This window comes from Paenibacillus sp. FSL K6-1217 (assembly GCF_045040735.1).
Lineage (GTDB): Bacteria > Bacillota > Bacilli > Paenibacillales > Paenibacillaceae > Paenibacillus_AQ.
Window position 1 is genome coordinate 230,687 of the sequence record NZ_CP150271.1, and the last position, 461,373, is coordinate 692,059.

The 461,373-nt window shown below is 53.1% G+C and carries 374 protein-coding genes, 1 tRNA gene, 1 other RNA gene and 1 other annotated feature (1 of these 377 running past the window's edge); of the genes, 275 read left to right on the forward strand and 101 right to left on the reverse strand.

The annotated features are described in order from the left end of the window. Both MHH28_RS00935 and MHH28_RS00940 read left to right on the forward strand, forming a co-directional pair. Positions 1-193: the end of a response regulator gene (locus MHH28_RS00935; protein ID WP_405110542.1), read on the forward strand. It extends 1,361 nt beyond the left edge of the window; 193 of the gene's 1,554 nt are visible here — the last part of the coding sequence; its start codon lies off the left edge, out of view; it ends in the stop codon at positions 191-193. A 293-nt stretch (positions 194-486) separates the two neighbouring features. Further along, complete coding sequence (locus tag MHH28_RS00940) at positions 487-648, forward strand: hypothetical protein (protein WP_405110544.1); 162 nt, start codon at positions 487-489, stop codon at positions 646-648. A 120-nt stretch (positions 649-768) separates the two neighbouring features. On the opposite strand, the gene MHH28_RS00945 is transcribed toward MHH28_RS00940, so the two are convergent. From MHH28_RS00945 to MHH28_RS00955, 3 genes are all read right to left on the reverse strand, one after another. After that, entirely contained in the window at positions 769-1,707 is a 939-nt protein-coding gene (locus MHH28_RS00945) for an ROK family protein (RefSeq protein WP_405110547.1), read from the reverse strand. Then, complete coding sequence (locus MHH28_RS00950) at positions 1,697-3,523, reverse strand: class I mannose-6-phosphate isomerase (RefSeq protein WP_405110550.1); 1,827 nt, start codon at positions 3,521-3,523, stop codon at positions 1,697-1,699. The genes MHH28_RS00945 and MHH28_RS00950 overlap by 11 nt, the downstream gene beginning before the upstream one ends. A 108-nt stretch (positions 3,524-3,631) precedes the next feature. Then, on the reverse strand, positions 3,632-4,531 hold the full coding sequence (locus MHH28_RS00955; RefSeq protein ID WP_405110553.1) for a helix-turn-helix domain-containing protein: 900 nt from the start codon (positions 4,529-4,531) through the stop codon (positions 3,632-3,634). Positions 4,532-4,612: 81 nt separating this feature from the next. Here MHH28_RS00955 and MHH28_RS00960 point away from each other — a divergent pair, with 81 nt between their 5' ends. The 11 genes from MHH28_RS00960 (at position 4,613) to MHH28_RS01010 (ending at position 19,047) form a co-directional block, all read left to right on the forward strand. Beyond that, positions 4,613-6,148, forward strand: a complete 1,536-nt coding sequence (locus MHH28_RS00960) for a response regulator (protein WP_405110556.1) — start codon at positions 4,613-4,615, stop codon at positions 6,146-6,148. A gap of 154 nt (positions 6,149-6,302) precedes the next feature. Next, the gene (locus MHH28_RS00965) at positions 6,303-8,000 is read left to right on the forward strand and encodes an extracellular solute-binding protein (RefSeq protein WP_405110559.1); all 1,698 of its coding nucleotides are present in this window, start codon (positions 6,303-6,305) and stop codon (positions 7,998-8,000) included. Continuing rightward, positions 7,997-8,887, forward strand: coding sequence for an ABC transporter permease (locus tag MHH28_RS00970; RefSeq protein WP_405110562.1), 891 nt, complete (start codon positions 7,997-7,999; stop codon positions 8,885-8,887). The genes MHH28_RS00965 and MHH28_RS00970 overlap by 4 nt, the downstream gene beginning before the upstream one ends. 15 nt (positions 8,888-8,902) lie before the next feature. Further along, positions 8,903-9,784, forward strand: coding sequence for a carbohydrate ABC transporter permease (locus tag MHH28_RS00975; protein WP_405110565.1), 882 nt, complete (start codon positions 8,903-8,905; stop codon positions 9,782-9,784). 112 nt (positions 9,785-9,896) lie between these two features. Further along, complete coding sequence (locus tag MHH28_RS00980; protein ID WP_405110568.1) at positions 9,897-11,633, forward strand: histidine kinase; 1,737 nt, start codon at positions 9,897-9,899, stop codon at positions 11,631-11,633. Positions 11,634-11,806: 173 nt separating this feature from the next. Continuing rightward, positions 11,807-12,376, forward strand: a complete 570-nt coding sequence (locus tag MHH28_RS00985; protein WP_405110570.1) for an RNA polymerase sigma factor — start codon at positions 11,807-11,809, stop codon at positions 12,374-12,376. Next, a complete protein-coding gene (locus tag MHH28_RS00990; RefSeq protein ID WP_405110573.1) occupies positions 12,339-12,632 on the forward strand; it encodes a hypothetical protein in 294 nt (97 codons plus the stop codon). Before MHH28_RS00985 ends, MHH28_RS00990 begins: the two co-directional genes overlap by 38 nt. A gap of 31 nt (positions 12,633-12,663) precedes the next feature. Then, the gene (locus tag MHH28_RS00995; protein WP_405110576.1) at positions 12,664-13,539 is read left to right on the forward strand and encodes an ABC transporter ATP-binding protein; all 876 of its coding nucleotides are present in this window, start codon (positions 12,664-12,666) and stop codon (positions 13,537-13,539) included. Continuing rightward, positions 13,536-14,765 carry an ABC transporter permease gene (locus tag MHH28_RS01000; protein ID WP_405110579.1) on the forward strand — a complete coding sequence of 410 codons (1,230 nt, stop codon included), beginning with the start codon at positions 13,536-13,538 and terminating at the stop codon, positions 14,763-14,765. Before MHH28_RS00995 ends, MHH28_RS01000 begins: the two co-directional genes overlap by 4 nt. After that, positions 14,762-15,394 carry a hypothetical protein gene (locus tag MHH28_RS01005; RefSeq protein WP_405110582.1) on the forward strand — a complete coding sequence of 211 codons (633 nt, stop codon included), beginning with the start codon at positions 14,762-14,764 and terminating at the stop codon, positions 15,392-15,394. Before MHH28_RS01000 ends, MHH28_RS01005 begins: the two co-directional genes overlap by 4 nt. Positions 15,395-15,579: 185 nt before the next feature. Next, complete coding sequence (locus MHH28_RS01010) at positions 15,580-19,047, forward strand: PAS domain S-box protein (RefSeq protein ID WP_405110585.1); 3,468 nt, start codon at positions 15,580-15,582, stop codon at positions 19,045-19,047. Between the two features lie 92 nt (positions 19,048-19,139). Here the strand turns inward: MHH28_RS01010 and MHH28_RS01015 are convergent, their stop codons facing one another. Genes MHH28_RS01015 through MHH28_RS01025 form a run of 3 tightly spaced genes read right to left on the reverse strand, consistent with a single transcriptional unit; the run spans position 19,140 to position 22,100 of the window. Beyond that, on the reverse strand, positions 19,140-20,003 hold the full coding sequence (locus MHH28_RS01015) for a TIGR03943 family putative permease subunit (RefSeq protein WP_405110588.1): 864 nt from the start codon (positions 20,001-20,003) through the stop codon (positions 19,140-19,142). A 37-nt stretch (positions 20,004-20,040) separates the two neighbouring features. After that, entirely contained in the window at positions 20,041-21,030 is a 990-nt protein-coding gene (locus MHH28_RS01020) for a permease (protein ID WP_405110591.1), read from the reverse strand. Positions 21,031-21,062: 32 nt separating this feature from the next. Next, positions 21,063-22,100, reverse strand: coding sequence for a CobW family GTP-binding protein (locus MHH28_RS01025; protein WP_405110594.1), 1,038 nt, complete (start codon positions 22,098-22,100; stop codon positions 21,063-21,065). 215 nt (positions 22,101-22,315) lie between these two features. On the opposite strand from MHH28_RS01025, the gene rpmG reads away from it, so the two are divergent. From rpmG to MHH28_RS01065, 8 genes are all read left to right on the forward strand, one after another. Further along, positions 22,316-22,465, forward strand: coding sequence for a 50S ribosomal protein L33 (gene rpmG / locus MHH28_RS01030; RefSeq protein ID WP_036702285.1), 150 nt, complete (start codon positions 22,316-22,318; stop codon positions 22,463-22,465). A 249-nt stretch (positions 22,466-22,714) separates the two neighbouring features. Continuing rightward, a complete protein-coding gene (locus MHH28_RS01035) occupies positions 22,715-23,923 on the forward strand; it encodes a GTP-binding protein (RefSeq protein WP_405110597.1) in 1,209 nt (402 codons plus the stop codon). A 546-nt stretch (positions 23,924-24,469) separates the two neighbouring features. Continuing rightward, complete coding sequence (locus MHH28_RS01040; RefSeq protein WP_405116773.1) at positions 24,470-25,177, forward strand: metal ABC transporter ATP-binding protein; 708 nt, start codon at positions 24,470-24,472, stop codon at positions 25,175-25,177. Continuing rightward, the gene (locus tag MHH28_RS01045; protein ID WP_405110600.1) at positions 25,129-25,989 is read left to right on the forward strand and encodes a metal ABC transporter permease; all 861 of its coding nucleotides are present in this window, start codon (positions 25,129-25,131) and stop codon (positions 25,987-25,989) included. The genes MHH28_RS01040 and MHH28_RS01045 overlap by 49 nt, the downstream gene beginning before the upstream one ends. Next, the gene (locus MHH28_RS01050) at positions 25,983-27,176 is read left to right on the forward strand and encodes a metal ABC transporter substrate-binding protein (RefSeq protein WP_405110603.1); all 1,194 of its coding nucleotides are present in this window, start codon (positions 25,983-25,985) and stop codon (positions 27,174-27,176) included. Before MHH28_RS01045 ends, MHH28_RS01050 begins: the two co-directional genes overlap by 7 nt. 21 nt (positions 27,177-27,197) lie before the next feature. Further along, positions 27,198-27,467, forward strand: a complete 270-nt coding sequence (gene rpsN, locus MHH28_RS01055) for a 30S ribosomal protein S14 (RefSeq protein WP_405110606.1) — start codon at positions 27,198-27,200, stop codon at positions 27,465-27,467. Positions 27,468-27,619: 152 nt separating this feature from the next. Further along, a complete protein-coding gene (locus tag MHH28_RS01060; protein WP_405110609.1) occupies positions 27,620-28,039 on the forward strand; it encodes a DUF6157 family protein in 420 nt (139 codons plus the stop codon). A gap of 50 nt (positions 28,040-28,089) precedes the next feature. Beyond that, on the forward strand, positions 28,090-28,713 hold the full coding sequence (locus MHH28_RS01065; RefSeq protein WP_405110612.1) for a class I SAM-dependent methyltransferase: 624 nt from the start codon (positions 28,090-28,092) through the stop codon (positions 28,711-28,713). Positions 28,714-28,824: 111 nt separating this feature from the next. Here MHH28_RS01065 and MHH28_RS01070 read toward each other — a convergent pair whose 3' ends face one another. Further along, the gene (locus tag MHH28_RS01070; RefSeq protein WP_036702276.1) at positions 28,825-29,409 is read right to left on the reverse strand and encodes a helix-turn-helix transcriptional regulator; all 585 of its coding nucleotides are present in this window, start codon (positions 29,407-29,409) and stop codon (positions 28,825-28,827) included. 199 nt (positions 29,410-29,608) lie between these two features. Here MHH28_RS01070 and MHH28_RS01075 point away from each other — a divergent pair, with 199 nt between their 5' ends. From MHH28_RS01075 to MHH28_RS01100, 6 genes are all read left to right on the forward strand, one after another. After that, positions 29,609-29,896, forward strand: coding sequence for a Dabb family protein (locus MHH28_RS01075; RefSeq protein ID WP_405110616.1), 288 nt, complete (start codon positions 29,609-29,611; stop codon positions 29,894-29,896). Positions 29,897-30,115: 219 nt separating this feature from the next. After that, positions 30,116-30,556: a DUF86 domain-containing protein gene (locus tag MHH28_RS01080; protein WP_405110618.1), complete on the forward strand. Its 441-nt coding sequence runs from the start codon at positions 30,116-30,118 to the stop codon at positions 30,554-30,556. A gap of 44 nt (positions 30,557-30,600) precedes the next feature. Continuing rightward, complete coding sequence (locus MHH28_RS01085; protein ID WP_405110621.1) at positions 30,601-31,266, forward strand: helix-turn-helix transcriptional regulator; 666 nt, start codon at positions 30,601-30,603, stop codon at positions 31,264-31,266. A 98-nt stretch (positions 31,267-31,364) separates the two neighbouring features. Next, the gene (locus tag MHH28_RS01090) at positions 31,365-31,844 is read left to right on the forward strand and encodes a YtxH domain-containing protein (protein WP_405110624.1); all 480 of its coding nucleotides are present in this window, start codon (positions 31,365-31,367) and stop codon (positions 31,842-31,844) included. 228 nt (positions 31,845-32,072) lie between these two features. Beyond that, positions 32,073-32,879, forward strand: a complete 807-nt coding sequence (gene racE, locus MHH28_RS01095; RefSeq protein ID WP_405110627.1) for a glutamate racemase — start codon at positions 32,073-32,075, stop codon at positions 32,877-32,879. Between the two features lie 252 nt (positions 32,880-33,131). After that, on the forward strand, positions 33,132-34,340 hold the full coding sequence (locus MHH28_RS01100) for a M14 family zinc carboxypeptidase (protein ID WP_405110630.1): 1,209 nt from the start codon (positions 33,132-33,134) through the stop codon (positions 34,338-34,340). 458 nt (positions 34,341-34,798) lie between these two features. Here MHH28_RS01100 and MHH28_RS01105 read toward each other — a convergent pair whose 3' ends face one another. Beyond that, a complete protein-coding gene (locus MHH28_RS01105) occupies positions 34,799-34,969 on the reverse strand; it encodes a hypothetical protein (RefSeq protein WP_405110633.1) in 171 nt (56 codons plus the stop codon). A 290-nt stretch (positions 34,970-35,259) separates the two neighbouring features. Here MHH28_RS01105 and MHH28_RS01110 point away from each other — a divergent pair, with 290 nt between their 5' ends. The 11 genes from MHH28_RS01110 (at position 35,260) to MHH28_RS01160 (ending at position 48,339) form a co-directional block, all read left to right on the forward strand. Then, positions 35,260-36,198: a carbohydrate ABC transporter permease gene (locus MHH28_RS01110; RefSeq protein WP_405110635.1), complete on the forward strand. Its 939-nt coding sequence runs from the start codon at positions 35,260-35,262 to the stop codon at positions 36,196-36,198. A gap of 25 nt (positions 36,199-36,223) precedes the next feature. Then, positions 36,224-37,060, forward strand: a complete 837-nt coding sequence (locus MHH28_RS01115; protein WP_405110638.1) for a carbohydrate ABC transporter permease — start codon at positions 36,224-36,226, stop codon at positions 37,058-37,060. A gap of 102 nt (positions 37,061-37,162) precedes the next feature. Further along, complete coding sequence (locus MHH28_RS01120) at positions 37,163-38,533, forward strand: ABC transporter substrate-binding protein (RefSeq protein ID WP_405110641.1); 1,371 nt, start codon at positions 37,163-37,165, stop codon at positions 38,531-38,533. An 81-nt stretch (positions 38,534-38,614) separates the two neighbouring features. Continuing rightward, positions 38,615-40,366, forward strand: a complete 1,752-nt coding sequence (locus tag MHH28_RS01125) for a sensor histidine kinase (RefSeq protein WP_405110644.1) — start codon at positions 38,615-38,617, stop codon at positions 40,364-40,366. Beyond that, entirely contained in the window at positions 40,344-41,966 is a 1,623-nt protein-coding gene (locus MHH28_RS01130) for a helix-turn-helix domain-containing protein (protein WP_405116775.1), read from the forward strand. Before MHH28_RS01125 ends, MHH28_RS01130 begins: the two co-directional genes overlap by 23 nt. Before the next feature lie 462 nt (positions 41,967-42,428). Further along, on the forward strand, positions 42,429-43,781 hold the full coding sequence (locus MHH28_RS01135) for an FAD-dependent oxidoreductase (protein ID WP_405110646.1): 1,353 nt from the start codon (positions 42,429-42,431) through the stop codon (positions 43,779-43,781). 115 nt (positions 43,782-43,896) lie between these two features. After that, on the forward strand, positions 43,897-46,017 hold the full coding sequence (locus MHH28_RS01140) for a family 16 glycoside hydrolase (RefSeq protein ID WP_405110648.1): 2,121 nt from the start codon (positions 43,897-43,899) through the stop codon (positions 46,015-46,017). A gap of 167 nt (positions 46,018-46,184) precedes the next feature. After that, positions 46,185-46,436, forward strand: coding sequence for a hypothetical protein (locus MHH28_RS01145; RefSeq protein WP_405110650.1), 252 nt, complete (start codon positions 46,185-46,187; stop codon positions 46,434-46,436). A 125-nt stretch (positions 46,437-46,561) separates the two neighbouring features. Continuing rightward, positions 46,562-46,864, forward strand: coding sequence for an iron-sulfur cluster assembly accessory protein (locus MHH28_RS01150; protein ID WP_036702251.1), 303 nt, complete (start codon positions 46,562-46,564; stop codon positions 46,862-46,864). Next, positions 46,864-47,103, forward strand: a complete 240-nt coding sequence (locus tag MHH28_RS01155) for a DUF1450 domain-containing protein (RefSeq protein ID WP_036725257.1) — start codon at positions 46,864-46,866, stop codon at positions 47,101-47,103. The genes MHH28_RS01150 and MHH28_RS01155 overlap by 1 nt, the downstream gene beginning before the upstream one ends. A gap of 555 nt (positions 47,104-47,658) precedes the next feature. Continuing rightward, the gene (locus MHH28_RS01160) at positions 47,659-48,339 is read left to right on the forward strand and encodes a hypothetical protein (protein ID WP_405110654.1); all 681 of its coding nucleotides are present in this window, start codon (positions 47,659-47,661) and stop codon (positions 48,337-48,339) included. A 469-nt stretch (positions 48,340-48,808) separates the two neighbouring features. On the opposite strand, the gene MHH28_RS01165 is transcribed toward MHH28_RS01160, so the two are convergent. Beyond that, positions 48,809-49,942 (reverse strand): class I SAM-dependent RNA methyltransferase, encoded by a 1,134-nt coding sequence (locus MHH28_RS01165; protein ID WP_405110657.1) that lies wholly within the window; start codon positions 49,940-49,942, stop codon positions 48,809-48,811. A gap of 170 nt (positions 49,943-50,112) precedes the next feature. On the opposite strand from MHH28_RS01165, the gene MHH28_RS01170 reads away from it, so the two are divergent. Then, positions 50,113-50,742, forward strand: a complete 630-nt coding sequence (locus MHH28_RS01170; RefSeq protein ID WP_405110659.1) for an O-methyltransferase — start codon at positions 50,113-50,115, stop codon at positions 50,740-50,742. Positions 50,743-50,790: 48 nt separating this feature from the next. On the opposite strand, the gene MHH28_RS01175 is transcribed toward MHH28_RS01170, so the two are convergent. Further along, positions 50,791-52,011, reverse strand: coding sequence for an MFS transporter (locus MHH28_RS01175; RefSeq protein WP_405110662.1), 1,221 nt, complete (start codon positions 52,009-52,011; stop codon positions 50,791-50,793). Positions 52,012-52,240: 229 nt separating this feature from the next. On the opposite strand from MHH28_RS01175, the gene hemE reads away from it, so the two are divergent. From hemE to MHH28_RS01225, 10 genes are all read left to right on the forward strand, one after another. Continuing rightward, a complete protein-coding gene (hemE, locus tag MHH28_RS01180) occupies positions 52,241-53,302 on the forward strand; it encodes a uroporphyrinogen decarboxylase (protein WP_405110665.1) in 1,062 nt (353 codons plus the stop codon). Positions 53,303-53,389: 87 nt separating this feature from the next. Then, the gene (hemH, locus tag MHH28_RS01185) at positions 53,390-54,334 is read left to right on the forward strand and encodes a ferrochelatase (protein ID WP_405110668.1); all 945 of its coding nucleotides are present in this window, start codon (positions 53,390-53,392) and stop codon (positions 54,332-54,334) included. Further along, a complete protein-coding gene (hemG, locus tag MHH28_RS01190) occupies positions 54,331-55,791 on the forward strand; it encodes a protoporphyrinogen oxidase (protein WP_405110671.1) in 1,461 nt (486 codons plus the stop codon). Before hemH ends, hemG begins: the two co-directional genes overlap by 4 nt. 222 nt (positions 55,792-56,013) lie before the next feature. Then, the gene (locus MHH28_RS01195) at positions 56,014-57,417 is read left to right on the forward strand and encodes a CapA family protein (RefSeq protein ID WP_405110674.1); all 1,404 of its coding nucleotides are present in this window, start codon (positions 56,014-56,016) and stop codon (positions 57,415-57,417) included. Between the two features lie 18 nt (positions 57,418-57,435). Then, positions 57,436-58,167 (forward strand): glycerophosphodiester phosphodiesterase, encoded by a 732-nt coding sequence (locus MHH28_RS01200; RefSeq protein WP_405116777.1) that lies wholly within the window; start codon positions 57,436-57,438, stop codon positions 58,165-58,167. Between the two features lie 51 nt (positions 58,168-58,218). After that, positions 58,219-58,842 carry a fumarylacetoacetate hydrolase family protein gene (locus tag MHH28_RS01205; protein WP_405110677.1) on the forward strand — a complete coding sequence of 208 codons (624 nt, stop codon included), beginning with the start codon at positions 58,219-58,221 and terminating at the stop codon, positions 58,840-58,842. 25 nt (positions 58,843-58,867) lie between these two features. Beyond that, the gene (locus MHH28_RS01210; protein WP_405116779.1) at positions 58,868-59,680 is read left to right on the forward strand and encodes a DUF92 domain-containing protein; all 813 of its coding nucleotides are present in this window, start codon (positions 58,868-58,870) and stop codon (positions 59,678-59,680) included. A gap of 76 nt (positions 59,681-59,756) precedes the next feature. Next, on the forward strand, positions 59,757-60,368 hold the full coding sequence (locus MHH28_RS01215; RefSeq protein ID WP_405110680.1) for a TetR/AcrR family transcriptional regulator: 612 nt from the start codon (positions 59,757-59,759) through the stop codon (positions 60,366-60,368). Between the two features lie 52 nt (positions 60,369-60,420). Continuing rightward, positions 60,421-62,373: an ABC-F family ATP-binding cassette domain-containing protein gene (locus MHH28_RS01220; RefSeq protein WP_405110682.1), complete on the forward strand. Its 1,953-nt coding sequence runs from the start codon at positions 60,421-60,423 to the stop codon at positions 62,371-62,373. 46 nt (positions 62,374-62,419) lie between these two features. Continuing rightward, positions 62,420-62,914, forward strand: coding sequence for a tetratricopeptide repeat protein (locus tag MHH28_RS01225; RefSeq protein WP_405110685.1), 495 nt, complete (start codon positions 62,420-62,422; stop codon positions 62,912-62,914). A gap of 414 nt (positions 62,915-63,328) precedes the next feature. On the opposite strand, the gene MHH28_RS01230 is transcribed toward MHH28_RS01225, so the two are convergent. The 5 genes from MHH28_RS01230 to MHH28_RS01250 form a co-directional block, all read right to left on the reverse strand. After that, positions 63,329-64,372: a M42 family metallopeptidase gene (locus MHH28_RS01230; protein ID WP_405110688.1), complete on the reverse strand. Its 1,044-nt coding sequence runs from the start codon at positions 64,370-64,372 to the stop codon at positions 63,329-63,331. Positions 64,373-64,399: 27 nt separating this feature from the next. Then, complete coding sequence (locus tag MHH28_RS01235) at positions 64,400-64,720, reverse strand: lipopolysaccharide assembly LapA domain-containing protein (protein ID WP_405110690.1); 321 nt, start codon at positions 64,718-64,720, stop codon at positions 64,400-64,402. Between the two features lie 84 nt (positions 64,721-64,804). Further along, on the reverse strand, positions 64,805-66,595 hold the full coding sequence (pepF, locus tag MHH28_RS01240) for an oligoendopeptidase F (RefSeq protein WP_405110692.1): 1,791 nt from the start codon (positions 66,593-66,595) through the stop codon (positions 64,805-64,807). Between the two features lie 213 nt (positions 66,596-66,808). Then, positions 66,809-66,979, reverse strand: coding sequence for a hypothetical protein (locus tag MHH28_RS01245; protein WP_405110695.1), 171 nt, complete (start codon positions 66,977-66,979; stop codon positions 66,809-66,811). 6 nt (positions 66,980-66,985) lie between these two features. After that, complete coding sequence (locus MHH28_RS01250; RefSeq protein ID WP_405110698.1) at positions 66,986-67,219, reverse strand: hypothetical protein; 234 nt, start codon at positions 67,217-67,219, stop codon at positions 66,986-66,988. A gap of 172 nt (positions 67,220-67,391) precedes the next feature. On the opposite strand from MHH28_RS01250, the gene MHH28_RS01255 reads away from it, so the two are divergent. Continuing rightward, the gene (locus MHH28_RS01255) at positions 67,392-67,589 is read left to right on the forward strand and encodes a cold shock domain-containing protein (RefSeq protein WP_036725228.1); all 198 of its coding nucleotides are present in this window, start codon (positions 67,392-67,394) and stop codon (positions 67,587-67,589) included. 160 nt (positions 67,590-67,749) lie between these two features. Here MHH28_RS01255 and MHH28_RS01260 read toward each other — a convergent pair whose 3' ends face one another. Further along, positions 67,750-68,994, reverse strand: coding sequence for an MFS transporter (locus MHH28_RS01260; protein WP_405110702.1), 1,245 nt, complete (start codon positions 68,992-68,994; stop codon positions 67,750-67,752). A gap of 193 nt (positions 68,995-69,187) precedes the next feature. Here MHH28_RS01260 and MHH28_RS01265 point away from each other — a divergent pair, with 193 nt between their 5' ends. From MHH28_RS01265 to MHH28_RS01280, 4 genes are all read left to right on the forward strand, one after another. Next, complete coding sequence (locus tag MHH28_RS01265) at positions 69,188-70,270, forward strand: tetraprenyl-beta-curcumene synthase family protein (protein WP_405110705.1); 1,083 nt, start codon at positions 69,188-69,190, stop codon at positions 70,268-70,270. A gap of 63 nt (positions 70,271-70,333) precedes the next feature. Then, the gene (gene pfkA / locus MHH28_RS01270; protein WP_036702222.1) at positions 70,334-71,305 is read left to right on the forward strand and encodes a 6-phosphofructokinase; all 972 of its coding nucleotides are present in this window, start codon (positions 70,334-70,336) and stop codon (positions 71,303-71,305) included. Between the two features lie 152 nt (positions 71,306-71,457). Further along, positions 71,458-73,947 carry a CoA-disulfide reductase gene (locus tag MHH28_RS01275; protein WP_405110710.1) on the forward strand — a complete coding sequence of 830 codons (2,490 nt, stop codon included), beginning with the start codon at positions 71,458-71,460 and terminating at the stop codon, positions 73,945-73,947. A 17-nt stretch (positions 73,948-73,964) separates the two neighbouring features. Further along, positions 73,965-74,225, forward strand: a complete 261-nt coding sequence (locus MHH28_RS01280) for a metal-sensitive transcriptional regulator (RefSeq protein WP_405110713.1) — start codon at positions 73,965-73,967, stop codon at positions 74,223-74,225. Between the two features lie 62 nt (positions 74,226-74,287). Here the strand turns inward: MHH28_RS01280 and MHH28_RS01285 are convergent, their stop codons facing one another. From MHH28_RS01285 to MHH28_RS01300, 4 genes are all read right to left on the reverse strand, one after another. Then, positions 74,288-75,643: an MATE family efflux transporter gene (locus MHH28_RS01285; RefSeq protein WP_405116781.1), complete on the reverse strand. Its 1,356-nt coding sequence runs from the start codon at positions 75,641-75,643 to the stop codon at positions 74,288-74,290. Positions 75,644-75,755: 112 nt separating this feature from the next. Continuing rightward, entirely contained in the window at positions 75,756-76,985 is a 1,230-nt protein-coding gene (locus MHH28_RS01290) for a putative glycoside hydrolase (protein WP_405110716.1), read from the reverse strand. Positions 76,986-77,217: 232 nt separating this feature from the next. Then, complete coding sequence (locus MHH28_RS01295) at positions 77,218-77,406, reverse strand: hypothetical protein (protein WP_238649356.1); 189 nt, start codon at positions 77,404-77,406, stop codon at positions 77,218-77,220. A gap of 174 nt (positions 77,407-77,580) precedes the next feature. Continuing rightward, positions 77,581-78,408, reverse strand: a complete 828-nt coding sequence (locus MHH28_RS01300) for a YitT family protein (RefSeq protein ID WP_405110720.1) — start codon at positions 78,406-78,408, stop codon at positions 77,581-77,583. Positions 78,409-78,733: 325 nt separating this feature from the next. Here MHH28_RS01300 and MHH28_RS01305 point away from each other — a divergent pair, with 325 nt between their 5' ends. After that, the gene (locus tag MHH28_RS01305) at positions 78,734-80,401 is read left to right on the forward strand and encodes a DEAD/DEAH box helicase (RefSeq protein ID WP_405110723.1); all 1,668 of its coding nucleotides are present in this window, start codon (positions 78,734-78,736) and stop codon (positions 80,399-80,401) included. 74 nt (positions 80,402-80,475) lie between these two features. On the opposite strand, the gene MHH28_RS01310 is transcribed toward MHH28_RS01305, so the two are convergent. Beyond that, on the reverse strand, positions 80,476-80,571 hold the full coding sequence (locus MHH28_RS01310; RefSeq protein ID WP_036702210.1) for a hypothetical protein: 96 nt from the start codon (positions 80,569-80,571) through the stop codon (positions 80,476-80,478). Between the two features lie 179 nt (positions 80,572-80,750). On the opposite strand from MHH28_RS01310, the gene MHH28_RS01315 reads away from it, so the two are divergent. The 3 genes from MHH28_RS01315 (at position 80,751) to MHH28_RS01325 (ending at position 82,433) form a co-directional block, all read left to right on the forward strand. Continuing rightward, on the forward strand, positions 80,751-81,599 hold the full coding sequence (locus MHH28_RS01315; RefSeq protein WP_405110727.1) for a YesL family protein: 849 nt from the start codon (positions 80,751-80,753) through the stop codon (positions 81,597-81,599). Between the two features lie 104 nt (positions 81,600-81,703). After that, positions 81,704-81,895: non-coding RNA, 6S RNA (gene ssrS, locus MHH28_RS01320), on the forward strand. Between the two features lie 148 nt (positions 81,896-82,043). Next, positions 82,044-82,433, forward strand: coding sequence for a DUF1499 domain-containing protein (locus MHH28_RS01325; protein WP_340754753.1), 390 nt, complete (start codon positions 82,044-82,046; stop codon positions 82,431-82,433). Between the two features lie 194 nt (positions 82,434-82,627). Here the strand turns inward: MHH28_RS01325 and tpx are convergent, their stop codons facing one another. Continuing rightward, entirely contained in the window at positions 82,628-83,146 is a 519-nt protein-coding gene (tpx, locus tag MHH28_RS01330) for a thiol peroxidase (protein ID WP_405110730.1), read from the reverse strand. A 114-nt stretch (positions 83,147-83,260) separates the two neighbouring features. Between tpx and MHH28_RS01335 the strand changes: the two genes are divergently transcribed. Next, the gene (locus MHH28_RS01335; protein WP_405110733.1) at positions 83,261-83,887 is read left to right on the forward strand and encodes a rhomboid family intramembrane serine protease; all 627 of its coding nucleotides are present in this window, start codon (positions 83,261-83,263) and stop codon (positions 83,885-83,887) included. A 14-nt stretch (positions 83,888-83,901) separates the two neighbouring features. Then, positions 83,902-84,819: a LysR family transcriptional regulator gene (locus MHH28_RS01340; protein WP_405110736.1), complete on the forward strand. Its 918-nt coding sequence runs from the start codon at positions 83,902-83,904 to the stop codon at positions 84,817-84,819. A 34-nt stretch (positions 84,820-84,853) separates the two neighbouring features. Here the strand turns inward: MHH28_RS01340 and MHH28_RS01345 are convergent, their stop codons facing one another. Together MHH28_RS01345 and MHH28_RS01350 are read right to left on the reverse strand one after the other, a co-directional pair. Further along, positions 84,854-85,531 carry a zinc metallopeptidase gene (locus tag MHH28_RS01345; RefSeq protein WP_405110739.1) on the reverse strand — a complete coding sequence of 226 codons (678 nt, stop codon included), beginning with the start codon at positions 85,529-85,531 and terminating at the stop codon, positions 84,854-84,856. Positions 85,532-85,565: 34 nt separating this feature from the next. Further along, a complete protein-coding gene (locus MHH28_RS01350) occupies positions 85,566-85,997 on the reverse strand; it encodes a MerR family transcriptional regulator (protein WP_036725200.1) in 432 nt (143 codons plus the stop codon). A 728-nt stretch (positions 85,998-86,725) separates the two neighbouring features. Here MHH28_RS01350 and MHH28_RS01355 point away from each other — a divergent pair. The 4 genes from MHH28_RS01355 to MHH28_RS01370 all read left to right on the forward strand — a co-directional run bounded on the left by MHH28_RS01355 (position 86,726) and on the right by MHH28_RS01370 (position 90,857). Further along, a complete protein-coding gene (locus MHH28_RS01355) occupies positions 86,726-88,120 on the forward strand; it encodes an ammonium transporter (protein WP_405110743.1) in 1,395 nt (464 codons plus the stop codon). 29 nt (positions 88,121-88,149) lie between these two features. Next, positions 88,150-89,232, forward strand: coding sequence for a DUF294 nucleotidyltransferase-like domain-containing protein (locus tag MHH28_RS01360; RefSeq protein ID WP_405110746.1), 1,083 nt, complete (start codon positions 88,150-88,152; stop codon positions 89,230-89,232). Then, complete coding sequence (locus MHH28_RS01365; protein ID WP_405110749.1) at positions 89,229-89,978, forward strand: exonuclease domain-containing protein; 750 nt, start codon at positions 89,229-89,231, stop codon at positions 89,976-89,978. The genes MHH28_RS01360 and MHH28_RS01365 overlap by 4 nt, the downstream gene beginning before the upstream one ends. A gap of 318 nt (positions 89,979-90,296) precedes the next feature. Beyond that, positions 90,297-90,857 carry a TlpA family protein disulfide reductase gene (locus tag MHH28_RS01370; RefSeq protein ID WP_405110752.1) on the forward strand — a complete coding sequence of 187 codons (561 nt, stop codon included), beginning with the start codon at positions 90,297-90,299 and terminating at the stop codon, positions 90,855-90,857. 93 nt (positions 90,858-90,950) lie between these two features. Here the strand turns inward: MHH28_RS01370 and cimA are convergent, their stop codons facing one another. Then, entirely contained in the window at positions 90,951-92,570 is a 1,620-nt protein-coding gene (gene cimA, locus MHH28_RS01375) for a citramalate synthase (RefSeq protein WP_405110755.1), read from the reverse strand. Between the two features lie 194 nt (positions 92,571-92,764). Here cimA and MHH28_RS01380 point away from each other — a divergent pair, with 194 nt between their 5' ends. The 3 genes from MHH28_RS01380 to MHH28_RS01390 all read left to right on the forward strand — a co-directional run bounded on the left by MHH28_RS01380 (position 92,765) and on the right by MHH28_RS01390 (position 96,182). Further along, entirely contained in the window at positions 92,765-94,057 is a 1,293-nt protein-coding gene (locus tag MHH28_RS01380; protein WP_405110758.1) for a DNA polymerase IV, read from the forward strand. Between the two features lie 159 nt (positions 94,058-94,216). Further along, positions 94,217-94,459 (forward strand): ferredoxin, encoded by a 243-nt coding sequence (locus tag MHH28_RS01385; protein ID WP_405110760.1) that lies wholly within the window; start codon positions 94,217-94,219, stop codon positions 94,457-94,459. Positions 94,460-94,718: 259 nt separating this feature from the next. Further along, on the forward strand, positions 94,719-96,182 hold the full coding sequence (locus MHH28_RS01390; RefSeq protein WP_405110763.1) for a L,D-transpeptidase family protein: 1,464 nt from the start codon (positions 94,719-94,721) through the stop codon (positions 96,180-96,182). Here the strand turns inward: MHH28_RS01390 and MHH28_RS01395 are convergent. Then, entirely contained in the window at positions 96,179-96,316 is a 138-nt protein-coding gene (locus MHH28_RS01395) for a hypothetical protein (RefSeq protein ID WP_405110766.1), read from the reverse strand. The two genes, MHH28_RS01390 and MHH28_RS01395, sit on opposite strands and share 4 nt — an antisense overlap. A gap of 154 nt (positions 96,317-96,470) precedes the next feature. Between MHH28_RS01395 and MHH28_RS01400 the strand changes: the two genes are divergently transcribed. The 7 genes from MHH28_RS01400 (at position 96,471) to MHH28_RS01430 (ending at position 102,835) form a co-directional block, all read left to right on the forward strand. Next, a complete protein-coding gene (locus MHH28_RS01400; protein ID WP_405110768.1) occupies positions 96,471-96,965 on the forward strand; it encodes a hypothetical protein in 495 nt (164 codons plus the stop codon). Positions 96,966-97,120: 155 nt separating this feature from the next. Beyond that, complete coding sequence (locus tag MHH28_RS01405; protein WP_405110771.1) at positions 97,121-98,215, forward strand: quinone-dependent dihydroorotate dehydrogenase; 1,095 nt, start codon at positions 97,121-97,123, stop codon at positions 98,213-98,215. A 27-nt stretch (positions 98,216-98,242) separates the two neighbouring features. Further along, positions 98,243-99,055 carry a GTP pyrophosphokinase family protein gene (locus MHH28_RS01410; protein ID WP_036725183.1) on the forward strand — a complete coding sequence of 271 codons (813 nt, stop codon included), beginning with the start codon at positions 98,243-98,245 and terminating at the stop codon, positions 99,053-99,055. Continuing rightward, complete coding sequence (locus MHH28_RS01415) at positions 99,021-99,503, forward strand: DUF309 domain-containing protein (protein ID WP_405110773.1); 483 nt, start codon at positions 99,021-99,023, stop codon at positions 99,501-99,503. Before MHH28_RS01410 ends, MHH28_RS01415 begins: the two co-directional genes overlap by 35 nt. 69 nt (positions 99,504-99,572) lie before the next feature. Further along, positions 99,573-101,123, forward strand: a complete 1,551-nt coding sequence (locus tag MHH28_RS01420) for an RsmB/NOP family class I SAM-dependent RNA methyltransferase (RefSeq protein ID WP_405110776.1) — start codon at positions 99,573-99,575, stop codon at positions 101,121-101,123. 3 nt (positions 101,124-101,126) lie between these two features. After that, entirely contained in the window at positions 101,127-101,891 is a 765-nt protein-coding gene (locus MHH28_RS01425) for a pseudouridine synthase (protein WP_405110779.1), read from the forward strand. A 143-nt stretch (positions 101,892-102,034) separates the two neighbouring features. Continuing rightward, entirely contained in the window at positions 102,035-102,835 is an 801-nt protein-coding gene (locus tag MHH28_RS01430; protein WP_405110782.1) for a Cof-type HAD-IIB family hydrolase, read from the forward strand. 86 nt (positions 102,836-102,921) lie between these two features. Here MHH28_RS01430 and MHH28_RS01435 read toward each other — a convergent pair whose 3' ends face one another. Then, positions 102,922-103,011: a sporulation protein YjcZ gene (locus tag MHH28_RS01435; RefSeq protein WP_173137744.1), complete on the reverse strand. Its 90-nt coding sequence runs from the start codon at positions 103,009-103,011 to the stop codon at positions 102,922-102,924. 114 nt (positions 103,012-103,125) lie between these two features. Then, the gene (locus MHH28_RS01440) at positions 103,126-104,532 is read right to left on the reverse strand and encodes an RsmF rRNA methyltransferase first C-terminal domain-containing protein (RefSeq protein ID WP_405110785.1); all 1,407 of its coding nucleotides are present in this window, start codon (positions 104,530-104,532) and stop codon (positions 103,126-103,128) included. Between the two features lie 202 nt (positions 104,533-104,734). Here MHH28_RS01440 and MHH28_RS01445 point away from each other — a divergent pair, with 202 nt between their 5' ends. Genes MHH28_RS01445 through MHH28_RS01455 form a run of 3 tightly spaced genes read left to right on the forward strand, consistent with a single transcriptional unit; the run spans position 104,735 to position 110,644 of the window. Next, positions 104,735-105,871: a glycosyltransferase family 4 protein gene (locus MHH28_RS01445; RefSeq protein ID WP_405110788.1), complete on the forward strand. Its 1,137-nt coding sequence runs from the start codon at positions 104,735-104,737 to the stop codon at positions 105,869-105,871. 4 nt (positions 105,872-105,875) lie between these two features. Further along, the gene (locus MHH28_RS01450) at positions 105,876-107,267 is read left to right on the forward strand and encodes an exonuclease SbcCD subunit D (protein ID WP_405110791.1); all 1,392 of its coding nucleotides are present in this window, start codon (positions 105,876-105,878) and stop codon (positions 107,265-107,267) included. Beyond that, positions 107,264-110,644, forward strand: a complete 3,381-nt coding sequence (locus tag MHH28_RS01455; protein ID WP_405110794.1) for an AAA family ATPase — start codon at positions 107,264-107,266, stop codon at positions 110,642-110,644. The genes MHH28_RS01450 and MHH28_RS01455 overlap by 4 nt, the downstream gene beginning before the upstream one ends. Here the strand turns inward: MHH28_RS01455 and MHH28_RS01460 are convergent. Further along, positions 110,631-111,764, reverse strand: coding sequence for a hypothetical protein (locus tag MHH28_RS01460; RefSeq protein WP_405110797.1), 1,134 nt, complete (start codon positions 111,762-111,764; stop codon positions 110,631-110,633). The genes MHH28_RS01455 and MHH28_RS01460 overlap by 14 nt on opposite strands. 201 nt (positions 111,765-111,965) lie before the next feature. Between MHH28_RS01460 and MHH28_RS01465 the strand changes: the two genes are divergently transcribed. The 5 genes from MHH28_RS01465 (at position 111,966) to MHH28_RS01485 (ending at position 114,797) form a co-directional block, all read left to right on the forward strand. Next, a complete protein-coding gene (locus MHH28_RS01465) occupies positions 111,966-112,535 on the forward strand; it encodes a xanthine phosphoribosyltransferase (RefSeq protein ID WP_405110800.1) in 570 nt (189 codons plus the stop codon). 108 nt (positions 112,536-112,643) lie between these two features. Next, positions 112,644-112,961, forward strand: a complete 318-nt coding sequence (locus MHH28_RS01470; protein WP_340941896.1) for a hypothetical protein — start codon at positions 112,644-112,646, stop codon at positions 112,959-112,961. A 129-nt stretch (positions 112,962-113,090) separates the two neighbouring features. Beyond that, on the forward strand, positions 113,091-113,312 hold the full coding sequence (locus tag MHH28_RS01475) for a hypothetical protein (protein ID WP_036695680.1): 222 nt from the start codon (positions 113,091-113,093) through the stop codon (positions 113,310-113,312). A gap of 19 nt (positions 113,313-113,331) precedes the next feature. Beyond that, a complete protein-coding gene (locus MHH28_RS01480) occupies positions 113,332-114,123 on the forward strand; it encodes an SDR family oxidoreductase (protein WP_405110804.1) in 792 nt (263 codons plus the stop codon). After that, positions 114,120-114,797, forward strand: a complete 678-nt coding sequence (locus MHH28_RS01485) for a hypothetical protein (RefSeq protein WP_405110807.1) — start codon at positions 114,120-114,122, stop codon at positions 114,795-114,797. The genes MHH28_RS01480 and MHH28_RS01485 overlap by 4 nt, the downstream gene beginning before the upstream one ends. A 258-nt stretch (positions 114,798-115,055) precedes the next feature. Here the strand turns inward: MHH28_RS01485 and MHH28_RS01490 are convergent, their stop codons facing one another. Next, positions 115,056-115,514, reverse strand: coding sequence for a hypothetical protein (locus tag MHH28_RS01490; protein ID WP_405110810.1), 459 nt, complete (start codon positions 115,512-115,514; stop codon positions 115,056-115,058). Between the two features lie 180 nt (positions 115,515-115,694). On the opposite strand from MHH28_RS01490, the gene MHH28_RS01495 reads away from it, so the two are divergent. Beyond that, positions 115,695-115,778, forward strand: a tRNA-Leu gene (locus tag MHH28_RS01495). A 95-nt stretch (positions 115,779-115,873) separates the two neighbouring features. Here MHH28_RS01495 and MHH28_RS01500 read toward each other — a convergent pair. Then, entirely contained in the window at positions 115,874-116,422 is a 549-nt protein-coding gene (locus MHH28_RS01500; protein ID WP_405110813.1) for a TetR/AcrR family transcriptional regulator, read from the reverse strand. Positions 116,423-116,567: 145 nt separating this feature from the next. Between MHH28_RS01500 and MHH28_RS01505 the strand changes: the two genes are divergently transcribed. From MHH28_RS01505 to MHH28_RS01530, 6 genes are all read left to right on the forward strand, one after another. Continuing rightward, on the forward strand, positions 116,568-117,500 hold the full coding sequence (locus MHH28_RS01505) for a ketopantoate reductase family protein (RefSeq protein ID WP_405110816.1): 933 nt from the start codon (positions 116,568-116,570) through the stop codon (positions 117,498-117,500). 6 nt (positions 117,501-117,506) lie between these two features. Beyond that, positions 117,507-117,914, forward strand: coding sequence for a hypothetical protein (locus MHH28_RS01510; RefSeq protein ID WP_405110819.1), 408 nt, complete (start codon positions 117,507-117,509; stop codon positions 117,912-117,914). A 220-nt stretch (positions 117,915-118,134) separates the two neighbouring features. Next, complete coding sequence (locus tag MHH28_RS01515) at positions 118,135-119,481, forward strand: citrate transporter (RefSeq protein WP_405110821.1); 1,347 nt, start codon at positions 118,135-118,137, stop codon at positions 119,479-119,481. 33 nt (positions 119,482-119,514) lie between these two features. Beyond that, positions 119,515-121,647 (forward strand): hydantoinase/oxoprolinase family protein, encoded by a 2,133-nt coding sequence (locus tag MHH28_RS01520; protein WP_405110824.1) that lies wholly within the window; start codon positions 119,515-119,517, stop codon positions 121,645-121,647. A gap of 47 nt (positions 121,648-121,694) precedes the next feature. Beyond that, entirely contained in the window at positions 121,695-122,366 is a 672-nt protein-coding gene (locus MHH28_RS01525) for a hypothetical protein (protein ID WP_405116784.1), read from the forward strand. 16 nt (positions 122,367-122,382) lie between these two features. After that, positions 122,383-123,042, forward strand: coding sequence for a GntR family transcriptional regulator (locus MHH28_RS01530; protein WP_209990901.1), 660 nt, complete (start codon positions 122,383-122,385; stop codon positions 123,040-123,042). 132 nt (positions 123,043-123,174) lie between these two features. Here the strand turns inward: MHH28_RS01530 and MHH28_RS01535 are convergent, their stop codons facing one another. The 4 genes from MHH28_RS01535 to MHH28_RS01550 all read right to left on the reverse strand — a co-directional run bounded on the left by MHH28_RS01535 (position 123,175) and on the right by MHH28_RS01550 (position 126,353). Then, positions 123,175-124,323 carry a DUF2812 domain-containing protein gene (locus MHH28_RS01535; protein WP_405110828.1) on the reverse strand — a complete coding sequence of 383 codons (1,149 nt, stop codon included), beginning with the start codon at positions 124,321-124,323 and terminating at the stop codon, positions 123,175-123,177. Further along, on the reverse strand, positions 124,320-124,631 hold the full coding sequence (locus MHH28_RS01540; RefSeq protein WP_405110831.1) for a PadR family transcriptional regulator: 312 nt from the start codon (positions 124,629-124,631) through the stop codon (positions 124,320-124,322). The genes MHH28_RS01535 and MHH28_RS01540 overlap by 4 nt, the downstream gene beginning before the upstream one ends. A gap of 160 nt (positions 124,632-124,791) precedes the next feature. Continuing rightward, positions 124,792-125,478, reverse strand: a complete 687-nt coding sequence (locus MHH28_RS01545; protein ID WP_405110834.1) for a DUF7002 family protein — start codon at positions 125,476-125,478, stop codon at positions 124,792-124,794. After that, the gene (locus MHH28_RS01550) at positions 125,475-126,353 is read right to left on the reverse strand and encodes a YihY/virulence factor BrkB family protein (protein ID WP_405110837.1); all 879 of its coding nucleotides are present in this window, start codon (positions 126,351-126,353) and stop codon (positions 125,475-125,477) included. The genes MHH28_RS01545 and MHH28_RS01550 overlap by 4 nt, the downstream gene beginning before the upstream one ends. 233 nt (positions 126,354-126,586) lie before the next feature. Between MHH28_RS01550 and MHH28_RS01555 the strand changes: the two genes are divergently transcribed. Next, on the forward strand, positions 126,587-127,522 hold the full coding sequence (locus MHH28_RS01555; protein WP_405110840.1) for a hypothetical protein: 936 nt from the start codon (positions 126,587-126,589) through the stop codon (positions 127,520-127,522). Positions 127,523-127,651: 129 nt separating this feature from the next. Here MHH28_RS01555 and MHH28_RS01560 read toward each other — a convergent pair whose 3' ends face one another. Next, entirely contained in the window at positions 127,652-128,512 is an 861-nt protein-coding gene (locus MHH28_RS01560; protein ID WP_405110842.1) for an SDR family NAD(P)-dependent oxidoreductase, read from the reverse strand. A 129-nt stretch (positions 128,513-128,641) separates the two neighbouring features. Between MHH28_RS01560 and MHH28_RS01565 the strand changes: the two genes are divergently transcribed. Together MHH28_RS01565 and MHH28_RS01570 are read left to right on the forward strand one after the other, a co-directional pair. Beyond that, positions 128,642-129,121: a MerR family transcriptional regulator gene (locus MHH28_RS01565; RefSeq protein WP_405110845.1), complete on the forward strand. Its 480-nt coding sequence runs from the start codon at positions 128,642-128,644 to the stop codon at positions 129,119-129,121. Positions 129,122-129,303: 182 nt separating this feature from the next. Beyond that, complete coding sequence (locus MHH28_RS01570; RefSeq protein WP_405110847.1) at positions 129,304-130,209, forward strand: divergent polysaccharide deacetylase family protein; 906 nt, start codon at positions 129,304-129,306, stop codon at positions 130,207-130,209. Here the strand turns inward: MHH28_RS01570 and MHH28_RS01575 are convergent. After that, a complete protein-coding gene (locus MHH28_RS01575) occupies positions 130,196-130,999 on the reverse strand; it encodes an N-acetylmuramoyl-L-alanine amidase (RefSeq protein ID WP_405110850.1) in 804 nt (267 codons plus the stop codon). The genes MHH28_RS01570 and MHH28_RS01575 overlap by 14 nt on opposite strands. A gap of 247 nt (positions 131,000-131,246) precedes the next feature. Between MHH28_RS01575 and MHH28_RS01580 the strand changes: the two genes are divergently transcribed. Next, positions 131,247-131,441, forward strand: coding sequence for a YqzE family protein (locus MHH28_RS01580; protein ID WP_405110852.1), 195 nt, complete (start codon positions 131,247-131,249; stop codon positions 131,439-131,441). A 176-nt stretch (positions 131,442-131,617) separates the two neighbouring features. On the opposite strand, the gene MHH28_RS01585 is transcribed toward MHH28_RS01580, so the two are convergent. From MHH28_RS01585 to MHH28_RS01595, 3 genes are all read right to left on the reverse strand, one after another. Beyond that, positions 131,618-132,697 carry a hypothetical protein gene (locus MHH28_RS01585; protein WP_405110855.1) on the reverse strand — a complete coding sequence of 360 codons (1,080 nt, stop codon included), beginning with the start codon at positions 132,695-132,697 and terminating at the stop codon, positions 131,618-131,620. 201 nt (positions 132,698-132,898) lie between these two features. Beyond that, entirely contained in the window at positions 132,899-133,936 is a 1,038-nt protein-coding gene (locus MHH28_RS01590) for a YqhG family protein (protein ID WP_405116787.1), read from the reverse strand. Then, positions 133,933-135,678, reverse strand: a complete 1,746-nt coding sequence (locus MHH28_RS01595) for a DEAD/DEAH box helicase (protein ID WP_405110857.1) — start codon at positions 135,676-135,678, stop codon at positions 133,933-133,935. The genes MHH28_RS01590 and MHH28_RS01595 overlap by 4 nt, the downstream gene beginning before the upstream one ends. Before the next feature lie 416 nt (positions 135,679-136,094). Here MHH28_RS01595 and MHH28_RS01600 point away from each other — a divergent pair, with 416 nt between their 5' ends. Further along, a complete protein-coding gene (locus tag MHH28_RS01600) occupies positions 136,095-138,737 on the forward strand; it encodes an adenosylcobalamin-dependent ribonucleoside-diphosphate reductase (protein WP_405110860.1) in 2,643 nt (880 codons plus the stop codon). A gap of 99 nt (positions 138,738-138,836) precedes the next feature. Here MHH28_RS01600 and gap read toward each other — a convergent pair whose 3' ends face one another. Further along, positions 138,837-139,847, reverse strand: a complete 1,011-nt coding sequence (gene gap / locus MHH28_RS01605) for a type I glyceraldehyde-3-phosphate dehydrogenase (RefSeq protein ID WP_405110862.1) — start codon at positions 139,845-139,847, stop codon at positions 138,837-138,839. A 189-nt stretch (positions 139,848-140,036) separates the two neighbouring features. Here gap and MHH28_RS01610 point away from each other — a divergent pair, with 189 nt between their 5' ends. Beyond that, complete coding sequence (locus tag MHH28_RS01610; RefSeq protein ID WP_405110865.1) at positions 140,037-140,636, forward strand: TetR/AcrR family transcriptional regulator; 600 nt, start codon at positions 140,037-140,039, stop codon at positions 140,634-140,636. 125 nt (positions 140,637-140,761) lie between these two features. Here the strand turns inward: MHH28_RS01610 and rarD are convergent, their stop codons facing one another. Continuing rightward, entirely contained in the window at positions 140,762-141,664 is a 903-nt protein-coding gene (gene rarD, locus MHH28_RS01615; protein ID WP_405110867.1) for an EamA family transporter RarD, read from the reverse strand. Positions 141,665-141,927: 263 nt separating this feature from the next. Here rarD and MHH28_RS01620 point away from each other — a divergent pair, with 263 nt between their 5' ends. After that, positions 141,928-142,899 (forward strand): NAD-dependent epimerase/dehydratase family protein, encoded by a 972-nt coding sequence (locus MHH28_RS01620; RefSeq protein WP_405110870.1) that lies wholly within the window; start codon positions 141,928-141,930, stop codon positions 142,897-142,899. 59 nt (positions 142,900-142,958) lie between these two features. On the opposite strand, the gene MHH28_RS01625 is transcribed toward MHH28_RS01620, so the two are convergent. Further along, a complete protein-coding gene (locus MHH28_RS01625; RefSeq protein ID WP_405110873.1) occupies positions 142,959-143,951 on the reverse strand; it encodes an aldo/keto reductase in 993 nt (330 codons plus the stop codon). 1 nt (position 143,952) lies between these two features. Between MHH28_RS01625 and MHH28_RS01630 the strand changes: the two genes are divergently transcribed. The 5 genes from MHH28_RS01630 (at position 143,953) to cydC (ending at position 150,561) form a co-directional block, all read left to right on the forward strand. Further along, positions 143,953-144,429, forward strand: coding sequence for a TetR/AcrR family transcriptional regulator (locus MHH28_RS01630; RefSeq protein WP_405110876.1), 477 nt, complete (start codon positions 143,953-143,955; stop codon positions 144,427-144,429). 275 nt (positions 144,430-144,704) lie between these two features. Further along, the gene (locus tag MHH28_RS01635; RefSeq protein WP_405110879.1) at positions 144,705-146,072 is read left to right on the forward strand and encodes a cytochrome ubiquinol oxidase subunit I; all 1,368 of its coding nucleotides are present in this window, start codon (positions 144,705-144,707) and stop codon (positions 146,070-146,072) included. Continuing rightward, complete coding sequence (locus MHH28_RS01640) at positions 146,069-147,082, forward strand: cytochrome d ubiquinol oxidase subunit II (protein ID WP_405110881.1); 1,014 nt, start codon at positions 146,069-146,071, stop codon at positions 147,080-147,082. The genes MHH28_RS01635 and MHH28_RS01640 overlap by 4 nt, the downstream gene beginning before the upstream one ends. Beyond that, a complete protein-coding gene (gene cydD / locus MHH28_RS01645) occupies positions 147,083-148,843 on the forward strand; it encodes a thiol reductant ABC exporter subunit CydD (RefSeq protein WP_405110884.1) in 1,761 nt (586 codons plus the stop codon). Next, complete coding sequence (cydC, locus tag MHH28_RS01650; protein WP_405110886.1) at positions 148,840-150,561, forward strand: thiol reductant ABC exporter subunit CydC; 1,722 nt, start codon at positions 148,840-148,842, stop codon at positions 150,559-150,561. The genes cydD and cydC overlap by 4 nt, the downstream gene beginning before the upstream one ends. Before the next feature lie 130 nt (positions 150,562-150,691). Here the strand turns inward: cydC and MHH28_RS01655 are convergent, their stop codons facing one another. Beyond that, positions 150,692-150,931, reverse strand: a complete 240-nt coding sequence (locus tag MHH28_RS01655) for a transposase (RefSeq protein WP_405110889.1) — start codon at positions 150,929-150,931, stop codon at positions 150,692-150,694. After that, the gene (locus MHH28_RS01660) at positions 150,832-151,290 is read right to left on the reverse strand and encodes a transposase (RefSeq protein WP_405116789.1); all 459 of its coding nucleotides are present in this window, start codon (positions 151,288-151,290) and stop codon (positions 150,832-150,834) included. Before MHH28_RS01660 ends, MHH28_RS01655 begins: the two co-directional genes overlap by 100 nt. Positions 151,291-151,388: 98 nt before the next feature. On the opposite strand from MHH28_RS01660, the gene MHH28_RS01665 reads away from it, so the two are divergent. The 11 genes from MHH28_RS01665 to MHH28_RS01715 all read left to right on the forward strand — a co-directional run bounded on the left by MHH28_RS01665 (position 151,389) and on the right by MHH28_RS01715 (position 170,264). Beyond that, on the forward strand, positions 151,389-152,336 hold the full coding sequence (locus tag MHH28_RS01665) for an ABC transporter permease (RefSeq protein ID WP_405110892.1): 948 nt from the start codon (positions 151,389-151,391) through the stop codon (positions 152,334-152,336). 13 nt (positions 152,337-152,349) lie between these two features. Then, positions 152,350-153,219: a carbohydrate ABC transporter permease gene (locus MHH28_RS01670; RefSeq protein ID WP_405110894.1), complete on the forward strand. Its 870-nt coding sequence runs from the start codon at positions 152,350-152,352 to the stop codon at positions 153,217-153,219. Between the two features lie 65 nt (positions 153,220-153,284). Beyond that, a complete protein-coding gene (locus MHH28_RS01675; RefSeq protein WP_405110897.1) occupies positions 153,285-154,871 on the forward strand; it encodes an extracellular solute-binding protein in 1,587 nt (528 codons plus the stop codon). Between the two features lie 90 nt (positions 154,872-154,961). After that, the gene (locus MHH28_RS01680; protein WP_405110899.1) at positions 154,962-156,701 is read left to right on the forward strand and encodes a histidine kinase; all 1,740 of its coding nucleotides are present in this window, start codon (positions 154,962-154,964) and stop codon (positions 156,699-156,701) included. 2 nt (positions 156,702-156,703) lie between these two features. After that, a complete protein-coding gene (locus tag MHH28_RS01685) occupies positions 156,704-158,323 on the forward strand; it encodes a response regulator (RefSeq protein ID WP_405110902.1) in 1,620 nt (539 codons plus the stop codon). A 99-nt stretch (positions 158,324-158,422) separates the two neighbouring features. After that, positions 158,423-160,639, forward strand: a complete 2,217-nt coding sequence (locus MHH28_RS01690; protein ID WP_405110905.1) for an FAD-dependent oxidoreductase — start codon at positions 158,423-158,425, stop codon at positions 160,637-160,639. Positions 160,640-160,656: 17 nt separating this feature from the next. Next, positions 160,657-161,871, forward strand: coding sequence for a GDSL-type esterase/lipase family protein (locus tag MHH28_RS01695; RefSeq protein ID WP_405110908.1), 1,215 nt, complete (start codon positions 160,657-160,659; stop codon positions 161,869-161,871). Positions 161,872-161,956: 85 nt separating this feature from the next. After that, on the forward strand, positions 161,957-166,477 hold the full coding sequence (locus tag MHH28_RS01700) for a hypothetical protein (protein WP_405110911.1): 4,521 nt from the start codon (positions 161,957-161,959) through the stop codon (positions 166,475-166,477). Between the two features lie 139 nt (positions 166,478-166,616). Then, positions 166,617-167,105: an LURP-one-related/scramblase family protein gene (locus tag MHH28_RS01705; RefSeq protein ID WP_405110913.1), complete on the forward strand. Its 489-nt coding sequence runs from the start codon at positions 166,617-166,619 to the stop codon at positions 167,103-167,105. Between the two features lie 19 nt (positions 167,106-167,124). Next, the gene (locus tag MHH28_RS01710; protein WP_405110916.1) at positions 167,125-168,630 is read left to right on the forward strand and encodes a WG repeat-containing protein; all 1,506 of its coding nucleotides are present in this window, start codon (positions 167,125-167,127) and stop codon (positions 168,628-168,630) included. 95 nt (positions 168,631-168,725) lie between these two features. Next, complete coding sequence (locus MHH28_RS01715; RefSeq protein ID WP_405110918.1) at positions 168,726-170,264, forward strand: carboxylesterase/lipase family protein; 1,539 nt, start codon at positions 168,726-168,728, stop codon at positions 170,262-170,264. Between the two features lie 216 nt (positions 170,265-170,480). Here the strand turns inward: MHH28_RS01715 and MHH28_RS01720 are convergent, their stop codons facing one another. Beyond that, positions 170,481-171,245, reverse strand: coding sequence for a helix-turn-helix domain-containing protein (locus MHH28_RS01720; protein WP_405110921.1), 765 nt, complete (start codon positions 171,243-171,245; stop codon positions 170,481-170,483). A 13-nt stretch (positions 171,246-171,258) separates the two neighbouring features. After that, complete coding sequence (locus tag MHH28_RS01725) at positions 171,259-172,083, reverse strand: AraC family transcriptional regulator (protein ID WP_405110922.1); 825 nt, start codon at positions 172,081-172,083, stop codon at positions 171,259-171,261. A gap of 230 nt (positions 172,084-172,313) precedes the next feature. Between MHH28_RS01725 and MHH28_RS01730 the strand changes: the two genes are divergently transcribed. The 10 genes from MHH28_RS01730 (at position 172,314) to MHH28_RS01775 (ending at position 186,326) form a co-directional block, all read left to right on the forward strand. Next, positions 172,314-173,288, forward strand: a complete 975-nt coding sequence (locus tag MHH28_RS01730) for an ABC transporter permease (protein ID WP_405116792.1) — start codon at positions 172,314-172,316, stop codon at positions 173,286-173,288. A 17-nt stretch (positions 173,289-173,305) separates the two neighbouring features. Beyond that, positions 173,306-174,187 carry a carbohydrate ABC transporter permease gene (locus MHH28_RS01735; protein WP_405110925.1) on the forward strand — a complete coding sequence of 294 codons (882 nt, stop codon included), beginning with the start codon at positions 173,306-173,308 and terminating at the stop codon, positions 174,185-174,187. Positions 174,188-174,223: 36 nt separating this feature from the next. After that, a complete protein-coding gene (locus MHH28_RS01740; RefSeq protein WP_405110928.1) occupies positions 174,224-176,665 on the forward strand; it encodes a glycoside hydrolase family 2 TIM barrel-domain containing protein in 2,442 nt (813 codons plus the stop codon). Positions 176,666-176,683: 18 nt separating this feature from the next. Beyond that, the gene (locus tag MHH28_RS01745; RefSeq protein ID WP_405110930.1) at positions 176,684-178,243 is read left to right on the forward strand and encodes an extracellular solute-binding protein; all 1,560 of its coding nucleotides are present in this window, start codon (positions 176,684-176,686) and stop codon (positions 178,241-178,243) included. 79 nt (positions 178,244-178,322) lie between these two features. Continuing rightward, positions 178,323-179,102 carry a response regulator gene (locus MHH28_RS01750; RefSeq protein WP_405110933.1) on the forward strand — a complete coding sequence of 260 codons (780 nt, stop codon included), beginning with the start codon at positions 178,323-178,325 and terminating at the stop codon, positions 179,100-179,102. 133 nt (positions 179,103-179,235) lie between these two features. Beyond that, positions 179,236-180,963, forward strand: coding sequence for an extracellular solute-binding protein (locus MHH28_RS01755; protein WP_405110936.1), 1,728 nt, complete (start codon positions 179,236-179,238; stop codon positions 180,961-180,963). Between the two features lie 74 nt (positions 180,964-181,037). After that, positions 181,038-181,937: an ABC transporter permease subunit gene (locus MHH28_RS01760; RefSeq protein ID WP_209992448.1), complete on the forward strand. Its 900-nt coding sequence runs from the start codon at positions 181,038-181,040 to the stop codon at positions 181,935-181,937. Positions 181,938-181,993: 56 nt separating this feature from the next. After that, on the forward strand, positions 181,994-182,872 hold the full coding sequence (locus MHH28_RS01765; RefSeq protein ID WP_341186835.1) for a carbohydrate ABC transporter permease: 879 nt from the start codon (positions 181,994-181,996) through the stop codon (positions 182,870-182,872). Positions 182,873-182,923: 51 nt separating this feature from the next. Further along, the gene (locus MHH28_RS01770) at positions 182,924-184,720 is read left to right on the forward strand and encodes a sensor histidine kinase (RefSeq protein WP_405110940.1); all 1,797 of its coding nucleotides are present in this window, start codon (positions 182,924-182,926) and stop codon (positions 184,718-184,720) included. After that, positions 184,707-186,326, forward strand: coding sequence for a response regulator (locus MHH28_RS01775; RefSeq protein WP_405110942.1), 1,620 nt, complete (start codon positions 184,707-184,709; stop codon positions 186,324-186,326). The genes MHH28_RS01770 and MHH28_RS01775 overlap by 14 nt, the downstream gene beginning before the upstream one ends. Positions 186,327-186,649: 323 nt before the next feature. Here the strand turns inward: MHH28_RS01775 and MHH28_RS01780 are convergent, their stop codons facing one another. After that, entirely contained in the window at positions 186,650-187,792 is a 1,143-nt protein-coding gene (locus tag MHH28_RS01780; protein ID WP_405116794.1) for a glycosyl hydrolase family 8, read from the reverse strand. Between the two features lie 225 nt (positions 187,793-188,017). On the opposite strand from MHH28_RS01780, the gene MHH28_RS01785 reads away from it, so the two are divergent. The 22 genes from MHH28_RS01785 to MHH28_RS01890 all read left to right on the forward strand — a co-directional run bounded on the left by MHH28_RS01785 (position 188,018) and on the right by MHH28_RS01890 (position 233,139). Further along, a complete protein-coding gene (locus MHH28_RS01785) occupies positions 188,018-189,835 on the forward strand; it encodes a family 43 glycosylhydrolase (RefSeq protein ID WP_405110945.1) in 1,818 nt (605 codons plus the stop codon). A gap of 55 nt (positions 189,836-189,890) precedes the next feature. Further along, positions 189,891-191,318, forward strand: coding sequence for a family 43 glycosylhydrolase (locus tag MHH28_RS01790; RefSeq protein ID WP_405110948.1), 1,428 nt, complete (start codon positions 189,891-189,893; stop codon positions 191,316-191,318). Positions 191,319-191,688: 370 nt separating this feature from the next. Further along, positions 191,689-197,163, forward strand: a complete 5,475-nt coding sequence (locus MHH28_RS01795) for a type I polyketide synthase (RefSeq protein WP_405110951.1) — start codon at positions 191,689-191,691, stop codon at positions 197,161-197,163. Positions 197,164-197,188: 25 nt separating this feature from the next. Continuing rightward, complete coding sequence (locus MHH28_RS01800; protein ID WP_405110954.1) at positions 197,189-200,224, forward strand: beta-ketoacyl synthase N-terminal-like domain-containing protein; 3,036 nt, start codon at positions 197,189-197,191, stop codon at positions 200,222-200,224. 26 nt (positions 200,225-200,250) lie between these two features. Beyond that, positions 200,251-204,885 carry an amino acid adenylation domain-containing protein gene (locus MHH28_RS01805; RefSeq protein ID WP_405110957.1) on the forward strand — a complete coding sequence of 1,545 codons (4,635 nt, stop codon included), beginning with the start codon at positions 200,251-200,253 and terminating at the stop codon, positions 204,883-204,885. 27 nt (positions 204,886-204,912) lie between these two features. Beyond that, the gene (locus tag MHH28_RS01810; protein WP_405110960.1) at positions 204,913-215,157 is read left to right on the forward strand and encodes an amino acid adenylation domain-containing protein; all 10,245 of its coding nucleotides are present in this window, start codon (positions 204,913-204,915) and stop codon (positions 215,155-215,157) included. 66 nt (positions 215,158-215,223) lie between these two features. After that, positions 215,224-217,254, forward strand: coding sequence for a condensation domain-containing protein (locus tag MHH28_RS01815; protein WP_405110963.1), 2,031 nt, complete (start codon positions 215,224-215,226; stop codon positions 217,252-217,254). A 22-nt stretch (positions 217,255-217,276) separates the two neighbouring features. Then, the gene (locus tag MHH28_RS01820; protein ID WP_405110966.1) at positions 217,277-217,519 is read left to right on the forward strand and encodes a hypothetical protein; all 243 of its coding nucleotides are present in this window, start codon (positions 217,277-217,279) and stop codon (positions 217,517-217,519) included. Further along, entirely contained in the window at positions 217,503-218,456 is a 954-nt protein-coding gene (locus MHH28_RS01825) for a thiamine pyrophosphate-dependent dehydrogenase E1 component subunit alpha (protein WP_405110969.1), read from the forward strand. The genes MHH28_RS01820 and MHH28_RS01825 overlap by 17 nt, the downstream gene beginning before the upstream one ends. Next, positions 218,434-219,453 carry an alpha-ketoacid dehydrogenase subunit beta gene (locus MHH28_RS01830; RefSeq protein WP_405110972.1) on the forward strand — a complete coding sequence of 340 codons (1,020 nt, stop codon included), beginning with the start codon at positions 218,434-218,436 and terminating at the stop codon, positions 219,451-219,453. The genes MHH28_RS01825 and MHH28_RS01830 overlap by 23 nt, the downstream gene beginning before the upstream one ends. Before the next feature lie 17 nt (positions 219,454-219,470). Then, positions 219,471-220,577 (forward strand): 2-oxo acid dehydrogenase subunit E2, encoded by a 1,107-nt coding sequence (locus MHH28_RS01835; RefSeq protein ID WP_405110975.1) that lies wholly within the window; start codon positions 219,471-219,473, stop codon positions 220,575-220,577. Between the two features lie 48 nt (positions 220,578-220,625). Then, entirely contained in the window at positions 220,626-223,949 is a 3,324-nt protein-coding gene (locus MHH28_RS01840) for a thioester reductase domain-containing protein (RefSeq protein ID WP_405116796.1), read from the forward strand. Positions 223,950-224,003: 54 nt separating this feature from the next. Then, the gene (locus MHH28_RS01845; RefSeq protein WP_405110978.1) at positions 224,004-224,777 is read left to right on the forward strand and encodes a hypothetical protein; all 774 of its coding nucleotides are present in this window, start codon (positions 224,004-224,006) and stop codon (positions 224,775-224,777) included. Then, positions 224,767-225,300 carry a hypothetical protein gene (locus MHH28_RS01850; RefSeq protein ID WP_405110981.1) on the forward strand — a complete coding sequence of 178 codons (534 nt, stop codon included), beginning with the start codon at positions 224,767-224,769 and terminating at the stop codon, positions 225,298-225,300. Before MHH28_RS01845 ends, MHH28_RS01850 begins: the two co-directional genes overlap by 11 nt. A gap of 20 nt (positions 225,301-225,320) precedes the next feature. Beyond that, on the forward strand, positions 225,321-226,142 hold the full coding sequence (locus tag MHH28_RS01855) for a thioesterase II family protein (RefSeq protein ID WP_405110984.1): 822 nt from the start codon (positions 225,321-225,323) through the stop codon (positions 226,140-226,142). 37 nt (positions 226,143-226,179) lie between these two features. Beyond that, positions 226,180-227,103, forward strand: coding sequence for an ABC transporter ATP-binding protein (locus tag MHH28_RS01860; protein WP_405110987.1), 924 nt, complete (start codon positions 226,180-226,182; stop codon positions 227,101-227,103). 29 nt (positions 227,104-227,132) lie between these two features. Beyond that, positions 227,133-228,266, forward strand: a complete 1,134-nt coding sequence (locus tag MHH28_RS01865; RefSeq protein ID WP_405110990.1) for an ABC transporter permease — start codon at positions 227,133-227,135, stop codon at positions 228,264-228,266. After that, positions 228,263-229,411: an ABC transporter permease gene (locus MHH28_RS01870; protein WP_405110993.1), complete on the forward strand. Its 1,149-nt coding sequence runs from the start codon at positions 228,263-228,265 to the stop codon at positions 229,409-229,411. The genes MHH28_RS01865 and MHH28_RS01870 overlap by 4 nt, the downstream gene beginning before the upstream one ends. 40 nt (positions 229,412-229,451) lie before the next feature. After that, complete coding sequence (locus MHH28_RS01875) at positions 229,452-230,141, forward strand: 4'-phosphopantetheinyl transferase family protein (RefSeq protein ID WP_405110996.1); 690 nt, start codon at positions 229,452-229,454, stop codon at positions 230,139-230,141. A 28-nt stretch (positions 230,142-230,169) separates the two neighbouring features. Continuing rightward, entirely contained in the window at positions 230,170-230,706 is a 537-nt protein-coding gene (locus MHH28_RS01880) for a hypothetical protein (RefSeq protein ID WP_405110999.1), read from the forward strand. A gap of 50 nt (positions 230,707-230,756) precedes the next feature. Beyond that, positions 230,757-232,412: an FAD-dependent oxidoreductase gene (locus MHH28_RS01885; protein ID WP_405111002.1), complete on the forward strand. Its 1,656-nt coding sequence runs from the start codon at positions 230,757-230,759 to the stop codon at positions 232,410-232,412. 16 nt (positions 232,413-232,428) lie between these two features. Continuing rightward, entirely contained in the window at positions 232,429-233,139 is a 711-nt protein-coding gene (locus tag MHH28_RS01890; protein ID WP_405111005.1) for a succinate dehydrogenase/fumarate reductase iron-sulfur subunit, read from the forward strand. A 209-nt stretch (positions 233,140-233,348) separates the two neighbouring features. Here MHH28_RS01890 and MHH28_RS01895 read toward each other — a convergent pair whose 3' ends face one another. After that, positions 233,349-234,242 carry an AraC family transcriptional regulator gene (locus MHH28_RS01895; RefSeq protein WP_405111008.1) on the reverse strand — a complete coding sequence of 298 codons (894 nt, stop codon included), beginning with the start codon at positions 234,240-234,242 and terminating at the stop codon, positions 233,349-233,351. Positions 234,243-234,361: 119 nt separating this feature from the next. Between MHH28_RS01895 and MHH28_RS01900 the strand changes: the two genes are divergently transcribed. Continuing rightward, positions 234,362-236,788 (forward strand): TIM-barrel domain-containing protein, encoded by a 2,427-nt coding sequence (locus MHH28_RS01900; RefSeq protein WP_405111011.1) that lies wholly within the window; start codon positions 234,362-234,364, stop codon positions 236,786-236,788. 45 nt (positions 236,789-236,833) lie between these two features. Here MHH28_RS01900 and MHH28_RS01905 read toward each other — a convergent pair whose 3' ends face one another. Beyond that, a complete protein-coding gene (locus MHH28_RS01905; protein ID WP_405111014.1) occupies positions 236,834-237,715 on the reverse strand; it encodes a helix-turn-helix domain-containing protein in 882 nt (293 codons plus the stop codon). 131 nt (positions 237,716-237,846) lie between these two features. Here MHH28_RS01905 and MHH28_RS01910 point away from each other — a divergent pair, with 131 nt between their 5' ends. The 13 genes from MHH28_RS01910 (at position 237,847) to MHH28_RS01970 (ending at position 256,212) form a co-directional block, all read left to right on the forward strand. After that, positions 237,847-238,680 (forward strand): amidohydrolase family protein, encoded by an 834-nt coding sequence (locus MHH28_RS01910; protein WP_405111017.1) that lies wholly within the window; start codon positions 237,847-237,849, stop codon positions 238,678-238,680. A gap of 46 nt (positions 238,681-238,726) precedes the next feature. Beyond that, positions 238,727-239,686 carry an aldo/keto reductase gene (locus MHH28_RS01915; RefSeq protein ID WP_405111021.1) on the forward strand — a complete coding sequence of 320 codons (960 nt, stop codon included), beginning with the start codon at positions 238,727-238,729 and terminating at the stop codon, positions 239,684-239,686. Beyond that, positions 239,686-240,705: a zinc-binding alcohol dehydrogenase family protein gene (locus MHH28_RS01920; RefSeq protein WP_405111024.1), complete on the forward strand. Its 1,020-nt coding sequence runs from the start codon at positions 239,686-239,688 to the stop codon at positions 240,703-240,705. Before MHH28_RS01915 ends, MHH28_RS01920 begins: the two co-directional genes overlap by 1 nt. Before the next feature lie 21 nt (positions 240,706-240,726). Further along, a complete protein-coding gene (locus MHH28_RS01925; RefSeq protein WP_405111027.1) occupies positions 240,727-242,973 on the forward strand; it encodes a glycosyl hydrolase family 95 catalytic domain-containing protein in 2,247 nt (748 codons plus the stop codon). A gap of 372 nt (positions 242,974-243,345) precedes the next feature. Beyond that, entirely contained in the window at positions 243,346-245,028 is a 1,683-nt protein-coding gene (locus MHH28_RS01930; RefSeq protein WP_405111030.1) for a sugar ABC transporter substrate-binding protein, read from the forward strand. Between the two features lie 111 nt (positions 245,029-245,139). Further along, positions 245,140-246,126, forward strand: a complete 987-nt coding sequence (locus MHH28_RS01935; RefSeq protein WP_036693453.1) for a sugar ABC transporter permease — start codon at positions 245,140-245,142, stop codon at positions 246,124-246,126. A 14-nt stretch (positions 246,127-246,140) separates the two neighbouring features. Then, a complete protein-coding gene (locus MHH28_RS01940; protein ID WP_405111033.1) occupies positions 246,141-247,052 on the forward strand; it encodes a carbohydrate ABC transporter permease in 912 nt (303 codons plus the stop codon). Positions 247,053-247,187: 135 nt separating this feature from the next. Continuing rightward, positions 247,188-248,720: a response regulator gene (locus MHH28_RS01945; protein ID WP_405111036.1), complete on the forward strand. Its 1,533-nt coding sequence runs from the start codon at positions 247,188-247,190 to the stop codon at positions 248,718-248,720. A gap of 24 nt (positions 248,721-248,744) precedes the next feature. Then, positions 248,745-250,553 (forward strand): sensor histidine kinase, encoded by a 1,809-nt coding sequence (locus tag MHH28_RS01950; RefSeq protein ID WP_405111039.1) that lies wholly within the window; start codon positions 248,745-248,747, stop codon positions 250,551-250,553. After that, entirely contained in the window at positions 250,546-252,066 is a 1,521-nt protein-coding gene (locus MHH28_RS01955) for a response regulator (protein ID WP_405111042.1), read from the forward strand. The genes MHH28_RS01950 and MHH28_RS01955 overlap by 8 nt, the downstream gene beginning before the upstream one ends. A gap of 118 nt (positions 252,067-252,184) precedes the next feature. Then, positions 252,185-253,204, forward strand: coding sequence for an endo-1,4-beta-xylanase (locus MHH28_RS01960; protein ID WP_405111045.1), 1,020 nt, complete (start codon positions 252,185-252,187; stop codon positions 253,202-253,204). 43 nt (positions 253,205-253,247) lie between these two features. Further along, the gene (locus tag MHH28_RS01965) at positions 253,248-254,681 is read left to right on the forward strand and encodes a glycoside hydrolase family 43 protein (RefSeq protein ID WP_405111048.1); all 1,434 of its coding nucleotides are present in this window, start codon (positions 253,248-253,250) and stop codon (positions 254,679-254,681) included. A gap of 19 nt (positions 254,682-254,700) precedes the next feature. Continuing rightward, the gene (locus MHH28_RS01970; protein ID WP_405111051.1) at positions 254,701-256,212 is read left to right on the forward strand and encodes a glycoside hydrolase 43 family protein; all 1,512 of its coding nucleotides are present in this window, start codon (positions 254,701-254,703) and stop codon (positions 256,210-256,212) included. Here MHH28_RS01970 and MHH28_RS01975 read toward each other — a convergent pair. Then, on the reverse strand, positions 256,209-257,099 hold the full coding sequence (locus MHH28_RS01975; protein ID WP_405111054.1) for a helix-turn-helix domain-containing protein: 891 nt from the start codon (positions 257,097-257,099) through the stop codon (positions 256,209-256,211). The two genes, MHH28_RS01970 and MHH28_RS01975, sit on opposite strands and share 4 nt — an antisense overlap. 125 nt (positions 257,100-257,224) lie before the next feature. Between MHH28_RS01975 and MHH28_RS01980 the strand changes: the two genes are divergently transcribed. Further along, positions 257,225-259,207, forward strand: coding sequence for a TIM-barrel domain-containing protein (locus MHH28_RS01980; RefSeq protein WP_405111057.1), 1,983 nt, complete (start codon positions 257,225-257,227; stop codon positions 259,205-259,207). Positions 259,208-259,312: 105 nt separating this feature from the next. Here MHH28_RS01980 and MHH28_RS01985 read toward each other — a convergent pair whose 3' ends face one another. Next, positions 259,313-260,104, reverse strand: a complete 792-nt coding sequence (locus MHH28_RS01985; RefSeq protein WP_405111060.1) for a helix-turn-helix transcriptional regulator — start codon at positions 260,102-260,104, stop codon at positions 259,313-259,315. A 171-nt stretch (positions 260,105-260,275) separates the two neighbouring features. Here MHH28_RS01985 and MHH28_RS01990 point away from each other — a divergent pair, with 171 nt between their 5' ends. The 4 genes from MHH28_RS01990 (at position 260,276) to MHH28_RS02005 (ending at position 266,298) form a co-directional block, all read left to right on the forward strand. Further along, positions 260,276-262,090: a family 43 glycosylhydrolase gene (locus tag MHH28_RS01990; RefSeq protein WP_405111063.1), complete on the forward strand. Its 1,815-nt coding sequence runs from the start codon at positions 260,276-260,278 to the stop codon at positions 262,088-262,090. Between the two features lie 151 nt (positions 262,091-262,241). Continuing rightward, a complete protein-coding gene (locus MHH28_RS01995) occupies positions 262,242-264,266 on the forward strand; it encodes a right-handed parallel beta-helix repeat-containing protein (RefSeq protein WP_405111066.1) in 2,025 nt (674 codons plus the stop codon). Positions 264,267-264,468: 202 nt separating this feature from the next. Next, positions 264,469-265,368 carry a GNAT family N-acetyltransferase gene (locus MHH28_RS02000; RefSeq protein WP_405111069.1) on the forward strand — a complete coding sequence of 300 codons (900 nt, stop codon included), beginning with the start codon at positions 264,469-264,471 and terminating at the stop codon, positions 265,366-265,368. A gap of 153 nt (positions 265,369-265,521) precedes the next feature. After that, positions 265,522-266,298 carry an alpha/beta hydrolase gene (locus tag MHH28_RS02005; protein ID WP_405111072.1) on the forward strand — a complete coding sequence of 259 codons (777 nt, stop codon included), beginning with the start codon at positions 265,522-265,524 and terminating at the stop codon, positions 266,296-266,298. 113 nt (positions 266,299-266,411) lie between these two features. Here the strand turns inward: MHH28_RS02005 and MHH28_RS02010 are convergent, their stop codons facing one another. Genes MHH28_RS02010 through MHH28_RS02020 form a run of 3 tightly spaced genes read right to left on the reverse strand, consistent with a single transcriptional unit; the run spans position 266,412 to position 270,067 of the window. After that, positions 266,412-268,205, reverse strand: a complete 1,794-nt coding sequence (locus MHH28_RS02010) for a hypothetical protein (RefSeq protein WP_405111075.1) — start codon at positions 268,203-268,205, stop codon at positions 266,412-266,414. A 45-nt stretch (positions 268,206-268,250) separates the two neighbouring features. Further along, positions 268,251-269,216 (reverse strand): carbohydrate ABC transporter permease, encoded by a 966-nt coding sequence (locus MHH28_RS02015; RefSeq protein ID WP_405111078.1) that lies wholly within the window; start codon positions 269,214-269,216, stop codon positions 268,251-268,253. Further along, positions 269,213-270,067 (reverse strand): ABC transporter permease subunit, encoded by an 855-nt coding sequence (locus MHH28_RS02020; RefSeq protein WP_405111081.1) that lies wholly within the window; start codon positions 270,065-270,067, stop codon positions 269,213-269,215. Before MHH28_RS02020 ends, MHH28_RS02015 begins: the two co-directional genes overlap by 4 nt. Positions 270,068-270,237: 170 nt before the next feature. On the opposite strand from MHH28_RS02020, the gene MHH28_RS02025 reads away from it, so the two are divergent. Next, positions 270,238-270,528, forward strand: coding sequence for a hypothetical protein (locus tag MHH28_RS02025; RefSeq protein WP_405111082.1), 291 nt, complete (start codon positions 270,238-270,240; stop codon positions 270,526-270,528). A gap of 185 nt (positions 270,529-270,713) precedes the next feature. On the opposite strand, the gene MHH28_RS02030 is transcribed toward MHH28_RS02025, so the two are convergent. After that, a complete protein-coding gene (locus MHH28_RS02030) occupies positions 270,714-271,421 on the reverse strand; it encodes a helix-turn-helix domain-containing protein (RefSeq protein WP_405111084.1) in 708 nt (235 codons plus the stop codon). 323 nt (positions 271,422-271,744) lie between these two features. On the opposite strand from MHH28_RS02030, the gene MHH28_RS02035 reads away from it, so the two are divergent. The 16 genes from MHH28_RS02035 (at position 271,745) to MHH28_RS02110 (ending at position 294,869) form a co-directional block, all read left to right on the forward strand. Then, positions 271,745-273,133, forward strand: coding sequence for an ABC transporter substrate-binding protein (locus MHH28_RS02035; protein ID WP_405111086.1), 1,389 nt, complete (start codon positions 271,745-271,747; stop codon positions 273,131-273,133). Positions 273,134-273,440: 307 nt separating this feature from the next. Further along, positions 273,441-276,335 (forward strand): extracellular solute-binding protein, encoded by a 2,895-nt coding sequence (locus MHH28_RS02040; RefSeq protein ID WP_405111088.1) that lies wholly within the window; start codon positions 273,441-273,443, stop codon positions 276,333-276,335. A gap of 18 nt (positions 276,336-276,353) precedes the next feature. Beyond that, positions 276,354-277,319 (forward strand): carbohydrate ABC transporter permease, encoded by a 966-nt coding sequence (locus MHH28_RS02045; RefSeq protein WP_405111091.1) that lies wholly within the window; start codon positions 276,354-276,356, stop codon positions 277,317-277,319. Continuing rightward, the gene (locus tag MHH28_RS02050) at positions 277,316-278,197 is read left to right on the forward strand and encodes a carbohydrate ABC transporter permease (protein ID WP_340754536.1); all 882 of its coding nucleotides are present in this window, start codon (positions 277,316-277,318) and stop codon (positions 278,195-278,197) included. Before MHH28_RS02045 ends, MHH28_RS02050 begins: the two co-directional genes overlap by 4 nt. An 18-nt stretch (positions 278,198-278,215) precedes the next feature. Further along, positions 278,216-279,676 carry a hypothetical protein gene (locus tag MHH28_RS02055; RefSeq protein ID WP_405111095.1) on the forward strand — a complete coding sequence of 487 codons (1,461 nt, stop codon included), beginning with the start codon at positions 278,216-278,218 and terminating at the stop codon, positions 279,674-279,676. After that, positions 279,673-280,299 carry a YIP1 family protein gene (locus tag MHH28_RS02060; protein ID WP_405111097.1) on the forward strand — a complete coding sequence of 209 codons (627 nt, stop codon included), beginning with the start codon at positions 279,673-279,675 and terminating at the stop codon, positions 280,297-280,299. The genes MHH28_RS02055 and MHH28_RS02060 overlap by 4 nt, the downstream gene beginning before the upstream one ends. A gap of 14 nt (positions 280,300-280,313) precedes the next feature. Further along, on the forward strand, positions 280,314-282,878 hold the full coding sequence (locus tag MHH28_RS02065; RefSeq protein WP_405111100.1) for a DUF5696 domain-containing protein: 2,565 nt from the start codon (positions 280,314-280,316) through the stop codon (positions 282,876-282,878). Further along, positions 282,875-283,780 carry a carbohydrate ABC transporter permease gene (locus tag MHH28_RS02070; protein ID WP_405111103.1) on the forward strand — a complete coding sequence of 302 codons (906 nt, stop codon included), beginning with the start codon at positions 282,875-282,877 and terminating at the stop codon, positions 283,778-283,780. Before MHH28_RS02065 ends, MHH28_RS02070 begins: the two co-directional genes overlap by 4 nt. Before the next feature lie 16 nt (positions 283,781-283,796). Then, positions 283,797-284,744 (forward strand): carbohydrate ABC transporter permease, encoded by a 948-nt coding sequence (locus MHH28_RS02075; RefSeq protein WP_405111106.1) that lies wholly within the window; start codon positions 283,797-283,799, stop codon positions 284,742-284,744. 13 nt (positions 284,745-284,757) lie between these two features. Further along, positions 284,758-286,023, forward strand: a complete 1,266-nt coding sequence (locus MHH28_RS02080) for an endo-1,4-beta-xylanase (RefSeq protein ID WP_405111109.1) — start codon at positions 284,758-284,760, stop codon at positions 286,021-286,023. Positions 286,024-286,160: 137 nt separating this feature from the next. After that, entirely contained in the window at positions 286,161-287,834 is a 1,674-nt protein-coding gene (locus MHH28_RS02085) for an extracellular solute-binding protein (protein WP_405111112.1), read from the forward strand. 33 nt (positions 287,835-287,867) lie between these two features. Continuing rightward, entirely contained in the window at positions 287,868-289,625 is a 1,758-nt protein-coding gene (locus tag MHH28_RS02090) for a sensor histidine kinase (RefSeq protein ID WP_405111115.1), read from the forward strand. Next, entirely contained in the window at positions 289,603-291,237 is a 1,635-nt protein-coding gene (locus tag MHH28_RS02095) for a response regulator (protein ID WP_405111118.1), read from the forward strand. Before MHH28_RS02090 ends, MHH28_RS02095 begins: the two co-directional genes overlap by 23 nt. Positions 291,238-291,365: 128 nt before the next feature. After that, the gene (locus MHH28_RS02100) at positions 291,366-293,072 is read left to right on the forward strand and encodes an RICIN domain-containing protein (protein WP_405111121.1); all 1,707 of its coding nucleotides are present in this window, start codon (positions 291,366-291,368) and stop codon (positions 293,070-293,072) included. A 407-nt stretch (positions 293,073-293,479) separates the two neighbouring features. Beyond that, a complete protein-coding gene (locus MHH28_RS02105) occupies positions 293,480-294,643 on the forward strand; it encodes a glycoside hydrolase family 27 protein (protein ID WP_405111123.1) in 1,164 nt (387 codons plus the stop codon). A gap of 22 nt (positions 294,644-294,665) precedes the next feature. After that, positions 294,666-294,869 (forward strand): hypothetical protein, encoded by a 204-nt coding sequence (locus MHH28_RS02110; RefSeq protein WP_405111126.1) that lies wholly within the window; start codon positions 294,666-294,668, stop codon positions 294,867-294,869. Between the two features lie 55 nt (positions 294,870-294,924). On the opposite strand, the gene MHH28_RS02115 is transcribed toward MHH28_RS02110, so the two are convergent. After that, on the reverse strand, positions 294,925-295,533 hold the full coding sequence (locus MHH28_RS02115; RefSeq protein WP_405111129.1) for a TetR-like C-terminal domain-containing protein: 609 nt from the start codon (positions 295,531-295,533) through the stop codon (positions 294,925-294,927). 188 nt (positions 295,534-295,721) lie between these two features. Here MHH28_RS02115 and MHH28_RS02120 point away from each other — a divergent pair, with 188 nt between their 5' ends. Beyond that, positions 295,722-296,750, forward strand: coding sequence for an aldo/keto reductase (locus tag MHH28_RS02120; RefSeq protein ID WP_405111132.1), 1,029 nt, complete (start codon positions 295,722-295,724; stop codon positions 296,748-296,750). Positions 296,751-296,862: 112 nt separating this feature from the next. On the opposite strand, the gene MHH28_RS02125 is transcribed toward MHH28_RS02120, so the two are convergent. Beyond that, entirely contained in the window at positions 296,863-302,103 is a 5,241-nt protein-coding gene (locus tag MHH28_RS02125) for an S-layer homology domain-containing protein (protein WP_405111135.1), read from the reverse strand. A gap of 473 nt (positions 302,104-302,576) precedes the next feature. Between MHH28_RS02125 and MHH28_RS02130 the strand changes: the two genes are divergently transcribed. The 7 genes from MHH28_RS02130 (at position 302,577) to MHH28_RS02160 (ending at position 311,926) form a co-directional block, all read left to right on the forward strand. Further along, the gene (locus tag MHH28_RS02130; RefSeq protein ID WP_405111138.1) at positions 302,577-304,391 is read left to right on the forward strand and encodes a sensor histidine kinase; all 1,815 of its coding nucleotides are present in this window, start codon (positions 302,577-302,579) and stop codon (positions 304,389-304,391) included. 2 nt (positions 304,392-304,393) lie between these two features. Then, complete coding sequence (locus tag MHH28_RS02135; RefSeq protein WP_405111141.1) at positions 304,394-305,980, forward strand: response regulator; 1,587 nt, start codon at positions 304,394-304,396, stop codon at positions 305,978-305,980. A 200-nt stretch (positions 305,981-306,180) separates the two neighbouring features. Continuing rightward, positions 306,181-307,497: an ABC transporter substrate-binding protein gene (locus tag MHH28_RS02140; RefSeq protein WP_405111144.1), complete on the forward strand. Its 1,317-nt coding sequence runs from the start codon at positions 306,181-306,183 to the stop codon at positions 307,495-307,497. Positions 307,498-307,559: 62 nt separating this feature from the next. Then, on the forward strand, positions 307,560-308,471 hold the full coding sequence (locus MHH28_RS02145; RefSeq protein WP_405111145.1) for a carbohydrate ABC transporter permease: 912 nt from the start codon (positions 307,560-307,562) through the stop codon (positions 308,469-308,471). A 16-nt stretch (positions 308,472-308,487) separates the two neighbouring features. Next, positions 308,488-309,318, forward strand: a complete 831-nt coding sequence (locus MHH28_RS02150; protein ID WP_405111148.1) for a carbohydrate ABC transporter permease — start codon at positions 308,488-308,490, stop codon at positions 309,316-309,318. A gap of 101 nt (positions 309,319-309,419) precedes the next feature. Next, the gene (locus MHH28_RS02155) at positions 309,420-310,727 is read left to right on the forward strand and encodes an ABC transporter substrate-binding protein (protein ID WP_405111151.1); all 1,308 of its coding nucleotides are present in this window, start codon (positions 309,420-309,422) and stop codon (positions 310,725-310,727) included. 80 nt (positions 310,728-310,807) lie between these two features. Continuing rightward, entirely contained in the window at positions 310,808-311,926 is a 1,119-nt protein-coding gene (locus MHH28_RS02160) for a GNAT family N-acetyltransferase (RefSeq protein ID WP_405111154.1), read from the forward strand. A gap of 5 nt (positions 311,927-311,931) precedes the next feature. Here MHH28_RS02160 and MHH28_RS02165 read toward each other — a convergent pair whose 3' ends face one another. Both MHH28_RS02165 and MHH28_RS02170 read right to left on the reverse strand, forming a co-directional pair. Continuing rightward, positions 311,932-313,539 carry a helix-turn-helix domain-containing protein gene (locus tag MHH28_RS02165; RefSeq protein WP_405111157.1) on the reverse strand — a complete coding sequence of 536 codons (1,608 nt, stop codon included), beginning with the start codon at positions 313,537-313,539 and terminating at the stop codon, positions 311,932-311,934. Then, complete coding sequence (locus MHH28_RS02170) at positions 313,529-315,328, reverse strand: sensor histidine kinase (protein ID WP_405111160.1); 1,800 nt, start codon at positions 315,326-315,328, stop codon at positions 313,529-313,531. The genes MHH28_RS02165 and MHH28_RS02170 overlap by 11 nt, the downstream gene beginning before the upstream one ends. Positions 315,329-315,519: 191 nt before the next feature. Between MHH28_RS02170 and MHH28_RS02175 the strand changes: the two genes are divergently transcribed. Genes MHH28_RS02175 through uidA form a run of 4 tightly spaced genes read left to right on the forward strand, consistent with a single transcriptional unit; the run spans position 315,520 to position 320,513 of the window. Continuing rightward, complete coding sequence (locus MHH28_RS02175; protein WP_405111163.1) at positions 315,520-316,464, forward strand: carbohydrate ABC transporter permease; 945 nt, start codon at positions 315,520-315,522, stop codon at positions 316,462-316,464. An 11-nt stretch (positions 316,465-316,475) separates the two neighbouring features. Continuing rightward, positions 316,476-317,306: a carbohydrate ABC transporter permease gene (locus MHH28_RS02180; RefSeq protein WP_405111166.1), complete on the forward strand. Its 831-nt coding sequence runs from the start codon at positions 316,476-316,478 to the stop codon at positions 317,304-317,306. A gap of 27 nt (positions 317,307-317,333) precedes the next feature. Then, the gene (locus tag MHH28_RS02185; protein ID WP_405111168.1) at positions 317,334-318,683 is read left to right on the forward strand and encodes an ABC transporter substrate-binding protein; all 1,350 of its coding nucleotides are present in this window, start codon (positions 317,334-317,336) and stop codon (positions 318,681-318,683) included. Positions 318,684-318,716: 33 nt separating this feature from the next. Then, positions 318,717-320,513, forward strand: a complete 1,797-nt coding sequence (gene uidA, locus MHH28_RS02190; protein WP_405111171.1) for a beta-glucuronidase — start codon at positions 318,717-318,719, stop codon at positions 320,511-320,513. Between the two features lie 465 nt (positions 320,514-320,978). Here uidA and MHH28_RS02195 read toward each other — a convergent pair whose 3' ends face one another. Continuing rightward, complete coding sequence (locus tag MHH28_RS02195) at positions 320,979-321,821, reverse strand: helix-turn-helix domain-containing protein (protein ID WP_405111174.1); 843 nt, start codon at positions 321,819-321,821, stop codon at positions 320,979-320,981. Between the two features lie 149 nt (positions 321,822-321,970). On the opposite strand from MHH28_RS02195, the gene MHH28_RS02200 reads away from it, so the two are divergent. Beyond that, the gene (locus MHH28_RS02200) at positions 321,971-323,947 is read left to right on the forward strand and encodes a hypothetical protein (RefSeq protein WP_405111176.1); all 1,977 of its coding nucleotides are present in this window, start codon (positions 321,971-321,973) and stop codon (positions 323,945-323,947) included. Between the two features lie 97 nt (positions 323,948-324,044). Here MHH28_RS02200 and MHH28_RS02205 read toward each other — a convergent pair whose 3' ends face one another. Further along, complete coding sequence (locus MHH28_RS02205; protein WP_405111179.1) at positions 324,045-324,911, reverse strand: helix-turn-helix domain-containing protein; 867 nt, start codon at positions 324,909-324,911, stop codon at positions 324,045-324,047. A gap of 249 nt (positions 324,912-325,160) precedes the next feature. On the opposite strand from MHH28_RS02205, the gene MHH28_RS02210 reads away from it, so the two are divergent. The 3 genes from MHH28_RS02210 (at position 325,161) to MHH28_RS02220 (ending at position 334,524) form a co-directional block, all read left to right on the forward strand. Then, entirely contained in the window at positions 325,161-326,837 is a 1,677-nt protein-coding gene (locus MHH28_RS02210; RefSeq protein ID WP_405111182.1) for a carbohydrate-binding protein, read from the forward strand. Between the two features lie 261 nt (positions 326,838-327,098). Next, complete coding sequence (locus MHH28_RS02215; protein WP_405111185.1) at positions 327,099-332,882, forward strand: S-layer homology domain-containing protein; 5,784 nt, start codon at positions 327,099-327,101, stop codon at positions 332,880-332,882. A 298-nt stretch (positions 332,883-333,180) separates the two neighbouring features. Continuing rightward, positions 333,181-334,524: a hypothetical protein gene (locus tag MHH28_RS02220; protein ID WP_405111188.1), complete on the forward strand. Its 1,344-nt coding sequence runs from the start codon at positions 333,181-333,183 to the stop codon at positions 334,522-334,524. Here MHH28_RS02220 and MHH28_RS02225 read toward each other — a convergent pair. Genes MHH28_RS02225 through MHH28_RS02235 form a run of 3 tightly spaced genes read right to left on the reverse strand, consistent with a single transcriptional unit; the run spans position 334,518 to position 338,895 of the window. Beyond that, complete coding sequence (locus MHH28_RS02225) at positions 334,518-335,492, reverse strand: sugar ABC transporter substrate-binding protein (protein WP_405111190.1); 975 nt, start codon at positions 335,490-335,492, stop codon at positions 334,518-334,520. The two genes, MHH28_RS02220 and MHH28_RS02225, sit on opposite strands and share 7 nt — an antisense overlap. Beyond that, positions 335,489-337,090 carry a response regulator gene (locus MHH28_RS02230; protein ID WP_405111193.1) on the reverse strand — a complete coding sequence of 534 codons (1,602 nt, stop codon included), beginning with the start codon at positions 337,088-337,090 and terminating at the stop codon, positions 335,489-335,491. Before MHH28_RS02230 ends, MHH28_RS02225 begins: the two co-directional genes overlap by 4 nt. 2 nt (positions 337,091-337,092) lie before the next feature. Beyond that, entirely contained in the window at positions 337,093-338,895 is a 1,803-nt protein-coding gene (locus MHH28_RS02235; RefSeq protein WP_405111196.1) for a sensor histidine kinase, read from the reverse strand. 269 nt (positions 338,896-339,164) lie between these two features. Between MHH28_RS02235 and MHH28_RS02240 the strand changes: the two genes are divergently transcribed. From MHH28_RS02240 to MHH28_RS02275, 8 genes are all read left to right on the forward strand, one after another. Beyond that, positions 339,165-340,205, forward strand: coding sequence for an ABC transporter substrate-binding protein (locus MHH28_RS02240; RefSeq protein ID WP_405111199.1), 1,041 nt, complete (start codon positions 339,165-339,167; stop codon positions 340,203-340,205). Between the two features lie 274 nt (positions 340,206-340,479). Continuing rightward, positions 340,480-341,991, forward strand: a complete 1,512-nt coding sequence (locus MHH28_RS02245; RefSeq protein WP_405111202.1) for a sugar ABC transporter ATP-binding protein — start codon at positions 340,480-340,482, stop codon at positions 341,989-341,991. Between the two features lie 7 nt (positions 341,992-341,998). Beyond that, entirely contained in the window at positions 341,999-343,039 is a 1,041-nt protein-coding gene (locus MHH28_RS02250; RefSeq protein WP_405111205.1) for an ABC transporter permease, read from the forward strand. After that, on the forward strand, positions 343,029-343,997 hold the full coding sequence (gene yjfF, locus MHH28_RS02255) for a galactofuranose ABC transporter, permease protein YjfF (protein WP_342549230.1): 969 nt from the start codon (positions 343,029-343,031) through the stop codon (positions 343,995-343,997). Before MHH28_RS02250 ends, yjfF begins: the two co-directional genes overlap by 11 nt. Positions 343,998-344,187: 190 nt before the next feature. Continuing rightward, the gene (locus tag MHH28_RS02260) at positions 344,188-345,249 is read left to right on the forward strand and encodes an ABC transporter substrate-binding protein (protein ID WP_405111209.1); all 1,062 of its coding nucleotides are present in this window, start codon (positions 344,188-344,190) and stop codon (positions 345,247-345,249) included. Between the two features lie 208 nt (positions 345,250-345,457). Then, a complete protein-coding gene (locus MHH28_RS02265; RefSeq protein WP_405111212.1) occupies positions 345,458-347,377 on the forward strand; it encodes a carbohydrate-binding protein in 1,920 nt (639 codons plus the stop codon). Positions 347,378-347,406: 29 nt separating this feature from the next. Beyond that, positions 347,407-348,990 carry a glycoside hydrolase 43 family protein gene (locus MHH28_RS02270; protein WP_405111215.1) on the forward strand — a complete coding sequence of 528 codons (1,584 nt, stop codon included), beginning with the start codon at positions 347,407-347,409 and terminating at the stop codon, positions 348,988-348,990. Positions 348,991-349,034: 44 nt separating this feature from the next. Then, on the forward strand, positions 349,035-350,117 hold the full coding sequence (locus MHH28_RS02275) for an endo-1,4-beta-xylanase (RefSeq protein WP_405111217.1): 1,083 nt from the start codon (positions 349,035-349,037) through the stop codon (positions 350,115-350,117). A 605-nt stretch (positions 350,118-350,722) separates the two neighbouring features. On the opposite strand, the gene MHH28_RS02280 is transcribed toward MHH28_RS02275, so the two are convergent. Then, positions 350,723-351,559 carry a helix-turn-helix domain-containing protein gene (locus MHH28_RS02280; protein ID WP_405111220.1) on the reverse strand — a complete coding sequence of 279 codons (837 nt, stop codon included), beginning with the start codon at positions 351,557-351,559 and terminating at the stop codon, positions 350,723-350,725. 506 nt (positions 351,560-352,065) lie between these two features. Between MHH28_RS02280 and MHH28_RS02285 the strand changes: the two genes are divergently transcribed. From MHH28_RS02285 to MHH28_RS02305, 5 genes are all read left to right on the forward strand, one after another. Further along, complete coding sequence (locus tag MHH28_RS02285; protein WP_405111223.1) at positions 352,066-353,049, forward strand: ABC transporter permease; 984 nt, start codon at positions 352,066-352,068, stop codon at positions 353,047-353,049. Between the two features lie 17 nt (positions 353,050-353,066). Next, on the forward strand, positions 353,067-353,948 hold the full coding sequence (locus tag MHH28_RS02290; RefSeq protein ID WP_405111226.1) for a carbohydrate ABC transporter permease: 882 nt from the start codon (positions 353,067-353,069) through the stop codon (positions 353,946-353,948). A 69-nt stretch (positions 353,949-354,017) separates the two neighbouring features. After that, a complete protein-coding gene (locus tag MHH28_RS02295; RefSeq protein WP_405111229.1) occupies positions 354,018-355,595 on the forward strand; it encodes an extracellular solute-binding protein in 1,578 nt (525 codons plus the stop codon). 96 nt (positions 355,596-355,691) lie between these two features. Further along, on the forward strand, positions 355,692-357,437 hold the full coding sequence (locus tag MHH28_RS02300; protein WP_405111232.1) for a histidine kinase: 1,746 nt from the start codon (positions 355,692-355,694) through the stop codon (positions 357,435-357,437). After that, positions 357,434-358,141, forward strand: a complete 708-nt coding sequence (locus MHH28_RS02305; RefSeq protein WP_405111235.1) for a response regulator — start codon at positions 357,434-357,436, stop codon at positions 358,139-358,141. The genes MHH28_RS02300 and MHH28_RS02305 overlap by 4 nt, the downstream gene beginning before the upstream one ends. Before the next feature lie 49 nt (positions 358,142-358,190). Here MHH28_RS02305 and MHH28_RS02310 read toward each other — a convergent pair whose 3' ends face one another. Further along, the gene (locus tag MHH28_RS02310) at positions 358,191-359,012 is read right to left on the reverse strand and encodes a YheC/YheD family protein (RefSeq protein WP_405111237.1); all 822 of its coding nucleotides are present in this window, start codon (positions 359,010-359,012) and stop codon (positions 358,191-358,193) included. Positions 359,013-359,183: 171 nt separating this feature from the next. Here MHH28_RS02310 and sbnA point away from each other — a divergent pair, with 171 nt between their 5' ends. The 6 genes from sbnA (at position 359,184) to MHH28_RS02340 (ending at position 367,382) form a co-directional block, all read left to right on the forward strand. After that, positions 359,184-361,391, forward strand: coding sequence for a 2,3-diaminopropionate biosynthesis protein SbnA (sbnA, locus tag MHH28_RS02315; RefSeq protein WP_405111239.1), 2,208 nt, complete (start codon positions 359,184-359,186; stop codon positions 361,389-361,391). 187 nt (positions 361,392-361,578) lie between these two features. Continuing rightward, on the forward strand, positions 361,579-362,805 hold the full coding sequence (locus MHH28_RS02320) for an MFS transporter (RefSeq protein WP_405111241.1): 1,227 nt from the start codon (positions 361,579-361,581) through the stop codon (positions 362,803-362,805). Between the two features lies 1 nt (position 362,806). Next, positions 362,807-364,114, forward strand: a complete 1,308-nt coding sequence (locus MHH28_RS02325; protein ID WP_405111244.1) for an alkaline phosphatase family protein — start codon at positions 362,807-362,809, stop codon at positions 364,112-364,114. A gap of 772 nt (positions 364,115-364,886) precedes the next feature. Then, complete coding sequence (locus MHH28_RS02330) at positions 364,887-365,630, forward strand: metal ABC transporter ATP-binding protein (RefSeq protein WP_405116799.1); 744 nt, start codon at positions 364,887-364,889, stop codon at positions 365,628-365,630. Then, positions 365,623-366,465 (forward strand): iron chelate uptake ABC transporter family permease subunit, encoded by an 843-nt coding sequence (locus tag MHH28_RS02335; RefSeq protein ID WP_405111247.1) that lies wholly within the window; start codon positions 365,623-365,625, stop codon positions 366,463-366,465. The genes MHH28_RS02330 and MHH28_RS02335 overlap by 8 nt, the downstream gene beginning before the upstream one ends. Then, positions 366,462-367,382 (forward strand): metal ABC transporter substrate-binding protein, encoded by a 921-nt coding sequence (locus MHH28_RS02340; RefSeq protein WP_405111249.1) that lies wholly within the window; start codon positions 366,462-366,464, stop codon positions 367,380-367,382. The genes MHH28_RS02335 and MHH28_RS02340 overlap by 4 nt, the downstream gene beginning before the upstream one ends. A gap of 212 nt (positions 367,383-367,594) precedes the next feature. Here the strand turns inward: MHH28_RS02340 and MHH28_RS02345 are convergent, their stop codons facing one another. After that, positions 367,595-368,293 carry an O-methyltransferase gene (locus MHH28_RS02345; protein WP_405111252.1) on the reverse strand — a complete coding sequence of 233 codons (699 nt, stop codon included), beginning with the start codon at positions 368,291-368,293 and terminating at the stop codon, positions 367,595-367,597. Between the two features lie 136 nt (positions 368,294-368,429). Here MHH28_RS02345 and MHH28_RS02350 point away from each other — a divergent pair, with 136 nt between their 5' ends. From MHH28_RS02350 to MHH28_RS02365, 4 genes are all read left to right on the forward strand, one after another. Beyond that, positions 368,430-369,314 carry a LysR substrate-binding domain-containing protein gene (locus tag MHH28_RS02350; RefSeq protein ID WP_405111255.1) on the forward strand — a complete coding sequence of 295 codons (885 nt, stop codon included), beginning with the start codon at positions 368,430-368,432 and terminating at the stop codon, positions 369,312-369,314. 98 nt (positions 369,315-369,412) lie between these two features. Beyond that, positions 369,413-369,901 (forward strand): DUF2975 domain-containing protein, encoded by a 489-nt coding sequence (locus MHH28_RS02355; protein WP_405111258.1) that lies wholly within the window; start codon positions 369,413-369,415, stop codon positions 369,899-369,901. Positions 369,902-369,911: 10 nt separating this feature from the next. After that, positions 369,912-370,127: a helix-turn-helix domain-containing protein gene (locus MHH28_RS02360; RefSeq protein WP_405111261.1), complete on the forward strand. Its 216-nt coding sequence runs from the start codon at positions 369,912-369,914 to the stop codon at positions 370,125-370,127. A gap of 38 nt (positions 370,128-370,165) precedes the next feature. Continuing rightward, on the forward strand, positions 370,166-370,936 hold the full coding sequence (locus MHH28_RS02365) for a DUF817 domain-containing protein (protein ID WP_405116801.1): 771 nt from the start codon (positions 370,166-370,168) through the stop codon (positions 370,934-370,936). A gap of 5 nt (positions 370,937-370,941) precedes the next feature. Here MHH28_RS02365 and MHH28_RS02370 read toward each other — a convergent pair whose 3' ends face one another. Further along, on the reverse strand, positions 370,942-372,069 hold the full coding sequence (locus MHH28_RS02370) for a saccharopine dehydrogenase family protein (protein WP_405111264.1): 1,128 nt from the start codon (positions 372,067-372,069) through the stop codon (positions 370,942-370,944). Between the two features lie 124 nt (positions 372,070-372,193). On the opposite strand from MHH28_RS02370, the gene MHH28_RS02375 reads away from it, so the two are divergent. Then, positions 372,194-373,255, forward strand: a complete 1,062-nt coding sequence (locus tag MHH28_RS02375) for a helix-turn-helix transcriptional regulator (protein ID WP_405111267.1) — start codon at positions 372,194-372,196, stop codon at positions 373,253-373,255. Between the two features lie 112 nt (positions 373,256-373,367). Here the strand turns inward: MHH28_RS02375 and MHH28_RS02380 are convergent, their stop codons facing one another. Continuing rightward, a complete protein-coding gene (locus MHH28_RS02380; protein ID WP_339224314.1) occupies positions 373,368-373,910 on the reverse strand; it encodes an NAD(P)H-dependent oxidoreductase in 543 nt (180 codons plus the stop codon). Between the two features lie 321 nt (positions 373,911-374,231). On the opposite strand from MHH28_RS02380, the gene MHH28_RS02385 reads away from it, so the two are divergent. Next, positions 374,232-375,278 (forward strand): Rieske 2Fe-2S domain-containing protein, encoded by a 1,047-nt coding sequence (locus tag MHH28_RS02385; protein WP_405111270.1) that lies wholly within the window; start codon positions 374,232-374,234, stop codon positions 375,276-375,278. Between the two features lie 294 nt (positions 375,279-375,572). Here MHH28_RS02385 and MHH28_RS02390 read toward each other — a convergent pair whose 3' ends face one another. The 3 genes from MHH28_RS02390 to MHH28_RS02400 form a co-directional block, all read right to left on the reverse strand. Continuing rightward, on the reverse strand, positions 375,573-376,676 hold the full coding sequence (locus MHH28_RS02390; RefSeq protein WP_405104199.1) for an IS4 family transposase: 1,104 nt from the start codon (positions 376,674-376,676) through the stop codon (positions 375,573-375,575). Between the two features lie 304 nt (positions 376,677-376,980). Further along, positions 376,981-377,586, reverse strand: a complete 606-nt coding sequence (locus MHH28_RS02395) for a histidine phosphatase family protein (RefSeq protein WP_405111273.1) — start codon at positions 377,584-377,586, stop codon at positions 376,981-376,983. Positions 377,587-377,765: 179 nt separating this feature from the next. Next, positions 377,766-378,734, reverse strand: a complete 969-nt coding sequence (locus MHH28_RS02400; protein ID WP_405111276.1) for a zinc-binding alcohol dehydrogenase family protein — start codon at positions 378,732-378,734, stop codon at positions 377,766-377,768. Between the two features lie 175 nt (positions 378,735-378,909). Here MHH28_RS02400 and MHH28_RS02405 point away from each other — a divergent pair, with 175 nt between their 5' ends. From MHH28_RS02405 to MHH28_RS02440, 8 genes are all read left to right on the forward strand, one after another. Continuing rightward, positions 378,910-379,365, forward strand: a complete 456-nt coding sequence (locus MHH28_RS02405) for a MarR family winged helix-turn-helix transcriptional regulator (protein ID WP_405111279.1) — start codon at positions 378,910-378,912, stop codon at positions 379,363-379,365. A gap of 42 nt (positions 379,366-379,407) precedes the next feature. Further along, entirely contained in the window at positions 379,408-379,758 is a 351-nt protein-coding gene (locus MHH28_RS02410) for an ArsR/SmtB family transcription factor (protein WP_405111282.1), read from the forward strand. A 180-nt stretch (positions 379,759-379,938) separates the two neighbouring features. After that, positions 379,939-380,604: a TetR/AcrR family transcriptional regulator gene (locus tag MHH28_RS02415; protein ID WP_405111285.1), complete on the forward strand. Its 666-nt coding sequence runs from the start codon at positions 379,939-379,941 to the stop codon at positions 380,602-380,604. Beyond that, positions 380,597-381,877, forward strand: a complete 1,281-nt coding sequence (locus tag MHH28_RS02420; RefSeq protein ID WP_405111288.1) for an MFS transporter — start codon at positions 380,597-380,599, stop codon at positions 381,875-381,877. Before MHH28_RS02415 ends, MHH28_RS02420 begins: the two co-directional genes overlap by 8 nt. A 3-nt stretch (positions 381,878-381,880) precedes the next feature. Further along, the gene (locus MHH28_RS02425) at positions 381,881-384,199 is read left to right on the forward strand and encodes an ABC transporter permease (RefSeq protein ID WP_341347367.1); all 2,319 of its coding nucleotides are present in this window, start codon (positions 381,881-381,883) and stop codon (positions 384,197-384,199) included. Positions 384,200-384,208: 9 nt separating this feature from the next. Beyond that, a complete protein-coding gene (locus MHH28_RS02430; RefSeq protein ID WP_341186490.1) occupies positions 384,209-384,967 on the forward strand; it encodes an ABC transporter ATP-binding protein in 759 nt (252 codons plus the stop codon). A 73-nt stretch (positions 384,968-385,040) separates the two neighbouring features. Then, entirely contained in the window at positions 385,041-385,754 is a 714-nt protein-coding gene (locus MHH28_RS02435; RefSeq protein ID WP_405111292.1) for an ABC transporter ATP-binding protein, read from the forward strand. Next, entirely contained in the window at positions 385,747-387,345 is a 1,599-nt protein-coding gene (locus MHH28_RS02440) for a hypothetical protein (protein WP_405111295.1), read from the forward strand. The genes MHH28_RS02435 and MHH28_RS02440 overlap by 8 nt, the downstream gene beginning before the upstream one ends. A gap of 105 nt (positions 387,346-387,450) precedes the next feature. On the opposite strand, the gene MHH28_RS02445 is transcribed toward MHH28_RS02440, so the two are convergent. After that, a complete protein-coding gene (locus MHH28_RS02445) occupies positions 387,451-388,452 on the reverse strand; it encodes a tryptophan--tRNA ligase (RefSeq protein WP_341347376.1) in 1,002 nt (333 codons plus the stop codon). Positions 388,453-388,496: 44 nt separating this feature from the next. Then, positions 388,497-388,753 (reverse strand) — a binding site (T-box leader). Between the two features lie 83 nt (positions 388,754-388,836). Here MHH28_RS02445 and MHH28_RS02450 point away from each other — a divergent pair. Genes MHH28_RS02450 through MHH28_RS02465 form a run of 4 tightly spaced genes read left to right on the forward strand, consistent with a single transcriptional unit; the run spans position 388,837 to position 392,061 of the window. Beyond that, positions 388,837-390,108 carry a serine hydrolase domain-containing protein gene (locus MHH28_RS02450; protein WP_405111298.1) on the forward strand — a complete coding sequence of 424 codons (1,272 nt, stop codon included), beginning with the start codon at positions 388,837-388,839 and terminating at the stop codon, positions 390,106-390,108. A gap of 57 nt (positions 390,109-390,165) precedes the next feature. Further along, the gene (locus tag MHH28_RS02455; protein ID WP_405111300.1) at positions 390,166-391,041 is read left to right on the forward strand and encodes a MerR family transcriptional regulator; all 876 of its coding nucleotides are present in this window, start codon (positions 390,166-390,168) and stop codon (positions 391,039-391,041) included. 33 nt (positions 391,042-391,074) lie between these two features. Next, positions 391,075-391,560 carry a GNAT family N-acetyltransferase gene (locus MHH28_RS02460; RefSeq protein ID WP_405111303.1) on the forward strand — a complete coding sequence of 162 codons (486 nt, stop codon included), beginning with the start codon at positions 391,075-391,077 and terminating at the stop codon, positions 391,558-391,560. A gap of 18 nt (positions 391,561-391,578) precedes the next feature. Further along, a complete protein-coding gene (locus tag MHH28_RS02465) occupies positions 391,579-392,061 on the forward strand; it encodes a GNAT family N-acetyltransferase (protein WP_405111306.1) in 483 nt (160 codons plus the stop codon). Positions 392,062-392,407: 346 nt separating this feature from the next. Here MHH28_RS02465 and MHH28_RS02470 read toward each other — a convergent pair whose 3' ends face one another. Beyond that, complete coding sequence (locus MHH28_RS02470; RefSeq protein ID WP_405111309.1) at positions 392,408-392,872, reverse strand: hypothetical protein; 465 nt, start codon at positions 392,870-392,872, stop codon at positions 392,408-392,410. A 21-nt stretch (positions 392,873-392,893) separates the two neighbouring features. Further along, the gene (locus MHH28_RS02475; RefSeq protein WP_405111311.1) at positions 392,894-393,304 is read right to left on the reverse strand and encodes a peptidase M56 BlaR1; all 411 of its coding nucleotides are present in this window, start codon (positions 393,302-393,304) and stop codon (positions 392,894-392,896) included. Positions 393,305-393,527: 223 nt separating this feature from the next. Here MHH28_RS02475 and MHH28_RS02480 point away from each other — a divergent pair, with 223 nt between their 5' ends. The 3 genes from MHH28_RS02480 (at position 393,528) to MHH28_RS02490 (ending at position 398,017) form a co-directional block, all read left to right on the forward strand. Then, entirely contained in the window at positions 393,528-394,121 is a 594-nt protein-coding gene (locus MHH28_RS02480; RefSeq protein ID WP_405111313.1) for a flavin reductase family protein, read from the forward strand. Positions 394,122-394,416: 295 nt separating this feature from the next. Then, positions 394,417-396,846, forward strand: coding sequence for an RNA polymerase recycling motor HelD (helD, locus tag MHH28_RS02485; protein WP_405111316.1), 2,430 nt, complete (start codon positions 394,417-394,419; stop codon positions 396,844-396,846). 181 nt (positions 396,847-397,027) lie between these two features. After that, positions 397,028-398,017, forward strand: a complete 990-nt coding sequence (locus MHH28_RS02490) for an aldo/keto reductase family protein (RefSeq protein WP_405111319.1) — start codon at positions 397,028-397,030, stop codon at positions 398,015-398,017. 50 nt (positions 398,018-398,067) lie between these two features. Here MHH28_RS02490 and MHH28_RS02495 read toward each other — a convergent pair whose 3' ends face one another. Next, the gene (locus MHH28_RS02495) at positions 398,068-398,922 is read right to left on the reverse strand and encodes a LysR substrate-binding domain-containing protein (RefSeq protein WP_405111322.1); all 855 of its coding nucleotides are present in this window, start codon (positions 398,920-398,922) and stop codon (positions 398,068-398,070) included. Positions 398,923-399,262: 340 nt separating this feature from the next. On the opposite strand from MHH28_RS02495, the gene MHH28_RS02500 reads away from it, so the two are divergent. From MHH28_RS02500 to MHH28_RS02525, 6 genes are all read left to right on the forward strand, one after another. Further along, positions 399,263-399,610 carry a DUF4064 domain-containing protein gene (locus MHH28_RS02500; protein WP_405111325.1) on the forward strand — a complete coding sequence of 116 codons (348 nt, stop codon included), beginning with the start codon at positions 399,263-399,265 and terminating at the stop codon, positions 399,608-399,610. A 264-nt stretch (positions 399,611-399,874) separates the two neighbouring features. After that, positions 399,875-400,294, forward strand: a complete 420-nt coding sequence (locus MHH28_RS02505; protein WP_405116803.1) for a MerR family transcriptional regulator — start codon at positions 399,875-399,877, stop codon at positions 400,292-400,294. After that, positions 400,291-400,824 (forward strand): hypothetical protein, encoded by a 534-nt coding sequence (locus MHH28_RS02510; protein ID WP_405111328.1) that lies wholly within the window; start codon positions 400,291-400,293, stop codon positions 400,822-400,824. The genes MHH28_RS02505 and MHH28_RS02510 overlap by 4 nt, the downstream gene beginning before the upstream one ends. 68 nt (positions 400,825-400,892) lie before the next feature. Beyond that, positions 400,893-401,384, forward strand: coding sequence for a CD3324 family protein (locus MHH28_RS02515; protein WP_405111331.1), 492 nt, complete (start codon positions 400,893-400,895; stop codon positions 401,382-401,384). Between the two features lie 173 nt (positions 401,385-401,557). Beyond that, positions 401,558-401,938 (forward strand): hypothetical protein, encoded by a 381-nt coding sequence (locus tag MHH28_RS02520; protein WP_405111334.1) that lies wholly within the window; start codon positions 401,558-401,560, stop codon positions 401,936-401,938. Next, the gene (locus tag MHH28_RS02525) at positions 401,935-402,495 is read left to right on the forward strand and encodes an AAA family ATPase (protein ID WP_405111337.1); all 561 of its coding nucleotides are present in this window, start codon (positions 401,935-401,937) and stop codon (positions 402,493-402,495) included. Before MHH28_RS02520 ends, MHH28_RS02525 begins: the two co-directional genes overlap by 4 nt. A gap of 815 nt (positions 402,496-403,310) precedes the next feature. On the opposite strand, the gene MHH28_RS02530 is transcribed toward MHH28_RS02525, so the two are convergent. Continuing rightward, complete coding sequence (locus MHH28_RS02530) at positions 403,311-403,979, reverse strand: DUF4573 domain-containing protein (protein WP_405111340.1); 669 nt, start codon at positions 403,977-403,979, stop codon at positions 403,311-403,313. Between the two features lie 467 nt (positions 403,980-404,446). On the opposite strand from MHH28_RS02530, the gene MHH28_RS02535 reads away from it, so the two are divergent. Next, a complete protein-coding gene (locus MHH28_RS02535; RefSeq protein ID WP_405111343.1) occupies positions 404,447-404,719 on the forward strand; it encodes a hypothetical protein in 273 nt (90 codons plus the stop codon). A 220-nt stretch (positions 404,720-404,939) separates the two neighbouring features. On the opposite strand, the gene MHH28_RS02540 is transcribed toward MHH28_RS02535, so the two are convergent. From MHH28_RS02540 to MHH28_RS02575, 8 genes are all read right to left on the reverse strand, one after another. Further along, entirely contained in the window at positions 404,940-405,905 is a 966-nt protein-coding gene (locus tag MHH28_RS02540; protein WP_405111346.1) for a hypothetical protein, read from the reverse strand. After that, positions 405,902-406,396: an RNA polymerase sigma factor gene (locus MHH28_RS02545; RefSeq protein ID WP_405111351.1), complete on the reverse strand. Its 495-nt coding sequence runs from the start codon at positions 406,394-406,396 to the stop codon at positions 405,902-405,904. Before MHH28_RS02545 ends, MHH28_RS02540 begins: the two co-directional genes overlap by 4 nt. A gap of 208 nt (positions 406,397-406,604) precedes the next feature. Further along, on the reverse strand, positions 406,605-409,250 hold the full coding sequence (locus tag MHH28_RS02550; RefSeq protein ID WP_405111354.1) for a family 16 glycosylhydrolase: 2,646 nt from the start codon (positions 409,248-409,250) through the stop codon (positions 406,605-406,607). Positions 409,251-409,691: 441 nt separating this feature from the next. Then, a complete protein-coding gene (locus MHH28_RS02555) occupies positions 409,692-411,263 on the reverse strand; it encodes a response regulator (RefSeq protein ID WP_405111357.1) in 1,572 nt (523 codons plus the stop codon). Between the two features lie 2 nt (positions 411,264-411,265). Then, positions 411,266-413,104, reverse strand: a complete 1,839-nt coding sequence (locus tag MHH28_RS02560) for a sensor histidine kinase (protein WP_405111360.1) — start codon at positions 413,102-413,104, stop codon at positions 411,266-411,268. Positions 413,105-413,257: 153 nt separating this feature from the next. After that, entirely contained in the window at positions 413,258-414,928 is a 1,671-nt protein-coding gene (locus MHH28_RS02565) for an extracellular solute-binding protein (RefSeq protein WP_405111363.1), read from the reverse strand. Positions 414,929-414,973: 45 nt separating this feature from the next. Further along, on the reverse strand, positions 414,974-415,858 hold the full coding sequence (locus tag MHH28_RS02570) for a carbohydrate ABC transporter permease (RefSeq protein ID WP_340941603.1): 885 nt from the start codon (positions 415,856-415,858) through the stop codon (positions 414,974-414,976). A gap of 33 nt (positions 415,859-415,891) precedes the next feature. Then, positions 415,892-416,788 carry an ABC transporter permease gene (locus MHH28_RS02575; protein ID WP_405111367.1) on the reverse strand — a complete coding sequence of 299 codons (897 nt, stop codon included), beginning with the start codon at positions 416,786-416,788 and terminating at the stop codon, positions 415,892-415,894. 172 nt (positions 416,789-416,960) lie between these two features. Between MHH28_RS02575 and MHH28_RS02580 the strand changes: the two genes are divergently transcribed. After that, positions 416,961-417,704 carry a family 16 glycosylhydrolase gene (locus MHH28_RS02580; RefSeq protein ID WP_405111370.1) on the forward strand — a complete coding sequence of 248 codons (744 nt, stop codon included), beginning with the start codon at positions 416,961-416,963 and terminating at the stop codon, positions 417,702-417,704. Positions 417,705-417,718: 14 nt separating this feature from the next. Here MHH28_RS02580 and MHH28_RS02585 read toward each other — a convergent pair whose 3' ends face one another. The 3 genes from MHH28_RS02585 to MHH28_RS02595 form a co-directional block, all read right to left on the reverse strand. Then, positions 417,719-418,693, reverse strand: a complete 975-nt coding sequence (locus tag MHH28_RS02585; protein ID WP_405111373.1) for a phosphotransferase — start codon at positions 418,691-418,693, stop codon at positions 417,719-417,721. 69 nt (positions 418,694-418,762) lie between these two features. After that, the gene (locus MHH28_RS02590) at positions 418,763-419,308 is read right to left on the reverse strand and encodes a MerR family transcriptional regulator (protein ID WP_405111376.1); all 546 of its coding nucleotides are present in this window, start codon (positions 419,306-419,308) and stop codon (positions 418,763-418,765) included. A 319-nt stretch (positions 419,309-419,627) separates the two neighbouring features. Continuing rightward, a complete protein-coding gene (locus MHH28_RS02595) occupies positions 419,628-422,741 on the reverse strand; it encodes a glycoside hydrolase family 2 TIM barrel-domain containing protein (RefSeq protein WP_405111379.1) in 3,114 nt (1,037 codons plus the stop codon). A gap of 159 nt (positions 422,742-422,900) precedes the next feature. On the opposite strand from MHH28_RS02595, the gene MHH28_RS02600 reads away from it, so the two are divergent. Continuing rightward, positions 422,901-423,695: an AraC family ligand binding domain-containing protein gene (locus MHH28_RS02600; RefSeq protein WP_405111382.1), complete on the forward strand. Its 795-nt coding sequence runs from the start codon at positions 422,901-422,903 to the stop codon at positions 423,693-423,695. 21 nt (positions 423,696-423,716) lie between these two features. Here the strand turns inward: MHH28_RS02600 and MHH28_RS02605 are convergent, their stop codons facing one another. Then, positions 423,717-425,174, reverse strand: a complete 1,458-nt coding sequence (locus tag MHH28_RS02605) for an alpha-L-fucosidase (protein ID WP_405116805.1) — start codon at positions 425,172-425,174, stop codon at positions 423,717-423,719. A gap of 122 nt (positions 425,175-425,296) precedes the next feature. On the opposite strand from MHH28_RS02605, the gene MHH28_RS02610 reads away from it, so the two are divergent. Both MHH28_RS02610 and MHH28_RS02615 read left to right on the forward strand, forming a co-directional pair. After that, complete coding sequence (locus MHH28_RS02610) at positions 425,297-426,130, forward strand: helix-turn-helix domain-containing protein (protein ID WP_405111385.1); 834 nt, start codon at positions 425,297-425,299, stop codon at positions 426,128-426,130. Positions 426,131-426,263: 133 nt separating this feature from the next. Beyond that, positions 426,264-427,169 (forward strand): hypothetical protein, encoded by a 906-nt coding sequence (locus MHH28_RS02615; protein ID WP_405111388.1) that lies wholly within the window; start codon positions 426,264-426,266, stop codon positions 427,167-427,169. Positions 427,170-427,279: 110 nt separating this feature from the next. On the opposite strand, the gene thiD is transcribed toward MHH28_RS02615, so the two are convergent. After that, the gene (thiD, locus tag MHH28_RS02620; protein WP_405111391.1) at positions 427,280-428,092 is read right to left on the reverse strand and encodes a bifunctional hydroxymethylpyrimidine kinase/phosphomethylpyrimidine kinase; all 813 of its coding nucleotides are present in this window, start codon (positions 428,090-428,092) and stop codon (positions 427,280-427,282) included. Positions 428,093-428,276: 184 nt separating this feature from the next. On the opposite strand from thiD, the gene MHH28_RS02625 reads away from it, so the two are divergent. Next, complete coding sequence (locus MHH28_RS02625; RefSeq protein WP_405111394.1) at positions 428,277-429,371, forward strand: glycosyltransferase; 1,095 nt, start codon at positions 428,277-428,279, stop codon at positions 429,369-429,371. 50 nt (positions 429,372-429,421) lie between these two features. Here the strand turns inward: MHH28_RS02625 and MHH28_RS02630 are convergent, their stop codons facing one another. Next, positions 429,422-430,186 (reverse strand): SGNH/GDSL hydrolase family protein, encoded by a 765-nt coding sequence (locus tag MHH28_RS02630; RefSeq protein ID WP_405111397.1) that lies wholly within the window; start codon positions 430,184-430,186, stop codon positions 429,422-429,424. Between the two features lie 180 nt (positions 430,187-430,366). On the opposite strand from MHH28_RS02630, the gene MHH28_RS02635 reads away from it, so the two are divergent. The 4 genes from MHH28_RS02635 (at position 430,367) to MHH28_RS02650 (ending at position 432,976) form a co-directional block, all read left to right on the forward strand. Continuing rightward, a complete protein-coding gene (locus tag MHH28_RS02635; RefSeq protein ID WP_405111400.1) occupies positions 430,367-430,771 on the forward strand; it encodes a hypothetical protein in 405 nt (134 codons plus the stop codon). A gap of 3 nt (positions 430,772-430,774) precedes the next feature. Then, positions 430,775-431,176 carry a hypothetical protein gene (locus MHH28_RS02640; protein ID WP_405111403.1) on the forward strand — a complete coding sequence of 134 codons (402 nt, stop codon included), beginning with the start codon at positions 430,775-430,777 and terminating at the stop codon, positions 431,174-431,176. A 179-nt stretch (positions 431,177-431,355) separates the two neighbouring features. Beyond that, complete coding sequence (locus MHH28_RS02645; RefSeq protein WP_405111406.1) at positions 431,356-431,727, forward strand: hypothetical protein; 372 nt, start codon at positions 431,356-431,358, stop codon at positions 431,725-431,727. Positions 431,728-431,743: 16 nt separating this feature from the next. Next, entirely contained in the window at positions 431,744-432,976 is a 1,233-nt protein-coding gene (locus tag MHH28_RS02650; protein WP_405111409.1) for an exo-alpha-sialidase, read from the forward strand. A gap of 112 nt (positions 432,977-433,088) precedes the next feature. Here the strand turns inward: MHH28_RS02650 and MHH28_RS02655 are convergent, their stop codons facing one another. Together MHH28_RS02655 and MHH28_RS02660 are read right to left on the reverse strand one after the other, a co-directional pair. Then, entirely contained in the window at positions 433,089-434,171 is a 1,083-nt protein-coding gene (locus tag MHH28_RS02655) for a glycosyltransferase family 4 protein (protein WP_405111411.1), read from the reverse strand. A gap of 128 nt (positions 434,172-434,299) precedes the next feature. After that, positions 434,300-435,136: a sugar phosphate isomerase/epimerase family protein gene (locus MHH28_RS02660; RefSeq protein WP_405111414.1), complete on the reverse strand. Its 837-nt coding sequence runs from the start codon at positions 435,134-435,136 to the stop codon at positions 434,300-434,302. A 97-nt stretch (positions 435,137-435,233) separates the two neighbouring features. On the opposite strand from MHH28_RS02660, the gene MHH28_RS02665 reads away from it, so the two are divergent. Continuing rightward, positions 435,234-436,196: an acetylxylan esterase gene (locus MHH28_RS02665; RefSeq protein WP_405116808.1), complete on the forward strand. Its 963-nt coding sequence runs from the start codon at positions 435,234-435,236 to the stop codon at positions 436,194-436,196. A 112-nt stretch (positions 436,197-436,308) separates the two neighbouring features. Next, on the forward strand, positions 436,309-436,683 hold the full coding sequence (locus MHH28_RS02670; RefSeq protein ID WP_405111417.1) for a YkvA family protein: 375 nt from the start codon (positions 436,309-436,311) through the stop codon (positions 436,681-436,683). A 488-nt stretch (positions 436,684-437,171) separates the two neighbouring features. Here MHH28_RS02670 and MHH28_RS02675 read toward each other — a convergent pair whose 3' ends face one another. Next, positions 437,172-437,558, reverse strand: coding sequence for a winged helix-turn-helix transcriptional regulator (locus tag MHH28_RS02675; RefSeq protein ID WP_405111420.1), 387 nt, complete (start codon positions 437,556-437,558; stop codon positions 437,172-437,174). A 150-nt stretch (positions 437,559-437,708) separates the two neighbouring features. Here MHH28_RS02675 and MHH28_RS02680 point away from each other — a divergent pair, with 150 nt between their 5' ends. From MHH28_RS02680 to MHH28_RS02690, 3 genes are all read left to right on the forward strand, one after another. Then, positions 437,709-438,395 (forward strand): NAD(P)H-dependent oxidoreductase, encoded by a 687-nt coding sequence (locus tag MHH28_RS02680; RefSeq protein WP_405111423.1) that lies wholly within the window; start codon positions 437,709-437,711, stop codon positions 438,393-438,395. 264 nt (positions 438,396-438,659) lie between these two features. Then, a complete protein-coding gene (locus tag MHH28_RS02685) occupies positions 438,660-439,076 on the forward strand; it encodes a CidA/LrgA family protein (protein WP_405111426.1) in 417 nt (138 codons plus the stop codon). Then, entirely contained in the window at positions 439,073-439,762 is a 690-nt protein-coding gene (locus MHH28_RS02690; protein WP_405111429.1) for an LrgB family protein, read from the forward strand. The genes MHH28_RS02685 and MHH28_RS02690 overlap by 4 nt, the downstream gene beginning before the upstream one ends. Positions 439,763-439,781: 19 nt before the next feature. On the opposite strand, the gene MHH28_RS02695 is transcribed toward MHH28_RS02690, so the two are convergent. Next, positions 439,782-441,290, reverse strand: a complete 1,509-nt coding sequence (locus tag MHH28_RS02695) for an alpha-N-arabinofuranosidase (RefSeq protein WP_405111432.1) — start codon at positions 441,288-441,290, stop codon at positions 439,782-439,784. A 150-nt stretch (positions 441,291-441,440) separates the two neighbouring features. Here MHH28_RS02695 and MHH28_RS02700 point away from each other — a divergent pair, with 150 nt between their 5' ends. Together MHH28_RS02700 and MHH28_RS02705 are read left to right on the forward strand one after the other, a co-directional pair. Next, the gene (locus tag MHH28_RS02700; RefSeq protein ID WP_405111435.1) at positions 441,441-442,343 is read left to right on the forward strand and encodes an ArsR/SmtB family transcription factor; all 903 of its coding nucleotides are present in this window, start codon (positions 441,441-441,443) and stop codon (positions 442,341-442,343) included. A 154-nt stretch (positions 442,344-442,497) separates the two neighbouring features. Beyond that, positions 442,498-442,671: a hypothetical protein gene (locus tag MHH28_RS02705; RefSeq protein WP_341140756.1), complete on the forward strand. Its 174-nt coding sequence runs from the start codon at positions 442,498-442,500 to the stop codon at positions 442,669-442,671. Positions 442,672-442,792: 121 nt separating this feature from the next. Here the strand turns inward: MHH28_RS02705 and glpX are convergent, their stop codons facing one another. From glpX to MHH28_RS02720, 3 genes are read right to left on the reverse strand one after another with little or no spacing between them, the layout of a single operon-like run. Continuing rightward, positions 442,793-443,788 (reverse strand): class II fructose-bisphosphatase, encoded by a 996-nt coding sequence (glpX, locus tag MHH28_RS02710; protein WP_405111439.1) that lies wholly within the window; start codon positions 443,786-443,788, stop codon positions 442,793-442,795. Between the two features lie 28 nt (positions 443,789-443,816). Then, complete coding sequence (locus MHH28_RS02715) at positions 443,817-444,632, reverse strand: pyruvate, water dikinase regulatory protein (protein ID WP_405111442.1); 816 nt, start codon at positions 444,630-444,632, stop codon at positions 443,817-443,819. Positions 444,633-444,652: 20 nt separating this feature from the next. Then, entirely contained in the window at positions 444,653-445,294 is a 642-nt protein-coding gene (locus MHH28_RS02720) for a helix-turn-helix transcriptional regulator (RefSeq protein ID WP_405111445.1), read from the reverse strand. A 229-nt stretch (positions 445,295-445,523) separates the two neighbouring features. Between MHH28_RS02720 and MHH28_RS02725 the strand changes: the two genes are divergently transcribed. From MHH28_RS02725 to MHH28_RS02745, 5 genes are all read left to right on the forward strand, one after another. Continuing rightward, positions 445,524-446,099 carry a putative ABC transporter permease gene (locus tag MHH28_RS02725; RefSeq protein ID WP_405111448.1) on the forward strand — a complete coding sequence of 192 codons (576 nt, stop codon included), beginning with the start codon at positions 445,524-445,526 and terminating at the stop codon, positions 446,097-446,099. A 386-nt stretch (positions 446,100-446,485) separates the two neighbouring features. After that, on the forward strand, positions 446,486-446,731 hold the full coding sequence (locus MHH28_RS02730) for a hypothetical protein (RefSeq protein ID WP_405111451.1): 246 nt from the start codon (positions 446,486-446,488) through the stop codon (positions 446,729-446,731). Positions 446,732-446,786: 55 nt separating this feature from the next. Continuing rightward, positions 446,787-447,263, forward strand: a complete 477-nt coding sequence (locus MHH28_RS02735; RefSeq protein WP_405111454.1) for an NUDIX domain-containing protein — start codon at positions 446,787-446,789, stop codon at positions 447,261-447,263. A 56-nt stretch (positions 447,264-447,319) separates the two neighbouring features. Further along, a complete protein-coding gene (locus MHH28_RS02740; RefSeq protein ID WP_405111456.1) occupies positions 447,320-447,709 on the forward strand; it encodes a DUF2809 domain-containing protein in 390 nt (129 codons plus the stop codon). A gap of 120 nt (positions 447,710-447,829) precedes the next feature. Then, positions 447,830-448,621 (forward strand): lipid II flippase Amj family protein, encoded by a 792-nt coding sequence (locus MHH28_RS02745; RefSeq protein WP_405111459.1) that lies wholly within the window; start codon positions 447,830-447,832, stop codon positions 448,619-448,621. A gap of 14 nt (positions 448,622-448,635) precedes the next feature. Here MHH28_RS02745 and MHH28_RS02750 read toward each other — a convergent pair whose 3' ends face one another. Further along, complete coding sequence (locus tag MHH28_RS02750) at positions 448,636-449,460, reverse strand: hypothetical protein (protein ID WP_405111462.1); 825 nt, start codon at positions 449,458-449,460, stop codon at positions 448,636-448,638. Positions 449,461-449,905: 445 nt separating this feature from the next. On the opposite strand from MHH28_RS02750, the gene MHH28_RS02755 reads away from it, so the two are divergent. From MHH28_RS02755 to lepB, 9 genes are all read left to right on the forward strand, one after another. Beyond that, positions 449,906-450,907 (forward strand): beta-ketoacyl-ACP synthase III, encoded by a 1,002-nt coding sequence (locus MHH28_RS02755; protein WP_405111465.1) that lies wholly within the window; start codon positions 449,906-449,908, stop codon positions 450,905-450,907. Next, the gene (locus MHH28_RS02760; protein ID WP_405111468.1) at positions 450,897-452,114 is read left to right on the forward strand and encodes an ATP-grasp domain-containing protein; all 1,218 of its coding nucleotides are present in this window, start codon (positions 450,897-450,899) and stop codon (positions 452,112-452,114) included. Before MHH28_RS02755 ends, MHH28_RS02760 begins: the two co-directional genes overlap by 11 nt. Next, on the forward strand, positions 452,111-453,103 hold the full coding sequence (locus MHH28_RS02765) for an NAD-dependent epimerase/dehydratase family protein (RefSeq protein WP_405111471.1): 993 nt from the start codon (positions 452,111-452,113) through the stop codon (positions 453,101-453,103). The genes MHH28_RS02760 and MHH28_RS02765 overlap by 4 nt, the downstream gene beginning before the upstream one ends. Beyond that, complete coding sequence (locus MHH28_RS02770; RefSeq protein WP_405111474.1) at positions 453,100-453,954, forward strand: MBL fold metallo-hydrolase; 855 nt, start codon at positions 453,100-453,102, stop codon at positions 453,952-453,954. The genes MHH28_RS02765 and MHH28_RS02770 overlap by 4 nt, the downstream gene beginning before the upstream one ends. Next, positions 453,951-455,267 (forward strand): F390 synthetase-related protein, encoded by a 1,317-nt coding sequence (locus MHH28_RS02775; RefSeq protein WP_405111477.1) that lies wholly within the window; start codon positions 453,951-453,953, stop codon positions 455,265-455,267. Before MHH28_RS02770 ends, MHH28_RS02775 begins: the two co-directional genes overlap by 4 nt. Continuing rightward, complete coding sequence (locus MHH28_RS02780; RefSeq protein ID WP_405111480.1) at positions 455,264-456,409, forward strand: GNAT family N-acetyltransferase; 1,146 nt, start codon at positions 455,264-455,266, stop codon at positions 456,407-456,409. Before MHH28_RS02775 ends, MHH28_RS02780 begins: the two co-directional genes overlap by 4 nt. 47 nt (positions 456,410-456,456) lie before the next feature. Next, the gene (locus MHH28_RS02785) at positions 456,457-457,329 is read left to right on the forward strand and encodes an SDR family oxidoreductase (RefSeq protein WP_405111483.1); all 873 of its coding nucleotides are present in this window, start codon (positions 456,457-456,459) and stop codon (positions 457,327-457,329) included. Positions 457,330-457,394: 65 nt separating this feature from the next. After that, on the forward strand, positions 457,395-457,796 hold the full coding sequence (locus tag MHH28_RS02790; RefSeq protein WP_405111486.1) for a DUF4265 domain-containing protein: 402 nt from the start codon (positions 457,395-457,397) through the stop codon (positions 457,794-457,796). 25 nt (positions 457,797-457,821) lie between these two features. Next, entirely contained in the window at positions 457,822-458,319 is a 498-nt protein-coding gene (lepB, locus tag MHH28_RS02795; RefSeq protein WP_405111489.1) for a signal peptidase I, read from the forward strand. 12 nt (positions 458,320-458,331) lie between these two features. On the opposite strand, the gene MHH28_RS02800 is transcribed toward lepB, so the two are convergent. Next, a complete protein-coding gene (locus MHH28_RS02800) occupies positions 458,332-458,637 on the reverse strand; it encodes a Dabb family protein (RefSeq protein WP_405111492.1) in 306 nt (101 codons plus the stop codon). Positions 458,638-459,165: 528 nt separating this feature from the next. On the opposite strand from MHH28_RS02800, the gene MHH28_RS02805 reads away from it, so the two are divergent. Both MHH28_RS02805 and MHH28_RS02810 read left to right on the forward strand, forming a co-directional pair. Beyond that, positions 459,166-460,158: an HD-GYP domain-containing protein gene (locus tag MHH28_RS02805; protein ID WP_405111495.1), complete on the forward strand. Its 993-nt coding sequence runs from the start codon at positions 459,166-459,168 to the stop codon at positions 460,156-460,158. Positions 460,159-460,609: 451 nt separating this feature from the next. Next, positions 460,610-461,350 (forward strand): GTP pyrophosphokinase family protein, encoded by a 741-nt coding sequence (locus MHH28_RS02810; protein ID WP_405111497.1) that lies wholly within the window; start codon positions 460,610-460,612, stop codon positions 461,348-461,350. Positions 461,351-461,373 lie beyond the last annotated feature (23 nt).

The following is a 461,373-nucleotide window of genomic DNA, read 5'->3' on the forward strand; positions in this document are numbered from 1 at the left end:
GACGGGCCAGAGCCTCATCCGGTACATTACGCAGGTGCGAATGGACAAAGCCGTGGAGCTGCTGAATACAACGAATATGAAGATTGTGGACATATACAAGAAGCTGGGCTACAGAAGCTCGACGTACTTCATCCAGACCTTTCGCAATTATCACGGGGTCACTCCGGCGAGATTCAGGGAAGGCTCACCGTAGAGTTCACTCCATCAGCTTCATCAATCATTAGCGGTTACCGGAAAAGCTCCAACTATTTCTCGTTGTATGGATACGGGGAATGTTGGAGTGTGTACATTATTGTAGTATCATATGTAATTCTGTGAATAGGAGCAAATTTCTGTGGTTCCGTATAACGAAGCTGCACCGGCCGTTTGAGGTTGCTCCTAACGGACCTGAGAGACCCTATTCCCGGGAAAACGCCACCTTTTACGGGTTAGCGGACTGAGGAGCCTTTATCGTCTCTCGATGAGAGTTCTTTGAGTGGAAATTCCATGAATAAGACCCATGGGGTCCGTTACTTCCAACAAGTGGGGCCTTTATCCGGAATAAGCGCGCCTCAGTCCGTTACGCTGGGTCAAATGTCCTTAAGGAACAACTTCCGTCTTCATCTGGGAATGGTGGAGGAGCTGGCCGCCTGTGAATGGCAGAGCTAAAAAGGCAACTGAAGGGGTTGGCTCCATTCCCGTGTCCTTCAGGGAGCATAGCACCTCGTCCATCAGTTTAAATCTGACGCTCTACCGGGGTGCAACAACGAAACGTGATGATGGCCTCGGCTATGCCTGGTCAAACATCCTGGCAATCCCCCGGAAGGTGTAGGCAAGCACGTGCGCTGATGTGCGGACCGCCAGGGCGGGGGAGGAGGGATTCTGCAAGCGATCCAGCAAGGCAGGCCCGAACAGGTCATGGCTCTTGGAGATTTGCCCGCCCAGCATGATGAAGTCCGGCCGAAAGCCGTCCACGTAAGGCTGGAGCAGCTCCCCGAGCCGGGCTCCGAATTCCGCGAATACACCGCGCGCGGCAGCATTTCCCTCTCTGGCTTCACCGGCCAGCTCTTTCACATCCATGCCCGGCTCCCCAATCCCCGCCTCGCGGGCCAACATCAGGATGCCTCTCCTGGAGAACCAATCATCCGCCCTGCCGTCAAGATAAGGCTGGTCATACAGCCAGCCATTCGGCGGGATGCCCGGGCCGGATTCCATGATCCGGGAGCTGTCGATGAAGGCGGAGCCGAGGCCGGTTCCGAGCGTCAAGGCGATGAACCGCTCACGCGGGAATTCGGCGCTGACTCCCAACGCGAACAGGCGGGCGTCATTCTCGAAGCGGATCTCCATCTCCGGCAGCGGGCCGGTCTCCCCGACGCTGTTCACGGGCCAGCGCTCGCGGAAGGCCTGGACCAGATTCAGCCCGTAGATCGCCTCGAATTTGCCAAGCCCCCGGATCAGGCAGATCCCCTGCCTGTAATCGAATGGACCGGGAAAAGCCATCCCGATCTGATAGCGGCAATCCGTTACCGCATCAGCACGCCGGTGCTGATACAGATTGTACTGGGCCTCAAAGATAGATCTGAAATGGTCAAGGATCGTATCCCGGTCCCGGTCAGCCAGAGCGGGGAATTCCATGTCAGTGCCTTGCAGCGGAAGGCCGTCCTCCAGCACGCAGGTCTTAATGAAGGTTCCGCCCACATCCAGCGCGAGTACGATATTACGGCTCAAGGAGACTCACATCCCATGCCTGGGATACCCCGGCCTTGATCAGCCTGCAGGGGCCAGAACCCAGATTGACAATGATATATTCTCCAAACACCGCCGGGAGAATATAAGATTCGGCGTAGTGCAGTTCAACATACACCGCCTCATCCGCAGCAGACACAATCCGCACCGCCTCTCCTTCAACGAGGTTATACATGGTCATTTCGCCGCGTGTATGGTCTTTCCACGTATCCTTCAGATGGACACGGTGGACATAGAACAGCAGATCATCGCGCTGTCCCAGCACATACTCTTCATTCTCCCCTTGCTGCTGCAGAAGCACCGGCGAAGGCATAAGCTGATCTTCAACCCGTGCGGTCTTCTGAGTGAAGTCAATATTGTCGAAGGCAAAGTCGATGTTGATCGGCCGGGGCTTGCCGTCCAGGTCCTTGCGCAGAAAATCATAGATTTTGAAGGTGAACCACCAGGTGGTCGAGGAAATCTCCAGCACCAGATTGTCTTTGCCTGCGGAATGAACCGTTCCGGGCGGGATCAGGAACAGCTCGCCCTTCCGGGACGCATAACGGTTGACATAGTCGGTCAGCGGCAGCGGGATGCCCGTCTCCTGGGCCTTCTGCACCTCATGGCGGAACTGCTCAGGTGTGCAGTCTTCCGTCAGTCCCAGATAGACCCCGGAATCCCCTTGCTGCTCCATGATGTAATAGGATTCCTGCTGGGCCATGAACTCATTGAACCGGCTGCGGATATAGTCCTGGGTGGGGTGGACCTGGCAGGACAGATTGTCTCCGTCCATCGTGTCCAGATAGTTGAAGCGGATCGGAAAATAATCTCCGAATAAGCCGGTCAGACGTTCCCCCAGAATCCCTGAATGCTCCTGCTGCATGACCAGAAGAAACGGAATTTCCATCACGTTGCCTTCATACCCTACAAGGATGGAATTCTCGGGGGCAATCGGCTCGAAGCTCCAGGCGCAGTTCACCCATTCCTCCGGCAGATCGGCCAGTTGTTTGAGGAATTGCCCGCCCCACACCCCCGGTGCATAAAAAGGCTTCACCCGCATTGGTGACCTGGCAATATCCGAGATTATCCGGCGCAAGAACGGTACGGCAGCCATCACCGGCTGTCCCGGCTGATTCAGGTCGATGTAGTAATCCATGTGATCCAGGATTTGTTTGCGGTAGGTTTCGAGAATAGGCCATTCCACGAACAGGGCGATTTTATATTTCTCCACAGCATCCCGGTTCCAGTTGAGGCCGAAATTCAGCAGTTCCTGCCGGTGTCCTGCCTGCTGGTATTCACGCGAGACATCCAGATAGCAGGAAAGATCGAACCGCCCCTCTCCAAGCCAGTAAGCTCCCGGGCCAAAAACCAGACAGAATGCAGCCGAATCCGCGCCCGGCTCCGCTTCATCCAGCCTGCGGGCGGCTTCTTCCCTGGCTCCGGCCCGGAAATAATCCTCTATACTTCCTTCAGTGAAATAGCCGAAGGCACGGTTATCCGTAATATTGGCGGCAAAAAACTCACGCAGCTCCTCGCCCGACTTAAGATAGCTGCCCGTGCCGAGGAGGGACACGGAATGACCCGCTTGTTCAAGCGCTTCCACTGTTTTTTGCAGAACGGTCTGAAACGGGGCGCCGTGGGTTCCGTCCAAAGCAACATACAGCTTGCCGTTTCCCTTCTCACTGGCGAGCTGAAGCAGAGAAGCGGCAATCGGGGAATAGCCTTCCCGGAGTACTGCGGGAGAGTCAGCCAAGGATATGTCATCCTTGGAAACAGGAATCGGACTGCGTACCAGGTTGACCGGTCGTTTTTCAAACATGGGGAATACACTCCTTCTAAGGGTTTACAACCATTGTAAGGAGTCCTTGCGGGATTATCTTTGAATACGGCGTCTGATTTTTTGTACAATCCGGACATTTGGTGATTATTAGCTCGGATTCTGTCTTCCGTCTGCAAACTGCGATCTGCGGAACCGGGCGGGGGAGACACCAAGCTGCTTGGTGAATACGCGGGTGAAATAGTGCACAGACTCGAAGCCGCAGCGCTCGGCGATGTCTTTGATGGGCAAATCGGTGTGCAGCAGCCAATCCTTGGCTTGTTGGATTCTTCGTTCCTGAATATAATGGACGAAAGTCTGGCCCAGGCGGGCCTGGAATATCCTCGACAGATGTCGCGGAGATATATCCAGTTCCATGGCCACTTGGGCCATGTGCAGCGGGGAGGACAAATTGTCGCGGATATAGCGCTTGGCCCGTTCCAAGTGGCGGTGCTCCCCGCTGTCCTCCTGCATCGCCCCGGCCTGCAGATGGGGTTCGGGGGAGAACGCCTGCGGGAAAGAATGCAGCAGGGCAAGCGCCAGATGGTTCATCGGCAGCCGGGACACCGCCGCTTCGCTCTCGGCCAGGCTGAAGAGGGTCCGCCAGATTCGGGCAGAGAGTGCGGCAGCTTCCTGCGAAGCTATGGCCTGCCCTCCGGCGGCGATATCCTGAAACGGCTGGCGGCCAGCTGCAGAGCTCAGGGCTTCGTCGATTTCAAAGGCAATGAAGAACAGGACCAGCCCCTGCTCACTGCGGATCTGGTGCCAGATGCCCGGACGCGAGCAGAACAGGGTTCCCGGCTCCAGGGGGAAGAGCGCGTCGTCATCCTGGTAAAAGCCGGTGCCCTGCTGGACATAACAGACTTCAAAAAAAGAATGGCGGTGCAGGGAATTATTATAATGATTCGGCATGAAGCCCCAGTAATGAATATGAAATGAGGTTTGTCCGTCACCGATATTTGAGATATGCTGATTCAGAAGTGCGTTGGCTTTGCGGTATGCCAGGCGCATGGCGGGACCTCCTCATGGTGTAGGCTTCAATGAATTGATAACGTTTGCTTATGATTCTATCAGACATCAGGAGGGAACTCTATGTTTACCATATTGATCGTGGATGATGAGAAAATTGAACGGGACGGCATCCGGGGGCTGATCGCGGACATGAACTACGAGCTGCGGGTTATCGAAGCGGAGAACGGGGAGAAGGCGCTGGAGTCTCTTCGTATGCACCCGGTGGACATCCTGCTCACAGATATCAAAATGCCCTTCATGGGCGGACTGGAGCTGGCGGAGCAGGCAAGCGTGACGCAGCCCTCCCTGGAAATTATTATCTACAGTGCCTACGGGGAATTCGACTATGCCCGCCGGGCGCTCTATACCAATGCTTCCAGCTATCTGCTGAAGCCGATTGATATCGAGGAGTTCGCCGGGGTGATGTCAGGCGTGATACAGAAATGCGCGGATAAGGCGAACCAGCAGCGCCGTACGGCCGAGATGATGCAGGGGTATCAGAAGGGCCTGGAGTACGAGCGGGAGAAGTGGCTGACGGATGTGCTGAACGGGGTTCAGGTGATCGCGGAGGATGCCGCGCTGCCATTCGGAGGGCGGCCAGCCACTCTGCTGCTGATTGATTTCAAAGAGCGGTTCTTTGACCGCAGCTACGAGGCATTCGAGCAGGAGGCGGGGCAGCTTGCAGCCGGTGAATATGAGCTGCTGAACCTGAATGAATATCAAAGTGTGCTTATGGTCCCTTGTCAAGGCAGCGGCGGGCAGAAGAGGATCAGGGACATGAGTGAAGCGCTGGCGGAGCGGATCGCGGAACGCTTTTACCGGCATTGCTGCATCGTATACAGCCCCGTGATCTCCGATTGGCAGGAGATTGCAGCGTGTTATGAGCAGATGGAGCAGACGCTGGACTACAAATTCTTTTTTGAGGATACGGTGGTGCTGTTTGCCGGGGATGATCTTGCCGGCCGTGTCCCGGAATTCGTCAGCACCGAGACGCTGATGGCCGATATCAACCAATTCATTAATCATGGGGAATATGCAGGCGCGGCCAAAAGCATTGAGCTTCTGTTCAGCCACTTGAGCCGGAACGGCGGCTCTTCTGCCATTTATGTCAAGTATCTGTGTTCGGATCTGGTGCGGAATGCGTTTGAACAATCGGCCCGCAGACAGAAGGCGGATTTCCAGCAGACGGTAGAGCGTATTTTTAAAAGCGATTCGATAGTAGAGGTGAAAAAAGTGCTGCTGCAGGCGCTCTCGGAAATAGAACCGGACAACGGCCCTCCCGATGAGAGCAAACGCCATATTGTCCAGCAGGTCATCCGGATTGTGGAGAAGGATTACAGGGAGGATATCAGTCTGGAGGTTATCGCCGGACGCGTATCGCTTAATCCCAGCTACCTGAGCCATTTGTTCAAGAAAGAAACCGGGCAGACTCTGATCAAATTCATCACTCAGCAGCGTTTGGAACAGGCCAGGCATTTACTGGACAGCACCAATATGAAAATCGTCGATATCGCTGAACATGCCGGCTACTGGAGCTCCTCTTACTTCTGCCAGACCTTTAAAAAATACTACGGCATCAGTCCGCAGAAATATCGTGAAATCCTGGACGAATCATAATACGGCTTGTTGCGGGCACCTGCGGGTGCTTTTTCTACTTCCAAATTAATTGACGCGTATCCAAAGAATTTGGGATTTCGCTCCCTTCCACGCTAATTTACAATTTAACTGTAAGCATGTAAGCGTTTTATAACAAAGTTTGGGAGGGGCATCTATGAGATTGAAGAAAATTCGTGTTATGGCTTTGCTGCTGTCCATGGTAATGGTGCTGGGAGTGCTGGCGGCCTGCGGCAGCAGCCCAAAGGAAGAGAAGGTTGCGGCGCCTGCCGGCAGTGAATCCACGAATGCCGGAGGCAACGAACCATCCGCCGCCGCCAAGGAGAATGATGGACCCTTCAGCAAATATGAAGAACCCGTTACCGTGACTCTGGGAAGACAGGGCGTATCGGGAAACAATCTGCCGGCAGGAGATACGCTGGAGAATAACAAGTATCTGAAATATGTCGAGGACCGCCTGAACGTTAAGGTGAAATACGATTTCTCGGTGGAAGACCAGGATGCGTATAACCAGAAGGTTACCCTGGCGATCTCAAGCAATTCCCTGCCTGACATTCTGGTTGTGGATGAGCAGCAATTCAAGAGAATGGCGAAAGCGGGTATGCTGGCCGATCTGACCGGATTATACGATCAATATGCCTCTCCGCTGATTAAGGATTATTACAACTCCTACACAGGGGACCGGGTGCTGAATACCGGAAGAATTGACGGCAAGCTGATGGCGTTGCCCAACACCAACATCGACGGCAATTATCAGCTCTTGTGGATTCGCCAGGATTGGCTGAACAAGCTGAAGCTTGAGCTGCCTAAGACCATGGATGAGCTGAAGACCGTGATTAAAGCGTTCAAGGAGCAGGACCCTGACGGTAACGGGAAAGCGGATACCGTTGGTCTGCTTGGCGATAAAACAGTGGTCGCAGACGGAGGTTTCTTCACCTTCGATCCGATTTTCAATGCCAATCATGCTTACCCTAAGAACTGGTTCAAGGATGAGGGAGGAAACATCATCTACGGCTCGACCACTCCAGAGACCAAGCAGGCGCTCTCTGTGCTGAGACAGATGTATGCGGACGGGTTGATTGACAAAGAGTTCCTGACCCGGAAGTACGAGGATAATGCCGGGCTGGTGTCAGGCGGCCGGGCCGGTATCCTGTTTGCCCCCTGGTTCGGAGGCTGGGCGTTGTCCGATGCGGTGAAGGCCAACCCGGAAGCCGATTGGGTGCCGCTGGCAGTGCCGCTGGACGGGGAAGGCAAACGGAATATCGTGCCATCTACGCCGTCAGGAACCTTCCTGGTCGTGAACAAGAAGGCGGAGCATCCAGAAGCCGCCCTGAAAATGCTCAGCGTGGAGTATGAAGGCATCCGCCTGATTGATCCGGTTGCGCAGGAGCTGTATAAGGATCTGGGTGTAGGCTGGCTCAATTATCCGATTAATGTACAGCTGGATTACCAGGATTCCCTGGCACGCGATGTTCCGATCTATGAGAAGGCGATTAAGGATAAGAAGCTCGACGATCTGCCGGCCCGCATCCTGCCGAGAGTCAAGGCGGTCTTGAAGAATAATGAGAATCCGAAAAAGGATATTCCCGCCTATGCCGATTCGCTCGCCTTCTATACTGCCGCCTCTATCACCGGAGCGAAAGAAATTGTGAAGGTGGAGCCTGTGTTCTACGGCAAGACGGAAGCGATGCTTAAAAAGGGAGCCAACCTGGAAAAGCTCGAAAACGAAACCTTTTTGAAAATCATCACCGGAACTGCTCCTCTTGAAGAATTCGACAAGTTCGTGGAGACCTGGAAGAGCATCGGAGGGGAAGAGATCACTAAAGAGGTTGCTGAGGCAGTTGAGTCACCATGAGAAGCAGAGCTTCGATCTGGAATTACCACCTGATGCTGCTCCCCGGCATATTGCTGCTCCTGGCATTCAGTGTAGTTCCCATGTTCGGAATTGTGATTGCCTTTCAGGACTTTCAGCCTACACTGGGCATCTTCCACTCTGAATGGGTGGGCTGGGAGAATTTCGAGTATATGTTCAGCCTGCCTGACAGCAGGCTGATTCTCGGCAACACCCTGAGCATTGCGCTGATGAAAATCATTGCCGGATTGACCGTTCCTTTTGTCTTTGCCCTGCTGTTCCATGAAGTGGCGAATATCAAATTCAAGCGCACCATCCAGACGATTGTGTACCTGCCCCATTTCATGTCCTGGGTCATTCTCTCAGGAGTACTGATTAACCTGCTCAGTCTGGACGGCATTATCAATCAGATGATCCAGTGGTTCGGCGGCGATCCGATTATGTTCCTTCAGAGCAATCACTGGTTCCGCTTCGTGATCGTGTCGAGCGATGTATGGAAGGAATTCGGCTTCAATACGATCATCTACATCGCGGCCCTGACGTCCATTAACACCAATCTGTACGAAGCCGCCGCCATTGATGGAGCGAACCGGTTCCAGCGGTTAACCAATATTACGATTCCGGGCCTGATGACCACGGTGATTCTGCTGGCGACCTTAAGCCTCGGCAATGTGCTGAATGCGGGCTTCGAGCAGATTCTCAACCTGTATAATCCGATTGTCTATGAGTCGGGGGATATCATTGATACTTATGTATACCGTTCAGGATTGCTTGAAATCCAGTATGGACTGGCAACAGCGGTGGGCCTGCTCAAATCGGTCGTAAGCTTTGTGCTGATTGCCGTCTCGTATGGTCTGGCTGCCCGGTTTGCCAACTACCGTATTTTCTGACAGAGGTGATTTGCTGTGATCCGAGGAACCAGCCGGACTGTTGATATTGTGATTTATTGTATTCTAACCGTGATTGCCTTTCTCTCATTGGCCCCTGTACTGAATACCTTGGCTATTTCGTTCAGCGGCAAGGTGGCGGCCATGTCGGGGCAGGTCTTCTTCTGGCCGGTTGATTTCAATCTGGAAGCCTATAAGTCGGTAATCAGTGACCGCAGCTTCTTCATTTCCTTTGGCGTATCTGTGAAAAGAGTGCTGCTCGGAGGAGCCATCAATCTGCTGGTTACGGTGCTGATGGCCTATCCTTTATCGAAATCGAACAAACATTTTCCGGGCAGAAATATCTATATGTGGTTCGTGATCTTCTGTATGCTGTTCAACGGGGGGCTGATCCCGTGGTATATGACGATCAATACGTATGGGCTGCTCGATTCCATCTGGGCACTTGTGCTGCCTACCGCCGTTCCGGTATTTAATGTAATTCTTCTGATGAACTTCTTCAAGGGCGTTCCGAAGGAGCTGGAGGAGGCTGCCGGGATGGACGGGGCGGGGGCGTGGAGAACGCTGGTGACGATTTTTATCCCCATCTCCCTGCCCTCACTGGCAACGGTCACCCTGTTCTCGGTCGTCGGTCACTGGAATGCGTTCTTTGACGGGATGATCCTGATGAACCACAAGGAGAATTGGCCGCTGCAAACGTATATCCAGCAATTGATTATCAGTGTGAATTCGATCATGAACACCACCGACCCGGAAGAGGTCAAGCGTCTGTCTAATATGTCGAGCCAGCTGCTCAATGCGGCCAAGGTGATGGTCTCGATGATTCCGATCATGCTGATCTATCCGTTCCTGCAGCGGTATTTCGTCAGCGGAATCGTGCTCGGCGCCGTCAAAGAGTAAGCGTAAACTGCATGTAAGCGGGTGTCCTGTAAGCCGGAAACGGCTGGGGGCACCCCTTTGCTATTTGGGGGCAGAGCTGATGCGGCGGGCCGCTGCTTTTACCGATTGTTATTTGACAGGGTCAATGCTACGTTATAAGGAAAAGAGGCTTAAGACAGGAGGGGTAGATCTGGAGCGCTTGGGCCGGTTCATCAGGGATCTAAGAATTAAGCATAAGCTGTTTGTCTCTTATTTGTTCGTTATCATTATTCCGCTCAGTGTGCTTGGCTGGTATTCGTATGACCAATCCCGGAATCTGCTCGTTCAGCAGGCCCGGCTGACCTTAACCGACAATGTGTCGGAGATCGCCGCCAATCTGGATTATAAGTTCGGCAAGCTTAATGCTGCGCTGGACTCGTTCACTTTTAACTCCAGTGTGGTGTCCGTCTTCAACAATGATTACTCCGATAATTATTACTATATGTACAATGATCTGAACACTATCGTGGAGCCGCTGTTCAACACGCTGCTGTTCCTGAACGAGGAGATCCGCCAGCTTACGGTGTACACAGGGAACAACATCACAGAGCGGAAGAATACGATTCTGCCGATTAGCAACGTATCCGGGAAGCCCTGGTATGAAGCGGCGATGGCCAGCGGCCAGACGCATTGGATCAAGGAGGGCACGGCCTTGTCTGCGGTGCGGAGAATGGTGGGCGGCTCGGGAACGCAATATGACAACCTGATCTATTTAGGCTTTGACAGCAAGGATATTTTTGCGGGTCTGACCAATGTGGTCTCCGGTGAGTACGGCGTTCTGGTCGAGAATGGGGCGGGGGAGCCGGTGTTTGACTATCACAACGGGCTGCCGTCCTTGGAATCGGCCCGGGCGGCGGAAAAGCGTGCGAACGATTTCATCGTGATCTCCCAGACGCTGGACGTAACGGGCTGGAAGCTTGTCTTTTATATGCCCAAGAACTCGATCGGTGTCGATGCCAAGACGATTCTCCGCGCCACCATGCTTACGGTCGGGATTTGCCTGCTGATTCTGGTGCCTGCGGTCTGGCTGTTGTCGAATGCTTTCGTGAGAAGGATCTACCGTCTGAACCGTACGATGAAAAGAGTGACCCGCGGAGACCTGCATGTGGACATTGTGGTCGATTCCAATGACGAGATCGGTGAGCTGACCTCGCGGTTCAAGGATATGCTGCAAAGCCTGAATGAGCTGTTCAATGAAGTCTACCGCAGCAAGGTTGTGCAGAAGGACGCGGAGCTGAAAGCGCTGCAGGCCCAGATCAATCCGCATTTCCTCTATAACTCCCTGTCGCTGATCAACTGGAAGGCTATAAGCATTAAAGCGTATGACATCAGTAAAATCACTACAACCCTCTCCAAATTTTACCGGACGACTCTGAACAGGGGGCAGGATGTCATCAGCGTTCATGATGAACTGGAAAATACGAAATCTTATATAGATCTCCAGCTGATTATGCATGACCATAGCTTCGATGTCGTGTACGAGGTGGACCCGGAGGTGCTGGGCTGCCATATGATCAAGCTGATTATGCAGCCTATTGTGGAGAATGCGATTGAGCACGGCGTGGACAACAAGCGGGAGGGGCGCGGCAGGATCAGCCTGCGGGCCAGCTTCGAGGAAGATACGATTGTGTTCGGCATTGAAGACAACGGTCCGGGAATGACTCAGGAGACGATGGATACGGTACTCAGCAGGCAATCCAAATCGTACGGGCTGTTCAACGCCCAGGAGAGAATCCGTATTTATTTTGGCGAGGCGTACGGGATCACGATCCACAGCGAAATCGGCCAGGGTACGGCCGTGACGGTGAGAATTCCCAAGAGGACCACGTGAAGGATGGAACATTATGTCCGCAAGACTGTAACCTTTTGCCTTACTTGAACGAATAAGCAGTAGACGGCTGGGCAGGAGAGGAGGCGTGTGAGACGAACGGGAGCGAAAGTGAGCGAGGAGAAGGTCCGGTCACGGCGGATGAGGTAGCGGCTTCTCTGCTGGATGAAGAGGCGGTGCTAATCAGGTTCAGGGAAGGGAGCCGGGAGGCGTTTGAATGGCTGGTCCGGCAATACCGGGAGCCTGCTGTGCGGTTTGCGTACCACTTGACCGGGGATTATCATACCGCCGAGGATCTGGCGCAGGACTGCTTCGCCTATCTGCTGGTGTACCCGGAGAAATATGATTACCGGGCATCCTTCAAAACCTATCTGTTTACCATTCTCCGCAACAAGAGCATAGACTCGGTCCGTAAGCGTGCAAGGCAGCAGAGCTTGCCGTATACGGCGGAGAGCAGCAGCGTACATAACCAGGATGAGGGGAATCCTGAACGGCTGGCCATCATCCGGGAAGAGGATGTGGAATGGCGCAGAAGATTGCATAAGATGAAGCCGGACTACGGACAGGCGGTCTATCTGGTGGATGTGGGACAGATGTCTTATGAACAGGCGGCCGCAGTGATGAGCCGGAATCAAGTGAGCTTCAAGGTGCTGCTGCACCGGGCGCGCAAGAAGCTGAGGCAGATCTATGAAAAGGAGGAGTGGGATTGTGAAGTCAACGGAACAGGAGCAGCTATTTCTGGATGAGGTCTACCGCAAGGCCCGGCTGCTGGAATACGACAAGCGTGAAGCTCAGAAAGTGTTGTATAACCGCAGGGTGCTGGCCAGACGCAAGATTCTGACAGTCTCAGGCATCACAATCGTTACAGCCATATTTGCCCTGATGATTCGGATCGGTAAGGTGGATCAATGGCTGTGTGTTCTGCTGTCGCTCCTTCTGATTACAGCAGGTCTGTTGATCGAGAAGCTTGAATTGCTGTGGGGTCTGGAGAACAAAGGATGAACGGGAGTTGCAGGAAAGGGAGAGAACGGAAATGGAGCTAATTATTAATCATTTGACCAAGACTTACGGAAGCAAGATGGCACTGCAGGATATCAGCTTTCGGGTAGGCGAGGGCATTCACGGCCTGCTGGGGCCGAATGGGGCAGGCAAAACTACGCTGATGCGGCTGCTTGCCACCCTATTAACGCCAAGCTCAGGAACGGTAGAGATAGGCGGGGTTCCCTTGCAGGATAAAGCCCGGGTGCGCGAGCTGGTCGGCTATCTGCCGCAGGAGTTCGCCTTCTATCCCGGAATGACCGTCTATGAGGCTATGGATTATCTTGCGCTGCTGTCCGGGATTGGAGGCCGTTCCGAGCGGAAGCGGAGAATAGATGATCTGCTGGAGCAAGTGAACCTTATGGAGCAGCGCCGTACCAAGGTCAAGGCGCTGTCCGGCGGGATGAAGCGGAGGCTGGGCGTAGCCCAGGCGATGGTGCATGAACCGAAGCTGCTGATTGTCGATGAGCCGACAGCGGGGCTGGACCCTGAGGAACGGATACGCTTCCGGCGGCTGCTCGGCCGGTTTGCGGAAGGGCGGATTGTTCTCTTGTCCACACATGTGGTCGAGGATGTGGAATCCACCTGCGAGCAGATGACTGTACTGCAAAAGGGAAGTCTGCGGTATCACGGCAGAATAGGCGATCTTACCGCCGCTGCGGCCGGCCGTGTCTGGATCGCTGAGCTGGACCGGGCGGAATGGGAGCGTGACCGTGACCGGTTCCCGGTACTGTCTGCCGTGCCGGAAGGTACAGGCATGCGGGTCCGAGTGTTGGCGGAGGAGCAGCCCTTCGCAGGGGCACAGCAAGCCGCGCCATCGATTGAAGATGCGTACCTCCACCTGATGCGCAGGGAGGAATCCTACGTATGATGGCATTGATTGGCAAGGAGATGCGCATGACTCTACGCAGCCTGGTATTCTATCTGTTTGTGATTGCCAGCGTGTTCTTCTATTTCACCTCTTATGCTACGGAGGAGACCTGGGGGGAGCTCGGTCCTCCTGTAATAAATACGCCGCAGAATATGGGGATTGCGGAACAGCCTTATTACGGCTGGACGTCCCCGGGGGATACCCGCAGCTTGGCTGAACAGATGAAGATTCATATGCAGCGGGATCTGAATGCGGGAGCCGGTGAGAAGCTCAGGCTGGGCTTCCCGATGGAGGTGGAGCTGGATGCGGGAGAGAAGGCGGCCTTCACTGCTGCAATCTCGCAGCTGGATAAAGTCCTGAAGGACCCCGGCCAATATACGATGGATGAGGTTTACCAGATCGCTGAGGCATTGAACAGCGAATTGGGCGGAAGCAGTATGTATCAGCAAGGGGTGAGTAACTACGGTTATGCTATAACGTCTGTAGACGAAGCCATGAAAGCACAACAAGCGCAGCTTGCGGAGTATAATGCGAAGGTGGACGGGGGGGAGCTGCTGCCCGGAGCCGCACGCTATTTCAGTGATTATCTGTCGTTACCGGCAGGGATCTTCCCGGTCTTTCTGTCCGCCTTCCTGCTGCTGCGGGACCGTTCCAGCCGGATGAATGAATTGATCTACAGCCGCAGGGTCTCCCCGTGGGTGTATGTCGGGTCCAAGTTTATCGCCCAAGGGATCATGCTCTCCCTGGTCTACCTCATTCTGGCTGTCATCGGGGGCTGGCAGACGGTGCATACACTTGGGCTTACAGGTCAGACGGTGCAGGCAATCCCGGTCTTTCTCAGCTATACCGCCTGGTGGCTGTTGCCCACCCTATGGGTCTCGGTAGCCTTCGGGATGTTCGGCTCCATGCTGTTCCGCCGGGGCATTGTGCCTATTGCCCTGCAGATCGTCTGGTGGTTCGTATCCGTACTGCCGCTAATGGGCTCCTATGGGCTGAACCGGCTGTTCATCCGTTTCAATTCGCCTAATGACTATAACCTGTACAGAGGGTGGGCAAATGAGATTGCTCTTAACCGCAGCTTCTACCTGCTGCTGGCAATTCTTCTGACCGCCGGGGCAGCCTGGCTCTGGGAGCGAAACCGCAGCCGTCTGGATTCTGCACAGTCAATTGGCAGGAAAAAGACGAAGCGGACTCCGGCGGTCCCCGCACCCGGAGCACTGAGATGAGCCGGCAGATCATCGCTCCGCTCGCCCGCTACAACCTCAAGCTGACAGTACATTATTCCTGGTTGTTGTCAGCAGCACTTCTGGTTGCTATACCGATATTCATTGAGCCTGTGCTCATGGACAGGCTTCAGGTGGCTAAGCTGGGAGAACTGCTCCTCAGCCTGCTGGGACTGATAGTCTACCCGCACCTGGGTCTGTTGGAGGATGGAGGCATCCAGGAGGTGCTCTATGCCAAGCGGGTACGTCATCTTCCGTTATTTCTGTTCCGCTGGCTGCTTACCGCTCTCTATATCTTCCTCGCAGCTGCTGCTTTGTTCACCTGGATACATGGACACGGCGCGGATTTCGAGCTATGGGCGATGGTGGGAGGGACGGCAATCACCGCCCTTATGATCGGGTCAGCCGGGCTGACCGCCACCCTTCTGGCCGGCAACCTCTCGGCTGGATATATTGCAGGCTTCGCTTGGTATCTGCTGGATTTCACCACCAAGGGCAAACTGACCGGGCCCTTTTACCTGTTCGGCCTGCTTAATGAGCCATGGGATAACGGCAAGTGGCTGCTTGCCGGTCTATCCCTGGCACTGGTACTTTTCTGCGCCTTCTGGCTGCCCCGCAGGAGAATGGACTAACCTATAACCACCGCCTTGACGTCATGAAAGTGACCAGGGCGGTTTTTTTGATATCCTCCACTCCCGGCAGCAGCTAAGCCTTGTGCACCTTGATTAGCGGGACTTTAGGTCTGGAGCATAAATTCCGAAAAAAAGGTATAATGTTACTAAATTATGTCCCCATTTTCTCAGAGGAGGCACCAGCTTTGTCCGACAATCTATTTAAGCACTTGTACTTGCGGTCCTCAATAGGATATGCGGCAGTATCCATTACGGATGGTACTATGCTCATGGCCAACCCTGCGCTTTGCGGGATGCTTGGATACACCGAGACTGAACTGAGGGAGCTGCGTTACCAGGATATCGTCTTTCAAGATGGAGCGTATACTCTGGATTACGTGCAGATTATGAATGATTTGATGAACAGCCCGGATAGGGCTGCAGATAAAGAAATACGGTTCGTACATAAGAATGGAGAGCTGCTCTGGGTCGCCCTGCATCTCTTTTTGATCCAGGATGAACAGACCGGCAGTCCCTCCCGCCTGATCGCGGAGGTGACGGATATTACCGCGCGCAGGATGGCGGAGAAGAAGATCGCGGAGGAGCGTCAGCTCTATACGCTGATTACGGAGCACACCCCGGATATGATCTCGTTCGCCGATCCCGACGGAACGCTGCGCTATGTCTCCCCGTCTGTTGAAGCGCTGCTCGGATATACGGCAAACGAGATGATCGGCCGCAACAAAACGGATTATTACCATGAAGCGGACGCGCTGGAAATGACGGAGCCGGGGAAGCTCTACTCCGACAATGATACCTTCATTCGCAGAGTCAGGCATAAAGACGGCCATTATCTTTGGACCGAGAGCTCTTTTCAGGTGGTGCGGAGCTGTGAAGGTGAAGTGCGCCAGATTCTGACGATTGCCCATGACATCACGGAGCGGAAGAAAGTTGAAGACATGCTGGCTGCTGCGCAGGAGCTTGGACAAATGGGCTCCTGGGAGTGGAATTCCATGAATGAGCAACTGATCGTCTCCGGCCAGCTGATGGCCATCTTTGAATTAGGCAAGAATTGCGGAAATCATACCGTGGTCCATTATAGGCAATTGCTTGACTGCGTTGTGCCGGAGGACCTGGGCAGATTGCGTGAACAGCTGCATAATACGCTCAAGGCCGGGCTCAATGGCGAGGCGATTTTCAAAGTGAAGGGCAGCGAGGGACGTAAGTCTATCTATGCCCACTGGGAGGTCGCTCTGGATGCCACCGGGAAGGTTCAGCAGATACGCGGTATAGTGCAGGATGTGACCGAGCGTAACCGGATGGAAGAGCAGCTTCGTGACAGTGAGCGGAATTACCGCCTGATCTCGGAGAATTCTCAGGACTTCATTACGCGCAATGCCACGGATGATGTGGCAACCTTTCTGTATGCTTCACCGGTCTGCCGCCAGATGTTCGGGTACTCCCCGGAAGAAATGGTTGGCACAAGCGGGTTAAGCTATGTCCATCCTGAGGATTATGCCAAGGTACGCCATTATCTGGACAGCAGCAAGCTGGACCTGAAGATGGAGCCGATGGTCTTCCGTTACCGCTGCAAGGACGGCTCCTATCTGTGGGTGGAGAGTACGCTGCGTCATACGGAGACAGGAGTTGCAGGAGTTACAGAAATCATCGGGGTGACCCGGAATATTTCGGATCGCAAGCAATACGAGCTGATGCTGCTGGAGAGCGAGAACCGGTACAAGTCGCTGTTTGAATACAATCCGTCTGCAATCAGTGCCATGGATCTGCAGGGCTACATACAGTCATTGAATACCAGTCTGGAACAACTGACGGGATACAGCAGGGAGACCCTGCTGAATTCAAGCTACAGCGAGATTATTGAGGAGGAGGAGCTGGAGGCTGTGAATACGCGTTTTCTTGCGGCAGCCGCAGGCGTGGCCCAGACCTTCGATACCCGGCTTATCCGTCACGACGGGGAGAAGGTGGAGGTGGGGGTGATATACGTCCCTATCCTGGTGGATCATGAGGTCGTCGGCGTATTCGCCATTACCAGTGATATTACAGAGCCCAAGCGGTATCTGGAGCAGATCGAGAAGCTTAGCTACGAGCATGCGCTGATCCTGAACTCGGTGTCTGAGGGGATTTTTGGCATGAATCTGGAGGGGGAGACCGTATTCATCAATCCGGCTGCGTCGGCCATGCTGGGATATAACCCCGGGGAGCTGGCCGGCAATATCAAGCTGCATACGATTGCCCAGACCTGGATGGATGGTGAGCTGTATCCCGGCGGACAAAGAACGCTGGCGGAGCTGCTCAAGATGAATCTCTCTTATGAGCAGGAGCAGGAAGGGATCTTCTGGCGGCAGGACGGGTCCAGCTTCCTGGTCAAATACCGGATGACGGCACTGTATGATAACGGCGAGCATAAGGGCGCGGTAGTGGTCTTCCGGGATATCACCGAGGAGAAGGCAGTGGAGCGTGCCAAGGAATCTGCGGAGAAGGCCGACCGGGCCAAGTCGGAGTTCCTGGCGATTATGAGCCATGAGCTGCGTACGCCGATGAATGGAATTATCGGGATGGCCGATCTCCTGTCGGGCACAGAGCTTACGGAGGAGCAGCAGTACTACACCCAGATTATTAATAAAAGCGGGGGCGCGCTGGTGCATATTCTGAACGAGGTTCTGGATTTCAGCAAGATTGAATCCGGCATGATGACGCTGGATCTGCAGCCGGTCGATATCCGGCAGGTGGTTCAGAACGTCTGCGAGCTGTTCTATCCGCGTATCCAGGAGAAAGGGCTGATTCTGCGCAGCGATATTGAGCGCGATGTTCCGGCTGTTGTCATCACCGACGAAACCAGGCTGAGGCAGGTACTGGTGAACCTCGTCGGCAATGCGGTCAAGTTCACGGAAGAGGGCGAAGTGGGCGTCTCAGTGAAACTGGAGGCTGCCGGAGAACCGGGCACGCTGATTCTGCGGTTCTCAGTGACCGATACCGGGATTGGCATTCCGCAGGGCAGCCGGAACCTGTTATTCCAGTCCTTCTCGCAGCTTGACCCTTCGATCAACCGCAAGTACGGCGGGACGGGACTGGGGCTGGCGATCAGCAAGAAGCTGGTTGAGCTGCTGGACGGAGCCATCGGTGTGGACAGTGTTGAAGGGGAAGGCTCTGAATTCTATTTCACGATCAGTGTGATGTATTCGGCTGAGGAGCAGGGTCAAGCGCTGCTGGCAGGAGTCGCTGCGACTCAGGAGTATAAGAGCGGGGTCTTCAATCTGGATCATCCCGAAGGTCAATATGGTCCCTTGTCCATTCTAATCGCGGAGGATCATCCGGTGAACCAGCAGATTCTGCAGGCTTTTCTCAAAAAGCGCGGCTACGCTTCAGACCTGGCGGTGAACGGAGAGCAGGCGGTTGATGCTGTACAGTCCCGGCATTATGATCTAGTGTTCATGGATATTCAAATGCCGGGCATGGACGGAATTGAAGCCACCCGGCAGATCCGTGAGGCGATGGGACTGTCCCCGGTAATTATTGCCGCTACCGCCTTTGCCCGGAAGGAAGATGAAGAGATGTGCCTCCGGGCAGGCATGCAGGACTTTATTCCCAAGCCGATCCGTGGAGAAGAGCTGGATAGGGTACTGAGGGAATGGTCCGTCAACATCCGCAGATAGTCTTGTACAGATCATCTGCATTCGGGCCCGTCTCCTCGTGGAGATCTCAAATCCGGAGTCTTCGCTGGAGGATGACGATGCGCTGGATGCGGTTATTTAGAGGAATGCAGCTCTTTCCATGCCGCAGTGGCATCGGCGTTCGTGTATACATAAGGTGTGGACGGCGCTGTCACTGCGGTAATGCTCTGCGGAGCGATCTGCAGCGTCTCCACTCCCTCGCGGAGCGTCACATGAAGCTTGCCCCGAACCTCAATCCAGGTATCGGCGGGCAGGCTTATTTGTGTACCCGGCGCAAGGAGAATGCCGAACGGGGTGGCATCTGCCGTACAGCACTGGACCAGGAAGCGGCTGACGGCGTAGCCGGGCTGGCCGGACCCTTGCGGCTCACGGTACAGGAAGCCGGATACGGAGATCTCCTTGCCCTCGAACTGCGATATGTAGAGGTTAAGGGCACCCAGCGTTTCCGAGAAAATCTCAGGGAATACAGGGATGACAGGCTGCCGATAGAGCTGACCGGCCAGCTCGGCAAATTCGGCCTCATAGGGGTTGGCCGGGGTGAAGCTTGCCCCGGTGCCGGACTCTACGGCTGTGTAGGACAGGGCAAGGCCCTTCTTGGCCGCTGCGGCACTGCCAAGTGCCCGGTCTGGCAGCAGGAAGCCGAGCAGCAGCGGAAGCAGGAACAGGCTGTACAGCGCGGAGCTGCCCAGGACGGAACGGGGCATTCGGTGCTCGCAGTCGCAGAGGGCGGAGCTTCGGCCAAGCACAGCCTGAAGCCCGAGGCTGAGCGCCATCAGGGAGAGCGGAACCGGACATAGCCGGATCCAGCGGGCCAGCTTAGGCGCAACATAATAATGGAGGGCGTCCTGCTGGACCAGATGTCCGATATAGAGGGCGAAGGCGAGCAGAATAACCGCCCTGAATACATAATGAAACCGGATGCTCCCGGAGTTGTTCAAGCAGATCCACCTCCAGATTTTCGGGATTTCATGCCAGCTACAGCCAGAACGAAGCCAGCACGGAGCCGGTGAAGACGGCTGCGGCAATGAGGAAGAACAGATACAAGGCAAATCTGGTTTTGAACAGCGAGAGCAGCATCAGTGCGTTCTTGAAATCGAGCATCGGTCCCAGCACCATGAAGGCGAGCAGCGCACCGGCCGGGAAGGTATGCAGGAAGGTGGACGCGACGAAGGCATCGGAGGTGGAGCAGAGCGAGAGCACGAAGGCAAGTCCCATCATGAACACGTAGGAGCCGAGCGGACGGTCTCCAATGGCGGACAGGCTGCCTTGATTCATGAAGGTCTGGATTCCCGCAGTCAGCAGACAGCCGATGATCAGGAATTTGCCCATCTCAAAAAATTCATCCGACGTATGCACCAGGACCGCCGCAGCCCGGCCTCCGCGCAGCGCCCCATGCGGTTCTTCGCTTCCCTCCCGGCGGATCGACAGGCGCAGCGGCGATCTGCGGACGGTCCCGTAGATAATCAGGCCAATGCAGGCCGCTACGGCAAAAGCCAGTCCCATCCGGGTGTAGGCCAGCTCCGGATGGGAGCGGAAGGCTGTCAGGGTTGCCCCATAGACGACCGGATTGAGGATCGGACCGGACAGGATGAAGACGATAGCAACGTAGAGCGGCATGCCCTTATGCATGAGGCGGCGGACCAGCGGAATCATCCCGCATTCACAGACAGGGAAGAGGATACCGAGCAGACAGCCGAAGAGAATAGCCGGAACCGCGCGGCGCGGAATCCAGCGCGAGATCAGCTCATCCGGCACGAAGACGCGGAGCAGGGAGGAGAGCAGCGCGCCCAGCAGGACGAACGGCAAGGCCTCCAGCAGAATGCCGAGGAATGCGGTTTTGAACGTGTCGATATAGCCGTTGTCCAGCAGGCTCAGGTGCCCGGGGAGCCACAGGCTGCCCGCTGTGAGCAGAAAAGCGGCGGAAAAGAGCAGCGGCAATATTTTGAACGGAGTCAGGGTGGTCACAGGATCGATTCGCTCCTTCCCGCACAGGGGGATTAGCTGAACAAGTCTGCCCAGCTGCGGCTGATCGCCTTCTCGTCCAGATTCAAGCCAATGCAGACGATATAAGGCTGGCCCGGGTAGCTTGAAGCCTCCCAGGAGATGCGGTTACCCGCAAGCTGTACCAGTTGAACGGAATCCTGGCCTGCAAGCCGCACATGGCCCTTGGCCCGGAGCAGACTGTAGCCCCATTGCCGCAAAAATTGCTCCAGCTGCTCCCGCCGGAGGCACCCGCTCCATGCCGGGGGAACGGTTAAGGTCACTGCCGCCACCTGGGAAAAAGAGCCATCCGTCCCGGATACCGGCTCATGTACTGCCGTGGCGCTGCTGCCGTTGCTGTTGCCGGTATTCATCCGCTGGAGGGCGGCGCCGCTGATATTGCCGGGGCCGCGCCGGGGAGCCGGGCTCTTCAGCCCGCGCACGGCGATGCCGGTCAGCAGCGGAGCGAGATTAATCTGGCTGTAGTGGGTGAATACAATCTCGGATTCCGAATTTTGCTTGTAGACCATTTTCTCGATCTTCCATAGGGTCTCCGGTTCTACCAGATCGCTTTTGTTGACGATGATGAGATCAGCGGTCATGATCTGCTTGCGCAGTGTGTGGACGAGCTGCTTGTCGGACGAGAAGCGGCTGCTGTACTCCAGTGCATTCTCTGCATCCAGCAGCGTAATAGCGTGGTGCAGCTGCAGCCGGTCTGCCAGTGCCGGCGCCAGCAGTGACTTCGCGATCTCGTCCGGGTCAGCTACCCCTGTAAGCTCGATGTAGATGATGTCCGGCCGGCGCATTAGCAGGGCGCCCAGGCTGCGCGGCAGCTCCTCCTTGCGGCTGCAGCAGATGCAGCCGTCCAGCAGCTTTTCCACACTTGTGCCGGTACTCTCCTGAAGGATATAGCCGTCCACATCCTTGGCGCCCAGCTCATTCATGATAACTCCCGGGTTCAACCCTCTCCGCTGGCTCTCCTTCAGCAGACTCAGCAGCAGGGTTGTCTTTCCGCTCCCCAGAAATCCGCTCAGTATAATCACAGGTATCTTCATGGCTCACTCTCCCGCTCCAAAAGTACCGTCCCCATAAGAAGGCGGCCAAGCCGCTTCCGCTTGTAATTCCATCTATACGTCAGTCTTCTTCAGGAAAGAACACTAATCTAAGAGAGTTGAAAGGTTCAGGAACATCTGTTGACAGCGGAGGGGTAGAGCATGTAGAATGTTTAAATCGTAAAAATTACGATTAAACGGAAAGGAGCTTGATTGAAATGAGAGTAATCGTTACCTTGGCCTGCACAGAGACGGGCGACCGCAACTACACCACCACGAAGAATAAGAGAACGACACCGGAACGTCTGGAGATGAGAAAATATTGCCCGCGCCTGAAGCGCATCACGCTGCACCGGGAGACCCGCTAAGCTGCGGAATATCTCCAGTAGCCCAGCAGATTTCAACTAGTGAAAATTACTTTACCTAATCGCTGGCTGCGGGTTTGCCGCGCCCCGATTAGTGTGAGGTAGGCTTAAATGCAAGAATACAGTTAGAAGAGGAAAGCCTTACGTTTCACTGTTTTTAGTTGCACAGAATACACTTATCTGATGGTTCGCTACGAACAGAATGCCTTCTTTTAAGACTATAAAGAAAATATATTGCACAAGGAGAACACAATGGACAAAATTCCTGTAACGGTGCTAAGCGGATATCTTGGCTCCGGCAAGACTACACTGCTCAATCATATTCTGCATAACCGTGAGGGCCTGAAGGTGGCTGTGATCGTCAATGATATGAGTGAAGTGAATGTGGATGCGAATCTGGTGAAATCCGGCAGCAGCCTCTCCCGCACCGAGGAGAAGCTGGTGGAGATGTCCAATGGCTGCATCTGCTGCACCCTCCGCGATGACCTGCTGCGCGAGGTGAATCATCTCGCCTCGGAGGGGCGCTTCGATTATATTCTGATCGAATCCTCCGGGATCAGCGAGCCGGTCCCCGTGGCCCAGACCTTCACTTACCCGAACCCGGAGCTGGATATCGACCTGACCGAGCTGGCCCGGCTGGACACGATGGTTACGGTGGTCGATGCCAACCGCTTCTGGCATGATTTTGCCTCGGGCGACAGTCTGCTGGACCGCAATATGACGGCGGGCGAAGGCGACTTCCGGGACATTGTCGATCTGCTGATCGACCAGATCGAGACCTGTGATGTGCTGCTGCTTAACAAGTGTGATCTGGTGGAGGATGCGGAGCTGAACAAGCTGGAGGCCGTTCTGCGCAGACTTCAGCCGCGGGCGAAGATCATCCGTACGGTGAACGCACAGGTGGAGCTGTCCGAGATTCTGAATACCGGACGGTTCGATTTCGAACAGACCAGCCAGTCGTCCGGCTGGATTGCTGAGCTTGCCAAGGAGGAACACACCCCGGAGACTGAGGAATACGGCATTGCCTCCTTCGTCTACCGCCGGAGAGCACCGTTCCATCCGCAGCGGCTGAGCTTCTTCTTCAGCAACTGGCCGCCCGAGATCGTCCGGGCGAAGGGATTGGTCTGGCTGGCAGCCAGCGGTGATCTGGCAGCGACAATCAGTCAGGCAGGGCCGTCCATCCAGTTCGGTCCCGCCGGTTATTGGCTGGCCACCCTGCCGGAGGAACAGCAGCAGGAGGTGCTGGCAGCCGAGCCGGATGTCCTGGCGAAGTGGGACGGGCAGTGGGGAGACCGGCTGAATGAGATCGTCTTCATCGGAGTCCAGATGAACCGGGAGGACATCGAAGCCCGCCTGGACCGCTGCCTGCTGACCGCAGAGGAGATGAAGCAGGACTGGACGAAGTTCAACAACCCGCTTCCTTGGCCGGTAGAGGAGCTGCTTGCCGCCGGTCAGGAATAGACTTAAGCGCGATGACAGGACGTATGATAGATTGAAAGGCCGGAATCCTTCGTGCGGATTCCGGCTTTTTGTGCTGTATAGGAAATCAGGTGTGGGGCGAATACGTATGGATGCGATAAACCGAACACCGCAATGTGGTGGTGTGAGTGAGTATGAGCCGGATGTAGGCGAAAAACCGAACACATTTTGTTGTGAGGGTGTGTATGGGCAGCATGTATGCCGCCACTCTGAAGCTTGGTTAGGAAGGGTTAATCAGAGTTATTACGATTAATTTGCAGTTTTGGGTTTACAAATCGTAATGATTACGATAATATCAATGGAGTTAAATCGTAAATATTACGAACAGTGATTAATATCTGGTTTGAGCCGTAGCTTATGCGTGGGCCAAATGCAGCGCCCAGCAGAAGCTACAGCAGCATTCATACTAGAAGCTACGGCGGCATTCATACTAGAAGCTACAGCAGCAGTCATGGCTGCAACCACAGAATTAAGTACGGGATCAAGCACGGCAGCGCCACGGAGGGCGTAAGGGGAGGAGGCAAAGAGATGATTCTATCATCCATCAGGGATGTGGTGTTCGGTTACGGGGATGAGCCGGTCATTGACCGCTTGTCGCTGGATCTGGAGGCCGGAAAGTTCATTGGGATTACCGGACCGAATGGGGCAGCGAAGACCACGTTGCTTAAGCTGATGCTGGGCCTGCTGAAGCCCTGGAGCGGGACAGTCACCCTGAACCGGGAAATTACCGGAGGGGACAGACTTACGATCGGGTATGTGCCGCAGCAGGTAGCCTCCTTCAATGCCGGATTTCCGAGCAAGGTGATTGAGCTGGTCCGTTCCGGCTGTTATTCCAGGCTGGGATTGTTCCGCCGGTTTGCCAAGGAGCAGGAAGCGCTTGTCGAGAGCAGCCTGCGGCAGGTGGAGATGTGGGAGTACCGTAACCGCAGAATCGGCGAGCTGTCCGGCGGACAGAAGCAGCGGATCTGCATTGCCCGTGCGCTGGCCCAGCAGCCGCAGGTGCTGGTGCTGGATGAGCCGGTGACAGGGATGGATGCGGCAAGCCGCGCCGGGTTCTACAAGCTGATGCGGCATTATGTCAGTCAGCACGGCCGGACAGTCATTATGGTTACACATGGCCTGGAGGAGACAAGTTCGTATCTGGATACCGTGATTACGCTGGAACGCAAGGAGCAGGAGGGCTGGACATGCTTGGTTACGAATTCATGCAACGCGCATTTTGGGCAGGAGGCCTGATCGGGCTGATCGGACCGCTGCTGGGAGTATACCTGATGCTGCGCAGACAGGTGCTGATGGCGGATACGCTGTCTCATGTCTCCCTGGCCGGAGTTGCACTGGGTTCGGTGCTGGGGTGGAATCCTGCCCTGAGCGGATTCGCCGTAGCCGTAGCCGGGGGGCTGGTTATTGAGCAGCTGCGCCGCTCATACCGTACATACAGCGAGCTTCCGGTTGCTATCATTATGACCTCCGGCCTGGCATTGGCCGTCGTGCTGATGAGCTTGAAGCAGAATCTGACCAAGAGCTTCAGCTCTTATCTGTTCGGCTCCATCGTCGCTGTAAGCGATACTCAGCTTAAGCTGATTGCAGCAGTGGCCGCCGCCGGTCTGCTCTACTTCATCATTCTGCGCCGCCCGCTATACAGTCTGACCTTCGATGAAGAGACTGCCGCTATCAGCGGTGTCCATACCGGATTATTGTCCTTCTCATTCGCCGTATTAACCGGAATGACCGTTGCCGCTGCCATGCCGGTGGTGGGGGTGCTGCTCGTATCCGCTCTGATTGTGCTGCCTGCCTCCATTGCGCTGCGGATTGCCTCAGGGTTCACCGCAGCAATTGTGATCTCGGTCTGCGTAGGACTGACCGGTGTGTTCAGCGGATTGACGGCTTCCTACTATATCAACACGCCTCCGGGAGGTACGATTGCACTCATTCTGCTGGTATTTCTGCTGGCTGCCATTACCATACAGAAGCTGATCCGGTTGCGCAGCCGCCGCAGCCTGCATTCCTCCAAAGCCAATAAAGAAAAGGGGTCTCACAACATATGTTGAATTTCAACACCACTGCAAAATCCACTTCGTCCGCACAGTCCAAATTCAAAATCCGTCATCTTGCTGCTTTGTCCCTGACCGCCATGCTGATGATCTCCGGCTGCGGCGACAACACTGCGCCGAAAGCCGCTTCTACCGGTAGTCCGTCGGCTTCGCCGTCGTCTGCGGCTGATGCCTCATCTGTACCGGCAGCGGATAAACTGAACATTAAGGTTAGCTTCTACCCGATGTACGAATTCACCAAGAGCATTACCGGCGACCTCGCCAATGTGGAGGTACTGGTCCCGCCCAGAGTCGAGCCGCATGACTGGGAGCCGACAGCGAAGGATATGGCCGATATTTCGGATGCAGATGTGCTTGTCTACAATGGGGCAGGCATGGAGGGCTGGGCGCAGCAGATTGTGGACGGCGCGGCCGGAAGTGATCTCATTACAATAGAGGCGAGTAAAGGACTCCAGATTATCGAAGGAACAGAGCATGAACATGAGCACGAGCATGAACACAGCCATGAAGAGGAAGCTGCGGGTGAAACAGACCATGATCACAACCACGATCATGAACATCATCATGATGAATCTGCAACAGAAGGAAGCGCTCACGAGCATTCCCATAATCATTCGCCTGTAGTTGAAACAGACCACACTCACGATCACGATCATGGCGGACTCGATCCGCATGTATGGCTGGACCCTGTGATGGCTATCCGGGAGGTCCGCACCATTGAAGCAGCGCTCTCTGCTGCCTTTCCCGCGAATGCGGACGCCTTCGCCAATAACAGCGATGCTTATATCGCCAAGCTGGAGAAGCTGGATCAGGATTTCAGAGCTGGACTTCAGAACACGAAGCGTAAGGATTTTATTACCCAGCATGCCGCTTTCGGGTACCTGGCACAGCAATATGGCTTGACGCAGGTGCCGATTGCCGGGTTGTCGCCGGAGCAAGAGCCGTCTGCTGCACAGATGGCCAAGATCGTGGAGTTCGCCAAGGCGAATAAGGTGACTACGATCTTTTTTGAAACCTTGGTCTCCTCCAGTGTCGCCGATACTATTGCCCAGGAAATAGGAGCCAAGACCGCAGTGCTGAATCCAATTGAAGGATTAACAGATGAAGACGTTAAGAATAATCTCGATTACCTGGGTCTCATGCGGCAGAATCTTGAAGCGCTGGTTCAGGCGCTGAACGATTAATAACGAAGGAGCTGATCGATAATGGCTAAGAAATCGAAGGTTGTGAAGGAACAGAAGCGGCAGGAGCTGGTGGCGAAGTACGCGGACAAGCGCAGAGAGCTGAAGGCGGCGGGCGATCTGATGGCACTGCAGAAGCTGCCCCGGGATTCCTCAGCCACCCGTCTGAAAAACAGATGCAGCGTGTCCGGCAGACCGCGTGGATACCTCGCCAGATTCAAGATCTCCCGGATCATTTTCCGTGAGCTGGCACACAAGGGACAAATTCCGGGCGTTACCAAATCCAGCTGGTAGGCTGTTAACTTCATAGATGCTGTCACGGCAGGCGGCTGATCTCTCTGGGCTAGAGGAGAGCAGCCGTTTTGCTATGCTCATATATTTTGCCGGATCGGGCAGAGTGGATTATGATAGAACAATAACTTCGTGCTATTGAAGGAGGATTACCTTTGAGCTATACTGACACGTTTATCCGGATTGCTGAAGATTGTCCGGTGGAGACTGGCACCATCCCTGTATCTGACCGTCAGCCTCCGCCTGCACATGTCATTCAGTATCATCTGCTGGCCGGTTCGCCTTACCGCTATAATCATGAAGAATTACTGTATCAGGTGCATGTGCGTCACAAAGGAATTCCCGAAGAGGAGCATGAAGCACGCCGGGAGGAGATCTGGGCAGCCCTGTTCTCGAAAAATCACCCATGCCTGCGTGCCTCCATGCTGCCCAAGAAATTCGGCTGGGGAGTCCATTACGATGCCGAAGGCAAGATCGCCCTCTATGCCAAAGAGTCTCCGGAGTATGATGATTACACCTCCAGGGAGGATACCGGAGTGAAGCTGCTGAATGCCATGCGGAATAAGCGGCGCTAATCTTGGCACCACGCAGAATCATATTCTCAAGCACAGAAAGAAGGAGCTGCATGACAGAATATTGGAGTACAAGGTTTGCGCAGGAGGGGATGATCTGGGGGAGTGAGCCAAGTCCGTCTGCAGAATGGGCGAAGCGGAAATTCCAGGTGGCGGGTGTATCCTCCGTGCTTGTTCCGGGTGCCGGGTATGGGCGGAACACCAAGGTGTTTTCTGCTGATTTTACTGTGTATGGAGTGGAATTAAGTGAAACGGCACTGGAGCTGGCGGCAGCATGGGACCCGGGAACGAGCTTTATCGCAGGCTCGGCGCTGGAGCCGCAGCTTCTGCAGCCTGTGGATGCCGTCTACTGCTATGATGTTCTGCATTTATTCCTCGCCGGGGACCGCCGTCGCCTGATTGAGGCCAGTCTCAGTCAGGTCAGGACCGGAGGACTGCTCTATTTCACCAGCTTCTCCGATGAAGACCCCAATAACGGCTGCGGAAGAGAGCTGGAGCCGGGCACATACGAATATAAGAAGGATAAATATGCCCACTTCTTCAGCGATGCCGATTTGCGGGAGCATTTTGCCGGGACGGAGATTGTCGAGACGGGTTCATTTACCGAGTCATTGCAGAGTCCGCAGGGCGGAACTCATGAATACATACTAAGAACGATCCTCGCAATCAAACGATAAAGGCTGGAAGCGAGACGTCAATAGGGCCCCTCCCTGCGGCGAGAAGGACCTACTGTGAACCTGATGCTGTACGTGATCCCTCTTCTTCCTGCGGCTTCCTATTAATGAGGCTTAATGAAGCTCGCAGTCTGCAAATAGGATGTGCCGCGGAATGCGGAAGAAATTCTCGGCTTTCTCCTGCAGGGCCAGGGTAGGCAGATGGCAGTGGTGCAGCCACTTGCGGAAGGTACCGGGATGTACGCCGATCCAGATGCTGACATCGGTGACAGAGAAATCATACACCATGCAGAGTCCGGTCAGAATCGCGTTATGCTGCGGTGAATGGGCGAGCGTTCTTTTCATGAAACGGGATGGGGTCGGCTGGCACACAATCGGACTTTGCCGCAGGAGAGCTTCGTTGAACAGGATATGGGGCGGATAGCCTAAATGGCGGCAGACCTTGTCCAGATTGGTTCTGGAGGGAATGCGTCCTTCATATACCCATGCGCTTACGCTGCGTGAGGAGACGGAGAGCTCTTCTGCGAGCCGGGAGAGCTTCATGTCCTTGGCCATCAGGATGGCCAGCAGAACGCGGTTGCGGATCTGGCTGCGTTTGGGGCGGCGAAATCTTTTGACCCGTACGCCTTGTCCAAGATATTTGCGGTTGATCAGAGACCAGGCCTGAATTTTATGTGTTTCTTGCTGATTTTTAGCCATAATACCTCCGGGTGTACAGATTTAATGAAGTGACGGATCCTGTAGTTTCGCTGTTATGACTTTACCATTTCATCACGGCATTCGTCCAGAGTGCAAAGCTCCTGTTTTGGCGGCGGACCAAGATTGTTTCAGTAATGCTGCGGTTTATGATATATTTTTAGTAATCCATTACACATTAATCATGCAGGGAGCGGGATCGATGATCAAGCATATTGTATTCTTCAAATTAAAGGACCGGTCCCCGGACAAGGTCGCAGAGACTGTTGCAGTGCTCCGTAATATGGAAGGAAGAATTCCGCAGCTATTGTCCATTGAAGTCGGGGCCGATCTGATTCACTCGGAGCGTTCGTTCGATATTGCCCTGGTGACCGTTGTGGCTTCGATGGAGGAGCTGCAGGCTTATCAGGTGCATCCGGCCCATAAGGAAGTTATTGCACATATCAACGAGGTCAAGGAGCTGTCGGTAGCGGTCGATTACGAGATCTGAGACTGTACCTACTTGCAAGGCTGGAACCCAATAAGCACGGAAAGCGGTGAGCGGAATGCGCGAGCTTGAATATCCGATGGAAGCATTGACGTATCTGATTGTTTTTATGGCGGCGTGTGTCGTGATGGTGTTCTGGCTGAAGCGCCGGGGCAGGCGGGGGAAATAACGGCAGGTCATGCCGGGCAAGATCACTAAATACCGCAGGGTGGAGGGTCAGCTGTGTATTATGTCAACCGGAAGCAAATAGAAGTCATTCTCGAACAGATCCCTGATCTTAATGAAGGTCTAGCGCATGCAGCTTCTTCCTGGGACGGCAGTACAATGCTGGGTCTGGTGCAGGAACGGTGCCTTCATCTGGCCGTTGAGGTTGTTACGGATGTGGGCAGCTGTCTGATTGACGGGTTCATTATGCGTGATGCCGGAAGCTACGAAGATATTATATCCATTATTCATGAGGAAAAGGTACTGGGAGACAGCGGGATCTATGGTGATCTGACTTCGCTGGTCGCACTGCGCAAGCCGCTGGTTCAGGATTATTTCGTGTGGGAACGCAGAAAGCTGCACCCGATGACCCTGACGCTGCCGGATACGCTGGAGAAGTTTGCCTGCGAGGTGCGCAGATATCTGGACCAGGAGCTGGGCAGTGAAGTCACGGGCTAACTGAAGCCGGGACCGTATGCAGTCAGACAGAAAGGAGGTCCTCTATGGCGAAGAAAAGTCAGGAGAGCGGTTCAACCCGGCGGATGATCATGACGCTGCTGAAGATGAGAGGTCCGCTGACGATCAGCGCGCTTGCCGAGGAATTGGGAATTACCGAGATGGGTGTCCGCCGCCATGTGCTTCAGCTGGAGCAGGAGTCGCTAGCCAAGACTAAGGTCGTGCGCCAGGCCATGGGACGTCCGATACATGTGTATTCGCTTACCGAGCGGGCGGAGGATCATTTTCCCAAAAGCTATCACAATCTGGCGCTGGAGCTGCTGCGGGAGCTGGACCACGGGAGCGGGGTGGAGGCGGTCAATACGCTGTTTGAAGGCCGCAAGCGGCGGATGCTTGCCCAGTACAGCAAGGTGATGCAGAACCGTGATCTGGAGCAGCGGGTTGCCGAGCTGTCAACGATTCAGAATGCCGGGGGATATATGGCGGAATGGAGCAAGGAAGAGGACGGCTCTTACACACTGCGGGAGTATAATTGTCCCATCCGTCAGGTGGCTACCCAGTACCGGAAGGCTTGTCAGTGCGAGCAGCATTTGTTCGAGGAGCTGCTTGAGGCGAAGGTGACCCGCAGTGAATGTATGGCGGAAGGCGGTCAATGCTGCCGGTACGCCATCACCCCGAGTCCCCGGGAGAAAACTTCGGAAATCAAGGGCTGAACAGTCACAGGACATCCTCTCCATGCTTATGATATAGCAGAAATAGGCGATCGCCCGGGTGGCCGGGCAGAGGCACATACAACCCAAAGGAGAGATGGATGATGAAAAAAGATAACAAAAGCTTACTCTGGGGCGTACTTGCCGGCAGCATTGTGGGATCGGTGACAGCGCTGCTGTTCGCTCCCAAGCCGGGTAAGGAGCTGCGTAAGGATATTGCTGAAGGAACCACCGAAGCTGTGGATAAGGTGCAGGTGATTGCCGGTCAGGCCAGTGAGAAGACTACAGAGATCTATGGTAAGGCCAAAGACGCTGTAGTCTCGGTGGTGAGCGAGGTCAAGGAATGGAGCAAATCGGTCAAGGATGCCGTGGAAGAAGCAGATGTGGCTACCGTAAGCGGCATTGCTGAGCAGGCGGTGGAAGTTACAGATGCAGTGGAAGCCGTACGTGACGAGGTGGCTGCATATGAGGCCGCTGAAGAGTCGGCAGTGGTAGAGGCTGAGATCGAGGCTGTGACCGGTACAGATGCTGCCGTAGCTGAAGCGCTTGAGGATGGCAAGAACGCAGGGAAGCTGTCCTAAGCTAAGCTGTATGGATGAGGGTTGGAGCCGTTTTCCGCTGTATAGGCGGGAGGCGGCTTTTGCTGTGGCGGCAGTCTTCGGATGGACAAGATATCAGCTCTGCTAACTCCCCTACTTGAACTGAACCGTTAAATGGAGTATTATCTGCAATTGGGGCTGAAATTCTGGTACACATTATTCCAGCCTTACATAAGCTACACAAAACGAGTTAAAGGATGCGGTGTGTTCGTGCAGCAGGCAATAGCAATATTAGACTCAGGCGTAGGAGGATTGACCGTTGTCAAGGAAGTGATGCGTCAGCTCCCCCGGGAGAAAATCATCTATTTCGGCGATACGGCAAGAGCCCCGTACGGACCCCGTTCCACTGAGGAAGTGAAATTGTTCACTGAACAAATCGTGGACTACTTAATTCAATTCAATCCTAAAATGATCGTCATTGCTTGCAACACGGCAACAGCGGCAGCGCTTGATTATATCTCCGCCAAGGTAGCCATTCCTGTGATCGGAGTCATCCACCCCGGTGCCCGCGCTGCAATCAGCGCATCCAAGAGCGGACAGGTCGGTGTGATCGGAACTATCGGTACGATTACAAGCGGTGCCTATACGGCGGCGCTGAAGCAGCTGTCCCCCTTTGTGCAGGTGGTCAGCCAAGCCTGCCCGGCGCTTGTACCCTACGTAGAGCAGGGGTTATTCCGCTCGGAGGAGAGCCATCTGGCGGTGGCCGAATCACTGAACGGCATCAAGTACGAGCCGATTGATACGCTGATCCTCGGCTGCACTCATTATCCGTTCCTGGTGGAGCCTATCGGCAAGGTGATGGGACCCGGCGTCAAGCTGATCAGCTCGGCGGATGAGACGGCGCGGGAGATCAGCACGATTCTCTATGATAAAGGCCAGCTGGCGCGCGGGGACGAGAGTCCGATCCACCAGTTCTTCTGCAGCGGAGATGCAGAGATCTTCCAGCGGATCGCCCGGGACTGGCTGGGCGAGCAGATCAGCCGGACACCTGTAGTCTGGCAGGTATCTTCGATGTAGCTTGCAGAGTTACAGCGGTGAATTGAATAGGGACAAACCCCTTGCTGGGAATGTCCGGAGGATGAGACCGGGAGGGCTTCCCGGTCTTTTTTTGCCGGATGCTCCATGGAGAGTTCTGCACAATGCCGGTTCATTACAATTCCACATGACCCGCTGCCGCCGCTCATATACTAGGGTTGAGGGCCGGGTCCCGCCTGTCTTCGCGCAGGGTGTAAGGGACAACGGCACAAGAGGGCCGGGAGGATGAGACCTATGCAGCAATACATTGCCCGCAGGGGAGATACCGTAAGCCGTATCGCCGCAAGACACGGATTGACACCGGAGCATGTCATACAGGGGAATCCATGGGCTGGCAGCCAGCCGTATTTATATCCGGGGCAGGTGCTGTTCCTGCCGTCTGCCCCGCGCAAACGGTATGCGGTGCAGGCGGGGGACGATGCGCAGAGCATTGCGTCCTTGTTCGGGGTTGGAGTAGATGAGCTGGAGATGCTGAATCCCGGGGTAAGCTCGGGACGTATCTGCCTGCCGGGCAAGGTGCTAGTGATTCCGGCGGCCACCCGGGGGACAAAGGTTTATCTGCACGGGGAATACGGACCGGCTGAGGTGGATGCGGATGCGGCAAGACTTGCGGCCCGCTATTCTTGTGTCAGCAGTGAACTGATAGGGCACAGTGTGCTAGGCAAGCCGCTCCGCCTGCTGCGGATCGGCAGCGGCCCGCGCCATTTGCATGTCAATGCCGCGCTGCATGCCAACGAATGGCTGACGGCCCCGTGTCTGATGCGCTTCCTTGAAGAATATGCGGCTGCCTACGCGGCGGGTGCGGACTGGCACGGGCGCAAGCCTGCGGACTGGCACCGGGACTGGACGCTCTGGGCCGTGCCGATGGCGAATCCCGACGGCGTCGAGCTGGTGCAGGAAGGGGCGATGCCGGACCATCCTTATTATGCGGAGCTGATGAGGTGGAACAGCGGCAGGCGCAGCTTCCGGCACTGGAAGGCGAACATCCGCGGCGTCGATCTCGGAGACCAGTTCCCCGCGCACTGGGAGGAGGAACGCAAGCGTCGGCTCGTTCCCGGACCGGCCCCGCGGGATTACAGCGGCCCTGCGCCGCTCAGTGAACCGGAGGCGGCGGCGCTGGCCGCGCTGGCCGAGCGAGTTCCGGGTGATGCCGCCGTATCGCTGCACAGCCAGGGGGCTGAGATCTACTGGAACTACCGGGGCTACGAGCCGCCGGAGAGCCGGGATTGGGCGGCCCGGCTGGCGGCGGCCAGCGGCTACCGGGCGGTTGAGCTGACCGGCAGCGATGCCGGTTACAAGGACTGGTTCATTGAGCGCTTCCGCAAGCCGGGCTTCACAGTGGAGCTGGGAATGGGCAAGAATCCGCTGCCTGTGGCTGATTTCGAGGATATGGCGCTGGACACCGGCCTGATTCTCAGTGCGATTCTATCAAATTTGAAATAACAATGAAACAATTCTGCAAATTTGCGTAAGATAACAGCAAAGGGGACGGCCGCAATCCTGACCAACTGATGCTATGCGGCTGTGTCCTTTTTTTGCGTGGAATGAGGTGCAGAAGTGCACCTGATTTCAGCAAAAGTCGGCGAATGGGCCATATGAAGTGTAAAAGTGCACCTGATTTCAGCAAAAGTCGGCGAATGGGCCAAATGAAGTGTAAAAGTGCACCCGATTTCAGCAAATGTGGGTGGATGTGCCAAATGAAGTGTATAAGTGCACCTGATTTCCCAAGAGTCGGCCCATGAGCAAATGTAGTGTATAAATCCCTCCGAATCTGCTGAGCGTAGGCTGTCCAACCCTAAAGTTTGTTACCACACTCCCATTATTAGCCCAACTCCCTGCTATCAACTGCAAGCGATCCACTCACCAGCACTCATAGTCAATCCTCATCATTTCACCACCCGTCAGCCAGTCATCACCAGCGCCCATTGTAATATTCCGATTATTCCATCATTCGTCAACCAGCCCTCACTAGCCCCATCGTTAATCCCCATCATCGTCAATCCCCACTTGCCCGCTCCCCGGCCGCGAACCGACCAGCCAACCCTTCTTCCGATCTCTTCCCATCTCCTCACGCCCCCATACCCTTCACGCCCTTACCCGGCCTGTCCAGCCTATACTCCCACCCGCGCCATCCCACAGAGTCAAAATAATACACATCAACCCGTATGAAAGCTATACCGTACTCCTCCGGGTCTCTTGCTAAAATTAGCGTATAGAAGAGCGGCAGACGGCCCAGGCCACAGCACAGGCGGGGCGTCTGCCGGGAAAGTGAGGGCGAGATGGAACACAATATGTATATGTTAGTTAGTGGTAAAAGCCCGCTGACCGCCTCCTGCGGAGCAGCAGCAGAGGTGGGAACGCGATGAGTGAATCTGCCGTTACCCGGAAGACGGCCAAGCCTGCCAGCGGAACCTACTGGACGCGCAAACGGCGGGAGCAGCTTGCCGGATGGCTGTTTATCGCGCCTGAAGTGATCGGGATGCTGGTCATCGCCGTTTTCCCGCTGCTGTTCAGCCTGTTCCTCAGCCTGACGGAATGGAACCTGGTCGGCGGGTTGTCAGCCATCCATTTTGTCGGTCTGGATAACTTCATTGAGCTGTTCAGGGACAACCGCTTCCTGCTGGCCCTGAAGAATAATGTACTCTTTACAGTAGGCACGGTGCCGGTCACGATGCTGCTGGGGGTAGTACTGTCGGCGCTGATCCATAAGAAGCTGTATGCTAAGACGTTTTTCAAGGTCGCTTTTTTTGTGCCGTATATCTGTTCCACGGTAGCAATTGCCGCTGTCTGGCAGGCGCTCTATCATCCGTCCAAGGGGCCGGTTAATCAGATCCTGATGCAGCTTGGGGTAACCGAACCGCCGCGCTGGCTGGTCGATACCAGCTTCTCGCTGATTGCGATTATGATTATCTACGTCTGGCAGCTGCTGGGCTATCAGATTATCATTTTCCTGGCGGGGATGACGAATATTCCCGAAGAGTTATATGAAGCGGCTACGATTGACGGGGCGAGCGGGATCGGACAGTTCCGGCGGATTACGCTGCCGCTGCTGGGGCCGACCACCTTTTTCCTGGCGATTACGAGCACCATTTCCTCCTTCAAAATCTTCGACATGATCAAGTTCCTGACCAGCGGCGGTCCCAACTATTCCAGTACCGTTATCGTGTACCAGATTTATGAGGAAGGGTTCGAGCGCTTCAAAATGGGCTACGCCTCGGCGATGTCCTGGGTGCTGTTCCTCATCATTATGCTGGTCACCTCCATTACCTGGATGACGCAGAACCGCAAAGTCCATTACTAGTCTACGGCGAAAGGAACGAAAGGCAATGACAATGAAAAAACTTAAGCCCGGCAATCTGATCTTCACGCTCCTGTTCGCCCTGGTCTCAGTGTTCTTCCTGATGCCGCTGGTGTGGATGCTGTCGGCCGCCTCGAAGACGGAGAAGGAGGTCTGGACCTTCCCGATACAGTGGATTCCCACCGACTGGAATCTGGTCGCCAACTTCAAGGCGGTGTGGATGGGCGATGTGGCGTTTGGATTATTCTATATGAATTCGCTGAAAATAGCCCTGATCTCAACGCTCGCTACGATCGTCATCTCGGCAATGGCCGGTTATGCGCTCGCCAAGCTGGATTTCAAGGGCCGGACCCTGGTCTTCACCCTGATGCTGGCGTTCATGATGATTCCCGAGCAGGCGACGCTGGTTCCGCGTTATATTATGGTTAAGGAGCTGGGTCTCTACGACTCCCATGCTGCGCTGATCCTGATGGGAATGTTCTCCAGTTACTTCACCTTCCTGCTGCGGCAGTTCATGATCGGGATTCATAATGATATGCTGGAAGCGGCTGAGCTGGACGGCGCCGGGTTCTTCCGGATCTTCTGGAGCGTAGCGCTGCCGCTGAGCCGCCCGATTCTGGCAACAGTCGGGATTATCAAGTTCATCTGGACCTGGAATGATTACCAGGGGCCGCTGATCATGCTGAATTCGACCAAGCTGTACACCATTCCGCTGGGGATGCAGTTCTTCAAGGAGGAATTCGGCACACAGATCTCTGTCATGATGATGGCCTCCGTTGCCGCGATCCTGCCGTTGCTCGTGCTGTTCCTGGTCCTCCAGAAGCAGGTCATCAACGGAATTGCCATCGGCGGGGTCAAAGGATAAAGGTCAAAAAAGTGTACGCGTACACCGCATAGCTGTACACGGTGTGCGCGGGGCTTAGATTGTATAATGAGCCTGCAGCAAACCAATCAAGGGGGAATTCCAGTGAAGAAATATTCATTAATGCTAGCCAGTATGCTCCTTATGCTCTCGGTCACCGCATGCGGCGGGAATGGGGGCAACGGCAACACCTCGGCGCCAACCGATGCACCGTCTTCGGCTGATCCGGCTGCCGGAAGCGGCGGTACAACAGAGCCCGCAGGCAAAGCGAAGATTAAATTCTACACATTCAAGGCCGATAAGCCGGAAGAGCCGATCTACCAGGCCGTGCAGGCTTACAACGAAGCTCAAGATAAAGTCGAAGTGGAATATGAATCCCTGGTCCAGAACAGCGACAGCACGGATTTCATGAAGAAGCTGGATATCCTGGTAGCAGGCGGCGAAGTGGTCGATGTCTTTATGACCGGGAACGAGGATGAGCTGCTGGAGCGCGCTTCGCGGGGAGTTGTGGAACCGCTTAACTCCTTTTTTGAACAGGAGAGTATTAAACCCGAGGATGAATATTCCAAGCTGCTGAAGCTGGACGACAAGGTATACGGCATTCTGCCCAGCTCCACGCAGTGGCTGACGGTCTTCAACAAGGATCACCTGGAAGCCGCAGGGCTGTCCCTGCCTGAGATGGGCTGGACCTGGGATGATTTCCGCGACTATGCCAAGAAGCTGACCACCCCCGAGCATTACGGAACCTACTTCCACACCTGGGGCGAATATCCGAATATTATCGCCTATACCGAGAAGCCGCATCCGCAGCTTAGCGCTGACTTGAAGCCGATTTTTGACGATCCGTCCTTCGAATACTTCTTCAACCTCCGCCGTGCGATGGAGAAGGAAGATAAGAGCGCTGAGCCTTATGCCGATGTGCTGGCCTCGAACTATCATGTGCTGCAGCAGTTTTTTGCCGGAAATGCCAGTATGCTGGCGGTGCCAAGCTATGCTGTCCGGGCAGCGCTGAATCTGGAGAAATTCCCGCATGAATTCCAGAGCATGTACGCCCCGCTGCCGCGTTCGGTGGACAGTAAGGAGCTGGGCATGACGAATATTTCCGGCGGCGGCCTGGCGATGGGCGCGAAATCAGCGAACAAGGAAGCCTCGTACGACTTCATCCGCTGGATGTCGAAGGAATCCTACAAGTTCACCAAGGAGATTCCTTCGTTCAAGGGCGTGGACGGAGCGGAGCTGATCAACAGCTTTTTCGGGGAAAATACAGACCTGATCGATACCGCCTCCCTCTCCAAGACGCTGTTCGATCCGAATATTAAAATGCCTGACTCCTTCAGCGTGCCGTACGGCAGCGAACTGAAAGCGATTGTGGAGAACGGCTTCGCCAGCTTCATTCTGGATAACCGCAGCTTCGATGAGGTCAAGAGTGAGATGACAGCGGAAGTCGAGAAGGTAGTTTCTGCCAATCAGAAATAACGGATGAAGTGCAAAGGCGGCAGTGATTATGGATTATAATAGGGACGTTGAAGCATTATTACAGTACGGGGTGGAATTCTTATGAAATGGTTAAGCCGTTTTTCCTTCCATCGCAGACTGCAATACACGTTCCTGATCCTGATCCTGCTGCCTTTCGTTGTCGTTACCTTCTGGTCGTATACCTCTGTGCGGGAGAATGTAAGTGAGAAAATCGCCCGTTCCAACGAGGAGACCCTGAAGGTCATCGGCAGTCAAATGGAGAAAACGGTGGACAGCATCTCGTTTGTCTCGGTGTATTTCTCCGAGGCTTATGATCCGGCCGTGCTGGAGAGTCTGCGATATCTGAAACACACCGGGAACTTCGGAAATTACGGAGTGTATACCCATTACAACAAGCTCAAGACCACGGCCAATATCCTGTCGGTGCAGTCGCTCGATGCCGATCTGCAGATTATGCTGGTCAACCGGGAGAACCGGATACTGATCGGCAACCAGAATATTCCGGTGTTCTCTGTATTGCCGGAGCGTCTGCTAGAGGAGAGCGGTCAATTGAATGAATCGGAGAAAATCGCGCTGCAATGGTTCCCCTACGGCGGTACTCCTGCAGCACCGGATTATTATTATGCGGTGCGCTTCATTACCGATCCGCTGAATCAGGACAAGCTGGCCACGCTATACGTGGGCATTCCGAGCCATTACTTCCGCAGCCTGCTTGACACGGGCAATGCGGTGAGCAGGCTTACGCTGGTTGACCAGAAGGGGAGGAGCATCGCGGCCACGGGCGAAGCGGCGCAGGCGGATGAAGGCCCGCTGCTGGTCAGTGAGGTCCGTATCCCCAAGGTGGGCTGGCTGCTTACCAGCAAGACGCCCCGCAGCTCGATCGACAGTCATATCAACCGGGAGTTCATGGTCTCCATCTCGCTGATCGGGCTGTTCTTCCTGGCGTTCCTGGTCCTGTCCATGCTGTGGGCCGGATATATGAACAAGCCGATCAGCCTGCTGCGGGCCAGTGTCAAGCAGTATGTCGGCGGCAACCGCGCGGTGCGGATACCCGTCAAGGGCAAGGATGAGGTGGCGGTATTGTCGGCGGCCTTCAATCAGATGCTGGAGGATATGAACGGGCTGCTGCTTCAGGTCGAGAGTGAGCAGGAGGAGAAAAGACGGCTGGAGCTTCAGGCGCTGGCGGCGCAGATCCGGCCCCATTTCCTGCTGAATACGCTCAATTCGATCAAGGTGGATCTGCTCTTAAGCGGTGATCCGGCACATGGGGCCATGATCGATGCGCTAATGAAGCTGCTGCGTGTGTATGTCCATGTAGATAAGCCGCTGGAGCTGGCGGAGGAATGCAGGGTGCTGGGCAGCTATGTACAGGTGATGCAGATCCGCAACCGTCTGGATATTGCGTTTGAATGCGTGGTGGGCGAGGCGGAGGGAGCGGTGCTGCTGCCCCGGCTACTGCTGCAGCCCATTGTCGAGAACGCGATCAGCCACGGCTTCTCCGCCCGCCCGGACCATCCGGCGATCCGGCTCGAAGCAGCGTTCGAACCGGATCTGCTGCGGATCAGCATCAGCGATAACGGCCGGGGGATGCCGGAGGACAAGCTTCAGCGCCTGAACCGGCGTCTGCAAGGGAGTGAAGACCCGGCGCTTTGGCCGGAAAAAGGGGTCGGGCTGGTCAACACAGCACGCCGTCTACAGGTGTTGTACGGATATCGCGCACGGCTGAGCGCACAGGCAAGAGAAGACGAAGATGGCATGACGTTCACCCTATATATCCCCGTGACCCGGGAGAAGGAGGCGGTTCCCCTTGATGACCCTGATGCTGATCGATGATGATGTCCCGATGCTGGAATATGTGGAATATCTGCTCGGGTCACTGGGGCTGGAGCTGGAGCTGGTAGCTTCGGCGTACAGCAGCGAGGATGCACTGGAGCAGTTCCATGCGGTGCTGCCCGATATCGTCATTGTGGATATCGGCCTGCCGGGGATGGACGGGCTGGAGCTGGCGGATGCCTTCAGGATCACGAAGCCGGAGGTGCGCCTGATTTTCCTGACCTGCTATGAGGATTTCCATTACTCGAAGCGGGCAATCCAATTGGAGGCCGATGATTATCTGATCAAGGATGAACTGTCGCTCGAACAGCTTAAGGGCAGTCTTGCCAAAGCGATGAGCCGTTTCAAGAGCCGGGAGGAACTGCTGGAGCGCTACTCCTTCCGCCAGGCGATCGAGCGTAATAAGGAAGTGCTGAAGCAGAGCTTCCTGAAGCAGCTGTTGTCGGGTGCAGCCGGTCAGGAGGGCACCCTGGAGTTCGGTGAACGCCTGGGCATCTCCTGGAAGCATCCGTATCTGCGCCACGGGTTCCTTCATATGGATGCCGCTTCCGTTACGGAACGCTACCGGTATCAGGATATTCCGCTTATCCATTTTGCCGTGAATAATATTGCACTGGAGCTGTCTGCCGCAGAGTCTTCCATTACACCGATCATGAGCAGAGATGCCGATATCTATCTGGTCTGGAATGTAGCGGACCCCGGTGTTACGGAGAACAGGCTGACTGAGTTCATGCAGGCGGTGCTGGATAAGGTGGAGCAGTATTTGAAGATTACCCTGCGGGGATTCTATTCGGAGTCCTGTGCACCGGTCCGCAGCTTCGATGGTTTATATAAGACACTCACCGGATGCCGGGAGAATAACTTCTACCAGCCGGTGCAGCCGGTGGTTCTGCTTGAAGAGCACGCGGATTTCGGGCAGACCGCAGAGCGGCGCGGGGAGAAGGAACGCGGGATGCTGTCCCTGGCGCTTCATGATCAGCATGCCGCCTGGATCGATCTGGCCGTGAATCAGTGGATACAGCAGGCTTCGGCGGAGCGGCTGCTGCCGCGGCTGGTGAAAGAGGCTTGCGGGAATTTTGTGCGCCAGCTGGCCTTTGAGGCCGGCGGGCTGGCCGAGGAGGACTTCTTCACGCAGCTGGAGCAGACGGTGCATATCGGGGAGGCGGCCAGCCTGACCAAGCGGGAGCTGCGGAGTCTGTGGCGGCAGCATACGCTGGCTCCGGCAGCCGCCGAGGAGAAGGATGTCCGGCTCCAGGCGGTGGACAGGTTCCTGGAGGAGCATGTGGATGAGATGGTGACCTCCACCGATATGGCGGAGCATCTGCATCTGAATGCCAGTTACTTCTCCCGCTACTTCAAGAAGCTGTCCGGCGTGAACTTCACTGATTACGTCAACCAGTACAAGATGAATATGGCGATCACGATGCTGGCCCGCCCGCAGGAGACCGTCGAGAATGTCGCCTATACCCTCGGCTTCTCCGACCGGGCATACTTCTCCAAGGTCTTCAAGAAATACAGCGGCCGGAACCCCAGCGAATTCAAGGCCGGGCCGGTGGAAGAGGATGGCAGAGAGCCATTAGCGGATGACGCAAAGCCGTAACAGTAGAGCATGAGATTTAGACTGGTGAGAATGATTTAACCGATGCGATGCTATGGGTTTGTCGTGTTCCAGACTCGTGTTCCGAATAAGCAGCAGGCGGTACGCTTACTTGCATTCTGTACAACTAAATCCTCTGATGTACCACCGAATATCCATTTAGCTGTAAAACATGCAATTAAATTGTCCTTCCTACCCAGGTTCTCCCTCATTCGAACAGATATAGTTGTACAGACTGCAGTTAGAAGAGGAAATTCTTCCTTTTCCTTGTTTTTAGATGTACAGAATACAACTATCACTGAATATTCGCTTCGAACGAAACTTCATACATGCTCTAATAGAACGGCACGAAGCCCTATAAGTCAAAACTGTCCACCGTAACAGGCAATCAGTCTGCACGTTGTTGCAGCCTCCGTCTCACTATAATGGTGAGGAGTCTAAGTATAACTTCAAGGAGGAACAACGATGAATAGAACTGTATTTACCTTGCCTGCGGAGGAGATTGCGGTATCCCGCGAGGTGGATGTGCTGGTTGCGGGCGGCGGGCCTGCCGGTGTGGCAGCGGCGATCGCTGCCGCCCGCAGCGGGGCGCGGACGCTGCTGATTGAGCAGCGCGGCTTCCTGGGCGGCATGGGCACCGTTGCCCTGGTGCCGGCCTTCTGTCCTTACAGCGACGGCGAGAAGGCCGTCGTGCGCGGTATCGGCCTGGAGCTGCTGGAGCAGATGAAGGCCGAATGTGAGCCGGCGTTCCGCGAACGCTTCGGGGCGGAGCTGGACTGGGTGCCCATCGACCCGGAGGTGCTGAAGCGTGTGTATGACGAGGCGGTTACGGAGAGCGGAGCGGAGGTGCTGCTTCATACCATCGCCAGCCAGACGGTGATGAATGAGACCGGCAGCAGGATTGACGGCGTGGTGATCGTCAACAAGTCCGGCCGGAGTCTGGTCCGCGCCCGCACCGTTATTGATGCGACCGGGGACGCCGATCTGGCCGCCCTGGCGGGAGCGCCGTTCCATAAGGGCGGAGAATCCGGTGAGCTTCAGGCCGCGACCATGTGCTACCTGCTGGCGAATGTGGACCGGCAGCGTTTTGAAGAATACCGGAATGAAAGCGGTGACACGGATCAGATTCATCAGGCGGTCCAGCAGGCGCAGGCGGACGGGAAGCTGCCGCAGGGCCGGGACTCCGTATCGGGCCTCGCTTGGATTGCCGATTATCTGGTAGGTGTGAATTTCGGCCATGTGTTCGGCATTGACGGTTCCCGCGCAGAGGACCTGACCCGGGGAGCCATAGAGGGACGCCAGCTGGTTCACCGCCAGCTGGAATTCTTCAGGGCTTATGTGCCCGGATTCGAACAGGCCCATCTCGTCTCCACCGGCGAACAGATCGGCATCCGCGAGACGCGGCGGATTGTGGGCGACTACATTCTGACGCAGGAGGACTTCATGAATATGACCTCCTTCCCGGATGATATCGCCCGTAACAGCTACTTCATCGATATTCATATGGCCCGCAGCAGCGGGGCGATGCATATCCACCATCTTCCGCCCGGGAAGTCGCACGGCGTCCCTTACCGCTGCATGCTGCCGGTGGGCCTGGACAATGTGTGGGTGGCGGGGCGCGCCGCCTCCTCGGACCGGGTGGTGCAAGGCTCACTGCGGGTGATGCCCAACTGCTTCGCGATGGGGCAGGCGGCGGGTATGGCGGCAGCGATGGCCGCCGGAGCGGACAGTCAGAGCCGGAAGGTTGACCTCGCCAAGCTTCAGCAAGGACTGGTACAGCAGGGAGCCTGGCTGGGCGAAGCCATGACCGCTTTATAACTGTAATAAATTGAACTTGAACATACACAGAGCGGGAAAAGTGACGGAGGGGAATTAGCAAGTACAATTCATTATCTGCGGGAGCGTGATCCGAATGACAACAGGAGGGTATCGCATGAGAACTGTACGTCCGGGACAAGGCAGGCCGCGCAGGCGGCTAAGCCGATTCGGCATGCCGGGGCTGATCGGCTTGCTGCTGCTCAGTCTGCTTGCAGGCATGTCAGCTCCGGTGGCTGAGGCCGCCGGAACCACTTATTACGTCGATGCTGCCCAAGGCAGCGACAGCCATTCAGGTACCGGTGAGGCGGCAGCCTGGAAGACGCTGGACAAGGTGAACAGCGTAACCTTCGGCCCGGGGGACCGGATTCTTTTGAAGGCAGGCAGTGTATGGAATGATCAGTATCTGGATCTGAAGGGCTCCGGGACGGAGGGGAACCTTATTACCGTGGACCGCTACGGGAGCGGGGCCAAGCCGTTGATCAACTTCGGCAACACAGCCGTGGGCGGGGAGGGCTTCGGTGTCCGGCTGCGCAATGTCTCCTATTGGGAGATTAACAATCTGGAGATCACGAGCGGGCAGCATGCCACAGATATGCGCAGAAGCGGAGTGCTGGTGGTCGGTGAAGGCGCAGGCGCGGGGGATTTCCGCAATATTACGATCCGTAATCTTGATATCCACGATATCTTCGGCACCGACCGCCGGACAGGCGGCATCAACTTTCATGCGCGCGGAGCGAATTCTGCACCGGAGAGCACCTGGGACGGCATCCTGATCGAGAATAATACCGTTACTAATGTGGCGGACACGGGGATTCAGACGATGACGGATGCTTTTCTGAATAGTGCCTGGACGCATAAGTTCGATGCCTTCCGGGGCGTAGTCATCCGGGCTAATACCGTGGAAAAGATCCACCGTGACGGCATTCTGGTCAGAGCCGGGGTGTCACCGCTGATTGAATACAACAAGACGAAGTCCATCGGTGAAGCTTGTGATATCGATTCTGCCGTTGTGAACTATCTGGATAACATTGCTGTCGTAGCTGCCCAGTGGGCTTATTATACAACCGGCGCGATTTTCCAGTACAACGAGGCTTCGGATACCCGGATGCTGGAGGGGGACGGCCAGCCCTGGGACTTCGACGTTGAGGTGCATGACAGCATCTACCAGTACAATTACAGCTATAATAATCAGGGCGGCACGCTGCTCGTCATGAACAACACGAACAATAATATTTTCCGCTATAACATCAGCCAGAATGATCTGGACGGCAACGGGGCGTTCCATCTGGTGAGCGGCGGGGGAAACCTGCAAATCTATAACAATATCATCTACCGTTCCGGCACGCAGAACCGGGCGCTGACTCATGCGAGCAATACGGGAATGGTCAATTACACGAATAATATTTTTTATAATACCGCCGCAGGCCAATACACGAACAGTCCAAGAATGACGTACAGCCATAACGGCTTCTACGGGGCGAATGCCAATGTCCCAAGCGATCCCTACAAAATCACCGGCAACCCCGGGCTCGTCAGCCCAGGCACGGCAACCGGACGCGATTCGGCAGACGGCTATAAGCTGCTCCCGTCCTCTCCGCTGATCAACGCAGGTGTATCTGTCCCCGACAACGGGGGGCTCGACTACTACGGGAATCCGCTCTATAACGCTGCGCCGGATATCGGGGTGTTTGAATTCCAGGGTACCCTTACGCCGCCTGCGGTGCTGTTCCAGGAGGATTTCGAGGATAATGATTACTCCGGCTGGACCACCTCGGGGGGAGCATGGAGCGTGGCCGATGACGGGACCCGCGCGTTGTCACAGAACTCCGGGACTGGCGAAGCGCTTGCCTTCACAGGCGATGCCTCCTGGAGAGATTATACGTATTCGGCCCGGGTCAAGCTGCTGAATGCCTTCGGCAATGTAGGCCTGCTGTTCCGGTATGCGGACGCTTCCAATTATTATATGTTCCGGCTGAATGATGCAGGCGACAAGGCCGAGCTGTTCAAAAAAACCGCCGGCACGCTCACCATGGTCAGCAGCACGAATTCTCTCGTTACGCCCGGCCAGTGGACGGAGCTGAAGGTAACGGTCAGCGGCAGTACGGTTACAGCATACGCCGGAGGTGTCCAGCTGCTCCAGTGGACGGATACGGCGGCACAGCCGGCCGGAGGGAAGATTGGCCTGCGGATGCATTCCAGCACCGCACGGATCGACGATGTTAAGGTGACGGAGTGAACGGCTGGTTCCGTTCGGGAGGATTCGATTAAATTTTACTTAAAAGTGAAACGAATCCTGCGCATTCGCGTAAGATAACAGCAAAGGGCACAGCCGCAATCCTTTTACAGGTGCTTAGCGGCGGTGTCCTTTTCTACTTACACAGATCACGCAGGGAGGCATAACTCATGAAATTCAGAAAACTGTTGTCGCTCAAACAATGGTCTCATATATTCCGCAGCTCCTGGCATTATATCGTTTCGCCTAATGTTGCTATGGCCGACAAGCTGCTGTTTACTATTCCGGCACTGCTTTACTGGGTGCTGCCCGATATCATGCCGTTTGTACCGATTGACGATATTGGCGTAACGATGCTGCTGATGGGCTGGTTCGTAACACGGATGGACCGCAAATACGCTGCGCTGCATAGCGGAAGATGACATTTTAGCGACGATTGCCGGTTCAGCTGTGGAAGGATGTCGCCTAATGGTTGCTTTATCCTCCCGGATTCCTTAAAATGAATTATTGAGTATTTAAAATATAGAGGCCTGGGAGATGGAAACGAATGAACGTCAAAATTACCCGCAATGCGGCTAAAGTGATAAAGAAAACCATGGAGCTTGAAGGCAACAGCGAGCTTAAGCTGCGCGTAGCGATTACACATGCACATGGCGACCATGCCCACTACGGACTGGATCTGGACACGCCCAAGGAGAATGATGTGGTGGTCTCCACCGACAAGGATATCGATGTCATTCTTGATCCGAACCAGCCGCTGCTGGACGGTGTGAAGATCGATTATCTCTACCTGCCGGAAGAAGGCTTTGTGATTACTAATCCGTCTAAAGGAAATCATGGCGATCACTAATGGCTAACGATATAAGATTATGTGACGAGTGCAATCATATCAAAATGAAAAGCATCGTGCCCAAGCTGCTCAAGATGGCACCGGATGCCGAGATCAAGACCGGCTGCATCTCCTACTGCGGACCATGCGGCAAACGCCCGTTTGTCTACATCAACGGCCGCTACATCAGCGGACCGACAGAAGACGAGGTGCTGGCCAAGGCGGAAGCTTTCGTCAAACGCCCGGTGGAGAAGAAGTAATTCAGATCTGCTGCGCCAGCAGCATCGTACAGCCCCCGCGTTATTTGCGGGGGTTGTTTTGGTGTGTTCGGAGCAAATGTATGTGGAAAACAACATATAATGTGCAACTGCAGGAGTGAGCGGAGCGAATGTATGTGGAAAACAACATACAATGTGCAACTGTGGTGTGTTCGGAGCAAATGTATGTGGAAAACAACATACAATGTGCAACTGCGAGGGTGTGAGGGGCGAATGTATGCCGAAAACAACATACAATGTGCAGCTGCGGGGGTGTGCGGGGCAAATGTATGTGGAAAACAATATACAATGTACAACTGCGGGGGTATCGGAGCAAATATAAGCGGAAAACAACATACAATGTGCAGATGCGAGCGTGAACGGAGGAAATTGTAACTCTATAGTACTACCTTTATATTGCATTCGTTGCCCAAAAGTGGGACACTAATTTTAGGTACAAATTAACGCGGCAAAGAATGCCCCGCTCTCTTCCATTCAGAAGGAGGCGGGGTTTTGTGCGTTCTGAGATTAATTTCAATGCTAAGTGGGGGGACTGAAATGGGCTTTGCTGGAGAGCATGATCAATGGTTAAGCAATCATCTCAAACGAAGAAAGGGGGAGCGGCTAGATGCGCTTAAGCGTGGACATGGCTACGGGAACCGCTTATTCGTCGAAAGTGTATGGTGGCCGCTTGCCGGACATTTTCACGGACTGCATCCGGAATACGAAGTAAAGGACTGGCGCGGCAGATCCTATTTTGTTGATTTACTATGGAAGGTTGGATCTTCGCGCATTGCGTTTGAGATTATGGATTTTGGGTCGCATGGCACGGATCGGAGCAAATACCGGATGGACCTGAATCGGGGTCTCTTCCTGCAATCACAAGATTGCGTGGTGCTCTACATCTCTCTAGACGAGATGAAAGATAATCCATCTTTCATCCTTTCCGCACTACGGAACCTTTTGTTTCCTTATTTGTCGGCTGGAACTACAAATCGGAGTACAGAAAAAGCTTATTCCAGAATTGAACGAGATTTAATGCGCTTAGCCATCCGTTACAATCGTGTTCTTCGTCCGGGGAATGCTGCGAGAGAGCTTGAACTGCAAACTGCGACAGTCATTAAGTACAGCCGCATGTTGGTGGATAAAGGTAAATTTCGCCCTGTAGCTCGAGGAGTATCTCAACGGATTATTTACTATGAGTATGTAGGTTCGCTGCAAAGTCCAGATCTGGTTTAAGATCTGATTCCACCCGCAAATATAAGCCGAAAACAACATACAATGTGCAGCTACTGGGTGCACGGAGGAAATGTATGTGAAAAACAACATACAATGTGCAGCTACGGGATGCGCGAGCCAAATGTATGCCGAAAACAACATACAATGTGCAGCTACGGTGGTGTATGGAGGAAATGTATGCGGAAAACAACATACAATGTGCAGCTACGGGGGTGCATGGAGGAAATGTATGCCGAAAACAACATACAATGTGCAGCTACGGGGTGCGCGAGCCAAATGTATGCGGAAAACAACATACAATGTGCAACAGCGAGGGTGAGCGGAGCAACTGTGTACGAAATTGATGCAGCATCAGCGGCTTAACGAGAACAAAGAGCCTTAAGTTCATAGCACAGAGTGCTTCATGTGACTTAAGGCTCTTTAGGGATAGTTACTTAACTGCAAAACTGCTTAACCCACACCGCTCCTCCTATTTCCGCGGAGGCAGCGGCCCCAGATACTGATAGTATTGGCATTCGATCCGGCCGTTGTAGAGCTTGCGGCGCTTGTCCGCCTTGCGGCCGTAGTATTGCTCGAATTCCTTGTACGGGCTGATGGCGAAGAAGGACCAGGTTGGCAGATAGAGCATCATCTCGCCGAACTGGCGGGTCAGCTTCTCCACTTCCTTGTCATTGCTGATCCGCTCACCGTAAGGCGGGTTGGTGATGATGCAGCCGTATTCGCCTTCCGGCCGGGCCTTGGCAGCGGCCATATGTTTAAAGGTAATCTCGCCGGAGAGTCCGGCGCTCTTCGCTGCCGCTTCAGCAATCTCAATCGCAGCCGGATCGATATCCGTTCCGGTCAGCTGCAGCGGGTAATCGTCGCGCACCGCGTCGAAGGCTTCCTCGCGGGCTTCATCCCACAGGCGCCGGGGAATCTCCGGCCAGTGTTCGGACGGGAAGGAGCGTCGAAGGCCCGGCGCGATATTCCAGGCGATCATCGCAGCTTCGATCAGAAGCGTGCCCGATCCGCAGCAGGGATCATAGAGCGGGCGATGGCCGTTCCAGCGGCTGAGCTGGATCAGCGCCGCAGCCATGGTCTCTTTCAGCGGCGCTTCTGTAGCCTGGCGGCGGTAGCCGCGCTTGTGCAGGGCTGGGCCGGTGGTATCCAGGGTGATCAGTGCGATATCATTCAGCAGGATCACTTCAACCACATACCGGGGGCCATTTTCAGGAAACCATTCCGTGTGGTACGACAGCTTCAGCTTCTCAACAATGGCTTTCTTCACAATCCCTTGGCAGGCTGGTACGCTGGTCAGCTGAGATTTATGTGAACGGCCCTCTACCGGGAATTCGCCGTTCTCGGGAATCCAGTCCTCCCAATTTATCGCCTTCACTCCTTCGAACAGCTCGTCGAAGGTCCGGGCCGGGAACTGGCCCATCTTAACCAGTACACGGTCCGAGGTACGCAGCCACAGATTGCAGCGGCAGATGTCGATGTAATCCCCGCTGAACAGGACCCGCCCGTTCTCGACCGTGGTCTCATAACCCAGCTCGTTTAATTCGCGTGCTACTACAGCCTCCAGCCCCATGGGGGCGGTGGCGATCAATTGTAATTTGCCCAAATGCGCTCAACTCCGTTTAACTTGTGGATAAATACGTATAGCCAGTACAATAAGAGTAGCTGGTGGTTAGCCTGAACCTGTAGAACGTTCAGCTTACAGTATAGGGTAAGGAAGAGTTCTGCACAATGCCTGTCCGCAGGCGCACACACCCATTCAAGAGGAGAATACATATGCAGAATCAGGAAGAGTACAGTGAACAGTTATATACAGAAGATGAATTACTGCTCAACGTCAAAGCAGCCATCGTGGCCAAAGGGATGCCGGAGGTGTCGATTGCCCCGGGCTACGGCAGATTGCTGACGATGCTGGTGACCCTCTCCCGCTCGGCAAGCCTGCTGGAGATTGGGGCGCTCGGCGGTTACAGTGGAATCTGTCTGTGCCGGGGACTCACGCAGGAAGGCCGGCTGACCTCTCTGGAGCTTAAGGCCGAATATGCAGAGCTGGCACAGAGCCATCTGCAGCAGGCGGGCTTCGGAGACCGGGTAGAATACCGGATCGGCCCCGCACTGGACAGCCTGAAGCTGCTCGAAGCACAGGGGCGCAGGTATGATTTCTTCTTCATCGATGCCGATAAGGAGAATTATCCGAATTATCTGGAATATGCGATCCGGCTTGCTTCGCCGGGGGCGATTATTGCCGGGGACAATATTTTTCTGCGCGGCCGCACGCTCAATACGGAGAAGAACGGACCGGCAGTCCAGGCCATGCGCCGCTTCAATGAGATGATTGCCGGCGATCCCCGCCTGACCAGCACGCTGCTGCCTGCCTATGACGGCCTGGCGCTGGCGATGGTGAAATAGCTTGAGCCAAGCGACACCAGTCATACCGCTTCTAAGTTAAGCAGCCCGCTAACGGAATAGCCGGGGTTCCGTCTTCTTGTACAGCTTGATCCGCACCCAGACCGTATTGATCAGCAGGAAAGCGCCTGAAATGATGAACAGGCCTTCAATGCCGATATAACCGGATAAAAATCCGCCGATCACCGCGCCAAGCATATTGCCGAGCGCGAGCGTACTGCTGTTGAAGCCAAACGCCCGGCTCTCTTTGCCGTCAGGCGTATAGGAGCGGATCAGGGCGTTGACGCTAGGCAGCAGGCCGCCCATGAACACGCCCATCAGGAAACGGACGAGAATCAGCTGCCAGACGCTGGTCACGAATGCCTGCGGAATCAGGAACAGAGCGGCGCCGATCAGCGCAAAGGTCAATATCCGGTGTGCCCCCACCTTGTCGCTGAGCTTGCCGAGCAGCGGTGAGGCGAGCATATTCGAGATACCGGTGACTGCGCTGACCATACCTGCCCAGAAGGCAAGGTCCACAGTGGTGCCGTGCAGCTTCTCTACATAGAGCGGCAGCAGCGACATCGGGCTGATCATGGCGAATTGCAGCAGGAAGGTTACGCCGAACAGGGCGGGAAGCTGAGGCACCTTCGCCAGCTCCTTGAAGCCTTCCAGCACGGATACCTGGGGCACCTGTGCCGCTTCTACCCGGTCGAATTTCTCTTTGACCAGGAATAAGGCCAGCAGTGACGCAACGAAGAGCAGCGCACCGACCACATAGAAGATCGGACGGAAGCCGATCCAGTCAGCAAGTAAGCCGCCCAGCAGCGGTCCGAGAATGGTTCCGGCCACCGCCCCGGATTGCATCAGGCCCATAGCGAAGCCCATCTTCGGTTTCGGCGTGGTTCCCGATACGAGCGCGATGGACGCGGGATTGAAGCCGGAGATGGTTCCGTTCAGCAGCCGGAGCAGCAGCAGCTGCATCGGGGACTGGGCGAAGCCCATCAGGACAATAACAACAGCCATGCCGAAGCTGGAGCGCAGAAGCATGATTTTGCGTCCGTATTTGTCGGCAAGCTTGCCCCACAGCGGCTGGAAGATGAACGAGGTCAAGAAGTTCGCGGCAAAAATAAGTCCGGCCCACATGCCGATTGCGCGGTCACCGGTTACCCCCAGATCCTTGGCGAGATAAAGCGACAGAAAAGGGGTAATCATAGTCATGCCTGCATTTACCAGAAACTGGCCGAACCAAAGCACCATGAGGTTGACTTTCCAAGTCTCCCAATTCTTCAAAGTGCTTTCACTTCCTTTCAGGGGATTCATTAAAATAAAATTCACGAAAAATTGACATTATATCAGTATATCATAGTTTTTCAGCCCGACAATGCAACACTTGTCATAGTAATGTCATGGGATTGTCATTCCCTTTCGGGTGAGGCGGTTGTTAGCCGCTTACAAAAGGGGCATAATAATGATATGTGTTTTTTCACAGAATTCTATCAAATCTAATGGAGATCTTATCATGACCTACAACGACACTTTTATCCGCGCCTGCAGACAGCAGAGCACGGAGTACACCCCCGTATGGTACATGCGGCAGGCTGGCCGGTATGATCCCGACTACCGTACAATCAAGGAGAAATATTCACTGCTGGAGATCTGCAAGCAGCCCGAGCTTGCGGCCGAGGTGACCCTGATGCCTGTGCGCAAGCTGGGCGTGGACGCAGCGATTCTGTATTCCGACATCATGAATCCGGTGGCTTCCCTCGGTGTGGATTTTGACATTGTGAAGAACATCGGGCCGGTTATCGAGAATCCGATCCGCTCAGCAAGCGATGTGGAGCGGCTGAAGCCAATTGATGTGGAGGGTGATCTGGGCCATATTTTGGAGACCATCGCCATACTGGACAAGGAGCTGGACGTTCCGCTGATTACCTTTGCCGGGGCGCCGTTTACCATCGCCAGCTATCTGATCGAAGGCAGACCCTCCAAGACCTATCACCGTACCAAGGAGCTGATGTTCAGCCAGCCTCACGTATGGGATAAGCTGATGGAGAAGCTTGGCGATATGGTTATCGCTTATCTGCGCGCCCATGTCGCAAGCGGCGGGAAGGCCTTCCAGCTGTTCGACAGCTGGGTCGGGGCGCTGGCTCCGCGTGATTTCGAGCAGTATGTGCTGCCGACGATCACCCGGATTTTTGCAGAGCTGTCCGATCTGGAGGTTCCGAAGATCTACTTCCCCGGTGTCAGCTCAGGGGAGTTGCTCCCCAGTCTGAGCAAGCTGCAGGCCGATGTGATCGGACTGGACTGGCGGGTAAGCATTACCGAGGGACGGCGCAGACTAGGCGGGGGCTATGCGGTTCAAGGCAATCTTGATCCCTACCTGCTGACCGCGCCGATGGATATATTGAAGGCCCGGGCCAAGGAAATAATCGATGAAGGCATCACGGAGCCGGGGTATATTTTTAACCTGGGGCATGGATTATTCCCTGAAGCTTCGCTGGACACACTGAAGGAATTGACGGATTACGTCCATGAGTATTCGGCAGCGGCACTGAAACAGGCGGCACCGCCGCTGGCATAGTTGAAGAAATAGCATCTGACGGCAGCAGCCTTTGCTGCTCTCTTTGCTGTATAGGATATTAATTATTCGTAAAAGGGGATGGAAACCGTGGCCACAAAAATTGGAGTACTCGTGATGTCGTACGGCACGCCTGAGAGTCTTGAAGATGTAGAGGCCTATTATACGCATATCCGGCGGGGGAACGCTCCTTCTGCTGAACAGCTCAAAGAGCTGACTGACCGCTATAAGGCGATTGTCGGCGGGGTTTTTCCGCTTCGGGAGAATACAGACCGTCAGGTGGAAGCCTTGCAGGCTAAGCTGAACAGCGGGCAGATCCAGTATGTCTGCTACCAGGGGCTTAAGCATGCCAGACCGTTCATTGAGGATGGTGTAGAGGCGATGGTCCGGGACGGGATTACCCAGGCGATAGGCATCGTGCTGGCCCCGCATTACTCTGTGATGAGTGTGGGCACCTACATCAAGCGCGCCAAGGAAAAAGCGGAAGCCTGCGGTATTCAAATGGAGTTCGTGGAGAGCTACCATATGCACCCCGAGCTGATCGATGTGCTCAGCCGGAGAGTAACCGCCAAGCTGGACGAATTCGAAGAGACTGGCGCAGTGCGGGAGGAGGTCCGCGTGCTGTTCAGTGCACATAGTCTTCCTGAACGCATTCTGGCGATGGGCGATCCATACCGTGACCAGCTGCTGGAGACCTCGCAAGCGATTGCCGCGCAGGCCGGGGTTGAATCCTGGCAGTTCACTTGGCAGAGTGCGGGCCGGACGGCAGAGCCGTGGCTGGGCCCGGATATTCTGGATACGCTGCGTGAGCTGGCCGAGAGCCAGGTGAAATACGTGCTGTCCGCGCCGATCGGCTTCGTCTCCGACCATTTGGAGGTGCTGTACGACCTGGATATTGAAGCGCAGCAGTTGGCCTCCGAGCTGGATATGCGGCTCTTGCGGATTGATTCGTTGAACAGTGATCCGGCTTATATGTCTGTGCTCAGTGATGTGGTGCGTACGAAGGCCAACCAGTTGAAGGTGAATCAGCCATGACTGCTTCACCCCGCAAGGTAGTCATTATCGGCGGAGGCCTCAGCGGCCTCAGTGCCGCGTACTACATCCGCAAGTTCTACCGTACAGCCGGAGTGCAGCCGGAGATCACCCTGATCGAGAAGGACAAGGTACTCGGCGGCAAAATCGAAACGCTGCACCGTGACGGCTTCGTGATTGAGAAAGGCCCGGATTCCTTCCTGGCCCGCAAGACGGCAATGGTCGATCTGGCCAGGGAGCTGGAGCTGGACCATGAACTGGTAAGCACCAATCCGAACGCCAAGAAGACCTACATCCTGCAGCGGGGCAAGCTTCATCCGATGCCTGCGGGTCTTGTGCTGGGCATTCCGACAGAGCTGAAGCCCTTCCTGAAGAGCGGACTGGTCTCCTTCGGCGGCAAAATGCGGGCAATGATGGATTTCGTACTCCCGCCCCGCCGCAGCGCTGAGGATGAATCGCTTGGCGATCTGATCGAGCGCCGTCTCGGCACAGAGGTGCTGGAGAACATGACGGAGCCGCTGCTGGCAGGGATATATGCCGGGGATATGCGTAAGATCAGCCTTCAGGCGACCTTTCCGCAGTTCGGTGAGGTCGAGCGCCAGTACGGCAGCCTGATCCGGGGGATGACGACCGGCAGGAAGCCGGTGGAGACTCATACCGGAACGAAGAAAAGCGCCTTCCTCACCTTCCGTCAAGGGCTCCAGAGCCTCGTGCATGCGCTCATCCATGATTTGCAGGATGTCCGGCAGATCACGGGGACAGGAGCGAAATCCATCAGCGTGGCGGGGGAAGCCGGTTCTTCCGGCGCTTCCCGCTATGAGGTGGAGCTGGACAACGGTGAGCTGCTGGAAGCTGACGACATCTATATTACAGTGCAGAACTTCGCTGCCGCAGAGCTGCTGCGCCCCCATGTGGATGTATCGCCGCTGGATGCCGTGAACTATGTATCGGTAGCCAATGTGGTTCTGGCGTTCACCCGCCAAGATATCGTGACGGAGTACGACGGATCGGGCTTTCTGGTTCCGCGTAAGGAAGGGCGGAACATTACCGCCTGCACCTGGACTTCTACGAAATGGCTGCACACCAGCCCGGAGGATAAGGTGCTGCTGCGCTGTTACGTGGGACGTTCGGGGGATGAACAGAATGTGGACCTACCGGATGAGGCGCTGGCGGAGCTGGTGCGCAAGGACCTGAAGGAGATCATGGGGATTACCGCAGCTCCGCTGTTCACAGAGATCACCCGGCTGAGGTCGTCCATGCCGCAATATCCGGTAGGCCATCCCGGACGGATTGCCGGCCTGCGCAGCGAGCTGGCGCAGAAGCTGCCCGGGGTCTATGCCTTCGGAGCAGGCTATGACGGCATCGGGATGCCGGACTGCATCAAGCAGGCGAAGCTTACGGCCGAGACGGCCGCAGCCAGCCTCCAGAAGCTGCCGGAACCGGCGGGAGCCGGAGTATAAACGGAACGGTGGAGCGGAGCAGTGGCCGCTTCACCTTTTTTAGCAAGATAAGAATTTATATGTTTTGGGGCCCCCGCAAAGTCCCTGATTTATCATTGAAGCTAAAACCCCACTTTGTGGGGTTATTTTGTGACAGACAGGCGCTGAACCCGGCTTGGAGCGGCAGCTGATAGATATGCTATAATAGAAACACTTTAAGGGCAAAGGAGATTACTTGCACTCATGTATCCGCCGAGATCAGGCAATAGACAAGGCAAGAGAAAGCATAGCAGGCGCCGGCGCAGAAGAGCGTGGGCGTGGGTCAATGTGGCGCTGCTGCTGCTGATTACTGCAGCGCTCGCGTATTCATTCATGGACGATAAGGATCAGCAGGGCGCTGCTGATCCGCCGGCGGCGCTCGTCACCTCCCCTTCCCCGGAAGCTGCTGCAACGGCGGCAGTCCCTACGGAAGCGGTGCCTTCGGAGGAAGCGCCCGGGGCAGAGGCCACAGCCACTGCGGAGCCTTCGCCGGAGGGGACGCCGGAGGCTTCTACAGTGCCTGCAGAGACAGCGGAAGCTGCTACGCCAGCTCCTACCCCTGCACGGACGGAGCAGGCGGCTGCAACGGATGCGCCGCAAGCCACAACGGGAAGCAGCAGCGGACTGATCGCAGGCTTGCCGGAGAATACATCAGGCAAGACGGTGAAGCTGAGCTTTGCCGGAGATATCATCTTCAGCGGGAAAGCAGGCGCACTGCTGGAGCAGAAGGGCTACGATTATTCCTACAGCGCGCTGGATGGAATGTTCAAGAAGGATGATCTGACTGTCGTCAATCTGGAGACTCCGATTACTACACGAGGGGTTGGAGCCAAGAACAAGCAGTTTGTGTTCAAGGGCCCGCCGAAAGCGCTGGATGCGCTCAAATCCGCCGGTGTGGACGCCGTCAATCTGGCTAACAACCATACGTTGGATCAGGGGGAGCAAGGGTTGCTCGATACCCTGAAGCATCTGGGCGAGCGCGGAATCCCTCATGTGGGCGCAGGGCGGAACAGCCAGGAGGCGTATTCGGCGCAGTATTTTGAACGCAATGGAATTAAGATTGCCCTGCTGGGATTCACACGGGTGATGCCGGTGATTGAGTGGAAGGCGGAAGCTGGCAAGCCGGGCCTTGCCTCTGTGTATGACAGTGCGGAAGGTCTCAAGGCAATTGCCGCAGCCAGGCAAAAGGCCGATGTTGTCGTTGTCTTCGTCCACTGGGGACGCGAGCGGATGGAGCAGTATGACAAGACCCAGCAGGCGCTCGGCCGTAGCTTCATTGATGCCGGAGCGGATCTGGTGATGGGCGGCCATCCGCATGTGCTGCAGGGAATTGAGCCGTATAAGGGCAAATGGATCGCCTACAGCTCAGGCAACTTTATATTCACACGCGGCTCCGTCCCGGCGACTTGGGAGACCGCGGTATTCCAGGCGGAATGCAGCAAGCAGGGCCAATGCTCGCTTAAGCTGAAGCCGATGGATGCCGAGCTGGCCCAGCCGGTGCCGATGAATGAGGCAGACGGGCAGCTGCTGCTGCACAGAATGGAGTCTATCTCTTCCGGCCTGGTCACAATCCGCAATGACGGCACCGTTATCCAAGCGGTGAAATAGCCGGGGGTGCGTATAATGATGAACAATATGTGTGTAGCCCACCGCGGATTTTCTGGCAAAGCCCCGGAGAATACACTTGCCGCCGTGCGGATGGCGATTGCGCTGCCTTTTGTACGCTGGATAGAGATTGATGTGCAGCTGACGAAGGACGGCGTTCCTGTAGTCATCCATGATTATTCACTGGACCGCACGACCAACGGACACGGCAAGGTGAAGAATATGGACTTCGAACCGATGCGACGGCTGGATGCGGGAAGCTGGAAAGGGCGTGCTTTTCGCGGAGAGCGGGTGCCCTCCCTGGAAGAGGTGCTCGCACTGGCGTCAGGCAGGCTGCGGCTGAACATTGAACTGAAGACGGTGGGAGAGATGTATCCCGGCCTGGAGCAGAAGGTCATTGACCTGGTGAATGCCAGGGGAATGCGCGAGGAAGTGGTGCTGACCTCGTTCGATGCCGGTGTGTTGCGGCGGATCAAGGAGCTCGACGCGCGGTTCCATACGGGACTCATCTACGACTCCAGATCCGGTGATCCGGCGGGGAAGCTGAATGAGCTGGGCTGCTCTTTCCTGTCCATCAGCTTCGACCGGCTAACCCCGGTGCTGGCGCAATCCCTGATTGAACGGGGGGTTCAAGTTATGGCCTGGACTGTGAACAAGGGCAAGGACATGCGCCGCCTGGCGAAGCTGCATTCCGATATTATGATCTGTACGAACCGTCCGGATATCTGGGGCGAACTCTTTTTGAAGGCTTGATCAGGCTGTTGCAGGATTACAAATTCATAAGGGAAGCGGGCTGAAGAATCTATGAGTGGAACTGTCAATAACGTGTACTGTGTAGGACGAAACTATCAATTGCATGCGGAGGAGCTGGGCAATAAGGTGCCGTCCGAGCCGCTGATCTTCCTGAAGCCGTCTCACGCTGCTGTAGCGCTGGATAAAGCGATCATCCACCTGCCCAAGGACGCCGGACTCATTCATTACGAAGGGGAGCTGGTGCTGCGCATTGCGCGTGATTACGTGCCGGGGATGAGCGTGCAGGAGCTGGTGGATGTCATGGCGCTGGGCCTCGACTTCACGCTCCGTGATGTGCATAATGATCTGCAGAAGAAGGGACTGCCCTGGACTGCCGCCAAGGGCTTCAAGAATGCGGCTCCGCTGACCCCTTACATGGCTTTGCCTGAGCAGGAGGAGCTGGAGGCCACAGACTTCACGGTCCGCAAGAACGGAATTGAGGTGCAGCGCGGGAACGTGAAGAACATGATTTTCTCCCTGCAAAAAATTGTTGAATTCATCGCCTCCCGCTACGGGCTGGGCAAGGACGATATTATCTTCACGGGGACTCCGGCAGGTGTAGGTCCGGTGGTGGCTGGCGATTCGTTCGAGCTGTTCTGGGGCGAGCGCCCCATGGGCACCTGCCTGATCGGTTAAGGCGATGCTCTCAGGACTTGAAGTGCTGCAATGGCTGATCGGAGCCTGCGGTGCGCTGCTGGTTGCCGGGGCCGCCTACTGGAAGCAGTCGCTTAGCTTCTCAGGGATGGTGGCGGCAGTGGTGATGGGGACAATCTATTTCGGTGCAGGGAATCTGTTCTGGTTCGGTATCCTGCTGGTATTCTTCATCTCCTCGACGGTGCTGTCGAAGCTGCATCATGAGAATAAGGCAGAGCTGGAAGCCACTTATGATAAAACCGGACGCCGCGATGCGGGCCAGGTCTTCGCCAACGGCGGACTCGGGATGCTGGCTGTTCTGCTGAACGCGATCTATCCGCTGGAGCTCTGGGGCTTCCTGTTCATCGGGGTGATGGCTACCGTAACCTCCGATACATGGGCGACAGAGATCGGCACGCTGGCCCGCAAGCCTCCCCGGTCAGTCCTGACCGGGAAGGTGCTTCAGGCAGGCACCTCCGGCGGCGTATCGCTGCCGGGCACGCTGGCTGCAGCGGCGGGAGGGGCGCTGATCGGCGCGGCCTCCTGGCTGCTCCGGGCGGCCTCCGGCATGACACCCCATGCCTTTTGGCTGCTGGTGCTGGCCGGACTGCTGGGCGGGCTGGCGGGAGCTTTTGCCGACTCGATCCTGGGAGCTACCGTGCAACGGATGAACCGCTGCGCGGTCTGCGGCCACGAGGTAGAAGCCTCTCAGCACTGCGTGAAGCCGACCCTGTATGCCAGGGGCTGGCGCTGGATGGACAATGATGCCGTAAATGCTGTAAGTTCTATAATAGGCGGTGCTGTAGCACTGCTGGTCAGTTATATCAGTTACATAGGATAAGGGCGGACCGGATGGCTGAGTGATGTGTTACGTTATCCGGTAACTAGCGGGATTCTATGGGTTGGGAGGTGAACCGTTGAGCAGTGCATCCGTAGACAAACATGCAGCTATCCTCGATGCCGCTTATGAGCTTTTCGGTTCAGGCGGCTTCTATGAAACGAAGATGTCAGAAGTGGCCGAACGTGCAGGCATTGCGAAGGGCACGGTCTATTTATATTTTAAAAGCAAAGAGGAGCTCTTCATGGCGGTTACCCGCCGCGATTGTGAAGGATTCCTTGAGCAGCTTGAGGGCAAGCTGAGTACCTGTTCCACACTGACAGACAAGCTCTCCGTTATTGCGGAGCATCATCTGTTCTATTATTATGAGCGCAAGCAGCACACGAAGCTGTTCTTCCGTGCGCCTAACAATAACCCTGAGCTGGTGGCTTATATGGCACAGTTCATGGAAGCCTATATGCAGGCTGTGGTGAAGGTGCTGCTGGAAGGCGGTGCTACCGAGCCGGAGCTGATGGCACAGTCGTATATCGGGATACTGGACCGTCTGAAGATGGACATCCTGTTCGACCCGGAGTTTGCCGAGGCAGATGCGGATAAGCGGGCGAAGTTTGCGGCCAGGCTCTTTATTACAGGGGCGCTGGGCAGCCTGAATCCGGCATCGGGTGACCTTCCGTTTGAATCTGAATCCTAAGCAATACACAACCCATTCCGGTTATAAAATATAAGGCAAGCGAGGACAACTGATGAATATTATGACGGTGGAACATCTCTCCAAGAGCTACGGGGAGAAAACCTTATTCCGTGATGCCTCCTTCGGCATGGATGACAGGGATAAGATAGGCGTAATTGGCGTCAACGGTACGGGGAAATCTACCTTTCTGAAGATTATCGCCGGGCTGGACACAGCAGATGAAGGGCAGATTGCCATCGGCAATGATGTGCGGGTACAGTTCCTGGCCCAGAATCCGCCCTATGAGCCTGGTAATACAGTCTTGCAGCAGGTGTTCGCCGGAGAGGACCCGGAGCTTGCGACGATGCGGGAGTATATGGAGGTCATGTCTCTTCTGGAGCAGAATCCGGGAGATTCAGGGCTGGAAGGCAGGCTTGTGCGGATTGGCCAGGCCATCGACGCCGCCGGCACCTGGCAGCTGGAGAGTGAGGCCAAGACGGTTCTCACGAAGCTCGGCATCACCCGGTTCGATGCCCGGATGGAGAGCCTCTCGGGCGGACAGCGCAAGCGTGTAGCCCTGGCGGCAGCGCTGATAACGCCATCGGAGCTGCTGATTCTGGATGAGCCTACCAACCATATTGATACGGATTCCGTAGCCTGGCTGGAGCAGTATCTGCAGAAGCGGCGCGGGGCGCTGCTGATGGTAACGCATGACCGTTATTTCCTCGAACGGGTCGCCAGTGTAATGCTTGAGCTGGATGGCGGGAATCTGTACCGGTATGAAGCGAATTACTCGCGGTTCCTGGAGCTGAAGGCAGACCGGGAAGAGCGGGAGGCCTCGGAGGAGCAGAAGCGCAAGAATCTGCTGCGCACGGAATTGGCCTGGATTCGCCGCGGGGCCAAAGCCCGCTCGACGAAGCAGAAGGCGCGGATCGACCGCTTCGAGAAGCTGAAGGCAAGCACGGGAGGGGCTTCGGCGTCTTCAATGGATATCTCCGTAGCATCTACGAGACTGGGCCGCAAAATCATTGAGATCCAGGACCTCACCAAATCGCTGGACGGCCGGACCCTGATCAAAGATCTGACTTACATTGCGGTGCCGCAGGACCGTGTGGGGATAGTCGGCAAGAACGGCAGCGGCAAGTCTACGCTGCTGAACCTGATTGCCGGTAAGCTTACGCCGGACAGCGGCGAGGTGCAGCTGGGGACGACCGTCAAGCTGGGCTATTTCACCCAGGAGCATCAGGATATGGATCTCAGCCTGCGGGCCATCGAGTATGTGAAGGAAGAAGCGGAGATCATCAAGACTGCAGACGGCAGTGTCATCACCGCCGGGCAAATGCTGGAACGGTTCCTGTTCCCGCCCGCGATGCAGTGGACGCCCATCTCCAAGCTGTCCGGCGGCGAGAAAAGACGCCTCTACCTCCTGCGTGTCCTTATGGGAGCACCGAATGTGCTGCTGCTGGATGAGCCGACGAATGATCTGGATATCGGCACACTGGCTGTACTGGAGGATTACCTGGATGAATTCCCCGGCGTAGTCTTCACCGTATCGCATGACCGCTACTTCCTGGACCGTACCGTGGATAAGCTGATTGCCTTCGAGGATGGGGGTATCCGCCTGCACGTCGGGGACTATAGCGAATATGAAGAGTGGCTCTCGAAGAATGTCCCATCGGGCAGCGGGAACTCCGGCAAGGCAGACAGCGGCTCCGGCCGCAGCGCCAGCGGGGCAGGTGCGGCCGCTCCTGAGCAGGGCGGGAATACACCGAATGCCGCAGCGCCGCGCGAGAAGCTGAAATTCACCTTCAAGGAGCAACGTGAGTACGAGGGAATTGACGAGGCCATTGAACAAGCGGAACAGCATCTGACAGATCTCTCGGCACAGATGGAAGCGGCATTCGCCGATTCCGGCAAGCTCCAGGAGCTGGTGGAGAAGCAGCGGCAGGCTGAGGCAGAGCTTGAGCGTCTGATGGAGCGCTGGACGTATCTGAATGAGCTGGCGGAGAAGATTGCCGGTAAGTAGGTAAGAGTAGGTAAGTAATAACGCTCAGAGAGGGGCCAGTGACCCGATGACTGCGACTCATTCGATAGAAGCTGCTGTACAGCTCCGGTCCTCTGGCCGGGCTGAACAAGCAAGAGCCATGCTGCTAGAGCTATTGTCAGCAGACGATAGCAACGCGGAGCTGCATTATCAGCTGGCCTGGACACATGATGTGCTGGGCCTGGAGCGCGAAGCCGTATCTTATTACGAGCAGAGCCTTGCCCTTGGCCTTCCTGATGAGGAGCAGCGGGCAGGGGCGCTGCTGGGCCTGGGCAGCACCTACCGGACACTGGGGCAGTATGCAGAGTCCCGCGCGCTGCTGGAGCAGGGTGCGCTTGAATTCCCGCAGCGTGCGGAATTCAAGGCTTTTCTGGCGATGACGCTGCATAATCTCGGTGCACACACCGAAGCCATGGAGCTGCTGCTTAACCTGCTTGCGGATACATCATCCGACCCGGGTATCCAGGATTACCGCAAGGCCATTAAGTACTATGCGGACAAGCTGGAGCAGGTATGGCCTTAACCGGGGGATACTGGTAGGAAGAAGGAGCTGGGCGGAGAAGATCGCGGGTAAGTAACACCGCACAGAATCAGATGCAAAGTCAGAGGGGTATGCGGAAATCCTGCTCAAAATGCAACATCTGACTCGTTATCTCAGCTCTAATCCGCAAATGTTGCACAAAATGCAGGATAAATCCTCCCCGGAGCTGTTGGGCAAGGTAATTGTTGCAATTTATGCAGGAATCCATGCAAATGTCCAATTACGGGCGGGACAGGTTGCAATAATTGCAACATTTCGGCTTGGTCAAGATTAGTATAGTCAACTAAAAAGGCAGCACCAGCTATTTAAATGAGCTGGTGCTGCCTTTTTGTACTTATTTACTGATATCCAGGTCGTGTTGCTATAGAAAGTGACCCATCGTGGCGAGCAGCCCGATCAGTTCGCCCCAACATAAGCCGCCAGCAGCTTAGCCGTATTAAGCACTGCCTGCTTGTGGGTACGCTCCATGGAGTGTGAGGCGTGTACGCCCGGTCCAATCAGAGCGGCGCGGATATTATTGCCGCCGCGCAGCGCAGCAGAGGCATCGGAGCCGTATTGCGGATAGATATCTACCGCGAACGGAATCGCCAGGCCGTTCGCCAGCTCGATCATGCGGCTGGTCATGGCATAGTCATACGGGCCGGAGGAATCCTTGGCACAGATGGAGACATCCGTCTCCTTGCAGCTCAGATCATCGCCCATCGCGCCCATATCCACAGCAATCATCTCGTTGATTTCGCCCGGAATCCAGGCCGCGCCGTGTCCAACCTCTTCATAATTGGAGATCAGCAGGGACAGGTTGTGCAGCGGCTTCCAGCCTTCGCGCCGGATGCTCTCCAGCAGCCCGAATAAGGCGGCTACGCTGGCCTTGTCATCCAGATGACGGGATTTGATATATCCGCTGGGTGTCAGCACCGCCCGGGCGTCAAAGGAGATGAAGTCGCCGACGGAAATCCCCAGCTTGAGCACCTCATCCTTGGTGGAGACGAGCTCATCAATCCGGATCTCCATGTTCTCCTCCGCACGTTTGAAATCACGGGCATCGGCATAGACATGCACGGAAGGGTGGCTGGTCAGAATCGTACCGGTGTACGTTAATCCGCTGCGGGTATGAATAATGCAGTATTCATTCTCGATACTGTTCATGCTGAATCCGCCTACAGAGGTTAAGCGGAGGGTCCCGTTCGACTTGATGGAGCGGACCATGGCGCCAAGAGTATCCACATGGGCGCTGATGCCGATTGTGCGCGTAGGGTCAAGGCCTGGTACTGTGAGCATTGCGCCGCCTTTTTCATTCCAGGTAAGCGGGATATTCAGTGCCGCCGCTTCTTCGGCCACCAGCGCCATTACCTGGGCGGTGAAGCCGCTGGGGCTTGGGGTGTCGAGCAGTTTTTTGAGCAGAGTCAGAATATATTCTTCATTGGGCTGGATGTTAAGCAAGGGTAATTCCTCCTATTCGTCTATATGTTATAGCTGGGATGATCCTTCTGGAGTATAAGGGGCACTCTCAGCAGGAATAGGGTCCATGATACTGCCCGCGTCCCGTAGCTTGGCAAGCTCGGCGTTCAGGCTCTTGATCTGCTTCTGCAGCTTATACTGGCGGAAAATCCCGTATGAACCGACAACCACACCACCGATCAGCGCACAGCCCAGAATAACAAGAATAAGCGGGATGCTGACAAAGTCGAAGCCGAAGTTCACCGGAACCGGATCTACATTCATTACCGCGAATACAGCGGTTAACAGAGCAAAAAACAAACCTAATATTAATGACCATTGAAGTTTCATATATCTTCCTCCTCGGAATCTATGACAATACAAATCCCCTGCCCGCAGAGGGCAAGGGATTACTGTAATACTAAGCTTTCTGCCTCATTTGGTCAACTGCTCCATCTGCTCAATAACGCTCTCAAATACGCTCATCGCTTCGCGGATCGGCTCAGGGGAGGACATGTCAACCCCAGCCTTACTGAGAATGTTAATGGAGTAATCGCTGCCGCCGCTCTTCAGGAAGCCGAGGTAACGGTCAACCGCCGGTTTGCCTTCATCCAGAATCTGTTTGGCGAAGCTTGTCGCCGCCGAGAAGCCGGTAGCGTATTTATAGACATAGAAGCTGTTATAGAAATGCGGAATCCGTGCCCACTCCATCTCAATATCCTGATCAACCACCATATCCTTGCCGTAATACTTGACGTTCAGATCGTAGTAGATCGCAGAGAGATCCTGCGGTGTGAGCGATTCGCCTTCTTCAGCACGCTGGTGAATGATCTTCTCGAATTCGGCGAACATCGTCTGCCGGAATACCGTCGTGCGGAACTGGTCGGCATAATAGGTGAGCAGGTACATTTTTTCCTTCGGGTCTGTGGACTTGTTCAGCAGATAATCCATCAGCAGAGCCTCATTGGTAGTAGAAGCAACCTCCGCCAGGAAAATAGTGTACTGCGCGTCCCGGTATTTCAGCGTCGTGTCCGAATAGTAGGAATGCAGGGCGTGACCCATTTCATGCGCCAGTGTGAACATGCTGTTCAGATTGTCGTTATGGTTCAGCAGCACATAAGGATGGGTGCCGTAAGCCCCCCAGCTGTATGCGCCGGAGCGTTTGTTCTCGTTCTCGTAGACATCGATCCAGCCTTTGTCATAGCCTTCCTGCAGAACACTCAGGTAGTCCTCGCCAAGCGGCTTCAGGCCTTCCTTGGTAATCTTCTTGGCTTCGTCAAACGTAATATCCAGCTTATATTCGTCCACCAGCGGAGCGAACAAGTCATACATATGTAGCTCATCTACTCCAAGCAGCTTCTGGCGCAGCTTCATATAACGGTGCATCAGCGGCAGGCTCTCGTGAATTGTATCGATCAGGTTGGTATAGACTTCCTTCGGAATATTGTCGCCGTAGAGGGACATTTCCAGCACGGAAGGGTATTTGCGCGCACGGGAGTAAAATACATTCTTATTCACATTCGCGCTCAGCGTGGCGGCAATGGTGTTCTTTTGCTTGCCGTACGTTTCGTACACTGCTTTGAATGCGTTCTTGCGTACTTCACGGTCCGGGCTTTCGAGGAACTGAATATAGCTTCCGTGGGTCAGCTCGACTTCCTTGCCTTCTTCGTTCTTCACCTTCGGGAACTTCAGATCCGCATTATTCAGCATGCTGAATACAGTTTGCGGTGCCTGGGCGATTGTGCTGACCTGAGCCAGCAGGGCTTCTTCCGCCTTGGACAGGACATGGGCCTTCTCGCGCTTCATTTCAGTCAGGGTGAAGGTGTAGTCAGAGAGCGCAGGGTCGGCGATGAACTGGTCAAGCGTCGCGTCAGGCAGGGCCAGAATCTCAGGTGTGACAAAAGAAAGAGCTTCACCCGCTTCAACGCCAAGCTTCTTGGCCTTGGAGGAGAGTGCCTGGTACTTCGGAGCCGCTGTATCCTCATCCTGGCGCATATGCGCATAGACATAGAGGCGTTCAGTCAGCAGGGACAGCTTATCATCCAGCTCGAAGCACTTCTTCAGGGCATCCGGAGAATCCAGCTTCCCCTGGAAGGAGGCAGCGCTTGTGATCAGTGCCTTCACTTCCTTATATTCAGCATCCCATTGCTCCTCTGAAGCAAACATATCTTCAAGCTTCCAGCGGTTCTCGGCGGGCACTTCACTTCTCTTAGGTAATTGTTCCATAGAAATCCTCCTCGGTAGATGAGATGCGGCTGAACGGCTCTCCGCCTGCGGGAGCGCTGAGGACAGATTTCCTTGCAGCAGGCTGAGCGCAAGCAGGAGCGGGAGTGATTTGGCGGTAACGGACATGACGGCAGCCTCCTGATTCTCAAAGTCTGCTTAGTATGCCCTGCCAATTCATGTTTATTAAATCATAAGTTTCCTTCTGGGATAAAGTTATGTGAGCAGGCTATAAATAATGAAGACAAAAGCCAGCGCAATCATAATGACGGCGGTCAATGCCATCCCGCGCTTCAGGCGCGGGGGCATTTTGTCCTTGCTCATAATCAGTACGGCACCGAGACACAGGACGACAACTACATAAATGACAAGACTCTCATTATCCATTCCGGGCTACACCTGTTTGAAGGCAGCAATGATATTCTTGTACTCTTCTTCATTATCCTGGTAAGACTCTTTATTGAAGCGGTTGTTCACCCACTGCATCATAGCCGGACGGCTCATGAAGGTATGCGTTTCTTCCCCCCATTGGTCGGAGATTTCACGGAGGATAATATAACGTCCCTGAACCTCCACCGTCATCATGTTCCATTTGTCTGTTTTGTATATTTCATGTTTTTTGATCATTATCATTACCACCCTGGCGATTTTTGGCTTTTGGGTCAATGATAACGCACCGGAGAAGGGAAAAGCAAATTAAATCATGAAATCAGGGAAAAGATGGATTGCTTTACAAGTATAGAAAGAGTATAATGTAAGCATACGCCATATATGGCGGTATTTTTAGGAGGTTGTTCATTTGAAAGGTACAGTAAAATGGTTTAACGCAGAAAAAGGTTATGGTTTCCTTCAAGTTGAAGGCGGCGAAGATGTATTCGTTCACTTCTCAGCAATTCAAGGCGACGGATTCAAGACTTTGGACGAAGGCCAAGCGGTAGAATTCGATGTTACTGACGGTAACCGTGGTCCACAGGCAGCGAACGTAGTTAAATTATAAAATACGGCCAAGGCAGAGCTTCTGTCAGCCGCAATATATATATTTGATCTAGCACGCACTGGCATGAGTAGCATCAGGCAGCTTGAGCAGCACAGTTCCTCCGGGAACTGTGCTTTTTTATATTCCCGTACCCGGTGAAGCTTCACCCGCCCTTAATTGCTCAGAGCGGGTTATTGGTCTTACGACGCAACGGGCGGTCCGCGCCGCCCCCGAGGTCCATGAGATGCTTGGACAGGAAGCCGATGAAGGCCAGGATCGAGAAGCCGGTAGCGACCAGATAGAATACAATCCGGCCGGCATCCTGGTAGATCAGCCCGCCGAAGGTGCCGCTGAGCAGACCTGCGCCGCTGGACCATACGACGGTGAAGAGGGCCATTCCGGTGGCCCGCAGATGATCAGGGATGATCCGGGTGATGTAGCGGACCGCAGTTACATAATAAATGCCGAACGAGACGCTATGCATGGCCTGGATGGCGACTACGGTGCCCGGCTCCTGGGCAAGCGACATGAACAGGAAGCGCAGCGTGAACATCAGGCTTGCAAAAGCGAGCAGCGGCAGCTCCTTGAACTTGTCGCCGTATTTGCTGAGCAGGAAGAAGATGGGGATCTCACTGAGCGCAGAAGCCAGCAGCGCCCAGCCCACAATCTCATCGCCTGCATTCATGCCCTTGAGGCTGATCGTCAGGAAGGCCTCGTTCATCCGGTAGCCGATGGCGAGCAGGAAGACGGAGCTGAAGAACCAGAGCACTTCCTTTTGCAGCAGAATCTCCCGGAGTCCGGCAGCCTTCAGCGCTTTGTCCGGAGTCTCTCCGTTCACAGGGAGCACAGCCGCTTCGCTGCGCTTCACATCCTTCAGTCCCACCGTGATAAGCAGCGCGGTTACAACAATCACAATACAAATGGCTACGCTATACTGAGGTCCCAGTGTTCTAAGAACATAACCTATTGTAAGAGCGAAGAAGGAGTATCCGAGCGAGCCGAATACACGGATGGCGATGAAATTCCGCCCGTGGCGCTGGGCGATCTTGATCGCCATAGTGTCTGCAAGTGGAAAAACCGGGTAATAGAAGAAATAGAAAAAGGACAAAATAAGCATAACACTCGAGAAATCGGTGGCTCGGGCCAGAATAATGGCGGTAATCATCTGGCCTCCAAGCAGGAGGGCCATAATCTTACGGACGGTACCCAGCCGGTCGCTCATCATACTCCAGAACAGATTCGAGAGAATCGAGATTAACGGGCCTACGGAGTAGAGCAGACCCATTTGCGGACTGCTGAAGCCCAGGTGGGCATAAAATAACGGAAAATAAGAAACAACCAGCACACTGGTGCCGTATAGCGTAAACATAAAGGATCGCAGCCAGTTTTGGTCACTGTATTGGCCGCCGCTCCGCTCTGCATTCATGATTGTGCACTCCTTCGGGGTATAGAAAAATATAGTATAGCACAATGCGGAGAAGTCAGGGGTTACGTAAAATATCGATTTTCTGAATCTTTCAAGACTTTGCGAAAGTGATTTTGTTGTTTGTACAAATCCGCTCTGCATATTATAATAATCATGATTTGGATAAGGAGACAACAATGTGGAGGCACTGTCATTGAATGAATTTGAGCAAGGCCGTAACCGTAGTCCGCGCGGTCCTATAGGACTCATGAACAGGGTCTATAAGTACGTGCTGCCGGAAGTACGATCATGTCTCGATTTCTGGCGCAAGGACGCAGAAGGAATTCCCGATCCCGAGCTCCGCAAGCAAGCGCTTGCCAGCATTGAAACGAAGCAGTTTCATTGCGAAGGCGGCGGAATCTATGCCGCCGGCAATTTGTCGATGAGACATATACTGATTCCGCTAATTGTTGCTTATCAGACGATCAGTGATTATTTGGACAACCTGTGTGACCGCAGTACTTCACTCGATCCGGCCGATTTCCGGTTGCTGCATAAGTCCATGCTTGATGCTGTAACCCCGGGTGCAGAGCCTGTGAACTATTACGCGCTGCGTACTGAACAGAATGACGGCGGATACCTGCACAGACTGGTCCGCAAATGCCAGGAGATGACCTCCCGGCTTCCGGGGTACGGTGCTGCCGCTGAAGAGATTTATAATCTGGCTGTATTGTACACCGATCTTCAGGTCTATAAGCACATTCACCCGGAGCTCAGGGAGGCTGCCCTGAAGGAATGGTGGGAGAAGGAGGGACACCGGGCGCCTCATCTCCAGTGGAATGAGTTTGCGGCCGCAACCGGTTCAACCCTGGGCGTATTTATGCTTTTTCTGGCTTCATGTGATCCCAAGCTAAGCAGAGCGTCATCAGCATCCATTCGTGCTGCTTATTTTCCGCATGTGTGCGGTCTGCATATTATGCTGGATTATCTGATTGACCAGGATGAAGACCGGGCCGGCGGTGATCTCAATTTCTGCAATTATTACGAGAATACGGATATGATGCTGAACCGGATCGCTTCCATTGTGGAGTGGGCCCGCAAGGATGTCCGGAGTCTTCCCGAGAACTCCATGCACCGTATGATCATCGAAGGACTCCTGGCACTGTATTTATCCGATCCCAAGGTTAGTGAGCAGCGCGAGGTCCGCTCGGTATCCAAGCGGCTGATGAAGAATAGTCCGCTCACCAGACTCTTCTTCTTCGTCAACAGCCGCTGGATACGTAAACACATGTATTAGATGCTGCAGGGTCTTCTCCGATCAGGGGAGAGACCGGCGCAATTTTAAGGAGGAACTAACAGAATGTCAAACGTCAAAAAAATCGCAGTATTAACCAGCGGAGGAGACTCCCAGGGCATGAACGCCGCAGTACGTGCGGTTGTCCGCAGCGCGATCTACTTCGGAATTGAGGTATTCGGCATTCAGCGCGGATATCAGGGCCTGCTGAACCGCGACATTTTCCCGATGGATCTGCGCAGTGTCGGAGATATCATCCAGCGCGGAGGTACCGTTCTGCAGTCTGCACGCTGTCTGGAGTTCATGAAGCCGGAAGGCCAGCAGAAGGGTGCTGACATTCTGAATGAGCTCGGCATCGACGGTCTGGTTGTTATCGGCGGAGACGGCTCTTACCATGGCGCCAACAAGCTCAGCAAGCTGGGAATCAAGACGATGGCTCTTCCGGGAACCATTGATAATGATATCTCGTTCACGGATTACACGATTGGATTCGATACGGCCGTAGGCGTGGTCGTGGATGCGATCAATAAACTGCGCGACACCATGTCTTCCCATGAACGTTCATCTATCGTGGAGGTTATGGGTCGCCACTGCGGAGATATCGCTCTGCATGCGGGTCTTGCTTCCGGGGCGGAGACGATTCTGGTGCCGGAAATGCCTTATGATCTGAATGAGGTAGCGGACCGGATGAAGGATAATTTCGCACGCGGCAAACGTCACAGTATTGTCATTGTGGCTGAAGGCGTCGGCAAGGGTGAGGATGTCGCTCAGGCGCTCAAAGACCGCCATGCTTCCCTGGATGCCCGTGTTACGGTTCTGGGACATATTCAGCGCGGGGGTACTCCAACTCCGGGAGACCGTAACCTTGCCAGCCGTCTGGCCGATTTCGCGGTCCGCAAGCTGATTGAAGGCGAATCAGACAAGGCATGCGGGATTATTAAAGGGGAACTGGTTCTTACCGATATCGACAAGGTAGTGAACACGAAGAAAGATTTCAATATCGAACTGTATGAACTGGCTTCCCGTCTATCCCAGTAACAACTGCAAGAGTTCATCCCATCTCCAATCCTTAGCGGAGCAGTCTTCCTTCCATTACCGGAAGAGACTGCTCCGTTTTTCTTTCTTGACAGTATACCCCCACCCGTATATTATAATACCCATAGGGGTATATAAATAGGAGGGGATTTAGAATGAGCAGAACTATAGTCATTATTGGCGGAGTTGCCGGAGGGGCATCCGCTGCGGCACGCTTAAGAAGATTGAATGAAGAAGACAACATTATCATTATAGAGCGGGGAGAGCATGTCTCTTTTGCCAACTGCGGCTTGCCTTATTATATTGGGGAGACTATTGATGTCCGCGAGAAGCTGTTCCTGCAGACACCGGCTGGTATACAGTCGCGATTTAATATCGATGTGAGAATCTTCACCGAGGCAACAGAGATTGACCGTGAACACAAGGTGGTACATTGCCGGAATGTGACAACAGGAGAGACGCTGCAAATTCCGTATGATATTATAGTGCTTTCTCCTGGTGCGAAGCCTATCGTTCCGCCGTTTCCCGGGCTCTCTGAGGCGGATAACCTGTTCACCTTAAGGAATATTCCGGATACGGACCGTATTAAGAATTATGTGGATAACCGTCAGCCAAGACATGCCACTGTAATCGGTGCAGGGTTCATCGGTCTTGAGATGGCTGAGAATCTGCGGGAGCGTGGGCTTGCCGTAACCGTAATTGACCGGGGGCAGCAGATTCTGAACCCGCTTGATCTGGAGATGGTTCGTCCGCTGGAGGAGCATATGCGTCTGCATGGGGTGGAGCTGCGGCTGAATGAGGGCGTAGAGGCTATTGAACAGCAAGGCCGTCTGCTTCGTCTCTCCTCCGGCGGGGAGCTTAGAACGGATATGGTTATCCTGGCGATTGGGGTCAGTCCTGAGAATGACTTGGCACGAAGCTGCGGACTGGAGTTAGGCGTCCGTGGATCGGTTAAGGTCAACGCCTCACTGCAGACCAGTGACCCTGCCATCTATGCTGTAGGAGATGTCATTGAAGTGAAGGACCGTGTTCAAGGATTCGATACCATGGTATCTCTGGCTTGGGGAGCGAACCGGCAGGGGCGCCTCGCCGCCGATCATATCAATGGCCGGGAAGCCTCGTATACGGGAGCATTAGGTACTGCCATTATTAAGATCTTTGATATGACTGCTGCGCTGACCGGAAATAATGAGAAGACGCTTAGTTCATTGGGTGTTCCCTTTGAAGCCATTCATATCCATCCGAATTCCCACGCCGGTTACTACCCCGGTGCTGCACCGATAGCGCTCAAGCTGCTGTTCAACCCGCAGACGGGCGAGATCTATGGAGCGCAAGCGGCCGGAAGTGCCGGAGTGGACAAACGAATAGATGTTATTGCCACTGCCATCCGCAGCAAGCTTAAGGCTGATGAGCTTGCGGATCTGGAGCTTGCGTATGCACCGCCGTATTCCTCGGCCAAAGATCCGGTAAATATGGCGGGTTATGTTGCCTCTAATCTGATGGAGGGGCTCGTCCGTAATCTGCAATGGCATGAAGTCGATGAATTTTCGCGCAGCGGCGGCCTTATCATTGATGTCAGAGATGAAGCAGAGCGTCTGGCCGGGTTCATCCCCGGTTCCATTAATATTACGCTGTCTGAGCTGAGAGACCGGCTGGCAGAGATTCCGAAGGGGCAGGAGATCGCTGTATCCTGCCAGGTTGGGCTGCGCGGCTACATTGCTGCCCGCATGTTAACCCAATATGGATATGCAGTACGTAACGTTGACGGAGGTTACAAAACATATGCAGCGATAGCAAGGAAGGATAATACTGGAGCTTCCGGCAAGGCAGGGACACCGGTTTTGAAAGTGCAGGACCCGTCTCCCGCCAGTAAGGTCCAAAGCCAGGGACAACTTAGCAGTAAGCCGCAGCTCCTGCTGGATGCTTGCGGATTACAGTGCCCCGGCCCTATACTCAAAGTATATGAGACTATCAGTTCTATGGAGGAAGGCCAGCGGGTAGAGATTACAGCAACGGATTTCGGTTTTGCCGCTGATATCAGGCAGTGGTGCAACAAGACGGGGAATACGCTGGAAGCTGTGGATGTATCCGGCGGCAAGGTTCAGGCACTGGTGCGTAAGGGGCAAGATCTCCCAGACAGAACCGGCGCTCCGGCGGAACAGTCAGCAGCAGTCTCTGAAGGAACAACGATGATTGTATTCAGCGGGGATCTGGATAAGACCATCGCTTCCTTCATTATTGCAATAGGCGCCGCAGCGATGGGCAAGCAGGTGACCATGTTCTTTACCTTCTGGGGGCTTAATGTTCTGCGCCGGGGGCAGTCTCCGCAGGTGAAGAAGAATGTGCTCGACCGAATGTTTGGCCTGATGATGCCGAAGGGGACGCGGAAGCTGCCGTTATCCCGGATGAACATGGGCGGGCTTGGGGCGAAGCTGATCCGCTACACCATGGGCCGCAAGAATGTGGAATCCCTGGAGAATCTGATGCAGAGCGCACAGCAGGCCGGGGTTAAGCTGATGGCCTGTACGATGAGCATGGACATCATGGGGATCAAGCAGGAGGAATTAATTGAAGGTGTGGACTTCGGCGGTGTTGCCAGTTATCTTGGAGCTGCCGAGGATTCCGGCGTGAACTTATTCATCTAGAGGAGGGCTGATTGACAGTGGATTATGATAAAGCCATTACTAACCGGCTGAAGCGAATCGAGGGTCAGGTGAGAGGAGTACTCGGAATGCTGGAAGAAGGCAAAGATTGCCGGGAGATCGTCACTCAGCTGACAGCGATCCGGACAGCCGTAGACCGCTCTATCGGTGCAGTGGTTGGAGACAATCTGGAGAAATGTATCCACGAAGAGCTTGCGAAAGGGAACTCTCCTGATCAAGTGATTAAGGAAGCAGTGGATCTGCTTGTAAAAAGCCGGTAATGAAGAACAGCCACAGACGAAGGAGATTACTCTCCATGGTCTGTGGCTGTTGTCATGTTATTCTATGCCTTCTCAGGGGCAAATCTCCGCTGTACCCTTACAAGCCGGGCGAGCAGCAGAATTGCACCGATTCCAAGGCCGGTAATGAGTCCAATCCAGTAGCCGTAGGCACCAAGCTCGGTGTAAGTGGCGAGCAAGTATCCGACCGGCAGGCCGATCACCCAATAGGCGATGAAGCAAATAACGAACGCAGGGTTGACATCCTTGTATCCACGCAGTACACCCTGGGTCGGGGTTGCGATGGCATCGGAGATCTGGAAGAAGATCGCATAGATCAGGAAATGCTGGATCAGCGAAATCACCTCATGGTCATCCGAATACAGCCCGGCGACATGATTCCCGGCGAATAGCAGCACCAGCGCTGTAAGCAGGGAGAGGACAGCTGCCGTACCGATGCCCATAATGCCATACTGGCGCGCATCCTTAAGCCGCCCGGAGCCGCTCTCGAAGCCGACGAGAATCGTCAGGCTCATGCAGATGCTCAGCGGAATCATATAGAGAGTCGAAGCAAAGTTAATGGCGGCCTGATGGGCCGCGATCGTGATCGTATCGAAGCGGCTCATCAGCAGGGTTACAGCCGAGAACACTGCCGTCTCGAAAAAGATGGAAAAGCCGATAGGCACACCAATCTTCAGCAGCTCTTTGAAGCTGGACAGCGACATAGCATGGAATTTGCGGAAAATATGCAAGCTCCGGAAAGGCTCGGCCCGGTAGACGAAGATTAGGGCAATCAGGAAGATGACCCAGTACGTGATGGCAGAGGCTACGCCTGCTCCTACTCCGCCAAGACGGGGGAAGCCGAAGTTGCCGAAGATCAGCAGATAGTTAAGCCCCACGTTGACCGGCAGGGCAATCAGGGTGATGAACATGGAGACACGGGTCTGACCCAGGGCATCAATACAGCTGCGGACAACGGTGTAGCCGAACAGCGGGATAATGCCGAAGGAGATGGCACCGAGGAAGCGGAAGGCGATGTCGCGTACCGCAGGCTCCAGATTCATGAAGTTCAAGATCGGTGAGAGGGCGAAGCCGCCCAGAACCAGTACAAGAACGGATACGATCAGGGAGAGCCAAATGCCCTGCATCACCTGGTGGGCTACATCCTGGCTCCGCTTGCTGCCGAGGAGATGTGACACAATAGGCGTGATCCCCATAAGAATCCCGCTGAGGCCTGTCTGGATGGGAATCCACAGGCTTGTGCCGATGGCTACCCCGGCAAGATCATTCGTGCCGAATTTGCCCGACATGTTGGTATCGAAGAAGGTAATGGCCGACAATGCAATCTGGGTAATCAGGATCGGAAGTAATATATGCAGGAATTGCCCGGCCTTTTGTTTAATGGAAGAAGTCTGTTTCATCATCAATGCCCCGTTATTTTTAATTTTGAATATATTTCCAGTAAAAAGCCCGGCGTCTGCCGGGCTCTGGATATCGTGCGGCTATGGATACATCCGAATAATTGCAGAAAACTTACTGGTCGTACTTCACATTGGCGGTATAGCGGTTGTTGGCATTCCAAAGCAGGAATTCGTCGATATTCTGATCCTTCAAGGCCCGGACCTGATCTTCAACCTGCTTCTTGCCGTATTTGACATAATGCCCGCTGCCCAGCCAGCTGGCGGTGAAATCCTGAATCCACGGGCGGATCACCGGTTTGTAGCTGCCCAGCGGATTCAGCTTCTTGTGCGTATCGACCATGGAGCCCTTGATCGTGGCATAAGGGTCTTTGTCCGGGTCCTTCACATCGAACCAGCCGGTGGAATAATGGCTCGGATAGACCATCGGGCTGATAACATCGACATTCTTGGAGATCTTCACGAAATCCTGGCCGATGCCTTCGGCGGCAGGGACAGAAGCGGCATAACCGAAGATATCCACGGATATCCGTACTCCCAGCGGTGCCAGCTCTGCTTTGGCGTATTTCACAAAGTCAGCGATAATTTCCACGCGCGGACGGTCGCTCTTCGTGTATTTCAGAGTGTCCGCACGCTTCTCGAAGCCTTCAGGGAAGCGTACATAGTCAAACTGGATTTCCTTGAATCCGAGCTTAACGGCCTCTTTGGCAATATCCACATTATACTTCCATACTGCTTCATTATAAGGATTGACGAAGCTGTCTCCGCCCTTGTTAGCCCATACGGAACCGTCCTTATTCACGAAGGACATCTCAGGCTTCTTCTTGGCCAGAACCGAATCCTTGAAGACGACAATCCGGGCGATTGGATAGACATCATGCTCCTTCAGGCGTGTCATCAGCTTATTGATATCACCAATGAACGGCTGGGGATGCCCCAGTTGCTGAAGCTCGGCATTATCCGTCTTGTAAGTGATGTATCCGGCATCATCCTTAATATCAATGACCATGGAATTCAGCTCTGTCTTGTCCAGCAGGGCGAGCAGAGTTTCCATCCGTGCGCCTCCGGCACTGTAGGCCGTGACGTATATCCCTTTAACCTTGGGAGCATCCGGCTGAGGATCGGTATGAAGTGCTGTCTCCGGGGCTGCGCTTGCTGATGGTGAAGGAGAGGTGGTGCCGCCTCCGTTCGGAGAAGCTGCTGCGTCCGGATTGGTTGTCTGTTCTGCGACGACGGAGGGATTCATGGCGCTCTGCAGTGTGGCTGCCACATCGGCTTCATGCCCTTGGTTCGGGACACCTACGCCTCCCAGGGCCATCATCAGTAATGCCCAGGTGATATTCATTGTCTAATTCGCTCCCTTTATGTACATTCCCTATAAAGTATAAGGTAACGGATGCACCCAAAAAGAACAGACTTGTAACAATACCCGTAATTTTTTGATGTGAATTCCGCTCTTGTTGTTAATAAACGGGATGTACGGATTTTAAACCGCTAATTGAAAAAGTAAATGCCGCCCGGACCCATCCCAGGCGGCAGCTATCACAACTTGCTCTTAAAGCAGCTTGCTCTGACACTTAATGAAGATACGCAGAATTCTGGTGTTCGCAAATGCTGTAATGGATGATATCCATGGCATCTGCAGGCTCCAGAATATTCAGGCCGTCACGCAGAACGATTACGGAATTGAGTTCGTCCTGCTTGAGAAACGGTATCATGTCCGGATACCACTTCATGACGATTGCTGACAGTTTTACCGTTTCCATTTCCACAAAAATCACCCTTTCCTTTTTCGAATCGAACTGAATGAAAATTCAGGGTCTATCCGGAAAAACGAAGTGCCTGGAAAAAAGAGGGTAAATCACAATCTTCATGAAATTGTTGAGGTCCTGCGTAGTTATAATATATCACAAATTTGATCGTTTAGCATTTCTAGCGGCCTATCTTTTGCGGAAGGAGCCCATGACCCCAACCGTTTCAACAATATTTACAAAAGCCTGCGGGTCACTGGTCTTGATGATGCGTTTCAGCTCCGCAAGCTCATATCTTGTGGTCACTGTCATTAGCATGTCCCGTTCTACATGAGAATAAGCGCCTTCTGTCTTAAATTTTGTAACTCCGCGCTGAAGGCCCAGCAATTGCTGCAGCAGCTCGTCTGTCCGGGTAGTGATAATGTACACGGTGACTTTGATGTGGCTGACATGAATCAGGTCTACGACCTTGCCGGTGACATAGATAGAGACCATGGAGGCAAGCGCCAGATTCCAGTTGTCGTCAAAATAAGCCGCTGCCAGAATGACCAGCCCGTTGAGGCCGACCAGCACGCTGCCGACCGGGAAGTCCCGGTACCGCGTAATGATGGAGCCCAGAATGTCGAAGCCGCCCGAGGAGCCGCCTACACGGAAGGATACGCCTGCCCCGAAGCCCACCAGGACTCCGCCGAAGACTGAGGAGAGCAGCATATCCGAGGATACCTGAAAGACCGGCACAACTGTCATCAGCCAGGTGGTTGCCCCTACAGAGACAATGCTCAGTATGATAAATCTGCGGCCGAGCTGGAACCATCCGGCGGCAAGCAGCGGGATATTGAAGACTAGATACAGCAGGCTGATGTTGAAGGGAGTGAAATAACCGGCCAGCATGGCAAGGCCGGATACGCCTCCGCTGAGCAGTCTGTGGGGGATCAGGAACAGATTAAAGCCGCTTGCGATCATCGCTGAACCGAAGAGCACGGCTAGAAAGCTCCCGAACAATCTTAGTTTGACCAAGCAAATTCACCTCTGAGTGTAGTGTGAGTGCAATGTAAGTAATGAAAGTAAGGAATACACTGGTATTCCTGATCGGGTTTGTGATATAATGTATAGGATATTCTTGAGTAGGACGTTACAATGGTATTTTTGCATTGCTTTAGAATGCGAAGCTACAATTGTCAGGTGTAAGTAGTGGCCTGATCATAGGACATTTTTTTGTCCCAATACGCGCTAAACCATGCAGGAAATACGGCATGATTGGACAGCCTATAAAGTGTTACCGCTACTTAAGAATACAGACAAGCATGTGGAATGTCCACTGTATAGAAGGAGCATGAATAATTTGAAAACATTCGCAGAATTCGGCTTGGAGCCAAAAGTACTTCAAGCAATCACAGAGCTAGGATTTGAGGAAGCAACACCTATCCAGGAGCAGGCGATTCCGCTTGCAATGGCCGGATCAGATTTGATCGGACAGGCACAGACGGGTACAGGTAAGACCGCAGCCTTCGGGATTCCCCTCATTTCCAAGATCGCCCGGGAAGAAGAGAAAATTCTTGCATTGATTATGACCCCTACCCGTGAGCTTGCCATTCAGGTTGCTGAAGAAATCGGCAAGTTGACCCGCTTCAAAGGACTTCGTTCACTGGCCATCTACGGCGGACAGGATATCGGCCGCCAGATCCGCGGACTGAAGAGAAAGCCCCAGATTATCATTGGTACACCGGGACGTCTCCTGGACCATATCAACCGCAAGACCATCCGCCTGGATGATGTTCAGACGATCGTACTGGATGAAGCCGATGAAATGCTCGATATGGGCTTCATGGAGGATATCCAAACCATCCTCAAGCTCGTTCCTGAAGAACGTCAGACCATGCTCTTCTCGGCAACTATGCCTCCTAACATCCAACGCCTTGCCCAGCAGTTCCTGAAGAACCCGCAGCATGTATCCGTAATTCCTAAGCAGATCAGCGCACCGCTTATCGACCAGGCTTATGTTGAAGTACCTGAACGCCAGAAGTTCGAAGCGCTCAGCCGCTTGATTGACATGGAATCGCCTGATCTGGCGATCGTATTCGGCCGCACCAAGCGCCGGGTAGACGAGCTTGCTGAAGGATTGCAGAAGCGCGGATACTCCGCTGACGGCCTGCATGGCGACTTGTCGCAGAATCAGCGCGATGCTGTAATGCGCAAATTCCGTGACGGCAGCATTGATGTACTGGTAGCTACAGACGTAGCTGCACGCGGACTGGACGTATCCGGCGTAACGCATGTAATCAACTTCGACCTTCCTCAGGACCCTGAGAGCTATGTACACCGTATCGGCCGTACAGGCCGTGCCGGCAAAGAAGGAACTGCATGGTCCTTCGTAACTCCGCGTGAGATGGATCACCTGCACCTGATCGAACGCGTTACCCGTCACCGCATTACCCGCAAACCGCTTCCTACAATGGCTGAGGCTATTGAAGGCAAACAACGCATTACAGCAGAACGTCTGCTGGCAATGGTTGAGGATGCCGAATTGAACGAATACAAAGGCATTGCCATTCAGTTGCTGGAACAGTACGACTCTGTTCAACTGTTGTCTGCTGCAATGAAGCTGCTTACCGGGGACAACAAGGATGCTCAGATTGAACTGACACCGGAAGATCCGATCCGTGCTAAGCGCCGCGGCGGCAAGTACGATATCCGCAGCGGACGCAAGCCTAACAGCGGCTATGGCGGCAACCGTACGGGTTCCGGTTCCAGTTCCGGCGGCGGTTATCGCGGCAACCGTGACAATGCAAGCGGCGGCGGCTATCGCGGGAACCGTGATAACGCGAGCAGCGGCGGAAGCACCCGTGGCGGCTACAGCAGCGGCTATGGCGGTAATAGCGGAAGTGGCAGCAGCTACGGCGGCGGCTACAAAGGCAACCGTGATGGGGCGAGCCGTAATACAGACGGAAGACCATCCTCGCGTCCTAGCAGCACCAGCACGCGTCCGGCTAAGCAGGATTTTGACGCATAAGCAATAACCAACACCTTGAAGAAGACGAGCAACCGTTACCGGTTTCCCGTCTTCTTTTTTTACTGTGGATTCGCTTAGATGAAGGTACGGCTGATGATGACCAGCAGGATGAACAGCACGAGAATGGTTCCGGTGGAAGTCCACGGATTGCAGCAGCCAGGTGCGGACATGAGGTCAACCTCCTTTGAGCTTGAAGGATTTGTTAGGGTTACAATGTAATATATGGACGTATTGCGGAGCTTGCTTAGACGCTAACCTAGAACTTGTAAACTTGGGCGCTGGAAAAGTCCTGTACAAACAGGTATAGTTAAGATACGCAGTATGCACAAGATAGACAGGAGGAAGGGAATTGGAGTTTAAAGGAGCAATGGGCGGTATTTACCGCATCACGGAATGGATCTCACGCATCGCCTTCAGCAATATTTTATGGGCATTGTGTTCGATACCGTTCCTGTTCGCAGGAATTTTGAAGATCATCATGCTGGGTTCAGGGGCAGGCGGAGCGAATGAGCAGATTATGCTGAACTGGGTGCTTGGTGTATTCGCGCCATTCACTGTATTTCCGGCTACGTCGGCGTTATTTACAGTGGTACGCAAATGGGTAATGGGCAATACGGATGTAAGTACATTCCGCACTTTTTTTCAGGGGTATAAAGAGAATTATCTGAAAAGCATGCTGGGAGGCCTTATCTACACCCTGCTGTTTGTCGTGATGTACGTTGATGTGACCGTATACATGACACAAATGCCGAATTTCAAGATCGTTGGTATCCTGATGCTGGTGCTGATGATTATTTTGTTCGTATCGATGTTTAACTTCTTCTCGATTGTGGTTCACTACCAGATGACCTTCAAGGAAGTGGTAACCAATTCTATTCTGCTCACGATCGCCCGGCCGATCCGTGTGTTCTCGACGTTGATTGGTGCAGGGGTTCTTCTCTATATAGGTCTGCGGTATCCGGTGCTCTATGTGCTGTGTATTCCTACGCTGATTGCCATGCTCGCTTTCTTTAATTTCTTCGCTACATACAACAAGCTGCAACTGCAGGTGGAGAAGAAGAAGCTGGCGGAAGAACAGGCAGCGCTGGAAGCGGCTGAAAACGAAGGTATGGCCTCTGATGACGACGATGACGATGAAGACGATGAGGATGAAGACGACAGAGACAAGGACAGCGGTAAGGAGTTCAAGCGGATTTAACAATCCCTTGATCATTTGGACAGTAATATCAACGGTAAATGATCCCGCTGTTAAATAAAGCGCATACAGGTTTACTTTTTCGTCAAAACGCAATATAATGATTATAAATCCTGCGATGTACGTTATGGTTGCTCGTTGTTTTGAACCAATGATAATGTCTTGGGAGATCTACATGAAGCGCGGCTGAACAGCCCTGTCTATATGACCTGGGGAATTCAAAAACGACTTCTGCGGTCACCCACCTGCTCTAGCAGGTTCAGAAGACACTGCAGCCGGACGGCATAGGCGGGTTTTCCAATGAAATTGACAAGGCACCCTGTTACCTGCTCACTGCGGGTAGAGGGTGCCTTTTTCAAGCTTAAAGTGAGCAATGCCCTTTTGTTCCGCGGACAAGAGTGTTACACTTAGGAGAGTGAACTTGGGATTTGAAGAGGGGGAAGAATTTTGTCGTTGAAAAGAACCTTGGTCGGTTTATTTCGCAGTCATGACGGAACAAGCGACCGTGCCAAAGATCCGGCATTGAAAACGCGTTATTACAATCTTTCAAGAGACAAGGCGTGGGATGAAGTCTCCGCAACGCTGAAGAAAATTCCTGGATTTAAAGTCTTGCATGAAGTGCAGTCTGTAGGGGAGATTACCTTGGAGAAAAGAACGGCGTTAGGCCGCTCGCTGGATATTACCGTATCTGTGCTGAGCACTACGCCCGTACGCTGTGCCGTAGATATATATTCAGCATCCAGAGGGTCGCTTGGCGATCTGGGTGCCAATTACCGTGTCATTCAGCGTTTGTATCAGTCTCTGGATAAGAAGCTGGGTAAATATAAGGTGGATTAAGGACAGCCGCAGGCATGTATTGCCGGGATTGTATGCGGTTTCCGGGGGCGGGACAGTCCGTGCCGGACACTGATATCCTTACTGATCATCATACGCAAAAAGCGGGAGAAGGATGACCTTCTGCCGCTTTTTTTCAAAATTGCAGCCTTCTACAGGCCGGATGCTATTTAAATATCAGTGCTGTCCGTTCAAGCTTAGAGCAGGGCCTTAACCGCAGCGATTGCCGCTTCGTAGTCCGGGTGCTCGGCCATTTCACCAAGATACTCAACATAAGCCAAAGTATCGTTCTTGTCCACAACGAAGATGGAGCGCATGTCAAGGCGGAACTCCTTGATCAGGACGCCATAGGCTTGTCCGAAGGAAGTCTCTTTGTGGTCGGACAGTGTAATGACACTGTCAATGCCTGCGGCACCGCACCAGCGGGCCTGAGCGAAGGGGAGGTCTGTGCTGATGGTGAGGATGACCACCTCATCGCCAAGACCGGCAGCCTCGCTGTTGAAGCGGCGGGTCTGCGCATCGCACACACCGGTATCCAGGGAAGGTACAACGCTGATCAGCTTGATTTTGCCAGCGTAATCTGTAAGAGTAACGTCTTCCAGGAGATTCTTGCTTACCGTGAATTGCGGCGCGGAATCTCCGGCTTTCAGCTGCGGGCCTACCAGAGTAATGGGGTTGCCCTTAAAAGTGGCTACGCCTGTTCGTTCTTGCGTCATGTCCTTGTTTCCTCCTTGAATTGCATTATTGGCTTGTACCTGCCAGAATAAATTATAATCTTTTTAGAAGCTGGATGTCGAGCTTGGGACAACATACATAAAAGGATGGGTGTTATGATTTTTATAAGATATGAGAAGTGGAGAAGTTATCTCCGGTATTATCCGGTGACCTGTGCGCTGATTCTGGCCAACGTGATTATGTTCATTGTGCTGTCCCTGAACGGCGGCTCCACCAACCTGTATACGCTTGTGAAGTATGGGGCTACGGTCAATCTGGGTGCTGAAAAGGATGAGCTGTGGCGCTGCGTGACGGCGATGTTCCTGCACAATGGCTTCGCCCATTTATTCTTCAACAGTTTCTCGCTGCTTGTGTTCGCCCCGCCGCTGGAGCGTCTGATGGGCTGGTGGCGTTATGCGCTGCTGTATCTGGGCGGCGGCTTCGTTGCTAATCTGCTGTGGGTTCTCATTAGCAGCCGCGGGAATGTGGAGATCGGAATTGTCTCTGTAGGGGCCTCGGGGGCGATCTACGCCGTCTATGGCGCTTTCCTCTATATTGCGGTCTTCCAGAGGGCGATGATGGATGAGGGCTCGCGCAAGACGATCTACGGACTTCTCATGATGGGGATTATCATGTCCTTTGCTGCTCCAAAAATCAATTATATGGCTCATATCGGCGGCTTGATCGCCGGATTCTTCATCTATGGGCTAATTATCCGTGTATTCAAACGAAACCGGCGATAAGGAAGGGTGTAATCGTGGAGCTTAGACAGCTGCAGTATTTTCTGAAGGTTGCCCAGAAGGAACATGTCACCAGAGCAGCGGAGGAGCTGCATGTCGCACAATCTGCGGTAAGCCGCCAGATTCATCAGCTGGAGCAGGAGCTGGGGGTGGATCTGTTCATGCAGAAGGGGAGGAATCTGCAGCTTACTCCTGTGGGGCAGCTCTTTTGCAAAAGAGTGGAGTCCGTGCTGAATGAACTCGACCGGTCGGTGGCAGAGGTGCACGAATTCCTTGACCCGGAGCGGGGAGAGATCCGCATCGGCTTCCCGCACAGTCTCGGAACCCATCTGATTCCTTCAATTGTAGCGGAATTCCGCAGTCATTATCCCCATGTGAAATTCCGTTTCAAGCAGGGAGCCTATCCTTCCTTAATTAAGGATGTCATCTCTGGAGAGGTGGATCTGGCCTTCATCTCCCCGTTCCCGGAGAATGTAGGGCATGTGGCCGGGGATATCGTGATGACCGAGGAGCTGTTCGCCATATTGCCGCAGAACCATCCGCTTGCAAGCAGGGAAGTCATCCGGCTGGAACAGCTGCGGGATGAGAAGTTCGTGCTGTTCAGCCAAGGCTACTCGCTGCGGCCGATTGTGTGGCAGGCTTGTCTTGCGGCGGGGTTCAAGCCGCAGATTGCTTTTGAAGGCGGGGAGACCGATACGATCCGCGGCCTGGTTGCGGCCGGGATGGGGGTAAGCCTGCTGCCGGAGATGGCGCTCTACCAGACCAACCCGATGCAGCCTGCACAGGTCCGGGTGGTGGAGCCTACGGTGACCCGAACGGTCGGGCTGATTCACCGGGCGGAAGGCAAGCTGCCGCTGGTCGCCCAGTCCTTCCGTAACTTCCTGCTTACCTATTTCAAAGACAGACACACAGACAATACCCCGGTCGGCTCATAGCCTACCGGGGTATTGTCTGTGTAGTGTATAATCCTTAGTCCCGGTTGCCCAGGAACATCAGGATCAGGCGGATCAGTTCGAGCAAGGATACCAGAGCCGCTGCCACATAGGTAAGCGCTGCGGCATTCAGAACCTTGGCCACGCCGCGCTCTTCATCGTTGCGGATGAAGCCCTGCTGTAACATAATCGTGCGCGCACGGCTGCTGGCGTTGAATTCGACAGGCAGTGTGACCAGCTGGAACGCTACTGCGGCGGAGAAGAAGATAATACCTAGACCAATAAGATTCAACGAGCTGAAAATGAAGCCCGCCAGCAGCATGAAAGGCGCGACCCCGGATGCGAAGTTCACAACCGGGAACATCCGGTGGCGGAGCGACAGCATCGGATAATGCTCCTTATGCTGAATCGCATGGCCGATCTCGTGACAAGCGACGGAGACCGCTGCGATGGAGCTTTCATAATATACAGGCTCCGACAGCCGCACAACGCGGTTAATCGGGTCATAGTGGTCTGTGAGGGTTCCCGGAACCGGTTCAATGGGAACATCGTAGAGGCCGTTGGCGTCCAGCATGCGCCGGGCAGCTTCATAACCCGTCAATCCGTTCATATTAGGCACCTTGGCCCATTTCTTGAAATTGCCCTTGACTCTGAACTGGGCCCATAGCGAGAAGATAAAAGCGACAGCTAACAATACATACATTAGGGGCATCATATGTGCTCATTCCTCCATTATAAATTACAAGCTGTTACATTGGCGGTCCCTGCGTCAGCAGAAGCCGAATCGCTTCCATGCAGGCAACGCCCTGAGGAATCAGTGCTGCCAGTGCCCGGTTAGCCTGGCCCGGCTTCAAGCCGCTGATCACGGGCTCCAGCGCCTTCACTTCACGTTCAAGCTGCTGCATCTGAAGCTCAAGCTGGACCAGCTTGCCGGAGACCTCGGCCTCAGGTGTGGCTGCGTTCCATTTGCCCATCAGGGATTTGATTTCTTCCAATGTATATTTCTCTTGCTTAAGCTGATTAATACGTTGCAGAACGACTAAGGTTTCATGGCTGTACAGCCGGTAATTCTTCATGCTCCTGGATTCCGGTGTAATCAGTCCAAGCTTCGTATAGTAATCAATGGTACGTTCGCTGATACCGGCCGCCTTGGCCAGCTCTCCGATCCGGTAAAGGGTCATATCTCCAAGTTATCTCACCTCGCTATAAGAGTCAGCTGGAATACAGCAGGGCTCTTTCATTAGAATTCCCTGACTTCATTATATTCCTCCGGAAATTTCGCATTCGCTGCGTAAAATAATCATATCAAATTGGAAACCGTACAGTCAAACGTGACGCTTACTTTAAAGTATATGCTGACTTTTTATAAAGATGCTTTAACCCGGAAGGCTTCATAGCACTGTGCAAAAGGCAAATTCTTCTTATAGAAACCAATAAACAAAATAAACGACTTAACGCGGGTTGGTCTGGAGGCGATTGAACCGAAGAGTCCCTTAAAATGAGTGAAGTTAGGATTAACCTAACACCATATGTCATATATACAATCACATAGATCAGCGGGAAACCCGCAGGATTGCAGAAGACAGAGGGTGGTGCGGGGAGTGATCATGGGAAAATAAAGGGCATGTTTACTAATAGGGATTCATAAAAATGCAGTGTGAGGCAACGAGCGAAGCACTTCTGGCTGTATGCGTTTGCATAATTGATACATAAGGTCCTTGGCTGTTCATGGCGGGCTATCGGAAACGCCGTCCGGAATAGGCATAGAGTGTAGAATAGTTCAGCTTGCAAAATTAAATTCAAACATTCAAAAAAATAGTCTTGTCAATTTACCTGACTTCTGATTATAATGACATTAAGAGTTTCACGCTTTGTTAGAAAACATAACATATGGGGAGTGGGGTACAATATGAAAAAGAAGTTGTTGATGATGTTCCTGGCTATGATTACACTGATGATCTATCCGGTCAGCGCGTTTGCGGCTGAGGGTCCGGCAGCACCGGATCTGCAGATCGGACTCGACACTGCATTTACGTTCCTGGCATTTATCCTTGTATTCTTCATGCAATCCGGATTCGCATTACTTGAGGCTGGTTCGGTCCGGATGAAGAATGCCGGCCACGTGGCCGGTAAGACGGTACTGACACTGGCCATTGCAAGCTTGTGCTTCTGGGCACTGGGCTTCGGTCTTGGCTTCGGAAACGGCAACAGCTTCTTCGGAACTACGGGCTTCTTCTACGGTGGAGATTCAACCGGATCTGCGTTTGATTCCCTGGCCTTCTCCGATGTAACGCTGAATACTAAATTCCTGTTCCAAATGGCATTTGCCGCAGTTTCCCTGGCGATTGTATCCGGCGGTATGGCTGAACGTGCTAAGCTTAGCGTATATATTATCTTCGGAATTCTCTTCTCGGTTGTGATTTATCCGGTTGTAGCTCACTGGGTATGGGGCGGCGGCTGGTTGGCAGAGCTGAGCATGCAGGATTATGCAGGTTCTACCGTAGTCCATCTTACAGGTGCAACGGCGGCTGTAGTGGCGACCATTCTCCTCAAGCCCCGTCTTGGCAAATTCAACAAGGAAGGCAAGCCGGTCATCATCCCGGGCCATAATCAGGTATTCACTGTGCTGGGGGTTATCATTCTCTGGTTCGGCTGGTTCGGATTCAATCCCGGCAGCGCGTTGTCCCCTATGGGCGGGTTCTTTGGACACGTAGCGTTGACTACAAACATTGCAGCGGCGGCAGGCGGTCTGGCAGCACTGGCGGCATCCTGGCTGTACTTCGGCAAATCCGATATTCCGGCCATGCTTAACGGCGTACTGGCAGCTCTGGTTGCCATCACCGGTGCCTGTGCCTTCGTAGAGCCTTGGGCAGCAATCATTATCGGTCTCGTGGCCGGTGCCTTTACCTTCATGACTTCGCAGTGGCTGGAGCGTGCAGGGCTTGATGATCCGATCTACGCTTTCTCCGTACATGGTATTGCCGGTATGTGGGGGGCGTTGTCTACAGGGCTCTTCGCAGCACCTGATCTGATTGAACAGGGCGCACTTGTAGGGAAAGCCGGCCTGTTCTATGGCGGAGGCTTCCATCAGCTCGGCGTACAGGCGCTGGGTGTAGTCGGAACCTTTGTGTTCGTAGCTGTGATGTCCTTCGTCATCCTGTATGTAATGAAGATAGTTATGGGTATCCGTGTAACGGAAGAAGAGGAATTGATGGGTCTGGATATCAGTGAGCACGGTACGTACGGTTATCCTGAACAAATGAAGCTGATCAGTGAATCCGAATCCAAAACCCTCAAACACTAATATCTATACTTAAGCAGGGAGGCGGACTGATGGCTTCGGTGGAGACAGCAGATTGGAACGAAGAAGAAAATTACTTGTCCATCGTAACAGCCGGTTCGCCGGAGGAGCTTAAGGCCAGGCGTACCGCTTGTCAACAAGTGCTGCTGGAGCAGTTGGGTGTGATTCCCGTTCAGGAATGGATGCACCGGGTCAATGCGATGCATGACCAGCTTGCCGGGACGGCGGTACGCATATGTGAGGCGCAGATGAAGGAGGCGGGCTATGGCCTGCCTCCCTGCGCCTATTCCTTTATTGTGTTCGGCAGTGCGGGCCGGCAGGAGGCTACGCTGTGGAGTGATCAGGATAACGGCTTGATTGTGGAGGAAGCGCTGGAGGGTGAACGGAAAAGCTATTTCGAGGCTTTTGGCAGCATGCTGTCGGATATGCTTGAGGCGATTGGCTATGAGAAATGTGAGGGCAGGGTGATGTGCTCCGAGCCGCTCTGGCGCAAGTCGCTGGCTGACTGGAAGCGCCAGCTGTCAGACTGGATGGAGCAGCTCGAATGGGAGCCTGTCCGGTACCTGATTATCGCTTCGGATATGCGCCATGTAGCGGGAAGTGAGGCGCTGTCTGCGCAGTGGCGGGAAGCCCTGCATGCCGGATTCACGGACAACAGCAAATTGACGTTGGCGGTACTGCGCAATACGGTGCGCCATAAGGCAACACTGAATCTGCTGGGACAAGTGCTCACAGAACGGTTCGGTGACAATGCCGGCGGCTTCGATGTCAAATACGGCCTCTACATTCCGCTTGTTAATATCGTCAGGCACCTGTCGCTACTGCACGGAATCGAAGCCACTTCGACCCTGGAGAGATTGGATGAACTGGCTAAGCTGGATCAGTATCAGCATCTGGCAGAGATCCGGCGGGCTGTCCTGACGGCGCTGAGGATGCGGGTGAATACACCGTTTACGGTGACGGACGGTCTGCTCGTGAGCAGTGATTATTATGCCGAGAATGATCTGAAGAACAAGCAGCTCCGGGCGGAGCTGCGGGAAAGCCTGCTGCTGATCAGACGCCTGCATAAGGCGCTGCAGCGGCAGCTCCGGTCAGCGGAAAGGAGACAGCTATGAAGGAGCCGAGCAAAGGCGGAGGATTCTGGAATAATCTGCGGCAAGGCGGAATGCCCTCCGCCATCGCTTCCATGAGAGGCGGAGAGTCAGCGCAGCAGACAGCCCAGCAAATGGCCTTTATCCGTTCTCTGATGCGCGAGAAACGGCGTCCCGAGGTGCTGCACACTCCGCTGTCTGAACTGGAGACGGTAATATTCGATCTGGAGACTACGGGCTTCTCCCATCAGGGCGGGGATGAGATTATGTCTATTGGGGCGATCCGCGTAGTCGGGGAAGAGATCAAGGCAGAGGAGTGCTTCTACACACTGGTGAACTGCGGGGCAGCGATTCCTGATCATATTACCAGGCTTACCGGAATCTCGGCAGAGATGACCTCGGCTGCCCCGCCGCTGATGGACGGCCTGCATAATTTCATGTCCTTCGTCGGGCAGCGGGTGCTGGTAGCCCACGGAAGTGCCCATGACAAGGCGTTCCTGAACGCTGCCTTATGGAAGACCTCCAAGGTTCAGTTAACCCACCGTGTACTGGATACGATGATGCTGGCCCGCTGGCTGGAGCCGCACCGCAGCAATTACACGCTGGATGAGCTGCTGGCGATCCACGAGATTCCCATTGAGGGCCGCCATCATGCGCTGGAGGATGCCAGGATGACAGCGAAGCTATGGGTGTCGTACATCGGCCAGATCTCACAGAAGCACCAGGTGGATACGCTTGGTGACTTGTATGCCTATCTAAGCAGGACATGAGCGCAGGCGGCGGGTCAGGCGCTACGTGCGTGTTTGGCCGAAGGCCAATACACATGCCCCCCGCTGCGGCAGCGCCAGCAGCTGTCCGCAGGTATTCCTGCGGACAGCCGGGCAGCAGAAGCTTCCCCAGCCTCTGCTGTACGGAAGAGCCCGGTCTGAACAGCCGGAGGCTTCCCTGGACCGCTGTCAGCTTTACCCCTCTCTCTTCATGGGATTTCGTCTTTGACGGAATCCTCTTTTTTATGTAAATAACGTTTGAAACTGGAGCAAGTGGGGGTACAATAGAGGAAAATCCTCCATGCAAAGGAACTGAACCTTATGAAAGCGGTCCATAAACGGAATGTAACGATTCTGGCCTTGATTGTTTTTTTGGCCGTTCTTGCGATAGAGCATAAAGTGAAGTCTGAGCCTAAGGCGGTTACTGCCTTGCAGCAGACGGCGGAACCGGAGACCGGTGCTTACGCTGGCATGAAGGCTCCTCCTTTTACGATACAGGAAGGGGATAAGCAATATACGGTCGATGGGGCAAGGGAGAAGGCGGTCATTCTTAACTTCTGGGCCTCCTGGTGCGATCCTTGCAAGCAGGAAGCTCCTGAGCTGAACAAGCTGGCCATGAAATACAGCGAGGTGCTGGATGTATACGGAATTAATGTGGCCAGTGAGGATTACAAGCCTAATGCGGAACGGTTCGTTAAGAAGTACATGCTGACCTTTCCGGTAATGTATGATCTGAAGGGCCAGGTCTTCGACAAGTATAACGGGGCTGTGTTCCCGACCAACGTCTTGATCGATAAGAACGGGATCATCAGCGAGATTGTTCTAGGCGTCTTGAGCGCAGAGGAATTGGAGAAAAAAATTATCGCGCTGACCGGCTCCTGACAGAGGTACTCAGCCGCATAGTACAAAGCCCTCCTACGCGGCGAACTATCCGCATAAGAGGGCTATTGGTGATGAATAGAGTCTCTGAACCGGTCAGTGATTGACCAGACCTCTCGGCTCACTGCTGGTCTGAATGCCCTGATCCAGCGAAATCTGCCCCAGAAGGGCATAGCGCATGGAATCGACCAGAGCCTCCCAGCTCGCTTCGATCACATTGCCGGATACGCCAACCGTGTTCCAGGTGTCGCTATAGTCTTTGGATTCAATCAGCACACGCACCTTGGCGGCAGTCTGGTCCTGCTCATCCAGCACGCGGACCTTATAGTCGGAGAGGTGCATATCCTTAAGCTGCGGGAAGTAGGTCTGCAGCGCCTTGCGCAGCGCGTTATCCAGCGCGTTAACCGGTCCGTTGCCCTCGGCGGCTGTGTACAGGTTCTCGCCGCCGACCTTCAGCTTGACGAAGGCTTCGGATACGACAGGGCGGCCGGCGGTTTTCTCAACCAGCATCTTGAAGGACTCGAAGGTGAACAGCTCATTCATCTCGCCGGTCGCTTCCCGGAGCAGCAATTCAAGCGAAGCATCAGCCCCTTCGAACTGATAGCCCTGATGCTCAAGATCCTTGATCTTGTCAATCACCTTGCGCGCCTGCTCGCTGCTCGGGTCGAGGCTGAGGCCCATCTCCTGCGCCTTGGATAGGACATTGCTCTGTCCGGCAAGCTCGGAGACCAGGACGCGCTGCTTATTGCCGACCAGCTCAGGGGCGATATGCTCGTACGTCCGTGAATCGCGCAAGATGGCGGATACATGGATGCCGCCCTTGTGGGCGAAGGCAGCTGTGCCGACGTAAGGCTGGTTCACCGGCATGTTCACATTGGCGACCTCGCTGATGAACCGGGCCGTGTTGGTTAATTGCGGCAGGGAGTCGCCGGGGATACAGTGATAGCCCATCTTAAGCTGAAGCGTCGGAATGATGGAGCACAGATTGGCATTGCCGCAGCGCTCGCCGTAGCCGTTGATGGTCCCCTGGACCTGCCGGGCACCGGCGCCGATGGCGCTCAGGGTGTTGGCAACCGCAAGCTCACAATCGTTGTGCGTGTGAATGCCGAGTGGCGCTCCCGGGAGCAGCAAGCCGATGCCGGTCACGATATCGTGAATCTCGTGCGGCAGGGTGCCGCCGTTCGTGTCGCACATCACCAGCCAGTCTGCTCCAGCCTCGCGGGCACGGGTGAGAACGGCGGCGGCGTATTCAGGGTTGTTCTTGAAGCCGTCGAAGAAATGCTCGGCATCGAAGATGACCTCCAGCCCCTTACGCTTCAGATAGGAGATGGAGTCGCCGATCATGGCGAGGTTCTCTTCCAGGGTGGTCTGCAGGGCGGTGTGAACATGGAAATCCCACGATTTTCCGACCAGTGTAGCCGCCGGAACGCCTGCGTCAATCAGCCGCTGCAGCCCTTCGTCCTGCTCGGTTACAGTGTTTTTGCGCCGAGTGCTGCCGAATGCGGTAATCTTGGCATTCAGATGCAGGTCCTTTACTCTTTTGAAAAATTCGATGTCCTTGTTGTTGCTTCCCGGATTGCCGCCTTCAATATAATGGACACCCAGATCGTCGAGTTTCCTGGCAATCTTCAGCTTGTCATCCGCCGACAGACTGATCCCCTCGCCTTGTGTTCCGTCGCGCAGGGTAGTATCGAAGATGGAGATAGACTTAGACATGAGTGTCCTCCTAAAAGTGTTATTAGCCTTCGTATTGGAAATTAATTTTTATATTATAGCATTTTTACGCGGGAAAGTAACAAAGAACTTTTCATCCCGCTGTCACGAGCGCCCCTCTGGCAAGTTGACCTCCCGCCGGGGTAGAGGTATGCTGACAATAACAATGGAACCCCGAAGATAAGAAGGTGGATACCATGCAGAGTGTGGATCAATATTATCCGGCGAGCGGCAGGGTTATTCTGCATGTGGATATGAATGCCTTCTACTGCTCTGTGCATGAGGCGGAAGATCCGGAGCAATATAAGGGCAAGGCGACAGCGGTGGCGGGCAGCGTGGAGGCCAGAAGGGGCATTATCGTCACCTGTTCCTACGCCGCGCGCAGGCTGGGCATCTCCACCGGTATGCAGGTGCAGAAGGCGCTGCGTATTTGTCCTTCCTTAATGCTTATTAAGCCGGATTTTCATCTATACCGCAAGTACTCAAATGCATTTATGCAGATTGCCTACAGCTATACCCCGCTGCTCGAAGCGGTCTCGATAGACGAATGCTATCTCGACATCACCGGCTCCCGCCAATTCGGCACGCCGCCGGAGATTGCCGAGGCGCTGCAGCGGCGGATTATGGAGGAGCTGGGCCTGCCCTGCTCCATCGGAATTGCCCCCAACAAGCTGCTGGCGAAGATCGCTTCCGATCTGAAGAAGCCCAGCGGCATCTCCGTGCTGCGGCTGCGCGATGTGCCGTCTGTTCTGTGGGATAAGCCGTGCAATGAGATGTTCGGCATCGGCGGCAAGACGGCTGAGAAGCTGCGCAAGCTGGGAATCTACAGCATCGGACAGCTGGCGGCGGCGGATGAAGCGATGCTGGTCAGCCATTTCGGCGTCATGGGAGCCTGGCTGAAGCGGGCGGGAAACGGAATTGACCATGGGATCGTGAATCCGCAGCGGGAGCAGAGTAAATCCATCGGTCACACGACAACGCTGCCGCATGATGTGGTGGGGCTGGCTGAGGCGCGCCCGATCCTGCTGAACCTGAGCGATCAGGTTGCGCGGAGGCTGAGGAAGCAAGGGCTGGTTGCAGCGGGGGTACAGCTGACGATCCGCACGCCGGATATGAAGACAATCACCCGCTCCCGCCAGCTTGAGGCCCCCACGGAGAGCGCCGAGGATATCTATAAGACGGCGTGCGACCAGTTCGCGCGCCACTGGAAGGCCGACAAGCCGGTGCGGCTGCTGGGGGTAACACTCCAGGGGCTGATACCCAAAGAGGAGTCGGCCATTCAGCTGGACCTGTTCGACTACGAACGGCAGCCGAAAAAGGAGTCGCTCAATAAGGCGATGGATATGCTGCGCAACAAGTTCGGCGAGAATGCGGTGCTGACCGCGGGGATGCTCAGCGACAGCCACTCGGCGCGTCTGCGTAACCATAAGGAGCGGGGCACCTCGCTGCAGAAGGATAATCTGGGGGGCGCTGACAGGGATATGGACTGAAATCAGGCCCGGCATCAGCCGCTTGGGGCCTCCCTGAGAATGAGGCAATAATGTCAACACATTGAAAATTCATTGAAATTGTATCCTATTTATATTAATATGAGAAAAATAACAGGCTGCGACTGCAGGCTGTATTGTTAAGCGGGAGGCAGAGATAAAATGGCTAAGTACACTTGGGTCGAGAAGGACACATGCATCGCTTGTGGTGCTTGTGGCGCGACGGCCCCTGATATTTTTGATTACGATGACGAAGGTTTGGCAGAAGTAATCTATGAGAACGACGGCAACCACGGTAATGTAGAGATTCCGGACGACTTGTTCGATGACCTGCAGGATTCAGCTGACGGATGCCCTACAGATTCCATCAAGATTGCGGATGCGCCGTTCAACAAAGAAGGCTAATCGGGGCTTCTATCCATCAGCACTGGAATGGTAGGAACGGATGCAGGTTGAACCTGCATTCGTTCCTGCCATCTACATAAAGACATCTTCTGACCGCAATAAATGCGGCTTGAGGTGTCTTTTTTTGCGGCCTCTGCCGATATAAAATAGAAGGTACATACGAATACATAACCATATCACCACAAGCGGGAAGGATCGGAGGGGGACTTAAGGGACGGCTGGAGCGGAAGCGTCCGGAGATCCGAAGGGGTCCCCCGCAGTGCCGACTGAGCTTAAAGCGGAGGCCAACATGAAGAATGCTCAGCATCTAAAAGCTTATGTACAAATGCATCCGGATAATAAGATGGCATGGTACTTGCTTGGTAAGGAATACTATAAGAACAACCAGTTCGGGAAGGCGAATTACTGCTATAACCAGGCTGGAGAAGTGTATGAGGCTTTTGAACGCAGCAAGGTGCCGGCGGAAATGCTTCAGCAGTATGAGGAGGGCCTGCTGGAATCGGCCCGGGAACGGCAGACGGCGAGGCTCAGGAAGCGCCGGGTGCTGCTGGCACTAATGCTGCTGCTGCTCATGCTTATTCCGGCTGCCGTCGCACCGGGACTTCTGCCGGACAGTAAGGGCACAGCTGCGCCGGTCGAGACGATCCCGGTCGCGCTCACGCTGCCGGAGACAGCCGAAGAGAAGCCGGTAAGTCCGCAAGAACCGGCAAGTCTGGATTTCACGGCGGCAGCGTCGGATGCTGCTGCGGGGGGCGGGGGCCTGGCAGCCATCCTGAAGTCGGCGAAGACGCCTTCCGCCACCGCGTTGCTCGGCATGAAGCGCTCGGGCAAGTGGCTGCTGTGGAGCAAAGGGCTCCCGCTGGAGGCCACCCTTGCCAAGAGCGGAGAAGGGCGTATAGTCTATCAGTCCTATAATCCGGCAGCATGCGCATGCCAGCCGCCGGATGCGGCGGAGCTCAAGCAGCAGGGACTGAACTGGCAGAAGCAGCAGGAGGAGCTGGCTGTGCTCTGGAGTGCGCTGCGTGCGTACAAGAGCAGCAAGGGGGCTTATCCCGAAGCGGCGCAGGAATTAGTGAAGCCGTTCCCCGCGAACGTGCTGGGCGGCATCACCCCGCTGATGAAGGAAGCCTTCGCACCCCTGCGTGCGGCTGCACGGGGAGAGGCTCCGCTGCTCTCGGCTTCCCCGCAGCCGGCTGCCGGCCAAGACTCGGGTACTCCAGGGCATGAGCAGGCGGGCGGAGGGAGTCCGGCGGCGGGGCCGGGGGAGAAGCTTTTTTTCAAAGAACCGCTTGCTATTATTGTGGATAAGCACAGCTACCGTCTGGCCGTCACCAGCGGGAATGTGATTCTGCGGAATTATGCCGTGGGACTCGGCGGAGACAAGACCCCTGAAGGGGAGTTCGTCATTAAGGATAAGGTGGTTAACCCGAACGGGCGCGATAACGGGGAATTCGGCAGCCGCGGCATGCAGCTCTCGGACAGCAGCTATGCGATTCACGGAACGAATGAGCCGGACAGCATCGGCAAGGATGAATCACTGGGGTGTATCCGGATGAGCCGGAAGGATGTGGAGGAGCTGTTCGCCATGGTGCCGATGGGCACGAAGGTTCAGATCAGTCAAGGGGTTCTGCCTGAGGAGCTGGTCGTACCGGAGGAACGTTTCCCTTCGGATTCGCCCCGTAATCAGACCAACCCCCATAAAGTATACCATTGGCTGAATTAGTTCCCGGCCACGAGAAATAGTACAACAATGAGAGCAATCAGCACTACCAGGCTGGCGCTGATCCACAGAATGGCTTTGCGGTTCACTTCTTCTTTTTTCTGCTGGAGTGTAGGAGGTTTGCGTTTCGTTGACATTTGGTCACCCTTCTTTCTCTCTTTATTCTGTGATAACCCTTACATGTAGATTGGCGGCATTGGACGGAACTTGTACCCGCTTCTCTATTTTAGTCTGGATGAAAAGACAAGTCTAGCTGCAATCTCTTTCGGTGGGGACTGGAGGGCCGAAGTCTTGGTCTATACAGAGGAATACCGGCTGGAGTATCATAAGAAAGGTTTTATGCTGCAGCGTGAAGAACACAGAAGCAGGAGTGATGGGAGTATGGCAAGCAGGTCCAAAAGCGTTATTCCGGTGCTCCGTTACCGGTATGAAGGTCCCCGGAGGAATATAGGCTACACCTTGTCTCCGTTATATCTGAACGAGGAGGCGGGCGGGGACCAGCCGGAAGAGATGCTGTTTATTTATAGTGAGGATTTCGAGTATCTTCAGCCTGCCGTCAGCCGTGTGTTCCCGCTAACCGATCCTGTAACCGGAGAAGAGATGGCCTCGCTGGACCCCTGCTGGGAGAACCCTATTCCGAAAAGCTTGTGGGAGTCCATCTTGACTGAGCTTGAGCAGCAGGCAGGCTTAGACTCTGAACTACAGAATTTCCTGGAGCAGTTCATAAGCTGGGCAAGGAATCATCTGCGGACTGCGGATGGAATTGAAATTACGGGGAATCTGTGAGAAATGGCGGCGGCACCAAGGAAGTACGGCCAGGCGGTGACAACCGCCGCGCCAAAAAACTTTTCTTTTCCCCCGGAAACGGATAAAATTAAGAAGAAACTTATAGATACGGGAGTCGCCCAGCGATTTGTGGTTCCCTTGAAGGAGCGAGAGCGGTGCTGTATCGACATTTTGGTAAACCAATTTTCTTTAAAATGGACCCCGAGACGGCGCATCATCTCGTCATCGGCGGCCTGAATAAAGCAGATCTAGTACCCGGCGGGAGTGCAGCCATGCGCCTGATGTACGGGGTTCCTGAGACCTCTGACCTCGCAGTGGACCTGTTCGGGGTACATTTCCCGACGCCTGTAGGCTTAGCCGCAGGACTGGATAAGAACGCGGAAGCGGTAGGAGGCTTCTCTTCGATCGGCTTCGGATTCATGGAGGTAGGCACGGTAACTCCTGTAGGCCAGCCCGGCAATGACAGCCCCCGGCTGTTCCGGCTGCTGCCCGACAAAGCGCTTATTAACCGGATGGGCTTCAATAATGAAGGCGCCGAGGCTATGGCTGAACGTCTCAAGAAGCTGAAGAAGCGCAGAATTCCGGTGGCGGTCAATATTGGACGCAACAAGGCCACCCCGAATGAGCTGGCGCATGAGGATTACCGCAAGTGTATCCGTACGCTGTATCCGTACGGTGATTTTTTTGTGGTCAATATCAGCTCGCCGAATACCCCGGATCTGCGGAGTCTTCAGCATGGCAGCGAGCTCTCGAACCTGCTTAGCGAGGTTAAGGAAGAGATGGAGCTCCAGCGGGCGAAGACGGGCATCACGAAGGGGCTGCTGGTTAAGATTGCCCCCGATGTCAGTGACGCTGAGCTGGAATATATGGTACATACCATCACGGAAGCGGGAATGGACGGCGTGATTGCCACCAATACGACCCTCTCCCGTGAAGGGCTGCAGAGCGATAAGGCCGGTGAGACGGGCGGGCTGAGCGGCCAGCCGCTGCGTGATCGTTCCACGGAGATTATCCGCAGAATCTATAGCCAGACCGGCGGCAGGCTGCCGATTATCGGGTCGGGCGGGATTTTTACAGCCCAGGATGCTTATGACAAAATACGGGCAGGCGCCAGTCTGGTCGAAATTTATACAGCACTCATCTATGAGGGGCCTGAGGTTAACCGCAGAGTGCATGCCGGACTCCGGCAGCTGCTGCGGCGGGACGGCTTCCAGAAGCTCCTTGATGCGGTAGGCGCTGATCATCACTGAAGGATGAATGGACAGGAGGACAAGGCGATGGACGTCAGGGACTGGGGAACTTTTCTGCTTCCTTATGAACAAACGGTGGAGGAATTGAAGGTTAAATTCAAGACGATGCGCTCCGAGCTCAAGAAAAGGGAAGAATATACGCCGATTGAATTCGTCACCGGCCGTGTGAAGCGGCTGTCTAGCATACTTGAGAAGGCCAAACGGTTAAACGTAAAAATGGAGGATCTGGAAACGGGCATTGAGGATATCGCCGGCATTCGCATTATGTGCCAGTTCGTCGAGGATATCCGCAGAGTGGCGGAGTACATCCGTGCCCGCAAGGATCTTGAAGTATTATATGAGAAGGACTACATTACCAATTATAAGGAAAGCGGCTACCGCAGCTTCCATATGATCATCAGATATCCGGTCCAGACTGCGCTTGGCCAAAAGATTGTGCTGGCTGAGATTCAAATCCGCACACTGGCAATGAACTTCTGGGCGACCATTGAGCATTCGCTGAATTATAAATACCGCGAGAGCCTGCCTGATGAAATGCGGGTTCGACTGAAGACGGCAGCGGAAGCTGCCTCCATTCTGGACAGCGAGATGTCGAGCATCCGGGAGGAGATTCTGGAGGCCCAGAAGACCTTCGAGGAGAACTCGAACATGACGACCCAACTGCTGAAGGCTATCCACCAGCTATATTTCTATCACCTTGTGAATGAAGCGATTGAGAGCCAGGAACGGTTCAATGCGATCTGGCAGGCTCAGGATATGGATGCGATGAAGGAACTGCTGGACCATGTGCGTGAGCTGCTCTCGAATGCCAAGAAGGGCAGCGAGCCGGATGGCTTATAAGCCGCTGTATCTGGCTTACCTCATCTACTTCAACCGGGACAGGGATTATTTCGAATGTCATGAGGTGCTTGAGGAACTATGGCTGGAAGAGCAGCGTGATCCGCTATACAAAGCTCTGCTTCAGGTGGCTGTCGGACTGTATCATTTCCGGGGCGGCAATGTGCGCGGCGGCCTGATTATGCTGAAGCAGTCCCATCAAGTACTGGGCAGATATCCGGCGGTAACGCTGGGTATCGATCTGGCGAAGCTGGTCCGGGAAGCGGGAGAGTATGCTGCCCGGCTGGAAGCTTACGCGGATCAGCCGTTCGATTATTATGATCTGACGATCCGCATCGTAGATCCCGTACTGGAGGAAGAGGTCAGGATTGCGGCGGAGTCGATTCAGCCGGTGGTGCCCCAGCGGCGCGGGCCGCAGCGGCCGGACCGGAGGAAGAATGAACGGAATTGAATAATCTCAGAAGAACAACAGGAGCACCCGCAGGGGTGTTCCTTGATTAATGAGCAGGGGGAAAGCATCATGAGGGCCGAGCTGCCCGTAACTTTCGTTGAACGCATGAAAGAACTGTTGGGACCGGAATATGAGCCATTTATGGAGACCTATAAGCAAGCACCTTACGGAGGCATCCGCGCCAACACACTGAAAATAACGGTGGAGGGGCTGCGGGAGCATTCCCCTTTTGCCAAAGACCCGATTGCCTGGTGTCCTTCGGGCTTCTATACGGCAGAGGGAGCGAGACCCGGCAAACATCCGCATTATCATGCGGGGTTATACTATATTCAGGAGCCGAGTGCCATGGCCCCGGTAGAGCTGCTGGACGTTCAGCCGGGAGACCGGGTGCTCGATCTGTGTGCAGCCCCGGGCGGCAAGTCTACCCAGATTGCCGCCAAGCTGCAAGGCGAAGGCCTGCTGGTCTCGAATGACCTGCACCCTGAACGGACGAAGGCGCTCGCCAAGAATCTGGAGCTGTACGGGGTACGGATCGGCATTGTCCTGAACGAAAGCCCTGAACGGATTGCGGCGGCGTTTCCCGGATTCTTCGACCGGATTCTGGTCGATGCTCCCTGCTCGGGAGAGGGCATGTTCCGCAAGGACGAGGATATGGTCAAGCAATGGGAGCCGGGGACACCGGCCAAATATGCGGAGATGCAGCGTGAGATTCTGCGGGCCGCAGCTTCAGCGCTGAAGCCCGGCGGTACGATGGTGTACTCCACCTGTACCTTCGCTCTGGAAGAGAACGAGGAGATGATTGCCGGATTCCTGTCCGGACATCCGGAGTTCTCGCTGGTTCCCGCAGGCGGAACCGGACCGTTCGCCGCAGGACTCGGCCCGCTCCCGGGTGCGGCGCGGCTGTGGCCGCATAAGATCAAGGGGGAAGGGCATTTCATGGCGGTGCTGCGCCATGGTGGAAGTGAAGGAGCGGAGAGAGAAGTAGAAGCGCGAAAGGATCTGAGAGAGAGAAGTCTGTCCGCTGCACCCAAGAGCAAATCTGCCAAAACAGACTTGCCTCGTAAGGCAGATCACGGCCGGGGAAGCAAGGGAGGACGCGGATCTGGACACGGCTCCGGCTCTGGTAGAGCCGGAACGGGTCCAGGTTCGCAGTCACAGCGAACCGGCGGGAACGGAGAAGCCATAGGGTTCGCGGTATACGCGGACTTCATTCAGGAGCTGCTGGGGACGCAGCCGCCCGGACATGCCATATGGTTCGGGGACCATCTGTATATCTCCCCGTTGCCGCGTGAAGCACTGGACGGTCTGAAGACGGTCCGTCCGGGCTGGTATGTGGGGCAGATCAAGAGCGGAAGATTCGTTCCCGGTCATCCGCTCGCTACCGCGCTGCGTCCTGAGGAATGCAGCCGCTCAGTATCGCTATCCAGCGCCAGCGGAGAGGCGGTGTCTTACCTGAAGGGAGAGACCTTGTCGATCCCGGCAGAGCGCCTGTCCATTAAGGAAGGACATGCGCACAAAGGCTATACCCTCGTCTGCATCGACGGCTTCAGCGCAGGCTGGGGCAAATGGCAGGACGGACTACTGAAGAACGAATATCCCGCTGGCTGGAGGTGGACTTAGGGTATGACTACAGGAGGGAATGCAATTAAGAAGCAACGGCTTGACAAGGTGCTGTCCCACATGGGGATCGGCTCGCGCAGCGATATCCGCAAGCAGGCCAAGCAGGGGCTGATCACAGTAAATGGGGCTGTCGTCAAAGACAGCGGTCTCCATGTGGACCCGCAGCAGGATCGCATAGAGGTTGGCGGAGAGCCGGTTCTCTACCGGGAATTCATCTATCTGATGATGAATAAACCGCCCGGTGTATTGTCCGCCACCGAGGATAAGCGGGACCGCACGGTTCTGGATCTGCTTAGACCAGAGCATGCTCTGTTCGAGCCGTTCCCGGTCGGGAGGCTGGATAAGGATACCGTGGGGCTTCTGCTGCTCACGAATGACGGCAAGCTGGCGCATGAGCTGCTGTCCCCGCGCAAGCATGTCCCCAAAACCTACGAGGCCACCGTTGAAGGGGAGGTCAATGCAGCGGATGTGGCTGCTTTTGCCGAGGGTGTGGAGCTGGAGGATGGTTACGTAACGTTGCCTGCACAGCTTAGCATCCTAAGCAGAGAACGGGGCAGCCGGATACTGTCGTATATCTCGCTCACGATCACGGAAGGCAAATTCCATCAGGTGAAGCGGATGTTCGTAGCGGTCGGGAAGAAGGTATTGTTCCTGAAACGGGTATCGATGGGCGAACTGAAGCTGGATGAGGCGCTGCCCGAGGGAGCCTGCCGGGAGCTGACGCCCAGTGAGCTGGAGCTGCTGCGCGGCGGCGGGGCGAAGGATTAACATATCTGTTGAACAAAAGCCAAGCGCAGTTGACGGGAAACAGGTAAGCTATAGATAGTCAATCCACAATGAATTGCCACTGGAACAGTGAAGCAAGCAAACGCGAAGCGGTATACTATACAGAGAGACAGGATGGTGGGGTTATGAAATACAAGCTGATTGCACTGGATGTAGACGGAACGCTGCTGAAAGACGATCATCAACTCAGCGAGGAGAACAAAGCGGCGGTTGCCGAGGTTACGCGTCAGGGCGGGCAGATCGTCCTCTGCACAGGGCGCAGCCCGCAGAACTCGATTCCTTTTATGGAGGAAATGGGCTTATCGGGGTATGTGCTGGGCCATAACGGAGCGGCCACGGTGAGGGTTGAGGACCGTAAGGTGCTGCACCAGTATGGGCTGGACGCCAGAGGGCTGGACCCGTACATCGCGTATTGCCGTGAGCGTGATATCCATTTTGATGTGAATACTGCGTTTGAGATGTATGTGGACAATGTGGAGAACCTGACGAAGGAAGCCCACTTCATGTATGAGCATTTCCGGATCATGCCGGCCTCTCTTCCAGCCTGGGAGGAATTCCGCGAACCGATTGTGAAATTCACGGTGTTCACGCAGTCTGACATTCTGGATGAAGCGCAGCGGGAGTGGGCTACCTGGGGAGAACAGTACAATATTCTGCGCAGCGGAGAGTTCTTCGTGGACTTCATGCACCCGGAATCCTCCAAAGGCAATGCGCTCAAACATCTGGCGGCCGAGCTTGACATTCTGCAAGAGCAGGTGCTGTCGATCGGCAATTATTATAATGATATCTCCATGCTAACGTATGCCGGTCTGGGTGTGGCGATGGATAACTCTCCGCTTGAGGTCAAAGCAGCGGCAGATGTGATCACCGGCACCAATAATGAGAACGGTGTGCGCGATGCACTGGTGAAATATTGTTTGTCTTGATGATGCGAATAACGGAAAAAGCAGCCTGCCCCCATATAAGGGAGCGGGCTGCTTGAGGTCCGTGTGCTGTGCTGCTTACAGCGAAATTAGACGAACAACGAACGGGAAATGATTACGAGCAATATGAAGAGTACCAAAATCGCACCAGTCGATGTGAAGCCTGCACCTACACCCATGTCTGATTCCTCCCTTGATTCATGTCAGTTCCCATCGCCGCAGGTTGGTTCGGCGGACTGCCATGGGATAATGACATCATATGCGTGGGAGGGCCTTATGAACTGGTCAACCGCCTAAACCGCGTCAAGATGGGCCTTTTGAATCCGCAGGCCCTTGGGCAAATGATTCTTAAGCTGGCCGGAGCTGGCTTTGCCCCAGCCTACAGGCAAGCCGTCTACAGTTACCAGTGTCCAGCCGTGCAGACTTGGCGGAACCGGAAGGCTCTCGCCGCGCAGCCAGGCCGCTACCTCCGGACCGTCCGCAGTCATGTCATAGCTGCGCGCAGCCTGTTCCGGCCGGAGTGCCATGGCCAGGGCGTGGGCAGGCTCGATCCGGTTCTTCTTAAGGTGGGCGATGTGCAGGCCGGCGCGCGGAACCTTGAGCCCGTCAAGCATCCCGGTGTGTAGCCGCCCGCTGAATGCTTCGGGCAGCAGATACAGGGACTCACCGAACAGAAGCGGCACGCCGTGACCGGCGAATCCGGGTAGCTCTGCCGCTGCCCAGCTCATAAACTGTTGATGTGCCTCTCTGAGCGTGGCATTTGCCCTCGGTCCGTTATTGCCGCGTTCACTGCGTTTGTCCCGGCCTTTGCGCGGAACGGAATCCGTATGATCCGCTGAAGCTGCCTTGTGCAGCAAGGCCACGAAATGCCCCTCGCCCCGCTCCAGATGCGGCCACAGCCGCTTCGTCACGATCAGCTCCATATCGGGATAGGTCTGCACGAAGCGATCCATCGTCTCCTCATTTTCCCGGCGGTTGAAGGTACAGGTTGAATAGACCATATGGCCGCCCGGCTTCAGCATCAGATAGGCGTCCTGCAGAATATCCCACTGTCTGGCTACACAGATCTCCACATGCTTCGGTGACCATTCTTCTATCGCCGCAGGGTCTTTGCGGAACATTCCTTCACCGGAGCAGGGCGCGTCCAGCATGATACGGTCGAACACCTCAGGGAACCTTATGGAGAGATCACCGGGAGCCGCAGAGGTAACAAGCGCGTTGGTTATGCCGAGCCGCTCGACGTTTTCGGCCAGGATTTTGGCCCGCTCCGGGTGGATCTCATTGGAGACAAGCAGCCCTTGCCCCTGCATCAGTGCAGCGATATGGGTGGTCTTACCGCCGGGAGCGGCTGCGAGGTCGAGAACCGTCTCTCCGGGAAGCGGATGAAGCAGCTCGGCCGCGGACATTGCGGAGGGCTCCTGAATATAATATAGTCCGGCGGTATGATAAGGATGTCTTCCCGGCCGGGCAGGGTCTTCATAATAGAAGCCTGACGGGCACCAGGCTACCGGCGACAGGCCGAATTGGGAGATGGAATGCTCCGCTGCGGCGCGTCCGGGGTTTGAACTGCTTTTTAGCGTATTGAACCGCAGCCCCTGGGTCCGCGCAGCAAGATAGCTCTCCAGAAAAGCATCCGCCGTATCCCCCAGCATCTCTCTTATATTAGTGGTGTAAGCGGCAGGCAGTCGTTCTTCATTCATAAATCACTCTCCTTGGTCCAAGTTCAAGATAAGTAAAGCTGTCATCTTAGTTGCTGTTTCGGGTGGATACCGATAAAATTAAGATATGGAACCTTAGCGTACCTTAACCTGTAGCAGTACCCGTAATTGTACATATACACAACTATATCATAATTGCCGGGCTTCATCGTAAATAGGGCAATTGTAAAGGGAGATGTACCTAATGAACTTGCTGCAAGCGCTATTCTTCCCGCCGGAGCAGCCCGGTGGTGTATCTTCTATGATCCCTTATCTGCAGGAACGCTTCCGGTCCAGCCGCTGGGAGATGGATTTGTTCTGGCTGCCCAGGCGCATCCGGGGCAAAGGACGCGAAGACATCGTCTTCGAGACCTTCGACTGGACACCATACGGCGAAAGTCCGGTTGTGCAAAAATATATTCAGACCTACCGTGATTACATTTGGTGGACCAAGCTGCGCATGAGCAAAAATTATGATCTGATCCATGCCCATCACCCGATTGCGGGGCTGGCCATGAAGAAAATCTATCCTGATATTCCTTTGATTCAGACGCTGCATTCCAGCTATGAACGTGAATTGATTCTGAACGGGCTGATCCGGGAGGGGGGGCTGGAGCATCAGTTCCTGGTCTCGATCTACCGGGAGCTGGAGCAGGTGAGTGACCGGCTGATGACGGTTTCGCGCGCTTTTGCCGACTATGTGACTCCTTATATTGAGCAGCCAGGCAGCATCGGAGTGATTCCCAACGGCTTCGACGAGAAGCGGTTCAAGCCTGTACCGCATGAGAATGACGTTCCGCAACTGGTTACCGTTACCCGTCTGGTGCCAGCCAAAGGCATCGATATTCTGCTGAAGGCCTGTGCCGAGCTGAAGAAGCGCGGGCATGAATATGTGCTGCACATTATCGGTGACGGACCGAGCCGGGCGGAGCTGGAGCAGCTTGCACAGAAGCTGGGCATATATAATGAGACTATTTTTTACGGCTATACACTGCATCCTGAGGAATTCATGCCGTTCTTCGATATTTTCGTATTGCCTTCGCGGGCGGAGGCGTTCGGGTCGGTATTTGCCGAGGCTGCGCTGAGCTGTCTTGCACTGGTCGGGACCAATGTAGGCGGGATTCCTGAACAGATTGAGGACGGGGTGAACGGGCTGCTGGTGAATCCGGATGATGAGCTGGGTCTGGCAGATGCTCTGGAAAAAGTAATCAGCGACCCCGGCTACCGCTATGAGCTGTCGCGCTCGGCTTGGGATAAGGCGAAAAGCCTCTACTCCCTGACCCGTGTGGCCAATGAGCTGAAGAAAACCTACCTGCAGTTTCAGCCGGGAATGAAGGGGTGAGGCTATGATTCCATTTCGCTTCCTGCATGCTGCGGATCTGCATCTGGACAGCCGGTTCGCCGGTTTGTCCCATCTTCCGCAGGGCATACGCTCCTATCTCCGGGAGTCCACCTTCGCCGCCCTCGGGCGGCTTGTTGGCGTCGCTGTCGCCCAGCGGGTTGATTTCGTAGTGATCAGCGGTGACGTCTACGATGTCTCGGATGCTTCGCTTCAGGGACAGCTCCGGTTCCGGGAGGCACTGGAGGAGCTCGGGCGCCACGGGATTCAGGTATTCCTGATCCATGGCAACCATGATCCCCTGGACGGCCCGCGTCTTAGCGCAGCACCGCCTGAGCATGTTACGGTATTCGGCGGCAGTGAGCCGGAGCGCGTGACTGTCCGCCGCAGGTCAGACGGTGCAGAGATCGCTGTGGTCAGCGGCATCTCCTACCCGACCTCCAAAGTGACGGAGAATACGGCTCTGCGGTTCAGCCGCCAGCCGGGGAGCAGCCTGTTCCACATCGGCCTGCTGCATGGCAATGTGGACGGGGATCTTCAGCATGAGACTTACTCCCCTTGCACCCGGAAGGACCTGATCGGCAGGGGCTATGACTACTGGGCGCTTGGGCATATTCATAAGCGCAGTACTCTGCATGCCCATCCGCCTATTGTCTATCCGGGAAATATTCAAGGAAGAAGCATTAAGGAGACTGGGCCAAAGGGCTGCTACACCGTTGATGTCAGTGCAGAGGGTGCGGCTGTGCTGAGGTTCCACGAGCTGGACTATGTACGCTGGCAGGTCCGGGAGATCTCGATCGAAGGCCTGGCAGACGAGGCAGAGTGGACGAGGGCTGTGGAGAATGCCGTGGAGGATATTCGTGAAGAAACTCCGCAGATGATGTCCGTGGTCAGATTCCGCCTGACCGGACGGGGCGATATACATAAGGTGCTGGCAGAGAAGGGGGCTGCGGATGATCTCCTTACCGAGCTGCAGCGGAGGGAATCCGTGCGCGCGGAGCGCAAGGAATATGCAGGCTTGGTCTGGACGGAAGGCTTCTCCATCGAGACAGGTCTTGCGGTTGACCGTGAACTTCTGCTGCTGGAGGACAGCTTCCTGGGTGAAATGCTGCGGCTTGCCGGGCACAGCGCCGGGGATGCCGCCGGGCTGGACGAGCTGGTGGCTGCTGCCCTCCGGCCGCTGATGGAGAATCAGGAGCTGCGCAGGCTGCTGTTATCCGTAGGACCCGAAGAGAAGCAGGAATGGCTGAGAAGTGCAGCAGAGCTGGGGATCACTCTGCTGAGCGGACTGGAAGAATCCGGCGGAGTGCTGGTGAATCCTGCGGAAGCAGGCATGGAGCATTCTGCTGAGATTGCAGCAGATGGCGAGGGACAGCAAGGCCGGGAGGTAGAGGAATGAAGATTGATGTATTGCGGATAGGCGGCTACGGAAGACTGGCGCAGCGGGAGATCGGACTGAATGAAGGAGTCACGCTTCTGTTCGGGCGCAATGAGGCTGGTAAAAGCACCACCCTGCAGTTCATCCGTGCCATGCTGTACGGCATTCCGGGCCGGGCGAACCCTGCTGAACGGTACGAGCCGCTGCAAGGGGGAACGCACGGCGGGGTGCTGGAAGCCAGGGACGAGACCGGCGCATTATGGACGATCCGCCGGTATGCTTCCGGCGGCGAAGGGCCGGGGAGAGCGGAGAAGCTGCATATTGCGCTCAGCCATCCGGATGGCAGTACAGAGGAGCTGAATCAGGCCGAGCTGGAGCGCCGTCTGCTTGGCGGGATCTCCCGCAGTATGTTCCGCCAGCTGTTCGCTGTCTCGCTGGATGAGCTGCAGGAGCTGGGTGCCTTGCAGTCCGGTGAGATGAGCAGCTACCTGTTCCATGCCGGGATGGGCGGCGGCGGGGAGATTATGCGGGCCGAGAAGCGTCTGGTTCAGGAGGCCGAAAAGCTCTATAAGCCGCGGGGCAGGATTCAGGAGGCAGCCAAGATTCTGCAAGCTATCGCGAAGCTGGAACAGGAGGTCGCGGAGAGTCGCTCCTATCTCCCCAGATATAATGAGAATACCCTGGCTCTGGAAGCTGCGGAGCAGAAGCTGGAGCAGATGAAGCAGGGCCGGGAGCTTGCCGGAGCAAGGCTGATGAAACTGCGCAAGGCGCAGGACATCCGGGAGCTGTGGCTGAAATGGAGCGAAGGCAAGCTTGAGCTGGAGGAGCTGCCCGTGATCGCAACGTTCCCTGACGACGGGGCGGAGCGCTGGAGGTCGCTGGAAGCCGGTCTGCACAGCTTGCACGGCGCCGCGTTCCGGCTGGAGCGGCTGGAGGAAGAGCTTACCGCAGAGCTGGCGGCGAATCCGCCTGACCCTCTGCTTATGCAGCAGGGGCCCGCGCTTGAAGCGCTGGACCGCAGCCGCAGCAGCTATGAGGACAAGCGGGCAGAGCAGCAGCGGATTCAGGCGGAGCTGACTTCTCTGCGCGAGCAGCTGGAGCGTCTGCTGCGCAGTATCGGCGCAGGCTGGGATGCCGCAGAGCTTGCGGGCTTCACCGCCGCAGCGGCGGACCGGGAGGCCGCGCGGCGTTATGCCGGGTCCTTTGCCGGATATGACCGGCAAATGGAGACCCGGGGCGCGGAGCTGCTGAGCCTCCGCGCCCGGAAGGCCGCCGCCGCTGCTGCGCTGCAGGCGGCCGAGCGCCTCTTGGCGCAGGAGCACGCCAGCGGCGCAGCGGACTTCGCGGGCCTGGCTGCGCGCAGCCCGCGCGAACTGGTGCAGCTCTGGGACGAGCTGCAGCAGGCCGCCGAGCGCTGGCGCGAAGCGCAGCTCGGCACGGAAGGCGGCGCGTCGGCCCCGCGCCGCACGGGTACCGCCGGGGGCAGCCGCCCCGGCGGGAACGAACGCCGGGCGCAGCGCTACCGGCGCCTCCTGCAGGCGGGCGCAGCGCTTACGCTGCTGCTGCCGCCTGCGCTATGGCTGACCGGCGCGCCGCCGGTCAGCGCATGGTCCGCGCTCGGCCTGCTGGCCGCAGCGGACCTGTGGCTCTGGGCCGCCCTGCGCGCAGCGGGGGCGGCGGATTCCCCGCCGGAGCCGGGCGGCGGGGCGGCGGGCAAGGCCGCAGCGGAGATGCTGCGGCTGCGCGGGCAGCTGCTCTCCGGCGCGGAGCGGGAGAGCGGCGGTAAGGCCGCCAGCTCTGATGCAGGCGGGCTGGAGGCCGGGATGCGGGAGCTGCGCCGGCTGATGGAGGCCTGGGGCGCCTGGCGCCAGCGCGTAGACCGGCAAGCGGCGGAGGCCGAGGCTTGCCGGACGGAGCTTGCGCGGCTGAGCGGAGAGGAGCAGGTGCTGACCGGTGAGCTGGCGGAGGCGGAGGCCCGCTTCACAGAGCTGGCGGCACGCTACGAAGAATGGCTGCGTCAGCGGAGACTCCCCGAAGGGCTGTCCCCGGACAGCCTGCCGGATATCTTCGCCCTGGCAGAGCAGGGCAATGAGCTGCTGCGCCAGGAGACCAAATGGTCTGCGCGGCTGAGCGGACTGGCGGAAGAATGTGCGCTCTATGAGCAGGAAGGGTTGAAGCTGCTTGCAGCTGCGGGGACCGGACGGCGAAAGGCGATTTCCTTAATAGCTGAGCAGATCTCAACACCTGCTACTCCGCCTGCTGATCAGCACAGTCTACCCGCTACCGAGCCTGCCGCACAGCAGTCGCACCTCACTACCGAGCCTAGTGTCCAACAGTCACAACGCACTACCGAGCCTACTGCCCAACAGCCACAACCCGCCACCGAGCTAACCACCCAGCACCCCACACCAGCCGCACTCTTAACCTGGCTGGAGCTGCGGAAGCGGGAGTGGGAGCAGTTGAAGGCGGAACTGCTGCGCAGAGAGAGTATGGAGGCACGGCTGGCGGAGGTCCGGGCGGAGCTGGCAGCGAATAGCCGGGAGCAAGCGGAATTGAATATGCGGTGCTCAAGGCTGCTGCAAGAAGGCGGCGCTGAGGACGGCGAAGACTTCCTGAGCCGTTCCTCTGCGTGGCTGAGACGGATTGAGCTCACGCGGTCCGTGCGTCAAGCAGAGCTGGCGATGTTCAGCGGATGGGATGACGAAGGCCGGGCGGAGCTGCTGGGTCTGCTCACACATCTGGACGCCGGGCGGCTTACGCAGGAGCGTCAGGCTGCGGAAGAAGAGGCGGCTGAGCTTGAAGAGGAGCGCAGCGCACTGCTTGAGCAGCGCGGCAAGCTGCTGCAGGAACGGGAAGAGCTGGCAGCACGCTGCAAGGAAGACACTGCGCTCCAGCAACTGGAGGAGCAGCGGGCCGCACTGCGTAACTTGGCCGGACAATATGCCGTAACGGCGCTGGCGGCCGAGCTGATAGGCCGGACGCGCAGGATCTATGAACAGGAGAAGCAGCCGCAGGTGCTCAGGCTGGCCTCCGTATATTTCTCGAAGCTCACGCATGGGGAGTACCGCCGGATTGTGATGACGCTGGGGCATAAGGAGCTGAAGGCTGAACACAAGGATGCCGGACTGCTGGACAGCGGGCTGCTCAGCCGGGGAACCGCGGAGCAGCTGTATCTGGCGATCCGGCTGGCCCTGGCAGAGACGATGAGCAGCAAGGTGAATCTGCCGCTGTTCTTCGATGATCTGTTCGTTAACTTCGATGAACACCGGCTGCACGCTGCCTTGGCTTTGCTTGGCGAGCTGTCGGCTTCCCGGCAGATCGTCATGATGACCTGCCACCGCCATATAGCTGAAGCCGTGGCGGGCATCATTCCTGGCGCAGCCATTATTTCCGTGTAGTCCGGATCACAGGCTTGACGCTGACAATCGTGATCCCCTGCTTCTTGCCGCCCGCCCCTCCTGCGGGCGGCTTGCCCTGTCCTGGCGGCGGAGATATCGGGGAGCGGACCAGCATGACCACCCATATCAGGCACAGCGCGCCGAAGATGGGGTAGAAGATGCCCAGAAGCGAGCTGAAGCCGAATTGGCTGAACACATAGCAGATCAGCATCAGCAGCGGGGCGACAAGCGCAGGGGCGACCGGGAGCCGCTGCTGGAGCTGTACGCTTACCCCGTAGATTCCGGCTACGAAGGTGCTGAAGATCTCCATGAAGATCAGCAGCAGAAAAATCATCTGGACCACCGGACCCAGCCGGATGGCGATACTTCCCATCGGAATCTCGAACTGCAGGATGCCCGGCATTTGCGAGCTCATGGCAAAATGGGCCGCCAGCAGCATGAACCCGATGCCCGCTCCGCCGAGAATACCGCCGCGTACCAGCGCACGTTCGTCATCCGTATGACGGGCCAGCGGAACCAGCACGGCCTGGGCCATGCCCAGGTTGAACGAGGTATAGAGGAGCGGAGAGATCCAGGCATTAATGCCGCTGTGATCTGTCGGCAGGAAGAGGAACCGTTCGGCTCCCGGAACGCCGAGCGTATTACAGACAAGAATGAGCGACAGGGTAAGCATCAGGGGGACGACCAGACTGTTAATCTGCAAGATGCCGGAAATGCCGCGCTTCAGCAGAAAATAAGAGCCCAGAATCGTCAGCAGCAGCCCTGCCTGATAGGGAAGGCCGAGATGCTCCTTGAAGATCGCTCCGGCGCCTGCCAGCATGATGCTGTTTACTCCGATCAGAATAATCATGGTGAACAGGCTGATGCTGGTTCCGGCCTTAGGGCCGAACAGGTGGCGATTGAAATCCTCATACGAGTCCGCAGCGATTCTGCGGGCGATGATCATCATTTTGGTGCCCAGCCAAATAAAGATAACGGCGGAGAACAGAATCGTCAGCAGCGCCCAGTGGCCGTACCTGGTGAAGAAACGGAGGATCTCCTGGCCGGTAGCGAATCCGGCGCCGACCACGGTGCCGATATAAGTGAAAGCGATCTGTAATGTGCGGACATGTGACTTCATGCTTAGCCTCCTTATGAATGCTGCGAAGTTTACAATCGCGGGGCCTGCAAGGATATAGCCTTGTGTAGTCCGCATAGTACAGGTTATGATGAGGAACAGATGGACATGACTTCTGCCTAGAGGAACAGGTGCGATTTCGGTGGAACGTCTGCAATAAATAAATTCTTATATTTTTATAAAAGGTAATGGAGGTTTGCAATTATGGAATTATTGAAACAGCGGATATTGGAGGAAGGGGTTGTCGTCTCGGATCAGGTGCTGAAGCTGGACGGGCTGCTCAACCACCAGGTTGATCCGATGCTGACGATGGAAATGGGACGGGAATTTGCCCGCAGATTTGCTGAGGCTGGAGTTACACGCGTAGTGACCGTGGAATCCTCGGGGATTGCCGTGGCATTTGCCACCGCTTATGAGATGAAGGTACCGCTGGTATTTGCCCGCCGCAAAAAAACGCTGCTGGCTGATCCCGACGCTCTCTGCGAACGGGTGCCCTCTTTTACCAAAGGGATTGTTACGGACATCATGCTGTCCCGTGAGTTCATCTCGGCGGATGACAAAGTCCTCTTCATCGATGATATTATCGCCAACGGCGATGCGGCACGCGGCCTGATCAAGATTATCCAGCGCTCCGGCGCTGAACTGGTGGGTCTTGGCGTAGTGGTTGAAAAAAGCTTCCAGGCCGGCGCCCGCACCATCCGGGAACAGGGAATCCGCCTGGAATCCCTTGTTAATATTACTTCTCTTAGTGAGGGAACCATTGTTTTTGGCTAAGATTGGAGCGATATTAACAGGAACATTGCCTAATTTTGAAACATCTGCTTTTCACCCTATAAGTTTTCCTTTATAATAAAAATTAGACATGAGAGAGGAGGCGTCACAATGGGGAATGAACCGGTGACAGAGCAATTTTTTATAGATAAACTAACCGAGGCTAAGGATCACTTCGAGCGTGCGCTGGATTGCAAACACACGGAGTTCGACGATTTGTATCCCTATATGATCGAACATCCTCAGTTTTTCTGGTACAAACGTTATGTTGCTTGGTCGGAGCTTTTGACAATCACAAGTTTATGTGAAGAGCTGTCGTATGGCTGGAGACAGACGTTCACAGAGCATCAGGTCGAATATCTGGAACAACGTGTGATGTCCGCTAAAGTTCTTGACTTCTGGTTCGAGAAGAATGAAGCGCTGATATAGGAACTTCATAAGACATACAGATTGATTGAAACGTAACTAGACCCGGATGATTCTCATTTGGGTCTTTTTCATGATGAGATTCAGGGTCAGATTGGACAAGCTAAGCACAGAGAGGGGAGCAAGAATACTATGATCAGCGATGAACAACTGGATGCCTACCGGATTTCCGGTGAGCGGGTAAGAGTCGTGCGCGATGGGCTGGCGAGCAATGATATCAGAGGGATCGTGCTGGCCTGGGACGAGACCCAGGTGATGATCCGGCGTCCGAACAAGCATGTGGTGAAGCTGGACCGGAGATACTTGTATCAGCCGGTGAGCGAGCCCAGACCGGAAGCCTATACCTCAGAATGAGCGGAGAACGGAGGCCACGATGAGTCATCATAATAAAATTGCGATCGTCACTGGCGGCGCAAACGGAATCGGGCGCTGCCTGACTGAGGAATTACTTAAGGCCGGGGCAGTGGTTGCCTGCCTGGATACGGATCTTGCTGCCGGACGCCGGCTGGAGGAGCGGTATGGGACAGAGCGCCTGTTCTTCTATCCGGGCGATATTGCGCAGCAGCCGGTGCTGGATGATTTCACCGCACAGGTGATCAGCCGTTACGGGCAAGTGGATTATCTGATTAACAATGCCTGCATCAGCCGTAAAGGGCTGCAATCAGAATGCAGCTATGAGGATTTCGAGTATGTGCAGCGGATCGGAGTGACGGCGCCTTATTATCTGACGCTGCGGCTTAAGCCGCATTTTGCCGAAGGTGCCTCGATTGTGAATATCTCCTCCAGCCGGGAGCGGATGTCGCAGCCGGATACCGAGAGCTATACTGCCGCCAAAGGCGGGATCGGCGCATTGACCCGCGCGCTTAGTGTAAGTCTGGCCGGCAAGGTACGGGTTAATGCCATCAGCCCGGGCTGGATTGATACCACAGCGTACCATGGAACAGGGGAATCGGCGGAGCCGGTTCACACAGAGCCGGACCGGCTGCAGCATCCTGCGGGACGGGTCGGAACTCCGGCGGATATCGCGGCCATGGTACTGTTCCTGTGCAGCGAGGCTGCGGGGTTCATTACGGGCGATGATATTACGATAGACGGCGGGATGAGTAAGCAGATGATCTACCATGGGGACGAAGGCTGGACCTATCACCCTGGAGGGCAATCATGAAGCTGCCGGTCATTAAGAATGCCGGGGAACTGGCCGCACTGGTGCGGGAGATCGGTTACCTGCCCTTGTTCCGCTGTGAGATCGCAGGCTTCTCTCTGGAGGAATGCACGCCTGCGGGCTACTGGTTCGTGAAGGATGTGATCGGGCCCTGGGAATGGCGCGAGGAGATTGCGGCCGGGGGCGAGATTGCTTATGCGAAGCTTTTTAACAAGAAGGCCGGATTCATTAGCAGAGAATGGTATCCGGACTTCGCCAATTACCGCCGGGACGGTTATGATTTCGATGCCAGATATGATGATGGACTGGCCTCTATGGCCAGCAAACGAATCATGGATGTGCTGCTGGAGCATGAGGCGGGGCTGCTCTCGAGTGACCTTAAAGGGCTGGCTGGCTTCGCGGTCAAGGGCGCCAAAGGCTTCGACACAGCCATGACGCTGCTCCAGATGCAGACCTACATTACAGCCAGCAAATTCGAGTATAAGCTGGACAAGCACGGCCGTCCCTACGGCTGGGGTATCGGGCGTTATGCCGTGAGCGAGCATGTATTCGGAGCAGAATGGGTGACTTCGCAGTACAGTGTTCAGCCTGAAGCATCCAAGGAGCGGATCGTAGAGCATACGGCCAAGCTGTTCCCGGAGGCAGGGTCGAAGCAGCTGGAGAAGGTTGTGAAATAAGTTCGCTCAGGCGTCGAACCGGTGAACGTCAGGAAGGGGCAGGGGTGCCGCTTGGACCAAATGTAATCGAAAAACCGATTACATTGGCTCGCGCGAAGGTAGCTGGACCACATGTATGCCGGCTGTACTCCAGACAACAAAGTCTAATCAAGCCGCTCCCCATCAACGTATCATATATTAATCTGCCCGCACCAAGAGCCTCGTCCATAAAAGGACGAGGCTCTTCATGTCAGCAGTACAATCCACCACAAGGGCGGCTTAGATGGACATGGCTAACTGTTCGGCCCGTTCCTCCCGGGGAAGGACGGAGGCAAGCTCTGCACCCAGTCCGAGATAGGCGCGCATGCGCTGCATCATCTCATTGCGGAAGCCGGGCCATAGAATATGGATCTCGCCAACATAGCCCCGGCAGTTATACTCGGCGGTAACTCCGCGCTGATCCTGGCGCACGGTACTGATCTTGAGCTGGCTCACGGTAAGTTCGCGGGTAACCTCCTGCAGCATCAGGGATGTCTTCTTGGTAGCGCTGGATACCAGCTCCATGTAGAGCTGGGGTGTCTTGAACAGACCGCTCTTGCCGATGGCACGGCAGTCCCGTTCAAATACTTTATGAATAAACGTTAGCAGCAGATAGCTTCTGACCAGGGACAATTCATCTTTGGTTATATTCTCAGGGATGGTTGGTGTAGTTAGGGGGTGTCTCTTGGTAATCGCCATTATAAATCACCTCATTTATAGTATGCGAACCTTTGTTCTCATTATACACCGAACCCGCAAATAAAAGCAAGATTTTACTTGCAATTTATGGATAGCAATTTACAATAAAATAAACTTGACTCCATAATTCTGGCATGGTAAGATCTATCTTGTGACTGCGTAAGCAAGTCAACTGAATATGCGGTCATGGCGGAATTGGCAGACGCGCTGGCTTCAGGTGCCAGTGATAGCAATATCGTGGAGGTTCGAGTCCTCTTGACCGCATCGCAGATTACAGAAGACCCGTTCATTTACCCTAGTGGGAATGGACGGGCCTTTGTTGTGTTTATTTTCCTTCCGGCTTCGCTGGTGAGGTATCCTCATTCTTGAGTATAAGTCGTAATTCCTCTTGAATATAAATTCTCCACTAACTGGATAAATTCTTCAGGCGGTATATCCTTTTCACGCTGTAGCCAAAGGCGAAATAAAGAAAGAGCAGATGTCAGATAGAAGTCAATGAAGTACGGCGTTAAGGAATGGTTGTGCGGGAGGTTCAGGAATTGCTCCATGGGGATGTCTCTTTTTAGGCGTGCCAAGAAACGGGGGCTTCCATAATCGCCCAGAAGGGCATGGAGCGCCAGGAGATGTTCTTTTTTGTCCATACAAGAGAGCGCATCCTGAACCGAATGCATGGACGGCTCTTTACTGGCTAGTTCTGTTTTGATGTCATGGAGCAAGTTATTTTCAACAGTGTCCAGCAATTCGTAAATGTCTGTAAAGTATTGGTAAAAGGTGCTGCGGTTATACCCTGACCGGTTGGCGATTTCCTGAATGGAAATTTTCTCAACCGGCTTTTGGCTGTAGAGCTCACAAAAAACTTCTATGAACCTTTGTCTTGTTTTCTCCGTAATTTGGGGCTGCTTGTTCATGTTTCCCTCCTGCTTGCGTGTAGAATATCATCCGACAGATATTGAAAATCTGATGATTGATCAAGGAATCCTAAAGCTTTATGATCACATCATACAACATGTTGTTGGATGATCAAAAGGAAATATGAATCGGCGGGGTGGTTATATGTCAGTAAAACCAGACAGAATTTTAATTTTTGGTGCAGGTGTCATCGGGAGTATTTACGCAATGAAGTTTATGGAAGCAGGATATGATGTTAGTCTGTTTGCACGTTCGGACAGATTCAGACTTTTACAAGAAAAAGGCCTGCAATATAATGACAAAGGTACAGTCAGATCGATTCCGGTGAAGGTCATGGATACACTCGAAAATGATGATATATACGATTTTATTTTCGTTACCGTTCGTTATGACCGGGCCGAATCCGCATTGCTCGCGCTAAAAGATAATCAAAGCCAAAATATAGTTACGATGACCAATAGCTCGATTGGATTTTCTTCGTGGCGGGGGATTGTGGGGGATAGACTTTTACCGGCTTTTCCGGGCTTCGGCGGACAGATTAAGGATGGAGTCCTGTATGCCCGGTTCATGCCCAAGTTTTTAGTGGCTACCGCATTTGGAGAAATGAATGGCACAGTGACGCAGCGGATCGAAGGTCTCGTAAGAATATTCCAAGCAGCAAAGCTTCCTTACGTGATAAAAAAGGATATGAAGGCGTATCTAATTACACATTCTGTATCAGACATTGCTCTGCTGGGCGGCTTGTATTCCGGGACTCAGGTAATTGACCCCATAACGCCTGGAACCCGAAAGACGGCACGTAAAATCACAGTTACTTTAAAAGCCTACCTGAGGGAAATTGAGAAAGCCGGTGTTCCCATTGATCCGCCAATCTTTAAATGGGTCCCTAAACTCCCAAGCTTCATGCTGGATGCCCTCTTCCTTGCGTGGCTGCGCACAAATATGGTTAAGGATATGATGCGTCCGGATTATGCGAAGGCTGCGAACCAGGAGGTTGTGCAGCTGGAAAATGATCTGAGGAAATTTTTAAGTCAAAGCGGTACAACTAATTCTGCCTCAATCTTAACCAAGGAGTGAGCAACGATGAGCTGGGATGTTCTTATCATGAAAGTGAAGTATGATTTTGAAGCGCCGGAGGAGGAGCAGCCCCCAGTGCCTCCCCTGGGGCAACGTGACGATATCATTGCGAAGCTGACCCGTGCCATTCCGCAGCTGGATTACCACGATAAGGCATGGGGCATCCTTGAGGGCGAGGGGTTTTCGATCGAGTTCAACACTGGCGATGAGGAGCTCGTGGATTCCATCATGCTGCATGTGCGGGGCGGGGGAGAAGTAATGAATACCCTCCGCCTTATCTGCGAGACACTGGAGGCTTATGCCCTGGACACATCGGATACCGGCTATATCGACTTTGAGCAGCCTGAAGCAGCGGAGCAATCCTGGGAGCAATTTCAGAAGTATCGCGACAAGGTGATTAACCAGAACAAGTGAAGAGTATGGAAAAGAACAGAGGCACAGGATGGATCACATCTGCAGCCTCTGTTTTTGCTTTGTATCCCGCTTCAAAAACAGCCTGAAATAACGTGCAGAAGAGTATTGACGCCTAATGAAGTAGCATGTTAATATTTTCACGTGGCAAACTAACATGTCAGTACGTATGAATAGCATGTTAGCATGTTAACTCATTGATCCTACTTCAGGAGGTATTTTTGTGGATGTGGCTAATGTTGTAATCGGTTTCATTATGGTTTTATCTTTTTTCGGATTGGTGTGGTATTGCGTCAAGGGGTATAACCTCATGGTCGGCTTCTTCGTCATGTCGGTGCTGTGGACCTCGATTGCCTTGATCGGAAACAGCATCCATCCTACCTCTGTGATGGAGGGCAAGACGTTCATTGACGTCCTGACGAACGTGTTCCAGACGGGGCCTGAGAACTACGGGAAGGCGATCCTGGTTAATATTTTCTTCGGCGCCTTCTTCGGCAGAGTCCTGATCGACACGGGGATTGCCGCTACGCTAATCCGTAAGGTCGTAGAGCTTGGAGGAGACAAACCGAGAATTACCATGTCTCTGCTATGTATCGTTACCGCTGTAATCTTCACCTCCATGACCGGTATCGGCCCGGTAATCTCCATTGCTGTCATCGTGCTGCCGATCATGCTGTCGCTCGGGATTCCTTCACCGATTGCCTTATTCTCCTTCATGGGCTCGATTATGGCGGGGATCTTCGGGAACATTGTGAACTTTAAGCAATATCAGGCGATTTTTGCAACAGCCAATGAAAGTTATGCCAGCTACGACTATAATACATATTTCAAATTCGGCATGATTGCGATGGCTGTGTCTCTGATTGTGGTTCTGGTTGTATCTAATGTGATGATGAACCGGAAGCTGTCACGGGCCTGGGCGGCAACACCGGATAGCGGAGCTACGGTAGATGCGCCTGCCATCTCCTGGATCTCGATCATCCTGCCGGTCATCGGTGTGGTGGTGCTCAAGGTTCCAATCATATTCGGATTTATCTTCGCTGCATTGTTCGCCCTGCTGACCTGCGGCAAGCTGAAGGGTGGTTTTGCAAGCGTTTGCAGAATGCTGTCGAAGCAGTTCTCGGACGGAGCCATCGATGTAGCCCCCATGATCGGGTTCCTGCTCACCCTGTCGATGTTCAATAATGCAGCGACTTATGCTTCCCCTTATTTCAAAACCCTGCTGGACGGCGCAATGCCCCAGACCGCGTTACTCTTATGTATCGTATTCGCTATCCTGACACCGCTCGGCTTCTTCCGCGGCCCGATGAACCTCGTCGGCTCCGGTTCGGCCATTCTGGCCGTCGTGGTGGCAACCGCAGCCTGGCCGGTACAATTCCTCTATCCGCTGTTCGCCATTACGACAGTCGCACCGCAGCATTTGGACGTTACACAGTCCTGGGTGGCCTGGGGCTTCGGTTATACGAAGGTTCCGGCCAAGGAATACATGAAGATGTCGATTCCTACGGGCTGGATCATCGGGATTATCCTGTGTACGATCGTATTCTTCATGTACGGCAATCTGGTGTAGTCCACTATTAATGAAGAGAAACGGAGAAATCATATGAGTACAATGGTTAGAATGGGAATCGATGTAGGGGGAACACATACCAAGGCAGTTGCGATTGACAATGCGACACATGAGATTATCGGGAAATCGTCCGTTAAGACTACGCATGATCATGCGACAGGCGTAGCCGCAGGTGTGGTGAAATGCTTCCAGAATTGTCTGGAGGAGAATAACATCCGGCCGGAGGATGTAGTGTTCGTGGCCCATAGTACCACGCAGGCTACCAATGCACTGATCGAGGGCGATATTGCCCAGGTGGGCATTATTGGCCTGGCGAAGGGCGGTCTGGAGGGGTGGCTCGCCAAGCGTCAGACCAAGCTTCAGAATATTGATCTGGGCAACGGCAAGGAGATCAAGATCTACAATAGCTTCCTTAATGTGCGTAAAATGTCCGAAGCCTCCGTGCAGGCGGTCATCGATGAACTGAAGCAGCAGGGGGCACAGGTGATTGTGCCGTCGATGGCTTTTGGCGTAGATAACGGGCGGCCGGAGGAACTGGTCTATATCGAAGCGGAGAAAAAAGGCATGCCGACTACGATGGCCTCCGACATCACGAAATTGTATGGGCTGACCCGCAGAACGCGGACGGCGGCGATTAATGCAAGCATTCTGCCGAAGATGCTGGATACCGCCAATTCCACTGAGAACTCTGTGCGCGGGGCCGGGGTCCATGTTCCGCTGATGATTATGAGAGGCGACGGCGGCGTCATGGAGATCAGTGAGATGAAGAAACGGCCTGTGCTTACGATGCTGTCGGGTCCGGCGGCTTCGGTCATGGGATCGCTGATGTACCTGAGAGCCTCGAACGGAGTGTATTTCGAGGTTGGCGGGACGACTACCAATATCGGTGTCATCAAAAACGGCCGCCCGGCCATCGACTATTCCATCGTCGGCGGTCATCCGACCTATGTCAATTCACTGGATGTACGGGTGCTCGGCGTGGCCGGCGGGTCCATGATCCGGGCGAACAAGAGCGGGGTGGTCGATGTCGGACCGAGATCGGCGCATATCGGCGGGCTGGATTATTCGGTATTCACCGACCCGGCCAAAATCAAGGGAGCGCAGGTCGAATTCTTCTCGCCGAAGCCGGGTGATCCTGATGATTATGTGGCTATCCGGCTGGAGAACGGGGAAAGGGTGACGATTACGAACTCCTGCGCGGCGAATGTGCTGGGACTGGTGAAGCCGGAGCATTTCTCCTACGGGAATGTGGAAGCGGCCAGAAGGGCGATGCAGGCGCTGGCGGATTACTGCGGAACGACGGTAGAGGATATCGCCAAGCAGATTATGGAGAAGGCGTATGCGAAGATTGAGCCCATTATTCTGGCGCTGGCGGAGAAATACAAGCTGGAGAAGGACCAGATCTCCCTGGTGGGCGTCGGCGGCGGCGCGGCTTCGCTGATTGTCTATTTTTCGGAGAAAATGGGCCTCAAATACAGCATCCCGGAGAATGCAGAGGTGATCTCTTCGATAGGGGTTGCCCTGTCGATGGTCCGGGACGTTGTAGAGCGGATTATTCCGTCTCCGTCCAAGGAAGTGATTGCCGCCCTCAAGATGGAAGCCTTGAACAAAGCCATCCAGAGCGGAGCGACACCGGAGAGCATTGAGATTCATATTGATATTGACCCGCAGACCTCCAAAGTAACAGCCATTGCTACGGGTTCTACAGAGGTGAAGACGACCGAGCTGCTGAAGGAATGTGATGAGGCGGAGCTGCGGGAGCTGGCGGCGAAGGATATGCGTATCCCGCTGGAGAAGACCCGGCTGCTGGAGAAGACCCGGTATGTCAGTATTTTCGGTGAAAAGATGGATAAGGCTGGTGAAGCCGGAGCGGTCCGCATCCTGGATACCAAAGGCTTCATCAAAGTGCAGAGAGGCCGGGCCATGGCACTTAAGACCACTGCGGGTGACTATCTCGGCGCGATTAAGCAGTTGTGGGAGGCAATGGCCGTGTATCAGACGGAGCTGATTGCAAGGCCTGACTTTTACCTGTGTATCGGCGCGCGCGTCATGGACTTTACCGCATCGGACTTCGAGCAGCTGGAGCTGCTGATGGATATTGAGATCTCCACGTTCGAGCCGGACACGGAGGTTGTTGTTGTAGCGGCCAATATTAAGCAAAGCTAACCGCCGCGCGGAAGAGAGTATAGACAGGAGGCTGCATGCAGGTGCAGATGAAGCTAGGAGAAATGATGAATCATTTGCTGCAGGTGGATGACGAGGCTTGGGGAATGTACGCCTTCTCCCGGGATATTCTGAACCGGCGCCTTCTGCCGGAGATGAAGCGGGAGATGCTGGAGCGGGCCCAAGCCTGCGGCATAGAATACGCACAGCGGATAGTCCGCGAATATGGTACCAGCGATGTTAGGCTGCTTGCACAGAAGCTGAAGCTGAAGCTTGAATTCCAGCGCGGGCTCATGACCGGCAAGCGTGTGCTGTTCGCCTGTTATACCCCTCCGGACAAGGTGGAGATTATGGAAGAACCCGTACGCAGAGCGGCGGAGCGGGTGCGGGAGGAGGCGCCGGGGCTAGTTGAACTTTTTCCTCAAGCTGGTATAATGAATACTATCCTTGGCCACGAAATTTATCATTTTGTAGAAGACCGGTATGCACAGGAGATATACACCCGAACCGAGCGCATTCTGTTATGGAAGCTGCTGGGTCTGAAGAATTATTCTACAATACGTACCTTAAGTGAAGTTGGAGCCATGGCTTTTACACAGGAGCTGAACAGACTGCGTTACTCGCCGTTTATTCTGGATGTTCTGTTGTATTACAGCTACGACTCAGCCAGTGCGGAGACAATATACCGTGATGTACTAGGAGTGAGTTCAGGGAAGGTGTAGGAAGACGTTGAAGATTATGAATAACAGTAATTCACTGAATGATGTAACTTACAATAAAATAAAAGACGACATCATGAATATGACGCTCGAGCCGGGAATGGATGTCAGTGTGCAGAAGCTCTCTGAACGCTATGGCGTCAGCCGCACGCCGGTACGGGAAGCAGTAGTCCGCCTTCAACAGTCAGGACTGGTGGAAATATATCCTCAGCGCAAAACCGTAGTCTCCAAGATTGATCTGCAAAGAGTCCGCGAGGAATGGTTCATCCGGACATCCCTGGAATCCGCGGTAATCGATGAATTCATCCGCAAATGCAGTGAATTGGTCGCAGATACGATGCAAGAGCTGATCAACAAGCAGAAGAAATACATGGATAAGAAATATTTCAGAGAATTCTACTTCAAGGACAACCGCTTCCATCAGCTGATCTTCCAGACGGCCGGGGAGGAGTTATCCTGGTTCACCATTGAAGAGGTGGCCTCCCATTACAACCGTATCCGTCTGCTCTACGGCAAGATGGAGGGGGTCCAGCCATCCGATATCGATAAACATGTGAAGATGGTTGCGGCTACCCGTAAGCGGGATGTGGAAGGGATGCGCAAGGTAGTGATGGAGCATTCCAATACACTCCTGGACCGGGTACAGAGCATGTCGAAGCAATACCCGCAATTCTTCTGAACCATAGACCGGCCGGTTAGAATGTAAAGGCGTATACTGAAAGTCTTCTCCGCATGGAGAACTTCCGGTATACGCCTTTTGTTGCGTTATCTCTAAGTCGTCCCTACGTGTGCAGGCATGATGCAGCCATCCCTATAGCTTCTTGAGCCGCCGGTAATACAGCCAGGTTCTGCCCGCTAATGAGCCGAAGAGCAGAATGCAGAAGAGCATAATAGATGTATTCAATGCCCGGGAAGCGGTGATTCCTTCCCGGCTCATATTATCAATGAAAGCCGTCACATTCAGGCTGTAGAGCAGAATCATGGGCAGGAACAGCAGGGTATAGCTGATGGCGATTTTACGTGCATGCTTCAGGCGGTGGAACGGATCACTGTACAGCTCGGCGTGTTCGGCCTGCTCCGGATTCTCCCGGCTCCATAGGGTCCATTTCTGCAAAGAGAGCGGTGAGCTGTAGAGCCTCGTCCAGCCAGCCTCCTGATGCAGCTCGAAATAGCCTTCACCCGCAACGACCTGATAGTCGGCGTGATATTTCATGCGGCGGGGACTGCCCTTGCTGAAGTGGAACAGCGATCCTCCGAAGCCTACTTTATAGAGATTCCATCCCTGCTGCTCCTTATCCTCCAGCCATTGCTCCAGCCGGTCGGGGGCATACATCCAGCCTAACTTCATCCGCACCCTGGTAGTACCCGCAGGCCGCGGCGGTCCGGGAGGCTTCTCCATGTCCTGATGATCCGGGAGAAATACCTTACTGGCCGCCCGGAGCTTCACCAAAGAGTAGATTGCAAGGACAAGCAGGGCCAGGGCCAAGGCTGCGGCTGTCCAGGTAATTGCCCACATGGGACTTGGCTGAATGCGCACTGGAGCCCCCTGATTGAAGGTGAGTCCTAGTACAAGCAGTGGAATAAGGGCAATAAGCAGCAGGTACACCAGGATTCCCGTGAATAGATAGGATAGGATGCGGTTTCGCCTCAGAACCTCTGTGCGGGAAGGATAAGCGCTAATCTGTGATGGCAGCCGGTCATTCGCGTAGAGATTCCACTTTCCTTGCTGCAATGGCTTGCTCCATCCCTCTGAGGCAAGATAGGAAGATATGGAGGCTTGACTGGCTGGCTGGTAAGCAATCTGATAAGTTAGCAAGACGGGCTCAGCCTGCCGGAAAGTGAAGCGCCGCAGCAGTAAGCTCCATTCCTCCAGCAGCCATCCCCGGCTGGCCATATCGGTTAACCAAGCTTCTGTCCCCGGAAGATCATAGCTCCAAAAGGGCCGAAATACAGTTTTCATTGAAATTCCTCCTCACTGGCGGCGGCATTGCGGTGAAGTTCCTTTAATCTGCCGATTTCTGCGCGCATGACTTCCTTCCCCAGTTCAGACACCTCGTACACCGTCTTTCTCTCTTCATCGGCAAATACCGTAATCAGTCCATCCTTATTCATCTTGGTCAAGGTTCCATAGACCGTTCCCGAGCCCAGCCGGAGCCGTCCCTCCGACAGCTCCTCCACATGCTTGATGATTCCATAGCCGTGGCGGGGTCTGGTTAAGGACAACAGAATATAGAAGGCCGTCTCGGTCATGGGGACGTACTTTTTCATAACCTTGTGCGCTGCGGACACCGCGTTCACCTGCTTCGTCAGTTCATTGTGCCAAGTCATGGCTAAGAAAATATGTCATGCTGTGACTATGTCATGGTGTGACTATATCACGTTGCGACATATAATTCAACCTCTGTGAGGAGGCTAAGGGGCAGCGGAACTAGCTTGGTGAAAGAAGTAGAGGCTGGCACAATGGCTGCCAGATCTCAGGCACAAGCTGGGGCTGTGAACAGTAGACGGCCTGTAAATGCTGGCTGAGAGGGGCGAGCTTGCCCTCAATCAGCACCTCCTTGATCTCGGACGGCTTGACGGGTATAGCTTGTCCGGCAGAGGACATGAATTCGGTAAGGGGCAGCAGCATGGCGCAGCTTTTGCGGTAAGACATGCGGTGCGGGAACCTTGGAGAGCTGCCGGAATCATATTTGGAGAGCCTGACTTGATCGTAGTGACCAGCCAGGACGCTGCGGGCCTCCAGCTTAAGCACAGCGAAGACCTCGCCCGGTTCTCTGCGCGAATACATCGCAGCCATTGCCAGGCAATCGCGCCAGGTCGGCCACAGAAATACATGGCGGTCCAGGCAGCGGCGGAATTCCTCCGCCGTTGTCCCCGGAGCCATCGCTTCAGGCACAATGCGCAGATGGGCATTCAGCATCGCGGCTTGCCCGGCGAAGCTTACCCGGTGCGCAGCAGTCCGCCGGTCTCCGGCAGTATGTGCGGGACTGAGCACCGCAGAGGAGCATATGGCGTCAAGGGAAGCCATGGCGGGCAGGTTCACCGCCCGGGTGAAATGATAGAAGGAGGTGCGGAGCGGGCTTTTGGTAATGGCGTCAATCAGAGCAGGGTTCATGGGAGCTTCTGTCCTTTGATGGCGCTGAGGGGCATACTCTTCACCTTGCGGTTCAGCAGCACGGCATTGATCTCGCCTCCGGCCAAGATAATGAATGAGCTGATATAGAGCCAGATGAGCAGTACCGTCACGCCTCCGAGACTGCCGTAGGTTTTGGAGAAATCACTGAATTGATTGACGTATACGGAGAACAGGATCGAGGTCGTGATCCAGCCGATGGTGGTGAACAGCGCACCGGGCATGACCTCCCGCAGCATGAGTCTCCGGCTGGGAGCGATCCAGTACAGCAGGGTGAAGACGATGAACATCACGAGCAGCGGAATTGCGTATTGGAGCAGGTCCCACAGCTTCTGGAATCCATAGGGAAGATCAACCAGCAGGAAGACCTGTGTCTTGAGCCAGCTCCCGAGGACGAGCAGCAGAATGCTGAGCAGCACCACGAACCCGATCGTCAAGGTAGCGAGCAGGGCGATCCCCCGGATTTTCCAGAAGACCCGGCTCTCGTCGATCTCATAGGCCCGGTTCAGCCCCTTGATGACGGCGTTGATCCCTTTGGAGGCAGCCCACAGTGTAGCCAGCATCCCGAAGGATAGTAAGGTCTGGCTGCGCCCGGCGGATACATCCTGCAGAATCTCTTCGATGATCGAGATGGCCTCGGCGGGCATGATCTGCTCCAGTTGATGGATATTATTCTCCAGGGAGATATTCGCATACCCGATCAGGGTCATGATGAAGATCAGAAAAGGAAACAGGGACAGGATTAAATAATAGGTCAGCTGTGCAGCGATGCCCTGGACATCATCGGCACTGATTTTAACCCAAAGCTGCTTGAAGAAATTGAAAATGCCTCTTCTACTGCCGGAAGTGCTGTTCATAAGACCCTCCTTCATGAATTCCCGGATAGGCTGCGAAGGCAGCCCCATCGTCTAATATATGTATACCCCGTCAAAATATCGATTAGTCCGCCGGGGTAGCTTTTATTGTAACATACCGGGATTAGTTGGATTTTGGGCAGTGAAAATTCAAGCGGGGAATTTACTTGTATTATACTGGAAAACTCTTAGAATAGTAGGAAAGATAACAATAAAAGAATATAAGGAGAGTGTATATGAAGCTGCTGCTTGAGGATTACGAGGGAATTAGACGCTGGATGTACCGCAATGCCCGTCCGCTGGACCTGGCGCGGTGGAAATTTCATTTTGAGGGCGGCGGGGCTGCGCCGGTATTGGAAGCGCTGTCCGCATACCAGAATGAGGATGGCGGCTTCGGCCATGCGCTGGAAGCGGACGCGTGGAATCCGAATTCCACGCCTATCCAGACCGCTACGGCGGTCGAGCGGCTGCTGGAGCTGGAATTTGCAGATAACGGGCATCCGCTGGTACAGGGAATTCTGAAATACCTGGACAGCGGTGTGGATATGGATGGCCGCACGTGGAGGAATGTCGTAGCTTCCAATAATGATTATCCTCATGCCCCCTGGTGGCATACAAGCTCGGACAGTACTTCCCACAGTATGTATAACCCGACAGCTATTCTGGCCGGATTCATTCTGAAGGCTGCTCCCCGGGATAGCGGGCTGTATGCCACTGGACTGGGGATTGCCCATGAGTTGACGGAGCTTTTCCTGCGTGATTCTGCTATTGAGATGCACCCGCTGAAATGCATGGACACGTTGCTGCATTGCATCATCTGGGCCGGTCTTCAGGAGCACTTCCCTTATGTGGAGCTGCAAGAAGCGTTCAAGGTACAGAGCGCACGGCTAATCAGCCGAGATGAGGGGAATTGGAGCGGGTATGGCTGCCGACCGTCAGCGTTCATCCATTCGCCGCATAGTCCCGGGTACGCTGAACTCGGCGGGCTGCTGCACCAGGAGCTTGATTATCTGCTGGAGACCCGAAATGCCGCAGGTGTCTGGGAGCTGACCTGGAGCTGGGAAGAATATGAACATGAGTATGCTATTAGTGAGAACTGGTGGAAGGCACATATCGTGATTGAGAATTTGCGGCTGTTGCGGGAATTCGGACGAATGGCGGAGCTGCTGTGAACAGAATTGGAATTGGAATGCCGTTTGGCATAAAATAAAACGGATGCAGCGCATCGTCAAGCCACAGCCCTCTATATCGGGAGCTGTGGCTTGATCTTGTATCACATGCTGCCTCTGCAGCAGGCGCAGCTAATTGGCGCTGCCGGTCTGAAGGAATTCCCGCTCATAAATGGCCCGGACATCCTTCAGGATACGGCTGCTGTGCTCTGTGAATTTCAGCGGTTTTACCTGATTCTTGGTCAGAAAGACACCGGACTTGCCGCTGTGTTCACCCAGAGCCGCCTGATACAGCAGGCCTGCCCCATGGGTAGGCTCGGGAAAGAACAGGCGCGTAATGGGCTTTAGCCACAGGGGAATTCCGGATTTTTTGCCGCTGCGGAGGGTATTGTTGCCTCCGGGATCGGCACTTCGGATGAGGATGCCTTCGGCTTCAAGCACCGGTGCCACCGCCTCCGTCCACAACGATAAGGCGCGCTTGGTGTCGGCATAAGGGCCGGTCAGCATCTGGAATTTGGCCGGGTGCGCAAGAGAAGCCGGATCGAAGCCGGGCTTCATCATGAAGGCGTTGGAGGAGGTATTAATGACCGTGCGGAGCGTGCCGTTCAGCAGAAGTGGCTTCAGCTCCATCGTAATGATGTACGGAACCACCGTCTGCAGCTCATAATGCAGCTCACGCCCTTGCTTGGAGAAGGTTAGCTCCGGGAAGCTGCCACCGGCATTATTGAACAGCAAATCAATCTGCGTCTCATGTTGGTTAATGCTCTGCATTGCGCTCCGCAGCTGGGTAAAGTCGCTCAGGTCTGCCTTATAGATCCGCAGCTGTCTGCGGGCAAGCGCCTCTTGGATCAGGGGGTCATCTTCAGCAAAGGCTGAGCGGATCAGCGCGATGACCTCCCAGCCTTCGTCCAGCATCCGGCGGGTTAAGGCCAACCCGATTCCATGATTTGCCCCGGTAATCAGCGCTGTGCGGGGGGAGTGTGTTATGTTCATTATGATTGCTCCTTTGGATATGAGTGGGTGAATGGTGTCCATTCTATAACTTGGAGCCGAATCCAAGTCAAGCGATAAAATGTGTCATTGACTTGGAGCTGACTCCAAGTTATACAATGGAAGAGAGGAATGAGAACAATCAAAGGGAGTGATTCTATGAGTCTGGCGGAAGCGGATCTCGCGCAGGGGTATTCGATTAAAGAAACGGCAGAGCGGACCGGAATGCCGGAGGATACGATAAGGTATTACGAGAAGATCGGATTGCTGCCCCGGGCGAAGCGCAAGGAGAACAGCCACCGGATCTATAGCGAGTCAGATCTGGAAATGATGCAGATGATCACCTGTCTCAAAAAAACAGGGATGTCGCTGGACGACATGCGGCCCTATCTTCATCTGTCTCTGGATGCAGACCTGTCGGCCTATCCCGAGCTGCAAGTGATGATTCTGGATCACCGGCAGAAGATTCTGGAGCAGATTGCTTCATTGCAGCAGATTGTAGACTTTATTGATGTCAAAATAGAGCAGGGAAATCTGGGCCCGCAGACCTGCGAGCTGACCGGAGACCGCAAGCAAATGCCAAGAAGAAGTAAGGCCAAAGTTAAAGTGTGAGAATCACTTGCAGCCGGTTGGGAGTGGAAGCGGAGCTGGAGGAATGGCATAAGATGCTGACAGGCCATCCGTGCCGCTTCCGTATCCCATTGTTAATAATTGCGTAAGCGCTCCGTACATATTTAACCTCCGTGAGCCAAACAATGAGAACAATTGTTGAATCACGAAGGAGGTACTCCATTATGAATACAAGCAATTACAGAGTGAAGCGTGTCCTGCTGTATCCCTTGGCCGCAGCGGTGATTATGACGGCGGCGCTGATTCCACCGCATGGAGTGTCTGATGCATCGTCAGACAAGGCAGCTTCAGCATCCGCACCTGCGGATAGCAGAGGGGGCAGTGCATCGGGCAATCGGACAGCTGGGAATCAGCAGCAGCAGGCACTCAGCCGTGTGGCGGTTATTATCGATGATTTCGGCAACAGTATGCGCGGGACTGAGGAAATGTTCAAGCTGCCCGTCAAAATCACCGTCGCAGTCATGCCGTTCCTGCGCTCCAGCGAGCAGGATGCCCGGTGCGCTCATGAGCTGGGCTTCGATGTGCTGGTCCATCTGCCGATGGAGCCGCGTCAAGGCAAGCCGGAATGGCTGGGACCGGGCGCTGTACTGACAAGCATGAATGACGCCGAGGTCCGGGGGCGGGTAGAGGCTGCGCTCGATAATGTGCCTTACGCGATCGGCATCAATAATCATATGGGCTCCAAGGTGACCGGTGATGAACGGGTCATGGGTATTGTGCTGGAGGTCTGCAAGGAGCGCGGTTTATTCTTCGTAGACAGCCATACCAATTACCGTTCAGTCGCGGGACGGATGGCCCGGGAGCTGGGCATGCCGCCGGTGGAGAACCACATTTTCCTGGATGATGTGCATTCGGCAAGCCATGTCGCGAAGCAGATGAAGCTGGTGCAGGAGCGGGCCTTGAATCAGAAGTTCTGCGTCACCATCGGGCATGTCGGTATCCAGGGCAAAGAGACCGCAGCGGGCATCCTCAGCGGCATTGCCGGAATGAAGGACAAGGTGCAATTCGTCGGCATCTCCGATCTGGTCCGCGAGGAATGGAAATGGAATTCCCGGCTCACACTTCCATAAGATAGGCAGCGATTCCGTTCGCAATAGCTTCGGCAATCTCTTCCTGGCCCTTCGGTGTACAGAGCTTCTCACGGTCTGCCGGACTGCTGACAAATCCCGCCTCAACGATCACCGTTGTGGCGGTTATTTTGTTGAGCAGGTAGAAGGGCTTACCCTGAACAGGATCATTCTTCATCCTGTAGAGCTTGTTGAGCTGATCCTGAATGGTCCGGGCCAGCAGGAAGCTGCGTCCCTCCTGGCGGTACAGGACGAGCGGACCATGCTTGGACGGGGACTTCGCCCAGTTAATGTGGATGCTGACCACGACATTGGCCGGAAGGGTCTCCGCCAGCTCCTTGCGCTGAGCCAGATCGCGCAGATGCCGGGATCTGCTGCGCAGCCACAGGTTCTCATCACTAGGCGCATAATCGCCGGTCCGGTTCAGGATGGTATCGAAGCCGTCCGCACGCAGCAGGAGAAAAAGGCGGCGCGAGATGGCGAGGGTGATGTCTTTCTCCAGAATGCTGCCGTAGGAGGTTCCGCCGTCAATCCCCCCATGCCCGGCATCAATCAGAATGATCCGCTGGTCATGGCCGAGCATATGCTGGCGCTGTCCGGGATATACTGTCTGCGGATTGGTGCGGGGCGCAGCCGCGTGAATCGCTTCGGCATCTCCTGCCGTAAGCAGGAGCAGGACGCTGGCTGCTGCTATAATCCGCTGCAGACGCCGCCCGGTTTTCAGCCGGGGCTGCTTTTTTGAACAATGGGACGATGTAGCGGTGTGGGGCTCCAATGCTTCTGATTTTCTCAAGTGAATAACCTCCCTGCCGGAATAATCACAGCTTCTTGTACCTAATGACGGTTCGCAGCTACTTGCCTCAGGCGATGACCGGTAATTCTTCAGTTCATACAGATGTAGTCTTGTTAGATTGTGCCTTAACTGCCCAACCTATACGAACCTTCGGAATCCGGTTTAGAGATCAGAGGAATGGAGCACACTATAGGCATAAGGTCAATGGGCGGTAACCCGCCAAGCACTCACTTGGGAGGTGTACGAAATGGCATCCGGCAGAGATGATCTGGTGAAATACATTACGGAAAAAGTAGTCGTCTACATCGAGAATCCGCGCGCTGTCCATGCTCGGCGGAAGGCAGAGAAGCAGCCGTGGGCGGAAAAGTGGTTCGGCACGCTGCCGCTCGCCTGGTCGGTCTGGCGCAGCAAATGGCGCAGGGACGGGGACGGTAAGGAATAGCGCTTCAGCGGTAAGCGATGGCGCTGAGTGAGTATCAGGTGTATAAATGCACCTGAATTCGGAGAAAACGGGCGTTGAGAGGAATAAGATGTATAAGCAAACAGCCTTCCCAAGGGTGCCGTACAGACGGCACCTGGGAAGGCTGTTTCAGTATGCAGCAGCAATTATCTATCCGTCTACCGGCTTGAACCGGGCAGAGGAGCGGAGCCCAGCGTGGTTCCACCAGTCAGCGGGACCGGCGGCTTGTGGAAGGTTCCGGCCTTCTGAAGCGCGCTAAGCGGGAGGTAGCGGATGCCCCCGGGACCGGCGGCGGCGTAGACCACTGCGGCTTCAGTGCTCCCTTGGTCGCGGGAAGCCGCTGGCTTCAGCCAGCTCTGGCTGCCGGTAATCATGAAGGGGGCGCCCAGGGTATCATTGTGCCCCGGGGACTGAAAAGCGAGGCTGCCCCGCTCCTGAAGCAAGGCAGCAAGACTTGCTCCATTCAGCGTCTTCAGCCCGGGTGCATTCAGCCACAGCAGATTGGCGTACGGGTCATCCTCTCCGCCGCTCCGCAGAGCGGGCAGGGGAGCGCGGGCCTCACCCACGCCGGAGGACAGCGCAGACGCGCCATCCAACGGGGTATTCAGTATGCTGTCTGCCTGACTCTGACTCCAGGGCAGCAGCTCCAGGACGGCAGCATTCAAATACAGTGTTCTATTCTCCGTGGTGATCTTCCAGATCGGCAACAGCGGAGCATAGAGCGCCGTGAGCCCGATTGTACCTGAATGATTAGAGGGTATCAGTCCTTGCTGCACCAGATACTGGCGCAGTTCAGTCATACTGTAAGGGAGGCCATCGGTTCCGGCTCCGTATTCGCTAAGCAGATAGCCGCCCTGATCCGCAGCGGAGATAATGAGATAGCCGATCCGCTGGCCGCTGTTCATCACATTGACCAGCCAGCTGCGCGTTCCGGGGCCAAGCGGGTAGACCTCCGTCCCGGCATTCTTCCATTCCTTAAAAGGAGCATCCGCCGAGAGCTGGCTGATCGTCTGCCGGGTGAAGGCCTGCAGCGTTTCCGGTGCCGGAATCCGCTTCATCTCAAGCACCGGAAGAACTTCTTGCGTGACAGCCTCTGTCACGGTGGTCCGGCCGGCTTGTGATGCGAGCGCCTGGGGAGAAGCGCTGCTTGCAGCCAGCAGGGACAATCCAAGAATCAGGCAGAGGAGCAGGCGGCCGCGCCGCCGGAATGAACCCTTCTGCCTTATAGAGATGTTCATAGTATAGGTCACCTTTCCTGTACCCAAGGATATTCGCAGAGCGCGCTGTCCCGGCCGCCTTGCCGCAAGCCTGGCTTGCCTCTGCTTCTTCTTACTGTTCATTCTAGGGGACAAGCCCTGAAAAGGCTGTTGCTTGCTGTCGCGGCAGGCAGCGGGAGTTTCGCTGTTTTTTTGCCTGGTTTTAGCGGACAAGGTCGCATTCTATGTGCTGCGCAGATGAAACAATCCATACGTTACGGCAGAAACTGCAATCTGCGGCTCATACTGCCAGGAGGTCTCCTGACGGCGGCGGTTGTACTGCTCCTGGATCGCCAGGCGCTTCTCCTCATCCTGCTCCTTGAGCAGCTCCGCGTAATAGATATCCACGATGCTAAGCTCCAGCTCCAGCCGCTCGCGGGCTTCTTCGGCCCAGGTATAGTCGAGCAGCGCCAGCTTCGAGGTCAGATATCCCTCCAGCCGGTCGGCTCCGTCCGTGATGCCCAGCTCGAACGGCTGGACATGAATGTTCTCCGGCAGCCGGGGTGTCAGCTCCTTGCCTGCCAGCCGGGCCTCGAAGTCCGGGACGATCAGCCCTGAGGTTAACGACACCGCGATGAAATGCAGCTCCTCCCGCTTCAGGTCACAGGTCATCTCGACCTTATAGCAGACCGCCAGCCACGGCTCGTAGGCGGCCGAGAACAAGGTGGTCCGCTGCCTGAGGCCAGGGTCCTCGAACAGCTGGAGACACCGGCCTTCGTCACGCGCCGCCGACCAGATCTGCCGCAGGCGCTTGCTGCCGTAGGTTACATCCTCGCGGCGGATCATCCCCGGCCCAATGCGCGGCAACGCCGGGACGATGCCGAAGTACCGGGCGAGGATGCTGTCCTCCGGCGCAGCCGAGACCCCGGGCGGCAGCGCCGCTCCTCCCTGCGCCGCGCCAAGGTCCGCGCTTGCTTCGGTATCCGCCGCCCCTGCCGGGCGGCTTGCCCCGCCGCGCGAGCGGGCCGCAGGCGTGGCAGCCTGTGCGGCCAGTTCATCGTACTTCTGCGGGTCGAAGACGAAGCTGAAGGACAGGGTCTCGGGATCTACGCCGGTGCGCTCCACGAAGCCCCAGTAATAAGGGCGGTCCGTCAGCATCCGGTCCGCACGCGGGGAGAGCTTCACCGTCACATGCAGCGGTGAGGCTTCAAGAATGGTGCATTCGGTCGCTTCCAGATAATCCATGACCTGCTTGCGTACTTCCGTAGGCGACAGCATCAGCTTTGCACCCCGCTATCATCCAGATCGGCATGGGTCAGCTCGCTGAGGGTATCGCCGATATCATCGAGACTGCTGCGCAGCTCCTCGTCCGTGCGGGCTTCAAGGACGATTTTGTAGAGGCTTTTCTCCAGCGACTCTTTCTTCTCGAAGCGTTCCAGAATGACATCCAGCCCGCCGATGACCATCTCGAACATATTGATTTTCTCATGCAGCAGGTGGAGGATATGCTCTTCGATCGTCCCCTCGGTGGAGAGGTTATAGATGACCACATCATTCTCCTGGCCCAGCCGGTGGACCCGGCCGATCCGCTGCTCGACCCGCATTGGATTCCAGGGCAGATCGAAATTGATCATATGGTGGCAGAACTGCAGGTTGATGCCTTCACCGCCGGCTTCGGTGGCAATCATCACCTGGGCGCGTCCGCGGAAGAGGTCCATCATCCAGTCCTTTTTGCCGCGGTTCATCCCGCCGGAGTAAGTCACACATTGCAGTCCATGGTCACGGAAATACTGGAGCAGATACTCCTGCGTGGCGCGGTACTCCGTAAAGACGATAACCTTCTCGTTCATGCCGCGGATCAACTCCATCGTCTTCTCCGCCTTGGTATTCGTCTTGACTGTCCGGATGGTCTGGAGCAGACCCATCATCCGCTCGCGCTTCGGAGAATCGGCCGGAAGCTTCTTGATCAGATTCACCAGCGTAACGAACACCGCATCCCGGCTGCTGCACACCTCACGCTGAAGCGTGACCAGGGAGAGCATACTGCTGAGATTGCCGCCCGCCTCCTGATACTGGTCCTTAACAAAAGCGGTCACGCCGTCATACAGCGCCTTCTCCTCTGCGGAGAGAGTGAGGGGGATATTGCGCACCTTGCGCTTGGTGAAATTCACCGGGCCTTCGCCCCGGCGGTTGCGGATCATGACCTTGGACAGCTCGCCCCTGAGCTGGACCTCGTTCTTGGGCTGGCGCTTATCCACTACGAAATTGGTAGCAAAATCGCCCTGATTCCCAAGCTGGCCCGGCTTCAGCAGCGTGATCAGGTTGAACAGCTCGCCGAGATCGTTCTGCACGGGGGTGGCGGTGAGCAGCAGGCAGTACTTTTTGCGGAGCTGCTGTACGAACAGATAATTGGTCGATTTCTTGTTCTTCAGCTTATGGGCTTCGTCGATAATCAGCATATCGTACTCCTGGCTCAGCAGCATTTCCTTATGCGGGTCACGCTTGGCGGTATCCATCGAGGCGACGACAATGTCATTGCCCCAGGAATAGGCTTTCTTTTGCGCTACGGCAGAGATTCCGAACTTCGTATTCAGCTCCCGCACCCATTGCAGGACAAGTGAGGCAGGAACCAGAATCAGAACCTTGCTCACCAGCCCGCGCACCAGATATTCCTTCAGCACCAGCCCGGCTTCGATCGTCTTGCCAAGGCCGACTTCATCGGCGAGAATCGCCCGGCCCGACATCTGAAACAGCACCTTATGCGCCGTATCCAGCTGATGGGGGAGCGGGGACAACCCGGACAGATGCTTCATACACTGCAGCTCATCGAAGCTTGTCACAAGGCCGGATTGCTCTCCCTGTACAGCCAGTCGGGACATCCGCCAGTCGCCCCACGGGCCGCCTTTATCCAGTCTCGATTCCAGATCATGCAGCCAGTTACGCTCAAAAGATAGAGGTACAGGCAGCAGCGGCGCAGAAGTTACCTTCTCTTGGGGCAAGGAATTGCGGAATAATTGCGTCATGTTGCAGCCTCCTCCGTCGCAGATTCATATCGAAATGCGTAGCAGTAGTATGCTCGTTTCAGAGAGATTTCATAACCTGTCTTTCTCCGGGCAGCGAGATTAAGCACTGAAAACTTTCAATTCCGTAGTCTGCAAAAAAGCGAGAAAGAGGGAGGAAATCAGCCTTTCTTTTCCTGTTTTTCCGTTATTCCTGCCCCGGGCTGCTTTTTCAAAAAAGACCTCTATCCACAACATGTGGTATAGTTTAAAAGTTAACGCACACCATATATTGTTACAAAAGCATGAAGTTTTGTTTGGTTTGCGGATTTTTTCGGCTGTTTGTTATTGACAAGAGGAGCTTCCGCCGGACAAGCAGGCTACGGCTGCCTTGCCGCCGGAAGTGTGACCTACTATTACATCCCCGGGAGGTTTTGGTATTGAGTACAGTGGAACACAACAAGCGTCTAGAGGGTCTGAGCGAGAAAATATTCCTGGACCGTTACGCCTGGAAGGACGCAGACAGCAATAATGCCAAGGTAGGCGATGTGGTGCTTGTCCTGACCAAGGACGATCCGAAGTTCCCGACCAAGGAGGTTGGCGAGATTGTGGAGCGTACGGGCCGGATCGTTACGGTTCGAACCCGCAGCGGCGAGCTGGTGCAGTCGGATGTGGAGAAGCTGACGCTGAACATCGAGAAGACGCCGGAGGAGATGTGGGATCGTCTTGCGGCTGCGATGGCCTCTGTAGAGAAGACACCCGAGCTTCAGGAGGAGTGGACCAGCCGGTTCCGCTCGATTCTGGATGACTGGAAGCTGGTTCCGGGCGGACGGATTGCAGCAGGCGCTGGGGCAAGTGAAGAGCTTACGCTGTTCAACTGTTATGTCGTTCCTTCTCCCAAAGACAGCCGGGGCGGCATCATGCAGACGCTCTCCGAGATGACCGAGATTATGGCCCGCGGCGGCGGGGTTGGCATCAATCTGTCTTCGCTGCGCCCGCGCCGCGCGATCGTCAGAGGGGTGAACGGCTCCTCCAGCGGCTCCGTCTCCTGGGGCGGCCTCTTCAGCTATACCACCGGACTGATTGAACAAGGCGGCAGCCGCCGCGGCGCGCTGATGCTGATGATCAACGACTGGCACCCGGATGTGCTCGACTTCATTACCGTGAAGCAGACGATGGGCCAGGTCACGAACGCCAACCTGTCGGTCTGTGTGAGTAATAGCTTCATGAAGGCTGTGAAGGAGGATCTGGATTGGGAGCTGGTCTTCCCCGATACGACTGACCCGGATTACGACACCCTCTGGGACGGTGATCTCGATAAATGGAAGGCGGATAACCGCCGCGTCATCCCTTACCGTACGGTCAGAGCACGCGATGTCTGGCACACGATTATCCAGTCGGCCTGGAAATCAGCAGAGCCGGGTGTTGTTTTCATGGAGTATTATAATCAGATGTCTAATAGCTGGTATTTCAATCCGATTATATGTACTAATCCTTGCGGGGAACAGGGTCTGCCGGGCTGGGGCGTGTGCAACCTGTCTGCCGTCAATCTCTCCAAGTTCTACGACGCCGAGAACCATGATGTGGACTGGGCAGATCTGGCGACAACGACCCGGTATTCCGTGCGTTTCCTGGATAATGTCATCGACAAGACACCTTATCATTTCCCGGAAAATGAAGCCAACCAGAAGCTCGAACGCCGCGTAGGTCTCGGCACTATGGGACTGGCTGAGCTGATGATCAAGCTGAATATCCGTTACGGCAGCCCGGAATCACTGGAGTTCCTGGACAAGCTCTACGGCTTCATGGCCCGTGAGGCGTATCTGGCTTCAGCCGAGATTGCGGGCGAGAAGGGTTCGTTCCAGGCTTTTGACACCGATCCATATCTGCAGAGCGGCTTCATGCGGAATATCACCGAGGTCTACCCGGAAGTCGGCGAATCAATCCGTAAGCACGGCATGCGCAACGTAACTGTAATTACCCAGGCACCTACCGGCAGCACAGGAACCATGGTCGGTACATCTACAGGCATCGAGCCGTATTTCGCCTTCAAATATTTCCGCCAGAGCCGTCTCGGCTATGACGAGCAGTTCGTGCCGATCGCCCAGGAATGGCTGGAAGCCCATCCGGGAGAGGAACTGCCGGAATACTTCGTCACTTCGATGGATCTGTCCGCCAAGGATCATATCCGCGTGCAGGCCGCGATTCAGCGCTGGGTGGACAGCTCCATCTCCAAGACCGCGAACTGCCCGTCCGACTTCACGGTAGAAGAGACCGCCGAGCTGTACGAAATGGCCTTCGATCTCGGCTGCAAAGGCGTAACCATCTATCGTGACGGCAGCCGTGACGTACAGGTACTGGAAACGGCGAAGAAGGAAGACAAGAAGGAGTCTCAGGCAGTAGTTGAGCCGGTGGAGACCAAGGAGGCTCCACCCGCAGCTCCGGCTACTGTATCTACAGCGCCCGCTCCGCAGCCAGCAGCCAGCGGAGTAGACAAGCAATACAAGAAGCGCCCGCAGGTGCTGCGCGGTGCGACCTATAAGATCAACACGCCATTCGGCATGGCGTATATCACTATCAACGATCTTGATGGCATCCCGGCCGAAATCTTCCTGAATGTCGGGAAAGCAGGCTCCGATGTCTTCGCCATGGCGGAAGCTCTAGGCCGCGTCTGCTCGCTGTTCCTGCGCTACGGCGACCACGGCGAGAAGGTCGGCCTGCTGATCAAGCATCTCAAGGGCATCGGCGGCTCCGGCGCCATCGGCTTTGGCGCGAACCGCGTTGAGTCTATCGCCGACGCCGTAGCCAAAGCCCTGGAGACCCATGTGCTGAACAACGCCCATGATGACCATATCCCTGCACCTATCGCGGCTACTCTGGAGCTGGACTTTAACGAGGCGCTGAGCGCTGAATTGAAATCCACCGTTCCTGCAGAAGCTGCCGATGATGGCCATAGCGGTCATGGTGGACACAACCATGCTGTCGCTTCACGCGACCTCTGCCCTTCCTGCGGAAGTGCCTCGCTGATTAATATTGAGGGGTGTAAGATTTGCGGGAATTGCGGATATAGCCGGTGCGGGTGATAAGGCCATATATGTATACATCAATAAGCCCAAACCTCTAAGGTTTGGGCTATACATATTGCAGTTACATTTGCATCTCAATACAGAATTGCAATGATGTTACTTGGCAATTTTGGCGAAGTATTCTAATGTTCTAACCAGTTGTGCGGTATAAGACATTTCATTATCGTACCAGGCTACAGTCTTCACCAGTTGCAGGTCGCCAACGGTTAGAACTTTGGTTTGAGTTGCATCAAAAAGAGAACCTAATGTCATTCCTCTAACATCGGAGGATACGATCTCATCCTCCGTGTATCCGTATGTTTCTGGATCTGATGCTTGTCTCATAGCGGCATTAACTTCTTCAACCGTAACCTTCGTGTTCAAAACAGTTACGAGTTCTGTTACGGAGCCTGTTGCTACAGGCACACGCTGAGATGCACCATCAAGCTTCCCCTTCAATTCAGGAAGAACGAGGCCGATAGCTTTAGCAGCACCGGTGGAGTAAGGAACGATGTTCTCTGCTGCCGCCCGTGCTGCGCGGAAGTTTCCTTTTGCTTCTGGCGCATCAAGAGTATTCTGGTTACCTGTGTAGGCGTGAACGGTGGTCATCAGCCCGGACTGGATGCCAAATGTATCGTTCAAAGCTTTAGCCATGGGAGCGAGACAGTTCGTTGTGCAAGAAGCAGCGGAAATGACGGTTTCCGTTCCGTCCAGTGTTTCATGGTTTACGTTATATACGATGGTCTTCATGTCGCCTGTTGCCGGAGCGGAAATAACGACCTTATTGGCTCCGCCTTTCAGGTGCAGCTCTGCCTTTTCTTTGGTGGTGAAAAAACCGGTACATTCGAGTACGATAGCTACGCCAAGCTCGCCCCAGGGAATGTCTTCAGGGTTGCGGTTGGCCAGCACTTTAATTTCTTGGGCGTTAACAGAAATAGCTCCTTCATGAACCTCAATATCGCCTTGGAAAGTGCCTTGTGTAGTATCATATTTGAGCAGATGCGCGAGCATTTTGGCGTCAGTTAAATCGTTTATCGCTACAACCTCGATATTCTCCATTTCCTGAATGCGGCGGAAAGCGAGTCTGCCAATTCGCCCAAAACCATTAATGCCTACTTTTATTTTCATTGAATACTCCTCCTGATTCGTTTCAAACTCATTCCAAAGCCAAACAAGTTTGCCTTAAGAATGGGTTTGTTTTATAATAAAAGATACCGTTTGGTACCTTTTATTATATCAGAACTTAAACCTTTGGCAAGGTTTCGGCTTAAATTTTGATATAATGTTAATTTAGAATAAGATCATCTGGAGGAACCTATGAAAAAAGGAGATCGGACAAGAGAGCACATTATTATGAAATCAGCAGCAATCTTTAATCAAAAAGGGTATGCTGGTACATCGTTAAACGATATTATTGCCGACACCGGGATTAAAAAGGGGGGCATTTATCGGCATTTTACCAATAAAGATGAGATTGCACTTGAAGCCTACAGCTACGCTGCCAGTGTAGTTTCCAGCAAATTCGCTGAGGAGGTCGACCGGGAGCAGTCTGCGTCAGGGAAATTACTTGCTTTTTTTCGCGTTTATGAAGATGTTGTGGGTAATCCACCATTTGTTGGCGGATGTCCTATGCAGAATACAGCAGTAGAAAGTGATGATACTCATGCGGAGCTTCGGGACCGGGCAAGACAAGGGCTGCATAACCATTTGGATACGCTAAAAAGTATCATTCTGAGCGGGATAAATAGTGGGGAGTTTAAGGAGGATTTGAATGCGGATGCACTTGCATCATTTACCTTTTCCTTGCTCGAAGGAGGTATTTTACTCAGCAAGTTAGACGGGGATAATAAGCATATGCACATGAATACAGCATCCTTTGCATTCTATTTACAAAATTGTTGTTTGAACAATAGTTAAAGCCCAGCGCTTTTTTCATGAGGCCGCCTCGTTTCGGGAGATTGCAGGGGGACAAACCCTTTACCGAAATGAGGCGGCTTTTTTGTTTTGGCTAACTGACATCTGAAGGTCTCGTCATATACTCGTCATACATAGTTTTTATCATGTTGAACATTCACCTTCGTGACTTTGGTGCCACGAACGGATGCCACTGCGTATATAACAAGCGCTGTCCAAATGAGTGCAAACCCGATGAGCAGGGTAGAGGAAACCGATTCCTTAAACACAAAGATGCTCAGCAACAGCATGATTGTTGGTCCAATGTATTGTACGAATCCGAGTGTGGAGAACGCCATGCGGGCGGCTGCCCGTGCAAAGAAGAACAGCGGCAGTGCCGTTACTACGCCCGAAAGCAGTAGTCCGGTGAACATGGACGGAGGCAGTGTCCATGCCGTTGCTTTGCCCGCGAAGGCCAGATAGACCCAGTAGCCAAGCGCAATGGGCAGCATTACAACCGTCTCCGATAACAAGCCTGCAGAAGCGTTTAGCACAATCTTTTTTTTCGCAAGGCCGTATAAGCCAAACGACGCAGCCAGCGAGATGGCGACCCACGGAAATCGCCCATAGTCGATTGCGATGATAAGCACCGCCGCGCCAGCAACGGCAATCGCGAGCCACTGGCCCCGATTCGGCTTCTCATGAAGGAAGAAGATCGCTAATAACACGTTCAGCAGCGGGTTTAAATAATAGCCGAGGCTTGTCTCAACGACATGGTTGTTGTTGACAGCCCAGATGAAAATGAGCCAATTCACAGCGATTAACAGTCCGCTGGCGGTGAGCGACAGCAGGAGCGAACGGCTAGCCACAATCTGCTTCATATCCCCCCAGCGGCGCTGGACGGTGACGAGAATACCCACGAAGATAAACGACCAGACAACCCGGTGCGATAAAATCTCGCCTGCAGGCACATCATTAAACAACTTCCAATAAAGCGGGAGCACTCCCCACATGATATAAGCGATAATAGCGTTGATTAACCCATTATTCATAATTAATTTCCTTCTTCCCGCCCCGATTTCTGTTCAGTGCCCCGTAGCGCCAATTCATTGTAACACAATTCGTTACGTTCGTATTTTCATCTTCTTATCTCCTCTCGCATACGCTGGCTTGGATATCCGAGCCCGGCGCTATTTCATTCTAGGACAGCTTGTTGTACAATAAAAGATACCAAACGGTATCTTTTATTGTATCATGATTCCGGTGAAAGGCAAGACCGGTCCATCCTAAACCCTGAACAGAAAGGACGAACACAATGAAAATTCTTGTCACGGGAGGTACGGGTCTGCTAGGCGGCCGCCTAATTCCGAAGCTCATAGAGGACGGTCATGAGATTTTCGCACTCACACGCTCCATATCATCTCACGCCAAACTCAAGTCCATGGGTGCTACGCCAGTCGATGCCGATCTCGAAAGCAGTACGCCACTGATATTGCCGGTAATTGATGCGGTTGTGCACGCGGCGGCCCTATTCCGCTTTTCGGGGCCACGCGAACCCTTCTTCCGCACCAATGTTAATGGAACCGCAGCCTTGTTGAAGGCAGCCGAGTCCGCCGGTGCGAAGACATTCGTTTACATCAGCGCAGCGGGAATCCTCATGGATAATGGCGGCACGCCTATCCGCAACGTTGATGAGAGCACACCGGTTTTCCCGAACCACTTCTCCGCCTACCTGGCAAGCAAGGCGCGGGCCGAATCATTGGTTCTGGCAGCTAACCAACCTGACTTTCGCACCATCGCGCTTCGTCCGCCGGCCATCTGGGGGCCTGGTGATTCCTTTAGTCAAGGGCTTCCAGAAGCCGTCAGATCTGGACAGTTCGCCTTCATCAACCGCGGAGACTACGCTTTTGCAACCTGCCACGTGGACAATGTGGTAGAAGCCATACAATGTGCTCTCATTCGCGGAGAAGGTGGTCATGCCTTCTTCATCAAAGACCAGGAAGGTCAGACTTTCCGTGAGTTTGTCACCTCGCTCGCGAACTTGCAGGGCCTGTCCATCGATAAGCTGCGTTCGATTCCCTACTGGCTTGCCTCTGCCATTGGCCGGCTGCTCGACACGTTCTGGGCTGTCACACGGAAAGATGGGGATCCGCCGATCTCGCGCTCGATGATACGCATGATCGGACGTGAGTTCACGGTCAACGATGCCGCTGCACGCCGGGAGCTGGGCTATGTCGGAGGAACTTTGCGCAACGCGGGCTTGCAAAGCTATAAGGAAGAAAGTTAAAACAAAGCCCACATCCTGATCATCAGGTGTGGGCTTTGTTACGCTTGTAGTTTCAACCATCAATCCCTAATGAAATTCTCCAACATCCCAGCCGGATAGCGGCTGCCGGCTGAGCCATGCGGAAGGATCTCTTGAATACGCTGAAGATCAGCTGGGGTGAGCTGAACGTTCACAGCGCCAATGTTTTGCTCAACCCGCGCAGCGCTGCGTGTACCAGGGATGGGGACGATATTGTCTCCTTGGTGAAGAAGCCAGGCCAGGGCTAATTCTGCTACAGAGATTCCTTTGCTCGAAGCCAGTTCTTGAAGTTGCTCCGTTGCCTTCAGGTTGTAATTATAGTTCTCCCCTTGCCAACGTTCATCGAACCGGCGCATATCGCCTTCGGCGTACTCGTGGGAGGGTTTCACTGCATCTGTCAGGAATCCTCTGCCTAATGGGGAGTATGGGACCAGACCTATGCCCAATTCATTCAGAGTGGGTCGTATATCCTCCTCAATCTCGCGTTCGAAGATGGAGTATTCCGTCTGAAGCACAGACACTGGAGTGACCGCGTGAGCCCGGCGGATGGTTCGGGAACCTGTATTACTCAAACCGAAATATTTAACTTTTCCTTCTTGGATCAGATCTCCAACGACCCCGGCTACTTCCTCGATAGGAACATCAGGATCAGGAATATGCTGATAGAGAACATCAATGTAATCCGTCTGTAGATAGCGGAGACTGTTCTCTGCTACTTTACGGATATTTTCTGGACGGCTATTGAAACGTGTTCCGAATTGCTCGGCTGTCATGTCGAAACCAAATTTGGTCGCCAGGATTACCTTGTCACGAAAATCCTTCACGGCTGTACCCAGCAACTGTTCATTGTGACCCTTTCCATATCCATATAATTCGGCCGTATCGAAGAAATTAACACCAAGCTCATAGGCCCGGCGAATTGTCGCAATGCCTTCATTTTCATTGGAAGGGCCATATGCCATGCTCATCCCCATCGTACCCAAACCTATAGCAGAGACTTCTAAACCTTGTTGACCGAGAATCCGGGTTTTCATTGTGACGGGTCTTGTAAAATATATCCGCGAAATTATAGAAGATTCTGAATTAAGCCAAGCGTACGGTCCACGGTTTCAGCATTTATTTGAACAAACGATTTTATTAAAAGAGTACATTACAGATATTTTTCTGAGGGAGCTTGAAAGCAGCTACCCTGAAAACTATGAGCGGCTAAAAGAAGCGGTGAAGGAGCGGGAAGCTCAGGAGTTGGCTTTCTATGAAGAAGGAATGAAGAATGGGGTATTTAATAGACTTGATGGCAGGCTGATCGTCTTGCAAGATGAGATTCTACGAAATATTTTGGATGTAAAATACCTGATGGACAACCATTTGACGGTGTATCAAGTGCTGTATGAATATTACACTCTTAAAAAAACTCAGTTGTTCAAACCGGATACAATGAAAATAGCAGATGACAGCCTGATGGCCCCTAGAATTGAGTATATGGCACAAAAAATTTCGAAAGATTTGTATTAAACTTAGCAACGTATGAGCAGCGGCAGTTTAAGACTTTATGTATGGAGTCTTAGATTGCCGCTGTTTTTTTATGGATGGAACAATCCCTTACCATGTTATTACCTATCAAACAATAGCTCAAAAGAGTAGTTTCGGCCGTATTCACCAAGATGTAAGAAAGAGTTGATGCTTTCATGAACGTTTGAAGGCAAAAAGGTGACCGTAATCGATATACTTAAAATTAAAGATATAATAATTGAAAATATCTACGATTTTAATAAGGAGGCACTAACGTAATGGGCATCGATACCGTGCTGTGGAGCAGACTGGTGACAGGCTTGACACTGGGGTTCCACGTTATATTCGCAACAATTGGCGTCGGGATTCCGCTGATGATCGCTATCGCCGAATTCATGGGAATACGCAAAAAAGACCCTCACTACACGCTGATGGCCAAGAGATGGGCCCGCGGGTTTGTCATTTCTGTTGCAGTAGGCGTGGTGACAGGTACGGCGATTTCGCTGCAGCTGGCCTTAATCTGGCCGAATTTCATGAAGCTGGCCGGTAACGTGATTGCGCTCCCGTTATTTATGGAAGTGTTTGCTTTCTTTTTTGAGGCGATCTTCCTGGGCATTTACCTGTACACATGGGACCGGTTCAAAAAACCTTATATCCACTGGCTCCTTACGATCCCGATTGTGGCCGGTGCCGGGATGTCCGCTGTGTTTATCACGACCGTAAACGGGTTCATGAATCAGCCCGAGGGCTTTGCGATGGCGGGAGGGCAATTCACAGCTGTGAATCCGGTGGAGGCGATGCTGAATACAGCGACGTTCTCCAAGGTGTTCCATGTCTTAAGCTCAGCCTATCTGACTGGGGCCGCACTGCTGGCGGGCATAGCCGCGTTTGCACTCCTGAGGAAGGGTGCCTCGGAATACCATAAAAAAGCGCTGAAGCTGATGATGGCCGTGGTGATGGTGTTTGGACTGCTGAATGCTCTGGCTGGGGATACGTCTGCGAAATTTTTGGCTGAGCATCAGCCGGAAAAGCTGGCTGCGGCAGAGTGGCATTTTGAAACGGAAAGCGGAGCAGATTTGATTCTGCTGGGATGGCTTAACGCAGAGCATGAGGTTCTGGGCGCACTTCACATTCCCAAATTTCTCAGCTTCCTCGCCTTCGGCGATTTCAATGCAGAGGTGACCGGTCTGAATGAATTCCCTGCGGATGAGCGGCCGCCGCTCCTGGTTCATTATTTGTTCGATCTGATGGTCGGTATAGGGTTCGCCCTATTAGGCATTTCATTCCTGTATTTCCTGTTTGTATTCTGGAAAAAACGCAATGAGCATAACAAATGGCTGCTTCGCGCGATCGCATTAGGGGCACCGCTTGCTTTCTTGGGAGTCGAGCTAGGCTGGTTTTACGCGGAAATCGGACGGCAGCCCTGGATCTTAAGGGGGTACATGCGTGTCGAAGAGGCGGCTACGACTTCACCGAGCGTGAGAATCCTGTTTTTTGCTTTCCTGTTGCTGTACATCCTGTTAGGTACTGTTTGTGTTCTTGTGCTGCGGCGCATGTTCAAGGACAATCCGGCAGAAACCGAGATGGAGAAGTGGAATCAGCATCCCGGCGACAAATCAACAGTAAGGGGTGAGCACACACAATGAGTTATGAGCTGATTGGAATTTCAGTGCTCTGGCTGTTTTTATACGGCTATTTAATCGTGGCCTCCATTGATTTTGGAGCCGGGTTCTTTGCCTTTTATGCCCGGCTGACGAAGCAGGATCATCTGATTAACCGTTTGATCTCCCGCTACTTATCGCCTGTCTGGGAGATTACCAATGTATTTTTCGTCTTTTTTTACATTGGACTTATCGGCTTCTTCCCGGATACCGCTTATTATTACGGCTCGGCGCTGCTTGTTCCGGGAAGCATAGCATTAATCCTCATCGCGATCCGCGGTTCGTTCTATGCGTTTGAGAATTACGGCTCCAAAAATAACATCGTATATCTGTTTCTCTACGGCGCTTCGGGGCTGCTGATTCCTGCATCCTTGTCCGTGGCGCTCACCCTGTCGGAAGGCGGCTTTATCTTTAAGCAGGGCGAGACCGTATCTCTGGATTACTGGGCCTTGTTTACCAACCCGTTATCCTGGAGCATTGTAGGCTTGGCGATTGTATCCGTGTTGTTCATCAGCGCCTCCTTTTTGGCCTTTTATGCTTCCCGGGCAGAGGATCACTCCGCGCTGAAGCTTATGCGTACCTATGCGCTGTTCTGGAGCACCCCGACCATTGTTACCGCACTGACGGCCTTTATTTATTTGGGCCAGCACAATGAGCGGCATTTTCAAAATATGATGGATTTATGGTGGCTGCTTGCGCTCTCCGTTGCTTTCTTCATGTTTGCCATGTGGCTGCTCTACAGCGGACGCCGTTACGGCTTGGCGTTCATAAGCATCATGCTGCAATTTCTATGCGCCTTCTTCGCTTACGGAATCGGGCAGTATCCTTATATTCTGGACCCGTTCATTACGATCGAGAACAGCATCACTTCACCGGCAATGGGCCTGGCGCTGGTTATTGTGTTCATCGGCGGCATGTGTATGCTGGTTCCTTCCCTGATTCTGGTGTTCAAGCTGTTCCTCTTTGACGCAGATTATGTGAAAGGAAAGAAATAAATGAATAAGACAACAAGCCTGATCGCTGAGCAAATGTCAGGGCAACGGAAACGACTTGTTATGCTGACCATCCTATCGCTCATGCTTGGTATTGCGATTGTAAGTCAGGCCGGGTTGCTGGCTGAAGCCGTCCAGCGGGTATTCGTGGAGAAGGCTTCCTTATGCTCGGTTGCTTTGCTGCTCGCGCTTCTGCTGTCAGTGATGGCGATCCGCACGTTGCTGTTATACGGAAATGGAAGAGTAGGCCTGAGTATGGCGGCTGCCGCTAAGGCAAATATGCGTTCAGCCGTGCTGCAGAAGCTTACACAGGCTTCGATGCCTTCAACGCTGCGGGGTCAGACGGGGGGAAAGGTCAGTGTAGCGCTGGATGCAGTGGACGAGGCGGACAGTTACTTCAGTCATTACATGCCGCGGATGGCCGAAGCAGCGATCATCCCGGTTCTGATTTTGGTGGTCACGTTTATCCTGCATGCTAATACCGGCTTCATTCTGCTGTTTACGGCACCGTTCATCCCGCTGTTTATGGTTCTGGTGGGACTGCAGACGAAGAATAAATCCGAAGAAAAGTATGCGCAGCTTGCAGAATTCTCCGGTACCTTCCTGGATTCGCTTCAAGGGCTGGTGACCTTGAAAATATTTGGACAGTCCCGCCGCCAGCAGCAGCAGATTGAGCGCAGCAGCCTGGGGTACCGTGACGCTACAATGGATATATTGAAGGTTGCCTTTACGAATACTTTTATGCTGGAATCCATCGTCATGCTGAGCATCGGGATTGTTGCCCTTGAATTGGCGATTCAGCTGCTTGTATTCAAATCCATGCCGTTCCACACGGCCTTTCTGGTTCTGCTGCTTGTTCCCGAGTTTTTTAACCTGCTCAAGAATACAGGAACCGCTTTTCACAGCGGGCGGACCAGTATGGGTGCGGTCCGTAAGGTGGAGCAGATGCTTGCGGAAATAGGCGGCGACTCAGGCACACAGCCGGAAGGGGGCCAGCAGCCCTCAGCCAAGCTGCTCCGGATGCCGCCATCCATTGAGATGGATGATGTACATTTCCACTATGCACCCGGTTCATTTGAGCTTAAGGCCGGGCCCGTCTCCATAAGAGCGGGAGAGCATGTTGCCATTGTCGGCCACAGCGGTTCGGGCAAAACGACCTTGCTCCATCTCATTGCCGGGCTTCTGAAGCCCGTATCAGGGACCGTGCTGGTGAACGGAAGCCCGCTGTCAGAGTGGGAGGAAGACTCGTGGTTTGAGCAGGTCAGCTACATTACACAGCATCCTTATATTTTTGCAGGCACCTTCGCTGACAATATTGCCATCGGTGCCGGACGTAAGGTCCCCAGGGAAGAAATCTGGCAGGCTGCAGAGGAAGCGGGACTTGCACCGCTGGTTGCCGGGCTGGAGCAGGGGTTAGATACCCATGTCGGGGAAGGCGGCAGGGGACTGTCGGGAGGGGAGAAGCAGCGCCTTGCTCTAGCGCGGGCATTCTTGAAACGTCCGGCCCTGATCTTGTTCGATGAGCCTACGGTAGGGCTCGATTTGCAGACCGAACAAATTCTGCAAAGCTCCATAACCGAGCTGGCCAAAAATGCCACGATGATCACAGTCGCACACCGGTTATATACGATCCGGCAAGCGGATAACATTTTGTATATGGACCATGGAGTATTAGCGGCGGCAGGACATCACGGCGAGCTCCTTGAACGTGTGCCTCAATACGCCGAGATGGTTGATATTCAGCGAAAAGGAGGATCAGCATGAATGAGCTGGCGATTTTGTCCAAGGCCATGATAGCAGAGCGTAAGGATATTCTCCTGTCGATTCTGGGAGGGTTTATTGCCGGTGCAGCCGGTGTGGCCCTCTTCTCCGCGAGCGGGTATCTGATCTCACAAACGGTCTTTATGCCGCCGCTCTATACCCTGATCGTACTTACCGCGCTGGTCAAGCTGCTGGGTCTGCTCCGGGCTGCAAGCCGTTACGGGGAACGCCTGTATTCGCACAGAGCAACCTTTTCCATGCTTAGCCGTTTGCGCACAGGCTTTTTTGCCAGGCTGATCCCGTTAACGCCCGGTATATTGAACAAGAACCGCAGCGGAGATCTGCTGGCGCGGATTGTCGGAGATGTAGAGAGCCTGCAGAATTATTTCTTGCGTGTCGCTTATCCGCCGGTTATCGTCATCACGGTCTTTCTGGCAACGATGGTGTTCAGTGCTTCTTATTCATTCTGGATGGCCTGCATGTTTGTAGCAGGAATGCTGCTTACAGCATGGGCGGTACCGGGAATCGTATTGCTGGGCCAGCGGTCGATACATGGCCGCGTCCGTAAGCAGCGGGCGCTGCTGTCCACGGAAGTGACCGAGGTCTTGTACGGCTTCCGCGATCTGAAGGTGTACGGGCAATTACCACAGCGGGAACAGCAGCTCCAGGCGGCTTCTGCCGCACTGACAGCAGAGCAGCAGCGTGCGGCAGGCCATCTGCTGCGCGGACAGGCAATGCACACTTTTGTAACCTTTTTGATTTCCTGGGGTGTACTGACGCTGGGTGCCTATCTCATTATGGAAGGTGCGCTGGCCGGCGTATTTCTAGCCATGCTGGTCATGGCTTCACAGACGGTGTTCGAAGAAGCCGCGGCTATGGCAACTTTGCCTGCCTATAAGCAAGACAGCGAGCACGCGGCCGCCAGGCTGACCGAAACCGTATTGACTGCCGGTAATTCCCCTGTGCAGCCGGGCCGCAGCCTGCCAGCAGGAGATACTGTCTCGGTAGAGCTGTCCGGCGTTACGTTCCAGTATGAAGACGAGTGGCGGCCCGCGCTGACAGAGGTGTCGCTGCACCTCCCGGCCGGCTCCAGAACAGCAGTGGTCGGACCGAGCGGGTCCGGCAAATCAACTCTGGTCGATCTGCTGCTCAAGCTGCGCACGCCTATAGCCGGGGATATCCGTATGAACGGCGTTTCGTTACAGGAGCTGGATGAGACAAGCATATGGGAATCCGCTAACGTCGTATTGCAGCAAAGCCATTTCTTCCGCGGAACGATCCGTGATAACCTGCTGCTGAATGGAGAAGAACAGCCGGACGAGGCATTGTTAGAAGCTCTAGCTAAGGCCCAACTGCCGGATGTGGCCTTAACCGATGCCGTATTCGAAAAAGGAGAGAACCTGTCCGACGGCGAGAAGCAGCGTCTGGCTCTGGCCCGGGTTATGCTGCGCAAAGGGCGGTTATGGCTGCTGGATGAACCTACATCTTCACTGGATTATGTAACGGAAGAGCGCGTGTTAACCCACCTCTACGAACAGTCCGCCGGAGATACCTTACTGCTCATTTGCCACCGGCTGACCGGCCTGGAAGGTATGGACAGGATTATCGTCATGGAGCAGGGCAGGGTGATCGAAGCAGGTTCATATGTGGAGCTCATGGAACAAGAGGGTTATTTGTACCGTATGAAGCAGATTGAGCAGCAAATGATTGGAGAGCTGTAGGCTGGCCTGTAGCCGGCAACACTCGAATCCTCACGCTGCGTTTACTTGGAGGGGCTGTCCCAAAAGTAACCTAACGGAGCCAGGCCTCTATCTTCAAAAGCTTAAAACTCAAAAAGCAGCGATTCTCCCGTTATTGGAGAATCGCTGCTCTGCGTTTTTGGTCATTTGCAGCTTGTTTTAATACATTATGGGCAAGTGAAAGCCAACCGACCTCGAGCGTCACTTTTTCGATACCGCGAAGCAGAAAACGCCGGAAGCCCCGGTTGTTCTTCAGTTGTCCAAATACGCTTTCCGGCTCCGTAAGCGTTCCAAACTCACCACAACTTCCCGATTTCCGCTTGCCTTCGTACAGCTTACTTTTAGCGGACATCCTTCGCAGTTCTGACTTCGGTAATGACGCTTCCGAATTTCGTATCCGCTCTCTAAAATTTCCTTGCTCTCTTTGAAGAAATACAGCGTTTGTCCTGCCGGGCATGTCCAGCGATCCTCGGCTTCGTCGTACGCCCAGTTCTCAATCTTTCCGGAATATTGTGTCCATTTCCCGCTTAAACAGCGGAGAGAACGAAATGATTGTGGAAAAGCGATAGTGGTCGCCTTGGTCTCCGGATTTTCACCGCTAAGGGGAATGAAAAAAATCTGGAGAGCACAGCGATTGGAACAACGTGTCGTTCGCGGAGCGTCCTCACCGAGTGCAAACGTCCATCCAACTCCAAAACAAGGGGTGTCCAGCCATTACTTAATATCTTATAAGAAATTCTTGAAATCACAGAAATTTATCCGGGTGGGGGGTGCTACTATACAACTATAAATAAAGACGAGGTGATGAAATGCAAGCGAAGCTGGCATCTGACGCCATTCCCCTCTCCAAAAGGAGGAACTCATGGATAAGGACGATCAAAAAGTATAAAGTGATGTACGCTCTCCTGTTCCCGGCATTGGTGTACTTTGCCGTATTCAAATACATTCCGATGGCGGGAATCATTATTGCTTTTAAGAACTATAACCTGGCTTTGGGGCTATGGGATAGCCCGTGGGTGGGATTTAGGAATTTCACGGATTTTATGAACGGCGTGTATTTCTGGGACATCATGAGAAACACGATTATCATCTCGCTGTATAAGCTGTTGTTCGGTTTCTCGGCTCCTATTATTCTGGCGTTGCTGCTGAATGAAGTGTATACCCAATGGTTTAAGAAAATCGTCCAAACGATCACGTATTTGCCGCATTTTCTGTCATGGGTCATTGTCTATGGGATGATGGTGGCTTTATTAGCCCCCGGAGATGGTCTGTTTAACATGATTCTGAAGGAAGCCGGGGTTGAACCCATCTCCTTCCTGACGGAACCTGCCTGGGGCAGACTGCTGATCATCTTATCTGAAATATGGAAGGATATTGGCTGGGGCGCAATATTGTACCTCGCCGCATTAGCGGGAATTGATCCAAGCTTATATGAAGCGGCTAGAATGGATGGCGCTTCCAAATGGAGACAGCTATGGCATGTAACATTACCCGGCATTCGGGGAGTGATGATTCTGATGCTGATTCTCAAATTAAGCCATATTCTGGATGCCGGTTTTGACCAAATCTTCATGTTTGCCAACAGCTTTAATCAGGAGAAGATCGACATTATCGATACCTGGGTATACCGGGAAGGGCTGGAGCGGCTTAAGATTGGCCTGGCTACGGCTGTGGGATTGTTCAAAGCGGTCATCGGATTTGTTCTAGTGCTGGCGGCGAATAAGCTGGCCAAGAAATTCGATGGGCAAATCTGGTGAGGGGGTGATCCAAATGATCCATATGACAATCGGGGAAAAAGTCTGGCAAGCCGTCGTTTATTGTATTCTGATAGTGGTGTCCCTGCTGTGCCTATTACCCTTTCTGTATGTGGTTGCTGTCTCAGTGACCCCGGAATCGGAAGTGCTAAGAAGAGGGATTGTGATTATCCCGGAAACCTTTACCTTCCTCGCCTATAAAGAGGTATTCCTATCTCATGGGATCGGGCAGGCGTATAAAATCACCTTGTTCCGAACGATTGCCGGTACTTTACTTAATGTGTTTTTTACGGTAATCGCTGCGTATCCTTTATCCAAAAAATATTTGCCGGGGCGAAGCCCATTCTTACTATTCATTGTCTTTACCATGATGTTTGGGGGAGGATTAATTCCGACTTATCTGTTAATCCGCTCTATGGGATTGCTGAACAGCCCGTGGGTATTGATTATTCCACAGCTCATTAGTGCATTTAATTTGGTGATCATTAAAGGGTTTTTCGAGCAATTGCCTGCTGAAATCGAGGAATCCGCAAGGGTAGACGGTGCAAGCGAGCTTCAGTCGTTATGGCGGATCATTTTGCCCCTGTCCTTGCCCGTCCTGTCCACCATTTCCTTATTCTACGCTGTTGGTCATTGGAACAGTTACTTCGATGCTATTGTGTATATCAATGATTCGAACCTAATGCCGCTTCAAGTGATCTTGCGCAACATCCTGCTTAACGTCGCCACACAAAGTGCTGATTCGCTGGCCAATTCCGGAGCCGTTAGTACGTTCGCAGTGCAAATGGCCGCTGTTGTGGTAACTACGGTTCCGATTCTGATCGTGTACCCCTTTATGCAAAAGCATTTCACCAAAGGTGTGCTCTTGGGGTCGGTTAAAGGTTAAAAAGCATTCCAACCTGAGTTGTTACGGGGAAACCGTGATAATATAGAAGCAAAGGAGAGGTCAATATGGAACGTAAAGTCATTACATTGGCTATTCTGACAGCAATAGTGGGTATGGGAACGGTATTGTCAGGATGCGGGGAACAACAAGAAGATACGTCGGCAGCTCCAGGTCAATCCCAAGACCCGTCAGGTCCCTTTCAGACCAAATTGAAAATCTCGATGTTTAACCAGGGCACGTTCAATGCTGCTGCTCCGATTCCTCCCCGTGAAGAAGATATCCAGCGCCAAATGCTGGAGGAAGCAGTAAATATCGACCTCGACATGATGATTCCTCAATCGGGGCAAGCAACGACTAAATTAAATACGCTCATTGCCGGCGGAGATATTCCTGATCTGATTTTTTTGAAAAGCCGGGCGGATCTCGCGCAATATTATGATCAAGGCGTGCTTGCGGATCTGACACCGTATCTGGATCAATTTCCGGAATTGCAGAAACGTTTCAGCAGCGACTCCTGGGAGGCGATGTCCTATCAAGGCAAAACCATTGGGGTTCCAGGTTATGATAATGTAAACGGGATCAGCCGAAGCTACTTCATCCGCCAGGACTGGCTGACAAAGCTGAATATGGAAGTGCCAACGACCCCTGACGAGCTATTTGAAGTTATGAAAGCCTTTACAGAGAAGGACCCGGACGGTAACGGCAAGAACGACACGTACGGATTCATCGGCGGTATGAATAAAGAAGGCAATCTGCAAACCTACGGCTTCGATAGTCTGATGTGGATGTTCGGCGTTAATCCTCCCTCAGCCATTGATGTGAAGGACAATGAACCGGTGTTCCTGTTCACCGATCCCAAAATGAAAGAAGCGCTCGCTTATATCCATAAAATGATGGAGGCCAAGGTTGTAGATCCCGACTGGGTGACGATGAATACGCCCGATTTGCTGGACCAAAAGCTATTTAAGGGCAAAGTCGGCTTCATGATCAGAGACGCCCGCAGGCTTGAACCGGATTATCAGCAGAAAATGAAAGAAATCAGCGGAGAGGTGCCGGAATGGATCGTTATTCCTCCAATGACAGGTCCTTATGGGGATCAGATTGTCGAGAGAAAATCGTTCCAGGGCAATTCATGGGCCATCTCCAAAAAAGCGGATAAAGATAAAATCATCCGGATCTTGTCCCTGCTGAATTATTTCTTTACGGACAAGGAAGCCTATCCGAATTTCGCCTACGGGATCAAAGGGATTCATTGGGATGTAGTGGACGGCAAGATTAAGAATAAAACCTCCGAATTATCGAAGGACGTGAAGGAAAAGTACCTCTGGGTCGATCATTATAGAATGCCGCGCCGCGGGGATGATGCAGAGTACTTCAGCTTCCAGAATCCCAAGACGGCAGAAGCTTTTGAGAACAATCAGAAATACGTGGCGGCTACGTTGCCCGGGAATTTACTGACTGAAGACCCGAACGATTCATTGGCAGCCGACCGCCAGCGTTACATTAATGAAAGTCTGGTCAAATTTATGACCGGCAAAGAACCTCTTTCGAACTGGGACCAGTTCCTCGATACGTTGGAGACCAAGTTTGATATGCAGAGATATAAGGAATCTGTAATCAAACAATTTAAAGAAGCAGGCTTGATTAAGTAAAACATAACGAAGAGAGCGGCTATCCTTAGCCCTCTCTTTATTGTCTTATGCTATGATTTGTTCAAAACCGATGTAGAAGGAAGATGATCGATGCGAAGAAGAATCAGCCTGCCTTTAAAATTATTTATGATCGTGTTTGCCTTCGTATTAAGCTGTATCCTCTTGATCAGCCAGCTGTCTTACCGCTATGTCCAAAAGGAAATAAGAACCACGGATGTGTATTACACCAACCAAATTCTTGACAAGATAGACCAGTATTTCACAGTTAACTTCTCCTCCTTCCAGACGATCCTGTTCTCAGTCGAATCCTCGGTGAAAGCCAACATTGAGAATACGGAAGTGATTAAAAAGCAGTTAAGAGAGCTGTATGAGCTTAACAGTAATTACGTCAGTAATATCTATTTGATCAAAAGCGATCTATCCATTCTGGGCGGAAGTACGGCTACCCGGATATTCGATGAACCTTTGGCTGAAAGAGAGCCCTTGTTTGCTGCGGCTGACAAGAACAGAAGGACTACTTTTGTCAGCGACCCTTACAAATCTAAATATTCCGGCTGGACGGTTACCATGGTCCGGTATTTGAACGGCACCCCGTTTCCTATCGCCATTGCGGTAGACTTGGATCTGAATGCCATTGAGGAAACCCTGTTCAAGATTAACAGAAAAGAACAAATGAACTTGGCTCTAATCACCGCCTCGGGAAAAATCATTGCCGGATTCTCGGAGAATAAAGGCCCCCTGAATGTTCAGGACCATACTTTCTCCATCGGTGAAACGTCAGCGGAACAGATTCTGGATACAGCAGAAACCAGCCTTCACCTGCTTACCAAGGAGGGGACTCAGGTCTCCCTTCTCAAAAAGCCGACGGAAAAATTCAACTGGACCATCCTCTCGATCAACGATGAATCACGCTTGAAAGCGGCTTTGTCCAGATTGGAAACTTATTATATTGAGCTTCTAGCGGCAGGTTTTCTCTTAAGCCTGTTCGTATCCTTCGTTATTGCCAAATATATAAGGACCCCGCTCCACGCACTCAAAACAAAAATGAAGCGGGTGGAGCAAGGCCTCCTGACAACAACTATAACGATTAACCGAAACGATGAATTTGGAGATCTCTCCCGGGCATTCGATCGTATGCTACAGCAGATTGTGGAGCTGATCCGGGGAGCAGAGCTTCATCATGAACTTGAACGCAAGCTGGAAATTCAAGTGCTGCAGTCTCAAATCAACCCTCATTTTCTGTATAACACGCTTGGTTCGATCAGCAATGTCATCCGGCTCGGACAAATAGAGAAAGTGGATGTGGTGATCGAGTCTCTGATTTCAATCCTGGAATATGGGATAGCTGACGCTTCGGAGAAGGTCTCCCTGCGTCAGGAATTGCAGAATGTATCGGACTATATCGCCATCCAGAACATCCGCTATAACCGAAACTTCCAATTGATTGAAGATATCGAAGCAGGGTTAATCGACTTTCCTGTCTTTCGGATGCTGCTGCAGCCGCTTGTGGAGAATAGCATCTTCCATGGTTATAACGGAGGGGGAATCGAAGGCCCTATTACTATTCATGCGTACAGAGAGCGCGGCATGGTCATCATAGAAGTCGTTGATCAGGGCGAGGGGATTCCTGCAGATACCATACAGCATATTCTGGTCTCAGAACCAGGTGATGTGGAAGTGAAAAGGAAAAGAATCGGATTAAACAATATTCATGGCCGCATCAGACTGCACTACGGAGAAGAGTTCGGACTCCAAATCATAAGCAGACCTAAGGAAATTACCCGTGTTCAGGCCTTATTCCCGGCAGGCTTGTATAAAGGAGATGCATAACGGTGAGCGACTATACCTGCTTCATTGTTGACGATGAAGATCTAATCCTTCAGAGACTGGAATTGTTTTTCCACGAGCTCTCCCTAAGAGACAGACGATTTCATTTGGTGGGAAAAGCGAAAAATGGGCAGGAGGGGATAGAGGAGATCGTCAAGCTTAAGCCGGATATCGTGATCTCTGATATCGTTATGCCGCGCATGGATGGAATTTCCATGATCGAGCAGCTTAAGCCCATACTTCCCCGTACCCAGTTCATTCTTTTGACCGCTTATTCTTCCTTTGAATACGCCCAGCGAGCCATTCAAGCGAATGTATTGGAATACATTGTTAAGGTTCCGCTCAGGGAAGCGGATTTGAACCGGGCGTTAGATAAGGCCGCCGGAATTTTGAATGAGGTTAAGCAAAAAGAAGCGGAATTTCAATCGTTAAATGTATCCGTGCTTGAGAATAAATATAGAGTCCGCAAGCAATTTTTTAACGAGCTTATCAGAGGCGAAATTCCTTCTCACCGGGCATCGGATTTTGCCAACCGCATGCAGTTCCATTTCTTTCAAGCCCACTACCGCTGCTTCATTGTCGAAATGAACAGGTATGAAAGCTTCCGGAATGCGTATTCAGCATCTGATCAAAATATCCTGAGATATGCGATTACGAATATTATCGAAGAAACGGTGATGAATGGCGGCAGTGGTGTAGCAGCGGATCTATCGGATAACCGTTTTATTGGCTTTCTGTCCTGGGAGAATAACCGCAGTGATCTGGAAACGGAATATGATTGCCAGGCCTTAGGGGGGCAGATCGTCTCTCATTTGCACCAATATTTGAATGTAAGAGTATCTGTCGCTTTTGGAGGTCCGCACCGGGGCTGGGAATCGATCAAACAAGCTTACACGGAAGCACATCATGTGAGTGATGATTTCTATTACCATACAGAGAAAGCAGTAAAAACACCGATGCATCGCTTCCAGTACCAGAATGACAGAAAGGAAGAATGTCAGCAGAAGCTGGCCGAATTTCTTGCCGGGGTGAAACGAAAGGTCTCCAAGGAAGAGCTGGAGCAGGCATTTGCTGAGCTGAACCAATGGGTTACGGAGCATAAAATCCATAAGTCCATCATGGCGCCTATGCTGCGGGACTTGTACAGAGACATTACTGTGAAATTTAAATCAGGGAATAAGCTGACCACGGAAGTAGCGGAGTTTCCCATAGAATGTATGTCTTTTCAGGAGCAGCTTGCCTATATTGGCGACTTCACCTACGAATATGTACACGCCGGCCAGCTGGTACATCGTGTAGAAATCATGAGTGCCATACGGTTTATAGAGCAAAACCTGAAACAGAGATTAACGCTGGAGATGATTGCCGAGGAAGTGAACTTAGCTCCATCGTATTTTAGCAGCTTATTCAAAAAAACAATCAATGAAGGCGTTATCAGCTACATCAACCGTAAAAAAATACAACTGGCGCTCGAGCTGTTAAATGTTCAGGATTATTCAATACTGGAATTGTGCGAGGAAGTCGGGATTGTGAACGAAGGTTATTTTTGTAAATTATTTAAAGAATATACGGGAGATACGCCTAAGCAATACCGGATAAAAATGACCAGGTATGAATCCGGATAACCTTGCAACAATTGTATAATTTTTTCGCGAAATCCTGTAAAAAAAAGCTCCTCAAAAAGCTTACCATGAGAGAAGGATCTAATCATGGAGGTTATCAAAATGGAGCTTATCAAAGCAGATGTAACCGTAGTAGGCGGAGGGATTGCCGGGATCTGCGCGGCCGTTGCCGCTGCACGCCAAGGGCTGCAGGTCGCACTGATTAATGACCGGCCGGTGCTTGGGGGGAATGCCAGCAGTGAGGTCAGGGTGCATATCAACGGGTCGGCCTATCTCGGAAACAGTCCATCCTATTATGCACGCGAGGGCGGATTGGTGGAAGAGCTCAAGCTGAAGATTTTTCACTATAATCCGTTGTACAACAAGAAGCTGATGCTTTCACTCTCGGATATGGTCTTGCTCGACATGGTGTATGCGGAGTCTAACATTTCTCTGTTTCTGAATACATGCGTGCATGATACGGGCATGGAGAACGGCAGAATTAAATGGGTGGAGGGCCTGCAATTGGCTTCCGAACGGAAATTCCGGTTTGAAAGCCGAACCTATATTGACTGCTCCGGTGATGGAGTTGTCGGGTATCAGGCAGGTGCGGATTTCCGCCGGGGTAGAGAAGCGAAGCATGAATACAAGGAAGATTTGGCGCCTGAAGCGGCGGACCTGTACACCATGGGCGATACGATCCTGTTCCAGGCCCGTGACGTAGAATATCCCGTTCCATTCACAAGGCCCGGCTTTGCCTATGATATTACGAAGCTGGCCTTCTTCGACAGCATCCGCAAAGGCTTAAACCACCGGGCGTTACCCCGAAAAATCAACGGACTTGGCGGATTATGGTGGCTGGAATACGGCGGGCATCTGGATACGATCAAGAATAATGAAGACATCGCATTGGAACTGCGGAAACTGGTGTACGGGATATGGGATTATATCAAAAACAGCGGGGAATTTGATGAGGTAGACAATCTTATCCTGGATTATGTATGCCCGATTCCGGGAAAGCGGGAGTCAAGACGGTTCATAGGGGATCACATGCTGTCCCAGAATGATCTTACCGCAAAGCCGCATTTCGAAGATGCTGTATCTGTCGGCGGATGGTATATGGATTTACATGCGAATAAGGGTGTCTACGATGAGGGGCCGGCTACGGCCTGGAATTTCGTGCCGGGACTATACAATATCCCTTTCCGCAGTTTATATTCACGCAATATTCCTAATCTCATGTTCGCCGGCCGCAATATAAGTGCTACCCATGTGGCATTTGGATCGACAAGGGTCATGGCCACCTGCGGTTGTATGGGGCAGGCGGTGGGAACGGCTGCTTCGTTATGCCGCAAATATGAGACAGACCCTGCGGCCATAGCCCGGGACCATATGGGAGAGCTGCAGGCGTTGCTGCTCCGGGACGGGCAGACGATTGTAGGCCTTCAAGAGGAATTGGACCCTTACTTCGTTGACGGATTAACGATTCGTGCTTCATCTCAGCGCAGCTATGACAATCTTCATCCAGCCGAAGAGATGTCCCTGGAGACCGGGCTATGTCTGGTCCTGCCGATTCAGACCTCTGCGGCTGAAAGCGTACAGATCAAAATTAAAAATAGATCCGGGCATGCCGAAACATTGCATGTGAAGCTGTTCGGCGGGGAACGGAAGGAAAATTATATTCCCGTTAGTGAGTTGAAAGACTACCGCTTGGCTGTTGCAGCCGGTCATGACGGCTGGATTACGCTGGACCTCGGCTGCAAGAAACCGGCTGACGACAAAATCTATATCGTACTGGAAGGTACGGCGAGCCTTGCCGTATACGGCAATGAAGAGAAAATGACTGGTGCGGTCAGCTTCTATTATAGACCGGAAGAGCCGTCCAGACTGAAGAAACTCAATAAGAGCATTTGCTTCAAGGATCTGTTGCCAGCCCAGGATATGTATACTCCCGGGAGTGTCGTCAACGGCTTCTCCAGGCCTTATGGCCAGCCGAACAGCTGGATTTCTGAACGAACGGAAGGACCGGAATGGCTGGAGTTTAATTTTGCCAGCCCCAAAAATATAGACGAAATCCATCTGGTGTTCAATTCACAGCTGAATTTAGAGCATTTCGACGATCCGATCGAGTCCCTTATTCAAGATTATGATATGACCGTAACCCTTGAAGACGGAAGCGAGAGGACCCTCATAATCCGCGGGAACTATCTCACCTTGAACAAACATAAGGTGGAGGTGAAAGAGGTAGCCCGGGTCCGCTTTGACTTCTATGCAACGTATGGCTCGCCATATTTTGAAGTGTTTGCTGTGAAATGCTTTGCTCCTAAAAACGATAAGTGAGGTCAGGTGAAGTCGAGATGAAGGAAGTATTCCCTCGAAGAGGGCTCCCGAATGTCATTCAGAAGCTGGAGAATGGGGATACCGTAACCATTGTCTATTTCGGCGGCAGCAATACGCGTTCTGAAGGATACAGGGTCATGACGGCGGATTGGCTCCGTGAGCAATATCCTAAGGCGGATATCCGCACAGTGAATGCAGGCATTAACGGGACAGGATCGGATCTGGGCTGTGCCCGTGCGGAGTCAGATGTACTTCGTCACCGGCCGGATCTGGTATTTGTTGAATTTGTCGGTAACGATGGCGGAGACCCCGAATCCAAGGCGCGGATCGAAGGAATTGTCCGTCAGATCCGCAAGCGGAGCCGGTTTACCGATATCCTGTTCGTGTATACGCTCAAGGAGCGGGATGTGCCCTTATTCCAGTCCGGGGAATACCAGAAGGGGGCTCTAATGCAAGAGGAGGTGGCTGACTATTATGGCATTCCTTCGATTCATCTGGGCGTAGCGGTCAGTCAATTGGTGTCGGAGGGACAACTCGTGTTCACCTCAAGCGAAGACGTATCCATTCCCGGGGCCATTGTTTTTACACATGATTCGATCCATCCGACCATTCCCGAAGGACACCGGATTTACACGGATACGATTACCCGGTCCTTTGAGAGCATTAGAGAGCTTCAAGATCAGCCGGGAAGATTAGTCCATCACTTACCTCAGAATCCGCTGGTTCCGGGTAACTCTTGGGAGTATGCGACCATGCTGTCACTGGATAGCCTTCCTGATCCTATTATCACCGCAGGATGGTCTTACGTAACGCCAGAGGAGTCTGCTCTAGTACGCGAGTACAGTTGGCTGTTCCCCGGCCTATGGCGGGCAGCCGATCCTGGAGAGGCGATCACGGTGCAGTTCGCGGGAACCCGGATCGGGTTATTCGATATCGGGGGGCCTGATTCGGGCAGATTGAAGGTGTCGGTGGATGGGGGAGAACCATTTATAGTGGACCGGTTCACACCATACAACGATCATAACCGGAATCAGTATGTATTCTTGCCGGAGCTGCCGAACGGGAAACATACGGTTCGCTTCGAAGTCGATCATGAGAAGACAGACAAAATGGCAGTGTTCGAGGCATGCGGCAATGAACGGAGTATGGAGCATGTCCGGCAACATCCCGATTGGTATGATCAAACGGTGATCCGGCTCGGGAAGCTGTTACTGGTGCAGCCGCCATTATAATTTTGGTTATGGAAGCGTTATCAACTTAAGAGAGGCTGTGATTGGTGTGATACAAAGGAAGCTGCTTATCTTAATTGTGTTCATCGTGATGATATTAGTTCCTTTCAGCCTGGACGGCATAAGGACCGCTTATGCGGATACCTTACCGTATAAGACCATCATCATTGATGATGGAAGCCTCACGGTCGATGGTGTGCTCACCCCAGATGTGAATAACGCGAATAACGGATACTCCGCTCTTTATTGGAGTACAAGCACAGGAGTGAAGGGATATAATAATTCCAGCTCCCAATTCACCGATGCCGTAAATCGAAGCATCACCTGGAATCCGCGATTGGAAGCAGGAACAGCTAAGATTTCGTTCAACAAGCTTAACTGGGCGGATAAAGCGGACAGTAATGTCAAAATCGAAATTGTTCACAATGGGATTACAGATGTCATGTTTATGGATCTGAGGCCCTCGTCGGGTCCGGCAACCGGATGGGTGGACCTGGGGTCCTATGAATTCAGCGGTGAGGATAGCGAATTTGTCAGACTGACCCGGACGCAGCCTACGACGGGCAAGATCATTACGCGGGCCGATGCGGTCAAGTTTGAAGGGGATATCCGGCAGCAGGCCCCTCCGTTGCCTCCGCTGCGCAGCCGCACATTGCCGAATCTCAGTTACACGGAGAAAGGCAGCATCGAGAATGCCGGCTATAGGGCGACCTTCTATGAAGCAGTCTGGGATGGCGGCAAATCCATCGTCCGTGATCTGTTCTACAAGAACACGGATACGGGGAACTGGATACCTGTCAATGATGTGGCCGAAAGACTGGAAGAGCAGTGGGTATTACTGGAAGGGAATGCGGGGAGCCGAACCAATTACTACGATACGATGAACAAACGCTGGATTACCTTCGACGGGATCAGCTTCCCTGACAGCCACACAGCGGTATTAACCGATTCCGCACATGGAAGCGATTACGATTTACAAGTGAACTGGTCCATGGCAGGCGATAAGCCGGATGTTTCCTACGACTTCACCCCCCGCCGGGACGGCAATTATGTGATCGGCTATCAGTCTTTTACCACAGAGCAACTTTCTGACGTCAACGAAGTGTTGAATGGCTTCAGGTCCCATGCCAAAATGGCAGGTTCGGTGGAATCAACAAGCTTAAGGGAGCTGAGCGCACCGATGAGTCTGGTTGAAAAGAACGATGGCTTGGGCAACCCTTTGTCGTATGGCGTATTTGTACCGTCGGAGGAGCTGCCTGTGGAATTTGAACCGGCGGGAGGCGTCTCCAAGCAACGGCTTGGCATGAGTCTTGTCAACAACGAAGGCAGCGTGCAGCCGATCCTGTATGCGCCTCAACTGGGAGACTATTCGCAAATGACTGCGGAGAGCACCTATCAGTTTCATATGGGGCTAATCGCTCAGACCAGCAGCCTATATGAGGCTTACGGGGATATTCTCCGCAGTGAGTACGGTTATTCGGCTTACCGGGAAAATGTCGGAGAACAGTCACTTACGGACGCGATGTTCAATATGATTGATTTACTTAAGATAGAGCCACAAGGGGACGACTCTGTGAATTTTGTCCCGTCACCCAGCGGGTGGTGGAGCCGGGCCAAGGGCTTCATTGACATCGAGAACGAGGATAGCGTGCGCACCAGCTCGAATGCGGTTCTACTGGGGGCTTATTATCTGACTGGGGATGACCAGCTATACGATACGAGAGCATTGCCGTCCGTCCAGTATGGCTTATCGCGGAATGGGATAGGCTGGTCTCCGACGAAGAAACCAGTCTACGGTGTGCCGTCGTTATGGAAAATGGCAACCTTGCCGTTTGATTATTCAAGTATAGCCGCTGTGCATCAGATGATGGGGACTTCGGCGGGGATTGGGGCGCTGGCACAGGAAGAGTATCTCGTGCGTGATCCTGACCAGAAAGACCGGGGGCCTGTCATTCAGCCCCTGATGAAGTATCGTATGACGGGAGATGCGCAGTATCTACAGGCTGCCAAGGATGCAGCCGACAGCTATATCCTGCAGCATATTGATACGCCTGCATCTGTTAATGTGAGTAAGAATGAGTTCATCTATTATTACAGCAAGCTGTGGATGGAGATCCTGGAGCTCTACGAAGAAACGAATGATCCCAAATACTTGAATGCTGCTTATAAGGAAGCCAAGCGGTATGCAACGATGTTCGTTGCCCGTCCGGTTCCTGAGGGGACGGTTACAATTCCGCAGCCGGAAACGTATAATTACGCGGAGTCGTTCCATTGGCCGGACAGCGGTAAATTTCAATACCCCCGGCTCAAGCTCCCGGAGGATGTAGCCGGAGGCGTACAAGCGGATAAACGGCTGGTCTCTCAGAGTGGATTGACGTTTGAAGCAGGAAGCACAACGGGCTATTACCGGATGAATGCTCAGGAAGCTCCCTTCATGCTGAGATTGTCGCTCTATACAGGGGATACCCTGCTGCGGGACATCGCTCATAATGCGGTTATTGGCCGGTATTCCAGTTATCCGGGGTATTACTATAAAGGGTTCGCCGTCAGCCAACTTGAACCGGAGTTTCCTCTGGAAGGCCCAAGCGGAGCTACATCCATCTATTATCATCATATACCGGGACAGCTCGGGCAAACGATGGATTATTTGATCAGCGAACAATCGTTGAAATCCAATGGAAGCATTACCTTTCCTTCTATATTTGAGACTAATTTTTTATGGTTCAAATATCATCTGTATGGTAATAAACCAGGACAATTTTACGGGAATTCCGGCGTCTGGCTCTGGATGCCCAAGGGGATTATTAAGACCAACCATCCTCAATTGAACTGGATAACGGGAGAGAGCGGGGATAAATTCTACATCGGGTTAAGCAACGAATCGTCGGCTGAAGTTCAGACTCCTATTGAACTGAATGCGCAAATCATCGGGTTCGACCCGGCACAGGATTACACCGTCACGATCATCCGCGACAATGGCACACCAGAGCAAGCCGTTATGAGCGGAGGAATTATTCAAGCCACGGTGTCAAGCAAGGGAATCACCGCGATCATTGTGGAAGGACTCAACATTGATGTGCCTCTGCACCAGGTCAGAACTGCTGATTCGTCAGATGCAAGCTATTTCTTCGATACCCACAGTCCAATAGATGCGGTTAAAGGGATGCTGCTCGTCAAGCCCGACGAAACGGCCTATGATGCTTATGTGCAGGCCAAAACGACTAAACCTGCGACGATCCATTATTCCTTAGATGGCGGGGTTACGTATACCACCGTTCCGGATACGATCTATCCGATGGAATGGTCGGTACGGGTAAGCGATTTATCCCAAACCTTCACTTATTATGTGGAGTCGGACGGGAAGCAGACCCGCAAGCGGACACTCTATCTGCCCGGCCATGTCACTGAGACTCCCGTTCAACCGGAATGGCAGGCGGGCTCCTCTATCATTGTGGATAACACAGAGGCGGAGACCGAAGGGGTCTGGATACGGGATACAACGGCTAACGACTATTACTACGATAACTATGTGTACGCCAAATCGGCTAGCGGCACAGCGACCAGCAGAATGAAATGGCGGCCTGGGCTGCCGGAGAGTGTTACTTACAGTGTGTATTACAAGCTTCCGCAAATCACCGCTGCAAGTGAAAATTGGGCAACGAATGCCACATTCACCGTTAATTATAACGGAGGCTCCGAGACGGTTACCGTGGATGAGACAACGGCCAACGGGACTTGGGTGCATCTGGGGGATTATCCTTTTGCAGCAGGTGACAGCGGATATGTTGAATTAACCAACAAGGCCAACAAGTCACGGGTTGTTGCCGATGCGATGATGTGGGTGGACCCGAACCATATGCCACAGTTGGAGTCTGCGGTGATCCAGTCAGACCGGGACGAACTGCAGATGACTCAAACCGCACACTTAAGCGTAACCGGTTATTTGGATAATGGTCTGACAGGTGATCTGTCGCAGGCAAATGTGCAGTATTTCGTGGATCGAACCGATCTGGCTGAAGTGGACAGCAGCGGTGTGTTAACCCTTCTAAGTCTGGACGGGGTGACGGATCACATTGAGGTATGGGCCACTGTAACGGTGGACGGGGTAACCTTAACTACACCGCCTTTGACAATTGCGGTCAGGGACTTAACGGTGATTGTTGACAGCACGGATACGACCGGATTATACACGACAGAAGGGTCTTGGAGCCAGAGTAATTTAGCCGGATACAAAATTGGTGTGAAGTCCCGTTACTCTACCGTTCAAGGGTCATCCGCAAAGTGGAAAGGCCAGTTCCCGGAAGGGAGATATACGGTCTCTATCTACAAGCTCGTCCATACGACGGCCAACGATAATCATGTCAAAGTGGAAGTGAAGCATCAGTCGGTTACCGAAGTCACGTATATGGATGCAACTGCCGGCCCGTCGGGATGGGTTAATCTGGGGACGTTCGATTTCACTGGAGACGGCAGCGAATATGTCCGGTTAACCAGGGTAACTCCGACTACAGTAGATCCGCCCACGCTGCCTGCCGATATGATTTATACGCGGGCGGATGCAGTCAAGTTCGAACGGCACTCCAATAGTCCGGGGATGAATGGGAATTGATAGCATACAAATTATATTGAGATAATGCTATGAGCTGAGTGGATGAGAATGATCCATTCGGCTTTTTTATTGGGCAGGGTTGTTGATATAATTAGTTCAATCAGAATCATATTATTCAATGACACCGGAGGAGGCCGAAATGAAGCAGCTCTATATCAAGCAGAAGGTATTCAGTCTGGGCGAGAAGTTCACGGTGAAGGATCAGCAGGAGCGGGATGTCTATTACGTGGAGGGCAGCTTCATGCAGATTCCCAAGACGTTCTCGATTCTGAATGCGGGCGGCAGGGAAGTTGCGCAGATTACGAAGAAGGTGTTCAGCTTCCTGCCCAAGTTCTTCGTGGAAGCAGACGGCCGTGAGGTGCTCACGATCAAGAAGGAACTGTCGTTCTTCAAGGCGCGCTATTCGATAGAATCGGCGGATATTGAAGTGCATGGGAACTGGTGGGACATGGATTTCCAGGTCTTGCAGCGCGGAGCCGTTGTGGGGGAAGTCAGCAAAAAGTGGTTCACCTGGGGGGACAGCTACAGTGTGGAGGTGTTGAATGAGGAGCTGGAGGCCATCATCATTGCGATTGTGGTTGCCATTGACTGTGTGAAGAGTGATGAAGCCTCGGCTTCTAATCAATAGCGACCGGAGGATTCCTACTATGCATTTATCTCGTTCATGGCGTTACAAGCACCCGCTCACGGCGGTTCTGGCCGCTGGCCTGATCGCGCTGGCCGCTTGCTTCGGACTTGGCGGGGCCACGGCCTATGCCGACCGCTGGGAGATCTTTGATCAGGGTGAGCATTTATTGTTGCCGGAGGGGCCGATAGAGGTGGATGGGGTGGTGATGGTGCCGCTCCGCTCCATTGCGGAGCGGTTCGGTTATACATTCGTCTCAGTGAACAGCAAGGAGATTGTACTTACCCATAAAGAGGGGCGCAAAGCGGTCATCCGGCTGGGCACCAAAACAGCATTGCTCGATTATGACGGCGGTGCCAAAGTACAGCTGATGGCGCAGATTCCTCGCAACTACAACGGTGCCTGGTTCATCGATCTGGCGCTGGCCGGGGCACTGGGCGGTCAAGGCCACTCTGCCGTACCGGGCACCAACCTCATACAGCTTCGTCCCGTATCAGGGGATGCGAAGGAGCAGCTCGAACGCCAGTATTGGTTCAACTTCAAGGATAAGGGCGAGACCGTATTCGTGAACAATCAGGGGCAGTTGCAGTTGCAGACCCCGTACACCTCCCCGCTGGATTTCGGTTATGATGACCTGCTGCCGGTGAAGAAGTCGGGTTATACCGCCGGTTACATGAACCGTGCAGGGGAGCTTGCCATTGATGCGCCGCACTACCAGCTTGGACGGTTCAGTGAAGGACTGGCCTGGTTCAAGGATCTGGTCAAGACGGAGAACGGCGGCGTTACCGTGAGAATGGGCTACATGAACCGCGCGGGGAAGGTTATTATTCCGGGGATCTACAATCGGGCGGAGGATTTCTCGGACGGGCTGGCGAAGGTGACTAGAACAGGCAAGACCTATTATATTAACCACAACGGCCAGATGGTGATCCCGCCGATCCCCGGGCTGTTGAACAGCGAGTCCTTCTCGGATGGTCTGGCGGCTGTAACGGTACGAACCACGGCAGGCGGCAAAAGCGTCCTCCGGACAGGCTTCATCGACACTGCAGGCAAGTGGGCGATTAAGCCGGTCTATGATTCAGCGACTCCTTTCTCGGAAGGGGTGGCTACGGCAACGGTGAACGGTAAAAGCGGTCTCATCGATACCGCAGGCAAATGGATTGTGAAGCCCCAGTATAGCGGCGGCAGCACTTTTCTCGGACAGTTCCGTGACGGGCATATTCTGCTGACACTGAGCGGCAAGCATGATTATACGCATCGTCTTGTCGATACCAAGGGGAAGATCATCACCGTTCCGGGAACCGGCGAGGTTACTGGGTTCGGCGATGGCATCGCCTCCTACAATGATACGGGCGGATATGGCTTCAAGACTCTCGCCGGACAGGTGATTGTCAAGCCAATGTACTCCTATTTTTGGGACTTTACGGCCGGGGCGGGCAAAGGGTTCATTGAGTACAATGATGTCTACGAAGCTCATCTGATCAATAAAGCTGGTAGAGTGGTATGGAGCACCGGCATGTTAGAATAGATCAATTATGATCCTGCTTAGATCATTGTTTTGGGGCAAGGGGTCTATTAAAATTTGGGGGTAAGCAACGATGTGGATGTAAAGGAGACGGTAATATGCTTAGATTGGTCAATGTGGAGAATGGTACGGTAAAAGGCCTGCCCGCAGCCGATCCCCGGATCACGAGCTTTAAAGGGATTCCGTTCGCGGCACCGCCTGTAGGCGAGAACCGCTGGCGGGCGCCGCAGCCTGCCGAAGACTGGGAAGGGGTGCTGCATGCCCACGAGTTCGCGCCTGTCTCCATGCAGGTCAGACAGGAGCTGGATGACAACAACATCTATACCCGTGAATGGGCGGTAGAGCCGGATATTGCGATGAGCGAGGATTGCCTGTACCTGAACGTGTGGACTCCCGCCAAGCAAGCGGACGAGAAGCTGCCGGTCTATGTATGGTATTTCGGCGGCGGGCTGCAGGTGGGCCATCCGGCGGAGATGGAGTTCGACGGTGAACGGATAGCCCGCAGAGGGATCGTAGTTGTGACGATTAACTACCGGCTGAATATCTTCGGCTTCCTTTGCCACCCCGAGATTACGGCGGAAGCGCCGGAAGCGCCCGCCAACTTCGGAAATCTCGACCAGCAGGCGGCTACCCTCTGGGTGAAGCGCAATATTGCTGCCTTTGGCGGCGACCCGGACAACATCACCATCGGCGGGCAGTCTGCGGGCGGCGGCAGTGTCATGAGCCAGCTCACCTCTCCGCAGAATGAAGGCCTGTTTCAGCGGGCGATTGTTGAAAGCGGTATCTTCACTAAGCTGTATCCGGGAACTCTGCTGCCGCCGCTCCGGGGCACGCTACAGGAGGCGGAGCAGGAGGGCATCGAGTTCTTCAAATATCTCGGCGTGTCCACTCTTGCAGAAGCGCGGAAGCTGGATGCAGTCTATTTGCGGGACAAGGCCGTGGCGCTTGGAGGGTTCTGGGGGACGGTGGTCGACCAGAAGTTCCAGGTGGGCAATCCGTTTGATTTATTCATCCAAAATAAACGCTGGCAGGTGCCGGTGATGCTCGGCCATACCTCGTCCGAATTCTTCAGCACTCCGAAGGTGCAGTCTTACGAGGAGTTCAAGCAGCTTGCAGCGGACATGTTCGGGGAAGATGCGGAGACCTTCCTGAAGCTTAGTGGCGCTAAGCCGGATAATGTGCAAGAAGCGGCACAGCGGGCAGCGGTAAGCGGGATCGAATACGCGATCCGGATCGCTGGGCAGGCAAATGCTGATACCGGAGGCGGCACGCCGCTCTATTACTATAATTTCGATGCCGAGATTCCCGGCTGGGATAACCCGGGCACCTTCCACTCCGTCGATCTGTGGTTCTTCTTCGAGACGCTGGCCAAGTGCTGGCGGCCGTTTGTCGGCAAGCATTACGATCTGGCCCGCCAGATGTGCAATTATACCGCGCATTTCATCCGTACCGGCGACCCGAACGGACCGGATTCCACCGGCGAAGACTTGCCGCGCTGGGAACCTTACACCCCGGAAGCACCTTACGGGATGCTGTTCGCAGATCGGGCGGAGTTCTTGAGAGAACCGCCCGGAGCGGTAGTGGATTTTCTGTTGAAGCAGTATTTCAAGAAGGCTAAGAAGCCGGTTCAGAGCTGAGAAGCGCAGGAGTGCGCGGTATAATGTTTAAGTTAAAGGAAAAGTGGCGGAGGGGAATTTTGGAACTGTAGGAGCGGTAGCGTCCGCCTTTGTGTTTGAATTTCTACCGGTAATGCGGTTTAATTCAGGAAATTCAAACTGGGCAGCGGCCGGAAGTCCAAAACTTCTCTGGAGTCACGGCAATCCTAAAACATAAAAATCATTAGTTCAATATATCTAACCTCTGCTCTGCCGCTGGTAATTGCGCGGAGTATACCCGGTCATCTGCTTGAATTGACGGCAGAAATGCTCCACGTTCGGATACCCGCACCGTGCGGCGACCTCGGCGATGTTCTCGGTGCTGTGGATCAGGTACTCCTTGGCCATGCGAATCCGGCTGTTGATGACATCCTCCATGCAGGAGAGGCCGAAATTTTTTTTGTAAATATTCTGGAGATAGCCTGGACTAATCTCAAGCACATCGGCCATTCTGGAGACGGTCCAGTATTCTCCGGGGTTACTCTGAATTAACGTGCGCAGCTTCAGCAGCTTGTAGTATTGCGGGGTAATATTGTCCTGGAAGTAGGATTCCCACAGCTTGTTGAACAGGGCCCGCAGCAGCAGCTCGATGGAGGAGGCCTTGTAGTTCCGGTCAAAATGATGCTCGCTGACCAGCAGCTCCACCAGCTTCCGGCAGGAGTCGGGATCACTTAAGGCAAAGGGGATGCCGAAGGGCAGCGGCGATTCCGTAATATACGGCTCATCTGTGTCAAAGCGAATCCAGTCATTGGCGAACGGGCCGCCGTGCGCTCCGTAATAGACCTTCTGCTGCGGGCGGTAAAGGACCACCGTGTGCGCAGGGTATACCTTAAGTCCCCCATGCACCCAGAACTGGGCCGGGGTCTTGGTCATGACCAGGAGCCACTGCGAGCCTGCGGGGACATCCACGACAAAGCCCGCAGCGTGTGTCGTATTGCATTCCACATAATGAATAAGGGCCATTCGCGCTCTCCTCCTAATGAATCTCGCGGAATTCACCTGGCGTAATTCCTTCGGATTCCATGAATTTCTTATTGAAGTAGCTGATGCCCGGATACCCGGAGAGGATGGCAACCTCTTTGATGGACATAGAGGGATGGCCCAGCAATAATTGCTTGCTTTTTTGAATCCGGCATTTGGTGATATAAGAGACAGGAGTCATTTTCGTCGCCTTTTTAAACAGACTGCAGAAATAATTCGGTGTCAGTCCTGCTTTGCCCGCCCACCATTCCAGCTCAAATGGAAGGTGGGCTTTTTGTTGCATTTCGGGCAATAGAGAGGTTATTTTATCCAGATGATTGGTGCTGCGGTAGGATGAGAATGGAAGCGAATTGCTGACAAATTCAATAATTACGCTATACGTTAAGGTTGAGATCCGGGAGGGGCGGAGGAAATTATAGTGTTCAAGCTCATGAAATAAATCCTCGAAAGCTGAATGCAGCAGAGAAGCGTTCTTCAGTGTCCAGATCGAAGAACCGGAATACCGGTTATCCAGAAAGTAAGCCTGGAGTGCATTGCCGTTAAACTGAATCCAGAAGATATTCCACGGGTCTGACTCGGAGCAGTAATAGCGCATACGGTCGTTCGGGAAATGGAGAAAGGCATCTCCAGCGCCTAATGTGAAGGTTCTATCCCCGATTTCAATATCCCCGCTTCCACTGGCGATATAATGCAAACTGAAATCTCTGACCCCATTCGGCCGGTTCACATTATGATCGTCCGGCCGGATGAAATTTCCGATAGAATGCGGAAAGCAGAAAAAACGGAATTCCGTAAAATTGGGTAAATAATAAGTTTTCATGCAGCCGCCACCCCCCCCTTCTTTTACCAGACAAAATCTTAATATAGTTTCATTAATAGTATAATATTATTATTTCGTCAAGGATTATTGATCATTATAATGAAAACAATAAACTATTTTTGTTTTAGAAAACGGTGCCCGATATATAAAAGTGACAACGCTTTCTAGAAAATGTTAGCTTACGCTGCCATCCTCAGGGAGATAAACTACAGGTAAAGGAGGAACGAATGATGCAACTCGAAACAAACTTAACCGGCGCAGAGGTTCACCGGGGCCAGATATGGAAGCGGTTTAAAAAACAAAGAGTGCTCCATTTATTTGTCGGGCTCGGCATGATTTTTCTGGTGATTTTTTCCTACACCCCAATGTTCGGTATTCTGATGGCATTTAAGGACTATAGCATTTCCGACGGGATCAAGGGGATTTTTACAAGTGATTGGGTGGGACTCCGGTATTTCGATGAATTTATCCACGATTATCAGTTTGGTAAGATCGTCAGGAATACACTTGTGCTCAGCTTCCTGAAGGTGATCTTTGCCTTTCCTGCTCCTATCGTGCTGGCCATTCTGCTCAACGAAGTGAAAAGCATGCCGTTCAAACGGTTCGTGCAGACGATCAGCTATTTGCCTCATTTTATCTCATGGGTAGTAGTGGTCGGAGTCTCCTATGCGTTCCTGTCCGCAGATATGGGGCTTGTGAATAAAGCGCTGCTGCAAGCCGGGTTCATCGACCAGCCGCTTAATATTCTGACGAGTCCGAATTATTTCTGGGGCCTCGCTGTAGGGAGTGCCGTGTGGAAAGAGATGGGCTGGTGGACGATTATTTTTCTGGCCGCGATTACAGGTATCAATCCTTCACTTTACGAAGCCGCTGAGATTGACGGGGCTGGCAGGCTGGCCCGCATCCGCCATATCACACTTCCGGGAATGAAGGGGACCATCGTCGTCGTGCTGGTTCTGACCATCGGCAGTATTCTTGGAGGCGGGCTGGTGGGCTCTAACTTTGAACAGGCGTATCTCCTGGGGAACAGCATTAATAATCCGACCTCGGAAATAGTGCAGACCTATGCGTTCAAGGTGGGGTTAAGCGACGGCCGGTTCTCTTATGCAAGTGCGATTGATTTAATCCAGTCCGCCATCTCGGTCATTCTAATCTTCTCCAGCAACTTCATAGCGAAGCGCGTCTCAGGCTCAAGTCTATTCTAGAGAAAGGAGCGGTACCTGTGCTCAAGAGTCAAAAACAAAAAGATCGGGTCATGGACAGCATCGTTTATTTGCTTCTTTCCATTATTGCCCTGACCATGCTATATCCCTTTTATTATGTACTGATTGCTTCGTTTAACAAGGGATCTGACACATTATTGGGCGGAATGTATTTATGGCCCCGGAGTGTAACCTTTGAGAATTACAGGATTTTCCTAGAAGACCCCAAATGGATGAAGGCGTTCCTGGTTACTGTGGCCCGCACGGTCTCCGGCACCGCGCTCGGTCTTCTGCTCACCAGTCTCGTAGCCTACGCGCTGTCTCACCGGGATCTGCTGTTCAGTAAATTTTATTTCACCTTGATTATCTTCGCAATGTACTTCTCCGGCGGCCTGATTCCGTATTACGTGGTGCTGCGTTCATTGGGGCTGCTGAATTCGTTTGGCGTGTACATTGTTCCTTCTATGCTGAATACGTTTTTCTTGCTGATCGCCATCTCGTTCTTCCGGGAGATTCCCGGTGAATTGAAGGAATCCGCTCACATGGACGGCGCCGGCGAATTCGTGATTTACTTCCGCATCATCCTGCCGGTCTCGATGCCGCTGCTTGCCACAATGGCACTGTTCATGGGGGTGGGCCAATGGAATTCCTGGCTGGACTCCGCGTATTTCGTCCAATCCGAGAATCTGAGGACGCTTACGTTCCGCATGATGGAGATCATCAACCAGAGCAATGCCCCGATGGATTCGGTGGCTGTGGCCAACCGGCCTGGCGGCGGAGTTACCAGCTTTTCCTTGCAGGTCACCTCGATGGTCGTCTCCATCTTGCCGATCATCTGCGTGTATCCGTTCCTGCAGAAGTATTTTGTACACGGGATTATGTTAGGTTCTGTCAAAGGTTAATCAGGATGCTGAAAACAAAACAGGGAGAGATAAACATTGCTTAGAGAGAATCTGGACCGGAATTGGGAGTTTGAACACGGGAAGCCGTTTCACATTCAAAGCAAGGACAACGGGCAGGCGAGGATCGTTCATCTGCCGCATGACTTCACGATTGAAACGGATACGTGGGCGGAGGCTCCCGGCGGGAGAGCAACCGGATATTACGGCGGCGGGATCGGTACTTACACCAAGATGCTGGATATCCCGGCCGAGGCTGAGGGGAAAAGAGTGCTGGTCGAATTCGACGGCGCGTATATGAACACCACTGTGGTACTCAACGGGCATACCGTAGCCCAGCATCATTATGGATATACGCCATTCCATGCTGATCTCACGCCTTATATGAGGCCCGGTAAGCCGAACCGGCTCGCGGTGACGGTGAATAATGCCGCACAACCCAACTCCCGCTGGTACACGGGGTCAGGCCTATACCGCCATGTCGATCTGTTAACCAGTCCGAAGCTGCATATCGTACCATGGGGAATCTATGCCCGCACCTCGCATATCGTGGGCGGCACAGCGTTCATTATTGTGGAGACAACGGTAGCGAATCATGCGGATACCCCCGCCAGTGTGTGGGTAGACCTCAAACTGGAGAAGGAAGCCGGAGGAGCTGAGGCAGGAAGCGGAAGGGTGCAAGTCTATGTACCTGCGGCCGGGAAGGCCGTGGGCCGGGTGACAGTCGCCGTGGATCATGCTGAATTATGGGATATTGATTCCCCGTCTCTATACCGCATTACTGCATCTCTGAATGGAAGCGATAAACATTATGACAGTGACAGTACCCTGTTTGGCATCCGGACGCTCACTGTTGATGTGAAGAACGGTCTGATGCTGAACGGGCGCACGGTCAAACTGAAAGGCGGCTGTGTGCACCATGATCACGGGATTCTTGGCGCCGCTTCCTACAGAGACAGCGAGTACCGCAAAATGAAGCTGCACAAGGATAACGGATACAATGCCATCCGCTGCGCCCACAATCCGCCGTCCAGGGATATGCTGGATGCCTGCGACCGGCTGGGCTTGCTTGTGATGAATGAAGCCTTCGATATGTGGACGATGGACAAAAATCCGCATGATTACAGTTTGTATTTTGAGCGCAACTGGAAGTCTGACATTGAAGCATTTATCCGGCGTGACCGCAATCATCCCAGCATCATCATGTGGTCAACAGGCAATGAAGTTAATGAGCGCGGAGGATTGTCCGGCGGATATGAGTGGGCTGCCCGGCTCACGGCATGGGTCAGAGAACTGGACCCCACCCGTCCGGTTACCAACGCGGTATGCACATTCTTCAGCGGGCTGGAGGATGAGGATCAGGAACGCTTCTATGATGATCTCAAGAATCCGCCCAAGGAGTCGGCAGGGTTCGTCAACTTCGACACGGAGTTCGGCAAGCAGGTGTGGGATGGCTATACGGAAGCCTTCTGCGCTCCGCTCGATATTGTGGGCTATAACTATCTGATTCATCAATTCGATGCCGCTGCCCATAAATATCCTGACCGGGTGATCTGCTCGACCGAGAGTATAGCCAGAGATATGGATAAATATTGGGAAGGTGTAGAACGCCATCCTTATATTATCGGCGATTTCAACTGGACCAGCTTCGATTACATCGGGGAGGCAGGCCTTGGCAAGACGTTATACGCGGAACCGGAGGAGGCGGACGAACGGCGTAAAACCTTACATGAGTCCCCGTATCCATGGCGCCTGTCCTACGACGCAGATTTCGATCTGTGCGGCTTCGCGCGCCCCCAGCTTGCTTACCGGCGGATTGTCTGGGGTTCTGACGAAACCTTCATTGCTTCACACCGTCCTGAAAACTACGGCAAAACCGAGCTGATTAGCGGATGGGGCTGGACGGAATGCGAGCATGCCTGGAGCTGGATCGGGTATGAAGGCGAACCTGTTACTGTCGAAGTCTACTCGGCAGCTGAGGAAGTCGAGCTCATTCTGAACGGTGTAAGCTTGGGCAGGCAACCCGCAGGCAAGGTTAACCGCTTCAAGGCGCGATTTGTTCTTACCTATATGCCGGGCACCTTGGAGGCTGTGAGTTATACCAAGGACAGCAAAGTTTCAAGCGATGTGCTCCACTCGGCCGGAGAGCCGGCGGGAATCCGCATTGTTCCTGAGAAGAAGGAGCTTGCCGCAGATGGGCAGTCGCTCTGTTACGCGGTTGTTGAGATTATCGACGCCGCCGGCCATTGCGTGCCGGAAGCCTCGCTGACTGCGGTTGCCCGGGTAGAAGGCGCAGCATCTCTGGCTGGCTTCGGTACCGGCAGACCCCAGACGACCGAGAATTATACTACCGGCCGGTTCACTTCCTTCAAGGGCAGACTGCTGGCCGTTGTCCGTGCAGGGGTTGAGCCGGGAATCTTCACGCTGACAGTCAGCGTTGACGGGCTGGAGCCGGTTAGCCTGGATATTCCTGTGAACTAATACTATGGAGGGATTACATTGACAAAAACAATAAGCCGCAAGACGCTTGCGGCAACCATGGCAGTTACCTTGACGCTGGGATTATTATCCGCCTGCGGAGGAGGCAATAACGAAGGTGCCAAACAGGGGGAGGCTGCCGCAACAGCCGGAGTTGGAGCTGTAAAAGAATTATCCTTGTTCATTGATTTTCCCTGGTGGGCAACCAAGGAGTGGAAGGGGCCGATCGCGGAGAAAATCACCGAGAAGACAGGCGTTAAGCTGAATGTAACCGTAGCCACAGACGACAAGCAGCTCCCGCTGATGATTGCTTCAGGCGATCTGCCGGATCTGGTGCTCACCTCCAGCAACGTAGGCCGGATGTCCGATGCCAAGCTGTCGTATTCGTGGAATGAGCTGATCGAGAAGTATGCGCCGGACTTCAAGCTGGATGCCACCCGAATTGCCATCAATACGATGGATGACGGCAACTTCTATACGGTCCGCAATGCCTTCGCCACCCAGGAAGAGATGTCCAAGAATAAATTTGCACTCGGCGGGGACGGCAATCCGGGGATTGCGGTGCGTGAAGACATCCTGAAGGAGCTGGGGAATCCCCCAATCAAGACACTGGATGACTTCGTGAAGGTGCTCGGTATGGTCAAGGAGAAGTATCCCGACATGGTGCCGCTGGTGCTGGACAAGAACTGGATCGAGCAGTATTTTCTCCAGCAGTTCGGTGCCGAGGCCCTGTTTGACAATTGGTACGAGCATGACGGGAAAGTGGATTATTTCATCAGACAGCCGCAAATGCTGGAGTTCTTCAAATTCATGAACAGTCTGTACCGGGATGGCTACATTCTGGCCGAGAACTTTGCGTTTGCCAATGATCAGATCGACGAGCAGTATGCGACAAGCGGCAAAGCGTTCGCCCATGGCCACACCGTAGGCACTGCGGATACGGATAACAGCGCCATTCAGAAGAACAACGGTACCTTTACCTTCAAGATGCTGCCGAGCGCATTGACCAAAGAAGCCAAGAAGGTAAGCACAGGACTGGGCTTCGCCGGCACCTTCATCACCAAGAAGAATAAGAACCCGGAGGCCTCGATCAAGCTTCTCCAATACCTGGCCAGTGACGAAGGGAAGAAGCTGACGATGTTCGGGGTAGAGGGCGAGCATTGGACATGGAATGAAGAAGGGCACCCGGATCTGAAGTATAATTCGTCTGATCAGGACTTCATGAATGCGAACGGCATCGGCTGGTGGGTGCTGTACAATGACGGAGTCATGGAGGGCATGAGAGGATATGTGCCGGGCAAGCAGAAGACACAGGCGCTGATGGAGACGAAGGCGATCACAACCTATAAGCCTCAGCTCGGCCTGATCCAGACACAACCGGATTCTGCGGAGAAAACGCTCAAGACCAAGATCGACGAGATGATTAAGAATGAAAAGGTTAAGATCTACCTGGCAAAATCTGAAGCGGAAGCGGTGGCAAATTACGAGAATCTGGTGAAGACTGCCGAGAGCCTGGGTTTGCAGCAGCTGGTGGACTGGGCCAACGACACGTACCAGAAGAAGAAGGGTTTGTTCAAGTAAGCCAAGGACAACCGGTAGAGGCGCCCTAGCCTCTACCTTATTTTGCTTTCATCAATACAGCAGGAGGAAGGGGACAGATATGAGAGTATTGATCGTAGACGATGAACCGCTGATCCTGAACGGGCTGGTGAAGATTATCGGGGAGGCGGCTCCGCTCGGGACGGAAGTTTTCAGGGCAGACAATGCGTTTGAGGCCTTGGAGCTTATGACAGACTGTATGCCGGATGTGACCATTACAGATCTTCATATGCCGGAGAAAAATGGCTTCGAGCTCATCGAAGCGGCCAGAGAGAGCGGACTGTGCGACCGTTTTATTATTCTTACAGGCTACGATGAATTTGAATATGTCCGCAGAGCGCTCCGCACGGGAGTGGTGGATTATCTGCTGAAGCCGCTGGGCAAGGATGAGATTGCCGCTCTGCTGGAGCGGATTGAACAGGAGCTTCCCTCTGAGGCTGATCCGGAGTACTCGAACCATGCGAAGCGCATTCTGGCCTATACCAAAACCCATTATATGAACGATCTGTCGCTCAACCATCTGGCGGAATTGATGAATCTTCATCCGAAATATATCAGCAGTCTGTTTAAAAGAGTGACTGGCGATACGTTTGTGAATTATCTGAACGGATTTCGCATCAAGGAGGCCCAGAGGCTGCTCAGGTCCCATGGGCGGCTATCCGCGAACGCAATCGGCAAGAAGGTCGGGTTCGAGGACAAGCACTATTTCACCAAAGTGTTCAAGAAGTATACAGGAATGACACCGGGCGCTTACCGCGAAGAGGGCAAACCGGAGTATCCGGCGAGTGGCGAAGGATCAACCGGAGCCGGAGGGCTGGAGCTGCAAGATAAGCGCAGTTAATGCGCAGCATTGGGATTTGTGTCAATGCCGGATAAGTGAAGTAAAGATGTGAGCGTTGTCAATAAATAGGGTCCTCCCCCATAATGAAAGCGTAACCAATTAAAGACCACAATCATTGAACTGGGGGTTGACTATGAACACAGGTACAAGAAAAGGTCCGGTATGGCTGAAGAGCACTTCCATTCTGCTGTTGTCTGCACTGCTGTTGTCGGCTTGCTCGGGCAAGCTGGAATCCGGTAACGGGGGCAAGGAAGCGGCAGCCGGTAATGACCCGAAGCCAAGCGCAGCGGTAGATGAGAGTCCGCTCGGCAAATACGATCCTCCGATTGAGGTGTCGTTCGTCAGAGATCTGGGCGATGTGGTAGAGAATAATGTGCTTGGCGTATTGAAGGACGAGACGATTGACAACAACCGCTGGACCCAGTTGTATGAGGATCAGCTGGGTATCAAGATCAAATATAACTGGATTGTGAAGGGCAGCCAGACCTCGGATCAATATTTGCAGAAAATCAATGTCACCCTGGCCTCCGGCGATCTGCCGGATGTAACGCCGGTGAACGCCACCCAGCTTAAGCAATTGGCCGATTCGGACCAGATTGAGGATATGACGGCATTATACGAGAAGTATGCCTCCCCGTTCACCAAGAAGGTGCTGTCGGGAGAAGGCACGAGTGTGTTCGATGCGGCGACCTATGGCGGGAAGCTGATGGCGATTCCGAGCCTGGAATCGTCCATTGAACGGTCGATGTACATCTGGATTCGCACCGATTGGCTGGAGAAGCTGGGCATGCAGCCGCCGAAGACGATGGCGGATGTGCTTGCGATCTCTGAAGCCTTCGCCGATAAGGACCCGGACGGGAACGGCAAGAAGGATACTTACGGCCTTGGCATCACCAAAGATCTGTGGGGCGGGGCAATGGGACTCGAAGGCTTCATGGCCGGATACAATGCGTATCCGAATATCTGGGTGGAGGACGGCAGCGGCAAGCTGGTCTATGGCAGCATTCAGCCGGAGGTGAAGAAAGCGCTCCAGGCGCTGCAGGACATGGCGAAGAAGGGCCAGCTGGATCAGGAGTTCGGGGTGAAAGACGGCGGCAAGGTCTCCGAGCTGATATCGGCCGGCAAGATCGGGATGGAGTACGGCGAGCAGTGGAATTCCATCTGGCCGCTGCAGCTTAACCGTGATAATGATCCCAAGGCCCAGTGGCAGGCCTTCCCGATTGTCTCGGAATCAGGTGACACGCCGAAGGTGCCGCTGAAATTCAGTACCACCCGCTTCTTCGCCGTCAAGAAGGGCGCAGCCCACCCTGAAGCGGTGATCAAATTGTTCAATCTGCATCTGGAGAAGAATTGGGGCGAGACGGCCGAATTCGATAAGTACTTTGCACCGCCTGAAGCGGAGAGTGTCTGGCAGCTGTCTCCGGTTACGCCTTATCCGGTGACGAAGAACGTGGACGCGTTCCGCGAGATTGATGCCGCCCGCAAGGCCGGTGACTTCTCCAAGCTGGTGGGGGAAGCCAAGACCATACAGGAGAAGCTGGAATCTTATGCTTCCGGCACTTCGGAAGGCTTCGCCCTGTGGGGCTGGGAACGGATCTATGGCGAGCAGGGCTCCATGGGTATAGCCGACCAGTACATCAAGAATGACCAGTTCATTCAGGAGAAGTTCGTCGGTGCGCCGACTCCGACCATGGTCGAACGTAAGACGACGCTTGAGAAGCAGCAGAATGAGATGTTTGTCAAAATCATTCTGGGTGATCCTATCGACAAGTTCGACCAGTTCGTCAAGGACTGGAAGAAGCTGGGCGGCGATCAAATTACGCAAGAGGTTAACGAATGGTACGAAGCGACTAAGAAATGAGGCGCCATGGAGGAAGAATACACCGACCTTTTCTTCCTCCATTCCATTCTTGCCTGCAGATGTGGAGGATAACGATGAGAGCGAAACTGCGAAAAGAACTGCCGCTTCATTTGATGCTTTTGCCGGGACTGGTGATGATCATTCTGTTCTCCTACGTCCCCATGGCCGGTGTCATGATCGCGTTCCAGAAATTCATCCCTGCCAAGGGCTTGTTCGGGGATCAGAAGTGGGTAGGCCTCGATAACTTCGAATATGTGATGAATCTGCCAAGCTTCACACAGGTGCTGTGGAATACGCTGTTTATTTCGAGTCTCAAGCTGATACTGGGACTGATTATTCCGCTGGTGTTCGCAATTCTGCTGAACGAGCTGGCCAGTAATGTGATCAAACGGTCCGTGCAGACTGCGATATATCTGCCGTACTTCTTGTCCTGGGTCGTGCTTGGCGGCATCTTGATTGATATTCTGTCTCCATCGGGCGGGATTGTGAATGAATTCCTGGGATGGTTCGGCGTCTCCAAGATCTTCTTCCTCGGCGACAATGACTGGTTCCCCTTCACGCTGATTGCCTCGGATGTGTGGAAGAACTTCGGTTACGGCACAATTGTCTACTTGGCGGCTATTACGGGAATTGATCCCGGATTATATGAAGCCGCTACCATTGACGGGGCCAACCGCTGGCACAAGACCTGGCATATTACGATTCCGGGCATCCGCATGGTCATCGTCCTGCTGTCGGTACTCAGTCTGGGGCAGCTGCTGAACGCGGGCTTCGATCAGGTCTTCAATCTGTACAGTCCGCAGGTCTATGAGAGCGGGGATATCCTGGATACCTTCGTCTACCGGATCGGTCTGCTCGACGCCCAATACGGCGTAGCGACTGCCGTCGGCTTCTTTAAATCGATCATATCGCTCACCTTAATCTCCAGTTCGTATTTCCTGGCTTACCGCTTTGCCAAATACCGGATCTTCTAGAGGAGGGAGTACCCTTGGAGCATCAGCTTACGCCCAAACCGGAGGAATGGACTCCCATTCGCCCCAAGAAACGTTTTGACGGGATTGCGGTACTCAACGCAACCTTCCTGATTCTGGTCTCACTGCTCTGCATTCTGCCGCTTATTCATATTGTCGCTGTGTCCTTCAGTTCAAGCGCAGCGGCATCCGCCGGATATGTCCGGCTCTGGCCGGTAGATTTCACGTTCGCTTCCTATATGTATACGATGAGCCGGACTGAATTCTGGCAGTCGATGCTTGTCTCCCTGACCCGGATCGGCATCGGGACGCCGCTGAACCTGTTGCTGACGATTCTCGTGGCCTACCCGTTATCCAAGGAATCACACGCTCTGCGGTTCCGCAGCGTCTATGCCTGGGCCTTCTTCGTCACGATGCTGTTCAACGGCGGGCTGATCCCCTGGTATACCACTCTCAAGGAGTATGGCCTGCTGGATTCGATCTGGGCGCTTGTACTGCCCGGCGCCGTTCCTGTGTTCAGCGTGGTGCTGCTGCTTAACTTTTTCCGGGAGATTCCGAAGGAGCTGGAAGAGGCGGCGCTGATTGACGGGGCCGGCCACTTCCGGACGGTCTGGTCCATCTTCGTGCCGATCTCCAAGCCCGCGCTGGCCACACTCGCCTTATTCTCGATGGTGGAGCACTGGAACAGCTGGTTCGACGGCTTGCTGCTCATGGGGAATCCGGCCAACTATCCGCTGCAAAGCTATATTCAGACCATTGTCATCCAGCAGAACCTGTCGAATATGTCGCGTGATGCCATGCTTGACCTGGCGCTGATCTCCGACCGGACGCTGAAGTCTTCCCAGATCTTCCTCGGCTCCCTGCCGATTATTCTGGCTTACCCGTTCCTGCAGAAATATTTCGTGAAGGGGATTGTACTCGGCAGTGTCAAAGGATAACCTCCCGGAAGTTATGCATAAGCCAGCGGAGCTTCCGGGATTCAGGCTATAATGGTGAAAATGATTGCTGGGGGCCTGGGATTGTTGTTCCAAAAGGATTATTCACTGCGCAATACGATATTTCTGCGGCTGATTGTGACCTTTCTCCTCATTATGCTGCCTATTCTTGTCTTCGCCGCCTATCTGTATCAGTGGATTGTGCAAACGGCCAGCAATGATATTCGCAGCTCGGCCAGTGCCCAGACCGTCTTCTACTTAAGTGATATGGAGAATGAGATCGAGCGGATGAAGCTGTTGCAGTACAGTCTGCTGGAGGATGAGGATCTGAACAAGCTGGCGCTGACCTGGGAGACGCTGCCGACCATTGACCGCACGGAGAACCTGAATTCGCTGATGAAGCGGCTGTTCATCGTGCAGAACAGCAGCACGTATATCAAGGACGTACGCGTTCATATCATGACTATAGGCCGGACCATCTCTTCGGTTGGCGGCGTGCGTGAGCTTGAGCTGAAGCGCTTCCGTGAGATCCGCTCGGTCTTCGGGGACCGGAAGTCCCAGGTGATTGAATGGGAAGGAGGCTTGTACCTCAGTGCGATGAAGCAGCGGGGGATTAAGGGCGCGGAGCCGCTGCTCACGGTGGAGATTGAACTGGACACCCAAGAGCTGCGGGCGGCGCTGGGCCAATTCAATACGTATCCCGGCAGTGGAACGCTGCTGCTGTCAGACAGTGCGAGATTCGCGCTGTACAGTATGACCGGTGAGCTGGCGCAGGCGGACCCCTCCCGGTACGCCCGGGATATCCGCTTGGTTGCCTCCGGGGAGAGGCTGAGCATCGCAGGCGCACCTTATTATATCGTCCAGACCGGCTCGCAGGAGCTGGGCTTGTCCATTTACCGGATCATCCCGGAGGGCATTATCAAGAATCCGCTGAGCAAATTCTATACCTGGGCCTGGGTGTTCGCCGTGGCTGCGCTTGCGATCATCATTGCTTTTGCGCTGTCCACCTACAAGTTCATTCATAAGCCGATGCTGACGCTGGTGAAGAGCTTCCGGAGAATGGAGCAGGGCGATCTGGATATTCATATCCAGCATGAGTCGAGGGATGAATTCCGTTATCTGTACAGCCGCTTCAATCAGATGGTAAGCAACCTGCATTCCCTGATCGACCAGGTGTATAAGCAGAAGATCCTGGCCCAGCGGGCAGAGCTGAAGCAGCTGCAGTCACAGATTAACCCGCATTTCCTCTATAACAGCTTCTTCATTCTGAACACCATGGCGAAGACCGGCGATACCGAGCGGATCGAACAGCTGACCACGATGCTCGGCGAATACTTCCAGTTTGTCACCCGGAACGCTTCCGATCTTGTGTCTATGGAACAGGAGATCCACCATGCGAGAATGTATACAGAGATTCAGGCCATGCGTTTCTCCCGGCGGATTGGGGTCCGGTTCGATGCCTTGTCCGGGGAGCTGAAGCAGGTGCAGGTGCCGCGGCTGATTGTCCAGCCGATTATTGAGAATGCGTTCAAGCACAGTCTGGAAAAGAAAGCAATGGAGGGCCTGATCATTGTCCGCTTCGCCCAGGATGGCCCGGACATCCGCATTATCGTTGAAGATAATGGGGACCGGCTGAGCGACGACACACTGGAGCAGTTGAAAGAGTCCCTTAATGTCTATCAGGAGCAGGCGGAGACAACGGGCCTTGTGAATATCCACCGGCGCATCCGCATGACCTTCGGGGAGGCAAGCGGCTTGCTGGCAGACCGGAGTGAACTGGGCGGACTAAGGGTGACCATCCTTTTTAGAGCTGGAGGTGAGGATACCGGTGTACAGGATGCTTATCGTTGACGATGAAGAGATTATCACGGATGGTCTGGCGGTTGTGTTTGGCAAAATGGAGCTGGAACTGGACATTTACAAGGCCTACTCGGGCCACGAAGCGCTAAGCCTGCTGAGCCGGACCCGGGTGGATATCGTCCTGTCTGATATCTGCATGCCCGAGATGGACGGGCTGGAGCTGATGGAGCATATCCGCCGTAGCTGGCCGCAGTGCAAAATCGTATTCCTGACCGGGCACAGCGACTTCAATTACGTCTATCAGGCGATTCAGGCTCCGGGCGTCCAATATGTGCTCAAGAATGAAGGGTATCCGAAGCTGATTGAGGCGGTCAAGCGTGCGCTCCAGGAATTGCAGGAGACGATGCAGGTCAATGACCTGATGCGTGAGGCGAAGGAGCAGCTTAACACGCTGGAGACCTTGGCGCAGGGCGATTATTTCCGCCATCTCATTCACAGCGTCAAGGTGGATCAGGATCTGGCGGAGGATTTCATCCGTCTGAATATTCCACTGGATGCTTCGCGGCCGGTGCTGATTGCACTGGGCAGCATCAGTGATCCTGAGTCCTCGCGCACGTATATGGACCGCCGGGAGACGGCGCTTGCAGTGAAGTTCCTGTCGGAGAAGCTGCTGAAGGAGCGGACGGCCAGCCTCGGGGTCATCGACCGGTACGGTGACCTGATCTGGATGATTCAGCCGGACGGGACGGGAGAGGCAGCGCAGCCGGATGCTTTTGAGCAGATGATGAAGTTCCTGGAAGGCACCTTCGAGCTGATTCAGCAGTCCTGCCGGGAATCGCTGGAGGTCGGGATGGCCATCACCCTCAGTGCGGAGGAGTGTGCCTGGCCCAGGCTTCCGGTAGTGTACGATAAGGCCAGACAAGTTCAGCATTACCGGGCCGGGGACGGGGAGCGGATGGTGCAGAAGGTACAGCTGAATGAAGCGGCGGTGCCGGATACCGTGCGTGACCGGTTCATGCGTGACAAGGTGGAGACCCTGGCTGCGCATCTGGAGGCAGGCCGCAAGCAGGAGTTCCTCCGGCTGTACGGGGAGATGGCCGAACCGGCGGGGCAGGACCCGGGAAGGTGCAATCCTTATCTTACCGAGCTGTATTACACGATTGCGCTGATGCTCATGTCGTATATTAACAGATGGGAAGCGGACGAGGAGATCGGGGCAAGCGGATTGATGCAGCTTGAGGTTCACCGTACCCTCGGCGAAGCCTTCCAGTATCTTCGGAACACGGCGGAGCAGCTGTTCTCTGTCAGGAAGAGCGGGGAGCAGAAGCGGGCAGCGGGTGTCATCGACACCATTTGTCTGTATATAGAAGAGAATCTCACTCAGGACCTGTCGCTCGTGCGGCTCTCGGATCTGATTCATTTCAATCCTTCGTACGTATCCCGGCTGTTCAAGCAGGAGCGCGGCATCAATCTGTCGGAATATATCGAGGAGCTGCGCATCCGCCAGGCCAAGGAGCTGCTGCGCAGAGGCGAGCTGAAGGTCGCCGAGGTCGGCTCGTTAATCGGTTATGTAACCCCGCAATCCTTCACCCGGGTATTCAAAAAATGGACCGGCACCACACCTCAGGAATACCGGGCGGATGTGTTTAGCGGGTGAATGGCCTGCGCTCTTAGCCGAGGGCCGCTTGTGAGGGTTAGGCAGGGGAGAGAGATGTGATAAGAGAGGTAGGAATTAGTTATATTGGATGAGAAAAATTAAAGGAAGATATAGTCGCTCCTTGATATGTTGGATGCGGGCCAAGTGAGTAATGAGGAGCACAAGTGCACCTGAATTTGCTAAATACGGACGAAATGATCAAATGAAGAGCATTAGTGCACCTGAATTTGCCTGACGTGGGCAAAACGAGCAAAAGAGGAGCACTTGTGCAGCACAAGTGCCCCTCTTTTTTCAATTCCGTCTTAAGATGAAACTGCTTACTTTTACATATAAATCCGATAATTCCCGCTCAGCGCCAGCATGGTGAAGAAATACAGGCAGTTGTCGTAATACCGCCGTTCTCCGGTGCGCAGCGGGGTGTTCCAGAAGCGCTTGATGAAGAGGCCGGCGTCCGGTCCGTCAGCAGCGAGCGAAGCCATCGCCAGTGTGGACAGCAGGCCGACTGGATGGAGGGAAGGCTCGTCAAACGGCTGGCCGTCAATGGTATACCGCCGGTAATCGGCCGGATCGGTATCGCGGAAGAACGCCTGAATGCGGTTCGACTGCGCTACCTGCCAAGGATCGCAGCGGAACCATTCGTAGTCCAGCCCGATGTTGGCGGCAACCCGGTAAGCGTCGCTGAAGAAATGGCGGAAATCGCCATGCGGCTGGGGCTCAGCCGGTGTCCCGTCATAATTGGCATATTCCGGCGACAGGCCGGTTACGGGATGGCAGGCCTTGTGCAGATACGCCCGGCTCCGGGCAGCTGCGTCCTTCCAGAACGCCCGGTCCTCTTGATCTGCCTGCAGGGCGAACAGATCATAGAAATGCGGCAAATGATAGGAGGGGTCGCTGAACGGAGTCTCCGGGATGAACTTGATCAGCCGGGTCTCGGGGTCCCACATCGGATCGCCTTCCCCGTCTTCTCCCTTGTGCACACAAGCGCGGAGAATGATTCTGGCCTGCTCGGAATAATTGAACGGCTCGGCTCCGTCACCCCAGCGGCTGGAAGCGAAGAACAGCGCCATCGCGAAGAACTCCTCTCCATCCGGTGCCGGACCGGGAGACAGCCGCGTGCCATCCAGCTTGCATTGCCAGGCGAAATAATCCTTATAGCGGCCTTCCGTATGCTGCATGAATACCTTGGCGAAGGTCCAGAGCCGGTCGAATTCCTCCTTTTTATCCATCTGAACCGCCATCATCATCCCGTAGGACATGCCTTCTGTGCGCACATCGGTATTGCCTGTATCTACAATATATCCCTTATCATCATCCATCGGGTGGTAGATCCGCACATCGGGGGCACCGTAGAACATTTCATTCCAGGTATCTTCCAGCCGCTGCTGAATCGCCTCCGGGTCCAGTCCGTTCTCAAGGAACAAATTCCTGTACGCTCCGGTATAAAAAGAGCCCTCTGTAGTATTCATCATAACAACCTCCAGGAGATTCATATTTTGCCCAAGTATATCATAAGCGGCGATATAGAGATTAAAGCGTTTTCCAGATAATTTATAGAGGTTTCCGGCTCCGGCCCATAATCTAAGGATAGATCAAACTTAGGTGTCTATATGTCATGGACTTCACTCCAAAAGCTTCTCTATACTGATAAAGACATGCTGCAAGTTGAATAACAAGGTTAGGGTGATAGAGCGATGAATGAGGTGCAGGATCTAATGAAGCTTACTGTCTACACACGCATACCGAACCAGGATTACACCGGGTCTCTCAGCAACAGTGTTCATATGGCTTGCATAGATGACCATAACGTATTACAGCCGCTGAACCGGAACTATGGCCTATTATTTGCCGTGGCAACCGTGGATGAGGACAATGTGATTCATGAAAAAGGACTGAAAAATCCCTATCTGTTCCGCGCACAGGATGGCACATTCGGGATTATTGCGGTAAGGGTTGACGCCGCCGGGGAAGATGACGGGGAGAGCAGAGGGCAGATTCTGCTGTGGACCTCGCCGGATCTGGTGAACTTCGAAGACCAACGGCTTGTCCGGTTACACAAGGACCGGTATGTAAAAGAAGCCGTCTGTGCACTCGACAGCACGGGCGGATACGAGGTCCGCTGGCAGGACAACGACGGCAACTATTATGTGAACCGGCTGGCTGACCTGCGGAAGCCGGAAGGGATCTCGCCGCCGGAGCCCGCGGAAGCTTACGCGGCAGAGCGGCCCGCTCAGCCGCTGCCCGGAACCCGTCCCGGGAATGTGCTGACAGTGGACGGCCCCGCCGGCCGCAAGGTTCAGGCTGCCTGGACCCCTGTGCGCAACACCGGTATTCGCGTGGCGGAGCAGGTCAGTGTCCACTCGGCTGAGGAGTTGGCGAAGGTCAGAGCCACAGCGCTATATTCTGACGGCTCCACTGCCGATAAGCGGGTGGCCTGGGATACTGGAGGGATCGATTTTACCTTACCGGGAACCTATACCGTATCCGGCAAGGTAGTCACGTACGATTTGCCGTTCCCGTTGGCAAGCGGCTATGCAGACCCGGTAATACTCCCCTGGAACGGCAGGTATTACTTCCTTGCCACCAATGACAATGTTAATAATATCGGCATCTATGTCCGCGTGGCGGATACCTTGCAGGATCTATTTGCCCCTGGCTTCCAGGAAGCTGTCATTCTGGATCTGAATGAGGAGCTGAACTTCATCCAGACCTTCTGGGCGCCGGAATTCCATGTCATCGGCGGGGAGCTGTACATCCTGTTCGCCGTTGGCGGCAAGGTATGGGGACCGCAATGCCATCTTATGAAGCTGAATCCGGGCGGCGATATTATGAAGGCTGCCGATTGGAGCACACCGGTCCGGGTGAAGCGGATGGACGGTACTCCTTTGGCCGAAGACGGCATTACGCTGGATATGACATATTTCAGGGCTGACGGCACCTCATGTGTAGTCTGGTCTTACCGCAAAGGGATCGGAACGCCGCTCGATACCGGCTCCATGCTGTATATCGCCACCGTAGATGAAGCGAATCCGGCGGTATTAACCAGTGAGCCGGTGCTGCTGTCGCGTCCGCTACTGGGCTGGGAGAATGTGCAGGGCACGATCAATAACGAAGGCCCGTATCCGCTCCTTACGGAAGATACCGTGTATATAGCCTATTCCGGCGGCGCAGCAACGGGCTATACCTATGCGGTGGGCTGGTTAAGCCTTCCACGGGGCGGCAACGTTCTGGATGCCGGTGCCTGGAGCAAGGCGGCCACGCCTGCCCTTTCTTATTATTCGCTGGACGGGGTGTATGGCCCGGGGCACAACTCCTTTTTCCAGGATGCAGACGGCACTACGCTGGTTCTCTACCACGGGGAAGAACAACTGGTGAAGCATGGAACGAGATGCTCGGCGATCCACAGAGTTCACTATAACAATAAGGGTGTACCTCTACTTGATGTGGCTGGGGATAGAGATGTACACCCGGATTACGCCGATTGCACGATACAGGTGACGGTGCTTGCTTAGCTTATCCGGGTCACATTAAGCAGTACAATCTATATAACAAATGGAGGATTATAGAATGACACAACAACAAGGATTCAACCCATATCTGCCTTCCTGGGAGTATGTGCCGGATGCGGAGCCTTATGTTTTTGAAGGAAGAGTATATGTCTATGGCTCACATGACCGCTTCAACGGCCACGCCTTCTGTCTGAACGACTATGTCTGCTGGTCAGCGCCGGAGGACAATCTCGCTGATTGGCAGTATGAAGGTGTGATCTACCAGACGACAGATGACCCGCTTAACCCGGAAGGCAACATGTGTCTCTATGCACCGGATGTGACCCAGGGACCGGACGGGCGCTATTATCTCTACTATGTACTGGACAAGGTTCCTGTCGTATCGGTGGCTGTCTGCGAGAAGCCGGGCGGGAAATACGAGTTCTACGGGTATGTAACCTACAGTGACGGCACGCGTCTGGGCGAACGTGAAGGCGATGAGCCGCAGTTTGATCCGGGGGTATTGACCGAAGGAGACACCACTTATCTGTATACCGGCTTCTGCGGATACGGCGACAAGTCCAGACACGGCGCGATGGCTACCGTACTCGGTCCCGATATGCTTACGATTATTGAAGAGCCTGTGTTCGTGGCACCGAGCCAGCCTTACAGCCAGGGGACCGGCTTCGAGGGCTATGAGTTCTTCGAGGCCCCGTCCATCCGCAAAAGAGGGGATATCTACTACCTGGTCTATTCCTCCATCTCGATGCATGAGCTGTGTTATGCGACCAGTAAGCATCCGACCCGGGATTTCGTGTATCAGGGAGTCATTGTGAGCAACTGCGATCTGCATATCGATACGTATAAGCCTGCGGACCAGCCGATGTATTACGGCGGCAATAATCACGGCAGCATCGTGGAGGTTAATGGAGAATGGTATATTTTCTACCACCGCCATACCAACGGGACAGCGTTCTCCCGCCAGGGCTGCATCGAGAAGATTGAATTCCGCGCAGACGGCACCATCCCGCAGGTGGAGATTACGTCCTGCGGACCGAACGGCGGCCCGCTCAATGGGCGCGGCGAATATCCGGCTTACCTGGCCTGCCATTTGTTCACCAAGGATCAGGAGATGTACACCGGGGGCTTCGGCAAGATCGGTGCCTGGATGGACAGCAGGTTCCCGAAGATTACCCAGGACGGCAGGGACGGCGACGAAAAGACTGGCTATATTGCCAATATGACCGATTCGGCTACCGCCGGATTCAAATATTTCAATTGTGAAGGGGTATCGCGGGTCTCCATTAAGGTACGGGGCTATTGCCATGGTGAGTTCGAGGTGAAGACAGCCTGGGACGGGCCTGCGCTTGCCTCTATTCCGGTAGGGTTCACGAATGTCTGGAAAGAGTATGCTGCGGAAGTGGCGATTCCGGACGGCGTTCAGGCGCTGTACTTCACGTATACCGGGGGCGGCGGTGCGCAGTTTGCTTCATTCACGCTGGAATAAGCTTACGACCTCTTGAATATGGCCTGATACACAAGCAGCACTTGGATGTTCACAAGTGCTGCTTTTTGGTGAAGAAAGTCACATTATAATCTTGGGCTATATGCTATTTTTATCCTACAATCATGAAAAAATGACCTCATTTACTAATTCTCCCTAATCCATATCTAAGCAACCCCTGGATATAACAAAAAAAATTATTTCCACTACGTTTACGTCCACTAATCCCTTGTATAAAATGCATATTTATTCGAACCCATATACATAGCTTAGGCGAAAGCTCTAATGATTTATGGTGTGTAATTAATGATTTACATAATGAACAATTGAACTTGGTCTGAGAATGATAAGTATAGTAAAAGGAGCGAAAGGTATGAGAAAACAGACAGAAAAGCTAGTGGCGATTGTAGGGATGGGCTGCAGGTTTCCGGGGAGCGCAAATAACGTAGAACAGTTCTGGGACATCTTGAAGTCAGGCAAGGATGCGATTACGGATATTCCCGGGGACAGGTGGAGCATTGAAGAATATTATCATACTAATAAACAGGTGAAAGGAAAAAGCCACGCCAAGCGCGGGGGATTTATTGATAAATTTGATCAATTTGATGCAAAGTTTTTTGGGATCAATGCCAGAGAGGCAGACCAGATCGATCCGCAACAGAGACAAATGCTGGAGATTGTCTGGGAGGCGTTAGAAGACGCAGGAATGAAGCCCGGCAGTCTGAGCGGTTCCAAAACAGGTGTGTTTATCGGCGGATTTACTCTTGATTATAAAATCCTGCAATTTGCCGACGCTTCACAGATTGGAACCCATGCTGCAGTAGGAAGCATGATGACGATGTTATCCAATAGAATCTCATATATATACAATTTAATGGGGCCGTCCCTATCCATAGATACAGCCTGCTCGTCCTCCGTGGTTTCCGTTCATGAGGCCTGCCGGAGTCTGCTAAACGGTGAATGCGATCTGGCCTTGGCAGGCGGTATTGAGTTGATCTATGCCCCGGAATATTTCATAGCTGAATCCAAAGGCGGATTCTTGTCGGTGGACGGAAGCTGCAAGACCTTTGATGCTTCTGCGAACGGTTATGTACGGGGAGAAGGGGGCGGAATCATTGTCCTTAAAAGTCTGGATAAAGCCCTTGAAGATGGCGACCATGTGTATGCCGTGGTCAGAGAGAGCCTCGTGAACCAGGACGGGAGAACGAATGGTATTACGGTTCCTAACGGCGAATCACAAAAAATGCTGCTGCAGGATGTATATGCAAGAGCAGGGATTGCTTCCGACGAAGTTCAGTATGTTGAATTGCACGGAACAGGAACAGCGCTGGGTGATCCCATTGAAGTAAATACGGTAGGTGAGTTCTTTGGAGAGCACAGAACGAACGATAACAGATGCATCATGGCTTCGGTCAAACCGAACATCGGGCATTTGGAGGCAGCCTCCGGCATCGCATCGGTGATCAAGGCGGCATGCATCCTTGAGCGAAGACAGATTGTACCGCATATCGGGATGAAAGAGCTTAATCCTGAGCTTGATCTGGATAAGCTGATGCTAAGAATTCCGTTGGCCAATGAAAGCTGGCCGCAGGATGGCAAAGATGCCATTGTCGGTGTCAATTCCTTCGGATTTGGCGGAACCAATGCACACGTAATTTTACAGGGGATATCGCAGGAAAGAAAGTACGATGGAACGGTTAACGAAGAGCTGCCTCAAGTATTAACCATCACTGCAAAAACAGAGCAATCCCTGAAGGCTCTTGCTGCAGAATTCAGTGAATTTCTGAATCATACAGCGGAAAGCTTAACGGATATTTGTTATTCCGCACTGACCAAACGTGAGAAATTCCCGAAATCCCTTGCGGTATTTGGTAAAACCAAAGAAGAGATTATTCAGGGCCTGACAGGTTATCTGCAAGATACTCGGCCGCAGAATGTGGTTGTGGGAAATGAGGGAAAAGACAAGAGACTGGTGTTTATATTCACCGGCATGGGTCCCCAATGGTACGCGATGGGACGCGAGCTGTATCATACCAACACGGTTTTCCGTAACGTGGTTGAGAAGTGCCATTCTGAGTTCTCCAAATACTTGTCCTGGTCACTGATTGATGAATTCCTGATTGATGAGGAACAATCCAGCATGCAGTTCACAGAAGTCTCCCAGCCCTTGAATTTTACGGTTCAGGTTGCATTGGTTGAGATGTGGAAGAGCATGGGGGTCAGTCCGGATCTGATCATTGGACACAGCGTGGGAGAAGTGGCGGGGCTGCATGTTGCCGGTGTCTACAGTTTTGAAGATGCGGTCCGGATTTCGTATTACCGCAGTATGCTCCAGCAGCGGCTGACTGGCAAAGGCGGCATGCTTGCGGTTGCCTTGAATGAAGAACAGGCCAAGGAGCTGATTGCTGGCAATACCGACAAAGTATCCATTGCGGCAATCAACAGCAACACAAGTCTCACCTTATCCGGAGATATGTTATGCCTTACAGAGATCAGCAACAAGCTTGCCGCTGACGGTGTTTTTAACAAATTCTTAAGAGTAACGGTGCCTTATCATAGTGTGTTTATGAGCGAGATTAGATCGGAGCTGCTGGAGGCCCTGCGCGATATTCATCCGCAAAAAGCAAAAATCAGAACGTATACCACCGCAAATGGCCAGCTGGCGGAAGGGCCGGAGCTGGATAATGAGTACTGGTGGCTGAATGTATCCGGTTCCGTGTACTTTGCCAAGGCCATGAAGCAGATTTTGGAGGAGGGCTATACCAATTTCGTGGAGGTTGGCCCTCATCCGGTACTGGCGAATTCAGTAAGTGAGCTTGCGAGTGATATGGATAAAGAAGTCTCTATCTCGCCATCCCTTCGCAGAAATGATCCGGAAATACCAATAATGGCCAGAACCTTCTCTGAGCTATTCTGCGCAGGCTATGCAATCGACTGGTCCCAGATGTACACAGGAACCTTCAAGTATGCGAAGCTGCCGCATTATCAATGGGAGCACGAGAGATTCTGGAAAGAATCCAAGGAGCATATGAAGAGACGTCTTGGACAGAATGAGCATCCTTTTATCGGATATCGCAAGAACAGCTTTGTACCGTTATGGGAAACGGAAATTAATGATTATATGATGCCGTTCGTCAAAGATCATCGTGTAAATGGCAGTGTGTTGCTGGCCGGAGCCCATTTCATTGAAGCCTCTCTCCAAATGCTCCGTGACTATAGCAAGTTAAGCAAAGAAGAGGTCTATGCTTTATATCATATCCACTTTAACAGAGCGTTGTTCCTTGATGAGAATAATGTTGGCCATATGTCTATCAGCTACGACCCGCAGCACGGGGTGGTGAAGATCGGAAGCCTGGCGGATGGTGATGTATCCAGAACTACCGAGAATTTCCGTGGGGAATTTGTCAGGAAGCAGACCTGGACAGTCAACGGATCAGCCGATCTGGAGGCTCTTAAGCACAGTGCCAAGGAACATTTGAATAAAGCGGAATGCTACGAGCTGCTGGAGAGAATGAATTTCACCTACGGCCCGATGTTCCAGGGGCTTAAGGAAGTATGGATTAATAATAATGAAGTCCTTGCTGAGCTTTGCATGCTGGAGGAGCTAGGTATCCAGGACATGGATAATATCTTGCATCCGGTTATTCTTGATGCGGCCTTCCAGTCCCTTCTCGCCAATCAATTTGATGAGTTGAGAGATAAAGGACAGGTTGAACTCAAGCTGCCTGACACGGTGGATTCCATAGTCGTATACGGCAACACCTCAGGTCCATTGCGGGTTCGTTCTATTGTGAAGGAAGCCAATAAGGAGTTCATTGCCGGGGATATTGAAATCTATGATGAGCAAGGAAACATCGTTGTATATGTAGACAACTTTGTTGCCAGATCACTAGAAAAAGGTGCGGAAGCTGCCGTACTTAGTGAGAAGAATCTGCAGGAATGGTTCTATGCCATTGAATGGAGGGCTCAGGAGGTTGAAGACGATGAACAGCTGATCACGGCTCGTAATTCGTATACGAACTGGATTGTGCTGTGTGATGCCTCCGGTGTGGGTGACATGATTGCCGAGAAGCTGAGCGGCAGAGGCTATAACTGCAAACGGTTCTACGCGGATTATCAGAATCCCGGCAACCAGGACATAGGCAGTATTATTGTCAGCAATGATAAAGAGGATTATATCAAGCTGATTCAGCACATGGATAAAGATCAGGAATACGGCATTATCCACCTATGGGGGATGGATATTAAAAGTCATGACCAAATGGATACGGAAGAGATTGAAGCTTCCAAGCAGAAGGCTGTCAACAGTATCCGTTATCTTATGAATACTTTGAATGAGCACACCGTGAAGTATCGTACCTGGGCAGTTACCCAGGGGGCAGTCAGTGTAGACGGTAAGGAGCCAGTCGATGTACTGCAAGGAGCAGCTATCGGTATGTGCAGAGTAATCAGCCACTCGGAATGCATTGGAAGCTGGGGGGCAAGTATTGATATCGATCATAACCCGGCCTCTGTCGAACGATTGATTAACGATCTGGACAATTACACACGCGAAGATCAGCTGGCGTATAGAAATGGCATCCGTTATGTTGCCAGACTGGAGCATATCTACGATCTGGACGGGAACATCCCGGTAAATATGGTTAGCAATAAGATTTACCTGGTCACCGGTGCAATGGGCTCTTTGGGACAAATCACTGTGAATTGGATGTACGACAAGGGAGCCAGACATTTTATATTGATGGGCCGTACTCAGTTCCCCGATAAAAAGGAAAGAAAAACGATGGATTCATCCCATAAGCTCTACAGCCAGGTTCAATTTATCAATGAGCTTGAACGAAAAGGCTGTACCGTTGAAGTGGCCGCTCTGGACATTGCCAATGAAGAAGCAGTTGGGGAGCTTACGCAAAGACTGATTCATGAAGAAACTATGGCCATCGGCGGTGTAATCCACATTGCCGGTGTAGTCAAAGACAAATTAATGATGCAAATGGAACAACATGAGTTCGATGAGGTCTATGACACCAAAGTTAAAGGTGCATGGTTGTTGAATAAATATCTTGAAGAGGTTGAACTGGACTTCTTCATCATGTACTCATCCACAGGCTCAGTCGTTACGGCGGTTGGACAGGTGAATTATGCAGCAGCGAACTCCTTTATGGATTCATTGGCCTACTATCGCCGCAGTAAAGGCAAACCTGCGTTGAGTCTGGGCTGGGGACCATGGGGTGTCGGTATGGTTAAAGAAAAGAATCTAATTGATCATTATAAATATCAAAGAGGCATGAATCCGATCTACGCGGTGAACGGTATGCAAGCACTGGAAAGAGTGTTCGGACAACAGTTATGCCATGCGGTAATCGGTGAAGCGGACTGGCCGCTTGCACTCAATAATTATCCGGGCAAGCCGGCATTGTACAATCATCTGGCCGTACACAGCAATGATACTGCGGGGGACACACAAGAGACGGACTTATTCAGCATTCTAGCCAAAGCACCGGGCGATGAAGAAAAATGCACGATTATCATGGATTTCTTCGCAGAAATCATCGCGGAGACCATTCATGCCAAGAAGGAGAGTCTCGTGCTTGATGAGCCGATCAGTTCGGTTGGAGTGGATTCTATTATAGCTACAGAGATCAGAAATAAGATGAACAAGCAATGCAGTATTAACATCTCGATTGTTGACATTTTGGGAGGAATCAGCATTGCTGACTTGGCCAGAAAACACCTAAATGACATCAACGACTTGATTGTTGAAGACGAATCAGAGGCAGAGCTGGAAGCGTTATTGAACCAGTTGGAGAACCTGACAGAAGAAGAGGCTGCACTTCTACTATCTAAATAAAAACGGAAAGGAGAACACAGAAAGCATGAAAATTATTGCCGGGAATGATGATCTTAGGGACCTCGATATTGCCATCATCGGGATGGACTGCCAGGTTCCGGGAGCAGATAACGTAATTCAGTATTGGGAGAATCTGTGCAATGGAACGGAGTCTTTGACCTTCTTCACAGATGAGGAGCTGCGGGCAGCAGGGATACCGGAAGAACTGCTCAGCAACCCGGAGTACATGAAATGCGGATTTAAAATGAATGATATTGAGCACTTTGATGCGGCGTTCTTCGGTTTCACCCCCAGGGAAGCGGCCCTGATGGACCCGCAGCAAAGAATCCTGCTTGAAAGCTCTTGGCGGCTGATGGAAAGTGCCGGTTACCAGTCGGACCAGTATGACGGGAAGGTCGGCGTATTCGTCGGGACGGGGACCAGCAAGTACTTATTGAAGAATATAATGTCCAATATGGATCTGGATTCCACTTCCGAGATCAGACAAATATGGATTGGGAACGATGTTCATTATGCTTCGACCATGATTTCCTACAAGTTGAATCTGAAGGGACCGAGCGTGAACGTGCAGACCGCATGTTCTACCTCCCTGACCGCCGTAGTTCTGGGCTGTCAGGCCTTGCTGAATTATCAATGTGATATGGCTATTGCCGGAGGAAGTTCCCTGTCGCTTCCACAGGATAGCGGTTATCTATATATCAAAGGAGAGGTTCTCTCTGCAGACGGACATTGCCGGCCATTTGATAAAGATTGCAGCGGTTCATTAAGCGGGAGCGGAGTAGGAACAGTTCTACTGAAAAGACTGGAAGACGCCGTCAGCGACAGAGATCATATTATTGCTGTCATTAAGGGAGCCGCATTTAACAATGACGGTTCGGCAAAGGTGGGGTATTCGGCACCAAGCATTGAAGGTGAACGCAATGCCATTAAGAGCGCCCAGATCTTAAGTGAGATTGAGGAAGAAACCATTACTTACATTGAGACTCATGGAACAGCGACTCCCATGGGGGACCCGATAGAAGTACAGGCACTTACAGAAGCTTTCTCTGAAGGCACGGACAAGCGGAATTTCTGTGCCTTGGGTGCAGTGAAAGCGAATATCGGACATCTGGATTCTGCAGCAGGTACGGCCGGTTTAATTAAGACCAGCCTGATGCTGCAGAATAAGAAGCTTGTACCATGCATCAATTATAAAGAAACGAATCCCAACATTGATTTGAAGAACTCCCCTTTCTATGTGAATACCCGGTTGCAGGATTGGAACCCGGATTGCGGGGTAAGAAGAGCGGGCGTAAGCTCGTTTGGTATTGGCGGTACCAATGTTCATGTAGTCCTGGAAGAGGCGATTGAAACCCGCAACGTTGAAAGCAACGAGGAATTCCAATTGCTGCTGCTGTCCGCAAAGACAACAACCGCTTATGGCGAGGTTGCCAGACAACTGCTCGACTTTGTGCAGAATAATGAAGACATTGATTACCGGAATATCCTCTACACCATGAATATCGGAAGAAAAAGAATGCCCTATAGAGGAGGGCTGGTCTGCAACAGCAGGGAGGATCTGATTCATAAATTAAGCGGCAGCCTCTCTGCGGTAAAATCTCCGAATGAGAACGAAAAGGAAATTGTTTTCCTGTTCCCGGGACAAGGTGTGCAGTATGTGAATATGACAAAACAACTGTACGATACGAAGCCTGTCTTCCGGCATGAGCTGGATAAGTGCTTCGAGATCCTTCAGAAGCAGTGTAACTATGATCTGAGACAGCTTATCTTTGCAGATCAAGCGGATGCTGAGGGCGAAGAAACGCTGAAAGAAACCCGGAATACGCAGATTGCTATATTTGCCGTTGAGTATTGCTTGGCCAAGAGCTTGATGCATTGGGGAATCATTCCCAAAGCTCTGCTGGGGCATAGTGTCGGAGAGTACGTGGCCGCTTGTCTGGCAGGGGTATTCTCATTGGAGGATGGCCTTAGATTAATGGTCATGCGGGGCAGGATCATCCAAGGTCTGCCGACGGGCGACATGCTGTATGTGAATATGAACGAGCAAGAGGCACAGGCCTATATTAGCGGCAAAGTATCACTGGCCTTGATTAATTCCGAGAACCGGGTTGTATTGGCCGGGGATAGCGAAGCACTGCAGGAAGTGATCGGACAGATTGAAGAGCATAGAGAGTACAGAATTATCCACACCTCCCATGCGTTTCATTCCTATATGATGCAGGGTGCAGTGGAGGAAATGCGGGATGTGCTCAAGACTGTCACCTTCCACAAGCCGATTATCCCTATAATGTCCAATGTCACGGGTGAGTGGCTGAAGCCGGAAGAGGCGATGAGTGCTGACTATTGGATACAGCATATGCTGGGCACCGTCAGATTTAAAGATGCTTCCGTTAACCTGGCAAAGAATAATTATAAATATTTTATCGAAGTGGGTCCGGGAAAAACCCTCTCTGTCTTTATGCAGGACAATTTGAAAGACTACACGGAATGCATAATGTTCCAAACCGTCCGCAGCGTTAAGAATACGATGAATGATAATAAATTTATGGCGGAGTTTGTAAAGAAAATCTGGATCAGCGGACTGAACATTGATTTTGCAAAGTATTACGAAGATGAAAGCTTATTCAGAACCCCGCTTCCGACATATCCTTTTGAAAAGAAGAGGCATTGGATTGAAGCCGGCAAGCAGAAGGTAATAGATGCGGCCAGAACCAACGACCGGAATGAGGCTATTTCAGACGACAGTGCTGTAGATACGGAAACGGCCCCATACAACCGGCCGGATGTATCCGCGAAATATGAAGAGCCTGAGAATGTGATTGAAGAGAGTATAGCGGAAATACTCCAGGAGATTATGGGGATCACGCCGATTGGCATACACGATAATTTCTTTGAGCTTGGCGGACATTCTCTGATGATTACTCAAGTCATCCTGAGAATAAAGGAACTATACGGTATTGAATTGCAGTTGAAACTGTTTGTTGAAGCACCGACTGTTAAGAATCTAGCTGACCTTGTATTGCAGGAGTTGTCAGAAAGCCTCGATTTGGATGCAGTCTAAATATTGACAGATAAAGGTGTGTAAAGATGCAGAACAATGAAAGCGGAAGTGTGAAAAACAGAGTCAATGCCTTATCGGACGCCAAGCGATTGCTGCTGGAGAGTCTCCTGGAAGAACAAAAAAATAAGAAAAGGCAAACCATCCTGCAAAAAAAAGGGATGCCTATGGTCACCAGGAGAGCACCTGAGTTGACCGTTTTGCCTTCCAGCTATATGCAGAAAAAAATCTGGTATGTGGAACAACTCTTCAATGAATCAATTACGTATAACGTTTCGGGCTATGTGAAATTCCATGGAAAAGTTCAAGTGGAGCTTTTGCATAAGGCCTTTAGAACGGAGGTTAAGCAGCAGGAAGTGCTGCGTTCCAAATTCAAGGGGGGACAAGGCAAGCTTGAGGTTGAGCTTAGCGAAGATAGCGAAGAGCCGGACTTCAAAATATGCGACTACTCCCAGGCAGAGATGGAAATATCGCCTGCAGAGATCAGGCAAATGATGTACACGGAAGGAATACAGCCGTTTCAGCTATCTGAGGGCAAGCTTATCCGCCTGATCTGTTACAAGCTCAGTGAGACCGAATGGATTGGGCAAATTGTTTGGCATCATATAGTATCGGACGGCTATTCAAGCGGCATTTTTATTAGAGAATTGCTTCAACGGTATGAAGCCTATGCGGGAACAAGCGTGGAGCCTGTACAGGAACCTGCTGTGCAATATTATGATTATGTAGTTCACATCAATAACCGGATTGCCAAAGGCGAGTTCGATCATCAGCTTCAATTCTGGAAGGAGCATTTGTCGGGCAGCAGCATGACCTGTATGATTCCAACGGATTACGCGGTCAGTCATGAACTTACCTATCAAGGTGAACGTGTAGCGTTCTCAATCGGCAAGGATATGAAATTACAACTGGAAGCTGCTGCAAAAAGACACAGGGTTACGCTGTTTGTATTATTAATGAGCGCACTCAAAATCATGCTGCATAAGTATGTACAACAAAACGATATTATTGTCGGTGTTCCGGTGACCGGGAGAAATGAAGAGGAATTCCAGAGCATCATCGGGTGCTTCCTGAACATGCTGCCGATCCGCAGCAACATTGATGAAGAGCAACAATTGTTCGATTATATTCAGGCGGAGAATGCCAATGTGATGCAGGCCCTGAAGCATCAGAATTTGCCGTTTGATTTTATAGTAGAGGAATTGAAGGTAGAAAGAGATTTGCAGTCCACACCTGTCTATCAGGTTGTGTTCAGTTATGAGACCAATGCGCTCAAGGATATTACAACAAAGGATTTCTACATAGAGTTCGAAGAACTGGATTTAAAAACAGCCAAGGTTGATTTGGCGCTGGAAGTAAATGATGAAAAGGATGGGTTAAGCGCCTGGTTTGAGTACAAATCCGATAAGTTTAGCCGGGAGCGGATGGAGAAGATTAAGGATTATTATCTGAATATTCTCCAATCCATTGCTGAATATGAGGATCAGGCCATTAAAAATATTGAAATGATCTCGGAAGTAGAAAAGGCTGAGATCCTCTACTCTTTTAACGAAAAGGTTACGGACTATACGCCGCAGACCATCAAACAGTTATTTGAGACCCAGGCGGCACTCAGGGCAGAGGCAGTAGCAGTTGTATGCGGTAATGAGAGGATAACATATACAGAACTGAACATCCGCAGCAATCAACTGGCGAATCATCTGCGGAAATGCGGTGTGGGCTGCGAGAGCATTGTGGCCATCATGCTGGATAAATCCATTGAGGCCATCATTGCCATACTGGGTGTAACCAAAGCTGGCGGAGCTTATATGCCGGTGGATTTGACTTATCCCAGGGAGCGAATTGAGTATATTTTGGAAGACAGCAAAGTCCGGCATGTGATAACTTCCGGCATTCCTTTGGATTATGCAGGCGTTGAGCAAATCTCAATTTGTGATAAGCAACTAAAGAACGAGTTCGCGGACAATCTTACGGATCACAGTAATCCGGAACATTTAGCTTATGTAATATATACCTCGGGAACTACAGGCAAGCCCAAAGGCGTTATGGTGGAACACCGCGGCATTGTTAACTTGAGAGATTATTTTAGGAATAAATACAAAGTTACTGTGGACGATACGATTCTGCAATTTGCCAATCTTGTTTTTGATGCCTCGGTGTGGGAAATGGTTATGGGAATTCTCACTGGCGCCAGATTGTGCATCATTACCAAAGCAGTTGCACTGGATGTGAATCTGTTTGAACAAGAGCTGAGAAGACATAACGTAACAGTCGCCACCTTGCCGCCGCCCTACTGGAATATGATCTCGGATAGAGAAATCGGAATCCGGTTGTTGATCACAGCAGGATCAGGGTCAAGCGTCAATCTGGTAGAAAAATTGGCAGAGCCCATTGAATATTTCAATGCGTATGGCCCCACCGAGACTACGGTGTGTGCGTCGGACTGGCTGTACGAGAGGACTGCACAAATTCCGAATAAAATACCGGTCGGCAAGCCAATCTCCAACATGCAAATCTATATTATAAATCATACTTCCTTATGTGGAAAAGGAATTATCGGAGAATTATGTATAGCAGGTGTGGGCATTGCCCGGGGGTATCTGAACAAGCCGGAACTGACAGCGGAGAAATTTATTGATAATCCCTATGGTCCCGGTAAATTGTACCGGACGGGTGATTACGCAAGCTGGCTGGACGACGGAAATATTGCTTTTATCGGAAGAATAGATAATCAGGTCAAGATCAGGGGACACCGGATCGAGATTGGAGAGATTGAGAATACGCTCTCTTCTCATGAACAAGTGAGTGAGGCGGTTGTCGTCCCGGAGCTGGATCTCAAGGGCAATCTTTATCTGGCAGCTTATGTAGTGGTGGATGCAGCAGTAACTATGAAAGAAATCAGAACCCATTTGAATGATAGAGTACCTTCGTATATGATTCCGTCAGCTTTTTATACGATTGATGCCATTCCGCTCAATATTAACGGCAAGCCGGATACCAGCAGATTAGCATCCTTAGGACAGAGAATGGAGTCGGCCAACGACTACGTAGAGCCGTCTACAGATATGGAAAGAAAGCTGGAACGAATCTGGAGTGAGCTCTTAGGGGCTGAGCGGGTTAGTATCCGCGATCATTTCTTCGAAATTGGCGGTGACTCCATTATCAGCATGCAGGTCATCGCCAAGGCGGCGGAAGCAGGGATTAAGCTCGAATTAAAGTCATTTTACGATGATAAATGTATTGAAGAAATGGCATTGAACGCTGCTGCTGTTGAACATATTCACTGTGATCAGGGAGAGGTTACAGGCACTTACCCGCTGGCGCCTATCCAGAAATGGTTCTTCAACAACGATTTCCAGGAAGTTAACCATTGGAACCAGTCTGTAAGCTTTGAGTTGAAGGGAAGCGTAGATGCCGGGCGGTTGAATGAAGCGCTGAATGAAGTGTGCCGGCAGCATGATTTGTTAAGAACCCGTGTACTTCCCGGAAAGGCTCCAAGGTATGCGGATATTCTGCCGTTTGCCTACAGCGAACGTTTGAAGACAGTAGAAATTACGATTGGTAATGACTATGAACAAAGGATGCAGCAGGAACTGACGGCTTGTCAGCAATCTCTCAATCTGCAAACGGGAGATGTATTTAAAGGGCTGCTAATCGTGTCCGATACGTGGGCAAGAAGCAGACTGGTATTGACGGCACATCATCTGGTATGCGACGCGGTGTCTTTCAGGTTCATCATTGAGGATCTATTGAATTGCTATCAGGCTTTATCAGACAAGCTGGAAGTTAGACTTCCGCAGAAAACCACCTCCTTCATAACATGGAGTAAAGCGGCAGAGGCATATGCTGGCGGCTATGAAGCAGTGAGCAAAAAGAACGAGTGGACAAAAGAAAACGCGGCGTATTCAAGAAATACCGTAAAAGGCTGGTCCGGGAAAGACAATCTTGAACGGGATGCAGAGCAATGTATGTTCTCCTTATCCCAAGAAGAGACTTCAAAGCTAATGATTGAAGTGCCTAAACATTACAGCATTCAGCCTAATGAAGTCATGATTGCCGCCATGGAAATACTATTGCATGAATGGGACGGGGCAGACCACACCCTATATTTGGAAAGCCATGGAAGAGATATGCTTGCCGATAAGGTGGACCTCTCAAGAACGGTAGGCTGGTTTACCAACCTATACCCTTTCCACTTCTATGCGGATGATATTACAAACACTGGAGTGGTGTTGAAAAAAGTGAAAGATGGATTATCTGCGGTTCAGAAGCGTAAGTTCGAGTTCATGCTTGGCGATGGCCCTCATGAAGCCATTGAGATTGTTTTCAATTACATGGGGCATTTGGATCACCAGAGCTCAGAGCATGCACAATTCCGGCTGCTTACCGGTGAGCCCCTTTATCCCAGAGGATTGAAGAATACAAGGGTCAGTCTGCTTGAAGTGAACGGGTATGTACGGCATGGCCGCTTAACATTCGAGTGGATATATAACCCGAACATCCATTCCAAGGAGATCATACTACAGCAGGCCAATGCCTTCATGGATACACTGAGGGATACGATCATCTACTGTATTGAGTCTGAGGATGATGGAGTTTCCGCCGCGGATTTTAACGATGTGGATATGGAAGACTTGGATTTCATCTTGGCGAAGTTCAATTAAGGCCAGTCAGTGATAAGGGGAGAACCAATGAACAAGCGGAATGTTGCAGATATATATGGATTATCCACCATGCAGGAAGGCATGCTGTTCCACAGCCTGAAAAGTGATAGCAACAGCATGTATTTGGAGCAATTCTCGTGCAAAATAAACGGGCAGATTAATTTCGAGTATTTTTGGAATGCCTGGCAGAAGGTCATTGACGATCATTCCGCATTAAGAACCGCTTTTGTCTGGGAAGGTGTCAAAAAGCCGGTTCAGGTGGTTCTGAAGCAATGCGAATGCAGCTATATCCAGTATGATTGGAGCAATCTGCCGACGGAAGAAATCGAGCATGATTATACTACATTGCTTGAGAATGATAGAACGATGGGTTTTGAGCTGGACAAGGCCCCTCTGATGAGGTTTGCTCTAATCCAAATTACAGAAGACAGTTATTATTTTGTCTGGAGCTTCCACCACATTATTATGGATGGCTGGTCACTGCCTCTGGTACTGGAAGAAATGTTTGAGAATTATACTGCCTTCAAGGCAGGGGAAGCACCAGCGAAGAAACGATCCGGTTCTTTCAAGGACTATATCCAGTGGTTGAATAAACAGGATGCCGAAATTTCCAAACAGTATTGGAAAGATAATCTGAAGGGTTTTGAGGAAGTTGTGCCTCTCTATACTGAATCTGAGGAGGAAGAGCAGCAGGGTGAGACCCGGAAGCTATCCTTACGCCTCTCTGAGGACTTACATAAAACAATCGAACAGTTCACTAAGATTAATGGGGTTACCTCCTATCAGCTGTATAATCTTGCTTATGCCATCCTGCTGAGTAAATACAGTGGCAAAGAAGATGTAGTCTACGGGACCACCGTATCGGGAAGGCCTAGTGAATTAAAAGGCATTGATCGAACTGTAGGGATCTTTATCAACACCATTCCGGTTCGTGTGCGCTTGGACAATAGCCTTACCTTGCTGGAATGCCTGGAGAGCCTCAAACGGGATCAAATCAGCCGCAGTTCCCATGAATATATGTCATTGGCTGAGATCAGCAGCGCCCTTAACCTGCCTCAATTATTCCAGAGTATTTTTGTATATGAGAATTATGCCAACGCGGAATCGTATAAGGATATCACAGAATTCTCGATAACAGAGCTGCAGTTAAGAGAAGAAATCAATTATCCGCTGGCCTGGGTGGTCAAGCCGGATCACGGAATCCTTGTGGAGACAATCTATAACTCCGCTTATTTCAGCGATAGTATCATTGCAGAATTTCAAAGGTGCTTCCTAACGATTTTGGAGGAAATTGTCCTTAAAATAAATGAATGCATCCGTAGTATTCAATTAATTCCATCTGAGCAGATTGCAGATTCTTCAGCAGGAAAGCCAGTGTCCGCAGTTGTGAACTTGCATAACCATGCTGTCCACAATAGTTTAACCTCCGCTGTGCAGCGCGTGCTGATTGTTGATAAGTATGGGCACCCGCTTCCGGACGGATTCGAGGGCAGTGTATGTGCACCGGATCACACCGCTTCCGGGTACATCGGGCGCTATTACGCAGATGGAACGTTAAAAATTAATGAGACCTTAAGCACCAGCATGGTGATTGGCGGAATCAACCGGGATTTGCCTACGCTGGAGCGTGCGCTAAGGACGGAATCATTAGTTGAAGATGTGAAGCTTCTTCACCGTTATAACATGGAGGGTGAATCCAAGCTTGTTGTCTATTATGTAGAGCCGGTAACGGACGTTTCGGCGGAGCAAGCCCCATTCGAGGACGCACGGGCCGGAGAATTAAGAAGCGCAATCGCGGGCAGATTGTGCATGCTACTTGAATTAAATAAGCAAGACTGTCTGGCAGCAACCGAGTTCGTTCATGTATCAGCAATTCCTTATTATGGAGATGGAGTTGCGAGAATCAATGATCTGCTCGAACTGGAAATTATCAATGACAACCTCATTCAGCGCTGGAGTCATTTATTTGTCCAGGATGAGCAGAGCGCCCTGAATGAATCTCCTGCTAAGTTCGTGCGCAAGCCGGTGACAATCAACCGGGATAAAGTGCATATCTCCGATTTGGCCGATGGCTATTCTTTTATGAAGAAGAAGAACTCCGGCCACGCCGCCAAGGTTGAAGTTATGGAGACCAGCAAGGAAGAGCACAGCACCGCCACACAGCTATCACTCATTGTTGGAGAAGAATTAATCATTCCTGAGAATACCGTCTTTGATCTGGGATATTACATCAAACGGGCTGCCGACCAAGCCCCTGAGGATCATGGAATCCGGTTCATTAATTATGATGGAAGCATTGAGTTCTCTAACTATAAGCAAGTCTACAGTGAAGCTAAGGCTATCTGCTGCGGTCTTATCGAAAGAGGATTACAGCCTGGGGATAAGGTCATCTATCAGATGGATAACAACCGGAATTATGTTAATACCTTCTGGGCTTGTATGTTAGGCGGATTTATCGGGATTCCGGCTACCGTAGCTGCTTCCTATACAGAAGATAATGCTGCGATCCGCAAGCTGTTAAATTCTTGGAGAATGCTTGAACAGCCTGTGATTGTGACTGATGAAGCTCTGGCTGAAAGCATTAGAAGAGTTCCCGGTGTTCTTGGCGGCGAAGAGGAGTTCACCGTCTATCCTGCCGAACAACTGATGAACAGCCGTGATATGGAAATCACCTACGAGGTGAAGCCGGATGATATCGCGCTGCTGCTGCTTACCTCGGGAAGCACAGGGATGCCGAAAGGAGTTATGCAGTCCCATAGAAATATTCTGCGACGCACGATTGCCGCCTGCCAGAAAAACGGGTTTGGTCCAGAAGAAGTAACCTTTAACTGGATGCCTATGGACCATGTAGGCGGGATTGTAATGTGTAATGTAAGAGACATCTATCTGTATTGCCAGGAGATCCTGGCACCCGTTAATTATATTCTGGAATCTCCGCTCCGTTGGCTAACGTTGATGAGTGATTTCAAAGCTACGAATACCTGGGCACCCAATTTCGCCTTTAATCTGATTAACAGCCATGAAAGTGGCATCAAAGCTCTAAATATTGATCTATCTGCCTTGAGATTTATAACCAACGGCGGAGAAGTTGTAGTTGCGCGGACAGCACTGAGGTTTAATGAAATCCTTAAGCCGTACAACCTGAATAAATCGGCAATGATGCCGTGCTTCGGGATGTCCGAGACTTGTGCGGGTTCCATTTATTCCGGTGATTTTGGTCAAGATTTAGTACAGCAGGAGGATAGCACTGTAAGTGTGGGCAGACCTCTTCCAGGGAACAGCATCCGTGTTGTGGATGCTCAGAATGAATTAGTGCCGCTCTATACGGAAGGACGCTTTCAGATGGCCGGGGTATGCATTACACCGGGGTATTACAATAACCCCAAAGCAAACGCCGAAGCATTTACGTCTGACGGCTGGTTTGATACGGGGGATCTCGGAATTATAACCGAACGGGGATTAACCATTACCGGCAGAGCCAAAGATATTATTATCATCAATGGTGTCAATTATAATAATTCGGAAATTGAGGCCATCCTTGAGGAAATTGACGGTGTTGAAGTATCTTATACAGCTGCGGTAACGGTCAAAGCAAGCGGTTCACAAGAGGAAGAATTAGCGGTATTCTTCCATCCGGTATCCATGGATACCCCCAAGCTCAAAGCGATCATCAAAGAGATGCAAAAGGTAATCACTTCAAAATTCGGAATTGTTATTGAATATATCGTACCTCTGGCTAAAAAAGATATTCCCAAGACAGGGATTGGTAAAATTCAGCGGATTCTGTTAAGAGATTCCCTGCTTGCCGGCAAATACGATGCTGTCCTGAAAAAGCTGGAAATCGTCAGAAATAAAAATACGGTAAAACCATGGATATTCAAGAAAGTATGGAAGCCACTGAACTTTAAGGTTGAGGCCACCGCTGTACCCTGCGTCAATTTCCTGGTGTTTGAGGACCGCCACGGATTGGCGGGTGAATTCATAGAATGCATGGGTCTGGATGAATCCAGAGTCATATCGGTCAAACAAGAGGACAGCTTCAAAGTATATGACCATAATCATTATGGCTGTGACTATACCCGCTATGAGGGCTGCAAAGAGCTGTATGACTATTTTAACCATATCGGGTGGAAGGCTGATCATATTATTTATCTTCCCACTTATCACATTAACGCTGCTGGTCATACGGATATCCCTAACAGTAATCAACTCGGCGTATTTAATTTAATCCACTTACTTCAAGTATTGGCGAACAATAATCTGTGCGCTTCTACGAAGCTGTATGTGGGAAGCAGCAATGTGTTCCAGGTGGAAGGCGATCGGGAAGCCCGTTATGATAATGCATCATTGATCGGCTTCATGGCTACTCTGGAGACGGAGAATACGGGGCTACGTTCGCTGCTGATCGACTTGGAAGGAACGGATATACAGCAGGATGCCAGGTGCTTGCGCGATGAGGTTGTGCACGGGGAGACTGCGGTGAAGGAAATCAGTTACCGTGACGGCAGAAGAATGACATGGAAGCTTCGAAATGTGCCTTTACGAAAAGAAGAACCCCGGACAAAGCTTAAACCAGGCGGAAATTATGTGGTAACCGGGGGCCTCGGGGGCATCGGCACAAAAATCTGCAGTCAGTTAATTGAAAATTACCAAGCCAATATTCTCATCTTGGGAAGAAGCGATATTGAGACGCTTGATGAAAATGACAGCAAAGTTCAAAATTACAACCAATTAATTGAACTTGAACCTTCCATTAGTTACCGGCAAGCGGATGTATGCGATCTGGACTCCATCATTCAGGCGGTTGAAGATTATGAGCAATCGAAGGAGACTCAGATTGACGGAATTATACATCTTGCCGGGAATTCAAGTTATCAGCAACATTTTGACAACCGGAATTCATACCTGATTACCGAGATTAACCCGCAGACTTTTGCCGAAGAATTCAATGCCAAGGTCTATGGGATGCTTAATTTGTTTGAACTCTTGAAAAGCAGAAAAGATGCCACGATGATTACCTTTTCTTCGATGACCTCTCTGCTCGGAGGGGCTACCTTCAGTGCCTATGCGGCAGGAAACAGTTTCCTGGAGATGTTCTGCCAATATGCAGCCGGACGGTTGGGGTATGCAGTGAAATGTATATCCTGGACGATGTGGGACAAGATCGGAATGACTGCAGGAAGCCTGCAATCTATTAACAGTCTTAGCGAATCGATCGGGCAGCATGTTATCGGTGAACAGGATGGCCTGTTATTCTTCGAGGCCCTGCTGAATATTAATGAGGACATGGTATATGTAGGGATTGATGAGAACAACGTGCATATCAGCCACAGAATTGATGAAAAAGCGTATGCCAAAGAATATCTTGCTGTATACAAGCAGGAAGAAAGAGATGCTCTCTTCCATTTCGAGAACGCCAAGGTCATCGATGATTTTGGAGCTGTAAGCACGCTGAAGATGTTCACGGTTAATAGGGATGGCGAAGTGATCGAAGAGGAAGAAGCAGAACAATATGTAGAAGCGAGTACAGATACCGAGAAAACCATAAGCATCATTTGGTCTGAAGTATTAGCCGCCGGGAAGATAGGGATGAATGATAACTTCTTTGAGCTTGGAGGACATTCCTTAAAGGCTACCCAGGTCGTCTCCAGAATTAAAAAAGAATACGGGATCGAATTTGCCATCAATGACTTGTTCTATCATCCGACCATCGGAGCGCTGGCTAAGCTTGTGGATGAAAGATTGCACTCGGTTACCCCTATTAACGGGCAAAGCACTCTTCTTCAATTATCTGAGGAAGAGAAGAAAAAGGGCATACCGGTTTCTTATGCCCAGCAGAGATTATGGTTTTTAAAACAATATGATGAAGAAAGCGCGTTTTACAATATTCTGGAGACCATCAAGCTTAAAGGCGAGTTGAATGTCCCTTGCCTGGAGCAGGCCGTTACAGAAATCGTCAAGCGCCATGAAGGGCTCCGGACGACCTTCGACAATATCGAAGGGCAAATCATGCAGGTACTGCATGATGTGGATGAAGTCCATATACCTCTGCAGAATTTAATGCATGTAGAAGAGAATGCAAGGGAGCAGACCATTGCCATACTGGCAGATGAAGAAGTGAATCAGGCATTTGATTTCAAGAATGGGCCGTTAATCAGATGCAAATTGCTTAGATTTGCCGCAGATGAGCATGTTATTTTTCTCACCATGCATCATATTATTTCCGACGGCTGGTCTATGGGGGTCTTCGTACATGAATTTGTCCAGTTATATGATGCCTTAGTGAATCAAAGGCCGGCCGAATTGTCCACAATTGAATGGCAATATGCGGATTATACCCAGTGGCAGAGAAACTGGTTCACAGGCAAGGTTAAGCAGGACCAGTTCATCTATTGGAAGAACAAGCTCAAAGATGTTGCCACCCTGGATATACCGTCGGATTATGACAGACCGAAAGTACAAACGTTTAATGGACAAAAAGACTTCTTTGTATATAGCAAGAGCATGATGGACCGGGTGAATGAGCTGGCGGAAACCACGGGTGCCACACCATTCATGATTTATCTGGCGGCGGTCGATGTGCTGTTCGCAAGATACACCGGACAGGATGACATTGCCATTGGAACCCCGATTGCCAACCGTACGCGGATGGAAACAGAGCATACGATAGGATTCTTTGTGAACACATTGGTGCTTCGCAATGATCTGTCAGGGAATATTTCCTTCATGGAACTGATTGAACGGGTCAAGACAAGTGCCCTGGAGTCCTATGATGCACAGGACATGCCGTTCGAGATGCTGGTGGATGAATTGGATCTGGAACGCGATTTAAGCAGAAACCCGTTGTTCCAAGTGATGTTCTCCCTTCAAAATGAGGAACTGCCTGATTTCAAATTGCCAAATCTCGAAATTAGCAGAGTGGAAACAGATAATAAATCAGCGATGTTTGATTTCTGGATTTCCATGAGAGAGCTTGAAGACGGGGTTCACGCCTTATGTGAGTACAATACGGATATTTATAAAGCTGAAACCATACGGAGGATGATGCGGCATCTGGAGAACATTATCAACAGCTTGTGCATAGATCCTTATCAAAAAATCAAGCAGTTCAATTTCATGAATAAAGAAGAAATCAATGAAATCCTCTATGAGAAAAATAATACGGACTATACCTTTGAAAAAGAATTATTTATCCATGAATTATTTGAAGAACAAGCCGCATTACGGCCGGATGCACCGGCGCTGAGATTCAACGGCTTGACACTCACGTATCAGGAATTTAATATGCGGGTCAATCAAGTCGCCCATTATCTGATGAAGCAGGGAATAGGGAACGACGAATTCGTCGGTGTATATGCAGACCGGTCCATTGAAATGATGGTAGCTGTATATGGGATTCTAAAAGCAGGCGCGGCCTATATCCCAATTGATCCAACGTACCCCGCAGACCGGGTAGATTATATGCTTCAAGACTCTGAGGTTAAGCTGGTGCTGTACTGCGTCGATGAGATCGATGCCCTTGCGGGAATCCGGAAGGTGGATTTGCGGGACAAGGAACTGTTCCTGTCGATGAGTACGGATAATCCGGGAGTGAAGGTTGAAGAGAATCATGCGGCCTACATGATTTATACCTCAGGCTCGACAGGAAAGCCCAAGGGAACGATTAATATTCACAGCGGCATAAGAAACCGTATTCTATGGGGCCAAAAGGAATATAAGATGCAGCCGGCAGATCGGCAGGTGCAGAAGACACCGTTCAGCTTCGATGTATCCTGCAGCGAGATTTTTTGGGCGCTGACTGTAGGCGCATGTCTGGTTATAGCTAAGCCGGAAGGACACAAAGACATTGAGTATCTTATTGAATTGATCAAGGACGAACAGATTACCATCTCGCATTTCGTGCCTTCAATCCTGAAGCTGTTCCTGGAACATCCCGGAGCCAAGCAGGCAGGAGGAAGTCTGAGAGAGGTGTTCTGCAGCGGGGAGGCATTGCCGTACCGGCTAAAGGAACAGTTTGTCCAGACCTTCGACGCAGGCTTATACAACCTGTATGGCCCGACAGAAGCATCCGTTGAAGTATCCTACTATGATTGCAGAGAGAAGCTGGATAAAGAGATTGTTCCAATCGGCAAACCGATTTCCAATGTCCAGCTGTATGTACTGGATGAGTATATGAACCCCGTTCCTTACAATGTGAGCGGAGAGTTATTCATTGCCGGTGTAAACCTGGCAAGAGGTTATTACAAACGTGAAGAGCTGACCGCCGAGAAATTCATACCGAATCTGTTCAGTAAGTATGGGGCTGCACGGATGTACAGGACAGGCGACATTGTCAAATTGCTGCCGGACGGCAACATTAACTTCATTGGACGCGCTGACAATCAGGTGAAGGTAAGAGGACTCCGCATTGAATTAGGGGAAATCGAAAAGGTCATTCAGTCACATCCTTCCGTTAAGGATAACGTAGTCATTAACCTGGAGGATGGAAATGATGTAAGAATCGTCTCTTATATTGTCCGTGATGTGAATTATAGGGAACAGGATGTAATGGAGGAGAGCAAGGAACAGGTAACCCAGTGGGAGTCGATATTCGATAATGCCTACAATGAAGAGGAAACGATTCAGGATTTCAGTTTGAATACGATCAGCTGGAACAGCAGTTACACCGGGGAGAAGATTGGTATTCCGGAAATGGAAGAGTGGCTTGCTGATTCGGTAGATCTGATTAAGAGCTTTGAGTCTAAAAGAGTATTGGAAGTCGGTTGCGGTACGGGGATGATTCTGTTCAAAATCGCCCCGGGTTGCGAGGAGTATGTGGGTATTGATTTATCCAGGATAGGCCTCAATTATATTGAACGGAATTTGAACAGCTCCATGAACGTCAGAATTTATCAGAAATCGGCTGATGAGCTTGGCGAGCTGCAGAATGAAAAGTTCGATACCATTATTCTTAACTCTGTCATCCAGTACTTCCCGAGCGGAGAGTATCTGAATGAGGTGATCACTACTCTGTTAGGCATGCTGGACCAAGAGGGTACCCTCTTTATCGGCGACGTGCGTTCCCTGCCGCTGCTGAAGAGCTATCATACTTCGGTTGAATGGCATAAGGCTTCTGAGGACACAACGGTGCAAGAATTGAACGACCGAATTAAGAACTCCATTACAACGGAGAATGAGCTGCTGGTAGACTCCAAATATTTCTTGAGTCTTAAGGACTCCCTGGAGCAGGTTAAAAATGTCTCGATTCTGCCTAAGGTAACAAAATTCGAAAATGAAATGAGTAAATTCCGCTATCAGGTAGTGATTCGAACGAAAGAAGCGGAGCAACTGGACAATATTGTTCAGTTCAGCTGGCGGAATATACAAGCGGAGCAGGAGCTCCAGAATATACTCACCGGGCGGCAAGACGACGTTATAGTAATCCATGATGTCCTGCTGGATAAGCTGGTTCAAGAGAACAAGATTGAGCCGCTGCTGAACGACCCTTCTGTACAAGCTGTGACTGTCCGGGAGCTAAGAGAAAACGTAAGTAAGTCCCGGCTGTATGCCCCAAGTTTGTATGACTTACTCTTGCAGGATGGCGGGAATTACCGGATTCGTGCTTTGTGGAACGGCCATGCCGAGCGCGGAGATTATCAATTGATCTTATTCAATAAGAAGAAATATGGAGCAGACACCTGTGCCTATGATTATGCAGTGCCGAATTTCATCCGCTACAGTGAGGACCCAAGTGTATACTTCACCAAACCTTTGGAGTGGAAAGATAACCACAAATATATTCCTTTAATCAGAGAACATACCAAAAAACTGTTGCAGGATTATATGATCCCGTCGTTCTTTATTGTATTGCCGGAGATGCCGCTATTGCCGAACGGCAAGTTGAATAAGAAGGAGCTTCCGCAGCCTGGGAGTATACGAAGAAGTGTATTGACTGAATTTGTTGAAGCGGCCAATGCCAGCGAAGCCAAGGTCAAGACAATATGGGAGACGGTATTGAATGCCCGGAACATTGGCGTCAATGATAATTTCTTTGATATCGGGGGCCATTCGCTGCTTGTGGTTCAGGTCTATTACAAGATCAAGGAGAACTTTGATACGAAACTTACGGTAGTGGATATGTTCAAATACCCTACGATCCGCAGCTTATGTGAGTATCTGGAGGAGGGAACGAACAGTTTTGCCGAAGTCGCTTCTGCCAGTGAAGAGCTGGGGACAAAGAAGGAAGCCATGAAGGAAAAGAGAAAGCGCCTGAAGGAAATCTTAAAGAGATAGCTGTGCTTAGGGCTCTGTCCCTGATCATTGTCTGCTGTGGATACTAATGTAAGGAGTACTGATGATATGGAGACTAAGAAGGACAAAATCAAATCCTTATCCAGGGAACAGCTTGCAGGACTGATTACAAAAGCCAAAGAAAGCAAGAAAAGTGATATCGAGAGGGTCGCTAGAACCTCGAATGTGTTCAGCCAGTCCTTTTCACAGCAAAGACAATGGTTTATGGAACAGTTCATGAACGGAGGCGTAGCTAATGTTCCGCAGTCCTATCTGCTCAAAGGAAATATCAGACTTGATATTCTGGAAGATGTGCTGAATGTAATCGTTGAGAAGCATGAGAGTCTTAGGACGGTTTTCAACACCGTAGATTATATTCCGTCACAGATTATCAAACCGTATGAAAGATTCCGGATGGATACGATTGATTTGGAAGAATACGACGGTTCTATGAGGGAGGCAAAGATCCGGGAGATTAACAGTGAAATCGCAAGACGGCCCTTTGATTTGACCGTAGGCCCTTTATGGCGGTTCTATGTGTTGAAGCTGTCTGAAGAAGAAATCGTATTGACGCTTTCCCTTCATCATATTCTCTGCGATGGCTGGTCCTATGGTGTAATCATGAATGAAATTGCCGGGACCTATCAAGAAAGGCTTAACGGGCTAGTGGCCCATTCTGTTCTGCAGGTACAATATGTCGATTATTCGGAATGGCAGCGTAAACGAATCGAAGGCGGCCAGCTGGATGTTCAGTTGGAGTATTGGATCAATAAGCTTAAGGATGCACCAAAGGCCATACATTTACCCTACGATTATAAAAGAGGCAGTGTACAGACTTATCGGGGAATGACTGAATACTTTTTCATTGAAAAAGAAGCAGTGAAGGCTATGAGCGATATAGGTGTGCAAATGAATGGGTCCATTTACCATATGATGATGTCCGCACTGACCCTTCTGATGCATTGCTACAGTCTGGATAATAAGCTGTGCATTGGAACACCGGTTGCCAACAGAAACAAGATTGAACTGGAAAAATTAATCGGATTATTCATCAATACGGTGGTTATCCAAAGTGAAATAGCCAGCGGCATGACCTTTGCCGAGTTATTCACCCAGGTCAGAGACAATTGCATGGAAGCCTTTAATCATGCGGAGATTCCTTTTGAACGAGTGGTTACGGGCCTTGATATTGAACGGCAAATGCAGCATTCTCCGGTGTTCCAGGTGCTGTATGTTCAGACCGAGGAGTCGATGCTTAATGTTAGTATTCCAGGGATCGAGGTTGAAGTAATTCCTGTATCGGTAGAAACGGCGCAATTCGATTTGTCCTTGTATGCCACCATTATGAAGAATGGAATATCTGCAGGTTTAGAGTACAATACGGATCTATTTGCTCAGGCCACCATTCTGCAGATGATTGAGGATTTCAAATTATTGATCCGGTTGATTACCGAGAAGCCTGACCGGACCATTGGGGAATTCGTCTCTTCTCTATCGCAGAAGAAGGTCGTGATGACGGTAGTCTCTTCCTTCGAATCCGAGCCTGTCGGAGAGTCGATGGAATTCTGGCTGGACAAGCTCCAGATCAACTACAAGCTGCAATTCGCACCCTATAGCCAAGTGTTTCAGCAGCTAATTGATGATAAGGGGCTGTTGTGCAGAAGCAGTCAGGGCATCGGTGTAATATTACTGCGGTTGGAAGATTGGATTCAGGGTATGGTCGATAACGATGCAAGACTTACAGCAGTGCTGACGGACAATACGAACCGGTTCATCCAATGTGCCGGCAGCTTTGTGAAGAAGCATCAGTCCAAGGTCATCCTGTACCTGTGTCCGGCATCAGATAAGGTCAATCAGATGCATGAAATAAAGCAGCTCATCCGGAAATTGGAGCAAAAAATAGCTGTTGAATGTGCGGGGAACTGGAATATTCATGTTCTTCAGGGAGACGAAATCGCCTCGAAATATAAGCTTAGCGAGTATAACGATGGTCTGGGTGATGAAGAAGGGCATGTTCCTTATTTAAGAGAGTATTACACGGCGATGGGCACAGAGCTGGTCATGAGTATTTGGAATACAGCACTGCAGTCAGCAGGCTGAAGCATGAGAGGAGGCTGAAGTTATGACATTCAAAGATATGGTTGCGAATATTCTGGTCATAGCGGACAAAGAAACGATTAATGAAGATTTGTCACCGCAGAATTTTCCGGAATGGACAAGCTTGAAGCATATCAAATTAATCACAGCCATTGAAGATACCTATAAGGTTAAGTTCACCTTCAAGGAAGTAAAAAGCTTAAAAAATCTTGCAGCCTTTATAACTGTCTTAAAAAGCAAAGGAGTAGGCAATGAAATCTTTGAATAATGCCATTGCTGAGCAGGCGATTATGAAGGGAAGCCCTAATGATCATGATCTGGAAAGAATGCTGATGATCCGTCAATATGAGCTGACGATCCTTGAGCTATTCTCAAGCGGACATATCAAAGGAACCACTCATACCTGCATTGGACAAGAATATATTCCGGTAGCCTTGAATCCGTTCATTGAAGAAGAAGACTTCGTGATCAGCAATCACCGGGGGCATGGGCATTATATTGCCAGGTATGGGGATGCCGAGGGATTGCTGGCAGAAGTCATGGGCAAAAAAGGCGCGGTATGCAACGGAATCGGAGGAAGTCAGCACATCCGCAGAGACCGCTTTATCTCTACAGGGGTTCAGGCCGAAGGCATAGCGGTAGGCACAGGCATTGCTTGGAGCTATAAATTCAAGCAACAGGACAATCTCGTATTTGTCTACATTGGAGATGGAACTTTTGGCAGAGGCTGCTTGTATGAGAGCTTGAACTTTGCCGGCCTATGGAATCTGCCTATGGTTATCGTTGTAGAAAACAATGGCATAGCAATATCAACGCACCAAAGCTACAGCATGTCGGGAAGCATAGAAGGCCGGGTTCGGGGGTTCGATCTTGATTATATGTGCGTCCACAGTAAAGATGTTAACGAAATAAGAGAACAAATAGGCGGTGCCATCGATCGGGTACGCAAGGAATTTAAACCCCTGGTCATTGAATGTATAACAGAACGGGTCGCGTCCCACAGTAAGGGTGATGATACTAGAAGTCCTGAGGAGCTTGAAAGAGTTCAGGAGAATTATTGGTACAACCAACTGAAGGCCAGCGATACTGCAAGGGTAGAAAGACTTGAAGAAGCTGTCCGAAATCAAATGCAAACTCTGCAGGAGCTTGTCATAAACAGAGAGGGAGCAGAATGGGAAGATTATGAAAAAAGAAAAAATAAATGAGAATTTGAGAAATGCCATTCATCAACTGATGTGTGAGGACGAAGCCATCATTGTTATCGGGGAAGATGTGCGAGAACCCTATGGCGGGGCCTTCAAAATCAACAAGGGTTTTTCTGATGATTTTCCGGACAGAGTGATTGGAACGCCGATAAGTGAAGAGGGATTTGTTAACATGGCAAGCGGAATGGCAATCATGGGCCTCAAACCGATAGTGGATATGATGTTTTCGGATTTCACTACTCTGTCGTTTGATCCTCTGTTGAATTTTGCTTCCAAGTCCGTCACCATGTATGGGGAAAAGCTGGAGCTCAGCTTGATTGTCAGATGCGCGAATGGCGGTTACAGGGGATATGGAGCCACACACAGCCAAAGCATGCAAAAATACTTCATGGGCATCCCTAATTTAAGCGTGTATGAGCTCTCTCCATTTCATGATAACTATAATGTGTTTAACCGAATGTTGAATGAGAAAAATCCGTGTATTTTTTTTGAAGAAAAAATTATATATTCCCAATCCAAGTATGAAAATGGCATGATCAATGATATTTTCAACTATTCATATAAAGGTGAAGAAGATAACTGGGCAATCTCCAGTATAGAAGAAAACAGTGTAGCGGATGTCCTTATCATCTGCCCCGGAGGCTTGGCTTCCATGTGTATGGGAGTTGCTGAAAAGCTGATTATGGAGGATGAAATTGAAGTGAAGGTAGCCGTGCCGTCCAAGCTGTACCCTTGCGAGATCAAGGATATTGTTGAAGATGCTGTTGCAGCCGGCAGGGTGCTCATTGTGGAAGAAGGAACAAGCGGGCATACCTGGGGCGAAGGAATAGCGGTCAAACTGTATCCGCATATCAATAAAAGGAAAGATGGAGTCATTGAGCTTGTAAGTTCTGCTGACAGTATTATTCCTGCTTCCATGCATTATGAAAGCCAAGTGCTGGTAGGGGAACAGGACATTTATGAAAGTGTGCTGCACCTGATGAAAATAGCTAAATAAGTCTAGCGGAGGCTGGTATGAGACAAATTGTTGTTCCACAGTTAAATGCGAATGATAACAGCTGCCTGATCCAGAAATTTTATTGCTCTGAGGGTGAATTTATTCATTCCGGTGATATTATTACCACCTTGGAGACCTCCAAGGCAGCCATAGATGTCGAGTGTGAAGCAGACGGCTATTTTTATGCTACGGCTAAAGAACAAACCGATGTGAAGACCGGCGAGGTTATTGCCTTTGTTTTTGAGTCACTTCAAGAAATGAATACATACAAGGAATTATCTGCAGGCAGTGCCGCTTCAGCAAGCCCGGCCAATTACAAGCTTTCCAATAGTGCGGAAGTGTTTGCCACATTGCATCAATTTTCACAAGAGGAGCTCTCCTCCTTAAATAAAAAAGTGATTAAATTAAGTGATTTGGAAAAGCTGCTGAAGAAAAGAAGCAGAGGAGATGAAACCCGGATTCTCTTGACAAAGAATCAAAAACAGGTTGCTAAAATAGTGGCCGAATCACATACGACGATTCCAAACGCATTTGTATCAATGAAGGTGTATTGTGATGAAGCTCTGGCAGGAATGCAGGAAATCAGCGAGCAACTTGAGGTCATAGTGGGGTTTGGAGAAGTATTACCGGTGCTGCTTGGATCGGTCAAGGATGATTTTCCATATATGTACGGTAAGCTGAAGGATGAAGATACATTTATCCCTGCCGCTGAAGTCAACGTCGGTGTGACTATAGATGTTGGGACAGGCCTGTACATTCCGGTAATTAAATCTGAACACACTGGAAGTATTGAGAATACTGCCGAAGTAATGATGGAATATAAATATAAAGCATTAAGAAATAGTTTTACAGAAGCGGATCTGATGGACGGAAATATAACGATTAGTCTGAATACAAGCGCCGATGTTGTCAGCGTAATTCCCATCGTTCTGCCAGGACAGACCGGGATGATTTCTGTGGGAGCGGTTATGAAGGAATTGGTCCTGAAGGATGGGACAGTGGCAGAAAGAAGTTATCTCAACCTTGGCTTGGCATATGATCACCGGGTAGTGAACGGATTGTATGCGGTAGAATTTTTGACGCGGCTGAAGAGTAAGATTGAACATTTTGAGATGAACGGGTAATACGCGGGACCGAATTTGGGAGTTAAGGAGGATGAAGTAGTGAGTGAAATGCCGCACAATATTTTTGTTTTGTCCAGCTTCACTGCTGATTTATTGGAAGCCTATCTTGAAGAAGATTTAAAGAGACTCCAGCTAAATTCCACAATCGGAACCGGTCCTTATAATCAGATCATATCCCAGTGCCTGGACCGCAGCAGCTTATTATACCAGAAGAAACCGGATTATTTAGTCGTCTGGACCCGGTTGGAAGATATTATAGGCCGGAATGATTTCTATCTGCAAGAGAGCTTTGATTCATGCAAGGGTGATATATCGATGTTGATAGAAGCCGTTCTGCATGCCAAGGCTGCCATCCATTGCAAATTGATTGTTATGCTCCCCCCTGTCTATGAGAACAGACCTCTGGGCGTCGGTGACCTGCAAATTGTGAACGGTGCAATGGAAACTTCCATGCTGCTTCGAAAGTTTATGATGGATAAGCTCAGATTCGTTGAAGGCGTGTACCTGGCAGACGGGGAAGAGCTGATTCGCAGATACGGCGCAGATCAGAGCTATCACATGGGCATGTATGCATTTGCAAAAGCACCTTATGTTAACGGCATCTACAAAGAGGCTGCAAGACAGATCAGCCGAATCATTAAGCTGGATCTGAACAATAAGCGGAATATCCTGGTGATTGATGCGGATATCCTATTGTGTGAGCAAGAAGAACAAGAAGAACAGGAAGGGCCGGCAGTTCTTCATGCATTGGATGAGCAAAGAATAGTTACGGATGATTCCTACCTTTTGTTTCAAAGCTATCTGAAGGAAATTGTTAAGTGGGGAAATGAATTATTGCTATGTTCAAGATCTACTCAAGAACAATTGCATGCCATATTGGACATGGATGATCTCATCATCACCAAGGAAGAATGTAAGTATATGAGCTGTGAGTGTGAAACTATACCAGAAGCAATCATGCAAATACATAGAGAACATGGCGTTTCACTGGATCAATTCATTGTACTGGATACGAAAGAGCTGCACTTAAACGGAATACGTCAATTGCAGCTGCCGGATGATTCTACACTTTGGATGCAGAGCATAGAGGCCTCAGGGGTTTTAGATTATATATCTGATAAAGCTTCCTATTCTAGCAATGATGAAGATGCCTTGGCAGACAACACAGAGGAATACAGTCTGGAGGAATTCCTTGATTCCATGAATCTGGAGGTTTCTGTAAGGGAAATCAATGAGCTGCAGGCAGAAAAAGTCGGGCATATCCTCCATCATACCAAAGACTTCAATTTGACAGGATTGCTATGGACAGAAGAGGAAATAATCGGAGCGCTTAATGAGGAGAATAAAGTAATTTATTCCGTGAAGGTACAGGATAGATTTGGAGATTACGGCATTGCCGGTACCGTCATCGGGACAGTGGACAAGAAGAGTTTCACTGTGGATGCGCTGCTCTTAAACTGCCGGGTGCTGGGGAAAAATGTTGAGTATTACTTAATAAAGGAGTTAGTCAAGGGCATCAGAGAACACCAGTGTGACTCTATAGTATTCCACTTTCAATCCAACGGCAGGAATGAAAGTGCGGCTCAATTTCTGTCCAAAATTACCCGTACTGACTTGCAGCGTGTTCACACAGGTGAGGCCCTGACCGTTTCTTGTGAAAGAGCCGAAGCTTATGCGAAGGAAGCTCTCAATCCTAAGCCAATAGACAAGGGACCGGAACAGCCTGTCCACAGCTTCGATCCATACCGGTTCATTCTCAATAAATGGAATAAGATGGGTGGAGCCGAAAAAGAACAAATTAACGATTTAATTAGTAGTACAAAGTCTATTGAAGACATCATGCGGGCCATTGCGGATTCCAAAATGAAAACAAGAACAGGCATTAAGGTTGAATATATACAGCCGAGAACTGAAACGGAGCAAAAAATTGCCGACTTGTGGGCAGAGATCCTTAACCTGGACAAGGTCGGAGTGTTGGATAACTTTTTCGAACTTGGCGGAACCTCGTTAATGGCGGCTCAGCTCATTGTAAAGTTCAAGAATGCCTTTGATATTCATCTGCCGGTGCGGATTTTCTTCGACAGTTCGTCCATTGAGCAAATGGCGATGTATATTGAAGCGATCACAAGCGAGCAGAATAAACATGATATCAATGAATCCGCTGTAAGTAATTTCCGCTACAAGACCCGGGAATTCTTGAAGAATGAGGTGTGGCTGGACGAGAACATTACCGGATCAAAAGAACTCCAAGAGTGGGATAATACCCGGATACAAAATGTGCTTTTGACTGGTGTGACGGGATTCCTGGGGGCGTTTCTGTTACAGGAACTTATCACTATGACGGATTATCATATGGTGCTGCTGGTTCGTGCGGACAGTGTGCAGAGCGGCTACGACAGAGTTGTAGCTAATATGGAGCAGTACAATTTATGGGACGAAGCTTACAGAAGCAGAATAGAGGTCTGCACGGGTGATCTTTCCAAACCGTTGCTCGGCCAAAGCCTGCAGGGATTCAACGAATTGGCAGTCCACATAGATTCAATCTATCATGCGGGCGCCATCACTAATTTCCTGGAGCCGTATAACATGATTAAGGATGTAAACGTACAGGGAGCACAGGAAATTCTACGCCTGGCTTCAACTCATAAGTTAAAGCAGGTACATTACGTATCGACACATTATGTATTCTCTACACTCTCACACGAAAACGGCTATATCGCATACGAAGATACCATTCCGTCCAATGATGAGGTGCTTGTACTGGGATATCAGCAAAGCAAGTGGGTTAGCGAGAGGATTATGGCATTGGCTAAAGAGAGAGGCATTCCGGTAAGCATATACCGCGTCGGCCGGATCTCCGGCTCCAGTACCACAGGGGCGTGCCAAACCAGAGATATTATGTGGCTTATGATAAAAAGCTGTGTAGAAGCAGGGGTATTGTTTGAGGAGAATGTGAATATAGAATTTATTCCTGTGGATTATGTCAGTAAATCTATCATAGCACTATCCATCCAGGCGGGATCAAGCAATAAAAACTTCCATATTGTCGCCAGTAAAATGAACACACTAAATCAAGTATATGACTGGATGAACAGGTACGGGTTTAAGGTTGAAAAAATGCCCTATGAGCAGTGGAAGGATGAATTGATAGAAAGGGTTGCCCGGAACCCAAATCTGAATACCACAAAAGCTATGCTGCCGTTCATTCCGGAAGATATGGGTGAATGGGATGTGGAAATTACCTATGACATCACCAATGTTAAAAAGGGCTTAAGTGAAACCGCAATTACTTGTCCTGAGGTAGGAGAGGAGGTGTTCAACCGGTATTTGGATTACTTTGTGCAGACAAAGTATTTTCAATTCATCAGCTAAGGGCAAGTAAATATTAAGAGCAGTTTATAATATACGATTTCCTGGGAGGAAAAAATGATGAAGGAAAGATTGGATGTAATGACAGCAAAGAAAATGAGCCTGTACACCAGCGGCATGTGGGTTTCACTCCTCATAGGCCTGCTCTATGTGGGAATCGGCATTCTGATGCCTATTGATCCGGCGGAGAAATACAGAGGAACGGAATTTTATGAGCAAATTGCCGCCCATCCGTTTATTCCGCATTTATGGAGATATATCTTCGTAGCCATCGGTTTCTTGTCCATCTACTGGATCTCGACAGCCGTTTCAACAGTGAGATCAAAAAGCTATGAATGGGAAGGTTTTTACAAATGGGTAACCATTATTGGCTATGGCGGTGCCGGCTTGCTGTCCTTGGAGTGGATGAGAGAAATTTTTATTATGAAGGTTATGACTTTGTATTCCACGGGCAATGAAATGTATCGGGTTGCCCTGGAAGTAGCAGCATTCCCGCTCGACCCTGACTTTATCTGGATGTTTGGCGGCTTCGGATTATGGTATCTGGTGACTTCGCTGTTGGCCAGAAGAAATCAGGTTTTCTCCTCCAAGCTCAACATCTTGGGTATTATCGTCGGACTTGATTTGATTATCACCATGGTTTTTGCAATGACGGACACAATCATTTATTTTGATGGCGGTCAGATGACAGTGATGCAGATTACGGCTCTCCTCGGCGGCATTTTGGGCGCTGTGTACCACATCTGGATGTTCTTTGATATGCGAAAGAATCAAGCGCAGTTCGAAAAAAGCATTACAACCCTGCTGGAGCAAAAAAAGAGTGCGGCATAAACGGAATACACAAGACATCCGCCCCGGGTCCAGCGGCTTAAAGTCGGCACCTTCTAAAAACAGGCTTGGATTTTCTCTCAAAGGCCTTATTATTCTCCTGCTGGTATTGCTTCCTAATCTGATCTTTTACGCATTTGCGATAAACGGAACCGGCGGAACCGCCACGGCCTTCGGCAATAGGTATGAATGGATTAGTTACATTGAACATTCAAGCCAAGTGTTATTAATGCTTGTATTAATTTTTCGCGTAAACCAAAGTTCTCCGTCCCTGCAAAGCAAGTATGTGATTGGAATGGCTGTATTTTTACTGCTCTATTACGCTTTATGGATTCGCTATTTTGCGGGCGGGATGGACTATACATTGATCAGTGGAAGCTTTGTCGTATTTATGGGCATGTCCATTTTCCCTTCCGTGTATTTCGCTTTAGCGGAGAAATGGCTGGGGGATCATGTGGGAGTGGGGATTGCCATTACCTTTGGGCTATTCCATACACTTAACACTTATCTGAACCTTGCAATTTAATGAGAACAACGGAGGGAAACATGAAACAAGAGGTCAAACCATGGTTTTTTTTCAAAAGAAAAGTCGAAAAGTCCGAAATCAGATTACGTTTGTTTTTGTTTCCTCCTGCGGGTGGGGATGTTTCAACCTTTTTGCACTGGGAAGAGCAAATGCCGAGAGATGTGGAGACTTGCTTGGTCAGGCTGCCGGGCAGAGGGGCAAGAATAATGGAGCCGGCCATTGATAATATGGACATACTGACAGATCTATTGGTCAAGGAAATGAAAGAATACAGCGATGTGCCATACGTGTTGTTCGGGCATAGCATGGGAGGGCTGCTATCCTACGAGCTGACGCAAAAAATATATAAACAAGGGCTTAAATTACCTGAATATGTAATGATCTCAAGCATGAAAGCACCTAACTATATGAATAAGTTTACGGAGAGTCTGACCGAAGACGGAAATGACAAATTATATCTGAAGAGCAACGCTGAATTTATGGATAAAATCATTAGTCTTGGCGGAATCCCGGAAGCTTTCAGTGAGAATAGGGAGTTTCTGGAATTAATATTGCCTACCTTTAGAAAAGATATGAAAATGTGTGAAACGTATAATCCTGAGAGTGCACAAGCCGTACCGGTCTCATTTGATATATATGGCGGCAACCGGGATAGCATTGCTACTAAGAAAGAATTAGAGGGATGGAAGAAATATACCACCCAGAAGTATGCACTCACTATCTTTCAGGGCAACCATTTTTATTTTATGGATAATCCCAATATGATTCTGTTCCATTTGCGCAATAAATTGATTGATATAGGCAATAAGCTAACGGATGGAGATCAACGAGAGGCATTATAATACCGGCTCGTTATTCAAAAAGAGTGGAGGATGAAAGATGAATGTGATTGAAATCGAAAACCTGGTCAAAAAATTTGGTGACTATACAGCAGTAAACGGACTGAATCTGTCCATTGAACAAGGAGAGGTGTTTGGCCTGTTGGGCCCGAATGGAGCGGGTAAGAGTACAACGATTAATCTGGTATGCGGCCTGCTTCATGCGACGTCGGGTAACATTAAGCTATTCGGAAATCATGTGGAGAGCGAAAAAAGAAAGCTTGGTTTTGTCCCGCAAAATATTGCCCTGTATGATAATTTCACTGCTTATGAGAATGTGAAGTTCTTTGGTGAGCTGTATGGACTGAGGGGGAAAGAACTGGAGAATGGAATCGATGAAGCTTTGGAATTCACCAGCCTATCCGATGTAAAACGTAAAAAAGCGAAGACGTTCTCCGGCGGGATGTTAAGACGGCTGAATATTGCCACGGCCTTAGTCCATAATCCACAGATTCTTATTATGGATGAACCAACGGTTGGGATTGATCCGCAGTCAAGAAACCACATCTTGAAGTCTGTCCAGCGGCTAAATGAAAAGGGCGTAACGATTGTATACACAACGCATTATATGGAGGAAGTGGAAGCGATCTGTAATCGCATAGCCATTATAGACAAAGGCCAGGTGATCGCTTCGGGTACAAAGAAAGAATTAACAGATCTGATCAGTGATAAGAAATCCCTGCAGTTTACTGTGGATGATGCCTGCGAGCTGGATAAGGAGTCAATCTCCCATATTGATGGCGTGGTCAATGTGGAAATCAACGACAACCTGATCCAGGTGGAATCTTTAAAAGAAACTGATAATTTGAATGCAATTATAGAATACGTAAACAGCAAAAATGTGAAAATCAGAAGTATCGGCACAACGGATGTTACTTTGGAAACGGTATTCCTGACATTGACAGGGCGCAAATTACGTGACTGACCATAAAGTCTAGAGGAAAGGAAGATCATATGTTTCAGATCATAAAGAAAATCATTAGAAATCAAATCAGAAATCCAAAGTGGTTATTATTCTTGATGATATTCCCTATCTTTTTAATGATTCTGATAGGTTCGATTCTAACCGGCGCCTTCTCTGATAAATCAAACCTGACCAAGGTTAATGTTGCGCTGCTGAACCAATCGGAAGGGATGGCTGCCGAGGTTATAGATGCCTTAACCTCAGCCTCTGTATCTATAGAAGAAGATTACGGGATAAAAATGGGTTACACGGACTCGGAGAAAGAAGGCAAAAAAGAGGCACGGGTGAACAAAAAAGTATTCGTGCACCTGGATAAGGAAAAGATCCTGGTCTACGGAAATGAGTCGGAGCCGTTAAATACGGCCAGAGTTGTAGCCTTATTCCGAAGTGTAGCCAGCAGCATTCAGACAGTTAAGGAAGCCTATAAAATTGACGGGGAAAAGGCGATTGAGCTGATAGGCGCGGATAATGCCATGTATGAGGTGCCTGTAGAGCTGATTCCATCCAAAAGTGCCATGAGCTCTTATGATTATTATGGCGTTGTGGAATTAACTCTGATGGTGATGTATATGATGCTGATTCCCATTGGGGATTTATTTACGGATAAAAGAACGAAAATCAAAGACAGAATTTTACTTGCTGGACTTAGCAGTGTGAAGTATTATTTCGCTTCTTTGGCAGCGTACTCTATTTTTGCCTTAGCGGTATTCATTCCGGCTTTTATTTTCTCTATTACATACTTGGGGGTAAACTGGGGCAATTATTCTTTGTTTATGTACTTGTATATTGTTTTATTTGCCATATTCAACGTGGCGCTTGGCATGCTGCTGGCCAAATTATTGAAAACTCGCGGAAAAGTGGATGTGATTCTTTCCGTGATTATCCTGCCGATTTTCTCATTTCTCGGGGGATCGTATACACCATTTCCTTATGATATGGGCGGTGTATTCGGCAAAGTCCTGTTGGTCTCACCGTTAAGATGGGTGAACATTGGTGTTCTCAAAAGTATCTACGCACATGATAACCAAGTTGTCGTGGTAAGCTCTGTCGTATTTCTTCTTTTGATATTCGTTAGTCTATTTATTATTGTGGCAAAAGAAAAGAAGGAGGAATTAAGAGCATGAGAACATTTTATGCATTAATAAAAAATAACTTAAGAATTTCGATAATGCATAAACCGATTTCTTTTCTGTTAATGACTATCACTCCGATCATCGTTCTGATCATTGCAAGTAAGATGGTCAGCTACTCGACAACCTTTGTTAACGTGGGCATTGTGGATGGAGATAAAAGCCGGGCTTCGGAAGCTGTAACGCAAATTGTTGAAGGCCTGGAGGGCATCAAAGTCTTCTATATGGATGAGAAGGAAGTGGAGGCCAATTTTCAAAGTAATAAAATAAATTCGGCTCTGGTTATCAGCAGCGGATTCCAAGAGGGGTTGTTAAATAATTCTATCGAGAACCTCGTGGTGAAAGGAAACGAAGAGCAAAACGTCTACACCTTGCTTCAGGCCATCCTGAAGAATCACCTGTTGAATCTACGTAACTTGGGCAAAATCTCGGGGGGCAATCCGGCTGTATTCGAGAATGCGGTAGACAATTATATCGCCAGTTCTGAGTTTGTGGAGAAAACCTCTCTTAACGATTTGTATACGGAATACAATAATTCCAATATATTTGTCGGTTTTTTGATCTTGTTCATTTTCTTCAATTCATCAGCCATAGCCAATGTCATTAATATTGATAGGGAACGTAATATTTACTCGAGGATCTTCCTGTCTCCGGCAAAAGTATGGATGTATTATCTGTCCAATGTACTGTGCAATTTGGTCATCGTGGCCTTTCAAATCCTGGCGGCCGTACTGAGTATGGAATACTTCACGAATACCTCCATTGGTGTGGAGCCCGGTGTGCTGTTCTTAATTCTCTTCCTGACGGCTATGGTGGCAGTCTCTTTGGGAACATTCTATGTTTCCATTACGGAAGAGGCGGATGCTGCTTCAATGATATCCAATTTTGTGAACCTGCTGATTGTTATCCTGGGCGGTTGCTTTATCCAGGTGGAGCTGTTTCCTAAATTAATCAATGCAATTTCCTATATTTCACCGGCAAGATGGGCTATGGGCAGCATTCTGGATTTACAGCAAGGGCTAACCTTGGCCGATATATCTGGAAAGGCGTTGTTGCTTGGCGGAATGGCGGCGGTTATTCTAGCAATTTCGATCATGATAACCAGCAAGAGAGAAAAGAAATTCAGAAGCCTTTCCTGAGTGGCAACGAATCTAATTAGAGAAGGATAAGACGATAACTATGGCAGAACTTTATTATATTGATATCGAAGAAGAAATAAGTGCTGAAGGTTATCAGACCTTACTTGGCATATGTGCTTCAGACAAAAGGGAAGCCATAAACAAGTACAGGTATGAGGCCGATCGCAAAAGAACATTGTACGGGGAAGCACTGGCCAGATTCATGATCGCGAAGCAAGCTGGAGTTCGCATGAAGGATATTGAATTTGGCAGAAATCCTTACGGAAAACCTTATGTAAAAGATCAGAATGAGGTATTTTACAATATATCTCATTCTGGGAAGTATGTAGTATGCGGATTGGATATTGAGGATATCGGAGTTGATATTGAAGAGATCCGGGAAATTGACTTGGATATAGCTAAACGTTTCTTCCATGTCAAAGAATATGCGGATATCGTTTCCCGGGAAATAAGTGAGCAGATTCCTAGGCTGTATGATTTCTGGACTTTAAAAGAAAGTTATATTAAGTATTTGGGAGTCGGCCTGAGTAAACCTCTGGACTCCTTCTATTTCATTCTAAATGGACAATCCATCCATCTTTGCTCCAAAGAAGACCATGCAGTTTATTTTCACCGTTACTTGATACAAGATAATTACAGGCTTGCTGCTTGTATAAGTAGGCCTGATCCTATCAATATGGAAAAAATATCGCTTCATGACCTCGCAGCCTATATTGATGGTGAAAGTTAACGGACAAAATCTGGTAAGGAGTTCTGGCATGAAGAAAATAGTTGCTATTTCCGGAGCATTAAGCACTTTGTTTTTTTTGATCCATCTTATAGTGGCCTGTATCTATTACACAGGAATGATGCCGTATGGATATATTCATATGACAATCGGCGGAATTCTGTCCATAGTCATGTCCGTCCATATGATTTCTGCTATATTCCTGATGGTAAAAAATCGCCAAAGAGATAAAAAGGCCAAGCAATATCCACAGTTCAATATGAGCACTGTGATCCAGTCCGCAACAGGTATTTTCACAGGGATATTTTTATTAGTACATATTTTGGTGATTGAGCTAAGCAAAAGGATAGACGGAACTGCGTTTAATATTATTTATGTTTCGGCAGAGTTTCTGTTTCTCTTAACCATTGGTCTGCACATGGCCGTCAGCGTGCCCAAGCTCTTTATATCTATGGGAGTCATTAAAAAACGGGAGAATTATCCGCGCTTCATCAGAGGGACCTATCTCTTTCTGGCATTGGTACTGGTGATGTATATTGGTTCCCAAATCATGTTTTGGACAGCATAGGCAGGTAGTGACGCTGTTATGTTTGGACAGAGAGGAGTGTCAGAATTCAGATGAAGGATATTATCATATTGGGCAGTGGCTTAGCCGGAATGACGGCAGCGCTGAAGCTTGCGGAAAAGGGAGCAGCGGTTACCCTGGTGTCACCGGCTTATTCAGAGAGAGCGCAGTCTGTAATGGCCATGGGTGGAATTAATGCTGCCCTGAATACCAAGCAAGAAGAGGATTCGGTCGACCAGCATTTTGAGGATACCATGCGGGGGGGCAGTGATCTTAATGATTCTGAAGCCGTGGCTAATCTGGTACAGATGGCTCCTGAGATCATCCGCTGGCTTGAAGAAATCGGGGTGAATTTCACCCGCGATGAAAATGGCAGAGTGGATTTACGGAATTTTGGCGGACAAAAAAAGAAACGTACTGCCTACGCCGGTGCGCGAACCGGTAAACAAATCTCCACAGCTATCATAGCAAAATGCCGAAAATATGAAGCTGCAGGCCAAATTAAGCGGCTGATGGGTTGGAGATTCCATTCCTTATTAGTAGAGGAACAGGAATGTGCGGGTGCTGTTCTATTGCACGAAAATACGAATGAACTGAAAAGTCTGGTTGCCGATGCTGTTATTATGGCCGTCGGAGGGCCTAATGGCGTTTTCGGAAAAACTACGGGCTCTAAATTAAATGATGGCTATGCTGCGGGAATGCTGCTTCAACAAGGGGTTGAATTTTCGAATTTGGAGATGATTCAGTATCATCCCACAACGGTGTATACTTCTTCCAAACGTATCCTGATTACGGAGGCTGCCCGTGGCGTTGGAGGAAGATTGTATGTCATCAAAGAGGGGAAACCCTGGTATTTCATGGAGGAATGGTTCCCCGGACATGGAGCTTTAATGCCGCGTGATGTGGTTAGTCAGAGTATCTATAAAGTATGCAATGAGATGAATCTGGGGATAGACGGGTCACAGGAAGTTTATCTGGATGTCTCTCATCTGCCCTCGGGCATTATTGATTCACAGTTAGACGAAGTTGTCAGCGTATGTTCGAAATTCTTGAATATTAATCCGTATAAGGAACCTATTCCAGTGGCCCCAGGGATTCATTACTTTATGGGGGGCGTCAAGACGGATAAGAATCACACAACGAATATAGCAAGACTTTTCGCAGCAGGAGAATGCTCTGCTCAATATCATGGGGCAAACAGACTGGGTGGAAATTCTCTGTTAGGTGCGATTTGCGGAGGGTTTGTTGCCGCCCAAAGCGCTCTCTCTGTCGATCCAATGGATACCGTTACCACACAAAAAATATCCAAACAGCAGCTGGAGGCTGCAACTCAGGAACTAAAGAATTGGGAGGAGTGCACGAACTCTTCTATAAAAGGATATTACAAGATAAGGCAAGAATTATCAGAGCTTATGTATGGCGCCATGGGCATCTATCGAAAAGAGAGACCGCTGCTGGAAGCCAAAAAAAGGCTGGAGGAAATGAAGAACGAAACCGCAGACTCAGGGTATCATCATGATTTTTATGAATACATAACATTATCGGCTAATATTCTAGTGGCAAGGGTAATGGTGGAGTCAGCACTGGCAAGAAAAGAGAGCCGGGGAGCACATCAGAGGTTAGATTATAGTGAAAAGAATGATAAACAATTCAAAAAATCTACGAATGCAGTCTTTCTGAATAATAGAATCTGTATTGATTTTAATTAGGAAAGGGTCCAATACTATGAGTATTAGGGTTAATATCAAGCGGCAGGAAAACGCTGATAAGGAATCATACTGGCAGAGTTTTGATTACTCGGGTGAATTGCATATATCCGTAGGGACTTTAATTAATAACCTTAATAGTGAAATCATACACAAAGGCGAGGGAGAACGGCCAATCCGTTGGGACTGCAGCTGTGAGCAGGGACTTTGCGGAGCGTGTGCGATGGTGGTTAATGAGAAGCCGGCATTGTCCTGCCAATTATTTTGCGATGATTTGGTAAAAGCGGACAATGAAATTACTATACATCCCTTAAGTAAATTTCCGGTAATAAGCGATTTGGCAGTCGATAGAAGCCAAATGTTTGAAGTGATGAAAGACATGAAGTTATGGCTGGAAGCTCCGGCAAAAATTAGAACCGCAAATTTAACGCTACAATATGAAGTGTCCCAATGTCTGATGTGCGGCAGTTGTCTGGAAGTATGCCCGAATTATAGCTTGGGTGAATTGTTTACCGGAATGTCTGCTGCTATGTCGATGACTAATCTGACCTTGTTAAGTGAAGACAAAGCCTACAAAAAAGAATATACCCAAAGAGTATATGACGGCTGTTCCAAATCGCTTGCCTGTCAGGAAGTATGCCCCATGGACATTCCGATTGTGGAGGCGATATCCAAAATGAATAGAGTATCGGTCTGGGGAATGTGGAACATGTTTGGAAAACGTGAATAAGAAGCCTCAGCAGAAGCAGCTTGACTGCAAGGGCATTAGCCGCCGGGCAACAGAGACAGCAGCACCAGGGAACGTGTTCCCGGGTGCTGCTGTCTTGTTGTTCAGATATTGGAGCGTACACTCTCAGCCTGCGGTGCTATGCGGACAGAAAAGCCGTGATTTTGCCGAAAAGCTTGATGGTTCGTGATACCCGTCCTCTGAGTCCGCAACTACACGCCGGAAGAATAACGGGATTTGTACTCCGAGGGGGTCATGTTCATATAATGCTTGAACCACTTGGTGAAATAGCTGACATGCTGGTAGCCCGACTCCAGCGCAGCCTCCAGCACATTGTATGACCCGCTGCGGAGCAGACTGGCCGCCTGGCTGATGCGGATATAATTCAGATACTCCATCGGGCGCATCCCGGTCTGAGCCTTGAAAAACTTGCAGAAATGCGAGCGGCTAAGCGATACAACGGAGGCAAGCTGATCCAGCTCCAGCCTGTCCCGGGAATGCTCCTCCATATAGCTCAGCACCTCTCTGATCTGCCGGTTATATTCCCGGCCGTGCCGGGGTTCCGGCTCCGGGTTCAGTCCGGTCAGCCCGTATTGATAGCTGTCTGCAATGAACAGCAGCAGGAGCGCCTTCAGGCTCATTTCATACGCCGCAGACTGATGCTCATAGCGTCTTAGCAGCTCCCTGATCAGCTGAAGCAACGGGGAGTGGGCGGCATCTGCGGCAGATAACATTGCAGGAAGCCGGACCTTCCCTTGCAGAAGCGGGTCCAGGAACAGCTCTTGTACCCGGTCGGGCTGCGGCGAAGACAGCCAGGAGCTTTTGAACACGATGGAGTAATAGCAGGTACCGCCTGAGAGGGTGTCCATGCCGGAATGAAGTTCTCCCGGGTGAACGATCAGGGCATCTCCGGCCTGAATGGCGAACTCGCGGCTCTCCACATGGAACGTAGCGCGGCCTTCGGCCAGATAGATAATCTCCATTTCGTTATGCCAGTGCACCGGAAGAATGGAATGAACGCGGGCCTGGTGCTCTACCCGGTAGATATTCAGCGGGAATTCCGGCTGGCCGTGCAGCTTGTTCTCCCGGTAACGGTGTTCGTACATGGTGCCCTCCTCTGAATCGCCATATTGTGTTGATATCGCGCAAATATATGCTAGATGAACCGCTATCAATAATAATATCATTATAACCAAAGGAAGTCATAAGGAAGGGTGAAACCATAATGAAACTGATAACTGTTCAATCCGGTGAGGCTGGCGTAGGACTGGAGACTAGTGAAGGAATGATGCACATTGGCTGGTGTACGCCGGGGATTGCCAGAATCCGCTATACGCTGAATGCTGAGCTGAGCGGTAAAGAGAGTCTGATGGTGGTAAGCCGGCCGGGCGTAGAGAGAGTAGAGTGGAAGGTCACAGAACTGCCCGGCCATCTGGAGATCTCAACGGCGCAGCTAACGATTGAAGTGGATAAAGAGACCTGTGCGTTCAGCTACAGAGCTGCGGACGGCACATTGCTGACACGGGAGCCGTCCAGAGGCGGCAAGACCCTGGAGCGCACAGAGGTCTATCATACGGTCTTCGATGCTTCAGCAGATACGGTGGAGACCGGACAGGGTGCTGATGGTCTGCGGGCAAGAGCGGAAGGAGTCAATCGCAGGCTGGACAGGGAGGCTTTTCATACGAAGCTGGAATTTGAATGGCAGGAAGGCGAAGCTTTGTACGGACTTGGCTCCCATGAAGAGGGCATGATGAACCTGCGGGGACGGCAGCAATATTTGTACCAGCAGAATATGAAAGCGGTTGTTCCGGTGCTTGTATCTACGCGCGGCTACGGGATTCTGGTCGATTCCGGGTCGTATATGACTTTTCATGACGATGCCTTTGGATCGTACCTCTGGAGTGATGCGGATGAAGAGATGGATTACTATTTCATTTATGGTCCGGAATTCGATAAGATTACGGCGGGAATCCGCTATCTGACCGGAGAAGCGCCGATGCTGCCCAAGTGGTCCTTCGGTTATGTACAGTCCAAGGAAAGATACGTCTCCCAGGCGGAACTGATTGCCATCGTGCAAGAGTACCGTGAACGTTCGCTTCCCCTCGATTGCATCGTGCTCGACTGGCAGTCCTGGACGGGCAATCTGTGGGGGCAAAAGACTTTCGATCCTGAGCGTTTCCCCGATCCCTCGCAGATGATGAACAGCCTGCACGATATGAACGCCAAGCTGATGGTATCGATCTGGCCGATTATGGGCGCGGGCGGGGAGAATCATGAAGAGATGAAGGCACGCGGTTTCCTGCTCGGCAATCAGGCGACTTATGACGCCTTCTCGGAGGAGGCTCGTGCGCTGTATTGGAAGCAGGCCAACGAAGGGCTGTTCACCCACGGTATTGATGCCTGGTGGTGCGATTGCACCGAGCCGTTCGAAGCGGACTGGAAGGGCGCGGTGAAGCCGGAGCCGGAGCAGCGGCTGCTGATTAATACGGAAGAATCGAAGCGGTATCTCGATCCGGGCTTGATCAATGCCTATTCCATGCAGCACTCCAAAGGGATCTATGAAGGCCAGCGGGCCGAGACCTCAGAGAAGCGGGTAATCAACTTGACACGCTCCGCATTCGCAGGACAGCACCGTTACGGCACGATTACATGGTCAGGAGATATCGCCGCCAACTGGGAGACGCTGAGGAAGCAAATTGCCGACGGCCTTAACTTCTGCCTGACCGGTTCGCCATACTGGACGCTGGATATCGGGGCGTTCTTCGTGAAGAATCACAAGGAGCAATGGTTCTGGAGCGGGGATTATGACGAGGGTGTTGCGGATCTGGGCTACCGGGAGCTGTATGTCCGCTGGTTCCAGCTGGGGGCCTTCCTGCCGATGTTCCGTTCCCACGGCACGGATACGCCGAGGGAGATATGGCAGTTCGGCCAGGAGGGGGAGCTGATGTATGACACGCTGGTGAACTATCTGAAGCTCCGTTACAGGCTGATGCCATACATCTACTCGCTGGCCGGAGCTGTGGCACACCGCAGCTATACTATGTTCCGCGCGCTGGCCTTCGACTACCGCGAGGATGTGCGGGTTCATGCTATCAGCGACCAGTTCATGTTCGGTCCGGCCTTCATGGTGGCTCCCGTGACAGAGGCCATGTATTACGGTCCTGGCTCCCGTGAGCTTGAGGGGATTCTTAAGCAGCGCAGTGTATATCTGCCTGAAGGGGAATGGTACGATTACTGGAGCGACGAACGGCTGGAGGGCGGCCGGACGCTGGAAGCGAAGGCGGATCTGGAGACTCTTCCGCTGTATGTCCGCGCCGGGTCCATTATTCCGCTCGGCCCCGATGTTCAGTATACGGATGAACAGCCGGAAGCTGTGATCCGGCTCAAGGTATACAGCGGCAAGGATGCAGCCTTCACCCTGTATGAAGATGAAGGCGATAATTATAATTATGAGACCGGCTCCTATTCCATGATTGAACTGAGCTGGTGTGAAGCGGACCGCAGTCTGACGATCGGGAAGCGGGCTGGAGGCTATGCCGGAATGCAGGCGGTAAGATCATTTGCCGTAGAGCTGGCCGGGCATGCCGGAAGCTGTGTTGTCACTTATGAAGGGGAAGCTGTAACTGTCCGCGAAGCAGACCTGCATCTTTGATAGCGGGGTGGAAATAATGCTGCGATGCAGCGCAGCGTATGCAGACTAGAGAGTGGCTCCATGCACTCTGTTATTTCTCCGGTAGGCGGCGGGTGTCATGCTGGTGATTCTTTTGAACGTACGGTAGAAATGGGGCATACTCTCGAAGCCGCAGGCCATAGCGATCTGCTCAATGGTACCGCTTGATTGCAGCAGGCTGTCCTTGGCGGCAAAAATCCGCTTGGTCGCAATATAATCCGTCACATTCATGCCCAGACGCTGCTTGAAGACCCGGCTGAAGTGGGCCGGAGAGATCGCCGCCCCCGCAGCCAGGGTGCCCAGCTCCAGCGGCTGATCCAGATGATCGTTGATATAGCTGAGCGCTTCACGGAACCAGTCCGGCAGCAAGGGACTTGAGGCAAGAGGCCCGGCGGCCTGCGGCAGGCAGTAGCGGTTCAAGTGAAGCAGTGTAAGATGAAGCAGCAGCGTAAGCGCCTGCCCGCCGTCCGGTTGATTCTGCTCCAGTTCCCGGTGGATCGCATCGATATCATTCTGCACGATTCCCGCATGTTCAGGAGACAGGGTATACTTGTACTGCTTGTTTGTCTTGGCAGCGTCGAACAGCTTCAGATAGGCATAAGACTCACTGTAGGCATGGTTATGAACCAGAGCCGGGCTGAAAAAAAGGGCGGAGGAGGTCACCGGCTCCTCATTGTCGGGAAATCCCCGGTGCACCGTATTCCCGGGAACGACAATGATGTCGCCCGGATGCATCTCGTAGAAGGTCTGATCGATGAAAAAGCTTCCTTTGCCGCCGTATACGTAGATGAATTCGTACCAGTCATGCTGGTGGTCGGGTAGCTCGCGTTGCGGGCTTTTCGTCTCCTTATAGTCCAGCAGCAGCGTAAACGGCAATTGATGGTCAAAATGTCTGCGGATCGGTTCCATGATGTCGCCCCCTGAGTCGAATCTGAACATTCTTACCCACATCATATCAAAATAAGGTATACATTTGTTTGTTTTAGCTATTTTTATTCCTTTATCGGATGTTTACAATAAGGTGGAATGGAGGCGTTATCATGTATATTGATGCTCACCAGCATTATTGGAAGATAGACAGGGATGATTATGGATGGATTACGCCGGAGATTCCGGTGCTGTTCCGGGATTATCTGCCTTCGGACCTTGAACCGCATTTGCACCGGCATGGGATCAGCCGCACGATTGTGGTACAGGCTGCGCCGACCGTGGAGGAGACGGAATACATTCTGGGGCTCAGCGAGCAGGCGGAGTCTGTCGCGGGTGTCATTGGCTGGCTGGATCTGGCAAGCCCTTCCTTCCAGGCCGAATTCGAGCGTCTCAGCAGACATCCGAAGTTCACCGGGCTGCGGGTGATGATTCAGGAGATGGCGGACCCCGGTGTGCTTTTGACCCGGCCCTATATAGAAGCGCTCACATTTCTGAGGGACAGGGATGTGCCGGTGGACCTGCTGGTGCTGGCCGATCAGCTTCCGCAGCTCATTGAGATGCTGGAACAGGTTCCGGGATTGCGGGGAGTCATTGACCACCTGGCTAAGCCGCCGATTGCATCAGGTAGCCTGGAGCCGTGGAGAAGCCAAATGGCAGAAGTAGCTAAGCATCCCGGGATTTACTGCAAGCTGTCCGGGATGGTCACTGAAGCAGATCCCCAGGGCTGGACACAGGAAGATTTCACGGCTTACGTACATGCTGTACTGGAGCTGTACGGACCGGAGCGGGTGATGTTCGGCAGCGACTGGCCTGTGTGCCTGATGGCGGCGACCTATGAGGAGGTCCTTCAGATCCTGCGCACCGCGCTAGAGGAACGGCTGACGCCGGAAGAGCTGGAGCCGGTGTTTGGGGCGAATGCGGTTAGATTTTATAAGCTGGATTAATCCGGATTTCTTAAGCAATTTCAAACTATTGGAGGATGAGCGAGATATGAAATACAGAAAGCTGGGCAACACGGGACTGGATGTCTCCGCATTAAGCTTCGGGGCCTCTTCGCTGGGCAGTGTATTCCGGGAGGTTCCGAAGGATGAGGCTATCCTCACGGTTCATACGGCGATTGATCTGGGGATTAACCTCATTGACGTCTCCCCTTACTACGGCCTGATGAAGGCGGAGAAAGTGCTGGGCGAAGCACTGCAGACTGTACCGCGTGACAAGTATATCCTGAGCACGAAGGCCGGACGTTACGGCGAGGGGGAATTCGATTTCTCCAGAGAGCGGATCATCCGCAGTGCGGAAGAGAGTATGGGCAGACTGGGCACAGATTACCTGGATATTCTGCTGCTGCATGATGTTGAATTCGGCTCACTTACGCAGGTGATGGAGGAGGGGATTCCGGCGCTGGAAGAGCTGAAGCAGGCGGGCAAAATCCGTTACTTCGGCGTCAGCGGCCTGCCGCTGAGTGTGTTCGAGACCGTGTTGTCGAAGACCACGCTGGATGTTATCCTGTCCTACTGCCACTATTCGTTGAATGATACTACGCTGCTCCGGCTGCTTCCGCTGCTGGAGAGCCGGGGTACCGGACTGATCAATGCTTCGCCGATCTCCATGGGGCTGCTCAGCAACCGTAAGGTGCCGGATTGGCATCCGGCAGGAGCGGAGATTCAGGCCGCATGTCAGCGCGCCGCTGAGTATTGCAGGGACAAGGGAGAAGACATCGCCAAGCTGGCGGTCCAGTTCTCCACCGCGAACGAGCAGATTCCTACGACCTTGGTCAGCACGGCGACACCAGCCAATATCCGCAACAATATTAAGTGGACCGAAGAGCCGATGGATGAACAATTACTGGCAGAAGTGCGCGACATTCTGAAGCCGATCGACGGTGCAACCTGGCCGAGCGGACTGCCGGAATGGAACGAAGCACACGGCCGGACCGGGGAGCGCTTATAATGAAGGGAATTATTTGTGAGGAAGTCGGAAAGTTCGTATTCCGCGAGGATCTCCCGGAGCCTGAGCTGCGGGATGGAGAAGCCATTGTAAGTATCCGCCGGATCGGCATCTGCGGGACAGACCTGCACGCCTACCGGGGGAACCAGCCTTATTTCACTTACCCGCGTGTGCTGGGGCATGAGCTGTCAGGGATCATTGAACGCATTGGCGACAATCCGCAAGGGCTTCGCGCCGGGGATCAGGTCAGTGTCATTCCTTATCTGCATTGCGGGGAATGCCGGGCCTGCCTGAGCGGTAAAACGAATTGCTGTCAGAAAATGAGAGTGTTCGGTGTCCACCTGGACGGCGGAATGCGGGAACGGGTGAGTCTGCCTGCAGGCAATCTGCTTAAGACAGACGGGCTGACGCTGGATCAGGCAGCCATGCTGGAGCCGCTGGCGATCGGTGCCCATGCGGTTCGGCGCTCAGGCCTCGGAGCAGGGGATCAGGTGCTGGTGATCGGCGCAGGCCCGATCGGACTTGGCGTGATGGCCATGGCCCGGTACGCCGGGGCGAAGGTTATTGCGATGGATGTCAACGATGAACGTCTGGCCTTCTGCAAGGGCTGGGCACAGGCGGAGCATACCGTGAGTGCCTTGAAGGAGCCGAAGGAGCAGCTATCGGCGCTTACAGGCGGCAACTTCCTGCCGCATGTCATTGATTCCACCGGCAATATCTCTTCTATGGAAGGGGCTTTCGGACTGGTGGGGCATGGCGGTACGTTGACTTATGTCGGCTTGGTCAAAGGAAACATTACCTTCAGTGACCCTGATTTCCATGCCCGTGAGATGACGGTGCAGGGCAGCAGAAATGCGACCCGCGAGGACTTCGAACAGGTGATTAGCGCCATTAGAGACGGTTACATTGATGTGGACCGCTATATTTCCCACCGCTGTTCGTTCGGTGAGATGATTGGTGAGTTCGAGAGCTGGCTGAATCCGGAAACCAAGGTGATCAAGGCGCTGGTGGAACTGAATTAACTGCGAAGGAGCGAAGCAACGATGACAAGCAAGGAACACAGCCAGCGGTTATGGTATAGTGAACCGGCACAGAATTGGAATGAGGCATTGCCGGTCGGCAACGGCAGGCTGGGAGCGATGATCTTTGGCAGGGTGGCTGAGGAGAAGCTGCAGCTCAATGAGGATTCCGTCTGGTACGGAGGTCCGCGTGACCGCAACAATGAAGATGCGCTGCCCCACTTGCCCAAGCTCCGCCAGCTAATTCTGGAAGGAAAGCTGCGGGAGGCGGAGGAGCTGGCGGCCATGACGATGGTGGGCCTGCCTGAAGCACAGCGCCACTATCTTCCGCTAGGCGACCTGCTGCTGTCGTTCGGCGGACATGAACAGCCAGCGGAAGATTATAGCCGGGAGCTGGATCTGGAACGCGGCGTATCCCGGGTGAGCTATATGACCGGCGGTGTGCGGTATACCCGCGAGCTGTTTGCCAGCTACCCGGATCAGGCTATCGTGGTGCGGATTACCTCTGACCGGAAGCACGGCATCTCCCTGAAGGCCAGGTTCAACCGCCAGAACTGGAGAATGCTGGAGAAGACGGAGAAGTGGCAGGACAGCGGACTGGTAATGGGCGGAGAATGCGGCGGGCACGGGGGCAGCTCCTTCGCTGCCGTGTTACGGGCGGTTACCGAGGATGGCAGCAGCCGTACGCTTGGAGAGCATCTGCTGGTGGAGGACGCAAGCTCGGTCACGCTGCTGCTTGCCGCAGGAACCACGTTCCGCCATCCCGATCCGGCGCTGCATGCCAAGCGGCAGCTTGAAGCGCTAAGCAAGGTTCCTTATGAAGAGCTGCTTGCCCGCCATATTGCGGATTACCGCAGCTTGTACGGCCGGACCTCGCTGACACTCCCGGAGAACCCCGAGCTGAGTGCACTGCCTACCGGCCAACGGCTGAACCGGTTCCGGCAGGGGGAAGAGGATCACGGGCTAATCACAACCTACTTCCAGTATGGCCGGTATTTGCTGATTGCCTCCAGCCGTCCTGGCTCCTTGCCTGCGAATCTGCAGGGCATCTGGAATGACAGCTTCACCCCGGCCTGGGACAGCAAATTCACGATTAACATTAACGCCCAAATGAATTACTGGCCCGCTGAAATCTGCAATCTGGCTGAATGCCATGAGCCGCTGTTCGATCTGATTGAACGGATGCGGGAGCCGGGACGGGTGACGGCCAGGGTAATGTACGGCTGCGGCGGATTTACAGCCCATCACAATACGGACATCTGGGCAGATACTGCACCGCAGGATACCTATTTGCCCGCATCGTTCTGGCCGCTGGGCGCTGCCTGGCTATGCCTGCACATGTGGGAGCATTACCGGTTCAGCCAGGACCGCCATTATCTGGCGAAGGCCTATGATACTATGAAGGAATCTGCACAGTTCCTGCTGGATTACTTGATAGAGGATGAGTCGGGACGGCTGATTACCTGCCCGTCCGTCTCGCCGGAGAATACGTATCAGCTTCCCGGCGGGGAATCGGGCGTGCTGTGTGCCGGAGCTTCTATGGACTTCCAGATTATTGAGGCGCTGTTCAAGGCCTGCATCCAGAGCGCGGAGATTATAGGGCGGGACGAGGCGTTCCGCGAAGAGCTCCGCTCCGCGCTGGACCGCTTGCCGGGACCGCAGATCGGCAAATACGGCCAGATTCAGGAATGGATGGAGGATCATGAAGAGGTAGAGCCGGGGCACCGCCATATCTCGCATCTGTTCGCCCTGTACCCGGGGGATGCCTTCACGGTGGAGCATACGCCGGAGCTGGCGGCAGCGGCCCGTACGACGCTGGAACGCAGACTTGCCAGTGGCGGAGGGCATACCGGCTGGAGCCGGGCCTGGATCATTAACTTCTGGGCCAGACTGCAGGATGAGGGCAAGGCCTATACCAATGTGCGGGCGTTGCTGGAGCATTCAACCCTGCCTAACCTGTTCGACAATCATCCGCCGTTCCAGATTGACGGGAATTTCGGGGGAACAGCGGGCATCGCGGAGATGCTGCTGCAGAGTCATACGGACGCGATCAGACTGCTGCCTGCATTGCCCGGAGGCTGGAGCGAGGGCAGTGTCAAGGGTCTGCGGGCAAGAGGCGGCTATACCCTCGATTTCACCTGGAGCGGTGGACTCATTACGGAAGCAGTGGTAACATGTACCGTATCCGGTCCTTTCCGGCTTGAAGGTCCGGGCCTGGATTCCGTTTCGTTCACAGGGGAAGCGGGAAGCTCTTATACATTCACCCGCTGAAGCTGAACAACAGGTTGCCGGGTTGACGAATACTATAAGATAGTACTGTGGGATTGGCGCAAATGCGCCAATCCCTTTCTGTGGTTGGAGGGACGGCGCGTGGGCCCAATGTAATCGAAAAACCGAAGCCGCAAGCAGGCGCGGCGCCGCTTTCGGCGGCCAATTGCAGCCAGTTCCACCTAGTTGTGGCGGTTTATGAGAAACGGCAATTCGGCTGCCGTGCTGCAAGCAACCGTTTTCTTTTTATGAATTTTCAGGGGGGAAGACCTATATTCTATGAATTGTAAGCGCATTCTGAAAACGTATAATTAAAGTTGTCACCAAGAGAAATGATATGCATAAGCATTAGCCAAAAAGGGGAGGCATAACAACATGCACAAAACGGCAAAACGTTCAGCAGCAGCCGCTGCGGCCGGTGTATTAGCACTCACACTGGCACTGACAGGCTGTGGATCAAGCAATAACACAGGCAACACCGGCACCAAAGAGACCGCCACTGGAGGAAACGCCAGCCCTGCAGCAGCCGGAGACGACACGGCTCCGGTAACGTTCTCGGTATTCATGAATGGTCCCGGGCAACAGCCAACGCCTGACAATAAGCTTCTGAAGCTGATCAAAGACGAGACCGGAATCACCTTCAACCAGGAATTCCTGGTCGGCGACCTGCAGCAGAAGCTTGGGGTCATGATTGCCGGCGGCGACTACCCGGACATCCTGTCGGGTGACGACAAATTAATCAATGCCAAGGCATACATTCCGCTTGAGGATCTGATTGAGAAATACGCTCCCAACCTGAAGAAGCATTACGGTGCGGTCTGGAACCAGATCAAGGATGAGAGTGACGGCCACATCTACGTACTGCCAAGCTATGGCGTCTATCAAGGTAAAATTACCGAGCCTACTTATCAGGGACCGGGCTTCTGGCTGCAAAAAGGCGTGCTGGAGGAAATGGGCTACCCTACTCCGAAGACCCTGGATGAGTACTTCGATATCATTGCCAAATATAAAGAAAAACACCCGGATATGATCGGGTTCGAATCGCTCAACTTCGACTGGCGCGTGTTCCCGCTGCAGAATCCCCCAGAGCATCTGTCGGGACATCCCAATGACGGGGCCGTTATTGTAGATAACAATGTGGCACAGATTTTTGCCGACAAGGATATCTCCAAGACCTACTACAAGAAGCTTAACGATATTAATGCTCAGGGCTTGATGGACAAGGAAGCCTTCGTACAGAACTATGACCAGTATCTGGCCAAGGTAGCAAGCGGTAAGGTCATCGGGATGTTCGACCAGCACTGGAACTTCCAGGACGGCGAGAAATCCCTGATCTCCCAAGGTAAGCTGGAAAATACGTATATCGGCTTCCCTCTGCTCTATCCGGGCGCAGAAGAATGGTATCGTGACCGCGGAGCGGTCGGCACCAACCGCGGATTCGGAATTTCGATCAATGCCAAGGACCCTGTCCGCATCATCAAGTTCTGGGATAAGATGATTACCGAGGATTGGCAGAAGACGCTTCAATGGGGCGTGAAAGGCGAAGATTATGAAGTGAATGCAGACGGCTCCTTCTACCGTACGCCTGAGCAACGGGCGAATGCGGAGCAGACGAGCTGGCAGGTTGCTAACAAAATCTCAGGGATGTTCGGTTACATGCCTAAGATTCAAGGTACGTACAGCGACGGTAACGCAGCAGATGCCGGTACACAGCCTCAGGAATTCTTCGACAGCCTGAAGCCTTACGACCAGAACATTCTGAAGGCGTACAACAAGAAATCCTGGTCCGAATTCTTCAAGGAACCGAAAGAGAACAATATCTACTTCCCTGCGTATTCCATCGTGCTTAAGGATGGTTCACCAGCCCAGCTCGCACAGTCCAAGCTGAATGACCTCATGATTAAGTATTTGCCGAAAGCCATTATGGCCAGCCCTGCTGAGTTCGACGGCGTGTGGCAGGATTATGTGGACAGAATCCACAAGCTGGACATCAAGGCCTATGAAGACCGGATGAATGAAGGCATTCAGCAGCGCATCGAGAAATGGAGTGTCAAGTAAACCATTCAGTACAGAAAAAAGAGCGGGAAATGCTGTTTCCCGCTCTTCCTAAATAGGAATGCGTGAACAGGACAACGTGGAGAGAATGATTTTTACAGGAGGGAATACAACATGTCTGATGCCGTACTGGACAAACAGGTCAAAAAACAGAAGACCCGAAAAAGCAAAATCGATCCGGAAATCGGTGTGGAACTCAGCTGGAAAACACTGAAAACACAGAAACAGCTTATTTTTATGTCCGTGCCCATTGCACTCTATCTGATTATCTTCAACTATGTTCCCATTTGGGGCTGGCTCATGGCCTTTCAGAATTACCGCCCGGCGGTGTCCTTCGGCCAGCAGGAATGGGTAGGCTTGCAGCAATTCAAGTTTTTATTCTCTGATGATACCTTTATGCTGGTGCTTCGCAATACCATTGCGATGAGTTTCATTAACCTGGTACTGGGTACGGTTACGGCGATCGGTCTGGCTCTGCTGCTGAATGAAATCAAGCTCAAGTTCTTCAAGCGGGCGGTTCAGTCGATTTCGTATTTGCCGCACTTTCTGTCCATGGTTATCGCTGCGGGGATTGTATCCACTTCACTCTCCATCGATGGCGGGATTGTCAATGTCGTTCTAATGAAGCTTCACCTGATTAAAGATCCGATTATGTGGCTCAGTGAAGGGAAATACTTCTGGGGCATTATCGGGGCATCGAACGTGTGGAAAGAGGTGGGCTGGGGGACGATCATCTATCTGGCTGCTATTACCTCCATCGATCCTTCCTTGTACGAGGCAGCTTCCATTGACGGCGCGAAACGTTTTCAAAAAATGCGTTATATCACGCTTCCGGGAATTAAGGCTACATTCGTTATTTTGCTGATTATGAACATTGGACATATTCTCGATGCCGGCTTCGAGCTTCAATATCTGCTGGGCAACGGACTTACTGTGGACTATTCGCAAACCATTGATATCTTTGTAGTAAAGTATGGTCTGGCCATGGGGAACTACTCGCTGGCTACAGCGGCAGGGATCTTCAAAACGATTGTCAGTGTCATTCTCGTATTTATCGCAAATAATGTCGCAAAACGCCTCGGCGAAGAGCGATTACTATAGAGGAGGAAGCCCATATGAAAGCCTCGACCAAAGGTTCAAGCCGGATTGAGCCGGTTGTATTTCATACATTCAACACGATATTTATGCTCTTTGTGGTAACTGTTACGCTCTATCCGTTCCTCCAGACGCTGGCGGTATCCTTCAATGACGGCAGTGACACGCTTACCGGGGGAATCTACCTCTGGCCCCGTGTATGGACGCTGGAGAATTACCGGGCGGTCTTTATATCAGGAACAATCTATCATGCCGCATTTATCTCGGTATCCCGTACGATAATCTCAACGATGCTCGGTGTGTTCCTTACTACGATGCTCGCTTATGCACTGGCGCAGCCGCAATATATTTTCCGCAAAAAGATCGGCCTGCTGTTCATCCTGACTATGTATTTCAATGCCGGGCTGATTCCGAACTACTTCCTGATCAAGAATATGGGCCTGCTGCATAACTTCATGGTCTATATCCTGCCGAGTCTGGTCAGCGCGTTCAACCTGATTATTATGCGGACGTATATCCGCGGGCTTCCGTTCAGCCTTACCGAATCGGCGAAGATTGACGGGGCGGGGGAATTCAGAATTTTCTGGAAAATCATCTTCCCGCTCTGTACGCCTGTACTGGCAACTGTCGCACTGTTTATCGCCGTAGGCTCATGGAACTCCTGGTTTGACACATTCCTCTATGCCTCCTCGGATATCAAGCTTAGCACGCTGCAATACGAAATGATGAAGATGCTGGGCTCCATCATGAGTGCGAACAATGATCCATCGATGCTTGCGGGAGGCCAGAACAACCAGGTCCAGTCGCTGGTTACGCCAGCTTCCATGCGTTCAGCGATTACGATCGTTACCGCGGTTCCGATTCTATTCGTCTACCCTTTCTTGCAGAAGTATTTCGTGGTAGGATTGAACCTGGGTAGCGTGAAAGAATAATTGTCATTAAGAATTATATAAGGAAAATATGTATAATATAACCGTTTCGGGTGCAGCCGAAGCGGTTTCTCCTGTTCAATCCAATCCTTGTGAGTCCGGAAGGACTCTTAATCCTTCTATAAAGATGGTGATTCAATGCTTAAGGTACTGTTTGCTGATGATGAGCCGCTGATGCTGGAGGGGCTGCGCTTCCTGGTCGACTGGGAGGCACTCAACTATGAAGTATGCGGCGAGGCACTGGACGGGGAGGATGCGCTGCAGCTGATCGGCAGCACCCGCCCGGATCTGGTCATCACCGATGTGCGTATGCCGGTCATCGACGGCCTTGAACTGATCCGCAGAGCTTCGGAGAGTGAGGTCCGGCCGAAGTTTATTATTTTTAGCGGCTATGCTGACTTTGAGTATGCCAAGCGGGCCCTAAAATACGGAGTATCCAATTATTTGACCAAGCCTCTGGATGAGCAGGAGCTGACGGAGGCGCTGCAGACGGTCACTGAACAGATCCTTAAAGAACGCAAGGCGTCCTCCCGCCGCGAGGCGCTCTCGGCGCTGATGCAGGAGGATACCGTATCCCGGCTTCTGATGCGGGAGAATACGGAGGAGGAGCGGGAAAAGGGGCTGAAGACGCTGGGGATCTCTCCGGCCTCGCTGCTGTGCTGTGTTCTGGTCCATGGAGCAGCGCCGGACAGCCTGCAAATGCGTGAGCAGGTCGTTGCCGTGAGCGGAAAGGAGCCGCTGCGCGGCATTTCCGTCTATCCGTTCACCGCTGGGAGCGGGAAGCACGGGTATCTGCTGGTGTCACCGCAGGATGGACCGGAGCTGGACCAGGCACTGCTTACCCGCTGGATTGCAGAGATGCGGCCGCTGTACAGCGCGCCGGTCTTTTTCACGGCAAGTCTTCAGCATCAGGGCCCGGAGGCTCTGAATTTGGCGTATCAAGAGGCGCTGGCTGCTGAGCTGTGCAGGCCGGATGCCCCCGGAGACGAGGTGGCCGGCTTCTTCGGGAAGCAGGACAAGACACAGATGGCCATGCTTCCGGCAGAGCTGAGACGTTCGCTGCTGCAATCTGTCACCGAAGGGAAGACCGAACCTCTTACTGCGCAGATTGGCGAGGTGTTCAAGATCTTCTCGGCGGAGGGGGCTTCGAGCTCCTGGATCGACGCTTTTCTGGCCAATATCAAAGCAGAACTGCTACGTGAAATTACCGCCAGAGGGGGAGACTATGCGCAGTGGGTGCAGAAATGGTTCCCGTCCCGGCATACGGCCGGCTGCCTGCCGCTGCTGGAGCGTCAGACAGAGCAGGAGCTGTGCGAGGCGGCTGAGTGGTTCGCTGCGGCTGCGGACGGCAGGGCAGAGGATCAGATCGTGTCCGCAGCGATAGAGTATGTCCGCGGGCATTATCAGGAGAAGCTGAAGCTGCAGGATATTGCGAAGCATCTGCATGTGAATTCCGCCTACCTGGGCCAACGGTTCAAGAAACATTACGGCAGCTCCTTTAACGATTATCTCCATGAATTCCGCATTGAAGAAGCCAAGAAGCTGCTACGCCGGACCGATATGGGGATATCGGATATCGCAAGCAGGGTGGGGTATTCAGACGCCGATGTGTTCGCCGCCAAGTTCAAGGCGCTTAACGGAGTGACGCCTTCCGTATACAAGAAGAGTTAATTCAAGAGGGAGGAGAGGGCTGACATGAAGGATAACCGGAAGCCATCTGCCTTCATTAATGATATTCCGCTCAAATACAAGTTTTTGTTTATCTACTTACTGTGTGTGCTCGTCCCCATACTTAGCATCAATGCCCTCTTTTATGTACAGATTAGCCGTAATGTGGAGGCGCGGGAGAGGGAGAACCTGGAGATTTCGGTAGACCGGGTGGTCTATGATCTGATGCAGATCGTGAACGAATGCGTGGCGATCAGTAACACGGTGGCTGCGGACCGGTCCTATATGGAGATGATGGATTATGCTTACCCGGATAATGAGGCTTATTATGATGCCTATAATGATTCCCTGAAGGATAAGCTGCGGCAGTACAGCAATCTTCACTCCTATATCTCCTGGATGGGCATCTATACCTCCAATCCGACGATCCAGAACGGGAACAGTTATTTCATTCTGTCCGATTCAGATAAACAGAGTGAGTGGTACCGCAAAATCTCCAGCAGCTCGGACAAGGTGCTGTTGACCTCGTACCAGGGGACCAATCCGCTGAATCCGCCACAGCAGGAGGTGCTGGTCAGCCTGATCCGCAAGCTGGATAACTTCACCGGCCAGCCCTACACGAAGTATCTGCGGATCGATCTGCGGCTGAACAGCGTGCAGGATCTGTTCCAGAAGGAGCGTGACTATCTGGACTTCAAGCTGCTGGATGAGAAAGACCGGGTCGTGCTGGCCTCGGACGGTTCCTTCTCCTCGCTGGATGCGGGTGCCTTGCTGAATGTGGACACCAGTCTTGATCATCCTGCCAAGCAGATTGTCCGGCCACTTAGCAGTGCCGCTTACACCAAAGGCTGGCGGCTGGTCGGAACTCCCGAGGGGCGTCAGATCAACCATGAGATGGACCGTGCGCTCAGGAATTCGCTGATTCTGGTTCTGCTGACGATCATCATTCCCACCTTGCTCATGAGTGTTATTATACGCTCGTACAATCTTCGGGTAAGGCTGCTCTACAAGCATATGAAGCTTATCAAATATGAGCAGTTCGAGAGCATTGACATGTATGAGGGAAGGGACGAGATTGGCGGTCTGATCCGCAGCTTCAATCTGATGACCGGCAAAATCCGCAATCTGATCAATGATGTCTATAAGCTGGAGATTCAGAAGAAGGATCTGGAGCTGGAGAGGGTACGGGCCGAGCTGAAATATCTGGAGAGCCAGGTGGACCCTCATTTTCTATTCAATACGCTGAATGCCATCCTGGTCATCTGTAAGAAATATAAATATGAGCAAGTCACCGATGTCATAAGGAATCTGGCCCTGATTATGCGCAGGCTGCTGAGCTGGAAGGATGATCTGATTACGGTGGAGGAGGAAGTATCCTTCATTGAAATGTATCTGCAGATTGAGAAATTCCGCTTCCAGAACCGGTTCTCTTATGAGCTGGATATTGAGCCGGAGGTGCTGAAATGCCGGATTCCCAAGATGAGCATACAGGCCTTAGTGGAGAATTCCTGCAAGCACGGCCTGCAGTCGGTCAAATGGGCCAGGGAAATCCATGTGTCCGCTTCGCGGAATGACACAGGTCTGCAGATTGTGGTCACTGACAATGGCAAAGGAATTGAGAAGGAGAAGCTGGAATGGATTAAGTCCCATCTGGAAACAGGGGAGGATTCGGGGCAGAATGTCGGGCTCCGCAATGTGTATAAGCGACTCATGCTGTACTATAACGGCAGGGCAACATTCCGCATTGAGAGCACCGAGTATGAACGGACGGTCATTACCATCCAGATTCCGGGGAACTTGAGTCTGGTTCCGGCAGGGGAGGAATCTCATGTATAAAGTAGTGCTCGCAGATGATGAGACCCTCGCATTAGAGGGTCTGCAGACGCTGACTGACTGGGGGGAGCTGGGCTTTGAGGTATGCGGCGCCTGTGAGAACGGGGAGGAGGCGCTGGCCGCCATTATCCGCAGCTCGCCCGATCTGGTGATTACAGATATCCGCATGCCGGGGATTGACGGGCTGGAGCTGATCCGGCGCGTACGCAGCCTTGACATGGAACAGCCGGTCTTCATCGTGCTCAGCGGCTACGGCGAATTTGAATATGCCAGAACCGCCATTCGTTATGGGGTAAGGCATTACCTGCTGAAGCCGGTCGTTGATGCGGAATGGGATAAGGTGCTTATCGATATTACAGACGAGCTGGAGCTGCGCCTGAAGCAGAAGATGCAGCAGAGCATGCTGGCCAGCCGGCTGCTGCCGCTGGCGGTAGCGCGCATGCTTGAAGGCCACTGGGCGGAGCCGGAAGAGGAAGCGGCGGAGCAGATGGACCGCCTGGATGAGGCAGCCACGGGCTGGACTTATCTGCATGTGGAGGGCCCAAGCAGCCATATTACAGAGCTCTGCCGGGAGCTTGCCGGACCCGCTGGCGCCATGTTCATTGATCTGCCGGGGGATCAGGCCGGGCTGGTTGTGGAGAGCTCGGCGGAGGCATCCGGGCTGGCGGAGCAGCTATACGCCGGGCTGACCCGCAGCGGGGTGAAGGGCTCCGTCAGCATCGGGCCAAGTGTGCGTTCCCTCCGCGAGCTGCCGGTCTCCTACCGGGAAGCGGCAGGCGCTGCGGCCCGCCACTACTTCTATTCGGACCGGTGTGGTCCGGTGGATTCGGCCAGTGAAGCTGGAGGCCAGGTGAATTACACGCTCCCTTCCGCAGAGCTGATTGAGGAGATCATCGGCGCGGTCGAGCGGCTGCATGAGCAGAAGGCAGCGGAGAAGCTGCGCGAATTGTTCAGCGGGTTCAAGGAGAACCGGACCGATCCGGGATTGGTACAGATGACGGGCATGGATATCATGCTGCGGAGCATGGAGCTGCTGAAGGAATTCGGAGGCACGGACGATCAGTGGATCGGAACGCTTGATTTTTTCAGAACCGAGCCCAAATCCCTGGAAGATCTGCAGGTTACCCTGGAGACGGCTCTCTCCACCAGTATGAATTATATCCGGCAGCACAAGGAGCGCAACTCCGAGCATCCGCTGATCCGCGTGGAATGCTTTCTGAGAGATCATTACTCGGAGCATCTGACTGTAAAAGAGGTTGCCGAGCATTTCTATATCAATCCGGTGTATCTGGGCCAGGCCTTCATCAAAAAGCACGGCATCAGCATTCTGGAGTACATTCATAATCTGCGGATCGAAGCGGCCAAGAAGCGGCTGATTGAAACTCACGATACGGTCAGAAGCATTGTGGAGAGTGTGGGCTATGTGCACTATCATCACTTCTTAAGAGAGTTCGAGAAACGGACCGCTCTCAAGCCGGTGGCCTTCCGGGAACAGGCCCAGTCCGGACAAGGATAGAGTATCCATTTATTTATTAGGGTCCAAGTCTTTACTATGGTGATGGAAAACGCATTCAAATGCGTTATGATAGAGAGAGTTGTCCAAAAATGTTATCAACTACAGGAGGTTAGCAAAGATGAAACAAGCGAGCAGCGAAATTCCTGCATTACATGAAATGTTCCGGGAGGCCTTCAAGATAGGAGCTGCCGTCAGTACGGGTATTATAGCTGCCCAGGGTCCTTTCATTGCCAGGCATTATAACAGCATCACCGCTGAGAATGAGATGAAGCCGGCTCTGGTTCAGCCGCAGGAGGGAGAGTTCACCTTCGGGGCTGCGGACGGTATCTTCGAATTCGCAGAGGCACACGGGATCGGTGTCCGGGGGCATACGCTACTGTGGCATAACCAGACCGGAGACTGGATGTTCCGGGATGCAGAAGGCGGAGCGTGCAGCAGAGAGCAATTGCTTGCCCGCCTGCAGACCCATATCAACACGGTAGTTGGCCGTTACCGGGGACGGGCGTATGCCTGGGATGTGGTTAATGAAGCAATTGAGGATAAAACAGACCAGTACCTGCGGGATACCCGGTGGCTGGAGATCATCGGCGAGGATTATCTCCGCCAGGCGTTTGAAATGGCGCATCAGGCAGACCCCGACGCTCTGCTGTTCTATAACGACTATAATGAGACCGATCCTGTCAAGAGCAGCAAAATCTACAAGCTGGTGCGCAGCCTGCTGGACCAGAATACGCCGATTCACGGGATCGGGATGCAGGGACATTGGAATATCTACGGCCCTTCCATTGATGAGATCCGCAATGCGCTTAAGCTGTATTCGTCGCTGGGACTGAAGATCCACATTACTGAACTGGATCTCTCCGTGTTCGACCATGACGATAAGCGCACGGATTTGAAAGCGCCAACAGCTGAAATGCTGAAGCTACAGGAGGAGCGTTATGCCGAGATCTTCGCCCTGCTGCTGGAATTCAAGGACTCTATTGATTCGGTGACCTTCTGGGGCGTGGCCGATGATTATACCTGGCTGGACGGCTTCCCCGTCCGGGGACGCAAGAACTGGCCGTTCCTGTTCGATGAGCAGAAGCAGCCCAAGGCTTCATTCGCCCGGCTGGCCGGGCTGGCCGCACCGCAATCCTAATATTATTTTAAGCTGACACTTTATCAGATCTGGAGGGAAACAAATGACAACTCAACTGAAGCAGGCTGCCGGCAAGGTACAGCCGAACGGCAATCCGCTGGTGGCACACAGATACGGAGCCGATCCTTACGCCCTGGTATTCGGGGACAGAGTCTATCTGTACATGACCAACGACGCCCTGGAGTATGATGAGAACGGTGCGGTGAAAGAGAATTCTTACAGCAGCATTAATACAATTACCGTAATCTCGTCCACTGATCTGGTGAACTGGACCGATCATGGCGCGATTGCCGTGGCCGGGCCGGAGGGTGCGGCGAAATGGGCAACCCAGTCCTGGGCACCGGCAGCGGTGCATACAGTGATTGACGGCCGGGATAAGTTCTTCCTCTACTTCGCCAATAACGCCAGCGGCATCGGCGTGCTGTCGAGTGACAGTCCGGTGGGACCATGGGTGGACCCGATCGGGGAAGCGCTGATTCTGCGCTCCACACCTGGGGTCGAGGATGTGACCTGGCTGTTCGATCCGGCGGTGCTGGTGGATGATGACGGCAAGGGGTATATCTACTTCGGAGGCGGTGTCCCGGAAGGACAGTTCGCCGAACCGGGCACAGCACGGGTGATGCCGCTGGGTGAGGATATGACCAGCGTGGTGGGCACGGCGGAAGTCATTCCGGCCCCGTTCATGTTCGAGGATGCCGGAATCCATAAGTGGAACGGAGTCTACTATTATACCTACTGCTCGAACTTCTATGACGGGCAGCGGCCGGAGGGCAGCCCTCCGGCGGGAGAGATTGCCTATATGACAAGTGAGCATCCGATGGGGCCCTGGACGTATCACCGCACGATCCTGAAGAATCCGGGACATTTCTTCGGTGTGTCCGGGAACAACCATCATGCGATTTTCCAGTTCCGTGATAGCTGGTATATTGCTTATCACGCCCAGACCCTGTCCAAGGCCCAAGGGATTGCCAACGGCTACCGCTCCACACATCTTAACCGCCTGACTCATCACGAGGACGGGTCCATTCAGGAGATTCACGCGGACTACGAGGGTGTGCAACAGCTTGGCACCTTGAATCCTTATGAACGTATTCCGGCGGCAACAATGGGCTGGAGCGCGGGGGTGAAGACGGAATACCTGTCCGAGGGCGGAGTTCAGGCGGTTACGGATCTTGAGCGCGGCGGCTGGATCGGACTATCCGGGGTAGACTTCGGCAGCGGAGCGGAGTCGTTCCGGGCTTCGGTGCTGAGCCTGGAAGCGGGCGGCGTGCTGGAGCTGCATCTGGATGAACCGGCAGGTCCGCTCATCGGCAGACTGGCGGTTCCGGCAGCGGACGGCACGCAGGAATGGCTGGAGCTGAAGACGGAGGTTCAGGGAGCGGCGGGAGTTCACAACCTCTATCTGGTATTCGCGGGAGAGAGCGATAAGGGCTTGTTCAAGCTGGCCCATTGGCAATTCACACCACAAGATAAATAACATCAAGGGGGCGGGCATATTGAATACAGCCAGCATTACCAATCCAGTGATATGGGCAGATGTCCCGGATGTGGATGTGATCCGGGTCGGCCAGGTGTTCTATATGGTCAGTACCAGCATGCACTCCATGCCGGGCTGTCCGATTATGAAGTCGGTGAATCTGAAGGACTGGGAGATAACGGGTTACGTCTATGACACCTTCGAGGACAACGAGGCCCACCGGCTGGAGGACGGCAAAGGCATCTATGCCAGCGGCTCGTGGGCGGCATCATTGCGTCACAAGAACGGGACCTTCTATGTATGCTTCTCCTCCAATGACATGGATCAGTTCTATATCTACCAGACCCGGAATATTGAGCATGGGCCATGGGAGCGTTCGGTTATTCCGGGGCTGTACCATGACCCGGCGCTGCTGCTGGATGATGACGGCCGCAATTACGTGATCTACGGGAACGGGGATATCCGGGTCCGGGAGCTGACAGCGGATCTGACGGCTGTGAAGCCTGGCGGAACGGATCAGCTGCTGCTGGAAGGCGAGCGTAAGGACATCATGCTGCGGATGGAAGGCTGTCATGCCCATAAGCGGGACGGCTACTACTTCCTCTTTTTCATTGAATGGCCGTCGGCGGGGAATCAGCGCAGACGCCAGCTATGCTACCGGTCCCGGGAGCTGCTGGGCCCATATGAGCACAGGGTTGTTCTGGATGATGATCTGGGCTACCGCAATAACGGCGTGGCGCAAGGCGGGCTGGTGGATACAGAGGAAGGAGACTGGTACGCTGTACTGTTCCAGGATCATGGAGCGGTTGGACGTATTCCCTGCGTGTTCCCTGTGACCTGGGAGAACGACTGGCCGGTGATCGGAGATGGCGGCAAGGCTCCGGTGTCCTTCGGGACGAAGCTTCCCGCCGGGGAGCCGAAGGCGCTTGTGATCAGCGATGAGTTCGAGTATGCAGACAATCGGCTGGCGCTCCAGTGGCAGTGGAACCACAATCCCGACAACGGGCTGTGGTCGGTCACCGATCGGCCTGGCTGTCTGCGGCTGCGCACAGGCCGGATAGCTGACAATGTTCTGCTGGCCCGAAATACGCTGACCCAGCGGACGGAGGGTCCGGCTTGCAGCGCCGAGACGATGCTGTATCTGGGCGGCATGAACGAAGGTGACCGGGCCGGCATGGTTGCTCTCCAGTCCGGGTACGGCACGGTTGAGGTGGCCGCCGGAGAGCAGGGACAGTACACTGTAAATATGTGTTTCCCCGGCGACAAAAGCCCTTATGTGACAGAGAGTATCCCTTTCACAGGCCAGTCGATCTGCCTGCGGATTGATTTCAATTTCAAGGATGGTGTGGATGAAGCCAGGTTCTTCTATTCAGGGGATGGTGAGGTGTGGCATTCCATTGGTCAGACCCTGCATATGAAATACACCCTGGATCATTTCATGGGCTACCGGATTGGCTTGTTCAATTATGCAACCGTCTCATCCGGCGGTTATGCCGATTTCGAGTATTTCCGTTATCGCAGGCAGGGCTAAGTCCGGGTCTTGAACCGGGTAGCATACACGCTTGGAGTCATGGAAGTATTCTGTTTGAATATTCGTCCGAAATACGTCAGGTTGGAGAAGCCCACCCGGAAGGCCACCTCCTGAACCGGATACTGGCGAAGCTGAAGCAGCCGGCAGGCTTCGTGCACCCGCAGCATGTTCACATATTCAATCAAGGTTTTTCCTGTGTTCTTCTTGAATAGGTGACAGAAGTAGTTGGGGGTCACGCAGCAGATCCGGGCGGCTTCCTCCACCGTCAGCGGTTCATGGAAATGGTTGCTGAGATGAATCAGCAAGGGCTGGATGCCTGTTTCCTGGCGGTCTTTTTTCGAAGGCGGTAATTTGAACTCTGCCAAGGGATAAGCAAGACCCAGGGAGGAGAACAAGCCGCCTTTGATACATAATTCATAACCGGGGCTTTTGTTCTGATAGCTGTACACGATCTGTTCTATACATGCCCTGATCCGCCGTGTAACCGGCTGGTCCGCACCATAGAAGGCGGGCAGCCGGATCTCGCCGGAGAGCAGCGGCCGGATGTGCTGAAGCTCGGTAAGATCTCTCATCCCGTTCAGCAGAGCTTCGTTATAGACGACCGCATACAGTTCACTGCCCTCTTCTGTAGGATAGGCCGCGTGGATCTGGGGCCGGCTGACAAAGGCCAGCTCCCCCTCCACCAGTTCTCTGGAGCTAGGGCCCACCTGCACCCGGAAGCTGCCCTTGGTAATGAGTATCCATTCGAGATGGTCATGCCAATGAGGCGGAATGATGCTGCGGTCCGGGAAGCAGATATGAAATACATTGATGGGAAACAGGCCCTCGGGAATCTCCGTGTGCTCTTTTTTCCATGGATAAGGCTTGTCTTCGAAAGCTCCACTCATCTTAATCCCTCCACAAAAACGTAATATCGTATGATATATGCGTACTTTTATGCGTAGTATCGCGGTTTCGCACTCTTTATAATGTGGTTGCAACCTTATTATAGAACTGTTGGAGGGATCACGCTATGTTTCGTGAAGAGAATGGCAGACTGATCAGAGAATATGACCATGAGAGAGTCTGGATAGAGCCTTGGGGAGAGCATTCGCTGCGTATCCGGGCTTCTTATTCAGAGATCACCGATGAGCAGTGGGCGCTTCTGCCGGCAGAGCAGACCTCAAGCAAGATAACCATTACCAAGGAACGTTCGACCCTCGTGAATGGAAATATTCGGGCGGAGATTACGGATAAGGGACAGATCTTCTTCTACAACCAGCATGGCAAGCTGTTGCTTAACGAAACGGAAGATACGTATCAGTTAAAATATGGAGGCAGAGAGCTTGCAGCCGTTCCCGGCAGCAGCGATTTCTCTGTGAAGCTCCGGTTGGAAGCGGACCCATTGGAGAAGCTGTACGGCATGGGCCAATACCAGCATTCCTTCCTGAATCTGAAGGGCTGTTCGCTGGAGCTGACTCACCGTAACAGCCAGATCAGTATCCCGTTCGTGCTGTCTAGTGCCGGTTACGGGTTCCTGTGGCATAATCCGGCGATCGGACAGGCGCACTTCAGTCTGAATGTGACCGAATGGACAGCCCCGTCGTCCAAGCAGCTGGATTACTGGATCACCGCCGGGGACTCGCCTGCCGAGATCGAGGAGGCATATGCCAAGGCCACGGGAACCGTGCCGATGATGCCGGATTATGGCATGGGGTTCTGGCAGTGCAAGCTCCGCTACCGTACGCAGGAGGAATTGCTGGAGGTGGCGAGGGAGCATAAACGGCGGAATCTGCCGATTGACGTCATTGTCATTGATTTCTTCCACTGGACGAATCAGGGCGACTGGCGGTTTGACCCGGAATATTGGCCAGATCCTGAGGCGATGGTGCAGGAGCTGCAGGAGATGGGCATTGAGCTGATGGTCTCGGTATGGCCGACCGTCCAGACGGAGAGCGAGAACTATAAGGAGATGCTGGAAAAAGGGTATCTGCTGCGCTCGGACCGCGGGGTGCGGACGCAATTTCAGTTCCTCGGACAGAACGCGATCTTCGATGCGACGAATCCGGAAGCCCGTAAGTTCCTGTGGGGGCTGATTAAGCAGAATTATTATGATAAAGGGATCAAAGTCTTCTGGCTCGATGAGGCGGAGCCGGAGCTGACGGTCTATGACCATGATATCTACCGCTATCATATCGGCTCCAGCAAGCAGGTCGGCAATATCTATCCCGTGAAATACAGCCAGACCTTCTATGACGGCATGGCTGCCGAAGGTCAGGAGAATATTATCAATCTGGTGCGCACCGCCTGGGCGGGCAGCCAGCGCTACGGAGCACTTGTATGGTCTGGAGACATTCACTCCAGCTTCAAGGTGCTGGGCATTCAGGTCCGGGCCGGACTGAATATGGCCGTGGCCGGAATTCCATGGTGGACCACCGACATCGGCGGCTTCCACGGCGGCAATCCGGCTGACGCTTCCTTCCGGGAGCTGATGGTCCGCTGGTTCCAGTATGGCGCGTTCTCTCCGGTATTCAGGCTGCATGGGGACCGTTCCCCTTTTGTTCCGCCCACCGGAACGCGTGGCGGGGGCGTATGCGGAAGCGGCTCGGATAACGAAGTATGGAGCTACGGGGAAGAGGCGTATGCCATCTTCAAAGAGTTCATGCAGATGAGAGAGCGGTTGAAGCCTTATATCCGCGGACTGATGGAGGCTGCGCATGAGAAGGGCACGCCGCCAATGCGCCCATTGTTCTATGATTTCCCTCAGGATCCGGCGGCCTGGGATATCGAGGACCAGTATATGTTCGGCCCCGATCTGCTGGTCGCTCCGGTGCTGGGCGAAGGCGAACGGGCACGCAAGGTATATCTGCCGTCCGGCTCAGAGTGGACGCATGTCTATACCGGCACAGCCTATGCCGGCGGGCAGGCTATCACGGTCGATGCGCCGCTCACGCAGATTCCGCTGTTTGTGCGGGACGGTGCTGTGCTGCCGCTCCTTAGCGGGGCTGAGGAGTAAGGATAGTGTGAACAAGAGCAGCGATTCTCCGACGGAGGGTCGCTGCTTTTGATAGTTGGGGCGGAATGTGTGCGAAAAACTGAATCCGACCCTTTTACACTCCCGCTATTCCTCCTCCCGGATCAGTGGCTGTTTGGAAGCCAGCCGCTCCCGGTAGGCCCGGGGGGAGAAGCCGGTCAGCTGCCGGAACTGGCGGCAGAAATGCTCGACATTGGCGTAGCCGCAGAGGGCGGCGATCTCTGCGATTTTGTGCTGGCCGAAGCCCAGCTTCTCCTTGGCCAGCCGAATCCGGCAGTGGATGACATCCTCCATGCAGGAGATGCCGAAGGCGGATTTGTAGATGGTCTGGAGGTAGCCGGTACTGATGTGCAGATATCCGGCCATTGTCGATACGGTCCAAGGATGGCCAGGATTGCTGTACAGCGTCTTGCGCAGCTCCAGCAGGTTATAATACTGCGGCGTCAGCTTGTCCTGGGACGCTTCGGACAGCTTGTTGAACAAGATGCGGAACAGGTAGTCAATGGAGAGCTCCCGGTAATCGTTCTGGAACGAGTTCTCCAGCGTCAACAGCTGGAACAGCTGGTGGCAGTACCCGGGATCGGGCAGGGAGAAGGGGCTGCCCAGCGGCAGGACGCTTTCGGTGATGTAGGATTCATCTGCATCGAAACGGACCCAGTCGTTCACGTATCTTTTGGAGCAGGCCCGGTAATAGATGTTGTGCCCAGGCGGATACAAGGCAACGGAGTGAGCAGGAAATTCCTTCAATTCGCCGTCTACTTCAAACACCGCCGGAGTCTGGGTCAGGACAAGGAGCCAGGCGTCCAGTCCTTCGGGGATACTATAGACAAAATTGGCCGGATGTGCAGCATCGTATTCCACGTAGTGAATGGTGGGCATGGGCTTCTCCTTTCTTCGGATAGATCAATTAATGGTCACGAAATATCATTGTTAGTGTTTCGGTGAATCTCTATAATTTGTAGTGAATCCAAGAGTTGATCTGAAATACTAGCGTGCAATGGGAGATTAATGTTATTAGAAATTATCAACATGAAGGAAGGTTATGGATCAATGATACCACAACAAAATGAAGATCGGAAAGATATCCTTTGCTATACAAGACTGCCGCAGGAGGATATCGTGTATGCTCCGAAGCTGGCTTACAGTATGCATCTTGCATACAGCACGGGCGGGGGACCGTTCCAGGCATTGAATCATAACTCGGGAGTCCTGTTCGCCAAGGCGACGGAGAATGAGGATGGGACGCTCCGGGCCAAAAGCCTGAAGCAGCCGTATCTTTTCTACTTGGCTGACGGGACTTTCGGCGTCATTGCTGTACGTACCGAGGCAGACGGTGAGGCGGATGAGCAGAGCAAGGGGAAGGTACTGCTGTTCTCGTCTGCCGATCTGCTGCAATACAGGGAGATTGGACTGCTGGAGCTTCAGGCGGATACTCATGTAAGCGATGTATCCTGCACCTTCGATCCGCAGCGGAACGGTTACCTGATCCACTGGATTGACGAGCAGGGGCAGGGCTACGAGAACTTCACCGCCGACATCCTGAGCCTTACGAATGTCTCGGAACCGGTGGAAGCGGAACCGTTCACGCTGGAAGCAGTGCAGGCTGAGATCGAGGGAATCCAGCCGCGCAACGTGATCTCGGTCTCTGCAGAGATAGCCCGCAGACTCTGGTGCAAGCTTACGGTGCCGGAGAATATTGCTGTGGTGGTACCGGACCGCGTGAGCGCGGCATCGGTGGAGGATGTGAAGACTATCCGGGCAACGGCTCTATACAGTGACGGTACGCAGGCTACCAAAAAAGTAAACTGGAATACGGCTGTCATCGACTGGGCCAAGCCAGGCACCTACAGCATCTCCGGGGAGATCCATCAGGATCACTTTCCATTCCCGATTGCACTTAACCGTGCGGACCCTTGCATTGTAGGGTGGAAGGGAAAATATTATTTCATTGCGACTAATGATGCGGATAAGGAACATACGTTGTATATGAGGGAAGCCGATACGATTCCCGGACTGGTAACAGCCGAGGAAGCCCTGATTCTCGATTCCTCCACGTATGAAGAGATTGGCGGCCTGCTGTGGGCGCCCGAATTCCATATCATTGAAGACGAGCTGTATATTTTCCATGCCGCTACACCCGGTGAGTTCTTCCATGAGGAATCGCATGTGATGAAGCTGAGCCCATGCGGGAATCCCATGAATGCTGCGGACTGGTCCAAGCCCTGCCGGGTAGTGAAGAAGGACGGCAGCTATCTGTGCGAAGCGGGCAAGACCATTTCGCTGGATATGACCGTCATCCGCTGGAACGGCCAGCTCTATGCCGCATGGTCCGAGCGCCAGTTCCTTCCTGTGGATCTTGGAGCTTGGGTCTATATCGCAACGATTGACCCGCAGGAGCCGTGGAAGCTGACCAGTGATCCGGTGCTGCTGACCCGGCCGGATTACGGCTGGGCCAATAACCATACGTTCGTGGATGAAGGTCCGTTCGCTCTGTACACCGATGATAAGCTGTATGTGACCTTTGCCAGCGCAGCGGTGGATGCCACTTATGTTGTCGGTCTGCTGACCGCAGACAAGGGGGCGGATCTGCTGGATATCAAGAGTTGGACCAAGGGCAATTATCCGCTGCTGACCTCCAGAAGCGTGCCGGGAGAATACGGGCCGGGCCATAACTCCTATGTGACGGACGAGGATGGGGCGATCTGGAACGCCTACCACGCCAGACCGGGAATTGACGGACCGCGGAGTTCCGGCCTGCGCCGCGTGCATTTTGACATCGATGGTGCTCCGGTTCTGGATCTCACCGAGGAGAAGGACCTGAATCCGGGCCTGAAGCAGGTATCCATGGAAGTTGTCGTAAGCTAGACTACGATTCTGCCTAACCCTATACTATTCCTTGTCATCCGGGAACCCTTGACCATTCACTTAGGCCGGGGGATTACCCAAGGTTATAGCAAAGTATCGAATGTTCATTTAAAATATCAATATGACATACAAGAAAGAGGAGGTTGCTCATATGGAATATCATGTGGCAATTCAGGGGAATGATCAGGCGCCGGGTACGGCGGAACAACCTTTCCGCTCCATCTCCCGTGCTGCGGCGCTGGCGGAGCCGGGGGATATGGTTATCGTCCATGCGGGGATATACCGGGAATGGGTCAGTCCGGCCAATGGCGGTACGGAGGAACAGCGCATTGTGTATCAATCGGCCGGAGACGGTGAAGTGGTGATTACGGGCGCTGAGCCGGCAGCTGACTGGAAGGATGAAGGCGACGGTGTCTGGAGTACAGAGGTTCCTAACACCCTGTTCGCTGTCCGCAATCCGTTTGAAGAGAAATTATACGGGGACTGGCTGTTTGAAGGCGCATTCGAGCCGCATCTGGGGGAGGTCTATTTGGACGGCAAATCGCTGTATGAATGTGATAGCGTTACCAAGCTGCGCGATCCTCAGGTATGGCCGCAGGCCAAGTACGCAGCGGACTCTCTGCTGCAGTGGTATGCAGAAGTAGGCCCATCCACCACCAAGATCTGGGCGAGCTTCGGCGGCAAGGACCCCCGCAACGAGAAGGTGGAGATCAGCGTCCGCCCTTATTGCTTCTGGCCTGAGCAGACCGGCCGTAATTACATAACGGTCAAGGGCTTCACGCTCCGGCAAGCGTCTCCGCAGTGGGCTCCGCCAACGGCGCTGCAGGAAGGGCTCATCGGCCCTCACTGGAGCAAAGGCTGGATCATTGAAGACAACCACATCTGCGAGTCCAAATGCACAGGGGTGAGCCTGGGCAAAGAAATCTCAACCGGGCATAATGAATGGTCCAATGGCCGGATGAAGGGCGGAACGCAGCGGGAGCAGGAGGTTATTTTCCGCGCACTCCGCCAGGATTGGCATAAGGACAACATTGGAAGTCATATCGTGCGCAATAATGTGATTCATGATTGTGAGCAGGCTGGAATTGTCGGACATTTAGGCGGGGCGTTCAGCCAGATTCTCCAGAACCGGATTTATAATATCCATCATAAACGGATTTTCCACGGGGCAGAGGTCGGCGGAATCAAGCTCCATGCTTCCCTGGATACCCAGATATGCGGGAATGTCATCTATAGCTCCTACCGGGCGTTATGGCTGGATTGGCAGGCACAGGGTACGCGCATCAGCCGCAATGTGTTCTATGACAACCTGTCCGAGGACTTCTTCATGGAGGTCTGCCACGGCCCTTATATGGTGGATCACAACCTGTTCCTGTCGCCGATGAACTTCCGCAATATGGCTCAGGGCGGCGCGTTCGTCCATAATCTGTTCGCCGGCAGGTTCGTGGTGCGCCCGGAGCTTACCCGTTATACGCCGTATCATATGCCGCACGAGACAGCGATCGCCGGGTACAGTAATATCGCGGGCGGTGACGACAGATATTATAACAATATCTTCCTGCGCGATGAGGATACGGGCAATGAGGTAGTGCCGATGACGTTCTTCGAGCATCTTCCGCTGTCTCCAAGAGATAAGGTGGATGATACCGGTGCTCCGGTAATGGATGGTATCCCGGATAATTCCCGCTGTTACCTGCATCCCGTAGGGCTGGGCGGATATAACGAGCATCCGAATGCCCGGGATAAGCAGTGGTGGGAATACACCAAGGAAGAGATCAAGGCACTGATCGATTCCGGGAAGCCGTTCCATCCGGAACAGATGGCTCTTTCCGTAGCCATCCAAGGCAATCTGTATCTGAAGAATGCGGTGCCGGGTACACATGAGCCGAATGCGAAGGTCTATGCTGGCAAGGGTCTTGAGATCGAGGTTGATCCTGCTTCCGGCAAGGTGCAGGTGCATATTGAGAACCCTGAGCTGCTGCGTGCAGCAGCGCCTACTGTGGTCACCACGAATCTGCTGGGCAGAAGCTATCACGCCGAGATGCGCTATGAGGAGCCGGACGGTTCACCATACCGGTTCGACCGCGACTTCTTCGGTAAGCAGCGCCCGGACTCGAATGTGACGCCTGGACCGTTTGAGCTAACAGAGAATGCTGCGGTGAAAATAGTGCTGTAGAACTGAATTGGTTATGCCTGAGAGCCTGTCCCTGTGGACAGGCTTTTGTGTGGTACAGGATATGAGAAATCTTGCAAGAATTGCAACAATGGTGATTGCAATAGAACAGATGGTTATAGCCGATCTCTGCCTATAAAGGGGAAGTGGCCCTGCTTATAATAGAAGAAGAGTGAAATGATGAGAGCCGAATGGAGATGAGGGGATGAAGGCATTCAATGAAAGGTACGCAGACACCGGGGAGAACTTCAACAACGTTCATGCCTTTTTAAGACAAATGGTAACTTTGACGGGGAAGCTTCAGACCTGGGAATTTGTCAGATTCGAGTTCTGGAACCGGTACGAAGCGTCCAAGAGTACAGATCCTAATTTCATGGAGCATAATGCACACCTATGGAAGAATGAAGCCGGTGAGATCACAGGCTTGTTCATTTCTGAATCCGGAGGCGGTTTCTTCAGCTTAATCGTTCATCCGGATTACCCGTATCTGGCGGACGAGATGGTCGCATGGACCCGGAATGTATGGGGCAAGGAGAAAAAGAAGCTCAACACCGATTGCTATCCCTACGGTCTGGAGGTTCAGGCATTATTGGATCAAGGTTTTGTGCAGGATTCCCATATCGGGAATACCCGTAGATACGATCTTGCGCATACGGATTACACTTTGAACCTGGAAGAAGGATTCTACATCCGCTGCATGGCGGAAGGGATAGATGAAGGAGCGAAGAGTGATTTAATTGAGCGGATCTTCTCTCCGGATGATTCCAATGTCGGGAGCATAGAGTACTGGAGAAAAGATCTAAAGTCCTATCGTGCGGACCTTGACTTCACGGTGATGGATGAAAACGGCCGGCCCATTGCCTTCTGTTTCGGGTTCGTGGATCAGGATAACGGGATCGCGGTTATAGAGACGATTGGGACCCATCCCGATTACCGGCAACGCGGCTTCGGCAAGGCTGTCATTACAGCATGTTTCATCCGGCTGAAGGAGCAAGGTGTGACAACGGCATATATTACGGGGTTCTCTGCCGGGGCTAATGCACTCTATCAATCCCTGCAGCCGGTGGAGATTACTCCCATGTATTCGTATGTATACGAACGTTAGATGCAGTCAGTACAGTGCGTTATAGATGGGCTTCCATGCTCCATAAATATTTTTCCGCAGCAGGTTCCTCAGCAGGATTTCATACTTAGTTTATTGAATAAACAAAGTGTGAGAATATACATATAACTATGAGAGGAATGAGCAGCTTTGGACATGAACCAGCAGAAGTATACAACGCAAGCAGCAGGGTATGATCAGGAGAGAGCAGGGATCGAGCATGGTAAGATCACGATGATCGAATATCCCTCTGCAACAGTTGGCAACACCCGCAAGGCCAGAGTATATACACCGCCCGGATACTCCAGCGCAGAGAAATATAGTGTGTTGTATCTGCTGCACGGTATCGGTGGAGATGAGGACGAATGGTACACTCACGGCACACCGCAGGTTATTCTGGACAACCTATATGCTGATCAATTGCTGAAGCCAATGATTGTAGTTCTGCCGAACGGGCGGGCGATGCTGAATGACCGGGCGGAGGGCGACATCTTCGCGCCTGACAAGTTGGAAGCCTTTGCAACCTTTGAGTCTGATCTGCTGAACGATCTGATCCCTTATATTGAAGCGAATTATTCCGTGCTGACGGACCGGGAGCACCGTGCGCTGGCCGGGTTGTCCATGGGCGGAGGACAATCGCTCAACATGGGTCTGAACAACCTGGACCTGTTCGCCTGGGTGGCAGCCTTCTCTCCGGCGCCCAACACGAAGGAGCCGGAGCTGCTGGTACCGGACCCGCAGAAGATAGCGGACGCGCTTAACCTGCTCTGGTTATCCTGCGGAGACCGGGACAACCTCAAGTATGTCAGCGACCGCACCCATGCTTATTTCACAGAACATAACGTGCCGCATATCTGGGTGGAAGAACAGGGCGACCATGACTGGCCGGTCTGGAAGAACGGACTGTACCAGTTCGCTCAGCTTATTTTTTAGGGAAGCAGGAAGAACTGTTACCGGTAACAAAAAAGGCAGTCCCAAGCCATATTCATGGCTCCAGGGCTGCCTCTTCTTTTACTTTTACAGCTTACGCAGTAACGCTCATTTGCTTACTTATTGGCTACCGCATCGGCACGCATTTTGACGATTTTGTCTGCTCTTTCTTTGTCTACCGCGAAGACATCGTTCCAGCCGAGACCTTCGACATCGCTCTTGAGCTTCGTCCAGAGCTGGTCGAATTCGGCCTGATCCTTGGCGAAGATCATTTTCCAGGAGGTGTTCTTGACATAATCCGAGATCTGGCTGCGTTTGTTCTTAACGTCAGAGGAATCGGAGCCGAGACTGGTGTTGATGTTAGGTACGATGTCGATCATGTTGTTCTTCGTATAGTATTCAGTCGGAGTGGTCGCGTCATAGGTTTTCTGCCAGTCTGTAGTCAGTGCTGTCTTGTTCGCTTCGATGGTGGACGCCCAGTAGGTGCTGTTGTAGAATTCCTTGGTATCCGGGTCGACTACGAAATCACTCATAATCATCGAGTTCACCTTGCTCTGGCCGTCCTGATAACCGCCGCCGCCGTACTCATCCGGTACAGGAGTGTTTTCCTGGAATGCTGTCTGGCCGACTTCGGTCAGCTTGAATTTGCCGTCAGGTGTCTTCTCATAGTTGAAGCCTTCAAAGCCGTTCGTGTAGTAACGCAGGCCTTCCGGAGAAGACATCCAGTCCATCAGTTCCATGATTCTTTCCGGTTCTTTGGCTTTGGAGCCGATGGCGAATACTCTGCCGTTCCCGAAGTAAGCGTCACTGTTCTGGATCAGGTGGGTATCACCAATCGGAACCGCTACGTTGCCGTCTCCCTGGTTGCCGCGTTCAATCGTATTGTAGAACCCTCTCTGCCAGGAGTACCACAGGAGCAGCACCTGCTTGTTGGTCAGCTTCTCAGACACCTTGTTCCAGTCCTGGGAAGGGGAGTCGGGGTCGACGAGACCCATTTTGTTAGCGTCATAATAGAACTGCAGAATCTTCTTATACATGCTGTTGTCGTCCACGATTGGAACGATATCGCCTTTGGCATTCAGTTGAATCGTTGTCGTGCCGTTCGGCTGCTCGTAGCCATACCAGTTGCTCAGCCAGCGCACATTCTCCATGCTTCCCCCGTCCCAGTCCTTCCACAGGGTAATAGGAACAATCGGCTTGCCGTCTGGAGTCTTCGGATATTTAGCCTGCATGTCCTTCAGGGCGGTCATCAGATCGTTCAGATTGTTCAGCTTCGGCGCGCCGATTCCCTTGTAATAGTCCCAAGGCATAATCGGGCTGGAGTAAGGCAGCTCTTCCGAGAAGGTGGTGGGTGAAGTATCGGCGGTGAAGGCCGGCAGAGCGTAGATTTTCCCGTCCGGATTCTGTTTCTCGAAGGCCACATTGAACGGCTTGAAGTGATTGTCTACATATTTGGACAGATGCTCTGTGTTCTTGATCATGTCCGTAAGATCCATAATCATACCCGCCGGAATCAGTTCTTCAAGCTGGCTGTTCTCAATAATCAGCAGGTCCCCGAGGTCACCGGAGGCGGATCTGGTCTTGTAGAGCTGATCGCCGGCCACCTGCGGAGCCAGAATGTTCAGTGTGATATTGAACTTGTCTTTCAGCAGCTTGCCGTACCAGCCTGTCTGCTCGCCTTGATAGTTAGCTGCGTTGTCGAATACCGTTATGGTTAGAGGTTTGCTGTGATCAATGCCGCCAGTGCCCGGATCGGATGACTTAGTAGGTGTTCCGGGTTCGGCCGTCCCCGCCGCAGTGCCTCCATTGTTGGAATTACCGCTGCAACCACTTAACGCCGTTGTTACCAGCAGAATGGTCGTCCCTAGTAACAGCGCGGACTTTCTGCCCAGCTTAATGTGTGTTTTCATGTGTAGCCCCCCGAATGATTAATGTATCATAATGGCGCATGTCCGTTAGCCTTTCACGGCGCCAATTATAATTCCTTTGACAAAAAATCTCTGGAAGATCGGATATACCAGCAGAATCGGTGCGACTACAATAATGGTAACCGTCATGCGGATGGAGGTAGAGGTCTGCTTGGTAGCGAGAGTGGCCATTGCCGTGGATCCGGCGTTCTGCAGGTTGACCATGGTGGACAAGGAACTCGCCTGGTTGATGTAGTTATACAGAATGAACTGCAAGCTGTAGAGCTTACTATCCGTCACCAGCAGCAGCGTATCCTGGAAGGAGTTCCACTGATTCACCGCCGAGAAGATGGCCACGGTTGCAAGGATCGGCTTGCTGATCGGCAGAATGACTTTGTAAAAGATGGTGAAGATTCCCGCCCCGTCAATGCTGGCCGCCTGTTGAAGCTCCTTCGGAGTTGCCTCGACGAAGGTTTTGACCAGGATAATGAAGAATGGCGCTACCACGGACGGAAGGATGTACGCCAGGAAGTTGTCGGTCAGATGCAGGGATCTCATGGTCAGATACCATGGAATGATTCCGGCATTGAAGAACATCGTGATGATGGTGAAGCGGTACCAGAATTTCTTGCCCCACATGTCCTCCTGCGCAAACATAAATCCGAGGAAGGCCGAAGCGCCGACAGTGAGCAGCGTACCGATCACGGTTCTGCCGAGGGAAATCATGAACGCATTGCCTAGACCCGGGATTTTGAATACATCGATATAGTTCTGGAAATGAATCCCCTTAGGCCAGAAAATAATTTCGCCCTTGGCACTGAGATCATTCGCGCTGATCGTATTGATAATGATCGAGTAGAACGGATAAACGCAGATGAAGGCGAACAGGGAGAACAGGATATAAATGATGGTGGAAATGAGCTTGTCGGTGGCGCTGAGCTGCATTTTGACTGTTTTTTTGGTGATGTCGATCTCCCGGGTGTTTGGCGTAAGACTGGTCTGGTTGTCACTCATACAATGCCCTCTCCTCTCAGCATTTTGGACAGCCCGTTCACCGAAAAGAGAAGCACCACGCTGATTACACTCTTCAGCATACTGATCGCAACGGAGACAGAATAACTGCCGCCGCCCATGGCGAGGTTATACACATACAGATCGAGAACCTGAATTGTATCCTTGTTAAACGCATTCTGGAAGACGAAATATTGCTCTAATCCGTTGTTCAGGAAGCTGGCAATCTGGAGCATCAGCAATACAAAATAGGTAGGCATCATGCTTGGCAGCACGACATGCCGGATGACCTGCATTCTTGTGGCGCCGTCTACATAAGCCGCTTCATACAGTGACTCGTCAATGCCCATAATGGCGGCGATATACAGGATCGCTGACCAGCCGAGCGTCTTCCAGGTAGCCCAGGCCCACATCGTCCACCAGACATGCTCAGAGCTCTGCAGGAACATTGTAGGTGAATCGGTCAGCCCTGTCATATGGAGGAACCCGTTGACCATCCCTTCGCTGGAGAACATGGAGAAGGCGAGGGAGTACACAAGCACCCAACTGATGAAGTTCGGCAGCGTGGTGACCGTCTGGATGAATTTGCGGAAACGTACCGCCTTGATCTCGGTCAGGAAGATGGCAAAAATCATCGGGAGCCAGGAGAACAGGATGCCCAGTCCGCTGATGCCGAAGGTATTCCAGATGACTTGCATTAACTGGTCGATCTTGACCTGATTCTCGATCAGGGAATGGAACCATTTGAAGCCGACGAACTCGGATTGGGATAACGGGATAGGCGGGGTGTAGTCAAAAAATGCATATACCCATCCATAGAGCGGATAGTAGGCAAAGACAGCGAGTAAAACCATAAAGGGAGAGATGTAAAGGAATTTCCGGAACGAATTGCTTCTCATGCTCTGGCTGCGCATTGTTTCACTCCTTATTGTATTCTCTTTGTATGATTGCCTCCTGAAGCTAAGCCGGGGCAAGCAATCCTGAGTAACTTGTCTGGCTGTCATCCCCCTTCATAATAAAAGCAATGAAAAGCAATTTCGGAGCAATTGATAACGCTTTCATGTATGAAACTATAATAAGTTATCGTCTATCTTCTAACAATGACCGATCCTCACCAATTATTGATCTATTATCAGGTGAAAGGAACGCAGACGAAACGGACAAGTTCATAGGAGGGGCAAGCGAGAAAAGCAGGAGGCCGTGGACAAAACGGGAGTTTATGGGAGGGGGGAAGCGGAATGCCGGAGATGAAGCGGGAAACGGGAGGAAGATAAAGGGTGACGATGGGCCAAATGAAGTGCACAACTGCACCTGATTTCGTCAAATGTTGGCGGATGAGCGAAATGAAGTGCACAACTGCACCTGATTTCGGAAAACGTGGGCGGATGGGCCAAATGAAGTGCACAACTGCACCTGATTTTAGAATAAGTCGGCGAAAAGAGCAGGCTGGTGCAAACTGGAACACACACTACATATAACACACCGCCTGATTCCTCCGCATCAGGCGGTGATGAAGCATTGTTTGCGGTATTCGTTGGCGCTTGTGCCGGTGTATTCCCTGAATTTTTTGTAGAACCAGTCGATTTCCGAATACCCGACAGCGTCTGCAATCTCATAGATCTTCATATCGGTTGTTTCCAGCAGCAGCTTGGCCTTCTCCATCCGCTGGCGCAGGAGGTATTCGTTGAAGGACATCTTCTCCTGCTGCTTGAATTTCTGTCCGAGATAGGCGCAATTGAAGTTCAGGGAGTCGGAAATCCGCTTGAGTGTAATATTATGATGGAGCTGCTCATCCACGTATTGCTTGATTGTGCTGACGATCGGGCACGGGGAGGGCGGCACTTTTTGAATGGTGAACTGAGCATAATCCCGCTCCGCCGCCGGTCTGTCTGCCGGAGCAAGCACCCGACTAACCGCCTGAAGACTTCTGCCTAGCTCGGCCGGGTCCACCGGGTCGGTCAGGTAATCGCTTACATTATAGAGCAGCGCTTGGCGCGCCAGCTCAAAATCCCCGCTGCCTCCGAGCAGGATAATCGGAACGGAGCTTCCCTGTCTAATCTGCTCACAGACTCTCATGCCCGCCGTATGGGCGCCTCTGATATTCAGAAGAACCAGGGATATCCCTTCGCTGCGGATCAGCCGGAGAATATCGGAAGAATAATCGGCATGCGCATGGATGATGAAATGCTTAAGTCTGTCCCCTGACATACCTAACATATAAGAAGCGGTCTCCCGCACCTGACGGTTACGCTCCACACATAAGATTCTGTACAACATGAAGACCCCGCTTTCAGATAGAAGTTAAGCTTCTTTGTATCCATTATGTGCAACAGAGTCTGACGCTACAATGTGCAATTCTTGCACCAGGCTCCATTTGTTTACCTGATCGGAATCCGGCTGCCCGGTGTATAAGGACTTGCGGGCCCGACCTATAATTTGACAGGTGAACACCTGAAGTTAGACGGGTTGTTGCCTCAAAATGTAAGCGCTAAACTTTCGAGGTAAGTCATTCATACTTGGGGGGACAGATCATGCGGGCAAAAAAGGTAATGTCAGTATTCATTAGTACGTTGTTATTAGCAGCCACGACGGCATGCGGAGGAGCGGGGAACGGCGGGAACGCCGGAGGGGGAGCATCAGCCCAGCCGGCGGCGGCTACGGAAGCTCCGGCCGCTGAGGCCACTGCGGAAGCTACAGCGACTGCGCAGCCTAGCAATGCTACACCGGACAAGGATTTCGATATGGGCGGCAGAACGATCAAGATTGTCTCCTGGTGGGATATGAAGATTCCCGAGGATAACCCGGACAATATCCAGCGCTCGAAGAATCTGAAGGAATTGATGGCGAAGCATAATTTCAAGGTGGAATATGTGGCGCTGGACTTCGGTGAATACCAGAAGAAGGTTGTGGCTTCACTGGTCGCCGGTGAGCCGCTTGGCGATATTGTCAGAATGGGCAAGGGCTATATGATCCCGGTGCTGACCAAGCAGGATATGTTCTGGCCGGTTGACGAGTATACCAAGAATGAGAATGCCTTCAATCAGCGGATGACTACAGAATTCTCCCAATATGAAGGCCGGGGCTACGGCTTCTCGGAGAATGCGGGTAACCTGATCAGCGGGGTATTCTATAACCGCACCCTGATGAAGAAGCTGGGCATGAAGCCGCTCCAGGAATATGTGAACGAGGATAACTGGAATTGGGAGACCTTCACCCAGGTCGCCAAAGAAGCGAACAAGGATACAGATAACAACGGCAAACTTGATGTCTGGGGCTTGGCATCAGGCGGGTTCCTGGAAATGGCGATGGCCTCTAACGAGACTGATCTGACTATTAACGACAAACAGAATCTCGATGATCCCAAGCTGCTGGAAGTCTTCAAGTTCATCTCTAAGCTAGGTGCCGAGAAGGTAGCCCGGCCGACCGAAGGCGGGGACTGGCAGGAACCGGCGCAGTTCTTCCGCCAGGGGAACACACTGATGTATGCAGGAGCAGATTATGAGGCGAACGGCTTCAAGACGGATATGAAGGATTATGATATCGGCTTTGTTCCTTTTCCCAAAGGTCCCAATGCTACCGAATACCATAGCGTGGAATCCAATGTCCAGTTCCTGACCATCCCGAAGAAGGCCGAGAATCCGGACCAGCTGCTGTATATCTGGGAGAAGATCAACGATATCGAGTCGATCTATGATTATCCGAAGCAGGCTTCCCTGGAGAGCACGTATGACAACGAGGAAGATATCAACAACGCCAAGATGGTCGAGGGCGGCATGCTGTTAACGAACCATAACACCTTCTCGACTATGCCGTACTACGAGATGGTGGATGAGCTAAAGAAGGGAACTTCAGCTTCGACTGTCATTCAGAAGTACAAGGCGAAGGTTCAGGCTTCTGTGGACGCGGTCTACAAAAAATAAGCGGATACCGCATGGAACAACAGTCCCCCGCGGACTGTTGTTCCCATTCTTGCAGCAATTATATAGCTGGAACTTGAAATATACACTTAGGGTGAAGTGGCGGAAGAGAGGTTTGAACTGTAGGAGCGCTAGCGTTCGCCTTTAGGGTTGTATTTCTACTGCGAACAGCAGTTTAGATCAGGAAATACAAACCTAACAGCGACCGAAAGTCAAACCTGCTCTGCAGCCATGACTAACCCTTGAAGTGGAGTTTTTTTCGGTTCGATCTATATAAACTTATGATCCATCGCTTAAGGGGAGGAGTACGTTGAATATTCGAATTAGGAGCATAGCGATTATATTGGTTGTTGTCCTGCTGGCCGGGACGGTCTGGATATTGAACTCCTCGGGGCAGCCCGTGCATTCCGACTCTCCGGCGGAAGGCAAGTTCACGGCTGCCTTGCAGGAAGCCGAAGAAGGCAGCTATGAAGCCTATCTGAAGCAACACGGGGATGCCCCGCGCCCTGACCGGGAGATCCGCATCGAAGGGGAGAGCTATTCCCCAGGCAGCGGAGATGCCTTCGAGGTGAAGCAGCAATTCGCGGGGCTTGACGGAACAGCTGTCATTACCCCGGAATCGGGAACCATCTCCTGGGAGGTGCCGGTTCCGGAATCCGGGCTGTATAACATCCGGGTTCATTATTATCCGGTAGAAGGCAAAAGCTCATCGATTGAGCGTTCCTTATCCATCAACCGGGAGGTGCCGTTCAAGGGAGCCGACACCTTGCTCTTCGACCGGGTCTGGGGGAACCGTGAAGAGGTCATTAAGCAGGATGACCGCGGCAACGATTTGCGCCCCAGACAGGTGGAGCAGCCGGTGTGGCAGTCCACGGTCATAGCGGACAGTGAAGGCTTCTATGAGGAGCCCTATGCCTTCTACCTGGAGCAAGGGAACCAGACGCTGTCGCTGACCGCGCTCCGTGAGCCGATGGCCATTGATTATATTGAGCTGTTCCAGGACCGGACAGTGCAGTCTTACGCAGAGGCTAAGCAGCAGTATGAGACTAAGGGCCTTCAGCCGGTACAAGAGCCGTATATCGAGGTCCAGGCCGAAGCGGCATCTGCCAAATCGTCGCCGACCTTATACCCGTTATCCGACCGCTCCAGCCCGGCAGTGGTTCCTTATGCAGTCTCGAACTTAAGGATCAACACCATCGGCGGGGTGAACTGGAAGCTTCCGGGGCAATGGATCGAATGGGAGATTAATGTCCCTGAAGAAGGTCTGTACCGGATAGCGCTCAAGGAGAAGCAGAATCAGCTCCGGGGCGTCTATGCCAACCGCAGCCTTACGATTGACGGTGAATATCCCTTCACTGAGATGAAGCAGATCCGCTTCAATTACTCTCCCGGCTGGCAGATGAATGTACTCGGCGGGGAAGAGCCTTACCTGTTCCATCTTACACCAGGGACGCACAAGCTGAGACTGACCGTGACCCTGGGCGATATCGCGCCGCTGGTCCGTACGGTCCAGTCCAGCGTCCTGACCTTGAATGAAATGTACCGCAATATTCTGGCGATTACCTCGAATAACCCTGACAAGTTCCGCGACTATCAGCTGGAGAAGCGGATACCGGAGATGACTAAGGTATTCCGGGAGCAGGCGGAGATTATCCGCAGTGTCGGTGAATATCTGGAGCAGGCCACCGGAGAACGCAGCGACAAGGTATCCGTGCTGTACTCGATGGTCACCCAGCTGGAGGATATGGCTAAGCACCCGGACACGGTAGCCAAACGGCTGGTCTCCTTCAAGACGAATGTCGGCGGACTGGGGACCTGGATACTTAGCGTACGTGAACAGCCTTTAACGCTTGATTCTCTTGTGGTCTCGGCGCCAGACAAGCCGCTTCCGTCTGCGCAGGCGACCTTCTTCCAGAAGCTGAAGCATGAGCTGAGAGCCTATGGTGCCTCGTATACCGAAGACTATGACAGTATCGGTAATGTAGCGAAGAACCAGAAGGCGATTACAGTCTGGATTTCGACCGGCCGGGATCAGGCTCAAGTCATGAAGAGCATGATTGACGATACCTTCACGCCGGATACGGGCATCTCCGTTGCACTCAGACTGGTGCCTCCGAACATTCTGCTGCCCGCAACCCTGGCGGGGGAAGGGCCGGACGTAGCCATGCAGATCGGCGAAGACCTTCCTGTGAACTATGCGATGCGCAAAGCATCAGCGGATCTGTCCCAGTTCGCCGATTTCAAACAAGTGGCTGACCGGTTCCGGGACAGTGCGCTCACGCCTTATAAGTACAACGGAAGCGTCTACGGGCTGCCTGAGCAGCAGATTTTCCCGATGCTCTTTTACCGGAAGGATATTCTGCAGGAGCTTGGCCTGGAGCCGCCTACCACGTGGGAGGAAGTCTACAATGTGGTCTCTGTTCTGCAGAGACACAATCTGGAGTTCTATCTGCCCCTGGAGGATACACTGAACAACGCGACGCTGGTGCCGAATGCAGCCTTCACCATGCTGCTCTACCAGAACGGCGGGCAGTTGTATACCGATGACCAGAAGCGGAGCGCGCTGAACTCGGAGACCTCCATGAGTGAATTTAACAAGTGGACCCAGTTCTATACCAATTACAAGTTCCCGGTGAAGGTGGACTTTCCGAACCGCTTCCGTACAGGCGAGATCCCGATCGGGATTGCCGATTATACCATCTATAACAGCCTGACGGTGATGGCGCCGGAAATCCGCAACCTGTGGGAATTCACGGTGGTGCCGGGAACGAAGCAGGCGGACGGCACGGTGGACCATAGCGTGGCCAGCCATACAACCGGCGTCATGCTGCTGGAGAATGCCAAGGACAAGGATTCGTCCTGGGAATTCATGAAATGGTGGACAGACAAGGACACCCAGGTCCAGTACGGACGGGAAATGGAAGGGCTGATGGGAGCGGCGGCACGTTATCCGACCGCCAATATCGAAGCGTTGGAGGAGCTGCCGTGGCCGGTGAAGGATTACACGGAGCTGGAGAGCCAGTGGCAATGGGTGAAGGGTAACCCTCAGGTTCCGGGCGGCTACTTCACAGGCCGGCATCTGGACAATGCGTTCCGCAAGGTGGTCAACGGGAAGGTGAATCCGCGTGAAGCCCTGTCGGATTATCTGATCTACATTAACGATGAAATTCAGATCAAACGGAAGGAATTCAAACTTCCGTATTAGGTTGGAGGCTGTAAGCTGATGGTACAAATACACAATACCACTGAACCAGCCTTGCAAGGGCTGGCTGGCGGTCCGCTCAAGGAATCCCGCCTGGCGCAATTATGGAAAGATATCAAGAAGAGCAAGCATTATTATTTCATGATGAGTCCCTATATGATCATCTTCTTCCTGTTCACGGTGATCCCGGTGGTCGTCTCCTTCGGGCTGAGCTTCTTCTATTTCAATATGCTGGAGACGCCGAGATTCATAGGCTGGGAGAATTATTCCAGGCTGCTGCTGGGCGATGATGTGTTCATGATCGCGCTGAAGAACACCTTCCTGTTCGCGGTCATCACAGGCCCGTTAAGCTATATCGCCTGCTTCCTGTTCGCCTGGCTGATCAATGAATTGTCGCCCTTTGTCCGGTCGCTGATGACGCTGGTCTTCTATGCGCCTTCGATCTCGGGCAATGTGTTCTTCATCTGGCTGATCGTCTTCTCGGGGGACAGCTATGGTTACCTCAATGGCTTCCTGATGAAGATCGGGGTGCTGCTGGAGCCGATTCAATGGCTGCAGAATGAGAAGTACATTCTCGCCATTGTCATCATTGTGCAGCTCTGGCTCAGTCTCGGCACAAGCTTCCTGGCGTTCATCGCCGGACTTCAGACCGTGGACCAGACGCTGTTCGAGGCGGGAGCCATGGACGGGATCAGGAACCGCTGGCAGGAGCTGTGGTTCATCACGCTGCCGTCCATGCGTCCGCAGCTGATGTTCGGCGCGGTCATGCAGATTACCGCCTCCTTCGCGGTGGCGGAGGTCTCCATCGCGCTTGCGGGGTTCCCGAGCGTTAACTATGCGGGACATACGGTGGTTACCCATCTGATGGATTACGGGACCCTGCGCTTCGAGATGGGCTATGCCTCTGCTATCGCCACCATTCTCTTCGGCATTATGCTCGGAACCAACATGATGACCCAGAAGCTGCTCAGAAAGGTGGGTGAATGACCCTGTATTCAAGAGTGATAGGGGCACTTCGCCCTCAAAAAAGACTGAACCGTTCCTTTGCTGTCAGCTTTATGCTCTTCGGCCTGCTGCTGGGCTTCGGCGCGTTCATGGTGCTTCCGCTGATCTACACGGTGAACAATGCCTTCAAGCCGCTGGATGAGCTGTTCATCTTTCCGCCGAGATTTCTGGTGCGGAACCCTACGCTGGAGAACTTCACCGATCTGATGGTGATCATGGGCAATTCCTGGGTGCCGTTCACCAGATATATAGCGAATACACTGCTGATCACACTGGTGGGAACCGCTGGACATATCCTGCTGGCGTCAGCAGCGGCGTATCCGCTGGCCAAGTTCAAATTCCCGGGCTCAAGCGTTCTGTTCAAAATTGTGGTGCTGTCCCTGATGTTCTCGCCGCATGTTACGGCAATACCGAACTATCTGGTTATGTCGCAGCTGGGGTGGATTAACACCCAGGCGGCGATTATCGTGCCGTCCCTGGCCTTCTCACTAGGTTTGTTCCTGATGAAGCAGTTCATGGAGCAGATCCCGGATGCGCTGATTGAGGCGGCCAAAATTGACGGTGCGAACGAGTACCGCGTGTTCTGGCAAATCGTGATGCCTAATGTGAAGCCGGCCTGGCTGACGCTGATGATCCTGCAATTCCCGGCGCTGTGGGGCACAGATGGAGGCAGCTTCATCTACAGTGAGAACCTGAAGACGCTTCACTATGCGCTCAGCCAGGTCATCCAGGGCGGGATTGCGCGCGCCGGGGTCGGAGCGGCAGTCGCTCTGCTGCTGATGACCGTGCCGATTCTGCTGTTCATTATTTCACAGAGCAGTGTCATCCAGACGATGGCCACATCCGGTATGAAAGAGTAGAGAGGAGGAACGGTGACAATGGTCGCAAGGATAAAGAAACTGAGAACCGGTCTGCTGGCGTTGTGCTGCCTGGTCAGCCTGGGTCTTGGCGGAGAGCTGGCCCTGGCGGAGAGCGCAGCCCCTTCCTACAACTATTCATACTGGGGGAATGCGGTGGCTGCTCCGTCCGCCTATCAGGCTACTTCGCTCATAACGGGTGCCAGCACGGGTGCGGGCGCATTCAACAATCCGCAGGATATTCAGGTTACAGCGGATAAGCAGATCTATGTTCTGGATAGCGGTAATAACCGGTTTGTCATTCTGGATCAGGACTACAAATCCATAAAGACGGTAGACGCGTTCCAGTTCAAAGGGAAGGCGGAGAAGTTCAACAATCCGCAGGGGATCTATGTGACGCAGGAGAAGGAGATCTATGTTGCCGATACGGGCAATAAGCGGATCGTCCATCTCGACAGCAGCTTCAAGGCAGTAGGGATTATTGAAGCCCCGAAGTCCGAGCTGCTGCAGGCGAACTTTGAATTTCAGCCTGTCCGTGTAGCGGTAGACAAGGCGGACCGCATCTATGTGATGTCAGCCGGCGTCTTCGACGGATTCATGGAATTCGGGGCGGACGGCCTGTTCAAATCGTTCATTGGCGCGAACCGGGTGCATGTCGATGCGGTGGATTATTTCTGGAAATCGATCTCCACCCAGGCGCAGCGCGAGCAGATGGTGATGTATACGCCGACCGAGTTCACCAATCTGGACATTAATGATGAAGGCTTTCTGTACGCTACCAATGGGGACGACTACGGGGACCCGATCAAGAAGCTGAACGCGCAGGGCGCAGATATTCTGCGGAGAGAGGGCTATTACAAGCCCAGCGGCGATCTTATGTATTCAACACGGTCAGGCGGCGCTCCGCGGCTCGTAGATATTGATGTGAGCGACAGTGAAATATATGCGGTGCTGGATGCCAGCCGGGGCCGGGTGTTCACTTACAACGGGGACGGATATCTGCTGTACATTTTCGGCGGAATCGGTAACCGTCTAGGCGAATTCAACACTCCAATTGCCATTGAGCACAGCGGCGACGATATTCTGGTGCTGGATCAGGCACTGGGTGAAATCACGGTATTCCAGACCACAGAGTATGGAAGAACGCTGAACAGCGCCGTGCGGAGCTACTATAACGGTGATGAGGAGATGGCCTCTCAAGAGTTCAGCAAGGTCGTGAATATGAATGCGAATATGGAGTATGCGTATGCGGGCATAGGCAAGGCCTATCTGCGGCAAGGCGAATACAAGGAGTCGGCGGAGTATTTCGAGCGCAGCATGGACCGGACCAACTATTCCAAAGCGTTCCTGCTCTACCGCAAGGAAGTGCTTCGCGGACAATTTTCCACCATTATGACGGTGCTGATTGCGCTTGTAGCCCTTTGGCTGGGTCTGAGAATGTACCGGAAAATGAAGGCCAGAAAGAAGGTTGAGCTCCATTGAACAGAGAAGCGCTGCAACATCCGCTGTACGTAATGGTTCATCCGTTCAACGGATACTGGGACCTCAAATATGAACGCAGTCAAAAAACCAGTCTGATCCTCTCCTTCGGCATACTGTTTATGCTGATTTTGACGAATGTGCTGGGCGATCAATACAGCGGGTTCCTGGTAAACATGAATAATCCCCGGTATCTGAACAGTCTGCTGGAAGCGGTCTACGTGCTGGTTCCTGTTCTGTTCTGGTGTGTGGCGAACTGGTCGCTGACCACGCTGATGGACGGGGAGGGGAAGTTCGCGGAGATTTTTATTACCACCTGCTTCGCCCTGCTTCCGATCGTGCTGATTAATTTTCCCTGGATCTGGATCAGTAATTTCATTTCGGCCCAGGAGAGCTCTTTTTATTACTTTTTCAAAAACTTTGCATTTCTCTGGTCGGGACTGCTGCTGTATGTGGGCATTATGACCGTTCATCAGTTCTCCCCGTCCAAAACGATCGGGACGATTCTGCTGACGCTGCTCGCTATGGCCTTCATGGCGTTCCTGACCCTGCTGTTCTTCAGTCTGGTTCAGCAGATGATTGCATTCGTCTCGACCATATACCAAGAAATTGTCTTAAGGAGATAGGAGGAGGACCGGGAATGAGGAAGCCGTTAATCATGCTGCTCTCGATTCTCTTCAGTGTGAGTGTGCTGGCCGGCTGTTCGGCGTCAAGCTCAGACAGCCAGGCCAGCGGGCATGAACCGAATCTTGAAGTGTCCTTTACGGAAGGGAGCGCGCTGAAATCTGCCTTCACCGATGCAGGGTTGAACGGCATGACAGGTGTGCTGGAGAACGCGCAGCTCCGGCTGTTCATGGATGAAGCTACCGGCGGGATCGCCGTCAAGAATCAGTCGGACGGGACGGTCTGGTACAGCAACCCGCCGGACCGTGAAGCGGATGCCAAGGCCAGCGGGGATAATAAAGACCTGCTGTCCGCGCAGCTCAAGCTGGATTTCTATAACAACCTGGGTCAGGTCAGCTCTGTCAATTCATATACCGACAGCGTAGCCCATAAGCAAATGAAGATGGAACAGACGCCGGAGGGCGTCAAGGTCTTCTACCAGTTCGGAACGACCGCTGCAACGGCGGAGGATCTGCCCATGAAGATGGGCAAGGAACGGTTCGAGGAGAAGATCATGAGCAAGATGGATAAGACGGGGCAGCGGACGATGAAAATCGCCTACACCTTCGATGAGGAGAACGGGGTATATACGCGAAACGATGAAGCGCTGAAGGGGCTCCAGCTGGAGCGGACCCTGAAGGGCTTCGAGAAGGCGGGGTACACCGAGGAGGATCTGCAGCAGGACATCGCCGAGAATAATCTCAGCCAGACGAAGCCTGCGCCGCGTATCTTCCAGCTCGCCATTGAATACTCCCTGGACGGGGATCAGCTGGTCGTCAAGGTTCCGTCCGCGGATATCCGCTATCCTGCGGATTATCCGGTGAATGACATCTCCGTCCTGAGCTTCCTGGGCGCCGGAGGGAGCAAGGATTCCGGGTCCATCCTGGTGCCGGACGGCTCAGGAGCGCTGATTCATTTCAATAACGGCAAGACCCGTTATCCCGCATACAAGCAGGCTGTGTATGGTGTGGACGGGACGATGGAGACCACGGATGCCTATGCGCAGCAGCAGGAGGTCAAGCTGCCGGTGTTCGGCCTGATCCGGGAGGAAGGCGCCATGCTGGGCATTATTGAACAAGGCGCTTCTCTTGCCACCATCAACGCGGATACCAGCGGCAGATTGAACGGATATAACTATGTGTATCCGAGCTTCACCCTGATTGCCAAGGGAGATCTTACCCTGACCTCCAGCGATCAGAACCGCACCCTGCCGAAATTCCAGCAGGAGCCGCCCAAGACAGATTACGTCGTCCGTTATGCGTTCCTGAGCGGAGAGGAAGCTTCCTATCCAGGCATGGCGCGTTATTACCAGAGCTATCTGGCGGAACATGGCGGATTGCCTGAGGCACAGCCGCCGGCTTCCGCAGACTCCCCGGTGAATACGCCGTTCTATCTGGAGCTGGTGGGCGGAATCACGAAGACCAAGCATGTCCTGGGTATTCCTTATCAATCGCTGGAGGCGCTGACCACCTTCGAGGAAGCGCAAAAGATTCTGGAGCAGATGAAGCAGCGCGGGATTGATAATATCAGGCTGAAGTATGCGGGCTGGTTCAACCGGGGTCTGGATCACAAGGTGCCGGACCGTCTGTCGGTGGATAAGGCAATCGGCGGCAGTAAAGGGCTGGAGCGGCTGACTGCCTACGCCAAGGAGCAAGGCATTCAGCTCTTCCCAGACGTTGCCCTGCTCCGGGCGAACCAGACCTCAGGCTTCCGGATTAACCAGAAGGCCTCCCGGATGCTCAGTGAAATTCCGGCCGCCGTCTATCCGTACAATATGGCCTTGAACCGGCGGGACCGTTCCTTCACCCCAGCCTATATTATTTCGCCAAGCAGGGTCAGCGGATATGTTGATGCCACGCTGAAGGAGATCGCACCGTTTCAGACTGGCGGCATCTCGCTGAGGGATATGGCCGATCAATTGAACAGCGATTTCCGCAAGAACCAGGAGATTGACCGGTCTGCGTCCGAGCAGATATCGGTCCAGTCGCTGGAGAAGATCACCGGACAGTCATTGCGCATTCTCGCGGACGGCGGAAATGCCTACGCTCTTCCGTATCTCTCTGACATTACGGATGCTCCGGTGTCCAGCAGCCGGTTCAAGCTGGAGGATGAGGAGATTCCGTTCTATCCGATGGTGGTGCGGGGATATGTGAATTACACCGGCAAGCCGTTTAACCTGTCCACGTTCACGAATCCAAGGCAATATATCCTGAAGAGCCTGGAGTATGGCTCCGGCCTCTACTATGAATGGATGTATGCGCCTAATTACAAGGTGAAGGATACCGACTTCGATAACCTGTATGCGGTCCATTATGAGCAGTGGATCAACCAGGCAGCCGATATGTACACGGAAGTGAACGGGATTATGAAGAACGTCCAGAACCAGCGGCTGACCGGTCATGAGAAGCTGGCAGACGGTGTTTATAAGAGCACTTACGGCAATGGAATGTCGGTCATTGTCAACTACAATAAGACCGCAGTCCTTGCAGAGGGCCGGACGGTTGAGGCCGAAAGCTATATTACGGGTGGTGAGCAATCTTGAAATCCATACTTAGACTGGACCGCAGATCCTACAATGAGCAGAAGGCATTAATGGGCTTCTTCTATGTGCTGCCCTGGCTGCTGGGGTTCATCTTCTTCTTCCTGATTCCGTTGTTGTCTTCGCTGCGCTACAGCTTAAGCTCGGTGCAGGCCAACTCCGACGGGCTGATTGTTCAATTCAGCGGCTTCCAGAATTATGTGGAGGCGCTGACGGTGAATACCGAATTCAACCGCTCACTGGCCGATGCCATTATGAACATGGTCATCAATGTGCCGCTGATTGTCATCTTCAGCCTGTTCCTGGCAGTGCTGCTGAATCAGAAATTCATCGGCCGCTCGCTGGCCCGCTCGATCTTCTTCCTGCCCGTCATTCTGGCCTCCGGGGTCATTCTGAGCCTGGAGAGCACCAGCCTGATTCAAGCGGTCAACGATCAGAATGCCGGAGCCGGGGCGATTCAGGGTCTGGGCACCTTCGAGCTGGAGGGGCTGATGCTGGACGCCGGGCTGGCCGAATGGGTAGTGGACTATCTGACCAGCGCCGTGAGCCGCATCTATAGCATTGTCAGCCAGTCCGGCGTACAGATTCTGATTTTCCTGGCCGGCATCCAGACCATCTCGCCGCAGCTGTATGAAGCGTCCAAGATGGAAGGGGCGACTGGCTATGAGGCCTTTTGGAAAATCACTTTTCCGATGGTCAGCCCGCTCATACTGGTGAATTCCATCTACACGATTATTGATTCCTTTTCGAATAACGCCATGACGGATCTGATCCGGGAGACCGGCTTCACCCAGTTCAACTTCGGTCTAAGCTCTGCGATGGCCTGGCTGTATTTTGCCGCAGTGGCCATCATTCTGGCGGTCAGCAGCTATCTGATCTCGAAGAAGGTCTTCTACTATGATTAAAGGGAGGATGGGACTAATGCTTGCGACCCGCTTGCTGTCGCTCGAACGCTGGAAGAAATGGATATGGTCCTTCGTGCGGCTGACGCTGATTGCAGGCCTGTCGTTCGTGATCCTCTATCCGGTGCTCCAGAAGATCTCCACGGCCTTCAAGGCCAAGAGCGATCTGTATTCACCGATTGTCGTCTGGCTTCCCGAGCATTACACGCTCGACAATTTCATCAAGGCCATTGGAATTATGGATTACTGGCAGGCCTTGCTGAACACCTTCACCCTGTCGGCACTGACTACACTCTTGACCGCCATCTCCTGCGCGCTTGCAGGGTACGGTTTCGCCCGGCTGAAGTTCAAGGGAAGCCAGCTGCTGTTCGCCGGAGTCATCTTGACGATTCTCGTTCCGCCGATCACAATTCTGATTCCAGTCTATCTGAATTTGAAGGATTTCAGCCTGATGGGGCTGATTCCGCTGCTGACCGGCAAATCGGTGAATCTGCTCAACACCTACTGGCCGTTTATTCTAACGTCTGCCACAGCGAACTCGCTGAAGGCGGGGCTGTACATCTTCATCTTCCGGCAGTTCTTCCGGGGGATTCCCAAAGAGGTGGAGGAAGCGGCTTATATCGACGGGGCAGGCGTAGGCAAGACCTTCTACCGGATTATGCTGCCTAATGCGATACCCTCCATTGTTACGGTCCTGCTCTTCTCGTTCGTGTGGCAATGGAACGACAGCTTCTTCACCACAACCTATCTGACATCCAGCAAGGTGATGGCGACCCAGCTCGGCTCGCTGCCGTATAATCTGGCGATTCTGCTGGAGGACGGGGCCAACTCCAAGGCTGATCCGTTCTACCTCAGCATGGTACAGGACACAGGGATTCTGCTGGCAATTCTGCCGCTGATTATCATCTACCTGTTCGTGCAGCGGTATTTCGTGGAGAGTATTGAGCGTACCGGAATTGTCGGTTAACCGGAGAGGGAGGATGACTGTGCGCCAAAATAACAGAACAAGCACTCCGGCCAGACTGGCCCGGAGTATAGTCTTCGCAGCCGCGCTTCTGTGGCTGTCCGGTTGCTCCGCTCCGGGCGGGGATGCAGCTCCGGCTGCCCCCTCGCCGGGACCGCAGGAGAGCGCAGCGTCATCCCCGGCAGCTTCACCCGCAGGGACTCCGGCAGCATCCGCTACAGCTTCGCCTGAAGCTGCGGCGGAGGCTCCGGGGCCGCAGGAGGCGGCTCCGCTGGCGGCAGCCTATGCGGATTACTTCCCCATAGGAGCTGCGGTTGAGCCGGACCAGACCGAGGGGGCCACGGCAGAGCTGCTGAAGAAGCATGTGAACTGGCTTGTGGCCGAGAATGCGATGAAGCCGGATGCGATTGCACCGGCTGAGGGCACCTTCACCTGGGAACGGGCCGACCGGATCGTCGCCTTCGCGAAGGCGCACGGCATGGGGCTGCGCTTCCACACCCTGGTGTGGCACAGCCAGACCCCGGAGTGGTTCTTCCGGGATGAGGCGGGCGGAGCGATGGTCGATGAGACCGATGCGAAGAAGCGCGAAGCGAACAAGAAGCTGCTACTGAAGCGGCTCGACAGCTATGTCACTGCTGTTGTCAGCCGTTACAAGGACGACATCTCCTCCTGGGATGTCGTGAATGAGGTGATTGAACCTGGAGACCCGGACGGCATGAGGGCCAGCGACTGGTACAAGATTACCGGCACAGGCTTCATTGAGACCGCCTTCCGGGCGGCGCGCAAGGCCGGTGGACCGGAGCTTAAGCTGTACATCAATGATTACGGCACAGACAACCCGGAGAAGCGGGACCGGCTGTATGAACTGGTGCAGGACATGCTGGCGAAGGGGGTGCCGATTGACGGGGTTGGCCACCAGACCCATATTAATCTGGAGTATCCTTCGGTAGAGAGCATAATCGAGTCCATGGAGAAGTTCCATACTCTGGGCCTGGATAATCAGATCACTGAGCTGGATATGAGCTTGTATGTCTATAACGATCTTAGCGATGTCGGCCCTGTAGTGCCAGAGGATATTCTGCAGCGGCAGGCCGCGCGGTACGGCGAGATATTCGCTGCTCTAAGAGACCGGAAGGAGCTGTTAAGCGGGGTCATGTTCTGGGGAATTGCGGATGATCATACCTGGCTGAGCACTTTCCCGGTCGAGCGGACCGAGGCGCCGATGCTGTTCGACCGGCAGCATCAGCCCAAACCGGCCTTCCAGGCGGTCACCGATTTCTAAATAGTAAAGAACGGGTAAGCCAAACAAGAAATGCACCTTACAATTCCTTTATTTTTGCCGGGATAATATAATATTCCGGTAATAAATAATCTTGCAAAGTGAGGTTGCAACTGGTGCCCATAACAATCAAGAACACAATGGCCTGGACTGTCGCTGCGTGCATGGCCGTACAACTGTTGACCGCTTGTGAGAGAAACGATAGCCTTACGGAGCGTTCTCCGGTCCCTGAGGGACATTCGGGGAGCGCTCCGCTCTATGAGGAGCTGGGTCTAAGCAGATATGATCCGCCTATCGAGCTGTCGTTCGTACGTGAGAACAACGATGCACTTGAAGAGATTCTGAAGGAATTGCCGGGAGAGTCGCTGGAGCATAACCGCTGGACCGAGCTGTATGAAGAGGTGCTCGGCATTAAGATCACCTATGATTGGACGGAGTGGAGCTCCATCTACTCCCGCAAGCTGGGGGTCTCTCTGGCTTCCGGGGATATCCCCGATATTGTGCGGGTGAATGCTTCGCAGCTCAGAGTGCTGAGCAATGCAGGGCTGATCCAGGACCTGAGCGAAGTCTATGAGGAGTATGCCACCCCGTTAACCCGCAAGGTGCTGAGCGAGGAAGGGACGGGTCCGTTTGAGACGGCTACGCTCGACGGTAAGCTTATGGCGATCCCGGAGACCAATTCTTCCATTGAGGGTGCGATGTTCCTGTGGATTCGGACGGACTGGCTGGAACGCCTTGGCCTTCAGCCGCCGAAGACGATGGCAGAGGTACTGGCTATTTCGAAAGCGTTTACGCAGCAAGATCCTGACGGCAACGGCAGGCACGATACCTACGGCCTTGCGGCAACCAAGTATCTGTGGGACCCGGTCATGGGACTTACCGGGTTCATGGCCGGTTATGGTGCCTATCCCGGAATCTGGATTAAGGACAAGACCGGCAAGCTGGTCTATGGAGGGATCCAGCCGGAGGTCAAGCATGCTCTGCAGGTGCTTCAGGACTTGTACCGGACGGGACAGATTGACAGGGAATTCGCGTTCAAGGACGGGGTCAAGGCCAGCGACTGGATGGAGCATGAGCAGGTCGGGATGATGTACGGGGAGCAGTGGGGCTCCTTCCTCGTGCAGCTCAGCCGTGAGCAGAATCCGCAGGCCGAGTGGCAGGCCTTCCCGCTGGTCTCGGAGTCCGGGGCAGCGCCGAAGGTGCCGCTTCCGTTCAGCACCAACCAGTTCCTGGCGGTCAAGCAAGGCGTCCCGCATCCTGAGGCGCTGATTAAGCTGATTAACCTGCATCTGGAGAAGAACTGGGGGGCTACGAGTGAGGTGGAGCGGTACTATAACGCTCCGCAGGCGGTATGGAAGCTGTCGCCGGTAACGCCGTTTCCGGTGCAGAAGAACCTGGAGGCCTTCCGGGAGCTGGAGACCTTCCGGCGCACCGGTGATGCTTCCGTGCTACAGGATGAAGCGAAGACGATCCAGAAGCGGATTGCCGCTTATGAGGCCGGAGGTGCGGACAGCGAGACAGGCTGGGGCTGGGAGCGGACGTATGGGCCTTCGGGTGCTTTTTCCATCCTGGACGGGTATGAACGTAAATCTCAGCTGCTCTATGAGAGCTTCGTCGGCGCACCTACAGAGACGATGATCGAGAAGCAGAATATTCTAAATAATCTTCAGATTGATGCCTTTCTTGATATCATTCAGGGCAGACCACTCAGCGAGTTCGATAATTTCGTGGCACAGTGGAACAAGCTGGGCGGCGAGCAGATTACGGCTGAGGTTAACGACTGGTATGCAGAGAAGGGCGGGAGCGGCAAATGATCGGACCTGAGCAGACGAGTGGAGGCGGTGCACGTGCTTAAGTTTCCTGCGGTGTCGATGCGCCACACTATTTTTATCCGGATGGTTGTCACTTATCTAGCTATTATTCTGCCGATTCTGCTGCTTGGACTCTACCTCTACAACTGGAGCTATAGGAATGCAAGCCAGGACTTATCCAGAGCGACCCTGTCGCAATTAACCTATTATCTGGAGGACCTGAACCGCGAGGTGGAGTGGATGGAGATCCAGCAGTATGATCTTGCCCAGGATACCGAGCTGAACAAGATTGCCGTGACCTGGAATTATATGGACGATGTTCAAAAGCGGGAGAGCCTGAACTACATCACGCAGCGGCTCACCTCCCTGAAGAACAGCAGCGCCTATATCGGCGATGTGTTCGTACATATCCGTACCATTAACAAAACGCTGTCCGCGATGAACGGCATCGATGATTTTGACAACAGCAAGTTCAATTTCTTCCGGTCCGTCGATCTCAGAAAAGAAGGCCGGTTGATCAACTGGAACAACTTCCTGGAGCTAAGCGTTACCCAATCCAGCGGCAGGAGGAATGAGCCTCCGCTGTTCATCGTTCAAATCGAGCTGGACAACGAGAAGCTGAAGGATTCGCTGCGGGCGATCAATGCATATGAAGAGAGCGGCTCGCTGCTGGTATCGCGGCTGACGGATTATGCGCTCGGTACGGAGAACAGCTCCCCGGAGCTGATCGAGAGCTATCACCAGGCGATCGATGAGGGGAATCTGTACAATTGGGAGCTGGACGGAATACGGTATCATATTGACAGCTTCACCTCGGACAAGCTGGGGATGGCTGTGGCCACCTACTTGCCGGAGAAAGCGGTCAAGCGGCCGCTGACCAAGTTCGTGGTCTGGGCCTGGCTGTTCGCGGCGGCGTCCTTCCTGGCGGTGCTGATCTATTCCTACGCGACCTATAAGTTCGTCCAGAAGCCGCTGCTTGTGCTGATCCGCAGCTTCAAGCGGATGGAGAGCGGCTCGCTTGATATTGAGATTGACCATGGCCGCAAGGATGAATTCGGCTATCTGTATCTCCGGTTCAACCAGATGCTCAGCCGGCTGCGGATGCTGATTGACCAGGATTACACCCAGAAGCTGATGATGCAGCGGGCGGAGCTGAAGCAGCTCCAGTCGCAGATCAATCCGCATTTTCTCTATAACAGCTTCTTCATTCTCAGCGCCCTGGCGAAGCAGGGGGACAGCTCCCGGATTGAGGAGTTCTCCGGCATGCTGGGCGAATATTTCCGGTTCATCACCCGTAACGGGGAGGATAATGTCCGGCTTGCGGAAGAGACGCGCCACTCCCGGATGTATACGGAGATCCAGAAGATGCGCTTCTCCAGGCGCATTCAGGTGCAGTTCGATGAGCTGCCGGAAGCGATGGAAGAGCTGCGGGTTCCGCGCCTGATTCTCCAGCCGATTATCGAGAATGCCTATGAGCATTGTCTGGAGAAGCAGGCGGAGGATGGGGAGCTGCGGATTTCTTTTGAACAGGAGGAACGGGAGATCCGCATTGTTGTTGAAGATAACGGAAGCGGGCTGACCGATGAACGGATCGAGACTCTGAGAAAGCGGCTGAATCAGAACGGCGGAACACATGAAGTCACCGGCATGAGCAATATTCACAGGCGCATCCAGTTAATCTACGGGGAAGGCAGCGGCCTGTTCCTGGACAGAAGCACGCTAAGCGGCCTCCGGGTAGAGATCCGGATTAGGCTCACGGGAGGTGAAGGTCTTGTACAGACTATTGATCGTTGATGATGAAGAGATTATAACAGACGGCTTATACGAGGCATTCAACCAGCTGCTTCCAGACAAGCTTGATGTCTACAAGGTCTATTCGGCCAAAGCGGCTCTGGAGTGGCTCTCGCGCACCCGGATCGATATTGTGCTGACCGATATCCGCATGCCCGGGATGAGCGGACTTGAGATGTCTGAGCAGATCCGGGAGTTCTGGCCCCGGTCGCGGATTGTGTTCCTGACCGGCTACAGCGAATTCGATTACGCCTATAGTGCGCTGCAGCTTCCCGGGGCGCGTTATCTGCTGAAGACCGAGGGCTTCGACAAGATTATTGAGACGGTGCAGGAGGTGCTGCTGGAGATTGAGCAGGGCAACCAGCTGAGCGAGCTGCTGGAGCAGTCCAGGGAGCAGCGTGATTCCATGGAGACAGCGGCGCAGGGCGATTATCTCCGCCATCTGCTTCAGGACAGCCAGGCCTTGTGTGCGGATACGGATATGTTACGTGCAGATTTCAGCAAGCTGGGGATCACCCTTCAGGCTGAATCCCCGGTCATGCTCGTTCTTGGACGGCCGACATACCCGGAGGGCATCTCTTATATGGACCGTCGCGAGCTGCTGACCTCCTCCCGCCTGATCTGGAATTCCCATCTGGCGGAAATGACCCGGCATGCCTGGGTGCTTGACCGGCACGGGGATCTCTTGTGGCTGCTGCAGCCACTGGATAATGCCGGGGCAGCCTTCGGCGGGAATTTCGCGCGGTATCTGGAGGGAACGCTGGAGATGATCCAGGATTCCTGCCGGCAGACGCTGGGCCTGTCGGTTGCTTTTACGGTCAGCGGCTCAGCCTGTGCCTGGGCGGAGATCGGCCGCCAATACGAGCGGCTCCACCGGCTGCAGCAAATGAAGATCGGGGACGGCATCTCCATGGTGCAGATTGACCGCAGCGGTCCGCCGGAGGCTGACGTCGTCCGTGAGACGGGGATGCGTCTCCACCAGCGGGTGGAGAATCTGGCGGCTCATCTGGATGCCGGACGGCGGGAGCGGTTCTCGGAGACGCTGGAGGAGATCAGGGAAGGCATTCATTCGGGGGTCTCCGTGGAAGAGGCCGCCGAGCTGTATTATACTGTTGCTCTTGTGCTGCTGTCTCATATGAACCGCTCGGAGCTGTACAGCCTGGTCAATGAATACGGCAAGCTAATGCGCCTGGACGAGCATGCCTCTCTGGGGGAGGGCATCTATTATCTGGAGAGGCTGGCCGCAGACCTGTTCGAGCTGAGAAGCACAGCCGAGAAGGAGCGCTCCTCGGAGGTCATTGAGCGGATCTGCGAGTATATCCACAGCCATTTGGGCGAGGACCTCTCTCTGGTGCGGCTGGCCGAGCTGCATTATTTCAACCCGTCATACCTGTCCCGCTTCTTCAAGCAGGAGCAGGGCATTAACCTGTCAGAGTACATCGACCAGTGCCGGGCGGTCAAGGCGAAGGAGCTGCTGGGCAATGAAGCGCTCAAGATCCGCGATGTGGCGCTCTATGTCGGCTATGAGGCCCACCATTCCTTCACCCGGTTCTTCAAAAAAATGACGGGAATGACCCCCCAGGAATACAGGGAGTCTGTGCATGTTAATCTATAATCTGTAAGTCTATCAACTATAATCACACAGGTTTCCGCCTGTCTCCCCGCAGAGTACAATTCAGATGTATTCGCTTTCATTAAGACGGCCTCGGCCGATTCCACGAAATGAGAAGGAGATGGGTATCTGTGAGAATAAGAAAGTTGAGCTGGTCCATGAAGCTGCTGGTGATGCTGGCGCTGCTGCTGACGCCGATGCAGTCCGGCGGCGGTACTGCAAACGCTTGGGAGGGGTCGCCTGTTCCTAAGCTCCATGTCAGCGGCAATCAGCTGGTGAACGGCAGCGGACAGCCTGTGCTGCTCAGCGGCTGGCATCAGCCTACCGGGGCTTACTGGACGTATCAGAACAGCAATTATTACCTGAACCGCAACGGCGGGAACCGGCATAAGGCCACTCTGGAGTACCTGAAGGAGATCACCGATACCTTCACCAGCACCTCCGGCAAATACGGCAACAACCATGGCTGGTACTCGAATCAGGTCCGCCTGTTCATTGACCGGGAGGATATGGGTGACGTCGCAGCAGGAACGTATAACTTCGCGGGCCTTCAGGCAGCCACCCAGAATCTGATCATTCCCTATGTAGAGTATGCGAAGACGAAGGGGCTGTATGTCACGCTGGGCCTGGACTTCACCCTGCTGGACAACAAGGCGACCACCCAGGCCAATCTGGACAAGTTCAATCAGATCTGGGGCTACCTGGCCTCCCAGCCTGGCCTCAAAAGCGCGGATAATGTCATGTTCGAGCTGGTCAACGAGCCGGTGCTGAGCGATGTGAACGGGCAATGGGGCGGCAATCCCTCCCAGCCTAACTTCGCGGCGTTCTGGAATTCGCTGAAGAACTTCCAGAACTCGATGATCTCGACCATCCGCAGCAAAGGCGCGGACAATGTGATCTGGGCTTCGGGACTCGGCTGGGATCAGCATTATCAGCTGACGGCGTCCAATCCGCTGACCGACCCGCTTAACAATTACGGCTATGCCGTACACTGGTATCCGGGCTACGGCGCTTATGACAATTACAACTCGCTTCAGCAGATCTGGGATACCAGCATCAAGCCTGCTGCCGACAAGTACCCGATCAATATTACCGAAACCACCTGGTTCAAAAATCAGCCGGGCGACTCCTCGTACTGGGATCTGTTCAACGGTACGAACGCAGGCTTCGGCAAGAATACCAAAGCCATCTTCACTGCCGCCGGCAATGTCAGTATTGCCGTCCATATGAACGGCTTCCTGCTGAACCCCGGTCCGAAAAGCTCCTTCGCCGATCCGGACGGCGGGCTGCTCTATGACGGCAATGCTACCCGGGATGGTATGGCGCGCTTTATCTTCGAATGGTACTACGAGCGGGCACAGTTCAACCCCTGGAACGGGGTGTGGAACGGAGTCACCAACAATGCGAAGTATAAGCTGATCAACCGGGCGTCAGGCAAAGCGATTGATGTGCCGAACGGGCAGAATACGAACTCCCTTCAGCTCCAGCAGTGGCCGGAGAACACCGCGTTGGCCCAGCAATGGACGGCTACCGATATGGGCACGTACAATAATATTTACCGGCTGCGCAGCGTGAACTCCTCCGACAACAAGGTGATGGATGTGCGGAACGGCACGAAGAATAACAGCGAAGCCATCCAGCTGATGCAGGATTTGAACAACACCGCCCAGCAGTTCCGGCTCATCAAGCTGAGCAACGGCTACTGGAGCATCCTTAACGTGAACAGCAACAAGGCAGTCGAAGTCACAGGAGCCTCTACCGCAGACGGCGCGAAGCTCCAGCAGAACCTCTACCGCGGCGATCTCCACCAGCAATGGAAGCTGGTTCAGGTGAATTAGAGCTTTATGGTAAGAGACCCCTTCTCCATCTGCAGGCGGTCCGGGACAGTACCGGATTGCCGCGCGGGGTGAAGGGGGCTTTTTTGAGTGTGCGGGAGAGAGAAGATGACCAAGTAGTTTTGCTTGCGGCAGGGCCAGAGAAGGTGTGATTTTTCAACCAGTCTACCCGCCCACTCCCGTCGAAGTTGCTGCATATGCGCCCACAAGCATCACAATCCGCATACAACAAACCAAGCTCTTTACATCTTCGACTCTCTCGCTCCTTATATAAGAAAAGCAACATAACTCCATACGAAAGCAACGTTAAGCTATGTATTATAAAGGGTTTATGTGATTAAATACATAAATAATACAGCATTTGCCCAGGGTTCAACTCCTGTCATAATGCGAAAGGATGAGTACAGATTATGGACAAACAGCAACAGCTTGGCTTAACGCCGCCGATGGGATGGAATTCGTGGAACACTTTTACCTGGGATATCAACGAGCAACTGATCCGGGAAGCGGCCGATACACTGGTGGCGGATGGTTATAAGGATGCGGGCTATGATTATATTGTCATTGACGACTGCTGGAGTCTGAAGGAACGGGACAAGGATGGCAAGCTGGTGGCAGACCCGGTCAAATTCCCGAACGGAATGAAGGCGGTTGCAGACTACATTCACTCCAAGGGACTGAAGTTCGGGATGTACTCTTGTGTGGGAACGCATACGTGCGCCGGGTATCCGGGCAGCTTCGAGCATGAATTCCAGGATGCGGCGTCGCTGGCGGAATGGGGCGTAGACTTCCTGAAGTATGATTACTGCTTCAAGCCCAGACATATGTCGGGGGAGCTGCTGTACAAGCGGATGAGTCTTGCTCTCAAAAACTGCGGAAGAGATATTCTTTTCTCCGCGTGTAACTGGGGTGAGGATAATGTGTACCAGTGGATTCGTGAATCCGGCGCGCATATGTACCGTTCCACCGGCGATATCCAGGACAGCTGGGAATCGATCAAGACGCTCGCGCTGTCGCAGCTCGATAAAGCCGCCTACACCGGAGCTTACTGCCATAATGATCTGGATATGCTTGTCGTGGGCATGTACGGGGGCAGCAACAGCGACTTCATCGGCAGTCAGATCGGCGGCTGCACGGATGTGGAATACAAGACACACTTCTCGCTGTGGAGCCTGATGGGTTCTCCGCTGATGATTGGCAGTGATATCCGCAAAGCCAATGAGGCAACCAAGAACATTCTGCTGAACCCGGATCTGATCGCTATCAACCAGGATATCGAGGGCCGCGGAGCTTACCGCATTAAGCCGGAGCCGCAGTGGTTCCATACCAATGAAGTGTTCATGCTGGTAAAAGTATTAGCAGACGGTGACCTGGCCATCGGGTTCTTCAACCTGAGCGATGGCCAGAGAGAGATGTCGCTGCAATTCTGGGATTTCGGACTTCCGTATGCCTCCGGCAAATCGCTGTCCCTGTATGACTGCTGGGAGCATAAGGAGCTTGGGGTGTTCAGAGAAAGATTTGCTCCGGTTGTTGCAGCCCATGATTGTCTGATCGTGCGGGCGAAACTGGTATAGAGACAAGAAAGAAGAGAAGCGTATGAGCATGAACAGAACCTGCAGACAATGCGGGGTCCCCCTGATGACGGATGATGTGGCAATTTACCTGAAGCTGGTCACGCGCAATGCTCGGGATTTTCTGTGCATCGACTGCCTCGGCGTCCAGCTGAACTGCGGACGCGAGCCGATTGAGAAGCTGATCAAATATTTCCGGGAATCCGGCAAATGTGTGCTGTTCCGTTAACGTTACTGGCAAGCCAGAGCAGCGGTCTCCATGGATGGAGATTCGCTGCTCTGTTTTACTTTTGCGGGATGGTGTGATCAAGACAAGGGGTATTGCGTATATATACGGTTAACATTCTGGCTATATCTTCGGGAGGCATGGCACGGTCGCTCATAAACCAGTGATGGATAAGCCCAAATTGTGCGTTACCCAAATAAGCGATGGCATATTCAGTAAACAGGCGGCTTTCTTGATCCATCTCCGGTTGCTGTTGCTTAAGATTCTCGTATAAGCGTGTACCCGTCAGATACCGGAGCCGTTCTTTGATCTCTGCCGGAGCTTCCGGATGAAATAATGCCTTGAAAAAACTGGCATGCTGTTGCATATATTGCAAGGCCTTAGTGATCGGAGGGAAAGCTCCTTGCGGATCAGGATAGTCCATTAACTCTTGCATCTGGATGGGCGCAAATACCTCTAATAATCCTTGGAAGAATGATGTCTCCTCAATCAGATGAAAAATATCTGTATAATGCAAATAGAAGGTGCCCCGGTTAATCCCAGCCTTTTCACAAAGATTCTTGACCTTCAGTCCTTTAATTCCTTCCTTCTCCAAGATAGACAATAAGGCGTTCTCCATTAGGGTACGGCTGCGGACGGCTCTCATGTCTGTACTGTGTTCAATCATGGACGGAGCTCCTTTGTACGGATAACCATTATTTTATCAACACTATTGGCATTGTATCTATTAATATACATTTTGCCTGTAATGTTCATTGATCCTCTAATTATGCCTGAGTATAATGGGTCCTACAGCTGAAATCAACACAAGTTCATTATCATTGCCATGGCAGGAACCTGATTAGGAGGAGTAACATGGAATATCGTTATCTTGGAAAAACCGGCACAAAAGTCAGCAGCTTTGCGCTTGGCGGGTCTGCCTTTGGAACCCGGACTAGTGAAGCGGAGAGTCGGCAAATCATAGATAAGGCTTTGGATTTCGGGATTAATGTAGTGGATACTTCTAATATTTACGGAAAGGGAGAATCGGAGCGTGTCATAGGCCAAGCGATTAAGCACCGACGGCAGGATGTTCTCCTGGCCACTAAATTTGGTGCGGAGTCTCCTGAGAAAATAAATCAGAACGGCGGGTCACGCCGCTGGATCAGGACGGCTGTCGAGCAAAGTCTGTTACGCCTGCAAACTGATTATATAGACATTTATCAGCTTCATCTTCCGCTGGAATGGATGGGCTATGAAGAAATTCTGCTTACCTTGAACGATTTGGTGAAGGAGGGGAAAATCCATCATATCGGTACCTCCAATCACCTCGGCGGGCAGCTTGTGCATGGACAGGCGATTAGTGACCGGTATCATATTCAGCGGTTTGTAAGTGAACAGACACCCTATTCGATGATTAACCGGCGCATGGAATTTGAACTTGCCGGAATCGCCAAGCAATATCAGTTGTCTCTATTTGTGTATAGTCCCTTATCCGGGGGCTTGCTAACCGGGAAATACACCCCGGGCCAACCCGCACAAAGCGGCACACGCGCTTCCGTATTGAAAGGGTATATGGATACACTGGACCCTGAACTGGCCGACAATGAAAACAAATTCAAGATCATTGCCCAATTGCAGCAGTTGGCCAATGAATCCGGGATCTCACTGGCGGATATGGCCATCGCTTTTACACAAAGTCATCCGGCCGTCACCTCCACTATATGGGGGCCACGGACCTTGGAGCAATTAAATGCCTATATCTCCGGTGCGGGGATCAGGCTCAGCACAGAGGTGCTGGATGCGATTGATGGTATTGTTCCGCCAGGCAAGCGGGTCGATGATAAAGAACAAACCTGGACTCCGGAGTGGATGGAGCCGGAACAGCGCAGGCGGCACATGTAGCAGCACGAACCTTAAGTATAAAAAAAACAGCGGCAGAACAAGACGGATAACCGTCTCGTTCTGCCGCTATTGTTTTTATTTAGAGGGATGAAGGAAGCCATATCCCCGGGAGTTAGTTCATTAATTTCGCTTGCACCAGCAAGCGGAGGATGACGGTCGCCGCTTCCGCACGGGTTGCGGATTGCCCCGGCTGGAATTGCCCGGCAGGTGTACCGGTGATCAGGCCGGCCTGAACCGCCTTGGCTACATCCTGCTGTGCCCAGCCCGCAATCCTGTCGGCATCCTTGAAGGCTGCGGGCTGCACCTCGGAAGCTGAGAGCGGCGAGCCTGCAAGGGCCATCGCCTTAACCAGAATAACGGTCATCTCCTGGCGGGTAATGATGTCGTTCGGCCGGAACTGATTGTCCGTTCCGCCCCGCACCAGACCCAGCTCTGCAGCTGTCGCAACGCTTCCGGTGTACCACGCGCCGGAGGGGATATCCTTGAACGCAACATCTGCCGAACCGTAGGAGGAGTAGCCCAGCGAACGAACCATCATCGCTGCGAATTCCGCGCGGGTTGTGGTTGCGTTCGGTGCGAATTGGCTGTCCGTTAAGCCGGTCAGGATGTACTTCGAGGCCAGCTTATCGACGGATGTCTGAGCCCAGTGCCCCTTGATATCCTCGAATGTCTTGCTGTTTGAAATTACCGCAAACGTACCGTTACTTGGACTGTAGAAGGTTACACCGGTGCCGTTGAAGACAGCCGGAACGAAGGTGAGGCTTCCGTTCTTCTCGATCCGGACTACGGTCGTATTACGGCTGTCTGCCGGACTGTCGAGCTGCAGGGTGCCCCGGGAATAGCTGCCCTTGAACCCCGGGATCTCCATCGAACGTCCATTGGCTTCAGCGGTTACCGTGTATTCTATGGCTTGGCTGATTAGTTTGCCCTTGGCTGCCAGGACAGCCTGAAGGATCTCTTGCTGCCGCTCTTCCGGCAGGACAGTCATAGTGACCTTAAGCTTCCAGTCTTCGGTTCCCAATTGCTGTCCCCAAGCAGCGGTATCCACCGCTTGTACAGGGAAATGGAAGGTGCCGAGCGGAGACGAGACGGTGATCTGTTCCGCCGCTTTTACCTTCTGGGCATCCAATGTGGCTGTTGCTGTAGCCCCTGTAACCTCTGCTTCAACGGTCAAATGGCTGCTGCCGCTTGGAGTTTCCGGCTTAACAGGAGTGACCGAACCAACGGTAGTGCCAGCGCCGCCGTTGTTACCGCCGCCAGTCTCACCGCCGCCGTTGTTACCGCCGCCAGTCTCGCCGCCGCCGTTATTGCCGCCGCCAGTTTCGCCGCCGCCGTTGTTACCGCCGCCAGTCTCGCCGCCGCCGTTATTGCCGCCGCCAGTTTCGCCGCCGCCGTTATTGCCACCGCCAGTCTCGCCACCACCGGTCTCACCGCCACCGGTCTCACCGCCGCCAGTCTCGCCACCGCCAGTCTCGCCGCCGCCGTCAATCACAAGCGTATGCCGTGCATACAGATCGAACCGGTCGAACGCCGGTGTGTACTGGCGCGGCACTGCTGTGTAAGGTGTGAAGCCCTGCGCGCCGTTGCCGCCGTAAGGATTCGAGCCGCCGTTGTACGTATTGTTGTTGGAGAAGCGGATCGTATTGACGCCTGCCGCAAGCTCCACCTCCAGTGTCTGTGTGGCGAACTGCTGCCAGGAGATGGTGTTCTTGAAGTAGACAGTCTGCGGTTCGCCGCCGTTGACACTTACCTGCGCATAGCGTTCAACGACATCATTGTTGTAGGCATGGGTTCCCGCGCTTTCACCATTGGCATAAGTGACCACCAGCTTGTAGGTTCCTGCCTTAGGCACGGTGATGTTCCCAAGCTCCAGATAGCGCTCTGCTCCGTCGAAGGAGGTAATGCCGTTCACATATTTGCCGCCGGAGGCGTATTTGGCGAATGCATCCTCCCGGATGAGAGGCAGCTCGGAACCGGCAGGCGATCCAACCACTGTTGCCGCCTCAGCCTCCAGAGAATATACAGGAGTCTTGCCTGCATAGGCTGCATTAATGTAATCCAGACTAAGCGCTGCACTGGACCGTACATCGATTAGGTTAATGCCTTTGCGCAGGAAGACCGGAGCCTTGGCATCCTGCCACAGCCCGTTAGTATTGACAACGGGAAGGTCGACCAGAGGCTTGCGGTCATGGGCAAGCTGCAGCTTGCCGCTGCCCGCAGAGGCATAGCGTGCGGTCAGCTCATACATACCGTCTTCCTGCACACTGACTACGAACCGGGTATTGGCCTCCTGGCTGCTGCCGTAGCCGGTCACATATCCGGCACCCTCGAAGCCTTCCAGGCTGCTCTCTCTGGATAATCCCAGCGCAGGATCATAGTCAGCGAATTCCGCCTGTACACGATAAGCCGGGAGTGCGCCCGGCACCCCGTTATACGTCAGCTCCATGGCATCCAGGGTAGATTCGCCCTGGCCTGCTTCTCCCGTATCCGGGTTGTACTTGCTGATGCCGATGGCATGTGTCCCTTGCGTCAGGTCGGCAAAGATCGTATTGCCTCCAAGCAGCTCCATGCTGTAGTCTGCACGCAGAATCACTTTTGTTGCCGGGTGATCATCTATCTTGATGAACCACTCGGAATTGACGCGCTGATTCGCATTGCCGGTATTGGACTGATTGCGCAGGCTTGATGTTGCGCCGTTGCCGCCAATCAGATCCAGACGGTAATTCCCGTCCGCCGGAAGAGTAACCTCCGTCCATTTCACCAGGCTGTCTGCCGCCTTGATGCCCTGAACGTACTGGCCGTTCGATGCAGAACGTCCGGTGCTTTTGCGCGGATAGTGGTCCGCTATAGTCACATTCGTCCGCACCTGCGCATTCTCGGCCTCGAAGCGCTTGTAGAATGTCTCCTGCGGAGTATGATCTACAGCCGGGGTAATGACTGCATAATACGCCGAGGTGTAATCGTTCAGGTTGACATCCAGCGTCACCGAGCCGTTCTTGACCGGAAGATTGCGGTCCAGAATCTGGGTAGGCTCTACGAGAAATCCGGTCAAGCCCGTATATCCCGCGTGCCATACAGTGACATGCACCTCTTCTGCCTCTGTCAGGAAGGAAGGGCTGTCTGCACTGCCGGTCACGTGGTTGAACACGATCTGGCCGTCACCCTGTGTGCCTCCGAAGGCGATACTGACCTGCTTCTTGTTGTCTTGAATCGAGGATAGCCCGTACAAGCCGGGGCCGAAAGCATCATCCTCATGTCTGGCGTTGATCACATTGATCTTGGCCATATCGCCGCCCATCATGTCGGCATACCATTTGTAGAGCCACCATGCCCCGTTCGGCTCATTCTGCCCGGCGAGCAGGGACCCGTAGGAGTTGGCCGTGTTCCAATACGGCAGCATGCTGTTCATTTTCAGCTCATCATACCGTGCGATGTAATGAATCAGCGAGCCGCCTACGGCAATCTCTGAGGTAGCGGCATATTCATTGATATCCACCTTGATCGGGAAGGGAACCTTCCGGTCCGGATACAGCTCTTTATAGCGCTGTAAGGACCCCGCTTCCACCGTGCGGAAGGTGGCTACGTTCGAGGGGGCCTGGTTGAAGGCTTTGTCCCACAGCATATGCCAGCTGATGATATCCGGCAGACAGTCATTCTCCACACAGAAGGGAATGAAATCCTCGAAGACCTTGGCCCCGTACTGGGTCAGATTCACGCCGGAAATTACGGCACCGGGGTCAATCTCCTTGATTTTCTTCGTTACCGCCAGCCAGTCGCTGTTGAATACGGCTCTTGAGTTCTTGCCTGTCTGGCTGTCGGACAGCAGCTGTGGATAACGGGTATTGTTCTGCTCAGGCTCATTGAACGGAATATAGATGAACCTTGCATCCGCGTTCTTGCCCGGATTCGCCGCCGCCCATTGCTGCTTATACGCTTTGACTGCCGTTGTAATTGGAATGACGGCTTCCTGGATATATTCATCAGCCGTTCTGGACGGATAATACCAGTGCTGATAATAATCCTGCATCACGATATTAACCGCTTCCCCGCCGGCCTCGAAGAAATAATCCGATACCCGCAGTGCGTCACCGGTCGGATGCTGGATGCCGTTCGGCGGCTTTTGCGAGATATGTGAGGGCTTGATCGGGATCAGCGTATTGATATCCGGCACATTCGGCTCGCTGATCGCATACAGTGCGCCGGAAGATCCGTGAAAGACAGGTCCGAGTGAGCGGTCAGCGAGATCGACAGAGATTTTGGCCGGAGTGGCCGTATTCACCTCTTCATGCTTGGTCGCTGTATAGAGCGCACTTACCTGACCCGCATCTAACCGGACATTGTAAATCCGCAGATCATCAAATTTCCCCTTGATATCTCCATCCGAAGTATAGAGCGATCTGCCGAAATCATTGAATTTCAAGGCATCCAGATAATCACGCGTGAAAAAATGCTGCAGCACGGAAGCCATCGTCGCACCCGGTGAGCTCTTGTCCTGATCCAGGCCCTTGATCCCGACCGGGACGCCGTTCAGATAGATCTCGTAGGCTCCGCTGCTGGTCATGGTGACGGTCACCTGCTGCCACTTGCCCTTGGCCGGGTTGCGGTTCCAGACGATATCGCCTTTGTAGCTGGCAATCTGGCTTGGATTCGTGCCGGTATAGATCCGGTTGCTGAACGTGCCGTCCCCGGCGATGACAATGAACTCGGAGTCCTGCCAGCCGCTTACCCCGGCATTCGTCAGACCCTTCCCGGCAATTGTGGAGGACAGCAGACGGGTATAAGCGTTAGACGAAGAGTCAATGTTGGCCCAGAAGGAGATGGACAGCTCATCCTTGATCCCGCTGTAGAGCTGATCGGGCAGCTTCAGCCAGGCGGTGCCGTTCCCGCCGCCGGGCAAGGAGAGGACGTCTCCGCGCTGGTCATCATAGACAATGGAAGCTACTCCCTTGAGCTCGGCGCGCTCAGCGGCCGCATCGGGGTAGACGCTGTTCACCACCGAGGTGCGGTCAAGCACCTGCCCGGGGCGGAAGCTCCACTGGAACAGCGGGGCCGGCTCAGCGGCGGTCTTCATCTGTAGCTGTTCCGGTGCAGTCTCCTGGACAGAAGCAGCCTCTGGCACTACAGCAGCATCCGCCACCGCAGCAGTATCCGGCTCAGCCGGGGAAGCAGGCACTTCATCGGAATCAGGTGCCGTAACCGGATCGGTCACTATCACCGGATCAGTCACCCATGCAGAAGCCGCCGCCGGAACCGGGTCTGTCAGCGGTGTCGTGGAAGCGCTTGCTAAACTGGAGGGCAGGAGAGTCAGGATTGCCAGTATGGATATCAGTGAACGCTTAAGATATAACCTCAATAAATATTCACCTCTTTTGTTTTTTGGGAATGCCTTAGCTTAATGTCCTTATGTCCTTCCGGTGATGATCGTCTGCACGTTATGCCGTGAATGGTCCCCCGCACTTGGAACAATGCTCTATTCGCATATCTCTGTTATCTTCGCATAGGCACCGCAACCTCCCTGTCATCGCTGTTTCGCTTCACCGAGAATGTTAAGATAATGACCCTTACTATAAAATCAAGCATTTTTACTGTTTTTGTTCCTTTCTTTACGTGTCTGTGCAGCCGCCCTGAATCAGGAACCCGGGAAGCTTCGGCAGAAGCTGCCGGAAGCCGCCGGCCGGGCAGCCCTATGGCCGACACAGGTAAAAAAGAGAGAAAAAAGAGTAAAAAAAAGACATGCCGGTCAGGGTAGTAAGAAAGCCGCCGGGAGTCTATCATTAGAAGTATTCTATCAGGTGTTCCATCATCTCTGCCACCGGAGGTTATCCTTTGAAGCATAACTTGGCCCAGACCCGCCGCTTTGTGAGCGTGAAGAACAAAATGATGTTCTTTTTCCTGCTGGCTATCCTGATTCCGGTCATTATCATGTTCATTAATTCCTATATCTCCTCCCAGCAGATGCTGGAGCGCAAATACACGGATCTGCTGGCCGATATTACGAGGCAGTCGAACATCCGTATTGAAGAGTTCCTTGAGGATACGAAGCAGATCTCCCTCATCTCCAGCTACGGGATCAACAGCTATATCTCCGCCGTCTCCCAGGAGAATTATCCGGTCCAGAACTATTTGCATGACAGCTCCGTCACGAACGAGCTGCAGGCTACGCAGCTGCTGATGAATTACATCACCATGAAGGACCGCGCCATCTCCATATACGTATACAATTTGAATAAAGGCAGCGACCTGTATATCGCTCCGAACAAGCCCATTGATTACACCTACCATCCCCGGAATGAGGCGTGGTTCAACGATTTCCTGCGCTCAGACGATATTACGCGCGATTTGCCGACCAGGCTGGATCTGCAGACCAAGAGAGACGACAACTGGGCCATTTATAATCTGCGCAAAATATTCGATATGGAGAACGGCAAGCTGCTCGGTGTCATGGTTGTGAGCGTGGATATTGATTTCATCGACCGGCTGAACAAACGGATGCAGGCCGGGAACCGCTCCGCATTCACGGTTGCGGATGACCAGGACCGGATTATTTTCAATAATAATTACAGCCTGATCGGCCAGCCGTTTAGGTCGCAGTTTCCGGTCCGTGAAGGGGTGCTTGCTTCCGGCCTTGACCGGCAGATTGTCCGTGTATCGGGCCAGGACTATATCCTGATCCAAGCGCCGTTCGAGGTGCATGACTGGAAGACGTATATGTATATGCCGGTTGGAGAGCTGGCGGTCGAGAGCGACATCTTGAAGCGGAACCTGTGGACGGTCGTTGTGGTGCTGGTTGGGTTCGCCCTGATCAGCTCCGTGTATATGTCGAACCTGATTACCCGGCCCATTAAGCAGCTGATCCGCAACATGACGCTGGTGGAGCAGGGCAAATTCGACAACCTGCCTGTAGTCCGGTCCAATGACGAGATTGGGGTAATGGCCAGCAGGTTCGAGCAGATGTCGGCTGAACTCAAGCAGCTGGTGGAGCGGATCTACGTGGAGCAGGAGCAGAAGGTCGAGGCCGAGATCCGGGCGTTGCAGGCGCAGATCAGCCCCCATTTTCTCTACAATACGTTGAATTCGGTTAAGTGGATCGCCACCATGCAGCAGTCGGACAAAATCGTAGAGATGACCGAAGCGCTGATCTCTATGCTGCGCTATACCGCCAAGACGGATAGCAGGCTGGTGCCGATCCGCGAGGAGCTGGAACATATCGGGCATTATATCGTCATTCAGAAGGTGCGTTATTTCAACCGGATCGAATTCCATTCTGAGGTGGAGGAGACACTTGCGGAGCAGGAAATTCCGAAGCTCAGCATTCAGCCGCTGGTCGAGAATGCGATCTTCCACGGGATTGCCGACCAGGAGGACGGTCTGCTGTCCATTGAGGTCCGGCGCGCCGGTTCTGCCGAGCTGACGATCAGCGTCAGAGACAACGGTGCAGGCATGAGCGGGGAGGCAGCAGAGAAGCTGCGCAGCAGGCTGGGCGGCGCCGGGGACAGCGGCGGCATCGGCATTATTAATGTGCATCAGCGTGTACGCCGGTTGTATGGCGAGCCATACGGTGTATCGTTCGAGAGCAGCCCGGGTCAGGGTGCAGTGTTCGTGATCAGAATTCCCGTTCGGGACAGGAAGGGGGCAGGTTGAATATGCTGGGTGTAATTATCGTGGATGATGAGCTGCTGATGCGCATCGGTCTGAAGTCGATCATTCAGTGGGAGGATGAGGGCTTTACCATTCTCGGTGAAGCGGCGAACGGGCGGGAGGCGCTGGAACTGGCCGGAACGCACAAGCCTGACCTGATTATTACAGATATCAAGATGCCGGTAATGGATGGCCTGGAGCTGATCCGCGAGGCCCGGGAGATGAACATGGAGGGGCAATTCGTGATCCTCAGCTGTCTGGAGGAATTCCAATATGCGCAGGAAGCGCTCAGGCTGGGAGCAACAGACTATCTGATTAAAAGCGATATGAAGCCGTCTCAGCTGCTGCGGGTGCTGGACATTGTAAGAAAGCGGGCGGCCCGTATCCCCCGCGCAGGCTCCGGAGAAATGCCGCCGGGCTCTTACAAGGAGAGCATCGGATATTTGAAGGAGACACTCTTCAAGGAGCTGATCAGCGGCTTCAAGGGAGCCGGGGAGGTGCTGGCCCGCCGGGAGGCGCTGCATATCCGCCTGCCGGACGGGCCGATGGTGCTCATGAAGCTGCGGATTAATCATTTCGAACAGCTGCGGCGCAAGTATGTGGAGCAGGACGAGAAGCTGCTGCGCTATTCAGTCTTCAATATTCTCGAAGAGATCCTCCCGCGCAAGCGGGCGAAGGAGATCATTGTGATGAACTCTGCGGAATATGTGCTGCTGCTGGACCTGGGACCGGAGGGGCGGATTGTCCGCGCGGAGATGGAACGCGCGGCCGCCAAGATTCAGGCGGCGATGAAGGATTTCCTGAAGCTAACCCTGTCGATTGGCGTCAGCGGCCCCGCGTCCGGCTATGACGGGCTGAAGCGCGGGTATCAGGAGGCAGATATGGCGCTTGATGCGCTGTTCTTCGAGAGCGGGAGCGGCCTTGCCTTCTACGATAAAGCCAGGAGCCGGCAGAGAAGCGGCGAGCGGGTGTTCATCGACAGGCCGGCCATGCGACAATTCAGGCAGGATACAGAGAGCGGAAGCGAAGGGGCGATGGCCTTCCTGAACAGCCTGAAGGATACCCTGCTGCGGGAGGGCTGCACGAAGCAGGCGGCGCGTTCGGTCTATATCCGGCTGCTTGGGGCCATTCTGTCCTGCTTTCCGGCGCTGCCCGAGCCGAATGAAGCCGGGCTTACGGTATACGAGCGCATTCTCCATGAAGAGAGCCTGGAGGGCCTGCACCGGACTGTCGCCGGTTATCTGGAGCAGTGCAGGGCCCAGATGTCGGAAGGCAAATCTTCCCGGAGCTATGCGGAGCAGGCGAGTGAGCTCCTTATGCAGCTGTATGCGGAGGATATCTCGCTGCAATCGGTGGCAGACCGGATCAACGTGAACGCCTCCTATCTCAGCCGGGTATTCAAGCAGGAGACGGGCGAGAATTTCGTCAGCTTCCTGACCCGGCTGCGCATGGAGAAGGCGAGGCATATGCTGAGGGACAAGAACGTCAAAGTATATGAGGTGGCAGAACGCGTAGGCTACCCGAATACCGCATACTTCAGCAAGCTGTTTAAGAAGCTGAGCGGAATGAGTCCTGAGGAGTACCGGGGCTAGAAGGGCAATTGTCAAAAAAAGAACAGACGCAGTAAAAGAAGTGCATCCGCTCTGGATGCGCTTGTTGCGTCTGCCTGCCGAATGGTCAAAAAAGGGAAATGTTCCGTAAAAAACAGCCATTTCGATGCCGTCACTGTTCGCCTAATATGGGAGATGCAACAGATGCTGCACATCCTAAATGGAAGTTGGGGGTAATTCTAGTGAAGAAAAAAAGCTTAGCAACCGTGTTGTCTATCTTGCTCGCGGCGGTCACCTTGACGGCTTGCGGCAATAGCAATGGCAACGGCAACAGCAATACATCGGCCTCACCATCGGCAGGCGCAACGGATACGGCAGCGGCCACCCAGGCAGCAGGCGGGGAGAAGACCCAGCTGACCTACGCCATCTGGGATTCCAATCAGGAGAAGGGGCTGCGGACCATTGCCGATGAATTCGAGAGCAAGAACCCGGACATCAAGGTCAATATTGAGGTGACCGGCTGGTCCGATTATTGGACGATGCTGGAGGCGGGAGCCACCGGCGGCTCACTGCCGGATGTATTCTGGATGCATTCCAATGAGATCTACCGCTATGCGAACAACGGTATGCTGCTTGATCTGACGGACCGGATAAGCAAGAGCGAAGACGTTAAGCTGGAGAATTACCCGGAGGGCCTGAACGAGATCTATAATCTGCAGGGCAAGCAATATGCGGTTTCGAAGGATTTTGACACGATCGGGTTGTGGTACAACAAGACGCTGTTTGACCAGGCGGGCGTGAAATACCCGGATGAGAGCTGGACCTGGGATGACCTGCACAGTGCTGCGAAAGCGCTCACCAAGGATGGGGTATACGGCTTCCTTGCACCGATGCACAACCAGGAGGGATATTACAACTTCGTCTATCAGAACGGAGGCACCATTATTACAGCGGACAAGAAGTCAGGCTATGATGACCCCAAGACGATCGAAGCGCTTGATTTCTATGTGAGCTTTGTACGTGACGGACTGTCCCCTGAGGTGTACGGAGATGCCGAGCGGGCCGATCTGCTGAAGAACGGCAAGGCGGCGATGGGCCTCTTCGGCTCCTGGAACCTGAGCGGCTTCACCGAGAACGAGTTCATGGCGAAGAATTTCGATGTGGCCGTCCTGCCCAAGAAGGCTGCACAGGCCTCCATCTATAACGGTCTGGGCAATGCGATTGACGCCAAGACGAAGCATCCGGAGGAAGCGTGGAAGTTCGTGGAATACTTAAGCTCCAAGACAGGCCAGGAGCGCCAGGCAGAGCTGGGCGTTGCCATTTCGGCGTACAAAGGCGCGGCCGACAAGTGGGTAGATTCCAACAAGACCTTCCATATCAAGGCATTCGTTGACATGGTCAGCTATGGCGTAATCCGCCCGTATTCCAATACGACGGCAGTCTGGGAAGACAAGGCGTATGAAGCGCTTAAGCCGGCCTTCTCCGGTAAAGTGTCCGTGGAGGAAGCGGCCCGTAATGCAGCCAAGGTGATGAATGAGAGTCTGGCGGAAGAGAAATAAGCATGAGCCATATGCCTGCGGCAGCCTCGTGCTGCCGCAGTTTTGACAGGAGAGGGAAGCAGATGAATCAACCCGTCAAGAGAACAATTGGAGCCAAAACCTGGAATGAATGGTCCTGGGGCTGGTTCCTTATCGCGCCAACGATGATCGGCCTTATCGTCCTCAACTTCATTCCGATTATACAGACCGCTTACCTCAGCTTCTTCAAGAGCGGAGATTTCGGCAGAGGCAATATCTACATCGGATGGGAGAACTACCGCAAGCTGATTCAGGACCCCCAGGTGTGGCACGCTGTCGGCAATACCCTGCTCTATGCCTTGCTGGTCGTTCCTGCCAGCATAGCCATCGCGATGCTGGTGGCCGTCCTGCTGAACGGCAAGCTCGCAGGCCGCTCGCTGTACCGTACCATCTATTTCATTCCGATGGTCGCCGCTCCTGCGGCAGTCACCATGGTGTGGCGCTGGATGTACAACCAGCACTACGGCCTCATTAATTACGGGCTGGCGAAGCTGGGCCTTCCGGCCGTCAACTGGACGACGGACCCCCGGGTAGCCCTTTTTTCCATCGCAGTGATCGGAATCTGGAGTGTCATCGGCTATAATATGGTGCTGCTGCTTGCCGGTCTTCAGGAGATCCCGAAGGACTTCTACGAAGCCTCGGATATCGACGGGGCCAGCCGGGTGCGCCAATTCTTCACGATCACCCTGCCGCTTGTATCGCCCACCCTTTTTTTTGTGGTGGTAACCACGGTCATTCAGGCGATGCAGGTCTTCGATGTCATCTATATGATGATCGATGTGAGCAATCCGGCCTATGACCATACAGTATCGCTTGTGTATCTCTTCTATAATAACTCGTTCAAATACTCGAATAAGGGCTACGGCTCAGCCATTGTCATGGTACTGCTTGCGCTGATAATGATCATTACCTTCTTCCAGATGCGGGCGCAAAAAAAATGGGTCAACTACATGTAGCAGAGGAGGCGGCACGATGGCCAGCCGTAAACGCTTTAACCGTATGATCGCTCACCTGGTGCTGCTCCTCGGAGCAGCCGCCATGATTCTGCCGTTCGTCTGGATGGTGCTGACCTCGTTCAAGTCAGTGACGGAGTCCACCTCGATGAATCCGTTTATCTTTATCCCCAAGACCTGGCGGGTGGAGAATTATCTGGAGGTATGGCGTCAGAATAATTTCCTGATCCTATACTGGAACACCTTTGCGATGATGGCGCTGCGGGTGCTGTGTGCCGTACTGTTCAGCGCAATGGCCGCGTATGCATTTGCCAGGCTGAGATTCCCGGGGCGGAATTTCTTCTTCAGTCTTGTATTGTTTCAAATGATGGTGCCAACGCAGATATTCATCATTCCGCAGTATCTCATGGTAGATGCGCTGGGGATGCGCAATACCATATTTGCCCTGCTGTTCCCGGGGCTGGTCAGCGCCTTCGGCACCTTCTTGTTAAGACAATTCTTCATGGGACTGCCCAAGGAACTGGAGGAGGCAGCTACAATTGACGGCTGTAACATCGGGCAGACGTTCGCCAGAATCATGCTCCCGCTGGTCCGCTCCGGCCTCGTGGCGCTGGGAATATTCACGGCTCTGTTCTCCTTCAAGGACCTGATGTGGCCGATGATCGTCAACACCAGTTCGGACGCGGCGACCCTCTCCTCAGCACTGGCGAAGATTCAAAGCGCCTTTGCCGTGGACTATCCGGAGCTGATGGCGGCTTCCGTGCTGGCGATTTGGCCGATGCTGCTGATCTACATCCTGTTCCAGAGACAATTCATCGAGGGGATTGCGACCTCGGGGGGCAAGCTCTGATTGTCCGTTGACGAAGCTCTGCGGTATCGGTCAGAATATAAGGATCGGGCCAGAGCGTAACAGAAGTGAATGGAGAATAAGCCTAAGGGAGGGGAAGCGCCATGAAGAAGTGGAGACCCGGAATCGGGATCGGCGCGGCTGTGCTGCTGCTGACGATTGCCGGTTGTGATGCGCAGAGCCGTACCGATGCTTCCCTCCTGGCGGGCGGAGGCGGAGCGGCAGGCGTCCGCGAACCGGTCACCCTGCGGTATTCCAGCTACTTGCTGGATACAGCGCAGGCAGGCAAAGTGTATTTCGATGCGATTGCCGAATTCGAGAAGCTTCATCCCCATATCCAAGTTGATGCCGATTTCATTCAGAATAATAACTATACGGCGGGAATCAAGATCAGGCTGCTGGGCGGCGAGAGGGTGGATGTGTTCGATACCTGGTCGCCCAGCCTGTTCGAGGAATTCCGCGCCCTGCGCAGCGATATGTATCTGGACCTGACCGGGGCGGATTTCCTCAAGGAATTCTACCCTAACTCTCTGCTGCCGGTAACGGTCGGCGGCCGGGTGTACGGCGCACCCGAGGTGATGCACAGTGACGGGCTGCTCTATAACAAAACCTTGTTCGATGCTCTGGGGCTTGAGGTTCCGCGTACCTGGGACGAGTTCCTGGCGCTCTGTGTGAAGCTGAAGCAGGAGGGGCTTATTCCGGTGGCGATGGATGCGGAATGGTCAACCGCCCAGTTCTTCTGGGGGTCGATCATGTCCGATAACGGGGCGGACGCCGCCTGGACCAAGAAGCTGGAGAGCGGGGAGATCACCATCGATGATCCGGTATTCGTGGATGCTGTCCGGAAGCACCGGGAGATTATTGACCGCGGGTTCGTGCCGCCGAACTGGAAGAGTCTCAAGCATGAGCAGGCCAAGGATCTGGTCGGCACAGGAAGAGCGGCCATGATTATTACCGGCACCTGGGACATTCCCAGCATTAAGGAGCGCAATCCGGCGCAGGATATCCGCTTCATGATTGTACCGGGCAGTGTGCGGACGGTGCCGAACATCAATGTCGGCACGTACCGGGTGATCAGCTCGCGGACGGAGCATCCCGAGGAGGCCAAGCAGTTCGTGGCGTTCATGAACGGCAGAGCCACGCAGGAGAAGCTGGCCGCAGGCGCTCTGGCCGTGCCATCCGTCATCTCCGCGCCGACAGACCGGAGTGATTCGGTGTCGTCCATTGCTGCTGCGGTGACAAGGGAGGACGCCACGCTCTATTGGCCGCACACGGTATCCACCGAATCGCTTCAGGTGAAGATTCTGGAGGGGGTCAATCAATATCTGGCCGGACAGCCCCTGGAGAAGGCTCTGGCCGCTATCCAGCAGGCGATTGATGAGGCTGCGGCCAAGCGGCAGCAATCAGAGTGACCTGAGCAGGAGATGAGGGATGCCCCTAGAATATAGTCAGGGAAGCAGTTGAATATACAGACTGGAAGGGTAGGACAACAATGGTTAACTACAGAACAGCAGCTCCGCATGAGCGCGAGGCATACATAGATTTGGCCAACTATGCATTCCGCCTGGATTTTGAGACCCTGATGCCCAAGGCTTATGACAAAAGTATAGATACCTCAGCGCTGCACAAGGTGGCTGTAGACGAGCAGGGCCGGCTGCGCGCACAGGTAGCCGTATTCCCGGAGATGCTCAGGATAGGGGACCATACGCTGCGGGCCGGTTATCTGGGCACCGTCTCGGTTCATCCGCGGGCACGCGGCGAAGGCCATATGAAAGCGCTCATGAATCTGTGGCTGGAAGAGCTGCGCGTCACATGCGATATGGTTGTATTATACGGCCAGCGCCAGAGATATGAGTATTTCGGCTTCACGCTTGGCGGCGTGAAGCTCACCTATACCGTGGCAGAGGCCAATGTGCGTCATGGCTTAAGGCAGGTGGACGCGGCCGGAATCACCTTCAGCCCGTTATTCGAGATGGAAGGCGGAGCAGAATTTGCGCACAGCATGAACAACTCGCGGCTGGCTTATGTGGAACGTAAGCCGGAGCAATTGCCGCTTATATTCAGCTCTCTTCATCAGAAGGCCCTAGGCGTGCTGGATCAGGGCAAGCTGATCGGGTATCTGGTTGTCAACGAAGCGGACAATGATATCGCTGAAATCGCGCTGGAGACCGCGGACGGTATTCTGCGGACGATCAAGGCCTACATGGCTTACAGCAGCGCAGGGCAGATAACGTTGCACGCGCCGGAATATGACATCCCGCTGAATAAGGCTCTTGGCGGCATTGCGGAAGACTTCGTAATCGAGAACTCGGATATGTATCATATTCTGGACTTCGCCAACGTCCTGAAGGCGTACCTTACACTGAAGTTCAAGACCACAGGCATTGTCCCGGGGGAGTTCTCAGCAGTGATGGACGGACAGCCGGTTACGGCGCGCGTGGACGAAGAGGGCGTGAGCATCGAGCGGTCAGCCATGCCGGATGCAGTTGTCCTTAACAGGCAGCAGGCACAAGCGCTTCTGCTTACACAGCACAGCCGGTATATGGCCGTGCCTGCGCCCGCAGGCTGGTTCCCGCTGCCGCTGTTCTGGTACAAGATTGATAAGTACTGAGTCCCCTAGATCGACTTGCGGAATTCCGCCGGAGTCATGCCGGAGAAGTTGCGGAATAGCTTGATGAAATAGCTGACGTTGTCATAGCCCAGCTGCTCTGCGATCTCCACAATGGTCAGGTTCGTCTGATTCAGGAGATCGCGGGCCTGTTCCATTTTCACCCGGGTCACGTACTCAATGAAGGTCAGCCCGGTCTCCAGGCGGAATAACCGGCTGAAATGGGTCGGGTTCAGGCCCAGTCGCTTCGCCATCTCCTCCATTCCGACCTTCTCGCCTGTATGATTCATCACATACCGTTTGGCCTCGGCTACTTCTTTGCGGACATTCTGCTTCCACATGGAGCCGAGCATGAGTATTTTATCCTTCAGGAATTCCTCCAGCCATTCCATGAGCTGATCCAGCGTTTCGAACTCCTGAATCGAGCGCTGGAGCCGCTCACTGTTGAAGTTATTGACGAAGTTCTGCATGACTACATATTTCAATTCCAGCTCCATTACCATTTTGAGCAGCCAGCTCTTCACGCTCTCCACCGGATATTGCTGGTCCCCGATATACTGCTTGAGCTCCCTGACCTTGGCCGCAATCTGCGAGCTGTCCTCCTGCTGGATGCAGTCTCTTAGCTGCTGAAGGATCTCCGAGTAATGGACGAACAGGTCCTCGCCGCTGGTCTGCACAGGCGCAAGCTTCATAATCGCTCCCTCGGCTGTATAGAAGCGTAAGGCATGGGAATCCAGCAGCGCCTGGATCTGCTTCTTGAGCTCAATCAGACTTGGAGTGGCCTCCCCGTAGAAGAAGGAAATCCCCATCCGCAGATGCAGCTTCGACATTCTTTGGACATGCCGGAATTGATCGCGGAACTCCTCATAGAGATTGCGGATGAGCAGATGCGGCAAGGGAACGAAGAGGATGAATTGCCGCTCTGTCAGCGCGAACTGGATAATGCCTTCGATCTCCAGGAATTCCTGCAGCACATTATCCATCACGAACTGCAGGTTCACCACGCCGCCGAACCGCCGTTCCAGCTCATAGGAGCGCTCCGGGACAGCCAGTACAGGCAGATACGGGGTACCTTGGTGCAGGCGGATTCCCATCGTTTCGGCTTGTCCGAACCACTCGGCTTCATCCCAGACCGGCTGCTCCACGAACCTGCGGATGAACCTCGTCCGGATGGCGGCGTAGTTCTGGCTGACCAGCTTCTCCATCTGGAGATAGTGGTTGCGGGATTTCAATTTCACCTCCAGCCGGGCCGCCGCCTCGGTCAATACAGCAATCACCTGATCAATCTGCATATTCTCCTTCAAAATATATTCGGCCACGTTCAGCTTCACAGCCTGCTGGGCATATTCGAATTCCCCGTGGCAGGACAGGATAATCGTCTGGAGCTGGGGATTCAGCTCGCGCGCCTTCTGGATTAACTCAAGGCCATTCATCGCAGGCATACCGATATCGGTCAGCAGAATATCGGGCTGATGCAGCTGGCAGGCTTCCCAGGCCGCTCGGCCGTCCGAGCACGCTGCCGACAATTCAAGACCAAGGGTGTCCCAGGGAATCGAAGCGCTTAAATATTCCAATACCGGATAATGATCGTCCGCTAATACTACTTTATAGGTCATGAATATCTGCTCCCATCTGCTTAACGGGCATGATTAACTGTACGGTGGTCCGCTCCCCGTGAATGCTCTCAATGTTCATCTCGAAGCGCTCTCCGTAGATTAGCTTGAGCCGCTGGTAGACGTTAATTAATCCGATGCCGTGAACGGACTCTGCCACTGGCGTCCCGTCAGCCGCCAAGGCGCCGATCTCCGCATCCTTCTGCCTGATATGCTGGAGCAGGGCAGCCAGCGTATGCTCCTCCATTCCTGTTCCGTTATCCTCGATCTGAATGGTCAGCCTCGACTCAACCCGGCCGATGGTGATAACCACCCGCCCTCCGCCCTGCAAGAACCCGTGCTTGTAAGCATTCTCAATAATGGGCTGGAGGATGAACCTCGGCACTGTCTCCAGCAGCAAGTCTTTGTCCGCATGCACTACATAGTCTGTTGGATATCTCAGGGTAAACCGCATTAACTCCATATACTGCTTGGTGAAATCAAGCTCACTGGCAATCGAGACGAATTCATCCCGGCTGGAGAAGCTGGCCCGCAGCATAGAGGAGAGCGAGCCGACCACCGCCGCATTCTCCTCATCGTGCTTCATCAGCAGCTTCAGCCGGATGGAGCTGAGCACATTGAACAGAAAATGCGGGTTGATCTGGGCCTGCAGCATCGCAATCTCCGCCTGGCGCTTGAGCTCCTGCTCCGTCTCCACCTGCTGCAGCATCAGCTGCACCCGGTCCAGCATGTTATCGAAGGAGTGCCCCAGGCTGCCGATTTCATCGGCTCCCCGGATGCCTGAGCGCACCAGGAGATCCCCGTCCTCCACTCTGCGGGCTACCTTGCCAAGCACAAGCACGGGCTTGGTGAATCTCCGCAGCAGCACCGTCAGTGCGAACAGGAAGCTGACCGCGAAGATCGTCTGAATAATCAGGCCCGTCTGGTTAATTCCGTTCAACCGTTCCGTCAGCTGCTCATAAGGTGCGACACTGATCAACCGCCATTTGGCATATTTCAGCGGCAGCGAGAGGAGGAGCTGGTTCTCTTCCTTGAACTTGACGATGTCAGGGAACACCAGCTCATCCACAGGCAGCAGACTGCCAAAGCTTGTACCGATCAGCTCCTGGTTCCGGTTCGACAGAATGTTCTCCTCATCATCCAGCAGATACACATCCTCTTCGAGTGAAGCGAACCGCTCACGGATCGCAGCCTCGCTGCGGCTGACAATCAGGTAAGCGTAAGGGGCAGCGGTCGTTTCTTCTCGTAAAGCACGCGCGGTCATGAAAATATAAGGCTGCTCGGCCTTCAGCGAGGCCAGATAATGGTCTTCCGCCCCCATGAATAAGGTGTCATACGGCGGGAGCTGCTCCAGCTCCTGGAACCAGGGCTGCTTGATGAATTCCCGCGGATCATAGTCATAGAAAGAATAATCGGAATAGGCATGTCCTTCCTTGTCCAGCAGCGTTATCCGCAGATCAGTGGTGTCTCCGGCTACCTGCTCCAGACGGCTGGTGAGAGTTCGCGCGGCCACAGGATTGGTCTTGGCATCCTCCAGCAGGGTTTTGATCTCCGGGTCGAAGTGAACGAAGTTCGAGACCGACACCATCTCTTCGAAGATCACATCAATCTGCGACTGGACAATTCTCAGGGACTGCGTGGACTTCTCCAAGGAATGCTCCCGGATAATAAGCTTGGAATAGACATTGGTAATATAGAGCATCCCCAGTGCCGGAATGACCAGGCAGGCGATCGAGGTAAGAATTAGCTTTTGCCGGAAGGAGAGCTGACTGAGCCTGTGCTTATCTTTCATTAATATCCCCTCCAGTAGTAGGCCTTCACAGACTTATGGTACTTGATTCTGCGCTTCGGCTCATCCAATAAATTTTTCAATTTAGAAAAAATAATGCTATACAAAGTTTTCGCCACAGATAAATTCGTTGCATGTGCAATAAAAGCGGTCCTTCTATAATGAAGCTACAAACATAAAAAGAGGTGGATACAGTGGACGTTATTACTGAAGAGGGGACAGCGAAGCGGTCCGGCAGCCCCGGAACAGGCAAAATGCGCAAGCAATCCTTTTACGACAATATTGCAGGGTATTTATTCATTGCCCCCATGCTCATTCTGACCGTAACGCTGGTAATTATTCCGATTCTCCTATCCGGTGTGATCAGCTTCTCGAACTGGAACTTTGTCTCCGGGCTGGACGGGTTCCAATTCGTCGGGTTGGACAATTACTCACGGCTTATGCAGGACGAATCCTTTCACCGCTCGCTCTACAACAACCTGATCATGATCGGCGTTGTTCCGGTAGCGATGTTCCTGGCGCTGGTGCTGGCGGTGCTGATCAACAAGGCAACGTATTTCAAAACCTTTTTCAAAGTGATCTATTTCATGCCCTTCATCTCCAGCTTCGTGGCGATTGCCCTGCTCTGGAGAGTGCTCTATCACCCGAACAATGGTCCGATCAACGGATTCCTCAGATCTATCGGGTTCGAGCATCCGCCGATGTGGCTGGCTGATCCCAAGTATGCCCTGATCTCGGTCATGATCATTATGGTGTGGACTTCACTGGGCTTCAATATGGTCATTTATCTGGCAGGCCTCCAGAACATTTCACGCGATCTGTATGAAGCTGCCGATGTGGACGGTGCCTCACCGCTCAGACAATTCTTCAGCATTACACTGCCGATGCTGTCGCCTACATCCTTTTTCCTGCTCATCACAGGGGTGGTCGGGTCCTTCAAGGTGTTCGATCTGATTATGGTCTTGACCGGCGGCGGTCCGGCAGGCTCAACCTCGGTTATTGTCTACTATCTGTATGAGGTAGCCTTCGTGAATCTGGAGTCGGGTTACGCTTCTGCGATGGGCATTATTCTGCTGATCCTCATCCTGCTGGTGACCTTGGTTCAATGGGTCGGACAAAAGAAATGGGTCAATTACTAGGAGGTCAACACATGCGATCACTCAAGCTTAACCGCGTTATCGTCACACTCTTCATGGCGGCTGCGGGTATCCTGTTCATCATGCCGTTCTTGTGGATGCTCTCCGCTTCCTTCAAGCCGGAGCTGGATGTCATGAAATATCCGATAGAGTGGATACCGTCACAATGGAATGCGGTGGAGAACTACAAGCAGGTATGGGCCGGAGCCGTACCGTTCACACTCTACTACTGGAACACGACGAAGGTTACCCTGATGTCCACAGCGCTGTCCCTGATTATTTCCGCAATGGCAGCCTATGGCTTCTCCAAAATCATGTTCAAAGGGCGGGATACGCTCTTCCTGATTGTCCTGGCCACCTTCATGATTCCGACTCAGGCCATTCTGGTGCCGCAGTTCATTATGTACCGCTGGCTTGGACTGTTCGACAGCCATATCGGGCTGGTGCTGCTTGCCGCCTCCGGGGTGCTGGGAACCTTCCTGCTGAGACAGTTCTTCCTTGGAATCCATGATGAAATTATTGAATCGGCGCGGATTGATGCTGCGGGCCACTGGACGATCTTCATGCGGATTGCCATGCCACTGGTGCAGCCAGCCCTTGCTACCTATATGATTCTCCGTTTTATCTGGACCTGGAATGATTACCAGAATCCGCTGATCTTCCTTCGTTCCGATTCATTGTTCACCCTGCAGCTGGGCATCCGGAAATTCGCTGATTTCAGCGGGGAGTATTATTCCTTAATGATGGCAGGGGCAGTATCAGCCATTCTGCCGCTGCTCATCATCTTCATGATCGGCCAGAAGCAGGTTATTGAGGGAGTTGCGATGGGCAGTGTCAAAGGCTAGACTAATTACATTACAGGGGGCCAAATCATGTCAAAAGTAAAACGCAATCTATTCATCGCTGTACCGCTGTTATCCCTGCTGGTATCCGGCTGCGGAGGGGCAGGCAATGCCGAGAAGGAGCCTGCGGCTGCCGGTGGCGGGAAGGACGGCAATGCGCCGGTAACGATCAAGCTGAGCAACTGGTATGCCAAAAAAATGGACAACTGGGATGTCGTCATCGCTGAATTCGAGAAGCAGCATCCGGACATCAAGGTGGAATTCGCCTCTGCGGAAGACAACAATTCCAATGAATATTATAAGAAGCTTGATCTGGCCGTTGCCGGCGGCGATGATCTGGATATCATTATGTTCAGCAACATGACCTTCCTGTCCCAGCGGGCGGGGCTCGGCATGATCCAGCCGCTGGATGAGTATCTGACCAAGGACGGCATTAATTTCAAGGATGAATACACCGCCGATACCAGTATTGACGGCAAGGTCTATGGGCTGCCCGGCAAGTCCTCCCAGGGCTTGGTGATTATCAACGAGGATCATCTGAAGGAGGCCGGACTGAAGCTGCCTACAGACTGGACCTGGGATCAGTACATGGAATATGCCAAGGCCATGACGAAGAAGACTGGCGATAAAACCCGGTACGGCACCTATTTCCACAGCTGGATTCAATATGGCTATGTGGCGCAGACCTTCGGCCAGGCGGTAAATGCGAACCTGACTACCGATGACGGAAAGACGGCGAATATTGATAATCCGTTCATGCGCAAGTCACTGGAGATGCGTCTGCAGGGAGAGCAGGAAGGCTCCGCAACCCCGTACTCCGAGGTGGTCAGCCAGAAGCTGAACTACAGACCGCAATATTTCAACCAGGATACCAGTATGCTTGTTACGGGCTCCTTCCTGATCCCGGAGACCGGGGGAACCGAGACGATTCCGGCCAGCTTCAAGACCGTGTTCGCTCCGCTGCCGAAGATGAAGGCCGAAGATCCAATGTCATCGAACGTGAGCGGAGATGTCCTGAGCATCTACAGCAAGTCCAAGCATAAAGACGAGGCGTACACCTTCATCCGCTGGTTCTCTACCGAAGGCATTGTACTGCAAGGCAAGAATATCCCGTCCTGGAAAAAAGCCAACCTGAATGAAGTGGTGGACCGGATCATTGCAGGCAGCAAGACCCCGGAAATGATCGATAAAGCGTCTCTGCTCTATGTTCTGGAGAAGACCATACCGACTACTGCGGCTACAGCAGTGCCTTATCATGCTGAGCTGGAGAAGGTGCTGCTGGAGGAGTTCGACAAGATGATGCTGTCGGGTCAAAGCATCGATGATACCATTCAGCATGCGCAGACCAAGATCCAGAAGATTATTGATTCCAAAGCCTAAACAGATCATACCGAAGAGACAGGAGTGCTGCGTGTGCTGTATCCAATAATGACGGAAACCCGGAGTCTGTATGATCTGGGCGGGGTATGGAATTTCAAGCTGGATCAAGGCCGGGGATGGGACGAGAGCTGGTACGCTTCCAAGCTGACAGATACGATCCCTATGGCGGTACCTTCAGCCTACAATGATCTTGGCGTGAACCCGGAGATTCGTAATCATGTCGGCTGGGTCTGGTATGAGCGGGAGCTAACCCTCCCGGCGGGCATTCTGAATGAACGCCTGGTGCTGCGCTTCGGCTCGGCCACTCATAAGGCGAAGGTATATATGAATGGAAGCTTTGTAATGGAGCATTCCGGCGGATTCCTGCCCTTCGAGGGTGTGATTAATGACTACATTCAAGCAGGAAGCAACCGCCTGACGGTGGCCGTTCATAATGTGGTGGATTACACTACATTGCCTGTAGGCCTATACTCGGAGACAGAGGGGCCGGACGGGAAGAGGAAGGTGAAGAATCAGCCGAACTTTGATTTCTTCAACTTTGCAGGACTTCAGCGGCCGGTGCGGATCTACTCCACCCCGCAGACCTTCGTCCAAGATGTCACTGTCGTAACTGACTATGCGGGAGAGCAGGGGGTCGTCCGGTATAGTGTGGATATTACAGGCGAAGCCGATATCCGGGTTACTGTACGGGATGAAGAGGGGAATACGGTCTGCTCTGGGACGGAGCGGTCCAGTACACTGGATATTCCCTCTGTCAGACTATGGCAGCCGCTGAACGCCTACTTGTATACCCTAAGAATTGAGCTGATGCAATCCGGGCAATTGATTGATGTCTATGAGCTGCCGTTCGGTGTGCGGACGGTCCAAGTGAAGGACGGGCAGTTCCTGATCAATGGCGAGCCCTTCTACTTCAAGGGCTACGGGAGACATGAGGATACTCCGTTCCATGGGCGGGGTCTGGATGAAGCCGCGAATATTATGGATTTCAATCTGATGAAATGGTCCGGGGCCAATTCCTTCCGTACGGCGCATTATCCTTATGCCGAGGAAGTGATGCGTCTGGCCGACCATGAAGGCTTCGTCGTGATCAATGAGACTCCGGCAGTAGGCCTGGACCTTAATTTCCTGGTGATGTTCTCAGGGGGGGCGAAGAAGGATACCTGGGCAGAGGTCCAGACCTTCGGGCATCACCAGCAGGTGATCCGGGAGCTGATTAACCGGGATAAGAACCATGCCTGTGTAGTGATGTGGAATGTAGCCAACGAACCGGCCTCCTATGAGGATGGGGCTTATGAATATTTTAAGCCGCTGATTGAGCAGATGCGGGAGGAAGATCCGCAGCACCGTCCGGTAACGCTGGTGACGCATATTGAGGCTTCTCCGGCGAACGACCGGATCTCTGAGCTGATCGATGTGCTGGCCTTCAACCGGTATTACGGCTGGTATGTGGACGGGGGAGATCTGGAGTCGGCGAAGGTCAAGCTGTGGCAGGAGCTGGACGCTTGGACCAAGCGCTGCCCCGGCAAGCCGATGATGATGACCGAATACGGAACCGACACCGTAGCCGGACTGCATGATGTGGAGCCGATCATGTTCACAGAAGAATACCAGGTAGCGTTCTATCGGGCGAATCACGAAGTCTTCGATGAATTTCCGGAGTTTGTGGGTGAGCAGGTATGGAATTTCGCAGATTTTGCCACCAGCCAGGGCATCATCCGCGTACAGGGGAACAAGAAGGGCATCTTCACCCGTGACCGCAAGCCCAAGGCGGCAGCCCACGAGCTGCGCCGCAGATGGACGGCGATACCGGATTTTGGATATAAGAAGTGAAATGAACTTTCGGTTGCAGCGCAAGTTTGCAAACCTGCAAGTTTTCAAACTTGCAAGTCTCCAATCCTTCAAGCCTCCCGTTATGGGAGGCTTGTTTTTTTAAACAACCCCCGGCTCGGCTGGGGGGCCTTAATGATTCGTGGCAAGAGGGAAGGGCGGACGGAGTTGGAAAAAAGGCATTTAATTTTGCCGTAATCAAGGGTTAGAGGGAAGCAGCTGGAAAAAGTACACTTAATTACTGGAATACGATGGATTTAGCAGAAGTTGGGCTGAGCAAGCTACATTTTTCCAACTAATTAGTTCACGTAGCCCTTTACCGTCACATTAAATGTACAATTTCCACTTCTATAAGTCCGCCGTCATGAGTCAGACGCTGTAGCCCCCCACCCCCTAATGATCCAGTCCCGCCTTCCGCAGACACTGCGCCTTCCGGCTCCACATCCCGCGAACATTCTACATTCTGTTTTATTCCTGCTTAGCATATCTGCCCGGGGATACTCCGGCTACCTTGGTGAAGCTGCGGATGAAATTGGCGTAATCGCTGAAGCCGGATTGATAGCAGGCCTCGGTAAGGCTAAGCCCGTCGCGGAGGTAAGCCTTGGCTAACGAAATCCGGCGGTCCAGTATGTAGGAACGCAGCGTCAGGCCTGTGTGTTGTTTGAACTGGCGGCTGATATAGGTGCTGTTCAAATGAAAGATACCGCTAAGCTGCTCAAGCGTGATGGCCTGCCCCAGATGGGCATCAATATACTCCATCGTCCTGCGGACCAGCTCCGGCATGATATCCGCAGGAACGATGCTCGTTCTATGAAACATGGTGTTGGTCAGCACCAATATTTGAGCAAGCATGCTGTTGGCGAGGATATCTGCCCCATACGCATCCGATGAGAGGACCTGCTCCAGATCGCCGGTCAACCGGAGAATCTGCTGAAGCTCGGCTTCCTCCAGACGAACGATGTTGCCCTTCCCCTTCGGGCGGTAATCGAAGCACCAGGATAGAGGAGTAGCTGGAGTAGACAGGCGGTGCAGATAAGATTTTTGGAGATTGATCGTAATCCGTTCATATTCCGATTCATCCTGGCTGAAGGAACGATGCATTTCTTCCGGATTCAGTACAAGCAGATCTCCGCGCTGCAGGTGGTAGCAGCTGTTCTCAACATAGAACTTGACGTTGCCGCGCAGAAATAAATACAGCTCATACGCTTCATGGCGGTGATAGAAGGTTCCCATATTATAGGTGGTTGTCCTGTGCAGGTAGAGGTAATCTTTATGGATAGGGTCATAGTGAAGCTCAAAGGGCTCGTTCATGGGTAACCTCCGGATCATTTCGCGCAATAATAACAGCGGAACCCGCAATGATTCTTCTCTGGAAATACTTTAAAATGACATTATCCTAGCATGCAGGAATAGGATTTGCAACCCTTTTATCGTATTACAACAGACTGGAGGACAGGATAGTGGAACTGATCATAACGGCAAGAAGCAAGGCTCAGGAAGATTCTGAATATACCGGACTTAACGGGAATGGACTACATGCATCCGTAGAGATAACAGGCGGGGCGGGCAGTGCACAGCATCCCTTTCAGGCTCATGTACAGATCACGAATCTGAACAGCACGCCTTGGTCAGGCGTCATTCATGTGGAGTTGCCGTTCGCCAAGGCTGATCCGCGCTTTTTTCTTCCCGCATTTATGTATGGCCGCAACCGGGGAGAAGCTCCGCAGAATGTTCCGAACGAATTCTCGAGATTAAGGGAGGGCCAGCCCGCGCGCCCTTCTTCTTCCTGGTGGATGGTGCGCAGCGACCGGCTGTCACACCCTGCAGCGCTTGTATATGACACGGGCAAAGTGTACGGATTATGCGCCAGTCCTTATTTTATATACAAGGAGGGAGAGAAGCTCCAGTGGAAGCCTGGGCTAAAGGGGGAGTTCTTGCAGTATGGCGGCTTCACCTGCTCGCTTGCCAAGGGGACGGTCGGGTATACGCTGGGGTATGAGAATGCTCCGCTTCTGTTCATCAAATCGCATCTCGTCAAGGAGCGGGCACCGCTGGAGGAGAACTGCTTCGAGCTGGCGGCCTCAGAGTCTGTGTTGTTCACGCTGGATGTGTATGACTACAAGGCCGGGTCGGAGCTGGGCATCAATGCTGCGCTGGAAGACATCTATTTCCGCTATCATCAGCCACCAAGATCCGGCAGTGATAGGCGGACCGCTGTAGCCGATCTATCGAAGGCAATCTATCAATATGCATGGCTGCCTGAGGACCGGAGCTATACAACCTTTGTCTATGAGGACAAGGAGACGGGCGGGTACCGGTATAATAAAATCATCTCGACCAGCTGGACGAACGGTCTGAGTGTAGCCACTCCGATGCTGATGGCTGCCCTGCGGCTGGGGGATGAGCCGATGCGCGGGCAGGCGCTCTCCTGCATCGAGAATATCATCGGGAACTCTCTGAACCCGGCTTCCAGTCTCCCTTATGAGGCCTATCAGGACGGGGAATGGAGCATTCACGGCTGGTGGTTTGACGGGATGCGCACGCCGGGACATTCCGCTTATCTGTGCGGACAGGCCTTATTCTATATTATGAAGGCCTATGAATATGAGAAACGGATCAAGCATGTCATCCACGAGGAGTGGGTGGACTTCGTGCGGAAGATTCTTCCTGTGCTGGAGAGAAGCCGGAATTCGGACGATGAATACCCTACGATACTCTCCGAGAGAACCGGTGCCGGGCTTGAATATGATTCCTTCAGCGGAACCTGGATCATGGCGGCAATAGCTTACTATAGCTGGCTAACCGGAAACCGGTCGCATCTGGACAGCCTGAAGCGCAGTGAGCGGCATTATTATGAAACCTATGTGAAGCGGATGGAATGTTACGGCGCACCGCTTGATGCGGATAAAGCGGTAGACTCGGAAGGGATTCTGGCGTACATCCGGGCGGTCAGATATCTGCACGCCCTGACAGGCGATGAGCTGTATCTTGATCATATGAGAGATGCCCTTGCTTACGAATTCACCTTCAAATTCGCCTATAATTCTCCGGTTAAGGTGCCGCCGCTGAGCACAGTAGGCTGGTCCAGCTGCGGGGGAAGCGTGACCTCAACCGCCAATCCGCATATCCATCCCATGTCGAGCAGTGTGGTCGATGAGCTGTATTACTACTTGCAGCAGCGCGATGATCCTTACGTCCGGCAGCGGATGCTGGATACCGTCGGCTGGGGCTGCCAGACCTACAACCGGTATGACCGGGAATTTGATCACGGCCTGACGGGCTGGATGTCCGAGAGATTCTGCCATTCCGAGGGGCTGGTCACCGAGACCTACAGTGACGGTTCACCGGCCAGCACCTGGTTCTGTCTGATGCCTTGGGCCAGCGGCAGCATTATTGAAGGGCTGGTGGGTGATTACTGGGAAGCTGACAGCGAGTAGCGCCGGTACGGATGGAAGACTTACATGAAGAGGATAACGGTTCCCGGTTAAGCGGGGGGTTGTCCTCTTTCTTTGTTTCACAAGAATGCCCGGGCACTCAGGGCAGCGTACTGGCCCGGTATCTGCCCGGGGACATGCCGGCCACCTTAGTGAAGCTTCTGATGAAGTTGGCGTAATCGCTGAAGCCGGACAGCTCGCAGGCGGCAGCGACGCTTTTCCCGGCTGTAAGATGGCTCATGGCCAGGGAAATGCGCTTGTTCACAATATAGGAGCGGACCGTAAGACCGGTATGCTCCCTGAAGAGCCGGCTGATATATTTGCCGCTGTAATGGAATTCCTGCTCCAGCTGCCCGGAGGAGATCGGGTCCAGCAGATGAGCCTCGATGTAAGCCATCGTCTGCCGGACCAGCTCCGGCATAAGATTATGCGGGAGGGCGGCGGAGGACTGCTGCAGGGTGTTGATGAATACAAGCAGCCGGGTCGCATACGAATCGGCCAGCAGATCCTGTCCGTAGTCCTCCGAATGGAGGCTGTGAATCAATTGGTCGGCCAGTCTGGAGTAGAAGCTGCACTGGTCCTTGGAGAGCCGGATCAGCGTATTCAGCCCGGAGGGAGCGGAGTCGAAGCAGGCCAGCAGATTCGTGCGCCTGCTGGACAGCCGCTCCAGGGCAGATCTTCTCAGGTTCAGCCCGATCCGTTCATACATCTGGTTGTCGGCACAGACGCAGCGGTGCATCTCGCCGGGACGGATCAGGAGCAGGTCGCCGGGGGAGAGCTTGTAGCAGGACTGCTCCACATACATATAGGTATTGCCTCTCAGGAACAGATAGATTTCGTAGGCGTCATGCCGGTGGTACAGCTGGGCCGGGTTAAGCAGCTCCGTGGTGGTGGACCTGTGGAAGCAGATCATTTCTTCCGGGATCGGGGTGAAGACATACTGGATATTCTGCTCCATAGCATTCATTCCTTCAAATGGAAATAATGGGATTATTGGTATCCGCGCAATATACTCTCTCTGATGTGCAACGACTAGAATACCAGATATTTAATATAATACAGGAAAAGGAAGCGCTTGCAAGTGCTACAAGAAGCATGGACAAGCAGGGTGGAAGGTACCGCTGACGCTTCAACCAGACAGGAGGTGATCAGAGCAGGGTTTCGCAGCAAAGCAGAATTGATAAGAACAGAAATGATACGATGAGGAGATGAGTCTATGATATCAAAGGTAAAAAAATCAATCTGTACATTATTGGCATCTGTAACCATGCTCTCCGTATTGATGGTGCCGCCGCCGCCCAAAGTTTCAGCGGCCAGCGATGTAACGGTCAATCTGTCCGCCCAGAAGCAAGTGATTCGCGGATTCGGGGGCATCAACCACCCGGTCTGGATCGGCGATCTGACGGCCGCGCAGAGGGAGACCGCCTTCGGCAACGGGGCGAACCAGCTTGGGTTCTCCATTCTGAGAATTTCTGTAGACGATAACAAGAATAACTGGTCTAAGGAGCTGGACACGGCCAAGGCGGCCGTTGCCAAGGGAGCGATTGTCTTCGCTTCACCGTGGAATCCTCCTGCAAGCATGACGGAGACCTTCAACCATAACGGGAATACCTCGGCCAAGCGTCTCCGGTATGACAAGTACGGCGCATACGCCCAGCATCTGAATGATTTCGTTACGTACATGAAGAATAACGGGGTTGACCTGTATGCGATTTCTGTGCAGAATGAACCGGACTATGCCGAGACCTGGACCTGGTGGACGCCTGCGGAAATCCTGAACTTTATGAAGAATTATGCCGGTTCCATTAACTGCCGGGTCATTGCTCCAGAGTCCTTCCAATACTTGAAGAATATGTCCGACCCGATTCTGAATGATTCGCAGGCGCTGGCCAATATGGATATTCTGGGAGCGCATTTGTATGGCACACAGGTGAACAACTTTGCTTATCCGCTCTTCAAGCAGAAGGGTGCAGGCAAAGAGCTGTGGATGACCGAGGTCTATTATCCGAACAGTAACAACAACTCGGCCAACCTGTGGCCTGAGGGGCTTGAAGTAGCATACCATATGCACAACGCGCTGGTGGAAGGGGATTTCCAGGCTTATGTATGGTGGTATATCCGCCGTCAATACAGCCCGATGAATGAGGACGGCACGATCAGCAAGCGCGGAGACAGCATGGCCCAGTTCTCCAAGTTTGTCCGCCCGGGTTATGTCAGAGTGGATGCCACCAAGAATCCGAATACCAATGTTTATGTCTCGGCCTACAAAGGCGATAATAAAGCTGTGATTGTAGCGATTAACAAAAGTAATTCAGCTGTCAGCCAGAATTTTGTCCTGCAGAACGGGGCGGCCTCAAGTGTCTCGGCATGGATCACGGACGCTAGCCGGAAGGTTGCTGCGGGAGCATCTATCAATCTATCGAACGGTTCCTTTACAGCCCAGCTTCCGGCGCTAAGTGTAACGACCTTTGTAGCGGAACTTGGAAGCGGGGGCGGTACCGGCTCGGGAACTACTTATGAGGCTGAGACGGACACCACATTGACGAATGCGGCCGCAGAGACAGTCAATGCCGGTTATACGGGCAGCGGCTACGTTAATTTTAATGCGGCAGCGGATGCTGCAATCCAGTGGAACAGTGTATACTGTGCAGTGGCCGGAACCAAGAATCTGAAATTCCGCTATGCCCTGGAGAGCGGCACAAGAAATCTGGATGTGTATGTGAACGGCAGCAAGGTCATCAGCAATGCCGCGTTTGCAGCAACGGGTGCCTGGTCCTCCTGGGGGGAGAAGACGGTTCAGGTTCCTATGAATGTCGGCAACAATACGGTAAAAGTGGTGACTACCGGTACGGAAGGCCCAAATGTGGACAGCATTAATGTGACCGCCCAGTAGGCTCTGGAGCTCATAGGTTCAATAGGCTGAAATTCAATCCTGGCTTGTAGACTGCAGCTTGCACAGTGCGTTTACAGGCCGGGATTTTTAATGGGCACCGTAATACATAAGCCTAAAAAAAGATGATCGTACAAATTTGAAGGTTTATAGTGTTTTTTTATAATCTTTCGTGCATCCCTCTCATACAAATTTGCTTTTTGAATTGTTAAGCTATTACCAGGCAATTTAGTGTAAGCGCATACAAAAGGAGGAATCTCTAGGATGAGTACAAAGATCAGGAGAAAGGCACTCTCGGTTTCACTGGCTGGTGTGCTGTTGCTATCCGTCATTACCCCTATGCCATTCTCTAACCCGCTTCAAGCTGCTCCGGCTGCTGCCGTGCATGCCGCTATTGCTCCGGCACAGGTAACCGCCGATTGGTACAAGAGCTACCAGACGATGGATGGTGTAGGAGCCGCCTATGCTTATACAGACTCCGTGCACATGCTGCAGCTCGCTTCCGCCGGCCATCAGGATACCGTCAGGCATCTGCTGGATCTGACCTTCAGCGAGCAGAAGGGTACAGGCCACGACATTGTGCGAGTGATCATCGGCGACAACGGCGGCCTGACGGCTTCCGGGGCTACGGCGGCCAGCCCGGGATTTAACCCGCTCACCAGTCTCCTGGCCGATGTGAACAATCCCGGCTTCGACATTGAAGGGAATGCCATTCCCCTGCGTGGTACTGCGGGACAATACGGCTACAAGATCGAAGCGGAGAACCGCTATTACGATGGCAATACCGACAGCATCTGGCCGGTTGAACCTGAGCATGCTCCAGGGACTCTTGTACCTGTGCAAGACTTCATCTGGGACTATCCCTCCTGGAACCAGCCGATCGGCAATGACGACGGCGGTCCGACCAATCTTCTCAGCAAGCCGGGTGAACAGCCTGTAGTCATCAAGAACTCCCCGCGTACCCGCAAAGAGCTGTTCGATGTCGATCAGGTCTGGACCATGCTCCAGGCGCAGCAATACGGTGTTACGCAATTCTACGCTTGTACCTGGACTGTACCCTACTGGATGAGCCAATCCAACACCAATTCTCCCAGCAAAATTATCCGCGGCGACATCGCCACCATCAATGGAAAACCGGTCAAAATATACTATCAGGCTTATGCAGATTATCTCGTGAATTATATCCGCGGAATGTGGGAGCAATACGGCATTCCGGTCACCCACATCAATCCCTTTAACGAAGTAGACCTCGCAGGCGGTTCGGCCGCTTACGTTACGGAACTGATTAACGGCTATATCGGGCCTGCCTTGAAAAAATCGATGCAGCCCGGCGGTGACCTCTATGATATCAAGAACCCGGACGGCAAGCTCATTGATTTCATTCCCCAGCTTGCCGCCGTGGATGGCACGAATCTGGGCGCTTCCTTGAGCAGAGGCGGCGAGGTGTTCTCGCAGACCGACCCGGACAATGCGCTCGATAAGAATCCGTATCTCGATGTATTCACCACCCATCTCTACGGTACGGTCGGCATCGGTACGGATGAGAACAAGCTGTACCATACCGGCGACTTCTCCAAGAGCCCTCTGGATTACACCAGGGATGGCAGTAAATATCCCGAATGGCTGAACAAGTATAAGCTCTGGCAGGCAGAATTCATGAACCAGGATACCGCTGACGGATCGGCCGGCGCGTACACCCAGCGGTACGGCAATCAGAATATCAATGACGCCGTGCGCTGGTCCAATCTGATGACCAACATGTTCACCAGTAGTCCGGGCTTTAACGGCTTTGTCTGGTGGAGCATGTGGGACAGCAACGGCGCGGACGGCTCTGACCTGATCCGCTTCGTGACCACCAACTCCCAGCAGGAGCCGGGACGGATCAGTACACTTACGGGTGAATACCGTTTGTTCAAGCGCTTTTACGGCTACGGGCATTTCTCCCGGTTCATGAATCCCGGCGATGTGCGCTTTGAGGTGACACGCGTACCGGCGCCCGATCTGAATGTGGTCGGCTTCAAGAATCCGGCTACGGGTGATTTCTCGATGACGGTATCCAATGCGAACAACGATGACAGCGTGCAGCCGCTGGAATTTAATCTGAAGGATTTCCCGGCCGGAACGGATAGTGTGACGGTGTTCCGCACCTCGGGAAGCGAGAATCAGAAGAAGCTGGGTACCATTCCGGTAAGCGGCGGCAAGTTCGTTATTGACATTCCGTCCGCCAGCATCGTGACCGTTGTTCCGTCCAAGGGTACCTTTGCTACCTATCAGGGACTTGACGGGGAACGCGACATCTTCTCCACGCTGGAGGCAGAGGGCAATGACAACCGTGTGCCCGGCGACAGTGCAGGCCAGGCAGGCCGGGCCCATGAGGCAGTGACGCTGGGGGCAGGCGCCTATCTTACCTACAACAATGTGAACTTTGCAGACGGCTCGGCGAACGGCGGCGTCGTCCGCAGACACTTGCTGTATCTTACCGCCCAGACGAAGTCGGCTCAGGGAGGGAAGCTTGCCACTTATGTGCTTCCGGTGGGGGCCGCTGCCGGCAGCAGTGCCGATATTCTGTCCCGGGGTACGCGGGTCGCAGAAATTCTGGTACCGGCCAACGACAGCTACGGCAAATTCCAGACTATGGTCGATACCGGTGACCTCAGTGCTTACGGGCATAAGGATCTCTATATTGTGGCTGAGCCGAGCGGGGCCGGGGGGACCATTACCGTTGACCGCTTCCTGTTCGGCGCAGGCGATTCCGACTGGGGTACAGCCGCCAATAACTCGGTCGTGACGATTCCGGGGAACCTGCTGCTGAATGGAGATTTCGATACAGCCACAGCCTCGAATACAGATCACTGGTCGGCAGGCCGTTACAATAACGGCAGCTTCGAGCCCGCTGTCACCGGACCTGTGCTTACAGCAGATACAGTGCAGAGCTACTCGGGACTCTCCCGTTATCTGAAGAACAACTCGACCTCGAAGGTTGCCGGGTCCGGGAAGCTTGCGGGCCGCATCGACGCCGCAGAGCAGTATGATGGAATGTGGCAGGACGTTACCGGTAAGCTGAATAAGGGGGAGAGCTATAACTTCAAGGGTTATTTCCTCTCGATGATGAGCCGCCCGGACAGTTATGATGTTGCTGCGGAGCATCCCGGAGATGTGGAAGCGGCGCTGGTGTATTACGACAAGGACGGCGTTCAGCTTGGCATCGAGCCGGTCAACGGGCGGGATATGCCAGAGCCCTACGCTGCCCGTGAAGCCGGTGATCCGGCATACTGGGTCGGGGGCAGACTGGTCGGACGTATCCTGGAGGGCGGGCCGCTGGCCTTAAGCTCCTTCCAGCCCGTGGATGTGAAGGTAGCGGATTGGCATGAGACGCCTAATCGGCCATTCACATATGAGGAACCCGCAGGCACAGCGAAGGTAGTTCTGGCGGTGTATGCGAAGGATGCCAACATCCTGTATGCCGACCAAATGTCACTTACTCCTGAGGCGGTCGTGGCGCATAACCTCTTTATTGATGGCGTTCAGCCGTCTGATTTTGACCAAGCGAAGTACGAATATAAATATACAGTAACCGGGAACGCCATTCCGAAGGTTACGGCAGTGACCAGCGATCCAGCTGAGCTAGTGAGTATCTCGCAGGCAGAGAGTGCGCAAGGCACGGCGGTAGTCCGGTTTATCAAAGGCGAACAAGTGAAGACCTATAAAATCTTCTTCAGTACCAACGAGGTGGTTGATTTCTCGAATGGCCTTCCGGCAGGCTGGGAGGTGGTGAATCCGGCTGATCCACAGACTGCATTCCGCTATAGCGCGGATGGTGCAGAGATTCAGACCTTGAAGAGCGATACGGACTATCCGGGCAGCCATAATATGCTGCAGCTTCCAGGCTCCGCTGAAGGCAACTGGACGCTTACGGCGAAGCTCACCGTTGACAAACCGCTGAATGATCCGTCCATGGGCGAGAATTCCCAGGTTGGGCTTGGCATCAGCGGCACGACAAGCGGAGAATTTTACCGGATCAATGCAAGGAAGGTCAGCAGCAATATTAAAGTGAATAATTCAGGATTAATCGGCACTCAGCCCTTCACGAACAATACGAATCAGACGAATTTGAGCGGCACCAACTATTATTTGCGGATTGTAAAAGAAGGCAATGTGGTGCAAGGCTATTTCTCGACCAACAGCGGCTCTTCCTGGATCACGATGGGCAGTCCGTCCACGTATACCCCGGAATTCTTCAAGGCTGCCAAGGTGCAATTGTATGGAATGAATACGAGCGCTGTAACGGACTTCAAAGTCACCTTCTCGGGTGTCACGCTGGTGAAGACCCTGGGAGAGACGGGGGAAATTTGGCCTGAGGGAAGCAAGCTTGAGGCTACCGGTGTCACGCGTACAGGGGTTACCTTATCGTGGCCGGCGGCAATGGATAATCTGGGCGTTACCGGCTACCGCATCTACAACGGGATCGATGCCGAGCCGCTGCTTGTAACTGGCATTGAACCGGTGGAGACCGAAGCCGGAGCCGTATACCGTTATGAGATATCCGGGCTGCTGCCGAACACGCAGTATACCTTCAAGGTGGAGGCAAGAGATGCTGCGGGGAACTGGAGTAAGGACGGACCATCTGCCGAGGTGACCACCCTGCCGGGTGAAGACATCACACCGCCGGTCTGGGCCGAAGGAAGCACGCTTGCTGCTTCCGACATCACGAGTAGCGGGCTGACGCTGACCTGGTCGGCTACGGCCACAGATGACAGCGGCATCTACGGCTACCGGATTACGAACGGAACCGGAGATAAGCCGGTTACGGTTACAGATGCTGTGTATACGGAGACCGTAACCGGCGCTGTATACAGTTATCAGCTAACGGGATTGCAGCCGGGTAAGCAGTATACGTTCAAAGTGGAGGCAGGCGATACGGGCGGCAATTGGAGCGAGGGTGGGCCTTCGGTGTCAGCAGCCACACTGCCTGCTGCAGACACCACACCTCCAGTCTGGACGGAGGAAAGCAAGCTTGAAGCTTCACTTATCACGGCATCCGGCCTGACCTTAACCTGGACGCGGGCTGAGGATGATACAGGAGTGACAGGCTACAAAGTCTATAGGGGATCAGAGGAGATCGCTTCGTTGTCCGGGACAGAGCTGCGGTATGAGGTAACCGGGCTTGCTGCGGGAACCGAGCATCATTTCTCGGTGCAGGCCGGGGATGAGACCGGGAACTGGAGCACGAATGGTCCTGCTATCTCTGTAACTACGCTGGGCAACAGCGGCGAACCTTCAGAACCGACACCGAAACCAACACCAGTACCCACATTAGTACCAACACCAGCGCCAACATCCGTGCCAACATCAGTACCAACATCAGTAACAACATCTGTGCCGGTATCGACACCTGCGCCGGCACCGTCATCGACGCCGGGAGCAACAACAGCACCTACTGCGTCACAGACACCGGAACCAACATCGGCCCCAGCGAGCGTATTCAAAGATGTGGGCGTCAAATACAGCTGGGCTTCGGAGGCAATTGACACGCTGTACAGTCTGGGAATTATTCAAGGAACCTCCGGTACGGCCTTCAGTCCGGAGAAAAACATCACGAGAGCAGATTTGGTGCTGATGCTGGTGAGAGCCCTGCGGCTTGAGGCGGAGGCAGATTCCAGCTTCGCAGATGTCAATCAGGGAGCCTACTATTATGAAGCACTGGGCATTGCCAAGAAGCTTGGCATTATCCAAGGTGTGGACGGCAGCAGCTTCCATCCAAAGAGCGAAATCACCAGACAGGATATGATGGTCATCGCTGCCAGGGCACTCAAGGCGGTGAACAAGTTATCCCTTAGCGGCAGCGCCGGAGAGTTAAGCAGCTATACGGACCGGAGTAAAGTGGCGAAGTATGCGGTGGATAGCGTAGCCGCTCTGGTTAGAGAGGGTATTGTCCGGGGAGACGGCATATCCATTCATCCCGCCGCAGCCACCACCCGGGCGGAAGCCGCCGTCATGATTTTCCGCATACTGAAGAAGGATACATCAGCAAGCGAAGCGATAAAGTAACACTGTACCATTCCTCTTGGCAGTCAACGTCTATAGACATCGGAAGATGGCATTAGACGCTGACCGTCCGGAGGTTTTTTTTGAGTAGGCAATGATGAAGACCGTCTGTTATTACTCAACCATTCATCCTGCTTAATAAGCAACGCGCATCCCGCCTGCTCTGGGTCTTCCCGCCCAGCCGTTCTGCTACGCGTTTAACATGCTGCTATACCGTAAGTACTAATATTTCCTCTATAGCTTCTTTTTTACAAATATTTAGTTTATCATTGCTTCATTCCACAGATTAGGAGGATTTATCATGCGGGGAGTGAACAATCATATAAGCCGATTGTGTGCCGGGCTTATGCTGCTGGGCGCTGTATCTTATGCGGGAGGGGGGCAGGTGCGGGCCTCGCCAGTCCAGAGCGAGCAAGTTATCACGGCGGCTGCGGCACCGGACGTCAGTTCTTCCATAACAGGGCTGGGCAGTCCCTTCAAGAAAGCGCCTTACGCGCGTAATGTCTGGGACATGCAGCTGTTTGGCGGCAAAATCTACCTGGGCCACGGCAACAGCAGCAACAATGCGCCTTCGCCCAATGCGGGGCCGGTTCCAATCTATTACTGGGATCTTGCCCAGAATAAATTCTCTGTCCAGGACGTTACGTATACCAACCCGGCGACAGGTAAGGTGACCACCAATGTGTATGTTATGGATGAACAGATCGACACTTTCAAGGTGCTGAACGGGGAGCTGTATATTCCCGGGCATGACTCCAGGGTGCCAGGGTGGGCCTATGGGAATTTTTATCGGCTGAACGGGGATCACTGGGACCAATACATGAACATTCCCGGAGGTATCCATGTGTACGATATGGCCTACTACAAAGGCAAGCTATACGCAGCACTGGGCGCTAACGAAGGGCCTTTGATTTACGTGTCTTCGAACAGGGGAGCGACCTGGACCCGCTTCGGCTCTGTCTCCCAGTACGGTATTATGCGTGCGTACAATCTGTTCGAGCTGGGCGACACACTGTATGCTTCCTCGGCCACGGCAGGGAAGACCCAGGGAATTGCAAATGACAAGGGGTATATGACTTCCATCAAGCAGAACAGCAGCGGGGGGATTCAGACGTCCAAGCTGACTTTTACCAGTACCCAGTTGTTCCCGGGGCTCAGCTTCGTTATCAAAGCGGGTGAAGTGAATGTTCCTGGTGTCAGCGGCCAGCCTTGGCTGAAGCTCCTGCGTACGACCCCGGTGAACGACCGGCTGCTCTATATTGCAGGGGTGATCTATAACGATCATCAATCGATCCCGCAGGGACTGTTCTCGGCCGGAGCTAACTTCCAGAATGTGCGCAAGGAGTTGTTGCCTGACGCTGCTGTAGTGCCGATGGATATTCTGGAGCGCGGAGAGAGTGTATATGTGCTCGGTTACATCAAGCAAGCCACAGGCCAATATATGAATGTTGTCTACCGCAAAAATACTGCCAGCTTCGCAGCGGGCGGGGAGGGCTGGAATGAAGTCTTCCGCTTCAGCCGGGATACATTCGCCCGTTCCTTCGAGGAACAGAATGGCGATTTCTACTTCGGACTGGGGAGCTATGCGGACGTCATTCCGGCTTCCACCGGTACGATTCTGAAGCTGAGCGCCGGGGATTATTGATGAATACTTGCCCCGATAATGGCAATATCCGTGTTGATCCATTGCGCTGTATCTAAGCCTTTGGCCCGCAACAGCAGCGTGTTGATGATATCCTCACCCCAGTTCTGCTCGTTCTGTGAGATCACCTGTGTAATCTGGCCGTTATCCAGCGCCTGCTGCAAGGCAGGGGTCAGGCCGAGGGCGAGGTTATAACGCTTCAGACCCTTGGCCTTCCAGACCAGGACAGAGCTGGTGCTGGAGACAAAATCCAGATTGACCAGCGCGCTGAAATGGGGATGATCCGAGATCATCTGCTCCAGCTGCAAGGCAGCACGCTCCTCACTTCCGTCATTGTGGCGGATCTCCAGGATATCGATGTCCGTATGCCGGGTCAGGTAGTTCTGCAATCCAAGCAGGCGTTCCCGGGTGCTCTGCATCCGGGACATCCCGGATTCGACCAGGATCATTCCTTTGCCGCTGAGCAGACGTTCCACCGTCTGTCCCATCACTGCGCCGGTTGCCCGGTTGTCCGCCCCGATATAGGCTTCTCTCCGGCTGGCGGGCGAATCCGACTCGAAGCAGACCACGGGAATCCCTTGGGCGGCCGCTTTGTTAATCATGGCGGTGAGCGCCTGCGAATCCACCGGAGCAATCGCAATGCCGTCTACGCCCCGTTTAATCATCATCTCCATGATCCGGATCTGCTGTTCCAGATTGGCCTCATCGGGAGCTTGCACCAGCAGCTCCACGTTATGCTTCCGGGCTACGGCTTCCGCTTTCCCGGTGATCATCTCGTAAGTGGCATTCACCATAGGGTAGATGATGCCGAAGGTCAGCGGAGGCTCTTCGCCCGCACTTAACGGAGAAGCGTCCGCGCTCTGCTGAAGCGTATCCGCTGCTCCGGCAGCCTTAAGGCAGCCGCCAAGAAGGAAGCCTGCCGCCAGCAGAAGAAGAAGGACGGACCATTCCCGAAGCCTGTACACCCTCACACATTTCCCGCCCCTCTGCGGATAGCATGAAGCGGTTCCTCCTCCGTACTTCCCTGCTTGCGGAATTCCATGGGCGTCATCCCCGTTACTTTTTTGAACAGATTGGAGAAATAATGCTGATCGTTATAGCCGACCAGATAGGCAATTTCAAAGGTTTTGTGCCCCGTGGATTTCAGCAGCTCCTTAGCCCTGTCCATTCGTGTGGCCGTCAGGAATTCCGTGATCGTCTGTCCGGTCGCCTGGCTGAAGGTCTTGCTCAGATGGCTGGGACTGACCCTGACTACCTTGGAGATGTCATTCAGGGAGAGCTGCTCCTTGTCGTATTGCTCACGGATGTACTGCTTCACCCGGTCGATCAGCTCACGGTGCTTGTCCGCTCCTTCGGACCGCCATTCCCATAGCCGCTCGTATAACCGTTTGAGATACTGAAGGCCATCCTCGCTGCTGGAGATTTGCTTCAGCTGTGTCTGCAATTCCTTGAGGATTCCAGCGTGGTTGTCTGCGGCCCGGAACCCGTTCTTCGCCGTCTGTACCAGCTCCAGGGTGATGTCGTTCATCAGGTAGCAGGCATAGCCGGAATTCCAGTTCATCCGTTCAAGCTCCGTGGAGAGCTCCAGCAGGAAGACGGACATCTGACTGTGGTCGCCCAGCTTCAGGAACTGGACCAGCCGGCTTCTGTCGAGCAGAACCCCGTGGGCGCCAGGGTCGTCATACGCCTCAAGCATGGCGGCGGAATGCATTCGGGACATCCGCTTGAACATCCGGTCATTCTCAGCCTCCAGATAGGAGAGGTGAATGCCCTGAAGCCGTTCGCAGACCTTGCCCCGGCTGACGGACAGCTCCAGCCCGCAGGCCTCCCGCAGCCGCTGCTTCGCAGCTGCGCACAGCTCATCCAGAGTATGGTTCATCTGGACCGGATCACTGCCTTTATAGATCAGGACCGTCTCCGTGCGGCTGCGCTTATAGATGAAGCTGTCAGCCGCTTCCTTCAGCAGGCCCGCCAACAGCTCCTCCGAGTCCAGTGAAGCGGAGCGGGGCTCCGGGGATTCCTCTATATTCTGCGGATCTACCGTGAATATGGCGGCGGCATAGTAAGGGGCAGTTAATTGCAGATCAAGCTGTGCCGCAGCTTCGTAGGCAGCGGCGGTGCTGATCAGGCCTCCGCACAGATCGGCGAACAGATTCTCGGGGGTGTAGGCATATTTGTGCCTAATCCGTAATTCCTCATCAATCCGTGCGCTGACGCTGCGCAGGAGCTGCAGCAGGTCGGCAGCGCTGAACGGCTTCAGGCAGTAGTCCTCCACCCCCAGGCGCAGCGCCTTCTGGGCATACTGGAAGTCATCGTGGCCGCTGAGAATGATGATTTTGATCTGCGGGAATTTTTGGCGGACGACAGAGGTAAGCTCCAGGCCGTTCATGAACGGCATTTTGATATCGGTAATCAGGATGTCGGGCAGCTGCGCTTCAATGACAGGGAGCGCCAGCTCACCGTCGGGAGCATCACCGCAATAGAGGAAGCCTTCCTTGTCCCAATCGATGCACTCCCGGATATTCTCACGGATCAGGATCTCGTCATCCACCAGCATAATCTTCTTCATCACTAGATCCCCCTGTTCTTGGGTATGCGAACCGTAATCGTTGTGCCATAGCCTTCCGAGCTGTCCAGGCGTATACCATATTCGGGTCCAAAATACAGCCGCAGCCGCTGATGCACATTCTGCAGTCCGAAGCCGCCCTGGCCGCTGTCTTCCGTATCCTCCGACTGGATGGGATGCTCGACCGATTCCCTAAGAGTCTCCAGCCGCCCGGCGGGGATGCCGATTCCATTGTCCGAGACCGTGAGCATAATGGAGCCAGCGTCGGTGTACCCGCCAATGCGGATCAGGCCCTTGCCTCTTTTATTCTTAATTCCGTGATACAGGGCATTCTCGACCAGCGGCTGCAGGGTCATATTCAGAATCGGATACTCCTGCAGCTCCTCCGCCACCTCAACCTTGAACTCCAGGATGTCATGGTAGCGCATCTGCTGGATAATCAGATAGCTCTGCACATGGGCAAGCTCGGAGCGGATCTGTATCCAGTCGCGCCCTTTATTGAGGCTGAGCCGGAAGAACCCGGATAACGCCTTCACCAGCCGGATGACGCCATCGTGATTCCCCGCTTCCGCCATCCAGACAATCGAATCGAGGGTGTTGTATAGAAAATGTGGGTTAATCTGCGCCTGAAGCGTCCGCAGCTCCGCCTTCTGCAACTGCTGCTGCTTGCGGATACTCTGGGCCAGCAGCTCTTTGATCTGCTCCACCATGATATTGAAGCTCTGCCCGAGATCGGCGATCTCATCGGTGCCGTCCGGCTTGACTTTGGCTTCCAGATAGCCACTTGCGGTCAGACGCATCTTGTGCTGGAGCAGCTGAATGGGCCGGGTTAGCCGCCGGGTCAGCAGATAATGGAGCGTGATCGCAAAAATAATGCTAAGTCCTACGCTGATAATAATCAGCTGCCTGATCCGGTTCGCCTCGGCCACGATCTCCTGCAGCGGGGCTATGCCGATAATCGTCCAGCCTGTCGCAAGCGACGAGGTATGGACGATGAACCGGGGCGGACCGCCCGTCTGAAGCACGAAGCTGCCGCTTCTGCCCCGTTCCCCCGCAGGGATCAGGTTGTCCTGAATAACTGCCAGCTCTCCCGCCCGCACAGGAGGGACATAGAGGGGATGGTTCTGCTCGTCCAGCAGGTAGAAGAATCCGGTAGTCCCGATCGTCACCTTGTCGCAGAACTCTTTAATGAAGGAATCGCTCAGATCCACAATGATATAACCGATGACCTCATGCGTAATCCGCTGCTTGACCGCCGTCATAATCGAGATCACGCCCTGATCGCCGTAGGTGAACCCGTCCACCCGGTCATAGCCGGTAATCAGCGGCGGGGGAACCCGGAGGATCAGCCCGGGATCTTGGGATAACGCCTGAAAATGCGGATTGCGCAGCGGGTTGCTGGCGGACTGGAAGATTCCCCGGCGCTCGCTGATGCCTTTGCCGTACAGGTTAATCAGGCTGATGTTGAGCACATTCTCATACTTGTAGGTGTCCCGGTAGAGGGTGAAGGTCTGCAGAATGTCCTTGGCCTCCTGATAGGTCTCCGACTGAGAGAACAGAAAGTGGATGACCTGAGGATTATTGCTAAGCTCCAGCAGACGCTCGGTATCCTTGAACAGGTTGTCCATATTCGTTCCCAGCATATCGGCCTGAAGCATGCTTGAGGCCTTGCTGTGACTGGAGATGGATTGGTAGGATTTCTGGTAGGAAATGAGACCGACGGCAATCAGCGGTATGGTGGACAGCACTATGAACAAAGCCAGCAGTTTGGCTCTAAGACTGGAGGAGATCCAGCGTGTGATCCGCATTATCGGGAATTCCCTTTCACAAGTAGAGTAGATGCCGTTCCTAACTCTATTTTATAACAAATATTGGAATACCGAAACAAAAAAGAAAGCGCAAACAAAATATCCACCTTTTGAATAAAAAAGTACACCAAAATACCTATTCGGAGGGAATAAACCCAAAATTAGAAAGTAAACGCCAAAGGCTGCCCGTATAATGCCCTTCTGTTAGCGTTCTATAATGGGCACAACACCGCAACAAGGTGACTACCAAGGGGGAGGAATCAGGATATATGAAAAAGCTTGGAAAAGTGGGGGCTGTGCTGGCCCTGACCCTGTCCATGACCCTGTTAGGGGCATGCAGCAGCAATAACGGCGGGAACACGGCGGCGGAAGCGGGCAAGACAGACAGTGCAGCAACGAAGGCGCCGGCGGCAAATGCCACCAAAGAGGCCAAGGACATCACGCTCGGCTTCTCGCAGGTCGGGGCGGAGAGCGGCTGGCGCAGCGCGAATACGAAGTCCATTCAGGATTCAGCCAAGGAAGCGGGCTACACACTGAAATTCTCGGATGCCCAGCAGAAGCAGGAGAATCAGATCAAGGCACTGCGTTCTTTTATCCAGCAAAAGGTGGATGTCATCTCCTTCTCTCCGGTGGTTGAATCCGGCTGGGATACGGTACTGAAGGAAGCGAAAGCGGCGGGCATTCCTGTGGTTCTGACGGACCGTGCGGTGGATTCCAAGGATACCTCGCTGTATGTTACCTTCCTGGGCTCCGATTTCGTGGAAGAGGGCCGCAAGGCAGGGAAGTGGCTGACCGAGCAGTATAAGGACGCTTCAGAGGATGTTAACATTGTGGAGCTGCAAGGAACGACAGGCTCTGCTCCGGCCAATGACCGGATGGCAGGCTTCGCCGAGGTTATCAAGGGCAATCCGCACCTCAAGGTGATTGCTTCACAGACCGGCGACTTCACCCGGGCCAAGGGCAAGGAAGTCATGCAGGCCTTCTTGAAGGCCAATAAGGATATCGATGTGCTGTATGCCCATAACGACGATATGGCGCTGGGGGCGATTCAGGCAATTGAGGCAGCAGGCCTGAAGCCGGGCGAGGATATCAAGATTATCTCGGTCGATGCCGTGAAGGACGGAATGCAGGCTGCCAGTGAGGGCAAAATCAACTTCATCGTCGAGTGCAACCCGCTGCTTGGACCTCAGCTGATGCAGGTGGTGAAGGATGTGGTGGACGGCAAGCAGGTAGAAGCGCGGATTGTAACCGAGGAGACCACGTTTACTTCCGAGCAGGCCAAGGAGGCTTTGCCCAGCCGCCAGTACTAAATATTGTATAAGAAGAACTTATGAAATTAACGAAAAGCAAAAAGAAGCGGAGGGGAAATTTGGAACTGTAGGAGCGATAGCGACCGCCTGAAAGCTTTCCGCAGGAAAGCTAGCTATCTCCAGCATCAGCTGTCACCGGATTTCAACCGCGAAGAGCGGATTAAATCAAGAAATCTGGTGACAACAGCGGCCGTAAGTCCAAATGTTCACCGCAGCGACGACCAAGCTTCAAGTTCAAACTTAAGTGCGTGGAGAATAAGGAGTGGATGCACCCATGAGCACACAGCTGCCCATACTGCAAATGACCCGGATACATAAACGGTTTCCGGGGGTGAAAGCCCTGACGGATGTGAGCCTGCGCCTGTTCCCAGGCGAGGTTCACGCCTTGATGGGCGAGAATGGCGCCGGCAAGTCCACCTTGATCAAGGTGCTGACCGGCGTCTATTCGATTGATGAAGGCGTGGTGGAGATGGAGGGCACAGCGATCTCCATGCGCAGCCCGCAGGAATCGCAGGCTGCGGGCATCAGCACCGTGTATCAGGAGGTCAATCTGTGCCCCAACCTGAGCGTGGCCGAGAATATCTTCATTGGCAGAGAGCCGCGGCGGTTCGGCTGCATCCAGTGGAAGCAGATGAATCTGCGGGCCGCAGAGCTGCTGCAGGAACGGATGAACCTGCACATTGACGTCACCCTTCCACTGCATAGTTACTCTGTAGCCGTTCAGCAGCTGGTCGCCATTGCCAGAGCGCTGAATATCTCAGCGAAGGTGCTGATTCTGGATGAACCGACCTCCAGCCTGGATCAGAACGAAGTGGAGCAGCTGTTCCGCGTGATGAGGAAGCTCCGGCAGGAGGGGCTGTCGATCCTGTTTGTTACACATTTTCTGGACCAGATGTATGAGATCTCCGACCGGGTTACCATTCTGCGCGGCGGTGAGCTGGTCGGTGAATACATGGCGAAGGAGCTGAGCCGTCTGGAGCTGGTCCTCAAGATGATCGGCAAGGAGCTGGATCTGCTGGAGGAGCTGCCTGAGCTTGCGCAAGAGGATAAGAACAGCCTGGGCGATGAACTGCTCAGGGCTGAAGGGCTGGGCCGCAGGGGCGGGATCGAGCCGTTCGATCTGGCGATCCGCAAGGGAGAGGTTGTCGGACTGGCCGGGCTGCTGGGTTCAGGACGGACGGAGGCGGCCCGGCTGTTGTTCGGTGCCGACAAGCCGGACTCCGGGCAAGTGACCCTGCCGTCCTCTGGCGGCGGGGTGCATTCGCCACGGGAAGCGATAGGGCGGCGGATCGCCTTCTGCTCGGAGAACCGCAAGACCGAGGGGATCATCGGCGATCTGACGGTAAGGGAGAACATTATTCTGGCGCTTCAGGCCAAAGACGGGATGTTCAAGACGATCCCGCGCAAGCGGCAGGAGGAGCTGGCCGGGGAATATATCCGCATGCTGAATATCAACCCTCCCAGCCCGGAGCAGCTGATCAAGAACCTCAGCGGCGGCAATCAGCAGAAGGTGCTGCTGGCACGCTGGCTGCTGACGGAGCCGGAGCTGTTCATCCTTGATGAGCCGACAAGAGGCATCGACATCGGGGCCAAGGCAGAGATTCAGAAGCTGGTGCTGACACTCTCCCGTCAGGGAATGTCGTTCCTGTTCATCTCCTCGGAGCTGGAGGAAGTGCTGCGGGTCAGCGACCGGATCGCCATTCTGCGCGACCGCCGCAAGGTGAAGGAGATTTCAGAGAAGGACATGAGCCAGCAGCAGATTATGCAGGCGATTGCGGGAGGCTGAACCGATCATGAGCTCAATAATGAAGCATCATCTATTCTGGCCGCTGTGTGTGCTGGCTGCACTGCTGCTGTTCAACCTGTGTTATTCGCCGGATTTCTTCTCCATCACCGTCCATGACGGGCATCTGTACGGCAGCTTGATCGATATTCTGAACTTCGGCGCCCCGCTGATTCTGGTGGCTATCGGGATGACGCTGGTAGTGGCTACCAAGGGAATTGACCTGTCGGTCGGCTCCATAGTCGCTATCTCGGGAGCGATTGCTTGTCTGAGCATCAGCAGAGCAGCGGATCAGAACAGCATGGGGCTGATTCTGACTTCGGTGCTGCTGGCCGCTGGCCTGTCGCTGCTGCTGGGAGCCTGGAACGGACTGCTGGTCGCCGGAGCCGGGATTCAGCCGATTATTGCCACGCTGATCCTGATGGTTGCGGGAAGGGGCATCGCCCAGCTCATTACCGGCGGACAGATAATCACGGTAACCAGCACCAAGTATGCGTACATCGGTTCCGGCTCGCTGGCAGCGCTGCCGTTCTCCATTTTTGTCGTAGCGCTGGTGCTGGTGATCGCCCTGCTGCTTACCCGGCGGACGGCTCTCGGCCTGTTCATCGAATCGGTGGGCTGCAATCCGGCCGCCAGCAGGATGTCCGGCATCCGTGCCCACTTAGTCATTCTGGCTGTCTATGTCTTCTGCGGCTTATGCGCGGGCATCGCCGGACTGCTGCTCAGCTCGAATGTCTCCAGCGCCGATGGCAACAATGCCGGTCTCTGGTATGAGCTGGACGCTATTCTGGCCGTTGTAATCGGCGGAACGTCGCTGAACGGAGGCCGCTTCTATCTTACCGGCACCGTGATCGGGGCGCTGATCATCCAGACGCTGACTACAACCATCTATATGATCGGCGTCCCGCCGGAGATTACGCTGGTCGTCAAAGCCTGTGTCGTTCTGGCCGTCTGCCTGATCCAGTCGGACACCTTCCGCGCTGCGGTTGCCGCCCGCTGGAAGTCGCGGCATTACCCCGCTGAGAAGGAGATGAGCCGCCGTGTCTCTTAACCGCAAGTATATTCCGATTGTAGTCACCATTCTGCTGTTCATCGTCATGTTCACCGCCGGTTCCTTCCGGTACACGGGATTCTTCTCCCTACAGGTGCTGATGAACCTGCTGGTAGACAATGCCTTTCTGCTTATCACGGCGGTGGGCATGTCCTTCGTCATCCTGTCCGGCGGCATCGATCTCTCGGTCGGCTCGGTGATTGCGTTATCCACAATGGTCTCGGCGAGCCTGGTACAGCAGCAGGGCTGGCCGCCCGCCGTGGTGATCCCGCTTGTGCTCCTGATGGGTGCGGTATTCGGCACGGCTATGGGAGCGATTATTCATTATTTCTCCATCCAGCCGTTCATCGTCACACTGGCCGGAATGTTCCTGGCCCGGGGCTTATGCTATGTGATCAGCATCGATACCATTACTATTGATAACACCTTCTATACCGCTATGGCCCAGACGCGAATTCCGCTGCCGGGCGGCAGCTTCCTCTCCATCAGCGCTGTTATCGCTATACTTGTCGTAGCAGCCGCTATCTTCACGGCCCACTATACCCGGTTCGGGCGCAATGTGTATGCCCTTGGGGGCAGTGAGCAATCGGCACTGCTGATGGGGCTGCCTGTGGCGAGAACCAAGGTGCTGGTCTATACGCTTAGCGGGCTATGCTCGGCGCTGGCAGGCGTGGTGTTCACCTTTTACATGCTGTCGGGGTATGGGCTGCATGCCGTCGGCTTCGAGCTGGATACTATCGCTGCGGTCGTCATTGGCGGCACACTGCTGACCGGAGGTGTAGGATATGTGCTGGGCACCTTCTTCGGTGTACTGATTCAAGGCGTAATTCAGACGATTATCAGCTTCGAGGGCACACTCAGCTCCTGGTGGACGAAGATCGTCATCGGCCTGCTGCTGTTCATCTTCATCCTGCTGCAGCGGGTGCTAAGCTCCAGGCGGCTGACTTTAAAAGAATAAGCACTGCGCATGGAGAGACAAATTATACTTGTCTCTCCATTTTATTGAAATATAAGAATGTATATGTTTCACGCTATACATTATCCTTCTATTTCTCGCCGAAACGAATGCCGTCCTTTAAAAGGATGGCAAAGCCGTTTCCACTTGCTATATAATTGTAATCGCTATCATACGGAAGGGGGGGATCTGCTTGCGAACGGTAAAAGAGTGCCTGGTGCTGCTGTTCTTCGTCCTAACACTGATGCTGACGGGCGGCTGCACGGGTGGCGGAAATAACGGCGGGCCACAGTCGATTCCCATGTCCGAGCCTTCTCCTGCGGCCCTTACAGGCCTGCTGCCATCCGCAGCGGAGATTGCCGCTGACAACAAGCCTATCGTGCTGGGCTTCTCCCAGCTCGGGTCGGAGAGTACCTGGCGGGAAGCGAACACCGCCTCGATCCGCGAAGCCGCCGGGGAGGCGGGGATTACGCTGCTGCTGAAGAACGCCGAGCAGGATCAGCAGCAGCAGTTCGAAGCCATCCGTTCTTTTATCCGCAGCGGAGTCGATGTGATCGCCATTGCGCCTGTGGTGCAGACCGGCTGGGAGCCGATTCTGCTGGAGATTAAACAGGCCGGAATTCCGGTGATTATCCTGGACCGTTCAGTGAATGTACCGGACAGCTCGCTCTATGTCACGTTCATCGGCTCTGACTTCTACGAAGAAGGGGTGAAGGCGGCTAAGTATGTGAGGGACAAGATGCGCCATCACAGCGAAGAGATCCGCATTGCCGAATTGCAGGGGACCATAGGCTCAACGCCGTCCATCGACCGCGGGCGCGGGTTCCGCAAGCTGATCGCGGATCAGCCGAACCTGCGGATTACCCTGAGCGCCCCGGCGGATTTCACGCGCAGCGGCGGTCATGAGGTGATGAAGACCTTCCTGCAGCAGCCGAAAGAGCAGTGGCCCCGCGTACTCTATTCCCACAATGACGATATGGCGATCGGCGCGGTAGAGGCCATTAAGGAGGCCGGGCTTGTGCCGGGGGAGGATATAATCATTGTGTCGGTGGACGGGACGCGGCGGGCATTCGAGCAGATGGTGGCGGGAAGCATCAACGCGGTGGTCGAATGTAATCCGCTGCTCGGGCCTCTGCTGATGCAAGCCGTGAAGGAGATTATGGCCGGACGGACCCTGCCGAAGCGGATGGTGACCCCGGAGGATATATACACCCAGGAGCTGGCTGTAATAGAGATCAACAACCGCAAATATTAAGACAAAAAAACCAAAAAATTTCAACTTTTCAAACAAAAATCTACATTGTTCATTGGGCAGAAGTATATTAAGATGAACTCGAATAACAAATATTAGTAGATTCATTCAAGTAATTCTATAGGAGGGGAGGATTGTGAGCTTCCGGCATAAGTAACGCATCCGATTGATTGAAAGGGTTTACACAAACTCGTAATGGAGGAGAATGCCAATGTTCAAAAAGCTCTCGGTGCTTGCGATAACCTTTGTGCTGCTGCTGGGCTGTCTGCCCATGCTGTCTGCTCAGGCGGCAGGGAATGCTACAGCCAAACAGCCGGGAAATTCCAATCCGCTGATGGACCACAAGCTGGGTGCCGATCCCTTCGCATTGACGTATAACGGAAGAGTCTATATCTATATGTCGAGTGATGCCTATGTCTATAACAGCAACGGAACCGTGAAGGACAATGATTTCAGCGCACTGAACAAAATCAATGTCATCTCTTCGGCCGATATGGTGAACTGGACAGACCATGGCGCCATTCCGGTAGCCGGAGCCAATAATGTCAACGGTTCTGCGGGCATTGCCAAATGGGCCTCGCTCTCCTGGGCACCTTCAGCAGCCGTCAAAAAAATCAACGGACAGGACAAATTCTTCCTGTACTTCGCCAACGGGGCTTCAGGCATCGGGGTATTGACAGCCAACTCTCCGATAGGCCCCTGGTCCGATCCGCTGGGCAAAGCACTGGTGACAGGCAATACACCGGGAATGTCCGGGGTGACCTGGCTGTTTGACCCGGCAGTGCTGGTCGATGACGACGGCAGCGGATACCTGTATGCCGGCGGGGGCATCCCCAACACCTCGAACCCGGCGTCTATAGCCAATCCCAAGACAGCCCGCGTACTGAGACTCGGTGCGGATATGACAAGCATTGTTGGAAGCGCATCCACCATTGATGCTCCCTATATGTTTGAAGATTCGGGCATCCACAAGTACGGCGGCAAATATTATTACTCGTATTGCTTCAACTTCTCCGGCACGCACCCGGCTGCCTATCCGGCAGGTGAAATCGGGTATATGGTCAGCAACAGTCCGATGGGGCCATTTACGTACACCGGACATTTCCTGAAGAATCCATACACCTTCTTCGGGGTAGGCGGCAACAACCACCATGCGGTATTTAATTTCAACAACCAATGGTATGTAGTCTATCACGCCCAGACTGTGGCGAAGGCCGTGCTTGGTGACGGTAAAGGCTACCGTTCTCCGCATATCAACAAGCTGGTCCATAATGCGAACGGAACCATTCAGGAGGTTCAGGGAGATATGGCGGGCATTGCCCAGATTGCCAATCTGAATCCGTTCACCAGAGTGGAAGCCGAAACGATCGGCTGGAATGCAGGCATTACCACGGAACGTACGCAGGCTGCGGGCGGTCCTGTCAGCAACATGAATGTGACCAATATTAACAATGGAGACTGGGTTGCCGTAGGCAATGCCGATTTCGGTTCCGGCGCGTCCAGCTTCAAGGCTAACGTGGCCTCTGCCACAGGCGGCGGTAAAATCGAAATCCGGCTCGACAGTGCTACCGGACCGCTGGTCGGCACGCTTAATGTTCCTTCCACAGGAGGGGCGCAAGCTTGGCAGGAGGTATCGACCACTGTCAGCAATGTGACAGGCGTTCACCGGCTCTATCTGGTCTTCACCGGATCAGGCTCCGGCAATCTGTTCAACTTCGATTACTGGCAGTTCTCTACGGGCGGCGATGGCGGCACAACGCCTCCTCCTGTGAGCAAGGTGGAAGCCGAGGATATGACGTTAAGCGGGACCTATGCGGGCAAGATCACCTCTCCTTTCAATGGAGTGGCACTCTACGGTAATGATGACGCTGCTGCGTTCAATCAATATTATGCCTACGGCACGCATAACTTCTCGGTTCGTGGGGCTTCTAACAGTTCCGCTGCGGCCAGAGTAGATCTGCTGATCGGCGGAGTGAACGTTGGCTCCTTCAATTTCAGCGGCACGACGCCTTCCGTTCAGACGTTGACGAATGTGACCCACGCTACCGGCAATCAGGAGGTCAAGCTGGTCGTAACCACGGACAATGGAAGCTGGGATGCCTATGTGGATTATATTGAATGGAGCCAATGAGCGGACAAGCAGGCGGGAGGAGCAGGGCGATGGCCAGTGGAAATTCTTATATTTTTAGAAAAACAGGGCTGTACCTGCTGGCAATGTCACTCTTGCTCGGCATCCTGTTCAATCCTTCTGCGGTTGCCGCTGCAACCTTTACCAATCCGTTCATCTATGCCGATGCCCCGGACAATGACGTTATTAGGGTAGGCAATGTGTATTACATGACCAGCACCACCATGCATATGACCCCAGGTGTTCCCGTCATGAAGTCCTATGATCTGGTGAACTGGGAGATTGTGAACTACGTCTATGATACCTATGCTAACGGGGATGCGCAGAATCTGAACAACGGACAGAATGAGTACGGCAAGGGCTCTTGGGCCAGCAGCCTGCGATACAATAACGGGATCTACTATGTGTCCTTCGGGTCCAATTCAACCGGCCGGACCTATATCTATCAGACCACGAATATTGAAAATGGCCCCTGGACCTCATCGGTCCTGGGCAGCTACTATCACGATGCTTCGCTGCTGTTCGACAATGGCCGGGTCTTCCTGGTGTACGGGGTGGATAATATCAGCCTCATTGAGCTGACGGCAGATGCCAAGGCCATCAAGTCCGGCGGACTCAGCCAGGTGATCATCCCGAACTCCAGCAGTATTGCCGGTTCGAACTTCATCGTGAAGGCGGAAGGCGCGCATATCCAGAAGATTAACGGTTATTATTATGTGTTCCTGATCTGCTGGCCTTCGGGAAGCGGCCGCACACAATTGACCTACCGCTCCACCAGCTTAACCGGAGGCTATACGGGTCAGGTGTCGCTTAACGACTCGGGCATTGCCCAGGGCGGGATCGTGGACACGCCATCCGGCTCCTGGTATGCGATGCTCTTCAGGGACAGCGGGGCGGTCGGACGGATGCCGTATCTTGTCCCGGTGACCTTCTCCGGCAACTGGCCGGTCTTCGGAAGCGGCGGCAAAGCGCCGCGGACCCTGAACCTGCCCGTTGAAGGGTATCCAGTGAAGAAGGTGTACGCGTCAGACGAATTCACGGCGCCTTCGAGTGGAAACGGATTAGCCAAGGTCTGGCAGTGGAACCACAACCCCGATAACTCGAAGTGGTCTCTGACCCAGCGCCAAGGCTTCATGCGGCTGACGACCGGCAAGGTAAGTACAAGCCTGCTGAATGCCCGGAACACACTGACCCAGCGGACGTTCGGACCGAAGAGCACAGGCGTCACCGCTCTGGAGACGGGCGGAATGAAGGACGGGGATGTTGCCGGACTGGCTGCTTTTCAGGCCAAATACGGCTTCGTCGGTGTGAAGATGTCCGGCAATGCCAAGTCCATTGTGATGGTCAATGCCGGCTCCGGGTCCATGACTGAAGTGGCGGGTGTGCCGCTCAGCCAGAACAGGGTCTACCTCAAGGTGAGTTGTGATTTCACCAATCAGACTGATAAGGCGTACTTCTCCTATAGTCTGGACGGCAATAACTGGACCTCTGTGGGCAACACGCTTCAGATGTCCTATACGCTGCCGCACTTTATGGGTTACCGGTTTGCCTTGTTCAATTATGCGACGAAGTCAGCAGGCGGCTATGCTGATTTTGATTATCTGCGCCTGGAATAGCTTGTTTGAAGTAGAAACCAATTATGCAAAGGAGATGTATTCTATTGAAGAACAGAATCAAGAAGGTTGTGGGCGGGCTCGCCTTAGCGAGTGTCCTGCTCACCTCAGTGATGGCAGGCAATGCCAGCGCGGCATTAACCAATGGACCTAAGTTCCTGGGGAATATCATTGCAGGCAGTGCTCCAAGCAACTTCACCACGTACTGGAACCAGGTGACGCCTGAGAATGGCACCAAGTGGGGATCGATTGAAGGCAACCGCAATCAGATGAACTGGGGCAATGCGGATATGATCTATAACTATGCGCAGAGCAAGAACATCCCGTTCAAATTCCATACCCTGGTCTGGGGAAACCAGGAGCCTAACTGGGTCGCCGGTCTATCGGCTTCGGAGCAGAAGGCTGAGATCAGCTCCTTCATTACTCAGGCAGGTCAGCGTTATTCTGCGAAGACTGCCTTCGTGGATGTCGTCAATGAACCGCTGCATGCCAAGCCTTCTTACCGTAATGCCATCGGTGGCGACGGAAGCACCGGGTGGGATTGGGTAATCTGGTCCTTCCAGCAGGCCAGAGCCGCCTTCCCGAACGCCAAGCTGCACATCAATGAATACGGCATTATCGGTGATCCCAGCGCGGCCGACAAATACGTGAACATTATCAATATCCTGAAATCCAGAGGTCTGATCGACGGCATCGGCATTCAGTGCCATCATTTCAATATGAATACGGTCAGTGTCTCCACCATGAATACCGTACTGAATAAGCTTGCTGCCACCGGCCTGCCTATTTACGTCTCCGAGCTGGACATGACCGGCGATGACAACACCCAGCTTGCCAGATACCAACAGAAGTTCCCTGTCCTCTGGAACCATCCATCGGTCAAAGGCATCACTCTCTGGGGCTACATCCAGAACCAGACCTGGGAGCCGAATACCCATCTGGTGAATTCCAATGGCACAGAACGTCCGGCGATGAAATGGCTGAAGCAATACCTGGGCGGCTCGTCAGCCCTGATGGAATCCACCGATAGCCAGGACATCACGGACAGTGTGATCCAGCCGGACAGTGTGGTTGAGCCAGACCTTCAATTGGATCTCCAGCCGGTGCTGGAGCCCGTTCCGGCCGAGTAAGCTGAAGCAGGCACGCGGTATGTAACATTACTTAAGGGCTGCTCCCGTTGCGCAATGCGCCGGGAGCAGCCCTTTTTTGACTAGGTTGTATTGTATGTGAAAAATCGAACACCTTGGGCATGCGAGCGGAAATGAGGTGCATTAGTGCACTTGAATCCTGCGAAAGTCGGCTGTGAGCGGAAATGAGGTGCATTAGTGCACCTGAATCCGGCAAAAGTTGGCTGCGAGCGGAAATAAGGTGCATTAGTGCACTTGAATCTGGCGAAAGTCGGCTGTGAGCGGAAATGAGGTGCATTAGTGCACTAGAATCTGGCGAAAGTCGGCTGTGAGCGGAAATGAGGTGCATTAGTGCACCTGAATCTGGCGAAAGTCGGCTGCGAGCGGAAATAAGGTGCATTAGTGCACTTGAATCCGGCGAAAGTCGGCTGCGAGCGGAAATGAGGTGCATTAGTGCACCTGATTAGTTGGATACAGCTCAAATGTGTTGGTGCAGAGGTGCGTTAGGCCAATCGTATGTGAAAAACCAAACACAAACACAAACACAAACACAAACACCACCAGCACCACTCACCCGCACACGTAAGTTATCCACGCGCCCGCCAATCTCACTCCTCACGCCCATCCGCCGCAGGAAGGGACACCGTCCCCTCCCTATACACCTTCCTGTACTGCGACGGCGTGTAGGAAGTCACCTTCTTAAATATCTTCGAGAAGTACAGCGGGTCGTGGTAACCGACTGAGTAGGACAAGGACTTAACCGACAGCCGCGATTCCGCCAGCAGCTCGCAGGCCCGCTGGATACGCACGGTGGTCAGGTAGCCGGAGATGGAGGTGCCGGTCTCTTTTTTGAACAGACGGAACAGGTAACTGCGCTCAATAGTCACATATTCCACCACATCCAGCACCGATAAGGAAGACTTCCAATAGTTACTCTCGATATAGGCCTTCGCCGAACCTACATAGTCCTTCTTGAGACTGGCCCGCTCGCTCGGATAATACTCCATGTAATACGACAGCAGCAGATGCAGTCCCGCATCCGAGCGCTCCCGTGCGTACGGCTCCAATTCATAGCCCTTGACCTGATCGAACATGGCCCTGAAATCCTGCGGGGCGGACGACACAACGGGCTGGTCCGGTGAGATATGGATCATGGCAAGTAAGCGCGACGCCTCCGCTCCGCTGAATTCAATCCAGCAATAGGCCCACGGGTCCTGCGGATCAGGATAGTAGTACACCTCCGTCTGCGGAAAAATCATAAAGCTCTCGCCCGTCTCCACAGGGTGCACCGTTTGACCGGTCTTCAAGTAACCTCTGCCGCTTACGATATAATGCAGCGCATATACATCCCGGACGCCGGGTCCCCATCTGTGCAGATTGGGGGGCTTGTACCCGTTCCCTTTTACCATTGGACCCTCGTTGAGTCCGTATTCCATAGAGTTCATAATCGGCACCTGTACCCTTTAAAATGATAATACTACTATTATAAGCTGAATATCAGCCACTGGCTCTATGCCCAGTCGTCACTATAGTGAATATTTGGATTTCCTGCGCAATACCCCAACAGGCTGGCAGAATTAACTGGATTTTATAGGCGTTTATGCAACTATATAGATTGAACTTGAAAACTCAAGTTAAAGGAAAAGGGGCGGAGGGGAATTTTGGAACTGTAGGAGCGGTAGCGTCCGCCTTTGTATTTGGATTTCTACCGCGAAGAGCGGTTACAATTAGGAAATCCAAAGACAACAGCGGCCGGAAGTCCAAAACTTCTCTGGAGTCGCGGCTAATCCCAAAACATAAAAATAATTAGTTCAATTTATATAAATAATGTAGATGGAGCCAGTTAAGTATGTCTTAGCCGTATTCAAAAATGACAACGCTTTCTTAAGAATGTGAGCTTACGGCGCCCCTCCCCTGGAAGGTAAACTAAAGGTACGAGGGAGGAGCGCATATGGAATTGGAAACACAGCCAAAAAGTCCCGGAACCGGCGGCGGCCGGCGGTCGTTTTTATGGAAGCGGTTTAAAAAACAGAAAGTACTGCATTTGTTCGTCGGGCTAGGCATGATCTATCTGCTGATCTTCGCGTACACTCCGATGTTCGGCATCCTAATGGCGTTCAAGGATTACAGCATCTCCGGCGGCATCAAAGGAATCTTCACCAGCGATTGGGTCGGGCTGAGGTATTTCGATGAATTCATCCATGACTATCAATTCGGCAAGCTGGTCCGCAATACGCTGGTCCTCAGTCTGCTGAAGGTCATCTTCGCCTTCCCGGCGCCGATCCTGCTGGCGATCATGCTGAACGAAGTGAAGCACATGGCCTTCAAGCGGTTTGTGCAGACGATCAGCTATCTGCCGCATTTTATCTCCTGGGTGGTCGTGGTTGGCGTTTCCTATGCCTTCCTGTCCGCCGATGTCGGTGTGGTCAATAAGGCGCTGATGGCGATGGGCTTCACGGATGAGCCGCTGGCCTTCCTGACCAGTCCGAATTACTTTTGGGGGCTGGCGGTAGGGAGTGCGGTGTGGAAGGAGATGGGCTGGTGGACGATTATTTTTCTGGCGGCGATCTCGGGGATCAGCCCCTCGCTCTATGAGGCCGCAGAGATTGACGGAGCCGGAAGGCTGGCGCGTATCCGTAATATCACCCTGCCGGGGATGAAGGGAACCATCGTTGTTGTCCTGGTACTGACCATCGGGAGCATTCTCGGCGGCGGACTGGTTGGTTCAAACTTCGAGCAGGCCTACCTGCTCGGCAACAGTATCAATAATCCAACCTCAGAGATTGTCCAGACCTACGCATTCAGGGTGGGGTTAAGCGACGGGCGGTTCTCCTATGCAGCGGCGATCGATTTAATTCAATCGGTGATATCTGTAGCGCTGATTTTCTCCAGTAACTATATCGCTAAGCGGGTATCGGGCTCCAGTCTGTTTTAGAGAGAGGAGGGAAGGCTATGCTGAAGAGTCAGCGGCAGAAGGATTTTGTTTTTGACAGCGTGATCTATGTGGTATTGTTCATTATTATGCTCACGATGCTGTACCCGTTCTATTATGTGTTAATAGCTTCATTTAATAAAGGCTCAGACTCGCTGCTGGGCGGGGTGTATCTGTGGCCCCGGAACTTTACCCTGGAGAATTACCGGGTGTTCATGGATGATCCCAAGTGGGTGAAGGCGTTCCTGGTCTCCGTACTGCGGACGGTGTCCGGCACCTTGCTCGGACTGCTGCTTACCAGCATCGTCGCTTACGGCTTGTCACATCGTGATCTGTTATTTAGCAAGGTCTATTTCACAGTGATTGTATTTGCTATGTACTTCTCGGGCGGACTGATTCCTTATTATGTGGTGCTGCGTTCACTGGGCTTGCTCAATTCGTTCGCAGTCTACATTGTCCCGTCCATGCTCAGCACGTTCTTCCTGCTCATTGCCATCTCCTTCTTCCGCGAGATTCCCGGTGAGCTAAAAGAGTCAGCGCATATTGACGGGGCCGGGGAGCTTACGATCTTCTTCCGGATTATCCTGCCGGTCTCAACGCCGGTGCTGGCGACTATGGCCTTGTTCATGGGGGTCGGGCAATGGAATTCCTGGCTGGATTCGGCTTATTTCGTCCAGTCCGAGGAGCTGCGTACGCTGGCCTTCCGCATGATGGAGGTCATCAACAAGAGCAACTCTCCGATGGATTCGCTGGCTGTAGCCAACAGTGCCTCGGCGGGGGTGACCAGCTTTTCGTTACAGGTGACCTCAATGGTCGTTTCCATTGTTCCCATTATCTGTGTGTACCCGTTCCTGCAGAAGTATTTCGTTTCTGGAATCATGCTGGGTTCGGTAAAAGGCTAGGCCAGTGCTTCGGTGTTCAAATGTTCCATCGCTCATACAGCTCATTAATTCAATCATGGAGGGATTAGCTTGAACAAAAGCAGAAGCTTCAAGATCGTCGCAGCCGCACTCTCAATGGCCGTAGTGTTATCCGCCTGCGGCGGTAACGGGGGAAATACCACCCAGCCCGCCCCGTCCGGCAGCCCGGACGCCGCAGCAGGCGGGAATGCGCCGGCCAAGCCCGGACAGGTGAAGGAGTTAAGCCTCTTCATCGATGCGTCGTGGTACCCGGTTACGGAATGGAAGGGCCCGGTCGCAGACATGATTACCGAGAAGACAGGAGTGAAGCTCAAGGTTACGGTCGCTACCGATGATAAGCAGCTTCCGCTCATGATTGCCTCCGGTGACCTGCCGGACCTGGTGTTCACCTCTTCCAACATAGACCGGTTATCCGACTCGAAGCTGTCATATTCCTGGAATGAGCTGATTGAGAAATATGCGCCGGATTTCAAGATTGACAAGACCCGGATTGCCATTCATACCATGGATGACGGCAAGTTCTATACCGTGCGGAACTCCTTTGCGACCCAGGAGGAGATGAAGAATAGTAAATATTCGTTAGGTAGCGACGGCAACCCGGGCATCGCGGTCCGGGAGGATATTCTGAAGGAGCTGGGGAATCCGCCGATCAAGACCCTGGATGATTTCGTCAAGGTGCTGGGCATGGTCAAGGAGAAATATCCCGAGATGGTCCCGCTGATCATGGACAAGGACTGGATCGAACAGTATTTCCTGGCCCAATTCGGTACGGAGACTCTGCTCGACGGCTGGTATGAACAGGACGGCAAGGTGGAATATGCGATCAGGCAGCCCAAGATGCTGGACTTCTTCAAGTTCATGAATAGCCTGTACCGCAATGGCTATATCCTGGCTGAGAATTTCGCACTGGCCAATGACCAGATTGATGATCAATATGCTACGGGCGGCAAAGCCTTCGCCCATAGCCATACTGTATCCACGGCAGATACCGATAACATCAAGATCAAGAGCAATCAGGGGAACTTCTCCTTCAAGATGCTGCCAAGCGTATTGTCGAAGGATGCCAAGGTAGTCAGCTCAGGACTCGGCTTCTCCGGAACCTTCATCACCAAGAAGAATAAGGACCCGGAGGCCTCCATCAAATTCTTGCAGTATCTGGCCAGCGACGAGGGTAAGAAGCTGACGATGTTCGGAGTCGAAGGGGTACACTGGACCTGGAATGAAGAGGGCCACCCCGATTTCAAATACAACCCGTCCGATGCCGATTTCGTGAACAGCAACGGGATTAAGTGGTGGTATCTCTATAACGATGGAGTTACTGAAGGCATGCTGTCCTATGTTCCTGAACTGCAGAAAACTCAGGCGTTGATGGATCTGAAGTCGATCCGCATCTACAAGCCGGAGATCGGCCTGATCCAGACTCAGCCGGATTCACAGGAGAAGACCATTAAGACCAAGATCGATGAGATGGTCAAGAATGAGAAGGTCAAAATCTATCTGGCTGAATCGGAGGAAGCCGCAGTAGCAGCCTATGAGAATATGCTGAAGAATGCAGAGAACATTGGCCTGCAGAAGCTGACCGACTGGGCGAATGCGACCTATCAGAAGAAAAAGGATTTATTTAAGTAAGCGAACTCCTGCCGGTAGAGACCTGTCTCTACCGGGTTTTACATGTTCATGGTAGGATTAGAGAACACAAGTCGGGCACCGGAGGGACAGACTGCCTTGAGCATTGTACGCAAAATGATAGTAGGGTATATCTTTCTGATTTTTATTCCTGTAGTTACGTTTGGCTACTATTACTATAGTAAGATCTATGACAGTGTAAGCAGCCAGTTTGTGGAGAGCCGTCAAAAGATACTGGAGCAGGCCTATGCCAATATGAAGGCGGATCTGGCCCGGATTGATTCCACCCAGCGTATGCTCCAGTACAACCCGTATGTCACCGACTATCTGGACGGCAGCTATGAGACGGACTCAGAGAGCGTATATGCCTATAACCGTTATATCAATCCGGTGATTCTGCAATCGCTTAATATCAGTCCTGAGATCGACACGTTCAGAATCTATATAACCAAGCAGGGCGTGCTGCCCATTACTGACCGGCTGCTCGATATATCAGCGCTGAACGAACAGGGTGCCGAGGCTACCCGTATGCTGCGGCCGGGACAGGGCAAATGGATCATTCCCGATCCTGAGGTGGAAGCGCCCCCGCTGGTATTCTACCAGAAAATATATAATAATGACTTTACCGAGATTGTGGGATTGCTGGAGCTGCGGGTCGGCAGTGAGCTGATCCGCAAATTCTACCGGGCGACAGGCGGAGGGGATTGGACCGCGCTGCTTCTGCCGGCAGAGGGCGGGCCGCTGGAGCGGGAAGGTATCCCCGCAGCGGTAGACGATGCCACCTGGAGCAGACTGACTTCGGGAGAAGCGCAGACCTATTTTATCAACCGGGAGGTCATTGTTAATCAGCTATATATGAAGGAACTGGGCGTACGTGTCGCCGTCATCGGCAAGGTATCCGAGGTGTTCCGCTCGATCAGGAGCCAGGAGCTGGTGATGATTACGACATTCGCGGTGCTGCTTGCGTTATTGTCATTCGCCTATTACACACTCGCATCAACGATTACGAAGCGCGTTCTCCGGCTCGCCCGGCATATGCGCAATCTGAACGACGACAACCTGAAGCAGTCCATCAGCAAGGAAGATAAGCCGGGCCGCAGGGATGAGATCAGCTTCCTGACTGAGACTTATAATTCGATGCTCCTGCGTATGGATGAGCTGATCAACAATGTTCACCGGGCCGAGCTGCGCAATAAGGAAGCCGCTTACAAGGTGCTCCAGGCCCAGATCAAGCCGCATTTTCTCTATAATACGCTGGAGACCATCCGCATGCTGGCCGAATCGAACAACGACAAGGAAGTGGCGGAGATCTCTTACTGGTTCGGTAAGCTGATGCGCTACAGCCTGTCCGCCCAGGACGATCATACCGTTCTCTCCCAAGAGCTTGAGACCGTAGTTTTCTACCTCAATATTCACAAAATGCGGCTGCAAAAAAGACTTACCTACGAGGTCGATATCGCTGTGGCTGCGAAGACCCTGATCTGTCCAAGATTCATCCTCCAGCCGCTGGTTGAGAATAGTATTATTCACGGAGCTGCTGTGACGCTGCGGCCGGTCCATATCCTGATTCAGGCGAAGGAGACGGCGGATGAGATTCGAATCAGCGTGTCGGACAGCGGCATTGGCATTCCTGAAGAACAGGTGCGGCTTATTCGCGCCCGGTTATCCCGCGGAGAAGAGGTGAGGACTCAGGAGGAGGCGGAGGGAGGCGTGGGTTTGTATAATGTCAGCGAACGGATTAAATCATTCTATAGCGGGACTTCACGGCTGGTTCTTGAGAGTGAAGAGGGCAAGGGGACCTGCCTGACCATCATCCTATCGAAAGGAGCGGCTGAGCAAGCATGAGAATTCTGATCGTAGACGATGAGCCGATTATCCTTGGAGGGCTGGTGAAGGTGATTGGCGGAGCCGCGCCGGTCGGAGCTGAGATCCGCGAGGCCGGTGACGCCTTCGAGGCGCTTCAGATTATGAAGGAATACATGCCGGATGTGACGGTAACCGATCTGCATATGCCGGAGAAGAACGGGTTCGAGATGATGGAGGAGGCGAAGGAGAACGGTTTATGTGAGCGCTTCATTATTCTTACCGGACATGATGACTTCGAATATGCCCGCCGGGCGCTCCGCTACGGGGTAGTGGACTACCTGCTGAAGCCGGTGGATAAGGAGGAGGTAGCCCGGCTGCTGAGTCAGGTGAACCGGAATCTTCCCTCCCTGGACAGTACGGACTGTCCGCCTCATGCCAAGCGGATTCTTGCCTATACCCGGCTGAATTATATGAATGACCTGTCCCTGGATCATCTGGCCGAGCTGATGCATCTTCATCCGAATTACATCAGCAGCCTGTTCAAGAAGGTCACGGGTGATACCTTTGTCAATTACCTGAATACCACCCGGATCAAGGAAGCGCAGAAGCTCCTGAGCCTCCACCGGGATCTGCCGGTAGGTGAGATCGGACGCCGGGTCGGGTATGAGAACAAGCATTACTTCAACAAGGTGTTCAAAAAGTATACCGGGAGCACCCCGGGGGCTTACCGGGAAGACCACTGAAGCTTGCGCTCGGCCGGGAGGCCGGGCGCAAGGATGGGGCATGCTGTACCTACACGCCTCTCTTGGCCTTCCGGCACTTCAGATTGTACGTACGCCCGTAGGCTGTGCCGTATCTTACGATCCGGTTCAGCATCCGGGTATCCTTCAGCTTGGTGAACGGGCAGGGATCAGGGGCGGTGTTCACTTCCAGAATCCAGGGAGTCAGCCGCCGGTCCAAGGCCACATCCAGGCCGATTTCCTTAAGTCCGGGATAGGCAGAGCTTAACTGGATGGCGCACTTCACGCCAAGTCCGTACATTTGGGCAAGCAGAGTCTTGCGCTTCTCGGAACGGGTGTAGGCCTTCAGCAGCGTCTCCACCGGATAGATGGTTCCGCCCTGGCTGCCATTCGTAACCACCTTGTGCGGATGTGCCACGCGTCCCGCAGCTCCTGTAGCCTCCCACTCCCCCTGAAGATTACGCTGCACCATCACGCGGATATCAAAAGGCCGTCCGCCGTAAGTCAGCAGCCGGATGCCCTTTTGCACCAGATAGGATCGGCCACGGGTCTCCTCCAGGAGGGACTGATAGGTCTCGCTATAATTACTGAATGTGCGTATCCTTGTCCCTGCCTGATAGCGGTAGGACCGCCTGGTTCCCGAATCCGCACCGCTTCCGCTTCCTGGTGTTCTCTGTTCAACCCGTATGACCCCTTCGCCTAACGAACCGCAGCAGGGCTTAATGTAGACCATCTGATGATTTTGCAGCATGGCCTGGAGTACTCTCCGGCTTAATTGCCGGGTCTCCGGGATATGTCTCTTTAATTCAGCCTTCTTCGCCAGTACCCTTGTCTTCGTTAATTTATTGGATATTCGGCTGATTTGCTCCTTCATGCCAATCCCCCGTCCTATAGACTCTAATAGGTTATAGTACGGTACAGAGCCGGCTTTGGCTTGGGCAGATGCCCCGGGGCTGAACACACAGGCAGAATGTTACATAGATTAATGAAGGTATTCATCCGGGAGGCTGCGTTCAGGCCACCGGTGCGGGAGGCGTCGAAAGGAATGGCGGAGCAGTTGCGGGATAAAGTAAACGAAGTAATCAGGTACTTCCCCTGGTACAAGGACCTCATTAGCGATAAGCACGTGAATTACAGTCTGGAGCAGCTTCCCCTTATGACTTCGGATCTGCTGGATATTCATTATTATGCGGGCGAACCCGAACCTTCTCTTGCCGTCTACCGGACCTCGGGCACCAGTACAGGACGGCGTAAATCAATCGTCTATTCGGAAGAGGATGAACAGCATTATATCGATATCAAAACCAGATTGTTCGGGAAATTGCTTCAGGGAAGCGGATGTGCCCGGGCGCTGGCGGATATGGGAACCGGACATGCTGCGAATACGGCGCTGGCTATTTTTGCACGGCTGGGACTGGTGAACAGCTCCATTCCCTTCGAGTTGCCGGTAGAACAGCATATTGAGCGTATTCAGGCTTTCCAGCCCGACCTGCTGTACACCATGCCCTCGATTCTGGATCATATCGTATACGCTGCGGAGGACCCCCGCACGTTCGGAATCCGCAAAATCATTCTGGTCGGCGAGATCGCTACACAGGAGTGGCAGCAGAATATGGCCCGCCTGTTCGGCCTGAAGCCGGAGGATATTACCGATACGTACGGCTCAATTGAAATCGGCACGTTTGCTTATTATTCGCATGAGCTCGGCCGGTATCTGCTGGCTGAAGGCATCGTTGCCGAAACCGTCGGAACGAAGATCGTAGGAGAAGGACTCGGCCCGCTGGGTAACGGCGAAGGAATTCTGGTGTTAACTTCAACCGTGCGTAAGCTGCTGCCAGCCCTCCGGTTTGTCACCTATGATGTTGTGAGGGATTTCAGGACTGTGCAGGTAGACGGGGCGGAGCGGCAGAGCTTCCAGTCCATCGTCAAACGGGTGGGCCGTGAGCTGAAGCATGGGGAGAAAATCAGCATCTACGATATTGAACAGGTGGTCTACCGTCATCTTCAGCAGGCCAGGGTCCGGGTTCATGTCAGCCATAATGCATTATCCGTGTATATCCAGAGCAGGTCAGCAGATCCCTCCTGCATTCCGGTCATCAGGGAAGAGATCAGGGCATGCATCCCGGAGATTGGTCTGATGATCGCAAATCATCTGCTTGACGATATTGAAGTCATTCTGACGGCAGAGGGCGGGGAGCTGGCGGGCGGGCAGGTGAAGAACAAGAAGCTGTATTATCAGCTTGCCCCCATGCAGGACAGGGCAGAGCCGCAGCTTGCCAGCGGTATCTTAGCGTCCATCGGAAATACACCACTCCTCAAGCTGGACCATCTGTTTCCCGAGAGCGGGTTCAGCGTATATGCCAAAATGGAGCTGATGAACCCCGGAGGAAGCGCAAAAGACCGTCCAGCCCTATGGATGATCCGGGAGGCCTGGAAGGAAGGGCTTATCGGGCCGGGGACCGTTATTATTGAATCCAGCTCCGGGAATATGGCGATCAGCCTGGCCATGATATGCAAGCAGCTGGGGATGACCCTCATCAGTGTGGTGGATGTCAGAACCACCGGGATGAATCTTCAGCTGTTGAAGGCCTTGGGTGCGACCATTGATTTCATTGACCGCCCTGATCCTGACAGCGGAGAATTTCTGCCGGCCCGTCTGAAGCGGGTGCAGCAGCTGCTTGCGGAGACAGCGGGCAGCTATTGGCCGAATCAGTATGCCAATCCCAATAACCACCTGTCACATTATGATACGACCATGCCGGAGATTGTGAAGGAGCTGGGGCAGGTCGATTATCTGTTCTGCAGCGTCAGTACCTGCGGAACGATCCGCGGTCTGGCAGAATACGTGAAGGACAAGGGGCTGCGGACCCGAATAGTCGCGGTGGATGCAGAGGGCAGCGCTATTTTTGGCGGCAATTCGAAGCAGCGGCGGTTCCCTGGATTGGGTGCCGGTATCGTGCCTCCGCTGTGCAGGACGGAGCTGATCGACCGGATTGTGCATGTTACCGACGCCGATATGGTGAAGGGCTGCCGGGCGCTTGTCCAGAGGGAATCCATTCTGGCCGGAGCCTCCTCCGGGGCAGTGCTTGCCGCTATACGGCAACTGAAGCAGGAGATCCCTCCCGGCGCGGTCTGCGCCGCCATCCTGCATGATAAGGGAGAACGGTATCTCGATACGGTATACTCGGACACTTGGGTTCAGAACCAATTCGGAGCGGAGCTGCTGTCAGCCACGGAAGAGTTCCTGGCGTGACCCCAACAGGGGAGAACGGGAATGCTCTGCTGAAATAATCAGGATCTGTGCGCATTGGTAAGAAGGCCTATGGTATGATGGACGTAATCGTAATCCCAGATCCACAAGTGATTTTACATCCCATTAACATGGTTCAGATGTTCGCGTGATATAACTGAACCAGCCGGTTATAAGAGGAGAAGATGAGATGAAGCTAAGCAAAGAGGAGAAATCGTGGATTCTGTACGACTGCGGGAATTCCGCGTATTCGATGGCTGTCACTACGGCGCTGCTGCCGATTATTTTCGGGATGTTCAATAATGTGGGCAGCAGCATGGACCTGGGGTACTTCAACTCCATCGCCAGTATTCTGGTCGCGGTGCTCAGTCCGATTCTGGGCACCATTGCCGATTATAAAGACCGGAAGAAGCGGTTTTTTATTTTTTTCGCTGCGCTTGGTGTGCTCGCTACCGCCTCACTGGCCTTCGTGTCCCCGGACAGCGGGCAATGGCAGCTGCTTATCGCCTTCTACATTCTGTCAGCGGTCGGCTTCGCCGGGGCCAATATCTTCTATGATTCTTTCCTGGTGGATATTACGGAGGATGAACGGATGGACCGGGTGTCAACCAGAGGCTTCGCCTTCGGCTATATCTTCAGCTGTATTCCGTTCGGCATCAGTCTGCTGCTGATCTTCCTGCTGGGAATGGACAAGGCCATCGGCTACCAGATCGGGTTCATCATTACGGCGCTCTGGTGGGGTCTGCTGACGGTGCCGATGATCCGGGATGTACGGCAGAGATATTATATCGAGCCTGAGCCGAAGCCGGTTGCCCGGAGCTTCCAGCGCCTTGCGGCCACCTTCAGGAATATCCGCCAGCACAGAATCGTGTTTGTATTCCTGCTCGCTTACTTCTTCTATATTGACGGAGTAGATACGATTATCAAAATGGTTGTGCCCTACGCCACTTCCGTCCTCGGCACAGATTCCCTGGATACCTTCACGCTGCTGGGGATTCTGCTTATCATCCAGATTATTGCCTTTCCCTGTGCGATTCTCTATGGCAATCTGGCCAAAACCTACTCCGCCCGGAAACTGATTATTGCCGGGATATTCACCTACGTTATTTCTTGTATCGCAGCGTTCTTCATTAGCTCGGTGTGGCATATTTTCCTGCTGGGTGCGCTGATCGGCTCGGCACAGGGCGGCATTCAGGCGCTGAGCCGGTCCTATTTCGCCAAAATCATCCCGAAGGAGAATTCCAATGAATTCTTCGGGTTCTATAATATCTTCGGCAAGTTCGCGGCGATTCTCGGCCCTGCCTTAATGTCTCTGACCACTACCTTGACCGGCGATGCCCGCTACAGTATTTTGTCAATTATCCCGCTGTTTCTGATCGGCTTCTTCATCTTCATCACTCTGCCTAAGGGGACATAGTATGGAATCTACTGGACTGCAACCACCCTCTGCTGCCAAGCATCTGATCGTTATCTCTTATGATGCTTTCTCTGAAGATCACTGGGAGATGGCCAGCCGCCTGCCTAATCTGTCCAAGCTGATCGCCGCAGGAGCCTACAGTAACCGTCTGAGAAGTGTCTATCCCACACTCACCTATGTGGTGCATACGACAATCGCAACCGGCGTCTACCCGGATAAGCATGGCATTCACCACAACAATCCGCTGCAGCCGTTCGTGCCGGAGGAGGATCAGCGCTGGTTCTGGTTCCGGGAGGCGGTACAGGTGCCGACGATATATGATGCCGCGCGGGCGCAGGGCTTAAGTACGGCGGGGCTGCTCTGGCCGGTAACCGGCAAGTCGTCGATTCAGTATAATATCCCGGAGATCCGGGCGCTGAAGGGGGAGAATCAGGCGCTCAAGGTGCTGCGAAGCGGGAGTCCCCTGTACTGCGCCCGGCTGGAGCTGAAATACGGACGGATCAGGCAGGGCATCGCCCAGCCGCAGCTTGATAACTTCACCACGAAGTGTGCCGCCGATACAATTAAGCGCCATAAGCCGAACCTGCTCATGATGCATCTGATTGACCTGGATGACACCAAGCATCTATACGGCACGGACAGCGGGGAAGTAGATGATGTCATCCTGAGGATGGACAACCGGCTGGGGGAGATCATCCAGGTGGTAGAGGATGCCGGAATCCGGGAGGAGACGGTGATCATGGTGCTTGGCGACCATGGTCAGTTCAATGTGCGCTACAAGCTGCATTTGAACAATCTTTTGCAGGCTAAGGGGCTGATCTATGAGAAGGACGGTGTCATGCACTGGCGGGCGTACTTCCAGAGCGGCGGCGGTTCGGCTTATCTGCATGTGCAGCCCGGAGATGAGGAGGCGCATCGGCTGGCCTTGGCGGCTGTTAATGAATTTATGCATGATGGAGCAGCAGGCATTGAGAGCGTATACACGGCAGAGATGTTGAAGCAGCTCCATGCCAGCCCGGTGGCTAAGGTCATGCTTGAAGCCCGCCGGGGCTACAGCTTCGATGAAGCGCTAACGGATACGCTGGTCAACGATCTGCAGGCTGAGGGCATACGCTATGCTACACACGGCTACTCCCCGGATTCAAGCGGATACTGCTGCAATCTGGTCATCGCAGGCGCAGGGATCAAGCAGGATTATGCTATCGGTGCGCTGGAGATGGTCGACATCGCCCCGACGATGGGACGCATTCTGGGGATTGATTTCGGACCAGGCGATGGGCGGGTGCTGGAGGAGATTTTTGAAGAGTAGCGGGGGATAGTAATGGTAGTGTGAATGATGGATAGTATGACGAATGGTATGAATGGTGAAAAGAGCTACTTGAATTGGTCTGATCAGGATGTCCGCATACGCGGCAGCCGGGTTGGGCTTTTTTATCGTTGATTGTACCGGCAAATATGATGATAGCTTGCTTATACGGTGTTGCGGCTGTGGGGTGCGAGTACGCGTAGGCCGAATGTATATGGAGAAGTGAACATAATTTACTCAAACCGAATACATGTGCTGGCGCGTAGTAGAGTGGCGTTTACCTAAGGAAATAGGTGGATTTCGTCCACTTGCTGATGAACGAATGAGCGCTTCCCGGACAACAGTTGTATAAACAACACTTATTTTCAGCCCATCCAGCCGCAGAAGACCAAACTAACTATTTTAGTTGTACTATTTCCACTTGTTTCCTTATATTTGCCTAAAGTGGGCTGATTAAGATACGTTTTTCCACCTGTTTGCCGCTAAGAAGGAGACGCCCTGCCTGTGGACATGCCTGGGACCTCGGACACGAATATACGTTGGAGGAGTAGCCTCGAATGTAATTTAAATTTAAATTTCCGTTGACAATTTGCCTATGATCAAATATATTATCCATAAGAATAAAAGTTTCCTCAAGGAAACAAAAATGCATATGAGAAACAATATGCACAATATTCACAATAGACTTATTAATTTTCTATACAGATTGAAATGCTAGATAGGCTAGATTTGCTAAGTAAGCTAGAGACCTAATAGGAGACGGGGTGTTGGCATGATTCAGATTAGAGGCTTGAATGTTGATTATTTTGGCAATTCCGCGCTGGAGGGTGTGACTTTGGATATCCCCTTCGGGCATTCGGTGGGCATTATCGGGCCGAACGGCGCCGGTAAATCCACGTTCATTAAGGCGCTGCTGGATGTGATTAAGAAGAGAAGCGGAACAGTGAAGGCAGAGGGCAAGGACATCGCCCTGTACAGACGGAATATTGCCTACGTGCCGCAGAAGAACGATATGGATCTGACTTTTCCCATTACAGTCAAGGATACGGTGCTGACCGGGACTTATCCGAACCTTAAGCTGTTCCGGCGTCCGGGGAAGAAGGAGAGGGAGATTGCGGAGCGCAGCATGGCGATGGTGGAGATCAGTGACCTTGCAGGTAAGCAGATCAGCAATTTGTCCGGCGGGCAGCTGCAGCGGGTGTTTATCGCCCGGGCGCTGGCTCAGGAGGCTAGTGTGTTTTTCCTGGATGAGCCGTTTGTCGGTATCGATATGGTCAGTGAGCGCATCATTGTGAACCTGTTCAAGCAGCTCCGTGCGGAAGGCAAGACCATCCTGGTGGTGCACCATGATCTGCATGAGGTCGAAGAATATTTCGATAAAATCATTCTGCTCAACAAGCAGCTGATCGCCTTCGGAGATGTGCAGGATACCTTCACCACAGAGAATATCCGCAAAGCATACGGGACATCTCTAGGCAATGTGATGATCCAAGGGGCAGGAGGTGCCGCCCATGATTGAGGCGTTGTCAGCTCTGCTGAATATTCCGGTATACGCCATCAACGCAGGATTATCCGCGATGATCCTCGGAGTGGTGTCGGGGGCGCTGGGCAGCTTCATCGTTCTGCGCAAAATGTCGCTGATGGGAGATGCCTTATCTCACGCGGTGCTTCCGGGCGTCGCCCTGTCTTATATCCTGGGAATTAACATACTGTTAGGAGCTTCCCTGTTCGGTCTGTTAGCTGCAATTCTCATTCAATTCATCACCAGCCGCAGCAATATTAAGAGCGATACCTCGATCGGCATCATTCTTAGCTCCTTCTTTGCACTTGGCATTGTCTTGATCACGTTCGCCCGCAGCGGGCTGGATCTCACTCATATTCTGTTCGGCAACATTCTGGCCGTTCCGCAATCCGAGCTGCTGCAATCCTTCATCATCATGCTGGCGGTGCTTGCCATTATTACACTGCTGTACAAGGAGCTGCTGATCAGCTCATTCGATCCGGTGGTGGCGAAGGCCTACGGGCTGAAGACTGGCTTTTATCATTATCTGCTGATGATGCTGCTCTCTGTAGTGACTGTGTCGTCCTTGTCCCAGGTCGGGATTGTGCTGGTCATCGCCATGCTGGTCATTCCGGCAGCCACCTCGTATCTGTGGTCCAATTCCCTGCTGCATATGATCGTGTTGGCTTCTCTGGCAGGGGCGGTCTCGGGGATCATCGGCGTGTACGTAAGCTTCCGCTACAATCTGCCGACAAGCGCTACCATAGTGTTGGTTGGCGTCACGCTGTTCAGCATTTCATTCATTATATCGCCCAAGAATAATTTTCTGCGGAAAGGATTGAAGCAGGCATGAAACTGTTCAAAATACTATCGGCATCCGTACTCATTCTACTACTCGCCGCATGCTCCAACACCAGTAAAGGGGGAGCAGATGACGGCAAGCTGCAGATTGTAGCCACATATTCGATCATTGCAGACATGACCCGGAATATCACCGGAGAGAAGGCGGAGGTCTACAGTATGGTGCCTATCGGCACAGACCCGCATATGTATGACCCGCTGCCCGCAGATACGGGCAAGGTCTCCAGCGCAGACCTTATTTTCTATAACGGCTTGAACCTGGAGACCGGCAAGGGCTGGTTCCAGGATCTGCTCAAGGTCACGAAGAAGGAGGATGCCGCATTTGCCGTCTCCGAAGGGGTAACACCGATGTACCTGACCGAGAAGGGGAAGGAGACTCAGGTGGACCCTCATGCCTGGCTGGATATACAGAATGCGGTCAAGTATGTGGAGGTCATTACTTCACGTGTGATCGAACGGGACCCGGACAACAAGCAATATTATCTGGATAACCAGACCGCGTATGTGAAGGAACTGACAGAGCTGGACCAGTATGCCAAGGATGCCGTGAGTAAGGTTCCGCAGGAGAAGCGCGTCCTGGTGACCAGTGAGGGAGCCTTCAAATACTTCTCCAAGGCCTATGGCTTCGAATCCGCCTTCATCTGGGAGATTAACACCGACAGTCAGGGCACACCGGAGCAGATGAACCGGATCATCAGCATCATTAAGGAGAAGCAGATCCCTGCGTTATTCCTGGAGACGAGCGTTAATCCCAAGACGATGGAGACGATCTCCCGCGAGACCGGAGTGCCGGTGCACTCCAAGATCTTCACAGACTCTCTGGCGAAGGAAGGCGAAGACGGAGACACCTACCTGAAGATGATCAAGTGGAATATTGACAAGGTGATCGAGGGCTTGTCCAAGACATAGGCAGATATCTGTGTACGAAAAAAGAACCTGGAACAATAAATAACCCGCAGAACCGGATAAGCACAGCTATCCTTGCCTGCGGGTTATTTGGTATTACCTGAGTCATCATCGAAGCTGAAGCCTCACTTTGTGGGGTTATTTTAAAATATAAGAATGTATATGTTTCACGCTATACATTATCCTTCTATTTCTCGCCGAAACGGTACCGTCCTTTACAAGGACGGCAAAGCCGTTTCCACTTGTGCGGTGACAATGCCGAGCACGAAGCCGTCATATCCCTTGCTGCCTACTGTCTGTATTGCAGTAGCGTCTATACGCGGCTCGGCGGAGAGCAGCTCCATGAACTGCCGGATGCCTTGAACCCGGTCATCCGTACTTGCCGGATTAATAACCTCGCCATCCCGTACGATGTTATCGGCCACAATGACTGCGCCCGGCCGGGCCAGCTTCAGCGCCCACTTCAGGTAATGCGGATTGTTCGGCTTGTCGGCATCAATGAAGATGAAGTCAAAAGGCTCGGCGCCCCGGGCTTCCAGCAGCGCCAACGAATCCAGCGCCGGACCTTCCAGCACCTCTGTCTTGTGTGCCAATCCCGCCATTCTCAGGTTATCCTCAGCCACAACCACATGCTTGTGCTCGAATTCGAGCGTGACCAGCCTGCCCGTCTCCGGCAATGCCCGTGCCAGCCAGATGGTGCTATAGCCGCCCAGAGTGCCGATCTCCAGCATGTTGGACGCTCCCTTCATCTTAGCCAAAAGATACAGCAGCTTCCCTTGATTCGGAGCGACATCAATCGCTGGTAAGCCGGCCCCGGCATTTGCATCCAGCACAGCGTCCAGGATCGGGTCTGCCGCCAGCAAGCTGTCGCCCAAATACGTGTCTACTGTGCTCCATGTGTTCTGTTCTGTCATGTGAATCCCTCCGTTTGTATTATTGTATGGGAACTGCTTTAAATATAAGGCAAAATGATTCATAAAACTAATATATGTTAATGGTATAATCATAAGTATTAGTTATGAATACAACCTATGAATAGGGGTGCATTTCATGAATATTCATGCACTGAGGCTGTTTTATTATGTAGCCGAGACAGGAAGCGTTACGAAGGCGGCTACCCGGCTGAGGATCAGCCAGCCAGCGGTTACCAGCCAGATCAAGAGGCTGGAGCAGGACCTCGGCCTGACGTTGTTCCAACCCAGCGGCCGGGGAATCTCGCTGACTCCCTTCGGGATAGAGCTGGCGAAGCAGGCTGGCAATCTCTTCACTTATGAACAGCGGGTCGAGGAATTCGTGGAAGATTACCGCCAGGGCCGGAAGGGGAAGCTGCGGATCGCCGCTACTTATCTTCCGGCGAACTTCCTGGTTCCGGGCTGGGCCGCTCGGTTCAAGGCGGGGCATCCAGACATGGAGATTGAGATTACCACCACCAATTCCCAGCAGGCCTTTGAACAATTGCAGCGTCATGAAGCGGATGTCGCTTTTTACGGGGGCGGGGCCAAGGAGAAGCCGGAGGATGTGGACTGGCTGGAGCTTTTTGAGGATGAGCTGTGGTTCGTAGTGGCCCCTTCCCATCCCTATGCCAATGCTACGGTACCCTTAGAGGAGATGATGCAGGAGCCGTTCGTGATGCGTGAGGAAGGCAGCTCCACCCGGGAGCGTCTGGTCTCGCTCTGCACCACTTATGGCCTGAAGCCGCCGCGCGTGACACTGCAATTCAGCGGGCTGGGCGAAGTGATTCGTTCAGTTATGGCAGGATATGGTGCCAACTTCATCTCCTCGCTTGCGGTGCGGGACTATGTGGAATGGAAGCAGTTATCCCGGGTACACGTGGAGGGTATTCAGCTAAGCAACCATATTGCCGTCTGTACACGCAAGAACGAAACCCTGCCTGCCGGGCTACAGCGTTTCATTGATATTTGCCGGCAATCGTAAACAATAATAATTTATTATTTTTCAACGTAAATATATTGATAAACGATAAAAAATATGCTAAATTAAACTCACCATTAATGAGTGAGGTGCTTTTTTTGATGAAACGTAAACCAGCTTCAACCACTTTTCTGAAGGCCGTGATCCTTCTGCTGGCCCTGGGTGCGCTGGCCTTGTGCATCTTTGTGGTCCCGGCAATCGCCGGCTTTGCCGCCGAGCTGTATCCCGGGCAGGTTTATCTTAAGGTGCTGGTCATGATTGATTTGTATGGGGCGGCTGTACCTTTTTACATTGCGCTCTATCAGACCTTCCATCTGTTAGGATATATTGACCAGAACATGGCCTTCTCGGATGCCTCTGTGCTGGTGCTGAAGAATATTAAGCACTGTGCAGTTGCCATCAGCGGAATGTTCGCCCTGGGTATGCCGCTGTTCTATCTGATGGCGGAGAAGGATGATGCTCCCGGCATTATTGTCATTGGAATGATTTTTATTTTTGCCTCGATGGTCATCGCCGTATTTGCGGCTGTACTCCAGAAGCTTTTGAAAGATGCTATTGATTTGAAATCTGAGAACGATCTGACAGTCTGAGGTGGCTACCATGGCGATTATTGTTAATATTGATGTGATGCTGGCAAAGCGGAAAATGAGTGTAACCGAGCTTACGGAGCGGGTGGGAATTACGATGGCGAACCTGTCCATCCTCAAGAACGGCAAGGCCAAGGCGATCCGCTTCTCAACGCTTGAGGCGATATGTAAGGCGCTGGATTGCCAGCCGGGCGATATTTTGGAATATACACCTGATGCTATTGAATAATAGGCGCCGGGCGCGGGGAGGGAACGTTATTGAATTCCATGACAAGGCTGCTGCATTTCGGGTATCATCAGGCGATGAGCTGTATCTTCCCTGTGGCGATCTTTGGAACGTTAATTCTGACAGGGACAGCAGAGCTGCCGTTCATCCACCGCTATGATCTGATTCTGCTGATCCTGCTTACTGTGCAATATCTGATGTACCGGAGCGGGCTGGAGACTCTCGATGAGCTTAAGGTCATCTGTGTGTTTCATGTGATTGGACTTGTGCTGGAGATGTATAAAATAAGAATGGGCTCCTGGGCCTACCCTGAACCCGGTTATGCGAAGCTGCTCGGTGTGCCGCTGTACAGCGGATTCATGTATGCCAGTGTGGCAAGCTACATGTGCCAGATCTGGCGCAGGCTGAAGATGGATATAACCGGCTGGCCGGGTCTTGCCGCTGCGGGACTGCTGGGCGGAGCGATCTACCTGAACTTTTTCACCCACCACTATATTCCGGATTTCCGCTGGTGGCTGACGGCCCTGGTAGTGGGGGTATTCTGGCGCACCTGGATCATCTACCGCGTGCAGGGCAAGACGTACCGGATGCCGCTTGTACTGGTATTTGCCATTGTGGGATTCTTCATCTGGCTGGCCGAGAATATTGCGACCTTCCTGGGGGCGTGGCAATACCCGGATCAGCGCGAGAGCTGGCATCTGGTAGGCTTCGGCAAAATCAGCTCATGGTTCCTGCTCGTCATCATCAGCGTAATTATTGTCGCCCAGCTTAAGCATGTGAAGGCCGGGCGGAGCGGCGGGCGGTCCGGGTGAGGCTGTTACGGTCTGCCGGACCGGGTCCAGTAAGCCAAGCCGTCCAGCCGGTAAGCGAAAGGCTGCCCGGTGCCGTGATCGCCTGCCGGAATCAATGACAAGTGTTCCCCGCCGGAGCGGAGGGCGAATAGCTGCTCAATGTGATAGACCCCGGGAGAAGGCGCAGACTCATACAGCTTCAGCGCCACCCCGGCTGCCGTTGCAGCGGTGATGGCTGCTTCATGTACACCTGTAATTCCGTATTCCCTTGAGGCGGGCTGCCCGTCCTTCATGCCGTAAGCATCCACTTTGACGGCGTAATGCTCCGAGCCGAAGCGGAAGCGGGTGAACGCCTTGACCGCGAGATTGCGGAGCGTCGGGTTCCCCAGCAGACGGGACAGGCCGGTGCGGCGCAGCAGGGCTGCGGCTGAGGTCATGCTGCGGGAATCGAAGCAGAGCCGGGTCGAGACGGAAGGAACCTCCAGCACCTGAGGCAGAGTCATTTGATCCGAAAAAGGAAAACGGTACGCTCTATGCGTCCCCAGTTCAAAGCCGAAATCTGCAGCTTTGACCTCCGTGAAGCTTGAGGTGGTGCGCGGTCTGCCGTGTTCGGTGATCTCGAAGCCGGCCCCGAGGTTGTCCACCGTCCACTCCATAGCAGCCTGTCCGTGGCTGTCTCCCAGCCCCAGCATAATCGAGATGTCGATCCGCTCCGTACGGTCCAGCTCCTGGACGGCCCGTGCCGCAAGCAGGTTCGTTAGCCCCGGGGCCAGGCCGACACTTAGCACTGCTGCGGCCTTAAGCTTATGCTTCACAGCGTCCAATCTGTGCAGCTTGGTCAGGAAATCTCCGCTTGCCGAGATATCTACATAATGGGTGCCGCTCTGGAGGCAGGCTTCGGCCAGGCGGGTGTCCTGCTGGTCCAGACACATGACGACCAGCTTGACCTTCTCCAGCAGCTTGGGGTCAAGCGGCAGGTCGGCGCTCAGCTGGAGCGGCTTCACATTTCCGCCGGTACTGCGGGAGAATTCCTCGGCCCGTTGCAGGTTTCTTCCTGCCGCGTAGACTTTGCCGGGGTGCTGTGCTCCGAGAATCCGGCATATCTGTGACCCGACATGCCCGTAACCGCCGATCACTACAATATCTGTTTTCATGATAATATCCCGTCCTTCGTGGTGGATTGCAGGTTCTGCGGTATAATTAACTCTACATATCATTATCCGGCTTGGACGGGCGGCAGACTATCCCACATTTGTGGGATTTCGGGGGGGACAGAAGATGAACAAGGGAATACACAGCATATTGCAGCTTGATCCTGCCCGGGGTGGCCCGGTTCTGGATTCGCAGCAGTTCCGCGAAGCGGTGATTGCCAGGCTCCGCCTGCTGATTCCGTTCGCTGCGGCCTGTTGTACGACAGTTGACCCGCACACGCTTTTAACCACGGGGGCGGTCACGGAGCAGGGACTTGAAGAGGTTCATTCGGTATTGTTCGAATATGAATATCTGCATGAGGATTATATGAAGTATGACCAGTTAGCAGCGTCGGATATTCCGGCAGTCTGCTTAAGCGGAGTGACCGGGGGAAGCCTGGAGAAAAGCGCGCGTTACCGCAAGGTGCTGCGGCCCGCCGGATTCGGGGATGAGCTGCGTGTGGCGCTTCGCACAGGCGGGGTCTGCTGGGGGTTCCTGACCTTATTTCGCCTGCTGGGCCAGCCGCCGTTCCAGGAGCAGGAATGTGCCATGCTGGCTTCGGTGTCTCCGCTGATCGCTGAACGCCTGCGCGCGTATGCCTCTGTCCTGCCGGTATCCGCAGCGGACCGGGCAACGCCGGAGGATAACGGTATTCTGGTGCTAAGTGATCGGCTGGTCCCGGTCAGTGCGAATGCAGCGGCCCGTTATTGGCTGAAGGAGATCTGGAACCTGGAGCCACTGGAAGAAGGGCAGCTTCCAGGCCCGGTACGTGCCGTCTGCCTGCGGGTGCTTGGTGCGAATAGACATGCCGCGACCGGGCCTGCTCAGGCGAGGATCAGTCTCCCCACCGGAGACGGGGCTTATCTGACGGTTACCGCAAGCCTGCTTGGCGGTCCGCAGCGGCAGCTCGCCGTTTCTCTGGTGAGTGCCCGCTCTGCGGATGTGTTCCGGCTGCTGGCCGAAGCTTTCGCACTGACCGCACGGGAGAAGCAGCTTGCCGAGATGCTGGCGCTGGGGTTATCGACCAAGGAGCTGGCAGCATCGCTGCATATCTCCGCCTACACCGTGCAGGATCATTTGAAATCCATCTTCGCCAAAACAGGCGTATCCAGCCGCAGAGAGCTGATCAGCCGCCTGCTTCCGCGATAAGGGTGGAGAGATACAAATAAGGGGAATCTCCGCAGCCGGATGGCTGGAGATTCCCCTTTCTTCATAACTGGAACTGCTTCGTTATTGGATGGAAGATTACCGTTATGAATTCTTACTGGCGCAAAGTCTTCAGCGCGCCGCTCCAAGCCAGGACCTGATCCAGCATGGCATTGACGTTGGCGGCATGCAGGTCCGCAGGCTTGAATACTGAGCCGTTCTCGAAATCGGTGAACAGCGAGAGCAGCGGGTGGACACGAACATCGGCGACAGACAATTCGCCGAGAATTCCGCGCAGATGCTCAGCGGCACGGACACCGCCGCCTGAACCATAACTTACGATTCCGGCTGCTTTGTTATGCCATTCATCGCGTGCGGAGTCCAGAGCGTTCTTAAGTACTCCGGTTAGACTGTGATTGTATTCTTGGACGATGAACACGAATCCGTCCAGTGTCGCCAGCTTGGCAGCCCAAGCCTGAGCTTCAGCGTAGCTGTCACTCTCTCCGAAGAACGGCAGTTTGTAGTCGGCAATATCCACGATTTCATAGTTGGCATCTCCACGGGCGTCAGCAATCCCCTTCACCCATTCGCCTACCTGCGGGCTAACGCGGCCCTGGCGTGTGCTTCCGAGAATAATTCCGATATTAAGTGTTGTCATTGTAATTCCTCCCCGTATTTGGTGTTCGGTGTTTTGCAAGTAGTTTATGTTTTTATTATATCTAATAACTTTAATAAAGCAAGTGAATTTTCGAAACTATTTTTGCGGATTTGCTAATAAGGATAAAAGGTTAAGTATGTAGTTTTCTTATGTTATAATGCATAACATTCAAAGATGGATTTTAGGCGTGAATACAAATAAATTAGATTGAAGATTGATTTTATAGCTATACACAGCTTAAAATACACTCAACAAGTCAGTTATTCTAACATATAATTAAGGATCTTATGTATTCATACTATATGAAGAGGTGGGGCAGCCATGATTGAGGAAAAGAAACGGCAGGCAGAGCTTGAACTTCCGCGTGATTGCACCTTCTCGCCTGAAGACTGGCGTATTCTGGCCCAGTACTGGTACCCGGTGGCCACCGCAGCAGAGGTGCAGGATCAGCCGGTGGCCGTGAAGCTGCTGGATATGAAGCTGGTATGCTACCGCAGCGGGGGCAAGGTGGTGATTGCCCGGGATCTGTGTTTTCACCGGGGAGCGCCATTAAGTAAGGGATGGGTTGAGAACGGAGAGATTGTCTGCCCGTATCACGGGTTCCGCTATAATTGTGAGGGGAAATGTACTGCCGTACCGGCACATCCAAGCGCCAAAATCTCGCCCAAATTGAAATTGATCGTCTATCCGGCCATCGAACGCTACGGTCTGATCTGGACCTGCCTTGCAGATGCGCCGGAGCAGATTCCTTCCTTCCCGGCCTGGGATGATCCAGACTATATTAATATCCTGATTCCAAGCTTCGACATTGCCGGTTCTTCCGGGCGGCAGATGGAAGGCTTCCTGGACGTATCCCACTTCGCCTACGTGCATACGGCAACCTTCGGTGACCGCAATAATACAGAGGTCCCCCAGTACAAGGTATGGCGTGAAGGGGAGACGGAGCTGGTGGCTGAATACTGGAGCACAGTCAGCAACTATGGCAAAGGGCAGGAGAATCCTGCGCCGGAAGGCTTCCAGTGGCTGCGGGAGTTCCGTGTATTCGCACCGTTCGCCGCTTCGCTGACCGTCTATTTCCCGGACGAAGGCAGGCTGAAGATTCTGAACTGTGCGTCTCCGGTGTCGGCCCGTTATACCCGGCTTTTCTGCCCGATCTCGCGGAATTTTGATAAGAATGCGCCCTTAGAGGACACGGTGAAGTTCAATCTGCAGGTGTTCCAGGAGGACGCGGAGATGGTGGAGTCGCAGACGCCCGAGGATCTGCCGCTGGATCTGCAGGCCGAAGCCCATATTCCGGCAGACCGCACATCCATTGCTTACAGACAGCTGCTAAGCAGCCTTGGGCTGGGGCAGAATTATACGTCCTGAGCATTATTAACAGCACACGCCCGGCAGCAGAGAGCAGACTCTCGGCAGCCGGGCGTGTATTATTGTATTGAGTTGTTGCAGGCTGTTGCGACAGGCGGAGTTAGCGGCAGCAGCTAGTAGCTCATCAGATCTAAACGTGTGAAAATTACTTTAACTAATAGCTTGCTGAGGGTTTACCGCGCCCCGATTAGGGTGCAAGGGTAGGCTTAAATGCAATTTGTACAACTAAATCGTCAGTTGTGCCGCTAAATCTCTGTTTAGTTGTATTTCCTGCAGGCCTGTTGATTAGCTAAATTATGGGAATGCAAGATCATTAGCGAAAAAGGTAATCCATTCTACGGGTAAACGTTGCAGCGTAAATAAGCGGTCAAAGTCGGCAAACGTTAGTTTTGCGCTCCAATGCACCCCTGCATTCCCTTCGTCAAACAGGAATTTTAATAACACATAAACCAGTAGAGCCGTATATAACTGGCCGTACACAGCGTTTGGTGTGGTCCCAAATAAGGTTGGAATGTTTAAGTGCTGCTTAATCCAGCGAAAAAACACTTCAATCTGCCACCGCTTTTTGTAGATTTCTGCAATCCGCTCGGCGGAGTGCCAGTGCAGATTCGTAGCAAGGATCACCGGATTGCCTTGCGGATCTCTTAGGATCACCACGCGAAAACGGTTTTTGGAAAGCCCTTGTTTTTTTCCCAATTGGCAGGTGAAATCTTGTTCGAGTGTTCCCGTGAAGGGTTCGCTTCGCGTTCGGGAGACCGGGGAGTGAAAGAGCGTGTTGTCCCGAAGCCGAATAACAAAGAATTGGTGCTGCTCCAGATAGTCATCGAATCGTTTGTAACCGCTATACGCCCGATCAGCTACGAGAATAAACCGCTTGTCGGTCACCTCGGGACAGCTTTTGAAATCATGGGAATTCCCTGTGGTCTCGGTCACCTTATGGAGCCGGCCTTCATCGGCCACTACCGACACGTGCAATTTAATTCCCGCTCGTTCGCCTTTCAGCAGAGCCCAAGGAAGCCGCCCTTTACCCACGGTAATTTTAGTGGAATCGACGAGCAATAACGCTTTGGGAATCCCTAAATGTCTTCGGGTCGAGCGATTACACCGATCGATCATGAGGTTCAGCAGTTGCTTAAAAAGCTCGAAGGGAACCTTCTTCGCTTTTTTCGAGAGCGTAGAATGGTCTACGGGTCTGAGGCTGCTTGAAACCATGCGTACTTCACCATCCCGATACCCCTTCCACTGCTGGAACGAAGCCTCCGCCAAGAACAAGAAGAGGTCATAGACGGTGAATTTCCTTGCTTTATCGACATATTCAAGTTCTTGAAGAAACGGTGAGAGTTTCTCTTCGGGAATCACCGATTGCAGAATGTTCGAGATTGAAGTAGACTTTTTCATGAGGTCGCCTCATTTCGGATGTTTGTAGGGGTACAAACACTTTACCGAATGAGCGGCCTTTTTTCTACCTTTTTTTAGCTAATCAACAGGCTTGTATTTCCTGCAATTAAAATGCCTCTATACCTGGATTTTCGCCAATCTGGGCAAATTTAGTTGTACAGACTACACTTAGAAGAGGAAAATATTCCTTTTTAAGGTTTTTAATTGCATAGAATACACCTATCTCTGAATGTTCGCTTCGAACGAAACTTTATACCTCACCGCATTTATGGAATGAAATCACTTGTTTAAATCTGATGCTGTACTACACCGTATAATTTTCCAACGATACGCCCCATTGTCCGTCCACAAGCTCGATTCGGTGCAAGCTGACATAGGAAGCCGGGAATTTACTGCCGCGGTTATTCCAGTCCATTCCTCTTATTATATGATAAATGATATTTATAACTCCGCCGTGCGTAACAATCATCACGTGATCATCGGGACCGCTGCGCGCGTGCTCTGCGCACAACCGGACGAAGGCCTCCTGAATCCTTGTGAAGAATTCAAGCGGACTCTCTCCGCCGGGGTAACGCTCTTCCATCCGCAGGCCGGAGAAGTATAAGCCGGGATACCGTTCATTCACGATTTCGTTCGGCATACCGGCGATCACGCCGTTGTTCATCTCCCTCCAGTCCATGCTGCGCTCCAGGGGTAACTCCAGCTCTCTTGCCAGCTCACCGGCTGTATCCAGCGCCCGCTGCAGATCGCTGCTGACTATACGTTGTATAGGAAATGAAGACCGGTTCTCTCTGAGATAGCGGCCCAGCTTCTCCGCTTGCCTGTAGCCCTGGGTATTCAGCCCCCGCTGGCTCCAGCCGCCGCGATATCCTTCGTCATCCTTGCCGTGTCTTACCAGATAAATCGCCAACTGCTCTTCGGCCTCCTGTTTTATGAAGCTTTTGTATGATTCCTTAGTAGATTCCTTCAAGAAGGATACCCTGCTAAGTCTATCACTCAATTTCTAGAAAGTTCAAGAACAGAAGTTACAATCGAAGTAACGCAGCTTGACAATACCCGGACATAGCTTTGCTTGAAGGGTCCGGGAATCTACTTGTTGTTCGGCACGAAGACAATACGTTGCTGGCTGTCCGGCTGAGTCATCCATACCTGTTCAATTTGGGATAGCGGGTATACTATCGGATTTGCCGTAAGCTGGCCCTCTGCAATGGCATGGATCAACGCCGGGAATTCCGCCAGATATCCGGCTGGGGTGACAGACCCCTGGCCGCTGCCGATGATCTGGAAGTTGGCAGAGCGGAGTGCAGCGGAAGGAATCGCGGCGTCCCTACCCGCCATGGAACCGATCTGAATCCAGGTTAACAGCCGGCTGCGGTCGGACCGGCGGGTTAATATCGGGAGCATGGCGAGTGCAGCAGGCTCACCCCACAGATAGTCGAGCACGATATCAACTTCGGCTGAGGCTTCGCCAAGATCCCGGGCCGCTGTCCCGGGATCTCCGGCAAGTGATAAGACTACATCTGCACCAAGCTGTGTAAGTGAACTGAGCCGTTCCGGGTTCCGCCCGGCGGCGATGATCTGACTGGCTCCCATAAGCTTGGCGATCTGAACGGCCATTTGTCCGGAGTTGCCGGTAGCACCTAGAATGAGAACCTTGAACCCGGGCTTAGTCTGAACCCGGCGGCGGAGGGTCACCCAGGAGGACATGGCCGGATTCATCGCGGCGGCGAGGAGCACGGGATCAGCATCTGCGGGTAGCGGGACTGCGCGGCGGAGATCGATAAGGGTCTGGTCTGCGAATGATCCCAGCGCTGTATCGGTTGCTACAAAATAGACCAGCTTGCCATCCGGCAACCGTCCGACGCCGTCAATACCGGGGATTAGCGGCAGTTCCTCCGTACTGGTGTAGTGAGAACCATTGGCCTGTGCCCGGACCCGGAGATGTAACCCGGCAGCCAGCACATCCACTAGAGCTTCGTGTTCTCCTGAAGGTACAGGAGCTTCAAGCTTTTCGTATTTCGGACCTGAATCGAATGATCTTACAACAGCAGCGTACATAAATAACCCTCCATGTACCCGGATTTTTACCCGGGTGAGAATTTTTTTGTTTGTGAAACAAACTAATAAGTTTGCAATACAAACAATATAGTTTGTATTACGTACAAAGTCAACGGCTGCTGTGGTACAATAGGAGCAAACAGTCTGAAATATACAAAAGTGCGGAGTGAAATCAATGAGCAGTTACGATAATTCTTTTGATAAGCTGGATGATCTGTCGATGGTAGACAGCCTTGTGCAGCTATCCTTCCTGATTCAGAATATCCTTGCCAGAATAGGAACGGAGCATGATCTGTCGATCATTCAGATCCGTCTGCTGGGGATACTGCGTGACCGGGAGCCGGGTATGCTGCAGCTGGCCAAGCATCTGGGCCTCGATAAATCCAGTATTACAGGGCTCGTTGACCGGGCCGAGCGCCGCGGGCTGGTAGAACGTACCGTATCGCAGATTGACCGGCGGGCATTCAATGTGAGGGCTACTGCGGCAGGCTGGAAGATCATTCACGAGGTCGGGGAGCAGATCGAGTGTCAGATAACGGCGGTAACTGATGGTCTTACCGGGGAGGAGCGGGCGCAGATGATTGCCTTGGCTGGTAAGATTCTGGCCACTGCACCTGGGGTGAGCCGCTGAACGATAGGGTTTGTGACGATGAAGCATAGAGGAGGAATTTCCATGGACCAGGAACTTATGGATGAACTGGCGTCTGAGTTCAAGAATTCGCTGAAGGTGTTGAGTGCGGTTGGTGATGAGACCCGGCAATCCCTTCTGATGGCCTTGCTGCAAGGGCCGCAGGATACGGGTATGCGTGTGGGCGAGATAAGAGTGCTCACCCACCTATCCCGTCCATCCGTGTCGCATCATCTGAGAATATTAAGAGAGGCGGAGATTGTCAGCGTCCGAAAAGAAGGAACGCGCAACTATTACCGGCTTGATTCCGGAAGCAAGCTGATGGTGCTCAAAAGCCTGGTGAACGGGCTGGAGAAGGTTCTCGCACAATGTGAGAGTGAAACAGGGATTCTCTGATAATGGAGAACCCCCTGCTTAATATTGAGGCTATTATTAAGAATGCGGAAAATTTAAGCTACCATGTTTCATCCAAGCATGCTATTCTATAATCACTTACCGACAGACAGTCGGTCGGTGCAGATGTTAGGAGTACGGATTGGCAAATTGAATGGGTACGAAACACAAGGAGACATGACGATGAGAGTTGTAAAAGAAGCGGAAGCCCGCAGAAATGAGATTCTGGATGCGGCAGAGGCGCTGTTCGGACAGAAGGGCTTCGACGGTACCAGCACGGGTGATATTTTGGGCGAGGTCGGCATTGCGCGCGGGACGCTGTATTATCACTTCAAGTCGAAGGAGGATATTATGGACGCGCTGATTGAGCGGACGAACGCCAACATCCTTCATGCCGCGCAGCAGGTTGCTGAAGATAAGAGCATACCCGTCATCGAGCGGATTCTGCGTGTCGTCATGGCGCTGAACATCAGCAGCGGAGACGGTGGCGGCACGGAGATCATGGAGCATATCCACAAGCCGCAGAATGCGCTGATGCATCAGAAGATTCAGAAGGCGGTCATCCGCGACGTCCCGCCGATTCTTGCCCCCATCATCAGCGAGGGGATAGAGCAGGGGATATTTCATACTCCCTATCCGTACGAATGTATGGAGATGGTTGTTGTTTACGCCACCACTATTTTTGATAATGACATGGTTGAAATGACGGAGGAGGAGCGAATGTCACGCATTCTGGCCTTCATCGCCAATGTGGAACGGCTGCTCGGTGCCGGGAGCGGAAGTCTGATGAGTGTGATGCAGATGTTCAGCGGCGCAGGTGAAGCCAATGGGGAACATAGGGATGAATAGCTCCGGCACAGGCTTCGGCAGATTTCTGTTTCTGTGGTCAGGGCAACTGATCTCAGCCATCGGCAGCGGGCTCACCGCGTTCGGGCTGGGGATCTATACCTTACAGCAGACCGGGCAGGCATCGGCGATGGCGCTGGTGACCCTGCTGGCATTCATGCCTTCCCTGCTGCTAAGTCCTGTCGCAGGCGTGCTGGCGGACCGCTATGACCGCAGGCTGCTGATGGTAATTGGGGACAGTCTCTCTGCCTTAGGTCTGATCTATATTCTGGTATGCCTGCTGAATGGAGAAGCGCAGCTGTGGCAGATATGCTTAGGCGTGACCGTCAGTTCGGTGTTCTCCTCTCTGCTTGATCCCGCCTATAAGGCTACGGTAACGGATCTGCTCACCGAAGAGCAGTATACGAAGGCCAGCGGTTTTGTGCAGATTGCCGGCTCCGCCAAATATCTGATTTCGCCGCTTATTGCCGGGCTGCTGCTGACAGTGTCTGATGTGAAGCTGCTGCTGATCATCGACATCTGTACATTTTTCTTAACCGTACCGACTACCCTTGCCATCCGCAGCGGTCTAGCCTCCAAGCAGGCGGAACATGCACAGGCCTTTATCCGGGAATTCAAAGAAGGCTGGAGAGCAGTCTCCGGGAACCGGGGGGTGCTGGTGCTGGTGATTATGACCTCGGTCATGACCTTCTTCATCGGATTCATTGAGACCTTGTCCATGCCGATGATTCTGGCGTTCTCCAGCAGTGCGGTCTTGGGGACGCTGGAGACGGTCATGGCCTCGGGAATGCTGGTGTCGAGTGTCGTGATAGGGATGCTGCGGATTCAAAAGAATTTTGTACGCATGCTGTCCATATCGCTTTTTTGCTCAGGAATCAGTATCGCGGTCTTCGGTCTGCGTGAGAATATTGTGCTGATTGGCGCTGCGGGGTTTATGTTTTTTGCCATGCTGCCCTTCACGAATACTGCCCTGGATTATCTGGTCCGCACCAATATCGACAATTCGGTTCAGGGAAGAGCCTGGTCACTGATCGGACTGCTCTCACAGCTCGGATTCGTGGCGGCTTATATGCTGGCGGGTGTGTTGGCAGATTACGTATTTACTCCCTTGCTGGTGAGTGGCGGAGTCCTGGCGGATAGTGTAGGACGGATTATCGGCACAGGCAGCGGACGGGGGATGGGACTTCTCATTATTATTGCCGGGCTGCTGTTAAGCGCCGCTTCGGTCATGATCTATCGGCTCAAATCCATTACAAGTCTTGAGAGCAGGGGGTAACTTATGTTTTACCGAATCATCCGCAGCGATATCCGCACAAGCAAGGGAATCACGCTGACGACTATGCTGTTCGTAGCTGCCGCAGCCATGCTCGTCTCTCTGTCAGCCATTCTGGTCGTCAACCTGACAGGGGCCATTGATCATCTGATGACACAGGCGAAGACGCCGCATTTTCTGCAGATGCATTCCGGACAGCTGAATCAAGCCCGGCTCACGGCCTTCGCAGAGCAGAACAGCAAGGTTGAGGATCACCAGGTGCTTGAGTTCCTCAACATAGAAGGCGCGAAGATTGGTATGGACGGCCATACGCTTATTGACAGTGTCCAGGATAACGGCTTCAGCACACAGAGCAGGAAGTTTGATTATCTGCTTGATCTGGACGGGAAGGTGATTGATGTACGGGGCGGCGAGGTGTATGTCCCGATCAGTTATATGAAGGATGGCTCCATCAAGGCCGGAGGGACGGTTACCGTGGGTGACACAAGCCTCACCGTAGCGGGGTTCCTGCGGGATTCACAGATGAACTCGCTGCTCGCTTCGTCGAAGCGGTTCCTCGTCAGCCCGGCGGATTATGCAGAGCTGGCGCAGTACGGAACCACGGAATATCTGATTGAGTTCAGGCTGAAGAACCTGTCGATGCTGGGGGCCTTTGAGACCGACTATACCGCAGCGGGACTTGAGGGGAACGGCCCGGTGATTACATATCCCCTGTTCAGAGTGCTTAATGCGATTTCTGACGGGCTGATGATTGCGGTGATCCTGCTGGCGAGCGTTTTGGTCGTTATTATTGCTTTTCTATGTATACGGTTCACCCTTATGGCTACCATCGAGAGCGATTACCGGGAGATTGGTGTTATGAAGGCCATCGGCCTGCGCGTCTCGGATCTGAAAAGAATCTATCTGGCCAAATACGCAGCGATAGCCGCTCTGGGCAGCCTCCTTGGCCTCACGTTATCATTCATCTTCAGAGGTCTGCTCCTTGAGAATATCAGGCTGTATATGGGCGAAAGTGCGCATCCGGCGCTTGCCCTAGCCTGCGGTGTCCTTGGTGTAGTGCTTGTATTCCTTACTATTGTTGTCTATGTGAACAGGGTGCTGAAGCGTTTCCGCAGGATTTCGGCGGTCGAAGCCATCCGTTATGGCACATCCCAGGAGACCCGGATGGGCTCCAGACGTTTCACCTTGAGCGGCAACCGGCTGCTGAACACGAATGTCTATCTGGGGGTTAAGGATGTTGTGTCCAGAAAAGGTCTATACGCAACCATGCTTGCGGTGCTCGTCATCTCTTCCTTCCTGATGATTGTGCCCCAGAATCTCTATCATACGATTTCCTCCCGGGGCTTCATTACATATATGGGCATCGGTGACAGTGATTTGCGCATGGATATCCAGCAGACTGACCATATTGCTGAGAAGGCCGCAGAGGTTGTGCGGGTCATGGACGAGGATCAGTCGGTATCCCGCTATGCTGTGCTTACCACCCGGGCGCTTAACGTACAGCTCGATCATGGAGCCGGGGAACGGTTAAAGGTTGAGCTGGGAGACCATTCTATTTTCCCGGTGGCCTATTCGGAAGGGCGGAGACCGGAGGCAGCGGATGAAATCGCCCTGTCTGCCGTCAATGCGAAAGATCTGGGCAAAAAGCCCGGGGATTCCCTCGTCCTTCTGCTTGACGGAGAACCGCAGACGCTTACGGTAAGCGGAATTTATTCCGATGTGACCAACGGCGGTAAAACGGCCAAGGCCGTATTCACTACACGATCAGCAGAGGCGATGTGGTCTGTCATCTATGCAGAGCTGGCAGATAAGTCGCTGGTGGGCAGCACAGTCTCCGAATATGCCCGGCAGTTCAGTTATGCCAAGGTGTCAGGGATTGATGAATATGTGACACAGACCTTCGGCTCCACCATCCGTTCAGTCGGTAAGGCCGCATGGGCTGCTCTGGCCGTAATGCTGGTCCTTAATGTACTGATTACCCTGCTGTTTATGCGTATGCTTGTAGCTAAGGACCGTTATCCTATTGCTGTCATGAAATCCATGGGCTTCCGGAATTCGGATCTGACGGTACAGTATTATACGCGTTCTATATTTGTACTTGTGATCGGGATGGTGCTGGGAACCCTGCTGGCGAACACCCTGGGGCAGATTCTTGCAGGGGCTGTGATCTCCTCCTTCGGGGCATCGTCCTTCAAGTTCGTGGTCCATCCGCTCTCCGCGTATCTGCTGTGTCCGCTGCTAATGACCGGTTCTGTACTCATCGGGGCGGTTACCGGAACCTCGGGCATCGGCCGCATTCAAATATCCGGCAATATTAAGGAGTAGATCAGGAAGATGAAGAAGATTATTTCGGGTCAAAATATAACCAAACAATATGGCACCGGCGCGGAGCAGCGCAAGGTGCTGGACGGAGTATCTGTCGATATTCACGAAGGTGAATTCGTCTCGGTGATGGGACCCTCAGGCTCAGGGAAATCCACGCTGATGTTTGCACTGAGCGGAATGGACCGGATCGACTGGGGCCTGGTTGCTTTTGAGGGCAGGGATCTGGGAACACTGGAGGGCGATGAGCTTGCGGATCTACGCAGAACGGAGATGGGCTTCGTATTCCAGCAGCCGACGCTGATGAAGAATCTGAACATCCTGGATAATATTATTCTGCCGTCGATGCGCGGTAACCGGCGGAAGGTTGCGGCCATTACAGATAAGGCGCAGCAGCTTATGCACAAGGCAGGGATTGCGGAGCTGGCGAAGCGTAATATTACGGAGGCTTCGGGCGGACAGCTGCAACGGGCGGGCATTTGCCGCGCGCTGATGGGCAGTCCGCGCATTATTTTCGGGGATGAGCCGACCGGTGCACTGAATCTGAAGGCTGCCGAGGAGATCATGGACCTGCTGTCCGGGATCAATGAAGAAGGTACGGCAATCATGCTGGTCACCCATGATGCCACCGTGGCGGCCAGGACGCAGCGGATTATGTTCATGTGCGACGGCCGGATCGTCGATGAGCTGCGCCTGCCGAAATACAGCGGAGGGACGCTGGAATCCCGCATGAACCGGATCACGGCCAAGATGCGGGAGATTGGGATATAATTGAAAATGAACGATCTGCCCGGATGGTTCGTATTATAGTTATTTGCTAACACCAAGGAAGAGGTGAGAGGAAATGCTGACCATTAGGCATTTTACGAAGAGTTATAAGGGCGGTGCAAAGGCGGTGGATGATCTTAGTCTGGAGGTTGAACCGGGCGATATCTACGGCTTCATCGGGCATAACGGCGCAGGCAAGACCACGACCATCCGCGCTGTGGTAGGCGTGCTTGATTTTGAACAAGGGGAGATTGAAATTGACGGCATCTCGATCCGCAGGAATCCGGTAGCCTGCAAGGCGAACATAGCCTATATCCCGGATAATCCCGATCTGTACGATCACCTGACGGGGATTCAGTATCTGAACTTCATTGGCGATCTCTTCAGCGTATCCAGGTCCAGCCGGGAGCGGCTGATCGGTCAGTACGGCGAGGCCTTCCAGCTTACAGCCAGTCTGGGCGATCTGATCTCCTCGTATTCCCACGGCATGAAGCAGAAGCTTGCTATCATCTCCGCGCTGATTCACGAGCCGAAGCTGTTAGTGCTGGATGAGCCTTTTGTAGGACTTGATCCGAAGGCAGCGCATACGCTGAAGACGATCATGGCAGATGTGTGCAGCAGAGGCAGTGCGATTTTCTTCTCCACGCATGTGCTGGATACTGCTGAGAAGCTCTGCAATAAGATTGCGATCATCAAAGGCGGACGGCTGATTGCCCATGGTAAGACCGAAGATGTCAGGGGCGAGAACAGCCTGGAGGATGTATTCATGGAGCTGATCGATCATGATTAATGTCTGGAGATTAACGAAACTGCAGCTGTTGTCCTCCTTCGGCCTCAATCAGGCGCTGCATACCAAAGATCCTGCACAGAGACGGAAGGCGCTGCTGATCAGCATCTCGGTGATAACCGGTATACTCATGATCGGGGCCATATCTTTCGGCTACAGCTTCATGATGGCGAAGACGTTCGAGCAGCTGGGGCGGATGGAACTATTGCTGGCGGTGATGATGGCGGTCACTTCACTGGTCGGCTTCTTCACTACGGTCTATAAGGCAAGCGGGGTGTTATTCAGCTATAAGGATTATGATCTGATCATGTCCCTCCCGGTGAAAACCAGCCATGTTGTGGCGAGCCGGGTGCTTCAGCTCTATGTGATGAATCTGTTCTTCACGCTGCTGGTCATGCTTCCGGCGGGGGCGGTGTATGCGATCCATGTGAAGCCGGGCGTGCTGTTTTATCTGTTTTTTGTAATGACACTCTTCTTCATTACCCTGCTGCCGATTATAGCGGCTACGCTGGTGGGCTCTCTCATTAGCTGGGTCTCTTCCCGGTTCCGGGCGAGCAAAATCCTGAATATGCTCTTCACCTTCGCCTTCATCATTGCGCTGATGCTGGGCTCGTTCACGCTCAATCAAGGGGAGCAGGCGATTGCAGATGTTGGAACCGCCTTAGGTGATATGATCTTCAAGCTGTATCCCCCGGCTTCCGTGTATGTTGATGCGGTCTGCTCGTACAGGGTAAGCGCCCTGATCTTCTTCATCGCAGTGTCTGTACTGGCCTTCATGCTGTTCTCAGTCCTGCTGGCGACCCGGTATAAGGCGATTCATACAGGGCTTATGACCAGCCGGGCAAGCCGCGGATATACGATGAAGCCGCTACAGGCTAATTCAGCATTCAAGGCCTTGTATCTTAAGGAGCTGAGGCGTTATTTCAGCTCGGTCAATTATGTGCTGAACACAGGGATCGGGATGGTGCTGCTCCTGATGATGTCCATTTCCTTATTATTCGTCAGCTCAGAGCAGCTGGGAACTATTCTAGACATGCCGCAATTGTCAGACTCTCTCAGTACGCTGAGTCCGCTGGTTATCTCTCTATTTGTTGTTCTGAGCTGTACGACAGCCTGCTCTATTTCGCTGGAAGGCAATCATCTGTGGATCTTGACCAGCTCCCCCGTGCCCAAACCGGCGATTGTATTCAGCAAGGTGGCGGTGAATCTCACAATTACATTACCGGTTATAGCCGTAAGCTGGGGGCTGCTGGTCTATACCCTGCATGCCGGGTGGATGGAGAGTCTATTCATGCTGGCCGTTCCGGTAATCTATGCCTGCTTTTCAGCCCTGCTTGGCGTTCTTGTGAACCTGAAGCTGCCTAAGCTCGACTGGACCAGTGAAGTTGCGGCGATCAAGCAGAGTGCGTCGGTGCTGGTAACGATGATAATCGGTGTTCTCACGCTGGCTGTTCCGTTCGTGCTGTTCCTGCTGCTTCATGGGGAGGGCGGAAATCTCATTCTGCTGGGATACGGCGTGCTTCTGGTAGCGGTCTGCGCCGGAATGTACAGATATATCCAGATTAACGGGGAGCGGCTGTTTGCGAGGCTTTAGCTGCTGAAGAAACTACTCTTGGAACGGGAGGAGGCCTGACCTGTTCCTGGGAGTGGTTTCTTTGTGTATTCAGAGACAAATGATCACCTATGTCTTAAGTCCGGTCTACGAATAACGTCCTATCCTCGACTTAACCTTCTTAAGCAATGGTCCCGCCAGGGCTCTTGCCTTCCGGGCGCCTTCACTCAAGATTGTGTCGATCTGCTCTGGCGCTGCTATGAGATCATAGTATTTCTTCCGTGGCTCCTCCAGAGCAGCATTAACCACCTGGAACAGCTCCTGCTTGGCCTCACCCCAGCTAATGCCGCTTAGATATTTGTCTCTTAACTCCTGCACTTGAGCGGGTGTCGCAAATTCTTTATATAACAAGAAAATATTAGAGGTTTCCGGGTCTTTCGGTTCCTGCGGAAGCGTAGAGTCTGTTTTGATTTTGCTGATCAGCTTCTTCAGGTTCTCTGCCGTTTCGAACAGCGGAATCGTGTTGTTATAGCTTTTGCTCATTTTCCTCCCGTCAAGACCAGGAATCACCGCTGTGCTCTCATCGACAATATAATCAGGCAGCTTGAACGTATCTCCATAAACCCGGTTGAAGCTTTCGGCGATATCTCTGGCGATCTCCACATGCTGAATCTGGTCTTTGCCGACAGGGACCTTGTCTGATTGAAACAGCAGAATGTCCGCAGCCATCAGAATCGGATAGGTGAAGAGACCCATATTAACACCAGTATCCGCATCCACGCCCAGTTGTTCATTTTGATCTTGGATCGCTTTGTAGGCATGGGCACGGTTCATCAGTCCTTTGGACGTCAGGCAGGCTAGAATCCAGCTCAGCTCAAAGATCTCCGGCACATCAGATTGTCTATAGAAAATCACCCGATCCGGGTCGAGTCCGAGTGCCAGCCAAGTGGCTGCGATACTATAAGACAGATCACTGAACTCGTCTCTATTCTGTATGAAATTTAACCCATGGTAGTCGGCCATGAAGTAGAGTGAAGTGCAATCACTGGCCCCGGCGATTTGCAGTGCAGGCTTGATTGCTCCGATGTAGTTCCCCAGATGGACTTTGCCCGTAGGTTTAATTCCTGTTAATACAATGTCCTTACTCATATTATCCCTCCGTCTATAAAATCAAAAAGGGGTCTTCTCATCCTGAAAAGGACGAGAAAACCCCGTGGTGCCACCTTAATTAGTCCGAACGGTGATCCGGACCGCTTGAACGTATCGAAACATCACTATATGTTTGAATACGCGTCTCTTGTAACGACGAGACATTCGCCAAAGCCTACTTCCTGAAGGTTCGGTTTGGATGCTCAGAAGCCCACTTCGGCATATTCCCTACACTGATTCGCACCAATCATCAGCTCTCTGAAGTATTCGTTATGCTTACTCTCTTCATCATTGCAAAGTTATATAATATTGTATTACTGTATTTTTACAGTACTTTTCGGTGAATGTCAACGGATAGTTCAAATAGGGTTAGGGAGTGAGTCTGTGCAGACAATACGTGCAAAGCTTGAGGGATATACGAATCAGTACCTGAAGCTGTGGGATTTTTACGGCGTGATTCAGGTGATCAGGAAGGGGGAGGTGCTCTTCGAGCGGGCCTGTGGGTATGCAAGTATGGAATTTGGAATTGAAAATACACTGGCGTCACGCTTCTCCCTCGCCTCCATGTCGAAGCAGTTTACGGCCTTTGCTGTCATGCTGCTGCATGACAGGGGGCTGCTGGATGTTAACCAGCCTGCACACCTGTATCTCCCGGCAGAGCTTGCCATTGATGAGTCGATCACCGTTCATCATTTGCTGTCTCACACCTCCGGTCTATATAAATTTTATAATTTTGAGAACGATTTCTTCGGCGGAGATTACCGGCTGGACTATTCCCGGACAAGGTTCTTCCGGCAATACATTAACAAGAAGCCAACCAAGCCGGCAGGAGCAGCGTACGATTATAATAACTCCAACTACAATCTGCTGGCCTGGATCATCGAGCATGTCTCGGGGGAGAGGTACGGGGAGTTTCTGCATCATCATATTTTCCTGCCTCTAGGGATGCGCAGCAGTACGGTGGATGACGGCTGCGCTGTGATTGAGAACAGATCCAGCAACTATATCACAGACTTCGCGGCAACCATCAAATGCCCGTACTATAACGAGAAGTTCAGTATCGGAGCAGGCGGTATTGTATCGGACTGCGCGGATTTGTACAAATGGTATGTCTGTCTGCGTGACCGGAAACTTCTATCGCCTGCAGGCTATGAACGATTCTTCCAAGAGAACGAGAACAACTACAACTACTGCTACGGCCTGGAGCATCACCTGCTATACGGGCAAGACAGGTATTCCCATGGGGGCGATCAGCTGGGGATTTGTACGTATATGCAGCATTTTTACGCTGAAGATCTTTGCATTATCATTCTCTCGAACAATGAAGGAATCAATCAGTACAGACTCGGCAATGCGCTCGCGGATATTCTGCATCATGTGGAGGTGGAGGCTCCGACCCGGCATCCTGAGCTTGAGCTCAGTGAGGGATGTTTAAGGGCGTACTGTGGAACCTATCTACCAGACAAAATTCAGATCGAGCTGATCGGCGGGAAGCTCTACTTCACCAGATTCACCGGCAACGTCCATATTGAGCTCTACCCGGTAGGCGAAGGAGAATTTGTCCAGCGCTATTATGACCAGCTCCACCCCTATAAGATCACTGAGAATGCGCAGGGAGAGAAAATTTTTCTCGGATATGCACGATTAGCCCCTTGAAGTTGCCGCTGCGTCAAGTGATAGGATAGGGATGAGATCACAGGAAGGAGGGCGAAAATGAGCAGAACGATTACTATACAAGAATGTTCAGAGCAGTTGGGGCTAACGAGCCGCACCTTGCGGCACTGGGAAGCGGAAGGATTGTTTCAGAGTAAGAGAGAGGTCTCTTCCGGCTGGCGTACATACGATGAACATGCGCTCAAGTGTATCAGGATAACAGCGCTGCTGCGGAGAATGGATATCCCGATCAGAGAAATACAGACTGTCTTGGATAAGAGTTCTGTGCCTGTGCTTAAGCAGGTTATACAGAACAGGATAAGGGCTCTACAGGTTCACCAGGAAGAACTCGAACGGGTGGGACAGCATTTACATCAGGTACTAGATTACCTGAATAATTCCAATAAGAGGACCTCCATTCAGGAGGAACTGCTTAGCGAAATGGAGAATGTCTTTATGAGTAATATAACCGGGCAGTCCACATTCAAAGTGATTACACTGCCGGCGATGAGAGTAGCTTATCATATCGTGGTGGACCAGTCTCCTGAAGATAAAGCGATAGGCCCTATCATGGATTGGCTGGAAGCTGCTAATCTTCTGGGCACCGCGCGGTTATTCGGCGGAAATATGAAGCCTATGCCAAGTAGTGCAGGTAAACCCTATGGCTATGGAATGTGTGCGACAATTCCTGATGGAACCACCGTGCCGGAACCCTTCAAGGAAATGACCCTGCCCGGCGGGCTATATGCCAAACTGGACAGCAGTGACGATATTGGGGGCTCATGGAAAATGCTGATGGATCAATTAGCCCATAGTCCAAAGTACTGCTCGGACCGCAGCAGACTTTGCCTGGAAGAGCATATCCGCAATGACAGCTCTGCGGGCAGTGGCAACCTATACGATTTATCTTTACTGGAACCCGTTGTATTGAAATAATTGTAGCCAAACCCAAGAAAAGAAGGGAAGTAAATGAGCATTGAGTTCAGTAAGATCAGCCTGTTTGAACGGGGGACATTGCTGGAGCTGTTACAAGATGCCTATTCCTTTGACGGCAGGTATGAGCAGAGCTGTCTGGAGGAATGGCAGGAGTTCGACAACTTTTTCTTTGACAATCTGCAAATTGCAGATAAATATGGGTTCATGACTATGCTGCATGGTAAGGCGATTGGCTTTGTATCCTGGGACCCGAGGCAGTTGCCCCAATATGCTGAAATCGGCCATAACTGTATTGCGACTGCTCATAAGGGCAAAGGATACAGCACCCTGCAGCTTCAAGAAGCGGTTCATCGTATTCTGCGGAATGAAGTGCAGCACATTCTAGTGACGACTAATGACGATCTGATCCCCGCCCAGCGGATGTATGAGCGTGCCGGTTTTATTTTGCAGGGGAAGCGGGACATGGGGCCTGGCTCCGTACTTAAGGGTGAGCATTGGGATTACGTCTATAAGGTATAACGTCAGGAGGTACATACTATGAAAAAGTCAGAGGTTACACTAGGTAAAGCTACGGTGAAGGATGCGGCGGATATTCATGCTATGCAGCTTCAGGCCTTTCTTCCGCTCTTGGAGAAATATCAGGATTACGAGACAAATCCGGCTAATGAAACGCTGGAGAGGCTCGTAGAACGGATGAATCAGGAATTTGTTGATTACTATATCATCCGAAAAGCCGGAAATGCTGTAGGCAGCATGAGAGTCAAGAAGACAGATGAGCATCATTACTGGCTCAGTCAGATATGCGTATTGCCGCAATACCAAGGTCTGGGCATAGCCCAGCAGGCATTCGCACGGATTGAAGAGATCTATGCGGATGCGCAAACTTGGGGGCTGGCTACCGTCGTGCAAGAGGAGCGTAACTGCTATTTGTATGAGAAGCTGGGCTACAGAAAGACCAGTGAAACCCGGGAAATCAATGATAAGATGACCTTGTGCTTTTACGAGAAAACTCTTAATTGAAGTTAACGCCTGCAGATATGAAATGCTGCATAAATTGCAACTCCGATTCATTGATATATTAGTATTTGCGAGGATTGTTGTATGAAAAGCAGGAATAATCCGATCAACGGTTTGGTAGATGCGGGAAAACTGCCTTTTGTGCAACAATTTTTTGATTACGGGCCATAGAGTGAGCAGAATGTTGCAAAATGTGCAGGATTATTACCAGTAACATGAGAAGCATAAAAAATCGACGAATATGCCACCCCTTGTCCTAGGGGGAAAATGGCTTGTTCGTCGATAGAACTTCGTTCATTTCGCCCTACGGTCAGCAGCGCGCTGAATTTTTACATCATCTGGTTCTAACTTAAAAGCCACCAGCCATGGCTGGAGTTTGATTGGTTATAAGAGAAGAATATCCATTTCCTGTATATGCATATACAGTTCCTTTAGCTGAATAATTACCATATCCGAAAGTATTAATTTCAGTTGCCACGTGTGCGTAGGTTGAGAAATTATTATAACTTCTAGGAGAAATGGCTACTAAAGCTCCATCTTTATATAAATACGTTTCTGCACCAATATAACCTGTTGGAACTGGTTCCCATTCAACTTGGTTGTTGATGTACGTTTGACTTTTCATATTATTTGCGGCTGTTCTATCAATCTCACTCCAGGCAGTGTATCGGTAGTATTGCCCGTTTATCAGGTAGGGCCCCACAATTTTAGGAGGACTTATTAAAGGGACCGCCGATGCTATAGTAGCTGTAGAGCCAATCAAAAAACCTGCCATTAACACACCTGTAACCTGCCTGATTTTTTTCGTGAACATAGTATTATTCCTCCTTAGTATCTACGGTTTAGTTTCGCCCGCCAAAAAAGTACCAATCACCGTTTTGCCGTCTTTTTCGTATAAGGGGAGTTGCCTCGGGCCTTTCACTTGTTGCTTGTTCATCAATGCGGTTGCTTCTTCAGGTGTTTTTGGCATGTCGCCATCCAGATCTTTTTTACGGATATAACCTGCAACACCGTCTTCGCCGATCGCTTCAATCAAATCCGGTTTCTCTTCATTTGTACTTGCATGGAATGCCGAACCGTAGGTATCGCCGTTCTCATTTCTCGGATAGACAGGCACAGCTTCAGAGGATTGATTTTTTGGAGAAATGGTTGATTCTGCTGCAATCGTGCCCAAGAGAATCCCCGCTGTCAAGATGCCGCCGGCGATCAGAATCCGTCCTACGAGAATCGGAAAAGCCAGCTTCATTATTCCGCCCCTTTCAAGTTAGATTGGCCGTAAATGAATAGCGGACTCACAAACAACAAAATACATAAAAAGGATTTAATTACAAGTAAAATTTTACCACAAATATTGACAAAAACAAGAACAAATTTTATGGATCTCCACGATGATCAGGAGCAGCTTGAATGGCAGGCGTTTGTGCATGATAATGGGGATGACGCTTATCCAGAAAAGAGGAGGCACAATTATGATTTCGATTGATCCACTACAGGGCACCGAACGGGATAATTATAAGCTTCTGGTCGGGACGATTATTCCGCGGCCGATTGCTTTTGTCACCACGCTGGGGGATGAGGGGGTCTTGAACGGTGCGCCGTTCAGCTACTTCAATATCGTATCCTCCAACCCGCCGATGATCTCCGTCTCTATTCAGCATGCCGGGGGGCAGTCCAAGGATACAGCGCGGAATATTAAGCATACGAAGGAATTCGTGGTTCATATTGTGGATCAGCAGAATGTCGGGCAGGTGAATATGACAGCGGCTCCTCTGCCGCCGGATCAGAGTGAGGTTTCTCTAGCCGGACTGACGCCTGTGGATAGTCTGCATATTGGTGTACCCGGGATTAAGGAAGCGAAGGTGCGAATGGAATGTGTGCTGGAGCATTGCCTTGAGCTGCCTAATAATGATCTGATTATCGGCAGGATCGTGCAGTTTCATCTGGACGAAGCGATCTACGAGCAGGGAAGAATTAATCCGGTGGCATTAGGGGCGGTCAGCCGACTGGCCGGGAATCATTATGCGGGAATCGGGGAGATTTTTGAGATCGAGCGGCCGGTATGACCGTGCCCAGCTATTCTGATTCGGCGAGGGTTGCCGGAAATGTAAGTTAATAAGCTACTATAGTCTCTAATACACACAATAAAACCCTGGCGGAAACGCCAGGGTTATCTGTGTCATATAAAAGGATTGCATCGTGTCAGGGAATATGTTAATGTTAATAAACTGTCGGCCATTTTAACTTGAAATGGTCAGAGTTAATGCATCTTATTTATATCTTAAGTATAGCAAACGGACATCCAGTTTGTCAAGCCGCCAGTGTGGAACGATTTCAGCAAGAAAAAGGAGTGTTCAGAGGATGGAAGAGACAAAGGTCTGGAAGCAGGAGCAGGAGTGGCTGGAGCAGGTGAAGGAGAAGCTGATCGCGGGGATCGCTGAGCTGGAGCCTGAGGTCGGGCAGCTGAAGGAGCAGGCTGCGGATATCCGCCGGGGATTCTGGGAAGAGGTCACAGTCGATACGAACTCACAGGAGGATTTTGAGGAGAGCTTCTTCACCATCACCCAGCAGGAAGCGGTTTTGTCTGAACGGGAACGCAGTCATGCGCGCAAGCTCCGGCAATGGAAAAATATGCAGCGGCTGCTGCCGTCACCTTATTTTGGGCGGATTGATTTTCGGGAGGATGGGCAGAAGGGGACGGAACAGGTCTATATCGGGGTCTCCTCCTTCGCGGCTGCAGACGGCCTGAGCTTCCTCATCTATGACTGGCGTACCCCGATTGCGAGCCTGTATTACGACTATCCGCCGGGACATGCGGCCTTCGACACACCGGGAGGACGGATCACCGGCCGGATGGAGCTGAAGCGGCAGTACCAGATCCGCGGAGGCCGGCTCCAGCATCTGTTCGATTCGAGCGTGACGATCGGAGATGAGCTGCTGCAGCAGGTGCTGGGTCAGGGCGCTGACTCCCAAATGAAGAGCATCGTAGCTACGATTCAGGCGGAGCAGAATGCCATTATCCGTAACGACACGAGCCGTATGCTGATTGTGCAGGGAGCGGCGGGCAGCGGCAAAACCTCGGCAGCGCTCCAGCGCGTAGCCTACCTGCTGTACAAACACCGTGAGCGGCTGACGGCCGATCAGATTGTCCTCTTTTCGCCCAATCCGATGTTCAACAGTTATGTGTCTACCGTGCTCCCGGAGCTAGGGGAAGAGAATATGCAGCAGACGACCTTTCAGGAGTATCTGGACAAATGGCTGGGAGCCGCGTTCCGTCTTGGAGATCCGTTTGACCAGATGGAATATGTGCTCACCGCCCAGCAGCAGGAGGGTTATGCCGCCCGTCTTAAGGCCATCGAGTATAAAGCTTCGGAAGCGTTCCTCCACGCTCTTCAAGGATATGCGCACTGGCTGAAGCAGGAAGGGATGCTGTTCAAGGATATTTGCTTCCGGGACCGTGTGCTCATATCAGGTGAACAGATCCGGGCCAAGCTGTATAGCTACGATCCTTCCATTCGTCTGCCGAACCGGGTGGAGCTGGTGCAGAAATGGCTGCTCACCGAGCTGGCGGCACTACAGAAGGAAGAGCAGGGGGCAGCTTGGGTAGAGGAAGAGATGAATTACCTCGACAATGAGCAATACGCTGCAATTCACGGTAAGCTGCATAGAGATAAGGGCGTGTTCGACTTCGCGGAGAAATACCTCCGCCTGCAGGAGATGCTGGTGCATAAGCGGGAGCAGGATGAAGGGGATTTCGATTACGCCGAGCGGGAGCAGGAGCTGCTGGGAGAGATGATCGTGAAGGAGCAGTTCAGACCGCTGAGACGGGGGATCAGGAAGTTCACCTTTATCGACATGGCCGGGCTCTACCGTCAATTGTTCAGTGATGAAACGGCCTACAGGAAGATGACAGGTGAGACGGAGGTGCCGAAGCTATGGCCGGAGATCTGTGCGCAGACCCGGGAGATGCTGGACAGCGGGACACTCTGGTATGAAGATGCGACCCCATATCTGTACATGCAGGAACTGATTGAAGGCGTGCGGACGAATACGCAGGTGCGGCATATTTTCGTGGATGAAGGCCAGGATTATTCGATGTTCCAATACGAGTTCCTCAAAAAGCTGTTCCCCCGCGCCCGAATGACTGTTCTGGGAGACTTCAGCCAGGCGATCTTCACACAGGCGACGAATCTGTATGGGGACCGTTCACCGCTGCTTCAGCTGTACGGGGAAGAGGAGACTAGCCAGTTCCTGCTGGTCCGCAGCTACCGCTCGACCTTCGAGATTGTGGAGTTCACCAAGCCGCTGCTGCCTGGAAGTGAAGGAATTGTGGCTTTTGAGCGGAGGGGCAGTAAGCCTGTATTGTCTAAGCTGGGGAGCAAGGACTTGAAGGCAGAGCGTATCATGGAGGATCTTGCTAAGCTTCAGGCTGAAGGCTATAGCTCTATCGCTATCATTACGAAGACGGCCGCCGAGAGCAGAGAAGCGTATGAGAGTCTGGCTGCTAGTGGAGGGGCGCAAGAGCTGAAGCTGATTACGAAGAACACGCCAACTTTTGAAAAAGGAATACAGGTGATCCCCGCCTATCTCGCCAAAGGCGTCGAATTCGACGCGGTGCTAATCTACGATGCTTCTGCGCAGACGTATCATAGGGAGAGCGAGCGGAAGCTTTTTTATACGGCATGTACTCGGGCTATGCACCGGCTGCAGCTGTATACTGCGGGAGAGTGGACGCCGTTTGTTAACGGTGTGGATGAGGAGTTGTATGAGCAGACCGTAGTTACACCATAGATCTAAGAGTGCCTCTCCAAGTGCTGGAGGGGCCTTTGCATGTTGAGCCTGGTTCAACTATGAGAACGAAGCGAATGACTCTGTGATACTTTTTTCATATCAAAAGGATCGTTAAATGATATTTCACCTATTAATAGTGGTTTGTTACGCTTAAATTACTATTAATTAAGGAGGTAAGAAGATGGAATATCGGAAATTGGGTGCTAGCGGCTTATCGGTCAGTGAGATTGCATTTGGAAACTGGATTACGCATGGTGCTCAAGTGGATTACGACACAGCCAAAGCTTGTGTCCATGCTGCATTGGATGCGGGAATTACTACATTTGACACGGCAGATGTGTATTCGGACACGAAGGCGGAGACGGTGCTGGGAGAAGTCTTAACAGGAGTGCGGCGGGAAAGCATCGAGTTATGTACCAAGGTCTATCAGCCTACTGGAACAGGGCCCAATGACCGGGGGTTATCCCGGAAGCATATCATGGAAGCTTGTAACTCTTCGTTGAAGAGGCTGCGGACGGATTATATAGATATTTATTACGCCCATAGGTTTGATACAAAAGTTTCGCTGGAGGAGACCTTCCTGGCATTCTCTGATCTGGTGCGTCAAGGGAAGGTTCTGTATGTGGGGATCAGCGAATGGACCGCTGAACAGATCACACAAGCCGCAGTTTTGGCCCGGGAGCTGAGGGTTCCCCTGGTGGCTAGCCAGCCGCAATATTCGATGTTATGGAGGGTGATCGAAGCGGAGGTTATCCAGGCTTCAGAGCAGGAAGGAATCGGGCAGGTTGTCTGGTCACCGCTGGCCCAAGGAATTCTGTCGGGAAAATATCTGCCGAATCAACCGGTTCCACAAGGGTCCCGTGCCTCGACTTCGGCGGGCTCTCCGTTTTTTGAACGATTGGCTGGCCAGTGGCTGCACCCCGAGGTTCTTACGGCGGTCTCCAGACTCTCCTCGCTTGCACACGAAGCGGGGCTGACGCTGCCGCAATTGGCTATTGCATGGGTGCTGCAGAATCCGCAGGTGTCGTCTGCAATCATAGGGGCATCCAGACCAGAGCAGGTACAAGAGAATGTGAAGGCTTCAGGGGTACGTCTTGAACCTGAGCTGATGAGTGAGATCGACAGAATATTAGAGGGGTTAGTTGAGCGTAATCCTGCAAAAACAGGCTGAATAAGTCTGTTTGCTCACCTTTCACCTGGAATTATGGTCTTGTAAAATCTCTACAAATGCTGAGAGGATGGCCTGATCGTATCCGTTCTCCAGGCAGCATAGAAGGGGACAGGCGGCGTGTTTTCTTCGAAGGGTCTGAATACGACTCCGCTGCGCTGGAACACGGAAACCGAAGAAGGGACAATGGAAACCCCGAGGTTCGCTGCTACAAGGTTTACAATGGTATACATTTGTACGGCTTCCTGTACAATCTGAGGGTAAACATCATGCTTTGCGCAAAAACCCATAATAAGATCATGAAAAGGAAGTCCGTGCTTACGCGGAAAGAAGATAAAAGGCTCGGCACGCAAAGCGGAGACAGGCAATACTGGCAGTTCAGCCAAGGGATGTTGATCAGGCAATACGGCAACCAGAGTTTCGTTGATCAAGCTGCAATGACTAACATTTTTAGCCGGTTCAATGAAGCGAAGGAATCCAATATGGATGGTACCGTCATGCAACGCCTGCCATTGCTGGGCAGAAGTCATTTCCAGCAGATTCAGCTGGATTTGAGGGAAGCGTTGCCGGAAGATTTTGAGCACATCCACCATGATTCCGCCCTCTGCGGAACCGATGAAAGCAATGTTCAAATGTCCAATGATGCCCTGGCTTGCCAGTTGTACCGTTCGAATAGACCGCTCCAGTTGAGATAAGATCCTTCGGGCTTCCTCCAAAAAGACAGATCCCGCCGGGGTGAGACGGACTTGACGCTTATTCCGTTCAAATAGCTTCACACCCAGTTCTTGTTCCAGTGCTTGAATCTGCTGGGTCAACGGAGGCTGCGTCATATGTAATTTCTCTGCGGCACGATGGAAGTGAAGCTCTTCCGCAACCGTAATGAAGTATTGTAATTTTCGTATATCCATTGTTGTGGTCCTCTTTCCTGGTGATAAAGGTAGTATAGCATAAGGGGGAGGGTCGACATGTATACTGCGAAGCAGTTAGCTTAGGAGCTTCACCGCGAAGATGCGCAGATGAATCTGGGGACAGTCAGATACTATACGCAGAAATCAGCCGGGACACGTGGCCTTCGACACACCGTGAAGACGGATCACCGGCACGATGGGGCTGAAGCGGAGTGATTAGTAATTTGATTGAAATGTAAAATTGTCGAAAAAGTTAGAAATATGTAAATCTAGGTATATACAAATTTCTATTAAAGTAGTAATATTCTCCTGTGAAATAATTACCATGGGGGGATTTGGAATGTTTGCAATGGGTCTAATTGGTGGTATTACTGGTATTATCGCCTCACTCTTAGCGATGGCTATCGGAGGCGTTGATGCTGCTTTTTCGGATAGTGGCACTTCAAGTATTACAGGGTTGGCAGTTTCTGCGTTACTATTCAGTATTTTGGGAATAGTTGGTTCTGCGTTCTCTAAAAGTAAGCCAAAACTAGCAGGATTTCTTATGTTGGTTAGTGGTGTAGCTGGGGCTATCAGTATTTCGTTGTTCTACGTTCTTTCAGGAGTACTACTTATCGTGGCTGGATTCATGGGAGTTTTAAGTAAGAAAAAAGCTGGAAATTCCACAGTTCCTCCTGTATTTGAATAAGTACAGAACAATTGTGAAAATTTAAATTTAAATTTAATCTATAAATTATACAGTTTGAATTTTTTTACTTAAAGCCTATCAACCAGTTAAGGTTGGCAGGCTTTTTTCTTTTTGTAATTAGGACCTATCAATCTTTTACCTCTGATCTTCAGCAATACCCAGATCTCAAGTAAAGTGAGAACATTGACATTCTTTATTTGTTACACTAAACTGTAAATGATACAGTTTAGTGTAACTTTTGTTTTGATAAGAAAGGTGAGTACTATGAATACGTACACTGCGAAGCAATTGGCTGAGGTACTGCAGAACGAAGATCCGCAGATGAATCTGCGGACGGTCCGGTACTACACGCAGATCGGGATGCTGCCGCCGCTCGAATTGGCCGGGAACAAACGGGTCTATACCGACAATCATCTGCACTATCTGCGCGCCATCCTTGTCTTGTCCAAGAGCGGCGAGACGCTGGCTTCGGCACAGGAGAAATTGGCGGGATTGCCGCTGGATGATGTGATCAAGCTCGGGGATAATCTGCGGCTGTACCAGTCGGATCAGATGCTCCATAGTGAGCTGCATGTTATCAGTGAAGATGTAATTCTCTCCGTTAGCCCTCGGATCTCGCCTGCGTTGAAGGAGAAGATGGTTGAGGCCGTCACCCGTTTACTTCAAGAGGAGGGACAGGTATGATCCAAATGCGTTTTGCAAAATCTGCTATTGAGCATGAAGAAGGCATGAATCATCTCTGGATTCAGTTGGCTCCGCCGGGTCCTGTGCAGAATGCCCGCTTACAATTCATCCTTCCGGCAGGGCTTCACCGGTCTCCTGATCTGAGTGGTACTGTTGAAGACGGCAGTGGGAGATTAAGGATTAACGAGATGCTGGCACTAACGGACCTGTACTTTGAAATTTTCACGCAGGAGCCGATCCCTTGTGGGGAATATACCATTAATGTTGAGCTGTCCTACACGGGCGGCGATGGAACGTTAACCAATGTGAAGCAGGAAATCCCGCTTATGGTCGTGTCTGAGGAAGAGTCGGCTGCGATTCGTACCGATGAGGAAGTAGTGCGCAGAATTAAAGAACTGCGAGGGATATGCGGCAGCAGTGAACTGAGACAGTGCAACGAATACACCCCAGCTAAGCTAATCAGGCTTGATTCAAGCGCTATGTCGGAATGGGAGAAGAAATACCGCGTTGAAGGGGTAATAAGATATTAATGACTAAAATCTAATTGAAACAATGTATAGTGCGATCCATCTAATTGCATCACAGGCAGGTAAATCCTATGAACTATGAGAATGCCGGGGATATTTTGCCGGAGAAGCTGTTACAGGAAGTGAAGAAATATGCAGCGGGCAAGCTGCTGTATGTTCCGCAGGATAACCACAAGAAGGCCTGGGGCGAGGTTTCGGGCCACCGCCAAGCTCTGGTCAGACGTAATCAGATGATGCTTAATAAATTTCTGAATGGGACCCCGGTCTGTGAGTTGTCGAAGGAATACTTTCTGTCCGAGGAGACGGTCAAACGTATTGTGTATTCCAAGAAGGACACGAATAAACTGGATTACCATCCCACTACAAACTCCGCCAAAGCCTACTCGGAAGCAGGCATGCTGGAAGAATGGATTCATACCTATCTGCTGTTCGGCCGCGCACAAGGGGAATTGGAGCTGAATTGCGGCAATCCATTGCTGGAAGCGCTTAAGCGCTCTGAGGTGAGTGAGTATCCTGTGATCCTATGGATTACGGAGCTGGCGGATTATGCTATGCACGGATAGGCTTATGCCGGGAATAGCTTTAACTATTCTCGTCATATGACCTTTCCCGGCTCTCCGGTATGATTAAGATATCACATAAGGAAAGGCAGACGTTGGGGATGATCTACGGGACTACAGGTTGTGCAATAGAATACGCCCGGCGGGGGGCGATAGAGGAGTGGTTACAGCTCTTTTTGAGAAATGACGGGGGGAATGTGGTATTTGCGGACGGATTACTGCTGGAGCCTAGAACGTATACGGGACCGGTTCGCATGGATATCACGAAGTTTGGCATAGAAGAAGGCGCCCCAACGTATTTGACCAGAGCAGATGAAATTGCCGGCTTTTATGACATTGTTGAGCAGATGACGGAGTGCTACAGCGGGTGGGATATGCCTTCGTTGATTGTTAATTATGCTGACGGGAAATTTGAAATCAATGACGAGTGTCACAATAACGTGGCCTTGCATCAGATGAATATTACCTATGCCACCGTGATATTCTGGACGAGTTCAGAGGCGGATCAGCGGTATGTATTGGAATGCTTGAGTGAAGAGAGGACGGAGAACGTATGAATAGCAAATGGCCATTATTTATTATCACCGGAGCCAGCGGCGTAGGCAAAACAACGGTGATGCACGAGTTAAGGAGACAGATGACGGAATTTGTGCTGTTCAGCACGGATGACGATAATTTCGGGACAACGGGCCAGAAGCTGGAGTATCAGGACCGGTATAATGTGCTGCTGCATTGTGCGCGTGCGGTTGCATTGTCGGGAAGAGGGACGATTATTTGCGGGACGATGATGCCTTGGGACGCTAAGAAATGTGATGTTTACAATGCGTTCAGCGAAGTGCATTTTATTAACCTGCATTGTGACGATGCCACCCGTAATGCCCGCCTGCGGGGCCGTGAGGATACAGCGACCTGGACCGACGATATGCTTAAGCAGCATGAGGAATTCGCGCAGTGGCTGCTGGACCATGCAGATTCGGAGTATGACCCGCCGATGCCAACCTTTGATTCAACGTCTACACCTCCGGCCAAGCTCGCTGAGCAGATTAAGGAGTACATTGAGTCACAATGGAAGGATAGTTCCGGGCTTGCTCCAGCGCCTGAATCATTGGTCTGAGTTTCTCTCTGTTAACAGTGGAGCGGATGGATTGTGCAAAAGTTAAGATGTGAGAAGCGTCCCGATCCAGTTTATGGTTGTTGGGACGCTTCTTTTTTCTGGCATTAAATTACATATTACAACTTAGGTTATTGCTGGTTACTTATCAGATTGTCTAAGAATATTGTAGCATAACTCAACGTGAGGAGGTAAATCCTATTGTCCAATCCCAATATGCCGAACATCACCCCTACGATCACTCTCTCAAGAGATGATGTTATCAATCTGCTGTTCTCCTCCATTGCGATGGAAGAGCTCGGACTGGCCCATATCATTAACGCTGAAGGCGAGAAGATTCAGTTCGCTCTGGGCACACTCCCCGGAATAAGCGGTCCCCCGGCCACACTGGCTCAAGTGCTGGAGGTCAACAGCAGTACTCAAGCCATGCTGGACACCATTTTCCGTCAAGAAATGATGCTCGATTCCAAGCTAAAGACCGCCGCAAATGTTCCCACGCTGAGAGGACCTATCGGACCTACCGGCCCCCCCGGGGGCGTCACAAGTGTCAACGGCCAGATCGGCACGGTCGTGCTGAATGCCGCGAATGGGGTCTTCCCGTTCACTATTGAGCCTTCGGGCAATCTCCTCGCTCCGTATATCGAGCCAGGAGTCTACAGCTCGGACAACCCGGACGGTCCGTGGCCATATGACAGTCCAGACGTACTTCACAAGGCCGTCTGGACTCTCTATGTCTCCCGTGTCGGAGACTACGTACAGCAACTCTACATCTCCAACCCATCGCTCTATTACCGCAGCAGTATGCAGGCGGGAGCCAACTACACGGACTGGATTCCCATCGGTGAACAGGGCCCGACTGGAACCACTGGTGCTGGAGTTACCGGATATACGGGAGCCACGGGAGCCACGGGGTCCACGGGAGTGACTGGGGTTACAGGAGCCACTGGTGTTACGGGTCCCACGGGAGCCACTGGTGTTACGGGTCCCACGGGAGCCACTGGTGTTACGGGTCCCACGGGAGCTACGGGTACTACAGGGGAAACGGGAGTGACCGGAGTAACCGGGGAGACGGGAGTGACCGGAGTAACTGGAGAAACGGGAGTGACTGGGGTAACAGGTGAAACGGGAGTGACCGGGGTAACAGGTGAGACGGGAGTGACTGGAGTAACAGGTGAGACGGGAGTGACTGGAGTAACAGGTGAGACGGGAGTGACTGGAGTAACAGGTGAGACGGGAGTGACTGGGGGAACAGGGGAGACGGGAGTGACTGGGGTAACAGGTGAGACGGGAGTGACTGGGGTAACAGGTGAGACGGGAGTGACTGGGGTAACAGGTGAGACGGGGGTGACCGGAGTTACAGGCGAGACAGGAGTGACTGGAGTGACTGGAGTGACCGGGGTCACCGGATTAGCGGACCAGTTTTTATTTGCAACCCTTTCCACAAACGCCACTATCAATACTTCAGGTCCCGTTCCTTTTGACAGCATTATCACAAGTTCAGGAAATACTATTACTCTTTCTACGACAGGAACGTCACGAGGACAAATAACATTGAAAAGAAATCATGTATATTTGGCCATGTATTCTGTATCTACCAGCAGCAATAATTCCGAATTTCAATTTTTCAGAAATGCTTCAGAAGTTCCAGGTACCCAGACCGTGAGTTCCAATAACTCTAATGCATGTCACAGTTCTACAGCTATTATCAATCTTTTAAATCAACCTAGTGATTCAATTCTTTACCTACGAAGCCTATCATCTAATGTAGTCATGCGAAGCGATTATTGTGAGGTCACTGTAGTCATGTTATTTTAAAACCTGTTCCATGCCGGAAAGTAGTTCTCTTTATTCTTAAGCCGCAAAAAGTATGCAGAGCAACGGTTCTCCATTTACTGGAGAGCGTTGCTCTGCATTTTTGTGTTATCTGCAGCTTGCATTAGTACAAGGGAACTATTTGATCTCATGGAACATAAGCGGAGCGCTTGCCGCGGCAGGGACATCATTCTCCTTTGTTTTACGCAGCGGCGCGACGGCAATTCCGGGCGGCAGAGCATTTAACACCCCTGCTCCTATTGCTCCAGATTCCATTAGTCTTGGTGCTACTCTAATCGTACCCGTGACAGGTGTCAGTGAGACTATTGATTTGTTTAACGATGGTGACAGCGCGGCTGTTACTTCAGCAGGCGGGCGTCTGGCAGCCCAAGTGTCTATTGTGAAATTATCGTAATAACTGTAAGCCTCAGCCCCATTCGTGGGGCTGTTTTCCTTAGCGCCAGTCCGTTCGCGGAGCATCCACTAAAGCAAGCGACACGAGTACATCGCACTCAAAAAACAAGAGGTGTCCCAAGTGGCCATTTCATGGCTTTTTGGACACCTCTTTTAACTCTAGTATGTCTATTGGATAAGCTGGATAGTTATGAGCACTACCTATGCGGGTAAGCAGCCGCTTACTGCTTCATACTGTTCCAGAGCGCCTCGAACGCGCCGGACTCAATCTCGAAGAATACCGGAGCATTGCCGTAGCGCACGATTCCCTGGCCGAATAATGTCAGCTCCACCCGTGCCTTGTTATCAAGCTGGAAGTAGATGATCTTGCGGTCTTCGCTGTCATAGATGCCTTGCTCTGTCAGCGGCTCGGCGGCGAGTGGCTTGGCGGTCATGAGGGCGCTCAGGAAGCCGTCCAGCGCGGCGCCTTCCGGCAGCGGCTTATTCTGCTGCAGGCCGTTATTCCAGCTGTTGAAGCTCTCCCACTGGGCGGAAGCGATATGGCCTTCCAGATTCAGCTTGCCGAACAGATCGGCCCCGCTGTTCACCGTAATCCCATTGGTGTGTTCGTACAGTTCGGCGAACACCTGGCCGTCAGCCTCTGTATAGGACATGATCATGAACCCGGAATCATAATCCTTGACGGCATAAATATCCGTCTCACCAATGTTCGAGGCCAGCTCCGTATACGCATCCTTGCCGCTCCATTCGTCGATTCCGCTGGTCGTCCGGCCCAGCTTCTCGCCACGAAGTGCGGCGGCATCGGCCGCTTCGATACGGGTCGCGGCTTGAGTATAGATATTGCCTTTGTATACGACCAGGGCGATCATATCTGCGGAGACACCGGAGTTTTTATCAGGCAGCTCGATCTTGGGAATGACAATTCCAGCGGAGTTCCCCGCAGCGGGTGTACCCGGATCTACCTGGGCCACTTGATTCGGGGTTGCCGTTCCATTCAACTGCTTCATGACGCCGGGTCCGGCCAAGCCGATGGCGGCGGCGACCAGTACGCTTGCTGCGATATAGACCATTTTACGCGGACGGCGTTTCTGTTCCATTTTATTGACCAGTCCTTGCTTCATCGTTTCATTTGATTTCATAGTATCCACCGCTTTCTTATATTGGGTTCGAAACTGATCTTCGTTCATTCTGTTTCTGCTCCTTCCAGCTCCAGTCTTAACAGCTGCCGCCCGCGCTGAAGTCTCATCTTCACCGCAGACTCGCTGATTTGCAGAATCCTGCTGATCTCCTGGACGGGGTAATCCTCGTAATAGTACAGATGAATCACAGCCTTATACTTCACCGGCAGTGCCAGCACGAGCTGCAGAATAGCTAATTCCTCGGGGTTATCGGACGTTATCGGCTCCACGCCTTCGAGCTTGACCTCGCGCTTGCGCCAGCCTCTGCCCAGCAGATTCTTACAATGGTTGGTAATTACACGGATCAGCCATGCTTTCTGATGTTCGTCATCCTTGAATACTGGAGCTTTCTCCATCAGCTTGATGAAGGTGTCCTGCGTAGCTTCTTCGGCATCCTGGCGGCTGCCCAGATGAACCAGGGCAATCCGGTAAAGCATTTCTGCATAGACTTCGTAACTTTGTATCACATGATTGCCCGGCCGGGTCATGGGTTGCTGCATGAGGTTATGCCCTCCTTTATCTATAACACCCTTTAGGACGGCATCCGGTCACATTTTGTTTCCGGTAATTTTATATGGCTGCATGAACAGGTGCCCTGGCGGCAAAAAAGAGGGGATAGAACAGTCCTAAGACTGTCCCATCCCCTCGGATCGAGGCCATATAAAGCGGCTCAGCATACAGCCGCATGTCAGTTACAGCATCCCGCTGTTACTCGGGTGTTCCCTGCGTCACTCCATGCACATAAGTTTGCCAAGATGTATCCAGCGCCCCTTGGCCCGGGTTATAAGTGAAGGAGTATTCCACGGTATCGCCTTGCTGCACGTTATTCACCGCGTAGGTGTAATTGCCGTTGCCTGTAGAGGTCATGGCTACATTCTGCTGGCCGCCGCCGTTGATCTTGTAATGCAGATCGGCGAAGGTGGCTCCATTCACGTAGAAGAGCAGGTTATTGCCTGTTTTCTTCAGGCCGCGCACCTGATCGCCGATCACAATCACGGCCGGAGGCGGTGAGGTCACGGTAATGGTGCTGCTGGCTGTTTTGTTACCGTCCGCTGTTGTCGCCGTTACGGTTGTTGTACCTGCTGCCAGCCCGGTGACGAGACCACTCTGGCTTACAGAGGCGGTATTGCTGTTCGCCACACTCCAGGTAACCTGCTTGTTGGACGCGCCGGACGGCGCTACATTGGCGGTCAACTGGACATTCTGTCCGGCCTGCACCTGGGCAGTGGCAGGAGTAACGGAGACGCCGCTAACTGCGACGTTGCCCGGATTACCCGGATTGCCGGGATTCCCGCCGCCGCTGCCGTCCTTGTAGACCCGTACATAATCTACCTGCATCGTTGCCGGGATATCGGACGGAGCAGGGGAGAGCCCGCCGTCGAAATGTCCGCCGACCGCCAGATTCATAATGAGATAGAACGGCTGGTCGAAGGGAGCATTCGGGTTATTCGGTGCAGCTACGGAATACCACTGCGATCTGTTGACCTTGAAGAAGAATTTGCCGTCCACATACCACTTCACATTGTCGTCTTCCCAGACCATGGAATACACATGATAGTCGTTCGCGAACGTCTGGCCTTGCGGGAAGTGGTATTCACCGGCGATGTACTTGTTCACCGGCCATTGGCCGCCGAAGTGAACCGCGCCGCTGGTTGTGCCGGGCAGCCGTCCTTTGGCTTCCATGATGTCGATCTCACCGGAAGCCGCCCATGCCCCGTAAGCGGCATCCTTCGGCAGCATCCAGAGGGCGGGCCAGATCCCGTTGCCTGTCGGCAGCTTGGCGCGGATGTCCACCCGGCCGTATTGGAAGGATAGATGGTCTTTGGTGTTGATTTTGCCGGAGGAATATTGTGCATACCGGTTAGGGTCCTGCGGGAAGGACTTCGGATCGTTCTTGGCCCGGATATTCAGTTGTCCGTTCTGCACAAAAACATTCTCCGTACTGTTCGTATAATGCTGAAGCTCGTTATTCCCCCAGCCCCAGCTATTAGGGTCATTGGTAATATAGTAACCCTGCTCATAGTTCCATTTGCCGGTGTCGAGCGCAGTTCCGCTGAACTCATCCTGCCAGATCAGGTTCATGCCGGCCACAGCCGGATCTGACGGGGTACCCAGCGTAATATCCTCCTGATCGCTCTCATCCGGACGCGGGGCATTCGGGTTGCCGGTGAAGGTGTAATAGACATAATTGCTGCCTACATTTCCGCCCTGCTGCCCGTTCAGCGGATAACCGATGCGGATCTCCATATTCTCCTGGATCGGCTGGAACCACAGTCCATAGACATAATCGGACCAGTAACCCCACTGGTTGGCAGCGGACATATTGTTGTAGCCGTTGCCTGCGTACACGAAGCCGCTTTGGCCGGAATTGCTCAGATCGACCCACTGGCCGCCGATTTTGATCTGATAGACGTATTTGCCCAGCTCGCTGTTAATCGGTGCGCCCCCGTCAATTTTTGGCAGAGGAAAACCGATAGATCCGTTATTATCTGCAGTAAATGCTGTGCCGTCATAAGCCGACAGGACATATGAATTTCGGACCGGCTGGTTGAAGGTGATAGTATAGACCAGACTGGCGGACGAGGTCTTCGATTCCAGCTTGACATTGATGGATTCGGTAACGGTGAACCAGTATCCGCCGCCGCCCTCGGTGAACTGGCCGAAGTTGCTGTCATAGATCCAGCCGCTCGCCGCGTTGTTGTTAATGTCAATCCAGGTGCTGCTGCCGACCGGCTTCACGAATACCTTGAGATCCTCTGCCACGGCTTCATAGGTTAAGGCCGGATCATTGTTGAAGGTTGGGTAAGTGAAGCCTGCACCTCCCGTAAAGCCTGCTGTCAGCTGCGGCCCTTGGGTAGGGGTCATGGCGGTGATGGTTGTTTTGTTCAGATTCTGAAAAGCAAGCGTGTAATTCAGCGTAACCCCGCTGTTTGCCTTCGAGTAGAGCTGGATTTCGGTGGTCGCCGAGAGCGTGAACCAGTAGCCGTTCTTCCCGCCGTCGCTCCAGTGCCCCCAGTTCTGGTTGTAGACATAGCCGCCTGCGCTGTCGATGTCTGTCCAGTTGCCGTTTACTTTTACTTTGACGCCCACATCATCCGACACATCGCTCCATGCAGCAGAGCCCCCGTTGAATACCGGCATGACGAACCCGTAGCTGGCCTGGCCGACACCTGATTTGGAGATCACAGGACCGTCTGCCGCTGAGAAATAAGCCATTGAGCTAACCGTGGTGCCTGCTGCCTCTGCGCTCTTTGAACCAGGGAGCTGGCCGATGCCGGACAGCAGCATCAGGACCAGAAACAGACTAAGTACCTTCCGCTTAAAACCGGGTTCCATAAGGTGAAGTCGCTTCATACTTGCCCTCCTTTAATAATATGGTAGTGAAGGTAACCGCTTACATGTGAGAGAACATCTTTATTCTATCGAATCTGATCCCCCTCTAAAAGGGACAATCCTTTTTGTTATGACCCAATTTTTTGGGTTTTGTTGCCAGTGATGGGCTGTTGGGGAGGCGAGTAGGTGGGATGTATGCGGAAAACAGTATACAATGGGCTCGCTCAAGGCGCGTGGGCCAAATGTATGCGGAAAACAGCATACAATCGGCTCGCTCAAGGCGCGTGGGTCCAATGTATGCGGAAAACAGCATACAGTAGGCTCGCTCAAGGCGCGTGGGCCAAATGTATGCGGAAAACAGCATACAATGGGCTCGCTCAAGGCGCGTGGGCCAAATGTATGCGGAAAACAGCATACAATGGGCTCGCTCAAGGCGCATGGGCCCAATGGGGTTCAGCTTTTTCACAGCACAGTGTCCCGGTAATCCTCTTCACTTGCCGGCTGCCGGCGGATCAGCAGGCGGTATTCGGTGGGCTGCATATCCATGGCATCGCGGAAGGCGCGGGTGAAGCTTTTGTAGCTCTCGTAGCCGACCATGGCGGCAATGTCGATGATCTTGTGGTCGGTCTCGGCCAAGAGCCGCCGTGCTTTGTCGAGTCGCACATCACGCAGATATTCGGCGAAGCCCTTGCCGATATTCTTCTTGAACTGGTTGGAGAAGTAGGCGTAGTTCAGCGAGACATGATTGGATACCATCGCAAGATCCAGCGGCTTATGGTAATTCTCGTGGATGAAGCGGATGGCTTCATTCAGGTCCTGCGAGCTGCGGTAGCTGCACTTGTATTCATAGTAGAACTGGTCCAGCCGCAGGAGCTGCTGCTGCAGGGCCTGAATATATTCGCGGATGCCGGGATAGTCGAACAGATTGCGCAGGCACTCCAGATCGAGCGCGTCTTCACCCAGATAAGGACGGATGACACGCTCATAGTCCTCCATCATCCGGACTACGGCGCGGCATAGCTGCTGGGTGTACCGGATGTGATAGCGCTGAAGCACATCTTTATGGAAGAGGCAGGAGATTCCTTGGGTAATTCTGCCGCTATTGCTGGTGCCGGTTAACTGGAAGAGGGCATACAGCTCCTCATAAGGAAGCTCCCAGTGCTGCTCCAGCCGCGCTATGTGCTGAGGAAGCAGGCAGCGCGTATCCGGGAAAAGAAAGCTGTGGCGGTAGAGCTCAAGCACCTGTGTATAACTGCCTGGTAAGGCGCTTAATCCCTGGTGCGGCTGGGTCATTACCGTGACGGCCCCAATCTGCTCTGCGCTGAGCGCAGCAGGGAGGGCCCCTGGATCTATGGCGGCATCCACAGCCAGGATCAGGTGGGGGCGGTGCTGGAGAGTGATGCAGCCTTGCCCGCCGTACACACGGTAGGCCACAGCTTCGATGCTGTGACTGCTGCTGGCCCCCGGCTGGTTAATCCAGCGTTCCTCGCGCAGATGGCAGAGGCGGTAGCTGCGCCACAGCCCCGGGTTCTGCTGCTCAGTCTCTGTAATCCATGCCTGATCGCCTGCCGCACCCTGCATATACATGCGCAGCTCCTTGCGGTCCGTCTCCCGGGCCAGCCGGGAGAGCTGCTCCAGATTGCTGGAGAGCGACCTTCGCGTCTCGATCTCCTGCCAGACATGCTCCACCGAGGCTTGCAGGTCCTCGCGCTTCACGGGCTTGAGCAAATAACCTTTGGCTCCCAGCGTGATCGCCTGCTGGGCATAGGCGAAATCGCTGTAGCCGCTAATAATCAGGTAATCGACCTTCAGGCGTTCCTGCCCGGTCTGCGCCATGAGCGCAAGGCCGTCCATATCCGGCATGCGGATATCGGTAATGACGAGCTGGATGCTGTGCCGGCGGAGAAGCGCCAGCGCTTCGATTCCGTTAGCGGCACTGTAGATATGGTCCGGCTGACAGGGGAACTCATGCAGCATCGCCTGCAGTCCGTCACGGATATGCTTTTGATCGTCTACCACCAGAATATTGATCATGCCTACCAACCTCCCAGATTCTCATTTTCCCAGGGCAGTCTTAGGGTTACACAGGTATATTCCCCTTGAACGCTGTCAATCCACAGCCCGCAATCCTTGCCGTAATGAAGCTGCAGGCGCTTATGTACATTGTCCAGCCCCAGCCCGCTGCTGTTGCTGATAATCGGTGTGTCAGAGTCGCCCCGGAGCACAGACTGTAGACTGTCCAGCATCTGCGGATCTACCCCGGCGCCGTCATCGCGGATTTCGATCAGCAGCAGGCTGTTATGCTCTACCCGCACCGAAAGGGTGATGTGGACACTGTCGCCTGAAGGGGCCGCATGGTGTACGGCGTTCTCGACGATGGGCTGCATGCACATCTTCGGGATGCGGTAGCGCTGGACCTCCGGGGGAAGATCGGCCGACAGCTCAGTGCTCCCGCCTTCCATGAAGTTGATGAACCGGATATAGCTGCGGATGTTGGCCAGCTCTTCGCTGAGCGCCACCGTATCGCTGCGCCACTGCATGCTGTAACGCAGCAGTGACCCCAGTGAGACCAGGGCGCCTGCGATGGCAGGCTGCCGCTCTACCTCTGCACGCATTCTAATCGATTCCAGCGCATTGTACAGAAAATGGGAGTTGATCTGGGCGTGGAGAGAGTGGAGCTGTGCGTTCTTGGCAATAAGCTGCTTATCGACCACCTGTGTCATCAGCTGCCGGATTTCGTCCAGCATGCTATTGTAGCTGACGGCGACATAATCAATCTCGTCACCGGTTTCATTCGCGCGAAGCCCGGTATCAATCTTCGCATCCAGCTGGCCTCTGCGTACCTTGCGCATTGAACCCAGCACCTTCTCCAGCCGGCGGAACATAAGCCGTGTCATTCTCGACACCAGCAGCAGCATGAGCAAGAGCACGGAGGAGGTGATGGCAATGACCAGCAGATACCCGTCGCGCGGGCCTTTCATCAGTGCCTGACGGGAAGCGATGTCTACCACATAGGCGTTCAGGGGAGCGATATAACGGTACAGCGCATAGTAAGTCTGATCCCCGGAATCAACCTTGATGGGAGTGTTCTGTTCCAGCGCATTAAGTTGCCCATGGGTGCGGCTAAGGATGTCGTCCAGCTGCTCCCCGGCCTTCTGCGGGAACTCATGCCCCGGGAGGTAGACATTACGGGAGGCATCCGCGCCGTCCATAATCACTGTGAAGAAATCCCGCCCGCTGTCCTCCAGCAGATCGCTGAACAAGACGCTATGCCGGGCACGGATCTCCATTATGGTAGGCAGCCTCTGCTGCTGGCCCTGAAGCCGCACCAGCCTGTAGTAAGACAAGGTATCTGCGCCATCCTTAAGGGAGAACAGCCGGAAGGCGGCGCCGCCTTCATCGCGGAGGGTGATCCAGTAATCCTGCGGCCAGAATTTACTGTAATGATAGATTTCCGGCCAGATCTCATAGACATCGGGGTTATCGACATAGAAGCTCAGGCTGTCGATCATTTCATGGCTCTGAATGATATTATGCATCTGTTCATATTGATTCTGCTTGAACTTCACGAGCCGCAGACCGTCCCCGCGCATGCCCGAGTGGATGAAATCCACGAAGGACTTCTGGGTCAGAGCCGTTGAGGAAGCGTTCTCAAGAATGTCGAGCCGGCTCCGTATCCGTTCGTTCAGCCGGGCGACATGATTGCTGCCTTCCGCCATGGCTTCCTTGTAGAGCTGGCCCTCCTGGCTGCGGATGAACAGGGAAGACACCACAATGGCCGGGATGGCAATCATCAGGCTGAAGGCCAGGAACAGCTTTTGCGAGATGGGGGCATTGCGGTATAGCCTTCTTAACGTTGTCAGCAGCCTCTTCATCGGTAACCCCTCCCATCCCAGTAATATAGCATAGATTATAAATGGGCTGGTAGGGAATATGGCATTGCAGCGCCAAGCCGCATTCCTTCTAAGCAGGAAATACCGGCAGCCCTCACGGCCGCCGGTACAGAGTAGTTTACAGGCGGATTATTCCTATTCCGCCATTTTGGCCTTGCGGGCGTCCAGCTCGGTCTGGCGGTACTCCATAACCTTAGCGAAGCCGTAGCTGTCGCGGCGGGATAGGAAGCTCTCGAAGATTTTGTCAAAAGCAGCCTCATCCTTGGCCGTAATCAGCTCCGGGAGTACCTCTTCCCAGTTCTGTGAGATCCGTGACCAGGCTACGGCCACATCGGAATCGCCGAGCGGGTCCAGTCCTTTGTAGATACCGCTGTCAATATCGGCCTGCGCATTCGCGAAGTCTTCCATTTGCTTAATGACCGGTGCCTTCTCCGGTCTCCACTGGTTGACGATGACCGGATTACGCATCATCCAGTAGGTGTCGAGAATGCCGTACTCCTTCTCCAGCTTCTCGATATTGCTGCCCAGCATGTCTGCGAATTCGGCCTTAAGCTGCGGCTTGCCGTCCACCGAATCCCAGGTATCGCCTTCCTTGCCGAGGAACAGGTCGCGTTGTCCTTCCTCACTGGCGAGGTAGGACAGGAAGCGGATCGCCCGCTCCGGGTTCTCCGTAGACTTGCTGATCATAGTCACCATCCAGCCGTCCATGTTGCCGGGGAACAGCTTGGCGTTCTCGCGCTTGCTATTCTGCGGTCCGTCAACCGCGATGTAGTAGGAATCAGGGTTAGCCCCGGCAGCGAGCATCGGATTGACCGCTGACATGCCGGTCCATTCGCGGATCATCATGAAGTAGCGGGCGTTGTTCGTTTTCTCTTCCACCTGGGTATCGGAATCGACCAGGAAGTCGACGTTGATCAGTCCGCGCTCATAGGCGGTGCGGAAGGTTTGGAGCCAGGTGACATACTCGGGATCGGTAATGCGGTCATAGACACTGCCGTCCTTCTCGTGCGGAACCGCCAGCAGATTCTGGAGATATTCCGTCATCCCGTAAGGCACATTCCCTTGGGCGAAAAAGGGACTGATCGGCTGACCCTTATACTCCGGGTATTTATCCTTGAGCAGTTGCAGCGCACCCAGGAAGCCCTCTGGAGTACTTAGATCCGGTCTGCCCATCTCCTCGTACAGGTCCTTACGGACCAGGAAGGTCTGGTTGGCCGCCGTCATGCCGGTCTCATGCATCAGGTTAGGGCTGTAGGAGTCATTCGGCACCCCGTAGGTGTTGCCGTTCTCCTGCCGGTACCACTTCAGCGTGCCGTCACCGGCAACCTTGAAGAAGTACGGATCATACTTGTCGGCGAGTTCATTGAGCGCATAGACATGATCGCCTTCCCACAGCTTCTGGACCGCAGTCTCCCAGGAGCCCATCGAGATGAGGTCCGGCAGCTTGCCGGAGGTCATCATCAGCGTAACCTGCTCATTCGCTTCCCCGGAGGGAACCTCCAGCTTAATATTAACGCCTGTCTTCTCTGTGACATATTTGGAGGCGAGACTATCGCCCCAGGTGTGGGCATACCAGTTCGCGCCGACGAACCAGGTCAGATCCACCGGGCTGGTATCGAGCTTCCAGGCGGGCTCCTCCGCATTCAGCTTGGCCTCAGCCTGCGGTGCTGGTGTTGCTTCAGCCTGCGGCGCAGCCGTTGGCGCATTCTCCTTCTTGGCGGAATTGCTGCTGCAAGCGGCCAGGCTTAAGCTCAGGATTACGGCCAGAATGACGGCCAGGACAGGGCGTACAGGTTTGCTTTTCACGGCAAAATCATCCTTTCGGGTTAGGTATGGTTAGACTCACTGGGGTTATCCCTTAATCGCGCCGATCATCACGCCCTTGACCAGATAACGCTGAATGAAGGGGTAGAAGATCAGGATCGGCAGCGTAGCCACCATCATGGAGGCGAATTTGATCGAGTTGCCGGGCAGCCGGGCACCGAATTGGGCCATCGCCTGCTGCTGCATGAAGGACATGGAATTCTCGGCGATGATTTTGTACAGCATCGTCTGTAGAGGCAGCAGCTCCTGGGAATGGATGTAGATGACACCCTGGTAATAATCATTCCAGTGATAGACGGCGGAGAACAGCGCAATGGTCGCAATAACCGCCATGCTATTGGGCAGGACAATCCGGAACAATACGCCATAATCCGAAGCACCGTCTACCTTGGCGGACTCCTCCAGACTGTCGGGAATCGTGCGGAAGAAGCTCATGAAGATGACCATATTAAAGAAAGTATACATGGACGGGATGATGAACACCCAGAAGCTATCATACAGGCCCAGCTTCGTCATGAGGATGAAGGAGGGGATAAGCCCGCCTGAGAATAGCATGGTGATCAGAGAGATTTTGAGATAGAGCTTGCGGCCGATCAGGTTCGTCTTGCTGATTCCGTAAGCGATAATTGCGGTGAACAGCACGTGCACCACCGTTCCGATAACCGTCCGCATCGTGGTGATGTAGAATCCGTTCATCAAGGTCTTATCGTTAAAAGCCACACTGTAGCTGGCCAGCGACAGCTCTGAGGGAAACCAGTTGACGGTTCCGAGTGAAGCCTGCTCCGGTGAATTCAGCGAGTTGACGAGCACGAACCACATCGGGTACAGCGTCAGGAAGCAGACGGCCAGCATCAGCAGCGTATTGCCGATCTCGAAAGCGCCAATCCGCCGGAATCTTCCGCGTCTTGCCATGAATCGGTTGTCTCCTTTCCAGGTGGAGTTGAGTTAAAAAATACTGTCCCCGGTTAACTTCTTGGACGTCTGATTGGCTAACAGCAGCAGCCCCAGCGCTACAATCGAGCGGGCGAACAGAACGGCGGTGGAGAAGGAGTGGCGCCCGGAGACCAGCCCCATGTTATAGATATAGAGGTCCAGGCTCTCCGCCATCTTCATGTTCATATTGTTCTTCAGCATGAAGATCTGCTCGAAGTTGCTGCCGAGAATGCCGCTGACGGCGAGGATGAAGAGAATCGCAATCGTGGGGCGGATGCTCTGTACCGTGATATGCCACATCCGCTGCCAGCGGTTCGCGCCGTCCAGCTCTGCGGCTTCATACAGCCCCGGATCAATGCCAGCTATGGCTGCTATGTAGATGATGGCGCTCCAGCCGGTCTCCTTCAGCGTGTCGGTGAAGAAGGTAATCCACCAGAAGTACTTCGGCTCGCTATTGAACAGAATCTCCCGGTCCTGAAGCCCCAGCGCCATCATCAGCTGGTTCATGACGCCGCCCTCGCCCAGCCAGTTGAGTGCAATGCCGCCGAAGATGGTCCAGGCGATGAAATGGGGCAGATAGGAGATCGTCTGCACCGTGCGCTTGAACCGCAGGCTGCGGATTTCATTCAGCAGCAGGGCGAACAGAATAGGGATGGGAAAGCCAAGGAAGAGCTTGATGCTGCTCATCCCGAGGGTGTTGCGGATCGAGCGCCAAAACCGGTCATCCGTCAGGAAATCCCGGAAATGCTTCAGCCCGACAAACGGAGATTCCAGCATGGGCCGCGCAATACTGAAATCCATAAAGGCTATGATCAGCCAGAGCATAGGGATGTAACAGAAGATAAACATCCAGAGAATGCCCGGGATCACCATGCTCTGCAGCTGCCACTGTCTTAGAAGCGCTTTCATTTGTCCCGTTCGGGTGTGGAACATGTACTGTGCCCCCTTCCTTCTTCATCGTATGAAAAAGGCCGGCCGAAAAAAAGGCCATGATTATTGGCCCTATCCCAATTTTTTGGATTCCGCCCACAGGGGCCGGAAATTCATTATGCTATGGTTAATTGAAGGGAGTGTGCCACAGATGAACAAGCTTGTATGGGAACAGGATTTCACAAGTGAAGCGGCGGATTTGAAGCTCTGGAATATCCGCCTCGGCAATGACCTGCTGGACAATGACGGGAATGCGGTCTACCCGGGCTGGGGGAATGGAGAGCAGCAATTCTATACGGGGCGGCCGGGGAATCTGTCGATTGGCGGGGAGGGGCTGGAGCTCTGCGCGCGCCGCGAGGTGACCGGGCAGGAGGAGCGCAGCTTCGCGTATACTTCGGCACGGATCGATACGAGGGATCATTTCGCTTACTGCTACGGCAGGCTGGTGGTACGTGCCAGGCTGCCGGTAGGCCAGGGCATCTGGCCTGCCATCTGGCTGCTCCCGCAGGATCAGGCGTATGGTCCCTGGCCTGCTTCCGGCGAGATTGATATCCTGGAGGCGAAGGGACGCCTGCCCAGGCACATTGCAGGAACGCTGCATTATGGAGCGGATTTTACGCAGAAGGTCGTCGAAGAGTTCACCCATGAGCTGGAGCACGGAACGATTAACGAATTCCGGGAATATACGCTGGAATGGGCGGAGAGCTACATGAAATGGCTGGTGGACGGGCACTGCTTCGCCGAGCGGCGGCTTGCGCCGGGGATGCCGTTCGACCAGCCCTTTTATCTGCTGCTTAATCTTGCCGTTGGCGGCTGGTATGATCCGGTGGAGGTGGATGAAGCTGCGCTTCCTGCGGTTATGACCATCGCAAGCATCCGGCTGTACCAGAGCTGAGGCTTAGGGCTTGCTCAGATACCGGCGACAAATTCATTCAAGCGGTCCCAGTTGGCCGCGACCCACTGATTCTCCTGACGGAAGCGGACGAGCGGAGGGAATTCATCCTCCTGAGGCACAGCAATCCATTCGGCTTCCTTCCACCATGTTAATTTAAGCGACCGGATCAATGTAGTTACAGGCAAGGGCGTATATTCGCGGTAGCCCGTCACAAAAGCCCTTACCCGGTCCAGCCTGAGCCCGTCTTCAGTCAAAGTGCAGGAGAGGATCGGCCGGGCTACATCGAATTCCGGGTAGACGAAATGCAGCCTGTCGAAGTCAAGGATTGCCGACACCTGATCTGCGCGGAACAGCATATTATCCACGAACAAATCCCGGTGGCCCCAGCCCCGTTCGCAGTCTGCGAAGATGGAAGTGTCCATCCGGTCAATAATTCTCCGCTGAAGTTCAAGCGCCGCAAGGGTATCTTCACTCTGCCGGGCAGCGGCCTGAAGATAGCGGTTCTCCCAGTTCCTCAGCATGGATGCCTGGCTGCGTACCTCCCAGTTCAGCGGCAAGGAAGCAGGCTGCGCATTCAGCAGCCAGTGCATCTGGCCGACCACTCTGCCGAGAGCGTACATCTGCTGCTCCGTTGCCGAGCCGGGGGCAATGCTGTGCCCGTCACACAGGGCCATCAGCACGTACCGTTCCTGTGAAGGCGTCCTCAATACATAGTGCCCCTGGTGTGAAAATAGCTTCGGAACAGGAAGGCCTTGCAGATAGAGATGATCCTGATGGCTGAGGGAGACCTCCAGTCCGCGGGTGAGGGATTCAGGGTAACGGATCTTGCTGTATTGCTTGACGAACAGACGGCCGTGATCACTGTCCAGTCTCCATTTCAGATTCAGGAAGCCCTGGTCAATCTGCACCGCTTCGGTGACATGCACCCCGAATAGTTCTGTCATAGAGTCCAGGATCTCATCCCGGATTCTTGCGGCTGACTCTGACATACGATATCTCCTCACCGGGGTAATATAGGAGCTGAGTTAGAAGAGACGGCAGTGCAGCGTACTATAGGGTTATAGGAATGAGAAAAAAGAGCGCAATAGACCACGTTTCCTTGGCGGAGACATCAGCCTGCCAGAGGCAACCGGATAAAGCTCTTCATGCGGGGATAGGGATGGACTGCCGGGCTTCTGCATTGTTTCCAGAGATGCGGATAATTGCTTAATCATTACTCGCATATCCTCAAGCTCTGCACGCTGCTGGAGCAGCTGTACCGAAACGATCTCGCTCGCTTTTTGATCCAGTGCGTGTTCAATATACTCGATCCGGGACCATATTTTATTCATAGGGTCACCATCTGTATTTAGGCTTGGATTCTCATGCAGCGGGCCCCTTGGCAGCTTGCCGTTCGTGAGATCCGGATCTATGCCTTCCAGTGCTTCCCCCTGATTAATACGGTCTTTAATATGATTGAGCTGGCTGATTTGCTGCTCCGAGAAGGTATAATGTCCAAGACGGTCCTTTGGAAAGAAATCGGGGAACATGGCCGCCCAGCGTTTGATCGTAGTCTGGCTAACGGACAGCAGCTCCGCAGCTTCCTTTGTTTTCAGAATTTCCATTCTAATCCCTCCAGTGTAGTAGTCTTCTATGAGTAATTCGTTATTCTTGGACGGCTCCCTGCACAGGTGACAAAGGAAGTGCTCATTCGCCAAGCAAAGTGTTATTACGACTATTCTTGCTCTTTAGAGAGCAGTGTACATACAGAAGAGTATAATTGTATCCTGGGGAGTGGTCCTGCCACGCTTCTTTCTTCATGGACCAGAATTATAGTAGGAATACAAAAAAAGCCTTCCATAACCCCTTCCGGGAAATTATGAAAAGCTGTCTTCAGCTCGTTACAGACATTGTGCTGAGCTGCCTTAAGGGAGAAGGCAGGGGTTATAGCAGGGAGAGCTTGAACTTGAACGTATACGGACGGTTGGCAGGCAGCGTGAACTGCTCATGCGTTGGCGCACCCCAGCTGTCGTCGCCGCCGACACCCATTTGCTTGTAATTGACACGCAGCACGGTTTTGTCAGAGGCTAGAAGCTTGTAGCCGTGGTCGCTGGCTTCAAGCTCAGCCGGAGACCAAGGTAGCGCATTAACTTCAAGCGGCAGCGCGCCTTCTACGGATAATCCGTGTCCTTCGTGTCCTGCGGTAACGGAAGCAAACCGGACATCCGTCTTGTTGCCGCATTCCTGAGGGCGGAGGTAATCCGTGAACTGCTCACTGACCTTGCCTGTGTAGAGTCCCAGCGGAGCTCCGGTCTGGCGGTCCCAATAGTTCTCATGCGGCCCGCGGCCATACCAGGAGATCGTGTCCAGACTGCTGTCCAGTTCGAAGACCATTCCGAATTCCGGGATCTCCGGCAGGCTGCTGCTGCCCGGGTTCAGCTCCTGGACAATCTCGACAGAACCATCTGTGCGAATCTCGTAATGCACACGCAGAGTGGACTGCGGCTGCGCACCCAGCAGATAGTCGGCGGTCACGAAGCCGAGATTGCCTTCCACGCGGCAGCTGAACCGGGCCAGCTGACGCTCATAGGAGGCTTCCTTCCAGACGGCGCAACGCTCGGGATGCTTGTTGCCGAGATCGTTGTCGGTTACGGCCCGCCAGAAGTTAGGTCTGGCCGGTGTCAGCAGATACTCCTTCCCGGAGGACTTCAGAGAAGTAAGCGCGCCGGTTGCAGTCTCGAAGGAGAGCGCAAAGCCTTTGCCTTCGAAGGTCAGGAAGCCATCCTGCTCGTTGACCTGTAGCGTATTGCCTGAGCTATCCGGGTTGCCGGATGGAATGTACGGGGTTAACACGAACTGTTCCCAGGCAATTTCATGCGCGGCCTCAGACCAGGCGGTTGCGTTCTCTTGAACAAATGACACCGTTAGCACTGCTTCCTTGTCCGATTCAAGCAGCGCTGAATCCAGCGGAACCGTGAAGCTGGCTGCTTCGCCAGGCGCTGCGGAGAGCGGCAATTGTCCTTCCTGGGCCGCCCTGCCGTTCAGGGCCAGCGTCCATCTCAGCTGATAGTCTGCCAGATCCGTGAACAGGAAGTTGTTGCGGGCCTCGAAGCTTCCGCTCTTCAGATCCAGTGCGGTGATGATAATATTCTGATAGCATTTCTTCACCTCATAGAGCTTAGGAGTAACGCTGCGGTCCGCGAACAGCAGCCCGTTGCCGCTGAAGTTGCCGTCATGCGGCTGCTCCCCGAAATCTCCGCCGTAGGCCAGATAAGATACCCCTTCTGGAGTCGATGTGCGGATCGCCTGATCCACCCAGTCCCAGATGAATCCGCCCTGAATGCTGTCATATTTGTCGAACAGCTCGGTGTACAGATGCAGGCCGCCGCAGGAGTTGCCCATGGCATGGCTGTATTCGCACAGAATGTACGGCTTCTTAGGGCTGCTGAGCGCGTACTGCACCACCTCATCCGGCTTGATGTACATGGTCGATTCAATATCGCTGGCCGCATCCGAAGGTCTGTAATGATAAGTGCCTTCGTAATGCACCGGACGGGTTGGATCTGCTTCCTTCAAGTGGTCGTACATGGCCAGGAAGTTATCGCCGCCGAAGGATTCGTTGCCAAGCGACCAGATGATCACCGAAGGATGGTTCTTGTCCCGCTGCATCATAGAGTTACAGCGGTCAATGACGTTCGCGCGCCACTCCGGGCGGCTGCCGGGAACGTTGCCCTCATGCAGTTCCTTCTGTCCGTATTGCCAGGAGCCGTGTGTCTCCAGGTTCGTCTCGTCGATCACATAGAGACCGTATTCATCGCACAGCTCGTACCATACGGATTGGTTTGGATAGTGCGAGGTCCGCACAGCATTAATATTATGCAGCTTCATCAGCTTGATATCGGTGATCATGTCCTCCTTGGAGAGCGCACGGCCGGTATCACAGGAGAATTCATGGCGGTTCGTCCCCTTGAATACGATCCGTTTGCCGTTGATCTTCATCAGGCCGTCTTGGATCTCGAAGGTGCGGAAGCCCGTCTTGCAGCTAAGCGCTTCCAGCAGCTGTCCCTGATCGTCTTTCACAGAAATCAGCAGGGTATAGAGGTTAGGCTTCTCCGCGCTCCATTTCTGCGGATTCTTCACGGCTGCGGACAGCTTAAGTTGCTGAGTTCCATCCTGTTCAAAAGCAAATCCGGCTGACACCGGCGCTGCCAATACAGGCTGCTGCTTGCTGTCATAGAGCTGTAGCTCTACAGAATGTGCGGAAGTGACCCGGTTATAATAGTTCTCCAGAGTCAGGTCGACCTGCAGCTCCGCATCGGTGAAGCTCTTGTCCAGCCCGGTGCGGACGAAGAAGTCGGCTACCCGTACTGGAGGCGCAGTGTAGAGATAGACATCGCGGAAAATTCCGCTCAGACGCCAGAAGTCCTGATCTTCCAGCCAGCTCGCATCACACCAGCGGTAGACTTCAACGGCCAGCTTGTTCTCGCCGGGAATCAGGTAGGCGGTGATATCGAATTCTGACGGTGTGAAGGTATCCTCAGAGTATCCGGCCAGTTCGCCGTTCACCCATACATAGAAGGCGGATTCCACGCCCTGGAAGCTGAGGAATACCGGCTGTCCGTCCCAATCCTGCGGAACGCTGAACGAACGGATATAGGAGCCTACCGGATTGTATACCGTCGGAGCGAAGGGAGGCTTCAGATCCGGCTCGGATACTTCCCAAGGATAGCGTACGTTGGTGTACTGGGGATAATCATATCCCTGGAACTGCCAGTGGGAAGGGACGGTGATATCTGCCCAATCCGCCGAATCATATCCGGCCTTGTAAAAATCCTTGATCCGCGCATCCGGCGTTTCGGCAAAAGCGAATTTCCACGTTCCGTTCAGCGTCTGGTAACGGGAAGAGGCTTCTTTATTCCCTTGCAGGGCATCGGCCGCTGCCGGGAAAGACATCATGGAGGCATGTGCATCTATACGGTTCAATTGAAAAAGCTCAGGGTTATTGTTCCATTCGGGATATCCGTTGGCAGGCTGCTGGTATGAGAGTTTGTTGCGCAAGTTAACATCTCCTTATATTGTTATATTCATATTATAGGATGGGAAATGTTCTGGGTATATATAATGATTTTGTTCAGATATAATAGAATATGAAACTAAGGGGTGCCGAATGGCATCGGAAGGGAGGCTGCTATGGACAGTACGATGATCTTTTGCGAGATGGAAGATATGCTTCTGCTGCCCCTGTATGCCATGACCATCGGGTATTGGGAGCATCAGGGGGAGATGTCCCGGCCTGCGGGCTTCCCGGATTATCAGCTGCATCAGGTCCTCGGCGGCAAGGGGGAAGTGAAGATCAAGGGCAAATCCTATATTGCGGAGGCGGGCGATATCTTCTGTCTCTACCCGGATGTGCCCCACTCCTATACGCCGCTTAGCCGCGAATGGGAGCTGGCCTGGATCTCCTTCAACGGAAGAGAAGCAGCCCAGATGCTGCTCTACGCCGGAATACGGGAGTCCGGGGTCGGACGCCTCAGAGCAGAATCGATCCTTGCTCCGCTTGAGGAGATGCTTACCCTCTCCTACGGCAATGAGCTTCAGGACAACATGGAGCGTTCCAAGCTGCTGTATGCCCTGCTGCTCGATCTGAAGCGCAGCCTGCTTCCGGCATCGAATGAGGACAATGAGCTTGCGCGGGTGAAGCCGGTGCTGCAATATATTGAGCTTCACCTGCACCGCCCGCTGCTGCTGAAGGAGCTGGCCGAGGTGGCGTCCGTCTCGCCGCAGTATCTGTGCAGGCTGTTCCAGCGGACGGTCCGTGAACGGCCGGTCGCCTATATCAACAAGCAGCGGGTCAACCGAAGCAAGCAGCTTATGTTCAGCAGCCGGGGTCAGCGGATCTATGAAATCGCCAGACAAGCCGGATTCGAGAATGTCAGCTATTTCTGCGCGGTCTTCAAGCGGATCACCGGAATGCAGCCGGAAGAGTGGAGGGAGCTGCACGGATTGGACTAGAGGAGGGGCTTCTAAGATAGCTCAAGCAAGCTCCAGCTTAAACACAACCGGCAAGTCGCTTGTGACCGCAGTGGTACGGATCGTTAAGGCCTCAGTATCCCGTTCCCAGGACGGCTGCTCGCTGAACCCGAGGACCGTAATGTCCTTCACGATTCCCTCGAAGCAGGGGGATTTCGCCCGGAGCGACTGAATGCGCACGATACCGTTAGCCGGATACACCAGGACGGTTGCATACAGGCAGCTGCCTTTTACAGTGAAGCGGATGTCTTCCGGGGTGAACATTTTCGTTATCCCATCGGTAAATTGTCCTTCTTCAATTCGTGTCGGCCCTTCCCCGAAGGTACGCCAGAAGGAGGTGTCATAAATCGCTTCACCGTTCGTGCCCAGCCAGCTGCCGATAGCGGTCAGAATGGCTGTATCTTCATCAGTGAAGCTGCCATCGGCCTTGGGCCCCACGTTCAGGAGCAGGTTGCCGTTCTTGCTGACGATATCCACCAGGTCGCGGATGATCTCCCCGGCGGATTTGTAGTCGTTATTCTCTGTATAACACCAGGAATTACGGGCTGCTGCCGTATCCGTCTGCCAGAAGAAGGGCTTCAGCTCGGCGAATTGCCCGCGCTCGACATCAGGGACGGCAGTACCGAACATGAACGCGTCATGTTTATAATTAATTGCAGCCGGAATTCCGCGCTCTGCTGCGCGATTATAGTAGTAGGCAGCGAACTTTTGCAGATAGGGTCTGAATACGGCATTCTCAATCCACCAGTCGAAGTAGACGATCTTGGGCTGATACTGATCGACCAGCTCGCAGCAGCGGATCAGCCAGTCCTCCAAGTACTCCACGGATGGGGGAGAGCCGTATGGATCATGATGGTCCGGTTCCGGCATGGCCGGCCAGTAGAAGTCGCCGCGCACAAGCGGCTCATGGATATCGGAGTCGAAGGCCTTGCCGTGGGACATGAAGAACCAGTGCTCCGCCCGGTGGGAGGAGACACCCAGTTCCAGATTCTGCTCCGCGAAGGCCGCCTTCAGCTCGCCGAGAATATCCCGCCCGGGGCCCATCTCGTAAGTGTTATAATGAGAGACAGCGCTTTTATACATCTGGAAGCCGTCATGATGTTCAGCCACGGGAATGACATATCTGGCGCCGGACGCCTTGAATAACGCAGCCCACTTGCCCGGGTCGAACTGCTTCGCGGTGAACAGGGGAATGAAATCTTTGTACCCGAACTCCTTGTGGTTCCCGTAGACCGCCAGATGATGCTCATATTCCTTCGTGCCTTGAATGTACATATTGCGTGAATACCATTCATTGCTGAAGGCCGGAACCGAATACAGCCCCCAGTGAATGAAGATGCCGAATTTGGCCTGGCGGTACCACTGCGGCACCTCATAAGCGCTTAGTGACTCCCAATTGTCCTTATAAGGGCCGTTCTTGATAGTCTCGTCAATCAGCTGCAAATAATCAGTAGTGTTCATCATGAGCTTGTCATCTCCCTGTGTCTGAGTAATGCCTTCATTGTACCGGGCGGCAGGGCGGTTAAGAATGTACGGCACTAACTTTTTGATGTACAAAAATAACCTTTAAGGCGGTCTGCCCCATGGACTCCCACACTCTGCTGTCCAGCTATCTGGCCAATCTCCAGGTTGACCTGATCGTAGCGGATTATAACGAATGCTCAACGGATTGGAAGGATCTGGACTATACTCCGGATTACAGCAAATTCTATTACATCATCGGCGGAGAGGGCTGGCTGAAGATCGGGGATAAGGAATATTATCCGAGGCCGGGTGAACTTATTCTGATGCCGGAGGGCGTGAAGCAGTCCTATTCGTGCATCAGCGACCGCCCTTTTGTGAAATACTGGTGTCATTTCAGTGCCAAGGTCGGACAGATGAACCTGTTCCGTGTGCTTGAGCTGAGTCATATCTGTATTCCTGAGAATCCCGCTGAAGTGGAGGCTGCGTTCAAAGGGATCACCGGCAGTGCCCAATCGGACGCCGTCTACGCGCCGTTGCTGGCCAGAAGCAAGCTGCTTGAGCTGATGTCTTATTACCTGATGAATCTCAAGCTGGATGAGCTGTCCTACAAGAATCTCGGGGCGGCGCGGAAGCTGACTGCCGTTCTGGATTATATCGCGGAGAATATCGAACAGACTATTACCATTCATGATCTGGCCGAGATTGCATACATGCATCCGAACTACTTCATGCGCCTGTTCAAGCAACAGATCGGCGTCCCGCCCATCCAGTACATCACCCGGCAAAAGATAGAAAAGGCCAAACACCTGCTGACCACCACCGCAGGTTCGGTCAGCGGGATTGCCGATCAACTTGGCTTCGGCGATCTGTTCTATTTCTCCAAGCAGTTCAAGAAGCATGCCGGGCTTACGCCCACCGAATTCAGGAAACAAAAGACCGGAGGGATGATGTAAGGATCGGCGGAATGGAGTTCCTGCTGATGGAGACCCGGTACCATGCTGCCCGCCCATAGCGCGAGTGGAGAATACAGGGTGAAGTCTGTTAATATAGAACTACGGTATCATCCATATCAAAGGAGAATTCAATGTGAACGAGAACCTGAAGCAAGCATATGTGCAGTTAGGATTACCTGAAACCGTAACCAGAGAGGAACTGAACAAGCGGTTCGATCTGCTCCTGAAGCGAAGACGCTCCCTGACCACAGAGGAGGAGATAGCAGACTACGAAGCGGATTTCCGGGCGTACAAGCTGATTCTGGATACCTGGGATGAGCAGGAGATTCAGAAGGCTGAAGACGAGCGGCTGTCCAAGTACGGGCGCTTCTCCGGTACGGCAAGCAAGTGGGAGACCTTCATGCGGCTATACAAAACCCATGTGATTCTGGGTATTATAGGGCTGCTGGTGGTGATTTTTGGCGGGAAGGCCCTCTATGACAACTATCAGCATAGACAATATCTGGCTTCCCTGCCGCCAGTCGATGCGAAGATTATGTTCATCGGCAGCTTCGGCGTCACGGATACCAGCGGCAAGATCGAGGAGCTGGAGAAGGCCATCATCACGGCTTACCCGGAATGGAAGCGGGTGGAGACGGTGATGACGTATCTGCCGAGAACCGGCGACGGCTCCGACTCCCTGGACATGAATTATATGCAAAAGGCAGTCGTGGAGCTGGCGGCGAACCGGCCGGATATTCTGGTTCTGGATGAGGCTACCGTTAAGTGGATCGGCGGACAGACCGGATTCCAGAATCTGGATCCGATCACGGCGGACGGGAAGCTTGCCGCAGACGATGCCCGCATGCAGTGGGGAGTTAATGAGGAGACCGGCAAGAACGAGCTGTTCGGGGTCGATATTCTGAAATCTCCGTTCATTTCGAAGCTGCCGATCAATTATAATGCGAAATCCATCATCATCAGTGTGCTGAATGACAAGGACAAAGATAAGATGCTGGCGTTCGTGAAGCATATTGCGGAGGAGCCGGTAGTCAAGTAAGCAGGGCGCATCGTACCAAAAAACCTCTCTTCACCGATGGACTGGACAGCCATCGGGAAGAGAGGTTTTTGGTGCCTGTTGCTCTACTGGCTCTTGTTAACAGTCTGGTCTTACTGCTCTTGGCGGTAGCCCCCGTGGAATACAGGACCGACATATTCATTGAATGCAAAGCCGCCCCGGATAGCTGCGGATACGAAATCCTTCGCCTTCACGACAGCGTCCTTCACCGACAAGCCGTTAGCCAGTCCGCCGGTAATCGCTGCGGCGAAGGTGCACCCGGCTCCATGGTTATGGGCAGGCTCGATCTTGGCTGTCTCCAGGACGAGGAATTCGCTGCCGTCGAAGAAGATATCAATCGCCTTGTCGCCGCCCAGCGCCTTGCCGCCCTTGACGACAACATTCCGGGTGCCGAGCTTATGGATCAGGCGGGCAGCCTCCTTCATCTCATCAAGCGTAGTCAGCTTGCCGAGACCGGAGAGCACTCCGGCTTCGAACAGATTCGGAGTAGCTACCGTTGCCAGCGGCAGCAGCAGATCGCGGATGGCATCCGCGCTCTCCGGGTTCAGCACTTCATCTTCGCCTTTGCATACCATAACCGGATCGATCACGACATTGGTCTGCTTGTTGTTCTTCAGGGCCTGTTCAGTCACCTTAACAATCTCCACGCTGCCGAGCATACCGGTCTTCATGGCATCCACGGGACCGCCGGCGAAGATGGTCTTGAGCTGTTCGGCAACAATGGCAGCATCGACAGGGTATACATTATGGTGCCAGCCCCGGTCGGGGTCCATCGTAACAATGGTAGTCAGGGCACTAAGGCCGTAAGTGCCGTATTCCTCAAAGGTTTTGAGGTCTGCCTGAATGCCTGCGCCTCCGCTGGAGTCACTGCCGGCAATAGTTAATGTCTTAATGATTTTTGACAAAGGTAACGTCCCCTTCTTGTATATAAATAGTATGCTGCTTATTATAACAAAAATCACCGCCGGAGTCCGCAAAAAAAGTATAAGCTCCCAAAACGCTCTTAAGCACTGGGTAAGAGCCAGGGTTCGCTGTCTTCCTCCCTGCATATCATGATAGCACAATGGATGGGTTATTCAGGAGGCTGCCATGATAGAGATCAGCTTATGCATGATTGTCCGCGATGAGGAGAAGAGCCTGCCCCGCTGCCTGGCTTCTGTGGCAGGGCTGACCGATGAGATTATCATTGTGGATACGGGCTCGACAGACCGCACCAAGGAGATTGCCGGTGACTTCGGCGCGGTGATTTATGATTTTGCCTGGATCGATGATTTCGCCGCTGCCCGTAATTTCGCCTTCAGTCAGGCGACCCGGGATTATATCTTCTGGATGGATGCAGATGACTATCTGAGAGAAGAGGATCAGGCGCTGTTCAGGGAGCTGAAGTCTTCGCTGCCGGACAATGTGGACAGCGTGAGTATGCAGTACAATCTCGCGCTTGACGGGGAGGGGAAGGTGGTGACCTCTCTGCGGCGCAACCGGCTGGTCCGCCGTTCCTGCGGATTCCGGTGGATCGGTCCGGTGCATGAATATCTGGAGGTGTACGGCCCGTCGCTGGCAAGCGGGGTCTGTGTCACCCATGACAAGGATAAAGCCTACACGGACCGCAATCTGCGGATCTACCGCAAGCGGGCAGCGGAAGGAGAGACCTTCTCTGCACGCGATCAATATTATTATGCCAATGAGCTGCGTGACCACGGAATCCACGCCGAAGCCTGCCGCTATTATGAGCTGTTCCTCAGCGGCGGACAGGGCTGGATCGAAGATAATATTCAGGCCTGCCTGCGTCTGGGCGAATGCCGGGAGACGCTGGGGGACAAGGAAGCGGCATTCACAGCGGTTACCCGCACGCTGCAATATGATTCCCCGCGCCCCGAAGCCTGCTGCCGGCTGGGGGCATGGCATCTGGAGAAGGGGCAGCTTCACCCGGCAATCTACTGGTATGAGCTTGCCCTTCAGCTTCCGGGACAGGCGGAGTCCATGGGCGTGAAGAATGAGGCCTTCGCCACCTGGATTCCGAATCTGCAGCTTGCGCTCTGCTATGACCGGCTGGGACAGCATGAGCGGGCCAACCGGTATAATGAGACTGCGCTCCTTCATTCTCCCAGCCATCCCAGCATGCTGTATAACCGGAACTACTTCCAGAAGCTGCTGGGCGACCAGTATGTCGCCTTGCAGCCCTGAGCACCAAGAAGCGCTCCCCCGGCGAGGCTGGGGGAGCGCTTGCTCTTGTCTTACTTAAGTCCAGGTATGGCCGCAGGCTCCAGCAGAAGCTGGGGTTCACTCATACGGATGAATTCCAGGATCTTGTCGTAGATAATCCGGTGGCCTTCCCGGTTGGGATGGATGCCATCCCGGCAGATGAACTTGGTATAATCCGGCTGCTGCAGGAAGGCGCCCCGGACATCGATAATCTTGGTTCTAGTGGTCTCTGCGACCTTGATGATAGCGGAGTTGTAACGCTCCTGCCACCAGTAGATTTTGGTGACACTGCCGAGGAATTTCAGAATGTTCACTTCGGAACCGGGGTTGTTGCCGCTGACCCATTTGAAGTAATTGTCCGCATTCAGCGGAGGCAGGCTCATCAGGATAGGCGTGATCTCCTGGTTCTTCAGGAACTGAATCATATCAGCCAGCATCCGCTCGAAGGCCGGAAAGTCCGTTTTGGGACTATGCTCTGCCTCGGGATTGCTCGCAATCTCTGCCCAGTGATAGTCACAGTCATTGCCGCCGTATTCAATCAGCACCACATCCGGCTTCTCCTTCAGTACATCGCGCTGCAGATTGCCGAAGCCCTTCATCAGCGTGTTGCCGAATCTGGCCGTGTTGCGCATCGCTCCCTTGAGCTTGCCCTGAAGCATAGAGACATAATTATCCTCCAGAATGACATACTTGCTTCGGGTCTCGTCATACACAACACCCTTTGAGATGGAATCCCCGCTGACCATATATTTGAACTGAGAACCCGTGGGCTCTTTGAGCTCTTTACTCGTGTTCATATTCCCGCCTCCGATAACCCTAGTGTACATACAATCAGTGTAAACCATACGTGCAGCCGTGCCTATGCATAGATGTCATGGTTTCTTAGTTCTGCTGTCGCATCCTGCTCTTAGTCCAGTCAACAGAGTGAATTCGCCATAGAATAATGGGAAATTCATTTGTTACCGGGAGGCTATTCAATGACTCAAATTATTGATTTCAGCAGAAGTGCGATCACCAGCTTCAGCCAATCGATCTCTATACCTGTTCCCCTGTCCCCCTCCAGCTATATCCTGACCGAATTCGGGCTTGCCACGGCACTGGGCGGGAGTGTTCTGCTCAATGCCACAGTCGGGGTTCAGACTACGCTCGGCAATCCCAATCTCCTGTTTACCCTTCTGCGTTCGGGAACCCCTGTATTTACACTACTGGCAACGGCACCCGGCGCAGGCCAGTATGATTCGCTCAGTCTCTCTTATGTGGATTTTAACTTTCCGTCAGGGTATTTCGCCTATACCTTAACGATTGCCCAAGTGAATTCCTCCACGCTGAACACTGCCACTCTGATTGGTCCTGTAGATTTCTCGGGACTCTCCCTGGTGTAAGCGATGGCGACGATCAATGATTTCGGTAAAAGTGTCCCGTCCAGCTTCAGTCAATCCTCCTCGTTCCCCGTAAGGAGGCTGCCTAACAGTACAATTCTGGGACAGTTCGGGCTGTCTGCCGGAGCGAACAGTCTGATCCTGCTTGAGGCGACGGTTGGCCTGTACAACAATACGCCCAACGCTGCGGATCTGATTTTTACCATCGTACGCAATGCGGTCCAGATCTTCACTGCAAGATCCAGCCCATGGAGCGGGAACAGCTATGAAGCCGTTCATTTATCCTTTACAGACAGCGGCATTCCTGCCGGTTATTACGGCTATTCGCTCGTTGTATCTGCCGCCGGTACCGGGAGCCTGCCGACAATCATCGGCCCGCTGGTATTCTCGGGCTTGTCCATCTCATAACCTGACGCCGGGGAGCGGTACTCCCCGGTTGTCCGCTGCAAGCAGACAGAATTATTATCTCATTGGACAAATAAAGCGATACATATACATGGAATGGGAGGAGTATGCGGCTTGGAAGGGAGGGCGAACGCGAGGAAGAAGACAACGGTTCAAGGAAAAATGGAAGGAGTACGGAACTTATGCCCTATACCACGGGAGCACTCTATAATCCGCCTGCCGGAACATCACACATCGACCGGATTCAAATTTCCTGCCTGAATGATTCTATTATCGTAGCGATTAATATTAATTTGCAGATCTTTCATTTCCTCGGCAGCAATTTCTCGCGGGTTGCCGTAGGCGAATCTTTGTTTCAAGTGAATCCCCAGCAGCTGGTGGTTCAGACCTTTTCGGTAAATGCTGCTAACTATTATGAGGCCCAGATTAACTTTTACAGTGCGGTCAACACGATTGTGAATGTGTTTGCAATGGATGCGGCAGGCACCATTATCGGGCAGATTCTTCAGCCAGAACTTACATACATTGACCGCTTGACGATTATTAACACTTGAAACGGGGGGACGTCTATTGGCGAACGTCAATGTTACAGCAGGATTGCCGGGGAATCATATTGAGCCATCGATTGCGGTCAATGAACTGGACCCCAATATTCTGTGTGCGGTAGCGGTAGATTCCAGTACCGGAACAGCTCTGACCGGCTTCTACCGGTCGGTGGACGGCGGCGCCACTTGGACCTCCACGATTCTGCCGCAGGCACCGGGATTCATGAGTGCGGAAGCGCCGACCATTGATTATACGTTCCCGAATACGTTTATTGTTGCTGTCCATTACTTCAATGAATTTAACGATGGCACCATTGCCACCTACACCACGTTTGACAATGGGGTCACCTTCAATCCGCCTGTTATCGTCCAGCGGGGCTATGGCCTGTACGTCCATAATGACGAACCCTTTCTGGCTGTAGACCGTTCGCCGTCCAGCCCCTACCGGGGGAATGCCTATGTAGGCTACACCCCGCTGTTCTATTTGGGGACGAATGCGGCGATCTTTTTCCAGCGTTCAGTGGATCAGGGGCTTAGCTGGGAGCCGCCGCAGCGTATCTCAGATCCCCGGGGGGATCTGGAACGGGCAGCACTCATTGTCGGACTGGCGGGTGAGGTCTATGTGGGGTATATCCAGCTTGGCCCTGGCCCTAAGTATGCTTATATCCGTGTCTCACAGGACGGTGGAGTCAGCTTCAGTCCTCCGGTCACCCGGGGGGCGACTTTTCTGGCAAGCACAGTCCCTGTGCCAAGCCCGCTGCCTGTTCCGAATTATAACTTCCGCGTACAGACCAATTTAGCGCTTGGAGCAGACATCTCGAACGGCCCCTTTGCCGGTTTTGTCTATGCGGTGTGGAATGATTTCCGGCTGGGCTATGCCGATATCTTCTTCTCGCGGTCCCCGGACGGCTTGCTGTGGTCCGCTCCGGTGAGCATCACAGGGGCCCCGGCGGGGTCGCAGAATTTCTCGCCCTCGATTACGGTGTCGCCTTCCACAGGGACGGTGCGGGTGATCTACTATACAAACCGGCTGGACGGTTTCCTGCTGGATGTGTTTGTGGCGGAATCCATTAACAGCGGCTTGTCCTTTGCGAACCGGAGGGTGTCGGATGTCTCCACGAACCCTAACGGCAATTCTCCAATTCCCACAGAACTGATTGGTGACTATATTACTGCGGCTACCATTTTCCCGGATACGCTGGCTGCGGTATGGAATGATACGCGGCTGAACAAGCAGGATGTTATTTTCGGCAATTGAGACGGGAAGACATAGCTAATTTATATAAAAACAGGTCCAGCTGCTTCCTCCAAGCCGGGCCTGTTTTGCCTTGCCAACCTATACGTCTATAGCCTGCTTTCTTCGGAGCTGTCTAACTGTTCTCTGCCAATGAGCGTTTGGAGGGCGATTTCCCCCCAGTATTTCCCTTTAAAAAGGCCGCCGCCGTCCGTTCCATGATTTTGACACTGTTCTCCCAGGTCCATTCCCTCGAATCATCCTCCCCGCGCGCGGCGAGCCGCGTCCGTAATGAGGGGTCCTTAATGAGCCGGATCACATCCGCCGCAATCCGGTTCTCATACCGGTAGGACAGCAGGCAATTCTCCTCATGGCGCGCATACTCCAGATTACCTCCCGAATAGACGGAGACTAACGCTGCCCCGCAGCGCATCGCCTCCAGCCCCGGCAGTGAACCGGTGTCGAAAATGCTGGAGCTGACAAAAATATCAGCACCGTTATAGTGATAGCATAGCTCCTCATCATTGAGCGGGGTGAAAAAGCGGTATTTCCCGCTGTTCATCATTCCTCTCAGCGTTTCGGATGTGAAGCATTCATCCGGCGGACTGATGAAATTGATATTGACCCCTGGAAAACTCTGCTTCACGATATCAAGCTGGTTCACCAGGTAATTCTGCTCGCGGTGCCAGGAGAAGCCGTGCTCCACCTTACGCAGAATCGCTGTAATGTTCAGCGGCTCCTGAAGGTCTTTGCGGATATTCATGTTACGGAATGAAGAGCTGATCCCTACCGGTACAATGCTGCCGCTGATGCCGTGGCCGAGCCTAATCAACTCCTGCTGCCATTTGGAGAGGACGATCAGCTTATCGGTTATGTGATAAGAGGGGAAGGAGACCTCATTCTGCGGCAGAAACAGCGGTTCATAACACAGGGAGAGGCGGATATGGATGCCTTTGCCGTTCAGGCTGGCTGCCTGTGAGACCGGAACCGTTGTGTAGAAGTTCGAGACGATGATATCACTGACCGGAAAATCGGATTCACGGAGCAGCGTATGATCGGTAATCAGCAGAGTGGAATGGACGTCATAGGAAACATCCCCTCCCAGCGGCATGACAATCACAACCTGGTGGCCCCGGGCCGTAAGGCCGTTCGTCAGCTCCACGAGCATGCGTTGTGCCCCGCCATGACATAAGGTAAGAATGGGGAAAGTGAACCGCATCTGTGATCCCTTCCTTTCTGCACAATCGCTTGCAAATATGCGAGAGGTATACTATTTTATTCAGTGAAAAGCGAAAAGTACCGCTAAGCGGTACTTTTGGAGGAAATGGGGTTATGGACGGATGATGGCTACTTGCGCAGGCTGCGCAGCAGATTCACACAGTCCCGGATCTCCAGGCTGGTGACATCCTCCAGCGAGACATCGATCATCGGCTTATGAGCCTCAAGCTTGTTCAGGAACTCAGCGGTATGGAACAGCCCGCGTCCGGGAGCGCCGTGACGAATGCGTCCGTCCTCTTCATAGATCCCCTTCAGATGAGCGAGGATGATCCGGTCGCCGAACAGGCTGAAGGAGTGGTCAACGATTTCATCCTGGAGATGAACCTGTTCACCGATCAGGTTGCACGGGTCGAATACGACGCCGATGGAGCTGGAAGGCACCTCATCGAGGATGCGCCGCATTTTGGCCGGAGAGGAGAGGGTGTGGGTGCTGACGCCTTCGAGTCCCAGGAATACGCCCCATTTCTCCGCCTCCTCAGCCAACTCCTCGATCGTCGCCTTAAGGGCTTCCCAGCCGATCTCCTCATAGCGGTAAGGGTCGGATTCCTGGAAGGTCGTAAGGGCTCCCGTCTCCGTAGCGACCATAGGCGCACCGAGCTGGCGGGCGTAGCGCAGATGCTCCTTGAAGCGGTCGATCTCGCCCCGGCGGACCGCAGGATCGGGATGGATCGGATTGATATAGCAGCCAAGCACGCCGATGCGGATACCGGCCCTGTCGAATTGCTCACCGATATAGGAGGCCAGTCCGGGGCTGAGCTTGCCGGGGGAGAGGTCGATATCCTGGATGGCTTTGGATAAGGCGAGCTGTACGAAATCAATATTGTAGGTCTGAAGAGCGGCAGTCAATTCCTTCAGCGGCAGGCATCCGGCCGTGTGCGCTAACGTTCCGTAACGAATAATAAACAACTCCTTTGGAATTCTATCAATTTATATCTATAATATTAATGACGCTTACATAGACATGCAAGGTTAAAGAATGCATGCAACAACAGGAGGAATAATGATGAATGCAATAGAAGCGCGTAAGCAAGAGCTGGAGAACTGCCGTCCGGAGCCGACACTGGACCGGGAGACGATTGATGAATTCTGGAATGATCTGCTCGCAGAAGATGAGGAGCAGCCGCTGGATGTGACCCTTACCCCCGAAGAGACCCCGTATCCGGGGATGAAGGTGAGCAACGTCAGCTATATGAGCTATGGTGAGACTACGATTCACGCCTGGTATCTCCAGCCAGCCGGTGATACGGAGGGAACGGGAGACCGGCCGTGTATCGTCACTTTTCCAGGCTACACCGGAGACCGGGGGTATCCCGAACGGTATGCACATTTCGTGCTGCTTGGATACACTGTCCTGGCCGTAGATGTACGGGGACAGCTTGGCGAGACCGGTAATCTGCTGCCGCAGGAGCACGGGATTGTCAGAGGCTGGATTACCCAGGGGCTGCTGGAGAAGGAGCAATCCTATTATCTGGCGTTAGCCATCGATACCGTCCGGGCCATCGAGACGGCAGCGCAGCTGCCGGGGGTTGATCCGGCGCGTATTGCGATTACAGGAGCCAGCCAGGGTGGAGGGATTGCTCTGCTGGCAGGTGCGCTCAGCCGCCGCGTAGCTGTAGTGGCCGCAGACATTCCTAACCTCTGCCGGCTGGATTTCGGGGTGCTGAACTCTACCAGCTCGCTCACTGAGATTGCATATTACCTGAAGCGTTATCCGGAGCATCTGGAGCGTACGCTTCAGAACCTGGCCTTCTTCGACATTGTGAATCTGGCCCACCGCTTCACAGTCCCTGTCATGATGTCTGTAGGCTGGAAGGACACGGTATGTATGCCGGAGACCATCTATGCCGCGTATAACCGGATTGAGTCGCCCAAGGAGATTAAGGATTATCCGTTCTCCGGGCATGAGGTGAGTGAATTCCAGCTCAGACAGACAGCACTGTTCTTCCAGGAGCATCTGGGCTCCTAAGTGAAAGCCGTACAAGCGGCAGTGATTAGCAGCAAGGGAATGGTGTGAAGATATAGTAAGGGCTGGCGCGAGGCCTTGTGAAGGCAGTCTAATCACCGGGAGGGAACTACAGATGGACAATCAGACAGGCAAGCTGCCGGCAGGCGTATTGGTGGAGAATTTTGAGTATGACAAGAAGAACGAGGAGCTTGTGAAGAAGAGCTTCTGGAGCAAAACCAGGAAAGCCGCCGGTAAAATCCCCTTCACCAGAGAAGCGATCGCCATGTACTACTGTGCACTGGATGCCAAAACACCGTTATGGGCAAAAGGCATTGCCTTTGGCGCGCTGGCTTATTTCATCTCCCCGATCGATGCCATTCCCGATGCGCTGATCGGCCTGGGCTTCACAGACGATGCTGCGGTCATGGCGGCGGGGATCCGGGCGATTGCCGGACAGGTCAAGGAGGAGCATAGACAGAAGGCGGAGAAGTTTTTCGAAGATTCATAATAGACTGGAAGACAGCCTCTTTTTTTAGCAGGATCAACGTGAGTACTTGGGTGGACGCTGCGTGAACGAACCGTTGTTCCAAACGCTGTTGTGTCCAGATTTCTTTTATTCCCCCTTAGCGGTGAAAATCCGGACACAAAGGCGAACGCTTCGCTTTTCCACAATCGTTTCGTCCTCTCCGCTGTTTAAGTGGGATACGAAAATACATTTTTTCAACACAAAAAAGAAACCGTTCTTTGGTAAAATGGAGTTACCAAGGCGTCCGTGCTTTCTGCTTCGCGGCATAGACAAAGTGACGCTTGAGGTCGGATGGCTTTCGCTAGCCCACAATCTATTAAACAATCTGCAATGGACCAAAAACAGAAAGCAGCGATTCTCCAAAAACGAGAATAGCTGCTTTTTTAACATTTGAATCTTTTAAAACATCTGAGATCTGACTCGTCAATAGAATAGCTACTTTTGGGACCGCCCTATTATGGTGTGCCCCGCTACACTCCGGTGTCGATAGCTGGACTCTCAGAAGTCTGCTGCTTCGCCTGGTACTCCAGACCCCAATCTCTCATCAGCTTGATGATCGGAATCAGCGTGCGGCCAAATTCGGTCAAGGAGTATTCGACCTTCGGCGGCACCTGATGATAGACCTCACGGTGTACAACGCCATCCTCCTCCAGCTCGCGGAGCTGCAGAGTCAGCATGCGCTGGGTGATGCTAGGGCAGATGCGGCGGAATTCATTGAACCGGACTGTGGAATCCATCATATGGTACAAGAGTACACCCTTCCATTTGCCGCCGATGACATCGAGGGTGAATTCTACAGGACAAGCAACAGCCTTGCCGTCCGGGCAGGTGCCGAAACCGCCTTTACGGTCGCGCATCACTGAACACGCTCCTTAGTATCATTTTGTATACTACATCACAAAAATGTGCGTACTTCTAAATGTGTTGTATATCTATTACTATAGGCATGGGAACAGGAAAACGTCAATTCCTTATCATGAACGGTACACAGAAAGGGAGTATGGAGGATGGAGAACACAAGCACAGCAACTGAAATGACGAAACAACAGATTCTGGCCGCCTATGAATACAGACATGCGGCCAAAGCATTCGACAGCAGCAGGAAGATCAGCGGGGAGGATTTCGGCTTCATTCTGGAAACGGGACGCCTGTCACCGAGCTCGTTCGGATTCGAGCCCTGGAAGTTTGTCGTTGTCCAGAACCCCGAGCTCCGGCAGAAGCTGCTGCCATACGCCTGGGGCGCCCAGAAGCAGCTTCCGTCCGCGAGCCATTTCGTGCTTATTCTGGCCAGACAGCCGCGTGATATGGCAGCTGGCTCGGACTATATTCAGCGCATGATGTCGGAGGTTCAGAAGCTGCCGGTTGAGATTGCAAAGGGCAAGCAGCAGGTCTACGATACATTCCTGAAGACCGATTTCGGCCTGGCTGGCAATGAGCGGGCGATCTTCGAGTGGGGGGCGCGTCAGACGTATCTGCCCCTGGGCAATATGATGACCGCAGCGGCGCTGATCGGTATCGATTCGTGTCCGATTGAAGGCTTCGATAAGCAGAAGATAGAGCAGCTTCTGGCCGATGAGGGGATTATGGACCCGGAGCATTTCGGAATCGCCTGCATGGTTGCCTTCGGCTACCGTATGACCGAACCGCGTGCCAAGACCCGACAACCCGCTTCCCAGGTGGTAGAGTGGGTCTAAGGGCGGCGTCATCAACGGGCAGGAGAACCTGCTGAGAATCTAAAAAGAAACGGGTGCAGCCCTCAAGGCAGCATCCGTTTCTTTTTGCAATCTGGAGAACCTGCGGCAGTTCCTGCTTCCGCGTCCAACGTAATGAAAGTACATAGAAGAGTCGAAAACATATTGAAAATTTACTGAAAATTCTGCTACTCTTAGGAAGTCGGCCTGCTGCCTTTAAGAGGCTGCTTGTGATCGTCATTTCAAGATTGAAGGGATTCCTGCATTATGAAAATCATCCGTATTATCGCCGAGGTCTGCTTGCTGTATGTGTTCTTCCTGGCCGGAGACTATCTGCAAGAGCTGCTGCATTTGCCGATTCCGGGCAGTATCGTGGGACTGCTGCTGCTCTTTATCCTGCTGCTGCTTAAGATTGTGCCCGTGAAGCTGATCGAGAACGGCTCGTCCTTTATTCTGGCCTATCTGCCCATGTTCTTCATCCCGGCTACCGCAGGCATTATGAACCATCTGGATATCTTCAGCGGAAGAGGTCTGCTGCTGATCGGTATTCTCGTCATCAGCAGTGTGCTGACTATGGTCGTTACGGCACATTCCAGCCAGTGGATTGCCGGCCGCAGCGTCAAACGGTTAACACGCCGGATTTACCGTGCCCGGAAGCTACACGGGAAGGGGAAGGAAGCATGAGAATTCTGCTGGCCATTGGTTTTGTGCTGATGAACGTTGTGATCTATCTGGTCATGTCCATGCTGTACAGACGCTACCGTCTTCCTGTCCTGCTGCCTGCACTTACAGCAACGTTCACGGTTGTGGTGCTGCTCCTGGGCTTCCATATCTCTTATGAGACTTATATGATCGGCGGCGACTGGATTAACCGCCTGCTGGGACCGGCGGTAGTATCGCTCGCCTATCCCTTATACAAACAGCGGCATGTGCTGTGGAAGAACCTCCCCGCCATTCTCGGCGGAACCGTCACCGGACTTGTAGTCGGAATGTTCAGCGGACTGCTGATGGCAGCCGGACTCGGCTTCTCCAAGCTGTATGTGCTGTCCATTCTGCCCAAGTCGATTACCACCGCTGTTGCGATCCAGATCTCCAGCAACCTTGGCGGAGATTCATCCTTGACCTCCGTCTTCGTGATGGTTGCCGGGTTCACCGGAGCGATTGGCGGCCCCTATATTATCAAGCTGTTCAGAATCCGCAGCGAGTCCGGGATCGGCATTGGCCTGGGCACGGCTTCTCATGCCCTCGGTACAGCCAAAGCACTGGAATACGGCGAGGAGTCAGTGTCCATGAGCTCTGTAGCCATGACGGTGTGCGCTATTGTTGGCTCCATCGCCGGACCGCTAGTCGCCTGGATCATGTACCATTAGGCTTGCAGGCATTCCGTAATCAGCCGTTCACGCGCAGCCGGATCACGTTCCAGGAAGCAGCCGGAAGCATCGCGCTCACCCGGCCGCCGTCTGCGGCTGCCGTTCCCCGGTTGTGCGGAAGCACATTCGACGGGTTGGAGCGGGTATTTGCCGCCTGAAGATCTTCATGCTCAAGAACTGTGTGCTGAATGACCTCTACAGCGCCGAAGCTCCGCAGATCTACCGCCAGCTCCATGCCTTCGCTCAAATGGCGGTTCACTGCAAAGACAGTCACCTCGCTTAGCTCCTCGTTATACACACTGACTGCTTCCAGATAAGGAACATCGGTGAAATCCTTGGAATCATATTTCGCACTTGTAATCAGCGGGTGAAGCACCGTTCCCCGGCCGTAGACAGAGGCGTGCATATAAGGATAATAAGTGGTCTGCAGCCAGAGCGGTCCGCCGTCCTCCGTCATAATCGGTGCAATGACATTGATCAGCTGGGCGATACACGCCATCTTGACCCGGTCAGCATGCTTCAGCAGGCTGATCAGGCAGCAGCCCACCACCAGCGCATCCTCCAGGGTATAGACATCCTCGAATTCAGGCGGTGCAATCTGCCAATGCTGCTCGGCACGGCTCGAACCCTGCGATTTCCACACATTCCATTCATCGAGGGACAGGTAAATCTTTTTCTTGCTTTTCTTCTTAGCCTTGATATAATCACATACTGCTGCTACGCTGTCGATGAACTGATCCATATCGAGCGACTGGGCCAGGAAATTCGCCGTATCGCCATCATTGTTATTGTAATAAGTGTGCAGCGAGAGGAAATCGACATTATCGTAGGTGAGATCCAGGACAGTAGCTTCCCATTCGGCAAAAGTACTCATATTGCTGCCCGAGCTGCCGCAGGCCACAAGCTCCAGGGAAGGGTCGACCCAGCGCATCGCTTTGGCGGTCTCGTTGGCGAGCCGTCCGTATTCAACCGCAGTCTTGGCTCCGATCTGCCAAGGTCCGTCCATTTCATTGCCCAGACACCAGGTGCGGAAATTATGCGGTGCCTTATAGCCGTGGGAGATCCGCAGGTCGCTCCAATAAGAACCGGAGGGATGGTTGCAGTATTCCACCAGATTCCTCGCAGCGTCGATGCCGCGCGTGCCCAGATTGACGGCCATCATTACCTCGGAACCGGCCAGCTTGGCCCAATCCGCGAATTCATTCGTGCCGACCTGGTTAGTCTCTGTAACCCACCAGGCAAGTTCAAGAGAGCGCTTTCGCTCCTCCTTGGATCCAACGCCATCTTCCCAGTTATAGCCGGATACGAAGTTGCCTCCCGGATAACGGATGATCGGCACGCGGAGTGCCTTGATGGCCTCAAGAGCATCACCCCGGAACCCGTTCGAGTCCGCGGTAGGATGTCCCGGCTCATAGATTCCGCCATAGACGGCACGGCCCAGATGTTCAATGAAGGAACCATACAGCCGCGGATCAACCTCGGCCAGCTTGAAGTCTTTGTCGACAATCATTTTGGATTGAATGCTCATTGTCAGAAGCTCCTTTGTGTTTGATTAATGTAATGGCTAATCGTTTCAAGCCTGTTTATGATTACATGATACGAATTACGGGACATACTAAGCAATAACTAATTTCAGGATTAACCTAATACTTAATTCAAAGAGTGCGGAGGGAAACTCATGTATTTAACGACAGATTCCGAATCGCTGAAGGTCTATGAAGCCCTGGCCAGTGAAGTGCGGCTGCGGATCATCGATCTGTTAAGCAGTGAGGAGATGCATATTAAGGAGATTGCCGCGAGGCTGTACCTCAGCAGCGCCATTGTCAGCTCGCATGTAGCCAAGCTGCAAAGGGCCGGTATCGTCAGCTCCCAGATGAAGCGGATCGATGGGGGGACGTATAAATTCTGCTCACTTTCCGCGAATTTCTTGCAGATTAAATTATCCGGGGCCAAAGGAATTGCCCGCAAGGTGGTAGAGGTGTCTGTCCCTGTCGGCCACTACACGGATCTTGCAGCTTCACCGACCTGCGGCATTGCCACCACCGAGAAGCTGATCGGGTATTATGACGACCCGCGTTATTTCCTGGACCCGCAGCGGGTCGATGCCGGGATTCTCTGGTTCGCCAAGGGATACGCAGAATATAAGGTTCCGAATTATCTGTTCATGGACCAGACGGTGCAGGAGATCGAGATTTCAATGGAGATCGGCTCGGAGGCGCCGAGTGTGAACGAGAAGTGGCCTTCGGATATCTCTTTTATGCTGAACGGCATTCCGCTTGGCAAATGGACCAGTCCCGGTGATTTCGGCGTATTGAGAGGCAGGCTGACCCCGGCTTGGTGGAAATCGGATGTCAACCAGTATGGACTGCTGAAGGTGCTTAGAATTAATGCAGGGGGAACTTATATGGACGGCCAGCAGATCTCGGCGGTTACAATTGATGAAGTGGGCTGGCAGCAGGATCAGTGGAGCTTCAGGTTTACCGCTGAAGACACCACCCGAAGGCGGGGCGGCTTAACCTTATTCGGGCGCGGCTTCGGGAATTACGAACAGGATATTGTATTTCGTGTGTATTATGAATAAGAGGGGCCCGTCCGCTGAATGACAAGTGGATGGAGAAAGGAAAAAGAAAGGGAGATGAAGCTTTGTTCGGACGGGATGTTTGCAAAAGGGGTCTGCGGGTAACTATAACTAAGTAATTCAAAACGCATAGCTTGCATAACAAGGAGGAGTTCACATGTCAGATCAATCCGGCAATGAAGCAGACATCCGCAACAAAGAGAATAAAGACGGGGATTCACTCGCGGAACGCAAAAAAATGGAAAACGGTGTGGACATTGAACCGGAAGCCGATGATTGGGAAGCCAAACCGGCCGAAACCGCACATCCCGATCCGCTCCCGAAGAATTAGGAACGCTGGAGCGGGAACAGAAGACCTATAATTGACCAGTTAGACAATCAGGGGGCAGAGGGCTGAAGTTAGCAAAGCCCTCTGCCCCCTGATGTGAATCATTCTTCCCATCCTTTTACCCTTACCCGGCTGCCATATCGACGCTCTCGCTCGTTCCTTGAGGAATCACTTTCCCGGGAAGGTAGTGGATGGTGCGCAGATAACGGATGGTACGGCTGCTCGCCCGCATAATAACGGAATGTGTCTCGGCCCGATCCTTCGATAGTTGCCGGACACCGCTCAGAAATTCTCCAGAAGCAATACCGGTGGCTGCAAAAATCACATCACCGGTTCCAGCCATATCCTCCATGGTGAGTATATGTGCAGGATGGGTAATCCCCATACTCAGGCAGCGCTGAAGGTCAACAGCGTTCTCCGGCAGCAGCCGTCCCTGTATCTCTCCCCCAAGGCAACGCAGCGCAGCGGCAGCAAGGACTCCTTCAGGCGCACCGCCTGAGCCCATGTACAGATCGACATCACTGTCAGGCAGGGCCGCCGCGATTGCACCGGCTACATCTCCATGCCCAATGAGCCGGATGCGCACGCCCAGACGCCGTAATGTAGCAATTAGTGCTTCATGCCGCTTGCGGTCGAGCACCAGTACGGTCAGATCGGATAAGGCTTTGCCGGTCAGTGCGGAGGCTCTGCGGACCGTTGTCTCATGATCGTCGTCCAGACTCAGCTTGCCGGCCAGTTCAGGGCCGCAGGCTAGCTTCTCCATGTAGATATCCGGTGCGTGAAGGAGAGTGCCTCTATCGGCAACCGCAATAATGGATTGCGCATTGTGCAGACCGGAAGCGACAACCTCTGTACCCTCCAGCGGATCTACAGCAATATCTACCGCCGGTCCGCGTTTGTTGCCTACCCGTTCTCCGATGTAGAGCATGGGCGCTTCGTCCATTTCGCCTTCACCGATAACGACCGTTCCATCAATGGATACGGAATCGAACATGGTACGAATTGCCGTTGTAGCCGCATCATCAGCGGCCATCTTGTCCCCGCGGCCGGTCCAGCGTGCTGCTGCCAGCGCCCCCAGTTCAGTCACTCTTACAATTTCCAATGCCAGCTCTCGTTCCATATTCTTCCCCTCCAGTGGTGTTCTAGTATTAATCTTCCGAATCGGCTATATAGCCCATAATGATTCCTGCGGTCTCTTCAATGGCCTTGTTGGTAATATCAATAACCGGACAGCCCAGCTTGCCGAACAATACATTGGAATACTGAATCTCTTCCTCGATTCTTGCCAGGCTAGCATATTGTGAGGTCTCCGGCAGATGCAGCGCCCTAAGCCGCTCGGAGCGGATCTTCAGCATCATCTCCGGCTTCATGGTCAGCCCGAACACCCGGTTCGGCGGCAGGGTGAACAACTGGGACGGGGGGGCCATTTCCGGGACGGCCGCCAGATTAAGGACCTTGTTGCCGCGATGCGCGAGGAAGATGCCAAGCGGCGTTTTGGAGGTGCGGGACATTCCCAGCAGTACAATATCTGCCCTGGGCAAGGCTGACAGATCCCGGCCCTCATCACAGGAGACGGTGAATTCGATGGCCTCCATACGCTTGAAATAATTGTCATCAAGCTGATGCAGCAGACCGGGCCTTGCCTGCGGCTTATCATCGAACGTATCGATGAAGGCCTGCATCATGGGACCCATCAAATCAACAATCCTCAGGTCGAGCCGGACCGCCTCTTCCCGGATGACCTCTCTCAGCTCCGGCTGCACCAGAGTATAAGCGACAAATCCGTGAAGCTGTGCAGTCTCCTCTAGCAGCTTGCGCAGCTCGTCCTCGTGTCTGACATTGCCGTATCTTCTTATCGTGACCGGACTATTCCGGAACTGGTGAATAACAGCCTGCACCACTGCCTCGGCTGTATCGCCAAGCGAGTCCGAACAAATGGTGATGAATTGTGACGAATGCTCCATTGGGTATAGGTTCCCTCCTGTCAAACGTTAAGCTCAAATTCTAAGAGAAGCTTGATAATCGCTGTCTTTGTCAGCCGTCCGATAACCTCCTGGCCCATGTCCGCCTGCTTGAATTCAGGGTGAAGGACAGGCAGGCTATCGACCTCATGAACAATCATTTTCGATGCAGCCTCCAGAACGGTATCCTCGGGGGAGACCGTCACGACCTTGGTGCGCCGGGTCATTACCATGCTAACCGGCATCGTTGCCGCAGCAGGGTTGCCTAAGGTTACCTTCAGGAAGTCCTTGCGGGAAGCGACCCCGGCCATCCGGCTCTCCTCATCGCATATCACCAGCGTCCCTACGTTCTGCAGGAACAAAGTCACTACCGCATCCTGGATGGTTGCCGTTTCACGAACGATAATCGGTGTGCTTAGAATGGCGGCAACCTTCGTCTCCTTAAGCACATCGCTGCCTTTCAGCTTCCCTGACACTTTCTTGCCCAGGAAGTACCCGACCTTCGGCTTGGCGTCAATGTATTCCAGCATGACCAGCACAGACAGGTCTGAACGAATCGTCGGGCGCGATAATTGAAGCTGCTCGGCAATCTGGTCGCCGGTGATCGGGGCGTGTTTTTTGACAATTTCAATAATCAGCAGTTGACGGGATGTCAAATCAATCACATTCTTCCTCCAGTTCCATCAGATATCGGTGATTCTCCTTTAATAATACGTATTATATGCGGATTATGCAATATATAATGTGTCATATATAAAATTTATGTGCTTATCATCTATATTATGGTCCAACACGCCAAGCCGTCTTCACTCAGATTCCCTCATAACCAGCCGCTCCCCGAGGCATACTAGCCTGGATTAGTATATTAATGGATCAGGAGGCGGCAGAATTATAATGGCAATACTGCTTATACAGAGCGGGTACAGTGCATTGGCGGCGGTGAGTCCATACTTGTTCTATTTCACTGTCTACTCGTTCATGGGGTGGGTTCTCGAAGGCAGCTATAACCTCTACAGCGCAGGTACCTTTCGCAAAGAAGGCTTTTTGAAAGGGCCGTTCAAACCCATGTATGGCTGCGCTCCCTTGCTGCTGCTGGCGGCATATGAGAGCAGGCTTCCCTTCTTGTCCTTCCTGCTGTTGGCACTGCTTATTCCATCGGCTGTGGAATTTGTCAGCGGCTGGCTGCTGAAGAGGATGTTTCGTAGACAGTGGTGGGATTATTCAGCAATGCCGTACCAGCTCAAGGGGCATATCTGCCTGAAGTTCTCGCTGTATTGGTGGGGCCTGTCACTGGCTTGCATCTATGCCATTCAGCCGATGGTTCATTCCCTGTACCGGCAGGTTGAACAGGTATGGCTGCCGCTGCTTCCCGGAGTGCTGCTGCTGTTCACAGCGGATCTGCTGTGGACCTTCCGCACCCGCCGCCGCGGGCTGCCGCTGCTGGAGGCACCGGAGCTTGGCGAAGGTTGAAGAGCTAGTGAAGAGTGGAAACATTAATATTACAAAGAACCCACAGATATCTCCGCCTTATGGCTGGAGATATTTTGGGTTATATAACCTGTCAGACAAGGAATATCATACAACCATGTCAAATATAGTGCTAACCCTGTTTATTCATCAACCGTGGAGCGGGAGGGCACATGAACAACTTTTTCAGCAAATACAGTCGGGTTATTATTATTCTTGAAACACTGCTTATTGTGGTGCTTTCACTATTGCTGATACGGGAATTCGACAAGCCCGTCCCTCTGGTCAGGGACCAGAGGAACTTGATTACTCATTTCGATCAGCTGGATTTGGACAGAATTACAGAAATGATACATAGATTTAAGGAAGGTAAGGGAGATAACCTCACCATGCTTAAATGGGGCGTTGACAGCGGGCCGTATATTCATGATTTCTACAACGATGGCAGGGTACTGCACTGGACGGTGGATAATAGCCGGGACTGGGCGGGAGACGGCGGGAAGATTGAATATGTGTGCAGAGCCATCGGGCTTGCCGAGACTCAGGAATACTATAACGTAGAGCTGACGGATTGTGAGAATCAGCCGGATGATTTCGTGGTTCATCCGGTTTCTTTCCGCAAGGATGAACTGTAGGCTGGAATTATGAAGGATATAGGGATTAATTGAAATAAAGTCAGGAGGAAACTTCATGCCAATGTCTGAGTATTACCGGGAGCTGCGCGGGAAGGCCGGCAACGGACTGTTAATGATGCCGTCTGTAGCGGCTGTAGTAAGGGATGAACAGGACAGAATTCTGCTGATCCGCAAAAAGGATGAGACGTTATGGGGCCTTCCGGCCGGAGCTATCGAACCCGGAGAGACACCGTCCAGAGCGCTGCGCAGGGAGGTATTCGAAGAGACCGGCTTAATGGTTACGCCTGAACAGATTATTGGCGTATTCGGCGGCGGGAAATACCGGTATGAATATAGCAATGGGGATCAGGTAGAGTACACGGTTATTGTATTCGAATGTGTCATTGTTAAAGGCCAGCTGAGAAGCCTGGACGGGGAAGCGGAGGAGCTGAAGTTCTTCAAGGAAGACGAGCTGCCCGGGCTAACCATCCCGTATCCCCCGAAGCTGTTCGTGCGGGATGCTGCTGGCCCAATGAAGGTTGTATTTGATTGATCTGAAATATTAAGAGTAACCATAATAAAAGCAATGATATGAAGGAGTAGTTTCGATTGCGGAATTTGGATGTACCATCCAGGATGATCTACTGCGGCGCAGTATTGTTGGCCCTATTACTGGGACTTGGGACCCGGGCATACGGGAGCCACCTGCCGCACTTTGTCAGCGAACACTTTGGGGATGCGATCTGGGCAGGGATGATCTACCTTGCCTCCCGTGTGCTGCTGATCCGGCATCCGTTATGGATGTCGCTGGGACTTAGCCTGTGCTTCAGCTTCGGAATTGAGTTCAGCCAGCTCTATCAGGCAGAATGGATTCTGCATATTCGTGCTACAACCATTGGCGGATTGATTCTCGGCCACGGCTTTCTCTGGATTGATCTGGTACGGTATACAGCCGGAATTCTGTTCTGTTGGGCGGCCGACCAAATCTTACAAAATTGATTCTGGATTAACCAGGAAGAAGAATATATATTAAGTGGGGCGATCCGGTCTGTAATAATATGGAATACGAATGCCGGTCATCTGCCGAACGCTGCTTAATATGGAGATGAGTAACCGTAAATGACGAACAGCTTAATGGTGGTATGCCTGTTGACTCTGATTATTCATACAGCGGAGACATTGTCGTATTCGGTGCGGTTTGCCGGAGTGAAGCTGAACAAGATCGCTATCGCCTTATCCCTGACCGGAATTATCGTGCTGGTCTCCAGAACTGCAAATATGGTACAAGGCCCCCTGACGGCCAAGTTCGTAGACTATGCCAAGGCTGACGACAGCTTCCCGCTGCTCAATTATCTGCGGATCATTATGCTGGCTTCTTCGCTGGGTACATTGATCGCCATCGCCTTGTTCCCGACCTTCGTAGGGCTGTTCGCAAGAGTGATCTCCAAGCTGGAGATTGAAGGCTCCATCCCCAAGCTTCTGACGAGTGTAACTGTCACCCAGCTTAAGAATACGCGCAAATATATCCGCAGACCGAAGGTCAGGCTGAGCAGCTTCCGTTATCTCGGAATTCCCAAGCGCTTCATTGTGATGAATGTCTTCGTGACGGCATTCTACACGGTAGGCGTATTATCCTCGATGTATGCGGCCAAGCTGCTGCCGGAGTTCAGCACCACCGCCTCCCAGGCATCCGGCCTGATTAACGGGATAGCAACGATACTGCTGACAGTGTTCATCGATCCGCAGCTGGGAATCATCACCCATAAAGCAACGGAGAATGAAGAGTACCGTGACCAGCTCGGGAAGATCTATGTACTCCTGATGGGCTCGCGCTTCCTGGGATCTCTGCTGGGCCAAGCCCTGCTGGTACCGGGAGCCTTCGTCATCACCTGGCTGGTGAAGCTGCTCTAAGCTTCAGGAATAAGCTACTTCGGCAGCTTCTGCTCTGCGGCACGGAGCGCCGTGCTGATCTGCTGTTCCCAGCCATACAATTGTCCGGCCATGGTACGGATCTCCTTCATCCTGCTGTAAGACAGCTTCATCGCAGCCGCAGCCTGGGTGGCGTCCCCGGCCTGGACTGCGGCCTTGTAGCGCTTGTCGGCTTCGGTTCGCTCTGATTGTGCGGCTGAGAATAGCTTGTTCTGGGCGGCGATTTGCTTCTTGAGCAGGGTGATGGGGGCAAGGGCATCCTTAGCAGGCTTGTTCTTCGCGGCAGTTAACGCTTTGGCTTCTGCCAAGGCGGAGGCCGCCTTCTTCACTTCAGCCCGTGCTGCGGTTGCGGAAGCCTTAAGCTTATTGCGCTTCAGCTCAAGCACGGTGGCACTCTTCAGATTGCTTACCTTACGGGCAGCAGTGATCTGTTTGCTGAGGGCGGTATACTGCTCAAGTAACGGAGCATGCTTCTTCTGCACCGCTTCCAAGGCAGACTTAAGCTTGGCGAGCTGAGCGGCGTTAGTAGCTTGAAGCTGCTTGTTCACGGCGGCAAGTGCAGTGTTATTCTGCTTGCGCAATTCCTGATTCCGCTGGAGGTCAGACTTCAGCGATGCCTGTAGACCCGTATAGTCTGTATACAGATTATGAATCTCGTCCAGCGCAGCATCCCACCCGGAATCGGCAGAGACACCGGACAAAGGATATGTCCACAGTGACAGTACGATCAGCAGCACAGCCATTCCTCTTACAGTTCTCCCCTGGAAAAGTGTAACTCCTCCCAAACCTCTCCGATGCGTGAAGCCAGTGAATTTAAACATTGCATTCAGCTCCTCTGATTTTAATTTGCCAATAGACATCAATAGGCATCAATAGGCATCAATAGGCATCAATAGGTACCCATACACACAAAGAAGCACCTCCAAGAAAGGCATGAACTGCCTGTCCTGCGAGGTGCTTCTCCCGCTTGCCATGTGTTATTGTGCATTTACTATAACCCCGGTGAACCTGCATAGTCAAGCATTTTTAGGAACGTTAGTTCGTGGAATGGGAATTTATCTAAATATAAGAATTTATATGTTTCACAATATATATTATCCTTCTATTTCTCGCCGAAACGGTATCGTCCTTTAAAAGGACGGCAAAGCCGTTTCCACTTGTCTTTTTGTATATGACTCTGCCGGAAAATCTAGTAGAATATATCTGTAGTTTACAATAATATATAAGGTTCGACATCTTGGTACTCACAGGAATGGGAGATGCATTATGCAGCTTAGACATGTGAAAATAAAAGGAACAGGCAAATATTTGCCGGAGCGTGTAGTCAGTGATGCAGAGCTTGATCAGATCCTTGGCACAGCACCGGGCTGGGTGAATAAAATCACGGGCGTTGGCACCCGCCATTATGCCGGCATAGATGAAACCGCCTCCTTCATGGGCGCAAGAGCCGCCGATGCGGCCCTAGCCGATGCAGGACTCAGCTTCAGTGAGGTCGATTGTCTGGTCTGTACGAGTGGAACCAAGGAGCAGCCGCTTCCGAGTACCGCCGTGTTCATTCAGCAGGCGATGGGGCAGGCGGATTCCGGTGTTCCGGCTTTTGATATCGATGCGACTTGTCTCAGCTTTCTTGTAGGGCTTGATGTGATGTCCTACATGGTACAAGCGGGCAGATATAAGAATGTGCTGCTGGTGGCCACTGAGATTGCATCGGTGGGGCTGAACTGGCAGGATAAGGAGAGCTCGGCCTTGTTCGGTGACGGAGCGGCAGCGGTGGTGATCGGACCTGCGGAGACGGGAGATTCCTCGCGGATACTCCATGCCTCACTCAAAACCTACAGCAGTGGGGCGCGTTATTCGGAGATTGCCGGAGGCGGGACCAGACTGCATCCCCAGAATTATACAGCAGAGGATGCGCTGCCTTATCTGTTCCATATGGATGGACAGGCCATATTCCGCAAAGCGTCCAAGCTGCTTCCCGATTTCATTGCTGACATGCTGAGCGCCACAGGGAATCAGATGGACGACTTCAAGCTTGTGATTCCACATCAGGGCAGTGCAATGGCGATGCGTCTCCTGCGTAAAAAGCTGGGAATTGCCGAGGACCGCTTCCTCGACAATACCGCAGGCCATGGCAATACGATTGCAGCGTCCATTCCGATGGGCCTGCATGAAGCCATCCGGCAGGGCCGGATCTCACGCGGAGACCGGATCATGCTGATCGGCACAGCGGCAGGACTGTCTCTGGGAGGCATGATTATTGATTACTGAGGCCCGCCATATTCTGATTACCGGCGGGCGCGCCCCGGTGGCCCTGGAGCTGGCAAGGCTGTTCAAGGCCGCAGGCCACCGGGTATATGTAGCGGAGAGTGCTGAGTATCACCTGTGCCGGGTATCCTCTGCCGTCGAGGCCAGCTTCCGGGTGCCTGCCCCAAGGCATCACCCGCAGGCCTATGTCCAGCGGCTGGCTGCGTTAACAGAAGAATTGGGCATTCACTGCCTGATTCCGACCTGCGAGGAGATATTCTATGTCTCTGCCGGTCTTGAGCATCTAACGGGGTGCCGCGTACTTACGTCAGAACGAAGTATTCTGGCCGGGCTGCACCATAAAGGGGAGTTCATGGTCCTGCTCCGTTCGCTCGGCTTCAAGGTCCCGGACACGGTGCTGATCAGCAGTGCAGAAGAATGGCAGAGAGCCGTGAAGCAGGCAGCGGACAGGGGGGAGCAGCGGGTCTACAAGCCTGCATACTCCCGCTTTGCCTCCAAAGTCATTCTCCCCGACCGGAAATCCGCTTCGGCTGATCCGCATAGCCGCGCCTCGGGGGGAGGACAACCTCCAGCCGGCCTATCGGCCGAGGCTCCCTGGGTGTCCCAGGAGTATATTCAAGGCAGAGCTGTTTGCACGTACAGCATTGTTCACGATGGCATAGTTGTGGCTCATGCTGCGTATGACAGCAGGTACAGGACAGGCCGGAGCGGTGCGAGTGTGTATTTTGAATCTCTTGAGCATCCTGCGTCTCTGGAATGGGTGCAGCGGTTCGCTGGAGCAACCGGCTTCAGCGGCCAGATCGGGCTGGATTTCATCGAGCCGGAGAACGGGACACTGTATCCGATTGAATGCAATCCGCGCGCAACAAGCGGTATTCATCTGTTCACACCGGAAGACGGACTGATAGAGGCGCTGCTGAATCCCGGACGGCTTGTGCAGGCGGGAACAGTGATTGTTCCGCGTTCAGCCCGCACAGCGATGCTGACGCTGCCCATGCTGGGCTGCGGGCTGAAGCCGGGACCTGGAGGAATCCGCAGCTGGCGGCGGGCGCTGCTTGGAGCAGCAGATGTGGTCTACCGCAAGGAGGACCGCCGCCCTGCCCGTGAGCAGTTCCGCGTAGTATACGCCGCCTGGAAGACAGCCAGGCGGCACCGCATCTCGATCACAGAAGCATTAACTGAAGATATAGAATGGAATGGTGAGGCATGACCAAAGCGCTGGTAACAGGTGCAACCGGATTTCTTGGACGGCATACCGCCCGGAGGCTGGCCCGGATGGGCTGGGAGGTCTACGCGCAGGGACGCAACCCGGAGCTGGGAAAGCAGTTGGAGCAGGAAGGTGCAGTGTTCCTGGCCGGGGATCTGCGTGACCCGGAGACTGCTTATAGCTTGTGCCGGGGAATGGATATTGTGTTCCATTGTGCAGCCTTGTCCTCACCCTGGGGGAAGTACAAGGAGTTCTATACATGTAATGTGGAGGCTACAAGCCATATAGTAGAAGGGTGCAAGCGTCATGGCGTAGGGAGACTGGTTCATATCTCCACACCCAGTGTGTATTCCAGCCAGCAGCACCGCTTCGGCATCCGGGAGAGTGATCCGCTTCCGGGGCGGCCGGCCAATGCTTATGCCGCTACGAAGCTGATCGCCGAGCAGATAGTCCGGCGGGCTGCAAGCGAAGGCCTTACAGCCTTCATGCTCCGGCCCAGAGCCATATTCGGCCCGATGGACAACGCCCTGTTCCCCCGGCTGCTGGCAGCGAATGAGAGCAAGGGGGTACCGCTGATGAATGGCGGACAGGCTCAGCTTGATCTCACCTGCGTAGATAATGTAGTCGATGCCATGCTGCTCTGCTGTGAAGCCCCGCTCTGTGCTTCCGGCAGCGTCTACAATATTACCAATGGTGAGCCGCTAAGGTTCGAGGAGCTGGTCACCCGGCTATTCTCACTGCTCGGGCTTCCGCTGCACACCCGGCGATTGCCCTACCCGGTAGCGTATACCGCAGCGGCCTTAATGGAGGGGATCTACAAGGTGCTGCCTATCCCGGGTGAGCCACTGCTAACCCGCTATTCTGCGGCCGCACTTGGTATATCCCAGACCCTTGATATTACACTGGCCCGCGAGCAGCTGGGCTATCAACCGCGCATAACAACAGATGAGGGACTTCGAGCCTTTGCAGAGTGGTGGAGGGAACAGCAATGATTACAGAAATTCCAGTTGGATTATCTATACTGTCAGCGGGCTATTGCCTGCATCCCGAGCTGCTGACGCTGCGGGGAGGCTCACTGAAGCCTGTTGCCTTTCCAGCAGGCTACGCCCTGATCCGGCATCCGAAATACGGGCCCATCCTATTCGATACAGGCTACAGTGCGCGCTTCTTCCAGGAGACTGCAAGCCTGCCGGCCTCTCTATACCGCAAGATCACTCCGGTAGTCTACAAGGAGGAAGAGAGTGCAGTGCGGCGCTTACAGGCAGGCGGGATATCGCCGGAGGAGGTGCGCTATGTGGTGCTGTCGCATTTTCATGCGGACCATATCGGCGGGGTACGGGATTTCCCGCAGGCGCAGTATATTTATTTGCAGAAATCTTACGATGCTGTCAGCGGGCTGGGTCCGGTACGGGCCACGAAGGCGGGATTTCTGCCGGGACTGCTCCCGGATGACTTCAGGCTCCGCTCTATGCCGGTGGATGAGACCTCGGCGAAGCGTCCGCTGCCGCAAGGCCTTCCGTTCCCGGAAGCCTATGATCTGCTCGGAGACGGCAGCCTGCTGGCGGTTGAGCTGTCCGGCCATGCCGCCGGTATGATCGGTGTCTTCGTCTCCACCGGCGAGCATGATTATCTGCTCTGCGCAGATACGGTCTGGTCCAGCCGGGCTTTCCGGGAGAACCGCAAGCCCCACCCGGCAGCAGGCTTGATCATGTCCAGCCGTAAGGAATACCACCGCAATTTCGAGCGGCTGCGCCAGATCCATGAACAATTCCCAGCCCTGCGGATTGTGCCCAGCCATTGCCGAGAGGCGCTTGCGCACTGGGGAACGGGAAGTGTGAAATGAAGCGGATCAGGCTGGTGCTCACCCATTACATTCTCACCAGGTGGGGCAGACGCTGGAAGAGCCGGGCCGCGCTGGAGCGGTGGCAGGAAAAGCGGATCAGGCGTCATGTGGACAAGGTGCGGCAGCACTCTGGATTCTACAGGGAGCTGTGGGCAGGCATTCCATCCAAGGAATGGCGCAGCTTCCCGGTGATCGGGAAGTCCGAGATGATGGAGAATTTCGATCAGCTCAATACGGCGGGCATTACGAAGGAGCAGGCCTTTGCCGAGGCCTATGAAGCGGAGAACAGCAGGAACTTCAAGCCTAAGCTGCAGGGTGTCACCGTCGGGTTGTCCTCAGGCACCTCCGGCAACCGGGGGATTTTTCTCGTTGGAGAAGCAGAGCAGGCTGCCTGGACGGGGACCGTGCTGGCGAAGCTTTTGCCGGGGGGACTGTGGAAGCGGGCGAGCATTGCTTTTTTTCTGCGGGCGAACAGCAATTTGTATGAATCTGTGAAGCAGGGACGGCTGCAGTTCCGGTATTTCGATCTGCTGGAGCCGCTCCCCCGGCTCTTGGCCCGTATGAAGGAGTACCAGCCGGATATCTGGATTGCACCGCCGTCCATGCTGCGTCTGCTGGCCGAAGCACAGCGTTCAGGCGAGTTGAAGCTGCATCCCCGCCGGATGATTGCGGTTGCGGAAGTGCTGGACCCGCTGGACCGGCAGCATATCGAGCAGACCTTCGGGCAGAAGGTGCATCAGGCCTATCAGTGTACGGAGGGCTTCCTCGGTGCGACTTGCAGTCACGGGACGCTGCATCTGAACGAAGATATTGTACATATCGAAAAAGAGCTGCTGGATGAAGGATCACGCCGGTTCGTGCCGGTCGTGACCGATTTCTCCAGAACTGTGCAGCCCATCATCCGCTACCGGCTGAACGATATTCTGACCGAAGCGGCAGAGCCGTGTCCCTGTGGTTCACTCTTTACTGCCATAGAGCGGATTGAAGGCCGCTGTGACGACATCCTGTATTTGCCGCATGCCGCAGAAGATATGCAGGTCACGGTATTCCCTGATTTTGTAACGAGGGCCGTGCTGGCGGCTTCCGCAGATATTGAGCATTACAGGGTCATCCAGCACAGCCTGACTGAGCTGGAGATCTCCTACCGGACACGAACCGGCACCGATGAAGTTACGGAGCAGCGGCTTACAGGAGAACTGACGCGCTTATTCGACAGGCTGTCCTGTATATCACCGCAGCTAATATTTACCGCCTACGACTTCGTGCCCGGCAGGGTCAAGCTGCGCCGGGTGGAGAGAAGGTGGAAGCTGTGAAGAACAGAGTGACGCTATATGACCGTGATTCTGTAAGCGGGCTGGATTGGCCGGATACAGAGTATGGGCGATACGCCCGGGAGTATCTTACACCGCTGCTGGAGCGGGGAGCGCAACCTTTTATTGCCAATGTGAGTACAATAGTTAAGGTGCTGACCATCGATGGTCTGCCCGTTCCCATTACCGTCAACGAAGCAGACTATGACAATTCGTATGTATGTTCACCGTATACCCATTATGTCAGCTATGCGCGTGAGGAGCTTGCCCTGATCAATAACCGGATGCTAGAGGGCCTGCTGTCGCTGATGCTCACTGGGATGGGCCGGATGCTGAGACAAGCACGGTTCAACCGGGTGATTCAGGTGAACAACTGGCTGCTGTCCACCAACCTGTATCCAGCCTTAAGTGCGGAGCAGCTGACGGCGATCCTCGATTACCTTAGACAGGCTTATCCGGGTTATACCTTAATGTATCGTTCGCTTAGCCGGGAGACTTCGGGAGAACTCACCGGCAGACTGCAGGAGTATGGCTGCAAGCTGGTCCCAAGCCGTCAGATCTACCTGCTGCACCCGGATACCGCCGGCTCAAAGGCCAGATGGCTGGTCAAACGTGACATGAAGCTGCTGGTGAAGCACGGCTATACTGAGGTCGGCCCGGAGGAGATCAGACAGGAAGACATTCCCCGGATCGTGGAGCTGTACAGACTGCTGTATATCGATAAATATTCGGCCTATAATCCGCAGTTCACCGAAGCCTACATTGCCCTGGCGCTGGAACGGCGGACCTTACAGATCTATGGTCTGCGCAAGGAGGGAAGACTGGATGCAGTGCTGGGCTTCTATGAGCGGGAGGGCGCGATGACTGCGCCATTGTTCGGTTATGACACGAGTCTGCCTCAGTCTGTAGGACTCTACCGTATGCTGTCCGCTGTGCTGATCGGGCTTGCAGGCAGCAGGGGCCTTCTGCTGCATGAGAGCTCCGGTGTCGGCCAGTTCAAGCGCAACCGGGGAGCGGCAGGAGCGACCGAATATTCGGCGGTGTATGACCGGGGCACCTCGCTGCTGAACCGCTGCGGCTGGTCCATTCTGGAGCTGCTGCTCCGGCGGATCGGCATGCCGCTTATTCAGAAGCTGAAGCTGTAGGCCGATTCATAACCAGTTCACTTGAGCAAAATGAAAGGAGGTGCCCCATGAACACTAATCTAAGCCAGCCTCATGAGCATGGGCCGGTCGCACTGATCACAGGCACCTCCAGCGGATTCGGGCTGCTGACCGCAATTACGCTGGCCCGCAGAGGGTACCAGGTCATTGCCACCATGCGGGATCTTGGCCGCAGCAAGGAGCTTGTTCAGCAGGCTGAACAGGCGGGGGTACGGGAGCGCATCCATCTGATGGCACTGGATGTGACGGACGAAGCTTCGATTGCGTCTGCCGTTCAGGCTAGTCTTGAGCTTGCCGGCAGAATTGATGTGCTGGTGAACAACGCCGGCTTCGCTGTAGGCGGATTCGTGGAGGAGGTCTGCATGGAGGATTGGCGGCGGCAGATGGAGACCAACTTCTTCGGCCTGATTGCCGTGACGAAGGCGGTGCTTCCTCTAATGCGGGTCCAGCGCAGCGGCCTGATCATTAACGTGAGCAGTGTCAGCGGCCTGAGCGGATTCCCTGGCTATGGCCCGTATGCCGCCTCCAAGTTTGCGGTGGAGGGGTTCAGCGAGAGTCTGCGCCAGGAGATGCGCTCTTTTGGCGTCCGTGTTGTGCTGGTTGAACCGGGCTCCTTCCGAACTCCCATCTGGGACAAAGGGATTACAGGAATGCACAGAAGCGAAGGATCACCGTATCACACCAGGCTTGAAGAGGTGCTGCGGTACTCCCGGCGGGCGTCGGAGACGGCTCCAGATCCGCAGGAGGTGGCTGATCTGATTGGACGGATCACTGCCTTACGTGCGCCGAAGCTGCGTTATCCTGTAGGCCGGGGCTCGCGGGTCCTCATGATCGGGAAGGCCCTGCTTCCCTGGAAGGTGCTGGAGGGCATCATCTCGAAGTCACTGCGGGCGATGAAGTGAGTGCTGTGCTGTGCTGTGCGGTATGTGCCGGTATCACAGGCAAGAATGGAACAGGAGGGATGCTTTTGCCGGGAACGGTTGGATTACATATATGCTTTGATGAGCAAGGCCGGGAGATTGAGGTGCTGGATGTGACCCGGGTCGGCAAGGACACCTACCGGATTGAAGAGACGCCAATTTTTAATCCGGGGATTGCGCTTGGTGATATTATCCGAGTGAGTGAGCGTGAGGGGATCGCGTATTATATTGAAACAGTGAAGAAGTCCGGGCTTGTCCGGTATGCCTGGCTGCTCAGCAAAGAAGCGGCGGCTTCCGGCGAGATCCGCAGCTTCACGAAGCGGGTTGCGGAGCATGGGGGCAGATGGGAGCAGATCTTCGGCGGACTGCTGGTGATTCATCTCCCGAAGCACTCTCCAGTAGATGCAGAGCTGGAAATGTCACGGATTATTGAGCATTTTGAAGACTAATTATATGAATCTGAGGTGAAGGAAGTTGAAGAAATTCCTGAAGCAGTGGGTGCCTAGTATAGCCATAGGCATTATTCTATCCTTATTTATCCGGACTTACGTAGCGGAAGCGATGCGGGTGCCTACCGGCTCAATGATTCCGACTATTGCGATTAACGACCGGCTTGTGGTGGACAAAATGCTGTGGAACACCTCGCTGAAGCATGGCGATATCGTTGTATTCCATCCGCCCGTTGCTGAAGATGCGCATAAAAGATATGTGAAACGGCTGATCGGTCTGCCAGGCGATGTTATTGAGATTAAGGAAGGCAAGCTGTACCGCAATCATGAGGCGGTTGATGAGCCATACCTGCAGGAAAAGATGACCTATACCTTCGGGCCGGTCACCGTTCCCGCAGACCATTATTTTTTCCTGGGCGACAACCGGAACGTCAGCTATGACGCCCACTTATGGGAGACTCCGTTCGTAGACAAGGATGCGCTGATCGGCAAAGTGCTGTTCGATGTGAACCAGTTATTCTAACAGAAGTGAGAGCTACGCAAAAATCGGGTAGTCCACCACTACTACGTTCTCCAGGATTCCCTCCAGCATGGACACGAACTTCTGATGGGCCGGATGCGGCCCGTACGCACGCAAGGCTTCCTGATCCTGAAAGGTCACGCGGAGCCCCAGCGTATAGCCGTGGACATTCTCCTGCTCCTCGGTTACATTAACGCCTGCCGTAAGCTCAACTATGCCGGGAATTTGCTTTTTCAGCGCCAGCAGTGCTTGTAACAGGTCTGGCTCCTGGCCTTTATCATATTGCTCATTGAATCGGAAGACTACGAGATGCTCATACATATTGGATCTGATCCCCCTTGAAAGTGTGATGTGCTGCATTAGCGATTATACTACAAATTGGACGGAGCGCCGCACTGCGGAAGGAAGGCCAGCTTCAGTGGGGGACAGATTCGCTTATTATTCGCAAAAAGCGCATCTCCGCGTCAGGGATTATGGTCATTTACATAGATGGTCCTATAGTAGGAATATTGCCTGCAGGCAAACGGATTGTCCCGGTTAATCTCTGTTTCAGGTTCACAGAAGACACGGCAGCGGTGAGGAAGAGACTAATGTACTGGGCGGAAGAGAACGAAATTAGGCTAAAGTACAAGAGATTTGTCAGATGGCTCTGAACAGAATATGGAAAGGCGTCTAAAGACAGGGATTCTATAGAACTAGATTGTTTGGAGTTTGTGACTTTGACCGGATTGTTACTTTACCGTCTGTTGACTATGATCAAGTGGAGCATAACGGAATATTCCTATCATACAAAAGGGGTGCTGGTACTTGAAAGTACATGTCACGGATCTAAAGCACGGAGATTGTCTTATGGCAGACACTTTCAATGGTGTAGGGCTGCACGTTCTCCCCAAGGGGACGCGTGTGGAGCGGGAAGAGATTAGTATCCTGATCCGGCACAAAATTGATTATGTCGATATCGAGCCGCGCAGCGGGCTGCATACGGATGAAGAACCTGCGCCCAGCCACGGGCTGCACGATGATTTTGATCTCGCTATTTTGAATTATGAAGCGATTTTTCTGGAAGCCTTGACGAAGGGCAGCTTCTCGCAGTCTGCAGTCGATGATACGCTGAAGCCGCTTCTGGAGACGTTGGAAGGGCAAAAGGATGTTGTCTCTCTGCTGCTCCTGCTGGACCGGGATGACATCGATACATATCACCACTCATTACAGGTGGGCTTATTATCCTATTATATTGCAGCGTGGATGGGCTACTCCAAGGAGGAGCGGTACATGATCAGCCGTGCGGGCTATCTGCATGATATCGGCAAAAGCCAGGTGCCCCTGTCGATCCTGAACAAGCACGGTCTGCTGACGGATTCCGAGAAGGATGAGCTGGCACGCCACACCTTCTATGGCTATGATCTGATCCGCGGCTCCAAAATGGACGAGATTACCGCACTGGTAGCCCTTCAGCATCATGAGTATGAGGATGGCTCAGGTTATCCGAATCAGCTGCTCAAAAAAGAGATCCATCCGTACGCCCAGATTGTCTCGGTAGCCAACATCTATATGTCGCTGACCACTTCTACCGCGAACCGTCCCAAGCAGGGGCTGGTTACCGTGCTGCGCAAAGTGCATGAGATGGGCTTCGGCAAGCTGAACGAGACGGTGGTGCAGGCACTGACCGGACATTTACTGCCTAGCTTCGTGGGCAAGAATGTGCAGCTCAGCAACGGCGAAGTGGGCATGATCGTCATGAATAACCCGCTGGACCTCTTTAAGCCGCTGGTAAAAGTAGGCGAGGGCTTCAGAGATTTGTCGCGTGAGCGCAGCCTGTCCATCGATGAAGTGGTTAACTGAATGACCGGATGAAGCGGCACTGCCCGCAGTGTCCGCTTCTATTGAACGGCCAGACTGTCCTTTTGGACGGTTTGGCTTTTTTTTCGTGTGTGGAGAGAAGAAAGGAGGCAGCACGCGGGAGTCACGGTAACCGGAGGAAGGTTTGTGTTCCCGTGATAGATTGGCTATGATTAATTAGAGATGGAAGAGTTGCATAGGATTCTATCTAAGAAACACTACATAAATTATAAAAGCAAAAAGAAGCGGAGGGGAAATTTGGCACTGAAGGAGCGGCAGCGACCGCCTTTGTCAACGGATTTCAACCGCGAAGAGCGGATAAAATTGAGGAAATCGGGTGACAACAGCGGCCGGAAGTCCAAATGTTCACCGTAGCGCCGACCAAGCTTTGAGTTCAAATCTTAAATGTGTCTTATATAGTCATTCTGTGCAGCAGCATAAAGGAGAAATGAAGATGCATACCGACAACCAGTTAGAGAAATTGAAGCAGCTCAAATATGAGCTTACCCGTTTTATGATGATTTATAAATTCGCCCTCGCCGAGATGGAGACCAAGATTGATATTCTCAAAGAGGAATTCCAGCTGCTTCACGACTACAGCCCGATCGAGCACACCAAGTCCCGGATCAAATCCCCGGAGAGCATTATGAAGAAAATGCTGCGCAAGAACAGTGAGCTGTCCCTCGACCAGATCAGATCCAGTATCAAGGATATCGCCGGACTGCGGATTACCTGTTCGTTCATTTCAGATATTTATCAAGTCAGCGCCATGCTGCAGAAGCAGGACGATCTCAAGGTGCTTGAGGTTAAGGATTACATTAAGAACCCGAAGCCGAACGGGTATCAGAGTCTGCATCTGCTGATCGAGGTTCCCGTATTCATGTCGGACTGTCAGGAGCATGTCTGCGTGGAGGTGCAGATCCGCACGATAGCTATGGACTTCTGGGCCAGTCTGGAGCATAAAATTTTCTATAAATACAGCCAGGCGGTTCCCGAGCACCTGACCCGTGAACTCAAGAATGCGGCTGACAAGGCGTATGAACTCGATCTGCAGATGGAGCGGCTGCACCGTGAGATTAAGGAAATCAAGGATTCGCAGGAGGACGAAGATCCATTCGCCGAGTTGCGGGATATGATTCTGAACAATCAGCAGCTCAGGCTGCCGGATAACTTTGTTAAGCTGTTGAAGGAATAGATGATGGAGATATCCGGTGATTC

Coding starts and splice junctions, on each gene's coding strand:
- MHH28_RS00940 (WP_405110544.1), top strand. CDS start 487: ATGAATAAGACCCATGGGGTCCGTTACTTCCAACAAGTGGGGCCTTTA.
- MHH28_RS00950 (WP_405110550.1), bottom strand. CDS start 3,523: ATGTTTGAAAAACGACCGGTCAACCTGGTACGCAGTCCGATTCCTGTT.
- MHH28_RS00955 (WP_405110553.1), bottom strand. CDS start 4,531: ATGCGCCTGGCATACCGCAAAGCCAACGCACTTCTGAATCAGCATATC.
- MHH28_RS00960 (WP_405110556.1), top strand. CDS start 4,613: ATGTTTACCATATTGATCGTGGATGATGAGAAAATTGAACGGGACGGC.
- MHH28_RS00965 (WP_405110559.1), top strand. CDS start 6,303: ATGAGATTGAAGAAAATTCGTGTTATGGCTTTGCTGCTGTCCATGGTA.
- MHH28_RS00970 (WP_405110562.1), top strand. CDS start 7,997: ATGAGAAGCAGAGCTTCGATCTGGAATTACCACCTGATGCTGCTCCCC.
- MHH28_RS00995 (WP_405110576.1), top strand. CDS start 12,664: ATGGAGCTAATTATTAATCATTTGACCAAGACTTACGGAAGCAAGATG.
- MHH28_RS01000 (WP_405110579.1), top strand. CDS start 13,536: ATGATGGCATTGATTGGCAAGGAGATGCGCATGACTCTACGCAGCCTG.
- MHH28_RS01005 (WP_405110582.1), top strand. CDS start 14,762: ATGAGCCGGCAGATCATCGCTCCGCTCGCCCGCTACAACCTCAAGCTG.
- MHH28_RS01025 (WP_405110594.1), bottom strand. CDS start 22,100: ATGAAGATACCTGTGATTATACTGAGCGGATTTCTGGGGAGCGGAAAG.
- rpmG (WP_036702285.1), top strand. CDS start 22,316: ATGAGAGTAATCGTTACCTTGGCCTGCACAGAGACGGGCGACCGCAAC.
- MHH28_RS01035 (WP_405110597.1), top strand. CDS start 22,715: ATGGACAAAATTCCTGTAACGGTGCTAAGCGGATATCTTGGCTCCGGC.
- MHH28_RS01040 (WP_405116773.1), top strand. CDS start 24,470: ATGATTCTATCATCCATCAGGGATGTGGTGTTCGGTTACGGGGATGAG.
- MHH28_RS01045 (WP_405110600.1), top strand. CDS start 25,129: ATGCTTGGTTACGAATTCATGCAACGCGCATTTTGGGCAGGAGGCCTG.
- MHH28_RS01050 (WP_405110603.1), top strand. CDS start 25,983: ATGTTGAATTTCAACACCACTGCAAAATCCACTTCGTCCGCACAGTCC.
- rpsN (WP_405110606.1), top strand. CDS start 27,198: ATGGCTAAGAAATCGAAGGTTGTGAAGGAACAGAAGCGGCAGGAGCTG.
- MHH28_RS01065 (WP_405110612.1), top strand. CDS start 28,090: ATGACAGAATATTGGAGTACAAGGTTTGCGCAGGAGGGGATGATCTGG.
- MHH28_RS01070 (WP_036702276.1), bottom strand. CDS start 29,409: ATGGCTAAAAATCAGCAAGAAACACATAAAATTCAGGCCTGGTCTCTG.
- MHH28_RS01075 (WP_405110616.1), top strand. CDS start 29,609: ATGATCAAGCATATTGTATTCTTCAAATTAAAGGACCGGTCCCCGGAC.
- MHH28_RS01085 (WP_405110621.1), top strand. CDS start 30,601: ATGGCGAAGAAAAGTCAGGAGAGCGGTTCAACCCGGCGGATGATCATG.
- MHH28_RS01090 (WP_405110624.1), top strand. CDS start 31,365: ATGATGAAAAAAGATAACAAAAGCTTACTCTGGGGCGTACTTGCCGGC.
- MHH28_RS01100 (WP_405110630.1), top strand. CDS start 33,132: ATGCAGCAATACATTGCCCGCAGGGGAGATACCGTAAGCCGTATCGCC.
- MHH28_RS01110 (WP_405110635.1), top strand. CDS start 35,260: ATGAGTGAATCTGCCGTTACCCGGAAGACGGCCAAGCCTGCCAGCGGA.
- MHH28_RS01115 (WP_405110638.1), top strand. CDS start 36,224: ATGACAATGAAAAAACTTAAGCCCGGCAATCTGATCTTCACGCTCCTG.
- MHH28_RS01125 (WP_405110644.1), top strand. CDS start 38,615: ATGAAATGGTTAAGCCGTTTTTCCTTCCATCGCAGACTGCAATACACG.
- MHH28_RS01130 (WP_405116775.1), top strand. CDS start 40,344: ATGACCCTGATGCTGATCGATGATGATGTCCCGATGCTGGAATATGTG.
- MHH28_RS01135 (WP_405110646.1), top strand. CDS start 42,429: ATGAATAGAACTGTATTTACCTTGCCTGCGGAGGAGATTGCGGTATCC.
- MHH28_RS01140 (WP_405110648.1), top strand. CDS start 43,897: ATGAGAACTGTACGTCCGGGACAAGGCAGGCCGCGCAGGCGGCTAAGC.
- MHH28_RS01145 (WP_405110650.1), top strand. CDS start 46,185: ATGAAATTCAGAAAACTGTTGTCGCTCAAACAATGGTCTCATATATTC.
- MHH28_RS01150 (WP_036702251.1), top strand. CDS start 46,562: ATGAACGTCAAAATTACCCGCAATGCGGCTAAAGTGATAAAGAAAACC.
- MHH28_RS01155 (WP_036725257.1), top strand. CDS start 46,864: ATGGCTAACGATATAAGATTATGTGACGAGTGCAATCATATCAAAATG.
- MHH28_RS01160 (WP_405110654.1), top strand. CDS start 47,659: ATGGGCTTTGCTGGAGAGCATGATCAATGGTTAAGCAATCATCTCAAA.
- MHH28_RS01170 (WP_405110659.1), top strand. CDS start 50,113: ATGCAGAATCAGGAAGAGTACAGTGAACAGTTATATACAGAAGATGAA.
- hemE (WP_405110665.1), top strand. CDS start 52,241: ATGACCTACAACGACACTTTTATCCGCGCCTGCAGACAGCAGAGCACG.
- hemG (WP_405110671.1), top strand. CDS start 54,331: ATGACTGCTTCACCCCGCAAGGTAGTCATTATCGGCGGAGGCCTCAGC.
- MHH28_RS01195 (WP_405110674.1), top strand. CDS start 56,014: ATGTATCCGCCGAGATCAGGCAATAGACAAGGCAAGAGAAAGCATAGC.
- MHH28_RS01200 (WP_405116777.1), top strand. CDS start 57,436: ATGAACAATATGTGTGTAGCCCACCGCGGATTTTCTGGCAAAGCCCCG.
- MHH28_RS01205 (WP_405110677.1), top strand. CDS start 58,219: ATGAGTGGAACTGTCAATAACGTGTACTGTGTAGGACGAAACTATCAA.
- MHH28_RS01220 (WP_405110682.1), top strand. CDS start 60,421: ATGAATATTATGACGGTGGAACATCTCTCCAAGAGCTACGGGGAGAAA.
- MHH28_RS01225 (WP_405110685.1), top strand. CDS start 62,420: ATGACTGCGACTCATTCGATAGAAGCTGCTGTACAGCTCCGGTCCTCT.
- MHH28_RS01235 (WP_405110690.1), bottom strand. CDS start 64,720: ATGAAACTTCAATGGTCATTAATATTAGGTTTGTTTTTTGCTCTGTTA.
- pepF (WP_405110692.1), bottom strand. CDS start 66,595: ATGGAACAATTACCTAAGAGAAGTGAAGTGCCCGCCGAGAACCGCTGG.
- MHH28_RS01245 (WP_405110695.1), bottom strand. CDS start 66,979: ATGGATAATGAGAGTCTTGTCATTTATGTAGTTGTCGTCCTGTGTCTC.
- MHH28_RS01250 (WP_405110698.1), bottom strand. CDS start 67,219: ATGATCAAAAAACATGAAATATACAAAACAGACAAATGGAACATGATG.
- MHH28_RS01260 (WP_405110702.1), bottom strand. CDS start 68,994: ATGAATGCAGAGCGGAGCGGCGGCCAATACAGTGACCAAAACTGGCTG.
- pfkA (WP_036702222.1), top strand. CDS start 70,334: ATGTCAAACGTCAAAAAAATCGCAGTATTAACCAGCGGAGGAGACTCC.
- MHH28_RS01275 (WP_405110710.1), top strand. CDS start 71,458: ATGAGCAGAACTATAGTCATTATTGGCGGAGTTGCCGGAGGGGCATCC.
- MHH28_RS01285 (WP_405116781.1), bottom strand. CDS start 75,643: ATGAAACAGACTTCTTCCATTAAACAAAAGGCCGGGCAATTCCTGCAT.
- MHH28_RS01290 (WP_405110716.1), bottom strand. CDS start 76,985: ATGAATATCACCTGGGCATTACTGATGATGGCCCTGGGAGGCGTAGGT.
- MHH28_RS01295 (WP_238649356.1), bottom strand. CDS start 77,406: ATGGAAACGGTAAAACTGTCAGCAATCGTCATGAAGTGGTATCCGGAC.
- MHH28_RS01310 (WP_036702210.1), bottom strand. CDS start 80,571: ATGTCCGCACCTGGCTGCTGCAATCCGTGGACTTCCACCGGAACCATT.
- tpx (WP_405110730.1), bottom strand. CDS start 83,146: ATGACGCAAGAACGAACAGGCGTAGCCACTTTTAAGGGCAACCCCATT.
- MHH28_RS01335 (WP_405110733.1), top strand. CDS start 83,261: ATGATTTTTATAAGATATGAGAAGTGGAGAAGTTATCTCCGGTATTAT.
- MHH28_RS01345 (WP_405110739.1), bottom strand. CDS start 85,531: ATGATGCCCCTAATGTATGTATTGTTAGCTGTCGCTTTTATCTTCTCG.
- MHH28_RS01350 (WP_036725200.1), bottom strand. CDS start 85,997: ATGACCCTTTACCGGATCGGAGAGCTGGCCAAGGCGGCCGGTATCAGC.
- MHH28_RS01355 (WP_405110743.1), top strand. CDS start 86,726: ATGAAAAAGAAGTTGTTGATGATGTTCCTGGCTATGATTACACTGATG.
- MHH28_RS01360 (WP_405110746.1), top strand. CDS start 88,150: ATGGCTTCGGTGGAGACAGCAGATTGGAACGAAGAAGAAAATTACTTG.
- MHH28_RS01365 (WP_405110749.1), top strand. CDS start 89,229: ATGAAGGAGCCGAGCAAAGGCGGAGGATTCTGGAATAATCTGCGGCAA.
- MHH28_RS01370 (WP_405110752.1), top strand. CDS start 90,297: ATGAAAGCGGTCCATAAACGGAATGTAACGATTCTGGCCTTGATTGTT.
- cimA (WP_405110755.1), bottom strand. CDS start 92,570: ATGTCTAAGTCTATCTCCATCTTCGATACTACCCTGCGCGACGGAACA.
- MHH28_RS01380 (WP_405110758.1), top strand. CDS start 92,765: ATGCAGAGTGTGGATCAATATTATCCGGCGAGCGGCAGGGTTATTCTG.
- MHH28_RS01385 (WP_405110760.1), top strand. CDS start 94,217: ATGGCTAAGTACACTTGGGTCGAGAAGGACACATGCATCGCTTGTGGT.
- MHH28_RS01395 (WP_405110766.1), bottom strand. CDS start 96,316: ATGTCAACGAAACGCAAACCTCCTACACTCCAGCAGAAAAAAGAAGAA.
- MHH28_RS01410 (WP_036725183.1), top strand. CDS start 98,243: ATGGACGTCAGGGACTGGGGAACTTTTCTGCTTCCTTATGAACAAACG.
- MHH28_RS01415 (WP_405110773.1), top strand. CDS start 99,021: ATGCCAAGAAGGGCAGCGAGCCGGATGGCTTATAAGCCGCTGTATCTG.
- MHH28_RS01420 (WP_405110776.1), top strand. CDS start 99,573: ATGAGGGCCGAGCTGCCCGTAACTTTCGTTGAACGCATGAAAGAACTG.
- MHH28_RS01425 (WP_405110779.1), top strand. CDS start 101,127: ATGACTACAGGAGGGAATGCAATTAAGAAGCAACGGCTTGACAAGGTG.
- MHH28_RS01430 (WP_405110782.1), top strand. CDS start 102,035: ATGAAATACAAGCTGATTGCACTGGATGTAGACGGAACGCTGCTGAAA.
- MHH28_RS01435 (WP_173137744.1), bottom strand. CDS start 103,011: ATGGGTGTAGGTGCAGGCTTCACATCGACTGGTGCGATTTTGGTACTC.
- MHH28_RS01440 (WP_405110785.1), bottom strand. CDS start 104,532: ATGAATGAAGAACGACTGCCTGCCGCTTACACCACTAATATAAGAGAG.
- MHH28_RS01445 (WP_405110788.1), top strand. CDS start 104,735: ATGAACTTGCTGCAAGCGCTATTCTTCCCGCCGGAGCAGCCCGGTGGT.
- MHH28_RS01450 (WP_405110791.1), top strand. CDS start 105,876: ATGATTCCATTTCGCTTCCTGCATGCTGCGGATCTGCATCTGGACAGC.
- MHH28_RS01455 (WP_405110794.1), top strand. CDS start 107,264: ATGAAGATTGATGTATTGCGGATAGGCGGCTACGGAAGACTGGCGCAG.
- MHH28_RS01460 (WP_405110797.1), bottom strand. CDS start 111,764: ATGAAGTCACATGTCCGCACATTACAGATCGCTTTCACTTATATCGGC.
- MHH28_RS01465 (WP_405110800.1), top strand. CDS start 111,966: ATGGAATTATTGAAACAGCGGATATTGGAGGAAGGGGTTGTCGTCTCG.
- MHH28_RS01470 (WP_340941896.1), top strand. CDS start 112,644: ATGGGGAATGAACCGGTGACAGAGCAATTTTTTATAGATAAACTAACC.
- MHH28_RS01475 (WP_036695680.1), top strand. CDS start 113,091: ATGATCAGCGATGAACAACTGGATGCCTACCGGATTTCCGGTGAGCGG.
- MHH28_RS01480 (WP_405110804.1), top strand. CDS start 113,332: ATGAGTCATCATAATAAAATTGCGATCGTCACTGGCGGCGCAAACGGA.
- MHH28_RS01485 (WP_405110807.1), top strand. CDS start 114,120: ATGAAGCTGCCGGTCATTAAGAATGCCGGGGAACTGGCCGCACTGGTG.
- MHH28_RS01490 (WP_405110810.1), bottom strand. CDS start 115,514: ATGGCGATTACCAAGAGACACCCCCTAACTACACCAACCATCCCTGAG.
- MHH28_RS01500 (WP_405110813.1), bottom strand. CDS start 116,422: ATGAACAAGCAGCCCCAAATTACGGAGAAAACAAGACAAAGGTTCATA.
- MHH28_RS01505 (WP_405110816.1), top strand. CDS start 116,568: ATGTCAGTAAAACCAGACAGAATTTTAATTTTTGGTGCAGGTGTCATC.
- MHH28_RS01510 (WP_405110819.1), top strand. CDS start 117,507: ATGAGCTGGGATGTTCTTATCATGAAAGTGAAGTATGATTTTGAAGCG.
- MHH28_RS01520 (WP_405110824.1), top strand. CDS start 119,515: ATGAGTACAATGGTTAGAATGGGAATCGATGTAGGGGGAACACATACC.
- MHH28_RS01525 (WP_405116784.1), top strand. CDS start 121,695: ATGAAGCTAGGAGAAATGATGAATCATTTGCTGCAGGTGGATGACGAG.
- MHH28_RS01530 (WP_209990901.1), top strand. CDS start 122,383: ATGAATAACAGTAATTCACTGAATGATGTAACTTACAATAAAATAAAA.
- MHH28_RS01535 (WP_405110828.1), bottom strand. CDS start 124,323: ATGAAAACTGTATTTCGGCCCTTTTGGAGCTATGATCTTCCGGGGACA.
- MHH28_RS01540 (WP_405110831.1), bottom strand. CDS start 124,631: ATGAAAAAGTACGTCCCCATGACCGAGACGGCCTTCTATATTCTGTTG.
- MHH28_RS01545 (WP_405110834.1), bottom strand. CDS start 125,478: ATGAACCCTGCTCTGATTGACGCCATTACCAAAAGCCCGCTCCGCACC.
- MHH28_RS01550 (WP_405110837.1), bottom strand. CDS start 126,353: ATGAACAGCACTTCCGGCAGTAGAAGAGGCATTTTCAATTTCTTCAAG.
- MHH28_RS01555 (WP_405110840.1), top strand. CDS start 126,587: ATGAAGCTGCTGCTTGAGGATTACGAGGGAATTAGACGCTGGATGTAC.
- MHH28_RS01560 (WP_405110842.1), bottom strand. CDS start 128,512: ATGAACATAACACACTCCCCCCGCACAGCGCTGATTACCGGGGCAAAT.
- MHH28_RS01565 (WP_405110845.1), top strand. CDS start 128,642: ATGAGAACAATCAAAGGGAGTGATTCTATGAGTCTGGCGGAAGCGGAT.
- MHH28_RS01570 (WP_405110847.1), top strand. CDS start 129,304: ATGAATACAAGCAATTACAGAGTGAAGCGTGTCCTGCTGTATCCCTTG.
- MHH28_RS01580 (WP_405110852.1), top strand. CDS start 131,247: ATGGCATCCGGCAGAGATGATCTGGTGAAATACATTACGGAAAAAGTA.
- MHH28_RS01585 (WP_405110855.1), bottom strand. CDS start 132,697: ATGAACATCTCTATAAGGCAGAAGGGTTCATTCCGGCGGCGCGGCCGC.
- MHH28_RS01595 (WP_405110857.1), bottom strand. CDS start 135,678: ATGACGCAATTATTCCGCAATTCCTTGCCCCAAGAGAAGGTAACTTCT.
- gap (WP_405110862.1), bottom strand. CDS start 139,847: ATGAAAATAAAAGTAGGCATTAATGGTTTTGGGCGAATTGGCAGACTC.
- MHH28_RS01610 (WP_405110865.1), top strand. CDS start 140,037: ATGAAAAAAGGAGATCGGACAAGAGAGCACATTATTATGAAATCAGCA.
- rarD (WP_405110867.1), bottom strand. CDS start 141,664: ATGAATAATGGGTTAATCAACGCTATTATCGCTTATATCATGTGGGGA.
- MHH28_RS01620 (WP_405110870.1), top strand. CDS start 141,928: ATGAAAATTCTTGTCACGGGAGGTACGGGTCTGCTAGGCGGCCGCCTA.
- MHH28_RS01625 (WP_405110873.1), bottom strand. CDS start 143,951: ATGAAAACCCGGATTCTCGGTCAACAAGGTTTAGAAGTCTCTGCTATA.
- MHH28_RS01635 (WP_405110879.1), top strand. CDS start 144,705: ATGGGCATCGATACCGTGCTGTGGAGCAGACTGGTGACAGGCTTGACA.
- MHH28_RS01640 (WP_405110881.1), top strand. CDS start 146,069: ATGAGTTATGAGCTGATTGGAATTTCAGTGCTCTGGCTGTTTTTATAC.
- cydD (WP_405110884.1), top strand. CDS start 147,083: ATGAATAAGACAACAAGCCTGATCGCTGAGCAAATGTCAGGGCAACGG.
- cydC (WP_405110886.1), top strand. CDS start 148,840: ATGAATGAGCTGGCGATTTTGTCCAAGGCCATGATAGCAGAGCGTAAG.
- MHH28_RS01655 (WP_405110889.1), bottom strand. CDS start 150,931: ATGTCCGCTAAAAGTAAGCTGTACGAAGGCAAGCGGAAATCGGGAAGT.
- MHH28_RS01665 (WP_405110892.1), top strand. CDS start 151,389: ATGCAAGCGAAGCTGGCATCTGACGCCATTCCCCTCTCCAAAAGGAGG.
- MHH28_RS01670 (WP_405110894.1), top strand. CDS start 152,350: ATGATCCATATGACAATCGGGGAAAAAGTCTGGCAAGCCGTCGTTTAT.
- MHH28_RS01675 (WP_405110897.1), top strand. CDS start 153,285: ATGGAACGTAAAGTCATTACATTGGCTATTCTGACAGCAATAGTGGGT.
- MHH28_RS01680 (WP_405110899.1), top strand. CDS start 154,962: ATGCGAAGAAGAATCAGCCTGCCTTTAAAATTATTTATGATCGTGTTT.
- MHH28_RS01690 (WP_405110905.1), top strand. CDS start 158,423: ATGGAGCTTATCAAAGCAGATGTAACCGTAGTAGGCGGAGGGATTGCC.
- MHH28_RS01695 (WP_405110908.1), top strand. CDS start 160,657: ATGAAGGAAGTATTCCCTCGAAGAGGGCTCCCGAATGTCATTCAGAAG.
- MHH28_RS01705 (WP_405110913.1), top strand. CDS start 166,617: ATGAAGCAGCTCTATATCAAGCAGAAGGTATTCAGTCTGGGCGAGAAG.
- MHH28_RS01710 (WP_405110916.1), top strand. CDS start 167,125: ATGCATTTATCTCGTTCATGGCGTTACAAGCACCCGCTCACGGCGGTT.
- MHH28_RS01715 (WP_405110918.1), top strand. CDS start 168,726: ATGCTTAGATTGGTCAATGTGGAGAATGGTACGGTAAAAGGCCTGCCC.
- MHH28_RS01720 (WP_405110921.1), bottom strand. CDS start 171,245: ATGGCCCTTATTCATTATGTGGAATGCAATACGACACACGCTGCGGGC.
- MHH28_RS01725 (WP_405110922.1), bottom strand. CDS start 172,083: ATGAAAACTTATTATTTACCCAATTTTACGGAATTCCGTTTTTTCTGC.
- MHH28_RS01730 (WP_405116792.1), top strand. CDS start 172,314: ATGCAACTCGAAACAAACTTAACCGGCGCAGAGGTTCACCGGGGCCAG.
- MHH28_RS01750 (WP_405110933.1), top strand. CDS start 178,323: ATGAGAGTATTGATCGTAGACGATGAACCGCTGATCCTGAACGGGCTG.
- MHH28_RS01755 (WP_405110936.1), top strand. CDS start 179,236: ATGAACACAGGTACAAGAAAAGGTCCGGTATGGCTGAAGAGCACTTCC.
- MHH28_RS01760 (WP_209992448.1), top strand. CDS start 181,038: ATGAGAGCGAAACTGCGAAAAGAACTGCCGCTTCATTTGATGCTTTTG.
- MHH28_RS01770 (WP_405110940.1), top strand. CDS start 182,924: ATGGTGAAAATGATTGCTGGGGGCCTGGGATTGTTGTTCCAAAAGGAT.
- MHH28_RS01775 (WP_405110942.1), top strand. CDS start 184,707: ATGCTTATCGTTGACGATGAAGAGATTATCACGGATGGTCTGGCGGTT.
- MHH28_RS01780 (WP_405116794.1), bottom strand. CDS start 187,792: ATGAATACTACAGAGGGCTCTTTTTATACCGGAGCGTACAGGAATTTG.
- MHH28_RS01785 (WP_405110945.1), top strand. CDS start 188,018: ATGAATGAGGTGCAGGATCTAATGAAGCTTACTGTCTACACACGCATA.
- MHH28_RS01790 (WP_405110948.1), top strand. CDS start 189,891: ATGACACAACAACAAGGATTCAACCCATATCTGCCTTCCTGGGAGTAT.
- MHH28_RS01795 (WP_405110951.1), top strand. CDS start 191,689: ATGAGAAAACAGACAGAAAAGCTAGTGGCGATTGTAGGGATGGGCTGC.
- MHH28_RS01800 (WP_405110954.1), top strand. CDS start 197,189: ATGAAAATTATTGCCGGGAATGATGATCTTAGGGACCTCGATATTGCC.
- MHH28_RS01805 (WP_405110957.1), top strand. CDS start 200,251: ATGCAGAACAATGAAAGCGGAAGTGTGAAAAACAGAGTCAATGCCTTA.
- MHH28_RS01810 (WP_405110960.1), top strand. CDS start 204,913: ATGAACAAGCGGAATGTTGCAGATATATATGGATTATCCACCATGCAG.
- MHH28_RS01815 (WP_405110963.1), top strand. CDS start 215,224: ATGGAGACTAAGAAGGACAAAATCAAATCCTTATCCAGGGAACAGCTT.
- MHH28_RS01820 (WP_405110966.1), top strand. CDS start 217,277: ATGACATTCAAAGATATGGTTGCGAATATTCTGGTCATAGCGGACAAA.
- MHH28_RS01825 (WP_405110969.1), top strand. CDS start 217,503: ATGAAATCTTTGAATAATGCCATTGCTGAGCAGGCGATTATGAAGGGA.
- MHH28_RS01830 (WP_405110972.1), top strand. CDS start 218,434: ATGAAAAAAGAAAAAATAAATGAGAATTTGAGAAATGCCATTCATCAA.
- MHH28_RS01835 (WP_405110975.1), top strand. CDS start 219,471: ATGAGACAAATTGTTGTTCCACAGTTAAATGCGAATGATAACAGCTGC.
- MHH28_RS01840 (WP_405116796.1), top strand. CDS start 220,626: ATGCCGCACAATATTTTTGTTTTGTCCAGCTTCACTGCTGATTTATTG.
- MHH28_RS01845 (WP_405110978.1), top strand. CDS start 224,004: ATGATGAAGGAAAGATTGGATGTAATGACAGCAAAGAAAATGAGCCTG.
- MHH28_RS01855 (WP_405110984.1), top strand. CDS start 225,321: ATGAAACAAGAGGTCAAACCATGGTTTTTTTTCAAAAGAAAAGTCGAA.
- MHH28_RS01860 (WP_405110987.1), top strand. CDS start 226,180: ATGAATGTGATTGAAATCGAAAACCTGGTCAAAAAATTTGGTGACTAT.
- MHH28_RS01865 (WP_405110990.1), top strand. CDS start 227,133: ATGTTTCAGATCATAAAGAAAATCATTAGAAATCAAATCAGAAATCCA.
- MHH28_RS01870 (WP_405110993.1), top strand. CDS start 228,263: ATGAGAACATTTTATGCATTAATAAAAAATAACTTAAGAATTTCGATA.
- MHH28_RS01875 (WP_405110996.1), top strand. CDS start 229,452: ATGGCAGAACTTTATTATATTGATATCGAAGAAGAAATAAGTGCTGAA.
- MHH28_RS01880 (WP_405110999.1), top strand. CDS start 230,170: ATGAAGAAAATAGTTGCTATTTCCGGAGCATTAAGCACTTTGTTTTTT.
- MHH28_RS01885 (WP_405111002.1), top strand. CDS start 230,757: ATGAAGGATATTATCATATTGGGCAGTGGCTTAGCCGGAATGACGGCA.
- MHH28_RS01890 (WP_405111005.1), top strand. CDS start 232,429: ATGAGTATTAGGGTTAATATCAAGCGGCAGGAAAACGCTGATAAGGAA.
- MHH28_RS01895 (WP_405111008.1), bottom strand. CDS start 234,242: ATGTACGAACACCGTTACCGGGAGAACAAGCTGCACGGCCAGCCGGAA.
- MHH28_RS01900 (WP_405111011.1), top strand. CDS start 234,362: ATGAAACTGATAACTGTTCAATCCGGTGAGGCTGGCGTAGGACTGGAG.
- MHH28_RS01905 (WP_405111014.1), bottom strand. CDS start 237,715: ATGGAACCGATCCGCAGACATTTTGACCATCAATTGCCGTTTACGCTG.
- MHH28_RS01910 (WP_405111017.1), top strand. CDS start 237,847: ATGTATATTGATGCTCACCAGCATTATTGGAAGATAGACAGGGATGAT.
- MHH28_RS01915 (WP_405111021.1), top strand. CDS start 238,727: ATGAAATACAGAAAGCTGGGCAACACGGGACTGGATGTCTCCGCATTA.
- MHH28_RS01920 (WP_405111024.1), top strand. CDS start 239,686: ATGAAGGGAATTATTTGTGAGGAAGTCGGAAAGTTCGTATTCCGCGAG.
- MHH28_RS01925 (WP_405111027.1), top strand. CDS start 240,727: ATGACAAGCAAGGAACACAGCCAGCGGTTATGGTATAGTGAACCGGCA.
- MHH28_RS01930 (WP_405111030.1), top strand. CDS start 243,346: ATGCACAAAACGGCAAAACGTTCAGCAGCAGCCGCTGCGGCCGGTGTA.
- MHH28_RS01935 (WP_036693453.1), top strand. CDS start 245,140: ATGTCTGATGCCGTACTGGACAAACAGGTCAAAAAACAGAAGACCCGA.
- MHH28_RS01940 (WP_405111033.1), top strand. CDS start 246,141: ATGAAAGCCTCGACCAAAGGTTCAAGCCGGATTGAGCCGGTTGTATTT.
- MHH28_RS01945 (WP_405111036.1), top strand. CDS start 247,188: ATGCTTAAGGTACTGTTTGCTGATGATGAGCCGCTGATGCTGGAGGGG.
- MHH28_RS01950 (WP_405111039.1), top strand. CDS start 248,745: ATGAAGGATAACCGGAAGCCATCTGCCTTCATTAATGATATTCCGCTC.
- MHH28_RS01955 (WP_405111042.1), top strand. CDS start 250,546: ATGTATAAAGTAGTGCTCGCAGATGATGAGACCCTCGCATTAGAGGGT.
- MHH28_RS01960 (WP_405111045.1), top strand. CDS start 252,185: ATGAAACAAGCGAGCAGCGAAATTCCTGCATTACATGAAATGTTCCGG.
- MHH28_RS01965 (WP_405111048.1), top strand. CDS start 253,248: ATGACAACTCAACTGAAGCAGGCTGCCGGCAAGGTACAGCCGAACGGC.
- MHH28_RS01975 (WP_405111054.1), bottom strand. CDS start 257,099: ATGAGTGGAGCTTTCGAAGACAAGCCTTATCCATGGAAAAAAGAGCAC.
- MHH28_RS01980 (WP_405111057.1), top strand. CDS start 257,225: ATGTTTCGTGAAGAGAATGGCAGACTGATCAGAGAATATGACCATGAG.
- MHH28_RS01985 (WP_405111060.1), bottom strand. CDS start 260,104: ATGCCCACCATTCACTACGTGGAATACGATGCTGCACATCCGGCCAAT.
- MHH28_RS01990 (WP_405111063.1), top strand. CDS start 260,276: ATGATACCACAACAAAATGAAGATCGGAAAGATATCCTTTGCTATACA.
- MHH28_RS01995 (WP_405111066.1), top strand. CDS start 262,242: ATGGAATATCATGTGGCAATTCAGGGGAATGATCAGGCGCCGGGTACG.
- MHH28_RS02000 (WP_405111069.1), top strand. CDS start 264,469: ATGAAGGCATTCAATGAAAGGTACGCAGACACCGGGGAGAACTTCAAC.
- MHH28_RS02005 (WP_405111072.1), top strand. CDS start 265,522: ATGAACCAGCAGAAGTATACAACGCAAGCAGCAGGGTATGATCAGGAG.
- MHH28_RS02010 (WP_405111075.1), bottom strand. CDS start 268,205: ATGAAAACACACATTAAGCTGGGCAGAAAGTCCGCGCTGTTACTAGGG.
- MHH28_RS02015 (WP_405111078.1), bottom strand. CDS start 269,216: ATGAGTGACAACCAGACCAGTCTTACGCCAAACACCCGGGAGATCGAC.
- MHH28_RS02020 (WP_405111081.1), bottom strand. CDS start 270,067: ATGGTTTTACTCGCTGTCTTTGCCTACTATCCGCTCTATGGATGGGTA.
- MHH28_RS02025 (WP_405111082.1), top strand. CDS start 270,238: ATGAAAAGCAATTTCGGAGCAATTGATAACGCTTTCATGTATGAAACT.
- MHH28_RS02030 (WP_405111084.1), bottom strand. CDS start 271,421: ATGTCAGGGGACAGACTTAAGCATTTCATCATCCATGCGCATGCCGAT.
- MHH28_RS02035 (WP_405111086.1), top strand. CDS start 271,745: ATGCGGGCAAAAAAGGTAATGTCAGTATTCATTAGTACGTTGTTATTA.
- MHH28_RS02045 (WP_405111091.1), top strand. CDS start 276,354: ATGGTACAAATACACAATACCACTGAACCAGCCTTGCAAGGGCTGGCT.
- MHH28_RS02050 (WP_340754536.1), top strand. CDS start 277,316: ATGACCCTGTATTCAAGAGTGATAGGGGCACTTCGCCCTCAAAAAAGA.
- MHH28_RS02055 (WP_405111095.1), top strand. CDS start 278,216: ATGGTCGCAAGGATAAAGAAACTGAGAACCGGTCTGCTGGCGTTGTGC.
- MHH28_RS02065 (WP_405111100.1), top strand. CDS start 280,314: ATGAGGAAGCCGTTAATCATGCTGCTCTCGATTCTCTTCAGTGTGAGT.
- MHH28_RS02075 (WP_405111106.1), top strand. CDS start 283,797: ATGCTTGCGACCCGCTTGCTGTCGCTCGAACGCTGGAAGAAATGGATA.
- MHH28_RS02080 (WP_405111109.1), top strand. CDS start 284,758: ATGACTGTGCGCCAAAATAACAGAACAAGCACTCCGGCCAGACTGGCC.
- MHH28_RS02085 (WP_405111112.1), top strand. CDS start 286,161: ATGGCCTGGACTGTCGCTGCGTGCATGGCCGTACAACTGTTGACCGCT.
- MHH28_RS02105 (WP_405111123.1), top strand. CDS start 293,480: ATGGACAAACAGCAACAGCTTGGCTTAACGCCGCCGATGGGATGGAAT.
- MHH28_RS02110 (WP_405111126.1), top strand. CDS start 294,666: ATGAGCATGAACAGAACCTGCAGACAATGCGGGGTCCCCCTGATGACG.
- MHH28_RS02115 (WP_405111129.1), bottom strand. CDS start 295,533: ATGATTGAACACAGTACAGACATGAGAGCCGTCCGCAGCCGTACCCTA.
- MHH28_RS02120 (WP_405111132.1), top strand. CDS start 295,722: ATGGAATATCGTTATCTTGGAAAAACCGGCACAAAAGTCAGCAGCTTT.
- MHH28_RS02135 (WP_405111141.1), top strand. CDS start 304,394: ATGCTGGGTGTAATTATCGTGGATGATGAGCTGCTGATGCGCATCGGT.
- MHH28_RS02145 (WP_405111145.1), top strand. CDS start 307,560: ATGAATCAACCCGTCAAGAGAACAATTGGAGCCAAAACCTGGAATGAA.
- MHH28_RS02150 (WP_405111148.1), top strand. CDS start 308,488: ATGGCCAGCCGTAAACGCTTTAACCGTATGATCGCTCACCTGGTGCTG.
- MHH28_RS02155 (WP_405111151.1), top strand. CDS start 309,420: ATGAAGAAGTGGAGACCCGGAATCGGGATCGGCGCGGCTGTGCTGCTG.
- MHH28_RS02160 (WP_405111154.1), top strand. CDS start 310,808: ATGGTTAACTACAGAACAGCAGCTCCGCATGAGCGCGAGGCATACATA.
- MHH28_RS02165 (WP_405111157.1), bottom strand. CDS start 313,539: ATGACCTATAAAGTAGTATTAGCGGACGATCATTATCCGGTATTGGAA.
- MHH28_RS02170 (WP_405111160.1), bottom strand. CDS start 315,328: ATGAAAGATAAGCACAGGCTCAGTCAGCTCTCCTTCCGGCAAAAGCTA.
- MHH28_RS02180 (WP_405111166.1), top strand. CDS start 316,476: ATGCGATCACTCAAGCTTAACCGCGTTATCGTCACACTCTTCATGGCG.
- MHH28_RS02185 (WP_405111168.1), top strand. CDS start 317,334: ATGTCAAAAGTAAAACGCAATCTATTCATCGCTGTACCGCTGTTATCC.
- MHH28_RS02195 (WP_405111174.1), bottom strand. CDS start 321,821: ATGAACGAGCCCTTTGAGCTTCACTATGACCCTATCCATAAAGATTAC.
- MHH28_RS02205 (WP_405111179.1), bottom strand. CDS start 324,911: ATGAATGCTATGGAGCAGAATATCCAGTATGTCTTCACCCCGATCCCG.
- MHH28_RS02210 (WP_405111182.1), top strand. CDS start 325,161: ATGATATCAAAGGTAAAAAAATCAATCTGTACATTATTGGCATCTGTA.
- MHH28_RS02215 (WP_405111185.1), top strand. CDS start 327,099: ATGAGTACAAAGATCAGGAGAAAGGCACTCTCGGTTTCACTGGCTGGT.
- MHH28_RS02220 (WP_405111188.1), top strand. CDS start 333,181: ATGCGGGGAGTGAACAATCATATAAGCCGATTGTGTGCCGGGCTTATG.
- MHH28_RS02230 (WP_405111193.1), bottom strand. CDS start 337,090: ATGAAGAAGATTATGCTGGTGGATGACGAGATCCTGATCCGTGAGAAT.
- MHH28_RS02235 (WP_405111196.1), bottom strand. CDS start 338,895: ATGCGGATCACACGCTGGATCTCCTCCAGTCTTAGAGCCAAACTGCTG.
- MHH28_RS02240 (WP_405111199.1), top strand. CDS start 339,165: ATGAAAAAGCTTGGAAAAGTGGGGGCTGTGCTGGCCCTGACCCTGTCC.
- MHH28_RS02245 (WP_405111202.1), top strand. CDS start 340,480: ATGAGCACACAGCTGCCCATACTGCAAATGACCCGGATACATAAACGG.
- MHH28_RS02250 (WP_405111205.1), top strand. CDS start 341,999: ATGAGCTCAATAATGAAGCATCATCTATTCTGGCCGCTGTGTGTGCTG.
- MHH28_RS02265 (WP_405111212.1), top strand. CDS start 345,458: ATGTTCAAAAAGCTCTCGGTGCTTGCGATAACCTTTGTGCTGCTGCTG.
- MHH28_RS02270 (WP_405111215.1), top strand. CDS start 347,407: ATGGCCAGTGGAAATTCTTATATTTTTAGAAAAACAGGGCTGTACCTG.
- MHH28_RS02280 (WP_405111220.1), bottom strand. CDS start 351,559: ATGAACTCTATGGAATACGGACTCAACGAGGGTCCAATGGTAAAAGGG.
- MHH28_RS02285 (WP_405111223.1), top strand. CDS start 352,066: ATGGAATTGGAAACACAGCCAAAAAGTCCCGGAACCGGCGGCGGCCGG.
- MHH28_RS02290 (WP_405111226.1), top strand. CDS start 353,067: ATGCTGAAGAGTCAGCGGCAGAAGGATTTTGTTTTTGACAGCGTGATC.
- MHH28_RS02305 (WP_405111235.1), top strand. CDS start 357,434: ATGAGAATTCTGATCGTAGACGATGAGCCGATTATCCTTGGAGGGCTG.
- MHH28_RS02310 (WP_405111237.1), bottom strand. CDS start 359,012: ATGAAGGAGCAAATCAGCCGAATATCCAATAAATTAACGAAGACAAGG.
- sbnA (WP_405111239.1), top strand. CDS start 359,184: ATGGCGGAGCAGTTGCGGGATAAAGTAAACGAAGTAATCAGGTACTTC.
- MHH28_RS02320 (WP_405111241.1), top strand. CDS start 361,579: ATGAAGCTAAGCAAAGAGGAGAAATCGTGGATTCTGTACGACTGCGGG.
- MHH28_RS02325 (WP_405111244.1), top strand. CDS start 362,807: ATGGAATCTACTGGACTGCAACCACCCTCTGCTGCCAAGCATCTGATC.
- MHH28_RS02335 (WP_405111247.1), top strand. CDS start 365,623: ATGATTGAGGCGTTGTCAGCTCTGCTGAATATTCCGGTATACGCCATC.
- MHH28_RS02340 (WP_405111249.1), top strand. CDS start 366,462: ATGAAACTGTTCAAAATACTATCGGCATCCGTACTCATTCTACTACTC.
- MHH28_RS02345 (WP_405111252.1), bottom strand. CDS start 368,293: ATGACAGAACAGAACACATGGAGCACAGTAGACACGTATTTGGGCGAC.
- MHH28_RS02350 (WP_405111255.1), top strand. CDS start 368,430: ATGAATATTCATGCACTGAGGCTGTTTTATTATGTAGCCGAGACAGGA.
- MHH28_RS02355 (WP_405111258.1), top strand. CDS start 369,413: ATGAAACGTAAACCAGCTTCAACCACTTTTCTGAAGGCCGTGATCCTT.
- MHH28_RS02360 (WP_405111261.1), top strand. CDS start 369,912: ATGGCGATTATTGTTAATATTGATGTGATGCTGGCAAAGCGGAAAATG.
- MHH28_RS02365 (WP_405116801.1), top strand. CDS start 370,166: ATGACAAGGCTGCTGCATTTCGGGTATCATCAGGCGATGAGCTGTATC.
- MHH28_RS02370 (WP_405111264.1), bottom strand. CDS start 372,069: ATGAAAACAGATATTGTAGTGATCGGCGGTTACGGGCATGTCGGGTCA.
- MHH28_RS02375 (WP_405111267.1), top strand. CDS start 372,194: ATGAACAAGGGAATACACAGCATATTGCAGCTTGATCCTGCCCGGGGT.
- MHH28_RS02380 (WP_339224314.1), bottom strand. CDS start 373,910: ATGACAACACTTAATATCGGAATTATTCTCGGAAGCACACGCCAGGGC.
- MHH28_RS02385 (WP_405111270.1), top strand. CDS start 374,232: ATGATTGAGGAAAAGAAACGGCAGGCAGAGCTTGAACTTCCGCGTGAT.
- MHH28_RS02390 (WP_405104199.1), bottom strand. CDS start 376,676: ATGAAAAAGTCTACTTCAATCTCGAACATTCTGCAATCGGTGATTCCC.
- MHH28_RS02400 (WP_405111276.1), bottom strand. CDS start 378,734: ATGTACGCTGCTGTTGTAAGATCATTCGATTCAGGTCCGAAATACGAA.
- MHH28_RS02405 (WP_405111279.1), top strand. CDS start 378,910: ATGAGCAGTTACGATAATTCTTTTGATAAGCTGGATGATCTGTCGATG.
- MHH28_RS02410 (WP_405111282.1), top strand. CDS start 379,408: ATGGACCAGGAACTTATGGATGAACTGGCGTCTGAGTTCAAGAATTCG.
- MHH28_RS02415 (WP_405111285.1), top strand. CDS start 379,939: ATGAGAGTTGTAAAAGAAGCGGAAGCCCGCAGAAATGAGATTCTGGAT.
- MHH28_RS02420 (WP_405111288.1), top strand. CDS start 380,597: ATGAATAGCTCCGGCACAGGCTTCGGCAGATTTCTGTTTCTGTGGTCA.
- MHH28_RS02425 (WP_341347367.1), top strand. CDS start 381,881: ATGTTTTACCGAATCATCCGCAGCGATATCCGCACAAGCAAGGGAATC.
- MHH28_RS02430 (WP_341186490.1), top strand. CDS start 384,209: ATGAAGAAGATTATTTCGGGTCAAAATATAACCAAACAATATGGCACC.
- MHH28_RS02435 (WP_405111292.1), top strand. CDS start 385,041: ATGCTGACCATTAGGCATTTTACGAAGAGTTATAAGGGCGGTGCAAAG.
- MHH28_RS02440 (WP_405111295.1), top strand. CDS start 385,747: ATGATTAATGTCTGGAGATTAACGAAACTGCAGCTGTTGTCCTCCTTC.
- MHH28_RS02445 (WP_341347376.1), bottom strand. CDS start 388,452: ATGAGTAAGGACATTGTATTAACAGGAATTAAACCTACGGGCAAAGTC.
- MHH28_RS02455 (WP_405111300.1), top strand. CDS start 390,166: ATGAGCAGAACGATTACTATACAAGAATGTTCAGAGCAGTTGGGGCTA.
- MHH28_RS02460 (WP_405111303.1), top strand. CDS start 391,075: ATGAGCATTGAGTTCAGTAAGATCAGCCTGTTTGAACGGGGGACATTG.
- MHH28_RS02465 (WP_405111306.1), top strand. CDS start 391,579: ATGAAAAAGTCAGAGGTTACACTAGGTAAAGCTACGGTGAAGGATGCG.
- MHH28_RS02470 (WP_405111309.1), bottom strand. CDS start 392,872: ATGTTCACGAAAAAAATCAGGCAGGTTACAGGTGTGTTAATGGCAGGT.
- MHH28_RS02475 (WP_405111311.1), bottom strand. CDS start 393,304: ATGAAGCTGGCTTTTCCGATTCTCGTAGGACGGATTCTGATCGCCGGC.
- MHH28_RS02480 (WP_405111313.1), top strand. CDS start 393,528: ATGATTTCGATTGATCCACTACAGGGCACCGAACGGGATAATTATAAG.
- helD (WP_405111316.1), top strand. CDS start 394,417: ATGGAAGAGACAAAGGTCTGGAAGCAGGAGCAGGAGTGGCTGGAGCAG.
- MHH28_RS02490 (WP_405111319.1), top strand. CDS start 397,028: ATGGAATATCGGAAATTGGGTGCTAGCGGCTTATCGGTCAGTGAGATT.
- MHH28_RS02495 (WP_405111322.1), bottom strand. CDS start 398,922: ATGGATATACGAAAATTACAATACTTCATTACGGTTGCGGAAGAGCTT.
- MHH28_RS02500 (WP_405111325.1), top strand. CDS start 399,263: ATGTTTGCAATGGGTCTAATTGGTGGTATTACTGGTATTATCGCCTCA.
- MHH28_RS02505 (WP_405116803.1), top strand. CDS start 399,875: ATGAATACGTACACTGCGAAGCAATTGGCTGAGGTACTGCAGAACGAA.
- MHH28_RS02510 (WP_405111328.1), top strand. CDS start 400,291: ATGATCCAAATGCGTTTTGCAAAATCTGCTATTGAGCATGAAGAAGGC.
- MHH28_RS02515 (WP_405111331.1), top strand. CDS start 400,893: ATGAACTATGAGAATGCCGGGGATATTTTGCCGGAGAAGCTGTTACAG.
- MHH28_RS02525 (WP_405111337.1), top strand. CDS start 401,935: ATGAATAGCAAATGGCCATTATTTATTATCACCGGAGCCAGCGGCGTA.
- MHH28_RS02530 (WP_405111340.1), bottom strand. CDS start 403,979: ATGCTGTCAAAAGGAACGGGACCTGAAGTATTGATAGTGGCGTTTGTG.
- MHH28_RS02540 (WP_405111346.1), bottom strand. CDS start 405,905: ATGAACGAAGATCAGTTTCGAACCCAATATAAGAAAGCGGTGGATACT.
- MHH28_RS02545 (WP_405111351.1), bottom strand. CDS start 406,396: ATGCAGCAACCCATGACCCGGCCGGGCAATCATGTGATACAAAGTTAC.
- MHH28_RS02550 (WP_405111354.1), bottom strand. CDS start 409,250: ATGAAGCGACTTCACCTTATGGAACCCGGTTTTAAGCGGAAGGTACTT.
- MHH28_RS02555 (WP_405111357.1), bottom strand. CDS start 411,263: ATGATCAATATTCTGGTGGTAGACGATCAAAAGCATATCCGTGACGGA.
- MHH28_RS02560 (WP_405111360.1), bottom strand. CDS start 413,104: ATGAAGAGGCTGCTGACAACGTTAAGAAGGCTATACCGCAATGCCCCC.
- MHH28_RS02570 (WP_340941603.1), bottom strand. CDS start 415,858: ATGGCAAGACGCGGAAGATTCCGGCGGATTGGCGCTTTCGAGATCGGC.
- MHH28_RS02575 (WP_405111367.1), bottom strand. CDS start 416,788: ATGAAAGCGCTTCTAAGACAGTGGCAGCTGCAGAGCATGGTGATCCCG.
- MHH28_RS02580 (WP_405111370.1), top strand. CDS start 416,961: ATGAACAAGCTTGTATGGGAACAGGATTTCACAAGTGAAGCGGCGGAT.
- MHH28_RS02585 (WP_405111373.1), bottom strand. CDS start 418,693: ATGTCAGAGTCAGCCGCAAGAATCCGGGATGAGATCCTGGACTCTATG.
- MHH28_RS02590 (WP_405111376.1), bottom strand. CDS start 419,308: ATGGAAATTCTGAAAACAAAGGAAGCTGCGGAGCTGCTGTCCGTTAGC.
- MHH28_RS02600 (WP_405111382.1), top strand. CDS start 422,901: ATGGAAGATATGCTTCTGCTGCCCCTGTATGCCATGACCATCGGGTAT.
- MHH28_RS02605 (WP_405116805.1), bottom strand. CDS start 425,174: ATGAACACTACTGATTATTTGCAGCTGATTGACGAGACTATCAAGAAC.
- MHH28_RS02610 (WP_405111385.1), top strand. CDS start 425,297: ATGGACTCCCACACTCTGCTGTCCAGCTATCTGGCCAATCTCCAGGTT.
- MHH28_RS02625 (WP_405111394.1), top strand. CDS start 428,277: ATGATAGAGATCAGCTTATGCATGATTGTCCGCGATGAGGAGAAGAGC.
- MHH28_RS02630 (WP_405111397.1), bottom strand. CDS start 430,186: ATGAACACGAGTAAAGAGCTCAAAGAGCCCACGGGTTCTCAGTTCAAA.
- MHH28_RS02635 (WP_405111400.1), top strand. CDS start 430,367: ATGACTCAAATTATTGATTTCAGCAGAAGTGCGATCACCAGCTTCAGC.
- MHH28_RS02640 (WP_405111403.1), top strand. CDS start 430,775: ATGGCGACGATCAATGATTTCGGTAAAAGTGTCCCGTCCAGCTTCAGT.
- MHH28_RS02645 (WP_405111406.1), top strand. CDS start 431,356: ATGCCCTATACCACGGGAGCACTCTATAATCCGCCTGCCGGAACATCA.
- MHH28_RS02655 (WP_405111411.1), bottom strand. CDS start 434,171: ATGCGGTTCACTTTCCCCATTCTTACCTTATGTCATGGCGGGGCACAA.
- MHH28_RS02665 (WP_405116808.1), top strand. CDS start 435,234: ATGAATGCAATAGAAGCGCGTAAGCAAGAGCTGGAGAACTGCCGTCCG.
- MHH28_RS02670 (WP_405111417.1), top strand. CDS start 436,309: ATGGACAATCAGACAGGCAAGCTGCCGGCAGGCGTATTGGTGGAGAAT.
- MHH28_RS02675 (WP_405111420.1), bottom strand. CDS start 437,558: ATGCGCGACCGTAAAGGCGGTTTCGGCACCTGCCCGGACGGCAAGGCT.
- MHH28_RS02680 (WP_405111423.1), top strand. CDS start 437,709: ATGGAGAACACAAGCACAGCAACTGAAATGACGAAACAACAGATTCTG.
- MHH28_RS02685 (WP_405111426.1), top strand. CDS start 438,660: ATGAAAATCATCCGTATTATCGCCGAGGTCTGCTTGCTGTATGTGTTC.
- MHH28_RS02690 (WP_405111429.1), top strand. CDS start 439,073: ATGAGAATTCTGCTGGCCATTGGTTTTGTGCTGATGAACGTTGTGATC.
- MHH28_RS02695 (WP_405111432.1), bottom strand. CDS start 441,290: ATGAGCATTCAATCCAAAATGATTGTCGACAAAGACTTCAAGCTGGCC.
- MHH28_RS02700 (WP_405111435.1), top strand. CDS start 441,441: ATGTATTTAACGACAGATTCCGAATCGCTGAAGGTCTATGAAGCCCTG.
- MHH28_RS02705 (WP_341140756.1), top strand. CDS start 442,498: ATGTCAGATCAATCCGGCAATGAAGCAGACATCCGCAACAAAGAGAAT.
- glpX (WP_405111439.1), bottom strand. CDS start 443,788: ATGGAACGAGAGCTGGCATTGGAAATTGTAAGAGTGACTGAACTGGGG.
- MHH28_RS02715 (WP_405111442.1), bottom strand. CDS start 444,632: ATGGAGCATTCGTCACAATTCATCACCATTTGTTCGGACTCGCTTGGC.
- MHH28_RS02725 (WP_405111448.1), top strand. CDS start 445,524: ATGGCAATACTGCTTATACAGAGCGGGTACAGTGCATTGGCGGCGGTG.
- MHH28_RS02730 (WP_405111451.1), top strand. CDS start 446,486: ATGCTTAAATGGGGCGTTGACAGCGGGCCGTATATTCATGATTTCTAC.
- MHH28_RS02735 (WP_405111454.1), top strand. CDS start 446,787: ATGCCAATGTCTGAGTATTACCGGGAGCTGCGCGGGAAGGCCGGCAAC.
- MHH28_RS02745 (WP_405111459.1), top strand. CDS start 447,830: ATGACGAACAGCTTAATGGTGGTATGCCTGTTGACTCTGATTATTCAT.
- MHH28_RS02750 (WP_405111462.1), bottom strand. CDS start 449,460: ATGTTTAAATTCACTGGCTTCACGCATCGGAGAGGTTTGGGAGGAGTT.
- MHH28_RS02755 (WP_405111465.1), top strand. CDS start 449,906: ATGCAGCTTAGACATGTGAAAATAAAAGGAACAGGCAAATATTTGCCG.
- MHH28_RS02765 (WP_405111471.1), top strand. CDS start 452,111: ATGACCAAAGCGCTGGTAACAGGTGCAACCGGATTTCTTGGACGGCAT.
- MHH28_RS02770 (WP_405111474.1), top strand. CDS start 453,100: ATGATTACAGAAATTCCAGTTGGATTATCTATACTGTCAGCGGGCTAT.
- MHH28_RS02775 (WP_405111477.1), top strand. CDS start 453,951: ATGAAGCGGATCAGGCTGGTGCTCACCCATTACATTCTCACCAGGTGG.
- MHH28_RS02785 (WP_405111483.1), top strand. CDS start 456,457: ATGAACACTAATCTAAGCCAGCCTCATGAGCATGGGCCGGTCGCACTG.
- MHH28_RS02800 (WP_405111492.1), bottom strand. CDS start 458,637: ATGTATGAGCATCTCGTAGTCTTCCGATTCAATGAGCAATATGATAAA.
- MHH28_RS02805 (WP_405111495.1), top strand. CDS start 459,166: ATGGCAGACACTTTCAATGGTGTAGGGCTGCACGTTCTCCCCAAGGGG.
- MHH28_RS02810 (WP_405111497.1), top strand. CDS start 460,610: ATGCATACCGACAACCAGTTAGAGAAATTGAAGCAGCTCAAATATGAG.